This window comes from Pseudomonas sp. 210_17 TE3656, from assembly GCF_054821965.1.
On sequence record NZ_JBTRBC010000001.1, the window covers coordinates 283,482 to 738,679 of the forward strand.

At 60.9% G+C, this 455,198-nt stretch carries 429 protein-coding genes, 4 tRNA genes and 8 pseudogenes (1 of these 441 only partly in view); 229 read left to right on the plus strand and 212 right to left on the minus strand.

What is annotated here, in order from left to right; genetic code table 11:
- Positions 1-96 precede the first annotated feature (96 nt).
- The 13 genes from lipA to speB (ACVI9W_RS01440) form a co-directional block, all read right to left on the minus strand.
- Entirely contained in the window at positions 97-1,065 is a 969-nt protein-coding gene (gene lipA / locus ACVI9W_RS01380; protein WP_461528930.1) for a lipoyl synthase, read from the minus strand.
- A 24-nt stretch (positions 1,066-1,089) separates the two neighbouring features.
- The gene (gcvT, locus tag ACVI9W_RS01385; RefSeq protein WP_461528931.1) at positions 1,090-2,214 is read right to left on the minus strand and encodes a glycine cleavage system aminomethyltransferase GcvT; all 1,125 of its coding nucleotides are present in this window, start codon (positions 2,212-2,214) and stop codon (positions 1,090-1,092) included.
- Between the two features lie 9 nt (positions 2,215-2,223).
- Positions 2,224-3,600, minus strand: a complete 1,377-nt coding sequence (locus ACVI9W_RS01390; protein ID WP_461528932.1) for an L-serine ammonia-lyase — start codon at positions 3,598-3,600, stop codon at positions 2,224-2,226.
- 27 nt (positions 3,601-3,627) lie between these two features.
- Positions 3,628-4,881, minus strand: a complete 1,254-nt coding sequence (gene glyA, locus ACVI9W_RS01395) for a serine hydroxymethyltransferase (protein ID WP_038611706.1) — start codon at positions 4,879-4,881, stop codon at positions 3,628-3,630.
- A gap of 132 nt (positions 4,882-5,013) precedes the next feature.
- A complete protein-coding gene (gcvP, locus tag ACVI9W_RS01400) occupies positions 5,014-7,884 on the minus strand; it encodes an aminomethyl-transferring glycine dehydrogenase (RefSeq protein ID WP_461528933.1) in 2,871 nt (956 codons plus the stop codon).
- Positions 7,885-7,898: 14 nt separating this feature from the next.
- Positions 7,899-8,276, minus strand: a complete 378-nt coding sequence (gcvH, locus tag ACVI9W_RS01405; RefSeq protein WP_461528934.1) for a glycine cleavage system protein GcvH — start codon at positions 8,274-8,276, stop codon at positions 7,899-7,901.
- Positions 8,277-8,533: 257 nt separating this feature from the next.
- Complete coding sequence (locus ACVI9W_RS01410) at positions 8,534-10,066, minus strand: sigma 54-interacting transcriptional regulator (protein WP_461528935.1); 1,533 nt, start codon at positions 10,064-10,066, stop codon at positions 8,534-8,536.
- Between the two features lie 80 nt (positions 10,067-10,146).
- Positions 10,147-11,565, minus strand: a complete 1,419-nt coding sequence (gene cycA, locus ACVI9W_RS01415) for a D-serine/D-alanine/glycine transporter (protein ID WP_157192941.1) — start codon at positions 11,563-11,565, stop codon at positions 10,147-10,149.
- Between the two features lie 384 nt (positions 11,566-11,949).
- Positions 11,950-13,635: a choline dehydrogenase gene (betA, locus tag ACVI9W_RS01420; RefSeq protein ID WP_461528936.1), complete on the minus strand. Its 1,686-nt coding sequence runs from the start codon at positions 13,633-13,635 to the stop codon at positions 11,950-11,952.
- 4 nt (positions 13,636-13,639) lie between these two features.
- The gene (locus tag ACVI9W_RS01425) at positions 13,640-15,109 is read right to left on the minus strand and encodes a cytosine permease (RefSeq protein WP_461528937.1); all 1,470 of its coding nucleotides are present in this window, start codon (positions 15,107-15,109) and stop codon (positions 13,640-13,642) included.
- Positions 15,106-15,285, minus strand: a complete 180-nt coding sequence (locus tag ACVI9W_RS01430; protein WP_038611724.1) for a hypothetical protein — start codon at positions 15,283-15,285, stop codon at positions 15,106-15,108. The genes ACVI9W_RS01425 and ACVI9W_RS01430 overlap by 4 nt, the downstream gene beginning before the upstream one ends.
- 95 nt (positions 15,286-15,380) lie before the next feature.
- On the minus strand, positions 15,381-16,889 hold the full coding sequence (locus tag ACVI9W_RS01435) for an aldehyde dehydrogenase family protein (protein WP_461528938.1): 1,509 nt from the start codon (positions 16,887-16,889) through the stop codon (positions 15,381-15,383).
- Positions 16,890-16,903: 14 nt separating this feature from the next.
- Positions 16,904-17,875 carry an agmatinase gene (gene speB, locus ACVI9W_RS01440; RefSeq protein ID WP_038611730.1) on the minus strand — a complete coding sequence of 324 codons (972 nt, stop codon included), beginning with the start codon at positions 17,873-17,875 and terminating at the stop codon, positions 16,904-16,906.
- Positions 17,876-18,177: 302 nt separating this feature from the next.
- Between speB (ACVI9W_RS01440) and ACVI9W_RS01445 the strand changes: the two genes are divergently transcribed.
- The 3 genes from ACVI9W_RS01445 to ACVI9W_RS01455 all read left to right on the plus strand — a co-directional run bounded on the left by ACVI9W_RS01445 (position 18,178) and on the right by ACVI9W_RS01455 (position 20,376).
- Positions 18,178-19,092 carry a LysR family transcriptional regulator gene (locus tag ACVI9W_RS01445; protein WP_038616682.1) on the plus strand — a complete coding sequence of 305 codons (915 nt, stop codon included), beginning with the start codon at positions 18,178-18,180 and terminating at the stop codon, positions 19,090-19,092.
- A gap of 132 nt (positions 19,093-19,224) precedes the next feature.
- Complete coding sequence (locus tag ACVI9W_RS01450) at positions 19,225-19,617, plus strand: GFA family protein (protein WP_461528939.1); 393 nt, start codon at positions 19,225-19,227, stop codon at positions 19,615-19,617.
- A gap of 120 nt (positions 19,618-19,737) precedes the next feature.
- Complete coding sequence (locus tag ACVI9W_RS01455) at positions 19,738-20,376, plus strand: hypothetical protein (protein ID WP_461528940.1); 639 nt, start codon at positions 19,738-19,740, stop codon at positions 20,374-20,376.
- Here ACVI9W_RS01455 and ACVI9W_RS01460 read toward each other — a convergent pair.
- Entirely contained in the window at positions 20,337-21,896 is a 1,560-nt protein-coding gene (locus ACVI9W_RS01460) for a sensor domain-containing diguanylate cyclase (protein WP_461528941.1), read from the minus strand. The genes ACVI9W_RS01455 and ACVI9W_RS01460 overlap by 40 nt on opposite strands.
- A gap of 351 nt (positions 21,897-22,247) precedes the next feature.
- On the opposite strand from ACVI9W_RS01460, the gene ACVI9W_RS01465 reads away from it, so the two are divergent.
- Positions 22,248-23,000, plus strand: a complete 753-nt coding sequence (locus ACVI9W_RS01465) for a COG4705 family protein (protein ID WP_461528942.1) — start codon at positions 22,248-22,250, stop codon at positions 22,998-23,000.
- A 263-nt stretch (positions 23,001-23,263) separates the two neighbouring features.
- On the plus strand, positions 23,264-24,115 hold the full coding sequence (locus ACVI9W_RS01470; protein WP_461528943.1) for a phosphatase PAP2 family protein: 852 nt from the start codon (positions 23,264-23,266) through the stop codon (positions 24,113-24,115).
- 180 nt (positions 24,116-24,295) lie between these two features.
- Here the strand turns inward: ACVI9W_RS01470 and ACVI9W_RS01475 are convergent, their stop codons facing one another.
- The 3 genes from ACVI9W_RS01475 to ACVI9W_RS01485 form a co-directional block, all read right to left on the minus strand.
- Entirely contained in the window at positions 24,296-26,728 is a 2,433-nt protein-coding gene (locus ACVI9W_RS01475; protein ID WP_461531776.1) for a TonB-dependent receptor, read from the minus strand.
- A 91-nt stretch (positions 26,729-26,819) separates the two neighbouring features.
- Positions 26,820-27,662 (minus strand): FecR family protein, encoded by an 843-nt coding sequence (locus tag ACVI9W_RS01480; protein WP_461528944.1) that lies wholly within the window; start codon positions 27,660-27,662, stop codon positions 26,820-26,822.
- Positions 27,659-28,213 (minus strand): RNA polymerase sigma factor, encoded by a 555-nt coding sequence (locus ACVI9W_RS01485; RefSeq protein WP_461528945.1) that lies wholly within the window; start codon positions 28,211-28,213, stop codon positions 27,659-27,661. Before ACVI9W_RS01485 ends, ACVI9W_RS01480 begins: the two co-directional genes overlap by 4 nt.
- Here ACVI9W_RS01485 and ACVI9W_RS01490 point away from each other — a divergent pair.
- Positions 28,212-28,346: a hypothetical protein gene (locus ACVI9W_RS01490; RefSeq protein ID WP_461528946.1), complete on the plus strand. Its 135-nt coding sequence runs from the start codon at positions 28,212-28,214 to the stop codon at positions 28,344-28,346. The genes ACVI9W_RS01485 and ACVI9W_RS01490 overlap by 2 nt on opposite strands.
- A 100-nt stretch (positions 28,347-28,446) precedes the next feature.
- On the opposite strand, the gene ACVI9W_RS01495 is transcribed toward ACVI9W_RS01490, so the two are convergent.
- From ACVI9W_RS01495 to ACVI9W_RS01545, 11 genes are all read right to left on the minus strand, one after another.
- The gene (locus ACVI9W_RS01495; RefSeq protein WP_461528947.1) at positions 28,447-30,879 is read right to left on the minus strand and encodes a TonB-dependent siderophore receptor; all 2,433 of its coding nucleotides are present in this window, start codon (positions 30,877-30,879) and stop codon (positions 28,447-28,449) included.
- Positions 30,880-30,975: 96 nt separating this feature from the next.
- A complete protein-coding gene (locus ACVI9W_RS01500; RefSeq protein WP_461528948.1) occupies positions 30,976-31,953 on the minus strand; it encodes a FecR domain-containing protein in 978 nt (325 codons plus the stop codon).
- A complete protein-coding gene (locus ACVI9W_RS01505) occupies positions 31,954-32,466 on the minus strand; it encodes a sigma-70 family RNA polymerase sigma factor (RefSeq protein WP_461528949.1) in 513 nt (170 codons plus the stop codon).
- Between the two features lie 169 nt (positions 32,467-32,635).
- Positions 32,636-33,097 (minus strand): MarR family winged helix-turn-helix transcriptional regulator, encoded by a 462-nt coding sequence (locus ACVI9W_RS01510; RefSeq protein ID WP_461528950.1) that lies wholly within the window; start codon positions 33,095-33,097, stop codon positions 32,636-32,638.
- 172 nt (positions 33,098-33,269) lie between these two features.
- The gene (locus tag ACVI9W_RS01515; protein WP_157192951.1) at positions 33,270-33,710 is read right to left on the minus strand and encodes an Ohr family peroxiredoxin; all 441 of its coding nucleotides are present in this window, start codon (positions 33,708-33,710) and stop codon (positions 33,270-33,272) included.
- Positions 33,711-33,912: 202 nt separating this feature from the next.
- Positions 33,913-34,422, minus strand: coding sequence for a GNAT family N-acetyltransferase (locus tag ACVI9W_RS01520; RefSeq protein WP_174446943.1), 510 nt, complete (start codon positions 34,420-34,422; stop codon positions 33,913-33,915).
- Positions 34,423-34,512: 90 nt separating this feature from the next.
- Entirely contained in the window at positions 34,513-35,688 is a 1,176-nt protein-coding gene (locus ACVI9W_RS01525) for a cystathionine gamma-synthase (RefSeq protein ID WP_461528951.1), read from the minus strand.
- Positions 35,685-37,061: a pyridoxal-phosphate dependent enzyme gene (locus ACVI9W_RS01530; RefSeq protein ID WP_461528952.1), complete on the minus strand. Its 1,377-nt coding sequence runs from the start codon at positions 37,059-37,061 to the stop codon at positions 35,685-35,687. Before ACVI9W_RS01530 ends, ACVI9W_RS01525 begins: the two co-directional genes overlap by 4 nt.
- A 138-nt stretch (positions 37,062-37,199) precedes the next feature.
- A complete protein-coding gene (locus tag ACVI9W_RS01535) occupies positions 37,200-37,559 on the minus strand; it encodes a hydroxyisourate hydrolase (protein ID WP_461528953.1) in 360 nt (119 codons plus the stop codon).
- Positions 37,556-38,065 (minus strand): nucleoside deaminase, encoded by a 510-nt coding sequence (locus tag ACVI9W_RS01540; RefSeq protein WP_157192956.1) that lies wholly within the window; start codon positions 38,063-38,065, stop codon positions 37,556-37,558. Before ACVI9W_RS01540 ends, ACVI9W_RS01535 begins: the two co-directional genes overlap by 4 nt.
- Before the next feature lie 33 nt (positions 38,066-38,098).
- Complete coding sequence (locus ACVI9W_RS01545; RefSeq protein ID WP_461528954.1) at positions 38,099-39,436, minus strand: nucleobase:cation symporter-2 family protein; 1,338 nt, start codon at positions 39,434-39,436, stop codon at positions 38,099-38,101.
- A 203-nt stretch (positions 39,437-39,639) separates the two neighbouring features.
- Between ACVI9W_RS01545 and ACVI9W_RS01550 the strand changes: the two genes are divergently transcribed.
- Positions 39,640-40,554: a LysR family transcriptional regulator gene (locus ACVI9W_RS01550; protein ID WP_461528955.1), complete on the plus strand. Its 915-nt coding sequence runs from the start codon at positions 39,640-39,642 to the stop codon at positions 40,552-40,554.
- A gap of 40 nt (positions 40,555-40,594) precedes the next feature.
- Here the strand turns inward: ACVI9W_RS01550 and ACVI9W_RS01555 are convergent, their stop codons facing one another.
- The 3 genes from ACVI9W_RS01555 to ACVI9W_RS01565 all read right to left on the minus strand — a co-directional run bounded on the left by ACVI9W_RS01555 (position 40,595) and on the right by ACVI9W_RS01565 (position 44,673).
- Positions 40,595-43,108, minus strand: coding sequence for a TonB-dependent siderophore receptor (locus ACVI9W_RS01555; RefSeq protein WP_461528956.1), 2,514 nt, complete (start codon positions 43,106-43,108; stop codon positions 40,595-40,597).
- A gap of 79 nt (positions 43,109-43,187) precedes the next feature.
- The gene (locus ACVI9W_RS01560; RefSeq protein ID WP_422415679.1) at positions 43,188-44,150 is read right to left on the minus strand and encodes a FecR family protein; all 963 of its coding nucleotides are present in this window, start codon (positions 44,148-44,150) and stop codon (positions 43,188-43,190) included.
- A 4-nt stretch (positions 44,151-44,154) separates the two neighbouring features.
- Positions 44,155-44,673: a sigma-70 family RNA polymerase sigma factor gene (locus ACVI9W_RS01565; RefSeq protein ID WP_422415686.1), complete on the minus strand. Its 519-nt coding sequence runs from the start codon at positions 44,671-44,673 to the stop codon at positions 44,155-44,157.
- A gap of 181 nt (positions 44,674-44,854) precedes the next feature.
- Here ACVI9W_RS01565 and ACVI9W_RS01570 point away from each other — a divergent pair, with 181 nt between their 5' ends.
- The 5 genes from ACVI9W_RS01570 (at position 44,855) to ACVI9W_RS01590 (ending at position 49,004) form a co-directional block, all read left to right on the plus strand.
- Positions 44,855-45,184, plus strand: a complete 330-nt coding sequence (locus ACVI9W_RS01570) for a hypothetical protein (protein WP_038611755.1) — start codon at positions 44,855-44,857, stop codon at positions 45,182-45,184.
- 52 nt (positions 45,185-45,236) lie between these two features.
- A complete protein-coding gene (locus ACVI9W_RS01575; RefSeq protein WP_461528957.1) occupies positions 45,237-45,656 on the plus strand; it encodes a GFA family protein in 420 nt (139 codons plus the stop codon).
- Between the two features lie 126 nt (positions 45,657-45,782).
- Positions 45,783-46,115 carry a YegP family protein gene (locus ACVI9W_RS01580; protein WP_461528958.1) on the plus strand — a complete coding sequence of 111 codons (333 nt, stop codon included), beginning with the start codon at positions 45,783-45,785 and terminating at the stop codon, positions 46,113-46,115.
- Positions 46,116-46,202: 87 nt separating this feature from the next.
- Positions 46,203-47,564, plus strand: a complete 1,362-nt coding sequence (locus ACVI9W_RS01585) for a hypothetical protein (protein WP_461528959.1) — start codon at positions 46,203-46,205, stop codon at positions 47,562-47,564.
- 174 nt (positions 47,565-47,738) lie between these two features.
- Entirely contained in the window at positions 47,739-49,004 is a 1,266-nt protein-coding gene (locus tag ACVI9W_RS01590; RefSeq protein ID WP_461528960.1) for a DUF1835 domain-containing protein, read from the plus strand.
- Between the two features lie 52 nt (positions 49,005-49,056).
- Here the strand turns inward: ACVI9W_RS01590 and ACVI9W_RS01595 are convergent, their stop codons facing one another.
- From ACVI9W_RS01595 to ACVI9W_RS01610, 4 genes are all read right to left on the minus strand, one after another.
- The gene (locus tag ACVI9W_RS01595; RefSeq protein ID WP_461528961.1) at positions 49,057-49,824 is read right to left on the minus strand and encodes a FecR domain-containing protein; all 768 of its coding nucleotides are present in this window, start codon (positions 49,822-49,824) and stop codon (positions 49,057-49,059) included.
- A 167-nt stretch (positions 49,825-49,991) separates the two neighbouring features.
- Positions 49,992-50,327 (minus strand): DUF2790 domain-containing protein, encoded by a 336-nt coding sequence (locus ACVI9W_RS01600; protein WP_461528962.1) that lies wholly within the window; start codon positions 50,325-50,327, stop codon positions 49,992-49,994.
- A gap of 76 nt (positions 50,328-50,403) precedes the next feature.
- Positions 50,404-51,156, minus strand: a complete 753-nt coding sequence (locus ACVI9W_RS01605; protein ID WP_461528963.1) for an anti-sigma factor family protein — start codon at positions 51,154-51,156, stop codon at positions 50,404-50,406.
- Entirely contained in the window at positions 51,153-51,662 is a 510-nt protein-coding gene (locus ACVI9W_RS01610) for a sigma-70 family RNA polymerase sigma factor (RefSeq protein WP_191831628.1), read from the minus strand. The genes ACVI9W_RS01605 and ACVI9W_RS01610 overlap by 4 nt, the downstream gene beginning before the upstream one ends.
- A gap of 132 nt (positions 51,663-51,794) precedes the next feature.
- Between ACVI9W_RS01610 and ACVI9W_RS01615 the strand changes: the two genes are divergently transcribed.
- From ACVI9W_RS01615 to ACVI9W_RS01630, 4 genes are all read left to right on the plus strand, one after another.
- A complete protein-coding gene (locus ACVI9W_RS01615) occupies positions 51,795-52,841 on the plus strand; it encodes a catalase family peroxidase (protein ID WP_461528964.1) in 1,047 nt (348 codons plus the stop codon).
- Positions 52,838-53,392: a cytochrome b gene (locus tag ACVI9W_RS01620; RefSeq protein ID WP_461528965.1), complete on the plus strand. Its 555-nt coding sequence runs from the start codon at positions 52,838-52,840 to the stop codon at positions 53,390-53,392. The genes ACVI9W_RS01615 and ACVI9W_RS01620 overlap by 4 nt, the downstream gene beginning before the upstream one ends.
- Before the next feature lie 79 nt (positions 53,393-53,471).
- A complete protein-coding gene (locus ACVI9W_RS01625) occupies positions 53,472-54,701 on the plus strand; it encodes an MFS transporter (protein ID WP_461528966.1) in 1,230 nt (409 codons plus the stop codon).
- A gap of 57 nt (positions 54,702-54,758) precedes the next feature.
- Positions 54,759-55,307: a cupin domain-containing protein gene (locus ACVI9W_RS01630; RefSeq protein WP_157192973.1), complete on the plus strand. Its 549-nt coding sequence runs from the start codon at positions 54,759-54,761 to the stop codon at positions 55,305-55,307.
- A 106-nt stretch (positions 55,308-55,413) separates the two neighbouring features.
- On the opposite strand, the gene ACVI9W_RS01635 is transcribed toward ACVI9W_RS01630, so the two are convergent.
- Complete coding sequence (locus ACVI9W_RS01635; RefSeq protein WP_461528967.1) at positions 55,414-56,904, minus strand: DASS family sodium-coupled anion symporter; 1,491 nt, start codon at positions 56,902-56,904, stop codon at positions 55,414-55,416.
- Positions 56,905-57,267: 363 nt separating this feature from the next.
- Here ACVI9W_RS01635 and ACVI9W_RS01640 point away from each other — a divergent pair, with 363 nt between their 5' ends.
- Together ACVI9W_RS01640 and ACVI9W_RS01645 are read left to right on the plus strand one after the other, a co-directional pair.
- Positions 57,268-57,600 carry a hypothetical protein gene (locus tag ACVI9W_RS01640; protein ID WP_461528968.1) on the plus strand — a complete coding sequence of 111 codons (333 nt, stop codon included), beginning with the start codon at positions 57,268-57,270 and terminating at the stop codon, positions 57,598-57,600.
- Positions 57,601-57,711: 111 nt separating this feature from the next.
- A complete protein-coding gene (locus tag ACVI9W_RS01645; RefSeq protein ID WP_461528969.1) occupies positions 57,712-58,134 on the plus strand; it encodes a group II truncated hemoglobin in 423 nt (140 codons plus the stop codon).
- Here the strand turns inward: ACVI9W_RS01645 and ACVI9W_RS01650 are convergent.
- The 3 genes from ACVI9W_RS01650 to ACVI9W_RS01660 all read right to left on the minus strand — a co-directional run bounded on the left by ACVI9W_RS01650 (position 58,125) and on the right by ACVI9W_RS01660 (position 59,303).
- On the minus strand, positions 58,125-58,427 hold the full coding sequence (locus ACVI9W_RS01650; protein WP_038611795.1) for a hypothetical protein: 303 nt from the start codon (positions 58,425-58,427) through the stop codon (positions 58,125-58,127). The two genes, ACVI9W_RS01645 and ACVI9W_RS01650, sit on opposite strands and share 10 nt — an antisense overlap.
- A gap of 142 nt (positions 58,428-58,569) precedes the next feature.
- Positions 58,570-58,758, minus strand: a complete 189-nt coding sequence (locus ACVI9W_RS01655; RefSeq protein WP_342622445.1) for a hypothetical protein — start codon at positions 58,756-58,758, stop codon at positions 58,570-58,572.
- 224 nt (positions 58,759-58,982) lie between these two features.
- Positions 58,983-59,303: a YbjQ family protein gene (locus tag ACVI9W_RS01660; protein ID WP_038611801.1), complete on the minus strand. Its 321-nt coding sequence runs from the start codon at positions 59,301-59,303 to the stop codon at positions 58,983-58,985.
- A gap of 183 nt (positions 59,304-59,486) precedes the next feature.
- On the opposite strand from ACVI9W_RS01660, the gene ACVI9W_RS01665 reads away from it, so the two are divergent.
- Together ACVI9W_RS01665 and ACVI9W_RS01670 are read left to right on the plus strand one after the other, a co-directional pair.
- Positions 59,487-60,917 carry an MFS transporter gene (locus ACVI9W_RS01665; protein ID WP_461528970.1) on the plus strand — a complete coding sequence of 477 codons (1,431 nt, stop codon included), beginning with the start codon at positions 59,487-59,489 and terminating at the stop codon, positions 60,915-60,917.
- 78 nt (positions 60,918-60,995) lie between these two features.
- Positions 60,996-61,667 carry a helix-turn-helix transcriptional regulator gene (locus tag ACVI9W_RS01670; protein WP_191831620.1) on the plus strand — a complete coding sequence of 224 codons (672 nt, stop codon included), beginning with the start codon at positions 60,996-60,998 and terminating at the stop codon, positions 61,665-61,667.
- Here the strand turns inward: ACVI9W_RS01670 and ACVI9W_RS01675 are convergent.
- The 5 genes from ACVI9W_RS01675 to ACVI9W_RS01695 form a co-directional block, all read right to left on the minus strand.
- On the minus strand, positions 61,648-62,133 hold the full coding sequence (locus ACVI9W_RS01675) for a DUF2165 family protein (RefSeq protein ID WP_461528971.1): 486 nt from the start codon (positions 62,131-62,133) through the stop codon (positions 61,648-61,650). The genes ACVI9W_RS01670 and ACVI9W_RS01675 overlap by 20 nt on opposite strands.
- Positions 62,134-62,211: 78 nt before the next feature.
- A complete protein-coding gene (locus ACVI9W_RS01680; protein WP_461528972.1) occupies positions 62,212-63,102 on the minus strand; it encodes an EamA family transporter in 891 nt (296 codons plus the stop codon).
- Positions 63,103-63,212: 110 nt separating this feature from the next.
- Positions 63,213-64,229 (minus strand): cytochrome d ubiquinol oxidase subunit II, encoded by a 1,017-nt coding sequence (gene cydB / locus ACVI9W_RS01685; protein ID WP_461528973.1) that lies wholly within the window; start codon positions 64,227-64,229, stop codon positions 63,213-63,215.
- A gap of 13 nt (positions 64,230-64,242) precedes the next feature.
- The gene (locus tag ACVI9W_RS01690; RefSeq protein ID WP_461528974.1) at positions 64,243-65,634 is read right to left on the minus strand and encodes a cytochrome ubiquinol oxidase subunit I; all 1,392 of its coding nucleotides are present in this window, start codon (positions 65,632-65,634) and stop codon (positions 64,243-64,245) included.
- Between the two features lie 102 nt (positions 65,635-65,736).
- Positions 65,737-68,061 carry an FdhF/YdeP family oxidoreductase gene (locus ACVI9W_RS01695; protein WP_461528975.1) on the minus strand — a complete coding sequence of 775 codons (2,325 nt, stop codon included), beginning with the start codon at positions 68,059-68,061 and terminating at the stop codon, positions 65,737-65,739.
- Positions 68,062-68,425: 364 nt separating this feature from the next.
- Between ACVI9W_RS01695 and moaA the strand changes: the two genes are divergently transcribed.
- Together moaA and ACVI9W_RS01705 are read left to right on the plus strand one after the other, a co-directional pair.
- Positions 68,426-69,457, plus strand: coding sequence for a GTP 3',8-cyclase MoaA (moaA, locus tag ACVI9W_RS01700; protein ID WP_461528976.1), 1,032 nt, complete (start codon positions 68,426-68,428; stop codon positions 69,455-69,457).
- A 10-nt stretch (positions 69,458-69,467) separates the two neighbouring features.
- Positions 69,468-70,367 (plus strand): bestrophin family protein, encoded by a 900-nt coding sequence (locus ACVI9W_RS01705; protein WP_038611823.1) that lies wholly within the window; start codon positions 69,468-69,470, stop codon positions 70,365-70,367.
- A 115-nt stretch (positions 70,368-70,482) separates the two neighbouring features.
- On the opposite strand, the gene moaB is transcribed toward ACVI9W_RS01705, so the two are convergent.
- A complete protein-coding gene (gene moaB, locus ACVI9W_RS01710) occupies positions 70,483-71,028 on the minus strand; it encodes a molybdenum cofactor biosynthesis protein B (protein WP_038611825.1) in 546 nt (181 codons plus the stop codon).
- 240 nt (positions 71,029-71,268) lie between these two features.
- Here moaB and ACVI9W_RS01715 point away from each other — a divergent pair, with 240 nt between their 5' ends.
- Positions 71,269-72,156: a LysR family transcriptional regulator gene (locus ACVI9W_RS01715; protein WP_422415712.1), complete on the plus strand. Its 888-nt coding sequence runs from the start codon at positions 71,269-71,271 to the stop codon at positions 72,154-72,156.
- A gap of 17 nt (positions 72,157-72,173) precedes the next feature.
- On the opposite strand, the gene ACVI9W_RS01720 is transcribed toward ACVI9W_RS01715, so the two are convergent.
- A complete protein-coding gene (locus tag ACVI9W_RS01720; protein WP_461528977.1) occupies positions 72,174-73,121 on the minus strand; it encodes a Dyp-type peroxidase in 948 nt (315 codons plus the stop codon).
- 174 nt (positions 73,122-73,295) lie between these two features.
- Between ACVI9W_RS01720 and ACVI9W_RS01725 the strand changes: the two genes are divergently transcribed.
- The 3 genes from ACVI9W_RS01725 (at position 73,296) to ACVI9W_RS01735 (ending at position 76,109) form a co-directional block, all read left to right on the plus strand.
- Entirely contained in the window at positions 73,296-74,717 is a 1,422-nt protein-coding gene (locus ACVI9W_RS01725; protein ID WP_461528978.1) for a purine-cytosine permease family protein, read from the plus strand.
- Positions 74,718-74,842: 125 nt separating this feature from the next.
- Positions 74,843-75,475, plus strand: coding sequence for a hypothetical protein (locus ACVI9W_RS01730; RefSeq protein ID WP_461528979.1), 633 nt, complete (start codon positions 74,843-74,845; stop codon positions 75,473-75,475).
- Between the two features lie 13 nt (positions 75,476-75,488).
- A complete protein-coding gene (locus ACVI9W_RS01735; RefSeq protein WP_461528980.1) occupies positions 75,489-76,109 on the plus strand; it encodes a helix-turn-helix transcriptional regulator in 621 nt (206 codons plus the stop codon).
- Here ACVI9W_RS01735 and ACVI9W_RS01740 read toward each other — a convergent pair.
- Complete coding sequence (locus ACVI9W_RS01740; RefSeq protein ID WP_010227092.1) at positions 76,104-76,319, minus strand: TOBE domain-containing protein; 216 nt, start codon at positions 76,317-76,319, stop codon at positions 76,104-76,106. The genes ACVI9W_RS01735 and ACVI9W_RS01740 overlap by 6 nt on opposite strands.
- A 212-nt stretch (positions 76,320-76,531) precedes the next feature.
- Between ACVI9W_RS01740 and ACVI9W_RS01745 the strand changes: the two genes are divergently transcribed.
- On the plus strand, positions 76,532-77,707 hold the full coding sequence (locus tag ACVI9W_RS01745; protein WP_461528981.1) for an acyl-CoA dehydrogenase family protein: 1,176 nt from the start codon (positions 76,532-76,534) through the stop codon (positions 77,705-77,707).
- A gap of 10 nt (positions 77,708-77,717) precedes the next feature.
- The gene (locus ACVI9W_RS01750) at positions 77,718-78,818 is read left to right on the plus strand and encodes a sigma-54 interaction domain-containing protein (protein WP_422415720.1); all 1,101 of its coding nucleotides are present in this window, start codon (positions 77,718-77,720) and stop codon (positions 78,816-78,818) included.
- Between the two features lie 115 nt (positions 78,819-78,933).
- Here ACVI9W_RS01750 and ACVI9W_RS01755 read toward each other — a convergent pair whose 3' ends face one another.
- From ACVI9W_RS01755 to ACVI9W_RS01805, 11 genes and pseudogenes are all read right to left on the minus strand, one after another.
- Entirely contained in the window at positions 78,934-80,262 is a 1,329-nt protein-coding gene (locus ACVI9W_RS01755) for an MFS transporter (RefSeq protein ID WP_461531777.1), read from the minus strand.
- Positions 80,263-80,347: 85 nt separating this feature from the next.
- Positions 80,348-81,556 (minus strand): acyl-CoA dehydrogenase family protein, encoded by a 1,209-nt coding sequence (locus ACVI9W_RS01760; RefSeq protein ID WP_461528982.1) that lies wholly within the window; start codon positions 81,554-81,556, stop codon positions 80,348-80,350.
- A 31-nt stretch (positions 81,557-81,587) separates the two neighbouring features.
- The gene (locus tag ACVI9W_RS01765) at positions 81,588-83,249 is read right to left on the minus strand and encodes a dipeptide ABC transporter ATP-binding protein (protein ID WP_461528983.1); all 1,662 of its coding nucleotides are present in this window, start codon (positions 83,247-83,249) and stop codon (positions 81,588-81,590) included.
- Positions 83,246-84,154, minus strand: a complete 909-nt coding sequence (locus tag ACVI9W_RS01770) for an ABC transporter permease (protein ID WP_422415724.1) — start codon at positions 84,152-84,154, stop codon at positions 83,246-83,248. Before ACVI9W_RS01770 ends, ACVI9W_RS01765 begins: the two co-directional genes overlap by 4 nt.
- Before the next feature lie 30 nt (positions 84,155-84,184).
- Entirely contained in the window at positions 84,185-85,240 is a 1,056-nt protein-coding gene (locus ACVI9W_RS01775; RefSeq protein WP_461528984.1) for an NADP(H)-dependent aldo-keto reductase, read from the minus strand.
- 28 nt (positions 85,241-85,268) lie between these two features.
- Positions 85,269-86,612, minus strand: a complete 1,344-nt coding sequence (locus ACVI9W_RS01780; protein WP_461528985.1) for an LLM class flavin-dependent oxidoreductase — start codon at positions 86,610-86,612, stop codon at positions 85,269-85,271.
- 22 nt (positions 86,613-86,634) lie between these two features.
- Positions 86,635-87,933, minus strand: a complete 1,299-nt coding sequence (locus ACVI9W_RS01785; protein WP_422415729.1) for an acyl-CoA dehydrogenase family protein — start codon at positions 87,931-87,933, stop codon at positions 86,635-86,637.
- Between the two features lie 19 nt (positions 87,934-87,952).
- The gene (locus ACVI9W_RS01790) at positions 87,953-88,885 is read right to left on the minus strand and encodes an ABC transporter permease (RefSeq protein WP_461528986.1); all 933 of its coding nucleotides are present in this window, start codon (positions 88,883-88,885) and stop codon (positions 87,953-87,955) included.
- Positions 88,882-90,597 (minus strand): ABC transporter substrate-binding protein, encoded by a 1,716-nt coding sequence (locus ACVI9W_RS01795; protein WP_461528987.1) that lies wholly within the window; start codon positions 90,595-90,597, stop codon positions 88,882-88,884. Before ACVI9W_RS01795 ends, ACVI9W_RS01790 begins: the two co-directional genes overlap by 4 nt.
- 44 nt (positions 90,598-90,641) lie before the next feature.
- A complete protein-coding gene (locus tag ACVI9W_RS01800) occupies positions 90,642-92,105 on the minus strand; it encodes a TonB-dependent receptor domain-containing protein (RefSeq protein ID WP_461528988.1) in 1,464 nt (487 codons plus the stop codon).
- A gap of 211 nt (positions 92,106-92,316) precedes the next feature.
- Positions 92,317-92,817 (minus strand): annotated as a pseudogene (locus ACVI9W_RS01805) (TonB-dependent receptor plug domain-containing protein); the annotation flags it as partial.
- Between the two features lie 429 nt (positions 92,818-93,246).
- Here ACVI9W_RS01805 and fdnG point away from each other — a divergent pair.
- The 5 genes from fdnG to ACVI9W_RS01830 all read left to right on the plus strand — a co-directional run bounded on the left by fdnG (position 93,247) and on the right by ACVI9W_RS01830 (position 99,085).
- Positions 93,247-96,297 carry a formate dehydrogenase-N subunit alpha gene (gene fdnG / locus ACVI9W_RS01810; RefSeq protein WP_461528989.1) on the plus strand — a complete coding sequence of 1,017 codons (3,051 nt, stop codon included), beginning with the start codon at positions 93,247-93,249 and terminating at the stop codon, positions 96,295-96,297.
- 16 nt (positions 96,298-96,313) lie between these two features.
- Positions 96,314-97,204, plus strand: a complete 891-nt coding sequence (gene fdxH, locus ACVI9W_RS01815) for a formate dehydrogenase subunit beta (RefSeq protein ID WP_461531778.1) — start codon at positions 96,314-96,316, stop codon at positions 97,202-97,204.
- Positions 97,201-97,845: a formate dehydrogenase subunit gamma gene (locus ACVI9W_RS01820; RefSeq protein ID WP_422415736.1), complete on the plus strand. Its 645-nt coding sequence runs from the start codon at positions 97,201-97,203 to the stop codon at positions 97,843-97,845. The genes fdxH and ACVI9W_RS01820 overlap by 4 nt, the downstream gene beginning before the upstream one ends.
- Positions 97,842-98,753 carry a formate dehydrogenase accessory protein FdhE gene (fdhE, locus tag ACVI9W_RS01825; RefSeq protein ID WP_461528990.1) on the plus strand — a complete coding sequence of 304 codons (912 nt, stop codon included), beginning with the start codon at positions 97,842-97,844 and terminating at the stop codon, positions 98,751-98,753. The genes ACVI9W_RS01820 and fdhE overlap by 4 nt, the downstream gene beginning before the upstream one ends.
- A gap of 104 nt (positions 98,754-98,857) precedes the next feature.
- A complete protein-coding gene (locus ACVI9W_RS01830; protein WP_038611853.1) occupies positions 98,858-99,085 on the plus strand; it encodes a hypothetical protein in 228 nt (75 codons plus the stop codon).
- Positions 99,086-99,113: 28 nt separating this feature from the next.
- Here ACVI9W_RS01830 and ACVI9W_RS01835 read toward each other — a convergent pair whose 3' ends face one another.
- Positions 99,114-99,848 (minus strand): transglutaminase-like cysteine peptidase, encoded by a 735-nt coding sequence (locus ACVI9W_RS01835; protein ID WP_461528991.1) that lies wholly within the window; start codon positions 99,846-99,848, stop codon positions 99,114-99,116.
- Positions 99,849-100,056: 208 nt separating this feature from the next.
- Here ACVI9W_RS01835 and ACVI9W_RS01840 point away from each other — a divergent pair, with 208 nt between their 5' ends.
- Positions 100,057-100,410 (plus strand): hypothetical protein, encoded by a 354-nt coding sequence (locus ACVI9W_RS01840; protein WP_461528992.1) that lies wholly within the window; start codon positions 100,057-100,059, stop codon positions 100,408-100,410.
- A gap of 84 nt (positions 100,411-100,494) precedes the next feature.
- Here the strand turns inward: ACVI9W_RS01840 and ACVI9W_RS01845 are convergent, their stop codons facing one another.
- Entirely contained in the window at positions 100,495-101,103 is a 609-nt protein-coding gene (locus tag ACVI9W_RS01845; protein ID WP_461528993.1) for an RNA polymerase sigma factor, read from the minus strand.
- Positions 101,104-101,540: 437 nt separating this feature from the next.
- Here ACVI9W_RS01845 and ACVI9W_RS01850 point away from each other — a divergent pair, with 437 nt between their 5' ends.
- Positions 101,541-102,155: a LysE family translocator gene (locus ACVI9W_RS01850; protein WP_342622463.1), complete on the plus strand. Its 615-nt coding sequence runs from the start codon at positions 101,541-101,543 to the stop codon at positions 102,153-102,155.
- A 12-nt stretch (positions 102,156-102,167) separates the two neighbouring features.
- Positions 102,168-103,691: an FAD-dependent monooxygenase gene (locus tag ACVI9W_RS01855; RefSeq protein ID WP_461528994.1), complete on the plus strand. Its 1,524-nt coding sequence runs from the start codon at positions 102,168-102,170 to the stop codon at positions 103,689-103,691.
- Between the two features lie 430 nt (positions 103,692-104,121).
- Here the strand turns inward: ACVI9W_RS01855 and ACVI9W_RS01860 are convergent, their stop codons facing one another.
- Positions 104,122-105,297, minus strand: a complete 1,176-nt coding sequence (locus ACVI9W_RS01860) for a sugar transporter (protein WP_461528995.1) — start codon at positions 105,295-105,297, stop codon at positions 104,122-104,124.
- Between the two features lie 260 nt (positions 105,298-105,557).
- On the opposite strand from ACVI9W_RS01860, the gene ACVI9W_RS01865 reads away from it, so the two are divergent.
- The 3 genes from ACVI9W_RS01865 (at position 105,558) to ACVI9W_RS01875 (ending at position 106,698) form a co-directional block, all read left to right on the plus strand.
- Entirely contained in the window at positions 105,558-105,782 is a 225-nt protein-coding gene (locus tag ACVI9W_RS01865) for a hypothetical protein (protein WP_038611868.1), read from the plus strand.
- Between the two features lie 120 nt (positions 105,783-105,902).
- On the plus strand, positions 105,903-106,169 hold the full coding sequence (locus ACVI9W_RS01870) for a PepSY domain-containing protein (protein WP_157192999.1): 267 nt from the start codon (positions 105,903-105,905) through the stop codon (positions 106,167-106,169).
- Position 106,170: 1 nt separating this feature from the next.
- Positions 106,171-106,698, plus strand: coding sequence for a cytochrome b/b6 domain-containing protein (locus ACVI9W_RS01875; RefSeq protein ID WP_461528996.1), 528 nt, complete (start codon positions 106,171-106,173; stop codon positions 106,696-106,698).
- A gap of 108 nt (positions 106,699-106,806) precedes the next feature.
- Here ACVI9W_RS01875 and ACVI9W_RS01880 read toward each other — a convergent pair whose 3' ends face one another.
- The 3 genes from ACVI9W_RS01880 to ACVI9W_RS01890 form a co-directional block, all read right to left on the minus strand.
- Positions 106,807-108,921, minus strand: coding sequence for a TonB-dependent receptor (locus ACVI9W_RS01880; protein ID WP_461528997.1), 2,115 nt, complete (start codon positions 108,919-108,921; stop codon positions 106,807-106,809).
- A gap of 162 nt (positions 108,922-109,083) precedes the next feature.
- Entirely contained in the window at positions 109,084-109,563 is a 480-nt protein-coding gene (locus ACVI9W_RS01885; RefSeq protein ID WP_038611880.1) for a copper chaperone PCu(A)C, read from the minus strand.
- Positions 109,563-110,174, minus strand: coding sequence for an SCO family protein (locus tag ACVI9W_RS01890; RefSeq protein WP_038611884.1), 612 nt, complete (start codon positions 110,172-110,174; stop codon positions 109,563-109,565). The genes ACVI9W_RS01885 and ACVI9W_RS01890 overlap by 1 nt, the downstream gene beginning before the upstream one ends.
- A gap of 287 nt (positions 110,175-110,461) precedes the next feature.
- Between ACVI9W_RS01890 and ACVI9W_RS01895 the strand changes: the two genes are divergently transcribed.
- A complete protein-coding gene (locus ACVI9W_RS01895) occupies positions 110,462-111,241 on the plus strand; it encodes a sulfite exporter TauE/SafE family protein (RefSeq protein ID WP_461528998.1) in 780 nt (259 codons plus the stop codon).
- Here the strand turns inward: ACVI9W_RS01895 and nudC are convergent.
- Both nudC and ACVI9W_RS01905 read right to left on the minus strand, forming a co-directional pair.
- On the minus strand, positions 111,209-112,039 hold the full coding sequence (gene nudC / locus ACVI9W_RS01900) for an NAD(+) diphosphatase (protein WP_461528999.1): 831 nt from the start codon (positions 112,037-112,039) through the stop codon (positions 111,209-111,211). The genes ACVI9W_RS01895 and nudC overlap by 33 nt on opposite strands.
- Positions 112,040-112,072: 33 nt before the next feature.
- Positions 112,073-112,885, minus strand: a complete 813-nt coding sequence (locus ACVI9W_RS01905; protein ID WP_038611893.1) for a crotonase/enoyl-CoA hydratase family protein — start codon at positions 112,883-112,885, stop codon at positions 112,073-112,075.
- A 158-nt stretch (positions 112,886-113,043) separates the two neighbouring features.
- On the opposite strand from ACVI9W_RS01905, the gene nhaB reads away from it, so the two are divergent.
- Positions 113,044-114,546, plus strand: a complete 1,503-nt coding sequence (nhaB, locus tag ACVI9W_RS01910; RefSeq protein ID WP_461529000.1) for a sodium/proton antiporter NhaB — start codon at positions 113,044-113,046, stop codon at positions 114,544-114,546.
- 6 nt (positions 114,547-114,552) lie between these two features.
- On the opposite strand, the gene zwf is transcribed toward nhaB, so the two are convergent.
- Together zwf and gnd are read right to left on the minus strand one after the other, a co-directional pair.
- Complete coding sequence (gene zwf, locus ACVI9W_RS01915; protein ID WP_461529001.1) at positions 114,553-116,052, minus strand: glucose-6-phosphate dehydrogenase; 1,500 nt, start codon at positions 116,050-116,052, stop codon at positions 114,553-114,555.
- A complete protein-coding gene (gene gnd / locus ACVI9W_RS01920; protein WP_461529002.1) occupies positions 116,049-117,032 on the minus strand; it encodes a phosphogluconate dehydrogenase (NAD(+)-dependent, decarboxylating) in 984 nt (327 codons plus the stop codon). The genes zwf and gnd overlap by 4 nt, the downstream gene beginning before the upstream one ends.
- A gap of 198 nt (positions 117,033-117,230) precedes the next feature.
- Between gnd and ACVI9W_RS01925 the strand changes: the two genes are divergently transcribed.
- Positions 117,231-117,398, plus strand: a complete 168-nt coding sequence (locus tag ACVI9W_RS01925) for a DUF6026 family protein (protein WP_461529003.1) — start codon at positions 117,231-117,233, stop codon at positions 117,396-117,398.
- Between the two features lie 17 nt (positions 117,399-117,415).
- Here ACVI9W_RS01925 and ACVI9W_RS01930 read toward each other — a convergent pair whose 3' ends face one another.
- Entirely contained in the window at positions 117,416-117,907 is a 492-nt protein-coding gene (locus ACVI9W_RS01930; RefSeq protein WP_342622473.1) for a GNAT family N-acetyltransferase, read from the minus strand.
- Between the two features lie 417 nt (positions 117,908-118,324).
- On the opposite strand from ACVI9W_RS01930, the gene glgA reads away from it, so the two are divergent.
- The 8 genes from glgA to ACVI9W_RS01970 all read left to right on the plus strand — a co-directional run bounded on the left by glgA (position 118,325) and on the right by ACVI9W_RS01970 (position 131,239).
- A complete protein-coding gene (gene glgA / locus ACVI9W_RS01935) occupies positions 118,325-119,884 on the plus strand; it encodes a glycogen synthase GlgA (RefSeq protein WP_461529004.1) in 1,560 nt (519 codons plus the stop codon).
- Positions 119,885-119,900: 16 nt separating this feature from the next.
- Entirely contained in the window at positions 119,901-121,679 is a 1,779-nt protein-coding gene (gene treZ / locus ACVI9W_RS01940) for a malto-oligosyltrehalose trehalohydrolase (protein WP_461529005.1), read from the plus strand.
- Positions 121,672-123,741, plus strand: coding sequence for a 4-alpha-glucanotransferase (gene malQ / locus ACVI9W_RS01945; protein ID WP_461529006.1), 2,070 nt, complete (start codon positions 121,672-121,674; stop codon positions 123,739-123,741). Before treZ ends, malQ begins: the two co-directional genes overlap by 8 nt.
- Positions 123,738-126,506: a malto-oligosyltrehalose synthase gene (locus tag ACVI9W_RS01950; RefSeq protein WP_461529007.1), complete on the plus strand. Its 2,769-nt coding sequence runs from the start codon at positions 123,738-123,740 to the stop codon at positions 126,504-126,506. Before malQ ends, ACVI9W_RS01950 begins: the two co-directional genes overlap by 4 nt.
- Before the next feature lie 18 nt (positions 126,507-126,524).
- Positions 126,525-126,767 carry a DUF2934 domain-containing protein gene (locus ACVI9W_RS01955; protein WP_422418823.1) on the plus strand — a complete coding sequence of 81 codons (243 nt, stop codon included), beginning with the start codon at positions 126,525-126,527 and terminating at the stop codon, positions 126,765-126,767.
- Between the two features lie 86 nt (positions 126,768-126,853).
- Positions 126,854-128,998 carry a glycogen debranching protein GlgX gene (glgX, locus tag ACVI9W_RS01960; protein ID WP_461529008.1) on the plus strand — a complete coding sequence of 715 codons (2,145 nt, stop codon included), beginning with the start codon at positions 126,854-126,856 and terminating at the stop codon, positions 128,996-128,998.
- A gap of 63 nt (positions 128,999-129,061) precedes the next feature.
- On the plus strand, positions 129,062-129,844 hold the full coding sequence (locus ACVI9W_RS01965) for an endonuclease/exonuclease/phosphatase family protein (RefSeq protein ID WP_461529009.1): 783 nt from the start codon (positions 129,062-129,064) through the stop codon (positions 129,842-129,844).
- 312 nt (positions 129,845-130,156) lie between these two features.
- The gene (locus tag ACVI9W_RS01970) at positions 130,157-131,239 is read left to right on the plus strand and encodes an autotransporter domain-containing protein (protein ID WP_461529010.1); all 1,083 of its coding nucleotides are present in this window, start codon (positions 130,157-130,159) and stop codon (positions 131,237-131,239) included.
- A gap of 127 nt (positions 131,240-131,366) precedes the next feature.
- On the opposite strand, the gene ACVI9W_RS01975 is transcribed toward ACVI9W_RS01970, so the two are convergent.
- The 3 genes from ACVI9W_RS01975 to ACVI9W_RS01985 form a co-directional block, all read right to left on the minus strand.
- On the minus strand, positions 131,367-132,449 hold the full coding sequence (locus tag ACVI9W_RS01975; RefSeq protein WP_461529011.1) for an NAD(P)-dependent alcohol dehydrogenase: 1,083 nt from the start codon (positions 132,447-132,449) through the stop codon (positions 131,367-131,369).
- Between the two features lie 114 nt (positions 132,450-132,563).
- On the minus strand, positions 132,564-134,024 hold the full coding sequence (locus ACVI9W_RS01980) for an acyl-CoA reductase (RefSeq protein WP_461529012.1): 1,461 nt from the start codon (positions 134,022-134,024) through the stop codon (positions 132,564-132,566).
- Positions 134,025-134,027: 3 nt separating this feature from the next.
- Positions 134,028-135,458, minus strand: coding sequence for a hypothetical protein (locus ACVI9W_RS01985; RefSeq protein WP_461529013.1), 1,431 nt, complete (start codon positions 135,456-135,458; stop codon positions 134,028-134,030).
- A gap of 371 nt (positions 135,459-135,829) precedes the next feature.
- On the opposite strand from ACVI9W_RS01985, the gene ACVI9W_RS01990 reads away from it, so the two are divergent.
- The 3 genes from ACVI9W_RS01990 to ACVI9W_RS02000 all read left to right on the plus strand — a co-directional run bounded on the left by ACVI9W_RS01990 (position 135,830) and on the right by ACVI9W_RS02000 (position 139,245).
- Complete coding sequence (locus ACVI9W_RS01990; RefSeq protein WP_461529014.1) at positions 135,830-136,984, plus strand: iron-containing alcohol dehydrogenase; 1,155 nt, start codon at positions 135,830-135,832, stop codon at positions 136,982-136,984.
- A gap of 210 nt (positions 136,985-137,194) precedes the next feature.
- A complete protein-coding gene (locus ACVI9W_RS01995) occupies positions 137,195-138,529 on the plus strand; it encodes an MFS transporter (protein ID WP_461529015.1) in 1,335 nt (444 codons plus the stop codon).
- Positions 138,530-138,942: 413 nt separating this feature from the next.
- Positions 138,943-139,245, plus strand: coding sequence for a DUF6124 family protein (locus tag ACVI9W_RS02000; protein WP_461529016.1), 303 nt, complete (start codon positions 138,943-138,945; stop codon positions 139,243-139,245).
- A gap of 446 nt (positions 139,246-139,691) precedes the next feature.
- Here the strand turns inward: ACVI9W_RS02000 and ACVI9W_RS02005 are convergent, their stop codons facing one another.
- Positions 139,692-139,994: a hypothetical protein gene (locus ACVI9W_RS02005; protein WP_461529017.1), complete on the minus strand. Its 303-nt coding sequence runs from the start codon at positions 139,992-139,994 to the stop codon at positions 139,692-139,694.
- Positions 139,995-140,111: 117 nt separating this feature from the next.
- Between ACVI9W_RS02005 and ACVI9W_RS02010 the strand changes: the two genes are divergently transcribed.
- Entirely contained in the window at positions 140,112-140,399 is a 288-nt protein-coding gene (locus ACVI9W_RS02010) for a hypothetical protein (RefSeq protein ID WP_461529018.1), read from the plus strand.
- A 564-nt stretch (positions 140,400-140,963) separates the two neighbouring features.
- On the opposite strand, the gene ACVI9W_RS02015 is transcribed toward ACVI9W_RS02010, so the two are convergent.
- The 8 genes from ACVI9W_RS02015 to ACVI9W_RS02050 form a co-directional block, all read right to left on the minus strand.
- Entirely contained in the window at positions 140,964-141,905 is a 942-nt protein-coding gene (locus ACVI9W_RS02015) for an electron transfer flavoprotein subunit alpha/FixB family protein (protein ID WP_461529019.1), read from the minus strand.
- A complete protein-coding gene (locus ACVI9W_RS02020) occupies positions 141,905-142,654 on the minus strand; it encodes an electron transfer flavoprotein subunit beta/FixA family protein (protein WP_157193022.1) in 750 nt (249 codons plus the stop codon). The genes ACVI9W_RS02015 and ACVI9W_RS02020 overlap by 1 nt, the downstream gene beginning before the upstream one ends.
- A 26-nt stretch (positions 142,655-142,680) precedes the next feature.
- Complete coding sequence (locus ACVI9W_RS02025; protein ID WP_461529020.1) at positions 142,681-143,544, minus strand: MBL fold metallo-hydrolase; 864 nt, start codon at positions 143,542-143,544, stop codon at positions 142,681-142,683.
- A gap of 152 nt (positions 143,545-143,696) precedes the next feature.
- Complete coding sequence (locus tag ACVI9W_RS02030; RefSeq protein ID WP_461529021.1) at positions 143,697-144,881, minus strand: acetyl-CoA C-acyltransferase; 1,185 nt, start codon at positions 144,879-144,881, stop codon at positions 143,697-143,699.
- Positions 144,882-144,901: 20 nt separating this feature from the next.
- Positions 144,902-145,330 (minus strand): acyl-CoA thioesterase, encoded by a 429-nt coding sequence (locus ACVI9W_RS02035; protein WP_342625285.1) that lies wholly within the window; start codon positions 145,328-145,330, stop codon positions 144,902-144,904.
- Between the two features lie 21 nt (positions 145,331-145,351).
- Positions 145,352-146,515 (minus strand): iron-containing alcohol dehydrogenase, encoded by a 1,164-nt coding sequence (locus ACVI9W_RS02040; protein ID WP_461529022.1) that lies wholly within the window; start codon positions 146,513-146,515, stop codon positions 145,352-145,354.
- A gap of 38 nt (positions 146,516-146,553) precedes the next feature.
- On the minus strand, positions 146,554-148,335 hold the full coding sequence (locus ACVI9W_RS02045) for an acyl-CoA dehydrogenase C-terminal domain-containing protein (RefSeq protein WP_461529023.1): 1,782 nt from the start codon (positions 148,333-148,335) through the stop codon (positions 146,554-146,556).
- Positions 148,332-149,570 (minus strand): 3-hydroxyacyl-CoA dehydrogenase, encoded by a 1,239-nt coding sequence (locus ACVI9W_RS02050; protein WP_461529024.1) that lies wholly within the window; start codon positions 149,568-149,570, stop codon positions 148,332-148,334. Before ACVI9W_RS02050 ends, ACVI9W_RS02045 begins: the two co-directional genes overlap by 4 nt.
- A gap of 96 nt (positions 149,571-149,666) precedes the next feature.
- Here ACVI9W_RS02050 and ACVI9W_RS02055 point away from each other — a divergent pair, with 96 nt between their 5' ends.
- Positions 149,667-150,566, plus strand: coding sequence for a LysR family transcriptional regulator (locus tag ACVI9W_RS02055; protein WP_461529025.1), 900 nt, complete (start codon positions 149,667-149,669; stop codon positions 150,564-150,566).
- 156 nt (positions 150,567-150,722) lie between these two features.
- Entirely contained in the window at positions 150,723-151,217 is a 495-nt protein-coding gene (locus ACVI9W_RS02060) for an autoinducer binding domain-containing protein (protein ID WP_461529026.1), read from the plus strand.
- On the opposite strand, the gene ACVI9W_RS02065 is transcribed toward ACVI9W_RS02060, so the two are convergent.
- The gene (locus ACVI9W_RS02065; RefSeq protein WP_461529027.1) at positions 151,214-155,740 is read right to left on the minus strand and encodes an NEL-type E3 ubiquitin ligase domain-containing protein; all 4,527 of its coding nucleotides are present in this window, start codon (positions 155,738-155,740) and stop codon (positions 151,214-151,216) included. The two genes, ACVI9W_RS02060 and ACVI9W_RS02065, sit on opposite strands and share 4 nt — an antisense overlap.
- 265 nt (positions 155,741-156,005) lie before the next feature.
- On the opposite strand from ACVI9W_RS02065, the pseudogene ACVI9W_RS02070 reads away from it, so the two are divergent.
- Both ACVI9W_RS02070 and ACVI9W_RS02075 read left to right on the plus strand, forming a co-directional pair.
- Positions 156,006-156,454 (plus strand): annotated as a pseudogene (locus ACVI9W_RS02070) (methylglyoxal synthase).
- Positions 156,445-156,729: a DUF3577 domain-containing protein gene (locus ACVI9W_RS02075; RefSeq protein WP_461529028.1), complete on the plus strand. Its 285-nt coding sequence runs from the start codon at positions 156,445-156,447 to the stop codon at positions 156,727-156,729. Before ACVI9W_RS02070 ends, ACVI9W_RS02075 begins: the two are co-directional and overlap by 10 nt.
- A gap of 111 nt (positions 156,730-156,840) precedes the next feature.
- On the opposite strand, the gene ACVI9W_RS02080 is transcribed toward ACVI9W_RS02075, so the two are convergent.
- Entirely contained in the window at positions 156,841-159,492 is a 2,652-nt protein-coding gene (locus tag ACVI9W_RS02080) for a hypothetical protein (RefSeq protein ID WP_461529029.1), read from the minus strand.
- A gap of 167 nt (positions 159,493-159,659) precedes the next feature.
- Here ACVI9W_RS02080 and ACVI9W_RS02085 point away from each other — a divergent pair.
- A pseudogene (locus ACVI9W_RS02085) lies at positions 159,660-159,866 on the plus strand (transposase); the annotation flags it as partial.
- A gap of 256 nt (positions 159,867-160,122) precedes the next feature.
- On the opposite strand, the gene ACVI9W_RS02090 reads toward ACVI9W_RS02085, so the two are convergent.
- From ACVI9W_RS02090 to ACVI9W_RS02110, 5 genes are all read right to left on the minus strand, one after another.
- Positions 160,123-160,198 (minus strand) — tRNA-Gly (locus tag ACVI9W_RS02090).
- A 62-nt stretch (positions 160,199-160,260) separates the two neighbouring features.
- Positions 160,261-160,821, minus strand: coding sequence for a CDP-diacylglycerol--glycerol-3-phosphate 3-phosphatidyltransferase (pgsA, locus tag ACVI9W_RS02095; RefSeq protein WP_038612268.1), 561 nt, complete (start codon positions 160,819-160,821; stop codon positions 160,261-160,263).
- A 32-nt stretch (positions 160,822-160,853) separates the two neighbouring features.
- Entirely contained in the window at positions 160,854-162,677 is a 1,824-nt protein-coding gene (uvrC, locus tag ACVI9W_RS02100; RefSeq protein ID WP_461531779.1) for an excinuclease ABC subunit UvrC, read from the minus strand.
- 4 nt (positions 162,678-162,681) lie between these two features.
- Entirely contained in the window at positions 162,682-163,320 is a 639-nt protein-coding gene (gene gacA, locus ACVI9W_RS02105; RefSeq protein ID WP_010221877.1) for a response regulator transcription factor GacA, read from the minus strand.
- Positions 163,321-163,398: 78 nt separating this feature from the next.
- The gene (locus tag ACVI9W_RS02110) at positions 163,399-163,806 is read right to left on the minus strand and encodes a helix-turn-helix domain-containing protein (RefSeq protein WP_461529030.1); all 408 of its coding nucleotides are present in this window, start codon (positions 163,804-163,806) and stop codon (positions 163,399-163,401) included.
- Positions 163,807-164,460: 654 nt separating this feature from the next.
- On the opposite strand from ACVI9W_RS02110, the gene ACVI9W_RS02115 reads away from it, so the two are divergent.
- The 11 genes from ACVI9W_RS02115 to ACVI9W_RS02165 all read left to right on the plus strand — a co-directional run bounded on the left by ACVI9W_RS02115 (position 164,461) and on the right by ACVI9W_RS02165 (position 178,750).
- Positions 164,461-165,768 (plus strand): nucleotide sugar dehydrogenase, encoded by a 1,308-nt coding sequence (locus ACVI9W_RS02115; protein WP_461529031.1) that lies wholly within the window; start codon positions 164,461-164,463, stop codon positions 165,766-165,768.
- Positions 165,769-165,924: 156 nt separating this feature from the next.
- Positions 165,925-167,448 (plus strand): glycosyltransferase, encoded by a 1,524-nt coding sequence (locus ACVI9W_RS02120; protein ID WP_461529032.1) that lies wholly within the window; start codon positions 165,925-165,927, stop codon positions 167,446-167,448.
- 15 nt (positions 167,449-167,463) lie between these two features.
- Entirely contained in the window at positions 167,464-168,627 is a 1,164-nt protein-coding gene (locus ACVI9W_RS02125) for a PilZ domain-containing protein (protein ID WP_461529033.1), read from the plus strand.
- A gap of 20 nt (positions 168,628-168,647) precedes the next feature.
- Complete coding sequence (locus ACVI9W_RS02130) at positions 168,648-170,099, plus strand: tetratricopeptide repeat protein (protein WP_461529034.1); 1,452 nt, start codon at positions 168,648-168,650, stop codon at positions 170,097-170,099.
- Positions 170,096-171,553, plus strand: coding sequence for an alginate export family protein (locus ACVI9W_RS02135; RefSeq protein WP_038612289.1), 1,458 nt, complete (start codon positions 170,096-170,098; stop codon positions 171,551-171,553). The genes ACVI9W_RS02130 and ACVI9W_RS02135 overlap by 4 nt, the downstream gene beginning before the upstream one ends.
- 14 nt (positions 171,554-171,567) lie before the next feature.
- On the plus strand, positions 171,568-172,995 hold the full coding sequence (locus ACVI9W_RS02140) for an MBOAT family O-acyltransferase (protein ID WP_038612292.1): 1,428 nt from the start codon (positions 171,568-171,570) through the stop codon (positions 172,993-172,995).
- A gap of 9 nt (positions 172,996-173,004) precedes the next feature.
- Positions 173,005-174,099: an alginate O-acetyltransferase gene (locus tag ACVI9W_RS02145; RefSeq protein ID WP_461529035.1), complete on the plus strand. Its 1,095-nt coding sequence runs from the start codon at positions 173,005-173,007 to the stop codon at positions 174,097-174,099.
- Between the two features lie 19 nt (positions 174,100-174,118).
- A complete protein-coding gene (locus ACVI9W_RS02150; protein ID WP_461529036.1) occupies positions 174,119-174,763 on the plus strand; it encodes an alginate O-acetyltransferase AlgF in 645 nt (214 codons plus the stop codon).
- A gap of 8 nt (positions 174,764-174,771) precedes the next feature.
- Complete coding sequence (locus ACVI9W_RS02155) at positions 174,772-176,166, plus strand: alginate O-acetyltransferase AlgX-related protein (protein WP_461529037.1); 1,395 nt, start codon at positions 174,772-174,774, stop codon at positions 176,164-176,166.
- A complete protein-coding gene (locus ACVI9W_RS02160; protein ID WP_461529038.1) occupies positions 176,157-177,272 on the plus strand; it encodes a polysaccharide lyase in 1,116 nt (371 codons plus the stop codon). Before ACVI9W_RS02155 ends, ACVI9W_RS02160 begins: the two co-directional genes overlap by 10 nt.
- Before the next feature lie 17 nt (positions 177,273-177,289).
- On the plus strand, positions 177,290-178,750 hold the full coding sequence (locus tag ACVI9W_RS02165; RefSeq protein WP_461529039.1) for a right-handed parallel beta-helix repeat-containing protein: 1,461 nt from the start codon (positions 177,290-177,292) through the stop codon (positions 178,748-178,750).
- On the opposite strand, the gene ACVI9W_RS02170 is transcribed toward ACVI9W_RS02165, so the two are convergent.
- Both ACVI9W_RS02170 and ACVI9W_RS02175 read right to left on the minus strand, forming a co-directional pair.
- Positions 178,728-179,171: a GNAT family N-acetyltransferase gene (locus ACVI9W_RS02170; protein WP_461531780.1), complete on the minus strand. Its 444-nt coding sequence runs from the start codon at positions 179,169-179,171 to the stop codon at positions 178,728-178,730. The genes ACVI9W_RS02165 and ACVI9W_RS02170 overlap by 23 nt on opposite strands.
- A gap of 118 nt (positions 179,172-179,289) precedes the next feature.
- Entirely contained in the window at positions 179,290-179,688 is a 399-nt protein-coding gene (locus ACVI9W_RS02175) for a DUF488 domain-containing protein (RefSeq protein WP_461529040.1), read from the minus strand.
- A 112-nt stretch (positions 179,689-179,800) separates the two neighbouring features.
- Between ACVI9W_RS02175 and ACVI9W_RS02180 the strand changes: the two genes are divergently transcribed.
- Positions 179,801-181,417, plus strand: coding sequence for an inorganic phosphate transporter (locus ACVI9W_RS02180; protein WP_461529041.1), 1,617 nt, complete (start codon positions 179,801-179,803; stop codon positions 181,415-181,417).
- Positions 181,418-181,458: 41 nt separating this feature from the next.
- Here ACVI9W_RS02180 and ACVI9W_RS02185 read toward each other — a convergent pair whose 3' ends face one another.
- The 7 genes and pseudogenes from ACVI9W_RS02185 to ACVI9W_RS02215 all read right to left on the minus strand — a co-directional run bounded on the left by ACVI9W_RS02185 (position 181,459) and on the right by ACVI9W_RS02215 (position 187,614).
- A complete protein-coding gene (locus tag ACVI9W_RS02185) occupies positions 181,459-182,232 on the minus strand; it encodes an OmpA family protein (protein ID WP_038612315.1) in 774 nt (257 codons plus the stop codon).
- A gap of 11 nt (positions 182,233-182,243) precedes the next feature.
- Positions 182,244-182,648 (minus strand): DUF4398 domain-containing protein, encoded by a 405-nt coding sequence (locus ACVI9W_RS02190; protein WP_461529042.1) that lies wholly within the window; start codon positions 182,646-182,648, stop codon positions 182,244-182,246.
- Positions 182,649-182,995: 347 nt separating this feature from the next.
- A complete protein-coding gene (locus ACVI9W_RS02195) occupies positions 182,996-183,406 on the minus strand; it encodes a hypothetical protein (RefSeq protein ID WP_038612320.1) in 411 nt (136 codons plus the stop codon).
- Between the two features lie 18 nt (positions 183,407-183,424).
- Positions 183,425-184,270 carry a hypothetical protein gene (locus ACVI9W_RS02200; RefSeq protein WP_461529043.1) on the minus strand — a complete coding sequence of 282 codons (846 nt, stop codon included), beginning with the start codon at positions 184,268-184,270 and terminating at the stop codon, positions 183,425-183,427.
- Between the two features lie 116 nt (positions 184,271-184,386).
- Positions 184,387-184,882 (minus strand): annotated as a pseudogene (locus ACVI9W_RS02205) (DUF934 domain-containing protein).
- Positions 184,870-186,552 (minus strand): nitrite/sulfite reductase, encoded by a 1,683-nt coding sequence (locus ACVI9W_RS02210; RefSeq protein ID WP_461529044.1) that lies wholly within the window; start codon positions 186,550-186,552, stop codon positions 184,870-184,872. The pseudogene ACVI9W_RS02205 and the gene ACVI9W_RS02210 overlap by 13 nt, the downstream one beginning before the upstream one ends.
- 117 nt (positions 186,553-186,669) lie before the next feature.
- A complete protein-coding gene (locus ACVI9W_RS02215; protein ID WP_038612332.1) occupies positions 186,670-187,614 on the minus strand; it encodes a LysR family transcriptional regulator in 945 nt (314 codons plus the stop codon).
- A gap of 91 nt (positions 187,615-187,705) precedes the next feature.
- Here ACVI9W_RS02215 and ACVI9W_RS02220 point away from each other — a divergent pair, with 91 nt between their 5' ends.
- The 4 genes from ACVI9W_RS02220 (at position 187,706) to ACVI9W_RS02235 (ending at position 191,263) form a co-directional block, all read left to right on the plus strand.
- The gene (locus ACVI9W_RS02220) at positions 187,706-188,776 is read left to right on the plus strand and encodes a Gfo/Idh/MocA family protein (protein WP_461529045.1); all 1,071 of its coding nucleotides are present in this window, start codon (positions 187,706-187,708) and stop codon (positions 188,774-188,776) included.
- On the plus strand, positions 188,773-189,222 hold the full coding sequence (aroQ, locus tag ACVI9W_RS02225; RefSeq protein WP_461529046.1) for a type II 3-dehydroquinate dehydratase: 450 nt from the start codon (positions 188,773-188,775) through the stop codon (positions 189,220-189,222). The genes ACVI9W_RS02220 and aroQ overlap by 4 nt, the downstream gene beginning before the upstream one ends.
- A gap of 84 nt (positions 189,223-189,306) precedes the next feature.
- Entirely contained in the window at positions 189,307-190,122 is an 816-nt protein-coding gene (locus ACVI9W_RS02230; protein WP_461529047.1) for a carbon-nitrogen hydrolase family protein, read from the plus strand.
- Between the two features lie 37 nt (positions 190,123-190,159).
- On the plus strand, positions 190,160-191,263 hold the full coding sequence (locus ACVI9W_RS02235; protein WP_461529048.1) for a polyamine ABC transporter substrate-binding protein: 1,104 nt from the start codon (positions 190,160-190,162) through the stop codon (positions 191,261-191,263).
- 6 nt (positions 191,264-191,269) lie between these two features.
- Here ACVI9W_RS02235 and ACVI9W_RS02240 read toward each other — a convergent pair whose 3' ends face one another.
- The gene (locus tag ACVI9W_RS02240) at positions 191,270-191,839 is read right to left on the minus strand and encodes a DUF4174 domain-containing protein (protein ID WP_461529049.1); all 570 of its coding nucleotides are present in this window, start codon (positions 191,837-191,839) and stop codon (positions 191,270-191,272) included.
- A 221-nt stretch (positions 191,840-192,060) separates the two neighbouring features.
- Here ACVI9W_RS02240 and ACVI9W_RS02245 point away from each other — a divergent pair, with 221 nt between their 5' ends.
- Positions 192,061-192,561: an anthrone oxygenase family protein gene (locus ACVI9W_RS02245; protein WP_461529050.1), complete on the plus strand. Its 501-nt coding sequence runs from the start codon at positions 192,061-192,063 to the stop codon at positions 192,559-192,561.
- A gap of 80 nt (positions 192,562-192,641) precedes the next feature.
- Here ACVI9W_RS02245 and ACVI9W_RS02250 read toward each other — a convergent pair whose 3' ends face one another.
- On the minus strand, positions 192,642-195,002 hold the full coding sequence (locus tag ACVI9W_RS02250; protein ID WP_461529051.1) for a DNA polymerase II: 2,361 nt from the start codon (positions 195,000-195,002) through the stop codon (positions 192,642-192,644).
- A 42-nt stretch (positions 195,003-195,044) separates the two neighbouring features.
- A complete protein-coding gene (locus ACVI9W_RS02255; protein ID WP_461531781.1) occupies positions 195,045-196,250 on the minus strand; it encodes an MFS transporter in 1,206 nt (401 codons plus the stop codon).
- A gap of 123 nt (positions 196,251-196,373) precedes the next feature.
- On the opposite strand from ACVI9W_RS02255, the gene ACVI9W_RS02260 reads away from it, so the two are divergent.
- Complete coding sequence (locus tag ACVI9W_RS02260; protein ID WP_461529052.1) at positions 196,374-197,288, plus strand: LysR family transcriptional regulator; 915 nt, start codon at positions 196,374-196,376, stop codon at positions 197,286-197,288.
- Here the strand turns inward: ACVI9W_RS02260 and ACVI9W_RS02265 are convergent.
- On the minus strand, positions 197,285-198,205 hold the full coding sequence (locus ACVI9W_RS02265) for a LysR substrate-binding domain-containing protein (protein ID WP_461529053.1): 921 nt from the start codon (positions 198,203-198,205) through the stop codon (positions 197,285-197,287). The genes ACVI9W_RS02260 and ACVI9W_RS02265 overlap by 4 nt on opposite strands.
- 113 nt (positions 198,206-198,318) lie before the next feature.
- Between ACVI9W_RS02265 and ACVI9W_RS02270 the strand changes: the two genes are divergently transcribed.
- From ACVI9W_RS02270 to ACVI9W_RS02290, 5 genes are all read left to right on the plus strand, one after another.
- The gene (locus ACVI9W_RS02270; RefSeq protein WP_461529054.1) at positions 198,319-198,936 is read left to right on the plus strand and encodes a LysE family translocator; all 618 of its coding nucleotides are present in this window, start codon (positions 198,319-198,321) and stop codon (positions 198,934-198,936) included.
- Between the two features lie 125 nt (positions 198,937-199,061).
- Positions 199,062-199,793, plus strand: coding sequence for a sel1 repeat family protein (locus ACVI9W_RS02275; protein WP_461529055.1), 732 nt, complete (start codon positions 199,062-199,064; stop codon positions 199,791-199,793).
- A gap of 104 nt (positions 199,794-199,897) precedes the next feature.
- A complete protein-coding gene (locus ACVI9W_RS02280; protein WP_038612366.1) occupies positions 199,898-200,596 on the plus strand; it encodes an AzlC family ABC transporter permease in 699 nt (232 codons plus the stop codon).
- Positions 200,593-200,916: an AzlD domain-containing protein gene (locus ACVI9W_RS02285; protein ID WP_157193061.1), complete on the plus strand. Its 324-nt coding sequence runs from the start codon at positions 200,593-200,595 to the stop codon at positions 200,914-200,916. Before ACVI9W_RS02280 ends, ACVI9W_RS02285 begins: the two co-directional genes overlap by 4 nt.
- A complete protein-coding gene (locus tag ACVI9W_RS02290) occupies positions 200,913-201,764 on the plus strand; it encodes a helix-turn-helix domain-containing protein (RefSeq protein WP_461529056.1) in 852 nt (283 codons plus the stop codon). Before ACVI9W_RS02285 ends, ACVI9W_RS02290 begins: the two co-directional genes overlap by 4 nt.
- 65 nt (positions 201,765-201,829) lie before the next feature.
- On the opposite strand, the gene ahpF is transcribed toward ACVI9W_RS02290, so the two are convergent.
- From ahpF to ACVI9W_RS02360, 14 genes are all read right to left on the minus strand, one after another.
- On the minus strand, positions 201,830-203,392 hold the full coding sequence (ahpF, locus tag ACVI9W_RS02295) for an alkyl hydroperoxide reductase subunit F (RefSeq protein ID WP_461529057.1): 1,563 nt from the start codon (positions 203,390-203,392) through the stop codon (positions 201,830-201,832).
- Positions 203,393-203,513: 121 nt separating this feature from the next.
- Positions 203,514-204,077: an alkyl hydroperoxide reductase subunit C gene (gene ahpC, locus ACVI9W_RS02300; protein WP_038612379.1), complete on the minus strand. Its 564-nt coding sequence runs from the start codon at positions 204,075-204,077 to the stop codon at positions 203,514-203,516.
- A 134-nt stretch (positions 204,078-204,211) separates the two neighbouring features.
- A complete protein-coding gene (locus ACVI9W_RS02305; protein WP_461529058.1) occupies positions 204,212-206,755 on the minus strand; it encodes a fimbria/pilus outer membrane usher protein in 2,544 nt (847 codons plus the stop codon).
- Positions 206,756-206,775: 20 nt separating this feature from the next.
- On the minus strand, positions 206,776-207,516 hold the full coding sequence (locus ACVI9W_RS02310) for a fimbrial biogenesis chaperone (RefSeq protein WP_461529059.1): 741 nt from the start codon (positions 207,514-207,516) through the stop codon (positions 206,776-206,778).
- Between the two features lie 61 nt (positions 207,517-207,577).
- Entirely contained in the window at positions 207,578-208,105 is a 528-nt protein-coding gene (locus ACVI9W_RS02315; protein ID WP_461529060.1) for a fimbrial protein, read from the minus strand.
- Between the two features lie 195 nt (positions 208,106-208,300).
- Positions 208,301-209,659, minus strand: coding sequence for a glutathione-disulfide reductase (gene gorA / locus ACVI9W_RS02320; RefSeq protein WP_157193067.1), 1,359 nt, complete (start codon positions 209,657-209,659; stop codon positions 208,301-208,303).
- 95 nt (positions 209,660-209,754) lie between these two features.
- Positions 209,755-210,594 carry a UTP--glucose-1-phosphate uridylyltransferase GalU gene (gene galU / locus ACVI9W_RS02325; RefSeq protein WP_128325695.1) on the minus strand — a complete coding sequence of 280 codons (840 nt, stop codon included), beginning with the start codon at positions 210,592-210,594 and terminating at the stop codon, positions 209,755-209,757.
- A 222-nt stretch (positions 210,595-210,816) separates the two neighbouring features.
- On the minus strand, positions 210,817-211,782 hold the full coding sequence (locus tag ACVI9W_RS02330) for a Csu type fimbrial protein (protein ID WP_461529061.1): 966 nt from the start codon (positions 211,780-211,782) through the stop codon (positions 210,817-210,819).
- Positions 211,779-214,112: a fimbria/pilus outer membrane usher protein gene (locus ACVI9W_RS02335; RefSeq protein ID WP_461531782.1), complete on the minus strand. Its 2,334-nt coding sequence runs from the start codon at positions 214,110-214,112 to the stop codon at positions 211,779-211,781. Before ACVI9W_RS02335 ends, ACVI9W_RS02330 begins: the two co-directional genes overlap by 4 nt.
- Positions 214,113-214,192: 80 nt before the next feature.
- The gene (locus ACVI9W_RS02340) at positions 214,193-214,984 is read right to left on the minus strand and encodes a fimbrial biogenesis chaperone (RefSeq protein WP_461529062.1); all 792 of its coding nucleotides are present in this window, start codon (positions 214,982-214,984) and stop codon (positions 214,193-214,195) included.
- A gap of 41 nt (positions 214,985-215,025) precedes the next feature.
- Positions 215,026-215,529 carry a Csu type fimbrial protein gene (locus tag ACVI9W_RS02345; protein ID WP_461529063.1) on the minus strand — a complete coding sequence of 168 codons (504 nt, stop codon included), beginning with the start codon at positions 215,527-215,529 and terminating at the stop codon, positions 215,026-215,028.
- A gap of 3 nt (positions 215,530-215,532) precedes the next feature.
- Positions 215,533-216,066, minus strand: a complete 534-nt coding sequence (locus ACVI9W_RS02350) for a Csu type fimbrial protein (protein WP_461529064.1) — start codon at positions 216,064-216,066, stop codon at positions 215,533-215,535.
- A gap of 17 nt (positions 216,067-216,083) precedes the next feature.
- Entirely contained in the window at positions 216,084-216,614 is a 531-nt protein-coding gene (locus ACVI9W_RS02355; RefSeq protein WP_461529065.1) for a Csu type fimbrial protein, read from the minus strand.
- A gap of 50 nt (positions 216,615-216,664) precedes the next feature.
- Positions 216,665-217,168 carry a Csu type fimbrial protein gene (locus ACVI9W_RS02360; protein WP_461531783.1) on the minus strand — a complete coding sequence of 168 codons (504 nt, stop codon included), beginning with the start codon at positions 217,166-217,168 and terminating at the stop codon, positions 216,665-216,667.
- A gap of 235 nt (positions 217,169-217,403) precedes the next feature.
- Between ACVI9W_RS02360 and zapE (ACVI9W_RS02365) the strand changes: the two genes are divergently transcribed.
- Positions 217,404-218,501: a cell division protein ZapE gene (gene zapE / locus ACVI9W_RS02365; RefSeq protein WP_461529066.1), complete on the plus strand. Its 1,098-nt coding sequence runs from the start codon at positions 217,404-217,406 to the stop codon at positions 218,499-218,501.
- A gap of 8 nt (positions 218,502-218,509) precedes the next feature.
- Here the strand turns inward: zapE (ACVI9W_RS02365) and ACVI9W_RS02370 are convergent, their stop codons facing one another.
- Genes ACVI9W_RS02370 through ACVI9W_RS02380 form a run of 3 tightly spaced genes read right to left on the minus strand, consistent with a single transcriptional unit; the run spans position 218,510 to position 220,296 of the window.
- Positions 218,510-219,001: an NUDIX hydrolase gene (locus ACVI9W_RS02370; RefSeq protein ID WP_461529067.1), complete on the minus strand. Its 492-nt coding sequence runs from the start codon at positions 218,999-219,001 to the stop codon at positions 218,510-218,512.
- Between the two features lie 10 nt (positions 219,002-219,011).
- On the minus strand, positions 219,012-219,725 hold the full coding sequence (locus ACVI9W_RS02375; RefSeq protein ID WP_461529068.1) for an NUDIX hydrolase: 714 nt from the start codon (positions 219,723-219,725) through the stop codon (positions 219,012-219,014).
- Between the two features lies 1 nt (position 219,726).
- Entirely contained in the window at positions 219,727-220,296 is a 570-nt protein-coding gene (locus tag ACVI9W_RS02380) for an adenylyltransferase/cytidyltransferase family protein (protein ID WP_461529069.1), read from the minus strand.
- Positions 220,297-220,506: 210 nt separating this feature from the next.
- Between ACVI9W_RS02380 and ACVI9W_RS02385 the strand changes: the two genes are divergently transcribed.
- Genes ACVI9W_RS02385 through nadE form a run of 3 tightly spaced genes read left to right on the plus strand, consistent with a single transcriptional unit; the run spans position 220,507 to position 223,206 of the window.
- Entirely contained in the window at positions 220,507-221,154 is a 648-nt protein-coding gene (locus tag ACVI9W_RS02385; protein WP_461529070.1) for a nicotinamidase, read from the plus strand.
- Between the two features lies 1 nt (position 221,155).
- Entirely contained in the window at positions 221,156-222,370 is a 1,215-nt protein-coding gene (pncB, locus tag ACVI9W_RS02390; RefSeq protein WP_461529071.1) for a nicotinate phosphoribosyltransferase, read from the plus strand.
- Positions 222,367-223,206 (plus strand): ammonia-dependent NAD(+) synthetase, encoded by an 840-nt coding sequence (gene nadE, locus ACVI9W_RS02395; RefSeq protein WP_461529072.1) that lies wholly within the window; start codon positions 222,367-222,369, stop codon positions 223,204-223,206. Before pncB ends, nadE begins: the two co-directional genes overlap by 4 nt.
- A 38-nt stretch (positions 223,207-223,244) precedes the next feature.
- Here the strand turns inward: nadE and ACVI9W_RS02400 are convergent, their stop codons facing one another.
- Positions 223,245-225,134, minus strand: coding sequence for a propionyl-CoA synthetase (locus tag ACVI9W_RS02400; protein WP_461529073.1), 1,890 nt, complete (start codon positions 225,132-225,134; stop codon positions 223,245-223,247).
- Between the two features lie 211 nt (positions 225,135-225,345).
- On the opposite strand from ACVI9W_RS02400, the gene ACVI9W_RS02405 reads away from it, so the two are divergent.
- On the plus strand, positions 225,346-226,638 hold the full coding sequence (locus tag ACVI9W_RS02405; protein ID WP_461529074.1) for a leucine-rich repeat-containing protein kinase family protein: 1,293 nt from the start codon (positions 225,346-225,348) through the stop codon (positions 226,636-226,638).
- A gap of 57 nt (positions 226,639-226,695) precedes the next feature.
- Here ACVI9W_RS02405 and ACVI9W_RS02410 read toward each other — a convergent pair whose 3' ends face one another.
- From ACVI9W_RS02410 to ACVI9W_RS02420, 3 genes are all read right to left on the minus strand, one after another.
- Positions 226,696-227,403, minus strand: a complete 708-nt coding sequence (locus ACVI9W_RS02410) for a YebC/PmpR family DNA-binding transcriptional regulator (protein ID WP_157193082.1) — start codon at positions 227,401-227,403, stop codon at positions 226,696-226,698.
- 96 nt (positions 227,404-227,499) lie between these two features.
- On the minus strand, positions 227,500-228,891 hold the full coding sequence (locus ACVI9W_RS02415) for an FAD-dependent oxidoreductase (protein WP_461529075.1): 1,392 nt from the start codon (positions 228,889-228,891) through the stop codon (positions 227,500-227,502).
- A 20-nt stretch (positions 228,892-228,911) separates the two neighbouring features.
- A complete protein-coding gene (locus ACVI9W_RS02420; protein ID WP_038612435.1) occupies positions 228,912-230,228 on the minus strand; it encodes an MFS transporter in 1,317 nt (438 codons plus the stop codon).
- Between the two features lie 279 nt (positions 230,229-230,507).
- On the opposite strand from ACVI9W_RS02420, the gene ACVI9W_RS02425 reads away from it, so the two are divergent.
- A complete protein-coding gene (locus tag ACVI9W_RS02425) occupies positions 230,508-231,377 on the plus strand; it encodes a LysR family transcriptional regulator (RefSeq protein ID WP_038612437.1) in 870 nt (289 codons plus the stop codon).
- An 80-nt stretch (positions 231,378-231,457) separates the two neighbouring features.
- Here the strand turns inward: ACVI9W_RS02425 and ACVI9W_RS02430 are convergent, their stop codons facing one another.
- Both ACVI9W_RS02430 and ACVI9W_RS02435 read right to left on the minus strand, forming a co-directional pair.
- On the minus strand, positions 231,458-232,741 hold the full coding sequence (locus ACVI9W_RS02430) for a Zn-dependent hydrolase (protein ID WP_461529076.1): 1,284 nt from the start codon (positions 232,739-232,741) through the stop codon (positions 231,458-231,460).
- A gap of 45 nt (positions 232,742-232,786) precedes the next feature.
- Positions 232,787-234,274: an NCS1 family nucleobase:cation symporter-1 gene (locus ACVI9W_RS02435; RefSeq protein ID WP_461529077.1), complete on the minus strand. Its 1,488-nt coding sequence runs from the start codon at positions 234,272-234,274 to the stop codon at positions 232,787-232,789.
- 325 nt (positions 234,275-234,599) lie between these two features.
- Here ACVI9W_RS02435 and hydA point away from each other — a divergent pair, with 325 nt between their 5' ends.
- The 3 genes from hydA to preA all read left to right on the plus strand — a co-directional run bounded on the left by hydA (position 234,600) and on the right by preA (position 238,817).
- On the plus strand, positions 234,600-236,045 hold the full coding sequence (gene hydA, locus ACVI9W_RS02440; RefSeq protein WP_461529078.1) for a dihydropyrimidinase: 1,446 nt from the start codon (positions 234,600-234,602) through the stop codon (positions 236,043-236,045).
- 130 nt (positions 236,046-236,175) lie between these two features.
- Positions 236,176-237,543 (plus strand): NAD(P)-dependent oxidoreductase, encoded by a 1,368-nt coding sequence (locus ACVI9W_RS02445; RefSeq protein ID WP_461529079.1) that lies wholly within the window; start codon positions 236,176-236,178, stop codon positions 237,541-237,543.
- A complete protein-coding gene (preA, locus tag ACVI9W_RS02450; protein WP_461531784.1) occupies positions 237,540-238,817 on the plus strand; it encodes an NAD-dependent dihydropyrimidine dehydrogenase subunit PreA in 1,278 nt (425 codons plus the stop codon). Before ACVI9W_RS02445 ends, preA begins: the two co-directional genes overlap by 4 nt.
- Before the next feature lie 54 nt (positions 238,818-238,871).
- Here preA and ACVI9W_RS02455 read toward each other — a convergent pair whose 3' ends face one another.
- Positions 238,872-239,501 carry a LysE family translocator gene (locus ACVI9W_RS02455; RefSeq protein WP_038612452.1) on the minus strand — a complete coding sequence of 210 codons (630 nt, stop codon included), beginning with the start codon at positions 239,499-239,501 and terminating at the stop codon, positions 238,872-238,874.
- A gap of 143 nt (positions 239,502-239,644) precedes the next feature.
- Between ACVI9W_RS02455 and ACVI9W_RS02460 the strand changes: the two genes are divergently transcribed.
- On the plus strand, positions 239,645-240,022 hold the full coding sequence (locus ACVI9W_RS02460) for a DUF2784 domain-containing protein (protein ID WP_461529080.1): 378 nt from the start codon (positions 239,645-239,647) through the stop codon (positions 240,020-240,022).
- Positions 240,023-240,030: 8 nt separating this feature from the next.
- Here the strand turns inward: ACVI9W_RS02460 and tam are convergent, their stop codons facing one another.
- Entirely contained in the window at positions 240,031-240,795 is a 765-nt protein-coding gene (gene tam, locus ACVI9W_RS02465; protein ID WP_461529081.1) for a trans-aconitate 2-methyltransferase, read from the minus strand.
- 124 nt (positions 240,796-240,919) lie between these two features.
- On the opposite strand from tam, the gene ACVI9W_RS02470 reads away from it, so the two are divergent.
- Positions 240,920-241,402: a GNAT family N-acetyltransferase gene (locus ACVI9W_RS02470; RefSeq protein ID WP_461529082.1), complete on the plus strand. Its 483-nt coding sequence runs from the start codon at positions 240,920-240,922 to the stop codon at positions 241,400-241,402.
- A 20-nt stretch (positions 241,403-241,422) separates the two neighbouring features.
- On the opposite strand, the gene ACVI9W_RS02475 is transcribed toward ACVI9W_RS02470, so the two are convergent.
- Positions 241,423-242,043, minus strand: a complete 621-nt coding sequence (locus ACVI9W_RS02475; RefSeq protein ID WP_038612464.1) for a TetR/AcrR family transcriptional regulator — start codon at positions 242,041-242,043, stop codon at positions 241,423-241,425.
- Between the two features lie 160 nt (positions 242,044-242,203).
- Between ACVI9W_RS02475 and dkgB the strand changes: the two genes are divergently transcribed.
- Positions 242,204-243,007 (plus strand): 2,5-didehydrogluconate reductase DkgB, encoded by an 804-nt coding sequence (gene dkgB, locus ACVI9W_RS02480; protein WP_461529083.1) that lies wholly within the window; start codon positions 242,204-242,206, stop codon positions 243,005-243,007.
- Here dkgB and ACVI9W_RS02485 read toward each other — a convergent pair.
- Positions 243,004-243,246: a DUF2790 domain-containing protein gene (locus ACVI9W_RS02485; protein WP_038612470.1), complete on the minus strand. Its 243-nt coding sequence runs from the start codon at positions 243,244-243,246 to the stop codon at positions 243,004-243,006. The genes dkgB and ACVI9W_RS02485 overlap by 4 nt on opposite strands.
- Positions 243,247-243,411: 165 nt before the next feature.
- Here ACVI9W_RS02485 and pdxR point away from each other — a divergent pair, with 165 nt between their 5' ends.
- Both pdxR and ACVI9W_RS02495 read left to right on the plus strand, forming a co-directional pair.
- A complete protein-coding gene (gene pdxR / locus ACVI9W_RS02490) occupies positions 243,412-244,842 on the plus strand; it encodes a MocR-like pyridoxine biosynthesis transcription factor PdxR (protein WP_461529084.1) in 1,431 nt (476 codons plus the stop codon).
- Positions 244,843-244,944: 102 nt separating this feature from the next.
- Positions 244,945-245,382 (plus strand): carboxymuconolactone decarboxylase family protein, encoded by a 438-nt coding sequence (locus ACVI9W_RS02495; RefSeq protein ID WP_038612474.1) that lies wholly within the window; start codon positions 244,945-244,947, stop codon positions 245,380-245,382.
- Positions 245,383-245,545: 163 nt separating this feature from the next.
- Here the strand turns inward: ACVI9W_RS02495 and ACVI9W_RS02500 are convergent, their stop codons facing one another.
- From ACVI9W_RS02500 to ACVI9W_RS02510, 3 genes are all read right to left on the minus strand, one after another.
- Positions 245,546-246,976, minus strand: coding sequence for a short-chain fatty acid transporter (locus ACVI9W_RS02500; RefSeq protein WP_157193098.1), 1,431 nt, complete (start codon positions 246,974-246,976; stop codon positions 245,546-245,548).
- Positions 246,977-247,109: 133 nt separating this feature from the next.
- On the minus strand, positions 247,110-247,766 hold the full coding sequence (locus tag ACVI9W_RS02505; protein ID WP_038612478.1) for a CoA transferase subunit B: 657 nt from the start codon (positions 247,764-247,766) through the stop codon (positions 247,110-247,112).
- Positions 247,767-247,802: 36 nt separating this feature from the next.
- On the minus strand, positions 247,803-248,501 hold the full coding sequence (locus ACVI9W_RS02510) for a CoA transferase subunit A (RefSeq protein ID WP_038612479.1): 699 nt from the start codon (positions 248,499-248,501) through the stop codon (positions 247,803-247,805).
- Positions 248,502-248,638: 137 nt separating this feature from the next.
- Here ACVI9W_RS02510 and ACVI9W_RS02515 point away from each other — a divergent pair, with 137 nt between their 5' ends.
- Positions 248,639-249,544: a LysR family transcriptional regulator gene (locus ACVI9W_RS02515; RefSeq protein ID WP_038612481.1), complete on the plus strand. Its 906-nt coding sequence runs from the start codon at positions 248,639-248,641 to the stop codon at positions 249,542-249,544.
- Positions 249,532-250,352 (plus strand): annotated as a pseudogene (locus ACVI9W_RS02520) (aldo/keto reductase). Before ACVI9W_RS02515 ends, ACVI9W_RS02520 begins: the two are co-directional and overlap by 13 nt.
- Here ACVI9W_RS02520 and ACVI9W_RS02525 read toward each other — a convergent pair.
- From ACVI9W_RS02525 to lexA, 4 genes are read right to left on the minus strand one after another with little or no spacing between them, the layout of a single operon-like run.
- Positions 250,349-253,456, minus strand: a complete 3,108-nt coding sequence (locus ACVI9W_RS02525; protein ID WP_461529085.1) for an error-prone DNA polymerase — start codon at positions 253,454-253,456, stop codon at positions 250,349-250,351. The pseudogene ACVI9W_RS02520 and the gene ACVI9W_RS02525 sit on opposite strands and share 4 nt — an antisense overlap.
- Positions 253,432-254,847: a Y-family DNA polymerase gene (locus ACVI9W_RS02530; protein WP_461529086.1), complete on the minus strand. Its 1,416-nt coding sequence runs from the start codon at positions 254,845-254,847 to the stop codon at positions 253,432-253,434. Before ACVI9W_RS02530 ends, ACVI9W_RS02525 begins: the two co-directional genes overlap by 25 nt.
- Before the next feature lie 6 nt (positions 254,848-254,853).
- Complete coding sequence (imuA, locus tag ACVI9W_RS02535) at positions 254,854-255,471, minus strand: translesion DNA synthesis-associated protein ImuA (protein WP_461529087.1); 618 nt, start codon at positions 255,469-255,471, stop codon at positions 254,854-254,856.
- Positions 255,471-256,091, minus strand: a complete 621-nt coding sequence (gene lexA, locus ACVI9W_RS02540) for a transcriptional repressor LexA (protein WP_342625208.1) — start codon at positions 256,089-256,091, stop codon at positions 255,471-255,473. The genes imuA and lexA overlap by 1 nt, the downstream gene beginning before the upstream one ends.
- 77 nt (positions 256,092-256,168) lie before the next feature.
- On the opposite strand from lexA, the gene ACVI9W_RS02545 reads away from it, so the two are divergent.
- On the plus strand, positions 256,169-256,816 hold the full coding sequence (locus ACVI9W_RS02545) for an HAD family hydrolase (protein WP_461529088.1): 648 nt from the start codon (positions 256,169-256,171) through the stop codon (positions 256,814-256,816).
- A 27-nt stretch (positions 256,817-256,843) separates the two neighbouring features.
- Here the strand turns inward: ACVI9W_RS02545 and ACVI9W_RS02550 are convergent, their stop codons facing one another.
- Positions 256,844-257,194 (minus strand): hypothetical protein, encoded by a 351-nt coding sequence (locus ACVI9W_RS02550; protein ID WP_461529089.1) that lies wholly within the window; start codon positions 257,192-257,194, stop codon positions 256,844-256,846.
- 160 nt (positions 257,195-257,354) lie between these two features.
- On the opposite strand from ACVI9W_RS02550, the gene ACVI9W_RS02555 reads away from it, so the two are divergent.
- The 7 genes from ACVI9W_RS02555 to csrA all read left to right on the plus strand — a co-directional run bounded on the left by ACVI9W_RS02555 (position 257,355) and on the right by csrA (position 262,100).
- Positions 257,355-257,657, plus strand: coding sequence for a DUF1883 domain-containing protein (locus tag ACVI9W_RS02555; RefSeq protein ID WP_038612501.1), 303 nt, complete (start codon positions 257,355-257,357; stop codon positions 257,655-257,657).
- Between the two features lie 3 nt (positions 257,658-257,660).
- A complete protein-coding gene (locus tag ACVI9W_RS02560) occupies positions 257,661-257,831 on the plus strand; it encodes a hypothetical protein (RefSeq protein ID WP_422417752.1) in 171 nt (56 codons plus the stop codon).
- Between the two features lie 28 nt (positions 257,832-257,859).
- The gene (locus ACVI9W_RS02565) at positions 257,860-258,933 is read left to right on the plus strand and encodes an NAD(P)H-dependent flavin oxidoreductase (RefSeq protein ID WP_461529090.1); all 1,074 of its coding nucleotides are present in this window, start codon (positions 257,860-257,862) and stop codon (positions 258,931-258,933) included.
- Positions 258,934-259,014: 81 nt separating this feature from the next.
- Positions 259,015-259,773, plus strand: a complete 759-nt coding sequence (gene modA, locus ACVI9W_RS02570) for a molybdate ABC transporter substrate-binding protein (RefSeq protein ID WP_461529091.1) — start codon at positions 259,015-259,017, stop codon at positions 259,771-259,773.
- The gene (gene modB, locus ACVI9W_RS02575) at positions 259,773-260,453 is read left to right on the plus strand and encodes a molybdate ABC transporter permease subunit (RefSeq protein ID WP_038612508.1); all 681 of its coding nucleotides are present in this window, start codon (positions 259,773-259,775) and stop codon (positions 260,451-260,453) included. Before modA ends, modB begins: the two co-directional genes overlap by 1 nt.
- A gap of 3 nt (positions 260,454-260,456) precedes the next feature.
- Complete coding sequence (modC, locus tag ACVI9W_RS02580; RefSeq protein WP_461529092.1) at positions 260,457-261,545, plus strand: molybdenum ABC transporter ATP-binding protein; 1,089 nt, start codon at positions 260,457-260,459, stop codon at positions 261,543-261,545.
- A gap of 357 nt (positions 261,546-261,902) precedes the next feature.
- Positions 261,903-262,100, plus strand: coding sequence for a carbon storage regulator CsrA (gene csrA, locus ACVI9W_RS02585; protein WP_461529093.1), 198 nt, complete (start codon positions 261,903-261,905; stop codon positions 262,098-262,100).
- Between the two features lie 73 nt (positions 262,101-262,173).
- Here the strand turns inward: csrA and ACVI9W_RS02590 are convergent, their stop codons facing one another.
- Entirely contained in the window at positions 262,174-262,545 is a 372-nt protein-coding gene (locus ACVI9W_RS02590) for a response regulator (protein ID WP_422417760.1), read from the minus strand.
- A 19-nt stretch (positions 262,546-262,564) separates the two neighbouring features.
- Positions 262,565-263,746 carry a two-component system sensor histidine kinase NtrB gene (locus ACVI9W_RS02595; protein ID WP_461529094.1) on the minus strand — a complete coding sequence of 394 codons (1,182 nt, stop codon included), beginning with the start codon at positions 263,744-263,746 and terminating at the stop codon, positions 262,565-262,567.
- Between the two features lie 249 nt (positions 263,747-263,995).
- On the opposite strand from ACVI9W_RS02595, the gene ACVI9W_RS02600 reads away from it, so the two are divergent.
- Together ACVI9W_RS02600 and ACVI9W_RS02605 are read left to right on the plus strand one after the other, a co-directional pair.
- Positions 263,996-264,080 (plus strand) — tRNA-Leu (locus ACVI9W_RS02600).
- A gap of 119 nt (positions 264,081-264,199) precedes the next feature.
- A complete protein-coding gene (locus tag ACVI9W_RS02605; RefSeq protein WP_038612523.1) occupies positions 264,200-264,613 on the plus strand; it encodes a DoxX family protein in 414 nt (137 codons plus the stop codon).
- A 15-nt stretch (positions 264,614-264,628) separates the two neighbouring features.
- Here the strand turns inward: ACVI9W_RS02605 and ACVI9W_RS02610 are convergent, their stop codons facing one another.
- The gene (locus ACVI9W_RS02610; protein ID WP_461529095.1) at positions 264,629-264,847 is read right to left on the minus strand and encodes a hypothetical protein; all 219 of its coding nucleotides are present in this window, start codon (positions 264,845-264,847) and stop codon (positions 264,629-264,631) included.
- A 55-nt stretch (positions 264,848-264,902) separates the two neighbouring features.
- Between ACVI9W_RS02610 and ACVI9W_RS02615 the strand changes: the two genes are divergently transcribed.
- Positions 264,903-265,145, plus strand: a complete 243-nt coding sequence (locus ACVI9W_RS02615; RefSeq protein WP_038612526.1) for a hypothetical protein — start codon at positions 264,903-264,905, stop codon at positions 265,143-265,145.
- 21 nt (positions 265,146-265,166) lie between these two features.
- On the opposite strand, the gene ACVI9W_RS02620 is transcribed toward ACVI9W_RS02615, so the two are convergent.
- Positions 265,167-265,364: a hypothetical protein gene (locus ACVI9W_RS02620; RefSeq protein WP_038612527.1), complete on the minus strand. Its 198-nt coding sequence runs from the start codon at positions 265,362-265,364 to the stop codon at positions 265,167-265,169.
- Between the two features lie 301 nt (positions 265,365-265,665).
- Between ACVI9W_RS02620 and ACVI9W_RS02625 the strand changes: the two genes are divergently transcribed.
- On the plus strand, positions 265,666-265,905 hold the full coding sequence (locus tag ACVI9W_RS02625) for a hypothetical protein (protein WP_461529096.1): 240 nt from the start codon (positions 265,666-265,668) through the stop codon (positions 265,903-265,905).
- Between the two features lie 190 nt (positions 265,906-266,095).
- Positions 266,096-266,455, plus strand: coding sequence for a hypothetical protein (locus ACVI9W_RS02630; protein ID WP_461529097.1), 360 nt, complete (start codon positions 266,096-266,098; stop codon positions 266,453-266,455).
- Between the two features lie 240 nt (positions 266,456-266,695).
- Here the strand turns inward: ACVI9W_RS02630 and ACVI9W_RS02635 are convergent, their stop codons facing one another.
- The gene (locus ACVI9W_RS02635; protein WP_461529098.1) at positions 266,696-267,148 is read right to left on the minus strand and encodes an acyl-CoA thioesterase; all 453 of its coding nucleotides are present in this window, start codon (positions 267,146-267,148) and stop codon (positions 266,696-266,698) included.
- Between the two features lie 195 nt (positions 267,149-267,343).
- Positions 267,344-267,544, minus strand: a complete 201-nt coding sequence (locus ACVI9W_RS02640) for a hypothetical protein (RefSeq protein WP_051939439.1) — start codon at positions 267,542-267,544, stop codon at positions 267,344-267,346.
- 1,149 nt (positions 267,545-268,693) lie between these two features.
- Between ACVI9W_RS02640 and ACVI9W_RS02645 the strand changes: the two genes are divergently transcribed.
- The gene (locus tag ACVI9W_RS02645; RefSeq protein ID WP_461529099.1) at positions 268,694-268,999 is read left to right on the plus strand and encodes an LIM domain-containing protein; all 306 of its coding nucleotides are present in this window, start codon (positions 268,694-268,696) and stop codon (positions 268,997-268,999) included.
- A gap of 657 nt (positions 269,000-269,656) precedes the next feature.
- Here ACVI9W_RS02645 and ACVI9W_RS02650 read toward each other — a convergent pair.
- On the minus strand, positions 269,657-270,247 hold the full coding sequence (locus ACVI9W_RS02650; RefSeq protein WP_461529100.1) for a hypothetical protein: 591 nt from the start codon (positions 270,245-270,247) through the stop codon (positions 269,657-269,659).
- A gap of 606 nt (positions 270,248-270,853) precedes the next feature.
- Here ACVI9W_RS02650 and ACVI9W_RS02655 point away from each other — a divergent pair.
- Together ACVI9W_RS02655 and ACVI9W_RS02660 are read left to right on the plus strand one after the other, a co-directional pair.
- On the plus strand, positions 270,854-271,240 hold the full coding sequence (locus tag ACVI9W_RS02655) for a hypothetical protein (RefSeq protein WP_461529101.1): 387 nt from the start codon (positions 270,854-270,856) through the stop codon (positions 271,238-271,240).
- Positions 271,170-271,496: a hypothetical protein gene (locus tag ACVI9W_RS02660; protein WP_461529102.1), complete on the plus strand. Its 327-nt coding sequence runs from the start codon at positions 271,170-271,172 to the stop codon at positions 271,494-271,496. The genes ACVI9W_RS02655 and ACVI9W_RS02660 overlap by 71 nt, the downstream gene beginning before the upstream one ends.
- 15 nt (positions 271,497-271,511) lie before the next feature.
- On the opposite strand, the gene ACVI9W_RS02665 is transcribed toward ACVI9W_RS02660, so the two are convergent.
- On the minus strand, positions 271,512-272,330 hold the full coding sequence (locus ACVI9W_RS02665; RefSeq protein WP_461529103.1) for an MrpH family fimbial adhesin: 819 nt from the start codon (positions 272,328-272,330) through the stop codon (positions 271,512-271,514).
- 215 nt (positions 272,331-272,545) lie between these two features.
- On the opposite strand from ACVI9W_RS02665, the gene ACVI9W_RS02670 reads away from it, so the two are divergent.
- The 3 genes from ACVI9W_RS02670 (at position 272,546) to ACVI9W_RS02680 (ending at position 274,624) form a co-directional block, all read left to right on the plus strand.
- Positions 272,546-272,914, plus strand: a complete 369-nt coding sequence (locus ACVI9W_RS02670) for a hypothetical protein (protein ID WP_461529104.1) — start codon at positions 272,546-272,548, stop codon at positions 272,912-272,914.
- A 655-nt stretch (positions 272,915-273,569) separates the two neighbouring features.
- Entirely contained in the window at positions 273,570-274,109 is a 540-nt protein-coding gene (locus ACVI9W_RS02675; protein ID WP_461529105.1) for a hypothetical protein, read from the plus strand.
- Between the two features lie 140 nt (positions 274,110-274,249).
- Complete coding sequence (locus ACVI9W_RS02680; protein WP_461529106.1) at positions 274,250-274,624, plus strand: hypothetical protein; 375 nt, start codon at positions 274,250-274,252, stop codon at positions 274,622-274,624.
- A 238-nt stretch (positions 274,625-274,862) separates the two neighbouring features.
- On the opposite strand, the gene ACVI9W_RS02685 is transcribed toward ACVI9W_RS02680, so the two are convergent.
- A complete protein-coding gene (locus ACVI9W_RS02685) occupies positions 274,863-275,042 on the minus strand; it encodes a hypothetical protein (protein ID WP_461529107.1) in 180 nt (59 codons plus the stop codon).
- Between the two features lie 107 nt (positions 275,043-275,149).
- Between ACVI9W_RS02685 and ACVI9W_RS02690 the strand changes: the two genes are divergently transcribed.
- From ACVI9W_RS02690 to ACVI9W_RS02700, 3 genes are read left to right on the plus strand one after another with little or no spacing between them, the layout of a single operon-like run.
- Complete coding sequence (locus tag ACVI9W_RS02690) at positions 275,150-275,497, plus strand: hypothetical protein (protein WP_461529108.1); 348 nt, start codon at positions 275,150-275,152, stop codon at positions 275,495-275,497.
- Positions 275,498-275,539: 42 nt separating this feature from the next.
- Complete coding sequence (locus tag ACVI9W_RS02695; RefSeq protein ID WP_461529109.1) at positions 275,540-275,749, plus strand: DUF4224 domain-containing protein; 210 nt, start codon at positions 275,540-275,542, stop codon at positions 275,747-275,749.
- A 13-nt stretch (positions 275,750-275,762) separates the two neighbouring features.
- Positions 275,763-276,170: a site-specific integrase gene (locus ACVI9W_RS02700; protein ID WP_461529110.1), complete on the plus strand. Its 408-nt coding sequence runs from the start codon at positions 275,763-275,765 to the stop codon at positions 276,168-276,170.
- A gap of 101 nt (positions 276,171-276,271) precedes the next feature.
- Here the strand turns inward: ACVI9W_RS02700 and ACVI9W_RS02705 are convergent.
- A tRNA-Cys gene (locus tag ACVI9W_RS02705) sits at positions 276,272-276,345 on the minus strand.
- 308 nt (positions 276,346-276,653) lie between these two features.
- Between ACVI9W_RS02705 and alkB the strand changes: the two genes are divergently transcribed.
- Positions 276,654-277,310, plus strand: coding sequence for a DNA oxidative demethylase AlkB (alkB, locus tag ACVI9W_RS02710; RefSeq protein ID WP_461529111.1), 657 nt, complete (start codon positions 276,654-276,656; stop codon positions 277,308-277,310).
- Positions 277,311-277,541: 231 nt separating this feature from the next.
- On the plus strand, positions 277,542-279,488 hold the full coding sequence (locus tag ACVI9W_RS02715) for a DNA topoisomerase III (protein WP_461529112.1): 1,947 nt from the start codon (positions 277,542-277,544) through the stop codon (positions 279,486-279,488).
- 2 nt (positions 279,489-279,490) lie between these two features.
- Here the strand turns inward: ACVI9W_RS02715 and ACVI9W_RS02720 are convergent, their stop codons facing one another.
- The 7 genes from ACVI9W_RS02720 to ACVI9W_RS02750 form a co-directional block, all read right to left on the minus strand.
- Positions 279,491-280,318, minus strand: coding sequence for a class I SAM-dependent methyltransferase (locus ACVI9W_RS02720; RefSeq protein WP_461529113.1), 828 nt, complete (start codon positions 280,316-280,318; stop codon positions 279,491-279,493).
- A 47-nt stretch (positions 280,319-280,365) separates the two neighbouring features.
- Complete coding sequence (locus ACVI9W_RS02725; RefSeq protein WP_461529114.1) at positions 280,366-282,459, minus strand: TonB-dependent siderophore receptor; 2,094 nt, start codon at positions 282,457-282,459, stop codon at positions 280,366-280,368.
- A 141-nt stretch (positions 282,460-282,600) separates the two neighbouring features.
- A complete protein-coding gene (locus ACVI9W_RS02730; protein ID WP_157193137.1) occupies positions 282,601-283,356 on the minus strand; it encodes an ABC transporter permease in 756 nt (251 codons plus the stop codon).
- Positions 283,356-284,555: an ABC transporter substrate-binding protein gene (locus ACVI9W_RS02735; protein WP_461529115.1), complete on the minus strand. Its 1,200-nt coding sequence runs from the start codon at positions 284,553-284,555 to the stop codon at positions 283,356-283,358. Before ACVI9W_RS02735 ends, ACVI9W_RS02730 begins: the two co-directional genes overlap by 1 nt.
- Positions 284,521-285,369, minus strand: a complete 849-nt coding sequence (locus tag ACVI9W_RS02740; RefSeq protein WP_461529116.1) for an ABC transporter ATP-binding protein — start codon at positions 285,367-285,369, stop codon at positions 284,521-284,523. Before ACVI9W_RS02740 ends, ACVI9W_RS02735 begins: the two co-directional genes overlap by 35 nt.
- Positions 285,366-286,427, minus strand: a complete 1,062-nt coding sequence (locus ACVI9W_RS02745) for an acyl-CoA dehydrogenase family protein (protein WP_461529117.1) — start codon at positions 286,425-286,427, stop codon at positions 285,366-285,368. The genes ACVI9W_RS02740 and ACVI9W_RS02745 overlap by 4 nt, the downstream gene beginning before the upstream one ends.
- A 50-nt stretch (positions 286,428-286,477) precedes the next feature.
- The gene (locus tag ACVI9W_RS02750) at positions 286,478-287,035 is read right to left on the minus strand and encodes a carboxymuconolactone decarboxylase family protein (protein WP_191832429.1); all 558 of its coding nucleotides are present in this window, start codon (positions 287,033-287,035) and stop codon (positions 286,478-286,480) included.
- Between the two features lie 105 nt (positions 287,036-287,140).
- Between ACVI9W_RS02750 and ACVI9W_RS02755 the strand changes: the two genes are divergently transcribed.
- Together ACVI9W_RS02755 and ACVI9W_RS02760 are read left to right on the plus strand one after the other, a co-directional pair.
- Complete coding sequence (locus tag ACVI9W_RS02755) at positions 287,141-288,052, plus strand: cupin domain-containing protein (RefSeq protein ID WP_461529118.1); 912 nt, start codon at positions 287,141-287,143, stop codon at positions 288,050-288,052.
- A gap of 139 nt (positions 288,053-288,191) precedes the next feature.
- The gene (locus ACVI9W_RS02760; RefSeq protein WP_461529119.1) at positions 288,192-289,817 is read left to right on the plus strand and encodes a methyl-accepting chemotaxis protein; all 1,626 of its coding nucleotides are present in this window, start codon (positions 288,192-288,194) and stop codon (positions 289,815-289,817) included.
- Between the two features lie 76 nt (positions 289,818-289,893).
- Here the strand turns inward: ACVI9W_RS02760 and ACVI9W_RS02765 are convergent, their stop codons facing one another.
- A complete protein-coding gene (locus ACVI9W_RS02765) occupies positions 289,894-290,247 on the minus strand; it encodes a DUF1428 domain-containing protein (protein ID WP_442108290.1) in 354 nt (117 codons plus the stop codon).
- A 269-nt stretch (positions 290,248-290,516) separates the two neighbouring features.
- Here ACVI9W_RS02765 and ACVI9W_RS02770 point away from each other — a divergent pair, with 269 nt between their 5' ends.
- A complete protein-coding gene (locus ACVI9W_RS02770) occupies positions 290,517-292,256 on the plus strand; it encodes a dipeptidase (protein ID WP_461529120.1) in 1,740 nt (579 codons plus the stop codon).
- Positions 292,257-292,304: 48 nt separating this feature from the next.
- Here ACVI9W_RS02770 and ACVI9W_RS02775 read toward each other — a convergent pair whose 3' ends face one another.
- Positions 292,305-292,643, minus strand: coding sequence for a hypothetical protein (locus tag ACVI9W_RS02775; protein WP_461529121.1), 339 nt, complete (start codon positions 292,641-292,643; stop codon positions 292,305-292,307).
- A gap of 252 nt (positions 292,644-292,895) precedes the next feature.
- Between ACVI9W_RS02775 and ACVI9W_RS02780 the strand changes: the two genes are divergently transcribed.
- The gene (locus ACVI9W_RS02780; protein WP_157193146.1) at positions 292,896-293,321 is read left to right on the plus strand and encodes a DUF2628 domain-containing protein; all 426 of its coding nucleotides are present in this window, start codon (positions 292,896-292,898) and stop codon (positions 293,319-293,321) included.
- A gap of 117 nt (positions 293,322-293,438) precedes the next feature.
- Here the strand turns inward: ACVI9W_RS02780 and ACVI9W_RS02785 are convergent, their stop codons facing one another.
- Entirely contained in the window at positions 293,439-293,936 is a 498-nt protein-coding gene (locus ACVI9W_RS02785) for an Hcp family type VI secretion system effector (RefSeq protein WP_461529122.1), read from the minus strand.
- A 276-nt stretch (positions 293,937-294,212) separates the two neighbouring features.
- On the opposite strand from ACVI9W_RS02785, the gene ACVI9W_RS02790 reads away from it, so the two are divergent.
- Positions 294,213-294,983, plus strand: a complete 771-nt coding sequence (locus tag ACVI9W_RS02790) for a DUF4225 domain-containing protein (RefSeq protein ID WP_461529123.1) — start codon at positions 294,213-294,215, stop codon at positions 294,981-294,983.
- Positions 294,984-296,294: 1,311 nt separating this feature from the next.
- On the opposite strand, the gene ACVI9W_RS02795 is transcribed toward ACVI9W_RS02790, so the two are convergent.
- Positions 296,295-297,176, minus strand: a complete 882-nt coding sequence (locus ACVI9W_RS02795; RefSeq protein WP_461529124.1) for a LysR family transcriptional regulator — start codon at positions 297,174-297,176, stop codon at positions 296,295-296,297.
- 105 nt (positions 297,177-297,281) lie between these two features.
- Here ACVI9W_RS02795 and ACVI9W_RS02800 point away from each other — a divergent pair, with 105 nt between their 5' ends.
- The 3 genes from ACVI9W_RS02800 (at position 297,282) to ACVI9W_RS02810 (ending at position 299,669) form a co-directional block, all read left to right on the plus strand.
- Positions 297,282-298,253, plus strand: a complete 972-nt coding sequence (locus ACVI9W_RS02800) for a DMT family transporter (protein ID WP_461529125.1) — start codon at positions 297,282-297,284, stop codon at positions 298,251-298,253.
- A gap of 106 nt (positions 298,254-298,359) precedes the next feature.
- Positions 298,360-299,112: a carbonic anhydrase gene (locus ACVI9W_RS02805; protein WP_461529126.1), complete on the plus strand. Its 753-nt coding sequence runs from the start codon at positions 298,360-298,362 to the stop codon at positions 299,110-299,112.
- Positions 299,113-299,189: 77 nt separating this feature from the next.
- Entirely contained in the window at positions 299,190-299,669 is a 480-nt protein-coding gene (locus tag ACVI9W_RS02810; RefSeq protein WP_461529127.1) for a VOC family protein, read from the plus strand.
- Positions 299,670-299,748: 79 nt separating this feature from the next.
- Here ACVI9W_RS02810 and ACVI9W_RS02815 read toward each other — a convergent pair whose 3' ends face one another.
- Positions 299,749-301,683, minus strand: coding sequence for an amidohydrolase (locus ACVI9W_RS02815; RefSeq protein ID WP_461529128.1), 1,935 nt, complete (start codon positions 301,681-301,683; stop codon positions 299,749-299,751).
- A 141-nt stretch (positions 301,684-301,824) separates the two neighbouring features.
- Here ACVI9W_RS02815 and ACVI9W_RS02820 point away from each other — a divergent pair, with 141 nt between their 5' ends.
- Entirely contained in the window at positions 301,825-302,472 is a 648-nt protein-coding gene (locus ACVI9W_RS02820; protein WP_461529129.1) for a TetR/AcrR family transcriptional regulator, read from the plus strand.
- 30 nt (positions 302,473-302,502) lie between these two features.
- Entirely contained in the window at positions 302,503-303,108 is a 606-nt protein-coding gene (locus tag ACVI9W_RS02825) for a nucleotidyltransferase family protein (protein ID WP_461529130.1), read from the plus strand.
- A 98-nt stretch (positions 303,109-303,206) separates the two neighbouring features.
- Here ACVI9W_RS02825 and ACVI9W_RS02830 read toward each other — a convergent pair whose 3' ends face one another.
- A complete protein-coding gene (locus ACVI9W_RS02830; RefSeq protein WP_461529131.1) occupies positions 303,207-304,124 on the minus strand; it encodes a LysR substrate-binding domain-containing protein in 918 nt (305 codons plus the stop codon).
- Positions 304,125-304,222: 98 nt separating this feature from the next.
- Here ACVI9W_RS02830 and ACVI9W_RS02835 point away from each other — a divergent pair, with 98 nt between their 5' ends.
- From ACVI9W_RS02835 to ACVI9W_RS02865, 7 genes are all read left to right on the plus strand, one after another.
- Positions 304,223-305,314: a tartrate dehydrogenase gene (locus tag ACVI9W_RS02835; RefSeq protein ID WP_038612630.1), complete on the plus strand. Its 1,092-nt coding sequence runs from the start codon at positions 304,223-304,225 to the stop codon at positions 305,312-305,314.
- A gap of 196 nt (positions 305,315-305,510) precedes the next feature.
- Positions 305,511-307,109 (plus strand): BCCT family transporter, encoded by a 1,599-nt coding sequence (locus tag ACVI9W_RS02840; protein ID WP_051939447.1) that lies wholly within the window; start codon positions 305,511-305,513, stop codon positions 307,107-307,109.
- 170 nt (positions 307,110-307,279) lie between these two features.
- On the plus strand, positions 307,280-308,401 hold the full coding sequence (locus tag ACVI9W_RS02845) for an aromatic ring-hydroxylating oxygenase subunit alpha (protein WP_038612633.1): 1,122 nt from the start codon (positions 307,280-307,282) through the stop codon (positions 308,399-308,401).
- 55 nt (positions 308,402-308,456) lie between these two features.
- Positions 308,457-309,905 carry an NAD-dependent succinate-semialdehyde dehydrogenase gene (locus ACVI9W_RS02850; protein WP_461529132.1) on the plus strand — a complete coding sequence of 483 codons (1,449 nt, stop codon included), beginning with the start codon at positions 308,457-308,459 and terminating at the stop codon, positions 309,903-309,905.
- A 62-nt stretch (positions 309,906-309,967) separates the two neighbouring features.
- Positions 309,968-310,939, plus strand: a complete 972-nt coding sequence (locus ACVI9W_RS02855) for a PDR/VanB family oxidoreductase (protein WP_461529133.1) — start codon at positions 309,968-309,970, stop codon at positions 310,937-310,939.
- 177 nt (positions 310,940-311,116) lie between these two features.
- On the plus strand, positions 311,117-312,199 hold the full coding sequence (locus ACVI9W_RS02860; protein ID WP_461529134.1) for a PAS domain S-box protein: 1,083 nt from the start codon (positions 311,117-311,119) through the stop codon (positions 312,197-312,199).
- 30 nt (positions 312,200-312,229) lie between these two features.
- A complete protein-coding gene (locus ACVI9W_RS02865; RefSeq protein ID WP_038612656.1) occupies positions 312,230-312,928 on the plus strand; it encodes a YoaK family protein in 699 nt (232 codons plus the stop codon).
- A 3-nt stretch (positions 312,929-312,931) separates the two neighbouring features.
- Here ACVI9W_RS02865 and ACVI9W_RS02870 read toward each other — a convergent pair whose 3' ends face one another.
- The 4 genes from ACVI9W_RS02870 to ACVI9W_RS02885 form a co-directional block, all read right to left on the minus strand.
- The gene (locus ACVI9W_RS02870) at positions 312,932-313,282 is read right to left on the minus strand and encodes a hypothetical protein (RefSeq protein WP_038612659.1); all 351 of its coding nucleotides are present in this window, start codon (positions 313,280-313,282) and stop codon (positions 312,932-312,934) included.
- 61 nt (positions 313,283-313,343) lie between these two features.
- Positions 313,344-314,165 carry a methyltransferase domain-containing protein gene (locus ACVI9W_RS02875; protein ID WP_461529135.1) on the minus strand — a complete coding sequence of 274 codons (822 nt, stop codon included), beginning with the start codon at positions 314,163-314,165 and terminating at the stop codon, positions 313,344-313,346.
- Between the two features lie 22 nt (positions 314,166-314,187).
- The gene (locus ACVI9W_RS02880) at positions 314,188-314,553 is read right to left on the minus strand and encodes a DUF1641 domain-containing protein (protein ID WP_051939449.1); all 366 of its coding nucleotides are present in this window, start codon (positions 314,551-314,553) and stop codon (positions 314,188-314,190) included.
- A gap of 26 nt (positions 314,554-314,579) precedes the next feature.
- Complete coding sequence (locus ACVI9W_RS02885; protein WP_461529136.1) at positions 314,580-315,770, minus strand: NAD(P)/FAD-dependent oxidoreductase; 1,191 nt, start codon at positions 315,768-315,770, stop codon at positions 314,580-314,582.
- 167 nt (positions 315,771-315,937) lie between these two features.
- On the opposite strand from ACVI9W_RS02885, the gene ACVI9W_RS02890 reads away from it, so the two are divergent.
- Complete coding sequence (locus tag ACVI9W_RS02890; RefSeq protein ID WP_461529137.1) at positions 315,938-316,591, plus strand: SOS response-associated peptidase; 654 nt, start codon at positions 315,938-315,940, stop codon at positions 316,589-316,591.
- A 75-nt stretch (positions 316,592-316,666) separates the two neighbouring features.
- The gene (locus tag ACVI9W_RS02895) at positions 316,667-318,496 is read left to right on the plus strand and encodes an SLC13 family permease (RefSeq protein WP_461529138.1); all 1,830 of its coding nucleotides are present in this window, start codon (positions 316,667-316,669) and stop codon (positions 318,494-318,496) included.
- Here ACVI9W_RS02895 and ACVI9W_RS02900 read toward each other — a convergent pair.
- Positions 318,468-319,175 carry a DUF3313 domain-containing protein gene (locus tag ACVI9W_RS02900; RefSeq protein WP_461529139.1) on the minus strand — a complete coding sequence of 236 codons (708 nt, stop codon included), beginning with the start codon at positions 319,173-319,175 and terminating at the stop codon, positions 318,468-318,470. The genes ACVI9W_RS02895 and ACVI9W_RS02900 overlap by 29 nt on opposite strands.
- Positions 319,168-319,491 (minus strand): hypothetical protein, encoded by a 324-nt coding sequence (locus ACVI9W_RS02905; RefSeq protein WP_422421803.1) that lies wholly within the window; start codon positions 319,489-319,491, stop codon positions 319,168-319,170. Before ACVI9W_RS02905 ends, ACVI9W_RS02900 begins: the two co-directional genes overlap by 8 nt.
- Before the next feature lie 164 nt (positions 319,492-319,655).
- Between ACVI9W_RS02905 and ACVI9W_RS02910 the strand changes: the two genes are divergently transcribed.
- The 3 genes from ACVI9W_RS02910 (at position 319,656) to ACVI9W_RS02920 (ending at position 322,304) form a co-directional block, all read left to right on the plus strand.
- Positions 319,656-320,366 carry a response regulator gene (locus tag ACVI9W_RS02910; protein WP_038612674.1) on the plus strand — a complete coding sequence of 237 codons (711 nt, stop codon included), beginning with the start codon at positions 319,656-319,658 and terminating at the stop codon, positions 320,364-320,366.
- A complete protein-coding gene (locus ACVI9W_RS02915; RefSeq protein WP_461529140.1) occupies positions 320,363-321,703 on the plus strand; it encodes an ATP-binding protein in 1,341 nt (446 codons plus the stop codon). Before ACVI9W_RS02910 ends, ACVI9W_RS02915 begins: the two co-directional genes overlap by 4 nt.
- A 349-nt stretch (positions 321,704-322,052) precedes the next feature.
- Positions 322,053-322,304: a hypothetical protein gene (locus ACVI9W_RS02920; protein ID WP_178082830.1), complete on the plus strand. Its 252-nt coding sequence runs from the start codon at positions 322,053-322,055 to the stop codon at positions 322,302-322,304.
- Positions 322,305-322,310: 6 nt separating this feature from the next.
- On the opposite strand, the gene ACVI9W_RS02925 is transcribed toward ACVI9W_RS02920, so the two are convergent.
- The gene (locus tag ACVI9W_RS02925) at positions 322,311-324,539 is read right to left on the minus strand and encodes a TonB-dependent hemoglobin/transferrin/lactoferrin family receptor (protein WP_461529141.1); all 2,229 of its coding nucleotides are present in this window, start codon (positions 324,537-324,539) and stop codon (positions 322,311-322,313) included.
- Between the two features lie 213 nt (positions 324,540-324,752).
- On the opposite strand from ACVI9W_RS02925, the gene ACVI9W_RS02930 reads away from it, so the two are divergent.
- Genes ACVI9W_RS02930 through ACVI9W_RS02955 form a run of 6 tightly spaced genes read left to right on the plus strand, consistent with a single transcriptional unit; the run spans position 324,753 to position 330,213 of the window.
- A complete protein-coding gene (locus tag ACVI9W_RS02930; RefSeq protein ID WP_461529142.1) occupies positions 324,753-325,484 on the plus strand; it encodes an energy transducer TonB in 732 nt (243 codons plus the stop codon).
- 17 nt (positions 325,485-325,501) lie between these two features.
- Positions 325,502-326,572, plus strand: coding sequence for a hemin-degrading factor (locus ACVI9W_RS02935; protein ID WP_461529143.1), 1,071 nt, complete (start codon positions 325,502-325,504; stop codon positions 326,570-326,572).
- A gap of 12 nt (positions 326,573-326,584) precedes the next feature.
- Positions 326,585-327,472, plus strand: a complete 888-nt coding sequence (locus ACVI9W_RS02940; protein ID WP_461529144.1) for a heme/hemin ABC transporter substrate-binding protein — start codon at positions 326,585-326,587, stop codon at positions 327,470-327,472.
- Positions 327,473-327,522: 50 nt separating this feature from the next.
- A complete protein-coding gene (locus ACVI9W_RS02945) occupies positions 327,523-328,506 on the plus strand; it encodes a FecCD family ABC transporter permease (protein ID WP_461531785.1) in 984 nt (327 codons plus the stop codon).
- Complete coding sequence (locus tag ACVI9W_RS02950) at positions 328,506-329,273, plus strand: heme ABC transporter ATP-binding protein (protein ID WP_461529145.1); 768 nt, start codon at positions 328,506-328,508, stop codon at positions 329,271-329,273. Before ACVI9W_RS02945 ends, ACVI9W_RS02950 begins: the two co-directional genes overlap by 1 nt.
- 55 nt (positions 329,274-329,328) lie before the next feature.
- Positions 329,329-330,213 (plus strand): ChaN family lipoprotein, encoded by an 885-nt coding sequence (locus ACVI9W_RS02955; protein WP_461529146.1) that lies wholly within the window; start codon positions 329,329-329,331, stop codon positions 330,211-330,213.
- A gap of 203 nt (positions 330,214-330,416) precedes the next feature.
- Here ACVI9W_RS02955 and ACVI9W_RS02960 read toward each other — a convergent pair whose 3' ends face one another.
- The 4 genes from ACVI9W_RS02960 to ACVI9W_RS02975 form a co-directional block, all read right to left on the minus strand.
- The gene (locus tag ACVI9W_RS02960) at positions 330,417-331,073 is read right to left on the minus strand and encodes an IS3 family transposase (RefSeq protein WP_461531786.1); all 657 of its coding nucleotides are present in this window, start codon (positions 331,071-331,073) and stop codon (positions 330,417-330,419) included.
- Positions 331,074-331,272: 199 nt separating this feature from the next.
- Entirely contained in the window at positions 331,273-331,566 is a 294-nt protein-coding gene (locus ACVI9W_RS02965) for a transposase (RefSeq protein WP_038608001.1), read from the minus strand.
- Positions 331,567-332,393: 827 nt separating this feature from the next.
- The gene (locus ACVI9W_RS02970) at positions 332,394-333,122 is read right to left on the minus strand and encodes an aspartate/glutamate racemase family protein (RefSeq protein ID WP_461529147.1); all 729 of its coding nucleotides are present in this window, start codon (positions 333,120-333,122) and stop codon (positions 332,394-332,396) included.
- A 24-nt stretch (positions 333,123-333,146) separates the two neighbouring features.
- Entirely contained in the window at positions 333,147-334,676 is a 1,530-nt protein-coding gene (locus ACVI9W_RS02975; protein ID WP_157193176.1) for an NCS1 family nucleobase:cation symporter-1, read from the minus strand.
- Positions 334,677-335,180: 504 nt separating this feature from the next.
- On the opposite strand from ACVI9W_RS02975, the gene ACVI9W_RS02980 reads away from it, so the two are divergent.
- A complete protein-coding gene (locus ACVI9W_RS02980) occupies positions 335,181-335,870 on the plus strand; it encodes a GntR family transcriptional regulator (RefSeq protein ID WP_461529148.1) in 690 nt (229 codons plus the stop codon).
- Between the two features lie 102 nt (positions 335,871-335,972).
- On the plus strand, positions 335,973-337,172 hold the full coding sequence (locus ACVI9W_RS02985; protein ID WP_461529149.1) for an amidohydrolase family protein: 1,200 nt from the start codon (positions 335,973-335,975) through the stop codon (positions 337,170-337,172).
- Between the two features lie 66 nt (positions 337,173-337,238).
- Here ACVI9W_RS02985 and ACVI9W_RS02990 read toward each other — a convergent pair whose 3' ends face one another.
- Positions 337,239-338,075: a 5'-nucleotidase, lipoprotein e(P4) family gene (locus tag ACVI9W_RS02990; protein WP_461529150.1), complete on the minus strand. Its 837-nt coding sequence runs from the start codon at positions 338,073-338,075 to the stop codon at positions 337,239-337,241.
- A 225-nt stretch (positions 338,076-338,300) separates the two neighbouring features.
- Here ACVI9W_RS02990 and ACVI9W_RS02995 point away from each other — a divergent pair, with 225 nt between their 5' ends.
- Positions 338,301-339,512 carry a GGDEF domain-containing protein gene (locus ACVI9W_RS02995; protein WP_461529151.1) on the plus strand — a complete coding sequence of 404 codons (1,212 nt, stop codon included), beginning with the start codon at positions 338,301-338,303 and terminating at the stop codon, positions 339,510-339,512.
- Here ACVI9W_RS02995 and ACVI9W_RS03000 read toward each other — a convergent pair.
- On the minus strand, positions 339,454-340,314 hold the full coding sequence (locus ACVI9W_RS03000; protein WP_461529152.1) for a LysR family transcriptional regulator: 861 nt from the start codon (positions 340,312-340,314) through the stop codon (positions 339,454-339,456). The two genes, ACVI9W_RS02995 and ACVI9W_RS03000, sit on opposite strands and share 59 nt — an antisense overlap.
- A 94-nt stretch (positions 340,315-340,408) precedes the next feature.
- On the opposite strand from ACVI9W_RS03000, the gene ACVI9W_RS03005 reads away from it, so the two are divergent.
- From ACVI9W_RS03005 to ACVI9W_RS03020, 4 genes are all read left to right on the plus strand, one after another.
- Entirely contained in the window at positions 340,409-340,858 is a 450-nt protein-coding gene (locus ACVI9W_RS03005) for a multidrug/biocide efflux PACE transporter (protein WP_461529153.1), read from the plus strand.
- 105 nt (positions 340,859-340,963) lie between these two features.
- Positions 340,964-342,253 carry an NAD(P)/FAD-dependent oxidoreductase gene (locus tag ACVI9W_RS03010; RefSeq protein WP_461529154.1) on the plus strand — a complete coding sequence of 430 codons (1,290 nt, stop codon included), beginning with the start codon at positions 340,964-340,966 and terminating at the stop codon, positions 342,251-342,253.
- Positions 342,254-342,265: 12 nt separating this feature from the next.
- Positions 342,266-342,823: a helix-turn-helix domain-containing protein gene (locus tag ACVI9W_RS03015; RefSeq protein WP_038612709.1), complete on the plus strand. Its 558-nt coding sequence runs from the start codon at positions 342,266-342,268 to the stop codon at positions 342,821-342,823.
- Positions 342,824-342,846: 23 nt separating this feature from the next.
- The gene (locus ACVI9W_RS03020) at positions 342,847-344,199 is read left to right on the plus strand and encodes a glutamine synthetase family protein (protein WP_157193184.1); all 1,353 of its coding nucleotides are present in this window, start codon (positions 342,847-342,849) and stop codon (positions 344,197-344,199) included.
- Positions 344,200-344,364: 165 nt separating this feature from the next.
- Here the strand turns inward: ACVI9W_RS03020 and ACVI9W_RS03025 are convergent, their stop codons facing one another.
- Entirely contained in the window at positions 344,365-344,781 is a 417-nt protein-coding gene (locus tag ACVI9W_RS03025; protein ID WP_461529155.1) for a bleomycin resistance protein, read from the minus strand.
- 72 nt (positions 344,782-344,853) lie between these two features.
- Here ACVI9W_RS03025 and yghU point away from each other — a divergent pair, with 72 nt between their 5' ends.
- The 4 genes from yghU to ACVI9W_RS03045 all read left to right on the plus strand — a co-directional run bounded on the left by yghU (position 344,854) and on the right by ACVI9W_RS03045 (position 350,884).
- Positions 344,854-345,693: a glutathione-dependent disulfide-bond oxidoreductase gene (gene yghU / locus ACVI9W_RS03030; protein WP_157193186.1), complete on the plus strand. Its 840-nt coding sequence runs from the start codon at positions 344,854-344,856 to the stop codon at positions 345,691-345,693.
- Positions 345,694-345,944: 251 nt separating this feature from the next.
- Positions 345,945-349,361 (plus strand): Ig-like domain-containing protein, encoded by a 3,417-nt coding sequence (locus ACVI9W_RS03035; protein WP_461529156.1) that lies wholly within the window; start codon positions 345,945-345,947, stop codon positions 349,359-349,361.
- 41 nt (positions 349,362-349,402) lie between these two features.
- On the plus strand, positions 349,403-350,395 hold the full coding sequence (locus ACVI9W_RS03040; protein WP_461529157.1) for an SCO family protein: 993 nt from the start codon (positions 349,403-349,405) through the stop codon (positions 350,393-350,395).
- A 15-nt stretch (positions 350,396-350,410) separates the two neighbouring features.
- Positions 350,411-350,884 carry a copper chaperone PCu(A)C gene (locus tag ACVI9W_RS03045; RefSeq protein WP_461529158.1) on the plus strand — a complete coding sequence of 158 codons (474 nt, stop codon included), beginning with the start codon at positions 350,411-350,413 and terminating at the stop codon, positions 350,882-350,884.
- An 8-nt stretch (positions 350,885-350,892) separates the two neighbouring features.
- On the opposite strand, the gene ACVI9W_RS03050 is transcribed toward ACVI9W_RS03045, so the two are convergent.
- From ACVI9W_RS03050 to ACVI9W_RS03060, 3 genes are all read right to left on the minus strand, one after another.
- Positions 350,893-351,312 carry an MAPEG family protein gene (locus ACVI9W_RS03050; protein WP_461529159.1) on the minus strand — a complete coding sequence of 140 codons (420 nt, stop codon included), beginning with the start codon at positions 351,310-351,312 and terminating at the stop codon, positions 350,893-350,895.
- A gap of 17 nt (positions 351,313-351,329) precedes the next feature.
- Positions 351,330-351,905, minus strand: a complete 576-nt coding sequence (locus tag ACVI9W_RS03055; RefSeq protein ID WP_461529160.1) for a hypothetical protein — start codon at positions 351,903-351,905, stop codon at positions 351,330-351,332.
- Between the two features lie 105 nt (positions 351,906-352,010).
- Positions 352,011-352,292, minus strand: a complete 282-nt coding sequence (locus tag ACVI9W_RS03060; RefSeq protein WP_461529161.1) for a hypothetical protein — start codon at positions 352,290-352,292, stop codon at positions 352,011-352,013.
- Between the two features lie 120 nt (positions 352,293-352,412).
- Here ACVI9W_RS03060 and osmE point away from each other — a divergent pair, with 120 nt between their 5' ends.
- The gene (osmE, locus tag ACVI9W_RS03065; protein WP_461529162.1) at positions 352,413-352,775 is read left to right on the plus strand and encodes an osmotically-inducible lipoprotein OsmE; all 363 of its coding nucleotides are present in this window, start codon (positions 352,413-352,415) and stop codon (positions 352,773-352,775) included.
- A 94-nt stretch (positions 352,776-352,869) separates the two neighbouring features.
- Here osmE and ACVI9W_RS03070 read toward each other — a convergent pair whose 3' ends face one another.
- From ACVI9W_RS03070 to ACVI9W_RS03085, 4 genes are all read right to left on the minus strand, one after another.
- Complete coding sequence (locus ACVI9W_RS03070) at positions 352,870-354,318, minus strand: sensor histidine kinase (RefSeq protein ID WP_461529163.1); 1,449 nt, start codon at positions 354,316-354,318, stop codon at positions 352,870-352,872.
- A 153-nt stretch (positions 354,319-354,471) separates the two neighbouring features.
- The gene (locus ACVI9W_RS03075; RefSeq protein ID WP_461529164.1) at positions 354,472-354,768 is read right to left on the minus strand and encodes a hypothetical protein; all 297 of its coding nucleotides are present in this window, start codon (positions 354,766-354,768) and stop codon (positions 354,472-354,474) included.
- A gap of 84 nt (positions 354,769-354,852) precedes the next feature.
- Positions 354,853-355,044, minus strand: a complete 192-nt coding sequence (locus ACVI9W_RS03080; RefSeq protein ID WP_461529165.1) for a hypothetical protein — start codon at positions 355,042-355,044, stop codon at positions 354,853-354,855.
- A 188-nt stretch (positions 355,045-355,232) separates the two neighbouring features.
- Positions 355,233-355,670, minus strand: a complete 438-nt coding sequence (locus ACVI9W_RS03085) for a hypothetical protein (RefSeq protein ID WP_461529166.1) — start codon at positions 355,668-355,670, stop codon at positions 355,233-355,235.
- A 534-nt stretch (positions 355,671-356,204) separates the two neighbouring features.
- Here ACVI9W_RS03085 and ACVI9W_RS03090 point away from each other — a divergent pair.
- Positions 356,205-357,146 (plus strand): universal stress protein, encoded by a 942-nt coding sequence (locus ACVI9W_RS03090; protein WP_461529167.1) that lies wholly within the window; start codon positions 356,205-356,207, stop codon positions 357,144-357,146.
- Between the two features lie 24 nt (positions 357,147-357,170).
- Here ACVI9W_RS03090 and ACVI9W_RS03095 read toward each other — a convergent pair whose 3' ends face one another.
- The 3 genes from ACVI9W_RS03095 to ACVI9W_RS03105 all read right to left on the minus strand — a co-directional run bounded on the left by ACVI9W_RS03095 (position 357,171) and on the right by ACVI9W_RS03105 (position 359,469).
- A complete protein-coding gene (locus ACVI9W_RS03095; RefSeq protein WP_461529168.1) occupies positions 357,171-357,569 on the minus strand; it encodes a hypothetical protein in 399 nt (132 codons plus the stop codon).
- 212 nt (positions 357,570-357,781) lie between these two features.
- Entirely contained in the window at positions 357,782-358,150 is a 369-nt protein-coding gene (locus ACVI9W_RS03100) for a hypothetical protein (protein WP_461529169.1), read from the minus strand.
- Between the two features lie 806 nt (positions 358,151-358,956).
- Positions 358,957-359,469, minus strand: a complete 513-nt coding sequence (locus tag ACVI9W_RS03105) for a hypothetical protein (RefSeq protein WP_461529170.1) — start codon at positions 359,467-359,469, stop codon at positions 358,957-358,959.
- Positions 359,470-359,777: 308 nt separating this feature from the next.
- On the opposite strand from ACVI9W_RS03105, the gene ACVI9W_RS03110 reads away from it, so the two are divergent.
- The 11 genes and pseudogenes from ACVI9W_RS03110 to ACVI9W_RS03160 all read left to right on the plus strand — a co-directional run bounded on the left by ACVI9W_RS03110 (position 359,778) and on the right by ACVI9W_RS03160 (position 366,505).
- A complete protein-coding gene (locus tag ACVI9W_RS03110; RefSeq protein ID WP_461529171.1) occupies positions 359,778-360,140 on the plus strand; it encodes a site-specific integrase in 363 nt (120 codons plus the stop codon).
- Positions 360,141-361,014: 874 nt separating this feature from the next.
- A complete protein-coding gene (locus ACVI9W_RS03115; RefSeq protein ID WP_461529172.1) occupies positions 361,015-361,398 on the plus strand; it encodes a DUF2513 domain-containing protein in 384 nt (127 codons plus the stop codon).
- Between the two features lie 90 nt (positions 361,399-361,488).
- Entirely contained in the window at positions 361,489-362,256 is a 768-nt protein-coding gene (locus ACVI9W_RS03120) for a hypothetical protein (RefSeq protein WP_461529173.1), read from the plus strand.
- 228 nt (positions 362,257-362,484) lie between these two features.
- Positions 362,485-362,715, plus strand: a pseudogene (locus tag ACVI9W_RS03125) (P2 family phage major capsid protein); the annotation flags it as partial.
- The gene (locus ACVI9W_RS03130; RefSeq protein WP_461531787.1) at positions 362,692-362,955 is read left to right on the plus strand and encodes an ogr/Delta-like zinc finger family protein; all 264 of its coding nucleotides are present in this window, start codon (positions 362,692-362,694) and stop codon (positions 362,953-362,955) included. The pseudogene ACVI9W_RS03125 and the gene ACVI9W_RS03130, both read left to right, overlap by 24 nt.
- Positions 362,952-363,326: a hypothetical protein gene (locus ACVI9W_RS03135; protein WP_461529174.1), complete on the plus strand. Its 375-nt coding sequence runs from the start codon at positions 362,952-362,954 to the stop codon at positions 363,324-363,326. The genes ACVI9W_RS03130 and ACVI9W_RS03135 overlap by 4 nt, the downstream gene beginning before the upstream one ends.
- Positions 363,327-363,398: 72 nt before the next feature.
- The gene (locus tag ACVI9W_RS03140; RefSeq protein WP_461529175.1) at positions 363,399-363,644 is read left to right on the plus strand and encodes a hypothetical protein; all 246 of its coding nucleotides are present in this window, start codon (positions 363,399-363,401) and stop codon (positions 363,642-363,644) included.
- An 11-nt stretch (positions 363,645-363,655) separates the two neighbouring features.
- A pseudogene (locus ACVI9W_RS03145) lies at positions 363,656-364,108 on the plus strand (bifunctional DNA primase/helicase); the annotation flags it as partial.
- 196 nt (positions 364,109-364,304) lie between these two features.
- Positions 364,305-364,673: a hypothetical protein gene (locus ACVI9W_RS03150; protein WP_461529176.1), complete on the plus strand. Its 369-nt coding sequence runs from the start codon at positions 364,305-364,307 to the stop codon at positions 364,671-364,673.
- A gap of 77 nt (positions 364,674-364,750) precedes the next feature.
- Entirely contained in the window at positions 364,751-364,996 is a 246-nt protein-coding gene (locus ACVI9W_RS03155) for a hypothetical protein (RefSeq protein ID WP_461529177.1), read from the plus strand.
- A 339-nt stretch (positions 364,997-365,335) separates the two neighbouring features.
- On the plus strand, positions 365,336-366,505 hold the full coding sequence (locus ACVI9W_RS03160; RefSeq protein ID WP_461529178.1) for an Arm DNA-binding domain-containing protein: 1,170 nt from the start codon (positions 365,336-365,338) through the stop codon (positions 366,503-366,505).
- 142 nt (positions 366,506-366,647) lie between these two features.
- On the opposite strand, the gene ACVI9W_RS03165 is transcribed toward ACVI9W_RS03160, so the two are convergent.
- The 3 genes from ACVI9W_RS03165 to ACVI9W_RS03175 all read right to left on the minus strand — a co-directional run bounded on the left by ACVI9W_RS03165 (position 366,648) and on the right by ACVI9W_RS03175 (position 368,815).
- Complete coding sequence (locus ACVI9W_RS03165; protein WP_461529179.1) at positions 366,648-367,217, minus strand: hypothetical protein; 570 nt, start codon at positions 367,215-367,217, stop codon at positions 366,648-366,650.
- The gene (locus ACVI9W_RS03170) at positions 367,214-368,149 is read right to left on the minus strand and encodes a hypothetical protein (RefSeq protein ID WP_461529180.1); all 936 of its coding nucleotides are present in this window, start codon (positions 368,147-368,149) and stop codon (positions 367,214-367,216) included. The genes ACVI9W_RS03165 and ACVI9W_RS03170 overlap by 4 nt, the downstream gene beginning before the upstream one ends.
- 578 nt (positions 368,150-368,727) lie before the next feature.
- Positions 368,728-368,815 (minus strand) — tRNA-Ser (locus tag ACVI9W_RS03175).
- A gap of 121 nt (positions 368,816-368,936) precedes the next feature.
- Between ACVI9W_RS03175 and ACVI9W_RS03180 the strand changes: the two genes are divergently transcribed.
- The 8 genes from ACVI9W_RS03180 to ACVI9W_RS03215 all read left to right on the plus strand — a co-directional run bounded on the left by ACVI9W_RS03180 (position 368,937) and on the right by ACVI9W_RS03215 (position 374,730).
- On the plus strand, positions 368,937-369,608 hold the full coding sequence (locus ACVI9W_RS03180; RefSeq protein ID WP_157193203.1) for a Bax inhibitor-1/YccA family protein: 672 nt from the start codon (positions 368,937-368,939) through the stop codon (positions 369,606-369,608).
- A gap of 145 nt (positions 369,609-369,753) precedes the next feature.
- Positions 369,754-371,133, plus strand: a complete 1,380-nt coding sequence (locus ACVI9W_RS03185) for a nucleobase:cation symporter-2 family protein (RefSeq protein ID WP_038612765.1) — start codon at positions 369,754-369,756, stop codon at positions 371,131-371,133.
- Positions 371,134-371,274: 141 nt separating this feature from the next.
- On the plus strand, positions 371,275-371,667 hold the full coding sequence (gene tusD / locus ACVI9W_RS03190; RefSeq protein ID WP_191832093.1) for a sulfurtransferase complex subunit TusD: 393 nt from the start codon (positions 371,275-371,277) through the stop codon (positions 371,665-371,667).
- A 1-nt stretch (position 371,668) separates the two neighbouring features.
- Positions 371,669-372,028 (plus strand): sulfurtransferase complex subunit TusC, encoded by a 360-nt coding sequence (tusC, locus tag ACVI9W_RS03195; RefSeq protein ID WP_461529181.1) that lies wholly within the window; start codon positions 371,669-371,671, stop codon positions 372,026-372,028.
- Complete coding sequence (gene tusB, locus ACVI9W_RS03200; protein ID WP_191832094.1) at positions 372,028-372,327, plus strand: sulfurtransferase complex subunit TusB; 300 nt, start codon at positions 372,028-372,030, stop codon at positions 372,325-372,327. The genes tusC and tusB overlap by 1 nt, the downstream gene beginning before the upstream one ends.
- Entirely contained in the window at positions 372,324-372,659 is a 336-nt protein-coding gene (locus ACVI9W_RS03205; protein ID WP_038612770.1) for a TusE/DsrC/DsvC family sulfur relay protein, read from the plus strand. The genes tusB and ACVI9W_RS03205 overlap by 4 nt, the downstream gene beginning before the upstream one ends.
- Positions 372,656-373,651, plus strand: coding sequence for a glycosyl transferase family protein (locus ACVI9W_RS03210; protein ID WP_461529182.1), 996 nt, complete (start codon positions 372,656-372,658; stop codon positions 373,649-373,651). The genes ACVI9W_RS03205 and ACVI9W_RS03210 overlap by 4 nt, the downstream gene beginning before the upstream one ends.
- Positions 373,652-373,761: 110 nt before the next feature.
- Positions 373,762-374,730, plus strand: a complete 969-nt coding sequence (locus tag ACVI9W_RS03215; protein ID WP_461529183.1) for a glutathione S-transferase family protein — start codon at positions 373,762-373,764, stop codon at positions 374,728-374,730.
- Positions 374,731-374,838: 108 nt separating this feature from the next.
- Here the strand turns inward: ACVI9W_RS03215 and cysG are convergent, their stop codons facing one another.
- From cysG to ftsK, 6 genes are all read right to left on the minus strand, one after another.
- Positions 374,839-376,227, minus strand: coding sequence for a siroheme synthase CysG (cysG, locus tag ACVI9W_RS03220; RefSeq protein WP_038612776.1), 1,389 nt, complete (start codon positions 376,225-376,227; stop codon positions 374,839-374,841).
- Positions 376,228-377,508 carry a serine--tRNA ligase gene (gene serS / locus ACVI9W_RS03225; RefSeq protein ID WP_422415036.1) on the minus strand — a complete coding sequence of 427 codons (1,281 nt, stop codon included), beginning with the start codon at positions 377,506-377,508 and terminating at the stop codon, positions 376,228-376,230.
- Between the two features lie 17 nt (positions 377,509-377,525).
- Entirely contained in the window at positions 377,526-377,900 is a 375-nt protein-coding gene (gene crcB / locus ACVI9W_RS03230; RefSeq protein ID WP_038612780.1) for a fluoride efflux transporter CrcB, read from the minus strand.
- Positions 377,897-379,222 (minus strand): replication-associated recombination protein A, encoded by a 1,326-nt coding sequence (locus ACVI9W_RS03235; protein WP_461529184.1) that lies wholly within the window; start codon positions 379,220-379,222, stop codon positions 377,897-377,899. The genes crcB and ACVI9W_RS03235 overlap by 4 nt, the downstream gene beginning before the upstream one ends.
- 18 nt (positions 379,223-379,240) lie before the next feature.
- Positions 379,241-379,864 carry an outer membrane lipoprotein chaperone LolA gene (gene lolA / locus ACVI9W_RS03240; protein WP_038612784.1) on the minus strand — a complete coding sequence of 208 codons (624 nt, stop codon included), beginning with the start codon at positions 379,862-379,864 and terminating at the stop codon, positions 379,241-379,243.
- Positions 379,865-379,928: 64 nt separating this feature from the next.
- Positions 379,929-382,340: a DNA translocase FtsK gene (gene ftsK, locus ACVI9W_RS03245; RefSeq protein ID WP_461529185.1), complete on the minus strand. Its 2,412-nt coding sequence runs from the start codon at positions 382,338-382,340 to the stop codon at positions 379,929-379,931.
- A 292-nt stretch (positions 382,341-382,632) separates the two neighbouring features.
- Between ftsK and aat the strand changes: the two genes are divergently transcribed.
- From aat to infA, 3 genes are all read left to right on the plus strand, one after another.
- Positions 382,633-383,313 (plus strand): leucyl/phenylalanyl-tRNA--protein transferase, encoded by a 681-nt coding sequence (aat, locus tag ACVI9W_RS03250; RefSeq protein ID WP_038612788.1) that lies wholly within the window; start codon positions 382,633-382,635, stop codon positions 383,311-383,313.
- 57 nt (positions 383,314-383,370) lie between these two features.
- Complete coding sequence (locus tag ACVI9W_RS03255) at positions 383,371-384,078, plus strand: arginyltransferase (protein WP_038612790.1); 708 nt, start codon at positions 383,371-383,373, stop codon at positions 384,076-384,078.
- Between the two features lie 104 nt (positions 384,079-384,182).
- Complete coding sequence (infA, locus tag ACVI9W_RS03260) at positions 384,183-384,401, plus strand: translation initiation factor IF-1 (protein ID WP_002553999.1); 219 nt, start codon at positions 384,183-384,185, stop codon at positions 384,399-384,401.
- A 135-nt stretch (positions 384,402-384,536) separates the two neighbouring features.
- Here the strand turns inward: infA and clpA are convergent, their stop codons facing one another.
- Together clpA and clpS are read right to left on the minus strand one after the other, a co-directional pair.
- On the minus strand, positions 384,537-386,807 hold the full coding sequence (clpA, locus tag ACVI9W_RS03265; RefSeq protein WP_422421129.1) for an ATP-dependent Clp protease ATP-binding subunit ClpA: 2,271 nt from the start codon (positions 386,805-386,807) through the stop codon (positions 384,537-384,539).
- Positions 386,808-386,837: 30 nt separating this feature from the next.
- Positions 386,838-387,200 carry an ATP-dependent Clp protease adapter ClpS gene (gene clpS / locus ACVI9W_RS03270; protein WP_009400967.1) on the minus strand — a complete coding sequence of 121 codons (363 nt, stop codon included), beginning with the start codon at positions 387,198-387,200 and terminating at the stop codon, positions 386,838-386,840.
- Between the two features lie 225 nt (positions 387,201-387,425).
- Here clpS and cspD point away from each other — a divergent pair, with 225 nt between their 5' ends.
- Complete coding sequence (gene cspD, locus ACVI9W_RS03275; protein WP_461529186.1) at positions 387,426-387,683, plus strand: cold shock domain-containing protein CspD; 258 nt, start codon at positions 387,426-387,428, stop codon at positions 387,681-387,683.
- Between the two features lie 58 nt (positions 387,684-387,741).
- Here the strand turns inward: cspD and icd are convergent, their stop codons facing one another.
- Positions 387,742-388,998 (minus strand): NADP-dependent isocitrate dehydrogenase, encoded by a 1,257-nt coding sequence (gene icd / locus ACVI9W_RS03280; protein WP_038612798.1) that lies wholly within the window; start codon positions 388,996-388,998, stop codon positions 387,742-387,744.
- 402 nt (positions 388,999-389,400) lie between these two features.
- Here icd and ACVI9W_RS03285 point away from each other — a divergent pair, with 402 nt between their 5' ends.
- The 24 genes from ACVI9W_RS03285 to ACVI9W_RS03400 all read left to right on the plus strand — a co-directional run bounded on the left by ACVI9W_RS03285 (position 389,401) and on the right by ACVI9W_RS03400 (position 418,261).
- On the plus strand, positions 389,401-391,626 hold the full coding sequence (locus ACVI9W_RS03285) for an NADP-dependent isocitrate dehydrogenase (RefSeq protein ID WP_461529187.1): 2,226 nt from the start codon (positions 389,401-389,403) through the stop codon (positions 391,624-391,626).
- Positions 391,627-391,708: 82 nt separating this feature from the next.
- A complete protein-coding gene (locus ACVI9W_RS03290; protein ID WP_191832104.1) occupies positions 391,709-392,149 on the plus strand; it encodes an NUDIX hydrolase in 441 nt (146 codons plus the stop codon).
- A gap of 70 nt (positions 392,150-392,219) precedes the next feature.
- Positions 392,220-393,341 carry a tRNA 2-thiouridine(34) synthase MnmA gene (gene mnmA, locus ACVI9W_RS03295; protein ID WP_157193219.1) on the plus strand — a complete coding sequence of 374 codons (1,122 nt, stop codon included), beginning with the start codon at positions 392,220-392,222 and terminating at the stop codon, positions 393,339-393,341.
- On the plus strand, positions 393,341-393,961 hold the full coding sequence (gene hflD, locus ACVI9W_RS03300; protein ID WP_038612804.1) for a high frequency lysogenization protein HflD: 621 nt from the start codon (positions 393,341-393,343) through the stop codon (positions 393,959-393,961). Before mnmA ends, hflD begins: the two co-directional genes overlap by 1 nt.
- A 178-nt stretch (positions 393,962-394,139) precedes the next feature.
- A complete protein-coding gene (purB, locus tag ACVI9W_RS03305) occupies positions 394,140-395,510 on the plus strand; it encodes an adenylosuccinate lyase (protein ID WP_191832106.1) in 1,371 nt (456 codons plus the stop codon).
- An 82-nt stretch (positions 395,511-395,592) separates the two neighbouring features.
- Positions 395,593-396,759 carry a ribosomal protein uL16 3-hydroxylase gene (locus tag ACVI9W_RS03310; protein ID WP_461529188.1) on the plus strand — a complete coding sequence of 389 codons (1,167 nt, stop codon included), beginning with the start codon at positions 395,593-395,595 and terminating at the stop codon, positions 396,757-396,759.
- Positions 396,752-397,186 carry a GNAT family N-acetyltransferase gene (locus ACVI9W_RS03315; protein ID WP_038612808.1) on the plus strand — a complete coding sequence of 145 codons (435 nt, stop codon included), beginning with the start codon at positions 396,752-396,754 and terminating at the stop codon, positions 397,184-397,186. The genes ACVI9W_RS03310 and ACVI9W_RS03315 overlap by 8 nt, the downstream gene beginning before the upstream one ends.
- Positions 397,187-397,303: 117 nt before the next feature.
- On the plus strand, positions 397,304-398,038 hold the full coding sequence (locus ACVI9W_RS03320) for a secretin N-terminal domain-containing protein (RefSeq protein ID WP_461529189.1): 735 nt from the start codon (positions 397,304-397,306) through the stop codon (positions 398,036-398,038).
- A gap of 488 nt (positions 398,039-398,526) precedes the next feature.
- The gene (aceA, locus tag ACVI9W_RS03325; protein WP_038612811.1) at positions 398,527-399,852 is read left to right on the plus strand and encodes an isocitrate lyase; all 1,326 of its coding nucleotides are present in this window, start codon (positions 398,527-398,529) and stop codon (positions 399,850-399,852) included.
- Positions 399,853-400,027: 175 nt separating this feature from the next.
- Positions 400,028-400,690 (plus strand): lysoplasmalogenase, encoded by a 663-nt coding sequence (locus ACVI9W_RS03330; protein ID WP_461529190.1) that lies wholly within the window; start codon positions 400,028-400,030, stop codon positions 400,688-400,690.
- Between the two features lie 358 nt (positions 400,691-401,048).
- Positions 401,049-401,462: an NADH-quinone oxidoreductase subunit A gene (locus ACVI9W_RS03335; RefSeq protein WP_010220397.1), complete on the plus strand. Its 414-nt coding sequence runs from the start codon at positions 401,049-401,051 to the stop codon at positions 401,460-401,462.
- A 10-nt stretch (positions 401,463-401,472) separates the two neighbouring features.
- The gene (locus tag ACVI9W_RS03340; protein WP_010220398.1) at positions 401,473-402,150 is read left to right on the plus strand and encodes an NADH-quinone oxidoreductase subunit B; all 678 of its coding nucleotides are present in this window, start codon (positions 401,473-401,475) and stop codon (positions 402,148-402,150) included.
- Positions 402,151-402,228: 78 nt separating this feature from the next.
- Positions 402,229-404,010 (plus strand): NADH-quinone oxidoreductase subunit C/D, encoded by a 1,782-nt coding sequence (gene nuoC / locus ACVI9W_RS03345; protein WP_461529191.1) that lies wholly within the window; start codon positions 402,229-402,231, stop codon positions 404,008-404,010.
- Positions 404,011-404,012: 2 nt separating this feature from the next.
- Positions 404,013-404,510 (plus strand): NADH-quinone oxidoreductase subunit NuoE, encoded by a 498-nt coding sequence (gene nuoE, locus ACVI9W_RS03350; RefSeq protein ID WP_012313767.1) that lies wholly within the window; start codon positions 404,013-404,015, stop codon positions 404,508-404,510.
- Positions 404,507-405,871, plus strand: a complete 1,365-nt coding sequence (gene nuoF, locus ACVI9W_RS03355; RefSeq protein WP_461529192.1) for an NADH-quinone oxidoreductase subunit NuoF — start codon at positions 404,507-404,509, stop codon at positions 405,869-405,871. The genes nuoE and nuoF overlap by 4 nt, the downstream gene beginning before the upstream one ends.
- A 131-nt stretch (positions 405,872-406,002) precedes the next feature.
- Positions 406,003-408,717: an NADH-quinone oxidoreductase subunit NuoG gene (gene nuoG / locus ACVI9W_RS03360; RefSeq protein WP_038612817.1), complete on the plus strand. Its 2,715-nt coding sequence runs from the start codon at positions 406,003-406,005 to the stop codon at positions 408,715-408,717.
- Positions 408,714-409,721, plus strand: a complete 1,008-nt coding sequence (gene nuoH, locus ACVI9W_RS03365; RefSeq protein ID WP_038612819.1) for an NADH-quinone oxidoreductase subunit NuoH — start codon at positions 408,714-408,716, stop codon at positions 409,719-409,721. Before nuoG ends, nuoH begins: the two co-directional genes overlap by 4 nt.
- Before the next feature lie 11 nt (positions 409,722-409,732).
- Positions 409,733-410,281, plus strand: coding sequence for an NADH-quinone oxidoreductase subunit NuoI (gene nuoI, locus ACVI9W_RS03370; protein ID WP_038612820.1), 549 nt, complete (start codon positions 409,733-409,735; stop codon positions 410,279-410,281).
- A gap of 9 nt (positions 410,282-410,290) precedes the next feature.
- Positions 410,291-410,791 (plus strand): NADH-quinone oxidoreductase subunit J, encoded by a 501-nt coding sequence (nuoJ, locus tag ACVI9W_RS03375; RefSeq protein WP_038612821.1) that lies wholly within the window; start codon positions 410,291-410,293, stop codon positions 410,789-410,791.
- A gap of 4 nt (positions 410,792-410,795) precedes the next feature.
- On the plus strand, positions 410,796-411,104 hold the full coding sequence (gene nuoK, locus ACVI9W_RS03380) for an NADH-quinone oxidoreductase subunit NuoK (RefSeq protein WP_107025567.1): 309 nt from the start codon (positions 410,796-410,798) through the stop codon (positions 411,102-411,104).
- The gene (gene nuoL / locus ACVI9W_RS03385) at positions 411,101-412,954 is read left to right on the plus strand and encodes an NADH-quinone oxidoreductase subunit L (RefSeq protein ID WP_461529193.1); all 1,854 of its coding nucleotides are present in this window, start codon (positions 411,101-411,103) and stop codon (positions 412,952-412,954) included. The genes nuoK and nuoL overlap by 4 nt, the downstream gene beginning before the upstream one ends.
- 39 nt (positions 412,955-412,993) lie before the next feature.
- Complete coding sequence (nuoM, locus tag ACVI9W_RS03390; RefSeq protein ID WP_157193228.1) at positions 412,994-414,526, plus strand: NADH-quinone oxidoreductase subunit M; 1,533 nt, start codon at positions 412,994-412,996, stop codon at positions 414,524-414,526.
- A 7-nt stretch (positions 414,527-414,533) separates the two neighbouring features.
- Positions 414,534-416,003: an NADH-quinone oxidoreductase subunit NuoN gene (gene nuoN, locus ACVI9W_RS03395; RefSeq protein ID WP_038612829.1), complete on the plus strand. Its 1,470-nt coding sequence runs from the start codon at positions 414,534-414,536 to the stop codon at positions 416,001-416,003.
- A 209-nt stretch (positions 416,004-416,212) separates the two neighbouring features.
- Positions 416,213-418,261, plus strand: coding sequence for a TonB-dependent receptor family protein (locus ACVI9W_RS03400; protein WP_461529194.1), 2,049 nt, complete (start codon positions 416,213-416,215; stop codon positions 418,259-418,261).
- Here ACVI9W_RS03400 and ACVI9W_RS03405 read toward each other — a convergent pair.
- The 3 genes from ACVI9W_RS03405 to ACVI9W_RS03415 form a co-directional block, all read right to left on the minus strand.
- Positions 418,258-419,322 (minus strand): AI-2E family transporter, encoded by a 1,065-nt coding sequence (locus ACVI9W_RS03405; RefSeq protein WP_461529195.1) that lies wholly within the window; start codon positions 419,320-419,322, stop codon positions 418,258-418,260. The genes ACVI9W_RS03400 and ACVI9W_RS03405 overlap by 4 nt on opposite strands.
- A 73-nt stretch (positions 419,323-419,395) precedes the next feature.
- Complete coding sequence (locus ACVI9W_RS03410; RefSeq protein ID WP_422417365.1) at positions 419,396-419,812, minus strand: hypothetical protein; 417 nt, start codon at positions 419,810-419,812, stop codon at positions 419,396-419,398.
- Positions 419,813-419,856: 44 nt separating this feature from the next.
- Positions 419,857-420,567 carry a cyclic nucleotide-binding domain-containing protein gene (locus tag ACVI9W_RS03415; protein ID WP_422417363.1) on the minus strand — a complete coding sequence of 237 codons (711 nt, stop codon included), beginning with the start codon at positions 420,565-420,567 and terminating at the stop codon, positions 419,857-419,859.
- A gap of 269 nt (positions 420,568-420,836) precedes the next feature.
- Between ACVI9W_RS03415 and trhP the strand changes: the two genes are divergently transcribed.
- The gene (trhP, locus tag ACVI9W_RS03420) at positions 420,837-422,159 is read left to right on the plus strand and encodes a prephenate-dependent tRNA uridine(34) hydroxylase TrhP (RefSeq protein ID WP_461531788.1); all 1,323 of its coding nucleotides are present in this window, start codon (positions 420,837-420,839) and stop codon (positions 422,157-422,159) included.
- On the opposite strand, the gene pvdQ is transcribed toward trhP, so the two are convergent.
- Entirely contained in the window at positions 422,140-424,467 is a 2,328-nt protein-coding gene (gene pvdQ, locus ACVI9W_RS03425) for a bifunctional acylase PvdQ (protein WP_461529196.1), read from the minus strand. The genes trhP and pvdQ overlap by 20 nt on opposite strands.
- Before the next feature lie 213 nt (positions 424,468-424,680).
- On the opposite strand from pvdQ, the gene ACVI9W_RS03430 reads away from it, so the two are divergent.
- Positions 424,681-425,067, plus strand: a complete 387-nt coding sequence (locus tag ACVI9W_RS03430; protein WP_461529197.1) for a fe2+ zn2+ uptake regulation protein — start codon at positions 424,681-424,683, stop codon at positions 425,065-425,067.
- 36 nt (positions 425,068-425,103) lie between these two features.
- Here the strand turns inward: ACVI9W_RS03430 and ACVI9W_RS03435 are convergent, their stop codons facing one another.
- Complete coding sequence (locus ACVI9W_RS03435) at positions 425,104-425,292, minus strand: hypothetical protein (protein ID WP_038612844.1); 189 nt, start codon at positions 425,290-425,292, stop codon at positions 425,104-425,106.
- A 158-nt stretch (positions 425,293-425,450) separates the two neighbouring features.
- Here ACVI9W_RS03435 and ACVI9W_RS03440 point away from each other — a divergent pair, with 158 nt between their 5' ends.
- The 4 genes from ACVI9W_RS03440 (at position 425,451) to ACVI9W_RS03455 (ending at position 427,882) form a co-directional block, all read left to right on the plus strand.
- Positions 425,451-425,912 (plus strand): hypothetical protein, encoded by a 462-nt coding sequence (locus tag ACVI9W_RS03440; protein WP_461529198.1) that lies wholly within the window; start codon positions 425,451-425,453, stop codon positions 425,910-425,912.
- A gap of 217 nt (positions 425,913-426,129) precedes the next feature.
- Positions 426,130-426,525, plus strand: a complete 396-nt coding sequence (locus tag ACVI9W_RS03445) for a Mor transcription activator family protein (protein ID WP_422417355.1) — start codon at positions 426,130-426,132, stop codon at positions 426,523-426,525.
- Positions 426,526-426,591: 66 nt separating this feature from the next.
- Positions 426,592-427,230, plus strand: a complete 639-nt coding sequence (locus tag ACVI9W_RS03450) for a DUF2589 domain-containing protein (RefSeq protein ID WP_461529199.1) — start codon at positions 426,592-426,594, stop codon at positions 427,228-427,230.
- 118 nt (positions 427,231-427,348) lie between these two features.
- Positions 427,349-427,882, plus strand: a complete 534-nt coding sequence (locus tag ACVI9W_RS03455; protein ID WP_461531789.1) for a DUF2589 domain-containing protein — start codon at positions 427,349-427,351, stop codon at positions 427,880-427,882.
- A gap of 6 nt (positions 427,883-427,888) precedes the next feature.
- Here the strand turns inward: ACVI9W_RS03455 and ACVI9W_RS03460 are convergent, their stop codons facing one another.
- From ACVI9W_RS03460 to ACVI9W_RS03470, 3 genes are read right to left on the minus strand one after another with little or no spacing between them, the layout of a single operon-like run.
- A complete protein-coding gene (locus tag ACVI9W_RS03460; protein WP_461531790.1) occupies positions 427,889-431,512 on the minus strand; it encodes a translocation/assembly module TamB domain-containing protein in 3,624 nt (1,207 codons plus the stop codon).
- A gap of 47 nt (positions 431,513-431,559) precedes the next feature.
- Positions 431,560-433,302: an autotransporter assembly complex protein TamA gene (locus ACVI9W_RS03465; protein WP_461529200.1), complete on the minus strand. Its 1,743-nt coding sequence runs from the start codon at positions 433,300-433,302 to the stop codon at positions 431,560-431,562.
- 57 nt (positions 433,303-433,359) lie between these two features.
- Positions 433,360-434,019: a GNAT family N-acetyltransferase gene (locus ACVI9W_RS03470; protein WP_461529201.1), complete on the minus strand. Its 660-nt coding sequence runs from the start codon at positions 434,017-434,019 to the stop codon at positions 433,360-433,362.
- Positions 434,020-434,181: 162 nt separating this feature from the next.
- On the opposite strand from ACVI9W_RS03470, the gene xthA reads away from it, so the two are divergent.
- From xthA to ACVI9W_RS03485, 3 genes are all read left to right on the plus strand, one after another.
- Positions 434,182-434,994 carry an exodeoxyribonuclease III gene (gene xthA / locus ACVI9W_RS03475; RefSeq protein WP_038612858.1) on the plus strand — a complete coding sequence of 271 codons (813 nt, stop codon included), beginning with the start codon at positions 434,182-434,184 and terminating at the stop codon, positions 434,992-434,994.
- Positions 434,995-435,145: 151 nt separating this feature from the next.
- On the plus strand, positions 435,146-436,468 hold the full coding sequence (locus ACVI9W_RS03480) for a substrate-binding domain-containing protein (RefSeq protein ID WP_461529202.1): 1,323 nt from the start codon (positions 435,146-435,148) through the stop codon (positions 436,466-436,468).
- A 168-nt stretch (positions 436,469-436,636) separates the two neighbouring features.
- A complete protein-coding gene (locus ACVI9W_RS03485; RefSeq protein ID WP_461529203.1) occupies positions 436,637-437,644 on the plus strand; it encodes a TerC family protein in 1,008 nt (335 codons plus the stop codon).
- Positions 437,645-437,686: 42 nt separating this feature from the next.
- Here ACVI9W_RS03485 and ACVI9W_RS03490 read toward each other — a convergent pair whose 3' ends face one another.
- Positions 437,687-438,916, minus strand: coding sequence for an acyl-CoA dehydrogenase (locus ACVI9W_RS03490; protein WP_038612864.1), 1,230 nt, complete (start codon positions 438,914-438,916; stop codon positions 437,687-437,689).
- A gap of 138 nt (positions 438,917-439,054) precedes the next feature.
- Between ACVI9W_RS03490 and ACVI9W_RS03495 the strand changes: the two genes are divergently transcribed.
- From ACVI9W_RS03495 to mapR, 6 genes and pseudogenes are all read left to right on the plus strand, one after another.
- Positions 439,055-439,984, plus strand: a complete 930-nt coding sequence (locus ACVI9W_RS03495; protein WP_157193245.1) for a LysR family transcriptional regulator — start codon at positions 439,055-439,057, stop codon at positions 439,982-439,984.
- Positions 439,985-440,052: 68 nt separating this feature from the next.
- On the plus strand, positions 440,053-440,454 hold the full coding sequence (locus tag ACVI9W_RS03500) for a MerR family transcriptional regulator (protein ID WP_038612868.1): 402 nt from the start codon (positions 440,053-440,055) through the stop codon (positions 440,452-440,454).
- Positions 440,455-440,472: 18 nt separating this feature from the next.
- Positions 440,473-441,372, plus strand: a complete 900-nt coding sequence (locus tag ACVI9W_RS03505) for a hydroxymethylglutaryl-CoA lyase (RefSeq protein ID WP_461529204.1) — start codon at positions 440,473-440,475, stop codon at positions 441,370-441,372.
- Positions 441,373-441,961: 589 nt separating this feature from the next.
- Positions 441,962-442,093: pseudogene (locus ACVI9W_RS03510) on the plus strand (DUF3203 family protein); the annotation flags it as partial.
- 124 nt (positions 442,094-442,217) lie between these two features.
- Positions 442,218-443,630 (plus strand): cytochrome c oxidase accessory protein CcoG, encoded by a 1,413-nt coding sequence (gene ccoG, locus ACVI9W_RS03515; protein ID WP_461529205.1) that lies wholly within the window; start codon positions 442,218-442,220, stop codon positions 443,628-443,630.
- Positions 443,631-443,670: 40 nt separating this feature from the next.
- The gene (gene mapR / locus ACVI9W_RS03520; protein WP_157194774.1) at positions 443,671-445,080 is read left to right on the plus strand and encodes a GntR family transcriptional regulator MpaR; all 1,410 of its coding nucleotides are present in this window, start codon (positions 443,671-443,673) and stop codon (positions 445,078-445,080) included.
- A 25-nt stretch (positions 445,081-445,105) separates the two neighbouring features.
- Here the strand turns inward: mapR and ACVI9W_RS03525 are convergent, their stop codons facing one another.
- Together ACVI9W_RS03525 and ACVI9W_RS03530 are read right to left on the minus strand one after the other, a co-directional pair.
- Positions 445,106-445,852 (minus strand): SDR family oxidoreductase, encoded by a 747-nt coding sequence (locus ACVI9W_RS03525; protein WP_461529206.1) that lies wholly within the window; start codon positions 445,850-445,852, stop codon positions 445,106-445,108.
- 87 nt (positions 445,853-445,939) lie between these two features.
- Complete coding sequence (locus tag ACVI9W_RS03530; RefSeq protein WP_461529207.1) at positions 445,940-446,755, minus strand: hypothetical protein; 816 nt, start codon at positions 446,753-446,755, stop codon at positions 445,940-445,942.
- Positions 446,756-446,785: 30 nt separating this feature from the next.
- Here ACVI9W_RS03530 and ACVI9W_RS03535 point away from each other — a divergent pair, with 30 nt between their 5' ends.
- The 4 genes from ACVI9W_RS03535 to ACVI9W_RS03550 are packed head-to-tail and all read left to right on the plus strand — an operon-like array spanning position 446,786 to position 450,303.
- Positions 446,786-448,495, plus strand: coding sequence for a copper resistance system multicopper oxidase (locus ACVI9W_RS03535; RefSeq protein WP_461529208.1), 1,710 nt, complete (start codon positions 446,786-446,788; stop codon positions 448,493-448,495).
- Positions 448,488-449,414: a copper resistance protein B gene (locus ACVI9W_RS03540; RefSeq protein ID WP_461529209.1), complete on the plus strand. Its 927-nt coding sequence runs from the start codon at positions 448,488-448,490 to the stop codon at positions 449,412-449,414. The genes ACVI9W_RS03535 and ACVI9W_RS03540 overlap by 8 nt, the downstream gene beginning before the upstream one ends.
- Positions 449,415-449,429: 15 nt before the next feature.
- Complete coding sequence (locus tag ACVI9W_RS03545) at positions 449,430-449,858, plus strand: DUF411 domain-containing protein (RefSeq protein WP_038612884.1); 429 nt, start codon at positions 449,430-449,432, stop codon at positions 449,856-449,858.
- Positions 449,859-449,868: 10 nt separating this feature from the next.
- A complete protein-coding gene (locus tag ACVI9W_RS03550) occupies positions 449,869-450,303 on the plus strand; it encodes a YqaA family protein (RefSeq protein ID WP_461529210.1) in 435 nt (144 codons plus the stop codon).
- On the opposite strand, the gene ACVI9W_RS03555 is transcribed toward ACVI9W_RS03550, so the two are convergent.
- The 6 genes from ACVI9W_RS03555 to ACVI9W_RS03580 all read right to left on the minus strand — a co-directional run.
- A complete protein-coding gene (locus ACVI9W_RS03555) occupies positions 450,300-450,881 on the minus strand; it encodes a DinB family protein (RefSeq protein ID WP_461529211.1) in 582 nt (193 codons plus the stop codon). The genes ACVI9W_RS03550 and ACVI9W_RS03555 overlap by 4 nt on opposite strands.
- 11 nt (positions 450,882-450,892) lie before the next feature.
- Positions 450,893-452,011: a cell division protein ZapE gene (zapE, locus tag ACVI9W_RS03560; protein ID WP_461529212.1), complete on the minus strand. Its 1,119-nt coding sequence runs from the start codon at positions 452,009-452,011 to the stop codon at positions 450,893-450,895.
- A gap of 45 nt (positions 452,012-452,056) precedes the next feature.
- A complete protein-coding gene (locus ACVI9W_RS03565) occupies positions 452,057-453,205 on the minus strand; it encodes a PQQ-dependent sugar dehydrogenase (RefSeq protein ID WP_461529213.1) in 1,149 nt (382 codons plus the stop codon).
- A 19-nt stretch (positions 453,206-453,224) separates the two neighbouring features.
- The gene (locus tag ACVI9W_RS03570; RefSeq protein ID WP_461529214.1) at positions 453,225-453,545 is read right to left on the minus strand and encodes a hypothetical protein; all 321 of its coding nucleotides are present in this window, start codon (positions 453,543-453,545) and stop codon (positions 453,225-453,227) included.
- A 111-nt stretch (positions 453,546-453,656) separates the two neighbouring features.
- A complete protein-coding gene (speB, locus tag ACVI9W_RS03575) occupies positions 453,657-454,616 on the minus strand; it encodes an agmatinase (protein ID WP_461529215.1) in 960 nt (319 codons plus the stop codon).
- A 22-nt stretch (positions 454,617-454,638) separates the two neighbouring features.
- A protein-coding gene (locus ACVI9W_RS03580) for an extracellular solute-binding protein (protein WP_461529216.1) crosses the window boundary here: on the minus strand, positions 454,639-455,198 show its 3' portion. It continues 520 nt past the right edge of the window; the window shows 560 of its 1,080 coding nt (coding positions 521-1,080); its start codon lies off the right edge, out of view — the gene reads right to left on this strand; the stop codon is at positions 454,639-454,641.

Below are 455,198 nucleotides of genomic sequence, written 5' to 3' on the forward strand. Positions count from 1 at the left end.
CGAATAAACCACACTGTGGGAGCGGCGGTGCGGCGACCCGACTTGCCCCGCGATTGCGGTTTGTCAGTCACATCGTATCGCGGGGCAAGCCCGCTCCTACCGAAAATTAGCCTGTTGGTCGGCATGGTAGGAGGAGCGCACCAGCGGCCCGGACGCCACGTTCCTGAAGCCCATCGCCAGCGCCTGTTCGGCAAACCAGGCAAAGGTATCGGGGTGGACAAAACGCTGCACCGGCAGGTGGCTGCGCGAAGGTTGCAGATACTGCCCCAAGGTCAGCATGTCGACCTGGTGTTCGCGCAGGCGTTGCATCACCTCGATCACTTCGTCATCGGTTTCGCCCAGCCCCAGCATCAACCCGGACTTGGTCGGCACCGCGGGTACGCGCAGTTTGAAGTTCTCCAGCAAATCCAGCGACCACTCGAAATCCGAACCCGGCCGTGCCGCCTTGTACAGGCGCGGCACGGTTTCCAGGTTGTGGTTGAAGACATCCGGCGGCTCCTGCGCGGTGATCGCCAGGGCCACGTCCATGCGCCCCCGGTAGTCGGGCACCAGGGTTTCCAGACGGATACCCGGCGACAGTTTGCGGATCTCGCGCAGGCAGTCGACAAAGTGCTGGGCACCACCGTCGCGCAGGTCGTCGCGGTCGACCGAGGTGATGACCACGTATTTCAGGCGCAGGTCGGCGATGGCGATGGCCAGGTTCTTTGGCTCATCGACGTCCAGCGGCTTGGGCCGGCCGTGACCGACATCGCAAAACGGGCAACGGCGGGTACAGATGTCGCCCATGATCATGAAGGTCGCCGTACCGCCGGAGAAGCACTCGCCGAGGTTCGGACACGAGGCTTCCTCGCAGACGCTGTGCAGTTTGTGCTTGCGCAGCAGCGCCTTGACCCGCGCCACCTCCGGTGACGTTGCAATCTCCACGCGAATCCACTCGGGCTTGCGTGGCACTTCTTCGGTGGGCAGGATCTTCACCGGGATACGCGCCACCTTCTCGGCACCGCGCAGTTTCACCCCGGCCTGCAGCGGCTGTGGGCGAGTGGCGACAGCTTGGGTTTCGTTCATGCTCATGCTCCGACAATCTGGCCATCAGCCACGGTAGTAACGTTGCGCCACGAACGGCGTACGGGTGACAACCATCGGCACCCGCTTGCCGCGCACCAGGGCAAAGACTTCGGTGTCCAGCGCCGCATAGCCGCTCTGCACATAGCCCATCGCCAGCGGCCCAGCCAGACTCGGGCCGAATCCGCCGCTGGTAACACGGCCGATTACCTGCTCTTGCGCGTCGACGATCAGCGTCCCTTCACGCACCGGCACCCGCTCTTTGGGCAGCAGGCCGACGCGCTTGCTGCCCACGCCTTCACGCTGCTGGGCAAAAATCCGTTCGGCACCGGGGAAGCCACCGGCGCGTACACCATCGGCACGCCGGGCCTTGGAAATCGCCCAGGTCAGGCTGGCCTCGATCGGCGTGGTGCGCAGGTCCATGTCATGGCCGTACAGGCACAGCCCGGCCTCCAGGCGCAGCGAGTCACGGGCACCGAGGCCGATGGCCTGGACCTCGGGCTCGGCCAGCAGCGAACGGGCAAGCATTGGCGCAGCCTCTGCCGGCACGGAGATTTCGTAACCGTCCTCACCGGTGTAACCGGAGCGGCTGACGTAGCAGTCAACACCGAGCAACCTCAGCTTGGCGAACTGCATGAAGGTCATGCGGCCGACCTCAGGCGCCAGACGCGCCAGTACCCTGGCTGCCGCCGGGCCCTGCAGCGCCAGCAAGGCGCGGCTGTCGAACAGTGACTCGACGTCGCACTGCCCTTCCAGGTGCTGTTTGAGGTGGGTCAGGTCCTGGTCCTTGCAGCCGGCGTTGACCACCAGGAACAGCTCGTCGTTGCCCAGGTTGGCAACCATCAGGTCATCGAGGATGCCGCCCTCGTCGTTGGTAAACAGCGCATAGCGCTGCATGCCTGGCGACAGGTCGATGATATCGACCGGCACCAGTGCTTCCAGCGCCTTGGCAGCACCGGCGCCACGCAGACGGAGCTGGCCCATGTGCGAAACGTCGAACAGGCCGGCCTGTTCACGGGTGTGCAGGTGTTCCTTGAGCACGCCCAGCGGGTACTGCACTGGCATGGCGTAGCCGGCGAACGGCACCATGCGCGCACCGAGTTCCAGGTGCAGACCATGCAACGGCGTTTGTTGTAGTTGTTCTGTGGACATGGGTGACTCCTAGCATTCGATGATGTTGACCGCCAGCCCGCCGCGGGCAGTCTCTTTGTATTTGCTTTTCATATCGGCGCCGGTCTGGCGCATGGTGCGGATCACCTTGTCGAGGGAGACAAAGTGCTGGCCATCGCCGCGCAGGGCCATGCGCGCGGCATTGATGGCCTTGACCGAACCCATGGCGTTGCGCTCGATGCACGGCACCTGGACCAGCCCGCCAATCGGGTCGCAGGTCAGCCCAAGGTTGTGCTCCATGCCGATTTCGGCGGCGTTTTCCACTTGCTGCACGCTGCCGCCAAGCACTTCGCACAAGGCCCCGGCCGCCATCGAGCAGGCCACCCCGACCTCACCCTGGCAGCCGACTTCGGCCCCGGAGATCGAAGCGTTTTCCTTGTACAAAATGCCGATTGCAGCGGCGCTGAGCAGAAAACGCACCACCCCGTCCTCGTTGGCCCCTGGCACGAAACGCGTGTAGTAATGCAGCACCGCCGGGATGATGCCAGCCGCGCCATTGGTCGGTGCGGTGACCACCCGCCCGCCGCTGGCGTTTTCCTCGTTGACCGCCAGGGCGTAGAGGTTGACCCAGTCGAGCACCGAGAGGCTGTCGCGCAAGCCGGCTTCAGGGCTGGCGCTCAACTGTCGGTGCAACGCGGCGGCACGGCGCTTGACCTTGAGCCCGCCGGGCATGATGCCCTCGGTGCGGCACCCGGCCTTGACGCAGTCCTGCATCACCTGCCAGATGTGCAGCAAGCCCTGGCGCGTCTGCTCCGGGCTGCGCCAGGCGGTCTCGTTCTCGGCCATCAACTGGCTGATCGACAGGCCGTGCTGGGCGCATTGCGCCAACAGCTCGCGTCCGCTCAGAAACGGGAAGCGCAGCGGCGTGCGGTCTTCGACGATGCGATCGACGCCAACCGCCGCCTCGTCCACCACAAAACCGCCCCCCACCGAGTAATACTCGCGACTGCACAGCTGCAGCCCGGCCGCGTCGAAGGCACGCAGGATCATGCCGTTGGGGTGATAGGGCAAGGGCTTGCGGATCATCGCCAGGTGTTCTTTTTCGACGAAGCGGATGCGCTTCTCACCGAGCAGCGACAGCATCCCGCTCTGGCGAATCATCCCCAGACGATCGGCCACCAGCGACGTCTCGACGGTATCCGGGTGCTCACCCTCAAGCCCCAGCAGCACCGCCTTGTCGCTGCCGTGGCCTTTGCCGGTGGCGCCGAGCGAGCCGTACAGTTCGGCGCGCACGCCCTCCACCTGAGCCAGCAGCCCCTGCTCCCTGAGCCCTTCGGCAAAGCGCGCCGCGGCGCGCATCGGCCCGACCGTGTGGGAGCTGGACGGGCCGATGCCCACCTTGAACAGATCAAAAACACTCAGCGACATACAGGCCTCCGCCATCACACCCAGGGATCAGGCCCGATAAACCGGGAACAGTTTGCACAGCTCGGCCACCTGCCGGGCCACCTGGGCCTCGACGTCGGCATCGCCGAGGTGGTCGAGGATGTCGCAGATCCAGGTCGCCAGGGCGCGGCACTCCGGCACCTGGAAACCCCGGGTGGTCACCGCCGGGGTACCGATGCGCAGGCCCGAGGTCACGAACGGCGATTGCGGGTCGTTGGGCACGGCGTTCTTGTTCACGGTGATGTGCGCGCGGCCCAAGGCGGCATCGGCGTCCTTGCCGGTGATGCCCTGGCGGATCAGGCTGACCAGGAACAGGTGGTTGTCGGTGCCACCGGAGACCACGTCGTAACCGCGCTGGCGGAAGATTTCCGCCATGGCCTGGGCGTTTTTGATGACCTGGAACTGGTAATCCTTGAAGCCCGGTTCCAGCGCTTCCTTGAAGCACACGGCCTTGGCGGCGATCACATGCATCAGCGGCCCGCCCTGCCCGCCCGGGAACACCGCCGAGTTGAGCTTCTTCTCCAGCTCCGGATCAGCCTTGGCCAGGATCAGCCCACCGCGCGGACCGCGCAGGGTCTTGTGGGTAGTGGTGGTGACCACATCGGCGTAGGGCAGCGGATTGGGGTACAGGCCCGCCGCAACCAGGCCGGCGACGTGGGCCATGTCGACGAACAGATAGGCCCCGACCTTGTCGGCGATCTCACGGAAGCGCGGGAAGTCCAGGGTTTTCGAGTAGGCCGAGAACCCGGCGACGATCATCTTCGGCTGGTGTTCGACAGCCAGACGCTCAACTTCGTCGTAATCGATCAGGCCATTGGCGTCGATGCCGTACTGCACGGCGTTGTACAGCTTGCCCGAGGAGCTGACCTTGGCACCGTGAGTGAGGTGACCGCCATGGGCCAGGCTCATGCCGAGGAGAGTGTCGCCAGCCTGCAGCAAGGCCAGGTAGACCGCCGCGTTGGCCTGGGAGCCGGAGTGCGGCTGGACGTTGGCATAGCCTGCACCGAACAGTTGTTTGGCACGGTCAATGGCCAGTTGCTCGACCACATCGACGTGCTCGCAACCGCCGTAGTAACGCTTGCCCGGGTAGCCTTCGGCGTACTTGTTGGTCAGCTCGGTGCCCTGGGCCTGCATCACCTGCGGGCTGGTGTAGTTTTCCGAGGCGATCAGCTCGATATGGTCTTCCTGGCGTTGTGCCTCGCGGTGGATGGCGGCGGACAGCGCAGGGTCGAAATCGGAGAGGGTCAGGCTTTTATGGAACATGGTGGTTTTCCTTGTTATTAGCGAAACAGCTGCCTGTGGGAGCAATAGTTCTGGTGGGAGCGGGCTTGCCCCGCGATTGCGGTTTGTCAGTCACATCGCATCGCGGGGCAAGCCCGCTCCCACCCAGTGCAATCAAGCGTCTTGATAGATCGACATTGGCGGGCAGGCACACGCCAGGTTGCGGTCGCCGTAGACGTTGTCCACGCGCCCCACCGGCGGCCAGTACTTGCTCTCGCGCAGATCGGCCAGCGGATACACCGCCAGCTCCCGGCCATAGCGATGCGGCCATTCGCCGACCAGCTCACTAGCGGTATGCGGTGCGTTCTTCAGCGGGTTGTCGAGCTTGTCCAGAGTACCGTTTTCCACCGCACGGATTTCCTCGCGGATGCAGATCATCGCGTCGCAGAAGCGGTCCAGCTCCTCCTTCGACTCGCTCTCGGTCGGCTCGACCATCAAGGTGCCAGCCACCGGGAAGGACATGGTCGGGGCATGGAAGCCGAAGTCGATCAGGCGCTTGGCCACATCTTCGACACTGATACCGCTGCTGTCCTTGAGCGGGCGCAGATCAAGAATGCATTCATGCGCGACCAGGCCGTTCTCGCCGGTGTAGAGCACCGGGTAGTGCTCTTCCAGGCGCCGGGCGATGTAGTTGGCACTCAGGATCGCCAGCTGCGAAGCGCGCTTGAGCCCTTCGCCGCCCATCATGCGGATGTACATCCAGGTGATCGGCAGGATGCTGGCGCTGCCATACGGCGCTGCACTGACCGCGCCGTGCTTGTTGTCCATGTGCGCGTGACCCGGCAGGAACGGCGCCAGGTGCGCCTTGACGCCGATCGGGCCGACACCCGGGCCGCCACCGCCGTGAGGGATGCAGAAAGTCTTGTGCAGGTTCAGGTGCGAGACGTCGCCACCGAACTTGCCCGGGGCGCAGAGGCCGACCATGGCATTCATGTTGGCGCCGTCCAGGTACACCTGGCCGCCGTGCGCATGAATGATGTCGCAGATGCGGGTGATGCCGTCTTCAAACACGCCATGGGTCGAGGGATAGGTGATCATCAACGCCGCCAGGCTGTCCCGGTGCTGCGCGGCCTTGCTTTGCAGGTCCGCCACATCGACATTGCCGCGCTCATCGCAGTTGACCACCACCACCCGCATGCCGGCCATCTGCGCCGTGGCCGGGTTGGTGCCATGGGCCGACGACGGAATCAGGCAGACATCGCGCCCAGCCTCGCCACGGCTGGCGTGATAGGCGCGGATCGCCAGCAGGCCGGCGTACTCGCCCTGGGAACCGGCATTGGGCTGCAGCGACATGGCGTCATAACCGGTGGCCGCACAAAGCATGGCCTCCAACTCATCCGTCAGTTGCCGGTAACCCAACGACTGCCCGGCCGGGGCGAACGGGTGCAAGGCACCGAACTCGGGCCAGGTGATCGGGATCATTTCACTGGCGGCATTGAGCTTCATGGTGCATGAACCCAAGGCGATCATGCTGCGGTCCAGGGCCAGGTCCTTGTCGGCCAGACGCCGCAGGTAGCGCATCAGCTCAGTTTCCGAATGGTAGCGGTTGAACACCTGATGCTGCAGGAACGGCGTTTCGCGCAGCAGTGGCAACGGCAGGCAATCACCCGTGTCGGCGGCCAGCGCGGTGAAGTCTGGAAGCGTCTGTCCGGACATGGCGAAGGCTTGCCACAAGGCCTCGACGGCGGCCTGCTCGCAGGTTTCATCCAGCGATAGACCGACCCGCTGCTCGTCGATCAGCCGCAGGTTCAACTGCGCGCCGTTGGCGGCGGCGAGCACCTCGGCCACAGGGCCTGCGGTCACCACGCTGACGGTGTCGAAGAAGTGTTGCTGCTCGACCTGATGCCCGAGCTGCTGCAGCCCGCGTACCAGAATCGCAGTCAACCGATGCACGCGCCGGGCGATCTGCGCCAGGCCCTGCGGACCGTGGTAAACCGCATACATGCTGGCGATGTTGGCCAGCAGGACCTGCGCGGTGCAGATGTTGCTGGTGGCTTTCTCACGGCGAATGTGCTGCTCGCGGGTCTGCATGGCCAGGCGCAGGGCCGGCTTGCCGAAGCGATCGATGGACACGCCGACCAGACGTCCGGGCATGTCGCGCTTGAAGCTGTCGCGGGTGGCGAAGAACGCCGCGTGCGGGCCGCCAAAACCCAGCGGCACACCAAAACGCTGGGCACTGCCCAAGACCACGTCGGCACCGAATTCACCCGGCGGGGTCAGCAAGGTCAGCGCCAGCAGGTCGGCGGCCACCGCCACCAACGCGCCGGCGGCATGGGCGTGCTGCACCAGGGCGCGATGGTCGACAATAGCGCCAGTACTCGCCGGGTATTGCAGCAACAGGCCGAAATAACCCTCCAGGTTCTGGTTCAGCAGTGCCGACTCATCGCCGATGACCACTTCAATACCCAGCGGCTCGGCACGGGTACGCAGCACGTCGAGGGTTTGCGGATGACAATGGTGGGAGACGAAAAACGCCGGGGCCTTGCTCTTCGCCAGACGCTTGCAGAAGGTCATGGCTTCGGCGGCGGCGGTGGCTTCATCGAGCAACGAGGCGTTGGCGATCTCCATACCGGTCAGGTCGCTGATCAAGGTCTGAAAGTTCAGCAGCGCTTCCAGACGGCCCTGGGAAATCTCCGGCTGGTACGGTGTGTAGGCGGTGTACCAGGCCGGGTTCTCCAGCAGGTTGCGCAGAATCGGCGTCGGTGTGTGGCACGGGTAATAGCCCTGGCCGATGTGATTGCGAAACAGCTGGTTCTTCGCCGCAATGGCCTTGAGCGAGGCCAGCGCCTCGGCCTCGCCCTGCCCTTTGCACAGCTCAAGCACGCTGGTGCCCTTGATGCTCTCCGGGATGACGCTGTCGATCAGGCCGTCGAGGCTGTCATGGCCGATCAGCGCCAGCATCGCGTCGATGTCGTCCTCGCGCGGGCCGATGTGACGGGCGATGAACTCGTTGTCGGTGGTCAGCGGGATGGATGCATTGCTCATGTCGGCCCCCTGGCTCAGGCGTTGTCGGCCAGGAAGCGGTCGTAGCCTTCCTGGTCCATCAGGGTGTCGAGGTCGGCAGGGTTGGCCACCTTGATGCGGAAGAACCAGCCGTCTTGCATCGGCGAGGCGTTGACCAGTTCGGGGTCGTCGGCCAGGGCCTGGTTGACCGCCACCACGGTACCGTTCAGGGGCATGCTGATGTTGCTGGCGGCCTTCACCGACTCCAGCACCGCGACTTCATTGCCCTCGCCGTATTCGCCCGGCTCCGGCAACTGCACGAACACCACGTCACCGAGGGCTTCCTGGGCGTAGGTGGTGATGCCGACGGTCAGTTCGCCAGTCGCTTCCAGGCGCAGCCATTCGTGTTCGGGAGTAAAACGCAGCGTGGTCATGAATCTTCCTCTCTTGTTATCAGGTAGGTCCTGGTGCAGGACTGATTGATACAAGAGCAAGGGCAATGCCAACTTATTAAAACCTTTATATTTCAATAAGTTGAGCAACAAAACCCATCAACATCAAGACGCTGCGCTGGAGCGAAATCGCTCCGTTGCCCGAGCCCGGCAGCCAGCCCTGACAGGACGGGCCAATGAAGCCGCGGCTCACGCCCGACTGGAGCACAATCACTCCAGTGGAGCGTATTCGAACCAGGTTACGAGACCCGGCTGGCGATGCCGTACTTACGCAAGCGCTGGCCGATGGCGGTGTGGGAAGTCTGCAGGCGCACCGCCAGTTGCCGGGTCGAGGGATAGGCCGCGTACATCGTCTCCAGCAGCGACTTTTCGAAGCCCTGCACCGCCGCTTCCAGGCTGGTGACCTGCGGGGTATCGGGCTGCTGGCTGTTCAGGGCAGTACCGGCCAGTTCCAGGTCGTCGCAGTCGATCACCTCCCCTTCGCTGATGGCCGCGGCACGGAAGATCACGTTCTGCAGTTGGCGCACATTACCCGCCCAGCGATTGCCCAGCAGCAGCGGATGGGTGGCCAGCGCCAGCCGGCACGGTGAGCGCTGTATCTGCGCGCAGGCCTGACGCAGGAAGTGCTCGGCCAGCAGCAGGATGTCCCTGCCGCGTTCGCGCAACGGCGGCACCAGCAGATTGAGTACGTTCAGGCGGTAGTAGAGGTCTTCGCGAAAGCTGCCTTCGACCACCATGTTTTCCAGGTTGCGGTGCGTCGCGCAGACCACCCGCACATTCACCCGCACTTCGCCGCCGCCACCGACCCGGCGAAAGCTGCCGTCACTGAGAAAGCGCAGCAGCTTGGCCTGCAGGTACGGCGACATCTCGCCCACCTCATCAAGGAACACCGTGCCACCGTCGGCCAGTTCCAACAGGCCCGGCTTGCCGCCGCGCTGGGCACCGGTAAAAGCGCCGGCGGCGTAGCCGAACAGCTCGCTCTCGGCCAGGCTCTCTGGCAGCGCCGCGCAGTTGAGCGCCAGGAAGGACGCATCGCGGCGCACGCTCAATGCATGACAGGCACGCGCCACCAGCTCTTTGCCGGTGCCGGTTTCGCCCTGGATCAACAGCGGCGCCTCCAGGCTCGCCACCTTGTGCAGGCGCGCCTTGAGGTCCTTGAGCGGCGCCGATTCGCCCAGCAGCGCCTGCAACCCCTCGGCATGATCGTGCAGCAGCGAAGCCAGACGCTCGCCGATACGGCTTGGCGGATACAGGGTCAGCAGGCCGCCGACCAAGGCATCGGCGCCGCCGCTGATCGGCGTGGCTTCCAGCAACAGCGCCTGGCCCTGCAGGCTCACCTCGCACATCGGCAGGCGAAAGCCTTTGTCGATCAGGGTCTGCGCCAGGTCGGGTTCGGCGAACAGCCTGGACAACGGCTCACCGGCCGGCTCGCGACCAACGAGGCTGACCAGCGTCGGATTGGCCAGCAGCACATGGCCACCGGGGTCCACCGCCAGTACCGGATCGCTCATCGCCGCGAGCAAGGCTTCCAGTTGCAGGTGCCGGCGCTGGCCGGGGAGAAAGTCGACAAGTTCCACCGCCTGGACCCCGATCACCCGCAGCAAGGCGTGGTGAAGTTCGTCCAGCACGGCCTGTGACAGCGCTGGTGCATCGATGTAGACGTTGGGCGGGATCATTTCCACCGCGTCCAGGTTGAGGTTGCGCGCGCCCAGCAAGGCCAGGATTTCCTGGGTAATGCCAACGCGGTCGATAAAGGTGACGTGGATGCGCATGACGACTCCCTGGTTGTGCAAAGACGACAGGGGGACGGCCCCTTGTGCCGTCCCCCCGAGTGAAAGCGTGAATGTGCTTATCAGTCCGCGTCGTAGGACAACTGCACGCCCTCCGACTTTTTCTGACGCATCGAGCGGTAAGCCAGACCGAGGATGACGAACCAGACCGGCACGAACACCAGCGCTTTGCGGGTGTCTTCTTCCAGCGCCAGCAAGGCCAGCATGGCGACGAAGAACACCAGGCAGGCCCAGCTCATGAAGATGCCGCCCGGCATGCGGTATTTCGAGGCGCGATGCAGGTGCTCGCGCTGCTTGCGATACGCCAGGTACGACAGCAGGATCATCGACCAGACGCACATGAACAGGATCGCCGACACCGTGGTGATCAGGGTGAAGGCATCGAGCATGTTCGGCACCAGGTAGATCACCAGCGCCCCCGCCGACAGGCAGACACAGGAAAAGATCAGGCCATTGGAAGGCACGGCGCGGCTGGACAACGCCTTGAACTTGCCAGGTGCATCGCCATCCACGGCCAGGCCGTAGAGCATGCGGCTGGTGGAAAACACCCCACTGTTTGCCGAAGAAGCAGCAGAGGTGAGGACCACGAAGTTGATGATCCCGGCAGCCGCCGGCAGACCGGCCAGGACGAACAGCTCGACAAACGGGCTCTTGTTGGCAACCACATCACGCCAGGGCGTAACGGCCATGATCGCGATCAGCGCGAACACATAGAACACGATGATGCGCAGCGGAATCGAGTTGATCGCCCGTGGCAGGTTGCGTTCAGGGTTCTTGGTTTCTGCGGCGGTGGTACCCACCAGCTCGATCCCGGCAAAGGCAAAGATCGCAATCTGGAATCCGGCGAAGAAGCCCATGGCGCCATGGGGGAACATGCCGCCGTCATTCCACAAGTTGGCCAGCGACGCGACATCGCCGGCAGGCGACTGATAGGCTGCGACCACCATGTAAAGGCCGGTGCAGACCAGGGCACAAATGGCCACGATCTTGATCATGGCGAACCAGAACTCCAGTTCACCGAACATCTTCACGGTCAGCAAATTGAGTGAAAGCAACAGGCCCACACAACTGAGTGCCGGCAACCATTGCGGGATATCCGGGAACCAGAACTGTGAATAGGCGGAGATCGCAATGACATCGGCGATGCCGGTGACTATCCAGCAGAACCAGTAAGTCCAGCCGGTGAAGAACCCTGCCCAGGGTCCCAACAGATCCGCGGAGAAATCAATGAACGATTTGTACTTGAGATTGGACAACAGCAACTCGCCCATTGCCCGCATGACGAAGAACAGCATGAAACCGATGATCATGTAGACAAAGATGATCGAGGGTCCCGCCAGGCTGATGGTCTTGCCGGAGCCCATGAACAGGCCGGTGCCGATGGCGCCACCGATGGCGATCAACTGGATATGGCGGTTGGAGAGATTACGTTGGAGTTCGTGCGCTTCGCTGTCAGGCGGACCCAGCGTCGAGTTTTTCATTAGGCTTTACCTTGCTAGTTTAATTGTTTTTATAACGTCACAAGTTCAAACACCTCTGCCAGTGCGGCGGAGTGCCTATGAAAGAGCAAGGTCTATGCCAAGCGAAAAAGCGTTGTTTTATCCGGGGTTGTGTTGATTGGCTGTAATGAAGTCACTCCATGAAAAGGCGTTAATCCGGCTGTTCACTGGCGTTTAAGCGTCGTAAACCCTGCGCTTGGTCCCACTGTAGCGTTTTCGCTCCAATGGAACGCATTCGGTCCGGCCTGCTTGGTGCCGTCCCGCCCGGTGGGAGCGGGCTTGCCCCGCGATGCTATGTGGCTGACACACCGCAATCGCGGGGCAAGCCCGCTCCCACCGTACAAGACAGTTACTCCCACTGGGTCGTCAGGCACTTACCTTGCGCTTCGGCGCCCGACTGCGCTGTTCTTCTTCCCAACCCTCGACCAGGCCGACCGGTACCTGCGCCGGCGCCAGCGGCTCACGCCCGCGCACCAGGTCGGCGGCACGTTCGGCGAGCATGATGGTCGGCGCGTTGAGGTTGCCGTTGGGCTCGCTGGGGAATACCGACGAGTCGATCACCCGCAACCCCTGCAGCCCCCGTACGCGCAGTGAAGAGTCGACCACCGCCATGTCATCCTCGCCCATGCGGCAGGAACCGCAGGGGTGCATGGTGCTTTCCATGTTGGCGCGCACGAAGGCGTCGATCTGTTCATCGGTCTGCACCTGCGGCCCTGGCGCCAGTTCCTCGCCGCGGTAGCGGTCCATGGCCGGTTGCGCGATGATTTCCCGGGTCAGGCGCACGCAGCGGCGAAAGCCCTCGCGGTCCTCTTCGCTCTCCAGGTAGTTGAAGCGGATTTCCGGGTGCTGGTAAGGGTCGGCCGACAACGCCCGCACATGGCCCCGGCTCTTGGGCTTGTTCGGCCCGGTCAGCACCATGAAACCATGGCCCTTGAACGGTTTGTCACCGTCGTAGCGCATCGCCGCCGGCAGGAAGTGGAACTGGATGTCCGGCCAGCGCAGGCCCTTGGACGAGCGGATGAAACCGCCGGCCTCGAAGTGGTTGCTGGCTCCCAGGCCATCTTTGAACAGCAGCCAGCGCAGGCCGATCAGCGCCTTGCCCAGCAGGTTCATCTTGCCGTTGAGCGTCACCGGCTCCTTGCAGGCGTACTGGATGTAGATTTCCGAATGGTCCTGAAGGTTTTCGCCGACCCCTGGCAGGTCGTGGCGCACCTCGATACCGGCCTTTTTCAGCACCGCCTGCGGGCCGATCCCCGAGCGCTGCAACAGATGCGGCGAGCCGATCGGGCCGGACGAGACCAGCACCTCGCGGTTGCAATAGACCTTGTGGGTCAGGCCGCCTTCGTCGTACTCCACGCCCACCGCACGCTTGCCCTCGAGGAGGATGCGCCGGGTCATGGCATGGGTGACGACGGTCAGGTTGGGCCGGGTCATCGCCGGGCGCAGGTAGGCATTGGCAGTGGACCAGCGCACGCCGTCCTTGACCGTCATGTGCATGGCGCCGAAGCCTTCCTGCATGTAGCCGTTGCAGTCGTCGGTCTTGATGTAGCCCGCCTCGGCACCGGCCTCCACCCAGGCGCCGTACAACGGGTTCTGCATGTTGTTGCCGTTGTTGGTGGCCAGCGGGCCTGCGCCACCGCGATAGTTATCGCCACCGAACTTGTAGGTCTCGGCGCGCTTGAAATACGGCAGGCAATTTCGATAGCCCCAGTTTTTCGCGCCCAGGCTTTCCCATTCGTCGAAGTCACAGGCATGGCCGCGGATATACACCAGGCCGTTGATCGACGATGAACCGCCGAGCACCTTGCCCCGTGGGCAGTGCAGGCGCCGGCCGTCCAGATGCGGCTCGGCGACTGTCTCGTAGCGCCAGTTGTACTTCTTGGTGTTCATCGGCAATGAGAACGCACTGGGCATCTGGATCAGCACGCTGCGGTCGCTGCCGCCGAACTCCAGGACCAGCACCGAAGTACCGGCGTCCTCGGTCAGGCGGTTGGCCAGAACGCAGCCGGCAGAGCCCGCACCGATGATGATGTAGTCGTATCGCTTGTTCATGGTTTTAGTCCTTTGCGCCGAAGCCTGCGGCCTCGATGTTGCGTTCATTGCCTTTGGAGTAGGCGCCCCAGCCCAGCCGCGCGGCCAGCAGACGGGTCAGCCCGTAGTGAACCAGCCCGGCCAGCAGGCAGGACGGCAGCGATGCAGTGGCGAAGGTGAAGAAGCTGGTGTTGGCCAGCGTCTGCGGGTTGAACACCACCACGTAGATCGCGAACCCCGCCACCAGCGCCAGCAGTGCGATGGGGTTGAAGCCTTTGCAAAAGCGCACGGGAGAAGCGCCTTCGGCGGCATAGACATGGCGCAGGTTGACGCGCTGCTGACGCAGGAAGAAGTAATCGGCGATGCCGATGCCGGCCAGTGCACTGTTAAGCGCCGAGGTCCAGACCAGGAAGATGAAGAAGCCGTCGTAGATACCCGGGAAGCACAGCACGATGAGCACCGGAATCACGCAGAACAGCCCGATCAATACCCCCCAGCGCACGCTGCGCAAGCGCTCCCCGGCCAGCTGGCGCAGGCCGATGACGGCGGTGTAGAGGATGTTGACCATGCCGGTCAGGTTGGCCAGCGCCAGGAAACCCAACGCCACCACGCCGAAGCCCACGCCACCGGCCAGACGCATCCAGGCGGTAGGGTCGCTGCTGCCGAGGGTGGAAGCGGCGAACAGGCTGACGGTTTCGCCCAGTGCGGCGGCACCGAAGATGCCCACCAGGTTGGGCCAGAAGGCGGTGCGCTGGTTGCTGCACAAACGCGACAGGTTGCCGATGTACGGCCACCAGGAGAAGCCGGCGGCGATGTTGATTTCCACGGCGATCATGAAGTTGATGCGCTGATCGGCAAACGGCGGCTGCAACGGCGGCATGGCCAGCAATTCGGCGAAACTGAAGCGCTGGGAAATGAAGTACATCAGCGCCAGCATGATCAGGATCAGGCTGGGCGCGATCACCGCACTCAAGCGCCGGATCATGTCCGGCCCGCGCATGGCCACCAGCGCCGCGAGGACGATGGCTAACAAAGCGCCCGCCGTCACCATCCAACCGTCGCCGTCGGGCTGGCTGTGCTGCACCAGGGTCTCCAGGTTGTCCAGCGCCCGCCCGCACATCAGCCCCAGCACCGCCAGCCAGCCCATGGTCAGCACCACCACCGACAGCACATAGACCAGGCGGCTGCCGTTGATGCCGAACATGCTGCGCAGGTAGGTGAACTGCTCGACGCCGTATTTGCCACACGGCAGGCAGGTGGACGACGCGGCGAGAATCACGCCGATGATGTTACCGATGACGATTGCGCTGATGCCTTGCAACGGCCCGACGAACAGCGCGGTGGCGCCGCCGATCAGGAACACCCAGGTGGCCACCGCCAACGCCGAGTTGGCATAGGCGAAGCCCCAGAAGCCCCACACCCGCTCGCTGGGCAACAACGGCGTATCGCCACGTTCGGCGCTCAGGCGAAATTCCTGCTCTCTGGACTGGCTCATGGATGGCCCCCCAGAAAGTAAGCCCCGGCAACCATCACCAGCGTCAGCAGGGTCAGCGCAATGAAATCGCCAGCGCTCAATGCGCCGGGCCAGTCCGCCCTGCTCTCCAGTTCTTCATAGGCGCGTATGCGCCTGTCCAGGTCTTGCGCACGCTCTACATCCACTTGGCTGTTCATGGGCATCACCTCGATAGGTTCTTGTTCTTGAAATACGATGCATGTGAAACCTGCGCCGCCCGCCAACCGTCAGCGACGCAGGTTTGCCCTGTGCCTCAGGGCAAGGTGATCCAGACCGCCTTGGTCTCCAGCAAAAACTCCAGTTGTTCGGCGCCCATGTCCTTGCCATAGCCCGATTGCTTGTAGCCACCGAACGGCATGGACGGGTCCAGGGTGCTATGGGCGTTGACATAGACCGTGCCGGCCCGCAGCTGCGGAATCAGCCCGTGGACCCGGCCCAGGTCATTGGAGTAGATCGCCGCCGCCAGGCCGAACGCCGAATCGTTGGCCAGCGCCAGTGCCTGCTCCTGGGTGTCGAACGCAGCGGTCACCAGGACCGGGCCGAAAATCTCCTCGCGCACGATGCGCATGTCGTTGTTGCAGTCGGCGAAGATCGTCGGCTGCACGAAGAAGCCCGGGCCCTCGACCGGCTCGCCACCGTAGTACAGCTGCGCCCCTTCGGCCTTGCCCAGCTCGATGTACTCCAGCACCCGCTGCTGTTGCTGACGCGACACCATGGGGCTGATAAAGCAGTCCGGATCCAGGCCCGGAGCGATCTTCAGGGTGGCCGTGTACCTGGCCAGCGCGGCGAGGAACTCGGGATAGACGCTGCGCTCGACATAGGCGCGGGTACCGGCATCGCAGACCTGCCCGGAGTTGAAGAACACACCGTTGGCGACCGCCTCGGCCGCCGCCTCGATATCGGCGTCGGCGAACACGATCACCGGCGACTTGCCGCCAAGTTCGAGGGTCAGGCGTTTCATCTGGTCCATCGCCGTCTTACCCACCGAGCAACCCACCGGGGTGGAGCCGGTAAAGCTCAGCTTGTCGATGCCCGGGTGGCTGGACATCGCCGTGCCGACCACGCTGCCGCGCCCGCTGACGATGTTCAGCACGCCGTCGGGAATGCCCGCTTCCTGGACCAGCTCGGCAAAACGCAGGGCTGAAAGCGAAGTCAGTTCTGCCGGTTTGACCACCACGGTGCAACCGGTAGCCAGCGCCGCACCAAGCTTCCAGGCCATGGTCTGCAACGGGAAGTTCCACGGCACGATGGCGCCGACCACGCCCACCGCTTCCTTGCGGGTGTAGGCCAGGTAATTGCCGGGCAGCGAGGGTTCGACCGTGCGGCCATGAATCTTGCTGGCCCAGCCGGCGAAGTAACGCAGGGTATCGACGGTGCCCTGGATATCCACGGCGCGCGCCTGGACGACCGACTTGCCCATGTCGATGGACTCGATCTGCGCCAACTCCTCGGCATTGGCGTCGATCAGGTCGGCCAGACGATGAATCAGGCGTTCGCGTTCCAGCGGCTTGAGCTGGCTCCAGGGGCCGCCATCGAACTGTGCACGCGCGGCACGCACGGCACGGTCCAGGTCTTCAGCAGTGCCCATCGGGATGCGCGTCAGCACGCCCTCGGTGGACGGCTCGATAACCTCGGCGCTGGCACCGTCACTGGCCTCAAGCCACGCCCCACCGATGAACATGCGCTGGGGTTTGCAGAGAAAACGCTGGGTGGCCTCGGAAACACCGAAGGCCTGCAGGTAGGCTTTAACCTTGTTGTCCACTGGGATTCTCCGGATCAGCGGGCGTTGGCGCGCGCGTGGAAGATGAAGCCGATGCTGTTCATCAGCAGTTGCGCGGCGAGGATCGAGGTGACACCGGCCGGGTCGTAGGCCGGCGCCACTTCCACCAGGTCCATGCCGACGATCCGGCCCTGGCTGCGCCGGGCCAGGGCCTGGATGATTTCCAGCACTTCGTAGTAGTAGAAACCGCCATGGCTCGGTGTACCGGTGCCCGGGGCAATGGACGGGTCGAAACCGTCGATGTCGATGGTGATGTAGTAGTCGCGGCCCTCGGGGATCTTCGCCATCACACCTTCAAGACCCAGGCGGCGTACATCGCGCACCGAGAGGATCTGTGAGCCGGCTTCGCGGGCGGCATCGTAGTCGTCGCGGTTGGAGGAAGACACGTTGCGGATGCCCATCTGGGTCATGCCGACGATATGGTCCAGCTCCGAGGCGCGGCGCAGCGGGCTGCCGTGGCCGTAGCGCACGCCGTGGCGTTCATCGACGAAGTCCAGGTGCGCATCGAAATGCACGATGTGGATCGGCCCGCGCCCTTCGAAGGCCTTGATCACCGGGGCGTGGATCGAGTGGTCACCGCCCAGCACCACCGGCATGGCACCTGCCGCGAGGATCTGGCGCACGGCCGATTCGATGTTGGCGTTGCTGCTTTCCATGTCGGTGTGAACGATATCGGCATCGCCGACATCGACCATGCGCAACTGGTCTTCGGTCAGGTAGGTGGCGTCATCTTCGAAGTCGTAAGCGCCGGCATGGCCGAAGGAGAACAGCGTCGATGCCTCGCGGATGCCGCGAGGTCCGAAACGGGCCCCGGAGCGCCATTGGGTACCCATGTCATTGGGCGCGCCAAGGATCGCCACGTCGGCATTGATGGCAGCCCAGTCGGTGCAAATGGGTGACTTGGCGAAAGTGCAATGGCCCACGAAGGGCAGGTTCAGACGGCCGGATTCATAACCGTGCTTTGCCATGTTCGAGTTTCTCCACGTTATTGTTCTGGTCAGGAGACGGGGCGACTGCTCGACCACCGTTGCAGCCACTATGGCGGCAGGCCGGTCAGGGAAAAATGCGCAAGTGCAGATGCATACATCGCCGGAGCCGAAGTATCCGTACAGATGTCAGTCGCCAGCAAAACAGCGCCACTGCGACCTGGCTGTATTTCGAAACGCCAGGCATTGCGGTTGAAACACGCACATGGTTAGCTTGGAAAAAACAACAATGCCCGTGCGTTCATATCAGCCGCCACGATGTGACGCCCGACCGGGAGGCCATGGTGATCCAGCTCCACGATGTCGACCTGAAACTGCTCAGGGTTTTCACCACCATTGTCAGGTGCGGTGGCTTTTCCGCCGCGCAGGCCGCGCTGAACGCTGGCCAGTCGACGATCAGTGAGCAGATGACGCACCTGGAAACCCGCCTCGGGGTCAAGCTTTGCCAGCGCGGGCGCAGCGGCTTTCGCCTCACCGAGCAAGGCGTGGCGATCCATGAGGCGACCCTGCGCCTGCTCAGCGCGGTGGAGAGCTTCTGCCTGGACGCCGACGTGCTCAAACAGCACATCAGCGGCAAGCTCAACCTGGGCATCATCGACTCCACCCTGACCGACCCCGACTCGCCGCTACCGCGTACCACCCAGCGTTTTGTCTCGCGCGGCCACGACGCTCATCTGCACATCTACATCGGCGCCCCCGCGGAGCTGGAGGAACGCGTGCTGGACGGTCGCCTGCACCTGGCCATCGGTCACTTTCCCCTGCGGGTACCGGGGCTGTCCTACCTGCCGCTCTACAACGAAGCCCTGGGACTCTACTGTGGGCGCCGCCATCCGCTGTTTGCCAGCAAGGCCTCGAACGGTCGACTGCTCGAGGACGTTCGCGCCTGCCGTATCGTTGTGCGCGGTTACATGAATGAGTACGACCTGGAGCAACTGGGCATGACCAAGGCCGCTGCCACCGTCGAGAACATCGAGGCAGCGGCGATCCTGATCATTTCCGGCGCCTACATCGGCTTCCTGCCGGTGCACTTCGCCGAGCAGTGGGTCAAGACCGGCGAGATGCGCCGCCTGGGTGCCAGCGCGCTGGACCTGACCTCGCCGTTCGATGTCGTCACCCGTCGCGGCGTTTCACCGCCACCGATCCTGCACGCCTTCCTCGAAGACCTCGCCGCCTGCATGCACCCGCCCGGACTCGCTTGACCCAGTAGGAGCGGGCTTCTGTGGGAGCGGGCTTGCCCCGCGATACGATGCGACTGACAAACCGCAATCGCGGGGCAAGCCCGCTCCCACACTGCTACTGTTGCAACAGTACTGTTTCAAAGGAGGTGCAGCATGGACCGGTTCACCGGCGGTTGCCTCTGCGGCAACGTACGAATCGTGGCCTCGGGACGTCCCTATCGGGTCGGCCTTTGTCACTGCCTGGACTGCCGAAAACATCATGGTGCGCTGTTCAACGCCTCGGCCATATTCCCTCAGGATGCGGTGACCATCGAGGGCGAGACGCAGCACTACGCCGGCCGTCATTTCTGTCCCCGTTGCGGCTCCTCGGTGTTCGCCCACAGCGCCGACGAGATCGAAGTGCACCTGGGCTCTCTGGATGCCCCGGATCAACTGATACCCACCTACGAAAGCTGGATTATCCGCCGCGAATCCTGGTTGCCGGCGTTTGCACTGAGCAGACGCTACCAGCGCGATCGAGACGCCAACGGGCGTTTTGAGGCGTAACCCCTCTCCTCGCCCGCTCATAGCCGCACTCTTGCCAGCTGATAGTAAAAATCTCTTGTACGAACCCCTGGCGGGAGGAAGATGGTGTGATCAGCGACCTGCACGAACAAGGCCCGGATCATGAACACTCGCCCGCGCTGCACTGCCTTCCATGAAGCAGGCCACGTCCTGGCCTTCTGGTGGAATGGCCAGCGCATCAAGCGAGTGACCGTACGCACCCGCGCCGAAGCACTGATCGGCCCGATGGTGGATCTGCGTGGCAACCTGCAGGCGGTCAAGGGCCTGGTCGAAGCCGACTACCTGGTGCCGCTCCCCGCCTTCGAGCCGCCTGGCATCGCCGAACACCTGCCTTCGATGATCAGCGCCATTGAGCGCGACCTGGTGGATTGCTTCGCAGGCCCTATGGCCGAAGCGATCTACAGACACTGCCCGGTCGACAGGTGCCTGCAGCGTAGCGGTGTCGGCGACCACCAGCGCAGTATGGAATTGATCCGCCTGCTGCCGGCGCGCATGGTACTCGACGCCGAGCCTCTGGCCATTGCCCGTGCCAGCTGCCTGGTACATCGATACTGGGCGATGGTCAGCGCTGTCGCACAGTTTCTGCATGCCCAGGGCACGGTCAATGGCGAGGAGATCAGCGCGATGCTATGCCAGCTCAGCGGCGAGTCACCGACACCGCTGGGCAACCTTCTGAGCGACCTCGACAGCCGGCACAATCGTCATGCCACCACCCGGTTACGGCCTGTCTGCTTGGCGTGATAAAGGTGCTCGTCGGCGCGCTTGAGGATTGACTCAGGGCTCGGTGTTTCAGCGCTTCGGCAGGCGACCCCGATGGAAATGGTCAGTGCCCCGGACGGGGTTATCTGGGTCGTGGCAATGGTCTGGCGGATACGCTCGGCAATGTCACGGGCTGCCTGCACGTCGGCTTCCGGCAGTATCAGCGCAAACTCCTCGCCGCCAGCCCTGCACGCCAGATCGTCTTCCCGGCAGCCCTGCGTAATGATCGCCGCCACCTGTTTGAGGGTTTCGTCGCCGACATCATGGCCGAAGGTGTCGTTGACCCGCTTGAAATGATCGATATCCAAAGCCAGCACTGCGTACTCGCGCTGTGCCAGGGTCAGAGCCTCCAACGCCGCCGACATGGCGCGGCGATTGGCCAGGCCGGTCAAGGGGTCGCTCTGGGCTTGATGGCTGAGGTGGCCGAGCTTCTGCTGCAATAGCTGCACCCCGGCCAGCAGCGCCCGGCGGATGGCCGCCGCCTCTGCGTACCAGCCATTGATGGCTTGCAGTTGCTCGGTGGTCTGCGGTGCCGAGAGTTGTTCCGCGCTGTGCGCCAGTTGCCGCAACGGCCGGGTAATAAGCAGGGTAGCCAGCCAGATCACCAGCAGCCCTACCAGGCCGGCGGGTATGACTTTGATGAACATGTCACGCAACAGTTGCCCCAATGGCGCCAACGCTTGCTCGCGAGGTTGTTGCGCAACCACTGCCCAATTGGCGTCGGGTACCTGGGCGTAGCCTGCGAGCATGGGAATGCCGCGGTAGTTGATGGCCTCCATCGAACCGTGCTCGCCGCGCAGCGCCGCATCGACCGTTGCGCTGGTGGTTACCACTTCACCGATTCTACGGTGGTCAGAGTGGTACAACAGGCGCCGGTTCTCATCGGCGACGAAGGCAAAGGTACCGTCCTGGTGATAGTGACTACCGATCAAGGTGTGCAATATGCCCTGCTCGCGGATAAAGATCGACGCGCCAATGATGCCGAGAAACTGGCCTGACGGGGTGAACACCGGTTGCGAGATGAATACGATCAGGTTGTCTGCCGCACTCACATAGGCATGGCTGACCAGCGGGCGCCGCTCCTGCAGCGCTTGCCGGACTTCTTCGGAGCTCAAGGTAGTGCCGATGATCTGCGCTTTGTCCGGGTAGATCTGCAAGGCCTTGCCGTTGGCATCGACAATTAGCACGGCGTTGAAGGCATGGTCTTCGGCCTGCAAGCGCTCAGCTTCTTCCCTGAGCAGCTGCGGATCATTGAAGTTGCGGCCCAGTATCTGGCTGCTGTAGCTCAGGCGGCTGTGTGCGGACTTGAGAAACTGGCCAATGCTGGAAGCCACCTTGGAGGTATAGGCTTGATTGGCCTGCAGCGCCGAATGCACCAGCGCATCGCGTTGCACACCGTAGGCCACCCACAAGCTGTTGCCCAGCGTGGCCATGACCGCCAACAGCACAAGCAGCAGAATCAGGCCGCGCAGGCCAATGGATAAAGGACGCAACTTGCTCATGAACCCTGCCGTCTGGTTTCTTCCCTGCGCTGGAGCGGTGCTGCCCCGCAGCCGTCTGACACTTCAACTTCGCCTCGACGGTGTGCCATACCGCCCTTTGCGTATGTAGCGTAGCCGCTTTTGCCCGGTGCCCGGGCTGAACCTGCGGTCGAAGAACCACGCGGGAGGACAGAGGCGCCAGGTTTCCCTAGGACCCTGATATTCATTGCATGGTCGTTGCAATGTTTTTTTGATAATTGATTAACCTATTTTTTACCGAACGAAATCCACTCTGCGCGCCGTATTGCTTATGAAACTGGTTCGCCTTAATGAAGGGCGGCCACATCAAACAATTGTGGAGCGGCCGATCGAATGAACAAACTTCCACAGATTACCCTGGCCTTCTGGGTCATGAAAATCTGCGCAACGACCTTGGGCGAAACAGCAGGAGACCTGCTGTCAATGACACTCAACGTGGGCTATGCCATAAGCTCATTAATCCTGATCAGCGTGTTTCTGCTAACCCTGGCAACACAACTGTTTTCCAAGGCCTATCATCCGGCCCTTTACTGGATGGTCATACTTTCCACCAGCACCGCAGGCACGACCATGTCCGACTTCATGGATCGCACCCTCGGGCTGGGTTATGCCACCGGCTCCATGATCCTGATCGCTATCCTGCTGGCCATCTTCGCCTTGTGGCGCATGAGCGGCCACTCGCTGAACGTGAACAAGATCCAGACCCTGCGTGGCGAAATTTTCTACTGGATGGCTATCCTGTTTTCCAACACCCTGGGTACCGCACTGGGAGACTACCTGGCAGATGATTCCGGCCTTGGATTTGCCGGGGGCGCCTTGTTAATCGGGTCAACCATTGGGGTCGTGGTGCTGGCCCGCTACTTCACCAAACTCTCGCCAGTACTGTTGTTCTGGGCTGCATTCGTCCTGACCCGGCCTTTCGGTGCAACGCTTGGCGATTTCCTGACCAAGCCTTATGAAAAAGGTGGCCTGGACTTCGGCACTATCGGCTCGTCTCTGGTATTGGGCGGGGTGCTGCTAGCGATGATTGCCCTGGCCTCGATCTTCAAAGCGCGCAACGAGCGCGCAGTTGCGCAGCTCTCCTGACCGACACACCGCCGAAAAAAAGCAGGCCATCGCTGCGCCTGCTCTTTTTTCATGGTTTGGCCTGGAAGACCAGGGCTTGGCGGGTTGCGCTGGCAGGCAACGCGCCAACGTGGCCAAGCGGGTTCATGGTTTGAGAATTGAGTTTCCATGAACCTACAAGCGGTTGCTTAGGTTTTTTTTACATTTATTTCACCCATCTCCGACACCGTGCTTCCTACAGTGCCGTCACTCTGTGCTGCGATCATTCACTCAGGGAACTGAACATGCACCCCGCTTCTCGCGCCCGCTTTTATTTGGCCAATCTGGGCTTGCCGCTGCTGTTGGCTCTAACGGTCTTTGTGCTCTTTGACCTCACAGAAGCGGACCGTTTGATCAGCAATATGCTGCTTGACCCAGCGACGGGACAATTCCCGTTATTGCATGACCAATGGTTTGAAAAGGTCACGCACAAGTGGCCCAGGATATTGCCTGACTGGACAGGCGAGTTGTCGATCATCGGTGCGCTGTTATCGTTCGTATGGCCCCGTGTTGCCGGCACCCCCGAAGCGCCTCTGACCCGTCTGCTGGTCGCGACCCGGATCGCACCGGTCTTGCGTTTTACCACACGCTATCGCCGTGACTTCCTGTTCATCATCGTTGCCTTCGCCTTGTCCACCGGGGTGATCCACTACCTGAAGAGCCACACCGGTGTGTATTGTCCCGTAGAGACCACGCTGTATGGTGGGCCGCATCCGCATCTGGAGTGGTTTAGCAACTTCAACCTGCTGGAAAAGGCCGAGGACGGCCGTTGCTGGCCTGGGGGCCACGCCTCCAGTGGCTTCACACTATTGGCCCTGTATTTTGTAGCCCTGCGCCACCGCTGGCTACATGCGCGCAAACTTCTGGCGGCTATCCTGCTGATCGGTTTCGTCTACGGAACAACCCGGGTACTGCAAGGCTGGCACTACATGTCGCATACATTCTGGGCCGGTATTTTTGTCTGGCTGACCACCTGGGTAACTGCCCTGGCCTTTTTTGGTCGACTGGCGTTACAAGCCGCACCGGTACATCTGGACAGCAGGTCACCGGCGCAGGTTTTCAACACAGTTGAAACTGTGCCGGGTACCGATAGTTGAGACTTGGCGGTACTGTTTCAGCATGCGTCAGCGATAAGTAACAACCTTGCTTGTGCGTAACAAACGCATATAAAACTGGCCTCATCGGCAATTGAGGCTGCCAGATTACATGCGCAGTTGTATGAACAACTCGCCAGCCAGCAACAGGGGTAACGCGCAGGCCAGGCGAGCTTTCGCCTATTACCACTGGTGTGTGTAAGTTGCTGTCAGCACGGTGCCAGGCGCTGGCAGGTGGCTGGTGTTGTTGCTGTTACGCATCAGTTGACTGTAGAGCGGGTAGTAGCTGCGATTGAACAGGTTCTGGATACCTACGCTGACCTGGTCGTCTTCGCTCAGTTGGTACTGGCTGATCAGGTCTACGGTGGTGTAGCCATCGACCTTGCGTCGACCGAAGCTGGCAACGCCGTTCAGACGATAGTCATCACCGTCAAAATAGGTGGCTTGCACACGGTTGCTCCAAACGTCGCTGGGTTTGAACTGTACGTAAGCAGTCAGTTTGAGTGGCGGGATGCGATACCCGGTCATGTCCTGCCAGTCACCACCGTCCGGCTGTTCCCGGCCTTTCATCCAGGTAAAGGTGCCACCGGCGCCCCAGCGCTCATCGTCGGTCAGCCAGTCGGTGCTGCCTTCGACACCATAGATCCGCTCTTTGGTGCGCGTCAGGATCAAGCCGTTGTTGAAGCTCTGCACATCCCCGAGTTTCGAGGTGGTGTAGAACAGCGCCAACGACGCCAGGGTCTGCTCGCCCAACGCACCGCGCCAGCCCAGCTCGTAATTGTTGGTTTTCACCGGTTCCAGATTCGAAGAGTCGATATCGAAGCCACGGCGGGCATTGCGTAGCTGCACGCCAATATCGGGCAACTGGAAGCCCTGGCTGAACGCCGCATAGATTTCCTGGCCCGCCACCGGCGAGTAAGTCACGCTGAGGTTGGACAGTACCGAATCGTAATGCACCTCGCCGCCCTGGACAGTGGCCGGCTGGGCAGTTGTCGACTCCGACAGCGGGATGAAGTCATCGTATTCGGCGGTGGCGTACTCGTAACGCACACCGCCTTCCATCGACCATTGATCGTTGAACTTGTGCTGGAGCTGCGCAAAGCCTCCGACGCTGCGCGTGGTCAGGTCGGGCATATAAGTCAGCTTGCCGATCTTGTCGAACACCCTGCCGCCGCTCGCGTCGTAGACCTGCGGATCGAAGATGTCGATGGGCATGTCGCTGCGCTCCTGGTTGAAGTCAGCGCCCCACAGCAGCTCGGTATTACCCTGGCTACCAAGCGGGGTGCGCAGGGTGACCCGACTGCCGAACACTTCGCTGTTTTGCATCACCTGATCGACATTGCGCCCGCGCGTAGCGACCGCCCGCGCATCAAAAGGCGTGAAGCGGGTGAAGTAGTCCCGGTAGTAGAGCTGCGCATTCAGCGTGCCGCCGAGGATGTCGGTGTGCGCGTATTCAAGGTTCAGCAGCGTGTTCTTGATCTGGTTCTGCTCGTCCAGCGACAGGCCGGACAGCGGCCTTGCCGGCACCGAACCTGGCGGGAGCTTGGCGACAGAGGGGTCGGAGGTATAGTCGGAGTTCTGCTCGGCGTTGTAGTGGCTGGCAGACAGCTGGATGCGCTGAACATCATCGATGCGCAACCCCAATTTGCCGCCAATGTTGTACGTGTTGGAGTCGAACAGATCGCCCTGACTGGGCTCTGGCGCAATGCGGTGCCCGTTGGCGTCATAGGAGGCGCCAATGTGTCGGGCGCCGAAGTCCAGGGCGTAATCGACCTGGCCCTGGGAACCGGACAGGTGATGCTGCAACTGGCCGCCAAGGCCGTCACTGTCCAGTTGGCTCAGGGGCGATACGGCGGTCAAGCTGGTCTGCGCACGCGGTTCACCACCGGCCGGGCGGGTGGTGATGGAGATGATGCCACCGGTTGCACCGGCACCATAAATGGCGCTGCTGCCGCGGATCACTTCGATGCGCTCGATCAGTGCCGGGTCGATGTTCGCCAGGTTGCGCGAGGAGTCGCGGTTGGTGTTGAGCGGAACGCCATCGACCAGCACCAGCATCGTACGTCCGCGCAGTGTCTGGCCGTAGTCGGTGATGGTGCGGCTGGAGTCAGCCATGCCGGGAATGCTCTTGGCCAGCAAGGTGGCCAGGCCATCGGAACCCTGGCGCAGTTGCTCCAGTTGCTCGCGCTCGATGATATTCACCTGGCGGGCTTGCGGTACCAGGTCGCTGTTCAGACGCGACGAGCTGATTTCCAGGCTGGCCAGCTCCACTGCTGCAGATCCGCTAGTAGCCGCTTCGGTGACTGGCGCAGACGTGCCCGGTACCACCAGGTAGGTGTGTTCATCACGCTCCTGGGCGGTCAGCCCGCTCTTGCCCAGCAGCCGTTCAAGCGCTTCCTGCAAGGTATAGCGACCCTTCAGAGCAGGCGCAGTCTTGCCGGCAGTGACGTCACTGGCAAACAGGATCTGTGCCGACGATTGGCGCGCGACGGCATTGAGGGACTTCTCCAGCGAAGTGGCTGGAACATCGAAATCGACCGGTGCAGATTGCGCCAGCGACCATTGGCTGAGCAGCAGGCTGCAGGTCGCCAAGGACAGGCGCACAGGTGCACGCAGGAAGGGCTGACTCACGTTTTTATTCTCCACAAAGTAAGGTTGCATGGAGATAGCCGTCAGCACAGCCGCGTAACCCTACCTCGGTCGACGATTATTTTTTCGTGTCGCGCGATTTGATCAGCACCGCACCATCGGCCGCGGTGGCAACGCTCACCGGCAGGATGCCAGGCAACAGCGCCAGCAGGCGGTCAACGTGGTCGCTGTCAAACACACCGGATACCGGCAACCGGGCGATACTCGGGTCCATGAGCGTGATTGGCTGGCGGTGGTAGCGCTGGAGCGTGCCGATGACCTCGGCCAGCGGGGTACTTTCAAACACCAGGCGGCTGTCTTTCCAGGCACTGACATCCTCGGCGCTGACCTGCGTCACCTGACCCGGGATGCCCTGTCGCACGCGCAATTGCTGGCCGGGTTCGAGCAGCGCAACCGTATCGGCGGCGCGCCCCCGGACGGCTACCTTGCCTTCAGCCACGGTGACCTGCACATCCTGCTCATACCGATTGACGTTGAAGCGGGTGCCGACCACGCGCACCCCTGCCCCTCCGGCATCGACCAGGAACGGGCGATACACCATTGGCGAGACCTGGAACAGCGCCTGCCCTCGGTTCAACTCAACCTGACGAGAGCGCAGGTGCCAGCTGATCGTTATTGCGCTGTCGCTGTCGAGCAGCACCTCACTGCCATCGGCCAGCTGCAGCGCCTGGCGCTGACCAACTTCGCTGGCAATGTGCTGACCGCGGTAGGCGGGGTCGAACCAGACCGCGCCAGCAGCGATTGCCAACAGCAACAACCCAAGCGCTTTTCCTGCTCCGCGCTTGTTCTTGGCTGGCGCTGAAGGGGGCAGCGGAAAACGCTGCTTGAGGTCCTCACGAAACCGGGCAATAGCCTCGTCTTCCTGGCGGTAATCCTTGGGTTTTTGCGAGTTGCGACTCATGGTAGTAGCTCCGTACCCAGGTGTTCTCGGCAAACGCTCATACCCAGGCGCAGGTGCTTTTCTACGGTTTTGAGGGAAATGCCCAGGCGTTCGGCCACTTCGGCTTGTGGCAGTTCATGCAGTTTGTGCATCACGAACACCATCTGGCAGCGCGGTGGCAGATTGGCAATCGCATCAGTCAGCAGCGCCAAGGTGCGTTCACCGTCAATATGACGCTCCTGACCCGGAGCGCCACTGACGACTTCAGGCAATACCGGCACGCCGACAATCCAGGCCTGGCGTCGACGCTCGCTTCGGTAGCGGCTGATCGCGATATCGTGGGCGATCTTGCGCAACAAGGCCACCGGGGTGCGCACACCTTGTTTTTCATCCTGCTCAAGCAACTGCAGACACAAATCGTGTACGACCTCGCGAGCGAAGACCCGTTCGCCGAAACGTCGGCGAACATGATCCACCAGCTCGTCATAATGCCGAACCAATGCTGCCAGGAGTGTGGGTTTGGGAGGCTCGACCTGCACGATGACCTGCGCGAAGGGAGGAACGAATGCCATGGAAGAAGGCGTGACGGCGCAGTATAAATGCGAATACTTTACATTTAAAGCAAATACGAAGGCCTCTGCGCTGCAAGGTCAAGGGTTCATTGTTGAGAGGTTTTACCAAACGATAACGGCGACGATGACGTGATGCGCCTGCAGCGTAAATTTCTCGATACGAGCCTTCACGCTGTACACATCAACGTTGGCGTTACCGGCTAGCAAAACCTGTCATACCTGTATTGCGCGACTCAGAAGTCGACTGTCGCCGAGAGCTGCAAGGCTCGCGGATAGCCAGGCGAAATGGCGCCATAGGATGCGACGCCTGACCAGTACTCTCGGTCGAAAACGTTCTGTACCGTGGCGCGGAAGGTGGTCGGCCGCCCTTCGATCTTGGTGGCATAGCGGGCACCGGCATCAAAGCGCGTCCAGGCATCGAGCTCCTGCGTGTTGGCCTGGTTGATGTACTGGCTAGCGGTGTAGATCGCCCCGCCGGTGAGGGTAAAGCCCTCGACCCAGGGGGTGTCCCATTCAGCCCAGAGGTTGGCCTGTACGTCCGGCACCCCCACCGGTTCATTGCCACGGTTAGCGGCAGTAGCGGAGTCCGTCAGCTCACCGTCGAGCAGTGTCACGCCACCGAGAAGACGGGTACCTGGTGCGACTTCACCGAACATGCTCAGTTCTATCCCGCGGTTACGTTGCTCTGCCTCGACCGAAAACAGATTGTCCGTTCCCAGCTCGCCGCTGGGCTTCTCGATCTGGAACAGCGCCAGAGTCGTCATGAACGTACCCTGTTCGTATTTCACCCCCAGTTCGTGTTGCTTGGACTCATAGGGCGCAAAGGCCTCACCGGAGTTGGCGGCAGTGGCCGGTGCGATATCGCCTTTGCTCAGGCCCTCGACATAGTTGTAGTAGAGCGAGACGTTTTCCCAGGGTTTGACTACTACGCCCACCACTGGTGTGGTGGCGCTATCGTCATAGCGGGAGGTTACCGCGCCGGTTGCACTGTAGTTGCGCGACTCGATGTCTTGTCGGCGCACCCCCAACGTCAGTTGTAGCCGATCGTCGAGTACCGACAACGTGTCGGTGACTGCCACGCCCGACAGTTCCGACTCGGAAATACGCAGCACTTTTGGGGCATTGATGTATTGCTTGGGTACATCGATCGGGTGATAGATATTGGAAATGATTGCCGTGCCGTTATTGATGCCCCTGGACAACTCGTCCTGATAACGGGTCGCCATCACCGTGGTCGTATGGCTGACCGGGCCAGTGTCGAACATGGCCCGGATACCGATATCAGCCGTCGAGCGGTCAACGTTGAATTTGTAGTAGCCAGGAATGTTGCTGGTGTCGCCTGCTTCGTTAAGGATTCGCGGCACCTGATCCGACATACGTTTGACATCTGCCTTGCCGCCACCGGCATGGGCAAACACCGTTACGGCGTCGCTCAGGTCGTACTCACCGCCAAGCAGTGCCGACTGCTCCCGGGTTTCGGACCACCCCCAATCTTGCGGCAAATTGGTTCGGCCATTCGCGGCTGAAGGCACATCAATACCGGGGGCGACAGTAAAGGGTCGTGAGGCCGCATCCCACTTTTCTTTCTGGCTGATGAAATCAAGGTTCAGGCGCAGGCGTTCGCCTTGATAATCCAGAGCGATGGCACCGATATCCAATGCTCTTTCCTGGTTATCAATGGCGGTATCCCCCTGAGCGACACTGCCGTTGAAACGTACCCCCCATTCCTTCTCTTCACCAAAACGACGACTGACATCGATATGGCCACCCGCCTGGGTGTCCGAACTGTAGCTGGCGGTAAAACGGGTGAGGTCCTCGGCCAGCGGGCGCTTGGGAACGATATTGATCACGCCCCCTACCCCGCTGTTGGGTGAAATGCCGTACATCAAGGCGCCAGGGCCTTTGAGCACTTCGACGCGCTCGGCGTATTCGGTAAACACACGGTAGTTGGGTGCCACACCATAGACACCGTCGAAAGCCAGTTCACCCAGATTGCCTTCGCCAACAGGAAAGCCGCGAATGAAAAACGAATCGACGATACCACCCGTCTGCCCGGTCGAACGCACCGAAGGGTCGCGCTCCAGGGCGTCGGCAACAGTCACTGTTTGCAGATCAGCCAGGGTCTTGGCGGTATAACTGGTCACACTGAAAGGCGTGTCCATCACATCCTTGTTGCCAAGCATGCCAACACGCCCGCCACGGGCAACCTGCCCACCGGCATAAGCCTCCGGCAAGCCACTGGCGCGGCTGCTGGTAGCATCGATGTTGGTGGCGGCCAGGGTCAAACCGTCAGCACTACCAACGGGTTGCTTGACGAGCGTGTAGGTGCCGTCTGTGCGTTCGATCAGCTCGAGACCGCTGCCCGCCAACAGGCGCGCACCGCCTTCGCGCGGTGTATAGGTTCCGGACAGGCCCGGACTGTGCAGTCCTTCGGTCAGCGCCGGCTCGAACGACAAGGCAATGCCGGACGCCATGGCAAAGCTCGACAATGTCTGCCCCAATGGACCTGCCGGAATGTCGTAGGCTTTGGAGGCGACAGCATCCAGTTGCTGAGGGACTGCGGCCCAAGAGTTGGCGCTTCCTGTGACCAACGCAAAACTCAGCATTGCGGTACGAACAGCCGTTACTAACGTACGTTCACCACGAGGACGACTTACAACAGACATGAGGGGTGGATCCTTTAGGCTGAATAAAAGTGCTTTTCACTCCTATTGCCAGCCGAGACGAAAAAAAGTATCACCCCTGGTGAAATATTTTTCGACTTAACGCGCCGATAGCAGGGTCCAATAACCGTTCATGTGCGAGGTGACCTCCACCGGATAGGTCGAGACGAGCATGTTCAGTGTGCGCTGCCGGTCGTTGATCGGAAACGCCCCCGACACCCGTAGGTTGGCAATGGCCGGATCGCAACGCACGAAGCCGCGCCGGTAACGCGCCAGCTCCGCGACAAAATCCTCCAGCCTCATCTTGTCTGCCAGCAGCATGCCCTGGACCCAGGCGGTGATGGATCTGTCCACCGCTGTCACCGAACCGGTCGCGCGTGTATCGAAGTCCGTGCGCTCACCCGCCTGCACCACCAAAGGTTCAGCGTACGCAGCGTTGACCGGCTCAACCCGCACTGCACCTTCGAGTACTGCCAGGTACGTACGCCCGTCTGCCTCGCGCACGGAAAAGCGGGTGCCCAACGCTTGCATTCGCCCTTCGTGGGTGCCGACCCGCAGCGGCCGGGACGGTACCAGGATATCGGCAGCGGTCTGGACCAGAATTTCGCCTCGCAACAACCGGATAAAGCGCTGGTCTGCATCGAAGCGCACATCGATCGCCGAATCGGTATTGAGGAAAACCTGCGTGCCATCCGCAAGGGTAAGTTCCCGACACTCACCCATGCGCGAGCGATAGTCGGCCACCCAGCCTTGCTGGTCGGTCAACTTCCAGCCCGCCCAACTGACCGGCGCCAGCGCAAGCAACATCGCCAGTCGGGTAATCGCTGCACGCCGCCCGGGGTCCGCTGGACGATCCAGCGCAGACATCGAGATCGCGGGCGGCAACCCGCCGAATTTACTCATCAGTAACTCGGCACGGCGCCAGGCGCGCTCACGCTCGGGACTGCTACTTCGCCAGATCAACCAGTCAGCCCGCTGGGCATCGGTAGCGTCGCCAGCACTGAGGCACATCAGCCATTCAGCAGCCTCATCGAGGGCAACAGGGTCGATCACATCAGAGGGCGGGGCTTCGGCCATCTACGCCACCAAGGTCAGGCACTGCAAGAACGCCTGCTTCATGTAGCGTTTTACGGTAATCAGCGACACGCCGATCTGCTCGGCAATATCTTCATATTTCATGCCGGTAAGCTGAGACAACAGAAAGGTGCGCCTGACCAGGGGGGGCAGGCTGTCGAGCATGGCGTCGATTTCATGCAAGGTTTCCAGCACCAGAAAACGCGTTTCCGGTGAGGGTGCCTGCGGTGCGGGGAGGTGCTCCAGGGCCGCCAGGTAGGCGCGCTCCAGTGATTTACGCTGGCACCAGTTGGCGAGTATGCCACCGGCAACACAGCTCAAATAGGCACGTGGCTCGTCAAACACAGACACGTTGGAGGCCAGAATACGCGTGAAAGTATCCTGGACCAGATCGGCTGCATCCAGAGCGTTGCCCAACCGTTTGTGCAACTTGGCGTACAGCCATCCGTGATGGCCGCTGTAGAGGGCTTCGACATTGCGCAGGTGGTTGTGGGTGACGGGCAGAATTTCGCTCATGGGGAGGCAATTCAATTTTTGTAATTGATAACTATTTTCAATATTAATTTAATTCTGAACCGGGCTGCAAGCGGCAATAACAAGCGGCCGAAAGCTCTTATTCGCCGGTGGATGCGTTGTGGGATAACAAGGCCAGCGTCGAAGCCAACCCGCCTTCATCCGCTGCTCGTCACTCCCTGTCTTTGAACGAGCGGATCAGGTTGTCGCGCAGCTTGACCACCGCCCGCTGAACCTGGGTGAACTCTTCTGCGCTCAGGCCGGTGGCTTCGAAGAGGTCCACGTCCGAACCCTCGTCGCGCAACTGCCTGCCCTCGTCAGTCAGCCGGATACGTACCTGACGCTCGTCCTCCGGGTCGCGCTGGCGTTGCACATAGCCCATGGCTTCGAGTTTTTTCAGGATCGGCGTCAGGGTGTTGGATTCGAGAAACAGCTTTTCACCGAGGCTGCCGACGGTCTGGTCGTCCTGCTCCCAGAGCGCAACCAGGGTGATGTATTGGGTGTAGGTAAGACCCAATCGCTCAAGTTTCGGCTTGTAGGCTTTGCCGAAGGCAAGGTTGCTCGAATAGACGGCAAAACACAGAAACTCCGAGAGTTTCAGGCCGGCAGGCATCGCGGTGTCGGTGGGTTTCATGGCTATTCCTTGTTGACCAGAGCAGGACGAGGGACGGCCAGGTGATCGTATAAAACGTTCACCTGGCCTCTCCCGCTTGATATCCCATGCGATTTAATCGTATGCGACTTAGCTGATAGTCCTTTCCCGGCGTTTCGATGTCAAGACAGCGGGTGCTTGGCCACCTGTCGCGTTACTCGGTGATCGCCTTCAAGGTTACCTCGATGTTGCCGCGGGTGGCCTTGGAGTATGGGCAAACCTGGTCGGCAGCATGCACCAGGGCGTTGGCGACTTCAGGGTCCAGGCCGGGCAAGCGCGCAGTCAGTCGGGCCTGGAGGAAGTAGTCCTTGCCAGTCTGACCAAGGTCGACTTCGATCTCGACCGCCAGACCTTCTGGCAAGGCCACTTTCATTTCCTTGGCGACCAGTTCCACCGCCGCGATGTAGCAGGCCGACCATGCCCCGGAGAACAGTTGCTCGGCGGTCGGGTGCGGCGCAATGGCGTTGAATTCGTGGGCAGGCTTGCTGGCACCCGGCGACGACAGCTGGATATTCAGGCCACGCGCGGTGGTACCGGCGACACTGAGGGTGGTGTGGGTTTTGCCGGTCAACAGGACTTTTTCGATCTTGCTCATGGGGGAGTTCCTCTGGATTTGCTTGAGTTATCTCGCTAGCGATTTAATCGCATGCGATGTATTAATATTCAAGCACGCACGCGTCGCCGTCAACAGCGCTGATGTGGCGCTGCGACGGACGGTCTGATCGCGGGGCAAGCCCGCTCCCACAGGATTTTCTGCAGCCCTGTGGGAGCGGGCTTGCCCCGCGATAAGGCCCTGCTTAGTGAACCGCACGCGTGACCAGATAACTCAGCAGCTCAGGCTCGTCATCCAGTTCAATGGTCCGCACCGGCCGCGGCAGGTTGTCCAGCACCGCGCGCCAGAACGCCTGGGCGGTTTCGTCCTGGTCATAGAAACGCACCAGCCAGTCACTCTCCCCGCTCATCAGCACCTGGCTGGCGATCGCGCGGCCGATGCCTTTGCGCCGGTAACGCTTGAGGATGAACAGGTCGGCCAGCTCCAGGGCATTGAGTGCCGCGAACTCGCTTCGCTCGATCAACAGGAAACCAGCGATGAAGCCATCGACCAGGATCAGGTTGGCGCTCCACTGCGGCTCCTGCCAGTAGCGGATCAGGTGCTCTTCGTGGATGTAGAAGCGGCCGTCCACTTCCACATCCTCTTGCTCCCAGTCCGAAGACTCATAGGCATAGAACTGATACAGGTTGCGGATCAGCTCAGCCTGGTCGGGGCCGGTTTGCAGCAGTTCGACAGTGAAAGGGATCGAAGGCATGGGGATCTCGGTCAATAAACGGGTAGCGCGTTTTTCGCGGGCGCTATTGTTTACAAAACCCGTGACCAATACCAGCGGACAACCGCCAGCTCAGATGCGCGCCAGCGCCTGGGCCAGGTCTGCGCGCAAATCTTCGACGTCTTCCACCCCTACCGACAGGCGCACCAGTCCATCGCCGATCCCCAACTGCGCGCGGGTTTCGGCGGGGATGCTGGCATGGGTCATGATCGCCGGGTGCTCGATCAGGCTTTCCACCCCGCCCAGGCTTTCGGCCAGGGCAAAGATGCGCACGCTTTCGAGAAAGCGCCGGGCGCCGGCCAGGTCGCTGTTGAGGTCCAGGGAAATCATCCCGCCGAAACCATGCATCTGCCGCCGTGCCAGACCGTGCTGGGGGTGCGAGACCAACCCTGGATAATAGACCCGCGCCACCTGCGGCTGGCGCTCCAGCCAGTGTGCCAGCTCCAGGGCATTGCTGCAGTGGCGCTCCATGCGCAACGCCAGGGTCTTCACCCCGCGCAAGGTGAGAAAGGCGTCGAACGGCCCGGCAATCGCGCCCACCGCATTCTGCAAAAAGCCCAGACGTTCGGCCAGTTCGGGATTGCCGACCACGGCGATCCCGCCAATCACGTCGGAATGGCCGTTGAGGTACTTGGTGGTCGAGTGCAGGACGATATCGAAACCCAGCTCCAGCGGCCGCTGCACCCAGGGGCTGGCGAAGGTGTTGTCGGCGACACAGAGAATGCCGCGCTGACGACAGATGTCGGCGACGGCGACCAGATCAGTAAGCCTGAGCAAGGGGTTGCTGGGGGTCTCGACCCAGACCATGCTCGTGTCTTCCTCCAATGCCGCTTCGAAGGCCTCCAGATCGGTCAGGTCGACAAAGCTGAAACGGTGGCCTGCACTCTGCCGGCGAACCTTGTCAAACAGACGGAACGTCCCCCCGTAGAGATCATTGCCAGAAACGATGTGCGAGCCGGCGTCGAGCAATTCGAGGACATTGGCGATGGTCGCCAGCCCCGAGGCGAACGCGAAGGCCTGGGTACCGCCCTCCAGATCAGCCACGCACCGCTCCAATGCCCAGCGCGTGGGATTGTGCGAACGCCCGTAGTCCAGGCCTTTGTGCACGCCGGGGCTCTGCTGGGCGTAGGTGGAGTTGGCATAGATCGGCGGCATCAAGGCCCCGGTGGACGGGTCCGGGGTTTGCCCGGCGTGGATCACGCGGGTGGCGAAGGCGCGTGGTGCGGTGGTTTCGTCGTGCTGACTCATGGCAAGGACCTGCGCAGGTGGTTGAGCATGTCGACACGGGTAATCAGGCCATAGAAGCCCGAGGCGTCGGCGATGATCGCCACCAACCCACGGTCGAGTTCCGCTTGCAGTGTAGTCAGGCTGGCACTCGGCGGCAGGGTTTGCAGCTTGTCGGTCATGGCGCTGGCAACCGGCAGGCGAAAGTGCGTGGGGTCGGCGTGCATGCCGACGAGGATATCCGACTCGTCGATCACCCCGACCAGCCGCTGGCCGTCTTCAAGCACCGGTAATTGCGAGACATCGGCCAGGCGCATGCGCTGGAACGCGGTGAGCAAGGTGTCGCCGGGGCCGACGCTGATCACCCGGCCATCCTCGAAGCGCCGGGCGATGAGGTCACGTAAATCGCCATAGTGCTTGAACTGCAGCAGGCCCTGGTCGGTCATCCACTGGTCGTTGTAAACCTTCGACAGGTAGCGGGTGCCGGTGTCGCAGACAAAGCTGACCACCCGTTTCGGTTCGGTCTGTTCGCGGCAATAACGCAGCGCCGCCGCCAGCAAGGTCCCGGTCGAGGAGCCGCCGAGAATGCCTTCGGCACGCAGCAACTGGCGGGCATGATCGAAGCTGTCTTCATCGCTGATCGAGTAGGCCTGGCGCACGCTGGTCAAATCGGCAATCGAGGGAATGAAATCCTCACCGATGCCCTCCACCGCCCAGGAGCCGGGGGTGCCCAGGGCGCCGCTACGGCTGTACTCGGCCACTACCGAGCCGACCGGGTCGGCCAGCACCATGGCCAGGTCCGGCTGCACCCGGCGAAAGAAGCGGGTCAAGCCGGTCAAGGTACCGGCCGAGCCGACACCGACGACGATGGCATCCACATCATGGTGCATCTGCGCCCAGATTTCCGGTGCCGTGCTGCACTCGTGGGCCAGCGGGTTGGCCGGGTTGTTGAACTGATCGGCGAAGAACGCCTCGGGGATCTGCGTGGTCAGCCGCGCCGCCACGTCCTGGTAATACTCCGGATGCCCCTTGCCGACATCGGAGCGGGTGATATGCACTTCGGCGCCCATCGCCTTGAGGTGCAAGACCTTCTCGGTAGACATCTTGTCCGGCACCACCAGCACTACCCGGTAGCCCTTGGCCCGGCCGACCAGCGCCAGCCCCAGACCGGTGTTGCCCGCGGTGGCTTCGACGATGGTGCCACCGGGCCGCAGCCGGCCATCGCGCTCGGCCGCATCGATCATGGCCAGGCCGATGCGGTCCTTGATCGAACCGCCGGGGTTCTGCGACTCGAGCTTGAGAAACAAGGTACAGGGGCCGGTATCGAAGCGGCTGACGCGGACCAGGGGCGTGTTGCCGATCAGTTCAAGTACGGCCGGGCGGGAATCGTTGGACATAGGCTCACCTCGCAGCGGGACAGGGTGCGGGTTGAACAGCGGCCTATGGTCCAACCCGGGCGACGCTTCGTTTGGACCATAGGCCCGCTTGACGCCCACCGCAACCGTTCGCGGCCAGCCGGTAATGTACGCCGGCTGTCAGGCTCCACCGCGGAAACAGGAGACACCCCAGGCCGTCAGTTTGAACGGCAGGTGATAGTGCTGGCCGGGGTCGGCCAGCCCGAAGCGGTAAACCAACTCGTCCAGAAATGGCACCGCAGGCAGGACCATGCCTTTAACTCGATAGAAATCGGCTACCTGCAGGCTGACTTCATATACGCCTGGGGTACAACGCCCGGCCTCGCCCTCCAGCTCCGCCAGCACACCGTTGCTGGCGATCCGCCCTTGGCAGATCAGCTCCCCCTGACCGCCGTCCAGGCGCACCAGGCGCACCTCAAGACCTTGCGCCACACAGCCGCTGGCAACATCGACAATATGAATGGAGATGCCTGCACTCATGACCAGAAGCCCTTGTGAGGTTCAGCCGCCTCAGCTTCAAGCATCGGCCCGAGAACACTGACCTGACGTTGCCCGCGTGCAAACACTTCGCGGCACGGTAGGGAGAAAGTCGGATTTTCCGGGTGGTCGCCGGTCAACCCCAGCAGTGCATGTTCAGACAAGGCGTACACCACCCGGCCAATACCGGTCCAGTACACGGCTCCGGCGCACATGCAGCAGGGCTCGGCGCTGGTGTACAGGGTGCAGTCCGCCAACGCCTCGGGACTCAGGCACTTGGCCGCCTGGGCTGCGGCAACCAGTTCGGCGTGCTGGGTCGGATCACCTTCAGGTGGCATCGAGTTGTTGCCGGCCTGGGCGATCACCTGACCATTACGGTCCGCCACTAGCGCGGCAAACGGATGGCGGCCACGTTGCCGGGATTGCTCGGACAGCTCGATGGTACGGCGCAGCAGTTCAAGGTCGAGCGCGCTGACGCCAGCGGGGGTGAGGTTGGTAAAACTGGTCATGTGAAACTCCTTGGCAGTAGGTAAAGGAATACGTCAGTCAGCCAGCTCGGCGTCGCTAGAGAGTGCCTCGGCCGGCTGGTTTTCGTTGTTGAGGAGGATGTTGAGGACAATGGCGGTGATCGCCCCGAGGAAGATGCCGCTTTCAAGCACCAGCTTGAGTGCGCCATTGGCGTGTTCGAACAACGCCGGGAAGGACATCGGCAACACCCCGACACTGACCGACACCGCGACGATGATGCCGTTGCGCGTACCTTCGAAGCGGACCCGGGAAAGCTCCTGGATACCGGCCACCGTAGTCATGCCGAACATGACGATCGCGCAGCCACCCAGCACCGGCGTCGGCACTGCGGCAATCAAGGCACCGAGTTTGGGAAACAGGCCCATCAACACCATGATCGCGCCAGCTGCGGCTACCACGAAGCGGCTCTTGATGTTGGAAAGCGCAATAAGGCCGGTGTTCTGAGTGAAAGCGTTGTAGGGGAAGCTGTTGAACAACCCGCCGAGCATGGTCGACAACCCGTCAGCACGAAAGGCATTGCCCAGGGTCTGCTGGCTGGTCGGTTTACCGGTCAACTTACCGATGGCCAGGCAATTACCGGTGGTCTCGGCCATGATCACCAGCATCGCCAGAGTCATCACCAGGATCGGCATCAGCGAAAACTCAGGTACACCAAAGGCCATCGGCGGGCTCAGTTCGAACCAGGCCGCCTCCCCTACCCGGCTGAAGTTGGTCATGCCAAAGGCTGCGGCAATCAAGCTACCTACGAACAGGCCGATGAGCACACTGAGGTTGCCGATAAAGCCGGAGAATCGCGCATAGATCACCAACGTCACTGCCACCGTGGCCAAGCCCAGCAACAGGTTGGCGGGCTTGCCGAAATCATCCGCGCCCGGATTGCCCCCGCCCAACCAGATCGCCGCAGCAGGCATCAGCGAGATGCCGATAATGGTGATCAGGCTGCCAATCACCACCGGCGGAAAAAACCGCAGCAGACGGCTGAACACCGGCGCCAGGGCGATGGTGATTGCACCTGCGGCGATCACCGCACCAAAGATCTGGCTGAGGCCGAACTCCTTGCCGATCATGATCATCGGCGCCAGGGCAATGAACGAGCAGCCCTGGATCATCGGCAAGCGCGCGCCGAACTTCCAGAAACCCAGGGTCTGGATCAGCGTGGCGACACCGGAGGTCAGCAAGTTGGCATTGATCAGCATGACGATCTGCGCCGAGGTCAAACCCAGGGCGCTACCAAGAATCAAGGGGACCGCTACGGCGCCGGCATACATCACCAGTACGTGTTGCAGGCCGAAGGTGAACAACTGGCGCAATGGCAGGATTTCGTCCACCGGATGAACCCGTTTTATGCTCATGTCGCGTGTCTCCTGAAGGTGCAGCTTTTATTGTTGTTAAGGCTGGCCGGCACAGGAATGCTTGACCCGCGCTGATAGTTACCCGGCGCAGGCGATGGAACAAGTTAGTAGCTATCGTTTTGATCGATGGATGAATCCTTGCTTAGCTGGCGTCGGCAGGCGAGGATTGGCCCGCACCTTCACCCGCCCAAGGAGCCGTCACCTTGCGTTTCTCACTGGACCAGTTGTCGATGTTCGTCGAGGCGGTGAAGACCGGCTCGTTTTCAGCCGCTGGGCGCAAGCTGGGTAAAACTCAATCGACCATCAGCGCCGCCATTGCCAACCTGGAAACCGACCTGGGTGTGGAACTGTTCGACCGTTCCAGCCGCAACCCGGTGCTGACCGCCAGCGGCCAGAAGATGCTGGTGCAAGCCGAGGCGGTACTGGAGCGTTGCCTGACCCTGGAGGCGCACGCCGACTGCCTGAGCGAGGTGATCGAACCCAGCCTGACCCTGGCCATCGAAACGCCCTACGGCCCGCTTTTACCCGTGCTCAAAGCGTTCGAGCAGACCTTTCCCTATGTCGACCTGGTGATTCGTCACCCGGTGCATGGCGACGTCAGTGAATTGGTCGCCAAAGGCGAAGCGGTGCTGGGCGTAGCCTTTTCGCAGCCGGGTTATGTGCAGGAGTTGGCGTTCCAGCAGTTGGGCAAGCTGATCATGCTGCATGTGTGTCACCCACAGCATCCCTTGGCGCAAATTGCCAACCTGGGCTTTGATGACCTGCATGTGCATCGGCGTCTGGCCTTCAGCGCCCATGCCAGCAAGCTGCCCAGCAGCGAATACTTGCGCTCGACCCAGGTGTGGCAGGCCGAAAGCTACCTGGCGCTGCTGGAAATGGTCCGTGCCGGACTGGGCTGGGCCACGCTGCCGCGCCAGTTGATTCAGCGCGAACTGGCCAGCGGCGAACTGGTGGAGTTGCAGCTATCGGCCTATCCGTACACCGACTGGCAGGTGGGCGTCGACCTGCTCTGGTCCCGGCAACGACGCCTGGGCAAGGCCGAACGCTGGCTCAAGGAGCAGTTGCAGGCCAACAAGGTGTTCGAGCTGGACCGCAAGGGGCAGACCACCACCTTGTGAAGATGAGGATCCACCCTGGTCCGGCGTGGGGCAGCCTTGATCAGTAAGTGCCGCGCAGGGTCAGCATGAAGTTGCGCGGGTCGCCATAGTAGTTGCCATAGGTCGAGGTGCCGACAGTCTGGTAGTACTTCTTGTCGAACAGGTTGTTGCCATTGAGCGTGAGGTCCCAGTGCTCGTCCAGTTTGTAGTCCAGCAATGCACTCCAGGTGGCATAACCGCCCTGGCTGAAGTCGAACGGCACATTGCTCTGGGCCACGCTGCCATCGGCGTTGAAACGCGTGGCGGTGCCTGACACATAGGTAGCGCTCTGCACCTGTACGCCGCCGCCAACCTTGAAGTCCTGCAGCATGCCTGGCAAGCGGTAGGTGCTGTAGAGCTTGAACAGATGCTTGGGCATCACCGTGCTCAGCGGCGAGTCGGCACTGCGATTGCGGTTGAGGTTGAAGGTGTAGCCACCGATCAACGTCCAGTCCGGCATCAACTCCCCCGACGCTTCGATGTCTACCCCCTTGCTGACCACCTTGCCATTGCTCAGGTAGCAGCAGCTGCCGGCAAACAGGTTGCTGCTGTCGGTATAGCCTGGGTCCCTGACCGCTTCGTTTTCGCGGGTGGTGTAGTACAAGGCGATGTTGGTGTTCAGAGCGCCGTCGAACAATTCGCCTTTAAGACCTGTTTCGTAGGTCTTGCCTACCATCGGTTCAAGCGGGCTGCCCGGCTGTGGCCCGGAAAGTTTGTTGGACTGCGGCTTGTAGATTTCCGAGTAGCTGGCGTAGGCCGACCACTCATCGCTCAGGTCATAGACGATGCCACCGAAGGGCGTGACTTTGGTGCCGATACGCTGGTCGACGTCGGAGACCGGCGTCCACTGGCTACCACTGCGGGTCTGGTAGGTCTGGTTGAAGTGATAGCGCTGGGCCCGCGCGCCGAGGATCAGGTGCAATGGCTCGGCCAACTGCAGACGCAGGCTGGAATACAGGCCGTACTGGCGCTGAGCGTTGGGGTTGTAGTCGCGGCTGTAATCGGTGTGGTTGGCCGGTTCCTCCCATGGCGTGGAACCCGGGTCGAAGACATCCACCGGGCCACGGGCAGTTGCGTGCGGCGCAGTCCCCAACCAACGGCTGTCGATGCGCTGATAGTCGGCCCCGAGCACCAGCTGATGGTCCAGCCCATAGGCCTGGAAGTTGCCGGCCAGGTTGACGTCGTACAGGTGCTGTTCGTTTTCCTGACGGCTCTGGGTGCCATACCAGACCACTCCGGTATGGGTATTGGGATCTACTGCATTAAGGGTAGTGGCGGTCTTGAACCAGGAGACGTCCCAGATGTTGGTGTACGACAGGTTGAGCTTCCAGTCGTCATTGAAGCGGTGGTCGTACTTGGCAAAATACTCGCGCGCCGTGGTGTCGGCGAAGGCCCAGTTCTGGGTCAGGCCGGTGTGGCGCGGCAGGCCGAGATCGGCGCCGTTGCTGTAACGCGGCACCGAACTCTGCGTGCCGTTTTCATGGGATTTGTTGTAGCGCACGCCGAAGGTGAGCATGTCGTCGTCGCTCACGTCGGCTTCCATCACCCCATACACCAAGGGCTTTTCCGTGCTGCGCTTGTCGACGAAATACTGGCGATCGGTATTGGCCACCACCAGCCGTCCACGCAGCCGCCCGTCCCAGCCCATCGGGCCGGTAATATCCAGCTCCTGTCGGTAGTTGTCCCAGCTGCCGGCGCTCAGGGTCAGCTTCAGCTGGTTGTAAGCCATCGGCCGTTTGCGTACCAGGTTGATGATGCCTCCCGGGTCGCCCGAGCCACCGAACAACGCGCCAGAGCCGCGCAGCACTTCAACGTGGTCGAACTCGGCGAGGTCGAAAATGTTCGAGGAGTAGAACGAGCCCATCGCGGTACCCAGCGCCTGAGGGGCGGCGCCATCGATCTGCAGGTTCTGGATGGAGAAACCGCGGGAGATGAAATCCTGGATACGGAACGTGGTGCTTTGGGTAATCACCCCGGGTGTGGCCTTCATCGCTTCGTTGATGTCGGTCAGTTGCTGATCTTCGATCAGCTGGCGGGTGATCACCGACACCGACTGCGGTGTTTCACGCAGGCTGGTCGGCGATTTCGAGCCGACACTGATCAGGCCCGGCGCGTAACTGCCAGAGTTCTCGGTGCTCTCGCCCATGCCTTGCCCGGCAACGGTGGTCACACCCAGTTCCAGGGTCTGGCCGGCTTGCGTATCGGCCACCGGCAGCAGCACATAACCACTGTCACTGTAGCTGATGCGATAACCGCTACCATCGAGCAACGTGGCAAAGCCATCCTCCACCGTGTAATTGCCTACCAGGCCGTGGCTACTGCGCCCCGCCAGTTCGTCAGCCTGGAACACCAGGGCGACACCCGCCTGTTGGGCGAAGCGATTGAGGGTGCTGCTCAGCGATCCGGCCGGGATATCGTAATGCTGCTGGGTCTGGGCCACGGCCAGCTGCGGCATGGCCAGCGCAACACCGGCACACGCCAGGTGGATACACAGCGCAATGGGGCGCAAGGCCTGCGAGTCAGCAAATCGACGCATGGGAAAACGGCTCCTGTTTTAATCATGTTGGCCTCTTGCTTGACGGGCCACTTTGATAAAGCGGAACCAATAAGAATGATTATTTTTCAGCGGGCACACGTTCAATGCGTGTCCACAGTGGTGTGTACGGCTGCAAACGTAGCGGCAAAGCCTCGGCCAGCAGCTGCAATGCGCGGTCGGTGTCGTCCAGAGGCAACACAGCCGAGACTTTAAGGTCAGCCAGGGCGGCAGCATCGAACTGCAGATGTCCGCGGCGCTGGCGGCCAAGCGCCTCCAGCACTTGCGGCAACGCCACCTGATCGACCACCAGTTGATGACGCTGCCAGGCCTGTTCAAGGCTGGCCGGATCAATGTCGGGCAAACGCCCCACCGCATCGCGACGCGCCCAGGCGCGACCGCCGCTTTGCACCTCCAGCGACTGACTGTGGTCGGCGCTCTGCACCTGGACAACAGACTGCAACATGCTCAGTTCGCTCTGCCCTTCCCCGTGGCTGACCACAAAGCGTGTGCCCAACGCCTTGAAACTGCCTTCTGCGGTGACAACCACAAATGGCCGGGACGAGTCGTGCGCCACATCCACCAGCACCTGGCCTCGGCGCAACTCGATACGCCGCTGAGCACCATCGAATTGCAGGTCGATAGCACTGTTGCCGTACAGGGTGATGCGTGAACCGTCTTGCAGCGTGCGCGTCTGCCATTGGCCCGGGGAGGTATGCAGGTCGGCGAACAGATCGTCGACACGGTAGCCGCTCAGGCTCAGGACCACGCCAAGGTTGGCCAGCAACACGCCAATTCCGAGCAGGTACCGGGCTTTGCTCCGAGGCTTCGGCGGCTGCAACGCAGCCCGCACCGGCGCGCGTTGCGAACGCAGACTGTGCAGTTGCGCGACCACGCTGCTGATACGCTCAAAGGTAGCCTGATGACGATGGTCGAGCTGACGCCAGTGCTCGAAGGCCTGCCGCTCCTGCTCAGTCAATTCGCCTTCGCTCAGCCGCAGCACCCACTCGGCGGCCTGGGCTTCGACGCTGTCCTCGTTGCTCATTGGCTCACACGTCCAAGGCCTGGTTGCAGTGCATCAATGCTTGCAGCAAATACTTGCGCACCATCCGTTCGGAAACCTCCAGGCGCCGGGCGATCTGGACCTGGGTCTGCTCATCCAGGTAATAATCGACGAAGGCCTGGCGCACCTTGTCGCTGAGGCCTTCGAGGACAAAGGCGATCTGCTCCAGGGCTTCAAGGGTGGTGAGGATCTGCTCCGGGGACTGGTGCCCTTCAAGCACATCGACGGTCAGCGCCAGCTCACGCAGGTAGGCATCCTCAATGTGCTGGCGGCGGGCCTTGTCGATGATCAACCGGCGTGCCGTAGTACTGAGAAAAGCCCGCGGCTCGCGGATACCGACCAGCGAATCGCGCGAACCGAGAATCCGCAGGAAGGTGTCCTGGGCCGTGTCGGCGGCGTTCTGCGGGCAGCGCAGCTTGCGGCGCAGCCAACCGAACAGCCAGCCGTGGTGCTCGCTGTACAGTTCATGAATCGCTCGCTGGAAAGTCGGCTCGACGGCGGACATGAACACACCCGGGACATGTAAGTGAGAATTGTTCCGAATAGTATCCAGTCGCCTGCCCAGTCCGCAACCTCTGCTGCTGCCGCGCGCTGAAAGATAGACAGCAGATAAGGCAAACTGCTGGCCCCCCGCCACAACCTTCGTTGGCAAACTTGCTTTCCTTTCAACAGCTTAGGTTGACACTATGCGGGCTTATGGATTGACCCTTGCAACGTTTTTTCTCGCCACTTTTGCCCTTGGTGCACAGGCCAAAGCACTCGGCAAGAATGATCGCTATGTGTGCAGTTGGGGATCGGATATCGCCGCTGGCGCACAACAGTCCAAGCTGTCTGGCGTGACCTTGTACTCGGCACGCAAAAAGCTGCAGGTGCGCAAATTCCCCAAACCGTGGATGCGCATGACCGCCATGGGCATCACCGAGCAAACCTACAACAGCCAGTCGCGGCTCAAGCCGGCGGCGATCAAACAGACCTACTACGAACAATGTGTCCAGCATGCGGTCGCGCAGCGCTAGCGAATCGCCGCGTGTATGATCTTCAGCCTTTTTGTCCTGGGCGCATCAACGGATGGATAGCACATCGACGTACCACGGCAGCTGCCTGTGCAGCGCCGTCACTTTTCGCATTGACGGGCCGATCAAGGCCGTTAGCCATTGCCATTGCAGTCAATGCCGCAAGGCGCATGGTGCGGCCTTTGCCAGCTATGGCAGCGTGCCAGGTACAAGCCTGATGGTCTGCGACCCTGACCAGGTGATACGCGTATTCAGGTCGTCGCCCAGCGTCAGTCGCAGCTTCTGTTCAACCTGTGGCGCGAATCTGTTCTGGAGCGATGCGGCGGGCAAATTTGCCGATTGGGTCAGTGTCGCGCTGGGGACACTGGACACTCCGTTCGAGCCTGTGCAGCAGAAGCATGTCCATGTGCAGTCAGGGTTGTCCTGGGTGGACGGCCCTCATCGCGGGGCAAGCCCGCTCCCACCGGAGCTATGAGATCACCGGTGGGAGCGGGCTTGCCCCGCGATTGGACAAGCGCATAAAGCCCACCATACTGACTTGTCACTGCAAGCGAGCACGCAAGCAGCGCACCCGGGCTTATCTGCGTAATAAGGAGTTCCTATGGCAGGATGGTTTGAGTTGAGTAACAGCAGTGACGGCCAGTTCCGCTTCGTTCTCAAGGCGGGCAATGGCGAGGTCATTCTTACCAGTGAGTTGTACAAGGCCAAGGCCTCTGCCGAAAGTGGCATTGCCTCGGTCCAGGCCAACTGCGGCACGGATGAGCGCTACGAAAAGAAAGAGGCCAGCAATGGCAAATTTCACTTCAACCTCAAAGCCGCCAACCACCAGATCATCGGCAGCAGCCAGATGTATGCCACCACGCAATCGCGTGATGCAGGCATTGCTTCAGTGAAAACCAACGGCAGCAGCAAGACGATCAAGGACAACACCTAATCGCGAGGCTCTCCTGGCGTGCGCCGGGCGCTGTGGTCTTTGCCGCTACACTGAAGACAGCGCCCAGCCACCCAGGCAATCGCGATCATGAGCCTTCTGCGCATCGCGCTCCTACCGTTACTGCTGACATTCGAACTGCCCGCCCTCGCCTACGAATCCGACTTTCATTTCGGTCTGACCTACTGGCTGGCGATTCAGGCCGGCTTTGATCATCAACAGAGCCACGACATCGCCCGCGGTGATGAACTCACTGACACGGGCCTGCTCGACGCCAAGCACGCGATCATCTGGCAGCTGTGCATCAAGCGCCAGGAAGACGCCAGCAAGCTCACCCGTTACCTGCACTTTCGCGCCCAGAATCCGCCGCCGGCATTACCGCCCGCTCGGCCGGTGGATAATGCCGAGGTCTTTGCCCAAGGCCAGATCAACAGCGTGCTCGCCGAACCGGATCACGGCCCGCAAGCGCATCTGCTCAAGCTCGGCCAGGCCCTGCATGGCTGGCAGGATTCGTTTTCTCACCATGGTGTGTCGGACCACCGCGCGCCCTGCCCTGAACAATGGGTCTGGACTCACGCGATCGATCGCGGCGGTGCGTTGAAGCATCAGGCCGACCGCACCTATGTCTATCCCTTTGACTGCCGTGAGGCGGCAAAATCGAGCTACGGCTTTCTGCGCCGCTATCGGCAATCGATGAACCTGACAACAACGGCCAAAGACTGGTCAGTGTTGGAACCACAGGTGTTCGCCTTCTGCCAGTTGAAGACCAGAACCGCCAAGTCTCAATGGCTGCAAACCCATAGTGTGCAGCAGGCCCGAGCGATTGCCGGCAACACCAGCCTGTCCGACGGTGAACAACGCTTCTGGGGGAGTCCCGCCATCGACCTGCGCCCGGCGCCCGCACAGCAGCCGCTGACACCAACCACCGTGCCTGACTACGAACGGCAGACCACCGGCTGGCAGCTGGATGCCGAGGCCGATGCGCTGTTGCAATCGACACTGGGCAGCCTTGCGGTCAAGTCGTCACCGCAGGCCAGACAATGGGCCATGACGTTTCTCCAGGCCTGGCTGACCAGCCCGCCAAAGCAACTGCCACAGACTTTGGCGCCATTTTTTGGCGGCCGCCCGATGACGCTCGCAGATCAACCCATCGACAGGTTGCTGCGCTTGCGCATGAGCGATCGCGGCCTGGCCGACGACGCTGAGTTTGCTCCGGAAAAATTCCTTGGCGATGCGCAGGGCTTTATCACCGCCGACGATCAAACCTGGCGCTCATTGCTGGTACCGCCGCGGGCACAGGAATTACCGGCGCTGGTGGGCAACGGCGAGGACGATGAGCTGTTCCTGATCGCAGTGCTCAGAAACGCACCGAATGCCGTGTTGATCCTCAAGGCCAGGTCCGTGGAACAGGGCTATGCCGTCGAAGGCCTGGTGGTTCAGGTATTTCATTGAGTCGTGCGCTCAGCCGTGCCGACGATTGCCTTTACCCAAGGCCGGGCCTATAGTCGCAGCCGGCGTCATCCACGCCACCCGTCCGCGGAAAGGGCTGCGCCCAGGACAGTACTCCAGGCATTCTCACTACGACTCCCGGCCTGACAGCGGACAAGGCTCGCACAAGGAGTTCGTATGTCTGCTCGACTGTCGTCGCCGTCCTATGATGGGCGCATCAACCTTGAACAACAGCGCAAGCGCGCCAAGGAACTGCTCCAGCGCCTGCGTTCGGGCACGGCGCCTGAACAACTGGCGCAACTTCAATCCTCGCCCCTCACCCCACGTCTGGCCGATGCCCAATGGCTGATTGCCCGCGATCTGGGGTTTGCCAGCTGGCCCAAACTCAAGGCGCACATCGACGCCATCGACTTTGCCGCACGCCACCCTCAGTTCGTCGCCGACGATGAAGCCCGCACCCAGCATTGGCGCTGTGGCAATGACATCGAGCACAGCTTGCACCTGGCCGGTTTTACCGGCGCGTTTCACATGTTCACCGATCCACTGTGCATGGGCCCGGTACGCGACCTGCCGAACGAGCAATATCAGGCGATGCGCATCGACTACATCAGCCAGGCCTACGCTCTTGACCGCGAGCAAGTGCAGCGCAAGATGTTCGATGAATACAGTCATCTGCCGTTAATGGGCGATTGTCCGCGGGCCGTACTCTGGTGCGAAGCGGACGCCTACGATCAGCTGTTTCTGATTCGCCTGCTTTCGAGCCTGGAGCAGTTGCCACATCGCCTGGAAGTGATCCAGATCGGCGACATGCCCGGTGTCCAGCGTTTTATCGGCATCGGCCAGTTGGCGCCGGATGTACTGGCCTGGCTGTGGCCGCAACGCCAGGCGGTCAGCGAACCGATGTTGCAGCTCGCGCGACAGGCCTGGACGGCGTACTGCGCACCGTCCCCCGAAACCTGGGCGCAACTGGCACACCGCCAGGACCTGGCCCTGCCCTTCCTGGCGCGTGCCCTGTTACGGCAGTTGCAGGAGTTACCGGGACTGGGTGATGGACTGTCGCTGAGCGAACGCCTGTCACTACAGATTATTGGCGAGTTTGGCGAAGTCCCCTTCGGGCGGGTGTTTGCCGAACTGATGGCCAAGCGTGAGCCGCTGCCGTATCTGGGCGACATGATGTTTCATGCGTTGTTGCGGCCGTTGATTGATTCACCGACGCCGTTGATTGCCGAAGCCCGGACAGACCTGGAATGGGTTAAACGGCCACTGACGCTGACGGCCTTGGGCGAGCAGGTATTGGCGGGCCAGGCTTACTGGCTGGATCAGCACGCGCCCGAACGCTGGGTCGGCGGTGTGCGCCTGTTGGCCGGGCAAGGACATTGGGCGCTGGACAAGAATCTCTGGCCGGTGTGGCGAGCTTGTGGGAGCGGGCTTGCCCCGCGATAGCGGTTTGTCAGTCACATAGCATCGCGGGGCAAGCCCGCTCCCACCGAAGCATTCACACCGGCACTTGCCGTGGAACCAGCGTGACCCAGTAACGGCTACGCGATTGCACGGTCAGCGGCAGGCTGGCAGCCAGCAAGGCAAGGATCCGGTCGGTGTCGTTCAACTGAAAAGTGCCAGTGACCTTCAGCGACTCCAGCCCCGGCTCCCAGCGCAGGATGCCCGGACGATAGCGGGCGACTTCACGCAGGAACAGGCCCAAGGGCTGGTTGTTGACACTCAGCACGCCGTCGCGCCAGTCAGGCATATGCGGATCGAAGCGCCCCATGGCGCCGCTGCCATCGGCATACAGGGTCAGTTGATCGCCGTAGTCCAGCGCCAGTTCCACGCCCTGCACCGGTTGCACCCGCACTTTGCCGGAGAGTACCGAAATCCGGCAGCTGTCGGCGTCGCGGCGCAGACTGATCTGCGCTTGCCCCGTACTCACCCGGCCCAGGTCGAAGTCGACGTCAATCGGTCGAGCACGATTGACGCTGAGGGCAATCTCGCCTTCGACCAGGGTCAATCGATGCTCAGCCATCTCCAGATCCACTGCAGTAGCGGTGTTCAGCTGCAGCAGGCTGCCATCGACCAGACGCACACCGCGTCGCTCGCCGACGGCAGTGCGCAAGTCTGCATGCCACGCCGCCAGCGGCGACTGCTGGCTGAGTAACCAGCCACCAGGCACCAGCATGGTCAAGACCAGGCCACGCTTGAGCAAGGTGCGGCGATTGGCCTGCGCACAGACCAGTGGCGGCAGCTCGGGGCTACTCGTACGCTTCATCGTTCGCAACGGACCACTGCTTCAGTCATCAACGCGCCTGCACGGGAAAAGTATCAAATGAGATTGATACTATTTAATAGCCTTGAGCAAGCCAAGTGCTATCAGTGGACCTGCACGCTTTATTTGATACCCGGCAGCGACGCCCCCACGCCGCTGCCGGAGGTGTATCAACGCGTAGCCTGAAACCGCGGGCACTGTCCTTCGAGCCGATAACGCAGGGTTACCAGCTGCCCGGACGCATCTTCGTAGGTCATCAACATCGGCGCCGCTTCGCAGCCGCGGGCCATGGGGGTCTGCTCGATCAGCCGGGCGACATCGATCGATGTGCCGTAGCGGTAGTCCTGAACAGCCGGGACGGTTTTGCCGGTTCTTGCCGCATAGGCCTGCACTGCCTGCTCATGGGCAACCAGACGCGCATCCTTCACTTCTGGTGCCGAGGCCAGCGCGCTCTGGCCGGTCAGCAGCAATAGAGCTGCCACTACCAAACCTTGCTTGCGCTTCATTTCGACTTACCTCACAGGTGATGGAACGAACTGCCGGTTCAAACAGTTCGAGCTTACGCCTGCTGGCCGCGACCGGCTACAAAGCGATATCCAGCGCCTTGCGCAGTTGGGCGCCGCGGTTGTCGGCGGCGGCACTGATCAACGCATAGTTGTAGTCGCCACGCGACCAGTAACGGGCCTGCAACTGGCCATCGGTGCGCTCGCCACTGGGCATGCGGGTGAACTGTTCGCTCGGCGAACGCAGGAACAGGCTGATCCGCTGACCCTGGGCATCTTCGAATACCAGCAAGGCGGCTGGCCCCTGCTCGTTGCTCAGCAAACGTGCGCCCAGCGGGGTGAAACCATAGGCCGACAAGTCCGGCAGGTTGCCGACATGGCGGAAATGCTGGCCAAGCCAGGCCTGCAGACGCGCCGGATCACGTGCGCTGAGGTCCAGAGCGCTGGCATCGGCGAACAGTCGATGGGCCTGCAGCGCATCGGCCATAGGCAGGTTGCTGGCCACCAGACTGCTCTCGCGCACCTGCCAGCCACCCAGACCACCGATACCCAGCGTCAGCAACAGCACCGCGGCGTTGGCCCAGTGCCGCTGCCGACGCCGACGCAGTTCACGCCGTACATGGGCCGGATCGAGCCGTGGGTTGGCGGCCTGCCCGGCAAAGCCCGACAGGGCCGCGCGCAGTTGCCGGGCATCCCGGCGCCAGCCTTCGACCTGCCGGGCCTGCTCGGGATTGGCGGCCAGGTACAGCTCTACCGCCCGCCGACGCTCCGGGTCCAGGCACTCGTCGACATAGGCGTGCAGCTCGTCTTCGGACGGGATCAACTGACTCATTTCAACCTCCGCAACACCGGGGACGCGGTAGTGCCCTCGGCCAGTTCGCGCAGCGCCACGCGCGCCCGCGACAAACGCGACATCACCGTGCCAATCGGCACCCCCAAGGCCTGGGCGGCCTCCTTGTAACTCAGGCCCTCGACACTGACCAGCAGCAACAAGGCACGTTGCTCGGTGGGCAAGCGGGCAAAGGCAGCCAGGCCAGACTGGGCCAGGACAATGTCCTCGGTAGCGTTGCCGGCCTCCTCGCCGCGTCCGAACCAGGCCAACCAGCGGGCATGGCGACGCTCGCGGCGTTTACCGTCGATAAATTGCCGGTAGAGAATCGAGAACAGCCAGGCCCGCAAGCTGTCGTGCTCGCGCTGCTGGCCGCGGCGGCTCAGGGCACGCTCGACAGTGGCCTGAACCAGGTCGTCAGCGCTGCTCGCCTCACGGGTCAGCCACAGGGCGAAGCGGCGCAAGCGCTCGAGCATCTCGCGTAATTGGTCGTCATCGAGTTCGTTCATTGCCAGGGTCTTGACCTGTAGGCCATCAGTGTACGAGGCAGACGCTGCTGAGAAAAAATTATTCCACGAGGTCAGGAATAAATTTTCGCCCCGGACGTCGTACCGGTTCATTCACTGACCCGGATCGCCGCCATGAGCACTCCGTTACACGGTCGTCCCCGCACCTTGCGCCTGGCTGCAATCGGTCTCGGCCTGAGCGCCCTGGCCGCAAGTTTTGCCTATGCCGCCGGCTGGATCGGCAGCGAACGCCTGACCCCGAAACGCATCATCGACACCTTCGAAGCCCAGGCCGGGCACTACCCCGGCTACCGTAAAAATCACGCCAAGGGCCTGTGCGTCAGTGGCTACTTCCTCAGCAGCCACCAGGCCGAATCGTTGTCCCGGGCGCGGGTGTTCAGCCAGCAACGGGTGCCGGTGATCGGCCGCTTCGCGATTGGTGGCAGCAACCCTTACAGCGCCGATACCAGCGTGCCGACCCGCAGCCTGGCGCTGCAGTTGAGCAGCGACGACGGCCAGGTCTGGCGCACCGGCATGAACACCCCACCGGTATTGGCGGTGAGCACTCCTGAAGCCTTCTATCAGCAGGTGCTGGCGATGACCCCGGACCCGGCCACCGGCAAGCCGGACCCGGCGCGGGTCCAGGCGTTTTTCGCCGCCCACCCGGAAAGTGCTGCATTTCGCCAATGGGCCAAGGACTACAAGGCCCCGGACAGTTTTGCCAATTCCAGCTTCAACAGTATCAATGCCTTTGCCCTGATCGATAGCGCCGGCAACCGCCAGTATGTGCGCTGGAGCCTGTTACCACAGACGCCGTTCGCCGCCTTGCAGGGCCAGGTCGACGACCGTGACTACCTGCAACACGACCTGCAACAGCACCTGCGCCAAGGCCCCTTGCGCTGGACCCTGCGCCTGACCCTGGCGCAAGCCAGTGATCCGGTTGATGACCCGAGCCAGCCCTGGCCCGCAGAACGTCGCAGCGTCGATGCCGGCACCCTGGTGATCGAGCAGGTTGACGGTCCTGAACAAGGCGCCTGCCGCGACCTCAACTTCGACCCGCTGATTCTGCCCAGCGGCATAGAACCTTCCGCCGACCCGATCCTCGCCGCCCGTTCGGCTGCGTACGCCGAGTCCTTCAACCGCCGCAGCCGCGAAGCGGCCCAGTTGGGAGCACGACCATGAGCACTGTCCCTGTTGCCTTCCATCCCCTGGCGCGTCTGCTGCATTGGCTGATGGCGGTGCTGATCCTGGCCATGCTGTTCGTCGGCGTGAGCATGATCAGCGACCTGTCACCGCGCCACACCTGGCTGCTCAGCCTGCACAAGGCGATCGGCCTGGCCTTGCTGTTGTTGGTGCTGGTGCGCATTGTTTTGCGCCTGACCGTGTCCCACCCGCCGCTGCCTGCTGATCTGCCGACGGTGCAGCGCCTGGCTGCCGGAGCCTCACACCTGCTGCTGTATGGACTGATGCTGGCCATGCCCTTGATCGGCTGGGGCATGCTGTCGGCCGGCGGCTACCCGTTGCCCTTGCACCTGCCGGCCTTGCTGCCTCATGACCTGCAGTTGTACGCAGTGCTACGCCAGGCCCATGGCTGGCTGGCCTACGTGCTGTTCGCGACCGTGCTGGTGCACCTGGGCGCGGCGTTGGTGCATGGCCTGGTACGGCGCGACGGGGTGTTGCGCAGCATGTGGCCGGCCCCCTTGCGCAACCGCCAGGCCGACGACCAAGGCTAACGATTCTTATTATCAAGGGATGCGGTCAGCGAGCCATTTGCGGCACAATGCAACGCTTGCCTCTAAGCCTTGGATAGCCATGAACAGCGCACAGGATCCTGCCCAACCCGCCCCGCTTGCCGCCACGCAAAGCAGCTTCGACCTGCGGCCGCTGCTGTTTGCCAACATGGCCTGCACCATGGCGATGATGGCGTTTGTTTCCTTGATCGGCCCGATTGCCCGCACCCTGGGCCTGGCCACCTGGCAGGCCGGGGCGGCGGTGACCGTAGCCGGGGTGATCTGGATGTTGCTGGCACGGCCCTGGGGCCAGGCCAGTGATCGCCTCGGCCGGCGGCGGGTGCTGTTGCTCGGCACCGCAGGCTTTACCCTGGCGTACTGGGCTTTGTGCCTGTTCATCGATACCGCCTTGAATCTGCTGCCCAGCGCCACCCTGGCCTTCATTGGCCTGATGCTCGGGCGCGGATTGATTGGCGCGTTCTACGCCGCCCTGCCGGTGGGTGGTGCTGCGCTGATCGCTGACAACATCCCGCCACAGCATCGCGCCCGCACCTTGGCGTCGCTGGGCGCGGCCAACGCCGTTGGCCTGGTGCTCGGCCCGGCGTTGGCGGCACTGCTGGCGCGCCACAGTCTGAGCCTGCCGTTCTACGCGATGGCGCTCCTGCCGATGCTGGCGTTTGTAGTGTTATTGCGCAAACTCAAGCGCCAGGAGCTGCACCTCAAGCAACCGCCACGTCCCGTGCGCCTGGCCGATCCGCGCCTGCGCCGACCGCTGCTGGTGGCTTTCGTGGCCATGCTCAGCGTTTCCGTCGCGCAGATCACCGTAGGCTTCTTCGCCCTGGATCGTTTGGGCATGAACCCGGCGGACGCGGCGCAGACCGCGGGCATTGCCCTGACCATGGTCGGCGTGGCACTGATCCTGGCGCAACTGCTGGTGCGCGCGTTGCAGTGGCCGCCGCTGCGGATGATCCGCGTCGGTGCCAGCCTCTCGGCCCTGGGCTTTGCCGCTGCCGCCTTTGCCAGCAGCGCCGAAATGCTCTGGGCCAGCTTTTTTGTTTCGGCCTGCGGCATGGGCTGGGTATTCCCGGCCTTTTCGGCCTTGGCCGCCAACGCCATGGACGCCTCCGAACAAGGCGCCACGGCCGGTTCCATCGGTGCGGCGCAGGGCCTGGGAGTTGTCATCGGCCCCTTGGCCGGGACCTTGATCTACGCCGTCGATCCGCGCCTGCCCTACCTGATTGTGGCCGCGTTGCTGCTACTGGTCGGACTGTGGCCACACCCGCGTCAGTCGTCCATACAGGCGGGCCGCTAAAGCATCACGGAATGTGCTTTAATGCTCCGCCAAAAATTTTCGATATATAAGGCGGCTATGGACACGGGGACACGACTCAAACTGGTGCGTGAACGCAACAAACTCTCCCAGCGGGAGCTGGCCCGTCGTAGCGGGCTGACAAACTCGACGATTTCCCAGATCGAGCAAAATCGCGTCAGCCCCTCGGTCAGTTCCCTGAAAAAACTGCTCGAAGGCATTCCCATGTCCCTCGCGGAGTTCTTCAGCTTCGACGAGCCGCCGCGCGAAGAACGCTTCGTATTCCGCTCCACCGAACAGCCCGACCTGGGCAACAGCGGCTTGCGCTTGCTGCTGGTCGGCGCCAGCGTCGAAGGTCGGCAGATGCGCATGTTGCGTGAACTGTACGCACCGGGTGCCGACTCCGGCGACGAACCGATCGTCCATGCCGAAGGCGAAGAATGCGGCCTGGTGACCCGTGGCACCATCGAACTGCGGGTGGATGGCCAGGTCAGCATCCTCAACTCCGGTGACGGCTACTACTTCCCGACCACCCTGCCGCACAGCTTCAAGAACATCGGCCAGGACGAAGCGGAAATCATCAGCGCCAACACCCCGGCAAACTTCTGACAACTGGCGCTTGTAGGAGCGGATTCATCCGCGATGGGGCGCGTAGCGGCCCCAGAGAAGGGACTGCTATGCAGTCCATCGCGGATGAATCCGCTCCTACAGAAGGTTACATCCACCCCAACCAGTGCCACCAGGTCGCCGCAAACACCAGCATCAACAGATAGCCAATCACCGTCACCAGAATCCCCACCCGCGCAAACTGCTTGGCACTGAACGTCTCAGTCCCCAGACACACCATGTTCTGCGGCGCATTGATCGGCAGAATAAAGCCATAACTGACCACAAACCCCAATGCCATGGTCATCCCCAGACGACTGAAATCCCCGGGCAAGGTTTGCAACACCGCAATCAGGATCGGCAACAGCGCCGAGGTCAGCGCCGTCGCACTGGCAAACCCCAGATGGATCAGAATCAAAAACGCCGCCAGGATCGAAAACACCCCCAGCGTGCCCAGCTGATCCAGCCCGGTATTGGCCACCACCTGCGCGCCCAGCCATTGCCCCGCCTGGGTAGTCAGCAAGGTAGTCCCCAGACTGATCCCGACCCCGAAAACAATCACCGTGCCCCATGGAATCCGTGCTTGCACATCTTTCCAGGTCATCACCCCGAAGCGCGGCAGCAACAGAATCACCAACCCGGCATAGGTGGTCGAAGTAGTATCGAAACTGTGCAGCTTGCCCTCGGTGGCCCAGGCCAGCAGCAACAGCAGCGACACCCCGAGCAAACGCTTCTGCGCCCCGCTCATCGGCCCCAGTTCAGCCAGGGTCTTGCTCACCGCCGCCTTCCCGCCAGGAATGCTGTCACTCTCTGGCGGCAACAGTTTGAGCACGATGAAAATCAGCACCGCCGACATGATCACCGCCCACGGCGCGCCGGCAATCAGCCAATCGATCCACGACACCCGGGCACCGAGCATCTTGTCCATGAACCCCACGGTCAGCAGGTTCTGCGCCGCCGCAGTCTGGATACCGATGTTCCAGATGCTGGTGCCCTGGGCCACGATGATCATGATCCCGGCGGCAATGTTGGAGCGCTTGTCGACGCCAAACGCGGCAATCACCCCCATCATGATCGGCACAACACAGGCACTGCGGGCGGTGGCGCTAGGCACCACCAGGCTGAGCAGAATGGTCACCGCCACCGCACCGAGCAAAATACGCCGGGTACTGACCCCGACACTGGACAGCGTCACCAACGCGATACGCCGATCCAGCCCGGTATGGGTCATGGCTGCGGCAATGAACAAGGCCCCCACCACCAGCGCCAGGGCGCTATTGGAGAAGCCGGTCAGGGCCAGACTGATGCCCGCGGAAGAGCCGTAGATCACCGAGGGGTCGGCAACGGTCGGCGCCGTACCGAGCAAAAACGCCATCAACGTCGTGATCATGATCGCACTGGCTTCGTACGACACCGCTTCGCTGATCCACACCACCACGGCAAAGGCCAGGATCGCCAATACCCGATGCCCGGCCACCGGCAAGTCGGCCGGTAGCGGCAGTAACAACACGCCAATCAGGGCAGCAATCCCCAACAACAAACCAATCGGAATCTTGACCCGGGTGGATTGTGCACCCGGTGTGCTAGCCGACGAACTCATGGGAATCTCCCTACTATGCATGTGCGAACATGATCGGCCAGTTGCCATGGTGGCGAACTGATTCGTATCAACACGGGCGAATGAAGTATTGTCGGACAAGAATGTAGTGACCTAAAAAAATCACTACAAAACCTATTGACGCCATTCGTCGGCCCTTGCATGATGAGGCCGTCTCCCCGATCGGGGACACTGGCAAGGGTGTTCCAGGCAGCTCGAAGGATCCATGAGCTGTATGCGGATGGGTACTGCCCAAAAGGCAGCGTGTAAAAGCCCCCAGTTGTGACGCTGCTGTAGCAGCTTTCTTTCTACGCTACATGACGTGCGCCGAGTTTGAACTCAACTACGAATGGTCAAGGGGGCTTTATGATGAATCTGAACAATCAACCGACTGTTGACGAACTGGCCCGGCTGTTCGCCGCGCGCAAGGACACACTCGACAGCCACATTCTCTGGGTTTGCGAAGCCGGTGAAGTGCGCCTGGACAAGCTGGGACCGTTGACCGATGAAGCGCAGTTCGAGCAACACACGCCGAACATGCGCGCCCGGTTGAAGATGTACCGTCGCGGCCAGGGCTACGTTGGCAAGAAAGCCGCCGCCGACACCCAGTATGTCGGTCGCGTTCTGCAGACCCTGCAACATGAGTGGGCCGAGCTGCAGGACAAACCAGGCGTTGCGGTAATCGACCGCCTCTGCTGAGAACAACAAAAGGCAACAGGCAATACATTGAAGCCCGGTCCGCAAGGATCGGGCTTTTTTCATTCGCGCCCTACCCGGCTACAATGCCCTCTTTTAGCCTGGAGCCCACGCATGAACACTCCCGCATTCGGCACCGGCGATGCCTCCTACCAGGCCGCAGGCGGCATTGATGGCCTGCGTCGGCTAGTCGATGATTTCTACCGGTTCATGGATCAGGACCCGAGCGCCCGCGCGGTGCGTCAGATGCATCCGGACAACCTCAACAGCTCGCGGGACAAACTGGCCTGTTTTCTCAGTGGCTGGCTCGGCGGCCCGGCGTTGTTCAGCGAGCGCTATGGATCGATCGCCATCCCGGCTTTCCATGCCCGTTGGCCGATCGATGAATCCCACAGTGAAATCTGGTTGAACTGCATGGCGCAGGCCATCGCCCTGCAAGGCTACTCAGCGGAGTTTGCTGAGTACTTGCTGCGCCAGTTGCGCGTGCCGGCCCAGCGCATTGTCCAGGCCAGCCGCAACCGTCACGCTCAGGCCTGACGCCGCAATGGCGCCTGCTCCATGGGGAAGTCCCCCGTGAGCAACGCCCGGGCCCGGTCCACACCCCAGACCATGGCGCGGGTCATGGTTTCGCCCGGGCGATTGTCGTAGTACTCCTCCACCATCGCCTTGCCATGGCGGGCGTATACGCCGATGAACAATTGTGTAGCGCCGGTGCGCGACAACCTGACCTGAACATCAATGCTGGTGCCGTCACTGAGTTGTTCGTCGTGGCTGCGACTGTGCAGCTGCGCGTCCGCCCATCTCCAGTAAGTTTCTTCCCTGATGCGCATCGGTTACCCCCTGTATTGATAGCAGCCGGACAAGTAAGACATACAAGTGCGCTACAGGCGAGCGCCCAAGCCTTAACCGTTGAGCAAGGTCAAACAATGCAGAAAAAACCCCGCAACAATGTGCGGGGTGATGTAAACCGGTTCACTTTTTCAGCGGGACCCTGGGCATGAAGCGGCCTTTCTTGGCGCGCTGCAGGTGGCTCGGTCTGGCGTGTTCGGCGTCGTCCCGGGTCATATGGGCAAAGCCCAGACGGAAATCCGCCTGACCGCAACGTACCTGGCTATTGATGGGAAATTCGTCGCCATTGTCCTCGAAGTAGAACTCACTCATGCCCTGTCTCCCGTTGACAGCGAGCCCATACCGGCAAGCAGATGATTGCCCAGATAAGTATCGGCTCAAGTGATTCTGAGACTAGCCGGTCATTTGTGGACCGTGCAGGCAGATAACAAAAAAGCCCGACCAATGGCCGGGACATTTTGTCGCACCCGGTAGGAGCGGGCTTGCCCCGCGATGCGTTGTGGCTGACAGCCCGCAATCGCGGGGCAAGCCCGCTCCTACCGAAGCTTGACCGCGGTGCCGGTGACGAACACCACGACCATCCCGCCACGGGCCGACGGCATGCTGATCTCGTAATCCAGGCCGACCACGGCATCGGCCTGCAGGCTGCGGGCACGGGCCTTGATTTCATCGGTGGCCTGCTCGCGGGCTTCTTTCAAGGCGCTTTCCAGGGTTTGCGAACGACCCCCGAAAAAGTCGCGAAAGCTGGCGAATACGTCGCGCACCACGTTGATACCCTGGACCGATTCGGCGCTGACCACGTCCAGGTAGGCGGCAATTTGCCGACCCTCGACAGTGCCTGTAGTGGTGATAATCATGCTGCTCTCCTTCCCTTCGGTCTTGCAGGTTGTACGCCGAGCCCGTCCGGACCACGGCAAAAAAAAACGATGGTAACAAATGCCGAAGATCGTCCACCGGCTATTTATCCAAGCAATCATTTGTGTAATACGAGAGGCGCACCTAGACTTCCAGGCACTTATCACCTTGCGAAGGAACCGCACATGCCCTCACCGCCTACGCCGGCAAACGCCTCCTGGGCCGAACTGCTGCATGGCCGCAACGCCCTGCGTTCGATTGCGCTGGCCGGCGGGGTGGCGCTGCATGCGATCAACGTCTACATCGTCACCACCATCCTGCCGACCGTGATTGCCGATATCGGTGGATTGGCCTTCTATGCCTGGAGCACGACGCTGTTCGTGGTCACCTCGATCATCGGCTCGACCCTTTCGGCGCGGCTGCTCGAAGGCCTTGGACCACGGCGCGCGTTCCTCCTGGCATTGGCCGTGTTCGCGGCGGGTTCAGCACTCTGCGCGGCAGCCCCGAGCATGCCGGTGCTGCTGGCTGGCCGCAGCGTCCAGGGCCTGGGTGGCGGCATTCTGTTTGCCCTGAGCTATGCCCTGATCCGCCTGGTGTTCGATGCACGCCTATGGCCGCGCGCCATGGCCATGGTTTCCGGCATGTGGGGCCTGGCGACCCTCTGCGGCCCGGCCATCGGCGGCGTGTTTGCCGAGAGCGGAGATTGGCGCTGGGCATTCTGGGCCTTGCTGCCAGTGATTGCGCTGCTGGCGGTAATCGTCATTTCTCAGCTGAACAACACCCTCGCCGGCACCTCCAGCAGCTCACGCCCACCCTATGGTTTGATCGCCTGCCTGGTGGCCTCGGTGCTGGCTATTTCGGCGGCCAGCCTGTCCAGTCACCTGCTGTGGAATCTGCTCGGCATCGCTGCCGGTCTTGCCATCGCCGTGCTGATCGCCCGCCTTGACCGAGATCCCGAACGTCGTCTGCTGCCCACCGGGGCCTACTCATTGGGCACCCGCCTGGGCGTGCTGTATGGGGTGATGTGCCTGTTGATTGCGGCCATGACCACCGAGATTTTCGTGCCTTATTTCCTCCAGCAGATCCATGGTCTCGGGCCTCTCGCCGCAGGCTACATGACCGCCGCCATGGCCGCTGGCTGGACCCTCGCCGCCCTGCTCAGCGCCAGCCGCACGGGCGATGCGGCCGAGCGGCTGATTCGCCTGGGGCCGGCGGTGATCGTCGCGGCGCTGCTGGCGCTGGCCTGGATGACCGCCCAGATCCACTGGCTGACCAGCGTGCTCGGCGTTGCCAGTTACTGCCTGGCCCTGGCCGGCGTTGGCCTGGGTATTGGGCTTGGCTGGCCGCACCTGTTGAGCCGGGTACTGAGCGCCGCACGCCCTGGCGAAGAAAACCTCGCTTCGGCGTCGATCACCACCGTGCAGCTGTATGCCACGGCCCTGGCTGCGGCGTTGGCCGGGCTGGTGAGCAACAGCGCCGGGTTGGTCGATCCCGGTGGCGTGGTCGGTGCCCAGCACGCTGCGTTGTGGTTGTTCGGCGTATTTGCCCTGGCCCCCGTGCTGACCCTGATACTGGTTCGGCGCATCACCGGCAGCCGCGGCCTGGCCCTGGCCTGATGTGCGGCGCAGCGCGGCATTTTCAGCGCTCATTCAATACAATCCTGGACTTTCCATGTGCATGACGACCGCCCTTCCATGACCCCGACCGCCACCGACGCCAGCAACTCCACCGCCGAGCGCATCCTGTTTCTGCTCAAGACCCGCGGCGCGCTGAAGACCACCGACCTGGCCAGCCTGCTGCAGATCAGCTTCGAGGCCGCGCGCCAACACGTTCAGAAGCTGCAGGCAGCGCAGCTGATCAGCGGCATCAGCGCGCCAGCCAACGGCGCCGGTCGGCCCTCACAGAAATGGTTACTGACCGAGACCGCGCAACGGCGCTTTCCGGATGCGCACAGTGTGCTGACCCTGCAACTGATCGAAAGCGTCGAGCAGGTGTTCGGCAGCGACGGTGTCGAGCAACTGATCCAGCGTATGGAAGCGACCCATCGCGCCGAATACCAACAAGCCTGCAGTCAACTGCACAACCTGGAAGACAAGGTGCGTACCCTGGTGCAGTTGCGCGAACAGGCCGGCTACATGGCCGAAATGCAGGCCTGCGACAACGGCTGGCTGATCATCGAGAACCACTGTCCGATTTGCGTCGCCGCCAGCCGCTGCCAGGGTTTCTGCCGCTCGGAGCTGCAGGTGTTTCAAGCGGTGCTCGGCGAACAGGCGCTGGTCGAACGTTGTGAACATCTGCTGTCGGGCCAACGCCGTTGTGTGTATCGGGTCAGCCCACGGCATTCCCCTACGCCCAAGGCAGGTTGAACACCACAAAGGCCAGCAAGGCCCAGAGCACCAGCACCAGATGGGTCAGTTGCAAGCCTTCCTGACGAATCCAGTAACCGAACCAAAGGCCACCCAAGAGCATGCTGAAGGTAAAGCCGAGAAACGCGCTTAGCGCCAGGTTCAACCACGGGCGGGCTTGCACCAGATCGGTCTCGACCAGCAACAGGTAGCTACCGGTCAGTGCAGCCCCTGCAGCGATGACCTGCAGCACCAGCACCAGCAGCAAGGCGATGCGGTGCCAGGCAGGCGAATGCAGGGCGCGGCCGAGCAACGGGATATCAATGGCCGGCGCCTGACGCAAGGGCGCCATGGCCATGGTCGCCCCTACTGCACCGACGGATGCGCGAAAGGCCTGAAGATTGTTGAGTACTGCAATACACAGCCAGAGACTCAATCCGGACGCGAGGGTGGCCTGAAACAGCCACAGGGAGGTGTGCAAATCCATTTGATTGCCAGTCCTAATACACAAGTTTGAACTTGGATATTAGGGCTGCACCGGGCAATGCACAAGCTGTTGCCCTGTTCAGGCGTTGCCTTGCGCCGCGATTCGGGCAGCCAGCAAACGCGGGCCAAAGACATTGATCAGCAACCCGGCCATGACCAGCAGCGCACCCCAGCCCTGCATGGGCGTCAGGCGCTCACCCAGCAGCAGCGCCGACGAGCTCAAACCCACTACCGGTACCAGCAACGAAAACGGTGCCACCTTGCCGGCCGGATAGCGCGACAACAACTGCCCCCACAAGCTGTAGCCAAGCATGGTGGCGATAAATGCCAGGTACGCAAGAGACAGGATCGAACTCCAGCCAATCCCGCGCAGGGCGCTTTCGATCAGCGCCGGCCCTTCCAGCCACCAGGACAAGGCGAAGAACGGTAGCGGTGGAATCAGTCCGCCCCAGATCACCAGGGCGACCAGATCGATATTGCCGAAGCGCCGGGTGATGATATTGCCCATGGCCCACATCGACGCTGCACACAGCGTCAACAGCAACGCAAAGAACGGCACGCTGGCGCCGTTCTCGCTGCCGATCAGGGCCAATCCACCTGCCGCGACCAGCAGCCCCAGGACGCTGGCCGCACGCAGTCGCTCGCCCAGAAAAAACGCGGCAAAAAACAGGGTGAAAAAGGCCTGGGACTGTAGCACCAACGAAGCCAGCCCCGGTGGCATGCCATTGTTCATTGCCTCGAAGAGAAAGGCGAACTGCCCCAGCGAGATCGTTGCGCCATAGGCAATCAACCAGCGCCAGGGCAACTGTGGTCGTTTGACCAGCAACACCGCCGGGAACGCCACCAAGGCGAAGCGCAATGCCCCCAGCAACATCGGCGGCAGGCCGTCCAGGCCCACCTTGATCACCACGAAATTGACGCCCCAGACAACGATCACCACCAGTGCCAGCAGCAAGTCCTTTAACGGCATGTTCCCCATCCTGTTTTGTAATATTTCGCAACAGGGTAGACATTTTCAGGTGGGAGCGCATGCCTCTGTGGGAGCGGGCTTGCCCCGCGATGCGAAGGCCCTGAACGACCTCAGTGATAGGCGTCCCCCACCTTCACCTTGCCGCGAAACACGTGGTAGCTCCAGAAGGTGTACACGAGGATGACCGGAATGATGAACAGCGCCCCGATCAAGGCAAACAGCTGACTCGACGCTGGCGATGCGGCCTGCCACAGGCTGATCCCGGGCGGCACGATGTTCGGCCAGATGCTGATGGCCAGTCCCAGGTAGCCGAGGAACACCAGGGCAACCACCGCGATGAACGGCCAGTGCGAGTGACGTTTGCGCAAGCTCTTCTGGATCACCAGCACCGCGGCCACGGCCAGCACGGCAATGGCAGCAGAACGCAACCCGTGACTGCCAGCGAACCAGCGCTGGGCGATATCGTCATGGATCATTGCCGTCCAGCCACAGATGATCGCAATGACCAGTGCCAGCAGGTACGCCAGCGGACGGCTGTAGTGACGCATGCGCGACTCGAGCATGCCCTCTGTCTTGATCAGCAGCCAGGTACTGCCCAACAGTGCGTAGGTCAGGATCAGGCCCAGGCCACAGAACAGCGGGAATGGCGCCAGCCAGTCCAGGGCGCTGCCGGCAAACTGACGGTCGACCACCGGGATACCACTGATGTAGGTACCGATTGCCACCCCCTGAAAAAAAGTCGCCAGGATCGAACCACCAATAAATGCTTTATCCCACCAGTGACGCTTTTGCGCGCTCGCCTTGAAGCGAAACTCGAACGCCACGCCACGAAAGATCAGCCCGGCCAGCACCAGCACCAACGGCAGATAGAGCGCCTCGAGGATCACCGAATAGGCCAACGGAAACGCTCCGTACAACGCCGCCGCACCGAGCACCGCCCAGGTCTCGTTACCATCCCAGACCGGCGCGACGGTATTCATCATCACATCGCGCTCGCTGGAGTCGGAAATCAGCGGAAAAAGGATGCCCAGCCCCAGGTCAAAGCCATCCATGATCACGTACATCATCAGGCCGAAGGCGATGATGACTGCCCAAATGATCGACAGGTCGATACCTTGAATTGCCATGTTCCAGTCCCTCTCAGTCGGCGGCAGACAGCGGTCTGCGGGAAGTTGCTAGCAGGGTGTCGGCAGGCGTGACGTCATGCGCCACACAGGCCTTCGGCCCCTTGCGGACCAGGCGCATCATGTAGCCAATGCCAACGGTGAACACCGAGAAGTAAATGACCACGAACAGTGCCAGGGTCACGCTCATCTGCATGGCACTGTGATTGGACGCCGCTTGCGTGGTGCGCATCAGGCCGTAGACCACCCAGGGCTGACGCCCCACTTCGGTGGTGAACCAGCCGGCCAGCAGGGCAATCAGACCGGAGGGCCCCATCAGCAGGGCGAACCACAGGAACAGCCTGTTGCGATACAGCGCACCGTTGCACCGCAGCACCAGGGCCAGCAGTGCACAGCCAAGCATCAACATGCCGAGCCCGGCCATGATCCGGAAACTCCAGAAAATGATGGTGGAGTTGGGCCGGTCCTGTTTGGCAAAGCTCTTGAGCGCCGGGATCTGTTTGTCCAAGCTGTGGGTGAGGATCAGGCTGCCCAGGTAGGGGATTTCGATGTTGTAGTGCGTGGTCTCGGCGTCCATGTCAGGCAACCCGAACAGCACCAGCGGTGACGGCTCGCCGGGCTTGTTCTCCCAGTGGCCTTCGATGGCAGCGATTTTCGCCGGTTGATGCTTGAGGGTGTTCAGACCATGGGCATCACCGACGACGATCTGCACCGGCGTGGCAATCAGGATCATCCACATGGCCATCGACAGCATCTTCCTGATCTGCGCCGAGTCGTTGCCGCGCAGCAGGTGCCAGGCCGCCGAGGCGCCGACAAACAACGCGGTGGACAGAAACGCCGCCAGCGCCATGTGCATCAGGCGATAAGGAAACGACGGGTTGAAGACGATCTTGAACCAGTCCACCGGTGCCACCCGGCCATCAATGATCTCGATCCCCTGCGGTGTCTGCATCCAGCTGTTGGACGACAAGATCCAGAACATCGAGATCAGCGTACCGATGGCCACCATCACCGTGGCAAAGAAATGCAGGCGCCGCCCCACCCGGTCCCAACCAAACAGCATCACCCCGAGGAACCCGGCCTCGAGGAAGAACGCAGTGAGTACCTCATAAGTCAGCAGAGGCCCGGTGACGCTGCCGGCGAAATCAGAGAAGCGTGCCCAGTTGGTGCCGAATTCGTAGGCCATGACCAGCCCCGAGACCACGCCCATGCCGAAGTTGACGGCAAATATCTTCGACCAGAAATGGTAGAGGTCTTTGTAGACCCGGTTATTGCTCTTCAGCCAGCAGCCTTCGAGCACGGCCAGAAAACTGGCCAGGCCGATGGTGATGGCCGGGAAGATGATGTGGAACGAGACGGTGAACGCGAATTGAATCCGCGCCAGGTCCAACGCACCCAGAGTGTTCATGAGGAAATCCTTGCAGACGCGCGCACGCCCGGACACGGCAGCCCGCTGGAGCTGCCGTGGGCGCTCAACGCTTCAAGTCAAATAACGCAAACGGCGTAACGATCAGAGGTTCGCCGACGCAATCCGGTTGTTGTCCCGCGCCTTCTCAAGTTTGATGGCGATGAACTTCGAGGTTGGCGTGAATGTGCGGTCGCCGTAGCTTTCCAGCGGCACCAGTGGATTGGTCTCCGGGTAGTACGCTGCGGCCTGACCGCAGGGAATGTCGTAGGCCACCAGGGTAAAGCCGCTCACACGGCGCTCGCGGTCATCTTCCCAGAGCGACACCAGGTCGACCTTCTCGTTGGGTTTGAAGCCCAGGCGGCGAATGTCCTGCTCATTGGCGAAGATCACCTCACGCAGGCCAAACACGCCGCGATAACGGTCATCCAGGCCATATAAGGTGGTGTTGTACTGGTCATGGGAACGCAAGGTCTGCAGCACCAGATCAGGCTTGTCGCCACGCGCCAGCACCGCCTCATTGATCAACTGCTCCGGCAACAGGCTCGGGGTGAACTGGGCCTTGCCAGAGGCGGTGTTCCACTGCCGTTCGGCGGCGGGGTTACCCAGATGGAAGCCACCGGGATGCTGCAAACGGGCGTTGAAATCCTCGAAGCCCGGGATGGTGTCGGCGATCAGATCACGGATACGGCTGTAGTCGGCCACTGTCCATTCCCAATCGATCGGCCGGTCACCCAAGGTGGCCTTGGCGATACCGGCAATGATCGATGGCTCCGAACGTTGCAGCGGCGAGCTCGGTTTGAGCTGGCCGTAGGAGATATGCACCATGCTGAAGGTGTCTTCCACGGTAACGCCCTGCGGGCCTTCAGCCTGCACATCGATTTCGGTGCGTCCAAGGCACGGCAGGATCAACGCATCACGGCCGGTGACCAGGTGCGACCGATTGAGCTTGGTGGCGATGTGTACGGTCAACTCGCAGTTGCGCAAGGCGTCGTGAGTGCGCGGCGTATCAGGGGTGGCCTGAGCGAAGTTGCCGCCCAGGGCGATGAACACCTTGGCACGTTTTTCCTCCATCGCCTGGATCGCCAGCACCGCGTTATGGCCATGTGCGCGTGGCACCTGAAAGCGGAAACGCTGCTCCAGGGCATCAAGCAGCCGCGCAGGCGGTTGCTCGTCGATGCCCATGGTGCGGTCGCCCTGTACGTTGCTGTGACCGCGCACCGGCGAAAGCCCGGCCCCCGGTTTGCCGACGTTGCCGCGCAGCAGTTGCAGGTTGATGATTTCCTGCACGGTGGGCACCGAATGGCGGTGCTGGGTAACGCCCATTGCCCAGCACATCACCACCCGCTCGGCACGCCGGTACATGCGCGCCGCCAGTTCCAGCTCGGCCAGGCTCAGGCCGGATTGCTCGACGATGTGCTCCCAACTGGTGGCATCGACCTGCGCCAGGTAGGCATCCACGCCCGAGGTATGCTCGGCAATGAAGGCATGGTCGAACACCGCCGGTTCGCCATTGGCCTGGGCCTCACGTTCCCACTTGAGCAGGAACTTGGCGATGCCGCGCATCACCGCCATGTCGCCGCCCAGGGCAGGCCGGAAGTACGCGGTGTTGGTCGGTTCGGAGCCGTTGCTGAGCATTTCGAAAGGATGCTGCGGATGCTGGAAGCGTTCCAGGCCGCGCTCCTTGAGCGGGTTGAAGCAGACCACCTGGGCGCCACGTTTGACCGCTTCGCGCAGCGGTTCCAGCATGCGCGGGTGGTTAGTGCCGGGGTTCTGGCCGATGACGAAAATCGCGTCCGCCTCCTCCAGGTCGTGGAACACCACAGTGCCCTTGCCTACCCCGAGGGTTTCGCCCATCCCTACGCCGCTGGCCTCGTGGCACATGTTCGAGCAGTCGGGAAAGTTATTGGTGCCGAAGGCCCGTACGAACAGCTGGTAGAGGAACGCCGCCTCGTTACTGGCGCGACCGGAGGTGTAGAACTCGGCCTGGTCAGGCGAGTCGAGGCCGTTGAGGTGTTGAGCGACCAGGGCAAAGGCCTCATCCCACGAGGTTTCAAGGTAATGATCGGTGGCCGCGTCATAGCGCATCGGGTGTGTCAGGCGGCCCTGGTATTCGAGCCAGTAGTCGCTCTGCCCGGCGAGTGCGCTGACGCTGTAGCGCGAGAAGAACATCGGGTCGACAGCACGACCGGTGGACTCCCAGTTGACCGCCTTGGCACCGTTCTCACAGAACTTGACCATGCCATCTTCAGGCGACTCGCCCCAGGCACAACCCGGGCAATCGAAGCCGCCGTTCTGGTTGGTCTTGAGCATCACCCGCAGGTTTTTGAAAGCATTCTCACTGCCCAGCCAGCTCTTGGTAACGCTTTTCAGCGCGCCCCAACCGGCTGCCGGGGCATTATAGTTTTTGATGTGTTCGTCTTGACTCATCAGGGTAATCCTCGATATGCACGCAGAGATTAATTAATCTCAAGGCAAGGGCCGCTATACGACTAAATCAAGCTGCCATATAAACAACAATCAGCCGGACACTAACTGCCTTCCCGTTTCATTTACCCTTTCAGGCTATTGAGCCAATTCCTACGCGTCCAATCGAAAGTAATTACAGACCGATCAAAACCCTCTATCACAGCCAGAAGCCACAGAATACGGGGCCAACAGCAGTGATAGACGACACTTATCAATTAGTCACTAAAAGCAATTTGACGTCACTCCCACAGCTCCCTATGCTCGATACAAGACACCCTGATTATTTAATTTATTTGCACCCCATGCGTTCACCGCAATAACCGACATGAAATTAAAAGAGGTAATCGCAACCGTGAATGCAAACGACACTACATTGGTCGATGGCTTCAATAGAAAGATTGATTACCTGAGGATGTCGGTGACCGATCGTTGCGATTTCCGTTGCGTCTACTGCATGGCTGAAGACATGCAGTTCCTGCCGCGCCAACGCATTCTGACCCTTGAAGAGCTGTATCAAGTGGCCGAGCGCTTCGTCGCCATGGGCACCCGCAAGATCCGCCTGACCGGCGGTGAGCCACTGGTGCGCAGCGGCATTGTCGAGCTGTGCACACGCGTCGCGGCGCTGCCGGGGTTGCGCGAGCTATGCATGACCAGCAATGGCTCACAACTTGTACGCCTGGCCAAACCCTTGTTCGATGCCGGGCTGTCGCGCCTGAACATCAGCCTCGACAGCCTCGACCCGCAGCGCTTCAAAGCGCTTACCCGCACCGGCGATCTGCATCAGGTGATCGCCGGTATCGACGCCGCGCGCGCAGCCGGCTTTCGCCGCACCAAACTCAATTGCGTGGTGCTCAAGGGCCGCAACGACGGCGAAATCAATGACCTGGTGCGCTTTGCCATCGACCGCGAGCTGGACATTTCCTTCATCGAAGAAATGCCCCTGGGGGTCATCAGTGAGCACCAGCGCAGCGAGTCCTACTGCTCGAGCGATGAAGTCCGCGCGCGCATCGCGGAACAATTCACCTTGATCGAATCGGCTGAATCCACCCAGGGCCCTTCACGTTACTGGCGCCTGGCCGAAGCGCCGCAGATTCGCATCGGTTTCATTTCGCCCCACAGCCATAACTTCTGCGGCAGCTGCAACCGCGTGCGCCTGACCGTCGAAGGGCGTTTGTTGCTGTGTCTGGGCAACGAGCACGCCAGCGACCTGAAGCAGGTGCTGCGCGCGCACCCCGGCGACAGCGCCCGGCTGGACAAGGCCATTCGCGACGCCATGACCCTCAAGCCCTACCGTCACCACTTCGACATCAACGGCGACGTGCAGATCCTGCGCTTCATGAACATGACCGGCGGCTAACGGAACCCTGATGATCGTTCACCCCAAACCCAACCTGCTCAACGTCCTGATCTCCCTCAAAGGTTCGATAGCCAAGCGCATCGCCCGGCGCACTGTCATGGTCACCGCACTGGCTTCGCTGATCGTCCTGATCGAGAACCTGCACCCGGCGCTGTTTTCCCGGGTCAACGCCACGCCCTTCACGTTGCTCGGCATCTCGCTGTCGATTTTCATGAGCTTTCGCAACAACGCCTGCTACGAGCGCTGGTGGGAAGGCCGCAAAGCCTGGGGTCAGGTGATCATCGAAATACGCTCGTTCATTCGCGAAAGCTGCATCATCACCGATCGGCAACTGCGCGAAAGCCTGCTGCTGAATCTGTGCGGTTATGCCCATGCGCTGAACGCCAGGTTACGGGGCGAAGACGAACAGCACGTCGCGCGCAAATGGGTGCCTGGTGTATCCGCCCTGCCCGCTCACAACATCAGCGATGCAATCCTGCAAGAGACAGGCAGGATCTGTTCGCGTCTGGCCGAAGAAAACACCATCAGTGAATGGCGCTACATGGCACTTGAGCAGCGCTTGCACGGGCTGTCCGAAGCCCAGGCCGTTTGTGAGCGGATCAAAAGCACACCCTTGCCCTTCCCCTACACCTTGCTGCTGCACCGCACGATCTACATCTTCTGCGTGCTGCTGCCGTTCGCCATGGCCCAGCCGCTGGGTTGGCTGGCGCCGATCTTCACGGCGATTGTCAGCTACACCTTCTTCGGCCTGGACGCCATCAGCGATGAGCTGGAAGACCCGTTCGGGCACGATGAAAACGACCTGCCTACCGATGCCATGGTGCGTACGATCGAACGGGAAATTCTCTCAGCGGCAGGTCACACCGACCTGCCTGCGCCCCTGCAGCCAGTGGACTTCGTCCTCAGTTGAGGGCATAGGGTGGGAGCGGGCTTGCTGTGGGAGCGGGCTTGCCCCGCGATTGCGGTCTGTCAGCCAAATCGTATCGCGGGGCAAGACCGCTCCCACTGGCATCCCCCACCCTTGTTCATTGCTCTTGACGCGACCCGCACAGATTGCCGGGCTTGAGGTGGGCAACAAAGTTGCAGGGACGGTGACGGGCATCGAGCTGCTCGGCCAGAATGCCTTCCCACGCCGTGCGGCAGGCACCGGTCGAGCCCGGCAGGCAGCACACCAGCGTGCCATTGGCCAGCCCGGCCAAGGCGCGGGTCTGTACCGTGGAGGTGCCGATGTCGAGGATCGACAAGGCGCGGAACAACTCGCCAAACCCGTCGATATGCTTGTCGAGCAAACAGGCCACCGCCTCGGGGGTGCTGTCGCGGGCGGTAAAACCGGTGCCACCGGTCACCAGCACCACCTGCACCTGGTCGTCGGCGATCCAGGTCGCCACCTGCGCACGGATTTTGTAGACATCGTCCTTGACCAGCTCACGGGCCACCAGGCGATGGCCCATTTCCACGGCGCGAGTCGCCAGCAATTCGCCGGAGGTGTCGGTCGCAAAAGTGCGGGTATCACTGACGGTCAGTACGGCGATGTTGACCGGTACAAAAACCGCATCCATTTTCACACTCATGTAATAGCCTCAGGGTCGAAGAGTAATCTTCGGGGAAACTAGTGACTAAAACAAAAGCCGTCCAATCGATAGTTCACAACAGCCTATCGACACCCTCTATTGGCGAAACACCACAACCACCCGCTTCATCGACCGCACTTATCAGCCGGTCACTCATACTCATTGGACGTACTTTTGCCCTGCGAGTAGGGTTGCGTAACCGCACTATGCTGAACCCCATACCACTTGCCAGGCCGCGCCATGGACATCAAACAACTCAAGTTTCTCATCGCCCTGGATCAGACCAGACACTTCGGCCAGGCCGCTGCGCTGTGCCACGTCACCCAGCCGACGCTGTCCATGCGCCTGCGCAACCTGGAGGACGAGCTGGACCTGGTGCTGGTAACCCGCGGCCAACGTTTTGAAGGTTTCACCGAAGCCGGCGAGCGCATCCTGGCCTGGGCCCGGACCCTGCTGGCGGCCTACGACGGCCTGCAGGCCGAAGCTGCCAGCTGCCGCGGGCAGATCGTCGGCAACCTGCGCCTGGGCATGGTGCCGTTGTCGAGCATCAACCCGATGAGTTTCCTCACGCCCCTGGCCCAGCGCTACCCAGAGCTGCATTTCCAGCTCTCGTCACTGAGCTCGGAACAGGTCATCGATGGTTTGAGCCGCAACCAGCTCGACCTCGGTATCTGCTATCTGGACCAGATCAATACCAGCTTCTTCGAGGTCATCGAACTGGGCGCTACCAGCATGGGCCTGCTGTACGACACGCGCCACTATCACTTTGACCAACCCGAACTGCCGTGGGAGGCAGTCAGCGATATCCCCCTGGGGATGCTGTCCAAGGGCATGCACTACCGCCAATCCGTCGACCTGAGTTTCCGAAGCCGGGGCCTGCACCCGCAACCGGTGCTGGAGAGCGACTCTACCTACCAGTTGATCCAGGCGATCTGCGCCGGCATCTGCTGCGCGATCATGCCGCTGCAAAGCGGCCTGGATGAATTGAGCGAACACATTCGTATCGTGCCGATTGCCAGCGCCAGCGTGCATGCCCCGATCGGCCTGCTGCTGCGCCGTAGCGAACCGCGCTCGGCCCTCGCGGAGAAGTGCTTTGCCGAAGTCAAAGCACTGCTCGACAGCCACTGACAACGCGCATGTACCGATTAGCCGGTGCGCTCGGCAAGCGCTTCGAGCACATCGGCTGAAGGTACGAAAAACAGGCCACCGGTGACCGCCGTACTGAAGTCGAGCAAGCGGTCGTAGTTACCTGCAGGTTTACCGACAAACATGTTTTCGAGCATCTGCTCGATCGGCTCGGGAGAACGCGCATAGCCAATGAAGTAGGTGCCGAACTCCCCGGCACCAGGACGGCCGAACGGCATGTTGTCGCGCAGGATCTTCACTTCCTCGCCGTCCTGCTCAAGGACCGTCAACGCGCTGTGCGAGCTACTGGGTTTGACCGATTCGTCGAGTTCGATATCAGCCAGTTTGGTACGGCCGATCACGCCTTCCTGGGCCTCGACAGTCAGCGCGTTCCACGCCTGCATGTTGTGCAGGTACTTCTGCACTAACACATAACTGCCTGCGCTGAAGGCCGGGTCTTCAGCGCCAATCAGGGTGAAGTGCTCTGCCTTGCGCCCGACCGGGTTTTCCGTGCCGTCGACAAACCCGATGATGCTGCGCATGTCGAAATAACGAAAACCCTGAACCTCATCGACCACGGTCACCGCATCGCCCAGCGCCGCCATCAATTGCGTGGCCAGTTCGAAGCACAGGTCCATGTGTTCGGCGCGGATATGCAACAGCAGGTCACCCGGTGTTGCCAGGGCACGGCGCTGCTCTGGACCGAACTCGCGAAAGGGGTGCAAGGCCGCCGGACGCGGATCACCGAACAGGCGGTCCCAGGCGCTGTCAGCAAAGCCACAGACGCACGAGAGGTTGCCGCCCGGCACGCGCTTGCCCACCGAACGGGTCAGCCCGGCGACATCGGCACACCACCCGCGTACACATTCGGCAGCTTCAGGCCCGGGCTTGAGCGTGGCGACGATGAAGATCGCGCTGCGAGTGATCGGGCTGCAGACCGCTTGAGGTTCCGCTGTTGATTCAGGCATGGGTTTTGAACACTGCTGAGGCTGAAAAACTGCAGCGTAGCAGAGCGGCGGCATCACGACGCACACACTTGACTGTAATTGTATATACATGCTCACATCTGCTGACGTCGCCCGCCCTGCGTCCGGCCGGTGACCCGACCGCTCGACAACAACAATATGCGGAGATCCACAGCAATGACCCAGGCCAGCGCCTCGCGCAGCAAGCCCTTGATCGAACGTCGCTCGATCGACTACATCCCGGAAAATGAACGGCACGGACGCCTGTACAGTCAGTTCACCCTGTGGCTGGGTGCCAACCTGCAGATCACTGCAATCGTCACCGGGGCCCTGGCCGTGGTGCTCGGCGGTGATGTGTTCTGGTCGTTGATCGGCTTGCTGATCGGCCAACTGGTCGGCGGCGCGGTCATGGCCCTGCACGCCGCTCAAGGGCCCAAACTGGGCTTGCCGCAGATGATTTCCAGTCGGGTGCAGTTCGGTGTCTATGGCGCGGCCATCCCGATTGCCCTGGTGTGCCTGATGTACCTGGGTTTCACCGCCACCGGCACGGTGCTGTCAGGCCAGGCGATCGGCCAGTTGCTCAGCGTCAGCGACAGCGCCGGGATCCTGATTTTCGCCGCCGTGATCGTCCTGGCCACGGTGTTCGGCTATCGCATGATCCACTGGATCGGGCGGATTGCCAGCGTACTGGGGATCATCGCATTCGTTTACCTGTTCAGCCGCATCATGGTCATCAGCGACATCAGCGAGCTCCTGCAAAACCGTCACTTCACCTGGACTTCGTTCCTGCTTGCGGTGTCATTGTCGGCGTCCTGGCAGATCTCCTTCGGCCCTTATGTGGCGGACTATTCGCGCTACCTGCCCAGCCGCACTTCGTCGTTCAAGACCTTCCTTGCCGCAGGCCTGGGCTCGGTAGTCGGTTCCCAGGCGTCGATGGTGCTCGGGGTGTTTGCCGCAGCCATCGCCAACGGCCAGTTCTCCGGCCGTGAAGTGGCCTATATCGTCGGCCTCGGGGGCACCGGCGCCACCGCCGCGCTGCTGTATTTCAGCATCGCCTTCGGCAAGGTGACCATCTCCACCCTCAACTCCTACGGCAGCTTCATGTGCATCGCCACCATCATCAGTGGCTTTCGCGGGCATATTGAAGTCAGCCGCCGTCAGCGTCTGTTCTTCGTCCTCGGCATCGTCGGCGCCTCGACCCTGATCGCCCTGCTCGGCCAACACTCGTTCCTCCTCGCGTTCAAGTCGTTCATCCTGTTCCTGCTGACCTTCTTCGTACCCTGGAGCGCAGTCAACCTGGTCGATTACTACTTCATCACCAAGGAACGCTACGACGTGCCGGCCCTGGCCGACCCCAATGGCCGCTACGGGCGCTGGAACATGCCGGGCATCATCGTCTACACCATTGGCGTACTGGTGCAGATGCCGTTCATTTCCACCAAACTCTACACCGGCCCCATGGTTGCTCACCTCGGTGGTGTCGATGTGTCGTGGATCATCGGCCTGGTGGTGCCGAGCGTGCTGTATTACCTGGTAGCCCGTGGCAAGGCCGCTCAGGCCCCGGCACGGATGATCCTGCCCGAAGCAACTCACTCCTGAGCTGAACTCACGATTGCCCACCGCTTTGACGGTGGGCAACAACCGTTCGGCGCTCCAATCAATAACGACATATTTTTATGCTGTAATTGATCTTGTAGGCCACTTCACCCTCCGAGGGTACTGCCATGAAGATCAAACTGTCAGTTGTGCTGCTGCTTGCAGCTTTGTGTGCGCTTCCTACCTTGAGCCCTGCGGCTCAATACTCTGCTCCGCAAGCCGAATCCGCCGCCCTGAGCACCCGCCTGGCCCTGCGCGACCTATGGGTCGAGCATATTTTCTGGATTCGCAATTACGCCATCGCCAATCAGGCCGGCAATCGTCAACAGGCCGATGTCGCCAGCCAGGAGGTGGTCAGTAATGCCACCGCGATTGCCAACAGCATCGCCCCACTCTACGGCCAGCCTGCCGCCGACCAGTTGCTGAAACTGCTCGCCGGCCATTGGGGCGCGGTCAAGCAGTACAGTGATGCCAGTGTCAGCCAGTCGGCTTCCGGTAAACAGGCAGCGGTCAACGACCTGGGCAGCAATGCCAAGGCCCTGGCCAAGTTCCTCGCCACGGCCAACCCCAACTTGCCGGAAGCAACGCTCGATACGATGCTCGCCGCTCATGGCGGTCACCATATTGCGCAGATCGACGAACTCGGGAAAAAAGACTACAAGGCAGAAGCGGCCACCTGGCATCACATGCGCGAGCATATTCTCGGGTTGGCCGACGCGTTGACGGCGGCACTGGTCAAACAGTTCCCGAACAAGTTCTGAGCGAGGTCTGTCGATGTTCGAAGGTCTGGGACGTACCCAACAGGATCTGCTGTCAGCCTTGCTGTACACGGCTGCCGGTATGAGCATCGAAGAACTGGCCAGCCAGCTGTCGGTCACCCGCACAGCTGTGCGCCAGCACCTGGCGGCCCTGGAACGTGACGGTCTGGTGGTGCGCGGCGATCTGCGCGCCACTGGCCGCCGCCCCGAGCAGTTGTATCGCCTCAGCGCGCATGGCAGGGAGTTGTTCCCGCGCCACTATCACTTGCTGGCCAACCTGTTGATCGATGAAGTCGCCAACCTGATCGGCCACGAAGCGCTGGTGCAGTTGATGCGCAGTCTGGGCGAGAAAATGGCTGCGGACCTGAGCGCTACACGGCTCGATGAACAGCAGATTGCCGCGCACATGAAAGATGTCGGCTATGAATCCGAAGTATTTTTCCGCTCCGGGGGCGCGCCTGCGCAAATCGTCGCCCACAACTGCGTATTTCATCAGCTGGCCGAAGCTCACCCTGAAGTCTGTGAGCTCGACCTGGCGCTGATCGGCAGCCTTGGCGGGGGTAAGGTGCAGCACCTGGAATGCATGCTGCGCGGTGGACAGGTGTGTCGCTTCGAGCTGACGCGCAAACCCTCATAGCTTGGCGATCGACACCTCGGTGGATTTGACGAAGGCAATCACTTCACTGCCCACCCGCAACTCCAGCTCGTGCACCGAACGGGTGGTGATCACCGAGGTGACAATACCTGCGGAGGTTTGCACATCGATTTCCGACACCACTGGCCCTTCGATGATCTCCTTGACCGTGCCCTTGAACTGATTGCGTACGTTGATCGCCTTGATGGTCATGCTCTGCTTCCTCGTTCCGGGATGCACTGCGGCGCAGTGCTTGAGGTGCAGAGTGCGCTGGATCAAATAAAATTAAAAAGAATAAATATTTACTTAATTAGATCTATTTCGAATATAAAACAAGCATATCGAAAGACCTATAAGTTATTTATTTTTGATTTTTTAGATCATTTAGCATCAGTGCATCTCTCATCGTTCAAGTGAGCGCAGCCTTGCACATCACCCCCAACACCCCGTTGCAGACCGCTCGGGCATTGGCCAGCGAATTCGCCCGCACAGTAGTCGAGCGCGACCGAGAAGGCGGCACCCCAAAAAATGAGCGCGACGCCATTCGCCGCAGTGGTCTGCTGGCCTTGAGCATCCCCCGTGAGTTCGGCGGTCTGGGCGGCAGCTGGACGCAAACCTTCGAAGTGGTGCGCGAATTTGCCCGGGTCGACAGCTCCCTGGCCCATGTCTTCGGCTTTCATCACTTGATGCTGGCCACTGTACGCCTGTTCGCCACCCCGGCCCAATGGCAACCCTGGTTCGAACTGACCGCGCGTAAAAACTGGTTCTGGGGCAATGCCCTCAACCCGCTGGACGCGCGCACCGTGGTCAAGGATCGCGGCAGCTTTCGCGAGTTCTCCGGCAAGAAAAGCTTCTGCTCCGGCGCCAGCGACTCACAGATGCTGATCGCTTCGGCCGTGGATGAAAGCGCCGGCGGCAAGCTGTTGATCGCGGCCATTCCCAGCGGTCGTAGCGGCATCACCCTGCACAACGACTGGAACAACATGGGCCAACGCCAGACCGACAGTGGCAGCGCCAGTTTCGAGCGGGTGCGGGTCGAGGAAAGTGACCTGCTGCTCGATCCTGGCCCGCTGAGCACGCCCTTTGCCTGCCTGCGACCGTTGATTGCCCAGTTGCATTTCGCCCATGTGTTTCTCGGCATCGCCGAAGGCGCCTTCGAAGAGGCGCGCCATTACGCCCTGACGGAATCGCGGCCATGGTTCAAGTCCCAGGCTGAGCACAGTAGCGCCGATCCTTATGTGCTCCAGCACTTCGGCGACTTCTGGGTACGTCTGCAAGGTGCCAAGGTGTTGGTCGAACAGGCTGCCAACGCGCTTGATCAAGCCTGGGCCAAAGGCGCGGCATTGACCGCCGAACAACGCGGTCGCCTGGCCGTGAGCATCGCTACCGCCAAGGTCGCGGCCAACCGCGATGGCCTGGCCATTTGCAGCAAGGTCTTCGAGGTCACCGGTGCACGCGCCACCCAGGCGTCGGTCGGGCTCGACCGCCACTGGCGCAACCTGCGGACCCAGAGCTTGCACGACCCACTCGACTACAAGCTACACGAACTCGGTGAATGGGCCCTGCGCGGGCAATTGCCGACTCCGACCTTCTACTCATAGTGTGAACCCCATGCAATTGCTCACCCTACCGCCGTCACCGGCCCTGGCCACTTCGATCCGTGCCACCGCACAAGTGTTCGAAGACCCGAAATCCCAGGCCCTGCTGGCGCACCTGCAGCAGGTTGCGCCCAGTGAAGCCAGCGTGCTGATCATCGGCGAGACCGGCACTGGCAAAGAGCTGGTGGCCCGTCACATCCACAACCTCAGCGGACGCCGCGACAAACCGTTCGTGGCGGTCAACTGCGGAGCATTCTCCGAGTCGTTGGTGGAGGCTGAACTGTTCGGCCATGAAAAAGGCGCCTTCACCGGTGCCCTCAGCGCCAAGGCGGGCTGGTTCGAAGAGGCCAATGGCGGCACCTTGTTCCTCGATGAAATCGGCGACCTGCCGATGGCTATTCAGGTCAAGTTGCTGCGGGTGCTACAGGAGCGCGAAGTAGTGCGCCTGGGCTCACGCAAAAGCATCCCCATCGATGTGCGGGTGTTGGCGGCAACCAACGTGCAGCTGGAAAAAGCCATCAATGCCGGGCATTTTCGCGAGGACCTGTATTACCGCCTGGACGTGGTCAACCTTGAGCTGGTGCCGCTGCGCGAACGCCCGGGCGACATCCTGCCGCTGGTGCGCCACTTCATCCGGGCCTACAGCCAGCGCCTGGGCTATGGCCAGGTCAGCCTCAGCGCGCAGGCCGAGGCGAAGCTACGCAGCTATGGCTGGCCGGGCAATATTCGCGAGCTGGAGAACGTCATCCATCACACCCTGCTGATCTGCCGTGACGGGGTGATCCGCGAAGAGGACCTGCGCCTGTCGAACATGCGCATCGAACGCGCCGACGACAACAGCGGCGCTGACGACTCGGCGGAAGGATTGCTTGAGCGGGCGTTCCAGAAGCTTTTCGAGCAGGCACCGGGGGCACTGCACGAAAAAGTCGAGGACGCCCTGCTGCGTGCAGCCTACCGCTTCAGTCACCACAACCAGGTACACACGGCCAACCTGCTGGGGCTTAGCCGCAACATCACCCGCAGCCGCTTGATCAAGATCGGTGAACTGGCGGTCAACCGACGTCAGCCGGCTGCCAGCTCGCAGGGTGAGCGGATGCTTAACCTGTCGATCTGAGATATCGACTTGCTTAATTGTGGGAGCTGGCGACAGCCGGCGATGCTGACACCGCGCACTAACTGACACCGCAGCGATCTCATCGCCGGCTATCGCCAGCTCCCACAGGAATGCCTCATCGGTACACCTCTCTGCCCGCCTCTGGCGCCAACCGGCGAAACACCAGGGCCGAGGCCATGCACACCACCCCGCAGACGCCAATCACCGTCGCGATATCGGCCACCCCAACCTGCTGCTCGCCCTTCACACTCATCAACAGGCTGAGCAACGAAGCCGCCATGCCTACCGATACGCTCATGGTCAGTTGCGTGGTTGCCGCCGACAGACTGCTGGCACGGCTGTGCAGTTCCGCCGGTACATCGGCGTAAGTCAGCCCGCCCATGGCGCTGAACTGCAACGAGCGGATCAGGCCACTGCAGAACAGAATCAGTACCACCAGCCAGTACGGCGTCTCCAGGTTGAAGGTGGCGCAGGCCAGCAGGCTCAGCCCGGTCAGCAGTGCGTTCAGGCTCAAGGTACGGCGAAAGCCCAGGCGCCTGACGATGCGCACCGCCAGCAGCTTGACCACAAAGGCACCGACGCCGCCGGTAAAGGTCAATAACCCGGCCTGCAACGGGCTCAGGCCAAAGCACAGCTGGAACAGCAGCACCATCAGGAACGGCTGCGCCGCCGTACCCAGGCGAAACAGGGTGCCGCCCCAGAAGTTCACGGCAAAGCTGCTTACCCGCAACGACGAAAAATCCAGCAAGGGCTGAGGGCAGCGCCGGGCATGGCGCAGGTACAGCACTGCGGCAACGGCGCCAACCAGCAGCATCAACAGCCCCCAGCGCCGTTCCAGCAAACCATGGCCCAGGGTTTCGAAGCCGAACACCAGAGCGGCCAGGGCGACACTGCTGAGCAGCAGGCCGCGCACATCCAGCGGCTGCTTGCCGACACCGGGATAGTCGGGAATGTAGCGGCGCACCAGATAGATGCCGAGCAGGCCGATCGGCAGGTTGACCAGGAATATCCACTGCCAGGACAACAGGGTCACCATCAAGCCGCCCAGCGGTGGCCCGAGCATCGGCCCGATCAAAGGCGGAATGGCCAGGAAAGACATGTTGCGCAGCAGGTCTTCGCGTGACGACCAACGCAACAGAATCATCAACCCCACCGGCACCATCATCGCCCCGGCCGCTCCCTGGCACAGCCGCGCCAGGCACAGCTGCAGCAACGAACCGGCCAGGGCGCAGGCCAGCGATGCCAGGGTGAACAGCACCATGGCCAGCACGAACAGGCGCCGCGGGCCGAAGCGGTCGGCCGCCCAGCCGCTGACCGGCACGGCCAGCGCGGCGGCGAGCATGTACAGCGACACCACCAGGTTCATGCGCACGCTGGCGACCCCGAACTCAATGGCCATCTGCGGCAAGGCCGTCATCACCACGGTGGCGTCGATCAGCTCCATCAGAAACGCGCAGCCGATAATGATCGGTACCCGTCGTGATTGATTGACCTGTTGCGTCAGCGGCGCTACCTGTAGCGTGCCCAATTCAGAACAGCCCCGAGGTCGGCGGTGGCGTACCGGTCAGTTGCCAGTTGCCTACCGCTGCGGCTTTCCAGTGCCGCGGGTTATGGTTGGCCACGGTGCGGGCGTTACGCCAATGGCGGTCGAGGTTGTGACTGCGGCCGGTGGTCGAGGCGCCGCCAACGTCGAAGAGCAATTCAGCGGCCTTGAGCGCGGACTCGGCGGCGATGTATTGCGCCTGGGCCACGTCGATGGCGGCCTGATCGACCTGCTGCGGGTCAAGGTCCGCCGCCCAGGCACGGTCGATCGAAGCAGCGGCGCGCAACACCACTGCTTCGGCGGTAAAGGCACGGGCGGCGATCTCACCCACGCTCAGTTGCACATAGGGATCGTCCACCGAACGGCTAGCGCTGCTGTGCTTGATCGGTCGCGCATGCGCGCGGGCAAAGTGCACGGCATCGTCCAGCGCATTGCGGGCGATACCGGCCTGCACCGTGGCCAGGAACAACTGCAGGAATGGCGTGACGACAGTGCGCTTGCCCTCCTCCACCGTCCGCGTGCGGATCTCGTCGGCATAGACCCTGACGTCGTTGAGCCGGGTGGTACCGCTGGCGGTCAGGCGCTGGCCCATGGCGTCGAAATCATCGAGCAGCTCCAGCCCGTGACGGTCCCGTGGCAAGACAAAAGATACCGGCTGCTCGTCTTCATCCAGGGCCACCGCACTGATCCAGTCGGCGTACAGCGAACCGGTGCTGTAGTACTTGCTGCCACTGGCGCGGTAGTGCTCACCGTCACGCACCAGACGCGCACTGATCGCGCCATTGGCGCCACCCACTTCCCAACCGGCATTGCCCAGCACCGCCCCTTGCAGGTAGCGGGCGAACCAGCGCTCGCGCTCGGCCTCGGCCCCTTCAGCGCGCGAGGCCAGCAGCCCTTCGACAAACCCGAAGCCGGGGCGCAGCGCCTGGGCGACGTTGGAATCCACCGAGGCGATGCGCAGCAGCAAGGCGATGACATCGCTGACACTGCCGCCCGGCCCGCCATGGGCCTGGGGAATACGGCAGGTGTAGAGCCCCGCCTGCGCCACCTGGCGGACCGCTTCATAAGGCAACTGGCGCTCCCGTTCGCGCTGCGCAGCGCCGGCGGCAATGAGTGGCAACAGGTTATCGATATTGCCCTTGATGTCGTCCAGGTGACGGCGTTCACGGCGTGGTACTGCAGATAAACCAGGCATAAAGCATCCTTGTGTCAGTCAGTCAGGCGGATCAGATCGCTAAGCGGAGAAATTCGAAGCTCGTGCGCCGTCCGCTTTCCAGGTGCGGGATGGCGTCGAGCAACGCGCGGGTATAAGGGTGTTGCGGGCGGTCGAAGACGTCGCGCACCGCGCCGGTCTCCACCGCCACGCCGTCTTTCATCACCAGCACCTGGTCACTGACATGGTTGATCACCCCCAGGTCGTGAGAGATGAACAGGCACGCCAGGCCCAGGCGTTGCTTGAGGTCGTCGAGTAGCTCCAGAATCTGTGCCTGCACCGACACGTCGAGGGCCGACACCGGTTCGTCGCAGACCAGAATCTGCGGTTGCGCCGCCAATGCCCGGGCAATGGCGATGCGTTGGCGCTGACCACCGGACAGCTCGATCGGACGGCGCAGCAAGAGACTCTCGTCCAGGCGCACCAGCTCCAGCAGTTCCAACGCCCGGGTGCGCCAGCTGGCGCGTAGGTGACCGGCCACTTCCAACGCCTCGAACAACACTCGCTGCACGGTGTAGCGCGGATCGAACGAGCTCAGCGGGTCCTGGAACACCACCTGGATACTGCGCCGCAGCTGACGTTTTTCATCCTCGCCGAGGTTCAGCCAGGGCCGGCCCTTGATGTGAATCTCGCCGCCGTCGGGGGTTTCCAGGCCGAGGATCATCCGCGTCAGGGTGGTCTTGCCCGAACCCGACTCGCCGACAATGCCCAGAGTGCGGCCCTTGTACAGCTCTAGTGAAACGCCATCGACCACGGTGCGCCGCTGACCATCCGGGCCCTTGAACGCTTTGCTCAACTGCAGCACCTGCAACAGCGGCGCGCTGGCTTCCTTTGCCGGTGCGCTGACCGCCGCCAGCGCGGGCTGCTGCGGACGGCGAAAATGCACAGCGGCGCCGGCCTTGAGCAGGTACTGGGTATAGGGGTGTTGCGGGTCCTGCAGCACCGCTTCGACACTGCCTTGCTCAACGATGACACCGTTGTGCATCACCGCCACCCGGTTGGCCAGGCGTGAAACCACCGCCAGGTCATGGCTGACAATCAACATCGCGGTGCTGTCGCCACGCAGCGATTCCAGCAGGTTGAGCACCTGCGCCTGGACGGTGGCATCCAGCGCCGTGGTCGGTTCATCGGCAATCAACAGGCGCGGGTTGCAGGCGATGGCCGAAGCGATCAGCGCACGCTGGCGCAGGCCGCCCGACAACTGCCAGGGATACTGACGGGCGCGCAACTCGGGCGCCGGCACGCCCACCTGGCGCAACAACTCGAGTACCCGCGCCTGACGCTGGTCGCGGTTCAACCTGGTGTGCAATTGCAGCGGTTCGACGATTTCCTTGCCTACCGGGCGCAACGGATCAAGCGACCCCAGCGCGTCCTGCATGACAAAGCCGATCTGCGCTCCGCGCACCTGGCGCCAGGCGCGCTCGTCGAACTGAAGCAGGTCCTGCCCCGCGAAGGCCAGGCGCTGGGCCTGAACCTGGGCATGGGCGCCGGTGAGCCCGGCGAGGGTACGCGAGGTGACGCTCTTGCCGGAGCCCGACTCGCCCACCAGCGCCAGGCATTCACCCGCCTGCAGGCTGAAGCTGATGCCCTTGAGCACCGCTGCGCCCTGGCCGAAGCGGACCTGCAGGTCGCGGACATCAATCAGCGGCTGAGGCGTTTGGGTAAAAGCGTTCATAGGTGTTTACCTTCGTTACGGCGCAGCAGTTCACGGCCGATGGCGGTGATCGAAACCACCGTGAGAGTGATCGCCAGGGCCGGCCAGGCCACCAGCCACCAGGCGTTGGCCAGGTAGTTGCGGCCGATTGCGAGCATGCCGCCCCACTCCGGTTGCGGCGGTGGCGCGCCGAAGCCGAGAAAGCTCAGCGCCGCCCCGGCAACGATGGTGCTGCCAATACCGATGGTGGCGAGGATCAGGATCGGCTTGATGGCGTTGGGCAGTACATGCCGCCAGATCACCTGACGGCGAGGCAGGCCGAGGGTTGTAGCGGCCTCGACATAGCCGGCGCCGCGTACCACCAGGGTCTGCGCCCGCACCAGGCGGGCATAGCGCGGCACACTGGCAATGCCCACGGCGATGATGGTGTTGAGCGCGCCCTGGCCGAAGAAGGTGATGATCACCAGTGCCAGCAGCAGGTCGGGAAACGCCAGCAGCACGTCGACCAGGCGCATCACCGCGCCATCGACAAACCGCGGCCCCAGGCCGGCAGCCAGCCCCAGCACTGTCCCCAGCAACAGCCCCAGGGCCGTGGCGCTGAGGCCCAGCACCAGCGAGGGGCGCACGGCATGCACCAGGCGCGCAAGAATGTCGCGACCGTTCTCGTCGGTGCCCAGCCAGTGCAGACTGCTGGGTGGCTGAAACGCCTGACGCGCACTGGCTTCCAGCGGATCGGCAGACACCAGCCAACCCGGCTGCAGCGCCGCCAGCACCAACAGCACGACAAACACAGCGGCCAGTATCAGCCCGGGCCGCCAGGCCAGTTGCTGCAGGCTGCGGCGCCAGCTGCCGAAGCGCCCTTGAAGGTGAATCGGTGCAGGGCTCGGCACAGCCAGCACCGCCACTGTTGAATTGATCGGCGCCATCGGGCACCTCCACTGACTAAAGGTTGTCGTTCACGGCGCCGGATTGGGGAACTGGCGATGGATCTGCTCGATGCGCGCCAAGGTCTGCTCATCGAGCTTCACCTCCAGTGCGCCGAGGTTGTCGGCCAGTTGTTCCAGGCTGGTCTGCCCGGTCAGGGCACTGCTGACAAAGGGCTTGCCGATGACGAACGCCAGCGCCAGCTGTGCCGGGCTCAGCGACAACTCCGCCGCCAGCGCCACATAGGCGGCAATGGCCTGCTGGGCAGCGGGACTGTCGTAGCGATTGAAGGTGCGGTACACCGCTGACAGCCGCGAGCCTTCAGGCAAGGCGCCGTTGAGGTATTTGCCGGTCAAGGTGCCGAAGGCCAGGGGCGAATAAGCCAACAGGCCCAGCTGTTCGCGCTGGCTGAACTCCGACAGACCACCCTCGTACAGGCGATTGAGCAGGCTGTACGGGTTCTGAATGCTGACAATCCGCGGCAATCCCTGTTCATGGGCTTCACGCAGGAACTCGGCCACACCCCAGGGTGTTTCGTTGGACACACCGATGTGGCGAATCTTGCCCGCTGCCACCTGCTCGGCCAGCACCTGCAAAGTTTCGCCAATGCTCACCACCTCGGCATCATCGGCGCCATAGGGATACTCGCGCTGGCCGAAAAAGTTGGTGGTGCGATCCGGCCAGTGCAGTTGGTAAAGGTCCAGGTAGTCGGTCTGCAAACGCTTGAGGCTGCCGTCGAGGGCAGCAACGATGTTGGCCCGGTCATGGCGGCTGCGGCCGTCGCGAATATGCGCGCCGGCACCGGGTTGACGCGCCGGGCCGATGATCTTGCTGGCCAGCACCACTTCGCGCCGCCGGCCGCTTTTGGCCAACCAGCTGCCGATGAAGCGCTCGGTGCTGCCCCAGGTCTCGCCATGAGTCGGTGTGGGGTACATCTCGGCTGTGTCGATCAGGTTGATACCGGCTGCCACGGCAGCGTCGAGCTGGCGATGGGCATCGCCTTCGCTGTTCTGGTGGCCCCAGGTCATGCTGCCAAGGCCGAGCACGCTGACCTGGATGTCGCTGTTGCCTAGTGTGCGTTTGATCATGGTGTGTCCGTCTTCGATAAGGGAAAAATCAAACCGCCGCGGCGGCGCGCTGGTACTGGCTGGCGGGGTACGGCAGGCCAAGGTGATCGCGCAAGGTGCTGCCCTGATAGTCGTGGCGGAACACCCCGCGTTTTTGCAGCAACGGCACCACCTCATCGACAAACACTTCGACCCCGGACGGGAACATGTCCGGCATGATGTTGAAGCCGTCAGCGGCGCCAGCGCGGAACCAGTGTTCAAGCGTGTCGGCGACTTGCTCGGGGGTGCCGACGATCAAGCGGTGGCCGACCAGAATTCGCCGCGACAGCTCGCGAATGGTCAGGTTCTCGCGGCGCGCCAGGTTCAGCTGAGCTTCAAGAAAACCGTGGGAACCGCGCTCGAAGGCATTGACCGGGCCGATGCGTTCCCAGGGCAACGGTGCGTCCAGCTCCAGTTCGTGCACCGCCAGACCGACCCGCGCCGCCACCTGGTTGATCAAGCCCTCCTCGCCGTAATAGGCGTTGAGCTCATCGAAACGCGCCTGGGCCTCAGCCTCGGTGCTGCCGATTACCGTCGACAGCCCCGGCATGATCTTCAGGTGCTGTGGGTTGCGGCCCCATTGACGGGCGCGCTGCTTCATCTCCTGGTAGAACGCCTGGCCATCGACCAGGGTGGTCTGGGTGGTGAAAATCGCGTCGGCATACCGTGAGCCCAGGGCCTTGCCGCCTTCGGAGGAGCCCGCCTGCACCAGCACCGGGCGGCCCTGAGGTGAACGCGGCAGGTTCAAGGGCCCCTTGACCGAAAAGTGCTGACCGACAAAATCGATGCTGTGGACCTTGGACGGGTCGGCAAAGCGCCCGCCCAGGGCATCGCCGATCACTGCGTCATCCTCCCAGCTGTCCCAGAGTTTCAAGGTGACGTCGATGAATTCGTCGGCTCGGGCATAACGGTCCACGTGGCGCGGCGCGCCGGCCAGGCCGAAGTTCTGCGCGGCCGCGTCACCGGCATTGGTGACCACATTCCAGGCCGCACGGCCGCCACTGATATGGTCCAGCGAGCTGAAGCGCCGGGCCAGGTTGAACGGATCGTTGTAGCTGCTCGACGCCGTGGCGATCACGCCAATGTGCTGGGTCGCCAGCGCCACTGCGGTGAGCAGCACGGTGGGCTCCAGACGCCCGGCCGGGTGCTCGGCGATGTCCCCGACCAGCGCCGGGCCATCGGCCAGAAAGATCGCATCGAGTTTGCCGCGCTCGGCGATGCGGGCAATGTTGCGGTAGTACTCGACATCCAGGTAGGCATCGGCCGCCACCTCGCCCTTGCGCCAGGCGCTGGCGTGGGCGCCGAAGCCGAGAATGTTCATGCCGATGCTCATCGTTGGGTTGGGCTGGCTCATGGCAACTCCTCAGTGATTGGCTTCAAACGGCGCTGGCTTCATCGCGGGCGCCAGCGTCATTCTGGTTCGCGTGCTGCGCGTGCAATTCACGCCAAGCCGCGCCGGGGCTGACGCCGTTGAGGTAGTAATGGCCCAGGGCACGCTCGCGGAAGATCGCCGGGTTGTGCGACGCCAGGGTGCGGGCGTTGCGCCAATGCCGGTCCAGGCGTCGAGCCTGGCTGGTGGCCGAGGCGCCGCCGACTTCAAACAGCAAGGTGGTGGCTTCGAGCACCTGCTCCAGAACAATCTGCTGCGCCTGGTAGGTGCGGATGTCGGCTTCGACGTAATCGGCTTCAGTGACCGTGCCGTCGAGCTCGGCCTGGTGCACCTGCTGCAACACCTCGGCGACGCCCAGCACCAGGGTCTGGGTGGCATAGGCCAGGCTCGACAGGCGGCCAATCACCCGCTGTACCAGCGGGTCGTCCTTGGGACTCGATTGCCCGGGGATGCCGAACGCGCGGGTACGGCCCTGGACGAATTCCGTGGCATCGCGTTGCACGGCACGGGCAATGCCAGCCAGGGTTGCCAGGTGAAACAGTTGATAGAAGGCCGAGAGATACGACTCCGCGCGCAACTCACCTGGCTTGAAGCGCCGCAATACCTGCTCCGGGGCCACCGCCACCTGGTTGAAGCGGGTGGTACCGCTGCCACTGAGGCGCTGGCCAAAGCCGTCCCAGTCATCCTCCAGGCTGACGCCGGGGGCCGTGGTCGATACCACGACACTGACAAAATCCTTGTCCTCCATGGCCACGGCCGCCACCCAGTCGGCGTAAATGGCGCCGGTGCAGTAATACTTCTCGCCCTGCAGCAACCAGCCTGCCTCGGGGGCCTGGGCATCCACCGCACTGAGCTGAACCGTATTGCCGGTGCTGTCGGTGCGCTCGGCCATGGCCGCGCCCCACAACTGCCCTTCCACCACCTTGGTCAGCCAGTAACGCTGGGAAGCCACATCACCGCTGGAAAGGCGCCCTTCGACAAAGCCGAAGTGCGCGCGAAAAATCTGCGGCAGGTTGGAGTCGGCTTCGGCGAGGTCGATCAGCAGGCGGAACAACACCGGCAGGCTGACCTGCGCGCCTTGCAACGCTTGCGGTACTCGCAAGGCACCAAAGCCGGCCTCGCGCAGCCAGGTCACCGGCTCGTGAGCCAGTTCGCGCTGCTGTTCGCGGGCCACAGCGGTCTGCGCGATACGGGCAAACACCGGAGCAAAGCGCGCCTGCAGCTGTGAGTAGTCCAGGCCAGCGCTGGTCGCGGCCAAGGGTGATTTCAGGTCATGAGCACTCATGGCTTGTCCTTGAAAGGGGTCACACGCGGGTACTGCGTGGATCGACCCAGTGGTTGATCAGGTCGACGAGAAAGTTGACGACCACATAAATGGCCGCTGCCAGCAGGGTGATCCCCAGCAGCAACGGCATGTCCTTGGTCACGGCGGCGTCGAGCATCAGCCGGCCGATCCCCTGGCGGGCGAAGAGCATTTCGATGATTACCGCGCCCCCCAGCAGGCTGGCGAAGACAAAGCCCGACAGCGTCACCAGCGACACCAGGGCATGGCGCAAGGCGTGCTTGAGGCGCACGCCGAGCTCCGACATGCCGCGCGCCCGCGCCATGGCGATAAAGGGCTGTTCGAGGATGTCTTCCAGTTCCTGGCGCAGCACTTGGGTGAGTACCGCAGCAATCGGCAAGGCCAGGGCTAGGCTCGGTAGAATCAATGCCTGCCAACTGTTGGAGCCGGACGGCGGGAGCAAATGCCAGCCGAAGGAAAACAGCAGCAACAGGACAATGCCGATCACGAACGAGGGCGCCGACGACAGCACCAGTTCACTGCCCGATACCAGAGAACGCACCCAGCGCGGTCGGTTGGCACTGAACACGGCGCAAACCACCGCGAGCAACACCGACAGCAGCGCCGCGGCCAGCGACAACTGCACCGTCGCCCCCAGTTGCGAGCCGATCACCTGCAGCACCGGGCTGCGCAAGCGATACGACTCCCCCAGATCACCCTGAGCCAGACGCCCCAGGTACTGGCCGTACTGCACCAGCAGCGGCTGGTCGAGGCCGTACTCGGCACGCACCTGGGCAATCAGTTCAGCGCTGGGCATCGCGTCAGGGCCGCCGAGGATTGCCAGGGCTGGATCGCCGGCACTGAGATTGATGGCCAGAAAGGTCAGGGTCGCTGCGCCCCAGAGCACGCCCAGACCCGCCAATAAACGCCAGGCTATTCGCTGAATGCTGTTCATTTGCTCTCCTGGTCAAGCCAGACGCTGGTGAAAAACGGCGTGTTGTGCGAGGTGTCGAAAATCAGGCCCTTGACCTGTTTGCGGTAGGCCAGCAGCACATGGCTTTCGAACACCGGCACCGCCGGGATGGTCTGCGCCAGGCGCTCCTGGGCGGTGCGATAAAGTTCGGCCAGCGCTGTCGGGTCGGTGGTGAGTCGCGCCGCACTGAGCGCCCGATCCAGCTCGGCATCACGGAAACGCCCGACGTTCTGGCCGATCAGCTTCGCGGTGCTGATCGACTGGCTGTGGTAGAGGATGAACAGGCCATCGGGCGTGTTGGTGTGCCAATAACCGCCACCGATGGCCTGGAAATCACTGGCGTAACGGCGTTGGGTGACCTGGGCCAAAGGCAACAGTTCGATGTCGATCTCGAAGCCGACTTTCTTCAGGTCGGACTGGATGGCCACGGCGATGCTGCTCGGATAGGCGGCGGTTTCGTAGGTCAGCAACTGGGCCGCCAGACGCTGGCCGTTCTTGACCCGATACCCCTGGGCATCGCGTTGCTGCCAACCGGCCTGGTCGAGAATGCGGTTGGCCGCAGCGACGTCATAAGCCAGGGCATCCTTGAACGCCGGGTCGTAGTAGCGGGTGTTGGCGGCGAGAAAATCGCCCTTGGCCAGGTACTCGCCAAAGCCAGTGATCCAGGCCAGACCATCACGGTCGATGGCCTTGGCCACCGCCCGGCGCACTTCAATATCATCGAAGGGAAAGCGTTCGACGTTGAAGGTCAGGCTGCGAAACGGATTGGCCTTGCGAATGCGGCTGCGCAGTTCCAGTTCGGGATTGTCGCGAATGGCCCTGGCGTTCTGGGTCGGGGCATCGACAGTGAAATCCGACTGCCCCGACTCCAGGGTGCTGAAGCGGATCATCGGCTCCGGAACAATGCTCAGTTCCAGACGGTCGAGATAGGCTTCGCCCTGGTGCCGGGTTACCGGTGGCGCCCAGTTGTAGCCTTGGCGTTTGACGAACGTGGCGCCCTGGTCGCGGGTATAGCGCTCCAGCACGAACGGCCCCGAGCCGATCGGGTGTTCGGCAATGCTCTTGGGTGCCTCGATGATCTGCCGCGGCGAAATCATGCTCAGCCAGGACTGCGCCAGCACGTCGAGAAACGGCGAGTAGGGTTCACGCAGATGCGCCTCGAAGGTGTACTCGTCGACGATGCGCCCGTCCACATAGGGTGCAATGTAGGCCGCCGCCAACGGCGATTTGGTCGCCGGGTCACGCATGTGCTCAAGGTTGATCTGTAGCGCCCGGGCGTTGAATTTTTCGCCGTCGCTGAAGGTCACGTCATCGCGCAGGTGAAAGGTGTAGGTCTTGCCGTCGGCAGAGATCTCCCAGGACTTGGCCAGCCATGGCGAGATGTTGCCCTGCTCGTCCTGATACAACAGGCAGTCGAACAGGATGCGTCCGAGCCACTGCACGTTGCCGTGGGAAATCGAATGCACGTCCAGCGTGGTGGTGTCCGAGGCCGTGGACACCCGCAAGGTGCCGCCGGACTTACCCGGTGTGTGTTCAAAATAGTCCTGGGCGGCGTAGCTCAGGGTGCCGTTGCTGAGCGTGCCATCGATGGCACTGCCCTGCCCCGGCGCCTGGCTGCCGGCCGGCTTGCAGGCCGCCAGGGCCAGCAAGGCGCCAAGCACCGTCAGGCTGGCGAGCCGTGTGATTACACTCATGTCGATCTCCCGCAGGTGCCGTATGCACGGCACCCGCCCCTGGCTCAGAAGTTGTAGGCAATACCGGTGAAGGCGCCGAAGCCGTCACCCGGGTACAGCGACGCCGTGTCCTGGCCCCTGGCGTTGTAGGTGGGCAGTACGGCGGTGACGTAGTCCTTGTCGGCGAGGTTCTTCAGGTCCAGGTACACCTGCCATTTGTTGTTCGGCGCGTCATAGCCCAGGCGTGCGCCCCAGAGGGTGTAGGACGGTGCATAGAAGGTGTTGGCGTAGTCCACCGCGGTGCTCGATGCCGAACGCACGTTGATGCCGGCGTAGAAACCATTGGCGTACTGATAGAACAGTTCGCCCTGGTAGACATGCTTGGGCAGCCCCGGCAATTCGTTCTTGCTGAACAACGGGTCGTTGCGGTAGTGGAAGTCGTTGAGGGTGTAAGCCTGGCGCCAGCTCAGCACATCGCCGTTGTCACGCTGCCAGAGTTTGGTGGTCAGTCCGGCCTCGACACCCTGGTGGATGGTCGGGGTGGAGTTGTAGGTCGACACCACCGCGGCCGAGGTGTTGGTCGCCGGGATGATCTCGACGTTAAGCAGTTCATCCTTGATCCACGATTTGTACAGGGTCAGGCTGCCATCGAAAATCTCCGAACGCCCGCGAACACCCACTTCCACGGTATTGGCACTTTGTGGCACGAGGTTCTTGGCAAAGTTGGTGGTCACCCCGGAACCGGAACTGGACCAGGAGCTGGGCGGATCGATGGAACGGCTGACGTTACCGAACACTTGCACGTCCGGGGTCAGGTAGTAGCGCAAGCCCACCCGTGGCGCCAGCTTCCACTCCTGATAGCGATAGTGGCTGGGGAAGTCGCTGGTGTTGGCGCGGTCGCTGAAGGTCACGTCGACATTGCGCTTGACCTCAATGGCCGAGACGCCGGTGGACAGGTACAAGTTATCGGTCAGGCCCAGGTCGTTACCGAGCGAGAACACATGGTCGAACGAGCCATCGTATTCGACCTGTTTCTGCAGCACGCCGAGGTCCTTGTCACCCTTGTAGGTGCGCACCCCGGCGCGTATGTGCTGGGTACTGCTCCAGCCGGCGGTGGTGGTGCTGGACAGGCCGAACAGTTCATCGCTGCGGCTGTACTTGAGCGAGTAGTTGATATCACGCCAGTCCCAGTAGTTGGGGTTGACCGTGCTCTTCTTGCTGAGGATCTGCGGATAGTTGTGGTAGACCAGCCCGGCGACCAGAGTTGAATCGTCGTCGAAGGTATAGGTGGTCTTGCTGCCCACCCAGGTCGAGCCTTCCTTGGTTGAGTCGGCACGGGTTGCGCGGGTGGCCGCGTTGGTCTGTGAGGAGTTCTTCTTCAGCTGTGCCAGGGTCAGGGTGCCGGAGTTCTCGTGGTACTCCTCGCGGTAACGGATGTAGAGGGCGGGTCTCCAGTTTCGGGTTGAAGCGGTAACCGAAGTTGCTGACCACACCCTTGGCTTTGGTGAAGGTGAAATCCTGGTAACCATCACGACGGGTATTGTCGACGCTGATGAAATAGTCTCCCGCGCCCGCCACGCCACCGGTACTCAAGGTCTGCTTCTGCCAGCCGAAGCTGCCGCCTTCGACCTTGATACGGTTGCCCGGCGCAGTGAGGCCGGAGTTGGTCACAAAGTTGATCGCCCCACCCAGGGACAACGCGCCGTATTCAAAGGCGTTGGCCCCGCGCAGCACTTCGGTGTAACTCAGGCCCTGGGTGTCGAGCAGCTCATAAGGCGTACCACCGGCACCGGTCAGGGACAGGCCGTCGAAGAGGAACTTGGTGCCTTCACGGAAATAGCCGGGCGAGGTGTTGGCGCCCGAACCACGAATGGAAATCTTGATCGCATCGTTGCCACCCGCCGCCTGGGCATACACACCCGGCTGATAGGCCAGGGTGTCTTCCAGGGTCGCCGAACGGCCCTTCTCCACATCGGCCTGTTTGACCAACCCGGTGCCCCCGGGGATCTCGTCGAGTTGGGCCTGCGCCTGCTCCACCGGGGTTACTTTGGCGGCCTGGACCGTGACAGTCTCCAGGCGTTGTTCGGTTTGTCCGTTGTCCTGGGCCTCGGCCAAGGGGGCCAGTGTCAGCAGTGCGGCGCCAACACCAGCGAGTGTCCAGTCTCTCCCTACTACTTTGGTCGAATGAGTGCGTGTTGCGGATGTTGCCCAAGGCACGAAATTCAAGGTCTTGCTCCCCACCTGATTAAAAAAATAGGCGAGTTTCTATTGGTATAGTCAATCTCACAGGGAGCTATTGCAGTGACCGTGCCAAGTTGAAAAACCTCGATATTCCGGGCACTTGGCGGAAAAACCGGGTTAAACAATTGTTCGAAATTCAGGTATCTGTGGATCTGCTGTTGCCTGGCAAACAGTTGCATGGCCGATAGAGGCCGCTGCGGATAATCAAGCGCCGATAGAGCGCATCGATAGGCTCATCGACACGCTTGATTAGCCCGTACATTCCGTAAGGGAATACACTACCGTTTATCCGCGTAACCCGAGCCCTGCAGCAGACAGGGCCTGCAACCAATCGTGACCTCATCCCCAGCCAACTGCGCTTGCGACGCCTTGTTGCCGGGCATGCCTATGCCCGCTGCTTTGTGCAGCCGATAGAATAAGGAGATAACCATGGGACTTGGCAGACGTCAGTTCTTCAAGCTCTGTACCGCCGGTGTTGCCACCGCCACCTGTGCGACCCTGGGTTTCGCCCCCGGCATGGCCCAGGCCACCCAGTCGCGCCAGTACAAGCTGCTGCGCGCCAAGGAAACCCGCAACAACTGCACCTACTGTTCAGTGGGTTGCGGGATTCTCATGTACAGCCTCGGTGACGGCGCCAAGAACGCCAAGGCGCGCATCTTCCACATCGAAGGCGACCCGGATCACCCGGTCAGCCGCGGCTCGTTGTGCCCGAAAGGCGCAGGTCTGGTGGACTACGTGCACAGTGAGCAGCGCCTGCTGTTCCCCGAATACCGCGCACCGGGTTCGGACAAGTGGCAGCGCATCAGCTGGGACCACGCCATCGAGCGCATCGCCCGCCTGATGAAGGACGACCGCGACGCCAACTTCATCGAGAAAAACGCCAAGGGCACCACAGTCAACCGCTGGCTGAGTACCGGCATGCTCTGTTCCTCGGCCGCCAGCAGCGAAACCGGCTCGCTCGACCAGCGCTTCACCCGCGCGCTGGGCATTCTCGGCACCGACAGCCAGGCCCGCGTCTGCCATGCCCCGACCGTCTCGGCCCTGGCGCCGACCTTCGGCCGTGGCGCGATGACCAACAACTGGGTCGACATCAAGAACGCCAACGTGGTGCTGATCATGGGCGGCAACCCGGCCGAGGCGCACCCGGTGGGCTTCAAATGGGTGATCGAGGCGAAGATTCGCAACGGCGCCAAGGTCATCGTCGTTGACCCGCGCTTCAACCGTAGTGCCGCAGTAGCAGACATCTACTCGCCGATTCGCGCTGGCTCCGACGTAACTTTCCTGATGGGCGTGGTCAATTACCTGATCAGCAACGACAAGGTCCAGCACGAGTATGTGCGCCACTACACCAACGCCAGCCTGATTGTGCGCGAGGACTACCACTTCGACGACGGCCTGTTCAGCGGCTACGACGAGAACAAGCGCAGCTACGACCGCAGCTCCTGGACCTACGAGCTCGACGAAAAAGGCTACGCCAAGCGCGACCTGACCCTCAGCCACCCGCGCTGCGTGTGGAACCTGCTCAAGGCGCACGTCAGCCGCTACACCCCTGAAGTGGTCACCAACATTTGCGGTACGCCCAAGGATGATTTCCTGCAGATCTGCGCGATCCTCGCCAGCACCTGCGTGCCGGACCGCACCGCCACCTTCCTCTACGCCCTGGGCTGGACCCACCACACCAACGGCGCGCAGATGATTCGCGGCTCGGGCATGATCCAGCTGCTGCTGGGCAACATCGGCATGGCCGGTGGCGGGGTCAACGCCCTGCGTGGCCACTCCAACATCCAGGGCTATACCGACCTGGGCCTGCTGTCGCTGCGCCTGCCTGGCTACATGAACCTGCCGTCCGACCAGCAGACCACCCTGGCCAGCTACCTCAAGCAGACCACGCCGACGGCGCTGCTGGAGGATCAGGTCAACTACTACAAGCACACGCCGAAGTTCTTCATCAGCCTGATGAAAAGCCTCTGGGGCGACAAGGCCACTGCCGACAACAACTGGGGCTTCGACTGGCTGCCCAAGTGGGACGACAGCTACGACGTGCTCAACTACAGCAACCGCATGTACGAAGGCAAGGTCAACGGCTACATCGCCCAGGGCTTCAACCCGGTGGCGGCGTTCCCGGACAAGAACAAGGCCCAGGCAGCACTGGCCAAGCTCAAGTTCCTGGTGATCATCGACCCGCTGGCCACCGAGACCTCGAGTTTCTGGCAGAACCACGGCGAACAGCACGACGTAGACACCGCCGCCATCCAGACCGAGGTGTTCCGTCTGCCCTCCTCCTGCTTTGCCGAAGAAGACGGCTCGATCGTCAACTCCGGACGCTGGTTGCAGTGGCACTGGGCCGGTGCCGCACCGCCCGGCGAGGCCTGGCACGATGGCAAGATCCTCGGCCATCTGTTCATGAAAATCCGTGAGCTGTATGAAAAGGAAGGCGGCGCCAACCCGGCCCCGGTCCTCAACATGGCCTGGGATTACGTCGACCCCTACGATCCGAAACCCGAAGAAGTGGCCAAGGAATCCAACGGCCGCGCCCTGGCTGACCTGCACGACGAGCAAGGCAAGCTGATCCTGCGCAAGGGCCAGTTGCTCGACGATTTCTCGCAACTGCGCGATGACGGCAGCACCCAGTGCTTCAACTGGATCTTCGCCGGCTCCTGGACCGAACAAGGTAACCAGATGGCCCGGCGCGACAACGCCGACAGCGGTCTGGGCTGCACGCCGGGCTGGGCCTGGGCCTGGCCGCAGAACCGGCGCATCCTCTACAACCGCGCTTCGGCCGACCCGCAGGGCAAGCCGTGGGATCCGAAACGCAAGCTGATCGGCTGGGACGGCCAACGCTGGAGCGGCGTCGACGTGCCTGACTTCGCCGTTACCGCGGCACCGGGTGGCAAGGTCAATCCGTTCATCATGCTGCCTGAAGGCCTGGGACGGCTGTTCTCGGTCGGCGCCCTGAACGACGGCCCATTCCCTGAACACTACGAGCCGACCGAAAGCCCGCTGGCGCACAACCCGCTGCACCCGAAGGTGACCTACAGCCCGACGGCGCGCGTGTACGAAAGCGACCGCAAACGCATGGGCAAACGTGAAGATTTCCCCTATGTGGCAACCACCTATTCGATCACCGAGCTGTTCCGTCACTGGACCAAGCACGCCCGCCTGAACGCCATCGTCCAGCCTGAGCAGTTCATCGAGATCGGCGAAAAGCTGGCCAATGACAAAGGCATTGTTCAAGGCGATATGGTCAAGGTCAGCACCCAGCGCGGCTACATCAAGGCCAAGGCCGTGGTGACCAAGCGCATCCGACGCCTGGCCGTCGATGGTCAGGATGTCGACACCATCGGCATTCCCTGCCACTGGGGTTACGAAGGCGCGACCCGCAAGGGTTTCCTGGCCAACACCCTGACCCCGGGCGTCGGCGATTCGAACACCCAGACGCCGGAGTACAAGGCGTTTCTCGTGAACATTGAAAAGGTCTGAGGGCGAAACCATGTCCATGCAATCCCAAGACATCGTCCGCCGCTCGGCCACCAGCGTGCTGACCCCGGCGCCGCACACCCGCGACCACCAGGCGGAAGTCGCCAAGCTGATCGACGTGAGTATCTGCATTGGCTGCAAGGCCTGCCAGGTAGCCTGCAACGAGTGGAACGACCTGCGTGACGAGGTCGGTCACAACGTCGGCGTCTATGACAACCCGGCCGACCTGTCCGCCGAAACCTGGACGCTGATGCGTTTCGACGAAGTCGAAGACGAAAGCGGCAAGCTCGAATGGCTGATCCGCAAGGACGGCTGCATGCACTGCGCCGACCCTGGCTGCCTGAAAGCCTGCCCGCAACCGGGGGCGATCATCCAGTACGCCAACGGCATCGTCGACTTCCAGTCCGAGCATTGCATCGGCTGCGGTTACTGCATCGCCGGTTGCCCGTTCGATGTGCCGCGCATCAGCCAGAAGGACAACAAGGCCTACAAGTGCACCCTCTGCGTAGACCGCGTTTCGGTCGGCCAGGAGCCGGCCTGCGTCAAGACCTGCCCTACCGGCGCGATCAACTTCGGCAGCAAGCAGGACATGCTGCACCAGGCTGAGGAACGGGTCACTGAACTGCAAGGCCGCGGCTTTGCCGGGGCCGGGATCTACGACCCGCAAGGTGTGGGCGGCACCCATGTGGTCTACGTGCTGCAACATGCCGACAAGCCGCAGCTGTACCACAAACTGCCCACCGACCCGCGCATCAGCAGCGCTATCCAGGGCTGGAAAGGCTGGATGAAACCAGTGGCCGCCGCGGCGTTCTTCGCCACCCTGGCCGGCACCCTGTTCCATTACATTGGCACCGGCCCCAACGAAGTCGACGAACAGGACGAAAAACGCGAGGAGGATACCCACGCATGAACACCGACAAACTGATCCTGCGCACCCGCTTCATCGACCGCGCCTGCCACTGGTTCATGGTGATCTGCTTCTTCGCCGTGGCCTTGTCGGGGCTGTCGTGGTTCTTCCCCTCGTTCAACGGCCTCAACGCCGTGTTCGGCACGCCGCAGCTGGCGCGTATCCTTCACCCGTTCTTCGGCGTGGTGGTGTTCGTGTTGCTGATGTTCCTGTTCGTGCGTTTCGTGCGCTACAACCTGCCTGAGCGCGAGGACCTGCAGTGGTTCAAGAACCTCAAACAGGTACTGGCCGGCAAGCATGACCCGGCGCTGAACATCGGCAAATACAACGCCGGTCAGAAGGTCCTGTTCTGGGGCATCATGAGCATGATCACCCTGTTGCTGCTCAGCGGCGTGGTGATCTGGCGCCCGTACTTCGCCCCGCTGTTTTCGATCCCGACCATCCGTATCGGCTTGTTGGTGCATGCGCTTGTCGGCATCAGCCTGATTTTGCTGATCATCGGCCATGCCTACCTGGCGTTCTGGGTCAAAGGTTCGATTCGCGGCATGGTCACAGGCTACGTCAGCCGCGCCTGGGCCAAGACCCACCATGATCGCTGGTACCGGCAGATCAGCAAGCAGGACAAGACCGGGAGCAAACCATGAGCAGCATTCAGATGACCCCGGTGCAAACGCCCACAGGCGGGGTCAACGAGATCGTGCCGGTGCTGCTGCCGTCGCTCAAGGACCGCTACAGCAAGCGCGCCGCGCGCCTGCGCCAGCTGGCCGAGGGACATGCCATGGGCGATTACCTGGGCTTCTGCGCACAGCTGGCCGAGGCCCAGCAACAACTGCTTGAGCGTTTGCCATTGCCCCAGGCGCTGGCGGCCGGGCTCGCGGGTCGACTGAGCAGTGGCCAGGCGCCGCTGGCGAGTACCGATTACCCGCGTGACCGCTACTGGCAACAACTGCTGCAGGGATTGATCGAGCAGCTGTACCCGGATGCCAACCCGGCCGTACGCGCGACGCTGGACAGCCTTCGCGCGCTGACTGCAGCGCAATTGGAACATCTGGCCAGTACATTGCTGGCTGCCGACTATGAACCGGTTGGCAGCGGCCAGGCGTTGTTCCTCTGGGCTGCGCTGTCGCTGTACTTCACCCAGTTGGCCAACGCCCTGCCGGCATCGGCCAGCGCCTCGCTCGGTGAGCAGCGCCAGCACTGCCCGGTGTGCTCCAGCGCGCCAGTGGCCAGCTTGGTCATGACCGGCCCTCAGGCGGGCTTGCGCTACCTGCAATGCAGCCTGTGCGAGTGCCGCTGGCATATGGTCCGGGTCAAGTGCAGTAACTGCGAAGCCACCGGCGCGCTGGACTACTGGTCGCTGGAACGCCAAGATGCCGCGGTCAAAGCCGAAAGCTGCAACGATTGTCACAGCTATCTGAAAGTCTTTTACCCGGAAAAGGACCGCGACCAGGAACTGCTGGCCGACGACCTTGCCTCCCTGGCGCTGGATGCCGAGGTGGAGCGCGAGGGGTTTGGCCGTAGCGGGGTCAGTCCGTTCCTGTTTCCTGGTTGAAGAAAGCAGCGCGGGGCAAGCCCGCTCCCACAGGGGATATCTCTGTGGGAGCGGGCTTGCCCCGCGATAGGCCCCCACTCAATCTACATACCTCGGAGACCCCCATGGGCCTGAAAAAATCCTCCGCCGAACTCAAGCGTGACCTGAAGAGCGTCGCCTCAAATCTGGAGCGCACTGCCGGGGAGATCAGCAAACTGGCCGAGCGTATCGACGGTGTCGATGTGGTCGCCGTACTGCACCTGATGAACCGCCTGTACAAGGACTCGGACAAACTCCATGCCTATGCCGACGAGATCAAGAGCGGGCGTATTGTGCGGGCCAAAGCCGAGTGACCAACGCTTGCAGCCGGCGCGATATTGCTCAGTGTTTCAGGCTTACAGCCGAGAGAAGCAGCCCGGACTGTGCGCCACGTGCGGTGGCATCGGCTAATTGCGACTCTTCACGTTTGGTTCTTTGCACAAGCGCCAGCCAGTTGGGCAATTGGCCAACACTGCCAACCAACTGTAAAGCTGCGTGATCAAATTTGTAGAGATTGAGCTCATCAAAAGCAAATTCTGCTTTTAAATCATCACGCTGCGCGAATGGACGAATGCCGTTTTCAAGGTTGTCCAGCAATACCGGCTCTGTTCCAGCGTCTGCCCAATAGCCGAGCACCATATGCGCCTGTCCGGTTTTTGACTGGGTGGCGTAGACAAGACGCAAGCTGTCTTCAGGAATGCCCAGCAACCGCAGCGTAAAGTATTTTGCCAGCGCAAAATCCTCACAGTCACCCCTGCCCTTTTCCAGCGTTTCAAGCGGGGATGCCCAATAGTCAGCCTGCTGCCATACATCCGCATCTTCGCCATAACGGATCGTACGATTGAAAAACGCATTGACCCGCCGAAGCTTTTCGCTATCAGAAAGCTGAGTCGATTCGGAGACCAAAGCACGCCAGTCGCTAACGCGTTGCACGCCCGCCTGGCTCTGCTGCATATCTTGCGACAGCGGTATAGCGAAAGCACTCCCGCACATAACGCCCAAACCGAGTAGACAAGCAGAAAAAATCTTCAATGGACGCTTAATGCTTTTGGAAATAACGATATGCAGTTTTATCAAGCAGTACCTCACTTAATAACCGTTGGTTCCTACAGGTCGATCTCCTAATTCGGTCGGCACCTTAAGGCATATGGCATGCCGTAGACAAGGTACGTCCGTCGGATATCGCGGGAGGATGCCATCAGTCCGGATACCTGTAACAGATCCCCCTTGCCATTCGTCTATGCATAGCAGGCCTCAAGCTCGTGAGCATTCTGAGGAAATCACCATGAAACTGACATTAACGATGTCGGGACTAGTTGCGGCTGCCATTTTTAGCACCGTTACGTTTGCGGCAGGAACTGTAAACCCAAGCAATCCTCAAGCCAAAAATGAACCATCCCTATTACTACTGGCAGAAGGTGGTAGTGATCGCTTGATGGACTATCACTCACAAAATGCACTGGTAAGGAATCAACCAGACCAACCTTCCGGCGAGCGCTATGTACAAATGTTAAAAGAACAACCTACTGCTTCCGGTGTAAACCCAACAAGTGAACCACTTCAACAAACGACAGAACCGGAACCAAACTTGACCTCCCCCATCATCAGAGACAGAGAAGAATATAGAAGCGCTCACTGAGCCTGTGCGCTTAATAATAGTATGATGTATCCAATGCACAGGGACGTGCCCTGATGCCGAGTAAGACTGGTGCTCTGCAGTTACTCAACAGTTTCCTTCTTCCTGAAAATGACTGAGCATCGCTTGCATACGTTGACGCCCACGATGTAGTAACACGCGTACATTCACCTCCGTCAGCCCCAAGGTAGTAGCAATTTCCTTGTACTCGAGCCCACCCAGGTCACGCATGATCACCACACTTCGCTGAGCCCCAGGCAAGCGATACAGATGCTTGCGAATACAATCATGCAGCTCGACTTCAGCCAACAACTCTTCAGGGCCATCGTGATGCCACTGTTTGGGCGCCGACACCCAAGCGCCGTCATTAACATCAAAGTCTGAAACAGTTACTGAGCGGTGATCCTCATCCCACCAGTCCAGAGAAATCTCTCGCCCTTTTCTTCGGTTTATTGAATGGGCTTCATTAATCGCAATTCTCGCCAACCATGTCCGGAACTTTGAACGCCCCTCGAACATATCAACTGCCGCAACCGCTTTCAGCCAGGTTTCCTGAGCGACATCATTTGCAGAGTCTGGACCCACCAAGGGTGTTGCGAGCGTGATAAGAAACGCATGATGCATTTTGATCAAGCGTTCCAATGCAAGAGCATCGCCATTGCGCAGCCGCTCTATTATATCCCGCTCATTATCCATAACCTTGCTCCTCAGTGCTCCGGCATCGCTTTGACTTCAAATAAGACGCATTCCATCGAGCACTTTCGACATATCTCCACACAAAAAAACACAAAGACAGGAACGCACCAACAGCAGAAGCCGCTATTGATTCCACGCAAACAACAGATTTTTCCAATACCCTGTAACACAGGCTTTACACTAAAGGCGCAACAACAGTGGATATCGAGAAGGTTTACTACACCATTAATATTGGATCCTAGATCACTTTCCACGTTAGGCAAGCAGTGTCGACCTACGGTTTAAACTCCATTTACACGCGCACCCAAGGTATTAAAAAGACTGTTTTAATACCTTGCTTCAGAATATTGCCTTCAGCAGACAGCGGTTAGTACTATGCTTTTCTGATCGGTGGAGCCGATCTTCAACTAACCCATGACCGCACGGAGCGCAGCACAATGCCGAGCCTGGATTTTCTCATCACTTCACTGATCGTCGTGCTGATTCCCGGCAGCGGCGTGATCCTGACCATTTCCACTGCGCTGGTGGCCGGTAAGCGTGCCAGCCTGTATACGGCACTGGGCTGCACGGCCGGAATTATCCCGCACCTGCTGGCTTCGATCCTCGGCCTGTCGGCGATCCTGCACACCAGCGCCCTGGCCTTTCAGGGGCTGAAGTTCGCTGGCGTCGCCTACCTGTTGTATCTGGCCTATGCCACCTGGCGCGACCGTTCGGCGTTCGCCGTAGACAGCAACACCAAGGTCGGCAGCGCCGGCAGCCTGATGCTGCGCGCCGGTCTGTTGAACATCCTCAACCCCAAACTGACCCTGTTCTTCCTTGCCTTCCTGCCTCAGTTCATTACGCCCCAAGGTGGTTCAGTCACCGGGCAGATGCTCAGCCTGAGTGGGGTGTTCATGCTCATGACCTTTGTGGTGTTCGTGTTGTACGGTCTGCTGGCCAACCTGTTCCGCCGTGCGGTGATCGAATCGCCGCGGGTGCAGGACTGGTTGCGCCGCAGTTTTGCGGCATCCTTTGCCGGCCTGGGTTTGAACCTGGCGTTCGCCCAGCGCTGAGGAGCGCGTGCGATGAAACGCTGTGAGGTTTTGATCGTTGGCGCCGGCCCTACCGGGCTGGTACTGGCCTTGTGGCTGAGCAAACTGGGCATCAAGGTGCGCATCATCGACAGGACCTCCGGCCCCGGCACGACCTCGCGGGCCCTGGCTGTGCAGGCCCGGACCCTGGAGCTGTACCGACAGCTGGACCTGACCGCGGCCGTTCTCGAACGCGGCCACCGGGTGCCAGCAGCCAACCTCTGGGTTAATGGCCAGGTCGCAGCGCACCTGCCCTTCAGCATTATCGGCGCCTTCGTTACGCCCTACCCCTTCCTGCACATCTTTCCCCAGGATGAACATGAGCAGTTGCTGATCGAGAGATTGCAGGGCTTCGGTGTCGAGGTCGAACGCGAGACCGAGCTGATGGGGTTCAATCAGGACGGGCAAGGTGTCAGTGCCCAACTGCGGCATGGCAATGGTCTGGAAGAGCACTGTGAGGCGAACTACCTGGCCGGTTGCGACGGTGCCCGTTCCACCGTACGCAAGGCCCTGGATATTGGTTTTCCCGGCGGCACCTACCAGCAGGTGTTCTATGTTGCCGATGTCCAGGCCTCAGGTCCTGCACTCAATGGCGAGCTGCATGTCGACATTGACGAAGCGGACTTCCTCGCGGTTTTTCCACTGGCGGGGAGCGGCCGGGCGCGGCTGATCGGCACCGTACGCGACGAACGTGCAGAGCACCCCGATCAACTGCGTTTCGAAGACGTCGGCCAGCGCGCCATCGAACACCTCAAGGTCCAGATCCAGCAGGTCAACTGGTTTTCCACCTACCGTGTACATCATCGGGTGGCGGAGCACTTCAGCCGCCAGCGGGCCTTCCTGCTGGGTGATGCCGCCCATGTCCACAGCCCGGCCGGTGGCCAGGGCATGAACACCGGCATTGGTGACGCCATCAACCTGGCCTGGAAACTGGCCAGCGTCCTGCGTGGCAAAGCCCAGCCCGGCTTGCTCGACACCTACGAAATCGAACGCAGCGCCTTTGCCCAGCGCCTGGTGTCCACCACCGACCAGGTGTTCAACTTCATCACCGCCGATGGCCGCGTTGCCGCCCTGCTGCGTACCCGCCTGGCGCCGCGGCTGATCCCCCGGCTGGTGGCATTCAAAACGGCGCGCGAATTTCTCTTTCGGACCATCTCACAGGTCACCCTCAACTACCGCTACATGCCCCTGAGCACCGGCAATGCCGGCCATGTCCAGGGAGGCGATCGCCTGCCCTGGGTAGCCGAAGGCGGGCGCGACAACTTCAACTGCCTTAACCGAATGTGCTGGCAAGTGCAGGTATACGGTGCCGTCAGCGCCAGCCTGGTGCAATGGTGCAGTGGTCACGGCATCCCGGTGGACGTCTTCATCTGGAGCGAAGCCCATGAAGCGGCGGGTCTTATACGCGACGCCGTCTACCTCATAAGACCGGACGGCTACATCGCCCTGGCCCGCAGCAATGCCGATGCGCAGGTACTTGAAGACTATTTCGAAGAACGCGGCCTACGCCCGGGCTAACGCCACAGACAAAAAGCAAGAGCGCAGCGAATTGTGCCCTTGATCTTGATCTTGATCTGCTTTTGATCTGCTTTTGATCTTGATCCACCGGCCCCGTTAACCAGTAGGGCCGAGTGGAGGTGTCGTGGAGGGGCTAGCGCGCAGCGCCTTCGGCGTTAGCCGAAGTTGCGAAGCGTAGAGTTGCTTGCAACTCGTAGCTCGCAATGCCCCGTAGCGACACCGGAAGGAGGGAACCCGAAGCGCAGCGTAGGGCCCCTGGTGGGGCGAGACCTTTGCTTACTTTGGGCTGGGCCGGCACACCGGCGTTTGCCAAAGTAACCCGCCGTAAGGGCGGAAAGGTGACTCAGCGCCACCTTGGCAAATGGATATGCTCACAAAGTGCAGCGCCATCAAAGGCCTCATCGCGGGGCAAGCCCGCTCCCACTGACAGTCAACCAGCCCGGGCAAACCGATATGTAGTCACCCCACACAACACCAACCCCGCCACCGCTAGCGCCCCCCCGACCAGCCCGATATTGCCCAACCCCATGTGCACACTCACCAGACTACCGATCAAAGCCCCCGCCCCAATACCAATGTTATAAATCCCGGAAAACATCGCCATCGCCACATCCGTCGCATCGGATGCCAGAATCAGCACCTTCGACTGCAGCGCCAGACTGAAACACATGATCGAAATCCCCCAGAACACACTCAGGGCACCGAGCCAGGCAAAGTCACCCGACAACGGCAGCAGCAACAACAGACAGCCCGCCAGCATCGCAATGGCAGCCAGCAGAAACCCACCGGGAAAACGCTCACTGTAGCGACTGAACAGCACCGACCCGAACACCCCGGCCCCGCCAAACAGCAACAGCAGCACCGTCGTCAGCTCGCCACCAATCTGCGCGACATTCAACGCAAACGGCTCGATATAACTGTAAGCGGTAAACTGCGCGGCAATCACCAACGCCACCAACACATACACAGTCACCAGCGCCGGGCGCTTGAACAGCACCGGCACACTGCGCAACGACCCTGAATTCTGACTGGGCAACAGCGGCAGCGACCTGACCAGACAAACCAGAGTCGCCAACGCCACCCCGGCAATCGCCAGAAAGGTGATACGCCAACCCAGCGCCTCGCCCACTACCCGCCCCAATGGAATGCCCATCACCATCGCCAGCGTCGTACCGGTCGCCAACAGCCCCAGCGCCTTGGCCTGCTGCCCTGGTGGCGCCACCCGCACCGCCAGGGAGGCAGTAATCGCCCAGAACACCGCGTGCGCCAAGGCAATCCCGATCCGGCTGAACAACAGCATGGCGAAACTCTGCGCCATCCACGACAGCAAATGGCTGACGATAAACAACACAAAGACAATGATCAGCAGCTTGCGCCGCTCGACATTGCGCGTCAGCAGCATCATCGGCAGCGACGCCAGGGCCACCACCCAGGCATAGATCGTCAGCATCAGACCGACCTGGGCAGTGGACATTTCGAAACTGCTGCCAATGTCACTGAGCAAGGCCACCGGCACAAACTCGGTGGTATTGAAGATAAAGGCCGCCAGGGCCAGGGCGATCACACTGAGCCAGCTGCCGGCTCGCGCATCCACGGGGGTATTCATCGGTGGGGGTGTTACTCCAGATCGTTTGCAGACGCCAGGCACAACATTGCGCCCAGCCTGAAGCACCCATGCCCGTCGGGCCTGAGTGGAAGCGTGTGCGCTGAGGAATTGGTTATAAGTATGCGGGGTATCGCTTGCTGCCAAGGATAGTACGTCAGGCCCTGGTCAGCCACAACCGCGCCGCGGACGATTGGCCAGGCGCACGAGGGCAGATTTCACCGGCGCTGCTACACTGAATTCGCCGAAAGGAGGATTGCACCATGTCCGAAAAAGACATCACCACGCTACTGACCCTGATCGACCACCGGCAAGCCACGCTGGCCTCGGCCTGCAAGGAAATTGCCGACTGGATCGACCGTCAGGGCGACGTACCGGTCGCCGGCCGCATCCGCGCCAGCCTCAAGGCGGTAGAGGCCGACGAAGCCCTGGTCAAGAAAACCCTGACATCGCTGAAGGTTGACCGTCCCCTGCCGCGTTTTCGTTGAGTAACGGCTGCAGGCTCGAACGGATTGGCGAGACATTCGCGAAGTCACCCGCTCTGACATAAGCTCAATCAGGCTTCATGGCTGTGCTGCCGCGTGTTCCCACTCTCACGAGGTCTCGTCATGCGTAACCTATTGCTTGTCGCACTGCTCGTCGCCAGCCCGCTGGCACTCGCCAAAACCGAATGCACCACTGCCGACAAGAGCCAATGGCAGGATCAGGCCAAGTTTCAGGAAGGCCTCAAGGCTCAAGGCTATGACATCAAGAAGTTCAAAGTAACCGATGGCAACTGCTACGAAATCTACGGCTGGAACAAGGATAAGCAAAAGGTCGAGATCTACTTCAACCCCGTCGATGGCAAAGTCGTGAAGTCAGAAATCGAGGACTGAGGTGAGCAACGACACCCTGCGCCTCTGGGATCCTTTAGTGCGGTTCTGTCACTGGTCGCTGGTGCTGGCCTTTGTCGGTGGTTATTTCTTTACCGAAGAAGGCGATGGCTGGCACCGCTGGCTGGGGTATTACGCCGTGGCCATTGTGCTGATTCGTACTGCCTGGGGTTTTGTCGGCACGCCGGCAGCGCGCTGGAAAGACTTCTGGCCGACGCCGGCGCGGCTGAAGCGGCATCTGCATGCCCTGTTCAACGGCGAGGACTACCACCGTCTGGGGCACTCCCCTCTCGGCGCACTGGTCATGGTGCTGATGCTGGCGCTGATGTTCGGCCTGGGTGTGAGCGGGTTTCTGCTGGAAGAAGTTGATTATTTCTGGGGCGAAGATCTGCCGCGGGATATCCATGAGTACATGGCCAACACCTTGCTGGCGCTGGTCTGTGTGCATATCGCCGCGGCCGTGATCGAAAGCCTGCGCCTGAAGGAAAACCTGCCGTTGTCGATGGTCACCGGCAGGCGTCGCAAACCCTGAAAACAGATACACCTTACCTGTGGGAGCGGGCTTGCCCCGCGATTGCAGTCTGTCAGCCAAATCGCATCGCGGGGCAAGCCCGCTCCCACAGAAGCCTGCTCCTACCGATCAGAAGCGGTAGTTGGTGCTCAACTCCAGGGTGCGAGGCGCGCCCGGCGTGATCAGGTCGACCGAACCATGGGCCGAGGCATAGTAGTCACGGTCAAACACGTTGCGCAGGCGTAGTGCCGCGTCCCACTTCGGCTGGTTGTACAGCAAGGCTGCATCCACCGTGGTGTAGGACGGCATCACCACCACGTTGTCCAGAGCGGTGTAGCGCTCATCCACATAGTTGGCGCCCATGCCCACTCGCCAGGTTTCGCTCAGCGAACGCACCAGCCACAGGTTGGCGCTGGTGCGCGGGGTCAGGGTCGGCGTCTGGCCTTCGTTCGGCACGCCATTGGTTTTGCTGTTGGACTTGGTGATCTCCGCATCGAGGAAGGCGAAGCCACCATACACCTGCCACTTGTCCGTCAACTGACCACTGACCGTGGCCTCGAAACCGTCGGTACGTTGCTCACCCGCCAGCACCAGATTGGCCGGGTTGGCCGGGTCGGTGGTTTTCATGTTGGTGCGTTCCAGGCGGAACAGCGCAGCGGTCACCGCCAGGCGGCTGTCGAGCAGATCCCACTTGGCACCCACCTCATAGTTGGTGGTTTCCTCAGGTTCCAGGCCCTGGTTGCCGGCGCTCAAGGCGAACACTTCGGAAGACGGCTGGTAGGAACGGCTCACCGACACGTAGTAGGACTGGATCTGATCCGGCTGGTACACCAGGCCGACGCGTGGGCTCCAGGTGGTGTCGGTACGCGACAGCTCGGCGCCCTTGAGGTCATCGTCATACTCCTGGTCGAAGACGTCGTAGCGCACCCCGACCAGGGCCTTCCACTGCGGCGCCAGTTCGATCAGGTCCTGCACATAGAAACCTGCGGTGTCTTGGGTAGTGGTGCCTTTGGCGGTCTGCTTATTTGCCTGAAACGGCACATCCACCAGGCCATCGCGGAATACCGGCACCTGGGCCACGTTGTTCTGGCTGAACACCGACTGGTCCTTGACCTGGCGACCGAGCTCCACACCGTACAACAGGTTGTGGTTCATCCCGGCCAACTGCGCCTGGTGCTTGAGTTCGGTCTGGTTGAACCAGCCGTCTTCGGTGCGCTGCACGTTGCCGCGGTTCAACTTGACCAGCAGTTCGCCATTGCTGCCGGTGACAAAGCGCGTGGGGCTGGAGTCAGCCAGGGTGTTATTGCGGTCCAGGTCGTAGTGGTAGTAACGGCTGGTGTTGCTCAGGGTGAAGTCGTCGTTCAGGCGATAGTCGACACCTGCGGTAAAAGAGAAAACTTCACTACGGGCATAATCATCATCCGGATCGGCGGCGCCAAAACGCTTGTCGCGGTCGACATCCACCGGGCGATCGCCCAGGGCCGGGATACCGAAATCGATCAGGCGCTTGTCGTACAGGTAAGTGGCTCCCACGGTCAGGTCGAGGTCGTCGGAGAGCTTGAAGTAAGCCGTTGGCGCAATGGCCTTGCGGTCGATGTAGCCGTCATCGCGGAAGGTGTCGCTGTCTTCCAGGGCCCCGGTAATACGGAACGCTTTGTCGCCCTGCTGTTGGTCGGCCCAACCGGCATCGAACTGGGTGCGGCGTTTGCCTTCGCTGTCGAAGCTCACCCCGACTTCCTGTACCGGGCTGAAGTTAGGCTTTTTGCTCACGCTGTTGATCAGGCCGCCGGACGATCCACGTCCGTACAGCACCGCCGCCGGGCCCTTGACCACTTCCACCCGCTCGACGTTGGAAAGGTCACGGTAGTACAGCGCATCGTCACGCAGGCCATCGACATACATGTCGCCAATAGCGCTGAAACCACGAATGGTCACCTGGTCGCGCTGGCCGTCGCCGTTGGACAGACCAATGCCGGGCACGTTCTTGAGCACGTCTTCCATCGATTGCGCGCCCTGATCCTTGATCACACTTTGCGGCACGACGTTGACCGTCTGCGGAATGTCGCGCAGCGGTGCGTCGATCTTCAGTGCGGTTTTGCTTTCACTGGCCTTGTAGCTCTGCTCTTCGTAACTGCTGTTGACCGAGGTCGCCGGAATGGCCAGGGTTTCGGCCTGCAGCGCTGGAGCAACCAGCACGCTCAGCACAGAAAGGGAAGCCGGGCGAATACGCGAAAGTGCCACCATGTGTTCCTTTTTTGTAAAGATTGTAAAGAAGAACGTAAATGGTAACGATTTGTAAATGAGAAGAGAATACTAATGCGACGCAATATTTTGATGGCGCGCACAAAAAAGCCAGGCTGCCGTCCTTGACAGCAGCCTGGCTTTGGCAAACCGGTTAGCGCTTGATCAATGCATGTGCTCGTGACCGTGCATGGCTTCGGCATTCAGGGCACGTACTGGCGCCTTGACCTCAAGGGTCTGCTTCTGGCCCTTGGCGTCTTCAATCACCAGGGTCAGAGGCACCTGCTCACCTTCCTTGACCTGCTGCTTGAGCTTCATCAGCATCACGTGATAACCGTTGGGATCGAGGCTGACTGCCTTGCCGGCGGGCAAATCGACGCTGTGCACCTGCTTCATGCCCATGACATCGTTATCCATGGTCATCTGGTGCACCTGGACGATTTCGGCCACCGGCGACTGCACATCCACCAGCTTGCTGTCGCTGCTGGCGGTGAGGGTCATGAAGGCACCGGTCGATTGCTGGTGCGGCACAGTGGCACGCACCCAGGCGTCTTTGACGCTGGTGTCGGCCATGGCTGGCAACGCCAGGCCGATCAGGGCCAGCGCGGCCAGGGTGCGTTTGAACGGTTGGACTGAATTGCGCATCAACATACCTCCATGACCGTGAGCAGATCTTCCGTACACTCTTTGGCGGTCAGTGAATGGGACAACCCCAGGCGCAACTGGCCACGGGAATCGAAGACGTAACTGGTCGAGGTGTGCGAGATGGTGTAGGTGTCGCCACTGGGCACCTTCTCGTAGAACACACCGAACTCCTTGGCGGCCGCGGCGGTCTCTTCGAGGGTACCGGTCAGCGCTACGAAGGAAGGGTCGAAGGCCTTGACGTAGGCATCGAGCACCTCGGGGGTGTCGCGTTCAGGGTCGAGGCTGATGAACACCACCTGCAGGAAACCGCCATCGCGGCCCATCAGCTTCTTGATCTGTGCCGCGCGCGCCAGGGTGGTCGGGCACACCGCCGGGCACTGGGTGAAGCCGAAGAACACCATCGGCATCGAGCCCCAGAAGCTGGACAGCGTACGTGGGTTGCCCTGGGTATCCTTGAGTTTGAAGGAGCGGCCGAGGATCTTGTTGCTCATGTCCTTGCCGTATTTGAAATCGAGCGCACCACCGGAGCGGGGGTCGCAACCTGCCAGAACACCGAGGCTCAGCAGGCTGATCCCGGCCATGACCTGGCGCCGGGTCAGTAAATCAGTCATGTAACCATCCTTTCGGGAAGGTGTTGCGCCTCGCGCACGAGGCCTGTCGAGAAAGCGCGACATTTTGTCATGGCGCTCTGCCAAGGTTCCAGCGCCTATTGCCCCGTACGTCTGTATCCCTTTATTTTCGGGGTGCGGCCGGTTGTCGCAGAATGTGACAAGAACCTGAAACCGATGCATGCCTCCTACGGCTCAGCGCAGCATGGCCTGACAGCCCACTTCATCTCCATTACCATATCGGCCTTCGGGCGCAGCCCCTTCTGCGCCCAACCGATTAAGTCCATGCCATGCCTTTCGAACTTAGCGTAGATCTGACCACCCTCGCCATTCTCGCCGCCGTTGCCTTTGTTGCCGGATTCATCGACGCCATCGCCGGTGGCGGGGGCCTGTTGACCACCCCTGCCCTGCTGACCGCCGGCATGCCGCCACATCTGGTACTGGGCACCAACAAACTCAGCTCGACTTTCGGCTCGGCCACTGCCGGTTTTACCTATTACCGGCGCAAACTGTTCCACCCGGACCAGTGGCGCCACGCACTGGGCGGCACTTTTGTCGGCGCCCTGATCGGCGCGGTGGTCGCGCACTACCTGCCGGCTGAGTGGCTGAACAAGATGCTGCCGGCAATCGTCTTCCTTTGCGGGGTCTACCTGCTGTTCGGCGGCACGCCCAAGGCGCCGCTGGATGCCGATGTGCCGGTGAAGAAGAAATGGCAGCTGCCCCAGGGCCTGACCCTGGGTTTCTATGATGGTGTGGCCGGGCCTGGTACCGGTGCATTCTGGACCGTCAGCACCCTGCTGCTCTACCCCATCGACCTGGTCAAGGCCAGTGGTGTGGCACGCAGCATGAACTTCGTCAGCAACGCTGCGGCGTTGTCGGTGTTCATCTTTTCCGGGCAGGTCGACTGGCTGGTCGGCTTGTCGATGGGGTCGGCACTGATGGTCGGCGCCTTTTTCGGCGCGCGTACCGCCATCAGTGGCGGCAGCAAGTTCATCCGCCCGGTGTTCATCACCGTGGTCCTGGCCCTGACCGTGCGCCTAGCGTGGCAGCACTGGTTCGGCCAGGCCTAAGCGCCGCGCCACGTAGAGATCGATCAGGTACCGGGCAATCGAGCGCCCCGCCGGCAACGGCGGCAGCGCATCGACCCGGAACCACTGCGCGTCTTCGATCTCGTCCGCCTGCATGACAATCTCGCCCCCGGCGTACTCGGCATGAAAACCGAGCATCATCGAGTGCGGGAACGGCCAGCACTGACTGCCCACGTACTGGATGTTCTGCACCTCGATCGCCACCTCTTCGCGCACCTCGCGCACCAGGCAGTCCTCGGCCGACTCGCCGGGCTCGGCAAAACCCGCCAGGGTGCTGTAGACCCCGGTGACAAAGCGCGGTGAGCGCGCCAGAAGAATTTCGTCGCCGCGAGTGATGAGCACGATCATGCTCGGCGAAATACGCGGGTAGCTGCGCAGGTCACAGGGCTGGCAGTACATCGCCCGCTCCAGGTGGATCTGGCTCATGGCCTGGCCACAACTGCCGCAGAACCGGTGCTCGCGGGCCCAGGTGGCGATCTGCGCCGCATAGCCGAGGATCTTGTAGGTTTCGAAGTCGCCTTCGAGCATGAACTGACGCAACCCGCGCCAGCTGCAACCGGCCACCGCTTGCGGCTGGCGCAGTTCAAGCAGGTACACCGGCTGACCATCGAAATGGCCGATGCCGTGCTCGAACAGCACGTCCAGTTCCTGACGCTTGAGCCAGTCGCGCGGGAACAGCGCACCGTTGTCGTCAACCAGGAAACCCTCGCTGCAGCGCGCGACCGCCCAGCCGCCAGCGAGGTTTGTGTCCAGTACCGCGGTGGTCCAACGCACAGCCATGTTCCGGTTCCTTGCGCGGGCCCGCCGCTGCAATCAGTCGGCGAACTCGGGTTTCTGTTTGCTCATGTGGGCGGCAACGGCCACCCGCAGATCGGTGGATTGCAACATGGCGGCGTTCCAGGTGGCAATGTACTCCAGGCCATCGTCGATTCGGTGATCGCGCATATAGCTGAGCATTTCCTTGGTACCGGCCACGGCAATGGGGGATTTTCCCGCAATTTCAGCGGCAATGGCAAAGACTCCTTCGAGCAATGCCTGATGGTCATCGTAGACCCGATTGACCAGGCCGATGCGCTGCGCCTCTTCAGCTTCGACCGTACGCCCGGTGTAGGCCAGCTCACGCATGATGCCATCGCCGATGATGCGCGGCAGGCGCTGCAGCGTACCGACGTCGGCCGCCATGCCCATGTCGATTTCCTTGATCGAGAACTGTGCGTCGTTGCTGCAGTAGCGCATGTCGCAGGCCGAGACCAGGTCGATGGCACCACCGATGCAGTAGCCCTGGATCGCTGCCAGCACCGGCTTGCGGCAGTTGTCCACGGCATTGAACGAGGCCTGCATACGCAGGATGGTGCGGCGCAGCAGGCGCGCATTGCGGCCGACGTCCTTGCCCAGTTCATTGGCCAGCGACGCCAGCATCATCAGGTCGATGCCGGCGGAGAAGTGTTTGCCCGCGCCGCTGATGACCACCGCGCGGACCGCATCGGTGTCATCGATCCATTTGAAAATCTCGACGATTTCGCTCCAGAACGGCGCGTTCATCGCGTTGTACTTTTCCGGGCGGTTGATCTGCACGTGGGCGATGTTGTCGTTGAGTTCGACCTTGAATGCCTGGTACTCAGTCACAGTGCTCTCCTTGAAGGCGGCGAGGATAATCGCAGGACTATATCAAGGCACCCGCATCGCCGAAGGCCGCGCTTGTGCCAAAACCGGGACTTTTACCTTGATCTGAACGCCTGTATCCGGCACCTTGCGCTCCTGTTGAATTATTAGGATACATTTACATGTCCCGCTCCCTGGCCGGCGCCCTGGCCCATAACTTCCTCGGGCAATCGCCCCGCTGGTACAAGGCCACCCTGTGCCTGTTCCTGTTGCTCAACCCGTTGCTGCTGATCACCCTCGGGCCGGTGGTCACCGGTTGGGTGCTGGTGATCGAGTTCATCTTTACCCTGGGCATGGCGCTCAAGTGCTACCCGTTGATGCCGGGCGGCCTGCTGGTGGCCGAGGCCCTGGTGCTGGGCATGACCACGCCCCAGGCGCTGTATGACGAGCTGCAGCACAATTTCCCGGTGATCCTGCTGCTGATGTTCATGGTTGCCGGCATCTATTTCATGAAGGATCTGCTGCTGTTCGTGTTCTCGCGGATTCTTCTCGGGGTGCGCTCCAAGGCGTTGCTGGCCTTGCTGTTCTGCTTTCTTTCGGCCTTTCTCTCGGCGTTTCTCGATGCCTTGACCGTTACCGCGGTGATCATCAGTGCGGCGGTGGGTTTCTACTCGGTGTACCACCGGGTTGCCTCGGGCACCAACCCGCGGGAAGAGTCGAACCTCGATAGCGATCACAACATCGCCCAACTGCAACGCGACGACCTGCAACAGTTTCGCGCCTTCCTGCGCAGCCTGCTGATGCATGGTGCTGTCGGCACCGCGCTAGGTGGCGTCTGCACCCTGGTGGGCGAGCCGCAGAACCTGCTGATTGGCCACGAGATGGGCTGGCACTTCGGTGAATTCTTCCTCAAGGTTGCCCCGGTGTCGTTGCCAGTGCTGGCCGCCGGCCTGGTGACCTGTGTGGTGCTGGAGAAACTGCGCTGGTTCGGCTATGGCACCCTGCTGCCAGACAACGTGCGTCAGGTGCTGGCCGCGTATGCCGCTGAAGACGATGCCCAGCGTACTTCGCAGCAACGTGCTGCGCTGCTGGTACAAGGCCTGGCCGCACTGATCCTGATTGTCGGCCTGGGCCTGCACATTGCCGAGGTGGGCCTGATCGGCTTGCTGGTGATCGTACTGATCACCGCGTTCACCGGTATCACCGACGAGCACCGCCTGGGCCGTGCCTTCCAGGACGCCATGCCGTTCACCGCGCTACTGGTGGTGTTCTTTGCGGTGGTTGCGGTGATTCATGACCAGCAACTGTTCACCCCGCTGATCCAGTGGGTGCTGGCGCTGCCAACTGATCAGCAACCGGGCATGCTGTTCATTGCCAACGGTTTGCTTTCGGCCATCAGCGACAACGTGTTCGTCGCCACCATTTACATCACCGAGGTCAAACAGGCGTTCCTCGATGGCCATATGAGCCGCGAACACTTTGAGACCCTGGCCGTGGCGATCAACACCGGCACCAACCTGCCGAGCGTGGCGACCCCCAATGGCCAGGCAGCTTTCCTGTTTCTGCTGACTTCGGCGATTGCGCCGCTGATTCGCCTGTCATACGGACGGATGGTGTGGATGGCCTTGCCTTACACCGTAGTGATGGGCGGGCTGGGTTGGTGGGCAGTGACTTACTGGCTGTAACGGCCTTCACCCTATCGGATGCCACACCCGCCGATCCCGGGCCAGCAACTCGTCAGCCGCCGCCGGACCATCGTCCCCGGCGGCATAGGGCTGAACCTCCCCACCCTCCTTCCACGCATCAAGAAACGGTTGCACTGCACGCCAGCCGTTCTCGATGTTGTCGGCGCGCTGGAACAGCGTCTGATCCCCGGTCAGGCAGTCATAGATCAGGGTCTCGTAGCCCGTCGAAGGCTGCATCTTGAAGAAGTCCTTGTAGGCAAAACCCAGTTCGATGTTCTCCATCGCCAACGCCGGTCCCGGGCGCTTGGCCTGCAGGTCGAACCACATCCCTTCGTTAGGCTGGATCTGGATACGCAGGTAGTTGGGCTGCAAGCGCTCGACCTCGGTATCGCGAAACTGCGCATACGGCGCCGGTTTGAAGCAGATGGCGATCTCGGTGTCGCGCACGCTCATGCGTTTGCCGGTGCGCAGATAGAACGGCACACCGACCCAGCGCCAGTTGTCGATCATGACCTTCAATGCCACATAGGTTTCGGTCTGGCTGTCTGGGTCGACCCTCGGCTCTTCGCGATAGCCAGGCAACTGTTTGCGCCCTTGCTTGCCAGCGGTGTACTGACCACGTACCGAATTCTTCAGCGCCATGGTCTTCGACCAGGGGCGGATGGCGCCGATTACTTTGGCTTTTTCGCTGCGCACCGGGTCGGCACCGAACGCCGCCGGCGGTTCCATCGCGACCATGGCCAGCAGCTGGAACAGGTGGTTGGGCACCATGTCGCGCAGGGCGCCGGTGCTGTCATAGAAGGCGCCACGGCTTTCCACGCCGACGGTCTCGGCCGCGGTGATCTGTACGTGGTCGATGTAATGGTTGTTCCAGAACGCTTCGAAGATACCGTTGGAGAAGCGGCTGACCAGGATGTTCTGCACCGTCTCCTTGCCCAGGTAGTGATCGATACGGTAGATCTGCTTTTCGCTCATGACCTTGAGCAGGCAGGCGTTGAGCGCTTCGGCGCTGGCCAGGTCTGAGCCGAAGGGCTTTTCCACCACCACCCGGCGAAAGCCTGCGCTTTCATCAAGCAGCCCGGCTGCGCCCAGGCGCTGGACGACCTCGCTGAAAAAGCGTGGCGAGGTGGCGAGGTAAAACACCGCATTGGCGCTGGGGTTCTTCTCGATGCGCCGGGAAATGGCCTGATAGGTGGCGTCGTCGAGGAAGTCGCCAGTCTGGTAACCGATGCGCTTGGCCAGCCGGCTCCAGTGCTTTTCATCCAGGCAGTTGGCGCCCTGGCTGGCTTTGTCACGCTCACGCATGAAGGCTTCCAGGCGTGCGGCGAACTCGGTGTCGCTGGCGGCGTTGTGGTCCACCCCGACGATACGCAGGTTCTTATCCAGCAACCCGTCGCGGCTCAAGTTGTAAAGGGCCGGCATCAACAGACGCTTGACCAGATCGCCATTGGCGCCGAACAGAAACAGGGTGCAAGGTGGCGCAGCTTCGATCGGAGTATGGCTCATTCGGCTTTCTTCTCGACGTGGCCACCAAAGCCAAAGCGCATGGCCGAGAGCATCCGGTCGGCATAGGTACCCTGTTGCTGGCGTGAGCGAAAGCGGGCGAACAAGGCGCTGGACAGCACCGGTACGGGGACGGCCTGCTCCACTGCGGCATCGATGGTCCAGCGGCCTTCGCCACTGTCGGCCACCGAACCGCTGTAGCCGCCGAGCTGCGGGTCGGCGACCAGTGCGTCAGCAGTCAGGTCCAGCAACCAGGAGGTGACCACGCTGCCACGGCGCCAGACTTCAGCGATCTCTGCCACATCCAGATCAAAGCGCTGCTCGACCGGCAAGGCCTCGCTGCCCTTGCTCTTGAGAATGTCGAAGCCTTCGGCATAGGCCTGCATCAAGCCGTACTCGATGCCGTTATGGATCATCTTCACATAATGCCCGGCACCGGCGGGACCGGCATGGATGTAGCCCTGTTCGGCTCGCCCGGCCGGGCCGTGGCGACCGCGGGTACGGGGAATGGTGCCAACGCCGGGCGCCAGGGTGGCGAACAGTGGATCAAGGCGCTCGACGACTGCTTTCTCGCCACCGATCATCATGCAGTAGCCACGTTCCAGGCCCCAGACACCGCCTGAGGTGCCGACATCAATGTAGTGTAACTGACGTTTTCCCAGGTCCGCGGCGCGGCGGATGTCGTCCTTGTAGAAGGTGTTGCCGCCATCGATGATCACATCGTCGGCGTCGAGCATGTCTGCCAGCTGAGCGATGGTCTGCTCGGTCGGCTCGCCGGCTGGCAGCATCACCCAGACCGCTCGCGGCTTCTTCAGTTTGGCCACCAGCGCGCCAAGATCGTGCGCGCCATTGGCGCCCTCTTCCTCCAGTGCTTTCACGGCACTGTGGTCGCGGTCATGCACCACCGTACTATGGCCGCCGCGCATCAAGCGTCTTGCAATATTGCCGCCCATGCGGCCAAGCCCCACGATTCCCAGTTGCATGTGACGATGCTCCCATGACTGATGAAAACTGACCGTTCAGGCCTTCAAGGTTAGTCCAGCCTGCGTCTGCCTGGTTCAACGACAAGCGGCAAGACAGCGCGAAACAAAAAAGTTCCCAACACGGTAAAAAGAATTCAGAATCGCGCCCGACCGAGCGGCTACGCTTGTAACAACGACCAGCCCTTCGCGAGGTATGCAATGGCCACCCTTCTACCGAAAATGCCGCCCCAGACCCTCTATGTGACGGTACACCGGGATGAATTGCGCCGCTTGCGCGAAGAACGCGACCGCCTCCAGCAGCAAGTGGCTCAACTGAGCCAGCAATTGCAACAAGCCCAAGCGGACAACCCGGCTACCCACGCCTGAGCAATCTGTACGACTGTCTATAGCGCTTTGCTCCAGAACTGCATGGCGCCATAGGCTGGATCGAAACAGGCGTGCTCGAAACCAAATCCCCGGTAGCTGCCCTGAGCCGCCGGGTTGCCTTCGAGCACTTCCAGCGTCAGTTTGCAGCAGCCACGCTGGCGGGCGATCTCCTCGACCTTGGCCAGCATCTTGTGACTCAGGCCCTTACCGCGATGTGCGGGCACCACCGACACGTCATGGATGTTCACCAGCGGTCGGCAGGCAAAGGTCGAGAATCCTTCGAAGCAGTTCACCAACCCCGCTGGCTGGCCATCGACAAAGGCCAGGACGCTGAACGCATGCGGCCGCCTGGCCAGCTCTTGCGGTAATTGCGCAAGCAGTTGTGGGTCGAGTGGTTGGCCGCCGCCCATGGGGTCACGCGCATAGTGGTCGAGCACCAGGCCAATTGCCTCGGCATGCATCGGGTTGCTGTAGCTGGCTTGCAGCACCAGGATCTGTTCGACGTCCATTGTCATCCTCAAGGCTAATCAAAAAGTGCCGCCCGGCACGCGCCGAGACAGCCCGGCGATTGTACGGTATGGCACTGAGCGAAAGTAAAGTGACCAGCGGGTCACATATTTCACACTATCTCTCCTACACTCAGTATTCGGCCACGAGATTGTCCGGAAAATACGACAGAAATAAGTCGAACTTTCTGAAATCGCAGTAGGTCAGCAAGTTATGAGGCCTACGTTTCCGGACATCCGGGCGAAGCCTAAATACCCCATTTCGCTTCACCACGCCGTCGGCTGGATCGCCGCATTGCGTAGCGCTTGCGCGCAAGGTTTACGGGCATGGATCGCAAGGTTGTTTCCACACACAGAGAGACGCTTAGCAGACACACAATAACGGGTGCCCACACCCGCCACATAGGGACGGAGAGAAGTATGATCAGTGCCGCTGTCGAACCTCATGTAGAGCATTTCACCCCGGACAACCGTGCGCCTGTGAGCACGGACTTCAACACGACAGCCAAGGCACCCGGCGCCGATTCCCGGCACAATCCGAACAAGCGCAAAGTCTTGTTCGTCACTTCGGAAATCGCCGACCTGGTCAAGACCGGCGGCCTGGGCGACGTATCCGCAGCCCTGCCGCGAGCGATGCGTCATCTGCATGATGTACGCGTGTTGATCCCCGGTTACCCGCAGGTACTGGAAAGCGAAAACCCCATTCACCTGGTCGGTGAGCTGGGCGGTCATGCGGCATTGCCGCCGTGCAAGATCGGGCGCATGGACCTGGCCGACGGCCTGGTCATCTATGTGCTGATCTGCCCGGAACTGTATCAACGCGAAGGCACTCCCTATGGTGCCAACAACGGTCGTGACTGGCCGGACAATCACATTCGCTTCGCCCGCCTGGGCTTGGCCGCAGCCGAGATCGCTGCCGGTGAAGGCATGGTGCACTGGAAGCCTGACCTGGTCCATGCTCACGACTGGCCCGCAGGCCTGGCCCCGGCCTACATGCACTGGCGCGGCCTGCAAACCCCTACCCTGTTCACCATTCACAACCTGGCTTATCAAGGCGTGGTCAGCCGCGCCTGCTGCCCGGAACTGGCGATTCCCGCCCATGCCCTGCAGCAGGAAGGCATGGAGTTCTACGGCAAGCTGTCATTCCTCAAGGCCGGTCTTGCCTACTCCAGCCATATCACCACGGTCAGTGCCACCTACGCCCGGGAAATCACCACCCCGGCCTTCGGCTGCGGTCTTGACGGTTTTCTCGGCAGCAAGGCGCAACAAGGCCTGCTCAGTGGCATCCCCAACGGCATCGACGAAAGCTGGGATTCGGCCAGCGACCCGCACCTGGCTCACCCCTTCAGCCTCAATGACTGGGACGGCAAGGCGGTCAACACCCGCCAGGTGCGCGAGCTGTTCGAGCTCAAACCTTCCTCCGGGCCGCTGTTTGCCGTGGTCTCCCGCCTGGTCTACCAGAAAGGCCTGGACCTGACGCTGGGGGTGGCCGACTACATCGTCAGCCAGGGTGGCCAGATCGCGATCATCGGGCGTGGCGAACCGGAAGAAGAACAGGCCATGCGCGAACTGGCCCTGCGTCACCCCGGCCAGATCGGCGTGCGTATCGGCTTTAACGAGACCGATGCCCGGCGCATGTTCGCCGGCAGCGATTTTCTGCTGATGCCGTCGCGCTACGAGCCTTGTGGCCTGAGCCAGATGTATGCGCAACGCTTCGGCTCGCTGCCGGTCGCGCGCAACACCGGTGGCCTGGCCGACACCATTGAAAACGGTGTCACCGGCTTTCTGTTCGACGAGTCCACGGTCGAAAGCTACCGCGAAGCGCTCAGCCGGGCCTTCTATGTGTACGGCAAGAAGGACCTGCTGGGCGCCATGCGCTGCCTGGCCATGACCCAGCCGTTCAACTGGTGCCAGGCGGTGGAACCCTATGCGCGGTTGTACGAGGAACTGGTCGAGCGGGCGCAGGTGACAGGTCGCTGAGCACGAGGTGGCAGGTATGCCCTTGAGGTCAGATCAATTCGCGACCCACGGGGCCGTGATGCTCGACAGCAACACCGTGCGCTTCGCGCTGTGGGCACCCGATGCCCACAGCGTTGAGGTCTGCCTGCTGCCCGACCGGCGCGTGCCGTTGCAGCGCGGGGCCGATGGCTGGTTCCGCGGGCGGTTGCTGGCGACGTCTGGCAGTCGCTATCGCTATTGCATTGACGGCGAACTGCAGGTGGCCGACCCGGCGTCGCGCTTTCAACCAGAAGGCGTGCACGGCCCCAGCCAGGTCGTCGATCATGCTGCCTACCCGTGGCAGCACCGCCATTGGCAAGGCCGGCCCTGGCATCAAGCGGTGATCTACGAAGTCCACGTCGGCCTCATGGGTGGCTATGCCCAGGTGATCGAACAGTTGCCACGGCTGGCGGCACTCGGTGTGACGGCCATCGAACTGATGCCCCTTGGCCAGTTCCCCGGTAACCGCAATTGGGGCTATGACGGCGTGCTGCCTTTCGCCCCGCAACACAGTTACGGCACACCGGAGCAACTCTGCCAGTTGATCGACCAGGCCCATGGGCATGGGCTGATGGTGCTGCTGGACGTGGTCTACAACCACTTCGGCCCGGACGGCAATTACCTCCATCACTATGCAAGCGCGTTCTTTCATCAGGAGCGGAGTATCCCTTGGGGCGCCGCCATCGACTTTCGTCGCCGCCAGGTGCGTGACTTCTTTATCGAAAATGCATTGATGTGGCTGCACGACTATCGCTTCGACGGCTTGCGCCTGGATGCGGTGCACGCCATTGATGATGCGGATTTTCTCCATACATTCAGCCAGCGTGTGCGTCGGACCATCGCGGCGGGTAGACACGTCTGGCTGACAATTGAAAATGAGCACAACCAGGCCAGCCTGCTCGAAGGCGCGTTCGACGGACAGTGGAACGATGACGGCCACAACGCCTTGCATGTGCTGCTGACCGGCGAAGATGAAGCCTACTATGCCGACTACAGCCAGGCGGCCGTGCACAAACTCGCCAGGTGCCTGAGCCAGGGGTTCGTCTTTCAGGGTGAGCCTGACCGCAATGGCCGTCCCCGTGGCGAACCCAGCGCCCACCTGCCACCCAGCGCGTTCGTCCTGTTCCTGCAGAACCACGATCAGGTCGGCAACCGTGCCCGGGGCGAACGCCTGACCCGGCTCTGCCCGCCCCAGGCACTGCGCGCCGCCACCACCCTGCTGTTGCTGTCCCCGATGATCCCGCTGCTGTTCATGGGCGAAGAATGGGGCAGCGAGCAGCCGTTCCTGTTCTTTACCGACCACCACGATGCCCTGGCCGATGCCGTGCGCGAAGGACGCCGCGCCGAGTTTGCCGGGTTCAAGGCCTACGCCGACGCCGGGCAAAGGGTGGCAATCCCCGACCCTAACGCCCTGACCACCTACGTCGACTCGCGCCCGCAGGTACCCGACGACCCACACTCAGCCTGGCAGGCGTTCTACCAACAGCTGTTGCACCTGCGCCACCAGCACATCACTGCACAACTGCCCGGCTGCCGTGCACTGGGCGCCGAGGTGATTGCCGACAAGGCACTGACCGCCCGCTGGCGTCTGCCCGACGGCCGCGAGCTGCGCATCGACCTGAATCTCGCTGCGAGCGCCGTGCCTTGCAAGCTGCCCGAAGCCTCGACACACCTCTACTTCTGTACAGACGCCCCTCTGGAGCGCAATCGACTGGGCGCTTATTCCGCCCTCGTCAGCCTGCTTCCCCCCCTTACGCCGGAGCCTGCCCATGACTGATGCACTTCTGCAGCAACTGGCCGAACTGGCGGGTATCACCGTGGACTGGATTGATACCAACGGCCGCGCGCAACGTGTCAGTGATACTGCCTTGCGCCAGGTCCTGGCCGGGCTGGGGCATCCGGCCGACGATGCCCAACAGATCAGCGCCAGCCTGCACGCACTCAAGGTTGCCCATGATGCCCGGCACTTGCCGCCACTGTTTACCGTCGATGTGGAACAGGCGCTGGACCTGTCGGCTTATTTTCCCGCAGCCAGCCCGTGCCGGGTGCAGCAAGAAGACGGCACCGAGCTACAACTGCAACTGGACGACCACAGTGCGTTCCCCGCCGGGCTACCGATCGGTTATCACCGCGTAGAGATCGGCGACTGGCACTTCACCCTCGCCATCGCCCCGACACGCTGCTTCAGCCTGCAGGACGCCCTGAACACCCCGACACCCCGCTGCTGGGGCATCAGCGCCCAGCTCTACAGCCTGCGCCGTACCGGTGATGGCGGTTTCGGCGACTGTCTGGCGCTGGAACAACTGGCCCGCAGCGCCGCCGAGCGTGGCGCCGATGCCTTGGCCATCAGCCCGCTGCACGCCATGTTCGCCAGCGATACCCGGCGCTACAGCCCGTATTCGCCGTCCAGCCGCCTGTGGCTCAACAGCGTGTACGCCAGCCCTGCCGCCCTGCTGGGTGAGCGTGCCGTGCGTATGGCGATCGAGACCCTGGGGCTGGAGGAACAACTCCAGCAGCTCGAACAGCAACCCTTGATCGACTGGCCCACGGCTGCGGCTGCACGCTACCAACTGCTGCGCCTGCTGTTTGAAGACTTCATCGACGGCGACCACCCGCAACGAGCCGACTTTGACAGTTACTGCAAACAGGCCGGCAAGGCTCTGGAGCAACACTGCTGTTTTGAAGCCCTGCAGGAACAAACCCAGGCCGACGAGATAAGCCAGGACTGGCGGCAATGGCCCGCTGCCTGGCACGACCCACACAGCCCCGAAGTGCGCGTTTTTGCCGAACAGAATGCACAGCAGATCCAGTTTCATGCCTTCTGCCAATGGATGATCGAACGCAGTCTGCAACGTGCTCAGGACGCCGCCCGCAGCCATGGCATGGCCATCGGCCTGATCGCGGACCTGGCGGTTGGTGCCGACGGCGCCGGCAGCCAGGCCTGGAGCCGTCAGGATGAACTGCTGGCCGGGCTCAATGTCGGTGCCCCCGCCGATGCCCTCAACCGCGCGGGGCAGAACTGGGGTATCTGCGCCTTTTCACCCGAGGGCTTGCGGCGCAATGGCTATCGCGCCTTCATTGAAATGCTACGGGCCAATTTTGCCCATGCCGGCGGCTTGCGCATCGACCATGTCATGGGCCTGCAGCGTCTGTGGCTGGTTCCCCAAGGCGCGCATGCCAGCGAAGGCGCTTACCTGAACTATCCACTGGACGACCTGTTGCGCTTGCTGTGCCTGGAGTCCGTGCGCCACCGAGCCATCGTGCTGGGTGAAGACCTCGGCACCGTACCCGAAGGGCTACGGGAAAAACTCGCCCAACGGGCGATTCTCGGCATGCGCGTACTGCAATTCGAGCAAGAGCGCCCCGGCCATTTCAAACCTATCCTCGACTGGCCCGATAACGCCCTGGCCACCTCCAGCACCCATGACCTGCCGCCTCTGGCCGGCTGGCTGCAGGCCCGGGACATCGACTGGAACCAACGTCTGGCGCTGGTCGACGCCACCAGCGAACGGCACTGGCGCGACCTCCGCCAGCAGGAGCGTCAGGGTTTGCAACAGGCCCTTGAGCACAATTACGCAGTACAACCCGACCCTGACAGCCTGATCGACGCCTGCGTCCGTTACCTGGGACATACCCGCGCGCCCCTGGTGTTGATACCGCTGGAAGATTTGCTGGGCATCGACGAACAACCCAACCTGCCCGGCACCATCGACGGCCATCCCAACTGGCGCCGACGCTTTTCCCTGCCGGTCACCACACTGCTGGACGATACCGATGCCGCGAGGCGCCTGGAGCTGCTGGCCCAGGCCCGTGAGCAGGCCTGGGAGCGCGACCGTTGAACAGCCTGAATGCCACGCTGCGCCTGCAGTTTCATGCCGGCTTCACCCTCGATGACGCGCTGGCGCTGGTGCCCTACTTCGCCCGGTTGGGCATCAGCCACCTGTACGCCTCCCCACTGCTCAGTGCGCGGCCTGGTTCGCTGCATGGCTACGACGTGATCGACCCGACCCGCGTCAGCCCGGCACTCGGTGGCGAAGCGGCACTGATCAGACTGGTGGCGGCGTTGCGCCTGCATGGCATGGGCCTGATCCTCGACATCGTCTCCAACCACATGGCGGTTGGCAGCGACAACCCCTGGTGGCAAGACCTGCTGAGCTGGGGCCGGCGCAGCCGCTACAGCACATTCTTCGATATCCAGTGGCACTCCAGCGATCCCTTGCTCGAAGGCCAGCTGCTGCTGCCGTTTCTCGCCAGTGACTACGGCGCAGCCTTGCAGGCCGGCGACATCCCGTTGTGCTTCCAGGCCAGCGATGGCAGCTTCCACATCCGTCACCATGAGCAGCGCTTTCCTGTCTGTCCGGCCGATTACGGACAGATCCTCTGCCTGAGCGAGCACCCTGCAGTGCACGCCCTGGGCAAACACTTTGAGGCTTTGCACAGCGATACTCAGGCCGCCGACAAGGCCGCCTTGCTGCAACAGCAATTGCAGGCGCTGGCCGCAAAGGTTTCGCTCGGCAGCCTGCTCGATGCCTTTGACGGGCGCACAGCGACAGGCTTCGAGCGCCTGCACCGTCTGCTCGAACAGCAGGCCTATCGCCTGGCCAGCTGGCGTACCGCCGCCGATGACATCAACTGGCGGCGCTTTTTCGACATCAACGAGCTGGCCGGCCTGCGGGTCGAGCGTAACGAGGTGTTCGAAGCCACTCACCAGAAGATTTTCGAGCTGATCCGCACCGGCCTGGTCGATGGCCTGCGCATCGATCATATCGACGGCCTGGCAGATCCACGTGGTTATTGCCGCAAATTGCGTCGGCGCGTCGATACCCTGGTGGCTCAGCGCCCGCTGAATGCGGCGCTGGAACACCTGCCGATCTACGTCGAGAAGATTCTCGGCGCCAACGAGCAATTGCACCGTGACTGGGGGGTGGATGGCACCACCGGCTATGAGTTCATGAACCAGGTCAGCCTGTTGCAGCATGACCCGGAGGGCGAAGACATCCTCAACGAAGCCTGGAGTGCCTTGAGTGAGCGCCCAGCCTTTGCCGAAGAACTACGCCTGGCCCGCCAGCAGGTGCTCAGCACTAGCCTCGCCGGAGATTTCGAATCGGTTGCTCAGGCGTTGTTGCAGGTCGCTCGCGACGACCTGATGAGCCGCGACCTGACCCTGGGCGCGATTCGCCGGGCGCTGCAGGCGCTGGTCGAGCATTACCCGGTGTACCGCACTTACCTGCATGCTGGCGGACGCAGCGTCGAAGATCTGCCGTTCTTCAACCACGCCATGGCGGCGGCCCGGCAGAACCTCAGCGAAGGCGACTGGCCAGTGCTCGATGCCCTGCAGCGCTGGCTCGGCGGCCAACCCTGGCGTAGCCTGCCACCCGGCCCGTCGCGCAAACACTTGCGCCATGCCTGCATCCGCTTTCAGCAGCTGACCGCACCGACGGCCGCCAAAGCCGTCGAAGACACCGCCTTCTACCGCTCGGCGTTACTGCTTTCGCGCAATGACGTAGGCTTCGATGCCGAGCAGTTCAGCGCACCGCACGAAGCCTTTCACCAGGCCTGTGAGCAGCGCCTGCAACAGTTCCCGCACAACCTGCTGTGTACCGCCACCCACGATCACAAGCGTGGTGAAGACAACCGCGCGCGCCTGGCGGTGTTGAGCGAACGCAGCCGCTGGTTCGTCAGCCGGGTCGAGCACTGGCGTGAACTGGCCGCGCCGCTGCGCAGCACCCTGGCCGATGGCGTGGCGCCGAGCGCGGGTGATGAATGGCTGCTGTACCAGACCTTGCTGGGCAGCTGGCCCCTGGACCTGAACGAAAGCGATCCGCTGGCGCTACAGGCCTATGCCGAGCGACTGTTGCAATGGCAACGCAAGGCCCTGCGCGAAGCCAAACTACGCAGCAGCTGGAGCGTGCCGAACGAAGCCTACGAACACGCGTGCCTGGCCTTCACCCATGGCCTGCTGCAAGACCCGCAATGCCAGCAACTGCGCCATTCCCTGGCCCAGGCAGCGCAATCGATCGCCTGCGCCGGGGCCCTGAACGGCCTCGCCCAATGCTTGCTGCGCATGACCGTCCCCGGGGTGCCCGACCTGTACCAGGGCAATGAGTTCTGGGACCTGAGCCTGGTCGATCCGGACAACCGTCGCGCCGTGGACTTTGCTGCCCGGCGCCAGGCGCTGGACGACAGCACCAACACGGCGCAGCTGCTCCAGGATTGGCGCAACGGCCGAATCAAACAGGCGCTGATCAGCCAGGTGCTGGAACGGCGCCAGCAGTACCCCGAACTGTTCAGCCAGGGCCGCTATCTGCCACTGCAGGTGCAGGGTAGACACGCCGCCCAGGTGCTGGCCTTCGCCCGGATCGGTGACGCTGCGCGAGCGATCGTGATTGTGCCGCGCCTGGCCTGTGGCTTGCTTGGTGATACCCCGGTTCCGTTGATTGCAGCGCAGCACTGGGAAGATACCCGGCTGCTGTTGCCGTTCGCCTTGTCACCTGCCCATTGCTCGGGACTTTTTGCCAGCAGCGTAGTCACAGCCTCAAAGGAGCTGTTACTCAGCGCTGCACTCAAGGAGTTCCCGGTCAACCTGTTGATTGATCATGCCTAAACCCTCAGGAGCGTCGAGATGAGTATCGAAGAAAAACGTGTTCGAGAGTTCGCCTACCAGATCTGGGAATCGGAAGGTAAGCCCGAAGGCCAGGAGTCCCGGCACTGGGAAATGGCACGCAAACTCGCCGAAGCCGAAGCCCTGGCGCCCAAGGCGACGCCGCGCAAGGCCAGGGCCAAACCGGCTGCTCCGGCGTCACCGCCGAGCAAACCGGCTGCGGTGAAAAAACCGCGGACGACGAAAAAACCGCCGGTTGCATGATCCTTTTCGCGGGGCAAGCCCGCTCCCAACGAGAACTGGTGGGAGCGGGCTTGCCCCGCGAATGACCAGACCGTTCAAGGAGCCCCATGAAAAAGCCCGTCCCTGTCGTCGAACCCTCGCGAATCCGTGAAGGCCTGCCCTTCCCGCTGGGCGCCACCTGGGACGGCCTGGGGGTCAACTTCGCGCTGTTCTCCGCCCATGCCACCAAGGTCGAGCTGTGCCTGTTCGACGCCAGCGGCGAGGTTGAACTCGAACGCATCGAGCTCCCGGAATACACCGACGAAATTTTCCACGGTTACCTGCCCGATGCCCACCCCGGACAGATCTACGGCTACCGCGTTCACGGCCCCTACGAGCCGCAGAACGGTCACCGTTTCAACCCCAACAAGCTGCTGATCGACCCTTACGCCAAACAACTGGTGGGCAGTCTGAAATGGTCCGAAGCGCTGTTCGGCTACACCATTGGCCACGCCGATGGCGACCTCAGTTTCGATGAGCGCGACAGTGCTCCGTTCGTGCCCAAGTGCAAGGTCATCGACCCGGCCTACACCTGGGGCCGCGACCAGCGTGTCGGCGTCCCCTGGGACCGTACCATCCTCTATGAAGCCCATGTGCGCGGCATCAGCATGCGCCATCCGGCAGTGCCGGAAAGTAACCGCGGCACCTTTGCCGGGCTGATGTGCGACGAGTTGCTCGAACACATAAAACAGCTGGGGGTGTCGTCCATCGAGCTGTTGCCGATCCATGCCTTCGTCAACGACCAGCACTTGCTGCAAAAAGGCCTGAACAACTACTGGGGCTACAACAGCATCGCCTTCTTCGCCCCCCATCCGCGCTACCTGGCCAACGGCAAGATCGCCGAGTTCAAGGAGATGGTCGCGCACCTGCACAATGCCGGCCTGGAGGTGATTCTCGATGTGGTCTACAACCACACCGCCGAGGGCAATGAACTGGGCCCGACCCTGTCCATGCGCGGCATCGACAATGCCTCCTACTATCGGCTCAGGCCCGACGACAAACGCTTTTACATCAACGATTCGGGCACCGGCAACACCCTGGACCTGAGCCACCCCTGCGTACTGCAACTGGTCACCGACTCGCTGCGCTATTGGGCCGGCGAGATGCATGTGGACGGGTTTCGCTTCGACCTGGCAACCATCCTTGGCCGTTACCACGAAGGCTTCGACGAGCGTCACAGCTTCCTTGTGGCCTGTCGCCAGGACCCGCTGCTCAGCCAGGTCAAGCTGATTGCCGAGCCGTGGGACTGCGGCCCCGGCGGCTATCAGGTGGGCAATTTCGCCCCCGGCTGGGCCGAGTGGAACGACCGCTTCCGCGACACCGTGCGCGCCTTCTGGAAAGGTGATGAAGGCCAGCTGGCCGACTTCGCCGCGCGCATGACCGCGTCTGGCGAACTGTTCAACCGTCGCGGGCGGCGACCCTATGCCTCGGTCAATTTCGTCACCGCTCATGATGGCTTCACCCTGCGCGATCTGGTCTCGTACAACGACAAGCACAACGAAGACAACGACGAAAACAACGAGGACGGCAGCAACCACAATATTTCCTGGAACCACGGCGTCGAAGGGCCCACCGATGATCCCGAGATCAACGCCCTGCGCCTGCGCCAGATGCGCAACTTCTTTGCCACCTTGCTGCTGGCCCAGGGCACGCCGATGATCGTCGCCGGCGACGAGTTCAGCCGCACCCAGCACGGCAATAACAACGCCTACTGCCAGGACAGTGAAATCGGTTGGGTCAACTGGCAGCTGGATGACGAGGGCGCGGCGCTGCTCAAGTTCGTCAAACGCCTGACCAAACTGCGTCTGGCCTACCCGGTGTTGCGCCGCTCACGCTTTCTGGTCGGCGACTACAATGAGGCGATCGGGGTCAAGGACGTCACCTGGCTTGCGCCAGACGCCAGCGAGATGAGTGTCGAGCAATGGCATGACAACCAGGGCCGTTGCCTGGGCATGTTGATGGATGGTCGCGCCCAGGTCAGCGGTATCCAGCGTCCGGGGGCGGATGCCACCTTGTTGTTGATCGTCAATGCCCATCACGACACGCTGACCTTCACCCTGCCACAGGTACCTGAAGGGCAACACTGGAACTGCCTGATCGATACCGATCGGCCACAATTGCGCAAGGGTGAATGGCATGGCTTCGACAGCCCGTTGCAGGTGCAGGGACGTTCGCTGGTACTGCTGGAGCTGCAACCCGAAGACGACAGTTGAACAGCGGGAACTGACGTCTTCAGGTTCGGTCCCATGCAGTAGGCTTGGTCATCAGGAGCAACCGTGAAACTCGAACCGGACCCCACTCTCCTTGCCAGCACCCAGACGGCGCCGGCCGTGCGCCGGCTGCAGGTACTGACCGTCAACACCCATAAGGGTTTCACCGCCTTCAACCGCCGCTATATCCTCCCCGAGTTGCGCGAGGCAGTGCGCAGCACCCAGGCCGACATCGTGTTTCTCCAGGAAGTGCTCGGCAGCCACGACCGCCACACCGGTTGGCCGCAAACCTCGCAGTACGAGTTCCTCGCCGACAGCATGTGGACCGACTTTGCCTATGGGCGCAATGCCGTGTACCCCAATGGCCACCACGGCAATGCCCTGTTGTCCAAGTACCCGATCATCGAACACCGCAACCTCGACGTCTCGATCACCGGCCCCGAGCGCCGCGGCCTGCTTCACTGCGTGCTGGATGTGCCTGGCCAGCCTCACGTGCACGCCGTCTGCGTGCACCTGTCACTACTAGAAAGCCATCGGCAGAAGCAGTTGCAGTTACTGCGCCGCTTGCTCGACTCACTGCCCGCTGAGGCCCCGGTGATCATTGCCGGCGACTTCAATGACTGGAAACTGCACGGCAACCGCACCCTGGGCCTGCACCGGGGTCTGCATGAAGCATTCGAGCGTCATCACGGCCTGCTGGCGCGGACCTACCCGGCACGCTTGCCGTTGCTGCGCCTGGATCGTATCTACCTGCGCAACGCCAACAGTCATGCGCCACGGATCCTGGGTAACAAGCCCTGGAGTCATCTGTCCGATCATCTGCCGCTGGCTGTTGAAGTGCAGCTTTAGCAATGATTCGGCATAGCCAATTTGGCTGAAATCGCCATCACGACTATCGAATGTAAATAATTGTTTAATTTCAGCAAATTGGCCTACCCAATAGCTTGACAAGTGTTGTTTAACACATTCTTGACGCCCGCCCGCTCCTCTCCTTAGCTACATGTAATGCAGCATCGCAAGACTCCTTTCCGGGCCTCTAGCTCGCGCCTTTCAGCGCGCGAAAGAGACCGGTCTTGCTGGTTTGGGTCGCCCTCTGGTTTTGCCTTACAGCCCGTGACATCAGGCCAGAATCCTTGGCTGTTACAACAGAGGAGATCCGCCATGAAGAAAACTCTGAATCCTCCTGGCTTTGAGTATGTTTTCTACGCGGTTTCCACGTCGCTGCTTCTTGCAACCCCGTTGGAAACCCATGCGTTGGGCCTGGAGGATAACGACCCGTACAACACCCTGGTGCAAGCGCAGGTGCAGACTTTGCCGGCGCTATCGCTGACGCCAGTCGGTGCCAGTGGCTTGGGCCTGACCACCCTCAGTGCGTTCTCCGAGCGCCTGGCCGAGCGCAACGCGCCGACAGCCTCCGACACGATCGCCAGCCAGTGGGCCCCCTTCTTTCCGACCCCCATCAGAAACGGTGCACCGGCGCCCTCGCGCCTGGAACTGAACAACCAAAGCCTGCAGATCAGCCCGGACCTGTTTATCCGAGAAACCAGCAGTGGCAATACTCACCGTGCCGGCTTTTTCGTCGGTCACAGCAGCCTGCAAAGTGGCTTCGATGGCATGCGTAAACCCCAGGTTGGCGACAAAAAATCCAACGTCAACCTCGAAGGTGAAAGCCTGGGCATGTACTGGAGCATGACCCACGAACAGGGCTGGCATGTGGATGCGGTGGCCATGGGTACCCGTTTCGACGTCAACGGCCGCAGCGAAAACGGCCAGCGACTGGATGGTGATGGTCATGCGCTGACCTTGTCGGTCGAAGGTGGCTTCCCGATCAGCCTGGGCGCCAACTGGACGATCGAACCGCAAGCGCAATTGATCAACCAACAGTACTTCCCCGGCAGCCAGACCCAGACCGACACCCAGCAAGCCTTCGACCAACAGCCAAACTGGACCGGCCGGGTCGGTGCCAAATTGTCTGCGCGCTACAACGTGCGCGGCATGCCCATCGAACCCTTCCTGCGTACCAACGTCTGGCACGACTTTTCCAACGCCGACACCGTCAGCCTGGACAAGGTCGACAAGATCAGCAGCGGGCGTAACTCCACCACCGTCGAACTGGGCCTGGGCCTGGTGGCGCGCGTTACTCCCAAAGTGGCCCTGTTCGTCAGCGCCGACTACAGCAGCGATGTCGATGACAATGATTTGAACGGGGTGATCGGCAACCTCGGGGTCAGGGTCAGGTGGTGAGGGGGCGACAGGCAATGGTGTGAGTGGCATCGTTCAAGGCGGCGATAGTACGGAGTCTTTGCGTGTATGCGCCGCCAGAACCAATGCGTAGCCCCCCGAGAGAAGGCTGCGCAGCTGTACAGTTTTTTTACCTTGAGCTCTCCCCCGCGTCCTGGGTATCGACGGATTTGAGCGACGCCATGTCGATCACGAAACGGTACTTCACATCATTGTTGTGCATGCGCGTGAAGGCCTGATTGATGTCCTGAATCTCGATCATCTCGCAGCTCGGCAGCACCTGGTGCTCGGCGCAGAAGTCCAGCAGTTCCTGGGTCTGTTGCAGGCCACCGATCAACGAGCCGGCAATCGAGCGGTTGTTGACCGCCAGCAATGCACCATGAATGGGCTCCAGCGGCTCCAGCGCCCCCACCAGCACCAGCGTGCCGTTACGGGCCAACAGCATCAGGTAAGGGTTGACGTTGTGGCTGCGCGGGATGGTATCGAGCACCAGGTCAAAACTGCTGGCCGCCGCTTTCATCGCCTGCGGCTCGCCGGACAACAGCACATGATGGGCGCCGAGTGCGCGGGCATCATCAGCCTTGCCGGGCGAAGTAGTGATTACCGTAACCTCGGCGCCGAGCGCAACACCGAGCTTGACGGCCATGTGGCCCAGGCCGCCCAGGCCGATGACCGCCAGACGCGTACCGGCCTTTACGCCGTGCGCGCGCATTGGCGTCCACACAGTGATGCCTGCGCACAGCAGCGGGCCGGTAAAGCGCGGGTCCAGCGCCGGCGGCACACGCAGCACAAACTGCTCGCGCACGACGATGTGCTGGGCGTAGCCACCGCGGGTCACTTCGCCGCTGATGCGGTCCAGGCCGTTATAGGTCGGGGTCATGCCATGGGTGCAATGCGGCTCCTGGTGGTCCTCGCAGGCCGCACACTGCTGGCAGCTGTCGACCAGGCAACCGACCGCAACAAGATCGCCAGCACGGTAATGGCTGACGGCGCTACCCACGGCGGTGACCCGGCCGACAATCTCATGGCCTGGTACACAGGGAAAACGCGTGCTGTTCCAGTCGTTGTGCACGTAGTGCATGTCGGAATGACAGACGCCGCAGTAGTCGATGTCGATGGCGACATCGTCCTCACGCAGCACCCGACGCTCGAAACGCACAGGTTCAAGCGGCACGTTGGCTTCATGGACGCCGTAGCCGATACAAGTGGTCATGGTGGTTTCTCCAGTTATTGGCCGGTGGGAGCGGGCTTGCCCCGCGATGCGATGTGACAGGAAGATCGCTATCGCGGGGCAAGCCCGCTCCCACAACGGGATAGGTCGGTGTATTTACGAGATCGACGGGCGCAGCCAGGGTGCGGCGCTGGTTTCCGGCGCAGCGATCTGGTTGGAGATCCACTTACCCATGCGCCGCATCGGCTCGATGGAGTCCTGGGGTGCGGCAAATTTCATCGCCGCGGCATAGCCCAGCGAGACGATGCGTTGCGCACCGTAGAGCGGCAATACGTCCTTGAGCTGGTCCTTGATGCTTTCCGGATAGACACCGACGGTCTGGGTGTAGGCATCGACCGCGTTCATCATTTCGCTCAAGTCATCGACCGGCACCAGGTTGGCGGTACGATCATCGAGGCTGGCGGCAAACGACACCGGCTCGGGTAGCTGCGAGCAGATGATTGCGCCCTCGCCGGCCTTGCCGCCAATGACCTTGTACCACTCGTCATCCAGGCGCAGCGCATCGACATGCGCTTTCAGGCCCTGGTCATAACGCTTGGGCGTGGTACTGAGGGTGTTGGGCAAACCGAGCATGGCCTCGTAGACGTACTGGCCAAAGACGTTAAGGCGCTCCAGCCCTTGCTCATCCGTGCCGCTCTGCACGTACACCACGCGTGCGCAGACACAGCCTTTCTGATTGATCGCGCCGATATCGGCCGCCAGACGCACGGCAGCTTCGCGCATGTTCGCCTCGCTGTCGAAAGTGTCTTTGCCGATGATGCTGGCGCTGCGTTTGGGGTCCAGAGAGATCAGTTCCAGGCCGGGCTGGATGTAGCGAGTGACATGCTTCATCGAAGCAAAACCACCCCAGGCGACAATTTTCTCGAGGTTCTGCGGCTGGTACAGGCGCTGCTCGAACGCCTCGTCGCCACCTTTCCAGTAGGCGACACTCAGGTGTTTGGTCAGCGGATGGTCCGGGGCCATGTCAACCATGGTACGGGCGATGGCCAGTGCGGTGAACGGGTCATTGGACGGTGCCTTGATGATCGCATCGCTGCGCAGGACCATGTTGCGGATGATGGTCCACAGCGACAACGACACCGCGTTGCCGGCGACGATGTGCAGGGTGCGCGCACCGAAGCAGCGCACTTCAAGTTGAGTGCCGTCGAGCAGGGTTTGCGGCACCCAGCCTTCCAGGTAGTTGATACCGACGGTACTTTCGGACATCTCCCTGATCAACTCACGCGACAGCAGGTGCTGCAGGCCCATGTAGGAGCCCTTGACGATGCTCGGGGTGGTCGGCGCGGTCAGGTACGACAGCTCGCAGGCTTCCTGCAGGTACTGGTTTTTGTCCAGAGCCAGGCGTTCGCCGAGCGCCACGGCATAATCGAGAATGTCCTCGAAACTCAAGCTGTACAGATCCGCCAGCTTCGCCGGGTTGCCCAGCGGCAGCTGGTCGATGTACTTGTTGGCATCGGGGGTGAGGAAGCTCAGGTCACCGCCGCGGCCACCCACTTCAATCAGGTTGTCGGTGATCACTTGACCACGAATGATCATCGGTGCAATGGGGTGGGTCATGACTCAGCCCTCCAGGGTATTGAGGAAATCCATCGCTTCACGATGGGATTGTTCGGAAGCCGCGCAGGTGATCTTGTCGTCGCCGCCGTTCTTTTCGCTGTAACGCTGGATCGCCCCGACGACATAGCGACTGTGGCGTCCACAGCTGCAGGGTGCATCCCATTCGATGGTGACTTCGTCGCCGGTGATGAAACCGCCCCAATGGATGTCGGCACCCAGATCGAAGAACGCCGCACGCCCGGTCTGGCGCCCGTGGCGCGGCAGCGGTTTGCTGGTCTCGGGGTCGAGCAGAAAAGGGATCGCGGTATGCGAGAAGTGGTAGTTGCCTTGCTCGCATTTGAGGTGCGAGCCGCTGACCACCTCCGACATGGCATAGGACTCATGCAACATCTTCACCCCGGTAAAGCGCATGACTTCTTCGCGCCAGTTCTGCGGCGGCACCACACCTTTGGCGCCACCGGTGGTGATGATGTAGGAGTCGGGATCAAAGACAGATTCCAGGCCACGCTCCAAACCGGCCTTGGCCATGTTGTGCAACAGGTTCCAGGTGCCGCCGATGTACACGCGCTTGCCTCTGAGGCGGCTGGCGATGTCATCGAAAAACGCCGCCAGATGCTGTGGCATCTCGGCCTGCTGCTGATCGAAGGCCTTTTTCTTGGCCAGCAGCTCTGGCGCTACCACCAGGCGATCCAGGGTGCCGTTATTGTGCGCGGCACGCAGCCTGGCGCCCAGGCGCAGTACATCGCTGGACAGGGTGGAGGGATAAGCCGGGTGGAAATGCGACAGATCCGGCAGCAGCACGCGCGCCAGCGAGCCCATGCCGCGCAGATGGCTGAGATAGCCCTTGCGGTAGTACGGGTAGGCGGTATGCAGGTCCGGGTTCGGGGTGTCCGGCCCGCTCATGTTCCAGGCGTAGAGCTTGCGTACTTCGGAGGCTTTTTCAAACTCGCGGGCGCTGCAGGGCAGAAACGAAAGCGTACCGGAGGTGCCAGAGGTGTGGCTCAGGCACAACTCCGGGATTTGCGCATCCATGGTTTCGAACCAGTCGTCCAGGCCTGTACAGGCGCTGACGTCAACGGCCGCAATTTTTTCCGCCAATGCCGGTATCACCAGCTTGCCCAGCCATTTGTTGATGGCGGTGAAATTGTTCTTTTCCAGCAGCGATGGCGGGTACGACTTGAACAGGGTGTGCTCGAACAACAGAGGCACTACGTCGTCCAGCTGTTCGATGTGCTCGATGCCTTCGGCGTCTGCCAGTTTTTTCAGTACGGCAATACGCTCGCGCATTTCGCCGAAGCGGCGTTTCAGACCTGCCAGTTGCAACTCATCAATCTGCTCAACAGGCATTTGCTTCCAGTCCTGCAAGCTGTGCCCGACCAGGGCTGCCGGGTCGCTGAGCAGCAGCTCGACCTGTTCTTCTGTTGTTTTTTTCAAGGGACAGTCTCCTGGAATTCACTCGATCGCGCCCTGACCGTTACGCGGCAACGGCCTGTTTGGCAGGCCCAGTTTAGGGGGCTTGAGGGCGAAATCATTTCCGGATTCAGCAACTCGAAAAATTAACGTAACTTGCTGTTTTATATGTATTTTCCTGATTACTTCCGATAACCGGAGCGGGTTATTCCGGGTCTGCCATGGTCAGACGTGCACGAGGCAAAGCAGTTACGCCTGGCAGGCAAGGCTGCGGCTGGCGACTTGCCCCCCCGTCAAGGGAGGGGGGCTGTGCGTCATTGCCTCCCTACTCTGTTGACTCCTGACCTCACGGGACGCCACCGGTCCAACGGACTATCAACGGGGAACACCACACCATGACGCGCCGCCTGCTGTTCAACACCACCCGCTCCATCATCATCGAACGCGGCGCCGCTGCCCGCCTGGCCGAACAGGTCCAGACCATGGGTCACCGCTCCGTGCTGCTGGTCACCGACTCAGGGGTATTGGCTACCGGCCTGCTGGCCCCGGTGCAAAAAAGCTTCGCTGAAAAGGGCATTGCCCTGCAGGTGTTCAGCGAAGTGCAGGCCGACCCGCCGGAATCGGTGATCCTCGACGCGGTGCAAGCAGCCTGGCAATGCAGCGCCGATTGCGTGATCGGCTTTGGCGGCGGCAGCTCGCTGGATGCGGCCAAACTGACCGCATTGCTGGCCCGCAGTGAAGAATCGCTGGCCGACATCTACGGTATCGAACGCACCAACGGCCGCCGCTTGCCGCTGATTCTGGTGCCGACCACCGCCGGCACCGGCTCCGAAGTCACCGCCGTATCGGTGATCACCACCGGCGAGGGCCAGAAGAATGTGGTCATCTCTCCTGCCCTGCTGCCGGATATTGCCTTGCTCGACGCCGACCTGACCCTGGGACTGCCCAAGGCCGTGACCGCCGCCACCGGCATCGATTCGATGGTCCACGCCATCGAGTCCTATACCTCCAGGCACTTGAAGAACCCTATTTCCGACTGCCTGGCCCGCGAGGCGCTGCGCCTGCTGGGCGACAACCTGGAGCGGGTGTGTGACAACGGCGCCGATGCGCAAGCGCGCGAGAACATGCTGCTCGGCGCCTGCCTTGCCGGCATGGCCTTCGCCAATGCCCCGGTCGCTGCTGTGCATGCCCTGGCCTATCCGTTGGGCGCACGCTTTCATGTGCCTCACGGCCTGTCCAATTCGCTGGTGCTGGCGCCGGTGATGCGCTTCAACCTGGAAGCCGCAGCGCCGCTATACGCCGAGCTGGCAGACATTCTGATGCCCCATGGCCGTGGTGCAATCCTTGAACGGGCGATGGCGTTGATCGCCCATCTGCAGGCCTTGCCGGCTCGGTTGGGACTGCCAACGCGCCTGCGCGACGTGGGCGTCAGCGAGGATGACCTGGAGATCCTGGCAAAGGAGGCAAGCCTGCAAACCCGCCTGCTCGGCAACAACCCGCGCGAGTTGACCGTGGACGACATTCACGCCATTTACCAGCAGGTCTTCTAAGCAGCAAAGCGGTATGTACATCGTGGTCGTCGCCAAACCCGGAGCCCGCCTGCCGACGACCACTTTCCTCAAGTTATTTCTCTTGTATTCCAATGAGTTGAGCGCATCACCGAATCCGGAACAAGGCCCTGGCAACACCTCCTTATACTCGCCTGAACAGCCCACCGCGGCGCCACTACAACAATAATCGGGCAACCCAGGAGCGCTTCAATGAGCGACGCCATACCCTCCTTCCCGGCGACTTCCGTCGCTACAGCCGAGCTGAAACGCACCTACTCCAAAGTGATCTGGCGTCTGATGCCTTATCTGATGCTGGCCTTCATCATCAACGCCATCGACCGTCTGAACCTGTCGTTCGCCAAACTGCGCATGGCCGAAGACATCCTCCTTACCGATGCCGCCTATGGCATCGGCGCCGGGGTTTTCTACCTGGGCTACATCCTCTTCGAGGTGCCGAGCAACCTGTACATGCAGCGTGTCGGCGCGCGTGCCACGCTCACGCGGATCATGATCCTTTGGGGCCTGATCACCGTGGCCACGGCCTTTGTCACCAGCCCCGGCCAACTGGTCGTCGCGCGCTTCTTGCTGGGTGTCGCCGAGGCGGGCTTTTTTCCGGGTCTGATTCTTTACCTCACCTACTGGTTTCCCGCCGCGATACGCGGCCGCATCACCGCCTCGTTTTTCATGGCCGGCATGGTCGCCGGCATGATCTGTGGCCCCTTGTCCGGCACCATCATGGCGCACCTGCATGGCTGGCTGGGGCTGCGTGACTGGCAAGTGCTGTTTGTGCTGACCGGCCTTCCCGCCGTATTGCTCGGAGTGATCGGGCGTTTCTGGCTGACTGACCGGCCCGAACAGGCGCGCTGGCTGGACGATGAACAAAAGCAGCAGATCCACACCGCCCTGGCGGGCGAATCACGCCCTAGTGCAGCGAGCAGCGGATTCGTCGGTGCATTGCGTGATCCGCTGCTGTATGCGGCCGGGCTGGTGTGCTTTTGCATCTACAGCGCCTCCAATACTGTCTCCTACTGGTTGCCGACATTGGTGCAGGGTTTTGGTCTGCAGGACTTGCAGCATATTGGCCTGGCGACCAGCCTGCCGTTCATGACGGCGTTGTGCGCCATGTACATTCTCGGTCGTAGCTCAGACCGGCACATGGAGCGCCGTTGGCACCTGAGCCTGGCCTTGTTGACGGCGGCTGCGAGCTTTTGGCTGCTTGACCTGGCCGAGGGTCACGCAGTGCTGTCGATGCTGTTGGTGAGCCTGGGCGCTGCGGCGGCGCTGGCGGCGATGCCGCTGTTCTGGACCATTCCGCCCGCCCTGCTGAGCAGGTCCGGTGCCGCGGGTGGGATCGCCATTATCAGCAGCCTTGGTAACATCGCCGGCGTCCTCAGCCAGACCGCGGTCGGCGCGGTGAAAACCGCTACCGGCAGCCTGTACCTGGCCTTTGACCTGATCGCGGTGCTGCTGGTGTTGGGCACGCTGTTGCTGTTGATCGCCATACCCGCTGCGCGCTTGGCACCCGAGGGCAAGGCGCTGGCTTAATGTCTGAAAGCATCGCGGGGCAAGCCCGCTCCCACCGGGATTTGAGGTAACCGGTGGGAGCGGGCTTGCCCCGCGATAGCGCCCACAAGAACACCCCCACAACCAGCATCGACAAATCGCGAGATTGTAGGTGTTTTCTGTCAGATCGTTCTGAATCATACTCCCGGCGCCGTTGCTCTGTTGTGCCGGGGCCTTCATGGACCTAGGCTGCTGCCGTCGTTGGAAAATCCAGCGATCGGATTTAGCAGTCCGGCTCAATACTCGATGTCGACGGCACAACGCTTTATGGCGGTTGTACGTGGGGCACCTTCGGGTGCGCCGGGTTTCTCGAGTTACCGGTCTGCTAACCCGCGTACAGCTGCCACCCTTCGTTTAGCAGCGAGGTGTGGTTGCTTCATAACTTGGGGTCAACCATGAAAAAACTCGTCCCCGATCCTCCCAGTCTCGACCTTTCCAACGCCACCACCGCCAACACCCCGTTCGGTACCAATCGCATGTTCGCTGTCCGTGCCGGTATTTCCGCCGAAGAAGCACTGCTGCATGCGTGCCATCTGCTGCAATGCGCCGAGGCTACAGTCAGCGATGCGGTCGATCACCTCACGCTCAACGACCGCTCCCTGGTGTGCGGCGCGGGTCAGCACATCGAGGCGGCGCGTGCATTGATCGATGCAGTGTTGGATGGCGTCGGCGTGCAACGGATTTTCTCGCCCCATTAGCCGAGTCTGTGAGCTTATCCATTTTGTGTGGTGGCGCTGCCGGCCCCTTCCGCCTTTACGGCGGCCTACTTTCCTCTTGGGGAAAGTAGGCAAAGCCGCCTGCTCCTGCATCCGGCCCTACGCTGCGCTTCGGGTTCCTTCGCTACGGTGCCCTCCAGGGGCATCGCGGCCTACGACTTGCTTCGCCAAGTCTACGGCTCGCGAACTTCGGCTAAGGCCGAAGGGTGCTGCGCACCAGCCCCCTCCAGACACCTACGCTCAGCCTCCTGAAGTCGCAAAGTTACGGGTGGCGCCTGCACTGACGTATCTTCGAAATCTGATTCTGGCGGAGCCAGGCTGATGCCAACGCGGGACAAGCCCGCGTAAAGCCGGTAACGGCTTGCTCTCGCTCTTGATCTTGATCTTGATCTTCATGCACGTAAGTTCAGGCGCCGCGGACTGCGACTTCAGGAGGCTGAGTGGAGGCGCCTGTGCTGGCGCATCTTCGAAATCAGATCTTGGCGGCGGCAAGCCGATGCCATAGCGAGCAACCGTGTCGAACTTCTAACCATTTCAGCGAAATTTTTCTCGTCGCGGATCATGGCATTCAAGATCGTCAGCAGCTTTATCATGCAGACAACCAAAGCGACTTTCTTGGCCTTCCCAGGTGCCAGCAAGTGGTTGTAGAACTGCGTCCGCTCATCCACTTTCGCCCGAGCAGAGCAAAACGTGCCAGACAACACCTCTGCTGAGAAAAACGATGCGGCCACCTACATACGCCTGTTCCCGGACAACAAGATCTGTCAACTGATATTTATGCCAGTTGTTTCGATATTGCTGGGGAATATTATGACGACGCAGTCAATATTTCTTTTGGGAGAGCAAACATGTCGGTCAGTATCTCGAAGATCGTGGACAGCAGTAACAAAGAGCTGAAAGTCGGTGAGACCAATACAGGGTTCACCCCACCTTTCACCATCTATGGCACGGCAACGAAAAACTGCAGGATTCTTCTATGGCTGAACAAAGAACTTCAGGATGCCAAGCCTGCATCAACTGACGATGGAAAATGGACGTACAAGTTCACTCCGAAATCTAATGAAATCGATTTGGTCGCTGCAGAAGCAAGCTATACCAGTCCCACGAACGGCACCTTCAAAACCACATACGAGTAGCATTAAAGATGTCTACGCTCTGGCAAGAGCCAATCCTTGCCAGGGCTGAATCCTGTTGAACCGTCAACTGCGCAAGTCCCATCTCTTATCTATCAGACATCAACTGAACACCCAAATAAAGCCCTGCACTGCGCTCCGGGCTCCCTCGCGGGACAAGCCCGCTAGCAAAGTAAGTACCGACTTGCTCTCACTCCTGATCTTGATCTTGATCTTCATGCACGCAATTTCAGGCGCCGCGGACTGCGACTTCAGGAGGCTGAGTGGAGGTGCCTGTAGGGGCCAGTGCGTAGCACCTTCGGCGTAGCCGAAGAGCGCGAGCCGTAGACTTGGCGAAGCAAGTCGTAGGCCGCGTGGCCCCGGAAGGTGCCGGAGCGAAGGGACCCGGAGCGCAGCGTAGGCCCGGATGCAGGAGCGAGCGGTTTTGGTTCCTTTTGCCAAGACAAAAGGGACCCGCCGTAAAGGCGGAAGGGGCCGGCAGCATCGCCACACAAAATGGATAAGCTAGCAGCCCCACCAACCCAACCCAAAAATCTCAGCCCCCGAAACTCCACCGTCCCAGGTGCATCAAAGCTGTTGCTCCAGCTCCGGAACAGCCTCAAACAGATCCGCCACCAGACCGTAATCAGCCACTTGAAAGATCGGCGCTTCCTCATCCTTGTTGATCGCAACAATCACTTTCGAATCCTTCATACCGGCCAGGTGCTGAATCGCCCCGGAAATACCAACGGCGATATACAGCTGCGGCGCAACGATCTTGCCCGTCTGCCCCACCTGCATATCGTTGGCAACAAAACCGGCGTCGACCGCAGCGCGGGATGCCCCGACACCAGCACCAAGCTTGTCAGCCAGACTGTACAAATGTTTGAAATTGTCACCGTTCTGCATACCACGCCCGCCCGAGACAACAATCTTGGCGGCAGTCAGTTCCGGCCGATCGGACTTGGCCAGCTGCTCCCCGACGAACAGCGAAATGCCTGCATTATGCGCGGCAGCGACGGCTTCGACCGCAGCCGAACCACCCACAGCGGCAACGGCGTCAAAGCCGGTGGCACGCACAGTGATAACCTTGACGGCAGCGTTCGACTGCACCGTGGCAATGGCGTTACCGGCATAGATCGGACGCTTGAAGGTGTCCGCCGATTCCACCGAAATGATCTCGGAGATCTGGTCAACGTCCAGCAGCGCAGCGACGCGTGGCAGGATGTTCTTGCCGTTGGCCGTGGCCGGAGCAAGGATGTGGCTGTAGATCACACTCTGATCGATGACCAGGCTGGCCACCAACGGCGCGACATTCTCCGGCAGTTGGTGAGCATAGGCCGCAGCGTTGGCCACCAGTACCTTGCTGATGCCCTCGATGCCTTGCGCCGCAGCCACGGCGCCTTCGAGATCAACACCGGCGACCAGCACATGAATCTCACCGCCAATCTGTTGCGCCGCAGCGACCGTGTTCAACGTCGCGGCGGCAAGCTGGGTGTTGGTGTGTTCGGCAATTACCAGAATAGTCATCAGATTACCTTCGCCTCGTTCTTCAGTTTCTCGACCAGTTCAGCCACCGACTTGACCTTGATACCCGCGCTGCGTGCAGCGGGCGCTTCGACGTTCAGGAGTCTGTTGGTGGAGGCAGTGGAAACGCCCAGTGCATCTGGCGTAACGGTTTCCAGCGGCTTTTTCTTGGCCTTCATGATGTTCGGCAGCGACGCGTAGCGCGGCTCGTTCAGACGCAGATCGGTGGTGACGATCGCGGGCAGGTTCAGCGCAACGGTCTGCAGGCCGCCGTCGATTTCACGGGTAACCTGGACCTTGTCGCCAGCCACTTCAACCTTGGAGGCGAAGGTGCCTTGAGCGAAGCCGCTCAAGGCCGCCAGCATCTGGCCGGTCTGGTTGTTGTCGCTGTCGATCGCTTGCTTGCCAAGGATCACCAGCTGCGGCTGCTCTTTGTCGACCACAGCCTTGAGCAGCTTGGCCACGGCCAGCGAACTCAGCTCTTCGGCGGATTCGACCAGGATGGCACGGTCGGCACCCAGTGCCAGCGCGGTACGCAGTTGCTCCTGGGCAGTGGCCGGGCCAACCGTCACCACCACCACTTCAGTGGCAATCCCTTGTTCCTTGAGACGTACCGCCTCTTCCACGGCAATTTCGCAGAAGGGGTTGAGCGCCATTTTCACGTTAGCGAGGTCAACGCCAGTGCCGTCCGCCTTGACGCGGACTTTGACGTTGTAATCGACCACGCGCTTTACTGCAGCCATTACTTTCATGGAGCACTCCTGTTGAGTGGGTTGTTTCAACTGTCCAGGCGATGCAGGACGGCTTGCTGGTCAAAAGGTTGATAACGCGATTGCCGGTCACGACTGACCTTGATCAGCGCAACACTGGGGTCGCGGGGCAGAAACAGTCGTCCACCGATAGCCACCAGGTGGTCGAGCAGGCGTTCTTTTTCATCAATCAGGCATTCCGGATTGCGGTCGAAGGCCGTGGTCAGATCAAGGGTGAGCCACTGCATGGCAGGCACCAGGTCACCGGCGAAAATCAGCGGACCACCAGGCATGCGGATTTCCGGCAACAATTGCCCCGGGGTGTAGCCGTCGCTGAGATGAAAACGCCAGCCGTCGCCCAACACGTCGTCGGCGTGCTCGTCCAGCAGACGCAAACGTCCGCTGCTTTGCAATTGGCTGATGATCTGCGCAACAAACAGGGTTCGGTCCCGCGGGTGCGGTTGGTTGGCGCGGATCCAGTGCTGGCGGCCAACCAGGTAACGGGCGGCCGGGAACAACAGTCGCGGGCAGTCACCATCGTTGACCGCCCGACGTACGTCTGGCGCAAGCATCGCATGCAGGTGCGTGAGCACCACGGCGTGTATCTGCCCTTCTGCCACCCCCAGCCGCGCCAGGCTGTCGAGCAGGCCAGGAGCTGGTCGCTGACAGCGGCAGGATGGCGGCAACGGTGCCAGCAACGCCTCGGCGCCCGCCATGACCAGGATATTCACCCCGTCCTGTTGCACCAGCAGGACACGCGAAGCCATCTCGACCTGATTGTCACTGTCAGGGCTCAACCACTCGCTCCAGGTGCGCCGCGGCGTGGTGCCGAACAGCGCGCCACCATCGAGCTGGCGCGGTCTGCCGGTCACTGAAAATAGCTTGCGATACACCACATTCACCTCTTCTTTGCATGCACTTCACCCCGGTTGCCTTCGGCGGCCTCGGGTATTGCTAGCTTATGCAAAGAAAAGTGATCAGTACCCCTCCCGTGAAGGGTGGCTCGGGCATCCGGATTGCGCCCGCAACCCCACCCCAGGGTAACTCAGAGCACCTCGAACAAACCGGCCGCGCCCATGCCGCCACCGACACACATGCTCACCACCACATACTTGACGCCGCGGCGTTTGCCCTCCAGCAAGGCATGACCAACCATGCGTGCACCGCTCATGCCGTAAGGATGGCCGATGGCAATCGCACCGCCGTTGACGTTGAGTTTCGCCGGATCAATGCCCAGGGTTTGCGCGCTGTACAGCACCTGGCAGGCAAAGGCTTCGTTGATTTCCCACAAGCCGATGTCGTCCACGCGCAACCCGTGTTGGCGTAGCAATTTGGGAATTGCCAGTACCGGGCCGATGCCCATCTCTTCCGGCGCCAGGCCAGCCACAGCGATACCGCGATACAAGCCCAGCGGACTCACAGAGGAGCGTGCCGCCAGGGCGCCGCTCATCAGCACGCAGGCGCTGGCGCCGTCAGACAACTGGCTGGCGTTACCGGCGGTGATACAACCGCCCTCGCGCACCGGGGCCAGCTTTTGCAGATCGGCCAGGGTGGTTTGCGGGCGATTACCTTCGTCCTGGGTCAGTTGTACGTCTTCATAAGTGATCGCGCCGCTCTGTTTGTCGACGACTTTCTTGCGCACATTGACCGGCACGATCTCGTCAACGAACACCCCTGCCGCCTGCGCCGCTGCGGTACGTTGCTGCGATTGCAGGCTGTAGGCGTCCTGGGCCTCACGGCTGATGTTGTAGCGCCGGGCAACGATTTCAGCGGTCTGCAGCATCGGCATATACGCGTGTTCGGCCATGCGCAGCACCGTGGCATCTTCGGCGGCAGCCGCCGCCTGCATATGCGCGTTCTGCACCAGGCTGATCTGCTCCTGGCCGGCGCCGATGGTCAGCTGCATGCCATCGACCATGATCTGTTTGGCGGCGATGGCAATGGCCATCAGCCCGGACGCGCACTGACGGTCGATGGTCTGGCCGCTGACTGACAACGGCAGGCCCGCAGCCAGTGCCGACAAGCGTGCGAGGTTGGTCGATGCGGTGCCGCTCTGCATGGCGGTGCCCATCACCAGGTCGTCGATTTCGCCCGGTTCGATCTTCGCGCGCTCGACTGCGGCACGAATGGCCAGCGCACTCATGGACGGCGACTTGAGGTCGTTGAACGCACCGCGAAAGGCTTTGGCGATTGGCGTGCGGGCGGTGGAAACGATAACAGCGTCTTGCATGGTCGTGTGCTCCAACGGGATCAGTCACAAAGCAGGCGGTTCAATGCCGCCCGCAGGGGTTGAGGAACAGGTACAGGGCGACTGCTGGCGCGTTCGACGAAGACATGCACAAAGCGTCCGGTTGCGCAGGCCTGTGGCTCCCCGGCCTTGAAAATGCCCAGGCGGTAGTGCACCGAACTGTTGCCCAGCTTGCTCACCGACAGGCCAACCTCAATGCGCTCGGGAAAGGCAATCGAGGTGAAATAGTCACAGCTTGAGCTGACCACAAAGGCAATCACTTCACCCTGGTGGATATCCAGACCACCCACCTCGATCAGGTAGCTGTTCACCGCACTGTCGAAGTAGCTGTAGTAGACGACGTTGTTGACGTGGCCATAGACGTCGTTGTCGTGCCAGCGTGTGGTGATCGCCTGGAAATGCTGAAAATGTTCGCGCAGGTGTTGGCTCATGGCCTGGAGTATCCGTTCATGTCAGTAAGCCGCGCGGTAGATCGCCAATGCGTCGGCTTCGCTGACGGCACGCGGGTTGTTGACCAGCAAACGCTGCTGAAGCATGGCGTCGCTGGCGAGTTGTCCGAGGCTGTCAGCAGGCACCCCGGCATCGCGCAACCGCGTGGGCAGGCCGCAGCGCGGGCTGAGTTCGGCCAGGGCGCTGACGAATTGCTCGGTCTGAGCGTAGGCATCCCCCGCCTGTAATCGGTCACCGAGCAACAGCGGTGCCAGCTCAGCGTACAGCGGCGCGGCCGCCTCGGCGTTGAAACGCAGCACATGCGGCAATACCAGGGCGTTGGACAGGCCATGGGGGATATGGAAGTGGCCACCCAGCGGATAGGCCAGCGCATGCACCGCTGCCACCGGCGCATTGGCGAATGCCTGACCGGCCAGGCAGGCGCCGAGTAACATGGCCTGTCGGGCCTCGCGGTTACTGCCGTTGTGCACCGCCTGGTCAAGGTTGCTGGCCAGCAGCCGCAGCGCCTCACGGGCCAACAGACTGGACAGCGGGTTGCGCTTGAGTTTGCTGGTGTAAGCCTCGATGGCATGCACCATGGCATCGATGCCGGTGGCCGCCGTGACCTGCGGCGGCAAGCCGAGGGTCAGGTCGGCGTCGAGCAACGCCAGGTCTGGCAGCAACAAGGTTGAAACCACACCCATCTTGCTGTGCTCACCGGTGGTGACAATGGCAATCGGCGTCACCTCCGAACCGGTGCCCGCCGTGGTCGGCACCTGGATCAACGGCAAGCGTTGCCCGCGAGCCTGATCGACCCCGTAGATATCGCCAAGCTGCTGCTGGCACTGCGGGTGCGCGAGCAACGCCACCAGCTTGGCCACGTCCATGGAGCTGCCACCACCGAAACCGACGATCAAATCTGCTTGCATGGCCCGGGCTTGCTGCACCACCTCAAGCACACAGGCTTGCGGTGGATCGGCCTGCACCCGGTCGAACACCTCCACCGCCAGGCCCTGACCGGCAAAGCCGGGCAACAGCGGCGCCAGCAAACCCAGGCGGGCGATGCCCGGGTCGGTGACGATCAGCACCCGGCGCGCACCGCGTTCACGGCACAGGTGCGCCAGGCGTGACGCGGCGCCCGCTTCGCAGAGGATCTGCGCGGTGGTAGCAAAACTGAATGACTGCATGCGGCGTCTCCCTTTGTTGTTATGGTCCGCAGCGTGAATCAGAAGGCGAAATCAGCCTCCGGCATGGCCATCAAGCAATCGGCACCGGCGAGCAAGGCCTCGCGATGGGCATTGGCCCGTGGCAGTACGCGGCGCAAGTAGAAATCCGCCGATTGCAGCTTGGCCCGGTAGAACGCCGATTCCCCGCTGCCCGACGCGAGTGCTTGACTGGCACGCTCTGCCGCCTGCAACCACAACGCCGCCAACAACACATAGGCCGAGTAAGCGAGAAAATCCACCGACACCGCGCCGATCTCTTGCGGGTCGCGGCGGCAGGCCTGCAGCACCGAATCGGCCAGCAGCCGCCACTCTTGCAGGCGCTGCCCGACCCGTTCGGCCAGCGCCGCGTGCGACGTGGCTTGCGCCACCTGGGTGGCCAGTTCGTCGATCAAGGCATTGAGCTCGGCACCGTCGTCACCGAGCAGCTTGCGGCGGATCAGGTCCAGCGCCTGAATGCCGTTGGTGCCTTCGTACAGCTGGGTGATGCGGCTGTCGCGCATCAGTTGCTCCATTCCCCATTCGCGGATATAGCCATGACCGCCGTACAGCTGCACGCCAAGGCTGGCGACTTCCTGACCGCAGTCGGTAAAGAACGCTTTGACCAGTGGAATCAACAATGCGGCGCGGCGGGTCGCCGCTTCTCGCTGCGGCGCAGCGCTGGCGCTGTGTTCAAGGTCCAGTTGCCGGGCGGCGTAGGCTGCGAGCATGCGACAGCCTTCACTGAGGGTCTTCTGGGTCAGCAGCATGCGCCGCACATCCGGGTGAACGATGATCGGGTCAGCCGGTTTGTCCGGCGCCACCGGGCCACTGATCGCGCGCGACTGCAAGCGCTCACGGGCATAAGCCAGCCCGCCCTGGAACGCTGCTTCGGCGATCCCCAGGCCCTGCAACCCGACCTGAAAACGCGCATCGTTCATCATCGTGAACATGCACGCCAGGCCATGATTCGCCTGCCCCACCAGCCAACCGCTGGCAGCGTCGAAATTCATCACACAGGTGGAGGCACCCTTGATGCCCATCTTGTGCTCCAGCGCCCCGCAGCTCACGGCGTTGCGTTCGCCAAGCGAGCCATCGGCGTTGACCAGCCGCTTGGGCACCAGGAACAGGCTGATACCTTTGACACCGGGCGGCGCATCAGGCAAGCGGGCGAGCACCAGATGGATGATGTTGTCCGTTAAATCCTGCTCGCCGCCGCTGATGAAAATCTTGCTGCCGCTGAGCCGGTAGCTACCATCGGCCTGAGGCTGGGCGCGGGTGCGCAGCAGTGCAAGATCGGTCCCGGCCTGAGGTTCGGTGAGGCACATGGTGCCGGCCCATTCGCCGCTGACCAGCTGCGCCAGGTAACGCTGTTTGAGCTCGGCACTGCCATGCCGGTCCAGAGCGACGACGGTGCCTTCGGTCAGCCCGGAGTAAACCCGAAACGCCAGCGAAGCACTCATCAGCATCTCGTGAAAGCTTGCCGAGACCATTTGCGGGAAACCCTGGCCGCCGAAATCCACCGGCCCGGTCATGCTCGCCCAGCCCTGTTCGACGAACAGCTGGTAAGCCTGGCTGAAGCCATCAGGCGTGGTCACTTCGCCATCCTGCAAGTGACAGCCCTGCTCGTCACTGTTGCGGTTGAGTGGTGCCACCACCTCGGCGGTAAAACGCGCGGCCTCTTCGAGCACGCCGTCGATGGTCTCGCGATCCAGGCCGTTGCCCAGTTGCTGGCAATGGCCAGTCACATCGAACAGCTCGTGCAGAACAAATCGCATATCGCGCAATGGCGCCTGATACTTCATACCCGCCCCTCCCCTACATTGCCCAAGCCCTTGCCCGCTGCCACCAACCGGGTGATCAGCGCGGCCGGTTTCCAGTGTTCACCGTGTTGCCGCTGCAACGCCTGCAGACGTTGCTCGATCGTCGCCAGCCCCTGGGCGTCGGCCCAGTTCATCGGGCCACCTACTTGCGCCGGGAAGCCATAACCGTTGAGGTAGACCCGATCGATGTCGTGGCTGTTGGCGGCGATGTTTTCTTCAAGAATCTTCGCACCCTCATTGACCAGGGCGAGCAGGCTGCGCTCGACAATTTCCTGATCGTCGATCACCCGGCGGTGATAGCCCAGGTCGCGGGCAATACTTTCGATCAGCGCATCGACTTGAAGATCATGCTCGGCCTCGCGGCTGCCTTCGGCATACCGGTAGTAGCCGCGGCCGGCCTTCTGGCCAAAACGCTCGCGTTCACACAAGGCGTTATCGACCTGCACCAGCGGACTGTCCATGCCCTGCCCGGCCAGTTGCCGCGCGCGCCACTCCAGATCGATGCCGACTACGTCGTACATGCGAAACGGTCCCATGGCAAAACCGAAAGCCTGCAACGCCGCGTCCACCTGCTGCGGCAAAGCGCCTTCAAGAAGCATCTTGCGCGCCTCGTCGGCATAGGTCTTGAGCATGCGGTTGCCGATAAAGCCACGGCAGTTGCCCGCCACCACTGCGACCTTGCCCAGGCGTTGCCCGAGCTGCCTGGCCTGCGCCAGCACCGCTGCTGAGGTGTGTGCGCCACGGACGATTTCCAGCAGTTTCATGATGTGCGCCGGGCTGAAGAAATGCAGGCCCAGCACCTGCGCGGGGCGCGAGGTGACGGCGGCAATGGCGTCGATATCCAGCGCCGAGGTATTGCTGGCGAGAATCGCGTCAGGCTTGAGGGCGCTGTCCAGCAGGCGAAAAATCTCCTGCTTGAGCTCAAGGTTCTCGTACACCGCCTCGATCACCAGGTCGACATCGGCCAGGGCCGCGTAACTGTCCACCGCCTGTAGCCGGGCCAGATTCTGCTCGGCCTGCGCCTGGCTGATACGTCCCTTGGCCACTTGATGGGCCCAGGTGTCAGCTGCCATTTTCAGGCCAGCCCTGAGCATCTGCGCATTGGCGTCCAGCCACAATACCGGGATACCGGCACTGGCCAGGCTGACGACAATCCCCCGGCCCATGGTTCCGGCCCCCACCACCGCAGCCTGTTGTATCTCGAATCCGTCGCTCACAGCGGCACTCCCAATCAGCAAAGAAGGATTGCCGACACCCTAAGCAGCCGCCTACTATTTGAGAAATTTCATTTTCATATGCGTGATATTTGCGAAATGAATATAACCAACTTCGATCTCAACCTGCTGCGCATCCTCGACGTCCTGCTGCGCGAACAGAATGTCTCGCGCGCCGCCGAGCGCCTGGCCCTCAGCCAGCCAACCGTCAGTAACGCCCTGGCACGCCTGCGTGAGTTGCTTGAAGACCCGCTGCTGGTGCGTATTGGCCGGCGCATGCAACCCACGCCGAAGGCCTTGGCGCTTGAGGGCCCGATTCGCTCGGCGCTGCAGCAGATCGAACAAACCCTGAATGTCGGCGAAAGTTTCGACCCGCGCTTGAGCCGACAGACTTTTCGCATCGCCATGACCGACTTTGTCGAGCAACTGTGCATGCCCGAGCTGCTGCGGCACCTGCAAGACAGTGCCCCCAACCTGCGCCTGGACATCACCCCGCTGGCCCCCAGCCTGCCGGTCGATGCGCTGGACCGCGGCCAGCTTGACCTGGTGCTGGGGCGCTTTGAAGAAATCCCGGCGCGCTTCGCCCGTCATCACTGGCGTAGCGAAACCCTGCAGGTTGCGGTACGCCAGGGCCATCCACTGGTCAATGGCACACTGGACCTTGAGACCTTCCTGCGCCTGCGCCACCTCTGGGTGCACGGCGGGCAGACCCGCGGCATGGTCGATCAATGGCTGGGGGAACAAGGGCTGGCGCGGCAGATCGTCTACACCACGCCCAGCTACCTGCAGGCGGCACATCTGGTGGTGGCTTCAGACCTTTGCGTGGTGTTGCCGACGCAACTGGCGCGATATTTCGCCACCTTGCTGCCCTTGCAACTGTATGACCTGCCGTTTGCTCTGGAGGCTTTCGAGCTGGAGCTGGTGCACCTGGCACAGCACGGACAGAATCGGGCCCTGGAGTGGTTGGTCGGGGAAATGCTGCGCGTAGGCAAAAACTGAAGGATACAGGTGTGCAGTCCTATCAGGTGCAACTGCGCAGTAGAAAAAAACAATTACCTTCAGCACAAAGCGCTGTCGGTGCATCTCTATACTGCGCTCAACGCCAGAGGCTCGGACGCCTACAGCGAACCCTGATTCATCCTACATGGAGGTATGATGAAAAATCGGACAGCCGCGCAACCGCAGCGATTGCTCGACAACCTGCCGTTGCTCGTAAAGAAACTGGGGTTTGACTACTACGCATTTACCTTCATCAGTCCCGATCAGCAGACTTACACAACCAACTACCCTGCTTCCTGGCTCGAACACTATAACCGCTGCGGCTATGCCGCTCGGGATCCGGTACCCGCTCATTGCCAGACCTCCAGCTTTCCGTTGTTGTGGGACGCTGAAACCTTTGACAGCACACCCGAGATCTGGATTGCGGCGCAGGCCTACGACCTGCACCACGGCTGGGTTCAGCCCATTCATAGCCAGCAAACGCGTAGCAGCTGCAGCTTGAGTGTTTTGCGCCCCCACGCTAGCGTCTCGCGCGAGGAATTTTACGCAAAGGCGGAACAGGTGATGCTGCTAGGCGCGCAGTTGCATCGGGCTACGACCTGTTTTTCGCCCTCCGCACACATCACCAGCCCGGAGCACCGTCTTGATTAGGGTATGGAATGCCCCGAGGTCCCGCGCAGCAATGTCAATGTAAATTCAAGCATCAAGGCCCGCTGAGCCTCCAGACGTGCGTCCCTGATCCGATTCATCTGCGCCACGCGCTCACCTTCCGGAACTGTCTCAGCGTCCATCAGCACGGCGAGACGGTCATGGAACGGCGCATCGATCGTGTCGAAACGTGTCCTGTGCGTACGCAACAGATGTTCCTGCCAAAACTCCCGCGCCACCAATGAGTGGGCCAGTTGTTCGGGGGTTTCAGCCGCCTCGACTCGGGCCAGGGCGCGTGCGATGCGCTGCGCATCCAGGCCAGCGACGTCGCCGAACAGCATGTCACTGGGCTGTGCCGGTAGGTCGAGGGTGTCACGCAGGGCCAGGCGATAGGCCAGCACGACCTCGATCTGGTCTGGATTGCTGCCCGTGGCCCGGCGTGCCTGGATGTCCTCCAGGGCGATGCGATCGACCTCGTCCAAACGCCACAACTGCCGTCCCAGGTACAGCAATGCGGTCTGCGGGTTATCGGCCGAAGACTCGGCCCGCCACACCAGCATGCGCAGCTCCAGGTTGCTGAAACACAACGCCACGCTGTCCTGACAGGTCAGATTCTGGGTGACTTGATTCAATAACGCTTCGCGCAGGCTGGCATGATCGTTCATCGCCCTGATCATGGTAAACACCCGGTTGGCCAGGGCTTGACCGCTCTGCTGGAAATCGGCGGTTTCCAGCAATCGCCTGAGCATGTCGAAAAAGTCACTCGATCCGGGTTGGTTCTCCAGGTCTTCCCAGCGTGCAGACCATTCATCGCGCGTCAGGCTGCCGGTCGCATCGAGCCAACGCTGGCGAATGGTCACAAAATCTTCGGCAGCGGCTGCATGATGCGCAACTGCTCCGGTGTCCGACAGTGATGCCTGGAATCGCAGGGCTTCCTGGGCAGTCAGCGGGTTGTCCGCAAGCAAAATGATGCGCCTGAGCCATGGCGGGGACTGATAGAAGTGCTCCGACAACTCAGTGATCTGGTTTTCGCGCAAATCGGCCAACAGCAAATCGGGGCAATCCAGAATCGCATAGGGCAGCCGGTTGATCCCGGTTTGGCGCAAGTGTAAACGACGCAACCTGATCAGCCTGCGCAGGGAAAAAGAACGTCCCAACGGGTTGTAGGACAGGTTGAGGTACTCAAGGGCTTCACAATTGGACAGGATGGTCCCCTGTGCTTCATCCAGCACAATCTGATTGTTGAACAGATCCAGTTCCCGCAAGTGTTCGAGTTGCGCCAACTGTTGTGGCACCCGGTTCAGCCGATTGCCGGGGAGCTCCAGTATCCGCAGGTGATTGAAGGCTCGCATGAAACCATCGGGTAACTCCCGCAGCCCCATGCCCAATAGTGCTAACTCAAAGACGTGCGGGAAACTGACTTGCGCAGGTAGCTCAGGCAAAACCCCGATCTGCGCGCCATACAAGGTGAAGCGATAGTTCACCAGATGCTCGCTGGTACTTGGCCCAAGGCTTGCCGTGCGCTGCCAGCAATTAACCAGGGAATCACTGAAGTAGCGACGGTCGTCCCGTTCCACGGCACTGTCGGGCAGACTCGACCAACGTTGCAGAGAACTGTTCAGTTGTTCCCGTTCCTGGCTGAGCCTGGCCAGTTCAGTCTCGATCCGTACGCCTGCATGCTGCATATCGTTGATCCAGGCAATGACCTGCGCGTCAGTAAATGTCGGGTACAGCGCGCGCACCATAGCGAACAGCGATTGTGGTCTGCCCCTGCGCGTAATACCCGACGGGCCACGTCCGCTCAACGGATAACCGATTCGACCATCGGCCAGTCGTTGCGGCGCCTGGAACCAGCCATTGCGCCCGCTTGCGTTCAGTAGCGATGCCACTTCCTCGCGTCGCCGAACAGCTTGCCGCCCAAGCAGCACTCGCACGTTGTGCGCGAAAGGATCAGCAATGCCCATGGCCTCGCGTTGGGGTTCGTCATAAGCCATTGCCATGACCTCGAAAAGCTCACCCGCATCGCCAATGCTCGAACCATCGCCATCGAGCAGCTGAAATGTTCCATTCTGATGGATCAGACTGAATACCCGGGGGCCCTCCCCGGTCACTAACAGCTGTGGCCCGCCGGCGTTTCCTTCGATCAAGCGCCACTGCACATCTGCGCTGCCCGGCAGGTGCTCGAACATCCCCAAGGCGACACGAGCGAGGTCGGCATTTTGCGAAGTATCGATAACGAACGCCTCAAAGACCCTGGCCATACGGATCTGCTGGACGCTGGCCCTGGCCGCTTCAGCCAGGCGCAACGCCACCCGCCCGGTGTCGAGCAGCCGCTGGCGATCAGCAGTGCTTGCCCTGCCCACGAGCACGTTTGCAGCGCTACTGTGCAGACTCGGAAACACGCGGCGCAATGCCGCAATACCGGGCCCGTTACTGTCCTGCATGCTGTCGTACAAGCGCTGGAACAACTGTCGGCGTTCGTTCCAGGTCAGCTCGGCCAGGTCCTGATCGGACAATCCGGCAGCGCCCGGCAAGCCCTGGGCATGGTGCAGCACGGTGATGTCCTCGACCGATTCGCCGCTACGCAAACGGCGGACCAGATCACGGATACGCTGGTCCAGCCTGATACGCATCACGCTGTCCTGCAGCTCGGCCGACGGCGCCTGCGCATACACATGCAAAGCGCGCAGGTCGTCATTACCCAGACCATGGATGCTCAGAACCAGATCGATCTGCTCAGCGTCAAGCTCACCGAAGGCTCCACCCAGGCGGCGGAACATGCGATGAGTCTCTTCCCACTCGGCCGGTTGATCACTCCACAACCGCCAGGCTCCGGCATCGTTGTGGCGTAGCAGCGGTCCGTGACCGTCCTTCGGCCGCAGTTGCCACTGGCCAGCGCTGGCCCGCTCGACCACGGCATAATACTGACCGTCCATCTCGATCCAGGACTGTTCGGCCAGACGATGGACCCCCAGGCTGTCACGCGTTGCTTGCGGCACTGGCTGTGCACTGCGAAATGGCGTCAGGTCCTGGTTCCACAGTTTTGTACTGCCGTCCTCCAACTGCGCCGGCACCAGTGCATCCACCACCGAGGACCGCTGCCATACCCTGCTCACGGCACTGACACCGACGGCGGTGGCAGCAATCACCGCAAGATCGATGACCACATTCAGCAGATGGTCGAAGGCCTCATTGGTATCGCCCGCATGCCAGGCTTCGATGCCATGGTAGACCTCACCGAGCAGCTGCCAGGCGTTGACCGCCAGCAGCGCCGCGCCTATGGCTGGCACGAAGAAACCGGCCAGGCCGAGCAGCGCCCAGCCTTCGGCAGCCAGACGCTGGTCATGCGCGTGCTGGACCTCGCGGTCCAGATCGGCCACCGGCACCGCAATCATCGCCGCGTCGTCCTTGATCTGGCGGATGCGTGCTTCAGCCAGTTTTTCGAACAGTGGCCGCCGATAAGCCAGCACATGTTCTTCGAGGCTGATGTTGGCCCAGATCGCCAGGTCCGCATAGGCAGGGATGACCACGGAGAAGAAACGCTGGCTATCACGCCGCCGTACAAAGCGGCTGAAAAAGCGTTGATACTGACTTGAGCGAAGGCGTCTGCCCAACTCATTGGCGAGGTAGCGCAGGCTTTTGCAGGCAGTCCAGGCGCCGTTCGGATCGCCGGGAATATGCACCAGCACGCACTTGGTGGTAGTGCTCAACACGCCTTCATCGAAGACATTGAGCACGACAATCTGCTCCAGTGCGCAGCCGAGCAGGTTCAGTTGCATGGCCACGACAGGATCGCCGTCGAGACGGTCCAGCCTACCCACGCTGCAGAGCCCGGCCACTAGCTGGAGTTCGCTCTCGGTCAATACGCCCTTGAGCCTGGCCTCATAAGCATCGGTGAGCATGGTGTAGCGATGCGAACTGGCCAATAACTGCGCTACGCTGTCGGCGGTGCCACTCCTGGTTTGCGGCTGGAAGACGCTGTCCAGATGGCGCTGATACTGTCCCCCGACGTCGGTATCACGGCACAGCCTGGCAAATTCAATGGCGCTGGGTGTCTGGAGGTTGCCCGCTCGAGCGTTGCTCAAACGATTGCCCTTAGGCTGCCCGCCAGCCACGCTTTCAGCGGCGGTAAAATTGCGCAGCGCTGCCTCGACCAGCGGAATTTCCTCATACACAACTTCGGTGAGATGAACGCCGACGGGCTGTTGATTGATCACCGGCTCCCGGTGCCCGCTGATAAATTTCCAGCGCCGTACGTTGTAGTCGTCGGCGAAACGCTCTTTCATGGCCTTTTCCAAAGCGTCGATCGCGAAACTGTCGATACTCTGAATACGCGTCAAGGCCTTGCTCAGCCGCTGGCGGACAACCAGGCTGTTGCGCATCGCATCGCCAAGCGCGCTCAGCTGCTCGGCACTGGCCTTGCGCAGCCAGACTGGTAAGCGTTTGCCGATAATGCTGTCTTGATAGGTTTGTTCTGTCGCGAGCGTGTCTGCTGCCGCGGCTTCCTGACTGTGGCTGGTTTCCATGGCGCGAGCCTTCTGTATGACTGAAGACGCGAGCCTAGGCTTCGAGGGTTGTCAGGCGTACTTAGATAGCTACTACCCGGTTGAAAACTGTGCTCGTGACAGCATACTGGCAACACATGTCACATCAGCCCAGCGGTCAACGCTACTGATATTTCTGCCAGTAGGAAAAGCCATCTCCATCCGTTAGGTTGAAACACCGTCGCCAGCCATTGTTCAGCATTGACTGGTGCACCCATACCGACCATTGACACTGTGGGTATCGCGTATGGAAGCGCTTATCCGGAAAACCTCAAAGCAGAAAAATATTGCTTTAGCTGCACATAAGGCTGCAAAAGCACGTTGCTGCGCTGGGTAGTTGACAATAAGGCAGCGCTGAATCGACACGTACTTTATGCAACCAGTACAACAGGCCATTTAATCGAAGACGCCACAGACATCCCTGTCAACAAAATGCTGAGCGGCCCCATGGGAGGAGATCAACAGATTGGCACCCGCATAGCAGCGGGTGAAATAGATACCTTGATATTTTTTGGGGACCCTCTGGGCACCCTGCCGCACAGCGCTGATGTAAAAGCCCTACTGCGCCTTGCAACGGCATGGAATATTCCCATTGCAAGCAATGAAACCACAGCCAATTTTTTACTTCGGTCCCCTTTGTTTGATCAGCAAATCACAATATCCATTCCCTGTAAGGTGATTTCCCTATGGGTATAAGCACCGGACCGTGGGCGTCCTTTCTTGCTTGCGACATCGCGACAATCAATGATCCCGGTTACAACGCAGAATATCGGCGTTTCGGCGTTCGTGTGTCGGGCAGCAGAGCCCGGCAGCTGGTTCGCCGTGTCCGTGGCGACTGGGGCGACATCTGTGTCGAGGACCAGAAAATCAACGATGACGCGCTGAAAGTGCATTGCCGTCTGTTCTCGGCCTATGAAGCCCACCACACTACCGTGAGGGTCTTCACCGAGGCTGATCGAGGGTCCCCTTAAGTTGCTATCTGAAGATTATTGAAAGCCGGTATGTTGCAATCAAAAACATCAACACACCGGCTTTTTATCTTCAGGCCAGACTAGCGCTCACACTGGACCAATGCCACCCCACTACAGTGGTGTATAGCTGATATTGTCAACATACGAGCCGCCTGCACCTGTCTCTAACCTGAACGACGCGATTGCAGCATTAGGTGACGTATAGGTTACACGCGTTGAATACTCGGTATAACCCGCAGGAGTGTGACTAAAATCTGGCGTCGTGATGGACCCAATTTCAGTACCGGAAGCTGTATAGAAACGCACGACACTTTGAATTTTGTGATGATCAGATATATCGAATCTTACACTTTTTGCCAACCCACGCAAATCGAACCTGACCCAGGCAGACGGATAAACACCTAGCACTTTACCGACAGTGGGATACCACCTTGGATCAGTGGAGTTGAGAATCACAGCATTGTCATTTTCCACCGTTGCACGGCTGCCTAAAAGGTCAAACACAGTTCCCTTCGGCAGAAGCCGCAAAGTCTCGCCTTCGAAGTCTTCGAAAGTCCACGCACCTTCCAATTGCAAGTCAAAGACATCCGAGTATATTTTCTGCGTCGTTCCATTACGAATGACCTGATAGGATACAGGAATAGTTCTTCCGGTGGGGCTGATTGAAGTTTGTAGATTTGCCTGGAGCACCGTTGACAGCGGCAGCGACACATCCTGGAGTCCGAGCACGGTTATAAACTGCATCTGACTCGAATACTTCCCGACGATGATTATTAATTCATCACCTATTTCTTGAACCGAATAACGCGGAACTCGTACCAACATCTTATTGTCACTTCTGTCAACCAGCTTCAGTGTGCCTGCATTGGATTGCGGTAGCAACGGCGCGGGCAAGGTGCTTTTCAACATGGCGGCGGTTGCCATTGTAAAGATGTAATCATACGACGCCAAAATTGGCTTGCCCGGCCACTCGATGGTGTAATAAACCGTCACTTCGACAGGTGCGTTCGCGTTGAGTTTCAACTCACTTTCAGGGACGGTGAAATAACTGGCCTGATCACCCGCCTGCAGAACCTGCGTGTCTTCATAATAACCGCCGTCGTCTGTTTCCCAGTACAGAGTGATCGTGCACGGAGAAGGCTGTTCGACGCCTGCCGGAATCGTGATGTCCAGGCCGTATTGGTAAAGGCTATCGGTTGGATCTAAGCGGTCATTGACCAATGGCGGATCTGCAATGGGCGCTGCCAACACCTCGGTGACATAACCTATGTAGTAAATGCCCACTTGTGAGGTAAAGGTTCGTTTTCCACGCTTGACCTCATAAGAGATTTCGACGTGTCCCCCGTCGAAGGGCTTGAGATAGGTTGCACCACTGAGTCTGATGTTGACGTCCTTATTCACCCACTGGCTACTGATACGGAACATCTGCGCCTGCAAGAGGTGACTCGAACCGTCCGCCTTGGTCGCTTTACACACTACCGTGACTTCGTCCCCATCCAGCAGATTGGTACTGAGCGGGATCTTCACATGCGCGAACCTCTCATCCGCATCCACCCAGTCATGACTCGCTTCCTGCACGCCCACCAGCGGCATCAACGCCGGCATACCTTTGACATTGATATACCCTTTCTGCGACGTTTGGGTGGTGTTGTTCGACGTCAATGTGTAACCGAACTGCGCCCCACCACCGCCAAGCTTGGCCCACTCGTCGAAAGGCACTTCGAACTGCAAAGGCTTGCTGGGGTCCGTGACCACCAACGGCCCAAAGTTCAGGCTGATGGCCTGCCCCTGTTGGGAGGTACCCACCCAGTGTAACAGTACACTGTCAGTTGCCTGGAAATTCGTAATTACTTGAACAATCGCATGATCACCTCTGATGTTTCCGAGGTCAATTTCTCCTGTACTGATGATCGCGCCGTTGTAATCCAATACGCTTGGCGCAGACAGCGTATTGATTGTTAGCATGACTTCGACAATGGCATCTTTGGACCATTCAGACTCGTTGCCTACTAAATCCACCACGTAGTAATAAACAGGTAATGTCTTGCTGTCGCCTTCTGCCTTGATCGTATTTTCGTCAACTTCAATGATGATGGGCTGATTGAGTTCCGCGTTGGTAACAACATGCACGATTTCCTGATCACCCCAATAGAGGATGAGTTCATCATGCTCGTTCATGCTCAACCAAGGCTGGATAGTGACCTTGACCTTTGCCTTGGCTTCTTTGGGCCCGATCACACCAGATGCAGGTAAGTCGATGTCTGGAGCCGGGAGTTCCAGGCCTACACCCTGGTTGCCTTGCACGCCTGGCTGGCCCTTGCGGAATAGCGTTTTGACCGGGGCCGACTTTCCACCTGTGGTCAGGATATAATGCAGTGCGTTTTCGCCCTCGGGAATATCCTTGCCTGGAATACTAATACTGGAGTAAGACCCGTTCTGAATTTTGGCCCATACCGTCTTCCTACCCCAAATGACCGCCACGCTTACACCCGGTTTAAGCAATGGGTGAGCGGGTATGAGAATGGTGACCTTATCAGATTGATTGGCGACCAGTTCATCACTTATACCAAAATCAATACTGGCTGCAGGATGTACGGCATCATACACATATGGACGCGGAAGGTCGGTTGGTTTGGGTTTTCCATACTTACCCTCAACGTATTTCTCATAGTCTTTCAACTCATCATCGATACTCTGGGTACCGCTTGAGGATGAAGCGATCACATTGGCGGGGCCAGCCCCAGGGATACTTGTAGCGGCCATGGGTGAATCCTCCTTGATAAGTGAGGTATGAGAATAAGCCCCTCAGCTCAGTGCCTCTACTGGCAAAAATACTAGGTTCCGAGCGAAACCCCGAGAAACCCGGTCGCCACCTCTCGAATGTTGGGTTTTTGTAGAATTTCCAGCCACTTACGGAAAGGAATTCTGTGATGGCAAAGCGTTGCGAACTCTCGGATGAGGACTGGAGTGTGGTCGCCGATCTCTTCACTGCTATCCATGGCAGAGGGCGCCCAAGCCTGAGCGACCGTTTGATGCTTGATAGCGTGCTCTGGGGGCTTTGCTCGGGTGCCGCGTGGCGAAATATGCCCGAACGCTTTGACCCCTGGTCAACGGGGTATCAACTGTTTCGGGTCTGGTGAACGGTAGTGTCGGCCAAGGCCATATGTACATCTCCCGGTCTCGTAGGGTCGAGGAGATGTATATCGATAGCGGAGCCCAAGCTCTGCCAACAATCCGCTACGCCAATCACCCGGAATCGCTGTACTTGAAAATGTACTTGAAATTCGTGGTTGGCAGTGGATTCAGACAGACTGCACTGGAACGAAAAAAAGACGCCTAAGCGTCTTTTTTCTAGGACTTACAGACTTCTATAGAACCCTGTAGATCTGTATTTGGAGCGGGAAACGAGACTCGAACTCGCGACCCCGACCTTGGCAAGGTCGTGCTCTACCAACTGAGCTATTCCCGCATTTGGTGACGGCCATTCTATAGGATCATGAATCGCCGTCAAGCCCTTGATTCAAAAAAGCTTTATTTTTGCTCCGAACCTTCGCGCAGGTGCGGCCAGGCGGCGCGCAGGTAGTGCACCATCGACCACAGGGTCAGGCCGGCAGAGACCATCAGCAAGGCGTAGCCCAGGATCACCCAGAAGGTCAGCACCGGCGGGTTGGCCAGCAGGATTACCAGCGCCAGCATCTGTGCCGCGGTTTTCCATTTGCCCAGGTTCGACACGGCCACATGCGCCCTCGCCCCCAGTTCAGCCATCCACTCGCGCAGCGCCGATACCACGATCTCGCGACCGATGATCACCGCCGCTGGCAGTGTCAGCCAGAAGTTCGCATGCACCTGCACCAGCAGCACCAGGGCCACGGCGACCATCAGCTTGTCGGCTACCGGGTCGAGGAAGGCGCCAAAGGGCGTGCTCTGCTGCAGGCGACGGGCCAGGTAACCGTCAAGCCAGTCAGTGGCCGCCGCAATGGCGAAGACGCTGCTCGCTGCGATATAGCTCCAGTGATACGGAACATAAAACAGCAGAATGAAGATCGGAATGAGCAGGACGCGAAGAACTGTAAGTAGATTTGGGATATTCATCGGCACAACTGGCTGCAAAGTGAGCGTGCATTCTACTCGCTATGCAGGTTGGCATAAATCGACTCGGCAAGCTTTTTACTGATTCCCGGTGCTTTGGCGATTTCTTCGATGCTGGCGCGGGTCAGCTCCTGCAAACCACCGAAGTGTTTGAGCAGGTCACGACGACGCTTTGGCCCTACCCCGGCGACGTCTTCCAGGCTGGAAGTACGCCGGGCCTTGCCACGTCGGGCACGGTGGCCGGTAATGGCAAAACGGTGCGCTTCGTCACGGATCTGCTGGATCAGGTGCAACGCTGGCGAGTCGCCCTTGAGGGTGAACTCATGGGCAGCGTCGTTGAGGTAGAGGGTTTCAAAGCCGGCCTTGCGCGTCACGCCCTTGGCCACGCCAAGCAGGATCAGGTCGGGAACCGCCAGTTCCTGGAGCACCTCGCGAGCCATATTCAGCTGGCCTTTGCCACCGTCGACCAGCAGTACGTCGGGCAGCTTGCCCTCGCCGTCCTTGATCCGCCCGAAGCGTCGGGTCAGGGCCTGGTGCATGGCCGCATAGTCATCGCCGGGGGTAACGCCTTCGATGTTGAAGCGCCGGTAATCGGACTTCAACGGGCCTTCCGGGCCGAACACCACGCAGGAGGCGACCGTCGCCTCACCGCTGGAGTGGCTGATGTCATAGCACTCCAGGCGCTGCGGGGTTTCATCCAGGTCCAGCACCTGCGCCAGCGCTTCGAACCGTGAGGCCATGTGTTGGCGGTTGGCCAGGCGCGCACCCAGCGCCTGCTCGGCGTTGGTCACCGCCAATTGCTGCCAGCGCGCACGAGTACCGCGCACCCGATGGCTGATGGTCAACTCACGCCCGCGCAAGGCTTCAATGGCGGCGGTGAACGCTGCGAAGTCTTCGTGCACCACGTTGACGATCAATTCACCCGGCAGGTCGCGCTCGGCATTGCCGATGTAGTACTGGGAGAGAAACGCGGCCATGACCTCGGCCACCTCCTCTTCGATCCCGACCTGGGGAAAGAAATTCTTGCTACCCAACACCCGACCGCCGCGCACGCTGATCAGGTGCACGCAGGCGCCACCCGGGTTGGTGAACGCGGCGATGACGTCCACGTCGCCGCTGCCGCCCTCCATACTCTGCTGGTCCTGAACCCGGCGCAGCAAGGCGATCTGGTCGCGCAATTCAGCGGCCTTCTCGAACTCCAGCGCCATGGCTGCCTGCTCCATCTCGGCATTCAGCTCGTTGGTCAGTTGATGACTGCGGCCTTCGAGGAACATCACCGAGTGCCGCACGTCAACGGCATATTCCTCAGGCTCGACCAGGCCGACACAAGGCGCCTTGCAGCGTTTGATCTGGTATTGCAGGCACGGCCGGGTGCGGTTGCTGTAATAGCTGTCTTCGCATTGCCGGACGAAGAAGGTTTTTTGCAGCAGGCTCAGGCTTTCACGAATGGCCCCCGCGCTGGGGTAAGGCCCGAAGTACTTGCCCTTCTGCTTCTTGGCGCCGCGATGAATCCCCAGCCGCGGGAACGGTCCGTCAGAGAGGAACACATAAGGGTAGGACTTATCGTCGCGCAGCAGGATGTTATACGGCGGCCGCCATTCCTTGATCAGCGTCTGCTCAAGCAGCAGCGCTTCGGTCTCGTTGGCGGTGATGGTGGTTTCGACCTGGGCGATACGTGCCACCAGGGCAGCCGTCTTCGGCGCCAGGCCGGTCTTGCGGAAATAGCTGGCCAGGCGCTTCTTGAGGTTCTTCGCCTTGCCGACATACAGCAGCCGGGCTTCACCGTCGAACATCCGGTAAACACCCGGGCGACCGCTGCAGGTCGCCAGGAAAGCACTTGAATCGAACACAGGGGTCATGAGTTCAGAGACTGGCGTCAACCATGCCATGGCGGACCGCCAGCAGCGTCAGTTCGACGTCGCTGGTGACCGAGAGTTTTTCGAAGATCCGGTAACGGTAAGTATTGACCGTTTTCGGTGACAGGCACAGCTTGTCGGAGATGATCTGCACTTTCTGGCAACCGACGATCATCAAGGCGATCTGGATTTCCCGCTCCGACAGCGCGTCGAACGGCGAGCCTTGCGGCTGGAACGACTTGAGCGCCAGTTGCTGGGCGATCTGCGGGCTGATGTAGCGCTGACCGGCAAACACCAAGCGAATGGCCTGGACCATTTCATCCAGGCCCGCACCTTTGGTCAGGTAGCCGGCTGCCCCCGCCTGCAACAGGCGCGTGGGAAACGGGTCTTCCTCGCAGACGGTCACCGCCACCACTTTCACATCCGGATGACTGCGCAGCAGTTTGCGCGTGGCTTCAAGGCCACCGATCCCGGGCATTTTCACGTCCATCAGGACCACATCGGGCTTGAGTTCACGCGCGACCTTCAACGATGCCTCGCCAGAGTCGGCCTCGCCCACCACCTGCAGACCATCGATATCGGCCAGCATGCGGGTGATGCCCGTACGTACCAGATCGTGATCATCGACCACCAGGACCCTAATCAAGCAGACACCTCACACTGCGGCGGCAATTGGATCCCGCCACCTTAGCAAAAAACCAGGCGCTAGAGCTAACGGAACACGTCATCGCATCGCTGCTATTTCGCCGTTGCCCGCTTCACGGCCAAAAACACTCGAATCGCGCCCGGAAACCTTCGCATAAGCCCTTGGCAGAGCATTGGCAAGACTACCGAGCAATTGCGCGATGGCGGCCTGATCGGCCGCGGGCAAGCCGCGAAAATCCCCCAGCAAGCGCTCCTCCTCCGGGCTCAGACTGCCCTGGAGGACAGGCGTACGCGTACCGCTCAACACATACAGGGCATCGACGCCACGCGATGCCACCGCCGCCAGGTAATCGGCCTTGGGCGTTCGCTCGCCGCTCTCGTACTTGCCCTGGGCATTGGGCTCGACCCCACCAATGTCACCGAACACCCGCTGGGTAAGCCCCAGACGCTCCCTTTCTTCCCGTAGACGGGCACCGATTCCGTTCATTGCGATCCATGTCCTTGATACATCACCCAGAGGGGCAACTACGTAAGACCTACAGGATAGGTCAGTCGCACGGCACTATGCACAGGAACACGAGTACTGCACAAGCCAGCACATGCCTCGCCTGCCTGAGGTTGTCTGTACAAGGAATTTACTCGGCGCTCGATGGCCATAGAACCGAACATCGGCAGGTAAACTTTCATCACGGCGAAAATCGCACTTTAGTGCTACTTAATAACTATCTAAATGCCATCACCCAGCACAATTTAAGCCAACAAAAAAGTTCAATGACAACAGCAAAACCCAGCAACAAACCCGCCAAAACCTAGTCGAAACCGCAACAAAATTCATTTTATTGGCGCCATAAAACCGCCAGAACAAGCAAGCCTGTTTTTTGACACACAACTTATTGGCAAGTTTAACTTATTGATTTTTAAGAGTTTTTTAAACTTAACGAATAAATATCAAATAGTTTTGAATTAACAACAACAGATTGCTTGCGCAACTAAAAATTTCCCCCTTAGGATAGAAATAAGACAACGAACAACACGGCCATCGCCTGTTCAGCGCGCGGTATGTTTATGCGTGCTCGCCTCGTCGACATCACCGATAAACCGAGTAACCGGGTCAGCATTGCCGAACCCGGAAGAGGGAACTATGAACATTAGTATTTTTGGACTGGGTTATGTGGGTGCCGTGTGTGCCGGCTGCTTGTCTGCCCGCGGTCACCAGGTGTTGGGCGTCGACATCTCTCAGGCCAAGGTCGACATGATCAACCAGGGCAAATCGCCGATTGTCGAACCCGGGCTTGAGCAACTGTTGCTCGATGGTGTGAATCATGGCCGCCTGCGCGGCACCACTGATGTTCAGGCCGCCGTGCTGGCGACCGAGATGTCGCTGCTGTGCGTCGGCACGCCGAGCAAGAAAAACGGTGACCTGGACCTGGTCTACATGGAAGCGGTGTGCCGCGAAATCGGTATGGCCCTGCGCGACAAAGGCAGCCGCCATACCATCGTGGTGCGCAGCACGGTACTGCCAGGCACGGCGAAAAATGTAGTCATCCCACTGCTTGAGAAAGCTTCGGGCAAACGCGCCGGTGTTGATTTCGGGGTTGCCGTGAACCCCGAGTTTCTGCGCGAAAGCACTGCGATCCAGGACTACGACTTCCCGGCCATGACCGTGATCGGCGAGCTGGACCAACACTCCGGCGACCTCCTCGAGTCGCTGTACAAGGGCCTTGACGCACCGGTGATCCGCAAGTCGATCGAAGTCGCCGAAATGATCAAGTACACCTGCAACGTCTGGCACGCGACCAAGGTCAGCTTTGCCAACGAGATCGGCAACATTGCCAAGGCCTCCGGTGTCGATGGCCGCGAGGTGATGGATGTGGTCTGCCAGGACTACAAACTCAACCTGTCGCGCTACTACCTGCGCCCAGGCTTTGCCTTCGGTGGCTCCTGCCTGCCCAAGGACGTGCGCGCCCTCACCTACCGTGCCGGACAACTGGACGTTGAGCACCCGCTGCTGGCCTCGATCATGGACAGCAACCGCAACCAGGTGCGCAATGCCTTCGAGCTGATCGCTCGTCAGGACAAACGCCGCATCGGCCTGCTCGGCCTGAGCTTCAAGTCCGGTACTGACGACCTGCGCGAAAGTCCGCTGGTGGAACTGGCCGAGATGCTGATCGGCAAGGGTTACGAGCTGAGCATCTATGACGCCAACGTCGAGTACGCACGGGTTTTCGGTGCCAACCGCGAGTACATCGAATCGAAGATTCCTCACGTCTCGTCCCTGCTCTGCAGCGACCTCAGCCAGGTCATCAACGAGGCTGACGTGATTGTACTGGGCAACAACGACGATCGCTTCGCCCAGGCCCTGGATGTCGCCGATGGCAAACAGGTCATCGACCTGGTCGGCTTCATGCCCCATGGCAGCAACAGCAGCCAACAGGGTATCTGCTGGTAACGCCTGAGACTCCGTAGAGAGCACCCGGCAAGCATCCCAGGCCTGCGCCTGAGCGAACTGCACACCTGCCTCTGTCTGCCTGCCGTACTGCGGCCGGGCCTGGCAAGTGCGCGTTTCGCTCAGGCTCAGGCGCCTGTACAACGGAGCAACGGTTAGATGGAACGACAGCAACAACCGCCTTCGGGCGCACGACGGGCAGCCATGAGCTTATGCGCCTGGGCCTGCCTGTTCGGCCTGATCGCCCTGGCCTCGGAGATGATCGCCCCGGCGTATCTGGACCCGAGCCACCACAGCTTCATCTTCTTCATCGGCACCCTGGGCATGTGGCGCTATGGCAATGCCATCGTCCACTACGTGCGCGGTATGTACTTCCTGCACTGGAAGTTCCCGCGCATTCGCAAGGCCGTCGAGCGCATGGGCGATGCGGCGCTGCCCGCGCACATGTTCATGGTGGTGACCAGCTTTCGCATCCCCACCCACACCACCTTCAAGGTCTACCAGTCGGTGTTCCAGGAGGTGCAACGGCTCAAGGTGCCGTGCACGGTGATTGCCTCGATTGTCGAAAAAGGCGACGAGCAGTTCATCAAGCAAATCATGCGCAACGAGGTCAAGGACCGCGACGACATCAAACTGGTGATCGTTCGCGCCCGTGGCACCGGCAAGCGTGATGGCCTGGCCCATGCCTTCCGCGCCCTGTCGCGGCAGATGCCACTGGAGGATTCAGTGGTCGGTGTGGTCGATGGCGACACCATGATGCTGCCGGGCTGCGTCGAACGCGCGGTCAAGCTGTTCGCTTACCTGCCCAAGGTTGGCGGCCTGACCACCAACGAGTTCTGCGAGGTCGAAGGCAGCAATCTGATGCGCCAGTGGCACTCGATGCGCTTTGTCCAGCGGCACATCAACATGTGCTCCATGGCCCTGTCGCACCGGGTGCTGACCCTGACCGGACGGCTGTCGTTCTTTCGCGCCAGCGTCATGACCAATCCGGACTTCATCCGCGACGTCGAAGCCGACTTTCTCGAGCATTGGCGCCTGGGCCGCTTCCAGTTCCTCACCGGTGACGACAAGTCTTCGTGGTTGAGCCTGATGCGTGCGGGCTGGGACACCTTCTACGTGCCCGACAGCAACACCCTGACCGTCGAGCATCCACCGGACAACAGCTTCTGGCGCGCCACCCGCCTGCTGATGTTCCGCTGGTACGGCAACTCGCTGCGCCAGAACTTTCGCGCCACCGCCCTGCTCGGCCGCGCACGTCTGGGCTTGTTCACCCTGTATGTGCTGCTCGATCAGCGGGTGTCGATGTGGACCTGCCTGATGGGCCTGACCGCCTCGGTGGTCGCAGGCCTGGTGTTCGGCATCCAGTACCTGCTGGTGTACCTGTTCTGGGTGCTGCTGTCGCGCAGCATTGTCACCGTGCTGTTTCTGTTCGCCGGCCACCCGGTGAGCCCGGTGTACCCCTTTGTTCTTTATTACAACCAGATTGTCGGCTCGGTGATGAAGATCTACGCGCTGTTCCACATGGACCAGCAGCGCTGGACCCGACAGAAAACCACTTTAAGCAACGGCAGCGTCGACTTCGATGCCGCCCTGAACCGCTGGTCCTCCAAAGCGATGCTGTTTTCTTCCATCGCGATTTTCTTCGGGGTCATCTCGGTTCTTCTCGAACTCACGCAACGTTAAGGAAAGCCGCCTGCCATGAGTAGTTCAAGTACACCTACAGTTCCCGGTAAAACTGCTGCCAATGTCGTCCATGAAGCGATCGACGAACGCCAGTACGTGCGCACCCGGATCAATGCCCGCGTCACCCTGGCAGCGGCCGGACAGCCGACAGTGGAAACCAGCCTGCAGGACATTTCCCTGGGCGGTATCGGCCTGCGTCACGACAAGCCGCTGACCATTGGCAGCCTGTACAACGCCTCGATCCGCCTGCGCCTCAATCAGGTCGATCTGAGTCTGGACAGCAAGGTGCGCATCGTCTCCCAGCGCGGCGAAGAAGTCGGCGCGCAGTTCGTCGACCTCGACGCGCAGAAGCGCGACATCCTGCGCTACATCATCAGCGCCTACCTGTCGGGCGAGATTGCCGACATCAACGGCCTGTTCAACGTGATGCAGCGCGAGAACTACATCAAGGAACGCAAGCAACAGCACGCCAGCGCACGCAGCAGCAGCGATCGTCTCAAGGCCGTGACCGGCACCCTGCTCTACGCCGCTGCCGGTCTCGCCGCCCTGGGCTTTGTGGCCTACAAGAGCTACCTGCTGTTCTTCCGCATTCCGGCGGTGCAGGCCCAGGTCTCGGCCAACGCCCAGCTCATCAGCATGCCCGACAACGGTTATGTGAAGTTCCTCCTGCAGCCCGGCCAGACCGAGGTGAAAGCCGGCCAGCCGCTGGCCAACATCTCAACCCAGCTGGCCACCAGCTTCACCAGCCCGGCGGACATGAAAGCCGTGGCCGACCTGTCGCCCGGCGATCTGCAGACCCTGCTCGGGCGCGCCACCATCGAGACGGTGATCAACAGCCCGTGCGACTGCGAGGTTTACTTCCCGAACAAGCCGCTGGATGGCTACGGCTACAAACAGGCGCCGCTGATGCACTTGCTGCCGCGTGACGAAGGCCTGTTCGTTACCGCCAATGTGCCGTTCGACAAGCTGGCCGATATCTCCCGGGTCACCTCGGTGGACCTGAAGGTGTTCGGCCTGGACCAGCACTTCAGCGGCAAGGTGGTCGACTCGCGTGTCGATGAAGCCAACAAGAACCTCGCCCTGACCATCGCTCCGGACACCCCGTTGCCACGCCAGGCCTACCAGAAGCCGGTGGCGGTGGACCTGTTCCTGGGCTTGCCGTTCACGGCATCGCGTTGAGCGCAAAGGAAGGATTGGCGATGAACGCGATGATGCCCTCCCGTCTGCTGCTGGCAGGCCTGTGCGTAGCCTGTGCCAGCGCCGTGTCGGCCGGCCAGAGCCTGGAGCAGATCCGCTACGCGCTGTACAAGGACCCCAGCGCCAATGTCAGTAGCGACCTGCGCCTGCTGTCCGATCGTGGCGACCTGGCCTCCAAGCTGTTGCTCGGCGATGTGCTGGCCAACACCGACGGCGCCAGCCGTCAGGAAGTGCTCGGCCTGTACAAGGAAGCATTCGCCGACGGCCGTGGGCAGATTCCGGCACTGGCTTCGCTGGCACGTCTGCTTGATCGCACCCCGAGCCTGCAAAAAGGCCAGCGTGATTGGGTAGCCCAGGCCTTGACGCGCTACCCGGCAACCCTCGATCCGCGCAACGCCAGCACTACCCTCGAGGTGTTTCTGGTCTACCCGCAACTGGTCTCCAACGACCAGGCGCAGCACCTTCTGGCGCTGTACCAGCAATCGTGCCTGCTCAACTGCCGCCCCGAGCTGTACCGTGCGGTGCTGGCTGAACGCCAGGGCGATCGGCAGACCGCCGAGCATTGGTACCAGCAGGCGGTGCGCGTGGATGTGCGGGCCATCGATCGCTACTACCGCTTCCTCGGTGAAGACCAGGACCGCGCCTTCCCGGCCTTCGCCCGTAGCCTCGAAGCCCAGCGGCCAACCCTGGCGGTGGAGATCGTGCACCGCATCGGCTCGCTGCTCGACAGCATCAACAGCGTGCAGCGCGCCGACCTGGAAAGCGACCGTCAGGCGCGTCAGGTACGTGCCATGGGCACTGCCCAGGTGCAACCTGATGCCGCGCAACTGGCTCGCGAAAAAGCCCGCAGCGACGAATTGGAGCTGGCTCGGGCCGAGGCCCTGCGCTGGCGTGACCATGCTGTCGAGCGCGGCTATGTACCGGCGATAGCGTCCAAGGCCAGCTACATGATCTCCGACCCCACTGCGCATAACGCTGAAGAGACCCAGGCCCTGATCAACCAGGTGCAAGCTCATGAGCCGACCCGCGCCAAGGCGCTGCAAGCCTCGTTCTATATGGTCAACAACTGGTTGACCCTGGACCCGCAAAAGGCCCGCGCGCTGATCGATGAACTGATCGCCAGCCACTACCCCGGCGCCGAGTTGCTGCTGGCCGATTACTACAGCAAAGGCGTGGAAGACCAGCCGGACCAGGACAAGGCCCTGCAAATATTCCAGGCCCAGGCTAAAGCCGGCTCGACGACCGCCTGGTACCGCATGGCCATTCTGTACGCCTATGGCCGGGCCATCTGCCATGACCCGGTCAAGGCCTACACCTATGCCCAGGTGGCGCTTGAACTGGGCGAAAGTGGCGCCCGCAGCCTGATCAAACGCCTGGAAAAGAACCTGAAAAAGGATGACATCGACCGCGCCCTGGCGGCGCGCGCCGATCTGTTGAAGGAGGCAACCCTGTGAAAGCGCATCACTCCCTGTTCGGTGCCCTGCTGGCCCTGACACCGCTGTACCCGGCCATGGCCGCCGAAGAAATCACCGGCCCCGAAGCAGACAGCAACGAACCGGTGCGGGTGCTGCCCAGCGACGGCAGTGCGCCGGTGATCACCTCGGAGTTCTTCAACAAACTGACCGTGCAGACCGGCTACGGCCCGGAAAACTCCGAGGTTGGCCGCAGCCGCGAGATGTTCTACAGCTTGCGCTACGAGCCATCGTTTGCCTGGTACTCGCCGGAAAAGCGCTGGGCCAAGTGGATGGTCTATGGCCGCCTGTGGCTGAACTACGACTCCAGCCAGTCGATCAGCACCCAGAACGAGAACAGCAACAGCTTCGACCGCGAACAGCCTGAAGGCTGGTACGCCGAACTGCGCGAGCTGTACGTCAAACGCAACCTGCTCGGCGATGACCCGCGCTTCTCGCTGTCGGTCGGCCGCCAACGCTATTTCGATGACTACGGCATCTGGTGGGACGACAGCCTGGAGTCGCTGCGCTTCAACTACAACGACACCTTCTCCCGTGGCTTTTTTGCCGTGGGGCAGAAGTTCTACAACTACAACAGCGACGTCAACAGCCTGGCCGACAGTGAAGAGCGCACCACCTACCTGATGGGTGAATACGCCTACCGCTGGAGCGAACGCAACTGGGCCGGCGTGCGCCTGATGCACGAGAACGACCACAGCGGCCACGACCCGGAAGATCGCTACGACTTCAAGGGCATGCGCTACGGGCTGTTCTTCAAGGCCGATGACCTGGACGTTAGTCCGCTGTTCAGTGACTACCACCTGGAGCTGGCCGGTCTCGATGGCAAGGTCGACAACACCGATGGCAACGGCACTACCAGCACCGGCAACAATGCCAGCGGCTGGGCAGCCCTGGGCGAGATCGGCAAGCGTTTTCATGACTTGCCCTGGACGCCACGGGTAGCCCTGCGCGGCGGCCTGACCGACAAGCCGAGCAACGAAAACGACGGCTTTCGCCTCAATGCCATCCAGTCTGACCGCATCACCCGCCAGGGCAGCTACAGCACGCGCCTGACCAGTTCCTTCGTCAGTCTCGACCTGCGCAACCTGAGCTACTACGGCATAAGCCTGGAAACCAACCCGACCCCACGCAGTGCCCTCGACCTGCGCGTGACCGACCTGAAATTGCGCGATGCCGACGGCACCCTGCCAGTGCGCATCGACGGTGACCAGCGCAGCGAACGCAACCGCGCCATTGCCCAGGGCAACCACGGTGGCGGCAAGGACGTCGGGCAAATGTACGACCTCAACTACTACTGGAAGATGTTCCCGGTGGCCATCGACGGCAAGCACCTGGACGTCAACGCCCTGGTCAGCGCCAGCTACCTCAATGCCGGCAACGCTCTGGACAGCGGTGATGACTACCAGCTGAGTGTCGGCGTGGTGATCAGTTACTAAGGACGGACCCTTCGATGATCTTCGCCTCCAACGTCTTTTTATTCCTCTACCTGCCGTTGTTCCTGGCCGTGTACTTCCTCGCCCGGCCGCAGTGGCGCTCGACCGTGATCGTTGCTGCCAGCTACATCTTCTATGCCTGGTGGCGCCCGGACTTTTTGCTGCTGTTCGTCGCCATCACTTACTGGAACTACTGGTTCGGCCTGCGCATCAAGGCGCGCCTGGACGCCGGCGACAAACGCTGGGCCCTGCGCCTGCTATGGATCGGCATCGTCGGCAACCTGTCGACCCTGGGCTACTTCAAATACGCCAACTTCGGCGCCGAAGTGCTCGCCGCCCTGCTCGCGCCGCTGGGTATCAATACCTGGAGCCTGGAGACCATCTTCCTGCCGCTGGGCATCTCTTTCTATGTGTTCCACGCCCTGAGCTACATCGTCGACATCTACCGCAAAGACGCGACACCGACGAACAACTTCATCGACTTCGCCGCCTTCGTCGCGCTGTTCCCGCACCTGGTCGCCGGCCCGATCCTGCGCTACAGCCAGCTGGCGCCGCAGCTGCGCCAGCGCACCCACTCCCTGGAACTGTTTTCCCTGGGGGTGTGTCGCTTCATGCTCGGCTTCATCATGAAGGTGCTGATCGCCGACCAGCTGGCGCCGATCAACGTGCTGTTCATCAGCGAAGGCACCCTGCAGCTCAGCGACGCCTGGTTCGGCCTGGTGGTCTCGACCCTGCAGCTGTACTTCGACTTCGCCGGTTACAGCCATATGGCTTTGGGCCTGGCGCTGATGATGGGCTTCCGCTTTCCGGAGAACTTCAACCAGCCCTACGTCTCGCAGAGCATCACCGAGTTCTGGGCACGCTGGCACATGACCCTGGCGCATTTCCTGCGCGACTACGTGTACATGCCGCTGGTGCGCAAACGGGTGGCCGGGGCACTGCCGGCACTGGTCTACACCATGCTGCTGTCGGGGCTGTGGCACGGCGCAAGCTTCGCCTTCATCTTCTGGGGCCTGTTCTTTGGCCTGGGGATGGTCATCGAACGCAAATACAACCTGGCGACCAAGATCACCACGCCCTACCACCTGGGACGCAACCTGCGCACCTTCGTGCTGATCATCCTGAGCATGCCGCTGTTCTTCACCAACGACCTGCGTCACAGCCTGGATATCTATCAAGCGCTGTTCGGCTTCAACGGCCTGGGCTCGCTGGACCTGTACGTGCTCGGAGCCTCGAAGATGGCCATGTCGTTTGCCGCCGTCGCCCTGTGCTGGCTGGTGCTGGCCGGCAGCAACAACGTGCGCTACTACGCCGGCAATAAAGAGCAGTACTTCATGCGTCATGTCGGTGGCCTCAAGGCCGTGCTGCTGTGGGCCGGTTTCGCCCTGGCGCTGAGCAGCCTGGCGGCGAACTCCTTTTCACCCTTTCTGTACTTCCAGTTCTAGGAGACGGCCATGTACCCGGTCATGAGTTCGGCGAGCAAGGTCAACGGCATCCTCTTTGGCGTAGTGCTGGCAGGGATGTTCGTCTATTCCCTGCCGCCAGTGTTCAGCTTCGCCAAAAGCCAGAGCGATGCCTGGAACCTGTTTGTCGATGGCAAGTTGCTGCGCAAGTTCGAGCAGGTCTACGACAAGCGCTTCTTCCTGCGCGAACCCTCGGTTGAACTGTGGGCCAACGCCCAGTACCGCTTGTTCGACGAAGGCACCAAAGGCGTGGTGCTGGGCAAGGACGGCTGGCTGTACACCAACCAGGAGTACCGCGTACCGAACAACCTGCAAGCCAACCTGGAAGGCCAGCTGGCGCAAATCGCCGAGGTCGAGCAAAAGCTCAAGGCGCATAACAAACGCCTGATCCTGCTGCCGCTGCCGATGAAGGTGGATGTCTATGGCGCCCATACCGAGCGTGCGGTCGATCCGCGGGCGATCAGCCTGTACGACCGCTTCATTGCCGGCCTGCAGGCGCAGAAAACCGAGGTCACGCCAGTGCGTTCGGCCTTCCTGTACAACAGCGCCGGCCCGCAACTGTTCCTTAAATCCGACACCCACTGGAGCCCAGAAGGCGCGCGGCTGACGGCCTATGAACTGGCCCGTCAGCGCCCCGATCTGCTCGGCGATGAGCGCTACGTGTCGCACAAGGTCGCGGAAAAAACCGTCAAGGGCGACCTGATGAACTACATCCAGTTCAATCACGCCCAACTGGCCCCGCAGTTCGGCCCCAGCCAGATCGCCCTGTACGAAACCCTCAAGGCCGAACAGAACACTGACGCGTTGTTCGCCGACGAACAGCAGAGCCTGCTGCTGGTCGGCACCAGCTACAGCAAGATCGACGACTGGAACTTCACCGGCTTCCTCAAAGAAGCGCTCAACCGCGACCTGCTCAGTGTCGCGGTGGAAGCCCGCGGCCCGTTCGAGGCGATGAACCAGTTCCTCGCCAGCGACGACCTCAAGAACCCGCAGATCGACACGGTGATCTGGGAGTTCCCGCTGCGCACCCTGCTCGCCCACCGCCTGGGCTCTCTGAGCCGTCCCGGCCAGACCCAGCATTTCTGACACTTTCAAGGAGATCGACATGAACCGTTCGCTCAAGCACCTGCTCACCGCCAGCGCCTTGTTGCTGGTCAGCACCCAAGGCGTGGCCGCCGAAGGCAACGCCGACCTGTACGACGCCGTGGCCCCGGCCGACTCCGCCTTTGTGCGGGTGCTCAACCTGTCCGACAGCAACATCGACGTGACTCTGAGCGGCAAGGTCAACCCGCAGCGGGTCGCCGCCGGACAACTGAGTGGCTACCGCTTCACCCCGGCCGGTAGCCACAAGATCGCTGTCGGCGCCAAGGCCATCGAGCCACAGCTCAAGGCCAATGCCGCGAGCACCGTGGTCTATGACGGCAACACCCTGACGCTGATCGCCGACAAGTACGTCAACGAGCCGAAAAAAGCGCAGATCGCCTTCTACAACCTGACCCCGGTCAAGGTCGCGCTGAAAACCGTCGATGGCAAGAGTGTGGTGGTCGACACCCTGGGCAAGGACCAGACCGGCAGCCGCATGGTCAACGAAATCAAGATCGGTTTTGCCGCTTATGACGAGCAACAGAAAATCGCCCAGTTCGAGGAACTGTTCCTCAAGAAAGGCCGCTCCTATAGCTACGTACTGCTGCCTCAGGGCAACGGCTATCGCAGCATGAGCCTGGCCAACAGCATCGACCCGAGCGAGTGAGCGGCGCCATGAAAAGCCTATTCGCCCTTGGTCTGGCCGTTGCCGGCGCGCTGTTCAGCGTGCACGGCGCGGCCGCCGACAGCAACCCGGCCACCTGCAAAGGCCTGGAGTGCTTGATGTGCCCCGGCTTGAGCAATCCTCAGCATTACGCCGAAGGCCGCATGAAGCTGATGCGCGAGATCGTTCCGGGCAAGGATCGCTGGCTGTTTCGCTCGGCGGTCGACCTGACCAACGACTTCGGCATCCCGGCGCCGATGCGCCCGGAGTTCGCGCGCCTGATGGACACCTTCCATCGTCAGGGTATCCAGGTGGCCATGGCCATCCAGCCAACCCGCGGCCTGATGCACCGCGACAAGCTGTACGCCGACAAACTGCATGGCTTCGACTTCGCCCGTGCCAGCGGCAACCTGAGCAGTTATCTGCAGCAGTTGCGCAACGGCGGCGCCATCGTCGCACCGATGATGCAGGTGGTGCAGAGCCCGCCCGAGGGCGAGTTCTTCTTCCGCCGCGATCACCACTGGACGCCGGCGGGCGCTGAAGCCACCGCCCGCCTGGTGGCCGAGGAAGTACGTCGCCAGCCGTTCTATGCCTCACTGGACAAGAAGCAGTACCGCACCGAGCCCGGGGTGATGGTGCCCAAAGACGGCACCCTGAACCTGGCCCTGAGCTATATCTGCGGCAACAACTACGGTTTCCAGTACGTGCGTGGCTACCAGACCATTCCGCAGGATCAGGGTGCCGAGGCCTTGTTCGACGACGCGCCGGATCCACAGGTGATCCTGGTCGGCGACAGTAACGCCGCCGCCCGGGAAGACGAGAGCAAGCAGTTCAACTTCGACGGTTATCTCAAGCAGTACCTTGACGTCGACATCCTCAACTACGCCCTGCCCGGTGTTGGCCAGGACGGCTCGTTGCTCGAATACCTGCTGTCGGAGAACTACAAGCCCAAGGCGCCGCCCAAGCTGATCATCTGGGAGCTGCCAGCCAACTACCAGCTGGAATCCGAGCTGATGTACCGCCAGCTGATTCCAGCGATCAAGGGCGGCTGCCCGGTGTCCACCGAGGTCATGGCCAACCGCCTGCAGCGTCCGGCGCTGAAGGTCAACGAGCGTATCGAACTGCTCAGTAACGCAGGCCAAGCGCGCAAGGCGGTGAACGCTGGCTTCCTCGACATCCGCATCAGCGACAAGAACGTCAAGGATTTCTATGTGATCGTCTATTACGACAACGGCGCGCGCGACAAGGTCTGGTTCCGCCGCGAGGCGGTGGTCACCGGTGGTCAGTACTACCTGGAACTGAGCCGCGCCAAGGAGTTTGCCGGGGCCAATCTGCTCTCGGTGTTCATGGAGCCGACCAAGCCCGGCAGCGCTGCTACCCAGGTGGAAACCCGACTATGCCTGTGAAGACCTGGAGCGCACTGGCCCTGGGCCTGTGCGCCAGCCTGCAACTGGGCCACAGCCTGGCGGCCAGCTCGATCTGGCCGCCACGGGCCACCGCGCAGTCGGCAATGATCGCCGACTACCGCACCCTGCAATGCAGCAAGGAGCCACCGGCGCCCTACACCGGCAGCTTGCAAATGCAGAGCAAGTACGATCAGCGCGATGCGACCAAGTCGACCCTACGCAGCAGCCCCGATGCCAACAGCGAAAAGATCGGCAAGCAGGTTAAGCAGTTCATCGGCGGATTGATCTATGCCAGCAAGCGTTTCCAGCGGGCGAAAACGCCCCAGGAAGCGAACATGGCCCTGGCCTGCCAGGACCAGTGGCTGCAACGCTGGGCCGAAGCCCAGGCCCTGCTCAGCGCCGACGCCAGCAGCACCGGCATGGCCGCGCGCAAGTGGGCGGTGGCGGCGATGGCCTCGACCTTGCTGATGACCCAGGCCGCCAGCGACGGCAAATTGCAGCTGTCGGCGCAGCAGCGCGAATGGTTCACGCAGCTGGGCGAACGCATCATTGCCGAATACCAGCCGCGCCGGGCGCAAGGTTTTGCCTGGTTCAACAACCATGACTACTGGGCCGCCTGGGCGGTAGCGGCGACCGGCATGCTGATCCAGCGCGACGACTTCATCCAGTGGGCCGACGGCAACCTGCGCCTTGGCCTGCAACAGGCGGTCAAGGCCCGCGATGGCAGCTATGCCTACCTGCCGCTGGAAGTCGCCCGCGGCAAACTGGCCGCCACCTATAGCCAATACGCACTGGTGCCGCTGGTGTTGCTGGCCGAGTCGGCGCAGGTCAATGGCCTGCCCTGGAGCGCGCAAGACCAGCAGACCCTGGAACTGCTGGGCAATTTCGCCGCACGCAGCATCCTTGATCCCGACGAACTGCCCGAGCTCAAGGGCCAATCGCAGATCGCCGTGGCGCCTTACAAGCTGGCCTGGCTGATCCCCTTCCTGCAGCGCGCGCCAGACCATCGCCTGGCTCGCCAGCTGTACGACAGCGAAGACGGTGACGTCGACAACTACAGCCAGATTGGCGGCCCGCTCAAGCCGCTGTACCCCAAACTGCCGTAACCCAAGGACGAATCGCCATGGCCATGCGCCCTCTTTCCCTTTGCTGCCTCGCCGCCCTGCTCTGCGCAGGCACGGCCCAGGCGGCAAGCCAAAGCCTGCCACAGCAGCAGTCGCTGAGCGTGATCAGCAACAGCGAACATCAGGCACAGTTGCAACAGCTGCAACAACAGACTGCCCAGGCCGTGCAGTTGCAGGTCACGGAACGCCCGCGTCCGGCCGGGCGTGCCAGTGTCAGCCTGCAACCGATGTTTTCCTCGCAGAGCGGCAGCTGGCCGTTCGAACCGTTCGTCAATAATGGCCTGTTCCGCGCCATTGCCGGTTACCAGGCACATCACCCGCAGGCGGTACTGATTCGTGGCGGCAGCATCACTCTGGGGCAACTGCACGACGCGCTGAACAACCCACGGATCCTCAAGCCCTACAAGGACGGCTACCTGCTCAGCTATCCGCTGATGATCGGCAGTGATGGCGGCCTGGTGCTGGAAGGCACCAGCCTGTACCTGTACAGCTACTCGGGCACGGCGCTGATCAACCAGGGCTGGCTGGGCCTGAACCAGTCACGCCTGGAAAGTGTCGCCGGCGACAAACCGGGCAGCACCGACCGTGCCTGGCGCCCGTTCGTGGTGGCCTGGGCCGGCAGCCATACCCAGATCATCGGCTCGACCCTTGCACGCCTGGGTTATAACGCCAACCTGTCCCGTGGCCTGAGCACCGCCCTGAGCAGCCAGCAAGCGCCGGGCACGGCCCAGGCTACGCTGATCGTGCGTAACAGCCAGTTCAACGAGCTGTCCAGCGCCGTCGAGTTGCAACACACGCAAGCGCAGATCAACGACAGTCGTTTCGAGCAGTCACAGCAGTACGCCATCGACGTACGCGACAGCCAGGTCAACCTGGTCAACAACCAACTGCGCGGCATCGACAACAACAGTGGCATCCGCCTGCGCGGACAGACGGTGGCACGGGTCGAGCGCAACCTGATCCTCGGCGCGCACAAGGCCGCCATCGAAATCAGTGAGCAGCGCGGCGCCCTGCTGCTCAGCGCCAACCTGATCGGCGACAGCCGCGGCAACGGCCTGCAACTGCGCAACCTGGCACCCAACGCCCAGGCGCCCCTGCTGATCGAGGACAACCTGATCGGCAACAGCCAGGGCAGCGCCGTGGATGCCAGCGAAGTGAGCGGCGCAATCCTGGTCAATAACCGTATCGGCAACACCCCGGAATATGCCATCAGCCTGCGTAATGCCGCGCCATTGGCAGGTCCACTGACCCTCAGTGGCAACACCCTGGGCAAGGCAGGCAAGGCAGTGGTACGGGTCGAAGGACTGCAGCAGGTGGTGCTCGGGCGCAATCGCTTCGAAGGCAAACCGCTGTTGCAGAACCTGTTGATCGGTGACCTGCTGACCATTCAGGGGCCGCTGCTCGACGCCACCCAGCGCCAGGAGCACGTGGTGCGCGTCAACCGGAACGGTAGTCAATAGTCCGCTGCATGCGCACGAAGCATTCATCCTCGCCCATTGCTTGAAACCCCCGGCGCTGGTACAGGGCCTGCGCCGGGTTGCTTTTGAAGACTGTCAGACGCATCAGCGGTAAACGCCGCTCGGCAGCCCAGCCGGCCAGGTGCTCCAATACCTGGGTACCGATGCCGCGCCCACGGGCATTCTCGAGCAGATGCAATTCGCGGATGTACAGGGCCTGGCGGTCCTGGCTGAGGCTGCAAAAGCCCAGCACCGTATCGCTTTCGACGATCAACCATTGTTCACGCCAGTTCCAGGCCTGATCGAAGGCTTCTTCGATCCACAGCAGGTCGAACTCGTGGTAGTAACGCAGCATGGCGCGGCGGGTCAGGTCGCGGGCGAAGGCACAGTGCTGGTCGGTGGCGGGGATGAGTTGCAAGGGCAGGTCCCTGAATGAGTTGTTCAAAACAACGGTAGGAGCGGGCTTGCCCCGCGATGCAATGTGACTGAGAAAATGCAATCGCGGGGCAAGCCCGCTCCCACCGAGAAGTCTCCAGCACCAACTAGGGTTTGATTTCCCCGGCATAGCACACCGGCGAACTCATCGGCCCCTGCCGGTCCAGCTCATCTTCCAGCCACTGGGCCAGTACCAGGGCATTGTTGTGTTCGGTGTCTTTGCCTGCATAAAGCAGGGTCAGATCGCCCTTCCCGGCCATCCCAAGCAGTGACCACCAATGCTCGGGCCGCGCCGTCAGCTCCTGACGATAGCGCTCGGCAAAGCCGGCAAAATCCACTTCGCCTTTATGGAAGGCCTGACGCAATGCAGTCGACGGCGCCACCTCAGGCAACCATAGCGCCTGCAGCTGTTCCTTGCGCTTGTTGCGCGGCCACAAGCGGTCGACCAGCACACGCCGGCCATCTTCGGCCGCCACGGGGTCATAAACACGCTTGCAGCGAATCATCGGCACCTCGTCATTATTTTGTATCAGCCTAGACCTTTCATTGATCGGGATCAGGTCGGTTTCGCTCTTATCTTCTAAGCTTGCCGCCTGAGGTAACCAACCCGGAGTCATCATGACTACCCCGACGCTGGCCAGCAGTCCATCGCTTGCCACAACCGACCCACGACCGCAGCTGAACCACAAGCCCGGTCGCGGTACCCTGATCCTGTTCTTCGGCCTGTTGCTGGCCGGTCTGCTTTACACAGCCTGGAGCCTGGCGCACGACATCGATGCCAGCGGCACGGTGGTCACCACCTGGACCCCCTTCCTGTTGCTCGGGGTGGCGCTGGTGATCGCTCTGGGCTTCGAATTCGTCAATGGCTTTCACGATACCGCCAACGCCGTGGCTACGGTGATCTACACCCATTCCCTGCCCGCCTCGGTGGCGGTGGTCTGGTCCGGTTTCTTCAACTTCCTCGGGGTACTGCTGTCCAGCGGTGCCGTGGCCTTTGGCATCATCGCCCTGTTGCCGGTAGAGCTGATTCTCAAGGTTGGCTCCTCGGCCGGCTTTGCCATGGTCTTCGCCTTGTTGCTATCGGCGATCATCTGGAACCTGGGCACCTGGTGGCTGGGCCTTCCGGCCTCCTCCTCGCACACATTGATTGGTTCGATCATTGGCGTCGGCGTGGCCAATGCACTGATGCATGGCCGCGATGGCACCAGCGGTGTGGACTGGGCCCAGGCCAGCAAGGTGGGCTATTCGCTGCTGTTGTCACCGCTGGTCGGTTTTGCCTGTGCGGCGCTGTTGTTGCTGGTGCTGCGTCATCTGGTCAAACGCCGCGATCTGTACCAGGCCCCCGTCGGCAATACGCCGCCGCCCTGGTGGATCCGCGGTTTGCTGATCCTGACCTGCACCGGGGTGTCGTTTGCCCACGGCTCCAACGATGGCCAGAAAGGCATGGGCCTGATCATGCTGATTCTGGTCGGTACCCTGCCGATGGCTTACGCCCTGAACCGCACCATGCCCGCCGAACAGTCAATGCAGTTTGCTGCTGTAGCCGAGGCCACCCAGCAGTCTCTGCAGCGCGGCGCTCCACAACTGTTGAGCGCCGACCCACGGAAAACCCTGACCGAATTCATCCGCCAACCGGCAGCCAGTCCTGAACTGGTTCCGGCCCTCGCCGCCCTGACCGGCGCCATCGGTAGCGAAGTCGAAGGCTATGGCTCGCTGAACCGGGTACCCGCCGAGGCCATGGCCAACGTGCGTAACGACATGTACCTGACCAGCGAAACCATTCGCCTGATCGACAAGCACCAGTTGGTCCGCTTCGACAGCGACACCCAGGCCAACCTGCAACTGTTCAAGCGCCAGCTGGACGACGCCACCCGCTACATACCGCTGTGGGTGAAGATTTCCGTGGCCATCGCCCTGGGCCTGGGCACCATGGTCGGCTGGCGGCGGATTGTGGTCACGGTCGGTGAGAAGATCGGCAAAACCCACCTGACGTACGCTCAAGGGGCTTCTGCGGAGCTGGTAGCCATGTGCACCATTGGCGCGGCGGACATGTACGGCCTGCCGGTATCGACGACCCATGTGCTGTCTTCGGGGGTGGCCGGGACCATGGTTGCCAATGGCTCGGGCCTGCAGATGCGGACCATCTTCAACCTGCTGATGGCCTGGGTGCTGACATTGCCAGCGGCGATTGTGCTGGCAGGCGGGTTGTACTGGTTGTTGCGGCACGTGTTCTAACGACTACGGGCCCATCCTTCGCGGATGGGCCCGTAGTGTCTTCAACTGCGGTCGCTGACCGCATTGCTACCGTGAGAAATGATCACTTCCACGCGGCGATTGAGTTGACGCGACTGAGCATCGGCATTGGAAGCCACCGGAAACTCTTTGCCATAACCGGCTACCTTGACCCGCTCCGGCGCGACGCCAGCACGACGCAGCGCGTTGGCGACTGCAGCGGCACGACGTTCTGACAGCTGCTGGTTGTATGCATCACCACCGGTGGAATCGGTAAAGCCTTCAACCCGCACCTTGCGCTCAGGGTTGGCGCGCAAGTACTCGGTCAGCTGATCCAGGTTACGCAGGCTGCCGGCCTTGAGTTCGGCACGACCGGTGTCAAACAGCACATCACCGAATGTGACCACCGCACCGCGTTCAGTCGGCTTGGCATTGAGCTGTTGCAACGCCTTGAGCTGGGCGGTGCGCACATCCAGACGCGCCTGGGTACGCTGCGCCTCGATGCCCAGCAGGCCGGCTTCGGCCTTGCGCAGGTCGATGGTCTGTTCGGCAATGGCAATTTTCTGTTTGGCCAGATACGCCAATTGCTCGACCTGCGGTGCCTTGCGATCCTTGAGCGAGGCAAGGTCCGCCTGGCCCAAGGCGGCAAATGCCGCTTTGGTTTCCACCCCGGCCAGACGACTGGATTCAGGTTTGCTCTGCAGTGCACTGAATTGCTCGCGCGCTTCCAGCAAGCCGGCATTTTCCGGCGTGGTGCCACAGCCGCTGAGGAGCAGGCCCGCGGCAGAGACAGCGATAAACAGGTATTTGAATTGCATGGAAGCGGTCCTTATCGGCTAGGCGAAACAATGGCGTCGGGGGCTTGCAGCATTTCCTGCCTGAGCACTTCGATACCCTGCCGGGCTTCTTCGAGCTGCTGCTGGGTCCGAAGGGCCCGCGCCTTGCGTTCGGCCAGATCGGCATCGGCTTCGGCCTGCTCAGCCAGCAGCCGCGCCTGGGCAAAGTCCTGCTCGCCCAGTGCGCGCTCTACTTTGTAAAGCTTGTCCTGGGCAGACTTCATTTCCACGGGGGCAAACTGCGTCGCGTCCGCGGTTACCGCGCGACTGACCGCATTGCGGGTCAACTCGACCTGCTCGGTAGGAACCGCCACACTGGCACAACCGCCAAGCGAGGCGAACAGCGTCACCATCAGGCCGGAAACGGCGAGGTGTTTTGAGGTGCGTTTTACAGCCATAGAGAGACTCCATCACAGCGTTTAACCAGCTTTCGCACCTTTCAGGCACGCAGATGCCTCAGTTGCCCTGCAGCGCAGAGCAATAGTCAGGAGGGAACATTTGCGTACCGAGAGTGATCGTCGGCGCTACTGGCGCGCGACACACTGAAAAAGATGGGATGAGCTGAACATCGGCGACAGCCGTTTAGTTAAGACACCGCAAGAGTATGCTTACAGATAAGGCTTACAAATCGGAAACGCCCTTGCCTCAAGTAGGAATCTTCTACAGCTCATGTTGGCACTGAGGGAAATCCGTAGCACCTGATCATCACTCTGCGGATCAGGAGCGGTTGCGTCATAGCGCCAAATCACTGAGCAGGGAGCGCTGCAATATCATCTTTTATCTCCTTGAGAGCGCCCACGATCGGGGCCGGTTTGGCGGCATATATTGCAGCGGCCAATAGCAACAGATCGGCTACCAGATCGATGAAAACGGTGATGCTCTGCACAGTTTTGATGGTTCGCTTTGCGGCATTGATGGTTCCGGTCACCGCCGCCTGGCTCTGCGACAGATCTGCTACCACGCAGTTGATCGCGTCGATATAAAGGCTGCTACATTGTTGTCGCAACAACACTTCGTCATTGAAGATCAATTGCGCAGCGCGTTGCTCAATCTCCTCGTCAATAATGGCTTTCATCAGCCGTTCATGGATGGCATCCGCCGTCTTGCGCAACGCCTCGGCGACCTGTTCGATTTCTTCTCTGGTTTGCAGTGCCATGGTTGTGCTCCTGGCCGATCAGGGCTTGAGGCCATCGAGTTGCTTGCGAACAGCTTTGATTTCCTTGGTCATTGCATCGATCGCCGCACGGACCTCCTTGGCCGACAGGTGATCGGCATCCTCCCGCAGTCGCGCATGCCCGGCCTTGATCCTGTCCAGCGCTTGCTGGGCGGCGGCAAACTCGCCGTCAACGGCTTCATACTCCTGCCTCTTGGCAGTCATGGCTTCGGTGCCCAGACTGGCAACCAACCACATGTTTTGCCGTTGGTAGAACGGGATTTCTGTCTCGTAACGGCCAACCACCATGCCCTTCTCATTGGCACTGGTTGCTTGCGCATAACGCAGCACATCCTTCATTGCGCTCAACAACACCTGCAGGTCGCTATCGGCACCCGTAACCATATCCCGCACCGCTGCCTGCTGAGCAGCAGTTGCCAGTCCCTTGGCAACGGTCTTGGCCAGGGACGAATAGGCCGCCACCTGTTGCTCGTTGATCCCAAGTTCAGGATGCTTGCCGAGACTTTGCGCCAGCCCATCGAGCGATTTGGACACATCGAACGAATCATCACCCGCCAGGCGAGCCAAGGTCTGCATGTAACTGGCAACCCCATAGTTCAAATGAAGCATATCGGTCAGTTGCTTTTGCCGACGTGCGTCATTGTTGCTTGCCACCGCCCGCTGGGCGGGGGTGGTCAGAAACGGCGCTTCACGCGCAAAGGTGTTTTTATAACGATCAATCAGTGTTGTATCGCTGGCAAACTTCGCCGACTCGTTGGCGAACTCCTGAACTTCCTTGAGGTTGCTGCAACTGGCCAACACCAAGGTAATCAGGACAACACTGCATTTACGCGTGAAGGGGGCCATCGATGTAGTCCTTGCTCGGGCAAGCTGCGATTGATCGAACCACTTTGCCGACCACATTGCTGGCACCTTGATGTTAGTCCAGGCACAGGGTTTCAGCTAACCACCACCGAGTTCCCTTAACGACGTCGAAACAGCGGCCGCGGCTCGATCACCGAGCGCCCGTACAGCACACTCATCCCGGCCAAGCCCTTGAGTGCGTCCTCGGCGCACTTGTCCTCGCGCACGGCAAAACTGTCGAAACCGCACTGGGCGCATATGACTCAGTTGATCGCGCAGCACATCGCCGATGGCGCGCAGCTCGCCGTGCCAGCCCAGGCGGGTGCGTAACAGGTAGGCCTGGCTATAACCACGCCCATCGCGAAAGCTGGGGAAATCAATCGCAATTAGTGGCAGTTGCGCCAACCAGGGCTGCAGCGGCTCTACCTCGTCATCCGGCCCCAACCACAGGCCATCACGACCGCCGGGGTGCGACGCCTGACGCGCCAGCCAGAGATCGAGCGGCAGAATCAGCAAGCCTTCAGGCAACACCGACTCACTGTCACGCACCAGTTGCCAGCCATCCTCGGCGAGCAGCTGCGGCTCGCCGTTGCGCAAGGCAATCACATTACGCATATCAGCTCCTCGGGGCGCTTGGCATAGACCCGCTCTTTGAAGGGCTCCAGGCCAACCCGGCGCACGGTGTCGACAAACGGCTCGTCCAGCTCGCGATAGGCGCAGTAGGTGGCGATGATCTGCTCGATGACCCGCGGGATTTCGTCGGCACTGAACGATGGGCCGATCACTTTACCCAAGGTGCTGTGTTTACCCTGAGCGCCGCCGAGCGTCACCTGGTACCACTCGCTGCCGTTCTTGTCGACGCCAAGAATGCCGATGTTGCCAATGTGGTGATGGCCGCAGGCATTGATGCAGCCGGAAATGTTCAGGCTCAGCTCGCCCAGGTCGTGCAGGTAGTCCAGGTCTTCGAAGCAACGCTGGATCGACTGGGCAATGGGAATCGACTTGGCATTGGCCAGGGCGCAGAAGTCGCCGCCAGGACAGGCGATGATGTCGGTGAGCATGCCGATATTAGCGGTCCCCAGGTCGCGCTCGCAGGCCAGGCGCCAGAGTGCGTGCAGGTCCTGCTTGCGAACGTCCGGAAGGATCAGGTTCTGTTCATGGGCGATACGGATTTCGCCGAAGCCGAACTGTTCGGACCAGTCCGCCACCGCTTCCATCTGTGCCGCGGTCAGGTCGCCTGGTGGCGAAGACGCCCCCGGTTTGGTCGACAGCACCACGCTGGCATAGCCAGGCACCTTGTGCGGTTTCACGCAGCAGGACACCCAGCGCGCAAACCCGTGGTCCTGGGCCAGGTGGGTTTCATACTCAAGCTCGCTGTCGACCACACTGGCGTAGGCCGGCGGCTCGAAGGCTGCGGCCACGCGCTGGAACTCATCGATGGTCAGCTGCGCCGGACCGTCCTTGATGTGTTGCCACTCCTGCTCGACTTCCCGGGAGAAAGCCTCGATACCCAGCGCCTTGACCAGGATCTTGATCCGCGCCTTGTACTTGTTGTCGCGGCGACCGTGGCGGTTGTAGACCCGCAGGATCGCTTCGACATAGGACAACAGATGCTGCCACGGCAGGCCCTCACGAATCTGCAGACCGAGAATCGGCGTACGCCCCAGACCGCCGCCGACCATGACCCGCAAGCACATCTGGCCCTGATCGTCACGGTACAGGTACAGGCCGATGTCATGCATCATGATTGCCGCGCGGTCTTCAATAGCCGAGCAAATGGCGATCTTGAACTTGCGCGGCAAGAACAGGAATTCCGGGTTGATGGTCGACCACTGGCGCAAGATTTCGGCGAGTGGCCGCGGGTCGAGCAACTCATCGGCAGCGACGCCGGCGAAGGCTTCTGTGGTGATGTTGCGCACACAGTTGCCGGAGGTCTGGATGGCATGCATCTCGACCTCAGCCAGGTGCTGGAGGATGTCGGGCACCTGCTCCAGTTCGATCCAGTTGAACTGGATGTTCTGACGGGTGGTGAAATGCCCGTAGCCGCGATCATAGTCGCGGGCGATGCGCGCCAGGGTACGCATCTGGCGAGCACCGAGGGTGCCGTAAGGAATCGCTACACGCAGCATGTAGGCGTGCTTTTGCAGGTACAGGCCGTTTTGCAGGCGCAGTGGCAGGAACTCTTCTTCACTCAGCTCGCCAGCCATGAAACGCTGCACCTGATCGCGAAACTGCGCCACGCGCTCGAACACCAGCGCACGGTCATACTCGTCATACTGATACATGGTTCGGACCTCATCACGGAGGCTCTTACTATGGCGTACAGGTGTACTGAGTTACAGATTCAGGTTTATAGGATTTATACGGATCAGTTGAGTATCTGGCGGCGGATACTGCCCTGATCATCCGCCCACAGCCAACGCATAAGGCCCCTCGCTCAACTGCTCCCGTAAAAACGCCACACAACTGCGCACCTTGGCCGAACTGCTTGAGCGCGCGGCCGTCACCGCCCAGACATCCGCGGGCTGGTGGTAGGCCGGCAGCACCCGCTGCAGCGAACCATCTTCAAGGTTGCCGACCAGATCCCAATACGAGGCCATGATGATGCCGTGCCCGTCCAGCGCCCACTGGCGGACGATATCGCTATGGTTGGCCGCCATCGGCCCGGTGACCTTGACCGTCTCGGCGCCGTTCGGACCGAGCAGGCGCCAGACCCCGAAGCGGTCATCACGGCTGCGAAACAACAGGCAGTCGTGCTGCGCCAGCTCCGCCGCCACGCGCACCGGTCCACGTCGCGCCAGGTAATCGGGAGCGGCAGCCAGCACCCGTTTGTTCTCGGCAATGCGATGGGCGATCAGGTGTTTTTCCTGGACTTCACCGACGCGAATATCGATATCGAAGTTTTCGCCAATCAGGTCGACCCGCCGGTCCATCAGTTCCAGCCAGATGTCCAGGTTGGGATGGCGCTGGCGCAGCAGCGACAGAATCGGCGCGACATGCTCGCGCCCCAGGCGCAGGCTGGTGCTGATCCGCAAGGTGCCCCGTGGCTCGCTGTGCGCTGCGGACAATGACTCGAACATCGACTCGACGTTCTCGAGGATCTTCTGTGCCCAGACGAACGCCGCCTCGCCATCGCTGGTGATGCTCACCCGCCGTGTGGTGCGGTTGAACAGTTTTACCCCTAATAGCGTTTCCAGGGTGGCGATACGTTTGCTGACATGTGCGGGCGACAGGCCGGTCTCGGTCGCTGCGGCAATGAAGCTTGAGCGCCGCGCCACCTCACAGAACAACTGAAGATCGCGCAGCAACGGCTCATTATTCGCTAGCAGCATATTCTGATTCTTCATTCTGTCCGATTATCTCCCCAGCGTTTTTTATTAGCCTCTCACAAAACCGCCATCGCGGTCTGCCTTGCCCAACAAGAACAATGAGAGCGCCATGACTCCCCTACGCATCGCCGTCGCCGGTGCCGGCCTGATCGGTCGGCGTCATGTTGAACTGATCCAGGCCAGCAACGCCTGCCAGCTCTGTGCCCTGGTCGACCCGGCCCCGGCCGCTGCCGAACTGGCCGCAACCGTCGGGGTGCCGCTGTACTCCTCTCTGACCGAACTGTTCGCCGAGCAGCGTGCGGACGGCGTGATTCTCGCCACCCCGAACCACCTGCATGTCGAAGGCGCCCTGGCCTGTGTCGAGCAAGGTGTGGCCGCACTGATCGAAAAGCCGGTGGCCCATAGCCTGGCAGAGGGCCAGCGCCTGCTGGCCATCGCCGAGCAACGCGGGGCGCGGCTGTTGGTCGGCCACCATCGTGCCCACAGTGCGATCCTTGCCAAGGCCCGCGAGCTGATCGCCGAAGGCTTGCTCGGCAATCTGGTGGCGGTGATGGGCAGCGCGTTGTTCTACAAGCCTGATGACTATTTCGAGGCAGCCCCCTGGCGCCGCAAGGCAGGCGGCGGGCCCGTGCTGATCAACATGATTCACGAGATCGGCAACCTGCGTTCGCTGTGCGGCGAGATCGTTGCCGTGCAGGCCCAGGCCTCCAGCGCCACGCGCGGCTTTGCCGTGGAAGACAGCGTGGCGATCAGCCTGCGTTTTGCCAGTGGCGCGCTGGGCACCTTCCTGCTCTCAGACACCGCCGCCTGCGCCCGCAGCTGGGAACAAACCGCGCGGGAAAACCTCGACTATCCAAGCTATGACGACGAAGACTGCTATGTCATCGCCGGCACCCGCGGCTCGCTGTCGATTCCTACCATGCGCCTCAAATACTACGAGCAACCCCAGGATCGCTCCTGGTGGACGCCCTTCGCCAGCGCCGTTGCCAGCCTGCAACACGCCGATCCACTGCAACGCCAGCTCGTGCACTTCTGCCAGGTGATCCGTGGCCAGGCCCAGCCGCTGGTCACGGTACGCGACGGCCTGCGCAACCTGCAGATCGTTGACGCCATCAACCAGGCCGCGCGCAGCGGCCAGATCGTAATCACCGACACCCTCACTGGAGACCTTCAGCCATGACCACCCTGCTCGTGCTCAACGGCCCCAACCTGAACATGCTCGGCCTGCGCCAGCCCGAGGTCTATGGCCGCGAAACCCTCGTCGACGTCCATGCCCTGTGCCAACAGGCGGCCAGCCGCCTGGAACTGACCCTGGAATTCCAGCAAAGCAACCACGAAGGCCAGATGATCGACTGGATTCACCAGGCCCGTGGGCGGGTCGACGGCATCGTCATCAACCCCGGCGCCTGGACCCACACCTCGGTGGCCATCCACGACGCGTTGATCGCCGCCGAAGTGCCGGTGATCGAAGTGCACATCTCCAACGTGCACCGGCGTGAAGCTTTCCGCCATCACTCCTATGTCTCACTGGTGGCCAAGGCCGTACTGGCCGGGTTCGGCACTCATGGTTATGTATTGGCCATCGAGCATTTCGCCCGTGAGCTACGACCTGCAGCAGGCCAATAACCACTGAGGGTTACTCCATCGCAGTAATGTGCGGCCAGCAACCGGCCGCGCATACTCGGTTCCAGCTCTGCACAAGGAACCGCGATGAAGATCGAACTGATACAGATTGATGGCCGCGACGGCGATACCGCCTACAACCTGCAACGCACGCTGGAGGCCATTGCCAGCTGCAAGGCCGACACCGACCTGCTGGTATTTCCGGAAACCCAGCTGATGGGCTTTGCCAGCGCCGAGCAGCTGCCGCTGGTTGCCGAACCGCTGCATGGCCCGGCCCTGCAAGCGGTCCAGCAGGCGGTGCGCGAACGCGATGTGGCGGTGGTGATCGGTATTGCCGAACAGGCCGACGGCGTTTACTACAACACCTCGGTGCTGCTGACCCCCGAAGGCATCGCCCTGTCTTATCGCAAGACTCACCTGTGGCCGTCCGAGCGCGGGCTGTTCCAGCCCGGAGACCGCTACGCCAGCGCGTGCTGGAAAGGCCTGCGCATCGGTCTGTTGATCTGTTACGACATTGAACTGCCAGAGAGCAGCCGCGCCTTGGGCCAGCTGGGTGTCGACCTGATCATCGTCAGCAACGGCAATATGGACCCCTACGGCCCGGTGCACCGTACCGCAATCATGGCCCGTGCCCAGGAAAACCAGGCCTTCGCGGTGATGGTCAATCGGGTCGGCGCAGGTGACGGTGGGCTGCTGTTCGCCGGTGGCAGCGCCGCGGTCGATCCCTTTGGCCGCGTGCTGTTCGAAGCCGGTCGTGAAACGTGCCGCCAACAGATCGAGCTGGACCTTGAGCAACTGCAACTCGCCCGCCGCGACTATGACTACCTCAAAGACCGCCGCCTGCAACTGCCGGGTACGCGGATCGAGCATCCCGACGGGCGCCGCGAGCTGCTGATTCCCTAACACTGCCTGACAACAACAAGAACTCTGGAGTGTCCCCATGAAGCCGTTTCGCTGTTTACCCCTGGCCCTGGCCGCATTGCTGTGCACTGCCGGCGTTCAGGCAGGAGAAGCTGCCGCGCCCAGCGTGCACATCTACAACTGGTACGACTACATCGCGCCGAACACCACCAAGGAATTCCAGCAGGCCTCGGGCATCGCCCCGGTTTATGACGTGTTCGACAACAGCGACGTGATGCAGGGCAAGTTGATGGCCGGGCGCAGCGGCTATGACGTGGTGTTCGCCAGCGGTGATCTGCTGCCCAACCTGATCAAGGCCGGGGTACTGGCCGAGCTTGATCGCAGCCAGTTGCCCAACTTCCTCCACCTCGACCCGCAGATGCTCGCCAAGCTGCAGAGCAACGACCCCGGCAACCGCTACGCCGCCCCCTACATGTGGGGCACCACCGGCATCGGTTATGACCAGGACAAGGTCAAAGCCTTGCTCGGCGAACAGGCCCCGGTGGACTCCTGGGCATTGATTTTCGACGAGGCCAACCTGGCCAAGCTCAGCGAATGCGGGGTGGCTATGCTCGATGCCCCCAACGAGATCATCCCCATCGCCCTGCACTACCTGGGCCTGCCCTACAACAGCAAGAACCCGGACGACTACCGCAAGGCCGAAGCGCTGTTACTCAAGTTGCGCCCGCATATCCGCTACTTCGACTCGTCGCGGTTCATCTCCGACCTGGCCAACGGTAATGTCTGCGTAGTACTGGGCTGGTCCGGCGGTGTGTTCGAGGCCAAGCTCAGCGCGGAGAATGCCGGCAACGGCCGCCAGCTGCGCTACAGCATCCCGCGCGAAGGTGCGCCAATGTGGCTGGAGAACATGGTGCTGCTCAAGCAAGCGCCGAATCCGCAACAGGGCCTGGCGTTCATCAACTACATGCTCAAGCCCGAGGTCATCGCCGCCTCGACCAACTACTTGGGCTACCCGAATGCCAACAAGGACGCGACCGATCTGGTCGATACCAACATCCGCGACAACCCCACGGTGTACCCGCCGCAAGCGGTGCTCGACACCCTGTTCCCGCTCGAACCCTTGCCGCTAAAGCTTGAGCGGGTGCGCACCCGGGTGTGGAGTCAGGTCAAGACCGGCAGTTGATCAGCCTCAGTCTTCCAGTGGCTTGGGCGGTGGCAGCGGCTTGGCCGGTTTGACGGGTTTAGCCGGTTTGCCGTCTTTAGCCGGGGCGGTGACTGCCTGCTTCTGTTCTGCCACGGTCGGGGCGACGATGGCTTTTTCTTCGGCCGGCAAGGCGTCGACTGCGTCAAAGATCGCCTTGGGTTCAAGGGTGCCTGTGTGTGCTATTCGATGCTGTGCGCCATCCTTGCCCACCAGCACCACCGGGGTAACGACAGTGTCGGCGGCGCTGAACCTGAACTGACGGATCAACGCCATGGTCGTCTGCTGATCGAGGTCCTTGCCTTCGCGTTTGCCCATCATGCCGGCGATGCTGTACAGCACCAGGTTGCGTTCCTGGAACGCAGCCTTGGTGGCCGGGTCTTCCAGCGCCTGGTTCAAGGCACGCAGGGTCGGGTCCGCAGTACTAGGCGCAATGACAATCAACGGACGGGCCTTATACAGATCCTGGTCCAGCGGTTTGGGATCACTGTTGTCAGCGAAGACTGGGCCGGCAACTATGGCCAGCAAGGTGGCAAAGGTCAGTGACCGTACGAGCATGCGCATCTCCTTCAAATTCCATGCATCAAAGACTACAGATCGCGACGAAAGATCCGAGGTGCGAGCCTAAACTACAGGACGAAATCCGTGGACAGCTCAAAGGTAACTTCCGATTTCCATGTACGGCCTTGGGCATGTCCAGAACAGGCTGACATCTGAATCTGAGGATAGCTGATGGCTGTCAGCCACGCCTGCCCCTGCCGCTACTGAAGGACCGGACCATGAGCGTTGTCGATGCCTTGCTGTTGTTGCTGATCCTGGCCACGGCCCTGGGTTGTGGCCTGATGGGAGGGTTGTTCTTCGCCTTCTCCAACTTCGTCATGAAAGCGCTGGAACGTATCCCGGAACACAGCGCCGTGGCGGCCATGCAGTCAATCAATCAAGTGGTGCTCAACCGCCTGTTCCTGGCCTTGTTTCTTGGCACGGCGTTGACCAGCGTTGGCTTGCTGATCTGGGCTTACCAGCGTTGGCCATTGCCGGGCAGTTTATGCATGGCCATTGGTAGCGGCCTGTACCTGATGGGCAATATCGTCGTGACGATGCTGTTCAACGTGCCGAAAAACCAGGCGCTGGCACGCCTCGATCCGGCCAGTAGCGAGGCAGCGGCGGCCTGGCACCGTTATGTACCGAGCTGGAATCGCTGGAACCACGTACGCACGATCACCGCCCTGGCAGCGGCGGCGTGGCTGATGTTGGCGCTGTGGTTGGTTCGCGGCGAGTAGGAGCGGGCTTGCCCCGCGATTGCGGACTGTCAGCCACATCGCATCGCGGGGCAAGCCCGCTCCCACAGGTGTCATTGCTGTTAGAACAGGCCCATCTGCTTATCGACCAACGCAGTAAAGTCATCCTGCACAAACGGCAGGATGGCATCGGCCACTGGTTGCAGTTGCCGGGTCAGGTAGTGGTCGTAGTCGATGGCCGAATGCCGGGTCTCCAACGGCTCGGGACCGGCCACGGTGATCACATAGCTGATCCAGCCACCGTTCTGGTACTGCCGGGGTCGGCCCTGGCGCTGGTTGAAGTCGTCAGCCATGCGCGCCGCCCGTACATGCGGCGGCACGTTGCGTTGATAATCAGCCAGCGGCCGGCGCAAGCGCTTGCGATAGATCAGCAACTCATCCAGCTCCCCGGCCAGGGTCTGGCGCACATATTCGCGCACATAGGCCTGGTAGGGCTGGCGGCGAAAGATGCGTTCGTACAGTTCCTGCTGGAATTGCCGGGCCAGTGGCGACCAGTCGGTACGCACACTCTCAAGCCCCTTGTAGACCATCTCTTCGTGCCCGTCACCGCGCAGAACCAGGCCGGCATAGCGCTTCTTGCTGCCCTCCTCGGCACCGCGGATGGTCGGCATCAGGAAGCGCTTGTAGTGGGTCTCGTACTGCAGCTCCAGGGCACTGTCCAGGTCGTAGCTGTCGCGTAAATGCTCGCACCACCACTGGTTGACCTGCTGCACCAGGCGCCGCCCGATCACCTCGGCATCGGCTTCGCTGTGGGCGCTCTTGAGCCAGACGAAGGTGGAATCGGTGTCGCCATAGATCACCGCATAACCCTGGGCCTCGATCAGTTCACGGGTGCGGCGCATGATCTCGTGGCCGCGCAGGGTGATCGATGACGCCAGACGTGGATCGAAGAAGCGGCAACCACTGGAGCCCAGCACTCCGTAGAAGGCATTCATGATGATCTTCAACGCCTGTGACAACGGCGCGTTATGTTCGCGCTTGGCAGTCTCGCGCCCTTGCCAGACCCGCTCGACAATTGCTGGCAGACAGTGATGGCTGCGGGAAAAGCGGGCGCCGCGAAAGCCGGGTACCGATGTCTCGTCACCCGGTTCACGCAGGCCCTCGATCAAGCCCAGCGGGTCGATGAGGAAGGTGCGGATGATCGAGGGGTACAGGCTCTTGTAATCGAGCACCAGCACCGACTCGTACAAGCCAGGCCGTGAGTCCATGACAAAACCGCCGGGGCTTGCCTCATCGGGTCGCTCACCCTGGTTTGGCGCAACAAAACCCTGACGGTGCATCAGGGGTATGTACAGGTGGCCGAAAGCGGCGACCGAACCACCGCTACGGTCGGCCGGCAAGCCGGTGACCGTGGCCCGCTCCAGGAGGAAGGTGAGCAGTTCGGTCTTGGCGAAAATGCGCGTGACCAGTTCGCAGTCCTTGAGGTTGTAGCGCGCCAGGGCAGGCTTGTCCTCGGCGAACATGCGGTTGATTTCATCCATGCGCTGGTACGGCGTGTCGATCGCCTTGCCCTCGCCGAGCAGGGTCTGGGCGACGTTTTCCAGGCTGAACGAAGGGAAGCTCCAGGTCGCCGAGCGCAACGCCTCGATACCGTCGATGATCAAGCGCCCGGTGGCGCCGGCAAAAAAGTGCGCACGGCTGCCATGTTCGCGCCACTCCATTGGCTCGCCCTCACGCCCCAGGCAAAGCGGGACCTGCAGTTGCTGGGCGTGAGCCTGCAGCACGCGCAGGTCGAACTGCACCAGGTTCCAGCCAATGATCGCATCGGGATCGTGCAGCGCCAGCCAGTGGTTCAAGCGCTCCAGCAATTGCGCACGGGTGTCGCAATACTCAAGGTCGAAGTCGATGCCAGTGGCATCGCCGTTGGCCGGGCCGAGCATGTACACCTGGCGCTGACCGCAGCCTTCCAGGGCAATCGAGTACAACTCGCCACGCTCGGTGGTTTCGATGTCCAGCGATACCAGTTTCAGCCTCGGGCGGTAGTCGGGTGCGGGTTTAAGCTGGGCGTCCTGCACTATTCCCTGTTCGTCCGGGGTGCCGCTGAAGCTGACCGGGGCGGTGATGAAACGCTCCATCAGGTAGCGTTCGGGCGGACGAATGTCGGCTTCGTAAACCTGCACCCCGGCGGCGCGCAAGCGCTTCTCCAGCTGTATCAACTGGCGATGCTGACGGCAGTACAGGCCCAGCACGGGCCGTTGTTCGAAGTCGCGCAGTTCAAGTGGCCGCAGCTCTACCCCGCGCTCGCCGCGCAGCACGCTCTGGGCCTGCTGGCGGTGGGCTGCGGGAATGAAGGCCACGGAGGTCTGCAGCGGCAAGCGCAAACGACGCGGGCCCTGATCGGTGGCCAGCCAGAACTCGACACAGGTGCCTGCCGGGGTGTCACGCCAATGCCGGGTCAGGACAAAGCCCTGCTGTAACTCCACCACTGCAACCTCGAAACAAACTGTCTGAGCAGCGATTCTACCTTAGCCGGCCACCCGCGCGCCCGGCGCAAAGCCATGGCGATGGGCGCTACCGGTAATCAGCAAGGCCAGACCGATCAGCAGCAACAGCACCCAGGTGAAACTACCCACGCCCCAGTGCGTCAGTAACAGCCCGCCGAGCAGGCCGCCAACGGCAACGGCCAGATTCCACACGGTGACCAGCATCGACTGGGCGACATCGACACCCTCCCCGGCGGCATCGGCGCTGGCGGTTTGCAGCAAGGTCGGCGCGCCGCCGTAAGTCAGTCCCCAGAGGGCTACGCTGACAAACACCAGCAGCGCCGACTGACCGACAAATCCCAGCACCAGCGCCACCGTGGCAAAGCCGATCAGGCTCAACAGCACCAGATTGCGCAAGTGCCGGTCGACCCAGGCGCCGACCAGGGCGATACCGGCCAGGGCAGCGATACCGAACGTCAGCAACACCAGGCCGGTACTCGCGGCCAACCCCGCCGCATCGAGGAACGGGACGATGTAGGTGTACAGCACGTTGTGAGCCAGGATCCAGGTGAGAATCACCAGCAACACCGCCAATACCCCAGGCGTGCGCAACACATGCAACACACCTGGGCGCTGGCCCGGTTTGTGGCCTTCAAAGTCCGGCACCTTGCACAGCACCCAGACCACCAGGCCCAGGGTTGCAATCGAGACCAGGGCAAAGGTCATCCGCCAGCCGAGCAGTTCTCCCAGCCAGGTACCGGCCGGCACCCCGAGCGACAGGGCCACCGGTGCACCAATCATGGCCACCGCCATGGCCCGACCCTGCTGAGCGGGGCTGACCATACGCCGTGCATGTCCGGCGATCACCCCCCAGGCCAGGCCTGCGGCGACGCCGGTCATGAAGCGCGCCACCAGGGTCAGCAAGTAGGATTGCGACACGGCAGTCAGCGTGTTGAACAGTAAAAAGCCGGCAATCGCCAGCAGCAACACCGGACGCCGGCGCCAGCCCTGCGTCAGGGTCACCAGCGGAATGGCGGTGAGCAACGAGCCCAGGGCATAGACCGTGACCAGTTGCCCGGTCATGGCCTCGCTGATCTGCATACCTGCCGAGATCTGCCCAAGCAGCCCGGCGGGCAAGGTTTCGCTGAGGATGGCAATGAAGCCGGTCATGGCCAGGGCCAACAAGCCGCTGAGCGGCAACGGTTGTTCGATCATTCCGGGTGCTGCCGGGGCGGCAGTGCAACTCATCTGAGTCATGGTGAAACTCCTGGGCAAAAGACCAGGGCAACTTTACGGGCGGCGGCTACTACGGAAAAAGACGGGTAGTATTCCGCACATCCAGGACATAGATGTCCGCAATAGGAGTTTCAGGTGGATAGCCTCAATGGTTTCGTGGTGTTTGTCCGGGTTGCCGAAACCCGCAGTTTTGTCGCTGCCGCCCAGTCTCTGGGGGTAAGTGCCTCAGCCGTTGGCAAACGGGTTGCGCGTCTGGAATCGCGGCTGGGAGTGCGCCTGTTTCACCGCAGTACCCGCAGCATCACCCTTACCGCCGAGGGTATGGTGTTTCTCGAACGCAGCCGGCGCATCCTCACCGAAATTGAAGCCGTCGAGCTTGAGCTGTTGCAGTCAAACGAAACGCCGCGCGGCCGCCTGCGGATCAGCCTGCCGCAGGTCACGGCCCTGGTGATGCCGGCCTTGAGTGAGTTCATGGCGCTGTATCCGGAAATCGAACTGGACCTGGATTTCAGCGACCGCATGGTCGATATCATCGGCGAAGGCTTCGACGTGGTGATGCGCGGCGGTACCCCTTCGGATTCACGCCTACAGGCGAAATTCCTCGGCCACTTCCACCACCTGCTGGTGGCGTCGCCCGGTTACCTGCAACGCTGCGGCACCCCACGCCACCCTGATGACCTGACCCGGCACACCTGCCTGCACTATCGTTTCCCCAGCAGCGGCAAACTCGAGCGCTGGCCGTTACGCCGCGAAGCGTGCGAACGCGACTATGAGATCCCGGTGTCGATGGTCTGCAACCATGTCGAAACCCGGGTCTGCTTTGCCATGCGCGACCGTGGCATCACTTGCCTGCCGGACTTCACCGTGCGCCAGCAACTGGCTAAAGGGGAGCTGGTCACCGTGCTCGACGATTACCTGGAGCGCCGCGGCAGCTTCTACCTGCTGTGGCCGTCCGGTCGGCAGATGCCGACGCGCTTGCGGGTGTTCATCGACTTCATGTCTGAGCGGGTGTTTGCTGAACATCAGCGCTACGTACCGCACAGCTATTAGTCATACAAATAATCAACCCCGTGCAAGGGCGGTTGCGGCACCTGGGCACGCAGAAATTCACCCAACACCCGCACATGCCGGGCCTGGGGGCTGGACTTTGGCCAGGTCAGGTAATAACCCTCGGTAGTGGCCACAGCCTGGGGGAAAGGCATGACCAAGCGGCCACTGTCGAGCTCGCCTTGGGCTAACAGCAAATCGACCACGGCGATACCCGCACCCTGCTGGGCAGCGCTGATACCCTGGTCGAGGGTGTCGAACAGCTGGCCACGGTCGATCGTTACCTGCGCTGCACCCAGGCGCGTCAGCCAGCGCCGCCAATCGCGGCGGTCTGCCGAGCAGTGCAACAGCTCAAGGCGGTTCAAGGCGTTCAGGTCCCGCGCTGCAGCAGCCGGATGTTCCGGGCTGCACACCGGTACCAACCACTCGTCAAACAGCTTGAGGCTGTCGAGTTCGGCGGCAAAACGCCCGTCAGCCAGCAGAATCGCGGCCTCGAAAGGTTCACTGTAGAAATCGACGTGGTCGATATCCATCCACACGCTGGACAGCTGCACACGGCTGTGTGAAGCCTGCTGGCGAAACTGCTCGAGTACCTTCAGCAACCAGCGCACGGTCAGGGTCGATGGCGCCTTCAGACGAATGCCGTTGCGGTCCTGTTTGAGCAGCCCGCAGGCATTTTCGATGATTTTGAACCCGACTTTCAGCTCCTGAGCCAGCAAGCGCCCCGGCTCGGTAAGCGACAGCTTCGGGCCGCGACGCTCGAACAAAGCGCAGTCGAACAGCCCCTCAAGGGTCTTGATGTGATGGCTGATAGCCCCTTGAGTCAGCGCCAGTTCCTGGGCTGCCCGGGTAAAGGAGCCATAGCGCGCCGCCACCTCGAAAGCCCGCAGGGCCTGCAGCGCTGGAATTCGTTCGGACATGGTCGCTCTTAAGCATGAGCAAAACTAATAGAAAGCCATAACAACAGGCGTTTTACAAGGTTGCAGGGGCTGTCGAGAATGCCCGACCACCTCCTTGTTGCTGAGCGCCATTGATGAACACCGCCCTGCTGTTGACCTATGCATTGACCGTTTCGCTGCTGATCGCCACGCCGGGGCCGGTCGTTGCCCTGGTCGTCAACACCGCTGCCAGCGCCGGTCGCCGCCAGGCCCTGATGACGGCCGTCGGTACCAACGGCGCTTCGTTGGTGCTGATTGCCCTGGCTGCCGGCCTGATTCTCACCAGTGCGGCCATCGCCCCGCATTTGCTGACAGCACTGAGCCTGGTGGGCTGCCTGTTCATCGGCTACCTGGCCATTGCCAGTCTGCGTCAGACGCTGGCGCAAAAATCCGATGCTGTCGTCACGGCCAGCACGCGGGGTAGTCTGTGGAAAGGCTTTGCCATCGGCCTGTCGAACCCGAAAGACATCCTGTTTTTCGTGGCGTTTTTCCCGCAGTTCATCCAGGTCACGACTGATACAAGTCACAGTCTGTTACTACTTTCCCTGCTCTGGACCGTAATGGACTTGGCCATATTGAGTCTGTACATCCTCTTGACTAGCAAACTGGCAACCCCGCAGCGCCAGCGCTTGATCAGCCTGACCAGCGGTGCCGTGCTACTGCTGATCGCCGCAGCGGGCCTGTTTTATAATCTCCATGTGCTCTGGCCCTGAGGTTTCGTGGCTTTCGAGACCGGTCCTACAACGGTTAGAATGCCCGACTTTCTCCCAGGCCCCTTCGAGCCCCACTATGGACAGTCGGATTGAACCCTGAAAACCACCCACCTGCTATTTGCTTGATGCGCGACCGTCAGATACAACTTCGCAGCGTTTTCCCCCTGCTACGCGCACGCTTTCTGGGTGTCTTGCTGGTGGCATTTGCTCCCGCCTGCGCCTTGGCTGACGGTCCGCCAATCGATCCCCACGCCGACCTGCTGTACCGCCAGGCGCTGACTCTCCTGGAGCAAGCCGACCAGCAGATCAGCGGCTTCAGCCTCAAGACCAGCACCACCGACCAGGACCTCGCGCAACAGGGCCAGGCCATGGGCCGCAGTCTGGCCCCGGCAGTGAGCCTGCTGAACAAGGCCGTGGAGCTTGAGCATCCGGTGGCCCGCTACCGCCTGGCGCTCTACTACATGACTTACCTGCCCGCTGAACAGGTTCCGGCAGTTGCCTGCCCGCTACTGCAAAGCAGCCTTGACCAGGGCTTTGCACCCGCCGCCCTGGGGATCGAGGCCTGGTGCCCGGACTACCGCCAAAGTGCTACGTTTGCCAGGAACCTCGAAAACATCCCCAGCACGGCCAGTCGCTTCGCCGCTTACTATCCGCAACCTGCCGAGCGCCTGCTGTGCAACCGTGAGCAGCCCCAGGGCCTGGCCATGCAGTGGGGACGCCAGCGTGACTACCAGGCTGAAATCTACCGGCTGCAGGGCAACAGCGATCCGGTGCGTCGTCAGTGGTACTGGAAGAAAGCGGTGGACCTCAACGGTTGCTTCTCGGTCAGCCAGCGCTTGCTCAGCAGCCAGCACTGAACCTTGACTGGGCAAACAGGTGAGCCTGAACAGCAAGATCGTTCAAGTCACCTGCGCGCAGCTCTGGCATGCTGTGCAACCTTGTTCAGTAACTGCATATTTCCATGTCCAGTCCACCGTTCGCCCGCCAAGCCTTTATCCAGGGCGCCATTGCCATCCTGCCATTGTCCCTGGCCGTTGCCCCCTGGGGCCTGCTGGCCGGCTCCATGGCCATCGAAGCCGACCTCACGCCGTGGGAAGGCCAGGGCCTGTCAGCCATCGTTTTTGCCGGCGCCGCCCAGCTGGTGGCGATCGGCATGATCAAGGGCGGGGCCAACCTGTTCTCGATCCTCTTGACGACCCTGCTGCTGACTTCGCAGCACTTGCTCTACGGCCTGTCGATGCGCCCGGTGCTCTCTGGGCTGCCAACCCGCTGGCGGCTAGGCCTGGGCTTTCTGCTGACCGACGAGTTCTTCGCCCTCACCAGCCAGTATGACCAGCAGCAGTTCAATCGCTGGTACGCCCTCGGAGTGGGCCTGACGTTCTATATTGCCTGGAACCTGTTCACCCTGGCCGGCATCATTCTCGGCCAGAACATCCCGCACCTGGATCAACTGGGCCTGGACTTTTCCATTGTCGCCACCTTCGTCGCGCTGATCGCACCACTGGTGCGCAACCTGCCCACCGTGGTCTGCGTCGCGGTGTCGTTGTTCAGTTCGGTGCTGTTCAGCTTCTGGCACTGGGAAACCGGTCTGGTGGCGGCCGGTCTGCTGGGCATGAGCGCCGGCTTCATCTGTCAGAAGTTCAGCGGAGCACGCGCATGATCTTTGCCTTGATTATCGGTATGGGGTTGCTGGTGTTCCTCAACCGTTACGCCTTTCTCGAACCGCGCCTGCCGCTGCGCCTGAGTTCCAACGCGCGCCAGTTTCTGGGTTTTGCCGTACCGGGCATGCTCACGGCAATCTGTGGGCCGATCATTTTCCTGCCCGGCCATCAGCTCGACCTGAGCCTGGCCAATCCCTACCTGCTGGGTTCGGTGGTTGCAGTAGTCCTGGTATTGTTGACCCGCAGCACCCTGATCAGCATGCTGGTGAGCATGGCTTTCTTCTTCGTCTTTCGCTGGTGGTTGAACGGCAATCCATGAACCTTGCGCCGCAGGAACAGACCCGCTTCTGGCAAGCGCCAGCACTTGGCGATATCGAGATGCTGCACGCCAGGTATTTCCAGCAGCGCTTTGCTCCTCATGTGCATGAAGGCTATGTGATCACCATCATCGAGTCCGGTGCCCAGCGTTTCTGGCACCGCGGCAGTGAACACCTGGCGCCGGTGGGCAGCATGGTGCTGATCAACCCCGATGAATTGCACACCGGGGCTAAGGCTCATGAGCAAGGCTGGCGCTACCGCGGTTTTTATCCGGACAGCGAACGCATCACCGGAGTGCTGGACGAACTGGAGCTCAAACGCGACGGTTTGCCCAGCTTCGAGGCCAGCGTTCTGCACGACCCGCAACTGGCCAAGGCGTTCAGCTGGTTGCATTGTTCGGCGGAACACGGTGCCAGCGCGCTGGAGCAACAGACTGCCTGGCGCGAGGCGGTGTTGCTGCTGGTGCAGCGCCATGGCCGTGTCGGCGGTATGGCCAGCGTCCGTCAGCCGGGTAACGAACCCTGCGCCGTGGCCCGGGCCAAGGAGCTGATGGACAGTCGCCTGGCCTACCCGCCTTCACTGCAAGAGCTGGCCGAATCGGTCAACCTCTCGCCGTTTCACTTCGCCCGGGTGTTCCGTCAGGCCACCGGCCTGCCACCGCATGCCTGGCTCAAGCAACGGCGTCTGAGCCGAGCGCGGGAACTGCTGAAAAGCGACTGTTTGCCGTTCAACGTGGCCTTTGCATTGGGGTTTTCTGATCAGAGCCACCTGAACCGGCAGTTCAAGCAAGCTTATGGAGTGACGCCGGGAGAGTATCGGCGTGCCTGTGTTGGGGAGTATTCGGCTTGAGAATGCAATCGCGGGGCAAGCCCGCTCCTACCGGTAGGAGCGGGCCTGCCCCGCGATCGGACTTATCAGGCCGGTGCCGAAGTCCGGATCAGGTGATCAAAGGCTGCCAGTGACGCCTTGGCCCCCTCGCCTACCGCAATCACGATCTGCTTGTACGGCACGGTGGTCACGTCGCCTGCGGCAAACACGCCTGGCAGGTTGGTCTGGCCACGGGCATCGACAATGATCTCACCACGTGGCGACAGCTCGAGCGTGCCTTTGAGCCAGTCGGTGTTGGGCAGCAGGCCGATCTGCACGAAGATCCCTTCCAGCGCGATGTCATGCAGTTCGTCGCTGTTGCGATCCTTGTAGCGCAGGCCATTGACCTTCTCGCCGTCACCCAGCACTTCGGTAGTCAGTGCGCTGGTGATCACTTTCACGTTCGGCAGACTGTGCAGTTTGCGCTGCAACACGGCATCGGCACGCAACTGGCTATCGAACTCGATCAGCGTCACCTGAGCAACGATACCTGCCAGGTCAATAGCCGCTTCCACGCCCGAGTTGCCGCCACCGATCACTGCCACCCGCTTGCCTTTGAACAGCGGGCCATCGCAGTGCGGGCAGTAGGCCACGCCACGGCTGCGGTATTCCTTCTCGCCCGGCACGTTCATTTCGCGCCAGCGGGCACCGGTGGCCAGGATCACGGTCTTGGCCTTGAGCGAAGCACCACTGGCCAGACGCACTTCGTGCAGGCCGCCATCGGTGGCTGGAATCAGCGCTTCGCCACGCTGCAGGTTCATGATGTCGACGTCGTACTGTTTGACGTGCTCTTCCAGGGCCATGGCCAGTTTCGGGCCTTCGGTTTCCTGTACCGAGATGAAGTTTTCGATGGCCATGGTGTCGAGCACCTGACCGCCGAAACGTTCTGCCGCCACGCCGGTACGGATGCCTTTACGCGCAGCGTAGATCGCCGCTGCCGCACCGGCCGGGCCACCGCCCACCACCAGTACGTCAAAGGCGTCCTTGGCGTTGATCTTCTCAGCCTGGCGCTCACCGGTACTGGTATCGAGCTTGGCGAGGATCTCTTCCAGCCCCATGCGACCCTGGCCAAACACTTCGCCGTTGAGGTAGACACTCGGCACGGCCATGACTTTGCGCGATTCCACTTCGGCCTGGAACAGCGCGCCGTCGATGGCGACATGGCGGATGTTGGGATTGAGCACCGCCATCAGGTTCAGCGCCTGAACTACATCCGGGCAGTTCTGGCACGACAGCGAGAAGTAGGTTTCAAAGCTGAACTCACCTTTAAGGGCGCTGATCTGCTCGATCACCTCCAAGCTGGCCTTGGACGGATGACCGCCGACCTGCAGCAGGGCGAGCACCAGCGAGGTGAATTCGTGGCCCATGGGGATACCGGCAAAGCGCAGGCTGATGTCGCCCCCCGGGCGGTTGAGCGAGAACGAGGGGCGACGCGCGTCGCTGCCGTCCTCACGCAAGGTAATCAGGCTGGACAGGCTGGCAATTTCCACCAGCAGGTCGCGTAATTCGCGGGACTTCGCGCCGTCGTCGAGGGAAGCAACGATCTCGATCGGCTGAGTGACCCGCTCCAGGTAGGCTTTCAACTGAGTTTTAAGCGTGGCGTCCAACATACGGGCGATTCCTTTTTCAAACGGTAGAAATAACAACGCCCGGGCGAAAGCGCCCGGGCGTTTTGCGGGGCGGTGACAACGTCAGGTGCGGTAGGCCACCGCCCTCGGCTGGCTCACGGTCTTAGATCTTGCCGACCAGGTCCAGCGATGGCGCCAGAGTGGCTTCGCCTTCTTTCCACTTCGCCGGGCAGACTTCGCCTGGGTGGGCAGCGACGTACTGGGCAGCCTTGATCTTGCGCAGCAGTTCGCTGGCGTCACGGCCAACACCGCCGTCGTTCAGTTCAACGATCTTGATCTGGCCTTCTGGGTTGATCACGAAGGTGCCACGGTCAGCGATACCGGCTTCTTCGATCAGCACGTCGAAGTTGCGCGAGATCACGTGGGTTGGGTCACCGATCAGCGGGTACTGGATCTTGCCGATGGTGTCCGAGGTGTCGTGCCAGGCTTTGTGGGTGAAGTGGGTGTCGGTCGACACGCCGTAGATTTCTACACCCAGATCCTTGAACTCGGCGTAGTTGTCGGCCAGGTCGCCCAGCTCGGTCGGGCAGACAAAGGTGAAGTCGGCCGGGTAGAAGAATACGACGGACCATTTGCCCTTGAGGTCGGCTTCAGACACTTCGACGAACTTGCCCTGGTGGTAAGCAGTGGCTTTGAACGGTTTTACCTGGCTGTTGATGATAGGCATGAGTGACTCTCCTTCAGGGGGTTGAAAAATCTGATGGGAGAATCGTAGCTAATACATTTGCTCAATGCTCATTGGCAAAGCTCATGTTGCTGATTGGTTTTGGCTATAAGCCGCGCAGCAGACAGGTTGAACCTTCATAACAGTGACTGCGAACGATCATCAGCGGCGTGCTCGCAGGTCGCCGACAAGCGCACCGGTGCAGCGTCTGTCGGCCGGGCATCGGCTAGCTGGTAGGTGAGGAAGCACTGTTGCTGCACACTTTCGCCCCAACGTACCTGCAAGCGCCCCTGCTCATCGACTCCCCGCACATGCAGACGGCTGCCCTGCCCGACCATTCCCAGTTCATCGCCAGACTCATCCAGCACCTGGGCAGCGAACGGCAATGCGCCACCGTCAGCCAATCGTGCTTCGATCACGGCGCTGCGGCCGCTACGGGTGGGGTAATACAGCAACGGCGCAGCACCGGCGCGCGGCACCACTTGCTGGCTGCTGATCTGCAGCTCGACATCCTGCGACGTGCCTTTGGGGTCCAGCTCTACGGTGTTGAGGCTATAAGGTGTCAACTGCGGCAGGACAGCATAGCCGCGCGTATCAAGGCGTACCTGCGGCGCCTGTTTGAGCCGCGCGTGCGCTGCCCCCGGCGCATGCACAATAGCAAAGCTCTCGCCAAGTGACTGCGCAGCTGTCACTCCCCCAGCATGGCCGACCAGCGCACCACGAACACCCAAAGAGGCCTGACGATAATCGCTGTGCTGGGTTAACGCGCCACTGAATTCCGCGACCGGGCCGCTGTAAAGCAAATTGGCGTCCAGGCCAACAGTGTTTTGTTGCTGGTCATGCCCGGTGGCAAGGCCCAGGCCGTAACTCCATTCGCTGTACTCACCTACCGTGGTACTGAGCCGGGTGTTGGTCGTGCGCTGGCCCTGGCCGTCGCTGTTCAGGTTGCTGCTCAACGAACTGCGCCGGGCTTCACCGAGCGGCAAGCTCAAGCTCAGGCCGAAATGATTGCGCCGCCCCGCCGATGAGTACTGCTCGCGACTGGCCGTAAGACCATAACCCAGCGAACCATAGTGATTGAAGTAGCCGAGCGAGTAACTCAAATCGCTCCCCGCTTGCCGCCAATTTTGTGTGCGTGTGGCCTGCAGCCTCAGGCGCCCCCCCTGCTCCCCCAATCCCTGGCTGACGGCAAGGTTCGCGCGCAGGCGCGCAGAGGCCTGATCGTGCAGGTTGCGCCCGTTGTCGCGCTGCAGACGGGCAACGTCGTTGAAACCGTAGTAGTCCAGGCTACTGCTGGTCAGATTGGCGCTCAGGTCGGTCATCGACGCGGCCATCACCTGGCGCCAGCTCAGGCGCAGCGCCTGACCGTCGGACTGCCTGTGCCAGGCCAGGTCTGTGCGTGACTGCAGCAGGGTCAACGCCACGGCACCCAGGCGACTGTTCAGGGTTGCCCCCAGCGCCCCCGACTGGTAACCATCGGCGCCCAGCAGGCCGGCATGAACACTGAAACGATTGCTCACGCCCTGCTGCCAACTGCCCTGCACATGTTCCGGCCCGGTGCCGCCCAAACCATCGCGCCAGCGCCCGACGCTGAAATCAAAACGGCTGGCACCTGGGCGCAAAGCCAGGGGCGCCGCCTGATAAGGCACGATGAATGTTCGTTGGTTACCATCGGCCTCCCTGAGGGTCACGTGCAGATCATCGCTGAAACCGTTGGCGTACAGGTCGCTGATTTCGAACGGCCCGGGTTGCACGGTCGACTCATGTATCACCACCCCGCGCTGGCGTATGGTCAGCAATGCCGTACTGTAGGCAACACCATTGACGGTTGGCGCAAAACCGCGCTGTGAAGCCGGCAACATGCGCTCGTCACTGCCAAGCCCCAGGCCCAGGTAGGCGATGCTGTCGAACACTTCGCCACGGCTGTAGGCCTCGCCCAGGGTCAACTGCGCCCGCCACGCCGGAACATCGCGCTGCACGTAAGTGGCCACGGGTTGATAGCGCTGCTCAATGCCTTCCCCGGCCTGCAGATTGCCTTCGTGGCGCCAGTACCAGGGGCCGGTGTTGACACCACTGCGAAGCCCCAGGAATGACTGGCTCCAGCGCTGGTTATCAGTGCGGCTCTGTTGACTGAAAAGATTGAGACGATAATCGATGAAGGCCGCGCTTGTGCCGCTGTCCCATTGCTCCGGGGGCAGATAATCACGCGGTGTGTGCAATAGCGATTGCTGGGCGATCTGCAAGGTCAGCGTCAGCGCGGAAAAGTCCAGGTGTTCGCTGACCTCAAGTCCCAGTGCCGACAATGGCAGGCAACCATTGGCGCGCTGCAACCGTTCGCGTACAGACGCCGAAAGCTGCGCCTGATCGACGGCCAGGTCCTGGAGCAAGGCGCCGGTGTAACAGGGGCGGGGCTGCAAGTCGCCAGCCTGCCGACGCAAAGGCACCGACCAGCGTCCTGCCCAGTTCTCATTGATGGTTACATCCAGTTTTTGATCGCCTTCGGGTACTGCATCGGCATGCTGGAAACGGCTGAGATCGGCAGCTGGACCGCGTTCGCCCTGCAAGAACCTGACATCGAATTCCAGGGCCGTTGCCAGCGCCTCACCTGCGGCCAGTGCTATTGCAACGCACAGCAGAGCCCGGACCGGCAGCCGCTGTGGGCCGGAAGAAGATGTACTCATTGACGTCGACTCCAGCGTGCTCAGTGCCTGCGCACAATCTCGACAGGCTGCTGTGCAGGCAGCACCGCGCCATAGTCATTGACACTGGCAAAGTGCACGGTGGCGCTTGGGCCCTCGGCCCGGTCCAGGCCCGGCAGTGCAAACAGCCCAGTCGACAAGGGGGCGACATGACTGCTGGTTGCCTCGTACTCCCGTCCGTTCAAGTGCACGGACAGCTCGGCGAGATTGACGTAAAAGCGGCTGGGGTTGCGCGCCTCGAGCATCCAGGCGTTGTCACGCGTGAGCAATCGCCAGGTCAATGCTTGCGGCGCCTGCTGGGCATTGCCCGCAAGTCCATGGGGGCGGTACAGCAGCTTGATCCGGGAACGCACAGCCAATTGCAAGGCGTTGCCCTGGCGCTTGGGTGGAATGTCCAGCACATTGAGCCAGTAGAGACTTTCCCGGTCTTGAACAAAGTCATGCTGCCCCTGAAACAAACGCAGTGCCTGCCCCTTGCCCGGATCGAGCCTAAACAGCGCCGGGGTCAAGCTGAAGGGCACCTGTAGTTGCTCCACTGGCACGTCCGCTTGACCATCATCGATCCAGACTTGCACCAGCGAGGGATGCTGCCCACTGTTGCTCAGGCTTATCGTGACTTCCGCTTCCTCAGCGGGGTAGATCACCCTGGTTGTGGCGATGACCACGCTGGCATTGACCGTGCTACTGAACAGACAGGCAGCCAGCAGCCACCCGCGCCAGAACGGCAGGCAGAGACTTTTCATGGATGTTTCCTGGATCGACAAAACGCAGAGGTAGGCAGCCCATAAAGGGCTGCCTGAGGTATCAAGGGTAGATCAGGGTGTATTGCACGCGGGTGTTCACCAGCCCTGGAGTGGTGCTGCCCAGCGAGTAATACGCAGCCGAGTAGTTGAGTACCGCCTGGCCGTTGTTGATGCTGACAATCTGGGAGTTCTGGCTGCCTTGGGCACCCGCCAGGTTCATCGGTGAATTGCTTGAGTTGCGCAGTTGAACGTCGACATTAGCGCTTCCACCTGCATCAACCCTCAATCGCCCTTCCGGATTGACGGTGGGTCCGGGTTCGAAATAGGTGGAAACACGATTCAAGCCGGACGAACAGTTGGTCAATCTCAAGGCGAACGGCGTGATGCCAGCGACCTGGCCGGGATTGGCCAGAAGGCGTGCCTGTACCGGGGGCAGCTGAACCGCCACGTCGTTCTGGCCGCCATTGACCTGGCAAGTACTCGCCAGAACGCTACCGCTGAAACTCATCTGGCCGTCGGCTTGCGCCAGACCGGCACTCAGAAAAAGGCTGCAACCCAGTGCAAGAAGATGCTTTTTTGAAGGTTTCATAGTGACATTCTTGTGGGAAATGATTGGGACAATCAGGCCCTGACCTGACTGTGCGCTGCTACGCAAAACCCAGTCAGTATCTGCAATGTCGCTATCGGCGAATGTCAGCTGCGGTCACTCGGAGGTGCCCGCTTTTGTTACAGCTCAAGTAGGAAAAAACACCGACCCTGCGCGGTAACCGCGCAGGGTCGGCACTCAACGCGAAACCGGCGTGCGCAGGGTCACGAACTCTTCGGCAGCCGTTGGATGCACACCGATGGTTTCGTCGAACTGCTGCTTGGTCGCCCCGGCCTTCAGCGCAATGCCAAGGCCCTGGATGATTTCGCCAGCATCCGGGCCGACCATATGGCAGCCCAACACGCGGTCAGTGTCGGCATCGACCACCAGTTTCATCAGGGTCTTTTCCTGGACTTCGGTCAAGGTCAGCTTCATCGGCCGGAAGCGGCTTTCGAAGATCTGCACTTTGTAACCTTGTTCCAGTGCCTGTTCTTCGGTCAGGCCCACCGTGCCGATAGGCGGCTGGCTGAACACGGCAGTCGGAATGTTCTGGTAGTCCACCGGGCGATACTGTTCGGGCTTGAACAGACGCCGGACCACGGCCATGCCTTCGGCCAGGGCCACCGGCGTCAGTTGCACACGGCCGATCACATCGCCAATGGCCAGGATCGACGGCTCGGTGGTCTGGTACAGGTCATCGACGCGAATGAAGCCGCGCGGATCGAGCTCCACGCCGGTGTTTTCCAGGCCCAGGTTGTCGAGCATCGGTCGCCGCCCGGTGGCGTAGAACACGCAGTCGGCCACCAGCTCGCGGCCATCCTTGAGGGTAGCCTTGAGGCTACCGTCGTCCTGACGCTCGATACGCTGGATATCGCTGTTGAACTGCAGATCCATACCGCGTTTTTCCAGCTCTTCCTTAAGGTGCGTGCGCACCCCGCCGTCGAAGCCGCGCAGGAACAGCTCGCCACGGTACAGCAGCGAGGTTTTCGCTCCCAGTCCCTGGAAAATGCCGGCAAATTCCACGGCGATATAACCGCCGCCGACCACCAGCACGCGCTTGGGCAGATCTTTGAGGAAGAACGCCTCATTGGAGCTGATCGCCAGTTCCTTGCCCGGGATGTCCGGAATCTGCGGCCAGCCACCGGTGGCGATCAGGATATGCTCGGCGCTGTAGCGCTGGCCGTCGACTTCCACTTCATGGGCACCGGTCAGCCTGGCGTGGCCTTCGAGCAGGGTCACACCGCTGTTGACCAGCAGGTTGCGGTAAATGCCGTTAAGCCGCGCGATCTCGCGGTTCTTGTTGGCGATCAGCTGGCCCCAGTCGAACTGAGCATCTTCCAGCGACCAGCCAAAGCCTGCGGCCTGCTCGAAGTCGTCGGCGAAATGCGCGCCGTAGACCAGCAGTTTTTTCGGTACACAGCCAACGTTGACACAGGTACCACCCAGGTAACGGCTTTCGGCAACCGCCACTTTTGCACCAAAGCCCGCGGCAAAACGCGCAGCGCGCACACCGCCGGACCCGGCACCAATCACGAACAGATCAAAATCGTAGGCCATTTCAGTCTCCTTGCCAGGCCGTCAGCATACCCCGACTGACAAGTCGGAAACAAAAAAGCCACCCGAAGGTGGCTTTTTCATACAACACCGATGACTTAGTAAGCCTTGCCGGTCTTGTAGAAGTTCTCGAAGCAGAAGTTGGTTGCTTCGATGTAACCTTCGGCGCCACCGCAGTCGAAACGCTTGCCCTTGAACTTGTAGGCAATAACGCAGCCATCCTGGGCCTGTTTCATCAGTGCGTCGGTGATCTGGATCTCACCGCCCTTGCCCGGCTCGGTTTCTTCGATCAGCTTGAAGATGTCCGGGGTCATGATGTAGCGGCCGATGATCGCCAGGTTCGACGGGGCATCTTCAGGTTTTGGCTTCTCGACCATGTTGCGTACACGGTACAGGTCGTCGCCGATCAGGTCACCGGCGATCACACCGTATTTGCTGGTTTCCTGCGGGTCGACTTCCATGATCGCAACGATGGTGCAGCGGTACTGTTTGTACAGCTTGACCATCTGCTTGAGCACGCCGTCGCCTTCGAGGTTGACGCACAGGTCATCCGCCAGCACCACGGCGAACGGCTCATCGCCGATCAGCGGACGACCGGTAAGGATCGCGTGGCCCAGGCCCTTCATTTCAGTCTGACGGGTGTAGGAGAACGAGCACTCGTCGAGCAGACGACGGATGCCGACCAGGTATTTTTCCTTGTCGGTGCCCTTGATCTGGTTTTCCAGCTCGTAGCTGATGTCGAAGTGGTCTTCCAGGGCGCGCTTGCCACGACCGGTGACAATGGAAATCTCGTTAAGTCCAGCCTCCAGCGCTTCTTCAACGCCGTACTGGATCAGTGGCTTGTTCACCACCGGCAGCATTTCCTTGGGCATGGCTTTGGTAGCAGGCAGGAAGCGAGTGCCGTAACCGGCTGCCGGGAACAAGCATTTCTTGATCATATACGTCCTTAACAGGGGCTATGCGTACTAAATTCGGCGCAGTCTAATCAGGCGGCGGTCACCTTACAATGCCCTGCCACCTGTCGAGCGGTGCCATGATAGAGAAATCCTAGTGTAGATAGTTCCCGCCGTTCGTAAATATTGCGCCAAACAGTGACCACCGGCATGCGCTTGCGGCTCGGCAACCGAGGAGAATCCGCCTGGCAAAACCTGGCCTCAGCATCAGAACTGCACGTCAAGAATCACACTGTCCAGGTAGGTGCCAGCCGGCGGTGTGGCCTGATCGGAATAAACCTTGGCGTTGTAGTTGAACACCTGACTACCGGTCCCGGTACCCGCCCCCGGGTTGATGTCGGCGTCACTGCTGGCGCGCCGGGCGCTGGAGAGCACGCCCCAGCGCTGCGTGCCAGCACTTTTGAAAATGTCATAGGCCAGGTAGTTATTGGCACTGGACTTCATCCGCCGCCGCCCACCCGCCACATTCTGGCCGTCATCCAGGCCCACCGTGTAGTTGCTGCCCTTGGTGCAGGACAGGTTGATGCTCTGATTGACCGCAGTAAAGCCACTGATCACCGGGGCACTGCCAAAGCTGATGGCCGGCGTGGTGATCTGGCAATCGTTGGTCACCGTCAGATTAATGGTCAGACTGGTCGATTGCTTCAAGATCTGACGACCGATGCATGCGCCAAGCAGGCCGATGCCATAGCAGTAGTTGATGTCCCACTCCACCACGAACGATTCCTGATACAGGCCGGCTGCGACATTGCTGCCGATCAGGCTTTTCAGGTAGATCGGCACACTCTTGGGTGAGGTGCCGTTGAGCAGCCCGAGCGCATCGATGATGCCGTTGCGGGCAAAGTCGTAGCGCTGGTTGCGGTTGATGGCAAAGCTGGTGGTGTTGTTGGCATACAAGGTGTAAGTGATCACATCACCGGTGGGCCCGACCAGCCCGCTGGTACCGCCGACCGGGGTGAAGGTGGCATAAAAATGATCGTCGCTGGCCAACAGGCTCAGCAGCGAGCCGGTGCACTGCAGGCCGGCGTTGCTGGCGGAGGCGGACTGCACCACATTGCGCACCTGCGTCGAGTTGAGCGAGCCAAAACTGGCCGGGTTGGTTGCCACCACCGCGCACTGAGCCTGCACCTGAGCAGTGAGCAGCAGCGCCAGGGCCGCCAGCAGACGCTTCATTGGCACACCAGCGGCCCGATCAGCGGTACCTGCGACTGATCGTCCTCGACACTGAACTGCACACGACAGCTGCCAACATCGCTGCGTTCGACCTCCAGGCTGTTGTGTTCGGCCAGCCCTTCCAGATAGACCAGCCCGTCCCAACCAACAACGGTGCGAGCGCCACTCTGTTCATGCCGCACCTGACTGCCCAGCGGCAGATCGCGCTGCGCGCCGTCGACCAGGTGGATACTGGCCGCTACCACCCGCTGCATCGGAAACTCCAGCAGATACCCCGTGCCACGGCGCACCGCCAGGCGCTGCTCGACTTGCGGCACTTGCACGGTGCTGGGCAGCTCCATCGGGTCGATCTCGTATTTCCCCCGGTAGTAACCGCTGCTCCAGGGCACCAGCAAATGCCCGTTGCGATCGGTGCGGCCAACCAGCTGGTTCTCGTAGCGCACCGGGACATCGGCAAATCCATCGGTACTGACCACAACAAAAGCGTCGTCAATGCGATTGGCGGCAAACAGCCCGGCATCCATCCATACCAGCGAACCGCTGGCATCCGCCCAGCGCGTGGTGTCGCCATCAGTGCCATAGGCGCCAGCCTGCAACTGCACCGACTGCAGGCGCCAGGTCAGGTCGGCCTGACGATAGGCCTCGCGGTCACCCTCGGCATAGCCGAGGTTGTAGCCCACGCCGCCGCCCGCCGGCACCGCACGGCTGTAGTTGACCCGCTGCAGACTTTCGCCGTTGTTGTTGCGCTCGAGGCTCAGGCTCAAGGTGCCGCTCATGTCGAACGGGATCACCCATTGCGCCTGAACAGCCCATTGGCTGTCACCGATCTCGCGGTTGGCCGACAGGTACAGGCTGCTGTTGCCCCACAAGGGCTTGCTCCAGCTCAGGTTGAGCAGACGAGTACGGCTGTGGTCACCGGCTCGCACATCGAAATAACCAGCACCCAGGCTGCCGTAGCGCTCCAGGTTCAGGCTCAGGGTGACTTGCTCACTGCGCTGGCTCAGGCGCGTGTAAGGGCTGTCGACCAGTGACAGGTCGGCGTAATCGCCGCGTCGTTGCAAGCGCTGATAATTGAAGCCCAGACGCGGGCTGTTGTACTGATAACCCAGACTCCATTGCTGGCCGCTACGGCTGTCGAAGATGCTCTGGCTCAGCGCCGCATTGACCACGCCCCAGTTGCCGACCTGCCAGTTGCCACCCACACCGCCCAGCGTCAGGGATTCAGCGGCTTCGACGTGACTTTCCAGGGTGAAGCGCTCACTCAGGCCGTAGCGCAGGCTGGCGGCGGCCACGCCCGGGCCGTAGGCAAAGTCACGCAAGGCATAGTCGCGACGCAGGCTGCCGGTAGCAACCGAGAAATCGCTCAGGCCCTTTTGCAGCAAGTTGCTGGTGACATAGAACGGCAAGGTGGTGGACACCTGGCGCCCCAGGGCATCAGTGGTCACCACTACCGCCTCACCGGCACCATTGATAAAGGGGATGTTGGTCAGGGTGTAGGGCCCAGGCTGTAACTCGGCGCTGGAGCTTTTGTAGCCATTGATGAACAGGTCCAGCGATGAGGGGACCGCCGCTTCGCCGGCGAACGCCGGCAAGGGATAGGTGACCAGGTCCGGGCGCACGGCAAAGTCCCGCGAGACCTGCACGCCGCCCAGGCGTACCGAACTGGTCCAGGGCAAGGCGCCACTGAGCACGTCGCCCACTTCCAGGGTCAGCAGGCGCGCTTCGTCGGTATAGCGCCAGGTGGTGTCGTAGCGCCGAAAGCCGCGCTGGCTGTCATCGAACTCGTTGCCATCCAGGGCCTGACGCCACTGCCCGGTGGTCGATAAGGTGCCCCAGCTGTCAAACAGGCGCAGCTCGTTCCAGGCGGCAAGGTAGGTGCCGCCGTCGTCGGTGTCGTTCAGGTACAGGTCATAGTTCAGCAATGCCCCAAAGCTGCTGCGGGCATCGCTGGCCGGGTACAGCTGACGGTTACCGATGGCCTGGGTCGGCAACCAGGCGGCGGGCACCTGCAAGAGCAGGCGCTGGCCCTGACTGTCGTAGTCGGTGTGCAGACCGCTGATCGTGTCCAGGGCCACTTCAGCGCCGCTCAGCCCTGGGACCTGGATACCCGCCGCCTGCAGGTCCGCCGTGGCCATGTACAGGCGCCCGGCGCGTTGCTGCACCGCCACCAGCTCAGGGCTGCTCATCTGATTGACCACCAGCTCCAGGTACAACTGCGCATCGCCAACCGCTTGCAGGCTGGGCGGTGGCGGTGGCAGCTCGGCGCCAAGCAGCGGGCCACAGCCCAGCACCAGCAGCGCACAGGCCGCCAGCACCCGCGAGCGGGTCATGGCCGGTGAAATACTCACACACGGTATCCAACCATTACCGGGTCCTCCCTGGCCCCTGTTCCCGCAGTATCACTGAGCGCTTATTGTCCCTGGCTCAGGGTTTGTGCCGGTTCCTGACCATTGACCCGGCCCTTGAGCACCGTGGCCGCTGTCATCGGTTGCGGCACCGGCCAGCGCATGCTGGCGCCAGGCAGCACATAGCCAAGCAGGCCTTCGACCAGCGGACGGTGTTGCCCCCCCTGTTGCAGCACCACGTCGGTCAGGCGCGCATGCACAGGCCCGCTGTTGCGAATTTCCACATAAGGTCGACCCTGCACCGAAACCTCGCGCCAGCTCAGCGCCGGTTTGCCGACACTGTTCGGGTCGCGCTGGCCGCTGGTGTCCGGTTTGCCCCACAGGCCCTGGCCGTAAACGAACAACGGTACCGAGTAGCGCATCTGAAAACGGATCGCAGCTTGCGGCTTGTCAATGTGGGTGGCGTCCGGCAAGGCCGGCGGGATCTCATCGATAATGATCCGGTAGGCTTGCTCCTGGCCCGCCGGGGAGGCACTGGTGCGAGTCAGACGGATCAACTGCTTTTGCCCAGGGGCGATGGTCGCCACCGGTGGGCTGCCGATAATCTCGCGCTGGGCCTGGTACTGATCGTCGTAGTCGCCCTGGCGCCAGGCGAACACTCGCACCTGCAGGCTGGCCGGTGCTGTGCCGCGATTTTCCAGCCACAGCGCCGCAGCTTTCTGGTCAGCCTCAAGCACCGGATCAATCGGCCAGATCAGCACCGAGGTAGCCGCCTGCAAGGGGGCGCCCGACAGCACCGCCAGCATGAAGCCCAGCCCTTTGATTACCCCGCGCGAATTGCCAGCGCTTACCCTCATCCGCAGTCTCCTTGGTTGTCGAATACACCCGGCAAGTCCTCTCACCAGGTCAGCACCACTTGCACCACATCGGTGTAGCTGCCAGCCGGCAGGTTGCCGCTCAACTGCGCCCGGGCGTACACCGGCAACTTGATCGCATTGGGGTCGCTGTAGGGCACTGCGACGCTCTGGTCGATGCCCAGGCTCTGGCTGAGACCGGCGTCACGAAACAATTGATAGGCCAGCAACTGCGAGCCCGTGCTGCGTTTGAGATTGCGGGTGCCACTGCTGTTGTTCTGTCCGCCACCGATGCTCATGCTCAGTGCCACCCCCGGCGTACATTGCAGGGTCACGCTGGTGCCGGTGAGTGCAGTGCTGACAGGGCCGCTGGAAAGCGCCGAATAGCTACCGAAGTCGAGGTTGCCGTAGTTACTCCCACCACCGACCACCAGGCATCCTGCCACCACCTGCGCACTGACCTGAAAGCTGCTGCTGACTTGCGCTGTCAACGGCGCAGGAACGGTCCATACCAGCAGCACCAATAGCCCGTGCAACGGACGCAACACGCCTCAGAAACTCAACTCGACGTTCACCGTGTCGGTGTAGACCCCGGCCGGCAGGCCAGCCTTGCCCTTGGCCAGGCCGTAGAGGTTGACCGTCTGCGCGACGCCCGTGCTGGTCGGCAGGGTGATCGTGCCATTGATCGTCAACAACTGGGAATGCCCGGCATCGGTATAGAAGTCATAGGGCACAAAGTTGCCGGCACCATCGGCCAGCGCCCGGGTACCACCGGCGGACCGGGAGTCATGGGCCCCCGTACCGACTTTCACCACCGGCACCGTACCGCTGGAGCAGAGGATACTCATCGCCCCGCCGCCACCGCCCAGGACCTGGCCCGGTGCCTGGGTGAACAACGCTTCCTGGGTGCCGAAATCCAGCGCACCGAAGTTCACACCGCTGCTGCCGCTGGCACCGTTGACCTGACAGCTGGCAGTCAAGGTCAGGGTGGCATTGATCTGCCCGGTTATGCTCGCCGCCTGGGCTTGCATACACAGCGCGAAGCCGACGCCGGCAAAAAGCAAACGGGAAATGTAAGGCTGCATGAGTCACTCCTTGCGTGTTACCAGTCCAGGGTCACCATCAGGGTGTCGCGATAAATGCCGGCCGGCAGCGCCTTGGGATGGGCGAGTACCGCGCCGTAGATAGGTATGGGGATCTGCGCGACACTGTTGATGGCGAAATTGCGCTGCTGGCCAATGCCATAGCGGGCCGCACCCGAGAGGTCGGCCGACAGTTGATAGGGAATCAGCTCGCGGCCATTGCGCAGGCGGCGATTGGCCCCATCGCCATTAGCGCCGCCATTGATACTGACGCTAAAAGCCCGTACCGAAGGGTTGCAGCGCACCTGCAGGCTGCCCGCTTCACCCACTTCATCCAGGCGCGAATGCAGCGGGTTGGTCCAGCTCGGGCCCTGACTGCCAAAATCCAGCACACCGGCTCCGGAGGCATCGATGCTGCTGCCGGGGTCGCCACTGATCTGACAGGCGGCACTGATTACCAGTCGCGCCTGGATATGACCGCTCATACCGGCGAAGGCCTCAGGGCTCACCAGTAACAACGGGCCGATACTCAACAACAAGGCTTTTTTCATGCTGCCAGTTCCTTTAGCAGGCACCTCTTGAACAGGCGACACAGTGGCCTTCACCAGGTGACGGTCACCTTGAGCAAATCCGAATAACGTCCAACCGCTGGCACCTGGGCAAGACGGTCGATACGGGCATACAACGGAAGCTCCAGCGAACCGCTGGCGGGCACTCGCGCATGCTGTATCACGTTGACCGGCAGCGGCACGCGCCAGGCCGGATCCTGATACAGGCGATACGGGATCGGCCGGGCCGCAGGCTGGGCGCTGGTCAGGTAGCGTACTTCGCCCACGCCGCCGTGTTGACCGGCGTCGACCTGGACCTGGTAGCTGGTGTCAGGGTTGCACTCAAGCCGCGGCGGGCGCTGGTTCAGTAACTGAGCGGTCATGGGGCCGGATGGCGAGTCCAGCCGGGCCGTGCTGCCGAAGTCGAGGACGCCCAGCGCCTGTGCACCGGCCTCGCGGGGCTGGTGCACAAGTACACAGCCGCGCTGCACATGCACTTTGACCTCAACCATGAATTGGGCGGCGACCGAAGCGTCAGCAACGACCAGCCCGAGCATCACCGCCAGAGAGCATCCCTTCACCATCGCGTCCTTGAATGCAGGTTTAACCTGACCTTGAGGGTAGCAGCCGAGAAAAAAGCTGCCAGCCAGCGAGAAAACGTACAAATCCGGTACAGGATTTTTCGCCCGGCTAGCCCGGTCGGGAGCGCTGGCAGCCCTGGAACATATTGGTTAAATTAGCCGCGCTCGCTCAAGCCGGTCCTTGAGTCGCATTAACCTCAAGGAGCCCAGATTGCCTGCCTTGCCGACCTCCTGGATACGTTCGCCGCTGCGTGCCCTGCGCCGACGCCTCGGGGCTGTGGCGCACGACGAAGCCGACTGCGCTGACAGCGTTCGCCAGTATTTTCGCAACAAGGCCGCCGCCCAGGGCTACACCTTGAGTCTCGGCCAGTTGCAGGTTATCGAACACATGGCAACCCAGGCCGCCCGCCTGGAAAGCGGCCAGGCCCGCAGCCTGTACCTGCATGGAGCGGTCGGCCGCGGCAAAAGCTGGCTGCTCGATGGTTTTTTCCAGGCCTTGCCCCACACGCACAAGCGCCGCTTGCACTTTCACGATTTTTTCGCCCGCCTGCATCAAGGCATGTTCGAACACCGCCACCAGGACGATGCCCTGGCCTGTACCCTGGATCAATTGCTCGAGGCCTGCCAGGTGTTGTGCTTCGATGAGTTCCATGTCCACGACATCGGCGACGCGATGCTGATCACCCGGTTGTTCCAGGCCTTGTTCGCCCGGCGCATTTTTGTCCTGGTGACCTCAAACTACGCGCCTGAGGGGCTGTTGCCCAATCCGCTCTATCACCAGCGTTTCAAGCCGGTCATTAGCCTGATCAACAGCCAGATGCAGGTGCTGCAGGTCGATGGCGAGCAGGATTACCGCAGCCTGCCAAATGCCGCCAGTCAGCAGCGTTTTACTCAAGGCCACTACCTCTGCCCTGGCAGCCCGGAACAACGCCAGGCATTGCGACTGCCTTTGCTGGGCGAGGTCTCGATACCCCTGCAGGTGGGCAAGCGCGAGCTGCAGGCGCGGCTCATCCGGCAAGACACAGTGGGATTTGATTTTGCCCAGCTCTGCGAACAGCCCACGGCCGTCATCGACTACCTGGAACTGGCCCGGCGTTTCGATCACTGGATCCTCGACGGCCTGCCGTGCCTGGAGCAGTGCTCGATCGCCGAGCAACAGCGCTTCATCAACCTGGTGGATGTGCTCTATGACCAGGACAAGCACCTGGTGCTGATCGGCGCAGCGCCGCTCGACGAGAGCCTGCAAGGCATGGCCAACGATCTGGCCCGGACCCGCAGCCGTCTGGGTCAACTGCGGCAGATCGGCTGAAGATACGATTAACGCATTGCCCAGGCTGACAGCGTGTGGGCGTCGGTGATCTTGCCAGCGCGGATCAGGCCTTTCATCTCTTCCTCGGAATACACCAAGGTACCCTTGGTCTCGCCATCCGTTTGCGTTGTCACCTGCACCGCATCAACGGCCAGGTACACTTCGACCGAGCTGCGGATCAGTGAGGTATTGGTGTGCACCTTGCCAAGAAACGACCAGGACTCAGCTTCATACCCGGTCTCCTCCAGCAACTCGCGCCTGGCGGTCTCCAGCAGGGTTTCGTTCGGCTTGCGGCCACCGCGCGGCAGCTCCAGGGAATCCTGGTCGATGGCACCCCGGTAGTGCTGGACCAGCAGGTACTGGCCCTCGGTATTCCTGGCCAGGATTACAGCAGCGTTGACCTCGTGCTCTTCGGTCACGATAAAGTACTTACCGCGCTTGATTACGTTGAAGAACGGGGTCTCCAGCAAGATCTGAAAAGCCTGCTCTGGTGCGTTCATGATTTACGCCTTAGTCATCTGACAGTGCACGGTCAAACTCGAAAATCACTTCCGGTTTGAGCTTGAGGTAAAGGTATTGTGGCCGGCCCATCGCGAGCTGGACGGTCTCGTCAGTCAACGCGATGAGCTGCGCTTCGATCATTTTCTTGACCCGCTGGACGATGCTCGTCTTGCCCTTGGCCGGGTTGGCGCCCCTGACCACCGAGAACAAGGTGATCACATCAGTCATGGTGAACTTCATCGGCAGCATGGAGAAACCGATGCTGGTGTAGCGGAATTTACCCGCGAGACGCCCCCTGATTCTGGCGACCAGATCGTTGTGGTCGAACGCCAGCAAGAACTTCTTCTCGCTGACAGCAACCAGGTCTACCCACTGTTTGTCGCCTTCAACCTCCACCGAGTCGTCGACCATGGCCATGTAAACGGTGGTCGTGGCCCAGCCCCTGGGATCACGTACGGCATTACCGACTGTTACCACCTGTTCGCAATGGCTAACGCTAATCCCGACCTTGGGTGAAAGCAGAAGACGATCGATTGCCGCTTCCAGGCTTTGATCCTGGGTGTCACCGTTGATGACCAGGCCGGGCAAAGCCCACTGACCGAAATAAGGTTCATCCGGGTTCTGGCGTTTGTGCAGGAGAATTTCCGCACGGCCAAGCTCGCGATTGAATCGAAGGATCCCGACATCGACCGACTGGATGGCCCCTCTTCGTTCTTCACTCACTTTACGCACTCTTCAACGATTGATCTGACGACATCCGCCCAGTATCGGCGAAAACCCGGTAGTCCGTCATCCGCAGGCCTGGCGCTATCCAGCTTGAAGGGATGTCGCCACCGGCCTTGAGGGCATCACGGATCATCGTGCTGTGGACGTTGATGGTCTCCGGCATGGTGACGACCGAAAACTCGTCCATGATCGCCTGGTAGCCATGAAACGTGTGAAGCACCTTCAGGTTGTCTTCACCCATCACCAGGGCAACGTCTTTTTTTTCCAAGCCGAAGCGATCGGCAATGAACCTGAGCAGGTCAATGCTGAAAATCGGCGACTTGCGCCGGAAAAGTTCACGCTCGCAATCATCGACAACCAGGCGCGGCTCGTTGAAAACCCCGACGATTTTTTCCAGCCACTGCACGCGCAAGTCGAAATCCACCATTTGCTTCCCAAACGGGTGGCAGAACGAAGGTACCACCAGCACCTGCTCCGCTTGAGGCAGCAGTGCAGCCATCACCTGGGCGTGCCCTGCGTGTGGAGGATTGAACGCCCCGCCATATACCGCCAGTTTTGCTTTGCTCATGTCGCCCTCCTTTCGCACATAGTACGTATGGCGAATTATATCGTCAAATACATCATCGAAAAACTGCGGTACCCCCAGAGTGATAAGTACTCAAGCAGCATATTAAAGGATGGCACTGCATGATCCACCTTCACCTATTTCAACAATTCATGTTGACTACTTAATACGCGTCACGCACTATGTGTTCAAGACGACAGCGGAGGCACTGAGATGAACTTCCCCCAATCCGAAATTGCTAGCTTTGACGTTGATGCACAGTGCGGGTTCAGCCCGCTTTGCCCAGATGAACTCCCGGTGCCCGGCGGCGATGAAATCGTTCCGGCACTGAACTTCATGGCCTCGCTGGCAGGCTTTCGAGTGGGCAGCAAGGATGCGCACAGCCCCAATGCCAAATGGGTTGTCAGCTCTCACGCCGAAATGGGTGCCCCGACAGGGCTTGCCCACGCAGACAAAACCTGGGTTCCACACTGCGTCGTTGGCACGCCGGGTTTCGAGCTTCTCCCCGGCCTGCCGAAAGTCACTGAATACGGTTACATGGTCTACAAGGGCCTGGAGCTCGACTTGCACCCTTATGGCGCGGCCTATCACGACGATGCAATGACCACCGGCGTTATCGAAGTGTTGCGCGCCAGGGGCATCAGGAAAGTACTGGTCGGCGGGCTTGCCCTTGAGTACTGCGTGAAAATGACGGTGCTGCAATTACTCGCCGCGGTTTTTGAAGTGGCGTTGTACCTGCCCGCCTGCCGAGCGATCAGCCAGGAGGATGCCGAACAGGCACTGCTGGCGATGAAAAATGCCGGCGCGGTGCTGGTGAACACTGAAGAACAATTGAGCCAATTTGTAAGTGAGGGGAAGTAACATGGAAAGTGTCTTCGACTACAACAAGCCAATCGTCCGCTCACCCACCGACGACGATTTCTACAAGCTGACGATGGGCCAGGCTATCTATCACTCGTACCCTGCAGCTGACTCGGAATGGGCCTTGCGCGTACGCTCGAATGAAGATCTGACGCCTTACATCGGTGAGATCCGTGAAGCCATCGAACAGCTTCAGGAACTGCACAGCACCCAGGACATGCTGCGCCACCTGCGCGCCATCCCGTTCATGAAGCATGACTATGTGGACTACCTGGAAGACTTCCGCCTCAAGCCCCGGTTCGTGAAGGTCGGCAAGGCCAACGGCCAGCTGGAAATCCGCGCTCGCGGCCCCTGGGTCGGTATCTCGCCATTCGAGATCAAGATCCTTGCCATCGTCAGCGAGATCCGCAACCGCCACGTTTACCCCGACCTGTCGCTGGAGCAGGTACGTGAAAGCCTGTACAGGAAGTTCGACTGGTTGAAGTCCAACGCCAGCGCCGATGAGCTGGCTGATTTCAAAGTGGCCGACTTCGGCACCCGGCGCAGGATCTCCTTCAAGTCTCAGGAGGAAGTCGTCAAAACGATGATGCGTGACTTCCCGGGTGTGTTTGTCGGTACCAGCAACGTACACCTGGCCCGCGAACTGGACATCAAGGCCATCGGCACGAACGCCCACGAGTGGTACCAGGCTCACCAGCAACTCGGCCCCCGCCTGATCGACAGCCAGAAGGCCGCGCTCGATGGCTGGGTCAAGGAGTATCGCGGTAATGTCGGCGTGTGCCTGACGGATGTGATCAACCAGGACGCCTTTTTGGCTGACTTCGACGCTTACTACGCGAAGCTGTTCGATGGCTGCCGCCACGATTCGGGTAACCCGCTAGTATGGGGTGATCGCATGATTGCTCACTACGAGTCACTGCGCATCGATCCGCGCAGCAAAACCCTGATTTTCAGCGATGGCCTGAACCTGGGCGATCGTTCGCTGGAGATCCTGCGTCACTTCCGTGGCCGCATCAATGTCTCGTTCGGTATCGGCACGGATCTCACCAATGGTGTCGAAGGGGTCAAGCCATTGAGTATCGTGATGAAGATGGTCACCTGCCAGGGCCAGCCGGTAGCCAAGATTTCCGATGCACCGGGTAAATCGCAGTGCGAATCTCCGGAGTACCTGTCGTATCTGAAGCAGGTTTTCAACGTCAAGGAGGGCCAGCAATGAGCGCTAATCTGCAATCTGAAAACCCGGCTGCTCGCATCGCTCACGACCTCAAGGTCAATCAGTGGACGGATGAGGCAAAAGATGCGGCGCAAGAAATCGCTACCCGCATAGACTTCCTCAAAGAACGCGTACGGGCTACGCACACCAAAGGCCTGGTGCTGGGGATCAGCGGCGGCGTTGACTCCACCACGGCGGGCAAGCTCTGCCAGATTGCGGTTGAGCAACTACGGGCCGAAGGCTACCCGGCAAAGTTCTACGCAGTGCGCCTGCCCTTCTACGTCCAGCGTGACGAAGAGGACGCTCAACAGGCGCTGCGTTTCATCAACCCCGATGAAACCCTGACCGTCGACATCGGCCAGTCCGTCGATGCCATGATGGGTGCGTTGAGCGGCCAGCACACCGCTGATGAGCACGCGATCGATTTCGTCAAAGGCAACGTCAAGGCGCGCGCACGCATGATCGCCCAGTACGCCATTGCCGGTGATAAAGGGTGCCTGGTGGTGGGTACCGATCACGCGGCTGAAGCGGTGATGGGCTTCTTCACCAAGTTCGGTGATGGTGCTTGCGACCTGACCCCGCTGGCTGGCCTGGTCAAGGGACAGGTCCGCCAGGTCGCGTTGGTACTGGGAGCGCCTGCAGGCCTGGTAGTGAAAACCCCGACTGCCGACCTCGAAGATCTCGATCCAGGCAAACCGGACGAATTGGCCCACGGCTGCACTTACGATGAAATCGACAACTTCCTGCTCGGCAGGCCGGTTTCTGTGCAAAGCGCCAAGATCATCATTGGCGCTTACACAAAGACCGCCCACAAACGCGCCCTGCCCTATGCGCCCTGACGTAGTCGCTTTCAGGGGCCAGGCTGTACTCCCAGCGCTCAACCGGTGCGAGCGAAACTGGCCAGCACCGCTTCGATTTCCCCCAGTACTGCCGGATCATCCAGGGTCGAGGGCGGTGTGTAGGCCTGCTGATCGGCGATCTTGCGCAGTACCGCACGCAGGATCTTGCCCGAACGGGTCTTGGGCAGGCGCTTGACCACCCGCACCTGATTGAAGCACGCCAGGGCGCCGATCTGCTCGCGCACGCTCGCCACCAGTTCGCTCTGCAAGGCGGCCTCGTTGATGCCCTGGCCATCCTTGAGCACCACCAGCGCCAATGGCACCTGGCCCTTGATCTCGTCGTGCACACCAATCACCGCGCATTCGGCCACCGCTGGATGACGGGCGACCAGGTCTTCCATCTCACCCGTGGACAGCCGATGCCCGGAGACGTTAATGACGTCGTCGGTGCGCCCCATGATGTAGACAAAGCCATCGTCATCCAGATAACCGCCGTCGCCGGTGTGGTAGTAACCCGGATAGGCCGATAGGTAAGCGTCCAGGTAGCGCTGGTGATCGCCCCACAGCGTCTGGCTGCAACCTGGCGGCAATGGCAAGGCAATGACGATAGCGCCCTGCTGGTGGGCACCGAGCAACTGGCCGTCGTCGTCCAGCACGCGCACGTGGTAACCCGGCACTGCGCGGTTGCTTGACCCCGGCCGCGCCGCGCTGCCGTCCAGCCCCACGCAAGGTGCGGTGACCGGCCAACCGGTCTCGGTTTGCCACCAGTGGTCATGGACCGTCTTGCCACTGGTCGTCTCCAGCCACTGATGGGTACTGGAGTCGAGCTTTTCCCCCGCCAGGAACAACTGGCGCAGCGAACTCAAGTCATAGCGGCGCAGCAGCTCGCCGTCAGGATCTTCCTTGCGGATCGCACGCATGGCGGTTGGCGCACAGAACAGACCGTTGACCCGGTACTGCTCGACCACCCGCCAGTAAGCGCCAGCATCCGGAGTGCGGATCGGCTTGCCCTCGTAGAACACCGTGGTGCAGCCATTCATCAGCGGACCGTAGACGATCAGTGAGTGACCGACCACCCAGCCGACATCGGAAATCCCCCACCACACATCACCGGCCTGCATGCCGTAGATATGGCGCATGGCAAAGCCCAGAGCCACAGCATTGCCGCCGTTTTCGCGGACGATACCCTTGGGTTTGCCGGTGGTGCCGGAGGTATACATGATGTACAGCGGATCGGCGGCCGCCAGCTCCACCGGGGGCACCGGGCTGGCAATGGCCACAGCGCTGTGCCAATCCAGATCGCGCCCCTCAACCAGGGTCGCCTGCGCTTGCGGTCGTTGCAGCACCAGCACCCGCTGCGGCTGATGTTTGGCCAGCGTCAGGGCGCGATCAACCAGCGGCTTGTATTCGATCACCCGATCGAATTCCAGCCCGCACGAGGCAGTCAACAGCAGCTTGGGGCGGGCATCGTCGATCCGCAGCGCCAGCTCGTTGGCGGCAAAACCACCGAACACCACCGAATGCACTGCACCGATACGGGCGCAGGCGAGCATGGCCATGGCCGCCTGGGGCACCATGGGCATGTAGATGATCACCCCGTCACCCTTCTGCACGCCAAGTTCGCGCAACAATCCGGCCAGGCGCGCCACTTCGTCGCGCAATTGCACATAGGTGAATTGTTGCTGGCTGCCGGTCACTGGCGAGTCATAAATCAGCGCGGTTTGCTCACCACGCCCCTGTTCGATCTGATGGTCCAGGGCCAGGTAGCAGCTGTTGAGGCGACCGTCGGCAAACCACTGATGGGTGCCATCGGCGTTTTCACTGAGGGTCTGCAGTGGCTTGCGGTACCAGGCCAGGTCATCGGCCTGATCGGCCCAGAACGCAGCAGGATCGGCGATGGAATGGGCGTAACTGTGCTGATAAGTCATCGATACTGAACCCTGAACTTGTTGTTATTTAAAAGGGCGAATGTCGAGTATGGACGCACGTGACGAGGCTGCCATATGACTTAAGTCTCATCGGATGTGCACAAATGCATGCCCGGTCCTCAGGGATGAATGGCTGGCACTCAAGTCACCTGCTGCGGACCGATTCCGCTATCATGGCGACCGCTTTTTTTACCGGATCCGCGTTCTCCTCATGCACACCCTCACCGACCTCAAGACAGGCCGACTGGCAGGTATTACCCGGCTCGATCTGAGCGACGAGCTTGAACACTTCCCACGGGAAATCTTCGATCTGGCCGACAGCCTGGAAGTCCTCAACTTGAGCGGCAACCGCCTCAGTGCACTGCCTGATGACCTAGGGCGCCTGCACCGGCTCAAGGTGCTGTTCTGCTCGGACAACCACTTTACCCACGTGCCTGAGGGTGTCGGCCAGTGCCCTGCGCTGGAAATCGTGGGCTTCAAGAGCAACCGCATCGAACAGCTCAGCCCCAACGCTTTGCCCAAGCGTCTGCGCGCACTGATATTGACGGACAATTGCCTCACCGCGTTGCCCGAGGCGCTGGGCGATTGCGCGGACCTGCAAAAGATCATGCTGGCCGGGAACCGCTTACAGTCACTGCCCGCCAGCCTCGCGCGCTGCCAGAAGCTTGAACTGATGCGCATTGCCGCCAACCAGTTGCAGGCGTTGCCGGACTGGTTGCTGCAGATGCCGCGCCTGGCCTGGCTGGCCTATGCCGGCAATCCGCTGCCGGCGCCGTTCTGCGCGCCTGAAGATCCCGGCCATTGCCCACGCATCGATTGGCAGCATGTGCGCCTGGCCCAGGTGCTGGGCCAGGGTGCCTCCGGCGTGATCCATCAGGCCCGCTGGCGGGAGCAGGATGAACCGGTAGCGGTCAAATTGTACAAAGGCCAGATGACCAGCGATGGCTCCCCCCTGAACGAGATGGCCGCCTGCATCGCTGCGGGCGATCATCGGCAGTTGGTGCGTCTGGCCGGGCGTATCGACAATCATCCCGAGCAACTGCCTGCGCTGGTGATGCAACTGATCGACCCGAGCTGGTTCAACCTGGCCGGGCCACCGAGCCTGGCCTCTTGCACCCGCGACACTTACCCCGCTGAACGGCGCCTGAGCCTGTCATCGGTCAGACGACTGGCAGGTGCCATTGCTTCGGTGGCTGCCCATTTGCACGGGCATGGCATTACTCACGGCGACCTGTATGCGCACAACATTCTGTGTGATGAAGCGGGCGACTGCCTGCTGGGAGATTTTGGTGCAGCATCGTTTTATCCGCAGGATGGCAGCACTGCTGCGGTAGCCTTGCAACGGATCGAAGTGTTGGCATTCGGGGTGCTGCTGGGGGAATTGCTTGGATGCTGCGAGGAGGACTGCGAGGAATTACGCGCGTTGCAGCGCTTGTGCATGCGGCCTGATGTCATGCAGCGGCCCGGGTTTGCGGCGATCAGTCAGCACCTTCGCGGCGTCTGAATCGCGGGGCAAGCCCGCTCCCACAGGACCTGTGGGAGCGGGCCTTGAAGCTTTATATCAGCCAGCCAGACCTACATAGACATTCTGCACGTCATCATTGTCATCGATGGCCGTGAGGAAGGCTTCGACTTCGGCCATCTGCTCATCGCTCAAGCCGCTGACCGGGTTCTTCGGGGTGTAACCGATTTTCGCCGAAACAACGGTGAAACCTTGAGCAGGCAGGGCTTTCTGCACGGCATCCAGGTCGGTGGTGTCGGTGATGAACAGGGTCGAACCCTCTTCTTCACCTTCTGCGAAGTCCTGGGCGCCGGCTTCGATAGCGGCCATTTCCGGGTCGGCGTCGGCCGAGCTCGGTGTGGCTTCAATCAGGCCAACGTGGTTGAAGTCCCAGGCCACCGAGCCCGAAGCACCCAGCTGGCCTTTGCGGAACAGTACGCGGATTTGCGCCACGGTACGGTTGACGTTGTCGGTCAGGCACTCGACGATCAGCGGCACCTGGTGCGGGGCAAAACCTTCGTAGGTCACCGCATTGTAGTTCACCGCGTCGCCATCAAGCCCAGCACCCTTGCGAATCGCCCGCTCCAGGGTTTCGCGGGTCATCGAGGCCTTTTTGGCCTGCTCGACCGCCAAACGCAGGCGTGGGTTCATGTCCGGGTCAGCGCCAGCCTTCGCGGCGATCTGGATCTCTTTGGACAGCTTGCCCATGATCTTGCCTTTGGCGTTGGCTGCTGTTTCTCTATGCTTGGCTTTCCACTGTGCGCCCATCTCGACTCTCTTTGTTTCAGGTGCCGGTTCAGGTAGCGACCGGCAAAGTGGGTGCAGTTTATACGTCCTCGTGGTGGCAATCGACAAAAAAACTACTCAGGCCTTGTCGGCTTTGCCCGCCGCCGCGGCAAAGCGCGCCAGGCGTACGTCCAGGCGGCGCGGGCGATGCCCGTGGTCTTCGGCCTGCTCCTTGCGACGAATGGCATTGCGCACCATCAGCGAGCCCAGGTAACGGATCGGTTCGGGCGGGAAATAGCCCAGTGGACCGTTGACCAGCGGCGAGCGGGTCCATGGGTTATCCAGCCCCAGCGTCAGCGACGAAAGGATCTGCCCGCCCATATGACAAGGGCCGACACCGCTGCCCGAATAACCGAAGCCATAAAACACATTGCCCTGGCTGCCCAGACGGCCGAAGAACGGCAAGCCGGTCACCGAACGGTCCGAAGGCCCGTTCCAGGTAGCCGCCACCGGTACATGGGCCAAGGCCGGGAAGAAGTCCCCGAGGCTACGCCGCAACAGCGCCTCATAAGGCGACGGCTGGTCGAACACCGGCAGCATCCGGCCACCGTAGGCAAAGGTATTGCCACCCTTGCCGAGCATCAGCCGGCCATCGCTGGTGTTGTGGTAGTAATGCACGAATATCCGCGAGTCCAAGACGCTGACGCCGCTGGTCAAGCCGATCTGCCGCAGCAGCTGCGGCTGCGGTTCGGTGATGATCATGTCACTGGAGACGATCGCCACGCTGCGCTCGAACTGCGGGAATGCCCGCGCCATCCAGGCATTGAGGGCCAGCACCACACGGCCGGCGCGGACCGTGCCGCCGGCAGTTTCCACCCCGGCCTGGGGCCCTTCCTGCAAACCGGTCATGGCCGTGCCTTCATGGATGCGCACGCCTTTTTGCAGGGCAACCCGGCGCAGGCCACGCACCAGCTTGCCCGGCTGAACCGTGGCGGCGGCCGGCGAGAACCAGCCTTCCAGATGCTTGGCCGAGCCTGCCAGGCGTTGTACCTGCTCCACCGGCAAACGCTGGAACGAGTTGATGCCCTGGCGCTCCAGGGCGGCAATCACGCCATCGGTGGCGCCCATCTGGGCGCGGTTGGTGGCGGTGTACAGGGTGCCGTCCAGACGGTAGTCGGCATCGATGCCATGGGCCCGGCAAAAATCACCGATGGCATAGATGCTCTGCTCCGAGGCCTTGACCAGGCGCACCGCCTCCTGCATCCCGAACAGGCGTTCGAGGGTGAAATACTTGGCCGACCATGACAGGGCGCATCCGCCGTTGCGCCCACTGGCCCCGGCACCACAGATGTCGGCTTCGATCAGCACGACGTCCAGCGCCGGGTTGTGTTCCTTGAGCATCAGCGCGGTCCACAGGCCGGTGTAGCCACCGCCGACAATGCACACATCGCATTGGGTGTCCGCGGCCAGCGCCGGGCATGCGCTGGCTTGTTCCTGATCCAGCGCCTGTTGCAGCCAGAAGGGTCTCATGATCGGCTTCCTTGAAGGTTTCAGGTGCGCAGCGGTTTGATTGCCATGGCGGTGTTCGGGGCTACGGCCGGGGTATGCTCGGCAGTTGCCGGCCGGCTGTTCCAGTGCGGCACCAGCACCAGCGCCGAGAACAGCGCGCAGCCGGCAAACACGATGAACACCGTGACACCGTCGAAGTAACCCGGCAGCAGCCCACCGAGAATTGCCCCCACCGAACCACAGCCGTTGACGAAACCGGCCGCCGTGGCACCGGCCTTGGCGCTGCCGAAGTCGATGGCCGCCGCGCCACTGATCATTGAGTCGGGTCCATACAGGGTCAGGCCCATGACAAACAGCAAAGCCACCACCAAAATCACGCTGCCGCTTTGCATCGCGCCCATAAACAGCGCCAGCACTACCGTGAGTACCAACAGACTGATCACACAGGCCGGCATGCGTCGGGCGCCGAACAGCTTGTCCGAAGCCAGGCCAATCAGAATCGGTCCGAGCAAGCCGGCCAGCTCGAAGGCAGTGGGAATGATCGCTGCACCGACTTTGCCCACCGAGGGCATCTGTTCAAAGACCATCACCGGCCCCCACAACAGAATCGCGTAGCGCGCCGGCTTGAGCATGAAGTACGCCAGGCCCAGGGTCAGCACGGTGCGGTTGCGCAGAATCTCGCGCAGCGGCGCCCAGACGCTGCAGATCGTCGAACCGGGCACCATGCTTTCAGGCTCCGGCTCTACCGCAGGCAGACCGATGTCTTCAGGCTTGTTGCGCTGCAGGAAGAAGAACAGCACGGCCACCAGCGCCACCACCGCAGCACTGGAAAAGAACGCCGCATGCCAGCTGCCGATCAGGGTGTAGGCCCACCAGCCGGCAAACGGCGAAGCGACCAGGCCGCCAAAGGCATAGCAGGAACTCCACAGCCCCAGCACCCGCCCGCGTTGCGATGACGGAAAGAAACTGCCGATGTTCTTGCACAACCCCGCCCAGCCGGTGGACTGCGCCAGGCCCTGGACCAGCATGCAGGTGGCGAAGATCGGGAAGGTCGCGTAACTGCCCATCACCAGGGCTGCCGCCGCCGAGATCACCAGGCCGCCGAGCACCACCACCCGTGGCCCGAAGCGGTCGGCGAGCATGCCCCAGGTGAACTGCCCTACCGCGTAAGCCGCCAGGTAGATGGCGTCGAGGTTGGCCATGGCCATTTTATCGAGGGTGAAGCTTGGGTCTTCGCCGATGCCCAGTTTGGCGACGGAGAAAGCTTTGCGGGTGAAGTAAAACGCAGCGTAGGCAATCCAGGTAATGGCAAAAATCTGCACGCGCCAACGCTTGATATCTGCAATGTGTTTATTCATGGTGACACTGACCTCGGAGCTTGAGTGTGCCGGCAGAATTTGAAAAAACGCCTGTTTTGTTCTTGTGTTGCGCACTGCGTGACGGCCGGTCAGGACCGTCACCTGGTCAGATGGAACCTGGAGCAAGGGGTGTTGTTATGCCTTGTCAGCCAGCTCCATGACCCACCGGTCACTGCAGGTGACGTGGCGGGCTGGAGGAGATAGAAACAATTACTGACTGATAAATAAAATCGATTTATCGTATTTCACAAATAAGCTCAGCTTGTAACAGGTGCTGCGATGTCGGTTTCCCATGCTCAGTTGAAAGCTTTTCATGCCGTTGCCCTGCACGGCAGCTTCACCCGTGCCGCCGAACGGTTGTTCCTGACCCAGCCGGCCATCTCTGATCAGGTACGCAAACTGGAGGAACGCTTCGGCGTACTGCTGTTTCACCGCAACAAGCGTTCGGTGCAATTGACCGATCTGGGCGAACGCTTGCTGGGTATTACCCAGCGCCTGTTTGCCGTAGAGGCCGAGGCCCATGAGCTGCTCCAGGACTCACGCGCCTTGCAGACCGGCACCCTGGTACTGGCGGTGGATGCGCCGGTGCATGTCCTGCCGCAAATCGCCCAGTTCTGTCAGCAGTACCCCGGTATCAGCGTCAAGATCGAGACCGGTAACACTGATGAGTCGCTGCTACGGCTATTCAATTATCAGGCCGACCTGGCCCTGCTCGGCCGTGATGTCGATGACGAGCGTCTGCTGTGCGTGCCGATGCGCAGCGATCCGATGGTGGCCTTCGTCTCGCATAACCACCCGTGGGCCAGCCGTGGCTCGATCAGCCTGGCCGATCTGGATGACACGCCAATTGTGCTGCGTGAGCCGGGCTCGGTGACCCGCCAGACCCTGGAAGAAGAAATGCAACGCGCGGGCCTGCGCATTCGCCCGGCGATTCAGGTCGAAGGCCGGGAAGCGGCGCGCGAGGCGGTGGTGGTGGGGATTGGCGTCGGTGTGGTGTCGGCGGCCGAGTTCGGCGCCGATGCGCGGGTGTGTGCGTTGCCGATTGTCGATTGTCAGCGGCGCCTGACCGAGACTTTGGTGTGCTTGCGTGAGCAGAGCTCACGGCGCCTGGTGGCGACGTTTTTGCAGATGGTGCGGGACAGCCTTTGATATCGCGATCGCGGGGCAAGCCCGCTCCCACCGGGTGAACTACTCCGCCCGGTGGGAGCGGGCTTGCCCCGCGATCAGACCTACGCCGCTTCCCTCCCCCGCGCCACCGCCTGCGCCGCCGCCAGCATCGCGCGCAACAACACCGCACAGCCATCGGCCAGGTCCTCGGGCGCGGCATTCTCGATTTCGTTGTGGCTGATCCCCCCTTCACAAGGCACGAAAATCATCCCCGCAGGCCCGAGCTCGGCGAGGAAGATCGCGTCATGCCCGGCGCCACTGACGATGTCCATGTGTGACAACCCCAGGCCCTGAGCAGCACTGCGCACCGCCTCGACACAGCCCTGTTCGAAGTACAGCGGCGGGAAGTCCGCGGTCGGAGTTAGGGTATGGCTCAGCCCATGCTGCTGGCAGGTGCTGCTGATCACATCACGCACCTGGGCGATCATCGAATCCAGACGTTCCGGCTGCAGATGACGGAAGTCCAGGGTCATACGCACCTCGCCTGGTATGACATTGCGCGAGCCCGGATACGCCTGCAGACAACCGACAGTGCCACAGGCATGCGGTTGATGCTCCAGGGCCACACGATTGACCGCCGCCACCACCGCACTGGCGCCAACCAGAGCGTCTTTTCGCAGGTGCATCGGCGTCGGCCCGGCGTGCGCCTCGACACCGCGCAAGGTCAGGTCAAACCACTTCTGGCCAAGGGCGCCAAGGACCACGCCGATGGTCTTGTGCTGATCCTCCAGGATTGGTCCCTGCTCAATATGCGCTTCGAAATATGCCCCCACCGGGTGACCACTGACCGGCCGCGATCCGGCATAGCCGATGGCGTTGAGCGCCTGACCGACGCTGATGCCCTCGGCGTCGATCTTGGCCAGGGTCTCCTCGAGGGTGAATTTTTCGGCGAACACCCCCGACCCCATCATGCACGGAGCGAAGCGCGAGCCTTCCTCGTTGGTCCAGACCACCACCTCCAGCGGCGCCTCGGTTTCGATCTTCAGGTCATTGAGGGTGCGCATGACTTCCAGCCCGGCCAGCACCCCAAAGCAACCATCAAACTTGCCGCCGGTGGGCTGGGTGTCGATATGGCTGCCGGTCATCACCGGCGGCAGTTGCGGGTTGCGGCCCGGACGGCGGGCGAAAATGTTACCGACGCCGTCGATGGTCACCGTACAACCGGCCTCCTCGGTCCATTTGACGAACAGGTCGCGGGCCTGGCGATCAAGGTCGGTCAATGCCAGACGGCACACCCCGCCTTTGACCGTAGCGCCGAGCCGGGCCAGGTCCATCAGCGACTGCCACAGGCGTTCGCCGTTGATATGCCGATGGGTCGATTGCAGAACGTCCTGTGCTGTTTGCATGCTGTTCTCCTGCATCTGCTGCCTGGCCTCTGCGGGCCATAGGCGCTACACGGTGGGTTTGAGGTTGGCCGCACGGGCAGTCTTGAGCTGGCCGAGCGCGTAGTAGATCAGCCCGCCCAGGGCGGAGCCGGTGAACCAGCCAAAGTCGTAGAACCAACTGAAAACCTGGCTCTGCAGCGACAGCAGGGTCAGCGCAACTGGCACCCCGAAGGCAATGAAGCCGGCGGCATTCCAGGCCGGGTAGACGTCATCGCGGTACAGGCCGGCCAGGTCCAGGGTCTGTTTGCGCAGCAGGAAGTAGTCGACCACCATGATCCCGGCAATCGGCCCGAGCAGGCTGGAATAACCCAGCAGCCAGTTGGAATAGACACTCTCCAGGCTCACGTCGCTGACAATCAGCCCAAGCTTTTTCAGCAGCTCATGCGCCATCAGCAACAAGCCGACCAGGCCGGTGAGCAGCACCGCCTTGGTGCGCCCGATCCACTTGGGCGCAAGGTTCTGGAAGTCGTTGGTGGGCGAAACGATGTTCGCCGCAGTGTTGGTGGACAAGGTGGCGATGATGATCAGGGCCATGGCCAGGGCTACCCATACCGGGCTCTGGATATGCCCGATCAGGCTGACCGGGTCGGACACGGTCTGCCCCACCAGCGACGCCGAGGCGGCAGTCAGCACCACACCCAATGCCGCGAACAGGAACATGGTCAGCGGCAGGCCGAAAATCTGCCCGAGGATCTGGTCTTTCTGGCTTTTCGCGTAGCGGCTGAAGTCGGGGATATTCAACGACAAGGTGGCCCAGAAGCCCACCATGGCGGTCAACCCGGCAAAGAAGTAGCCATAGACGCTGGCCCCTTCCGGACGTTTGGGTGGCTGAGCCATCAGCTCACTGAGCGACACGTTGGGCAACGCCCACACCAGCAGCCCGGCACCGACCAGCACCAGCAACGGCGCCGAGAGGGTTTCCAGCCATTTGATCGACTCGGCACCGCGCAGCACCACCCACAGGTTCAGGCACCAGAACAGCATGAAGCCGATCACTTCGCCGGTGCCGCCCAAGGCCTTCCAGTCCGCCGACAACGATCCGAGGAACAGGTGAATGGCCAGGCCACCGAACATGGTCTGGATGCCGAACCAGCCACATGCAACCAACGCACGGATCAGGCACGGCACGTTGGAGCCGATGATGCCGAACGAAGAACGCAACAGCACTGGAAAGGGAATGCCGTACTTGGTCCCGGGAAAGGCATTGAGTGTCAGCGGAATCAGCACCACGGTGTTGGCCAGCAGGATCGCCAGCAACGCTTCGCCCACCGTCAGGCCGAAGTAAGCGGTCAGCACCCCGCCCAGGGTATAGGTCGGCACACAGATCGACATGCCGACCCACAGCGCGGTGATGTGCCATTTGTTCCAGGTGCGCTCCTGTACCTTGGTTGGAGCGATGTCGTGGTTGTACCGGGGGCTGTCGAGGACGTCGCTGCCGGCGTCGAGTTCATACAAGCCATCACGTTCACGCACTTGCGATCGGGTCTGCTGCATGGCCACTCCACTGTTCTTGTGTTTTTGGAGGTACTTGCACGGGCATGAGGGCAATCACGGGTGCCCATGAGAAATCTTGACCATTTCCACAACCTGTCAAGAACGACAAGACCACTGGTCGTTTTGTCAGAACACCAGAACAGCTATGAATATGTTTAATTTCATATAGTTACATCAGCTATAAGCTTATAAATTTATTATTTGCCGATTTCCTGAAGCCCTACTAGATTCATTTCCTGACAGCGATGACAGGTTTTGACCTACGCTGCAAAAAGAACAAAACCTAGAACCGGTATCAACCGGTCAAGCCTGCGAGGAGCCTCTGATGACGCTTATGATTCGTGGTGCCACCCTGATTACCCATGAGGAAAGTTATCGTGCCGACGTGCTCTGTGCCGACGGTGTGATCAAGGCCATCGGCACCGACCTCGACCTCCCCAACGGCTGCGAGATTCTCGATGGTAGCGGCCAGTACCTGATGCCCGGCGGCATCGACCCGCACACCCATATGCAGCTGCCCTTCATGGGTACCGTGGCCAGCGAGGACTTCTATAGCGGCACCGCTGCAGGCCTTGCCGGCGGCACCACCTCGATCATCGACTTCGTCATTCCCAACCCCCAGCAATCCTTGCTCGAAGCCTTTCATCAGTGGCGCGGCTGGGCTGAAAAGTCCGCCTCCGACTACGGCTTTCACGTCGCCATCACCTGGTGGAGCGAGCGGGTCCGTGAGGAAATGGGCGAGCTGGTAAGCCAGCACGGCGTCAACAGCTTCAAGCACTTCATGGCCTACAAGAATGCGATCATGGCCGCCGACGACACCCTGGTCGCCAGCTTCGAGCGCTGCCTGGAGCTGGGCGCGGTGCCCACCGTGCATGCCGAGAACGGCGAGCTGGTCTATCACCTGCAGCGCAAGCTGCTCGCCCAGGGCATCACCGGGCCGGAAGCGCATCCATTGTCGCGCCCTTCCCAGGTTGAGGGTGAAGCGGCCAGCCGCGCCATCCGCATTGCCGAAACCCTCGGTACACCGGTGTACCTGGTGCATGTGTCGACCCGCGAAGCACTGGACGAAATCGCCTACGCCCGCGCCAAAGGCCAGCCGGTCTATGGCGAAGTGCTGGCCGGACACTTGCTGCTGGACGACAGCGTCTACCACCATCCCGACTGGCAAACCGCCGCCGGCTACGTCATGAGCCCGCCCTTCCGGCCACGCAAGGACGGCCACCAAGAAGCCCTGTGGGGCGGCCTGCAATCGGGCAACCTGCACACCACCGCCACCGACCACTGCTGCTTCTGCGCCGAGCAGAAAAGCGCGGGCCGCGATGACTTCAGCCGTATCCCCAACGGCACCGCCGGTATCGAAGACCGCATGGCGGTGCTCTGGGACGAAGGGGTGAACAGCGGCAGGTTGTCGATGCAGGACTTCGTTGCGCTGACGTCCACCAACACCGCGAAGATCTTCAACCTGTTCCCGCGCAAAGGTGCTCTGCGCGTCGGGGCCGATGCCGACCTGGTGCTCTGGGACCCGCAAGGCACGCGGACCATTTCTGCGGCGACGCATCATCAACAGGTCGACTTCAACATCTTCGAAGGCAAGACCGTGCGTGGCATCCCCAGCCACACCATCAGCCAGGGCAAGCTGGTCTGGGCCAATGGTGACTTGCGTGCCGAGCGAGGTGCCGGGCGCTATATCGAGCGGCCGGCGTATCCGGCAGTGTTCGATCTGTTGAGCAAGCGGGCCGAGCATCAGCGTCCGGTAGCGGTAAAGCGCTGAGATCCTGAAGAGCATCGCCGGCAAGGCCGGCTCCCACAGGGACCCTCTGCACAGGCCTTTGTGGGAGCCGGCCTTGCCGGCGATGGAAGGCAAAGCCTTCCCAAAAAAAAGAAAAAAAGAGGAAACCACCGTGATCGAGTCCCTCAACCACCTCCCCCGACCGTCCACCGACAATGCCGCCCTGGCCGAGCACTTCAGCGACCTGGCGCCACCGCTGAACGCACGTCAGGCCGCCGTGGAAGCCTCGCGCTGCCTGTACTGCTACGACGCCCCGTGCGTCAACGCCTGCCCCAGCGACATCGACATTCCCTCGTTCATCCGCAACATTCACCAGGAGAACGTCCAGGGTGCGGCGGAAAAAATCCTCTCGGCCAACATCCTCGGCGGCAGCTGCGCGCGGGTCTGCCCGACCGAAATCCTCTGCCAGCAGGCCTGTGTGCGCAACCATCACCAGGAGTGCGCCCCGGTACTGATCGGCCTGCTGCAACGTTATGCCCTGGACCACGCCGAGTTCAAAGAGCACCCCTTCCAGCGCGCCGCCAGCACCGGCAAGCGCATTGCCGTGGTCGGTGCCGGGCCTGCAGGTCTGTCCTGTGCCCATCGCCTGGCCTGGCACGGCCACGATGTGGTGATCTTCGAAGCCCGGCCCAAGGCCGGCGGCCTGAATGAATACGGGATTGCCAAGTACAAGGTGGTCGATGACTTCGCCCAGCGCGAAGTGGACTTCGTCCTGCAGATCGGCGGTATCGAAATCCGCCATGGCCAGGTGCTCGGCGAAAACCTCAGCCTGGCCGAGCTGCAACACCAGTTCGATGCGGTGTTCCTAGGTCTTGGCCTGAACGCCAGTCGCCACCTGGGCCTGGCCGACGAAAGCGCCCCCGGCATGCTCGCCGCCACCGACTATATCCGCGAACTGCGTCAAGCCAGCGATCTGACCACCCTGCCGGTGGCCGACCGCTGCATCGTCCTCGGTGCCGGCAATACCGCCATCGACATGGCCGTGCAGATGGCCCGTCTCGGTGCTCGCGATGTCAATCTGGTGTACCGCCGCGGTTTCGAGGACATGGGCGCTACCGAGCATGAACAGCACATCGCCAAGGAAAACCAGGTACGCCTGTTGACCTGGGCCCAACCTGAACAAGTGCTGCTCGACGAGCAAGGCCGGGTACGCGGCATGCGCTTTGCCCGCACGCAAATGGTCGATGGCCGCTTGCAGTCCACAGGAGAAACCTTCGAACTGGCCGCCGACGCCATTTTCAAAGCCATCGGCCAGGCCTTCGACGATCAGGCGCTGAGTGACAGCAGCGCGCAAACACTGGCCCGTGACGGCGAGCGCATTCGCGTCGATGAACACATGCGCACCAGCCTGCCCGGCGTGTACGCCGGCGGCGACTGTACTCACCTCGGCCAGGACCTCACCGTCCAGGCCGTGCAGCACGGCAAGCTGGCCGCCGAGGCCATGCATGCGCAACTGATGCTCAATGTGGAGGCTGCATAATGGCTGACCTGTCGATCGAATTCGCTGGCATCAAAGCGCCCAACCCGTTCTGGCTGGCCTCGGCGCCGCCTACCGACAAAGCCTATAACGTGGTCCGTGCGTTCCAGGCCGGCTGGGGCGGCGTGGTCTGGAAAACCCTTGGCGAAGACCCGGCCGCGGTCAACGTGTCGTCGCGCTACTCGGCCCACTACGGGGTCAACCGCGAGGTCATGGGCATCAACAACATCGAGCTGATCACCGACCGCTCGCTGGGAATCAACCTGCGCGAAATCACCCAGGTGAAAAAGGACTGGCCCGACCGCGCGCTGATCGTGTCGTTGATGGTGCCCTGCGTCGAGGAATCGTGGAAGGCCATCCTGCCGCTGGTGGAGGCCACCGGTGCCGACGGTATCGAACTGAACTTCGGCTGCCCTCACGGCATGCCCGAGCGCGGCATGGGTGCGGCGGTCGGTCAGGTGCCGGAGTATGTCGAACAGGTGACCCGCTGGTGCAAGACCCATTGCTCGCTGCCGGTGATCGTCAAACTAACCCCCAACATCACCGACATCCGCCAGTCCGCGCGCGCCGCCCATCGTGGCGGCGCCGATGCGGTGTCGCTGATCAACACCATCAACTCGATCACCAGCGTCGACCTCGAACGCATGGTCGCCCTGCCGATTGTCGGTGACATGAGCACCCACGGCGGCTACTGCGGCTCGGCGGTCAAACCGATTGCCCTGAACATGGTCGCCGAAATCGCCCGCGACCCGGCCACCCGCGGTCTGCCGATCAGCGGCATCGGCGGCATCGGCAGCTGGCGCGACGCCGCCGAGTTCATTGCCCTGGGCTGCGGCGCCGTGCAGGTATGCACTGCAGCGATGCTGCATGGCTTTCGCATCGTCGAAGACATGAAGGACGGCCTCTCGCGCTGGATGGACAGTCAGGGCTACCGCAACCTGCAGGACTTCAGCGGTCGCGCCGTGGGCCACACCACCGACTGGAAGTACCTGGACATCAACTACCAGGTCATCGCCAAAATCGATCAGGACGCCTGCATCGGCTGCGGACGCTGCCATATCGCCTGCGAAGACACCTCGCACCAGGCCATCGCCAACCTCAAACAGGCCGATGGCAGCCACCGCTACGAGGTGATCGACGCCGAGTGCGTGGGCTGCAACCTGTGCCAGATCACCTGCCCGGTGCAGGACTGTATCGAGATGGTGCCGCAAGACACCGGCAAGCCGTTCCTCGACTGGCAGCATGATCCGCGCAACCCCTACCGCGAAGCCTCCTGAGGCGTGGCCACAAACAACGAGGGAGGATCAGTGATCCTCCCTCGTTGTTTGTCCTCAGTGCATATCGCTGCGTCGATAGAGGCTCAAGCCCACCGCCAGCGCCGCCAGCATCCCGGCGCAGCTGCGATTGATCCATTGCAGGGTGCGCGCCGAAAAACGCCGCATGGCATGCCGGCCACCGTAGGCATAGACCGCCATCATCACCCCGTCGAGGGCGGCACTGGTGATCGCCAGCACCAGGTACTGTTCGGCCACTGGCTGGTCGGGACGAATGAACTGTGGCAGGAATGCCGAGAAGAACAGCAGCCCCTTGGGATTGGACAAGCCAACGAACAGCGCGCGCAAAAAGGCTGAACGGCCACTGGCGCCGGTATTCATCGGCACCCGCTCCAGGGCATTGCTCGGTGCATGCCAGAGCACCCAGGCCAGGTACAGCAGGTACACCGCACCGACCCATTTGACCAGGCTGAACAGTTGTTCGGAGGCCTGCAACAAGGCACCCAGGCCACAGCCAACGGCGGCGATCAGCAGCAGGTCGGAGAGCATCGCCCCGGCCATGCCGAAGCCGGCCACGCGCATGCCGTGAGTAGCGCCGTTATTGAGCGCCAGGAGCATAGCCGGGCCTGGGGTGATCATCACCGCACCGGCGGCGATGATGTAGAGCAAAAGTGTGGAAGCGTCCATGGCGGTTTCCGCAGACAGAAAGGCGCCAGCATGCCTGTTCGATGCGCTCAGGACAACGCCTGTCATCAGGCCGCGACGACCCTTGGCGGTTTGCCTTTATCATGGTGCGTACAAGGAATGTTTACCTCGAGGAAGCCTCTGCCATGCTGTACCGCCTGAGCGCCGATGGTCTGGTGCTGTTTCACCTGTTGTTCATTCTGTTCGTGCTGTTCGGCGGCTTGCTGGTGCTCAAGTGGCGCGGGGTCCTGTGGTGGCACCTGCCGGCCGTGTGCTGGGGCATCGCGGTGGAATTCTTTCACCTGTTCTGCCCGCTCACCGACTGGGAAAACCACTTGCGTCAGGCTGCGGGCCAGGCCGGTTACGAGGGCGGTTTCATCGAGCATTACATTCTGCCGGTCATCTACCCGGCGGGGCTGACGCCGGGTATTCAGGTGTTGCTGGGCTCGGTGGTGGTACTGGTCAATGTCCTGGTTTACCTGCAGGTAATCCGCCAGTGGCCGCGCCGGCAGCCCAGCCGCTGAGCCGGCCTTCAGCGCGTCGCGACAATGAACAGCCGCGGGAATGGCAACAGCACCTTGCCGTCGGCCGCTGCCGGGTAGTCTTTCTCCATGGCGTGCAGGTACTCCGTGAGGAAACCTTGCTGTTCATCGCCGTCCAGTGCCGCCAGGTACGGACGCAAGGCTGAGCCCTTGAACCACTCCACTACCGCCTGCGCCCCGCCCGTCAAAGGATGGTAATAGGTGGTACACCACACTTCGACCTGGCGGCAATGGCGGCTGAGGATGTCGTAGTACTCGGCAGCGGTATGTCGTGGCGGATGCTTGATTGCAGCGATCTTGTCAGCCCATGGGCCTTGGCTGGCGATCTCGCGGGCCCGGTGATGGGCCGGCTCGTCGAGATTGTCCGGGGTCTGGATGGCCAGGCTGCCGCCCTCGGTCAGTTGCCTGACCAGGTGCGGATACAACTCGGCATGATCGGGCAGCCACTGCAGCGAAGCGTTGGCGAGGATCACATCCACACCCTCGGGCGCGGTCCAGCTGGCAATGTCGCCCAGGGCGAAGTCGATAGTTGGCAGGCGCTGGCGTGCGGCCTGGATCATGTCCTCGGAGCTGTCGATGCCACTGACTGCTGCCGCCGGATAACGCTCGGCCAGTACCTGGGTCGAATTGCCCGGGCCGCAGCCCAGATCGACAGCCGTGCGGATGTTCTGCTGCACCAATGCCGCCACCAGGTCGCGCACCGGTCGGGTGCGCTCGTTTTCGAAGGTGCTGTACTGCGTCGCGGACCAGCTCATTGTTGAGTCCTTGTTCGTCAGTGAAAAAGTCGCAAGCAAGCATAGAATGCCCGGCACAATTCGCCTATTGCCACGCGCTTGCCATTAACATGAGCGCCAACAGTCCACCTGCCGGAAGCCAGCCATGACCTTGCACATCCGCCCTGCCCGCCGCGACGACGCGGCCCAGATTCTTGCCTTCATCACCGAGCTTGCCGACTACGAACGCGCCCGCCACGAAGTGATTGCCAGCGTCGCCGATATCGAACGCACCCTGTTCGACGACGGCGCCAAGGCCCTGAGCCTGATCTGTGAACGCGACGGACAGGCCATCGGCTACGCGGTCTACTTCTACAGTTACTCGACCTGGCTGGGACGCAACGGCATCTACCTCGAAGACCTGTACATCACCCCCGACCAACGTGGCGGGGGTGCGGGTAAACAGCTGTTGCGCCATATCGCCGTGGAGGCCTGCGAGAACGGCTGTGGCCGCCTGGAGTGGAGCGTGCTGGACTGGAACGAGCCAGCGATTCAGTTCTACCGCTCATTGGGTGCCCAGCCCCAGGACGAGTGGGTGCGCTATCGCCTTGAAGGTGACGGGCTGAAGGCATTTGCCGGCAAGAACTAACTATCCCTGTGGGAGCGGGCCTACGGCTCCAACCCGATCCCGCGCAAGATCACACTGGTCACCGTCTGCACCGCCCGCTCAAATTGCAGGTCGGTGAGCGGCTGGTGGTCATTGAGCAAGCCGACCTGATGGCTGAAATCGGCGTAGTGCTGGGTCGACGCCCAGATCATGTACAACAGCCCCGAGGGCTCCACCGCGAGGATGCGGCCATCGTCGATCCACTGGCGGATCTTCGCTTCCTTCATCTTGGCCCAGTCATACAGCGGGTCGTCGAGCGCCGCGCCGAGGTTGGGCGCGCCATGGATGATCTCGTTGGCCCAGACCTTGGAACCATAGGGGCGCGTGCGTGAATGGTTCATCTTGGCGCGGATGTAGCTGCTCAGCACGATGCGCGGATCGTCGTAAAGCTCAAAGCACAAGGCATCCTGCTTCCATACTTCAAGCAGGCCGAACAACACCGCCTGGTACAGCTCGGCTTTGGTGCTGAAGTAATAGTGCACATTGCTGCGCGGCAACTGCGCCGCCTCGGCGATGTCGGCCATGGCAGTACCGGCGTAGCCCTTCTCAGCAAAGACCTGCTCGGCGGCCAGGAGGATATTGTCGACATTGCGTTGGCGAATGCTGAGCTTGTGCTGGGTCATGACCAGATCCATTGCGACTGACGCTGCAAGGCTACCACCAGGCTCTGCCGATTCGTGCGTCGGCGGCAAAAAAGTTGTGTCGGCGCAGGGATTTTTCCTCAGGCGCGCAGTCGCAATACTGCACGCCTCATTTCAACAGCCCTTCACAAGGAGCCCTCCCATGTCCATTCCCCTGCTCGGCCTCGGTACCTTTCGCCTTAAAGACCAGGTGGTGATCGACTCGGTCAGCCAGGCCCTGGAACTCGGCTACCGGGCCATCGACACCGCGCAAATCTACGGCAACGAAGCCGAAGTCGGCAGCGCCGTTGCCGCCAGCGGCATCCCCCGCGACCAGCTGTTCCTGACCAGCAAGATCTGGATCGAAAACCTTAGCGCCGACAAGCTGATCCCCAGCCTGAAGGACAGCCTGAGCAAGCTGCGCAGCGACTACCTGGACCTGACCCTGATCCACTGGCCATCGCCCAAAGGTGCTGTTGCAGTCAGTGAGTTCATGAGCGCCTTGGCCGAAGCCCGTGACCAGGGCCTGACCCGCCAGATCGGCGTGTCCAACTTCACCATCGACCTGCTGCGCCAGGCCATCGACGTGGTCGGCAAAGACGCCATCGCCACCAACCAGATCGAACTGCACCCCTACCTGCAGAACCGCAAGCTGGTCGAGTTCATGCACAGCCAGGGCATCGTCGTGACCTCATACATGACCCTGGGTTATGGCAAGGTTCTGCAAGATCCGGTGATCCAGGCAATCGCCGGGCAATACAACGCCACCCCGGCGCAGGTTACCCTGGCCTGGGCCATGCAGCTGGGCTATGCGGTAATCCCGTCTTCGACCCGCCGCGAGAATCTCGCCAGCAACCTCAAGGCCCGCGAACTCAGGCTCAGCGATGCAGACATGGCGAAAATCGCCGCCCTCGACAGCGGCCTGCGCCTGACCAGCCCGGAAAGCCTGGCACCGGCCTGGGACTAACCTTGATCGCTGCAGGCCAGGGCTAGCTTCAGGTACTGCAGGGTGTGTTGCTGGCCGGCCGAGTCGATATAGACCATGCTGGCCTGCACCACATCGCAGAGGTCGGTTTCAGGCTCGCTCATGGCCACCACCCGAGCGATATCCAGCGGCATGCCGTAGTGATACACAGCGATTGATTCGGCGGCTTGGGCGCTGGCGGTAAGCAACAGCCCCAGGCCCAGCAGAGTTCGCAGGTACATGGCGACGCTCCTATGTGCGCAAGAGGTTCGCCGACGTGCCGGAGAACCCCGACTTCTAAAGTGTGGCGCGCCTGCGCCAAGGCGTCGGTCGAGGGGATCAACGGCAGTTTCAGGGTAAATCGGGTAATCTCGATGCCAGTCAATGGCGCACGGATTCACCCCAGCATGGAACTTCACATCAGCCTGCGAGGCAGCAAAGGTCTGGCCGAACAGCTCTACCAGCAACTGCGCGAGGGTATCGACAGCGGGCGCCTGGCCGCCGGCACGCAGTTGCCGCCAACCCGGCTGCTGGCCGAACAATTGGGCGTGTCACGCAAGACCGTGGCCGAAGCCTACTCGCGCCTGACCTACGACAACCTGCTCAGCGGCAAGGTCGGCAAGGGCACCTTCATTACCCCGGCCTCGACCCGTTTAGCGCCCGCTGGCCCCGCCATCCCCCTGGCAAGCGCCGCGACCCTGGCCAAATGGCGTTCCCGATCCAACCTGCTGGCTGACCTGGCGCCCAGTACCTTGCGCTACGACTTCATCGGCGGTGCTTCGAGCAAGGCCCAGTTCCCTTTCGATGACTGGCGCCGCTGCAACCAGTACGCGCTGCGCCAGATCCGTCGCGGCAGCGCCCGCTACGCAGCCCATCAGGGTTTGCCGGAGCTGCGCGAAGCCATCGCCCGGCATATCGCCTTCGCCCGTGGTGTACGGTGCCACAGTAGCGATGTACTGGTATGCAACGGCGCCCAGCAGGCCCTGGACCTGATCGCCCGGATCCTGATCGAACCTGGCTGCCGAGTGGCCATGGAAGATCCCGGCTACACCCCGGCACGCCAGCTGTTCCTGTCTCAGGGCGCGCAGCTGCAGTACGTGCCCGTGGATGACCAGGGCCTGTGCGTGGAGCAGATTGCCGAAGGCACCCGGCTGATCTACGTCACCCCCTCGCACCAGTTCCCGCTGGGCATGCCGATGAGCCTGGCACGTCGCCAGGCCCTGCTGGAGCGCGCCGCGGCATTGGGCGCAATCATCATCGAAGACGACTACGACAGTGAGTTCCGCTACGAAGGCCGGCCCACCGACTCACTGCAGAGCATGGACCGTCATGGCCTGGTGGCCTATGTCGGGACCTTCTCGAAAACCTTGTTGCCGGAACTGCGCCTGGGCTACGCCATCGTCCCCGAGGCGCTGCGCGAAGCCATCTGTGTTGCCAAGCAACTGACCGACTGGCACACCCCGACCCTGAACCAGTGGGCACTGGCCCGCTTTATCAGCGAAGGTGCATTGCTCAAACATATCCGCCGCGTGCATGAGGTCTATGCCGCGCGTCGCGAACGGATCCTGCAACGTTTGCAGGGCGACCTGGCGCCCTGGTTCGAGGTGATTCCGGCCACCGCCGGCTATCACCTGAGCGCCCTGACCAAGGGCGGCCTGGAGGTGGAGTTCCTGATCAACATGGCGCGCAAGGTCGAAGTCGGGCTCTACTCGCTGGCGCCCTTCTATGCCCAGGCACCGATACGTTCCGGGCTGTTGCTGGGTTTTGGCGCGATCGAACTGCTGGACATCGACCCGGCCCTCGACCGGGTGCGTGACACCTTGCAGACCCTCGGTTGATTGGCCTCCTGAGATTCGCCGCAATTGGCTATTCGAGCATCACCGCAGCGGCGCTAAGGTAGTGCCATCGCCGCCTGATGCGGAACTTACCGGAGAACAGAGATGAGCAATCGTATCGAATGGGCCAAGCACTCGCCTGAGGCCTACAAGGCAATGGTCGGCCTGGAAATGGCCCTGGGCAAGTCCGGGCTGGAAACTTCGCTGCTGGAGCTGATCCGCCTGCGCGCTTCGCAGATCAACGGCTGTGCCTACTGCGTCAACATGCACGCCAATGATGCGCGCAAGGCCGGCGAAACCGAGGCTCGCCTGCAAACCCTGAGTGTCTGGGAAGATACCGCTTTCTTCACGCCCCGTGAGCGTGCGGCCCTGGCCTGGACCGAAAGCCTGACCCGCCTGCCTGACCGCCATGCACCGGAACACCAGTACCGCGCCCTGCTTGAACACTTCAGCGAAGCCGAGGTGGCCAACCTGACCCTGGCCATCGCCACTATCAACGCCTGGAACCGTTTCGGCGTCGGCTTTGCGATGATCCCCAGTTGATCAGTCAGTGACACCTCCGTTGGGAGCAACTGTCTTGACCTGGTGCTTTGAAAGCGGCCTCTGCTGTGGGAGCTGGCTTGCCCCGCGATTGCGATCAGTCAGTCACATCGCATCGCGGGGCAAGCCCGCTCCCACAAAGACAGTTGCTCCCACCGAGCAGCACTCAGCCGGCCGGCGTCGGCATCACCGGTGGCGTGTATTGCAACGTGGTACCGAGCAGCCACAGCAGGAACAGCACCAGCGGAACATGCACCAGCAACTGCACGAAGGAGAAGCCGATCAGGTCGCGCGCCTTCAGGCCCAGCACCCCCAGCAGCGGCAGCATGTAGAACGGGTTGATCAGGTTCGGCAACGCCTCGGCGGCGTTGTAGATCTGCACTGCCCAGCCCAGGTGGTACTGCAGGTCATTGGCCACCAGCATCACGTACGGCGCTTCGATGATCCACTTGCCGCCGCCGGAAGGAATGAAGAAGCCCAACACCGCCGAGTACACGCCCATCAGCAGCGCGTAGGTGTCGTGGGTAGCGATCTGCACAAAGAAAGTCGAGATGTGATGCGCCAACGTTTGCGCATCGACCCCTTTAACCTGGGTCAGGATTGCCGCGATCGAGCCGTACAACGGGAACTGGATCAGCACCCCGGTGGTGGTCGGCACTGCGCGGGCGACTGCGTCGAGAAAATTGCGCGGGCGCCACTGCAGCAAGGCACCGAGCATGATGAACAGCAGGTTGTAGGTGTTCAGCCCGGAAATCGCGGTGATCGCAGGTTTGGTCGTGAACTCGTTGTACAACCAGCCCGCCGCCAGCGCTACCAGCAGCAGGATCAGGATCGGGCTGTATTCCAGCCACTCGCCCGGCCGGGTGCGTTGCGGCGGCGGTGGTAGCGAAAAACTAGGGTCGATGCCGCAATCTTGAGCGCTACGGGCACTGCCTGGCCCCGGTGCGGTGGCGTAAGCCACGACCAGGGAAACCAGTACCAACGCCAGGAGCATTACGCCCGACTGCCAGAGGAAAATGGTTTCGGTGAACGGGATCACGCCAGTGATGGCCAGAATCGACGGTGGCAGGCTGGCCGGGTTGGCCTGCAACTGCGCCGCCGACGAAGACAGGCCCAGGGCCCAGACGGCGCCCAGGCCCAGGTAAACGGCAGCGCCAGCGGCGCGGTAATCCATGCGCAGGTCGGTACGGCGCGCCAGGGCGCGTACCAGCAAGCCGCCAAACACCAGCGACAGGCCCCAGTTGAGCAACGACGCCAGCATCGAAATCAGCGCCACCCAGCACACCGCCGAGCGACCGTTCTTCGGGAGCCGCGCCAGGCGGTCGATCAATTTGACGGCTGGGGGAGAACTGGCGACTACATAGCCGCCGATGACCACGAAGGCCATCTGCATGGTGAACGGAATCAGGCTCCAGAAACCGTCGCCAAAGGCCTTGGCGGTATCGGTAGGCTTGCCGCCCATGGCCAGGGCGGCGACGGAGACCAGTATGACTGCCAGGGCGGCAAACACCCAGGAGTCGGGGAACCAGCGTTCAGCCCAGCTTGAGCAACGCAGGGCAAAGCGAGCGGAGCGGCTGTCTTGGATATCAGCGGCCACGTTATTTTCCTTTTATCGTTGTTTTTTTGGCATAGCGAAGACCTCATCGCGGGGCAAGCCCGCTCCCACAGGCACATCTGCACCTGTGGGAGCGGGCTTGCCCCGCGATGAGGTCCGAATGAACTACCTGAAATTAAAACGTCATCTCTTTCACATCATCCGGCACGATCAGCTTGCCAGCGGTCTTCTCGATGATTTCCTCCACCGTCACCCCCGGCGCGGTTTCGCGCAGGATGAAGGCGCCGTTTTCGATCTCCAGGTAAGCCAGGTCGGTCAGCACCTTGCGGATGCAACCAGCACCGGTCAGCGGCAGGCTGCAGCGCGGCAGCAGTTTGGACTCACCGTCCTTGGAGGCGTGGGTCATGGTGACGATGATGTTGTCGGCACCGGCCACCAGATCCATGGCGCCGCCCATGCCCTTGACCAGCTTGCCGGGGATCATCCAGGAGGCGATGTTGCCTTCCACGTCCACTTCGAAAGCGCCCAGCACCGTGAGGTCAACGTGACCGCCACGGATCATCGCGAAGGATTCGGCGGAGCTGAAAATCGACGCGCCACGGCGGGCGGTCACGGTTTGTTTGCCGGCGTTGATCATGTCGGCATCGAGCTGCGCTTCGGTCGGGAATTCGCCCATGCCCAGCAGGCCGTTTTCCGACTGCAGCATCACGTCCATATCGGCCGGGACGTAGTTGGCCACCAGGGTCGGGATGCCGATGCCGAGGTTGACGTAGTAGCCGTCCTGGAGTTCGCGGGCGACGCGCTGGGCCATTTGTTCGCGGGTAAGTGCCATGGTCAGGATCTCTTTGTTGTTCTGTTCGGGGACGGTTCAGGCTTTGAGGGTGCGTTTTTCGATACGCTTCTCGAAGGTGCCGACAATCACCCGGTCGACGTAGATACCCGGGGTATGGATCTCGGTAGGCAGCAGGACTCCCGGCTCGACGATCTCTTCGACCTCGACCACGGTAATCTTGCCGGCGGTCGCGGCCAGCGGGTTGAAGTTCTGCGCGGTGTTGCGGTACACCACGTTGCCGTAGTGGTCAGCCTTCCAGCCTTTGACGATGGCGAAATCGCCGGTGATGGCTTCTTCCATAATGTACTTGCGGCCATTGAACTCACGCACTTCCTTGCCTTCGGCAACCGGAGTGCCGTAGCCGGTGGCGGTGAAGAATGCCGGTATACCGGCGCCGCCAGCGCGCATTTTCTCGGCCAGGGTGCCTTGCGGGGTCAGTTCGACTTCCAGCTCGCCGCTGAGCAGCTGGCGTTCGAATTCGGCGTTCTCGCCGACATAGGAGGCGACCATCTTGCGAATCTGGTGGTCCTCAAGCAGCACGCCCAGGCCAAAGCCGTCGACGCCGCAGTTGTTCGAGACCACGGTCAGGCCCTTGACGCCACGGCGCTTGATCTCGTTGATGAGGTTTTCCGGGATGCCGCACAGGCCGAAACCACCGGCCAGTACCGTCATGTTGTCGGTCAGGCCTTCAAGAGCCTGTTCATAGGTTGCTACGCGCTTGTCCAGTCCGGCCATGCTGATCCGCCTTTTGTAGTTGTTGAACCGACAGGGGTGTCGGTAAGCGTTTGACGCATCTTCACCCCAACCGACTTATTTGTTAATTTTGTTTTTATGATTGTTTGATTAATTTTTCAAAAGAATAGACCACGCCGATGAACGTCAAGCAGTTGCGCGCCTTTGTCACCGTTGCCAAATACCAGAGCTTTGCCCAGGCCGGCGAGCACCTGCATCTGTCACAACCGGCCCTGAGCCTGACCATCAAGGCCCTGGAGGACAACCTCGGTGGCGCCCTGCTCAGCCGTACCACCCGCAGTGTCAGCCTGACCCCGGAGGGCGAAGTGCTGCTGCCCCTGGCCCGGCAGTTGCTGGCCGACTGGGACAACACCGAAGAACTGCTGCGCCAGCGCTTCACCCTGCAGCTGGGGCGGGTGTCGATTGCCGCCATGCCGGCCTTTGCCGGCAACCTGCTGCCGGCGGTGTTGAAGGTGTTTCGCCAGCGCTACCCGCGGGTCAATGTCACGGTGCATGACGTAATCAACGAGCAGGTGCTGGAACTGGTGCGCCATCGCCGCGTCGAGCTGGGCATCGGTATCGAGCCCGAAGCCAGCGCGCCGATGCTGTTCAAGCCGCTGTACCTGGACCGTTTCGTCGCGGTGGTGCCCACCGATTCACCTTTGGCACAGCAAGCTCAGGTCAGCTGGCGCGAGTTGCTGGCTGAAGACTTCATCGCCCTGCAGCGGCCTTCGGCCGTGCGCCTGCTGCTGGAGCAGGCCCTGGCGGCCGAGCATGGCAAGCTGGCGGTGGCCTTTGAAAGCCATCAGCTATCGACCATCGGCCGCATGGTTGCCAACGGCCTGGGCGTCAGCGCCGTACCGGCCTTGTGCATCGGCCAGATGCAGGAACTTGGCGCCCGCTGCGTGCCGCTGGTCGAGCCGATCATCGAACGACGTATTGGCGTCTCCCTGCTGGCTGACCATAAACTCTCGGCAGCAGCTCAGGCGCTGCTCGATGTATTACAAGAACAAGCCCGCCCCCAGGAGATGACATGCGTACAGTGAAGCTTGCCGACAAAGATGTTCCGACCATCGGCCAGGGTACCTGGTACATGGGCGAAGACCCGGGCCAGCGCAACCGCGAAGTGGCGGCGCTGCAGCAAGGTATCGAGCTGGGCCTGACGCTGATCGACACCGCCGAGATGTATGCCGAAGGCGGTGCTGAACACGTGGTCGGCCAGGCCATCGCCGGGCGTCGTGAGAAGGTCTTCGTGGTCAGCAAGGTTTACCCGCACAACGCCGCCGCAACGGCATCCCGGCAGCCTGCGAGCGCAGCCTCAAGCGTCTGGGCACCGACTATATCGACCTGTACCTGTTGCACTGGCGCGGCCAGTATCCGCTGGAGGAAACCGTCGAGGCCTTCGAACGCTTGCGTGAAGCGGGCAAGATCGGCCGCTGGGGCGTATCAAACTTCGACACCGACGACTTGCGCGAGCTGCACAACCCCGACTGCGCCACCAACCAGGTCCTGTACAACCCTGCCCAGCGCGGCATTGAGTTCGACCTGTTGCCCTGGAGCCACAAACGCCAGCTGCCGACCATGGCCTACTGCCCGCTGGCCCAGGCCGGGCGTTTGCTCAAGCACCCGACCCTGAGTGAGATTGCCGAACGCCATGGTGCCACCCCGGCCCAGGTCAGCCTGGCCTGGGTAACCCGTCAGGACGGTGTGATCGCCATCCCCAAGGCCGTGGACCCGGAACATGTGCGGCTGAATGCGGCGGCGGCCAGCCTGACCCTCAACAGCGAAGACCTGCGCGCTATCGACCGGGCCTTTCCGGTGCCGACGCGCAAACAGCCTCTGGCGATGCTCTAACGAAAATCCCGACTGCGCACATCCAGCCCCTGCAACAGCGGGCTGAGGTCTTCCAGTCGCTGAGCAATCAGGTGGCGCACCCCGCTTTCACACTCAAGCCGTCCGCTCACCCGTAACAATTGTGAGCCGACCAGGGCCCGGCGCTGGCGCTCGGCCAAGTCGCGCCAGACCACCACATTGACATTGCCGAACTCATCCTCAAGGGTGACGAAAGTGACGCCGCTGGCGGTCTGCGGGCGCTGGCGGCCGGTCACCAGGCCCGCCACGCTGACCTTGTCGCCATGTTCGGCGCTCTCCAGCGCCTGTGAACTGCGACAACCCAGCACGTCGAGACGGCGGCGCAACAAGGTCAGCGGATGCGGGCCCAGGGTGGTGCCGACGCTGGCATAGTCGGCGAACATATCCTCGCCGATCGACGGCTGCGGCAGGCTCACAGGCGCCTCCTCAGGGGCATCGACCCCGGCGAACAACGGCAGCTGCGCCTGTACCGCTGCCACACTCCAGCGCGCCCGGTAACGGTCGCTGGCCAGCCCGCGCAGGGCACCGGCATCGGCCAGCAGTTCACGCGCCCGGGCATCGAGTTGCGCACGCAGGCAGAGATCGCTGACATCACGCCAGGCAGCCGCGCTCCGGGCCTGTTCGATACGCCGGGCATCGTCCTGGCGAAAGCCGCGAATCTGCCGCAACCCCAGGCGAATGGCCAGCGCCTGCCCTGCCCCCGGTTCCAGGCTGCAGTCCCAATCGCTATGGCAGACATCCACCGGACGAATCTCGATGCGGTGACGACGGGCATCCTGAAGAATCTGGTCGGGACTGTAGAAGCCCATCGGCCAGCTGTTGATCAACGCACAGGCATAGATCGCCGGTTCATGGCACTTGAGCCAGCAACTGGCGTAGGTCAGCAAGGCGAAACTGGCGGCGTGGGATTCGGGAAAGCCATAACTGCCAAAGCCCTTGATCTGCTCGAAGATCCGCTCGGCGAATTCGCGGCTGTAGCCGTTGCCGAGCATGCCGCTGATCAGCCGTTCGCGGTGTGGTTCCAGGCCGCCATGACGTTTCCAGGCGGCCATGGCCCGCCGCAACTGATCGGCCTCGCCCGCCGAATAGCCGCCCGCGACCATGGCCAGCTCCATCACCTGCTCCTGGAACAGCGGCACGCCGAGGGTGCGTTTGAAGACTTTTTCCAGCGCCGGTGATGGATAAGTCACCTCTTCCAGCTTCTGGCGCCTGCGCAAGTAAGGATGGACCATGTCACCCTGGATCGGCCCGGGGCGAACGATCGCCACTTCGATCACCAGATCGTAGAAGTTCTCTGGCTTGAGCCGCGGCAGCATGGCCATCTGCGCCCGCGACTCGATCTGGAACACGCCGATGGTGTCGGCGCGGCCGATCATTTCATAAGTGGCCGTGCAATCGGCGGGGATCTGCGCCAGGCTCAGTTCACGGCCGCGATGGCGGTACAACAGGTCAAAACAACGGCGCAAGGCACTGAGCATGCCCAAGGCAAGAATATCGACCTTGAGCAGGCCGACCAGGTCGAGGTCGTCCTTGTCCCACTGGATGACCGTACGCCCCTCCATCGCGGCGTTCTCCACCGGCACCAGGGTGTCCAGCGGCTGCTCGGAAATCACGAAACCGCCCGGATGCTGGGACAGGTGGCGGGGAAAGCCGATCAATTCGCCGGTCAACGCCAGCACCCGGCGCAGCAACGGGCTGTCGGGATCGAAACCGGCTTCACGCAGTTGCTCCGGCGGCGGCAAGCGATCGCTCCAGCGTCCGCAACAGTCAGCCAGCGCGTTGATCTGCGCCACCGGCAAGCCCAGCACCCGGGCGATATCGCGCACCGCGCCGGCGGCATGGTAGGTACTGGCCACAGCAGTCAACGCCGCGCGGTGACGGCCGTAACGGTTGAACACGTACTGCAGGACTTCTTCGCGGCGCTCGTGCTCGAAATCGACATCGATATCCGGGGGCTCATCGCGCTCGCGCGACAGAAAACGCTCGAACAACAGGTGGCTGCGCATCGGGTCCAGCTCGGTGATGCCCAGCACGAAACACACCACCGAATTGGCCGCCGAGCCACGGCCCTGACAGAGAATGCCCTGGCTGCGGGCAAACTTGACGATGTCGTGAACGGTGAGGAAATAGCTCTCGTAGTTCAGCTCGGCAATCAGCTCAAGTTCGTGTTCCAGCGCCTGACGGGCTTTCTCTTCGAGACCGTTGGGCCAGCGCCAGCGCTGCCCCTGTTCGCACAAATGGCGCAACCAGGCGCTGGCCGTCTGCCCGGCGGGCACCAGCTCGCGGGGATACTGGTAGCGCAGCTGGCTCAGGTCGAAGCGGCAGCGGGCGGCAATGCGCAGGGTTTCATCGAGCAACGCCTGCGGATACAGCTCGGCCAGTTGCGACAGTGGACGCAAATGACGTTCGCCGTTGGCGAACAGGCGTTGCCCGGCCTCGGCCACGGTGCAGTGATGACGGATCGCCGTCATGCTGTCCTGCAAGGCACGCCGCCCTCGGGCATGCATGTGCACGTCGCCCGCCGCTACAGCAGGAAGTTCCAGGGACGCGGCCAGAGCCAGCAACTGTTGCAGACGCAGCCCATCGTCGGCGCCACGGTGCAGCTCGACCGCCAGCCACAGGCGCTCGGCGAAGCGCTCACGCAACCAGTGGCCGACAGCCAGGTCCTGCTCGCCTTCATCCGGCACCCACAGGGCCAACAGTCCCTCCAGCGGGGTATCGAAGTCTTCACGCAGCAGCTGGTAGGCGCCCTTCTGCGCCCGTCGCCGGCCCAAGGTGATAAGCCGGCACAGGTGCTGGTAACCGAGCAAATTTTCCGCCAATAACACCAGCTTGGGTCCATCGTGCAGGCGTACTTCACTGCCGACGATCAATGGCAGCTCCACCGCCCTCGCCGCCTGCCAGGCCCGGACGATTCCGGCCAGGGTGCACTCATCGGTGATGGCCAGGGCCTGATAGCCCTGCTGGCGGGCACGGCGGAACAACTCCTGGGCGCTGGAGGCACCGCGCTGGAAACTGAAGTTCGACAGGCAGTGCAGTTCGGCGTAAGCCACTGGCGTGCTCATGCAAACCAGCCCTGCAGCCACAACGGCCCGTCTTCACCGAGGTTGCGGTAGGCCCAGGCATACAGCCCGGTGGGGGTCTGCACCCGGTAGTAGTCACGGCGCACATCGCCACCATCCCACCAACCGGACTCGATCCGCTCGGCGCCGGTCAGCAGTTGCACGCCCACGCCCGGTAGGGCCTGGGGCTCAGCCAGCAGCCAGCCCGGACGCAGCGCTGCCGGAGCGGCCGCTGCCGGGGTGGCCGGATTATCCAGGCGCCAGGCGCACTCCGGACGATGATCGGCCTGGGCCGACAGACTATGCACCGCCGTGTCGCCCAGACGCGCGCGCAGGCGCTCGCGCAGTTGCTCCCAGGGCTGGTTCTGCTGCGGGCGTGGCTCGAACAGTTCGCGATGCTGCGGGACAAAGGCCGGCAGGTCTTCGGCCAGCAAGCGCAGGTTGCGTACCGCGGCCCTCAACTGCAGTTGCTCAAGGCGCCCACGGGCCAGCTCGAACAGCATCAGCGGGTCACGCTCGGCGGCCAGCAGACCAACAGCCACACGGGTGTCAGCGCCCTCGGCGTGCTCCAGATGCAGGGTAAAACGCTGCACGCCACTGTCACGGCCCGCCAGGAACGCAGCCAGATCGTTGATCAGACGGCGCAGCGGAAAGAGCAAGGCCTGGTGCGACTCGACATCGAAATTCAACTCCAGGCGAGCATCGAAGCGGTCCGGCGGCAGATAGAACGTCAACGCCATGGACCGCAAGCCCAGCAGACGGTCCAGATGCAGTTGCACCGCTGCGGCAAAACGCCGGGCCAGGGCCTCGCGGGGCAGCGCCATGACCTGACCGAGCCGGCGCAGGCCCATACGGGCGAAAGCGCTGGCCGCCTCCGCTGGCAAACCAACCCGTTCGATAGGTAATTGCTCAAGGGCGGCGCGGGTCTGCTCAGGACAATCGAGCGCCAGGCCATCGTGGCAGTTGGCGAGCATACGCGCGGCCACCGGGTTGCTGGCCAGGACGATGCGGTGACGAAACCCCAGGGCGCTCAGCTCCGCGCGCAAACGCGCCTCGAAGGCAGGCCAGGGGCCGAACAGGCCGAGGCTGGATTCGACTTCCAGCAACAGTACCCGCGGGTAATGCAGGCTGACCTGGGAGCTGAACTGGTAAGCCCAGGCGGCGAGCAGTTGCTGCAAGGCGTCGATAGCGGCCGGGTCATGGTCGACACAGGTGAAATTGCCCGCCAGCGCCTGGGCCGTGGTCAACGGCTGCCCGGCGCGCAGACCGAGGGCCGCCGCTGCCGGGTTGACCGCCTGCAGCAGGCGGCGCTGGGGCGGGCCACTGAGCAGCACCAGTGGCGTGTCGGGGTCGGCGCGCCCGCGCAGCACAGCGTCGAGCGCCAGCTGCGGCAGCAGGATACAGGCCCAGAGCATGATCCATCAGCCTCGCCCGGGGCAGGCAATGGGCAGCGCCGGGGCCAGCCCGCCCCGGCATTTGAGTACCCGCCACTGGGCCGGGCGGGCATCAATGGCAATGCGCAACGCCGCCGGTGACGGGTTCAACGCCGCCTGCAGAGGACGCAAGGCAAAGGCCAGGGTCTGGCCACTTTCGGCAGCTACCTGCAAACGGCGCAAGGCGCGGTCGTCGGCCTTGTGCGGCCAGCACAGCACAGCGCCACAACTACCTGAACGCAGGCATTGCTCTGCGGCCCAGAGCGCATCGGCCGGTGCCGTCTCGACCAGGGTCAGCCACTGCAGGTCGACCCCCGCCGCCTGCCAGGCCGGTGCATAGGGAATAAACGGCGGAGCAATCAGCACCACCCGCTCAGCGCTGGCGGTCAGGCGGGCCAGGCTGGGCCAGAGCAATTGCAGCTCGCCGCAGCCCTCGACGCTGAGCAACACCTCGGTGAGCGCGCCGGGCGGCCAGCCACCGCCCGGCAATGCCGTATCCAGCGCGGCATGACCGGTGGGCTGCAGGCCCTGGGGCTGTGCCTGGGGGCGGCCCTTCCAGACCCGTTGCTGGTCGAGCAGGCCGTCGAGGCTGAGCACCGCGCCCATCAGCCGCGCCTCACCAGGCCGCAGAACACGCCCTCGATGACAAAGTCCTGACCGGGACCGACCTCAATCGGTGCATAGGCCGGGTTGCGTGGCAGCAGACGGTACTGCTGGGCACTGACCCGCTCGAAACGCTTGATGGTCACCTCGCCATCGAGGCGGGCGACGATGATCTGCCCGTCACGGGCTTCTGCCTGCTGCTTGATGCCGACCAGGTCGCCGTCGAGGATGCCGTCATCGAGCATCGAGTCGCCACGCACCTTGAGCAGGTAGTCCGGCGAACGGCTGAACAGCTGGGCGTCGAGCATGAGCTGCTCGTGGATATCAACGTCCGGGCCGATGGGCCGCCCTGCGGCCACCTGGCCCAGCACCGGAATTTCCAGGACCTCGGGCCGACGCAGAGCCCCGGCCAGGCGAATGCCCCGGGCCTGGTTGCGGGTAACCTCGATGAAGCCGGCCTCGGCCAGGGCCTGGATATGCTTGCGCGCCACGCTGCGCGAGGCAAAGCCGAAGGCTGTGGCGATGTCGGCCAGGCTCGGCGGCTGGCCATGATCGGCAATCCGCTCACGGATGAAAGTGAGGATGGCGCTGCGTTTGGGCGATAATCTGTTCATGGAGTACATTTGTACTCTTTTTGACGCACACTGACCAGCCCCTGTGATCCGGTTATGATGAGCGGCCATTGCAACGGATGCCCGGAATGCTTGAAGCCTTGCTGTTCGATCTCGACGGTACCCTGACCGATACCGACAAACTCCACCTGCTGGCCATGCAACAGCTCTTGCTGGAAGAAGGCCAGGTGTTGACCGAGGCAGAGTTCGATGCTCACGTCAGCGGTCGGGCCAACGCTGATCTGTGCCGCTACCTGTTCCCCGAGCGGTCACTGGCCGAGCACCAGGTTTTTGCTGATCGCAAGGAGGCGCGCTTTCGCGCACTGTCACCGACGCTGCAGCCCACCGCCGGGCTGGTCCGCTTGCTCGAGCATGCCGAACAGACAGGCATCGGCATGGCCGTGGTGACCAATGCGCCACGGGCCAACGCCGTGCATATGCTCAATGCCATGGGCCTGGGCGAGCGTTTCAAGCATGTGCTGGTGGCTGAAGAGCTGCCGCGGGCGAAACCGGATCCACTGCCCTACCTCACCGGCCTTGAATACCTGCAGGCGCGGGCCAGTCATGCCCTGGCGTTCGAGGACTCGGTGCCCGGGGTGACGGCAGCCAGCCGCGCCGGGATCTTTACCGTTGGTCTGTCCACCAGTCAGGCGCCCGAGGCCCTGCTCGCGGCCGGAGCGCAGCTGGTAGTGGCGGATTTCGAGGATCCGCGGTTGTGGGCGCTGATTGCAGGGTAATAGATGTTGTGACCTGCCGGCGATTACTCACCCGGAAATGCAGTGAGTCGCCGCAGTCTTCACGTCACCCAGGCGCAGGGGAAAGTTGTTCAGGCGCTCGTACAGCTTGATGCTGCTGCCACTGCCGCGCTCGTTGATGTCCACCAGCGCAGCTGGCCCGGCACCGATTTTTTGCGGCACGACCAGGCGCAGGCCGTCATGATGTGGCTCAACCTCAAGGGGGCCACGGGTTTCAGCCAGTTGCTGCTGTACGCAGGTAGCGTACTCCTGGGGCTTCTTGCCGGAAATCACGTTCAAGGTTTCCGGCGAGCTTTCAAGCTCCGACACGCTGACGCAACCACCCAGCGTAACTGCCAACGCTGCTACAACCCACTTCATCAAGCTACACCTCCACCACGGAAAAAGACTCTGACCGCGCCCAGACCATTTTGCTCCCTTGATTGGCAGATTTATCGTGGGTCGGGCACGAAGGGCGACAGTGTAACCGTTGATCATGGTATCGTTTTGATTTGCCCAAAGATCCATTGCGGAGAGCAACATGAAATTCGTACACCAGCGCGAACACCTCAACGAAGACGACATCGTCGTCATCGAGTGTTCCCAGCGCTGCAACATCCGCCTGATGAACGACGCCAACTTCCGCAGCTTCAAGAATGGCGGGCGCCACACCTATCACGGCGGCGCTTTCGTCGACTTCCCGGCGAAGATCACTGTGCCCAGCACCGGCTTCTGGAACATCACCATCGATACCGTTGGTCCGCGCGCGTTGTCGGCAGTAACCAAGCCGACCTTCACCCACAAGATCAAATTCATCCGCCGTTCGTCGTCGAAGCTGAGATAAGCCATGAGCCAGACCACCAAGTACGTCATCAAGTACAAGATCGATGGTGAGCGTCGTTTCGACTTCGCCCAGATGAGCAGCGACGCCCCGCAGGAAGTGCAAGCCGCCCTGGAAAAACTCCACGGCGAAGACGCGAAAAAGATCACCGACATCAAGGTCAGCAAAGCCCTGTAACGGACACAGCGCAGAAGGAACCCCAGGCATGAGCCCATGGCCGGACACCCGTCTTCTCGATCTGCTCGGCATCGAAGTGCCGATCCTTCAGGCGCCCATGGCCGGCTCCACCGGCTCGGCCATGGCCATTGCCGTGAGCAATGCCGGCGGCCTGGGCTCGCTTCCTTGTGCAACCTTGAGCCTGGAGCAGATCCGCGCCGAGCTGCAGGCGTTCAAGCAAGCCAGCAACGGCCCGCTCAACGTCAACTTCTTCTGCCACCAGCCACCGCAGCCGGACCCGGCCCGCGACGCGGCCTGGAAGCTGGCGCTCAAGCCCTACTACGAAGAGCTGGGCGCCGACTTTGATGCGCCGACACCTGTGTCCAACCGCGCACCGTTCGACGATGCCAGCTGCCAGCTGATCGAAGCCTTCAAGCCGGCAGTGGTCAGCTTTCACTTCGGCCTGCCAGAGGCAAGCTTGCTGGCACGGGTCAAGGCCACGGGTGCGAAGGTGCTGTCCAGCGCCACCACCGTAGACGAGGCGATCTGGCTGGAGCAGCACGGCTGCGACGCGATCATCGCCATGGGCTATGAAGCCGGCGGGCACCGCGGGATGTTCCTCAGTAGCGACCTCAATTCCCAGGTTGGCACCCTGGCGCTGGTGCCGCAAATCGTCGATGCAGTGCAGGTTCCGGTGATTGCCGCTGGCGGCATCGGCGACCATCGCGGCATTGTGGCCGCCCTGGCTCTCGGCGCGTCGGCGGTACAGCTGGGTACCGCGTACCTGTTCTGCCCGGAAGCCAAGGTCTCGGCGGCCCACCGCCAGGCCCTGCACAACGCCAAAGAAAGCGACACGGCCCTGACCAACCTGTTTACCGGGCGCCCGGCCCGCGGCATCAGCACGCGAATCATGCGTGAACTGGGGCCCATCAGTGCGCTGGCGCCGCACTTCCCGCTGGCCGGCGGTGCGCTGATGCCGTTGCGGGCAATCAGCGAACCACAGGGTAACAGCGATTTCAGCAACCTCTGGTCAGGCCAGGCGCTGCGCCTGGGGCAAGCCCTGCCGGCCGCCGAACTGACCCGCAAACTGGCTGAAAACGCCCTCACCCAGCTCAAGCGCTAAAGCAGCGCTTTCCGTTTGTCGGGCAATCGCTATATATTCACGTATATAACGACTACCCCTCAGCCCATGGAGCTGTGTTTCATGAGTAAGTGCGCACCGCGTTTCGCCCTGGCCGCCCTGGCCACCTTCATGACCTTCAACAGTGCCTGGGCCGATGAGGTCCAGGTGGCTGTCGCCGCCAACTTCACCGCGCCGATCCAGGCCATTGCCAAGGACTTCGAGAAAGACACCGGTCACAAGCTGGTCGCCGCCTACGGCGCCACCGGGCAGTTCTACGCGCAGATCAAGAACGGCGCGCCGTTCGAAGTGTTCCTCGCCGCTGACGACAGCACCCCGGCCAAACTGGAAAGCGAAGGCGACAGCGTCAAAGGTTCGCGCTTCACTTATGCCATCGGCACCCTGGCTTTGTGGTCGGCCAAACCTGGTTATGTCGACGCCAAGGGTGAAGTGCTGAAAAAAAATGAGTTCAAGCACCTGTCCATCGCCAACCCGAAAGCTGCGCCTTACGGCCTGGCTGCCACCCAGGTGCTGGACAAGCTCAAGCTGACCGAGGCCACCAAGGCCAAGCTCGTCGAAGGCCAGAACATCACCCAGGCCTTCCAGTTCGTGTCCACCGGCAATGCCGAGCTGGGCTTTGTCGCCCTCTCGCAAATCTACAAGGACGGCAAAGTCACCGAAGGTTCGGCCTGGATTGTCCCGGCCAGCCTGCATGAGCCGATCAGGCAAGATGCGCTGATCCTCAACAAGGGCAAAGACAACCCGGCGGCCAAGGCCCTGGTGGACTACCTCAAAGGCCCGAAAGCCGCTGCATTGATCAAGTCCTACGGTTACGAAATCTGATGCCACTGGATGCCAGCGACCTGGGTGCCATCTGGCTGACCTTCAAACTGGCCAGCCTGACCACGTTGATCCTGTTGCTGGTCGGCACGCCCATCGCCTGGTGGCTGGCGCGCACGCGCTCGTGGCTGCGCGGGCCGGTGGGCGCGGTGGTGGCCTTGCCGCTGGTGTTGCCGCCGACAGTCATTGGTTTTTACCTGCTGCTGGCGCTGGGGCCGAACGGCTGGATCGGCCAGACCACCGAGGCGCTGGGGCTGGGTACCGTGGTATTCAGCTTCAGCGGCCTGGTGATCGGCTCGGTGATCTACTCCATGCCCTTTGTCGTACAACCGCTGCAGAACGCCTTCAGCGCTATCGGCGAGCGCCCGCTGGAAGTCGCCGCCACTTTGCGCGCCAGCCCCTGGGACACGTTTGTCCATGTGGTGCTGCCGCTGGCCCGGCCCGGCTTCATCACCGCCAGCATCCTCGGCTTTGCCCATACGGTGGGTGAATTCGGCGTGGTACTGATGATCGGTGGCAACATTCCCGACAAGACTCGCGTGGTCTCGGTACAGATCTTCGACCATGTCGAAGCCATGGAATACCTGCAAGCACACTGGCTGGCCGGCGCCATGCTGGTGTTCTCGTTCCTCGTGCTGCTGGCGCTGTACTCCAGCCGCCAGGGCAAATCGGCCTGGAGCTGAAGCATGCACAAGATGATTCATGCCCGGCTCAAAGTCGCCCGTGACGATTTCGACCTGGACGTCGACCTGCAATTGCCCGGTCGCGGCATCAGCGCCCTGTTCGGCCACTCAGGCTCAGGCAAAACCACCTGCCTGCGCTGCCTTGCCGGCCTGGAACGAGCATCCGAGGCCTATATCGAAGTCAACGGGCAGATCTGGCAAGACTCGCGCCGCGACCACTTCATCGCCCCGCACCTGCGCCCGGTCGGCTACGTGTTCCAGGAGCCCAGCCTGTTCCCGCACCTGACTGTCCACGGCAACCTGACCTTCGGCTGGCGCCGTGTTCCAGCCCAGGCGCGCAAGGTCAGCCTTGAACAAGCCTGTGCGCTGCTGGGCATCGAGCACTTGCTCGAGCGCAAGCCCGCCACCCTGTCCGGCGGTGAGGCGCAACGCGTGGGCATCGCCCGGGCCTTGCTCAGCAGCCCGCAATTGCTGCTGATGGACGAGCCCCTGGCGGCCCTCGACGGCCCACGCAAGCGCGAGATCCTGCCATACCTGGAGCGTCTGCACGATGAGCTGGAGATCCCGCTTATCTATGTCAGCCATGCCCAGGATGAAGTGGCCCGGCTGGCTGACCACCTGGTGCTGCTGGAGCAGGGCAAGGTCCAGGCCAGCGGCCCGATTGCCGCCACCCTCGCCCGCCTCGACTTGCCACTGGCCCAGGGTGACGATGCCGGGGTGATCATCGAAGGCCAGGTCAGCAGTTACGACACCCGCTACCAGTTACTCGGCCTGCAACTGCCGGGCAGCAGCCTGGCGCTGCGCCTGGCCCACGAACCACTGGCACTGGGCACCTCATTGCGACTCAAAGTGCAGGCCCGGGATGTCAGCCTGAGCCTGGTCGAAGATGCCCACTCAAGCATCCTCAACCGCTTGCCGGTACGGGTCAGGGGTCATCAGCCGGCGGATAACAGTGCCCATGTCCTGGTCAGCCTCGATGCTGCCGGCAGCGTGCTGCTGGCCCGGATCACCCGCTACTCGGCCGACCAGTTGGGCCTGCACAGCGGTCAGCAGTTGATCGCGCAGATCAAGTCGGTGGCACTGCTGGGCTGATCGTGCATGAACGCAAGGGGCCGGACGCAGGGAAAAGGTGCCTGGTGTTGATCCTGTAACGTCGTTAGCCCCTTGAAAGTCGATACAAAAGACCTCAGTTCTCATATCATGCAGAGAAATTTCCCATATTCGCTCAAGCCCCCTATGCTTGCCGGTGTGAGCAGCGTTCGCTGCCGTGGAACGCTCAATCGCCCCTACCGGCACCTGCGACTAAAGACTCACTACAGATTCTGTGTTCGGCGGAATTAATATTTCCCGAAAGCGTCTTTAATGAAGGAAAAGAGGAACGCGTTCCGCGTGTTCCCGGCTTGTGCGGGCGCGGCCTGCAAAGCAACTTACGTTACCAAGGAGATATACATGCTGATACTCACCCGCAAGGTTGGCGAAAGCATCGTCATCAACGATGACATCAAAGTCACCATTCTGGGCGTCAAAGGTATGCAAGTGAGGATCGGCATCGATGCACCGAAAGATGTTCAGGTGCACCGCGAAGAGATTTTCAAGCGCATTCAGGCCGGCAGCCCGGCACCGGAAAAAGGAGACCATCACGAGTAACGCTCCCTGATTCAAGCCGCACGGATGCGCTTGACCCCGATCGCGTCAGCCCTGGTGGCGGGCCGCAATGGCCTCATGACGACGTGGGTGGGCGGAGCAATTGGTTAACCTTGGCAATCAACTTGGGTATATCGAAGGGTTTGTCGAACACCGCTGCGAACAACTCCGGACAGTCCCATCCCTCGTGCGCCTGGGCGCCGCTGATTAAAATTATCGGCAGCGGCTGCAACTGCGGATTTTCGCGGATTTTAATCGCCAGGTCCTTGCCATTTAGCCTGGGCATCATGTAGTCGGTGATCACCAGCTCCACCCGCGTACGCGCCAATGCCTCCAGCGCCATTTCGCCGTTGCCGACCTTCAAGACCTTAAAACCCTCATCTTCCAGAAGAAAGCCGAGAATATCGGCAATCAGGTACTCGTCGTCGACGACCAGAATCGTGCTCATGACTGCCCAGCCTGCAGGCTCACGTGCCCGCCGTTGGCACCGGCGTGCCGGAAAGCACCGCGGTGGCCTGAGTGAACGCCGGCAGGTACAAGGTCATGCATGTGCCTTCGCCAAGCACGCTGGCGACGCTTACTGCGCCATTGCTCTGTTTGGTAAAACCATAGACCTGACTCAACCCCAATCCGGTTCCCTTGCCAAACGCTTTGGTGGTGAAAAAAGGTTCGAAGATCCGCGGCAACACGCTGGGCGCGATACCCCGGCCATCGTCGCTAACATCCAGTCGCACGAAGGCGCCGCACAAGTCATCGACCTCGCCGTCAAGCTGGCAGTTGCAGCCGGTCAGGCGAATCACTCCCTCGTTGCCCACGGCATCGCGGGCATTGAGGATCAAGTTGAGCAGAACCATCTGCAATTGCCCGCCATCGACTGCGATATCCTGCAACCCCTCCTGCAGTTCTACCTGCAACTCGACACCTTTAGGCAGTGCATGTGCCACCAGCAAGCGAATCGACTCGATCAATGTCGACGCTTGCACTCGCCCCTGCTTCAACGCCTTGTGCCGGGCAAAGCTGAGCAACTGCTGGGTCATTTGCGTGCCGCGCTCACCGGCATCGAGAATGTGCTCAAGCAAGCGCTGGCTGCGTTGCGGGTCTTTGCTGTTGAGGGCCAGCTTCGCCGAGCCGATGATGATGGTCAGCAAGTTATTGAAATCATGGGCCATGCCACCGGTCAACTGGCCGAGAGCTTCGAGCTTCTGCGCCTGAAACAGCTGCGCGCGCATCGCATCAAGCTGCAGGGCGGCCTCACGGCGATCGGTGATGTCACGGGTGATCTTCGCCAGACCGATAATTTCGCCATCCGCTGAACGGATCACATCCAGCGCTGCCAGCGCCCAGAAGCGCGTGCCGTCCTTGCGCACACGCCAGCCTTCGTCCTGTGCGACCCCGGTGCGCAAAGCGCGTTCGAGCAGCAACGCCGGCCTGCCTTCGGCGCGATCCTGTTCGGTAAAAAACAGCGAGAAGTGCTTGCCGATGACTTCGTCGGCAGTCCAGCCCTTGATCCGCTGGGCACCGGCGTTCCAGGAAATCACATGACCACTCGGATCGAGCATGTAGATGGCATAGTCCACCACCGCCTGCACCAGTTGCTCGTAACGGTTGGCGTGCATGGCGTGCAAATCCGAGCGATCAGAAGAACTCATAACAGCTCCACGCAAACAGCAGTCGTAATCAAGCATAGACAGCCAGCACTGCGCACAATTCCAGGCGTTTGGCATTCCTGTTGAAAAGGCGCGCTACGCGCGTCGAAGAAGGCCGGTCCAGACCCTTCCTCGGCGGTTGACTCAAATATAACGATGAGTTATAAAGCTCGCTTGATTGCGGAGGAAACGCGTTTTCCCCAGGGCTTCGATCCAATAGCGCGCCCGGTCGCCAGACCCTTTCAAACCTGTGCGAGTGTGGTGGAATTGGTATACACAGCAGACTTAAAATCTGCCGGCGTGAGCCTTGCGGGTTCGAGTCCCGCCACTCGCACCATCTTCTGCAAAAGGCGCCTTAATAGGCGCCTTTTTGCTGCCCGCGATTCGCCCCGCCCCAGCGCAAAGGCACCAAGCAGCTGCTAAGGTAAAATGGCCCGATAACAAAGGAAGGTGGCCATGCGTTATACCTTGTTCGACAACCAGCGTGATGTAATCATTTTGCTCGCCCGTATCCTGCTGATGATCCTGTTCATCATGTCTGGCTGGAGCAAACTGACCGGCTTCGACGGTACCGTCGGCTACCTGACCTCACTCGGCGCGCCCATGCCCACTGTCGCGGCCGCCGTTGCGGTGATCATGGAGTTCTTTGTCGCCATCTTGCTGATCGTGGGCTTCTACACCCGTCCGTTGGCGTTTCTGTTCGCCTTGTTCGTGATCGGCACGGCAGTGATCGGTCATCCGTTCTGGACCATGGTCGACCCGGAACGCGCGGCCAACAGCACACAGTACTTCAAGAACCTAAGCATTTGTGGCGGCTTGCTACTGCTGTCGGTGACAGGTGCCGGTAGATTCTCGGTGGATGGGCGATAACGCGGCGACCTGCAGCTACAGGTCATCAAGCGGATCGACACCCTCGTCCCAGTCGATTTCATCCAGGGCGTCGGCTTGTTCGTCGTCGTCCTGCGGATCGAACAAGGGGTCGACTTCGTCCTGCTGTGCAGGTTCGCCGTCGTAGAACTCATGATCGAGCAAGTGATCGTGTTCAGGTTCGTGAATATCCGGCTCGTCGTGCATCATCAGTTCCTGCAGCAGCGCTTTTGGCAATAAGGGACGCCTGTATAAGCCAGGGGCTGCAAATCGTCAACGTCAGGGAGCGCCAATGAAATACCTGCTGATTTTCATCCTCAGCCACCTCGCGACATACTGTGCCATTGGCGCGGTTATTGACGCACGCCTTCAGGGCCTGGCCGAAGACCTGCGCCATTACCCCCATGCCCCCATCCAGGCCCAGTACTTTGAAGACGTGCGCCTGCATGCGCAGCATTCGAAGATCGAATACTGCGCGCTGCTCGGCACCCTGCTGGCCGCGCTTCTATCGCTGCTGACATGGGGGCTGAGCTGATCAGCAGGGACACCAGAAAAGCTAACCTGGCTGGCGAAGCAAGGCAGCGTTGGCCTGACGCACCATATCCAGCCATTCGCTAGCACTGACCGAGCCCGCCCGCTCCAGTTGCTCTGCAGCCATCAATGCCTGGTCATAGGTTGCTTCCTGCAGCACACCCTCGCCAAGGAAACGGGTACGCCATTGCACAATAGCTACGGCCCCTTTCTTGTCTTCCATCCCCATCCCCAACTAGCACCGGTTACGGGCAGCAAATCGGCTTGCCGCCCAAGCGGCGGCGAGATTACACGACAGCCGCAACCTTGAGAATGGGTTGTATTATCATCTCTGCCATTTGACGGACAGACGGTCAGTTGCCCTACACAACCCAGGTGCAACACAGAGACAGCAATATTCCGAAGACCCGACTGCAGTAGTAGCGAGGTAATCTACATACCTCTGGTCGCCTACCTTACAGCTTTGTTGCAGCTCCCCGAATGGATGACTAATAGTTAGTTGTCTGCCTGGGGAGGCACAAAAAATGCAACCAAGATTCGTTATCGTTCCGGCGGTGCCAATAGAGCAGCAATCCTTCCGCGCTGGCACCCGCTTCTACGCTACAACCGTGTCGGGCGGCTTCGACATCTACGACAACCAGGAAAAAATGCGGCTCAAGCCAAGCTATCAGGGCAAGGAAGAAGCAATGGCGCATTGCGCCCGAATGAACACCGAAGACAGCTCAAGCCCAGTGAACTGTCCCGCTTATTTGATGCAGTCCTAGCCAAGCGGTGCCCAGCGTCACGAAGCCACGAGTGCGGGCATCGTGGCGCTGGGTTGTTTGCGCCACTGACCCTGACGCTTCGGGGCGCTCAAGCTACGCTTAGCCTTGTGTCAGGCGAATGCCTTATACAGACACGGGGCATTGCCTTGACCATCATGGCAGGTAACGTTGCCTGCCATTGGGAGGCAGCATGAAACCGTTAAATGTTGTTGTCTTGAGCGCTAGCCTGTGTCTTTTTGAGGTAAGCGCTGCAATCGCTGATGAAGTGATTTCTCAGGAAGGTGACACAACGGTTGGATCTGGATTTGGTGCGGGCACAGGGCTGCTGGCTGGCGGCGCGGTAGGCGGCCCGATAGGAGCATTGGTAGGAGCAGGTGTAGGTTTTTTTGTCGGATCCGGAGTGCAGTCTGCAACCGGGCAAGAAGGACGAACTTACAAGGTGCGAAGCAGCACCGGTGAAGTAAAAACTGTTCGTTCTCCTCGCGAAGAGTTCGCCATCGGCCAACAGGTCGAAGTGAGTGGTATCAGGCTGCGGGCAGCTACTCAGTAATTTTTTCGTTTCAGCACCAGGAAAGAGCCCGCTTCGGCGGGCTTTTTACTGCACTGTGATCTTCTCGCCACTCTATCGGACTGATGATTAGCGGGTTTCTTTCTTCTGCAATCCAGCCACCGAAGCAATTCAGTCGCTCAGGCCTTTTGTGTTGCATCTGCTATTGCCTGCAACAGCCTGGGCAAAATTCCAAAAGCTGATTTTCGGGCTCGAGCAAATCGATTCAACACTGTCAGCTTTTCAGGATTTCCTTCCTGCCATAAGCGCTCCGCTTCCACTCCACTCATCAGGGACAAGTAACGCCCTCAGTGCCTCAGGAACTTCAATGATCTTTTTGGTAACCGGTGAGACGCAAACGTGTGTCAGGCTAGCGGTAAATGCTTTGACATCTGCCGATACATTACCCTCGACCAGGAATGTGAACGAGTGAAGCGAAACACTGGAAACACTTACCGTCATGGAAAGCTCGTCATCCCAAGTAACAGGATGAAGGAACTCTAGCGAAAATGCCCTTGCCGGAGGCAGCAGATCAAAGCCTAACAGGGTTCTTAATCCAGGACCGGACAGCCAAACTGAAAGTGCATCATGAATGGCTTCAATAACGAAGTACGAAAATCTGGGTGTGTAGACAATCCCTTCCGGGTCACAGTCACCGAACAATACCTTTCTTTTGACAATCACTGCGCTCGACACAAGATCAATCCTTAATATTGAATGACCGTGTTCTAACAACCACCTCACCATGTCTGGTTGCCGAGGATTGGCCCAGAAGGCTCGAAGCTTCTCATCACGCCGCCGCGCAACGAAATCACGGTATCACCGTCTGTGGCGCGGAAGCTTGAGCATTTCCGAGAACGTGAGGCGCTTCGAATTTGCCAGGAAAGCTGATTACTTAAGCTGCAACCGAAGATTGTTCAAATGCTCAAGCGCAGCCTCCTTCTCCTCCATACCGACCGGGCCCTCGCTGCCCATGATTGAGGAATAGGCATCCTCGTAGACCTTCGCAACAATCTGGGCGCTCTCGGACCGCTTCAGGAAAGCCATTAGAAGGTGTTCTACTGCATCGACTTGCGCTTGATTCAAGCTCACCACGACCTCCTAGACCCGGCCCTATGCCGGTCCCCCGTAATACCCCATCCCAAAGCAAATTTCCACCATGCGACAATGCTGGGGAGAGTGAATTGCTTATGGATAGGCTGGAGCGTCGCTACGCCACAAACGCGAAGAGCGTGCATCAACTGCATACCCTGCCTCTGCGTCCATCAAAAAAATCGCGCCATTCAGATAAGCCTGCGCATCGGCCGGTGGTGCGACGGGCATGCCGACGCGTCGCTTGGTATTGGCAACTAACCAGTTATTGAGCAGCCTGTCGCGCGGTGGCGGCAAGGACCGCAACGACCAGTTACCCTGGAGGCCAGGAAGATCACCAAGCCGAGCGGCAAGGCTGGCAGCCCCCTAGAGCTGACTCTGGCTGGGTGGATTGCCAGCCAGAAGAAGAGCAGCTTAATTTTTAGCTATCTCACCCGCGGCTGTTTGTGGGCCTCCAATTGCCGCGCAGCTCTAGCGAACCATACCCCAACGCCTATCACCATCAGGCAAATGATCACAATGTCCCATGCCTTGTGCTCGACAGCTGAGTAGATCGCAAAAAACTGCAGGGCTGCAGCCCACCACAAAAACGGCGTGATTTTTGAGTAGCGCATAAATCACCTCACCACCCCCAGCCATATGAATTTTAGCCGAGCCTGGGCGAAACATCCTGTACCCACATAAACCAACGCCGGTGCTCGCGGTCGAGCCACCGCCCGCCTTCCCGAACGTAGACTGGGAATTCCAGCCCCCACTCACATCTGGTCGACAGCCCGCGAGAGGAAATAGCAGAACCTTACTATTAGCACAGTGCATCTCTTATAAAAAATAGAAGCTCATAAAGAGTATCGTCACCCTTAAATTTATCGCGAAATACAGGATATTTCGCTCGGCGCACCACCCCATTAAAGTGCAAAGTTAAACTTCTCCACCTCATCGAATAAGAAATAAATTGTAACAAAGACCTCTTGAAATATTCTAAACAGCAAGAAACCAACATTTACTGACCAAGAATGAGAAACTTTGCCTTTTATAGCTGGATGGAAACCCAGTTCATTAAAGCCCCACCCAATGGTAACGTATGTTTTCGCATTGCTCAGCACAAGAAACAACATGAGCAAACTTGTTGGTTGAATAAAGGATTAACGAATGACTATCGAGCGAGAGATTTTCTCGGCCCTTATCGCGCAGAACGCATTTCAAGGTGAAAAGCCGAGCGTACAAAGCTACGCCCAGCTAGCCGTCGACAAGGGATTTAGAGCGCTTTCGTCAAGGCAACAGGCAGTGGTAAGCCCCTTCCTGCAAAAAAAATGCGAGGGCATGAAAAAACCAAATGAAAAACATAACAACTGCCAAAATATTATAGGCGGTCGTGAATTGGTTACAGCTCTTGAGAAATCCGAGCATTACAAAGGATGGCGCTGTGAGAGCTGCCGAAGTGCATCTGAAAAATAATAAATGGATCCAAAGAGAGCAATAACCTAAAAACCTATAAAAACAACCAGAAAAATTACTATTGCTCTCACTACTCCTGAACGTTATTGCAGCAGGCCACCACAGGCCTGCTCGCAGGTTTTTCTTTTTTTAGACCCTGATCAATAGCCCCATCAAATCGCCGCTGACGCGTCACGCACTTGAGCACTTCGGAAAAATTTCGCACGACGCAGCCAAATCCTTCTGCGTGTCTAATTGTTTTAAGGAGAAAATGGTGCCCATATATCAAATAGCGCTGCTGGTTGTTTTCGGTATCGCCACACTCTGGTGGGGCCACCGATTGGATAAGAAGAACCGTCAAAAAGAGTTGGCCGCAAAAAGACAAAGCAAAACCCGAGCCTCCTAGGGTCGCTGGCAGACATCCCTGATATACGTCTGCGCCGCCCTCAAGGCTGCTTGGTCGGCAAGCTGAGTTTCATAACGCCAGCCCTGCACTTTCCATGTGGCAAAACAAGCAATGGCCACCAGAAGTAGCAGCAGCGCCCACAAAGCCGTCCGTAGGCACAGCCACAGAACCAGCAAGGCTCCTCGGGCCCCGACTACAACAGCTTCGACGACGACATTCCCTTCGCGCCGCTACATCACTTGGCCGGCTGGTGAAGCCAGCCCGAGTCTAACTCAGCGCTTCGCTGCGCGCTGGTACACGCCGTTGAAGCGCACGTTCATGCCACCGCATTCGGCGTTGTCGGACACGACCAGGGCATCGCCCAACCAATGCACGTCCATGTGGCAAATGTCGTCGCGCAAGGTAATGGTGGCGCCCTTCGGTGTGGCCGAGGCCTCGATCTCGCCGAGGTGTGTGGAAGGCCAATCTACAGGATTGGCGGATGGCCAGAAGGCATTACCCCTAACATACAACTGGTCGCCACGCGCGCGGATGCGCAGGTTGTTGTCGCCGTTGTGCCAGTCGCCAGCCCAGTCCTTCAGCTTCGGTGTGGCCAACGGCAGCGGCTGTAGGTGTGTCTTGTCGACCCAGCCCGAACTGCCGCCCCCCTTGTTCGGGAAAAACGCACAGCGGAAGCGACCTATGTCGCGGCCGGTTAGCACCGTATCGCCGCTGATCACGTAGCTGCGCTGTCGGCAGGCTGGTTCGCCCTTGGCTGGACAGCCATCCATATCGCCGAGTAGAAAAAGACGCGGTGTGCCGACCACCTTGGCCAAGGCGAAATCGCTTTGCTCGGAAGGAAATGCACCGTTGCGGCAGGACATCGGGTCGACCATTTCGCTGGCAATCGCAGCCGTGGAAAGCAGTGTAGAGAGCAGGAGTAGTGGCCGCAGAAGTGTTGCTGAGCCCCTAGAATCGCCACCGACTTCTCCGGCGGAGCGCCGCCACCGTCCTGATCGTCGCCGTACTGCAGGGAGCGACGCTGCGGTAATGCTCTGGAGCAAGGCATCCAGCCGTGTGTGTAGTGACTCGATGGTTCGGGAAGCCGAGAGCATGTTATGGGAGTCCATGGTGTTTGCTGCCTCGTAGCGTCAGTTGATGGCAGCACGACCTTATGAGAAGTGGTAACCCCAACACCATGTGTACGAACGTGGCATGTGGAATGCGCCGGAAACTCGGGCAACAGGATCGGCGTATTTCACCAGAAGCGGGAAGTCTTCTCCAGGATTTCCCTAGGTAAACTCCGAACAAGCCGTTGCCAATCCAGCTGTAGCCTGTTCGATGCATTTCAGGCCGCTGCAGCGTTCGAAGCCGTCGGTGCCTGGAGACAGGAAAAGATCGCAGCGTGAAAAGAGCTTCAAATCGCGTCCGGCGTGGCCGGCGCCAGCAATGGATCAAACTGCCGCCCGGCTGCTTGAGAGGTACCGGCAATGGCCGAGAAGAAGACCGGAGCATCCAAGCACTCGGTGGACTACCGCGACCGGGAGAAGAAAAAGGCGGAACAACTGGGCATCGAAAAGATGACTCTGGTTACCGCTGCTGGCACCAAGCTGGCCATGTCGAAAGCGATGCAGGCCCACGGCTTCAGTCAATTGCAAGAGCTGCTGCAGGACCTGCACCTGTCGTTCCTTGCCTGTGACCGAGAAGAGCAAGCGCGGCGCCTGAAGCGACCTGACACGTCAGCTTTTGAGATAACTCCAAAACTAGCGCGTCAGTTCGAAGAAGCCAGTCGAGCCGAGCTGAAGCGTGACCCTGGCGGATCGTGGGCACTACATCGGCGTCATCCTCGACAGCGACCCGAAGAAGCGCATCCGTAACTATCACCCCACCTGGGAGATACAGTACGGCGAGATGACCGAGACGCTGCCGCTCAGGCAGTGGGAAGTGCTCACCAACGGCCTGTATGACTGGGATGACGTGAGATACATGCTCGGCGACGCGCGCCACTATGTGCAGCGCGTGTGGGCAGCCACTCGCAGCCAGGCCAAGTACCGGGCCTATCAAGAGCTGGCTGAGTGCTTCAACGACGACGCGACGGCCATGCTCACCTTCAAAGTCCGGGCTGCCGCCTGACTCTTCGGCGCTACACTAAGGCGGGGAAATGGTCAGCACTGTAGATCCGGAGAAAGGCCCCGGCTCCACGGTTCCATTGCTGCTCAGCGTTGACTTGATGAAGATAGGAGTAGGTATACCTTCTTCAACTTTGATTGGAACACCATTTGCTGGGGCTTTACCGTCAATCGTGAGCTTGGAGTACAAGCTGCCATCCGCCCTCAGCTTAACGCCCGATGGATTTTCTTTGCTTGCAGAGGCAATAACGCTAGACACTCCAGTGCACGTCAATTGAAGAGTGACTGCTGCTTCATTACCATCGATAGCAGCATCACTGACATTATTATGGTTAATTGTAGCGTTTCCTTTGATCTCGCACTGTAGCGCTGGCTTTATTACTTTCGCGCAAGGGCCAAAGGGCGCGACCAAACCTCCCGCCCCAACATAGCTGAACCCTTGAGCAAAGCTAATACAAAAACTATCACTAACCCTTCTATCTTTCGGAACAAATAAGCTACCTTGAAAAGGAATTGAAAAGCCACGCATTTGGTTGCGCACAGCCGTCATGGAAGTGTTTGGCCTTATGTCATACCAAGAATGTGTACTGAGTACCATAGCCATGTAGTCACCAGGGCCTTGCGCCCCAACCAAGTATAGAGAACAAGAAACAGCTGTCGTATCACTACAAGCACTATCGCCACCACCCTCCCAACTAGTGACCGTAAAATAGTAACGAGCCCCACCAGGTTCGTACTGGCTCTTGTTAAATTCGATAGAGATGGCATGTGCAGCATTGACTACGAAGCAGAGTAGAAACAAAAGCGCAGTCCAGTAAGGTCTTTTACTGTTCAACACATTCGCTCCTACACAAAAAATTAGCGGCTAATTCTATTAGGCACTTTTTGCTTTTTATCTAGGAATCTGCCGTAGCTTTTGTAGGAATTTTCCGAGAGCTGTCAGGTGTGCTCCTGGCAGCAAGCCTGTTGCACCTCTCCGATTGAACTGAACCACCCTCCCACTTCAACGAATCACGCCATCCCATTGAGGCTGGTGGCTGCCTGGAGATAACCATGAACACATTCGCAGTCTTCGGCATGACCGCCAACTTAGCGCTGGCTATGGCCAGAGAGACAACCAAGCCTTCAAGGCTGCCTACAACTGGGCTCACCCTGGCGGAATGGAATCCGGCCGTCGAGGAGCAGGCGGCCAAGATCATGGCCGGCAAAAAAGTTAGGCAGCTCAGCCAACTGTTCGATGCACCTCAGTATGCCGAACAGTTCGTGGAACTTGAGAGAAAGACAGGTGAATGCCGCGATCTGCGCATCAGGGCCAAGTGTGAAATCACCGACGCCAAAGGCAAGCCAGTGATCAACCAGAAAACCAAGTTACCGAAAGCCGGGTGGACCGATTACCTACCTGACATCTCGAAAGTCGCCTGAGAGGAATATCCCCATGCCCACAGAAAACCGATCCAGCAACACCGAACAGATGGTCAGCGTGCCGCGCCATATCGGAAAAGAACCACTCACTGGCAGCTACTACGCAGCTAAATGTACGCGCTGCGGCTGGGTCGGTAGCTCTTCGGAATTGACCGACGAAGGCGGGAACGAATACACCCCCTGCCCGGATCATGCGCATGACCTCAGAGCGGGAAGGCATAGAGCTGACTGCTGTCTTCCACCGCCCTCCTATCTCCGACGGCGCCAGCCCCGAACAGATGACAGCCCAAGGCGCCGACGGCTACCGGAACGGGATCAAGGCAGCAGCTGAGCTTGCCGCAGACTACCCAGAGTTGGCCCAGCGCATCCGCGATTTGCCGCTTCCGCAGTAGTTTTGACCGAAGGAGTACATTTGTACTCCACGCCGAAATACCCTCTCCCCTCTATTGAATAGCCGCTATATGGCGGATTTGGAGAAGTCATGCCTGAAGAAAAAGACTCACGCCCAGGCAGTGACGCACCGAGGATGTCAGCTAGGCGATCAAAATCTTTGAGCCCCATGATCCGATATCGACGTTGAAAACGGTCGCCCCATAAGCAAAAATGGCGATTGGCCATCGCTTTGATACAGCCACTAATAACAGGGAAAAATGGAATGAAGTTAAAAGTCGCCGTCGCGCTCAGCTGCCTCCTTGGCGTCTCGAGCATTGCTTTCGCCCGGCTGGATTTTCAGTATCAAGAACTGCCTCAGGATAGAGCTAGCAGGGAATATGGCGCTCAAATTAAAGCCCTTGAGAAAGTGATCGATGGTTACAAGTGGGCCGCCGCAAATGGGGCTGGCTTCATCATTACTTCAATCCCAAACCCCATACCAACTGCCACAAGTGATCGAGCCGTCAACGGATTGTATTTCGGAATGCAACGGTTTATTTATGATAAAGAACAAGTTCGAACCATTCCATATGAGCTTTACGCGCGACAAAGCGAGCGAGTTGGGTACGTAGAGCTCTGGGACGATGAAAGCTCCGGCTCAATGCATGTGAAAATCATTGACGACAATACGCTTGAAGTTTTCAACGACGCAAAAGAGAGCGACGAAAAAGACCGTCTTATATACAAAAAAGTAGCTCAATTTGAAAAGAACCCTCAAAAAGACAGACTCAAAAGCGCGAGTGAGTCTGGCATGTTTTTCTAATTCCGCACTTTATTTGAGGCTACGTCAGTAGCCTCACCGCTTCGAGCCCGGCGCAAACTATGCGCTGGCAGAAGCCTCCTCTCATTTCAACATCCCCCTCCTCCTTCATAGTCAGCCGCTATAGCGGCAAGGACGAAGTCATGCCTGAAGCAAAGAACACCGATCACGAGCTGCTGCAGTTGGCCGCCAAAGGTGGCCGCCTGGAAATCGAACCGTGCACTTGCCGAGACCCCAAGCGGCCGTATTGGTTGAAAGGTCAATCTGGTGTCAGGGCTCACTGGAACCCACTGATCAATGACGGGGATGCACTACGCCTGGCAGTGGTGATGGGGAGCGCAGATCGACTGGGCGTGGCAATTCACATCGTCGAGCCATTTGATGGGGATACCGGGCCTTACACCTGGATCGACGCGGAAAAGTTCGGGGAGTTCAACCACTACCATGGCGACGATCCGTTTGCCGCCACCCGCCGTGCAATCGTAGAGGCCGCCGCTGAAATCGGGAGACGGTCATGATCCTCCTACCCATCGCCGCCTCGCTCTACATAGCCTGGATGATCAGGAAGGGGCCGAGGCCATGAGACGAGGATAGAGCCGCCCAGCCAGGCTTACGTCGGTCTTGGACCCAGGACAGCTGACTGAACGAACAGGACCATCATGTCCGCCGCCCAGGTCAGTGTCTGTAAGAAAATTCTGAATACCCCTTCCCCCCTACAACAACTCAAGCCTGCAGGTAGGCCCATTTCCAGAACCTTCAGCCTGCGCGACTTAGGCGAATGTACCTGAAGGCAATAAGAGCCAGATTTGGCAGCAGCATGATTGCGAGCATTCCCCAAATACCTACTACACCGGCGCCATAAAAGCCTCCGCCTACCGCAGCTGACAGGAACTGAAGCAGCGCGCCTGGTGATGACCATTTTCCCTTGGCTTTCATTCTTGATCCTTGAATGACTTCGAAAATTCACACTCAGTTTACAGCTCGCCGATATGCGCGAGCGAGGATTAGCTATGCCTGAAATCACCTGTTACCAAGGCCACACCATGCGAGTCAGCACGGATCAGTGGGTTGAAACACTGACCCTGGACCAGACGCGCTACGCCAGCGACAAGATGGCCGAGAAAATCAAGGCCGCCGAGTCCCAGCCCAAGCGCTGCGTGTGGCGGGTGTGTCGCGGAGGCTTGGTTGAGGAGAACTACCGCGAGGAGGACGTCGAGAAAGCAGCCGACCACCTGCTGCGCATCTTCAAAGAGCACTTCGCCGAAGAGGCAAAGGCATTTGTCGAGCACCACTACGGCACCCTGCGCTTCGAACGCGAGATCCCGCACATATCAGTCGAGCTGGTCAGCCAGTTCGAATACGACACCGAGTGGTTCCCGGCCAAGGCCTAACCCCTCCCCACCTCTGCCGCCATGCGCGGCGTGGAGACAATCATGGAAATACAAAGCGAGACCTTAGTCGAGGACGAGATCGCTGCCATCACCGGCTACCAGATCCCATCGAAACAAATCAGCTGGCTGGAACGAATGTCGTGGCTGAGGCCTGGGCATTGGATCTATCACGCGTGGGGTAACAGATGCGCAGCAGGAAGGCATCGAACAAGGACCTGCCGCCACGGATGTTGCGGCGGGCCCGAAAGATGAAGAGCGGGAAATTGTGGGTGACCAGAACAAGACGGACAAGAAGCTGCGCATCCGGCGGCATGTCGATGGTGAACTGACCGGCTTGGGGCTGTTCATCGATGCGCTTCTACAGCGTCGGAAGCTGCAGGGCGTGCGCAACTCCCGCCTCATCACCAACGACTCGGGCCTGCGGATGAGCTGGGAGATGCTCAGAAGCCGGTTCAGCGAAGCGAGAGACAAGGCGGCACGGAAGCTCACTTCTGATGGAAACACAGATCTGGCTGCCAAGGTTCGGCAGTTCCAGTTCCGCGATATCCGACCGAAGGCTGCTTCGGAGATCGAAGACATAAGCCAGGCCAGCCGGCTGCTGGGCCACTCCAAGGAGGAGATCACAAAGCGCGTTTACCGCCGTGTTGGCGAGGTGGTTAGCCCTACCAAATAATGTGCCGATGCGGAAACGATGCCTATTTATGCGGAAATGATCGGCTTTTCTAGCGCGCAAAGAAAAACCCCGCAGACGTTAATCTGCGGGGCTTTCAATAATGGAGGCCGAGGTCGGAATCGAACCGGCGTAGACGGATTTGCAATCCGGAGCATAACCACTTTGCTACTCGGCCTCAAATGCCCGAGACCCTTGAACGAGCGATCTCCAACATATACAACTCTTTAAGGAAACAACTCAATACAACTGCTATCTCCTTGAAAACGCTAAGCTTTTCAGCTGCCTCGTTTTCGATGGACGCAATTATGGACTCATTCGATTGAGCTGGCAACCCCTTGAATTCAAAAAGTTTATTTTTTTCTGCAAGGAGCGCCAAGCGCCTGTGAAACCCGGGTTCGAACGCAGGGTTCGGGCTGACGCATGCCCGCTAAAGCGTCTTATCATACCGAGCATGTCCCCTGCCCGTGCCGTAATCTGTCGTCGATGATGCAAACCGAACTGGACCTGTTCAATCCTCAAGACCCACCGCAACCGCAATGGGTCGGCAAACAAGCGGTGCTACTGCCAGGCTTTGCCCTGCCCCAGGTTCAGGCATTGCTGCCGGTACTGCGTGAGGTTGTCGCCCAGGCACCGTTTCGCCATATGGTCACACCCGGCGGGTTGAAGATGGCTGTGGGGCTGACCAATTGCGGGGCGTTGGGTTGGGTAAGTGATCGCCAAGGCTACCGCTACAGTTCGGTCGACCCCTTGAGTAATCAACCCTGGCCAGTACTGCCCGAGATGCTGCTGGAACTGGCCAACCGCGCAGCCGCGTTGGCCGGGTTCAACAACTTTCAAGCCGATGCCTGCCTGGTCAACTGTTATCGCCCAGGCAATCGCTTGAGCCTGCACCAGGACCGCGACGAACGTGATTTCACCCAGCCGATCGTGTCGGTGTCGCTGGGTCTGCCCGCGGTGTTTCTGTTCGGCGGACATGCCCGTAAAGAACCCACCCAGCGTATTGGCCTGCGCCATGGTGACGTGCTGGTCTGGGGTGGCGAGGACCGCTTGCGCTACCACGGGGTACTGCCACTCAAGCCGGGTGCACATCCGCTGTTGGGCAGCCTGCGGATCAACCTGACCCTGCGCAAGGCCGGATAACGACCCGCCTGAATTGCACTCCGCGCAACGCGGCGGTGGTGATCATCATTCCCGGCTCCGGCCCCACCGATTGCAGTCGCAAACATTGGCATACCTGGCGAGTACTGGCGCGAAAGTCGGGTACCCGCCAGCACCCCTAAAACTGTATATGCATACAGATAAAACTTGCCAGCCCGGTCGATCCTGCGCATTCTATGCCTCACTCCAGCCATAGAATGACACCCAGCCGGCATGCGTCTGTTTCTCTGCGAAAAGCCCTCCCAGGCCAAGGACATCGCCAAGGTCCTCGGCGCCAACCGCCGCGGTGATGGCTGCTGGGTGGGCACTGACGTCACAGTCACCTGGTGCATCGGCCACCTGCTCGAAACCGCCCCGCCCGACAGCTATGACGCCCGTTACAAACGCTGGGCACTGGCTGACCTGCCGATCATCCCGAGCCAGTGGAAGATGCTGGTCAAACCAAAGACCGCCAGTCAGTTCAAGGCGGTCAAACGTCTGCTCGGCGAAGCCCGGGAGCTGGTGATCGCCACCGACGCCGACCGCGAGGGCGAGATGATCGCCCGAGAGCTGGTAGAGCACTGCCGCTATCGTGGGCCGATCCGCCGCCTGTGGCTGTCGGCCCTGGACGATGCCTCGATCCGCAAGGCCCTGGCTGCGCTCAAGCCCGGCAGCGAAACCTTCAGCTTGTATCACTCGGCGCTGGGCCGCTCGCGTGCCGACTGGCTGATCGGGATGAACATGAGCCGCCTGTTCACCCTGCTCGGACGCCAGTCCGGCTATCAGGGCGTGCTGCCGGTAGGTCGGGTGCAAACCCCTACCCTGCGCCTGGTCGTGGATCGCGACCGCAGCATCGCCGACTTCGTGCCGGTGGCGTTCTGGGCCATCGATGTTCTGCTCGACAGTGCCGGGACCCGCTTCAGCGCACAATGGCGCGCCGCCGAAGACACCTGCGACGATCAGGGTCGCTGCCTCAACCGAGCCCTGGCCCAGCAGGCCGCCGCGGCTATCGGCAATGCCGCCAGCGCCCGTGTGGTCAAGGTGGCCACCGAGCGGGTACGTGAAGCTGCGCCCCTGCCCTTCGACCTTGGCACCCTGCAGGAACTGTGCTCGAAAAAGCTCGGCCTCGGTGCCCAGGAGACCCTCGACATTGCCCAGGCGTTGTATGAAACCCACAAGCTGATCACCTACCCGCGCAGCGACTGCGGCTACCTGCCGCTGAGTCAGCACGCCGAGGCAGCAGCCATCCTTGCCGCGCTGCTGCGTGCCGACTCCAGCCTTGCACCACTGCAGGGGCATCTTCAGGCCCAGCGCCGCTCACGCGCCTGGAACGATGCCAAGGTCAGTGCTCACCACGGCATCATCCCTACCGCGGCGGCCAGCGACCCTTCGCGTTTGCCGCCCAAGTTCAAGGCGGTCTACACCCTGATTCGCGCCCGCTACCTGGCGCAGTTCCTGCCCAACCACGAATACGACCGCACCCAGGCCGACTTCGACTGCGCCGGCCAGGCCCTGCGTGCGGTGGGTAAGCAGATCGTCGAGCCGGGCTGGCGCCGCGCCCTGCCTGAGGCGCTGACCCCGGCCAAAGGTCGTGAGGCTCCGGTCGCGCAAGTACTGCCAGCCTTGCAGCAAGGGCAGGACTGCGCCGTGGCCGAAGTCAATCTCAAGGACCTGTGGACCCAACCGCCCAAACCCTTCACCGAAGGCGACCTGATCAAGGCCATGAAAAACGTCGCCAAACTGGTGGACGACCCACGCCTGAAACAGAAGCTCAAGGACACCACCGGCATCGGCACTGAAGCTACCCGCGCGGGAATCATCCAGGGCCTGCTGGACCGTGGTTATCTGATCAAGCAGGGCAAGGCACTGAGTGCCACGCCAGCAGCCTTCAGCCTGATTGACGCCGTGCCCCGGGCGATTGCCGATCCGGGCACCACGGCAATCTGGGAGCAGGCGCTGGACATGGTCCAGAGTGGTGAAATGAGCCTGGAAGACTTTGTCGCCAAGCAGTCGGCATGGATGAGCAAGCAGGTGGAGCGCTGTGCCGGGTTGAACCTGACCATCAGCGGCCCGGCGCTGCCGCGTACACCATGGAAAAAGAAGCGCAAGAGTAATGCCGGTGCGGGTAAGCGGGTGCGGGCATCATCGCGGGGCAAGCCCGCTCCCACAGCTTCGCGATAACGCTAAATAGCCTGCTTTATCGCCTGCAAGGTGTAGCTCAACGGCAACCGCCAACGGTCCTTGTCCAGCGACCATTCCCCTTGCGCATTCTTGCTCATCTGCCCCGGCAAGGCCTCCCAGGGGATGCTGTCGTGCTCCACCAGTGCGCTGATCTGCAAACCATGGCGCAACAGGGCACTGACGACCTCGCCCAACCCATGGTTCCATTCATGGGTAACCGTATGGCTGAGCGCGGTGTCCGTCTCGACATAGGTCTGCTCACTGTCCCAGACCGTCGGAGCTTCGCGTTCGAAATAGGGATACTCGATCAGCAGTCGATCCTGATGATCTTCGTTCACCGCCAGCAGCATCGGATGACCCTCGCGCAGGAACAAGCGGCCACCTGGCTTGAGCAAAGCCGCTACCGTGCGCGCCCAGCGATCGATATTCGGTAACCAGATCAAAGCGCCGATACCGGTGTAAACCAGGTCGAAACTCCCGGGGGCCAGTACCTGGTCAGCGGCATAGACATCCGACTCAACATAGTCGATTGACGTGTCACAGCGTTGCGCCAGGACACGGGCCTGAGCCAGCGATTGCGAGGAAAAATCCAGCCCGCTCATCCGTGCCCCCAGCCGTGCCAGCGACAGGGTGTCGGTACCGATATGGCACTGCAGATGCACTGCGCGCAAGCCGCTAATGTCACCCAGGCGTGGCAGGTCGAAACGTACAACTTCGGACAAGTGCTGCGGATCGGCAATGAACCTGTCCACTTCATAGTCAACGGACGCCGCATGCAGTGACGCCCGTTCATCCCAGCTGCGGCGGTTGAGTTCCAGCGAGTCGCTCATCATCAGCCTTCCTTTGGCAAACACCAGAACGTGCGACTATAGCCCGCTCACAGCGCCAGGCTCAAACTGACCATCAGATTGCGCGGCTCGCCCGGCAGGTTCCACACCGCGTTGTAGCCGCGCTCATAGTATTTGCGGTCGAACAGGTTATTGAGGTTCAGGCCGACGGTGGCGTGCTCGCTGACCTTGTAGTGGGCCAGCAGGTCGAGCGTGCTGTAGCCCGGCAGGCGAAAACTGCTACCGGCCTGACCGGAACGATCACCGACATAGTTGGCCGCCGCGCCGATATCCGAGCCCTGCAGCACGCCCTGCTGAAACTCATACACCGCCATCAGGCTACCGCTGTGCCGGGGAATGCCAAGCAGGTCGCTGCCCTCGGGCAGGCTGGCATCGCCCTTGGTCACCTCGGCATCGATATAGGCATAGGCACCGATCAGGCGCACGGCATCGCTCAGTTGGCCACTGAACTGCAAGTCGACGCCCTGGCTGCGAGCCTTACCGGCAGCAACGCTGTCGCCGAAGGCATCAGTGGTGATGACGTTTTCCTTGTCGATCCGGAACAGCGCCAGGGTTGCGCCCACGCGGCTGTCGAACAGATCAAACTTGAACCCGGTTTCATAGCCCAGGCCCTTCTCCGGTTTGTACACCTGCCCCTGGGTGCCGATGCTGTTGGGCTTGAACGAGGTGGAGGCGTTGGCAAACACACCGACCTCAGGGGTGAGTTGATATAGCAGTCCCACTCGCGGCGTCGCCACGTCTTTTTCCTGCGTGTTGCTGACCTGGCTGCTGCGGTTCTGTGCAGTCTGCTCAATTTGTTCCAGACGCACGCCGATCAGGCCGCGCAGGCGCTCGGTGAAGCTGATCTGGTCTTGCAGGTTGAGGGCGTAGCTCTGCGTGCGTTCAAAAAAATCATTGGGCTTGACCAGCGCTGGCTTCGGCTTGCCATACACCGGGTTGTAGATATCCAGGCCATAGGCCAACGAAGTGGCGCTCTGCGGGTACTTCTGACTGTTGCGGTAGTTCTCGTACTCCAGGCCGATCAGGCTCTGGTGCTGCCAACCGGCGAAGTCGAACTGGCCATGCAGCTCAGCCTGGCTGATGTTGTCATTCCACTCGAAATCCCGCTCGCGGTAGAAACGGCTGAGGGTGGTGCCGACCAGGCGTTGAGGCTCGGAGCTGTTGCCCTTGAGCCGGCCCTGAGTGTAGTGATTGGCCAGGCGCAGCTTCCAGCTGTCATTCAGGTAGTGCTCCAGGGTCAGGTCCAGGGTCTGGTTGTCGTTGCGGATGCGCCCGTCGTTCGGCTCACCAAAGAATGTCGAGCGGCTGACCGGACCCAGTTCGTTGTTCACCGCCGGGACCCCACGATCAAACACCGACTCGGTGCGCGAGAACTCACTGTCGATCGACAACAGCGTGTCCGGGCTCAACTGCCAGCTCAGCGATGGACTGACGATACGCCGCTCACTGCCAACGTAATCGCGAAAACTGCCGTTGTCCTCCACCGCCATGTTGACCCGCGACAGCACGCGGCCGTCTTCACTCAGTGGCGTGTTCACATCCAGGCTGCTGCGATAGCGGTCCCAGCTGCCGGCGCTGGCCTTGAACTGCGTGAAGGCCTCGGCCTGGGGACGCTTGGTGACGATGTTCACCAGACCACCTGGATCACCCCGCCCGTACAGGCTGGCCGCCGGCCCCTTGAGCGCCTCGATGCGTTCGATGTTCGAGGTGTCTGGAGCGCTGTAACTGCCGCGGTTGACGGCGAAGCCATTCTTGTACAGCTCGCCGGTGGTGAAACCGCGCACGCTGTAATTGAGGAAGGTCAGGCCACCGAAGTTGTTCTGCCGGCTCACCCCGCCGGCAAAATCCAGAGCCCGATCGATACGGGTGCTGTTGAGATCTTCCAGCACCTGGCTCGGCACCACGGCAATGCTCTGTGGGGTGTCGCGAATGTCGGTGTCGGTCTTGGTCGCAGTGCTGGAGCGGTTGGCGCGATAACCTTGCACCGGACCTGTGGCGGACTCTTCGACGTGGCGCTCGCTGACGGTCAGGGTATCGAGCAACACAGGCTCGGTGGCGGCAGCGGGCAGCGCCAACAATGAGGCAGACAGGCCGAGAGATAACCTTCCTAGGGGGTAGTTCATGGGAGCTCCTTAATGGCTATGTAATAACATAACAATTAATGGAATCATTTGAAAATGATTGGAGCGTTTCATCGCGGGACAAGCCCGCTCCTACAGGTGCGAGTCAACCTTGTAGGAGCGGGCTTGCCCCACGATCAATCCTCAGGCATGCACCCAGCGCCGATGCAGCCCACGAGCCAGTGCATCGAGCATGAACCCCAGCACCCCGATCAACAGCACCATGGCCATCAACTCCGAGTACGCCAGGCGGTCACGGGTATCGAGGATGAAGTAGCCCAACCCGGCACTGACCCCGAGCATTTCGCACGGCACCAGCACGATCCACAGGATGCCGATCGCCAGGCGCACACCGGTGAGCACATGGCCGATCACCCCGGGAATGATCACCTTGCACAGCGTCTCCCAACGGGTGGCACTGAGGCTGCGGCTCAGTTGCAGCCAGCGTGGATCGAGCTGACGCACACCGGCTGCGGTATTGAGCAGAATCGGCCACAACGCGGCAAAGGCCAGCAGGAAGTAGATCGGCTGGTCGCCCACGCCCATCAGCATCACCACCACCGGCATCCATGACAGCGGCGAGATCATGCGCAGGAACTGAAACGCTGGCGAGGTCGCCGATTCCAGGTGACGATAGCTACCCACCAGCAAACCCAGCGGCACGCCAATCAACAACGCCAGCAGCAAGCCGATCAGGATGCGCTTGAGGCTGACCCAGACATGCTCGTAGACCTCAGCCTGCCCCAGCAACTCGACAAGACTGGCCAGGGTCGCCTCAGGCGAAAAGCGTGCCGACAGACCATCAGCCTCACCAAACAGGTGCACACCCAACCACCACAGCAGTAGCAATCCGAGCAAGCCGGCAGCCCCCAGGGCGCCATGCAGTACATGCTTACCCATCAGATCGCAAACTCCTCGCTACGCTCGAAGCTGTCCGGCAAGCCGAAGGCCTTGAGCCCACCCACCGCCTCGATACTTTTACGCACAAAACGGTCATCAACCAGGTCGCGGGCCGTCTGTTGCGGGTCGAGGCCGGCAAGGAAGCCCTTCTCACCTTCAATCAGGGTGTTCTGCAAGCGACGCACCAGTTCCTCGGTGTAGCTGGGGAACGGATACGGCTGGAAGTCGATGCGCTTTTCATCCCACTGCGCATGCTGGATCGCGCCACTGGCAATGTAGGCCGCACGGTCATCGGCAGACGGTGCCAGCACCTGGGTCAGCACCTGCGGGGTATGCGGGGTGTAACGGTTAGGTCCGGCCTTGGACAGCAGAGCTGCGGCTTCGGCGCGGTGATCGCGGGTCCACAGCTGGGCTTTGACGATGGCATTGACCACCTTTTGCGACCATTCCGGGCGGTTGTTGAGATCATGCTCGTGCATGAACACTACACAGCAGGCGTGGTTGCGCCAGATGTCACCGGTAAAGCGTTGCACGCGGCCGACCTTGAGGTCTTCGGCCAGGGCATTGAACGGTTCGGCAACGATGTAGCCGGCGATGCGCTTGCTGGCCAGGGCTGGCGGCATGTCCGACGGTGGCAGCACCACCAGGTTGACCTCGTTGGCGGCCAGTTGCGCGGTGGTCGGCTTCGAGACCGACGTCAGGCCATGGTCGCGGAACAGCTGCTGCACCACCACGTTGTGAATCGAATACCAGAACGGAATTGCCACGCTCTGCCCGCCCAACTGCTTGACCTCGGTGATGCCCGGGGCCACGGTCAGGCCCGAGCCGCCGACATGGTTCCAGGCCACCACCTTGGCCGGTACCTTGCTGCCGTAGCGCGCCCAGACGGTCATTGGCGAGAGCAAGTGAATGACGTTGACCTGGCCGGAGATGAACGCCTCGATCACCTGCGCCCAGCTGCGCAGCAGCACCGGCCGTTCGGCCTTGATGCCTTCGGCTTCGAACAGGCCATTGTTATGGGCCACCAGCAAAGGCGTGGCGTCGGTGATCGGCAGGTAGCCGATGCGCACCGGGGCGTCCGGATCGCTGGCAGCACGCGCCTGCAAACTGCTCAGCAGCGGCATGGCGCCACCGGCCGTCAGCAAGGCGCTGAGTTTGATGAAATCACGACGAGTGTGAGTGAAGTCGTCCAGGCACATGGGCAGTCTCCGACGGCAGCGGCAAAGGTTCAGAATCAGGTTCAGGAGTGCGGCTGGCCCGCCGAAGGGTTTTGAGGATGTCGATACGCAACGCGCCCAGTTCCTCGACCCGCTGCTCGCGTGGTTGCGGCAGGTCGATGTGCCATTGGCCGAGGGTGCGCGCCGGGTGGTTGCCCAGTAGCAGCACGCGATCGGACAGTAGCAGGGCTTCGTCGATATCGTGGGTAATCAGGACCGCCGCAGTGTTGTGCCGGGCGATCAACTGCAGCAACAGCTGCTGCATGTCGGCGCGGGTCACTTCATCCAGCGCGCCGAAGGGTTCATCGAGCAACAGCACCTGCGGCTGACGCGCCAGACAGCGGGCCAGCGCAGTACGCTGGGCCATGCCACCGGAGAGCTGCGCCGGGTACTGCTCGCGAGCGTGCTGCAGGCCGACCGCTTCAATGGCGTGGTCAATCCGTGCACGGCGCTCGCTGGCCGCCAGTTTGGGCTGACGGGCAAAATCGAGGCCGAAGGCGACGTTCTTTTCCAGGCTCAGCCAGGGCAACAGGCTGGGGTCCTGGAACGCCACGGCAAGGCGCGGATGCGGGCCTTGCAACGGCTCACCGAGCAGACTGACGCTGCCAGCGCGCGCCTGCTGCAAACCGGCCAGCACCCGCAACAGGCTCGACTTGCCGACACCGCTGGGGCCGAGGATGGTGATCACCTCCCCCGGAGCCAGTTGCAGGTCGAAGTCTTCCAGCACGCTCTGCCAGCCTTGTTCACGCGGATAGCCAAGGCTGATCCCGCGGGCTTCAAGCAACACCTGGGTCATGCTGTCGACGCCTGCCGTTGCAGCTCGGCGCGCAACTGCACCAGGCTCGGCGTGACGATCGGCACGAATGCCGACTCGCGCCAGCGCCGCGCGAAGCCTGCGCCATAAGCACTCAGGTAGGCCTTGCCACCGCTGGCCTGCAATTCCAGCTGCACGGCATCGGCAGCTGTCTCGGCCAAGGTGATGCGCAACTTGAACAGCGCGGCGGGCTGGGTCAGGAAGCGCCCCTCGAGCAGGCCCTTTTTCAATTCGGCGACGGTGTTTTCCAGGCGTTCGCGCAACACGCTCAACGCTTCGCCGAGGAACGAACGCACACCTTGCAGGTGGCCTTCCACTTCGTCCAGCGAACGCCGCGCCAGGCCGATGGCCATGCCACATTGCAACCCCAGGAACGAAGGGCGAACCGCAGGCAGGAATTGCTTGGCGTTCTCATGCAGCAGCCAGTCACGACTGAGGGAGACCTGCTCGAAGTTCAACGCCGCGGTATTGCTCGACTGCAGCCCCATCAGCTGCAGGTCGTCCGAGCGGGTGAGCCCGGCAGCGCTATCCGGGATCGCCAACACAAATGGTGAAGCACCCTCTTCTTCAATTGCTGCCGCCACGACAAAACCACCCTTGCGCAGGTTGGTGACCCAGAACAGGCGTCCGTCGAGGGTCCAGCCCTGAGCATCGGCAAGACCTTTGACTTGCAGCGCTTCGATGCCGGACAGGTACTTCATGGCGTTGGACAGCCCGGTAGCACCGGCCAGCTCACCGCTGAGCAGTTTCGGCAACAAGCGCTCGCGCAAGGCGATATTGGGACTGTGCAGCAGGTATTCGATAAAGGCCCGCTGGCCCCAGAATACGAAGGCAGCGGCCAGGGAATGAGTGGCGACGTTGGCCACGGTTTCCACCGCGTCGGCGACCGTGCCGCCACTGCCGCCCAGGGTTTCGTCGATACCGACGCGCAACACCTGCGCCGCAGCCAACTGCCCCAACACTGCCTGCGGGTCGCAGTGGCCCAGATCGAGGGCTTCAGCCTCGGCATCCAGCCAGGTGACCAATGCAGGATCGAGCATAGCGTTTACTCCTTTAAAAAAGCGCCAGCCTGCGCCGGCGCCAAGGGTTCTTATGCCGAAGGCTGCCAGCGGTACTTGCTCAGCTCATCATTGAGCGGCGTCTGGGCGAACACATTAGCAAAGTTGCACAGGGTGGCGAGGCTCACACCGAGAATCACTTCCAGGGCGTGACCTTCGCCATAGCCGGCTTCACGGAAAGCGCTGTAGCCGGCATCGCTGACATTGCCGCGGGTGGCGATCACTTCACGGGTGAAAGCGGCAAGGGCTTCAAGCTTTTCCTGCGGCAGTTCGCCGCGAGCACGCAGAGCGTCGACCACCTCTTGCGGCAGCTTGGCCTTGTTCAGCGCCACGGCGGTGTGACCGGCCACGCAGAAGTCGCAGCCATGATTGGTGGCGGCTACCAGCTGCACCACTTCGCGCTCGGCCAGGCTCAGCTCGGCCTTGCCGTTGAGGGCCGAAACGGTGACGTAGGTTTCCAGCGCGGCCGGGGCATTGGCCAGCACGCCGAGCAGGTTGGGAATAAAGCCCGAGTTCTTCTGGGCGTTTTCCAGGAAAGGACGAGCGGCTTCAGGGGCGCTTTGCAGCGTGTGTAGAGTAACGCGCGACATGGAGTGGACTCCTGCATACTAGGGTGTCGCACAAGTCTGTTGGTTATAAGAAATACCTTCCATATTCTAGAGTCGTTATTACTTGCTCCTGAGTCTTTCCCTTAGATGATTTCCTCCAGCCCCCTTGTCGATTGGTTATTAGAAAGCCTTGAGCTAGACGCCAGCCTGTTCCATGTCGGGCGTTATTGCGGTGGCTGGCACGCCAGCACCCAGGGTCTGGCACGGGCCAGTTTTCACCTGGTGGTGCAGGGCCATTGCTGGCTGCACATAGCTGGCCAGCCCCAGGCCGTTGCCCTGGAAGCGGGTGATGCGGTGTTCCTGCTGCGTGACCTTGAGTACCGGTTGTCTGGCACCGCCGACTGCGAACTGGCCCGCCAGCAACCGCGCATGGCCATGCTGCCGCTGGACCATGACGCCAGTGACGGCGTCGGCCTGGTGTGCGGGTTCTTTCATTTCCAGCCGGGCCTGTCGTCGCTGATCATCGAAGGCCTGCCCGACTGGCTGATCCTGCGTGCTGGCGACCCGGCCCTGAGTGCCGCCACCGCGCTGTTCGAGCTGATCCTCGCCGAATGCCAGCGCCAGCCTGCGCCCTCCTCGGCCTTGCTTGAGCGCCTGAGTCATCTGCTGTTTCTCTACGTGCTGCGCCAACAGGTACAGGCAGACCTGCCCATGGGCGGCCTGGTATCGCTGGCCCGCCACCCGCAATTTGCCGCCCTGGTCGAGCAACTGATCAAGCATCCCGAACAACCCTGGCCGCTGGAAAGCATGGCAGCCTGCACCGGACTATCGCGTTCGGCCTTCTTCAAGCGTTTCAGCGAACTGGCCGGGCAGTCCCCCGGGCAAGTGCTGCTGGCCCTGCGCATGCGTCACGCCTGCCGCTTGCTCAAGGCGCACAACACCGTCGAACAGGTGTGCGCTGCCGTCGGTTACCAGTCCATCGCTGCCTTCACCCGCGCCTTCAGCAAGGCCATGGGCGTGCAGCCAGGTGCCTACCGGCGCCAGCACGAGGGCCGTTGAGGCAAACTGCGGGCGGTAATCGAACACAAGCGAATTCCAGCCCTCAAGTCCATCCGGGCAGACTCCGATAGCAGACCACCCACCGCCGATTGCTCGGTACAGCGTGGTGCTGATAACAATTAAAAGGAGTACTGCCAGCATGTTCGCCGACCTGAAAATTCGCACCGGAATGTTCTGGGTGCTGTCGCTGTTCAGCCTGACCCTGCTGTTCTCCACCGTCAGTGCCTGGCGCGCGGCGGTGGGTAGCGATGAGCAGATCACTGAGCTTGACCTCACCGCGCATCAGTCGGACCGTTTGAACAACGCCCTGTTGATGGCGATCCGCGCCAGCGCCAACGTCTCCTCCGGCTTTGTCGAACAGAGTGGCGGCCACCACGACAGCGCCAACAAACGCATGGCGCTGTCCGCACAGCTGATCGACAACAGCCGCAGCCTTCTCGACGAATTGGTCAGTAATGCCCAGGACCCGGCACTCAAAGCCCTCGCCGTCGATCTGCAAAACACCTTCGGCAAGTACGCCGAGGCCGTCGCCGGACAACGCGAGGCGACCCGGCAGAACGACCTGCAACGCTACTTCATCGTCAACACCGACACGGGTAACGCCATGGCCCGCATGCAGGCCCTGCGCCAACAGTTAGTGGCGGCCTTGAGCGAGCGCAGCCAGCAGATCATGCTCGAATCCGAGCGTCGCTTGAGCGCTGCCAAACTGCTGAGCCTGGCGCTGGTCGTGGTCACCCTGCTACTCGCCGTGCTGTGCTGGGGCTTTATCGCCCGCCGCGTGCTGCGCCCGCTGCTTGAAGCCAGCCAGCACTTTCAGCGTTTTGCCCAGGACGACCTGAGCGTGACCGTACAAGTCACCCGCCGCGACGAGATCGGCGAGCTGTTCGCCAATCTTGCCCATATGCAACAAAGCCAGCGCGCCACCCTGAGTCAGTTCACCGGCTACGCCACGCAAGTGGCCCAGGCCGCCCAGGTGCTGGAGAACATTACCGAACAGAGCACCCACAGCCTGCGCCAGCAGGACCAGGAACTGGAACAGGCCGCCACCGCTGTGACCGAAATGACCACCGCCGTGGAAGAAGTCGCGCGCAATGCCGTCACCACCTCACAAGCGGCCAATGCCTCCAATCAACTGGCCGAGCAAAGCCGTCAGCAGGTCAGCGACAACCTTGAGGGCACCCGTGCCATGGCCAGCGAAGTGCAGACCAGCAGTGAACGCTTGCAGCAGCTGGCCGGGCAGATTCGTGACATCGGCCAGGTGCTGGATGTGATCCGCGCGGTGTCTGAGCAAACCAACCTGCTGGCGCTCAATGCCGCCATCGAAGCGGCGCGTGCCGGGGAAGCCGGGCGTGGTTTTGCCGTGGTCGCGGATGAAGTACGCACCCTCGCCTACCGTACCCAGCAATCGACCCAGGAAATCGAGCAAATGATAGCCGGGGTGCAATATGGCACCGAGGCGGCGGTGGCTTCGATGCAGGCCAGCACCCAGCGTGCGCAGTCGACCTTGGGCATCACCCAGGCGTCAGGTCAGGTGCTTGAGGGGATCTACAGCGCTATCGGTCAGATCAACGAACGCAACCTGGTGATCGCCAGTGCGGCTGAAGAACAGGCGCAGGTGGCCCGTGAAGTGGACCGTAACCTGCTGAACATTCGTGAACTGTCGTCGCGCTCGGCGACCGGAGCGCAGCAGACGCGGGAGGCCAGCCAGGCGTTGTCGGGGTTGGCTGCGGAGCTGACGGCGTTGGTGGCGCGGTTCAGGGTGTGAGCGATCGCGGGGCAAGCCCGCTCCCACCGGATCACACAATCCCAGTGGGAGCGGGCTTGCCCCGCGATAAAACCGCCTACACATCCACCAGAATATTGAACCCGCCAAAGATCAACCGCTGCCCGTCAAAAGGCATGGGATTCTTGTCAGGCTGCAAGCGCGGGTCTTCCATCATCTTCTTCATCCCGGCATCACGCACCTCGCGTGAAGGCCAGAGAATCCAGGAAAACACCACGGTTTCGTCCGCCTTGCATTTCACCGCCATCGGAAACGAAGTCACCTTGCCTTCAGGCACATCATCGCCCCAGCACTCGATAACGCGCTGGGCGCCACACTCCTTGAACACCACCGCCGCTTCCTCGGCATGCTGTTTGAATTTCTCGCGGTTGGCGGTAGGCACGGCAAGCACAAAACCATCGACATAAGACATGACGCTGACTCCTGCACAGGGATTGAATCGATCAGGTGGATCTGTGCAGTAGTCGATTGACTGCCGGGTGATTCGACAGCCCGAAACGTTCACCGACGAGCGGTCAGACTCAAGTGCTTTTTCGTTTCTGCGTCGCTTTTGCGTTTCTGTGCGACAGTTCGCACTTCAGGGGCTCCTCTAGTGATTCCTGCTGATGTTAGTTTGCAGAGATGCCTGCGTCTTGAAGCAGACACCTCCTACTCACTATCTGCAAAGGAATGCCTCCAGCAATGGACTTCTCACTCAAGCACCTGGCTGCCACTACCCTGATGCTGGCCAGCCTCGCGTCGTTCACCAGCCAAGCGCACGCCAACATCACCCCGCAACAGAGCGCGGCCATCCTCAAGACCTTCAACGACGCTTCGGTGAAGGACTTCAGGCAGTTCCTCGGCAGCCTGGCCAAAAGCGATGTGGGCAAAACCGACAACCTCGGTGCGACCATCAGCGCCTTCCTCGACAACAAGCCCCTGAGTGCTGAACAGCAGAACGAAATCCATCGCCTGCTCGGCCTTTATGCGCGGGTCAAATACGGCAGCGCAGCCACCGAAACCCTGCGCGAACTGGTGGCAATCCCGACCATGCGCGTCGATGGCGTTGCCCAGCACGAGAACCCCGAATTCATCAAGATCGCCGACAAGATCAAAGCCCTTGCCCAGGCCTTCAACCTGAACTTTCGCAACATCGACAACCGTGTCTACGAGATCGCCCTCGAAGGCAGCGGCGACGAAGTGGTGGGCATCCATGCGCATGCCGATGTGGTTCCGGTGACCCCGGAAAACTGGGTACTGCAGGACGGCACCAAACTCGACCCGTTCAAAGTCACCCTGATCGGCGACCGCATGTATGGCCGCGGTACCGAGGATGACAAGAACGGCATCGTCGTAGCGCTCTACGCCATGAAAATCATCAAGGAAGAGCAACTGCCGCTGGCACGCAACTTCAAGCTGCTGGTGGACACCACCGAAGAAACCACCGGCGATGCCATCCCCTACTACTTCGAACACAACCCGATCCCCAACTACAACCTGGCACTCGATGGCGGCTACCCGGTGGTGATTGCCGAGAAAGGCTACGGCACAATCATGGCCAGCTTTCCTCGCCGTAGCGCAGAGGGCAAAGGCGCCGAAATCACGTCGATGACCGGCGGCCTGGCGACCAACCAGATTCCCTCGACCTCGGTCGCCACGCTCGTCACCGACAAGCCCGCAGAACTGGCCACCAGTCTGCAGAAAGCCGGTGCGGACTACGTCAAGAAAAATGGCGGCAATTTCGGCGTGACTGCCAAGGTCGTCGGCAAAGACGTGCAACTGACCGTCACCGGCGTTTCCGCCCACTCCTCCGAGCCCGAATCCGGCGTCAACCCGGTGGCGAGGATGCTCGACTTCATCCACAGCCTCGACGGCAAGGTTGCGCTCAAGCACAACCAGATCACCGACGCGGCCCGCTACGCCGCCGACAACTGGGGGCTCGACTATCTGGGCGGCAAACTGGGGGTCGGCTTCTCCGATGCCTTCATGGGGCCGCTGACCACCTCACTGACCTACGTCGGCATGGATGACAAGGCCTTCAAACTCGCGGTCAACCTGCGCGTGCCGGTCGGCAAGTCACCCGAGGTGCTCAAGCGTGAACTCAGCGACAAGCTCGCTGCCTGGAGCAAGCAGTCCAAGGTAACCGTGGCCTTCGACACCTCGATCGCCGAGCCGATGTACCGCAATCCCGAGGGTGAATGGGTCAAGGCGCTGCTGGCAGTGGCCAGTGAAAACCTGGGCATAGAGAAAAAGTTCGGCACTTCCGCAGGCGCCACGTCGGTGCATGAATTGCCTAATGGTGTGCAGTTCGGTCTGGCCATGCCTGACGTCAAATACACCGGCCACAACGACAACGAGTTCAAGACTGTTGAACAGTTCATGCTCGACCTGCAGATCGTGACCGAGATGATGGGCCGTATTGGGCAGATGCCGAAGCTTTAAGGCGCATGCGGGCCCGCTACTGATGCGGGCCCCTTGGCAGCGTGCGTGCTAGCTCAATTGAGCGATCAGCACCGCATTGCTGTAGATCAAGCTGCCATCACTGGCCCGGTGTCCAACCAGGTGAAACTGACCGCGTTGATCCTCATCCAGATAAACGCGTAACTTGCAGTCGGCCAGAGGGCCAAAACCTTCTGGTATGACCAGGTTCAACGCGGCCATATCGACATCGACCATGGCTTCAGGCTCGTGGCTGTTCTGCAGCCGCTCTTCGGCCTGCTCCAGCCTGGTATGGTTAGGGCCCAGAATGTCGAAGTGTATGTCTCCGACCGGAGTGGATTTTTGCTCGCCGTTGCGTTTGCACCAGCCTTCGATCGTCAGGGTACTCATGGCAGATCCTCATGATGTAGACCGTTTTGATCACTACTGAAGGTGTTGACCTCGGTGCAGGTTGAATCGTTCCGGATTTTCTCGGCGCCATATCAGGGAACATTAGGAAATAACACATTCCAATAAACCCTACTCAAACGTACACTTCGCTGTGTGAATAAACCTCAAGCGTTGATTTCACATCGAATTTACGCAACACCAATGGACGATTTCACGAAGACCCCACCATTCAAGGACTACAAGGAGTTATGAATGAGCGCTACTGAACAAACCCGTGAAGCTGCAAGCTACAGCGCAAAATGGCAGGAACGATTTGCGTTTTTCGATGCCCACGGCGCCCCTAACAGCCCCACTTACAAACCTGCGCTAAAGCAGCTGCCATTCGGCAAGAAGATACTGGTAAACGCCAATATCATTGCCTTCTTCTTCGGTCCTATTTACCTGTTCGTCCTGGGGCTGTGGAAAAAGAACCTGGCCTTGATCGGGATCATTGTGGCGGTGTCGATCGTGATCGATATCCTCTTCGGCCTGGCCGGCATGATCACGCCGCACCCGGTCGATGTCGGCATCGGCTTTGCCACCAACATCCTGTATGCGCTGTCCACCAACTACGCCTATTACCTGAAAGAGCGTAAAGGCGAGCAGGGATGGAATCCGTTCAAAGGTATGCGCTGGTAAGTTTCCTGAACAAGCACTGACGGGATGCGCTGCCCGAGGCGGTGTGTTCAGTCGGTGCTCCCGCCGTTCATGCATGCCAGCATGGGCCCGCTGTTCGGGTGGGCCCTCGGCTTTCCGTCATTGCTCATCCCAAGGAATATCGCCCCACGAAGCATGCCCGGAGGTCGAGGCAATGTGGTGCGACCAAGCGATGTCGCTGTAACGGATAGCCAAGTTCTCCTGAGCCTGCTGGTCGTTCAACAGAATCGAATGGGGCATCTCCAGCTGTTGATCAACGATCAGACCCTCCCATATCTTGATGCTGAAGTACTTTTCCTGATGACCGCTCAGACTGATGCGATAGAAGTTCAGTGTGCAATCGACCACCTCACGATTAGCCAAGGCTTGCGCTAACAAAGGGGTGGCCTTGTCGATGTGCTTGGTAATGATCAGCGGTCGATGGGTGGCGTGCCTGGTGTTGTCAAGGTTGGAAAGATTGTGGGCGAAGGACAACACCATGATCTCGTCGAAGTGCCCGGCCTGACATTTGTTGCCGATGGAATCCAGGCTGGAACAGCCTGCGGAAATCAATCCCTTTTTTTTGCCGGTGATCGACAGATAGCCATGATGAGCCAAAGTGCGTACTCCTTGTAGGTAAAGCACGCAGACTATTGCTTGGGTACTGATCGCGTATGTCAGGCATTTCCGAAAAGTATTTCCAAACTGTTACAAGCAGCGAATACAAGATGGCTGATTTTCAGAATTATCCGACATACCTTTGGCAAAAAAACTCGTAGCCTGCGTGATCCGCCTACAGGGAGTACGCAGCATGGCCTATCACTACTTCGCGTCGCTCAACCGCAAGTTCCAGGAACAGCCATTCGCCCACCAATCCTCAAGAAGGAATGCGTGATGGCGAAGCCGAGCGACAAGTCGAAACTGAGCATGAATGACTTCTGGGAAGTCAGCCATGCCGCGGCGCAGTTTACCGGCTTCGCCTGCACGATCAGTGCGCGACACCTGAAGGATGATCAAACGCGCATGCAGTTCAATCGCGAACTTGCCTATTACGCGCGGCGCGTGGTGCAGGATGTGGAAGAGCGGCGATTGAGTCCGCAGGAGGGGTTGCGGGAGTTAAAGGTAGAGCAGCAAAGCCTGCGGGATCAGTCAGGGCGCATCATAATGCAATCAATGGGATTGCTAGGTGGGACGGTTCAAGTCGTAACAGGGGCAGGTATCTGCTATGGGTCAGCGGGCACCCTGTGCGCATTCCTCGGAGCACCATTACTGGCACATGGCAGCAATAACATCTACGAGAATGCAAGAAATCTGTATGAAAAACGCAGCGATGTTGTAGGGCCTGTGAGGAAAGCCTATCAAGGTGCAGCGAAGCAGATTGGTTACACCGAGTCGGCTGGAAATATGGCTTATCTGGCGGGAGATCTAGCCATGTCGGGCATTGGAATTATGCGCCCAGTGTTAAAACCGGACGCGCGACGGCTTTTCAGATTCATTAATACAGACCGTGAACGGGCATATAAAAAAATGAGTCGAAAAGCATTGACGTTTGAGATCGGGGTAGATGCTGTAACAGCAGATCAGCTCTATGACGAATACAAAAAACGAATATTTATGAATTTTCTTTCCTTGTGCTCCTCAGCACCACCACTTCGCTGCTGCTAAACCGCTGGCTGATCAAGCTTCGGTTTAACACCTGGGGAGTATTCGCCAGCCTTATATACAACTCAATGATGATTGCATTTTATCTTGACGCTGCAGCAAACAAAAAATTGCTTCGCTTCCAATTCACCCCAGACATCACTGATTACTATCCCGCGATCACTATCATTTCAATGATAATGGTATTCTTCCATGGCTGGGCATTTCAGACTAAAGCGTAGATAGTAAAAATGACCCCAAGCGAATTCTTTTTACTTGTACTATTCAGCATTTGCAGCGTCAAAATCCTAAACTACGGCCTTAACAAAATACCCATGACAGGGCCAAGAATAATCATTAGCCTAGCCTACAACGTCTTCATGGGCATAGTTTATCTTGACATCATCAAACAACGGAAACCAATCCTGCTTGAAATTGACCCAAGCAGAACTGATTACTATTTAGCAATCCTGTTCACCTCCGCAGCAATGGTTATTTTTCATTGCTGGGCGTTCCGACCTGAAGGATAAACATGTGTAGCAATTTTTGTGGGGAGATGTGCACCGGTGGCCAACGTGGCTCTACATAGAATAACCGCAGGCCATCTCTATGGCGAACACAACAAATGAAGATTATTGAATTTTCTTTCTTTGTACTCTTGAACGCCACCGTTTCCTTGCTACTGAATCGTTACACCATCAAACCAAGATTTGTTCCATCGAGTATATTTATCAGCTTCACCTATAATGCCTTGATGATCGCATTTTATCTCGATGCTGTAAAAACAAGAACTTACTATTCTTTCAATTCGATCCGAGTATCTTTGGGCACCACCCCGTGGTCACTATAGTTTCAATGATTATGGTCTTTTTCCATTGCTGGGCGGTCCCAACCAAAGCATAGGTTTCAGCCCGCGCTTGTGAAGAGAAGGTAGGAGCTGGCCTTGCCTGCGATGCAAGGCAAAGCCTTGCCAAATCCAGCCATCCCATAGTCGATCTGTAACATCGTTTGGCTGCCCTACTCCAACGCTTGAATCCCAGTTACCCTCCTCCACGTCACCGTAAATCCAGCGACCAGGTTTGGTCACCTGCGAGAAATCAATGCGCACAAGCGCCCCATCCGATTCAGCTGGCGCTTTTTTGTGTCTGCTGTTTCGTGTTATGGCGGCTGTGCGCGGGGCGCCTTCGTGCGCGCCGGGTTCCTTGATTCCCGGTTGACCAACCTGCGTACAGTCGCCACCCACCACGCAAACCAGCACCACCTTCGGCTCCCGCAACAGCTGCCACGATCCGCTCTTCGCTGTCCGGTCTCTATTCCGACGACCCACCGCACTGGCTACTGCGACAGAAAGCTGACCAGCTGACGACCATGGGTACTGAGCGACTCCCAGCCCTTGATGCACAGCCGCAGTTCAAGCGTCGCCCAGCCCTCTTCAAGCAGCACCACACGCACCGGCAGTTCTTGTTCCATGCGCCGCGCGGTGGTCTCCGGCAGCATGGCGATCCCGGCACGCTGAGCCACCAATTGGGCGATGGCTTCAAAGCTGGGCGCGCGTACGCGGATCTGCAGGGGCATGGCTAGTTTCATCGCGCGCTCTTCGACAAAGCGTTGCATGGCCCGCTCGGCCGGCATGCCGATGAAGGGGTAACCCAGGGCATCGCGCAGGCGCGTCTGTTCGCGCTCTGCCAAGGAGTGCCCGTTCGGCACCAGCATCACCAGCCGCTCGCTGCGAAACGGCAACGACAGCACCCCATCGCTGATAACGCTGCCGTCATACACGCCGATTTCGCAATCACCTGTGAGCACGGCACGCATAACGTCGGCGCTGCGGTACTCGGTCAGTTGCAGATCGACTTCCGGGTAGTCGGCCAGAAACGAGCCAAGCACCGCGGGCAACAGGCTGCTGGTGGTCACGGTGGTGGCAGCCAGGCGCAGGGTGATGCGGCGTTGGCCGGCGAGCTCCTTTAAGGTGTCCTGCAGCTTTTGCGCTTCGCCAAGTACGCTGCTGGCAGCCTCCAGCACCAGCCGACCGGTCGGTGTCAGTTGCATGCCACCGGCCGTACGGGTGAATACGGTGACGCCGCAACGCTCCTCGAACAGGCGCAGGCGGGTGCTGGCAGCCGAGACGGCAACCGGAATGCTGGCAGCGGCCTTGCTCAGGCTGCCGGAGGCGGCAATGGCGCTCAGCAGGCGTAAATCGGAGAGATCAAAGTGCACAGGGGCTTCTCTTTTGGCGAAGGCTTCGTTCTGGAAAATGCGATTCTTCGGCGGTTTCCTTCACTTTAGAATAACGCCTGTACCTTCTCCTCTGTCGGGCTGCTGATGAATAAATTACGTGGGTTTTGCCAGCGTTGCGTCGAAAACGGCAGCCTGTTTGCAGTGCTGTCGGCACTCGGTTTCAGCCTCAAGGCGATTTTCGTCAAGCTGTCTTATGCGGCCAGTCAGGTGGATGCGATCACCCTGCTGGCGATGCGCATGGGTTTGTCGTTGCCACTGTTTGCCTGGCTGGTGTGGGCCAGCCGCGGCCCGGCCAATGCGCCCATGACCCTTGCCGATGGTGTACGGGTGATGCTGCTGGGACTGTTCGGTTATTACCTGGCGAGCCTGTTCGATTTCTACGGGCTGCAGTACATCAGCGCCGGGCTTGAGCGGCTGATTCTGTTCACTTACCCGACCCTGGTGCTGGTGTTCCAGGCCATCGCCCTGCGCGAGCGCCCTACCCTGCGCACCCTGGCGGCGATGGGTTTGTGCTACCTGGGCCTGGGCATCGCCTTCGTGCACGACGTCAGCGCCAACGGAATGGGCGGCCAGGTGATGCTCGGCGCGGCATGGGTGTTTGCCAGTGCGGTGACCTACGCGCTGTATTACTCAGGCACCGGCATGATGCTCAAGCGCATGAGTTCCATGCGCCTGGCCGGGCTTGCGGGCAGTGCCTCGTCGTTGATGGTGCTGGCGCACTATCTGCTGACGGCCGATACCCACCTGCTCTGGCAGCTGCCCTCTGCGGTATGGGTGTACGCGGCGTTGATGGCTCTGGTTTCCACGGTGTTGCCGATCTATTGGGTGGCGCTGGCGATTCAGCGCATGGGCGCCACCCATACCGCCGCGGTCGGTAATCTCGGGCCGGTGCTGACGGTGCTGGCGTCATGGGCCGTGCTCAGCGAAGAAGTATCGCTGTACCAGATCATCGGGCTGGCCTTGGTGTTGTTTGGGGTCTCGCGGCTCAAGCCGGTGCGGGCCAAGGGCGACACGCAGGTGCCCGGACAGGCCAGCACGGCGGCGCAAAAAACATAGGTGGGCAGATCAACTAGACTGCAAAGTTCGGGTGCGGAATTTTCCTAGATGCACCCGTTCCCCAACAGTAGTTATTTCCACCGAGTTGATCTGAGTACACACCATCATGTGTAAATCATGTGATTCAACTTCCTCTTCAAACACAACTGATCGTCGTCGTTTTCTTCGCATTGCCGGACTTGGAGCAGGTGCCCTGCTGCTGTCCGGTGCGCTGCCTGACAGGTTTGTCACGGCCGCCGAAAAAACGGCTGCGCCCCCCAAACCGCAAAACGCAATCAACCCCGACCAGGCGCTACAACGGCTGATTGCAGGCAATGAACGCTATGTCAGCGGAAACTCGGACACACACGACTTCAAGGACGAGCGCGAAGCCTTGGTGTCCGGCCAGAACCCGTTCGTGGCGGTGCTCAGTTGTTCCGACTCGCGGATCGCCCCCGAATACGCGTTCGACACCGCACGCGGTGACCTGTTTGCGATTCGCGTGGCGGGCAACTTCGTCACCGGCGAAGGCCTGGCCAGCCTTGAATACGCCGTCGCTGTGCTCGGGGCACCGTTGATCCTGGTACTCGGCCATGAAAGCTGTGGCGCCATCGATGCCGGGATCAAAGCGCTGAAAGATTCAACCGTGTTCCCCGGGCACATTCCGAAACTGACGGAGGCACTCAAGCCCTCTATCGAGAAGGTCCTCAAACAACCTGGCGACCTGATGGAAAATGCCACGGCGCAAAATGTCAAAGACTCGGTCCAGAGTCTTAAGGGCGCCACGCCCTTGATCACCGATGCGCTCGACAAGGGCAAGTTGAAAATCGTCGGCGGCGTCTATCGCCTGGCCACCGGCAAAGTCGAGCTGATTGCCTGACCCCGGATACGGGCAAGGAAGCCCGGCTGACCGTGCGTCTACACTGTTTGTCCCAGTCCCGGTTTCGGAGACCCAAGATGACCAGCAAGAATACGATTTGCCTGTGGTTTGACGGCACGGCGCTGGACGCTGCGAGCTTCTACGCCAAGACCTTTCCGGACAGCGCCGTGGTGGCCGTCCATCACGCGCCTGGCGACTACCCTTCGGGAAAAAAAGGCGATGTGCTGACGGTGGAGTTCACGGTGATGGGCATCCCTTGCCTGGGGCTCAACGGCGGTCCGATGTTCCAGCACAGTGAGGCGTTTTCGTTTCAGGTTGCCACGGATGACCAGGCCGAAACGGATCGCCTGTGGAACGCGATTGTCGGCAATGGCGGCGAGGAAAGTGCCTGTGGCTGGTGCAAGGACAAATGGGGGCTTTCGTGGCAGATCACGCCGCGCGTCCTGACGGCGGCGATCAGCAACCCTGATCGGGCAGCGGCCAAGCGTGCATTCGAAGCGATGATGGAGATGAGAAAGATCGATGTGGCGGCGATTGAAGCCGCGCTGAAGGGGTGAACGCCTTTGAACGCGGGGCAAGCGCGCTCCCACAGCCTGTTCAAAAAAGGGGCCTTGCAAGGCCCCTTTGTGTGGATGATTACTGGGTATAGACCGTCTTCCCGCGGAACACTGTCTGCAACACCTTGGTCTCAGCGATTTGCTCGGGCTTGCCCTGCTCGACCAGGTCGAACAGGTTGCGGTCGAGAACGATGAAATCAGCCGACTTGCCCGGCTCGATCGAGCCGATCAGTTGGTCCTGCCGAACCGCGCGGGCACCGTTGATGGTGTAGGCATCGAGCATCTGTTCCAGCGTCGCCGACTGCTCTGTGTTGTAGGCCGGCTCACCGGGTATGGCGCGGGTAATGCCGGCGGCGATGTTCATGAAAGGACGCGGGTCGCGTGAGTCGACCGGTGCGTCACTGCCGGCAACCAGTACTGCGCCGGTTTTGGCAGAGTTTTGCACCGGGTAGATGGCGTTCCAGGTGTAACTGTTTTTGTTATAAAGCAGGTCGTTGATGTCCTGACCTTTTTTGCTTTTTTCCAGGAACGGTGTGATCAGCACGTCATAGTCGGGCTGCTGGTTGATCCAGGCGTAGGTGTAGGTGAGGTACACCCCGAGCTCGCCAAGGCGGCGTTGATCGTCCGGGTGGATGACCTGCAGATGGGCAATGGTATGCGGGATGTGTTTGTTGCCATTACGCTGACGGGCAGCTTCCAGCGCATCGAGCGCGACACGCGTGGCGCGGTCGCCAACGCTGTGGACGTGAATGCTGAAGCCATCGGCATCGAGGGCGCTGGCGTAGTTCTTGAAGTCTTCAGCCTTGTAATTGACGATGCCGTTTTTCTTCGAGTCTTCGCTGTCCTTGGTAACGGTGACAACCCCGGTGTCGGCGTTGAGCTTGAGGTGGGGGGTCTGATAGTTGTGCAGCATTCCGGCATTGGGTGAGAACGGCGGCGTGCTGAAGGAATCCCCTTCAAGCACACCGTCGGCAAATATCTTCACCGCATCGGCCTTGATCAACGGATTGTCCGCGAACGCAGCACGCACCTCCTGCGCTTTTTTCAGATGCCCGGCAATGTCCACCTTGCCCTTGTAATCGTCGTCAATGAAACAGGTGGCGGCGGTGACCCGCATGTTCAGCAGATCCTGCTTCTGCATCTTCACCAACTGTTCGCGGATGAAGTCATTGGTGCAAGCATCCTGAATGCTGGTGATGCCGCTTTGCGCCATGACCTTGGCCACCTCCGGCAAGATCTCGCCATAAACCTTTTCGCCACGCGGGTCGCCGGGCTTTTGCGCAAACATGTCGAAGTTTCCGACCGGGATTTTCTCTTTGGCCGCGTCGCGCACTACGCCGGTGTCCAGGCTGACGTAGGGCGCCAGCTCGGCAAACACACCACCCTTGGCCAGGGTTTTGGCAGTGAAGCCAACGCTGTTGCCCTGTTCATCCTCGGCCATGCTCAAGGCTTTGGAGTTGTAGGCGCTGGCATGGCCATCGACCCCGGACAAGATGATCGGGTGGCCATCGGCGGCCGCATCGAGGGCCTGGCGGATGGTTTTGTAGTTGGCCGTCGGTTCATTGCCTTCATAGGGAACCCACTGATCGATCTTCAGCCAGGCGCCGGGTTCGCTGGCGTAGCGCGGCAGGCATTCCTTCACCTTGCTGGCCAGCTGATCGAGGTTTACCGCCTTGCCTTCAAGGTCGCAGACATCCAGGGCGACGGTACCCAGCACATGGATATGGTTGTCGTGCAGGCCTGGCAAAACCATCTTGCCGCCCAGATCGACCACCTGAAAACCTTGCTTGATGAAGGATTCCGCGCCCTCCCGGTTACCGGTATAGACGAACCTGTCGTTGGCAACGGCGATCGCTTCGACCTTCCGGTGCTGGCCATCCTGCGTGTAAATCTCGCCGTTGAGGTACACCGTATTGGTGCCGACAGCTGGCACAGGCGTCTGGCTGCAGCCGCTGATCCCGGCGAGCAAAGCGATGGAGCAAAGCGTTAAATGTTGTTTTTGTTTTAAGCGCATACCGTCTCCGATTAAATTACAGTAATTACTGTAATTTGCACTTCTACCAGCGTTGCCCACTGGCGTCAATCGGTGAGATTTGACTCGGTTGGGCAAGACAATGTGAAATGCGCGCCTACTAACAATAAGGCTGTGCGTTCGATGACTTCGCTAGATTTGAAGATGCGCCGCGAGCCGCGCCAGCAACGTACCCTGGCGATCATCCAGAAGATTGAACAGGCGACGCTGGCGCTGCTCAAGGAAGGCGGTATTGGCCTGCTCAATACCAATGCCATCGCCGAACGCTGCGACATTGACATCAAGTCGCTGTACCGCTTTTTCCCGAACAAGGAAGCCATCGTCTATCGCCTGGCCGAGCAGTGGCTGGAGGAAATACGCCGGCGGGAACAGGCGATCTATCAAAGCGATCTGGGCCTGGTTGAAATCTGGGACGCGCTCGATGACATGATCGACGGGATCGAGCAGCAGTTTTCCGGCTATGGCGCACTCTGGCAGGCCATGGATGTCATTCCGGCGTTACATGGCCTGGAGCAAGCGCACGAGACGCTGCAGATAGAAAACATGGTGGTGCTGCTCAGAAAGCACGGCTGCTGCTGGCCGCAGAAGGACATCACCGAACTGGCCAGGTATTTGTACCGGACCTGGGATGTGGTCAAGCAAGGCAGCATCGAGCAAGGTGAAGCGCGTGGGCTGATGTGGCGTGCGCATAAAAAATGGCAGCATCGCCTGCTGTTGTCGGCGGTTAAATGCCGGGACAGTGCCGAGTTTGAACAGGGTCTGGCAGATTAAGCCACCACCGACGAATCCAGGGAGCGACACATGACATTGACTGTCGACGGCTTGGTCAGCATCGCCATGACCAACCCCATAAACGCCGAGATTGCTGCACGTTTGCCAGCGTTGGGCCTGAGTCAGTGCATGCTGACGGCCGGCTGTCTTTTCCAGGCGGTCTGGAATCATCAGGCGAACCAGCCAACGGCGTGGGGCATCAAGGACTACGACGTTTTTTACTTCGACGATGACCTGTCCTGGGAGGCCGAGAACGAGGTCATCAAGGCCGCTCAACAACTGTTTCAGGACCTTGGGGTGAATGTCGAGGTGAAGAACCAGGCGCGCGTTCACCTCTGGTATGGAGAGCGTTTTGGCAGGCCGTATCCTCAGCTGATGTCAGCCCGAGACGGTGTTGATCGTTACCTGATTGCCGGTACCTGTATCGGGCTGGATGTCGGGAACGGTGAGCTCTATGCACCCTACGGCCTGACCGACATTGAACACGGGCTGCTGCGGATCAATCCGAACAACGCACAGCCTGATCTGTTCGAGCAAAAGGCAAAAAGCTACCAGGCGCGCTGGCCGTGGCTGAAAATCCTGGCCCCTTGTGTAGGAGCTGGCGACAGCCTGCGATCGAGCGCGCAGCGGTCGTAAACGCTAAGTCCCGGATCTAACTGATGCTCCGCACTGGCCGGTTTTGCTGCCGCGTTGCGGCAGATCGCGGGGCAAGGCCCGCTCCCACAGAGGTCCCGTCAGCCTAGTTCCGGCAGGCTATAGCGTTCGGCAAAGTACTGGCGGAAAAACTCCACCGCCACCCGCACCTTGGCCGAGCTGGCCAAGGGCGAGGTGTACACCGCCCAGATATCCGCCGGCTGATGATAGTCGCCCAACACCTGAACCAAGCGCCCGTCTGCCAGGCTGTCATGCACATCCCACCACGAGCGCAGCAAGATCCCGCGCCCATCCAGACACCACTGGTGCGCCACCTCACCATGGTTGCTCGACAGGCTGCCGGTCACCCGCACGCTTTCCTCACCATTGGGCCCTTCCAGTTGCCAGATGCCGAAAGGATGGTCGCGTTCTTTGATCACCAGACAATCATGGCTGCCCAGCTCAGCCAGCACTTTCGGCGTTCCACGCCGCGCCAGGTAGGCCGGTGAGGCGCACAGCACTCGGCGGTTCTTGGCCAGCGGCTTGGCAATCAGATTGGGCGAAATCGTGTTGCCAACGCGGATATCCAGGTCGACGCCCTCTTCGATCAGGTCGACCAGGCGATCATGAACATCCAGACGAACGTCCAGACGCGGATAACGCTCGGCCAGCTCCGACAAGGCCGGTGCCACAAAGCGTCGCCCCAGGCCCAGGCTGCTGGCAATGCGCAGTTGCCCCGCCGGCTCACGATGCTGGGCACTGATGTCGTCGCCCATGCGCTGCACCGCATCGAAGATCTGCTGCGCCCACTGGTAAACCCGCTCGCCCTCCTCGCTCACGGTCACCCGCCGGGTGGTGCGATGCAGCAGGCGCACCTCAAGGGTCTGCTCGAGCACACGTATGCGTTTGCTGATGAACGCGGCGGACATGCCCAGTTCGTCGGCCACGGCGGCAAAGCTGGCGCGTTTGGCCACCTGAAGGAAGATATTGAGGTCGTCGAGGCTCGGAAGATTATTCACGTTTCGTGTTCTAAGAATCTATGAATGGCGAGATTATCTCTGAATGAAGCCCTTATAGCATGGTCCGCACCTGTTCCCTAGACAACGAGTGCGCCCCCATGAGCAAGACTTTCAGAATCGCCGCCATCCCTGGTGACGGCATCGGCATCGAAGTTCTCCCCGAAGGTATCCGCGTGGTCGAGGCCGCTGCGCGCAAGCATGGTCTGGACATCAGCTTCGAATTCTTCGAGTGGGCCAGCTGCGATTACTACCTGGCCCACGGCAAGATGATGCCGGATGACTGGTTCGAACAACTGAAGGACTTCGACGCCCTGTACTTCGGTGCGGTCGGCTGGCCGGACAAGGTCCCGGACCACATCTCGCTGTGGGGCTCGCTGCTCAAGTTCCGCCGCGACTTCGACCAGTACGTCAACATTCGCCCGGTACGCCTGTTCCCTGGCGTGCCCTGCCCGCTGGCCGGCCGCGAGCCGGGCGACATCGACTTCGTGGTAATCCGCGAGAACACCGAAGGCGAATACTCGTCCCTGGGCGGACGCATGTTCGAAGGCACCGAAAACGAATTCGTCCTGCAGGAATCGGTGTTCACCCGCCGTGGTGTCGACCGCATCCTCAAGTACGCCTTCGACGTGGCCCAGACCCGCGAGCGCAAGCACGTCACTTCGGCGACCAAGTCCAACGGCATGGCCGTGAGCATGCCTTACTGGGACGAGCGCACCGCCGCCATGGCTGCCAATTATCCGGAAATCAGCTGGGACAAGCAGCACATTGATATCCTCTGCGCCCGCTTCGTGCTGCAGCCAGATCGCTTTGACGTAGTCGTAGCCTCGAACCTGTTCGGTGACATCCTCTCCGACCTCGGCCCGGCCTGCGCCGGCACCATCGGTATCGCGCCATCGGCCAACCTCAACCCCGAGCGCAAGTTCCCGTCGCTGTTCGAACCGGTGCACGGCTCGGCTCCGGACATCTTCGGCAAGAACATCGCCAACCCGATCGCGATGATCTGGTCCGGCGCGCTGATGCTCGAGTTCCTCGGCAATGACGGTGCCGACCCACGCTACCGCGCCGCCCACGATGACATCCTCAAGGCCATCGAGCAGGTCATTGCTGCCGGTGACACCACCCGCGACATGGGTGGGCAGAAGTCCACCCAGGAAGTGGGCCGGGCGATCACCGCACTGATCGAAGGTTGATGAGACGGGGCCGATTGTCTGAATTGTCAGACAAGACGGCCCTTTTCCTCTTGCGAGTGGCACAGATTGTATGCAGAATCTGTTAACCCAAAGATTCACGTTAACTTTTAGTTAACAACCAAGGAAGGAGCGTTACCGCAACACCCCGGAATGCCTGCCGGGTATAGATAAGTACGCCAACGTCCAGGAGACGATGATGTCGCACAAAAATAAAAAGATTGATGTGTTCCTGATCACCGTGAGTTTGATTGCCGTGCTGCTCACCGTGATAGGCCTTGCAGCCTTCCCCGGCGAAGCTGAAAGCGCGGCCAACCAGTTGTTCGAACTGTCCACCCGTACCTTCGGCACCAGCGTTCAGGTGTTGGTGTTCGGTAGCTCCCTGGCCGTGCTGTACCTGGCCTTCAGCAAATACGGCAATATCCGTCTGGGCAGTGGCAAACCCGAGTACGCCACCGCGACCTGGGTGTTCATGTTCATCTGTGCCGGTATGGGTTCCTCGACCCTCTACTGGGGCGTCATGGAGTGGGCTTACTACTACCAGACCCCAGGCCTGAACATCGCCGCCGCTACCCCTAAAGCCCTCGAATACAGCGTCAGCTACTCGTTCTTCCACTGGGGCGTCAGCGCCTGGTCGATCTACGCCCTGGCTTCGCTGGCCATGGCCTACCACTTCCATGTGCGCAAGAAGAGCGGCCTGAACCTGGCCTCGATCGTCGAAGCGGTCACCGGCTTCAAGGCCACCGGCCCGGTTGGCCGTACCGTCGACCTGATCTTCCTGCTGACCATGATGGGCGCCCTGACCGTGTCGCTGGCCCTCACCGCCTCGACCCTGACCCGTGGCCTGCATGACCTGACCGGCACCCCGGACACCTTCACCGTGCAATTGATGGTGATCGGCGCCGTGGCGGTGATGTTCTCGCTCAGCTCCTACATCGGTATCGATGGCGGTCTGCAGCGCCTGAGCAAGATGGTTTGCATCGGCGCCCTGGTGTTTGCCGGTGTGGTGCTGCTGGTCGGCCCGACCCAGTTCACGATCAACAACACCGCCAACTCGATTGGCCTGATGATCCAGAACTACGTGCACATGAGCCTGTTCACCGACCCGGCCGGCGACGGTGCCTTCACCCGCAACTGGACGGTGTTCTACTGGCTCTGGTGGGTGTCTTACGCTCCGGGCGTGGCGATGTTCGTGACCCGCGTTTCGCGTGGCCGGCAGATCAAGGAAGTGGTCATGGCCCTGCTGCTCGGTGGCAGCTTCGGGTGCTGGTTCTTCTTCGGCGCGCTGGAAAGCTACAGCATGCACCAGTTCATCACCGGCGCTGTAGACGTACCGAAAATGCTCAGCGAACAAGGCGGCGAATCGGCGGTGACCCACCTGTTGCTGGCCCTGCCGTGGGGTCAGGTATTCCTTGGCGTCTACCTGTTCATCATGGCGATCTTCTGCGCTTCGCACATGGACGCCGCGGCCTATGCGGTGGCTGCCACCAGCACCCGCAACCTGCGTGAAGGCGACGACCCGACACCAACCCATCGCCTGTTCTGGTGTGTGGTGCTGACCCTGGTGCCGCTGGCCATGCTGTTCGCCAAAGCCTCGCTGTCGACTATGAAAACCGCCGTGGTGCTGACCGCAATCCCGTTCATGGTGATCCTGCTGGTGAAGATCTACGGCTTCTTCAAATGGATGATCGAGGACTACGGCCAGGTACCGGCCTACCGCATTGAAGAAGAGGCGGCGCGCATGGCGGGTGAGGAACCGCAACACCAGGCCCCGCGCAGCGCTGCTGCCGTGCACTAAACACCCCCTGTGGGAGCGGGCCTTGCCCGCGATGGCGGTGTGTCAGCCGCCATCTATCGCGGGCAAGGCCCGCTCCCACAGCCAATAGCCAAATTTTTTTGCCTGACTTGTTAACTGATAGATACACGTTAACTGATAACTAAAAAACCGAGCTTGTGAGAGAACTGATCATGAATGACTTCAAACGCCTGCCCGCCGATTTCTGCGCCAACGCCGAAGAGGCTTTCACCATCCCTGCCAGCTTCTACACCCAGCCGGCAGTGTTCGAGCACGAGAAAGAAAACATCTTCGCGCGCAGCTGGATCTGTGTCGGCCATCGCAGTGAAGTGGCAGAAAACAACGCCTACATCACCCGCGAAGTGATTGGTGAAAGCATCATCGTCGTACGCGGTCGCGACAGCGTGCTGCGCGCCTTCTACAACGTCTGCCCGCACCGCGGCCACCAGTTGCTCAGTGGCAGCGGCAAGGCCAAGAACGTCATCACCTGCCCCTACCACGCCTGGACCTTCAAGCTCGACGGCGACCTGGCCCACGCGCGCAACTGCGACAACGTGGTGAACTTCGACAAAGAGAACTCCACCCTGGTGCAGCTACGCGTCGAAGAATACGCAGGCTTCATCTTCATCAATATGGACATGGAAGCAGGTTCGGTCGAAGACCAGCTGCCAGGCCTGCAAAAACGCATGCGTGAAGCCTGCGCGGTGATCGACGACCTGCACCTGGCGGCACGCTTTGTCAGCGACACCCCAGCCAACTGGAAGTCGATCGTCGACAACTACCTCGAGTGCTACCACTGCGCCCCGGCCCACCCAGGTTTCGCCGACTCGGTAGACGTTGGTCAGTACAGCCACAACCTGCACGGCAACTGGACCCTGCAGTACGGTCTGGCCAAGCCTTCCGAGCAGTCGTTCAAGTTCGACGAGAGTGTCAAAGACCCGTCCTTCGCCGGTTTCTGGGCCTGGCCGTGCACCATGTTCAACGTGCCGCCAGGAGCGAACTTCATGACCGTGATCTACGAGTTCCCGGTCGATGCCGAAACCACCCTGCAGCACTACGACATCTACTTCCTCAACAAGGACATCACTGAAGAGCAGCAGAAGCTGATCGACTGGTACCGCGAAGTGTTCCGTCCGGAAGACCTGCGCCTGGTGGAAAGCGTGCAGAAAGGCCTGAAGTCCCGTGGCTACCGTGGCCAGGGCCGGATCATGGCCGACCGCGAGCGCAGCGGCATGAGCGAGCACGGCATCGCCCACTTCCACAACCTGATCGCCGTCGCCCACCTCAACGACTGATAACCACCGCCGCAGGCTGCACAGACAGCCTGCGGCGGCTTTCGGAGTGCCTTGCGTGAAACTCAATGACAATAAGTTGTTCCGCCAGCAAGCCTACATCGCTGGGCGCTGGTGCGACGCCGATGATGGGCGCAGCCTGCAGGTAACCGACCCGGCCAATGGCGAGCTGCTGGGCAGCGTGCCGCTGATGGGCGGTGCCGAAGCGGTACGCGCTATCGAAGCCGCCGAAGCCGCGCTGGGCGACTGGCGCGCCCGCACCGCCAAAGAGCGTGCACAGATTCTGCGCCGCTGGTTCGAACTGCTGCTAGAACACGAGCAGGACCTGGCCCGGCTGATGACCTTCGAACAGGGCAAGCCGCTGCATGAAGCCCTGGGCGAAATCCGCTATGCCGCCTCCTTCGTCGAGTGGTTCGCTGAAGAAGGCAAGCGCGTCTACGGCGACGTGATCCCAAGCCCTGCCAGCGACAAGCGCCTGCTGGTGATCAAGCAAGGCATAGGCGTGTGCACCGCGATTACCCCGTGGAATTTCCCCGCGGCGATGATCACCCGCAAAGTCGCCCCTGCCCTGGCGGCTGGCTGCACCATGGTGGTCAAACCGGCCAACGAAACACCGTTCTGCGCCCTGGCGCTGGTCGAGCTGGCCGAGCGCGCCGGTGTTCCCGCTGGCGTGTTCAGCGTGGTCACCGGTGATGCACCGGCCATCGGCGCGCAGTTCACCGGCCACCCGTCGGTGCGCAAGTTGAGCTTCACCGGCTCCACCCCGGTCGGTCGCCTGCTGATGGGCCAGTGCGCTGAAACCATCAAGAAAGTCAGCCTGGAGCTGGGCGGCAACGCACCGTTCATTGTCTTCGCCGACGCCGACATCGACGCCGCGGTCGAAGGCGCGCTGATCGCCAAATACCGCAACGCCGGGCAGACCTGCGTGTGCGTCAACCGCTTCTACATCCATGACAGCGTCTACGCGCAGTTCAGCGAACGCTTCATCGAACGCGTACGCCAGCTGGGTGTTGGCCATGGCAGTGCCGAGGGCACGCAGATCGGTCCGCTGATCAGCGACAAGGCAGTGGCCAAGGTCCGCAGCCTGATCGACGACGCGGTCGGCAAAGGCGCCGAGCTGGAACTTGGCGGCCAGGCTCATGCCCTGGGTGGCAACTTCTTCGAGCCTACCGTGCTGACCAATGTCGGCCCGGGCATGGAGTTGCTGGAAGAAGAAATCTTCGGCCCAGTGGCGGCGCTGGTGCGCTTCAACAGCGACGAAGAAGTCATTGCTCTGGCCAACGCCACCCAGTACGGCCTGGCGGCGTACTTCTACAGCCGTGATATCGCCCGGGTGTTCAAGGTCGCCGAGCAGCTGGAATACGGCATGGTCGGGGTCAACACCGGGTTGATCTCCAACGAGGTCGCGCCGTTCGGTGGCATCAAACAATCGGGCCTGGGCCGTGAAGGCTCCAAGTACGGCATCGAAGATTATCTGGAAATCAAATACCTGTGCCTCGCCGTCTGAGCGAGCATCAGGTTCCGGGACGCGGCAGGGCCTGCCGCGCGCCCCTGCAGTCGAGGTGAATCATGGCCAACAAATACGAAATGTTCAGCGTGCAGGTAACCGACGTGCAACAGGCCACGCCGCTGATCAAGCGCTTCACCCTGGCCCGCGAAGACGGCGCGCCGATGCCCGCCTTCACCGGTGGCAGCCATGTCATCGTGCAGATGCAGGGCGCCGACGGCAGCCAGTTCAGCAATGCCTACTCGCTGATGAGCGACCCGCGCGACACCCAGAGCTACCAGATCGGCGTGCGCCTGGAAGAGCAGTCCAAAGGTGGCTCGGCGTTCATGCACCAGCAGGTTGAAGTCGGCACCCGCCTGACCATCTCCTCGCCCAACAACCTGTTCGCCCTGGACCCCAGCGCTGGCCGGCATGTGCTGATCGCCGGCGGCATCGGCATCACCCCGTTCCTGGCGCAACTGCATGAACTTGAAGGCGGCGCTGCCAACTACGAACTGCACTATGCCTTCCGTGCCCCTGAGCACGGTGCGTTCCAGGATCAGCTGGCCAGCGGACCGCATGCTGACAACACCCATTTCTATGTCGACAGCCTTGATCGCAAGCTTGACCTGAACACGCTGTGCGCCGGCCTGGCTGACGATGCTCACCTGTACGTATGCGGGCCCAAACCGTTGATCGATGCCGTGATCGCCACTGCCGCCAAGGCCGGTATTGCCGAACAACGCGTGCATTGGGAACAGTTCGCCGCCGCCCCTGTGACCGGTGCTGCCTTTACCGTGGTGCTGGCCCAGTCGGGCATCGAACTGCAGGTGGAAGAAGGCATGACGATTCTGCAGGCCATCGAGAAATCCAAGGCCGCCAAGGTCGAGTGTCTGTGCCGTGAAGGTGTGTGCGGTACCTGCGAGACGGCGATTCTTGAAGGTGAGGCCGAACACTTTGACCAATACCTGAGCGATGACGAAAAAGCAGCGCAGCAGAGCATGATGCTGTGTGTTTCGCGGGCGCGGACGGCACGCTTGGTGTTGGATTTGTAAGACTTACCGGCCTCATCGCCGGCTACGCCAGCTCCCACAGGGGATCGATTTTTGCCTTTGTGGGAGCTGGCGTAGCCGGCGATGGGCCGAGAAACGGCCCCAAGCATCACCGTCAACCCAAAGTTGACAGCTTAGGTATACTGACAGGCTCTTGGCCCCGATCAGGACACCTGCCCCATGTTGGAAAACAGTTTCGCCTTCCGCCTCAAGGAACTGCTCGAGCATCACAAGCTGACCCTGCAAGCCGTGGGCACGGCCTTGGGGATCTCGCGCACCGCGGTGCACAAATGGACCCGCGGCGGCGAAATCGACTACGACAACCTGCGCAAGCTGGCGGACTTTCTCCAGGTCAACTGGATCTGGCTGCGCTACGGCGAAGAAGCCCTGCAGAACATCCAGCAGCCGCAGGTGGTCGAGTTGCCGATGACCGACCTGCGCCGGCGCTACACCGCTGAAATCATGGAAAGCGAAACGCGCATGAAGCTGGCCCAGGAAGGCGCGCGCATCGTCACCTGGGAGTGGAACCTGATCAGCGACGAGGTCACCTACTCGCCCAACGTCGAGCAGGTCTATGGCTGGCCGGTGCATCGCAACGAAGACTTCTGGGCCCACCTGCCAGCCGAAGACATCGCGCAGATGCAGGCCATGTATGCGCAGGCGGTGGCCGACGGCAGTGGTTGCGAATGCGATTTCCGTATCACCCGCCCCGATGGCGAACTGCGCTGGATTTCTTCCCGCGCCACGGTGGTACGCGACAGCGCCGGGCGCTCGGTGAAGATGGTCGGTATCAGCATGGACAACACCGAACGCCAGGTCGCCGAGCAAGCGCTGCGCAACAGCGAAGAGCGTTTTCGCGCGATCTTCGAACTGGCCTGGGGCGCCCTCGCCTACATCGACCCCGACGGCAGCTGGAAGCGGGTCAACAACAGCCTGTGCGAACTGCTCGGCTACCGCGCCGAAGAGCTCTACGCCATGACCTTCCAGCAGATCACCCACCCCGACGATCTGGCGGCCAACCTGCAAATGCTGCAACGCATGCTGGCTGGTGAAACCGAGCGTTACGAGGTGGAGAAACGGGTACGCCACAAAAACGGTGAGTACATCTGGGTACGCGCCCGCACTTCACTGCAGCGCCGGGCCTACGGTGAGCCGGAACACCTGATCAGCGTGTTCGAAGACATCAGCGCCGAGCGCCAGGAGCACGAACGGCTGCAGGCCCATATCGCCGGTCTCGAAGCCAGGTTGGCGCAACGCGCCTGAGTCACTTCACGTTTATTGGGAGCGTAATGGATGCTGCCAGGTTCCTCATATCTTTCGGCCCGGTCCCTGCGCGTGGCCAGGCTGCGCGGCAAGGTCGGGCTGTATTTTGTCGCCGCCTTGTCGGTGCTGGCCGGCATGACCGATGCCATTGGTTTTATGGCCACCGGTGATTTCGTCTCGTTCATGAGCGGCAACACCACGCGCCTGGCGGTGTCGCTGGGTGAGGGTGAATTCGCTCTGGTGCTGCGTATTGGTGTGGTGCTGCTGGCCTTTGTGCTGGGCAACGCCCTCGGCGTGGTAATTGCCCGCCTCACTGGCCGGCGCCCCTGGCCGCTGTTGTCGATCATCGCCGCCCTGCTGGCGCTGGCCGGCCTGTTGCCGCTGAGCTGGCAATTGCCGGCGTTGGTCGCGGCCGTTACCGCCATGGGCATGATCAACGCCGTGGTCGAAGAAGTGAACGGTTTGCCAATCGGCCTGACCTACGTCACCGGCGCGCTCTCGCGCTTTGGTCGCGGACTTGGCCGCGCGCTGCTGGGCGAACGCCGGCACGGCTGGCGGGTGCAGTTGATTCCCTGGACCGGGATGTTCGTCGGTGCCATTGCCGGGGTCTTGCTGGAGCAGGTCTTCGACCTGGCTGCCCTGCTGTTCAGCGCCCTGCTCGCTGCCGCCCTGGGGTTGATCTCGTTGAAGATCCCCCGGCGCTGGCAGCTCGGGTACATGCCCCGCTAGTTTTTACAGGCAGGTGGCCAATGCCGCCATACGACGCAGGGCGACACTGTCGTCCTTCTTGGCGTAGTAGCTGACAGCGGTGTTTGCACCTTGCGACTGGATGTCCGCGAAGGACTCCGCTTCACGCGTATAGACTGTAAAGCCGCCCTGCTTGCCCGGCTCCAGGTAACCACTGGCGTCGACGCCAAACACCGCTTCGTCCTGCCAGCCGAACTGGATGCACTGGGCAACGCGGTCGGCGGGTTTGCTCGAGGTGAAGCTTTTGTTCGGTGCCTGGGTCCGTGCCGCTTCCATGGCCGAAGAGGCACAACCGGCCAACAGTGCTGCAGCGACCATCGCCATTACTACCCGCATGACACACCCTCGTCGGAAAAAAAGCCGACTTTATCATTGCCGGGCCGCCAACGCCCGCGCCTCACACCGTGGCGATGATAAAGGTGCGCTTGAACGGAAACAGGGTGTGCCCGTCATCCTCAACCGGGTAGTGACTGTGCAACAGCTTCAGGTATTTGTTGAGAAAGACTTCGCGCTCGAATTCGTTCAACGCGTTAAGCACCGGCCGCAAAGCCGACACCTTGACCCAGTCGAAAATCGGCGAATTGCCTTCGACCACCTGCAGGTGCTCGGTTTCCCAGATATCCAGCTCACGGGTCAGCGGTGCCAGCAAGCGGTAATAGCTGTCCAGCGACAATACATTGCGCGAAGCCATGAACTTGCGCAGCGCCAGGGTACCCAGAGGCAGACCGCTGGGCCCGGGTTCGCTCAAGGCGCGCAGCATCAGCTGGTACCAGGGTGCATCGCGCCAGTTGGGCATGTGCACGGCCAGACAGCCACCCTTGCGCAGTTGCTTTAGCAATCTCGGCAGCAGGCTTTCGTGGTCTTCGATAAAGTGCAGCACCGCAGCGGCAAACAGCAGGTTGGCCGGTTTTTCCGCCTGCCACTGGCTGACATCCGCGTTCAGCCAGTTGACCTTGATGGGCAAGGCTAACGCCTCTTGCAGCATCTCGACGGAGCTGTCGACACCAAACAGTTCAGCCTGCGGCCAGCGCTCGGCCAACAGCCGCGTGGCAATGCCGGTGCCACAGCCAAGGTCATAGATGCACTCGGGCGCCTGCAAGGGCAGACGCTCCAGTAGCTCGAGCACCGGCCGCTCACGCAGGCGGGCAAATTGCTGATAACTTTTCGGATCCCATACGGTATTGCCGCCGGGCACGGTGGTGCAGTGTTTAGCGATCATCTCAGCCTTCCTTTGCCTACGATCAATCCTGGTGTCCAATGGCATTCAATACCCTGAGCACCAGGGCAAACCCACGGCGGGTTTGCGGTTCTCGTAGTAGCAACAGCAGGCCATACAAACTAGGGGGTGTGGTTTCCTGACGGGTCTGGGCCTTGGCCAGGCGAATGGCGTTGCCAAGGTTCCAGGACAAGGCCGTGGCTTGTTCGAACTGCACCGAGAGTTTTTCAACCATGGCCGCATCGAGCAGGTCGACCAGATCGGACAGCAACGATGCCAGGTCGACCAGGTTGTCCAGGCGACCACCATCGAGCAACGGCTGCAGCTTGTTCAAGAAGGCCTCAAGGCCCGGGTTTTCGCCCTGCAGGGCGAGCGTATCGGTCACTTCCATGTCAGTCAGCTCCTCCCGGTGTCGGGTCACAGCATGCCGCGCGCAACGGCCCAGTACAGGCCGCGGTTGAATCCGTTCCTGAGCAGGCCACCGAGCTTGGTCGGCGGCGTTGGCAGCACATCGTGGCGGTAGTCGTAGGTCAACGGCATACCGGCGTTCAGGCCCATCTGCGCGGCGGCCTGGACCTTGCCGTCATACACCGCCACTGTGGTACCCAGGCGGATCTCGCCGGCAATGTTGTCAGCAATCACTGGTGCCTGGTTGTGGCAGGCACCCCCGGCCTTGCTGACAGGCAGATCGACGGTGTCGCCGATCACATACACCCCATCCAGACCATAAACCTGCAAGGTTTCGTGATTGGTCGGCAGCCAGCCTTCCTGGTTGGCTGCCTGCGACACGCCACTTTCCCGCACCGCATCCACCGCGCGGATCGGCGGCGTGGCCATGAGGATGTCGTAGGGTTGTGCATCCCCTTCTTCCGAGTAGGCGATGCGTTGGTCAGGATCGACCTTGCCGAGGGTGAAGCCGCGCTGAAACTGAATGTTCTTCTGGGCAAAGATGCCCGGCAGGATCTCGCCGGTAGGACGCTGCAAGAACAGGCAATTGCGCAGCAGCTGTGCGGTGGTCGGGTAGGTATAGATGATATCGACCTTGTCACGCACACCACGGCGGCGCAGATAGTCATCGAGCATTAACGTGGTTTCCACCGGTGCGATACCACACTGATGAGGCACGTTGGGGGTTTGCGGAAAGGACACGGTGATGAAGATCCGCCCCTTCTCGATACTGGCCAGACGTTGCGCCAGCTGACGCGCCGGCTCGTACTGGTAAAAATGATCACCGCCCTGCTGCAGCCCTTCGATACGTTCGGGTGCCGGCACGCATCCGGTGGCGATTACCAGAAAGTCATAGCCAAAGCGTTTGCCGGAACGGGTATACAGCGTTTGACCGGCGAAATCGAAGCGCGTGACTTCCTGCACCTGAAAGTCGATTTCCGGGCGCAGCAATGAACGCTCGGGGCGCTTCAGTTCTTCCTTGAAGAACTGGTTGAAGGCCACGTACATGAAGGCTGGTTTGTAGTAATGATCAGGCGAATTGGACAGCAGCGTAATACGCACCTGGTCGCGCAGAATCTCCGGATAGAGTTTGCCGACCAGTTGATTGGCGAGCATGGTGCCGCCGACCCCGCCACCAACGATGAGAATATGGTTTGCCATACGCACGCTTCCCTGCGAACAAAGCCCTGCCGCTTCGAGGGCTATAGTTGGAGAAGCTGCGGTGATATGCCAATAACCCTTGGCTATATAGGTTAATTCGTTTTCCTTGAATTTCGCCGAAGATGACCTCTGATACCGTATCAGATGACAAATAAAGGCCACATTGCATGTGCGGAAGACTCAGCCAGTACCGTGGCATTCACGATTTCGTCGACGCCCTGAGCATGCCCGGTGCCCTGGCCAATGAAATCGGCGATCAGCCTTTGGCGCACTACAATGTTGCCCCCAGCAGCAACGTCGCCGTCCTGTCCGCGCACCGCGCCCATTGGTTGCGTTGGGGCTGGCGCCCGCACTGGGCTCATGACCGGGCAGCGCCGATCAATGCACGGGTGGAGAAAGTCGCGCATTCACCGTACTTCCGGGCGATCTGGGGGCACCGGTTGATCGTACCGATTGATGGCTGGTTCGAATGGGTCGATGAAGGCGAAGCAAAAAAACAGCCCTACTATATTCATCGCCGCGATGGCCTGCCGGCGTTCTGCGCCGGCATTGGCCAATGGGGAGTGGCCGAGGACGATGGCTTTGTCATCATCACCGCCGACAGCGTCGGTGGCATGGTTGATATCCATGACCGCAGGCCGGTGGTGCTCGCGCCGGCCCTGGCCCGGGATTGGTTGAACCCTGATTGCGCCAAGGGCCCGGCTGAACAGATGGTGCTCAACCTGGGTGAGCCGGCCGAGTCGTTTGCCTGGTATCGGGTGGATAAAGCGGTAGGTAATGTACGCAACCAGGGTGCCGAGTTGCTCAACCCCATTGCGTAGAAGCGCTTACGCAAATCAATGAACCACCCTCCACTTTCTGCCAAACTTCCAGCCTTCAAGGATCGGGAAGATTGCATGAATCACGAATTGCTCTGGGTGCTCGGCCTGCTGTTTACCAGCGTGGTCTTGTTCATCGCCAACAAGCCACGTATGGATGTGGTCGCCCTGCTGGTGATCGTGGCGTTACCACTGACCGGTATCCTCAGCGTCCAGGAAGCCCTGGCCGGTTTCAGCGACCCCAACGTGGTACTGATCGCCGCGCTGTTCGTGATCGGCGAAGGGCTGGTGCGCACCGGCATTGCCTACCGCATCGGCGAATGGATGGCCGATCGCGCCGGCAACAGCGAGGTGCGTTTGCTGGTGCTGCTGATGGTCTGTGTGGCCGGGCTCGGTTCGGTGATGAGCTCCACCGGGGTGGTGGCCATTTTCATTCCGGTGGTGCTGAGTATCGCCGCGCGCATGAAGGTCTCGCCCAGCCGGTTGATGATGCCGCTGAGTTTTGCCGGTTTGATCAGCGGCATGCTCAGCCTGGTCGCCACACCGCCCAACGTGGTGGTGCACAGTGAGCTGGTGCGCCACGGCCAAAGTGGTTTCAGCTTTTTCAGCTTTACCCCGTTTGGCCTGGTGATCCTCGCGCTCGGCGTCGGCTACATGCTGCTGACCCGCCACTGGCTCAGCGGTGAAGTGCGCAAGGACGGCAGCCCGCAAACCCGCCGCACCCTGCTTGACCTGATCATCGACTACAAACTCGCCGGTCGTGAACGACGTCTGCGGGTACGCCCGGACTCGCCCTTGATCGGTCACAGCCTCAGTGAGTTGAAGTTGCGCACCGTGCATGGCGCCAACGTGGTCGGCATCGAACGTCAGCACAAGTTCACCACCCGGGTGATCAGCCCCGACTCCAGCACCACGGTGCATGAGGGTGATGTGCTGTTGCTTGATCTGTTCGCCCCGCGTGATGACCTGCGCAGTCTGTGCCAGACCATGAAACTCGAACCCCTGCACTTCAAGGCCGCCTATTTCATCGACCAGTCCCACGCCGTGGGCATGGCCGAAGTAGCGGTGGTACCCGGCTCGCAGCTGATCGGTAAGAGCGTGCTGGAGCTGAACTTTCGCAGCCGCTGGGACCTTAACGTGGTCGGCCTGCGCCGCGGCCAGAGCGCGATTGAAGAACAGTTGGTGGAAGAGAAGCTCAAGCTTGGCGACACCCTGTTGGTGATCGGCCCGTGGAAGTCGGTGCGCCAGTTGCAAGCGCAGCCCAAGGACTTTCTGGTGTTGAGCCTGCCGGCGGAAGTCGACAATGTCGCCCCGGCCCTGAACCAGGCGCCCTACGCCCTGATCAGCCTGGCGGTGATGGTCGGCCTGATGATCAGCGGCGTGGTGCCCAATGTCATCGCTGCGCTGATCGCCTGCCTGCTGATGGGCGCCGGACGCTGCATCGACATGAACAGCGCCTACCGCGCGATCCACTGGCAGAGCCTGGTGCTGATCGTCGGCATGCTGCCGTTTGCCCTGGCCTTGCAGAAAACCGGCGGGATCGCCATCGCGGTGAATGTGCTGGTGCAATTGCTTGGCGAGGCCGGACCTTACCTGATCCTCGCCTGCCTGTTCGCTATTACCGCGATCATCGGTCTGTTCATTTCCAACACTGCTACAGCGGTACTGATGGCCCCGGTGGCGATCAGTACCGCTGAACAGCTGGGCGCCTCGCCCTACCCCTTCGCCATGATCGTCGCCCTGGCGGCTTCTGCGGCATTCATGACACCGGTTTCGTCACCCGTGAACACCCTGGTGCTCGGCCCCGGTCAGTACCGCTTTGCCGATTTCGTCAAAATCGGCGTGCCCTTCACCTTGCTGGTGATGGTGGTCAGCGTGTTCATGGTGCCGTGGATTTTTGCCCTGTGAACGCAGCGGCGTTTTGCTGCTTGAGGGCCACGGCGGCATTGCGCCAATCCTGCGCCCAGCCATCGAGCACCAGCTTGAGGTTCTCGGCGGTCATCACCTGATCGTCGTTCTCCAGCGGCAGGCCGGTGCCTTTGCGCACCACTTCGGCGACCACAGTGCGACTGCCGCCATCGAGGAATGCCGCTTCGGTGGCGATCACGCTGTCCAGGTCACGGATGCCGACGGCGCTGCTGACCCCTGCGGCCACCAGGGTCACTGGCAGATACTCATAGAAATGCAGTGACTGGGTGTGTGCGCTGACCGAGGTGATTGCCGGGCGTACGATCAAGGTGTTTGGCCCTGGCTGCTCGACCAGATTCAGCACCTTGCCCAGTTCGCGTTTAAGCGCCGCATCGTAGTAGATGGTTATCGCCTTCAGGGTTGTCTCGGGGATCTGCGCGCTGGCCTTGGGTTGCGGGTAGAACTGGCTTGGCGCGATGTACACCTGGCTGTAACGCTCCATGTGCAGTTTCGGGCTGACCCAACGCAGCACCGACTCACCCGATGCAGTCTTGTGCTCGCTCAACTGGTCATAGTTGCGCAGAAAGCCGGAATACTCCTTGGGCGATACCCTGTTCTGGCTGCAGCCAACCATTAACAGCGACAGGCACAGTACCGGGGCAGAAATCAGTTTACGCATGGCGAGTGTCCCCGGCCTGGTGGCGGATGGCCCTGGGGGCAGTACCGGAGCGATCGACTTGCAGCTGACCGTTGGCCATGATCCAGTGCACCAGCTCGGACAACGATACTTTGTAGCTGTATTCCATCCATTGGCTGTTGCTGGGACTGTACCGCTCGAAGTAATGGCTCAGAATCACATGTGTACCCTCGCGGCAAAGGCCCAGGCGAGAGTCCTGGTAGCTGAGCAGCGCGTTGCGCCACAGATCCTGGGTGCGCAGGTCGAGGGTCAGGGATTGGCTGCAGTCAAGGCCGTCGATTGGAGGTTGTGCCGGCATGGAAGATTCCCTTGATTTGGTCTGCCGACAGGATCGCCCAGGGCCTTTGCTGGCTGATGTCCGCTTTGTGTCGCGAATGCAGCTTTATTACATGATTGAAATATGTGACCGGCGCAGCAGAATAGTTTTAGATACGCACTTTTGACGCCCCACTGGACCTGATCGTGAGCAGACTGCTGATCGTCGATGACGATGTGGAAATTTGTGCCCTGCTGAAGAAGTTCTTTGTCATGCATGGCTACGAAGTCGACCTGGCCGCCAATGGCACGGCGATGTGGGCGGCTATCGAAAAACAACGTCCGGACACCATCATCCTCGACCTGATGCTGCCCGGCGAAAGCGGCCTGAACCTGTGCCAGAAACTGCGCAGCAGCACCGGCATCCCGATCATCATGCTCACCGCCATGGACGAGCTGAGCGACCGTATTGTCGGTCTGGAGCTGGGCGCTGACGACTACGTGGGCAAGCCCTTCGACGCCCGCGAACTGCTGGCCCGCTTGCGTGCTGTGCAACGCCGCGCCGGCGAGCAGCTGCGCAGCCTCGGTGAAGACACCCGGCCGCTGATCCGTTTCGACGACTGGCAACTCGATGTAACCCGCCGTGAACTGCGCACTCCGCAAGGGGTGATGGTGCCGTTGTCGGCGGGTGAGTTCGATTTGCTTTTGGTGTTTCTCGAACACCCGCAGCGCATCCTCACCCGCGAGCAGTTGATCGACCTGGCCCGTGGCCAGGGCCATGAAGCCTATGACCGCAGCATCGACGTGCAGGTCAGCCGCCTGCGCCGCAAGATCGAGCCGGACAGCAAGCGCCCGGCGCTTATCCGCACCGTGCGCAACGGTGGCTATCTGTTCGACGCCAAGGTCAGCCGCACATGATCCGCCTGGGCCTGCACCACGACGGCATCAGCCGGCGCATCGCACTGACCATCATTGCCGCCATGCTGATCTCGGTGGCGCTGAACATCCTGTTCGTGCAACTGGCCGGGGTCTGGGCGCGCCCGCCGTTGGAGAAAACCGGCCTGCTTGAACAGATCGCCGTCACCGCACGGGTACTGGAAGCCGCACCAGCCGACAAGCGCATGCAACTGGCAAACGCGGCGAGCAACCCGATGCTGCATGTGCAGTGGAGCGCCCAACGTGACGCCCTCGCCTTGCCCGGCCCAGGTGAACAGGTAGCCCCGCAGGCGGTGCCGGCACTGACGCAACTGCTGGCCACTGTTCCGCTGCGGCTGGAAGTCTACCAACCCCACGACTGGCCGAACGACAGCCCCGACGCACACTACAAACTGGTTATGCAACTGGCCGACCACAGCTGGCTGGCGTTTACCCCGCCTTATCGCAGTTGGGGCCTGAGCACCGGGATGCGCTTTACCATCATCGGTATCCTGGCACTAATTGCCGCGTTGCTGGTGGCCTGGATCGGTACCCGTCAACTGGCCGGCCCACTGCAGCGTTTCGCCCGTGCCGCGAGGCGTTTTGGCAGCGACCTGCGCGCCCCACCGATTCGCCTGGAGGGCCCCCATGAGTTGCGCCAGGCCATTACGGCGTTCAACACCATGCAGGCGCAGATCCAGCACTTCGTCACCGAACGAACGCAAATGCTGGCGGCCATTTCCCATGACCTACGTGCGCCGCTGACGCGTATGCGCTTGCGTGGCGAGTTCATCGAAGATGCCGAGCAACAGCGCAAGCTGTTCCGTGACGTGGATGAAATGCAGAGCATGATCAATGCTGCGCTTGGCTTCTTCCGCGACGAAACCCACCTGGAAACGGCCACACCTTTCGACCTGGCCGAGCTGCTGCAAACCCTGGTCGATGATTACCGCGACCAGCAAATTGACGTGGATTTCGAAGGGCCGGCGAACCTGGTGTATCTCGGTCGACCGCTAGGCTTGAAGCGCGCAGTAACGAACTTGATAGAGAACGCCGTCAAGTACGCCCAGCCACCGTCGATTCGCCTGAGCAGTAATTCCCGCAGCCTGTTCATCGAGGTGCGTGATCATGGCCCGGGGATTCCGGATGCGGCGCTGGAAGATGTGTTTGTGCCGTTCTTTCGCCTGGAAAGCTCGCGCAATCGCGACACCGGTGGCGTCGGTCTGGGCTTGCCGTCGGCGCGTACGGCGATTCGTGAACAAGGCGGTGATTTGACCTTGCGCAATGCGCCTGATGGCGGGTTGCTGGCGAGAATCGTATTGCCGCGGGTCAACGACTGACCGCAACAGCCGTTAACGCCCACTTAACGGCAGACCTCTACATTAGGGTTTCTTCCCTTCAGAACGTCGACTTTGGCTCACCTCGTGTGAGCCTTTTTTTTGGGTTTTAGGCGGTGAGCTTATCCATTTGATGTAGCGCCGCTGCTGGCCCCTTCCGCCCTTACGGCGGAAGGGGCCGACAGCATCACCATACAAAATGGATAAGCTCACAGCCTTAACATCCCAACCCAAGGACTCCCCAGGATTCCGTAAAGAAACCTTTCTTGCCTTGAGCACTCCGGAAACAAAACCCCGAACGGCTGGTCTGAGCCTGTACCCTCCCTACCGCTGTGCGGATCAAGGAACCACAGTGCTGAAACATCTGACCCGCTTCGCCGTGATCACCACGGTACTGGCCACCGCCGGTTGCTACTACCACGACTACGACCGCGACGATCATCGCTGGGACCGCGACCATCGCTACTCCCGCGATTGGGACGACGACCGCGATGACCGCGACCATCGCAAGTACAACAAACGCTATCGCGACGACGACCGTTATCGTTACTACGACAACGACCGCCGTCGCGACCGGGATGATGATGACGACGATGACGATTGATCGTTATCAGATTTCCCAGATCACGTTGACCGCTGCATAACGCCCTGGCTGGGTCAAACGGCCCAGGCCAGCGGCATCTTCATCACGGCCCTGAACGTCGCCCCAGTTCCAGTACTTCTTGTCGGTGACGTTGAACAGGCCGCCGTTGATCGACACTTGCTCGGTGACCTGCCACCAGGCGTTGAGGTCGAGAACACCATAGCCCGGGGTCTCGAACTGACGGTCGATCAGCAAATCGGCATCGCCGCTATGGTCGACGCGATCCTTGGCTTGCACCAGGGTCCAGGTCAGCTGCCCGCCATAGATACCACTCGGGGCATCGTAACCCAGGCCAATGACCGCCTTGAGCGGATCGACGCTATTGAGTGCCTGACCGGTTTCTTCATCCTTGCCACGGGCATAGGCAATCGAACCCAGCGCACGGGTACCGACTGGCATGAAGGCGTCAAGCTTGATGTCACCTTTGGCTTCGGCGCCACGGATGGTGACCTTGCCCAGGTTACGGGGCTGGAAGGTCAACAGGCCAGTGCCGTTAGGGTCCGGTACGGTGTCGGTGGCAATGAAGTCCTTGTACTTGTTGTAGAACAGCGCAATACCGAAGCTACCCAGGTCATAGCGACCGCGCAGGCCGAATTCATAGCTGTCGCTGGTTTCCGGCTTCAGGTCCGGGTTGCCGATCTGCTGGTAACCGAACTGCGGGTTGCTGAACTCACCGTACATGTTCACCGGGCTAGGCGCGCGGAAGCCGGCAGCGTATTGCCCGTACACGCTTTCATGCTCGGTCAACTGATAGGTGACGGCGAATTTTGGCGAGATGTGGTCATCGGTGATGCGTGACGGATCGGTTTCCGCCGGCAGCCCGTTGAGGAATTCGTCGGTGACGTGCGGGGTCTGGCGGTAGTAGTCGTAACGCAGGCCTGGCAGCAGGGTCCAGCGGCCGATCTCGATATTGTCCTGAACGAACAGCCCCAGGGACTCGCTGGTCGGATCCGGGAAGTCGCTGACCGGGAAATTTTCAGTGGCCGGCACGGTGGCGCCGGTGTCGAGGCGAACCTCCTTGCCCGTACGCAGGTTGCTGGCCTCGATACGCTTGAGCTCGGCACCGTAGATCATGTGGTGACGGGTGTCGCCGACGGCAAACTGCTTGTCCACCTGGGTGTTCAGGCTCCACAGACGCTCGTCGTACTGCGAGTCACGCGTACGCACGCGATTGACCCGCGAGACAGTCTGGCGCTGTTGCAGGGTTTTCTGCTTGTTGCTGCTTTCCTGGTAGTTAAGTTGCCATTTCAGCTGGTCGGCCAGCAGGCTGTCGAGGCTCAGGGTGTGCTCGAGGCTGTAGCGGTCACGATCAATGCTGTCCTTCGATTGCGAACCGCGGATGGCCGGGCTGGTGAGGGTGGCCCGTGAAGTGATGTCGCTCAGCAGGTTGCTGTTGGCGTCGTCCTGATAGCGCTCGTAAGTGAACTGCAGACGATCACCGTCGGCATAGTCCCAACCCAGCTTCGCCAGCAGGTTCTCGGTGGTGTAGTCGAGCGGGTTGGCCTCTTCTCGCGAGCTGCCGACGCCACCGTTGCCACCCCAGGTGTCGGTGGACTGACCGTCACGACGGCCCAGGTGCAACAAACCGTCAACCGTGCCGGTGCGCCCAGCGAAGGTGGCGCTGCGCTGCCAGCTGTCATCGCTGCCGTCGTAACCGGTCTTGAAACGCGCGTAGGTGTCGTCACCCTCTTCGAGATAGTCGGCGGCATCCTTGGTCAGGAAGCTGACCGCACCGCCGATCGCATCGCTGCCGTACAGCGAAGACGCCGGGCCGCGGATGATTTCCACCTGCTTGATGGTGTCGAGGTCAACGTAGTTGCTGCGCACGTCCTGGAACGGGCTGAAGAAGTTGCTTTGCGGGACCCGCACGCCATCCACCTGGGTCAGCACGCGGTTGCCGTCGATGCCGCGGATGTTGGCACCCGACAGACCGAAGCGATTGCCGGTACCACTGACCGAAACACCCGGCTCGTAGCGCACCAGATCCTTGAGGTTCTTGTCGTTGTGCTGATCGATTTCACGTTCGTTGTGCACCGACACCGTGCTGGGCACCTGCAGCAGGGTTTGCTCGGTACGCGTCGCGGTCACGCTGACGGTATCGAACTGGGTAACGGGCTCGGCAGCCAGGGCCAGCGATGGCGAGAGCAGCAGCAAGGCAAGCCAGGAACGCTGGGGAAATGGCGGGCGGATCGACATCTAACTTGACTCCTGATGGACAGCCCCGTGCGTTAACCGTCGGGGCTGACGGGGATGTGTTGGATTTTGTTTTGGGCTCAGCAATGCCCCTTTCTGTGAAGGGCCTCTTGCTGTAAATGCTTCTCAATGGCAGCGGCGGCGACGATAACCAGCTTGACTTACAAATGCAAATTATTACCATATGCATTCATATTCAATAAGAACTAGACTTGCATGAAACACCCTTGGGGCTACCTGGTGCTGTCGGTTGCGCTGCATGTCAGCGCGGGCTGGCTATTGCACTCGCTACGGGCAACGCCCGAGCCCCTGGCGTGGCAAACGCCAATGGCCATTCAACTGGTCAGCCTGGCGCAAGCCCTCGAGCCTGCACCTGCACAACCTGCTCGCCCGCAAGCACCACCACCTCAAGCCGCAGCGCCAGCGTCGGCACCGCTGAAAGCGCCAGTGCTGCCGAAGCCGGTGCCCCCAGCCGCCAAGCCGCTGCCGGTAAAAAGCCAGCCTGCAATCGTCAAATCAGCGCCCGCGCCACGCCCCGAGCCACGCACCAGCCAGACCGCCGTTGCGTCGGCAGCATCGCCCCAAACCACCAGCAAACCGGTAGCGCCACCGGTAAACAGCCCCAGCACGCCCGTCCCTGCTGCGCCGCCCATGTCGCCAGTGGTCAGCCTGCGCCCCAGTTTTGTCAGCCCTCCGCCGCCCCCTCGCTACCCGTCGCAGGCCCGTCGCCGCAACCAGCAAGGGATCGTCCGCGTCGAGGTGTGCCTGGATGAGCACGGCAAGCAACTCAAACTCACACTGGTGCGCTCGTCGGGGGTGACAAGCCTTGATCAGGCCGCCCTCGAAGCCGTGACCCAGTGGCGCTTTCGTCCCGAAATAGTCGATGGCCTGGCCGTGCCCAGCCGTGTGGAAATACCAATAGAATTCGCCCTTACGGCGAACCGATGACCCTGAAGGAGTTCACCATGACCGCCCCAACGCTCGCCCTGGCTGCCGGACCTGAGCTTTACCAACAGTGGCAACAACTGCGCACCGAGCAATCGGGCCTGCGCGCCCGCGATGCTGCCGCCAAACTCGGTGTCAGCGAAGCCGAACTGACCGCCAGCCGCCTGGGCGTCGATACCGTGCGTCTGCGCCCGGAGTGGAAGACACTGCTGCCTGCACTGGGCGAGCTGGGTTACATCATGGCGCTGACCCGCAACGAACACTGCGTGCATGAGCGCAAAGGCGTTTATCACGAGGTGACCATCATGGGCAGCGGCCAGATGGGCATGGTGCTGTCACCGGACATCGACCTGCGCCTGTTCCTCAGCGGCTGGGCCAGTGTGTTTGCCGTCGACGAAAACACTGCACGCGGACCGCAGCGCAGCATCCAGGTTTTCGACCGCCAAGGCACCGCCGTGCACAAGGTGTTCCTCACCGCCACCAGCGAAGAAGCCGCCTGGGCGCCTTTGGTTGAACGTTTCCGTGCCGAAGAACAGAGCGTCGAACTGGACCTGCAACCGCTGCCAGCCGCCAAAGCCCCGCGTGCAGACAGCGAAGTCGATACCGACAAGCTGCGTACTGAGTGGTCCGCCCTGCAGGACACTCACGACTTCTTCGCCCTGCTCAAGCGCAACGATGTAGCGCGCACCCAGGCTTTGCGCCTGGCAGGTAATCAATGGGCTGAACCGCTGGCCACCGTCGAGCTGACCAACCTGATTGAAGAAGCCGGCAAGCGTGAAGTACCGATCATGGTGTTCGTCGGTAACCAGCACTGCATCCAGATTCACTCGGGCGCGGTCAGCAACCTGCGCTGGATGGACACCTGGTTCAACGTCCTCGATCCTGCGTTCAACCTGCACCTGAAAACCACCGGCATCACCGAACTGTGGCGTGTACGCAAGCCAAGTGTCGACGGCATCGTCACCAGCTACGAGGGCTTCGACGCCAACGGCGAACTGGTCATCCAGCTGTTCGGTGTGCGCAAACCAGGTGTGCCGGAGCGTGACGACTGGCGTACTCTGGCAGAATCCGCGACTCCGATGACCGTCTAAGGAAGCACCTAGATGCGTAAGAAAATCCTCCTGGCCTGCGCTGGCTTGCTGTTCAGCCAGCTGGCCAGTGCCAGCGATGCCCTGCCCCAGCGCTGGGTAAGCGCTGGCGGTGCGTTCAGCGAATGGGTCGTAGCCCTGGGCGGCGAAAGCAAGCTGGTCGGTGTCGACAGCACCAGCCAGTACCCGCGCTCGTTGCACAGCCTGCCCGGCATCGGTTACCAGCGCGCGCTGGCGGCCGAGGGCATTCTGGCCCTGCGTCCGGACATTCTGGTCGGCAGTAATGAAATGGGGCCGCCGCCTGTTCTGGAACAACTCAAGGCGTCGGGTGTACGCATCGAGCTGCTGTCGGCCAAGGCCGATGTGCCCGCCTTGCAACAAAACCTGACAACGCTGGGCCAATTGCTGGGCCAGCAGACCCAGGCACAGGCCCTGCTGAGCAACTACCAGCAGCGTCTGCAACAGCAGGCCGCCGTGGTCAAACAGGCCCGTCAACAGCACCCGGCGCCACGGGTATTGCTATTGCTCAGTCATTCCGGGGGCAACCTGCAGGTGGCTGGCAAGGACACCCTGGCAGCCTGGATGATCGAGCAAGCCGGTGGCCAAAGCCTGGGCGAACACACTGGCTACAAGCCAGTGTCCAGCGAAGCCATGCTGGCCCTCGATCCGCAAGTCATTCTCCTGGCCGGTAGTCGTCTGCAAGGCGACGCAGCACGTACCGCGTTGCTTGAGCAGAACCCGGTACTGGCGCAAACCCAGGCCGGTCGTGACGGTCGTGTGCTGGTGATCGACCCGACCCTGCTGGTGGGTGGCCTTGGTCCGCGGGTGCCGGATACCCTGGCGACGCTGACCGCAGCCTTCTATCCGCACGCCAAGACGCTGAGTGCCGAGGCTGGGCAATGACGGCAATTGTCCGACCGCGGCCGATGCTGCTCGCTCTGGGACTGGTGCTGGTGTTGGTGGTCTGGCTGTCGCTGGCCCTCGGGCCGGTCAGCCTGCCCTTGGGCGAAACACTGAAGGCCGGGTTACGTCTGATCGGCCTGCCGCTGGGGGGCGACGCCACACAGCAGGCAGACCTGATCCTCGGTCAGATCCGCATGCCGCGCACTCTGCTCGGCATTGCTGTCGGCGCGGTGCTGGCGTTGTCCGGGGTAGCCATGCAGGGGTTGTTCCGCAATCCTTTGGCCGACCCGGGTCTGGTCGGCGTATCGGGCGGCGCAGCGCTGGGGGCGGCCATCGCCATCGTCGGCGGCAGCCTGGTCGGCGGACTGCCGGCGGCCATCGAGCCTTATGTACTGTCGGTGTGCGCCTTCGCCGGCGGCCTGATCGTCACGGCCATCGTCTACCGCTTCGGGCGCAGCAATGGCCAGACCAACGTCGCCACCATGTTGCTGGCCGGTGTGGCCATGACCGCCATGGCCGGTGCCGGGGTGGGCCTGTTCACCTACCTGGCCGATGACGCCACCCTGCGCACCCTGACCTTCTGGAACCTGGGCAGCCTCAACGGCGCCAGCTACCAACGCCTGTGGCCGTTGTTGATTGTCGCCGTGGCGGTTGCCTTGTGGTTGCCGCGCCGCGCCGCTGCACTCAACGCGCTGTTGCTGGGTGAATCGGAGGCGCGTCACCTGGGCTTCGATGTCGAACGGATCAAACTGGAGCTGGTGTTGTGCACCGCCCTGGGCGTCGGTGCGGCTGTTGCGGCAGCAGGGTTGATCGGATTCATCGGCCTGGTGGTACCGCATCTGATGCGCTTGCTGGTCGGCCCGGACCACCGGGTGCTGCTGCCCGCATCGTTGCTGGCTGGCGCAGGTCTGTTGCTGTTGGCCGATCTGATCGCACGCTTGCTGTTGGCACCTGCCGAGTTGCCGATCGGCATCGTCACGGCACTGATTGGCGCGCCGTTCTTCCTCTTCTTGCTGGTACGGGGGCGCACCTGATGCTTGAAGCAGACAACCTGCTGGTACGCCGCGGCCAACGCACGGTCCTGGCCAATATCGACATTCAGTTGCCGCCTGGGCAAGTGCTCGGCGTTCTCGGCCCTAACGGCGCAGGCAAGAGCACCCTGCTGGCAGCGCTGTGCGGTGAGTTACCGATCACCGAAGGCAATGTCAGCCTTGATCAGCGCAAGCTTGCCGACTGGCCCGGCCAGGAGCGAGCCAAGCGCCTGGCGGTGCTGCCGCAGAGTTCAAGCCTGAACTTCGCCTTTTCGGTCAATGAGGTGGTCGGTATGGGGCGCCTGCCCCACGCCAACGGTCGCGCGCGCGATGCCGAAATCGTCACCGAAGCGCTGGCGGCGGCTGACGCCTTGCACCTGGCGCAACGCAGCTACCTGGCGCTGTCCGGTGGTGAGCGGCAACGCGTGCACCTGGCCCGGGTACTGGCCCAGCTCTGGCCCGGCGCCGAGGGGCAGACACTGCTGCTCGACGAACCGACATCGATGCTCGACCCGTTGCATCAGCACACGATTTTGCAAGCGGTGCGCGACTTCGCCGAACGTGGCGCGGCGGTGATGGTGATCCTCCACGACCTCAATCTGGCGGCGCGCTATTGCGATCAACTGCTGTTGCTGCAAGACGGCCTGCCTCACGCCTATGGCCCACCGTCAGAGGTGCTGACCGCCGATGCACTGGCGGCGGTGTATGGGCTGCAAGTGCTCATTCACCAACACCCGGAACGCGGCCACCCGTTGATCATCGCGCGCTGAAACCGCCCCCTCATCCTGCCGTGATCGAGGGGTAACTCTTTAGCAAGGAATCCCGATGCGCCTTCTGTTGCTCTGCCTGGTCAGCCTGTTGGCGGCCTGCCAAACCCGAGACGTACTGCCACCACCGGCCCCGATCGCGCCACAGGGGCGTGATCACGCTGAACTTGGGGTGATCCGCGAACTGGCCAGCGGCCGGACCCTGACCCCACAAGAGCTGGTTCAGCGCCTGGCCGCCGCGCCACGGGTGCTGGTCGGCGAACAACACGACAACCCTGATCACCACGCCCTGCAACTGTGGCTGCTGCGCGAGTTGGCCGGCCAACGGCCGCAAGGCAGCTTGCTGATGGAAATGCTCAACCCGGACCAGCAGGACAAGGTTGATGCAGCGCAGGCCGCGACCCGTGCCGGGCAACCGCCGAGCGATGCGTTCCAGGCACTGGCCTGGCAGGCCAACTGGGACTGGGGTGTCTACGGCGCGCTGGTCACCTATGCCCTGCGCCAGCCGTATCCGTTGCTCTCGGCCAACCTGAATCGCTCGCAGATCATGCAGATCTACAAACAGCGGCCAGTGCTCGAAGGTGCAGCGTCCACCCGTCCTGAAGTGCAAGCCACGCTGCTCGAGGATATCCGCGAGTCGCATTGCGGCTTGTTGCCCGAATCGCAGATGCCAGCGATGCTTTCCGTGCAGCAGCAGCGTGACCGGCGCATGGCCGAAAGCCTGCTGGCTGCACCCACGCCTGCTGTGTTGCTGGCCGGGGCCTTCCATGTACGCAAGGATCTGGGGGTGCCGCTGCACCTGAGCGATCTGGGTGCGGGCGCAGGTAACCAGGTGCTGATTCTGGCTGAGGTGGGCAAGACGGTGACTGCCGAAAGTGCTGATTATGTGTGGTACACGGCGGCACAACCGGTTCATGATCATTGCGCCAAACTGCGTCGTTGACTTGAATGCCTGTACTCCTTTTTTGAGGTTCTTCGCGGAATCCCGGGGGGTATGATCGTTGGGTTGGGTTGTTGAGGCTGTGAGCTTATCCATTTGATGTGGCGACGCTGCCGGCCCCTTCCGCCTTTACGGCGGCCTACTTTCCTCTTGGGGAAAGTAGGCATGGAACTGTCCCTCGGCAGCGGACGCCAAGAAGCTGGGTGTTAAGGCTTCTGCCTCAAGCCCTTTGCATAAGCGTTCGGTGAACGATAACCCAACGCCGAATGCAGCCGACTGCTGTTGTAGAAACCATGGATGTAGCTCGCGATTGCCCCATAAGCTAGCCTCTTGCTCTGGTAGACCCCACTTGCTTCTTCCTTCTTAAGCGTAGCGAAAAAGCTTTCAGCGACGGCATTGTCCCAGCAGTTTCCTTTGCGGCTCATGCTCTGCGTAAAGCCTTTTTCGGCCAATGCTTGGCGAAATTTGCTGCTCGTATATTGGCGTCCCTGGTCGGAATGGAACATAACCCCAGAAGCCCCCAAGCTGGCGTTCCAAGCGTTGATAAATGCGCGCTCAACCAAATCATCCGGCATCCTGTCCGCCAAGCTGTAGCCCAGCACCTGGCGGGTCTGGATGCTTAAGACCACCGCCAGGTACAGCCAGCCTTCTCGAGTTGAAATGTAGGTGATGTCGCTCACCCAGGCTGGATTGGCGCTCTGTACCGAAAACTGACGGTCAAGCACATTGCGTGCGACAGGCTGGAAGTGGCGACTGTCCGTGGTCTGGGGCCGGAAGCGAGCCTTGGGTTTGCCATGGATACCTTCCTCGTGCATCAGCCGCGTAACCCGTTGTGGCCGACTCGATGAGGTATCTGACGCAATGCCTCGACCAACCGTGGCCGCCCGTAGGTGCTTCGACTGGCCGCATGGATCCTGCGCAGATCAATTCGAATCTGTTTGTCTGGATCCGGGCGAACCGGGCGGTTTAGGTAATCGTAAAATCCTGAAACTGACACGCCCAACACCCGGCACAACAAACGCACCGGGAACTGAGCCCGCTCTTTAGCGACGAAGGCGTATCTCACCTGGACTCTTTGGCAAAGAATACCGCCGCCTTTTTTAGGATTTCACGCTCCATTTTGAGTTCAGCATTCTCGGCCCGTAATCGCGCCAGCTCGCTGCTCTCTTTGGTAACAGGTTGACGCTCTGGTGAACTCAACGGAAGACCTTTGCGTGACGCATCGACCCAGTTATCCAGCGTCTTAACAGACATCTCTAGCTGACGAGCGGCTTCGGTTCTGCCGACCGTTTCAGCCAGTGCAACAGCTTGGGCCTTGAATTCGTCGGTATAGCTACGGCGGTTTGGTGGGTACATGGGAACCTCCAAGTTAGCGATGTAAGTATCGCTTCTTGGCGTCCGTTGTCATGGGACAGTTCCAGCAAAGCCGCCTGCTCCTACATCCGGCCCTACGCTGCGCTCCGGGTCCCCTCGCTCCGGTGCCCTCCAGGGGCATCGCGGCCTACGACTTGCTTCGCCAAGTCTACGGCTCGCGAACTTCGGCTTTGGCCGAAGGGTGCTGCGCACCAGCCCCCTCCAGACACCTACACTCGGCCTCCTGAAGTCGCAAAGTTACGGGCGGCGCCTATACGGGCGTATCTTCGAAATCAGATGTTGGTGGCGGCAGGCTGATGCTATCGCGGGACAAGCCCGCTCCCACCGGGTTAATTGATCTCCCGGTGGGAGCGGGCTTGCCCCGCGATATCGACCTGCCAGTTACATCGCATCGCGGGAAAATCCCGCTTCAAAGCTTTGCTCTTGCTCTTCATGCACGCAAGTTCAGGCGCCACGGACTGCGACTTCAGGAGGCTGAGTGGAGGTGCCTGTAGGGGCCAGTGCGTAGCACCTTCGGCGCAGCCGAAGAACGCGAGCCGTAGACTTGGCGAAGCAAGTCGTAGGCCGCGTGACCCCGGAAGGTGCCGGAGCGAAGGGACCCGGAGCGCAGCGTAGGGCCGGATGCAGGAGCAAGCGGTTTTGGTTCCTTTTGCCAAGACAAAAGGGACCCGCCGTAAGGGCGGAAGGGGCCGCCAGCGTCACCACACAAAATGGATAAGCTCACAGCCCCAGCACCCCACCCCCAGAATCATCCTCCCAGGATTCCGTGAAGAACCTGTTTTGAGGGGTATTGGCATAATGAAAAACGCTCAGCCCAGCAAAGCCCGCGGCCAGCCGAGAATCTCTTTCGGGCGCGGCGGCGCGTAGGTGCGAACCTTGGAGGTGCTCAGTTTCAAGCGCACCAGCGACTCGACCAACGCCACCGCCGCCGTCACGCCATCCACCACCGGCACACCGGTCCGCGCCTGGATGCGTTCATCCAGCCCGACCATGCCGCCACAACCGAGACAAATGACCTCAGCCTTGTCGATACGCACCGCCTCCTCCGCCTGAGCCACAACCGCCTCGATTGCCCGCTCGGGATCTTCTTCGAGCTCCAGCACCGCCAGGCCACTGGCACGCACCGAGGCACAACGGCTGTCCAACCCGGCCAGCTTGAGGCGATCCTCGATCAGCGGCACAGTGCGATCCAGGGTCGTCACCACCGAGTAGCGATGTCCCAGCAGCATGGCCACGCTGGCGGCCGCTTCGGTGATGTCCACCACCGGCACATTGAGCAGCTCCTGCAAGCCTTCACGGCCATGCTCACCGTAACCGGCCTGGATCACTGCGTCATAGGGCTGATCGTAGCTGAGCACCCGCTCCATCACGGCAATCGCCGCCAGGTAACTCTCGAAGTTGCCCTCCACCGACTCGGCGCCGAAACGCGGGGTCAGACCGACGATTTCAGTACCCGGCGACGCCACGCTGCGCGCCTGGCGGGCAATGGCTTCGGTGATCGACACGGTGGTGTTGACGTTGACTACCAGTATTCTCATGACTCGGTTCCTTGTGCGTGACGCTCAGTGCTGGGCGCTGTCGACGGCAAAGTGCTCGCCGGAACAGTCCACGTAATGTTTTTTGCGATCGGAAATCAGGTAGTACACGCCACCGGCAATGGCCGCGCCGAACAGCCAGGAAAACGGTGTCAGCTCGCTGAATGCCGGTACCAGGGCCAGCAGGACTGCGGCGATGGCCGAGGGCACCAGGGCGGCGATGGCCTTGTAGTTGATCCCGCGCGTGTAGTGATAGGTGCCGCTGGCCGCCTCGCTGTAGAGGTCCGGGACATGCACCTGGGCTTTGCGGATCAGCCAGTAGTCGACCATGATGATCCCGTACAGCGGGCCCAGCAGCGCCCCCAGACCGGAGAGGAAGTAGACGATCACCAGCGGGCTGTTATAGAGGTTCCAGGGCAGGATCAGCACCGCCAGGGTGGCGCTGATCAGGCCGGCGCGGCGGAAGTTCAGGCGGCTCGGGGCCAGGCTTGAGAGGACGAAGGCCGGGGCGACGAAGTTGGCCATGATGTTCACCGCCACGGTGACGATCAGGAACGCCAGGCAGCCGAGCACCAGGAACGTCTTGTCGGGAATCGCGGCAATGATCTGGGTCGGGCTGTCGATGACTGTGCCATCGATGCTGAACTGCGCACCGGACAGCACGAAGCTGATCACCGCGAACACCAGGATGTTCACCGGCAGGCCCCAGAAGTTGCCGACGCGGATGGTCTTGCGGCACGGCGAAGAACGCGCGAAGTCACAGAAGTTGAGAATCAGCGTGCCGTAAATCGCCAGCCACAGCGCGCCGCCAGCGAAGATCTGCGTCCACATCTTCACCCCGGTCAGCGGCTCACCTACCGACCAGGCCAGGTTGCCATCCACCCGCAAGTACATCCACACCGCCAGCACCAGCACGGTTGAAAGGATCACCGGGCCGGCAAAGGATTCGTACTTGCGCACCATCTCCATGCCGAAGGTCAGAATCACCAGCTGCACGAACCAGATGGCGACGAAGCTGGCCCAGCCCAGGCTTGAGAGACCGAGGATGGCGTTGTGATCGAAGCTTGCCAGCGACGGCCAGATCGCCACCAACAACACCCGCAACACCACCGAAGCCAGGTAGGTCTGGATGCCGAACCAGGCGATGGCGATCACCGCACGGATGATCGCCGGCAATTGCGCACCGTAGATACCGAAGCTCATACGGCTGATCACCGGGAACGGAACCCCGGTTTTCTGCCCCATGTAGCCGGACAGGTTCATGAAGAAGTACACCAGCGCCGCACCGACGGCCAGGGCCGCGAGCATCTGCCAGCCGGACAGGCCGAGGGCGAACAGGCCCATGGCAAAGGAGTAGTTGGCGATGTTGTGCACATCGTTGGTCCACAAGGCGAAGATGCTGTAGCCGCCCCAGCGCCGTCCGGCGGCTTTGGTCGGGGCAAGGTCGGCATTGTGCAGCCTGGGGCTTAAGCTGGCATGCCCGGACACCTGCGCAGAGATGGCAGGGTCAGGTGACAGGTACGCGGTATCCAGAGGTTTGGAAGTATCCAATTGCATGTTCCCCGGGCTCCTGCTGCAGCGCCTGTGGTGCTACAGCAAATTATTGTTGGACTTGAGAGTTGGGACCGCCGTCGGCGCCTGGACGCCGCTGCATACAAAGATTGTATGCAATTTTTGACTTACAATTTTTGAGGAACAATATGTGTGCCAAATGGGGGTGAAACGGGCATCGCCTGTGCCTGGTTAATCTCTTTAACTATCTGATTTTTATTAATTAAAATTTTTAACCAGATACACTTTAGAGCCGATTAACCTGACCAAATGGTCAGCGCATCGGGTGACCAAAATGAGAACCCAGGTAACGCAAGGCGGTGACATGTATCCACCTACTTGCTACTCGGGTACACATGACCACTAAAAATATGTGTACATATTGGAAATTTCGCGGGACAAGCCCGCTCCTGCCGAGCAGGTGGCACAAACCACCATTTTCACTGTGAAACTTTTGGTCACCGCACATTTCCGGCATGCTGACGCAATCAAGGAATCACGGAGCTGGTAATGACGGAAAAACTCCCCGCATCGACCGTAGAGCGCGTCTACCTGGGGGTCCACGAGGCAATCAGAAAACGCACCCTGCGTCCCGGCATGAAACTGGGCGAGTCCTCGCTTGCGGAGCTGTTCAAGGTCAGCCGCACGTCGGTACGCGCCGCACTCAAGCAACTGGAGGGCGACGGGCTGGTGTCCACCGAGCTGAACAAGGGCGCCTGGGTCTCGCTGCCCAGCGATGAAGACATCCGTTCAGTGTTCGAAACCCGGCGCCTGATCGAGATCGGCATTGTCACCGAGCTCTGCCGCCGCGCCGACAAGAGCCTGCTGCAACCCCTGCGCCTGCATGTGGCGCAAGAAGAAGCGGCGGCCGATGCCGGTGACCATGCGCGCTACGTCAATCTGCTCGGTGAATTCCACCTGCGCCTCGCCGAAGTGCTGGAGAACCCGGTGCTGCTCGACTGGTTCCGCAAGCTGATCGAGCGCGGCTCACTGTATGCCTCGACCCTCGATGACGAACGCCATGAAGCCTGCCGCGGCAACGAGCACCTGCGCCTGATCGAGTTCCTCGAAGCCGGCGATCAGGCCGCCGCCATCGAACTGGTGTGCACTCACCTGAGCGGCATTGAAGAGGCGATCCTCAAGGCCACCCACAATCTGAAAGCCGACTATCACCCGCTCAAGCACCTGATCGGCGGCTGAAGCACGGGCATTCACGAATCCACTGCTATCGATCCCGATATTTAATTGGCCGATACCCCGGCACTTTTATAGGGTGTGCGGCCTCCACCAAGAGGTCGTGAAATGTTTGATCGTGTATTCGTCAATGCCGTCGCTGCCGACGGCAGTCCGCTGTCCCTGGCCGTCGCCGATGGACGCATCGCTCGCCTGGGGGCTGACCTGGGCGCCATTGAAGGTGTGGAGCGCATCGACTTGGGCGGGCAACTGCTGCTGCCGGGATTCATCGACGGCCATATCCACCTGGACAAGAGTTTTGTCGGCGACCGCTGGCATCCGCATCAGCCGGTCGGCAGCCTGCGTGAACGCCTGGCCGTGGAAAAACGTGAACTGGCCCTGGCGCCGTCAATGGTCGAACGTGCCGATGCGCTGATCAGCCAGGCGGTGTCATTCGGTACGGTGGCCATGCGCAGCCATGTCGATGTCGATGCCACTACCGGCTTGAGCAACCTGCACGCGGTGATGCAGGCGCGAGAAAAGTGGCGCGGTATCGTCGACATTGAACTGGTGGCCTTCCCCCAGGCCGGGGTGATGTCCTGCCCGGGCACTGCCGATGTGCTGGAGGCCGCCATTCGCGAAGGTGCCGAAGTCATTGGCGGTATCGACCCGACGACGCTCGATGGCGATGCCGAGGGTCAGCTGGATGTGGTGTTCGGGATCGCCGAACGTCACGGGGTAAAGGTCGACATTCACTTGCACGAGCCGGGCCTGCAAGGCGTCGAGCAACTGCAGCGGATCGCGGCCCGTACCTGCGCCGCGGGACTGCAGGGGCGCGTGAGTGTCAGCCATGCCTATGCCCTGGGCCAGGTGCCTGATGATGTGCTTGAGCGTATTGGCGCCACCCTCGCGAACGCCGGGGTGTCGATCCTCACCAACGCCCCGGGCGATCACGCCTTCCCGCCGATCCTGCGCCTGCGCGCCGCCGGGGTGAATGTATTCGCCGGTAATGACAATATTCGCGATGCCTGGTGGCCTTATGGCAACGCCGACATGCTCCAGCGGGCGATGCTGATCGGCTACCGCTCGGGTTTCTACAGCGATGAAGACCTGAATGTGGCCCTGGCCATGGCCACGTCGGCGGGCGCCGCCGTGATGGAGAAAAGCGACTATGGGCTGAAGGTCGGCAACGAAGCGACCTTCATTGTGATCAAGGCAGCCAATGCCGCTGCCGCCGTCGCTGCCGCCCCTGCCGAGCGGCGCATGGTCCGCCGTGGCGAGCTGCAGGCCGCACCGGTCGGCCTGCAATTTGACATCCAGCGGGCCTAACGAAAACCTGCTCGGCAAAGCCAGACATCCCGCCGCACGTGCCGCTGGCGGGATGTTTTTTTGTCATCAGCTGGCCGGTTTCCAACCGCCCCGCTCCGCCGCCTCGCGAAACTTGGCCCGGTTGGCCGGCGTGTCGGCTGGTTCCGATTCACCAAAAATGGCCTTGAGCCAATGGCCGTCGGTGGGGTTGGGGAAGATGATGTACTGGCTGCCAAACTTGTCGCGGCTGTCGTCCACCTGCTGCGCCCGCTTGTCGACACTGTCGAGATAGAAGCTGCGCTCGAAGTCGTTGAGGTTGTCGCCCAGCTTCAGCAACACGTTGTATTGCCCGGCGATTTTTTGTTGCGCAGGTTCCTTGTTCGAGCTCTCGCGCAGAATGGTCACATGGGCCTCGTCGGCAAAGGGCACCTTGTATTTGCGCAGGTTGTTCAGGGCGTACTCATAGGTTTTGTCGCCCTGTTCACGGCTGGACACGTAGAAGATTTCCACGCCACGGGACTTGGCATACTCCAGAAACTCGAGGGCACCTGGGGTAGGCGTCGGGCCATTGTCAGCCACCCACCGGTCCCAGGCCGCATCGTCAAAGAACTCCTTGCCCTGGGCGATCAGAAACCCCCAGTAGGTATTGCTGCTGAGGATGGTGTCGTCGATATCGCTGATGATCGCCGGTTTCTTGTCTCCCGGCTTCTGATTGGCCAATGCCTGGTCCAGGCGTGCCTTGGCGACGTTGAAACCTTGATAGTACAAAGCGCGGAACTCCGCGGCAGTCTGGCGCCAGGCCACTGCATCGACCAACAGGTTGGAGTGTACGGCGCCAGACTCTGCACTTGCAGGCTGGGCATTGACCATGGGCGCGGCCAGCAACAGAAGCGCCAGGGAGATCGCATTTTTGAGAGGGGGCATTGGATGACTTTCCTTGTAATCTACCGCTCTTGAGTGGCGGCAGTTGCGGTACTGATACCTCAGGCCTTGAGCCCCCGCAATCGAAGCGACGCGCAGACACAACAATGTGACGCACCCACGCATTTTGTCTGACCCGATGACGGCAGCAGACTGCTGGCAAAGTACCATCTGCTCGGCTAGCATGCCGCGGAAAACCGGCGCAAGGCCGCATGGAGAGCGATACGAGTGCTGCTGAGCATCCCGACCCTATTGATGGTGGCTGTATTCATTTTCGGCCTGATGGGCCTGTTGACCCTGCACGCCTGGAGCCGCGGCGTACGCGAGCAAACCCTCGGCTACCTGGGGAGCATGCTGATACTTGCCGCCCTCGGCGCAACCCTGGTGAGCCTGCGTGGCCAGGCCCCCAACTTCATTTCCCTGATGCTGGGTAATATCGTCCTGTTGCTGGGGGCGGCGCTGAACTGGACCGCCATGCGCGTGTTCGGCGGTCGCCCGGCGCACCTGCCTGGCATTTTCGCCGGCGCGCTGTTCTGGTCGTTATGGGGGCTGATGCCAGGCTTCTACGACGACCTGGGCCTGCGCGTGACCCTGTATTCGCTGCTCAACGCCGTCTATGGCGGCCTGTCCGTGTTCGAGCTGTGGCGCAACCGCAAGCACCTGGAAGTGGCTTACCTGCCTGCGCTGCTACTGACTCTGGCGCACACCGGCTTTTACGCCGTGCGCAGCTTCGCCGACCAAGGCGTATCACTGGAGCATGCGCTTGCCAGCACTGGCCACGGCACGATTTTTTTCGCTTTCCTGCTGTTCGAATCGATGCTCTACGCCATCGGCATCGCCTATGTCACCCTGGCCATGGTGCGCGAGCGCACCGAGCTGAAATTCAAGGCTGCCGCCTATACCGACCCGCTGACCAGCATCGGCAACCGTCGCGCATTCATGTCGCGTGGCGCGCAATTGCTGGCGGACTGTGCCCGCCGCGGCGAGCCGGCGGCCCTGTTGCTGTGCGACCTGGACCACTTCAAACGGCTCAACGATGCCTACGGCCACCAGACCGGCGACCAGGCGCTGATCGCCTTCAGTCAGGTCGCCAGCCAGAGCATTCGCCAGGCAGATGTGTTCGCTCGCATTGGCGGTGAAGAGTTCGCCTGCCTGCTTGGCAACGCTGATGAACACGAGGCACTGCGGATCGCTCAGCGCATCTGCAACAGCTTTCACGCCTTGCCGCTGCTGGACGCCGGAGTACTGAGCGTCAGCATCGGCATCGTTGCTGGCAACGTCGGCGAGCATGAGCTTTCACGCCTGCTGTCGATGGCCGACAGCGCGCTGTATGCGGCCAAGGACCAAGGCCGTAACCGTGTGCAGCTGTACCAGAGTGCTTTCAGTGTTCCCGTGCCAACCAGTCCAGCAACCACAACCCCGCCGGCCCAGGTGGGCTGAGTCGCGACCAGGCAGCATCCACGGCAATCGGACGCGGCCATCCACCCAGCACCAGCTCTACCAACTGGCCGTGGCCATACTGCTGCACCAGACCGTGGGGCAACTCGGCCCAGCCGAAACCTTGCTCGGTCATTTCCAGCAGCAACAGGTAATCCGGCGCCGACCAGACCCGCCCCTGCGGTTTGTTCTCGCTGTCGGCATAGGTATTGAGGTACAGCTGGCGATGGCTGGCCAGGTGCGCCTGGGTCGGTTGCTGCAGTGCTGCCAGCGGATGTCCGCTGGCGACGAAAATGCCCATCTGCGCTTGCCCGGGCAATCTGCGCACGCCGATGTCCGGCGGATAATGCGCTTGCGCCGCCAGCAAGCCCAGGTGTGCGCGACCGCTTTGCAGCAGGCTCAAGACATCCCCCCCTTCAGCGATCATGCATTCAAGTTCGATGTCCTGGTAGCGCTGCTCGAACTGGTGCATCACCTGATTGTCCGGAGTGAGCTGATACATGTCGGAAAGGACGATGGTCAGGCGCGGTTCGACGTTATCGGCCAGGCGGATACTCAGCTCGTCGAGTCGTTCGCTGGCGGCAAGGATTTCCTGGACGTGCCCGAGCACCTTGCGCCCGGCTTCGGTCAGCACCGGGTGACGGGCCTGGCGGTCGAACAAGCTGACGCCCAGGTCGGCCTCAAGGTTGGCGATCGCGGCACTGATGGTCGACTGACTTTTACGCAACTTGCGCGCCGCTGCCGAGAAGGAGCCAAGGGCGACGGCTTCGACAAAGGCGTGTAGAGCTTCGGGGGAATAGCGCATGGGTCTATCGCTTTTATCGATGGAATCCATTTTTAACATAAGCAAAAAAGCGATGACAATCACCTCGTCGAATCCAATCGTTCCAGGTGATGCCATGCATGTTTCCAACAAATCCTTCGTCGAGCGTATCGTCCACGCCGTAGGCTTCGAGGCCATTGCCGTGCTGATCTGCGCCCCGCTCGGCGCCTGGCTGCTCAATCGCTCGATGCTCGAAGTCGGCACCCTGGCCGTGGTGCTGTCGACCGTGGCGATGCTCTGGAACATGCTCTACAACAGCGTGTTCGACCGGCTTTGGCCGGCTGAGCGGGTCAAACGCAGCGTCAAGGTCCGGGCCCTGCATGCCAGCGGCTTCGAGATCGGTTTTGTGGTGATCGGTGTACCTATCGCCGCGCTGATGCTCAACCTGTCGCTGGTGCAGGCATTCATGCTGGAGATCGGTTTCTTCGTCTTCATGCTGCCCTACACCATGGCCTACAACTGGGCCTATGACCTGCTGCGTCAGCGGCTGCTCAACGCCCGTACCAGCCGGCTGCAAGTGCAATAAGCGTTGCCGCGGGCAACGCCTTTAAATCCATGGGGGCTTGGACTCGTGAAATTTATCTGGTAGCTTTTCATGAAAAAATACCAATAAAAATTCACGAGACCCGCCATGTTCAAGCAATCCGCCCAGCATGTCGCCAGCTACTACGCCCGCACCTACCCCGGTGCCATCCCGCTGCGCCCTACCCTGCATGAGCGCCTGGATACCGAGGTGCTGATCATCGGTGCCGGCTTCAGTGGTTTGCACACGGCCCTGCGCCTGGCGCTGGCGGGCAAGCGGGTGACATTGCTGGAGGCCAGCCGCGTGGCCTGGGCGGCGTCGGGGCGCAATGGCGGGCAGGCGCTGCTGGGCTGGTCGTGCGACATGCCGCCGCTGGAAAAAAATCTCGGCATGGAACGCGCGCGCCGTTTGTGGGACAGCATGTGCTGGGCCGCCCACGAGATGCGTGAACTCCCCGAACGCCATGGCTTCGATATCGACTACCGACCCGGCAGCCTGTGGACTGCGGTGCTACCCCGGCGCGTCGGCATGCTGCGCGAAGCCCAACGCGAAGCCAGCGAAAAATGGGGTTACGACGAGCTGCAGCTGATCGAACGTGAAGCCTTGCCGGAATGGATCGACAGCCCACGTTACCAGGCTGCGCTGTACGACCCGCAAGGTGCCCACCTCAACCCGTTGAAACTGGCCCAAGGCCTGGCATCGGCGATTGAAGAGGCCGGTGGACGCCTGTACGAACAGACCCGCGTACTCGATTACCGCGAGACCGCCAATGGCTTCATCGCCCGCACCGAACACGGCGAGGTGCGCAGCGATATTCTGGTCCTGGCCTGCAATGCCTACATCGACAAGCTTGACCGGCAACTGTCGCGGCGCCTGCTGCCGGTGGGCTCCTATCAGGTGGCGACTGTGCCCCTGGACCCCGCCTTCGCACGTTCGCTGCTGCCCCGTAACAGCTGCGTAATCGACAACCAGTTCGTACCGGACTATTTCCGCCTGACCCCTGATCACCGCTTGTTGTTTGGCGGTGGCTGCACCTATCTGGGCGGCATTCCCCAAGACGTTGCCGCCGCCACCCGCCCGGTGCTGGAACGCGCCTTCCCGCAGTTGCGCGGGGTTGCCATCGAGCATGCCTGGGGCGGGCATCTGGACTGCAGCCTGCGGCGTACCCCGGACATTGGCCGAAGCGGCCAACGCTACTGGTTGCAGGGCTTCTCCGGGCATGGCGTACTGCCGACCCTGGCCGGCGCCCGCGCCGTCAGCGATGCCATTCTCGGCGACAACGATTTGCTGGCGTTGTACCAGGCCATCGACAACGGCCGCTTCCCCGGTGGCGATTTGCTCGCCGCCCCACTGGAAGCCGCGGCCAAGGCCTGGTACCGCCTGCGCGACAACCTTTGAGAGGACAGTTCCATGGACATGCAGGATGAAATCGAAGGCCTGGCGATCCTGATCCGTGACCTGCGCAAGCACCGCAACCTGACCCTGGGCGAACTGGCCCAGCGCATTGATCGCTCGGTGGGCTTTCTGTCCCAGGTCGAACGCGGCCTGTCGCGTCCCACTGTGGCCGACCTGACCGCCATCAGCGAAACCCTGGATGTGCCCACCACCTATTTCTACAACCTGAGCAAACCACGCGAAGTGGACTGGGTCACCCGCCCAGGAGAGCGGCGCACGCTCTACTACGCCGGGGGCATCACCGACGTGCTGGTCTCGCCCAAGCTCACCGGCAGTTTCTCCATGCTCGAAAGTCACCTGGCCCCCGGCGCCACCAGCGGCGAAGGCCACTTGAACGACAGTTCCGAGCAAGGCGGTTTTGTCCTCGAAGGGCAATTGAGCCTGTGGCTCGATGACAGTGAAGAACCGGTGACCCTGGGTCCCAACGACAGCTTCCAGCTCCCGCCACACAGCCAGTTTCGTTACGCCAACCTCACCGAGCAACCGACACGGGTGCTCTGGGTATTCCGTTGAACCACGCTGCAGGATCGCAATCGATGACAACAACAAAAAGCTTTCCCGATCTGCTCACTGAAGTCCGTGACTTTCGCGCTCGATTCCCCGAGGTGCGCTATGTCGACCTGATCAGCCTGGACATTCCCGGGCACTTCTATGGCAAGCGCTACCCGATCGACATGCTCGAGAAGGTCGCCGCTGGCAGCCCCTTGAAGCTGCCGCAGAACTGCGTACTGCTGGGCGTCCAGGGCGGTCTGTTTCCGATCGGCGACTACTGCTTCCACGATGGCGACCCGGATGCGCCACGGCGCCTGATCCCTGGCACCCTCAAACCGGTGCGCTGGGAGAACCAGCCGCTGGGGCAGATGCTGATCAGCTCCGACGGCACGCACGCGCCCATCGAGTTCGAACCGCGGGAAGTCCTTGCCCAGGTCCTGCAGCGCCTGCAGCGTCGCGGCATTCGCCCGGTAGTCGCGTTCGAGCTGGAGTTCTACCTGTTCGACCGCAGCCTCAAGGAAGGCCTGCCACAGTTTCCCCGCGACCCGTTCAGCGATGACCCCGACGACCAGCCGAACATGCACATCGAGCGCCTGTCGCGTTACTCCGACGTACTGCGCGAGATGGTCGAGGCTGCCAATGAGCAAGGCGTGGACGCCAACGTCATCACCGCCGAACTTGGCCCTGGTCAGTTCGAGATCAACTTCGGCCATTGCGACGACGGCCTGCGCGCTGCCGACTGGGCCGCACTGTTCTGCCGCAGCACCCGTGGCGTGGCACTCAAGCACGGCATGCGCGCCAGCTTCATGAGCAAGCCTTACCTGGAGGCACCGGGCAGCGGCATGCATGTGCATGTCAGCCTGTATGACCAGGACGGCAACAACCTGCTCGCCGCCGATGAGCAGCGCCCGTTGCGCCATGCCGTGGCCGGCTGCCTGGAACTGCTGCCCAGCTGCATGCCAATCTTCGCCGCCAACCACAATGCCATGCGCCGCTACGGCGCCATGGTCAATGCGGCCAGCCGCGCCAGCTGGGGCTTTGAGGACCGTGACGCGTGCATTCGCATCCCCGAGTCCGACCCGCGCAACCTGCGCATCGAACATCGCCTGGCAGGTGCCGATGCCAACCCGTACCTGGTTCTGGCCGCAATCCTCAGCGGTATGGAACATGGCCTGGATGCCGCCCGGGAGCCCATCGCGCCGCTCAACGAAGATCGCAGCAGTGGCATCGAATTCCCCAAGGACATGCTCAGTGCCGTCAGTGCCATGCGCCAGCACCCGGTGGTCAACCAGAGCCTGGGCAGTGAGTTCGTGATGGTCTACTGCGAGAACAAGCGTCAGGACCATCTGGCGTTCATGCAGGACATCAGCGCACGGGAGTATCGCTGGTTCCTTTGATGCAGTCTTGAATGGGCAGCGCCCTGTGGGAGCGGGCCTTGCCCCGCGATCTGCCGCGAAGCGGCAGCAAATCCAGCCGATGCGGTGTGGCAGTTGCACCGCGTGCTGAGGTTTTACGGCTGCTTTGCAGCCGATCGCGGGGCAAGGCCCGCTCCCACAGTCCCCCTATCGCCACCCCAGGTCTTCAGCAAACCGCAGTAGATACCCATCCGGATCAAGCACCAGAAAATTCCGCTGCCCCCGATGCTGATCGTTACTACGGTACCAACGCTCCTCAACCGCCTGCCGGAGGGTGTAACCTGCCTGCTCCAGAGCGCCTGCCAACGCCAAGGCATCGGGGCATTCGATGGACAGGTTCATCCCGCGGCCAAACGGCGGCTCCAATGGCCCAACACGCCAGGGCGAGTCTGTGTACCAGTCTTGCTCGAGCATGATCTGGCTGTTGCCGAAGGACAGAAAGGCAAACTTGTCCTCCGCGCGGTCGTACTCAACCTTGAAGCCCAATACGTCGCAGTAAAAGCGTAGGCTTTGCCTGAGGTCGGAAACGATCAGTTCCGGGACCAGGGCGTTCATCTTGAACATGTACTGCTTCCTTTCAGTTATTTGCGAGCCAATCTATCTACAAATCGTTGAGCAAACCAGGAAATTGACCCAATGAGCAAAGCACCCTATACCCCGCCCAAGGTCTGGACGCATGACGCACCGTCGGGTGGCGAATTCGCCAACATCAATCGGCCAGTCGCCGGGCCGACCCATGACAAAGTACTGCCGGTCGGCAAGCATCCCTTGCAGCTTTATTCATTGGCCACCCCCAATGGCGTGAAGGTCACCATCCTGCTCGAAGAACTGCTGGCGCTCGGCGTTACCGCTGCCGAGTACGACGCCTGGCTGATCCGCATTGGCGAAGGCGATCAGTTCTCCAGCGGCTTTGTCGAGATCAACCCCAACTCGAAGATTCCAGCCTTGCTGGACCGTAGCGTGGAGCCGGCCATTCGCGTGTTCGAGTCCGGTTCGATCCTGCTGTACCTGGCAGAAAAATTCGGCCATTTCCTGCCCTCCGACCCCGCCGGGCGGACGGAAACCTTGAACTGGCTGTTCTGGCAAATGGGCTCGGCACCTTACCTTGGCGGCGGCTTCGGACATTTCTATGCATACGCGCCAGAGAAGTTCGAGTACCCGATCAACCGCTTCACCATGGAAGCGAAACGCCAACTCGATGTGCTTGATCGCCGCCTCAGCGAAAACCGCTATCTGGCGGGTGACAGCTACACCATTGCCGATATCGCCGTCTGGCCGTGGTACGGCCAGCTGGTGCGGGGCAACCTGTATTCGGCGGGTGAATTCCTCAATGTGCAGCAATACACCCACGTGCAACGCTGGGCAGAAGAGATCGCCAAACGCCCTGCGGTACTGCGTGGGCAACGGGTAAACCGGACCTGGGGGGATGAGGAAACCCAGGTGCCGGAGCGGCATCAGGCAGCAGATCTGGACTGATTCTCGATCAGCCGGGGGGAGATGTTCACCCATAACCAGAAATGGGGAACTCCCCCCACCCACCTACAAAACCGGCTTATCGCTCTTCACAGGGCCTGTATACAAGCCATTGAAAAAAATCAGTTTTTTCTTCGATAACCCTCGACCCTCCAAGTTGGTGCGCTTTTTGCCCCTGCCATTACAAAGTGGCAGTTTGACACTCATATGGCATCGCAGCAGCACCCAACCGGGTACGGAACGAGGTTACCGCTATGTACAACAACCCTATGCAGCGCCGATCGACCCTTGATCTTTTCCGCTACTCAGGCGTTGCATCTGCGCTGTTGATCGCACTCGGAATTTCCTCTGCCAGTGCCGTGCCGATGGACGACACCAGCCCACCGTCACCGACCGACCCCTCGGCCTACACGCCCCACCCCACCGACCCTGTGGCCGTGCAGCAAGCGCTGGAGGCGTTGAAGTCGTTGCCCGAGGGCAACCACGGTGCGCTTGCGTTGCCCAACGGCGCGTACGGCGACCGAACCACGCCACGGACTGAAAATGCTCTGCCGCCGGCCAAACAGACATCCTTCAATTACCCCACCAATGGCCTGGCCAGCCCGCTGTTCGGGGCGCAACCCTTTACCCAGCAGATGCTGCTGTATGAGGAATTCGGCCCGGAGAAACTCGACCCGACCGTCGAAGCCGGCACCCTTCCCTTCCCCATCCCCACAACCGGGCCAGCCCCGGAGCAAGACCCCAACAGTGTCGCCCGCAGCGGTCCCACCGGCGCGGCACTAGAAACCTTTCTTCGCCAACCAGGGCTATTGCCGTTCCCGACGCAATACGCCAACGTCCTCGACCGCAATCCCTGGAAGGCGCAGATCGAAGCCTTCCTCAACCGCCACCCAGTCGGCTCGCCAGCCGAGGGCCGGCCACCAGGAAAAGGCTGGTCGCATCAACGCTGGAACGAGTTCTACCCGCAGGCGGCGATCAAGACCGCGCAAGCCGGCGCGCGAGTCAACCAGGGCTTGCGCGACAACCGGCAAATGCACGGCTACGCCAAAGGCGAGTTCGGCCCCGGTGGCCTTTATCACAACACCGCCGGTGTACCTGCTACCGAGGGGACGGCCAAAGGCATCGGTATCCGCTTTCACCCGAACATGCCGATCCAGAACCACAACTCGCTGTGGACCTTCGACGGCACACTGCCGCCCAAGCTGCTGATGGCCCGCTACGGCCAACCGATACTGATGCGTCACTACAACGCCTTGCCGATCGACCCGGCAGCCAATGGCGGCTTCGGCCTGCATACCCTCAGCACCCATGAACACAACGGCCATAACCCGGCCGAAAGCGACGGTTATACCAACGCGTTCTTCTTCCCCGGTCAGTACTACGACTACCGCTGGCCGGTGCAGCTGGCCGGCTACGACTCCATCAACACCACCGCGCAAGACCCCAGGGCCGCGTTCCCCTGCGCCGAGGGGGAAACACTCTGGGTCAACGATAGCCAGCCCGGGCTCAAGACCTGTCAGAACGGCAGCATCAAGGTCCGCGGTGACTGGCGCGAAACCATGAGCACCCATTGGTTCCACGATCACATGCTCGATTTCACCGCCCACAACGTCTACAAGGGCAACGCGGCGATGATGAACTACTACAGCGCCCTGGACCGCGGCAACGAGGCACTGGAAGACGGCGTCAACCTGCGCCTGCCCAGCGGTTCGGCATTGCCTTGGGGCAACCGTGACTATGACGTCAACCTGACCTTTGCCGACAAGGCCTGGGACCAGAGCGGCCAACTGTGGTTCAACCCGTTCAACATTGACGGCTTCATCGGCGACCAGATGATGGTCAACTGGCTGTACAAACCCTACTTTGACGTGCGCGCGCGCAGCTATCGCCTGCGCATCCTCAACGGCTCGGTATCGCGCTACATGAAGATCGCCGTGGTCCGCGAAGTGCGCGGCAACGGCGGTGAATTTCGTGGCCCGCAAGGCTCCGGGGTGTCCTACAACCGGGTGCCGTTCCATATGATCGCCAACGACGGCAACATCATGGAGCACGCCATACCGTTCGACGGCAGCATGGACCTCAACGGTAACGGCGACCTCAAGGACGACAACGGCATCATGCCGACCATGTCCATCGCCGAGCGCTACGACATCATCATCAACTTCGCTAAACACGGGATTCAGCCCGGCGACAAGATCTTCTTCGTCAACCTCATGGAGCACGACACCGGCAAAGGCCCGAGCGAGGATGCGGTGTCGCTGGCCGATGTCCTGTCCGAGAAATACAAAGCGGTCATCGACCAGACCAGCAAAGGCCCGAGGTGGCGCGACGGCGACCCGGTGGTCGGCAAGTTCCTCCAGTTCAACGTCAAGCCTTACAGCGGCAACGACCTGAGCATGGACCCTGTGGCCTACGAACCGGCCAAACCGGGTAAAGCCGCTGGCAAGAAAATGATCCCGCTGACCATCGACCGTAACGACCCGACCATGCAGGCCAAGCTCAAGCAGGCGCGCCACCGCAGCTTTGAATTCGGGCGTTCCGACGGCACCGACACCCAACCCTGGACGATCAAGACCGACGGCGGTTTTGGCTATTCCATGGACCCGCGGCGCATCACTGCCGCCCCGCAGCTGGCCTCAGGCCCCACCGACGCCGGCTACTCAGGCGACGGCACCCTGGAAGTGTGGAAGATCAAAAATGGCGGCAATGGCTGGAGTCACCCGGTGCATGTGCACTTCGAGGAAGGGGTCATTCTCAACCGCGACGGCAAGGCGCCACCGGAGTGGGAAAAATGGGCCCGCAAAGACGTCTATCGTGTAGGACCGGAAGTCGACAGCTCCGAGGAAGTCGAGATGGCGATCCGCTTCCGCGAGTTCGCCGGCACCTTCATGGAGCATTGCCATAACACTCAGCACGAAGACAACTCCATGCTGCTGCGCTTTGACCTTGAGCACCCGGGTCAGATCGAGCTGATGCCTTCGCCCATGCCGACTTGGGACGGTGTGGAATTCATCAGTTCCGCCGCCCTGCCTGGCTTCCGTGATGAGGACGACAAAGGACCGGGTGAAGGTGAAGACGACAATCAACTGCCCGTGGCCAGGGATGACAGCGGCGCCACCAAAGCCGGCGTGCCGATCACCCTCAATGTGCTAGCCAACGACAGTGACCCCGATGGTGACGTACCGCTAACCGTCGTCAGCCTGGGGCAACCGGACTCTGGTCAGGGCAGTGTCAGCACCAACGGCACCCAGGTGACCTTTACCCCACCCGCGACGGTAAACGAAGCCTACAGCGCAGTCTTCGAATACAAGGTCAAGGATGCGCGGGACGGTGTGTCAAAACTGGCGGCCAACGTGAGCGTTGCGGTCACTCCGGCGGCGGTAGAGGTTGATCAGAACCTCAAGGTAACCAGCGCCAGCGTCACCGTTCGCAGCAACAGCCGGTACGCCTGGGAGCTGGTCGGAACCAGCGCAATGAAGATTGGCGAAACCCTCGCGGTGACTGCATCGACCAACAACGGACCCTTGAGCCTGGGGACTGCGACGGTGATGTCCGGCGGCAATTGGCGGCTGTCTGCCAGCACCACTGGCAGCGGGCCTTCGCCAAGCCCGACGGTAACGATCAAGCCGCTTAACGGCAAAGCCATCACCGTTCCACTCACGGTGCGTTGATAACCGTCGCTGATCCTTCACACCTTCAGGAGGTAACAGGCATGGGCTGGAAAACTTCGAAAATACTCAGCCGCTTGCTGCTCCTTACGCTGTGCAGCGCGCAATGGTCATTCGCGGCCGTCAGTGAAAGTGCCCCGGCCCAGCAATGGGGCCGGGACTACTTTCCCAACACCCCGCTGATTAACCAGGACGGTCAGCCAGTACGGTTTTTTGATGACCTGATCAAAGACAAGGTGGTAGCCATCAACTTCATCTTCACCACCTGTACCGACTCGTGCCCGTTGGAAACCGCGCGCCTGCGACAAGTGCAGAAACTGCTCGGCGAACGCGTGGGTCGCGATGTGTTCTTCTACTCGATCAGTATCGATCCAGAAACCGATACCCCGGAAGTGCTCAAACACTATGCCGAGAAATTCAAGATTGGCCCCGGCTGGCAGTTTCTGACCGGTAACAAAGACGACATCACGCTGTTGCGGCAAAAGCTCGGCCTGTTCATCAAGGGTGTCGATGACGGACAAACCAAAGACCATAACCTCAGCCTGATTATTGGTAATCAAAGCACCGGGCGATGGATGAAGGCTTCTCCGATGGAAAACCCCTATGTGCTGGCCGACCGCCTGGGCAAAAGCCTGCACAACTGGAAGCTGGCCAGTGCCAACACCAACGACTATGCCGAAGCCCCCAGCGTGCGCCAGCCCAGCGTCGGCGAACAGATCTATCGGACGCGCTGCTCTTCCTGTCACACGCTCGGCGATACCGAGCACGCCGGGATGCGCAGCATCGGCCCGGATTTGCTCGGCGTCACCCGCCAGCGCGACCCGGCCTGGCTTACCCGCTGGATCAAAGAACCAGATGTGATGCTGGCAGAGAAGGATCCGCTGGCCATGTTGTTGTATGAGCAATACAACCGCCTGGCGATGCCCAACCTGCGTTTGGGCGATGTCGAGATCTCTGCCTTGCTGACATACCTGGAAGAAGAGACCGAACGCCTGCAGCCGCAGGCGCCTGTCAGTACTTCGCAAGCAAGTAACTAACAAAGGAGTTCAGCCATGATTAACCGTCTATTGCTGCTTTGCACACTGCTCGCCAGTAGCACCCTGTGTTTCGCGCATGACTACCAGGTCGGCGAGTTGCAGATCTCTCAACCGTGGTCACGTGAGCTGCCCGTCGACCTTCCTGGCGGCTCGGCTTATTTCACCGTGCACAATCAAGGGAGCGAAACGGATCGCCTGATCGCTGTCAGCAGCCCGCGTGCGCAAACATCCAGACTGCATACCCAATCCGCCAATGACGGCATGATGAACATGCAGCATGTTGCCGGTATGGACATTCCTGCGCATACCGAGGTGACCTTCCAACCCGGTGCCAACCATGTGATGTTGTCGGGAATGGAACAACCACTGAAAGCTGGTGAGCAGTTCCCGCTGACGCTGGAATTCGAAAAGGCAGGCACGATTGAAGTGCTGGTCAAGGTTCTGCCGGCCGAAGCACAGGCCAGCCAAGACACCGCCCACGTTCACTGATTGCCTGGTTAGCCGCTGGCCAGGGCCAAGAACCGGACGACCCAATAAACGGCAATCGCCAGCTGTACAGCGAACGCGGCAAACCGGCAGAAGACCGCCGCAACACTTTGCGAAGCCAGATGAATGCAGGACTGAATCAGTCGTGCGACAAGAAACGTGTAGGCCAGTGGATCGGTGATCGCTGTTTGTCCGGTGAGCAAGGCCAGTATCAGCAGGCCAGCAAAAATCGGCAGCCCTTCCACACAGTTCGCGTGCGCCCGCGCCAGGCGCTGCATGAAGGGAGAAAGCGTGGCGTTGTCCGGGGTAAATTGATTGGCCGGCACACCTTTGAACAGCACAAGATAACCTCGCAGCAGCTCCATCAGAACGAGTAGCGCCAACGCCCACGCAATGAATCCGGCCAACACGATCGCACTTGGACTTGTCATCGGACTTCCCTCAATGATCACTGACGATCCCGCCAGCGATCCGAATCGTAGACATACGAGTCGCCAAGGATACTGTCGTAGCGAATCAGCAGGCGTAATCGCCCCTTGGCAATAGCCATGACCGCCGCTGGCTCATGGTCTTCCAGCATCACTGTCGTGGTGTTGAATTTTTTACCCGGCGCAATGCATTCGCCGACGATGAACAATTCGGCGTGTTGTTCATAGGGAATATCCCCGAGCAACATGCTACTGGCCGCCTCAAGCAGATCCGGCCCCTCCCCCTGCAGTTGCGTGCCGTCGACCCAGAGGCACACTTCACGAATGATGGCCGGCCCCAGCCCATTGTTTTCCAGGGTGAAACAGTAGGACCTGGTCTTGAAGTCGGTGCTGCTCCAGGCAGACAGGTGTGGTGTTGCCATCCGTCGATTGTGCCGCTCATGCATCTTTCTTTGCCTGGCACTGAAGCGCACGGCGATACAGGCGACGAACACCGAAGCAAACGCCGCCAAGGCCGTCAACAGCGTTGACACCTCGGACAACCAGCCTTCCTGGGCCGTTACGACGTACACCACATAATCCTGTATAGGTTCCATGTGGCCCATCCCGGCGCTGTCGTAACCTCAGACTCGCGCGCTTACCGTTGCCTGAACAAGCATAGCAAGACGTCGGTAGCGCATCGGCCAGTGCTGGGCGCTGGCCTATTTAAGCTTGCGGCGAATACCCTGAATGCCAATCAACGGGATCACGGCAGCGCCAATCACCAGCCACCAATCGGCATTGTCTCGAGTGAATGTTTCAACGGCAGCCAAGTACAGGCCAACTGCTGTAGTACAGCTGCATGCGACAATCAGTACCAGCCATTTAACGCCGGTCATCGGCCCGAACAATGCGTTTCGATGAGCAAAGCACAGCAACCAGAAGTACATCCAGATCACTGCACCGCTCATGTAAAAACCCAGGACCAACAGGTCCCCCAACATCCCTGCTCCGTGCATTTGAATCTCTCGCCCGCAAATTTGGCGCGCCTTGCGGCACTCGTCTTTACTTTAACTGATGTGCCCAGGCGTTTCTTTACGATGCTCACTTCCGGGAGCACTGCCATGAACAAAGCTATCTTCGCGCTGGTCGCCATGCTATCGGCAGCAAGTGGCTGCGCTACTGACGCCTATGTCTATCGTGACCAGCCACTGGTTGCAAAGGTCGAGACAGGCATGGACAAAGAACAGGTGCAGAACATTGGCGGCAAGCCAGTATCAGAAACCCAGCGTACCGTGGTACCCGGTACCTGTTTCGACTATATGCTCATCCAAGCCGGCAAAAAGCAGCCTTACCATGTCAGCTTCGATGGCGCGGGAAAAGTGGACCACACCAGCTTCATGACCTGCGCAGAATGGAGCCGCGCCCAGCAGAAGTCCAGGGAAGCGCCCAGCAACATGGGGGGCTACGGAGGATCGGGTTATTAGCGCTGCGGTGCCAACCCCAGGCTTCAACTACAAGCGAACCCGCCAAGTGCGGGCTCGCATTGACCTACCGAAACCAAGATTTAACCGCAATATCTCAGCCCGCAACCTTGAAGCACAGACAAACACTGGTTCCCGCCTGCTCCTGGCTACTGAGACTGACTTCCCCGCCAAAGCGCTCCATGATCTGCCTGACCATGATCAAACCGATTCCCAGCCCGCCCAGTTTGGTTGTGTAGAACGACTTGAAGGCCATCATTTCCTGCTGGCGGGTCATGCCTTTACCGCTGTCGTTGAGCGAAAGATAGAGCTTTTGCCCGTCTGCAGACAGACTAATGCTGATCGCCAGCCGGCCGCCATCGGGCATTGCTTCAATGGCATTGGCAATCACGCTGTTGAGCACCTGTGCAAGCAACAGGTGGTGACTCACCACCAGCGGCGTGGGCCCGGAAACAAACGCTACCTGGACTTTCGAGTAGGCTATCTGCTGCTCGAAGGCACTCAATACCGAATGAACCGCGCCGACCAGATCAACCTGCTCCGACTCGCCGCGCAACGGCCGCAAACACAACAGCAAATCCCTTACCCAGATCGACATGCGGTCAACCTGACTGACGATATCGGCAATATTTTTCCCCGCCGGTTGTCCCTCGATACTTTGCGCAAGCTCGGCGCTGGTGCGGATGCTTGCCAACGGGTTACGCATGCTATGCGCGACTGCGGTCGACATTTCCACCAGGCCGCCGTAGGTCTTGTTGGCTACCAGTTGATTCTGCTGGGAGGCCAGTAACTTCGATGCGCGCCAGACGATCCAGAACAGTCCGAAGTAAATGCCCAGCCCGCCCAGCGCCGTGGCCATCCAGATCAAGCGAAAGCCCCGGTTGACCCGCTCGATCAAGTCCACCGGTTCTTTATAAATTTCCACCATCGCCAGAACATTGCCTTGTTCGTCAATCAGCGGAATGTAGTTCTCGATAAAGAACTCCTGTGGAGGGTGGATAAACTGCTGCTCTATCCGTCCATCCTCAACTTCGTTATACCTCGCCGAAACGCGCCCCCTGGAGGTAAAAGCGGCCTCCAGTGCGGCATCCCCCACGATCTTTCGTCCCAGCAATATCGGATTGGTTGACCAGACAACAACCCTGTCGGGCGAATAGATGGTTGCCAACAGAATGTCCGGAAGGTGGGCGAGATGGTCGAGAAACTCGGAACGTGCACGGCCCCGGTTAAGCGCCGTTTCCTCGTTCAACATGCCATACACCGATGGCGCCAGCACCGCCCCCATCTGCATGCCCGAGAGGTCGTGATGGCGGATTTCGCCGACGGCCACCGCCTGAATGAACTGAGCCGACAACAGCGCATCGCGTTCGAGGCTTTCGTTCATCAGAAAGCGCGTCGACAGCGAGCCCAGGCCAATGGCAACGGCGCCAATGATGAGAAAGCTGACGACCGAGAACCAACGCAACAGATCGAACTGCTCAGCGGAATCGCTTGATGTAACGCTTCGAACAGGAAAGTATCTGGACCAGAATGACGCTGCATTCATAAAAGAGACTCGCCAAGTGTAAACAGCAACGATTACAACGTCCTTGATAGTCGGCGGTCCAGACAGACACCAACGCTATCTACACTTTAGCCGTACATTTCAGTGGCATCGACCAGTCCAGTGGAATGAATGGCTCTCTCCAGTACACCCATCTCAGTCTTCCTCTGTAAGCTCACAGATCCCATTTGCCCCCCCCTTACCGGTGTACGAGACATCTGCAGAGCCATCGGGCTTGATCGTGAGCGAAATGGTTACGCCGTTGCCTTTCGCTTCGAAGTAGTTGTCGTTGAACTTCTTCAACTTCGCCTCCTTGCCGTTGATGTAGACCGGACCACCTTCATCGGCGTGCACCTCAATGCTGCCTGGGCAGGTTGCATTCACCAGCGGAATTCCCGCATTGGCGAAACCAGTGGCAGAAACCAGCAAAACGCCCAACAGTAGCCGCTTCATCCAATCACCTCCTGATTCGGCCAAGTGCCGAAACATCAGCATAGTCCCTTGGTGTGAAAGCCCAGCACGAAGGCTGGGCTGAGGTTATTTTCTGTTTTCCATCATCTTGTTGGCGAGCGCTTTGGCCCGTTCAATCAGCAGATTCTGCCTGTCTTCGTGAGTGGCCCCTCCTACAACCGGTGCAGTCAGATTGCTTTCCGCAATTAACGCAGCGCAGAAGTACTGATCCCAAACGGTTCGCGCCGGCGACGGTTGATTCAGCTGGTCGGTATCCATGTGCGGCTCCTTCTGATGAGGTAGCACTGCTATTTTACGCCTGGATTGCGAGCAACCCGCGTTGCTGGGGATAGTCGGCGAACTGTGCGGGGTTCGGGAATTGAGGGCGTCAGATGTAAAAAGCCCAGCGCGGGGCTGGGCTTCAATGAAGTATTCAGATCGACGTGGCTACTCAAGAGCCAAACGTATCACCGGTCATTTTTCGAGGACGACCTGACCGCGTTGCTTAGCCCTTTCGCATTGTGATCACCCGGTGTGGTAGATGATACTGCGGTTGACTTGGACAAGCCGCGGGTGTCCTTGGAATGAGCAATGCCGGAAGTGGCGGTACCATGGCCATTATCATCGTTGCGATTGCTGCCGTAGTGGTTACCACTTACGCCGTGATCTCGCGTCGCCTTACCGGAATGATCGCCTGCAAAACCGCCACCGTTGCTTTTACCACCATGGTCGCCATTTCCTGCGCCCATGCCGCCACCATGCCCACCGCCATTTCCACCACCGTGGCCACCCCCGCCCCCGTTACCCTTTGCGTACGCTGAGCCGATAGGCGAAATATCGGCCGGCAACAGTGCTGCAGTTCCCATCAAAAATGCACAGGCAAGCACGGCCATGGTTTTCTTCATTTTTTGTACGGCTCCACAGGTAGGATTGAGTATCGGCTAAGACCTGCCACGCCCCATGAAGTTCTTGAGCTGCCGACGAAATGCACTATTCGAAAACCGCAGATCAGCTGCCTGCAGATTCCGAAGCTACCCGCATAAGATCAAACACTTGTTGATCATTACCTCGCTTAGCTAAAAACAAACTAACTCACCGTCCGAAAGCCCAATCTTCAAGCACATTCAGCGAGCATAATGCTTGGCCATCGAGTTGATCACACACCGTCCTCTCGGGGCGAAACCTTAGTCGCACCTCCAGCTATAAGCATTGGAGAATATATTCTGCACGTTTGAAATAGCGATGAGTTTCGTGACTACTAGTGCCCACCCAATTCAATCATTAACAATTGAGTTGAGCGGGCGAGATTCGAATTTTGCTGTCGTGTGTATGAGGTCATTAGTAAGCGTGTGCAACAAGGGTTGGCGAACAACGGGGGCACTGGCCAAGCGCCGCGTGTGCCCCTGTATAAAACTATACTCACGCACAGGAAGACGATCATGCACACCGTTCGCAGCAGCTTGGTGGTGGTGGATTCGCATAAGTCCACGGATCAGATCCTGAACCGAGCCAGAATGATTGCCAGCGCGACTCAGTCGCACTTGCACCTGCTGGTTTGTTGCAAAGGCAATCATCACTCTGCCTACTTGAACGACATGCAGAGCTCTATGAAAAAGGAGGGCTATAGCATCAGCGTTCAACAGGACTGGCATGGCAGTTCACACAAAACCATCATCGCCGCTCAACAAGCGGAAGGCTGCGGACTTGTAATCACCCAGCACTTACCCGATAAGCCACTGATGAAGCCGCTTCTCACCCCTGAGGACTGGAAACTGCTGCGGTACTGTCCCAGCCCGGTGCTCATGGTAAAAACAGCCAGGCCCTGGACCGGTAGCACCATTCTTGCAGCCGTCGATGTCGGTAACAATGACGTGGAGCATCGGGTCCTTCATTCCGGCATCGTCAGCCACGGCTACGACATCGCGCAACTGGCCGGCGGCGCTTTACACATGATGAGCGCCCACCCCTACCCCATGCTCTCAGCGAGCGACCCGATGTTTCAAATCAAAGAGAGCATTCAGGCTTTCTATAGCGAGCAATGCAAGAAGTTCCAGACCGAATTTCACATCAGCGACGAACACCTGCATATCGAGGAAGGCCCGGCAGAAGTGCTCATCCCGTACTTGGCGCACAAACTCGAAGCGGCGCTAACGGTGATCGGCAGCGTAGCCCGTACCGGACTCAGCGGCGCCCTGATCGGCAACACCGCCGAAATGATTCTGGAGACACTCGACAGCGACATACTGGTGCTCAAACCGGACGACATTATCACTCACCTGGAAGAACTGGCCGCCCCACCTTCAAGTCTATCGGCCGATATCGCCGCATCCTCCTGGCCCTATAACCATCACAATCATCATCACCATCGTCGAGATTCGTAGCCGTAAGTTAACGCTCCCGGTCAGTCAGCTGCCTTTGCGCCACTCAACGGCGACAGCAATACCCGCCAGCAAGATAGCCAGCGTGTATGCAAAAAGGCCGAGGTTAACACCCAGGATCATTTTCTCTGAGCCGTCCGAGAGCACCATCGAACCACCGTATCCATCCCGGAGCCAGTAAGCCATCAAGAACCCACCGGTTACGAACACAGTGAGCAGGCTCGCTAGCTTGAGGTTATCTTTGCCCCACACAAGCCAGACACTGAAAGCTCCAAGCGCCGTGTTCGTAAATAACTGCCAAGTCTCATGCAGCCGAGCGTGCGGCGCCCAAGCCTGGTTGAAAACATGAGTGTCGTTGACCTCAAGGACCGGTACGACCACGGCGTAAAAAATGATTCCAACTGTCACCAATAGCTTCGCAAGCATACGCAACCTCCTTGTCCGTGATTTGGGCGTTATCTGCCCTTCCCAGCACTGTAGCGTGGCGCTCACAGGTGATCCAGATACAAAAAGCCCAGCGCGGGGCTGGGCTTCTCGGCTACTGCTGGCGCCCGCCTAAAATGGTGGCGCCTGCTACGCACATGAACGGATTCAACCATGCCCTCCTGTTGCCTTCGTAATTTATCTCTAACCACAACTTATGTTCTTGAACACACATACGCAGCATCGAGAAGCCTTCCATGGTCATACCAGGCATCTCTTTGGTAGGCGGAATATTGATACTGATTCCCGGAACCGTAGACCTCAACAAGGCCACTTGCTTTATCTGGGCTGGTATTTTCAACAAATAGCTTGAGCGAGTTATTCTCCTTTACCACGAACGTACTTGAACTCCCTCGAAGTTCATCTTGAACGCACACCATATAATCTGGCGGACTCTTCGCGATAGTACCAGAGATATGATCATGGCCAATGCGGACATCAGGATTCTGGGCGCAACCAGCCAGGAAAAAAGTCATCAAAAAAGACACTGCCACTCCACCGGCGACCGACCTTGAGCTCTTCATGCGACACCTCCGACCACCCCCATTGAAAACCATGGATAGCTTCGGATGAGAAAAGCCCTTTTTAATTATAGCCACACTGAATATCGAGACACTGCATCACCTGAAAATACTAGCCCCGTTGGAAACAGGAAAATATTCTAGTTAGCTATATTTACTACTCTGAATTTGAATTAGGTAGGAGGAGGCTGAATGGAACAGTCATCAGCATGAGCCAGATTCAGACATCCCCTGCCAGCCTCTCCCCTCTTGAAAGTCCGGCAACAGCGAGATGAACTCCGACCGTTTCCCTGCCCTCAAGTCCGCTTTCGCTAGACATCCTGCCAGAAAGATATTCTGGCTATTTCTCCATAACCGCTGACAACGTCACACTCAAACAGCGTGTCCAATTTGATCCGGGCAAGCTCGAGCTGCACAGAGAATGGGAGCTCCGCGTGCGAATCGAAGTGAGCCTTTAGGGACCCCTTGAAGGTGATGCTTGGAATGCCTAGGAGCTCAATGGGATGCATAGAAAATCTTGGCTAGCGGGCCTTGTTGATGCAGGCGAACGTCTACACCTCCATCTCCGACGCAAACACGATAAATCAGGTGTCTGGTTTGTCTGGCATATGGTTCATTCCGGTTCCTCCCTTTCGGGGAGCGCGTTAGAACGTCCCCAGCAGCACTCCCAGCTTGGAGCAATGAGTGTGGAGGAGCCGAAAACGAAAAAGCCCCGGCGATTGGCCGAGGCTTAAAAACTGATTCATGTGCACCACAGCACTAATACTAAGCGAGAAAGACGACGATTCTCTACAAAGAAAGGCTATGTGTCAGATGCTCATGCCGATGTATTTGTCGCATTCCCTTGACGGCTGCAAAGCGCTTGTCAAGGCAGCTTCTCTATCTTCACTCGATGCATTGAGTGCCGCACGCAAGCGTTTCTCTACAGCTTCGCCGACCAATTTGTTCGCGGGAAGATTATCGTAAAATGCCAGATTAAACGTTGCATCACCCTTTTTAGCTTGCATGTACCCCATAAGCCAAGTGACTCGAGGCAATATATAGTCTTGCAGAGGTTTATTCGAGGTACTCTTTGCTACCTCAAGCATGGGCTGGAAAACATATACACATCGAGACACTTGTTCAAATGTTGGCCCCTCCGGCGCTGAAGCTGCCTGAGCTAAAGAGGTTGACAAAATAGAGGTGCAGAAAATTAAGCTGATAGCTTTTAAAACTCTATGCTTCTCCGTCGATCGAGATCCTGAGTGACTAAATATCATCCTGAACATTCCTTTGAATTCGAAAGCAGCACGGTATCCGATCGTCTTGTCTGCAATCAACACCAAAGTCACCCGTAACACCCCGGACTTCGCCCCTCAACCTTCTTAATGGTCCAATCGCGGTCTTTCCCGCCGTCCGCCAAAGACCAACACGCCGCTGGCTCCCTATTGCACCTGTCTCACCGATCAGTCTCGCGCCCCCATGAAACGTACAAAGCATGAGTGCTCGGGATGCCGGTGTTATTCCGTAGCACTGTACTGCCGGCTTATCAGTGTCCAGGCCTCGCCCAGCATCGAGACAAGCGGAGTGCCAAAGTGCGTGCCCATCGTTGGTCGTCCAGCAGAACAAGCCCCAGAAGAAGCTCAGAATCATGCTGTCAGTGGATAGCATTGCCAACAGCCTGGGCACGCTGATCAGCCAGATGGATGCGCGAAACCAGCAGCACGGCTCGAGCTACCTGATAGTCAGCGATAAAGGGAAGCGGATGTCAGCCTCAATGCTGCGCAATCGCTTGGGCGATGCGAGAGGCCTTGCCAAATCGGCTGCACTGGAGAATGGCGATAGCCTGCTGGCAACCCGAATCGCGCAGTTCCAGTTCCGCGATATTCGCCCGAAGGCAGCATCGGAAATCAAGGATATCGAGGACGCCAGTCTGCTCTTGGGACACACCAAAGGCGACATTGCAGAGCGCGTCTATCGCCGAATTGGGACCATCGCCAAGCCGTCCAAATAGCGAAAGTTTTGGAAGCGATTACAGAACGAATTAGAAGCGATGGGTTTTTGGCATTCCCAAACGTGTTCCCAAGGCCCTATTTTTCGACCCTCAGAAACGCAAAAAGCCCTGAATAATCAGGGCTTTAGAAATGGCGGAAGCGTAGAGATTCGAACTCAACGTAAAGCGCTAGGCCGGGCTGGAGGCCTTGATTTACGTGGGCTGCAGCGTGCGCACGCCAGCGTTTTTGTTCCCAAGTTGTTCCCAGTGACTTTGTGAGCGGGACCCGCGCGGTAGCCTCTCCATGGGGTTAGCCGCGTTTCAGGTTGACCCATCAAAAAGAGGTAATTTAGGTAATCGATTTTTTTGAACGGCTGAAAACCCTTACAGAACAATATGTTGAAAGGTTTTACTAAAGGTAATTTTTGGGTAATTGAAAGGTAAGTGGATTACCTCTGTGAGCGGTTGAAATAGGAAAACACAAGACCCTTTAAAATCAATAGTTTAGAGAAAAATTACCTTTTCGATTACTTCGAATTACCTATTCAGGTAATCGCTGTACCCCTTGTAAATAAAGGCCTCCAAGCCAGTCCGAACTACCCCCTTACCAAAATTACCTCTCCAAGAGGGTGCTCCTGAAAAAGGCCTCAGAAGCGCCACAGTTGGTGCATCGGAGAAACGGAGGGGAATGCAGGGATTCGAAGGGTTTCCCCGCCCTATCTATGCCCCAGAAGCCCAGAGCCTGGGCCGACGCGAGCAGTCTGCAGGGGTGCAGAAAAAACGGCACATTTAGACCGCCGGCGTGGCGGGGGGACGAGTGCGCGCGCCAGGTCGAAATGCACCGCCAGCGTGGCTACACTGAGGGTTCTGGACCGCGGGCAAGAGAGGGTTGAAAATGAGAAGAGACAAGGACTTGATTCGGGAGCTGTTGTTGCAACTTGAGCAGCTCGATGTACACCACTTGAGCTATGAGTACCTGCATCTGGGTAAGCTCAAGGTAGAGGGGTTTAGCGACGAGGAGGTTCTCTACCATTTGACACTGATGCATGAGGCTCGCTTATTTGAGACGACAGGCAAACAGCCTAATGATGGCTTTCTATTCAAACGGCTCACAAACGCTGGTCATGATTTGCTTGACTCGATTAGGGATCCTGCGGTTTGGACTCAAACTAAGAAGGCTGCAGAGGGGGCGGGAGGGTTTACCCTTGAATTGCTTGGTGACTTAGCCAAGGGCTTTATCCGGAAGCAGGTAGAAGATCGCACCGGCATAAAGCTTTGAACCTCCCTACAAAACAAATACAAAAACATGAAAAGGTTATTCAACTTGGTAAAAACAAGAAGATGCAATATCTGCCTTAAACGCAGACCCATGACAGAGGACCACATTTTCCCCAAAAGCATTACCATTCCCGGGCAGAAAAAAATCACCCAAGTCTTAAAGCGATTAGACCCAAGCAATAAACATCACTCCAACACCAAGATCGCTCAGAATGGCATAAAAAAAAGAACACTGTGCAGCCACTGCAACAACAAAATACTTGGAACTCTTTTAGATCCAGCACTATCTGATCTTTGCAAAGAAGTCTCTTTACAACTGAGAAATGCACGATTTCTTCACTTCCAAACATTACACATTGAAAATGCGCAGATGAATAAGGTTGCGCGGGCCGTTGCAGGGCACATGCTCGCTTTGGACGATGAACCACAAGCAAAGCATGTGCTAGCGAGAAAGTTAAGGCGTTTTGTGCTGGACGAAAAGGCGAAATTCCCCGCCGAGTATAATTTCCAAATGTGGCTATATCCATTTAAAGAGCAAGCAATATATAAAGACCTGTATCATGGCGTCTTGGGAGAGATGGATTCAATTTTGGGAATCTCTGCATTCAAAACCTACCCCTTGGCATTTGCTTTCTGCAACAAAATAAAAAGCAACAACTTCACGTTACTCGGAGTAATTGAACTAGCAGACAAGCTAAATAGCGATATTGAGCAAAAATACAGAATTTCCATACCAACAACAAGCATCGTCGACCAAGCATGGCCATACGCACCTCACCCTAATGGGGTCATCTTAACCAGCAGCAATGAAAGCCTTACAACAAAACCTTTCATGAACATAAAAAAATTCCCATATTAAAAATAACCAAGCCTCACTCGGGCACAAAGAAGCCGCCCAAGGGCGGCAGTCAAATTATTTGTTTGAGCGCAAACTTTGCGCATCCATTAGCGGTTGAAGCACATCAACTCATTGATCTGCTTACCACCCTCCCCCCGACCATATGTCGGAAAGCTTTCACTCCTGCGCCGGAATCTCATATGGCCGGAAACTCACCACCTCCTCCCCCAACCAATCGTTGAACCACCCATGCGTAACGAAACTCGCCTCGTCTACAACGGCCTGCTGGCACACGTTGCCAAACTCAACGGTGTGCCCAACGCCGCCGAAAGCTTCAACGTTACCCCGACCATCCAGCAAAAGCTGGAGACGGCCATTCAGGAGTCGAGCGACTTCCTGAAAAAGATCAACATCATCGGCGTCAACGACCAGGAAGGCGAAGCCATTGCGCTGGGCGTGAACGGCCCGACCGCCAGCCGCACCAACACCGCGGGCGGTATCTTCCTGCGAGTGGCCTACCTGCAATGCACCAACGAAGCCTGCGGCTGGTCGGTACGCGCTCAATTTGAAATGACCCACGAAATGAGCCCGAGCGGCATGGCCAACCCGGCTGTGCGGTTGCCGGTCGCCCCTGTGGTGATGCGTCGTCAGGCTATGAAGTCCGCCGACGATCATCCCGACTTGCTGGACCAACTGGACATGGAGGTAGCCACCGCATGAACGCCGTAGCCCTGACCTTGAATCCTGAAATCGACTACCGCGCTGCGATGCAGCAGGCGGCCGTGGCCTTCCTGTTCCGCCGGGAGGGCCTACACCTCGCCGGCGACCATCAGGTGCTGGAGAACTGCACTCAGTACCTGTGCCAGTCGCTTGAGGTTCCCGATCACCTGGTGCAGCGCATTGCCGAGCTGGCTGTCGCCGAGTTCGAAAGCAAAACCACTGGGCGTTTGCGGCTCCTGGGCGTGTGCCCCACCAGCGGGATCTTCCGGGCACGGCTGATCCTGCTGGATACCACCACCCAAGAACGGTACCAGGTGCCGGCGCGCTACCTACCTCGGCGCCTGCAGCAACACCGCAACACCTCGAAGTAACTCCGAACCAACCCCTTCCCGATGCCCCGTTCCGCGTGGGTAAGGGGAAACTGCATTCCATTGGTGGCCGAAATGAGCAACATCACCATTCAACTCCAGCTCGATGAGCAGCAGGCGAAGCAATACCTGCAGTGGCTCAACAGCCAATACGACACCACCATGGCCGAGGTCTGGTACTCCGACCGCTACCGATATGTACCCAGCGGCAAGCGTGCCCCCAAGGTAATGCTGGACCTGCCCCATCTTACCGGCATCTGCCGTACTCGCAGCGAGCTGAAGAAACAGCTCGACGCCTGTGCAACGGAGCGTGCCAAGTGAATATCAAGCCAATGGAGCAGCAGTTGCGCAGCGAAGTTCTGCGGCGACTCCAGGACCAGTACGGGCTGAAGCCCAGGGCCGGTACGCAGTACCTGCGTCAAGGGACCTGCCCGAGCTGCGGCAAGAAAGAACTGTACTCACGGCAGGATGAGCCCTGGTTCATCAAGTGCGGCCGCGAGAGCAAGTGCGGCGAGCAGTGGCACGTCAAAGAGCTGTTCGACGAACTGTTCGACGATTACAGCAAGCGCTACCCGACCACGCAGGAAGCGCCCCGTGCCTCTGCTGACGCCTACCTGCAGTTCGCCCGCGGCTTCGACCTGGGGTTGGTCAAGGGTTGGTACACCCAGGAGAACTACTGGGACCGTGACCTGAACATCGGCAGCGCGACAGTTCGGTTTGCCCTGGAGAAAGGTGGGTACTGGGAGCGACTGATTGACCAGCCGCACCGGTTCGGCAAGGAGAAGCACCATGCGCAACGAAGACAACGACGAGCTATTTCACCCCAGCCGACGCGAAGCGTTAGCCACGCTGCTGGCCAGTGGTTTGACCCTGGCACTGCTGGTGGCAGTCGGCTACGCCGTCCCTGATCTGCTGACCAGCCTGATTCATTAATCAACTTGCCCAGGCGCGGCAAAGCCTGGGCACTCAAGGAGCGGCGCCATGAGCACTCAATCATTGGCCAACCTGGAACTGATGTTCGCCTTCGAGGAATGGGCAAAGCCCCGCGGCTATGACCTGGCCACCCACCCCAACGGTGGCAGCTTCATAAATCTGGAAACCCGCAATGCATGGCTGGGCTTCGAAGGGGCGCACGGTCCAGCCGGCTGTCGCCCTATCGGTCAGCAGCTCTACGCCCAACTCAAGAAAACCAGCGAGTACGCCCATCAGACGGGCGAGGTGTTTTCAGTTCGCGTCGCGAAGGCGCCGTTTGATGACTACGTCATTCATGGAGGGCCCGGCGGTTTGTACCGCCAACACGATGTGGATCTGTTCGTGATTGAGGACGGAAAGCAGTACCGCCTCAACTGACATCGGCAAAGGCCGGAAAAGAGGGCGCCAGGGAGCGGCAACTCCCCAGCGCCTGACCAACCCCAAGGAGAAGCACCATGCAAGTACAAACCCCCAAGGCCAGCGCGGCACAGGCTATCACATCCCCAAGTACCCGCCCTCGCCTGGTGTCCAATCAACTGGACCTGCCAAACCTGTGCGACATTTGCGGAAAGTACCGCGCAACCCGCACGCACGCTGCTTGCAGTCGGCTACGTCAGCAACGGAAATCAGCTGAATGGGCAACCTATATGGAAAACATCGCCGCCAAGAAGGCAATCGGAGGTCGGCGTTATGCCCGTTGAGCCCGTCACTATCAATGTTCGCCAGAGCACCGGCACCTACATTGCCAAGGCCAAACGTTGCAAGCTGAGTGCTAGCTGCACAGCTGGCCCCGCCCAAGCGGCTGAGGCTTTGGCTCACAAACTCGGACTTGCGCCAGATCTCCTTAAGGAAGCACCGAGCCGGGAACTGGGCTACGGCTGCTCGCGCTTCGAACATCCTGGTTGCTCGGGCACCAACGCCCCACCGCAGGGGCAGACGTAGCAAGAATCTCACCCCACATCTTCTAGGCCTCGCAATGGGCCATTCTCTTACAACGGCCCATACACTGGGCCGTTCTTCTGTTCCGAGTGACAAAGCAAATGGCAGATGGAGTCGAAGTACGCGGCAAGCATATCCGCGTGTATTTCCGTTACCAGGGCGAGCTATGCAGGGAGACGATTCCTGGCGATGCGTCGCCAGCGAGCCTGGCCAACGCCGAGCGCCTGGTCGGCATCATTAACTACGAAATCCAGGCCGGCACTTTCAGCTATGCCCGCCACTTTCCCAATTCGGCCAGAGTGAAAACAAACACCCTGGGCCACTACATCGACCACTGGCTCGACATCAAGCGGAACCAGATGGCGGCCAGCGGCTTCGCTATGTATCGCAGCCGGACGGAAAAGCACATCCGCCCGCGCTGGGGTGACTTTCAGGCCGACCAGATTGATCACCTGGATATCCAGGGCTGGGTGCAAAATACGCTGATGCCCAAACTGCACAATAAGACTGTGCGCGAGATCGTCAGCCACCTGCGGCAGATTTTCCGGCTGTACCGCACGCGCAACCGGAGTGCCCACGACCCAACTGACGGCATCACCATCACGCTGCCCGATGCAGATGACCCCGACCCCTTCACCCGTGAGGAGATCGACGCCATCCTCCGCACCGAGACCAACAGGCAGCAGGAAATCAACCTGACGGAGTTCATGATCTGGAGCGGCCCGCGCGTCAGCGAAGCCATGGCCCTGGCCTGGGAGGATGTCGATCTTGAGGCCGGTACAGCGTTGTTCCGGCGCGCGCGCGTCAGCAGCCAGTACAAGGTGACCAAAACGCGCCGATCGACACGCCAGGTGAAACTGTTGGCTCCCGCTCTACGAGCCCTGCAGGCCCAAGCACGCCACACCCTGCACCTGCCCCCTGAGCAGATCGAGGTCACCGACCGCGACAATCGAACAAAGAAGGTGCAGCAAGTGCGCTTCGTGTTTCACAACTCGATTACCGGCGAGCCGTATCAGACGTCGGACGCACTGCGCCATGGATGGTGGATCTCTCACCTGAAGAATGCCGGCGTGCGTCAGCGGGGCCCGAACACCTGCCGCCACACATTCGCCAGCCAGATGTTAAGCAGCGGAATAGCCACGCCAGAGTGGATTGCGGACCAGATGGGCCACACTTCCACAGCGATGATCTTCAAGCATTACGCGAAGTGGATCAGCAAGGACGGCCCGGATATGGTGGGGCTGTTGAATCGAGCGCTCAAGTTGGGCTGACAATACGCAAACGACGCAAATACGACGTGCAGCGTACAAAACATCATGGTGTCACTTGGAATAAAACAAAAAGCCCGATGCGGTTCATCGGGCCTTTTGAGGTCTAACTACCTAGGTTGAAACGTGCATATTTATCCTATTGCTAGAGTGACCTCATACGAAGCAAGGAGTGAAGCCGTTTAACAATCATAACGATAGTCAACAGCAGATTGACTGTAACAAACACAGCTAGTGGCGTGAAAACCAGCTTGGACAGAACCTGCGATATGGTTGCTGAGGTCGCCTTGGGGTCAACAAAGCTATCTGCGATGGAGAAGGCAAAACATATTGCAATAAGCACAAGCGAAGAAAGAATCGAGTAACTGATATTAAAGTAAAGCTCGTCAAGGAGCCTCTTCTTTGCATTGTAAAACGGATCCAGCACACGCCCCAATTCTTCATCCCGCTGATTCTTATCGTCAAGCTTACTTTCTTGATCATAGACCAAGACCAAAACAGATAGAAGTAGCGCTGTAAAAATCGCGCCAAAGTTAACCAGCAACGAAGCAATGTCTTTATTCAAAGAAAAAGCAGCAGCCACACTACCAGCACCAAAAACAACAGGAACACAACAAAAGGTAACGAAGTCGTACCACGACCAACCGCCATCTACTTTTGACAAGGTTCCAAAATGGCCAAGCACAATCTCTTTAATATCAATTTTACTACTCATATCCTTATGCCCATCCCCGGATAAATGGAAGATAGAAACTCATTCAAGAGCACCTTACACCATTCATCAAACTCTCTCATATCAGGATTGCCGGCAGTAATTGTAACCTTATCTTCATCAACGTCAATTTCGCAGAGCTGATTGCTTTGAGCACTACCCAGCCGGAAAGTTCGTTTCCTACCGTTCATTTCTACGACGGTCTTCACCTCTGCACACAAAGGCGCAAGTGCCTCTACCATAGCATTCTGCTCTGTGCCAGGTGTCAGATAATCAACGAAGGCTCCGAGGTTTTTACGACGAGACGCCTTAATAATGTATGTATGCTCTGCCTCGTCATGTCCAAGATTTTTTATCTGATCCTCAATAGTCTCCATCCCGCTGAATCGGACCATTTTAATCTCTTTAGCAGTTGCTTTTTTCCACTCTTCAAAGGCCTTTTCATAGGAGAGCGGATTCATTTGCAAGACGCGCCCTGTTACACGCGAAAACTCTTCCCGAAGAAGATCATAGATCAATGTCTTGACACCAACATTCCTTTGATTATGAAGAAGAGCAACACCTTCATTAAGCTTCTCAGGAACATAAAACCTTACGTAATGATTTAAGACTTCAGCATTTTTCTCAAGCCGCTTGAAATCAATCTTTCCAGTTTCAATGTTAACGATATCAGTGCGATTACCATAGGTACCTGCCCTTAGCACACCGCGTATTACTCGCTTAGCGTCGTCAAACTTAAAACCAGCAAAAGCATAGATCTGCTTAGTATCATTTATGACATGATAGCCAATACCTTTTCGCAATATGTATTCTTTGAAAATCTTATACATATCAAATTGACCTATCCTCCCCAGAGAAGAATAAGAATCCTGAACTTTCTTCCCTTTGGCAAGGGGATCGAAACAACGAATAGTATATGGCGAAATGGTATTCAACTTATGCCCCAAACTTCTATATTTATAGTCAACCTTCCCTGGTCTCGCCCCTTATATTGGGCACCTGTCACCAGGTTTTGGACCAAGCCCCCCGCCATCTGACGGAGTTTGTAGCCAGCGCTTAAACAGCCGCTATAAATCGTTCAGATATCGCATGCTCCCCTACCACTGCCTGCATCCGTAACACTTACCGCCGGCCTAATCATCCAGACCTCGGCAGCGCACCCGAGTAGGCGGCATTGAGGTTTATCACACGAAATCACACGAAACGCGACTATGCCGAATGCACGCCCAACAGAGCAAGCACTCGAAAGCCCCCCAACGCGGGACGAGTTCCTGTCGGCACCCCCCCATGCTTAGCAGATAGAGCACATGTATTCAGCCGTGATCTTGCTGGGCGCGAGGTGATCAGAAGGGATGTGGCGGGGTTGATGAACCAGGCACTCTGGTTGAGCTGAATGCAAAAAAAAAGGGGCCGTAAGGGCCCCTTTTTTTGCCTGTCATTCCCAATGTGTTCCCAAAACGCTCCCATTTGAGGGGTAATCGATGGCGAACATCAATGAAATCAAGCACTTATATGGCGGAAGCGTAGAGATTCGAACTCTAGGATAGTTGCCCATCGACGGTTTTCAAGACCGTTGCCTTAAACCACTCGGCCACGCTTCCTCGTATTGCGGGCGCCATAATACCGAAATGAAACAAGCTGTCAAACTCTCTGTGTAGCTGGTTTGCAGTCCTCTGTTATGATCTTTGCATCTGAACGTTACAAACCCACAGGAGTGTCGCCATGCGCGAACAGGATTACGCCGTCAATCACGGCCAGCAGGTCGAGCAGCAGGAGGTCAGCCGGGTCCTGCGCAATACGTACGGGCTGCTGGCTATCACCCTCGCCTTCAGTGGCCTCATGGCTTTCGTTGCGCAACAAATGCGTGTCGGCTACCCGAACGTCTTCGTGGTGCTTATCGGCTTCTATGGTCTGTTCTTCCTCACCAACAAGCTGCGTGATTCGGCCTGGGGCCTGGTGTCTACTTTCGCCCTCACCGGCTTCATGGGCTTCATCCTCGGCCCTATCCTCAACCGTTACCTGGGTATGGCCGGTGGCGCTGAGGTGGTCAGCTCGGCCTTCGCCATGACCGCCCTGGTGTTCGGTGGCCTGTCGGCCTATGTGCTGATCACCCGCAAGGACATGAGCTTCCTCGGTGGTTTCATCACCGCTGGCTTCTTCGTCCTGATGGGCGCGGTGCTGGCCAGTCTGTTCTTCCAGATCAGCGGCCTGCAGCTGGCGATCAGCGCCGGTTTCGTGCTGTTCTCGTCGGTCTGCATTCTGTTCCAGACCAGCGCGATCATTCACGGTGGCGAGCGTAACTACATCATGGCAACCATCAGCCTATATGTATCGATCTACAACCTGTTCGTCAGCCTGCTGCAACTGTTCGGCCTGATGGGTCGCGATGACTGATCAGGTGGTTGGTAGCTTGTGAGAAAGCCCGCTTCGGCGGGCTTTTTTGTGGCCAATGGTTTCATCGTGGGGCAACCCCGCGCCTACACTTAGCCGGCAATTGCACGTAGAATGCGCTCCTTTTTTCTTCCGGGGCAGCACTCCCATGAGTTCAATCGAGCAAGGACCCGGCGCACCCGCGCAGGCCAATGAACTGGTCCTCGGCCTTGAAGACCGGCCACGGCCGCTGATTGCAATGCTGGCAGCACTGCAGCATCTGCTGGCAATCATTGTGCCGATCGTGACGCCGGGCCTGCTGATTTGCCAGGCGCTGGGGGTTTCACCTCGGGATACCAACCTGATCGTGTCGATGTCGCTGGTAATCTCCGGGATCGCCACCTTTGTCCAGTGCCGCCGCTTCGGGCCGTTCGGCGCCGGGTTGCTGATTGTTCAGGGCACCAGTTTCAACTTCGTAGGACCGCTGATCGCCGGCGGCGCGTTGATGGTCAAGCAAGGCACGCCCGTTGAAGCGGTAATGGCGGCAATTTTTGGTGTGGTGATTGCCGGCTCCTTCGTTGAAATGGGTATTTCGCGCATTTTGCCGTTCGTGAAGCGCCTGATCACCCCGCTGGTGACCGGTATTGTGGTGTTGATGATCGGCCTGACCTTGATCAAAGTCGGCCTGATCAGCATGGGCGGTGGTTTTGCCGCCATGGGCAATGGCACCTTCGCCAATGGCGAGAACCTGCTGCTCTCGGGCGTGGTGCTGGCCATTATCGTGGTGCTCAACCGTATTCCTGTGGTGTGGATGCGCAGTTGCGCCATCGTCATTGCCCTGGCCGTGGGTTACGCCCTGGCCGGCTATCTGGGCCGCCTGGACTTCACCGGCATGCACCAGGCAGAGCTGTTCCAGGTGCCAATGCCACTGCATTTTGGCCTGGGCTTCTCCTGGGCACTGTTCATTCCGATGCTGGTGATCTACCTGGTGACCTCGCTGGAAGCCATCGGTGACGTTACCGCCACCAGCAAGGTCTCGCGCCAGCCGGTCGAGGGTCCGCTGTGGATGCAGCGAATCAAGGGCGGTGTACTGGTCAACGGCGCCAACTCGCTGCTGGCCGGGGTGTTCAATACCTTCCCAAGCTCGGTTTTCGCGCAGAACAATGGAGTGATTCAGTTGACCGGTATCGCCAGCCGCCATATCGGAGTGTGGATTGCGGCGATGCTGGTGATCCTTGGCCTGTTCCCGAGTGTTGCCGGGGTGATCCAGGCGGTACCGGAGCCGGTGCTCGGCGGTGCGGCAATGGTGATGTTCGGGGCGGTGGCCGCTTCGGGGATCAATATTCTCGCCAGCATCAGCCTGGATCGCCGCGCGCTGCTGATTATTGCGGTGTCGCTGGCGTTGGGCCTGGGTGTGGCACAGGTGCCGGAGTTCCTTGCGCATATGCCGTCGGCGTTGCGTAATGTGCTGGAGTCGGGTGTGGCTACCGGGGGGATTTGTGCACTGGTGCTGAACTGGTTCTTGCCGGAGCATAAAGAAAAGGCTTGAGTGTGAGGGGACCGCTTTGCGGTCCAATCGCTGGCAAGGCCAGCTCCTACAGGGAGCTCGGCAAAGTTCGAAAAAGCCCGTGGCATGTTGCTGCGGGCTTTTTGCTTTATTATTGGCGCAGTTTTGCTGAATGAGCCTTCCATGAAGTTCGCCATTGCGGTTTTTTCTCCAGCCCACGCGCCCTCCTCGCGCCGCGCTCTGCAGTTTGCCCAGGCAGCACTGGCCGGTGGGCATGAAATTGTCCGGCTGTTTTTTTATCAGGATGGCGTGCACAGCGCTTCAGCCAACGTGGTTGCGCCACAGGATGAACTGGATGTCGCTGCCAATTGGCGGTCCTTCATCAGCGAGCATCAGCTCGATGCGGTCGTGTGTATCGCCGCCGCCCTGCGCCGTGGCGTGCTCAACGCTGAAGAAGCCCAACGCTATCAGCGCCCGGCAGTGAACCTGCCAGCGCCCTGGGAACTGTCCGGTCTTGGTCAGCTGCACGAAGGCGCACAAAGCGCCGATCGGTTGATCTGCTTTGGAGGCGATTGAATTGGCCAAGTCTTTGCTGATTATCAGCCGCCAGGCGCCCTGGACCGGCCCTTCTGCCCGTGAAGCACTGGATATCGCCCTGGCCGGCGGCGCCTTTGATCTGCCGCTGGGCATGCTGTTTCTCGACGACGGGGTGTTCCAGCTCGCGCCAGGGCAGCAACCCGCCCAGCTGCAACAGAAGAACCTGGCCGCCAATCTGCAGGCCCTGCCGATGTTTGGCGTCGAAGAACTCTTCGTCGCCAATAGCAGCCTGCAGGAGCGCGGCCTGGCCCTAGATACCCTGAGCTTGCCGGTGCAAGTGCTGGATGATGCCGCGCTGGCCGTGTTGATCGACCGTTTTGACCAGGTGATTACCCTCTGATGAGCACCTTGCACGTAATTTCTCACTCGCCCTTCGGCGACAATCGCCTGAGCAGCTGCCTGCGCCTGCTTGGCAGCGCGGATGGCCTGCTGCTCTGCGGCGATGCGGTGTATGCCCTGCAGCCCGGCAGCGCGCCGCTGGCCAGCCTGCAAGCAAGCAACCTGCAAGGCCGCCTGTTCGCCCTTGAAGAAGACCTGCAAGCACGCGCCATTGGCACGGACGACAACATTCGGGCCATCGACTACCCGGCCTTTGTCGCCTTGTCGCTGGACTACGACAAGGTCAACAGCTGGCTATGAATACCCTGACTGTAGGCGAGCGCAGCATCGCCCTGGACAAGGATGGCTATCTGGTCGAACTCAGCGACTGGTCTGACGAAGTCGCCACCGCCCTCGCCGCCCACGAACAACTGGAGCTGACCCCCGAACACTGGGAAGTGCTGACGCTATTGCGTGCCTTCTACCAGGAGTTCGAACTGTCGCCGGCAACCCGCCCGCTGATCAAGTACACCGCACTCAAGCTGGGCCCGGAAAAAGGCAACAGCATGCACCTGAACCGCCTGTTCAAAGGCACTCCCGCCAAACTCGCCGCGAAGCTTGCGGGCCTGCCGAAGCCAACCAATTGCATATGACCGATCCTCGCCCGCTGATCACCGAAACCCCGGCCGAACACCCCTTTGCCCAGTTCGTGCGCATCCTTGGCAAAGGCAAGCGCGGCGCCCGCGGCCTGAACCGTGAAGAGGCCCGCGAAGCCATGGGCATGCTGCTCGACGGCAAGGTCGAAGAAACCCAGCTGGGCGCGTTCCTGATGTTGCTACGGCACAAGGAAGAAAGCCCGGAGGAACTGGCCGGTTTCACCGAAGCGTTGCGTGAGCGTCTGGACGCGCCACAGATCGCGGTGGACCTCGACTGGCCGAGCTACGCCGGCAAGAAGCGCCACCTGCCCTGGTACCTGCTTGCCGCCAAGTGCCTGGCCGCCAACGGCGTGCGCATCCTGTTGCATGGCGGCGGCGCCCACACTGCAGGACGCCTGTACACCGAGCAAGTGCTTGAACTGCTGCAGATCCCGCTGTGCCGTGACTGGAATGCCGTTGCCCAGGCCCTCGACAGCCAGCAGCTGGCATTTATCCCGCTGCAGGACTGGGCACCGCGCCTGCAACGAATGATCGACCTGCGCAACACCCTGGGCCTGCGCTCGCCCATTCATTCCCTGGCTCGAGTGCTCAATCCGCTGGGCGCCCGTTGCGGCCTGCAGAGTATCTTCCACCCGGGTTACCAGGCGGTGCATCGTGAAGCCAGCCGGCTGCTCGGCGACACCGCCATCGTGGTCAAGGGCGATGGCGGCGAAATCGAGATCAACCCGGATACCAGCAGCCACCTGTATGGCACGGCAAACGGCATCGAATGGGATGAAGAATGGCCAGCCCTGGCGGCCCAGCGCCATGTCAAACCGGCGAACCTTGAGCCTGAGCATCTGTTGACGGTTTGGCGCGGCGAAGCCCGCGACAGCTACGGTGAACTCGCCGTGGTTGCGACCATGGCCCTGGCCTTGCGCGGACTGGGTCATCACCGCGATGAAGCCTTTGCACAGGCGCAACGTTATTGGGATCAGCGTCAGGCGTAAGGCAACCCATCAACAAAGTCGATTAAACAGGCGCAGACTTTGCGCTATTTGTTCGAACTCAAGCTCGTACACTGGGCTCTATATTCGAACGAATCGCCAAGGAGCTCAGCATGGGCCTGTTGATCGACGGACGCTGGCATGACCAGTGGTATCAAAGCAGCAAAGACGGCGCATTCCAGCGCGAGAATGCGCAACGGCGCAATCAACTGCCCGCCGCTGAAGCGGGTCGCTATCACCTGTATGTCTCCCTGGCCTGCCCCTGGGCCCACCGAACCCTGATCTTTCGCAAGCTCAAGGGCCTGGAAAGCCTGATCGACGTTTCAGTGGTCAGCTGGCTAATGGGCGAAAACGGCTGGACCTTCGACCAGAGCCAAGGCTCCACCGGCGACAAGCTCGATCACCTGGACTTCCTCCATCAGCGCTACACCCGCGACGATCCGCACTACAGTGGCCGGGTCACGGTGCCAGTGCTGTGGGACAAGCAGGAACAACGCATCGTCAACAACGAGTCGGCGGAGATAATCCGTATTTTCAACCATGCCTTCGACGACTTGACCGGCAACCGCCTCGACCTTTATCCCGAACCGCTACAGGCCGAAATTGATGCGCTGAACGAGCGGATCTACCCGGCAATCAACAATGGCGTGTACCGCGCAGGCTTTGCCACCTCGCAGCAGGCTTACGAGCAGGCGTTTGATGAAGTGTTTGCCGAGCTGGACTGCCTGGAAAAGCATCTGGGCGAGCGCCGCTATCTGGCCGGGGAATACCTGACCGAGGCTGACTGGCGGTTGTTCACTACGCTGATTCGGTTCGACGCGGTGTACCACGGGCACTTCAAGTGCAATTTGCGGCGCCTGGCTGACTATCCGAATCTGTCGAACTGGCTAAGGGAGTTGTATCAGTGGCCGGGGGTGGCCGAGACGGTGAATTTCGAGCATATCCAGAAGCATTACTACATGAGCCACAAGACCATCAATCCGAACGGGATTGTGCCTAAAGGGCCGTTGCAGGATTTTGCTGTGGCGCATGATCGGGAGAAGTTGCCAGGGAAAGGGATCTGGAACAAGGCTGGCAATTGAGGTAGTGGCTGCAGGCCTCATCGCCGGCAATGCCGGCAATGCCGGCTCCCACAAGGGTCGATGTGATACACAACCTCTGTGGGAGCCGGCCTTGCCGGCGATGCTTTTTTAGCCTTGAGAGCCTTCGAACCAGGCCAGCTTTTCACGCAACTGAACCACTTCCCCGACAATCACCAGGGTCGGCGCATGGACTTCATGCTCAGCCACCAGTGCTGGCAAATCGGCCAATGTCCCGGTAAATACCCGCTGGTTCGGCGTGGTGCCCTGCTGAACCAATGCTGCCGGTGTATCAGCAGCACGGCCGTGACGAATCAGCTCGGCACAGATGGTCGGCAAGCCAACCAGACCCATGTAGAACACCAGGGTCTGCGCCGGTGCCACCAGGTCATTCCACGGCAGGTTGCTGGTGCCATCCTTGAGGTGGCCAGTGACAAAGCGCACCGACTGGGCGTAATCACGATGCGTCAGCGGAATCCCGGCATACGCCGAGCAACCACTGGCTGCGGTAATACCCGGCACCACCTGGAACGGAATGCCCTGCTCGGCCAGTTCCTCGATCTCTTCGCCACCACGGCCGAAGATGAACGGATCACCGCCCTTGAGACGCAACACTCGTTTGCCCTGGCGAGCCAGGGTAACCAGTAGCTGATTGATCTGATCCTGCGGCACGGCATGGTCAGCACGACGCTTGCCGACATAAATGCGCTCGGCATCACGGCGGCACAATTCGATGATCGCCGGAGCGACCAGACGGTCGTAGAGCACCACATCGGCTTGCTGCATCAAGCGCAAGGCACGGAAGGTCAACAGATCCGGATCACCCGGGCCCGCGCCAACCAGGTACACCTCGCCTGGTGCCTGATAGCTGGCACCGTCGATCTTCGCCTGCAGCAAACGCTCGGCCTCAGCACCCTGGCCGGCCAGTTGCCGCTCGGCGATCGGGCCCTGGAACACATCTTCCCAGAAGCCACGACGCTGATTGACGTCCGGATAGAGTGCCTTGACCTTGTCACGAAAGCGCGCGCCCAGTCCGGCCAGTTCGCCATAGGCGGCCGGAATCCAGGTTTCCAGCTTGGCCCGGATCAAGCGTGCCAGCACCGGCGCATCGCCGCCGCTGGACACCGCAACCACCAAAGGCGAACGGTCGACGATGGCCGGGAAGATCACCGAACACAGCGCCGGCGCATCGACCACATTGACCGGTACGCAGCGCTGGTGAGCATCCGCCGAGACCTGGGCGTTGAGCGCCTGATCGTCGGTAGCGGCGATGATCAGCTGGCAACCATCGAGGTCGCCTGGCTGATAGCCACGGCTGAGGATTTCACCACCGCTGTGCCGGACAAGCTCGGTCAGTTGCGCTTCAATCTCGGGCGCGACCACCCGCAACACCGCCCCGGCATCGGCCAGCAGACGCGATTTGCGCAAGGCAATTTCGCCCCCACCGACAACCAGCACACGGCTGCCGCGCAGTTTGTGGAACAGCGGCAGAAACTCCATTTAGGCGATGACCTCCAGGCCACCCATGTACGGCTTGAGCACTTCCGGCACGCGGATCGAACCGTCGGCCTGCTGGTAGTTTTCCACTACCGCTACCAGGGTACGACCTACCGCCAGACCCGAACCGTTGAGGGTGTGGACCAGCTCCGGCTTGCCGGTTTCCGGGTTGCGCCAGCGCGCCTGCATACGGCGCGCCTGGAAGTCGCCACAGTTGGAGCACGAGGAGATTTCACGGTACTTGTCCTGGCTCGGCACCCAGACTTCCAGGTCGTAGGTCTTGACCGCACTGAAGCCCATGTCGCCGGTGCACAGCGCCAACACGCGGTATGGCAGCTCCAGCGCCTGCAACACGCGCTCGGCGTTGGCAGTCAGGCCTTCCAGGGCTTCCATGGACTTGCTCGGCTCGACGATCTGGACCATCTCGACCTTGTCGAACTGGTGCTGACGGATCATGCCGCGGGTATCACGACCCGAGGCACCGGCTTCACTGCGGAAGCACGGAGTGTGAGCGACGAACTTGACCGGCAGTTGCTTGGCATCGAGGATCTCGCCAGCAACAATGTTGGTCAGCGACACTTCGGCAGTCGGGATCAGGTAGAAGTCGGCCTCGCCGTCACGGCTGATCTTGAACAGGTCTTCCTCGAACTTCGGCAACTGGCCAGTGCCTTGCAGCGCCGGGGCCTGGACCAGGTACGGGGTGTAGGCCTCTTCGTAGCCGTGCTCGCTGGTATGCAGGTTGATCATGAACTGCGCCAGGGCGCGGTGCAGGCGGGCGATCGGGCCACGCAGCAGGGCGAAACGGGCACCCGACAGCTTGGCTGCGGTTTCGAAGTCCAGGCCGCCGCTCAGCTCGCCGAGGGCCACGTGGTCCTTGATCTCGAAGTCGAAGGTGCGCGGGGTGCCCCAGCGGCGTACTTCAACGTTGTGATCTTCATCGGCACCGACCGGGACGCTTTCGTCCGGCAGGTTAGGGATTTCCAGCAGGATCGAATCCAGCTCGGCCTGAATGCCGTCCAGCTCGACCTTGCCGCTGGCCAGTTCGTTGGCCATGCGCTCGACGTCAGCCATCAGCGGAGCGATATCTTCGCCGCGGGCCTTGGCCTGGCCGATGGATTTGGAACGGGCGTTACGCTCGGCCTGCAGTTGTTCGGTACGGGTCTGCACCACCTTGCGGCGTTCTTCCAGTGCTTCGATGCGCGCGACATCCAGGCTGAAGCCACGGGAGGCCAGGCGGTCCGCCACTTCCTGAAGTTGGCCGCGTAACAGTTTGGAATCGAGCATGTCGTTCTCTCGTTGGTTCAGAATTTGGTCAAAGACAGGCCGGCCCAGGTTGCGAGCAGCCCGCCAAATACGCTGATCCCGGCATAACCGAAGGCCAGCGGCGCCTGCCCGCTTTCGAGCAGGCGCACGGTATCCAGTGAAAAGGATGAAAATGTCGTCAGACCGCCGAGAAACCCGACGATCAGGCCCGCGCGCAGCTCGACCGGCACCAGCGGGCGATGCAGAAACAGCCCGTAGAGCAAGCCGATCAGCAGGCAGCCAATCAGATTGACCGCCAGCGTACCGAGATAGAAGTGGCGTGGCCAGTGGGCATTGACCCAATTGGCCGTGGCAAAACGCAACAGGGTTCCGGCAATGCCGCCCGCGCTGACGGCGGCGATCACGGCAATCATGGTTTTCTCCGTTGCCGCGGGCTCTTGCGGTCGAGCTCGGCCAGGTGTTTGAGCTTCTCGCCGATCTTCAATTCCAGGCCACGCGGTACCGGTTGGTAGTAATGGCGCGGTTCAAGGTTGTCGGGGAAATAGTCTTCGCCGGCTGCGTAGGCATCCGGCTCGTCATGGGCGTAACGGTATTCGTCGCCATAACCCAGTTGCTTCATCAGCTTGGTCGGCGCATTGCGCAAGTGTAGCGGCACTTCCAGCGAACCATGCTCGCCGGCTTCACGCAGGGCGGTTTTGAAGCCCATGTACACGGCATTGCTCTTTGGCGCGCAGGCCAGGTAGGTAATGGCCTGGGCGACAGCCAGCTCGCCCTCAGGGCTGCCCAGGCGCTCCTGTACATCCCAGGCCGCCAGGCACAGGCTCAAAGCGCGGGGATCGGCGTTGCCGATGTCTTCGCTGGCCATGCGCACCACGCGCCGGGCGATGTACAGCGGATCGCAGCCACCGTCGAGCATGCGCGCGAACCAGTACAGCGCGCCGTCGGGGTTGGAGCCGCGCACCGACTTGTGCAGCGCGGAAATCTGGTCGTAAAAGGCTTCTCCGCCCTTATCGAAACGGCGGCGGCTGTCGCCGAGCAGGCTTTGCAGCAGCTCGACGCCAATTTCGCTGCCGTCTTCGGCGAGGTCCGAGGCGTTCTCAAGGAAGTTGAGCATGCGCCGGCCATCGCCATCGGCGGCGGCCATGAGCATCTGGAAGGCTTCATCGCCGACGCGCAACTGGCGCTTGCCCAGGCCACGTTCTTCCGTCAGAGCGCGATTGACCAGCTTGCGCAGCGCGGCCTCGTCAAGACTTTTGAGCACATAAACCCGCGCTCGCGACAGCAGCGCATTGTTCAGCTCGAACGAAGGGTTCTCGGTAGTTGCACCGATAAAGATCAGCGTGCCGTCTTCGACATAGGGCAGGAAGGCATCCTGTTGCGACTTGTTGAAACGGTGCACTTCATCAACAAACAGGATGGTACGTCGCCCGTACTGCCCGGCCTGCTGCTTGGCGATGTCCACCGCATGACGGATTTCCTTGACCCCGGCGAGCACCGCCGAAACCGTCTCGAAATGGGCATCACAGAACTGCGCCAGTAGCCGCGCCAGGGTGGTCTTGCCGACCCCGGGCGGGCCCCAGAAGATCATCGAGTGCAGCGCGCCCGCTTCCAGTGCCTCGCGCAGCGGCTTGCCGCGGGCCAGCAGGTGTTCCTGGCCGACGTACTCGTCCAGGTTGGCCGGGCGCAAGCGCGCGGCCAGGGGCTGGGCTACGGGGTCACTACGAAACAGATCCATGGACGGCGCTACTACCTCTTACTCGGAGATGACATCCGCGCCTTTGGGGATGTCGAACTTGAACTTGCTCGCCGGGATCGCTTCGTTGGCTTTAACCCCGGTGAACAGAATGTTAGTACGCTGGCCGACGCTGTCGATCAGCTGCATGTCATTGACCAGGCCTTTGCGGAACGAAAGACGCAAGGAGTCGAACAGCGTGTCTTTGGTTTTCGGCTTGAGGGTGAAATCCATGACGTCACCTTGTTCCTTGGAGGTGATATCGAAGCTCTGGCTGATCTTCGATACGTCACCGGACAGCAGCAAAGCCGGGGTTTCGGTTAGGCGCTGATCAAGTTTCTTGATGGTCGCCTGTTCCAGATCCGGGTCCCACAGAGTAACGGTCTTGCCATCCGAGACCACCACCTGCTCCTGCGGTGCATCGGTATGCCAGTAGAACAGGCCAGGGCGCTGTACCGACATCTGCCCCGCCGTTTCCTGCAGGCTGGTGCCGCTGGCATCCAGGGTCAGCTGGGAGAAGCGGGCTTCGATGGTTCTGGACTTTTCCAGCAACTGGGTCAGGCGTGCCACATCCTGCTCACCGGCAAATGCCGAAGCGCTGGACAAGGCCAAAGCGGAAACCAACATCATGCGAATCAGGCGCATGGCAATCCTCGTTGCAGTATGGATGGGCCTGTGGCCGGTCGCTGGCCACAGGCTGGAAGGTTCATCAGTCGCGGGATGGCCCGGGGGCAATCACTTCGCGCGAGCCGTTGGTGTTCATCGCGGTGACCACACCGGCCATTTCCATCGCCTCGATCATCCGCGCGGCGCGGTTGTAGCCGATCTTCAGCTTGCGCTGTACGGCGGAGATGGAGGCGCGGCGGCTTTCCAGGACGAATTGCACGGCTTCATCGTACAGCGCGTCGGTTTCGGCATCATCGTCGCCACCACCGCCGCCACCACCGTCGAAACCGCTACCGGCTTCTTCGACGCCGCTGAGGATATCTTCGTTGTAGTCCGGAGCACCGCGCAGTTTCCACGCCTCGACTACCCGATGGACTTCATCGTCGGACACGAAAGCGCCATGCACACGAATCGGCAGGCTGGTGCCCGGCGGCATGTAGAGCATGTCACCGTGGCCGAGCAGCTGTTCGGCGCCGCCCTGATCGATGATGGTTCGGGAGTCGATCTTGCTCGAAACCTGGAAGGCCATACGGGTCGGAATGTTGGCCTTGATCAGACCGGTAATCACGTCCACCGAAGGCCGCTGGGTCGCGAGAATCAGGTGGATACCGGCGGCACGGGCCTTCTGGGCGATACGCGCGATCAGCTCTTCGACCTTCTTGCCGACAATCATCATCATGTCGGCGAATTCGTCGACCACCACGACGATGGTCGGCAGGGTTTTCAGCAGCGGCGGCACGTCGTCCATGCTTTCGCGCTTGAACATCGGGTCGTAGATCGGCTCACCGGCCTCTTCGGCGTCTTTGACCTTGCGGTTGAAGCCCGCCAGGTTACGCACGCCCATGGCCGCCATCAGCTTGTAGCGCCGTTCCATCTCGGCAACGCTCCAGCGCAGGGCGTTGGCGGCGTCTTTCATGTCGGTGACCACAGGGCAAAGCAGGTGCGGAATGCCTTCGTAGATCGACAATTCGAGCATTTTTGGGTCGATCATGATCAGCTTGGCGTCTTCCGGGCCGGACTTGAACAGGATCGACAGGATCATCGCGTTGACCCCCACCGATTTACCCGAACCGGTGGTACCGGCTACCAGCAGGTGCGGCATCTTGGCCAGGTCAGTGATCACCGGCTTGCCGCCGATGTCGTGCCCCAGGGCCATGGTGACTGGCGATTTGGCTTCGTCGTATTGCGGCGACGACAGCACTTCGGAGAAGCGCACGATCTGCCGGTCTTCGTTGGGAATCTCGATACCGACGGTGGTCTTGCCGGGAATCACTTCAACGACGCGCACGCTGGTCACTGCCAGGGAACGGGCGAGGTCTTTCGCCAGGTTGGCGATACGGCTGACCTTGACGCCGGCGGCCGGCTGGATTTCGTAACGGGTGATCACCGGCCCCGGATGGATGGAGTCCACCGAGACCTCAACGCCGAATTCCTTGAGTTTGATTTCCAGCAGGTTGCCGACACCGGCCAGGGATTCGGGCGAGTAATTGACCTGCTTTTTCTCGGCAGGATCAAGGATGGAGATCGGCGGCAAGGTGCCTTCGACGGCGCTGTCGACGAACAGAGGCGCCTGCTTTTCCTTCTGCACACGCTTGCTCGGCTCCGGCACCTTGGCCTGCGCCGGCATGATCACTGGCGCAGGCGGCTGCACACGCTCGGCGACAGGTTTGCTCGGGACAGGTTCACGCTCGATGATGCGTTCCTTGGCCTTGACCTGCTCGCGGCGATCCGGCACTACCGGGGCCACTACGTCATACTCATGGTCGTCAACTTCACGCAGCTGCGCTACCAGGCGCTTACGCTCGTTGCGCGCCGCCCACCAGCGGTTGGCGGCGCCCTGGAACAGTTCAAACAGGTCTAGGGTGATCTTGCCGGTCACGTCCATGACCTTGAACCAGGACAGGTCGGTAAACACGGTCAGACCGAACAGGAACAAGGCAATGAACATCAGGGTGCTGCCCTGCACGTTCAACGCGTTCTTGGCCAGGTCGCCAAGGCTTTCGCCCAGCGCACCACCGGCCGAAGCTGGCAGGCTGGCGGCCGAATGGAAATGGATATGCGCCAGCGCCGCGCCCGAAAGCACCAGGAACACCAGGCCGATCAGGCGCCAGGAGAACAGCCAGCCACTCCACTGCCAGGGCTGGTGACGCTCACGGAAGATCTGCCAGGTCTTGATCGCCAGCAATAGCGGGAAGATATAGGCGAAGTAGCCCAACACCATGAACAGGACATCGGCGAAGTAAGCACCCGCACGTCCGGCGGCATTCTGCACCTGCTCGACATTGCTGGTATGGCTGAAGCCCGGGTCGGCCTGGTCGTAGGTCAGCAGCGCCATCCACAGGTACAGGCACAGCGCCCCCATGGCAATCAGCGCGCCTTCCTTGAGGCGATAATGCAATTGCTGGCGCCACTGCGGCACAGGCAAGGGATTCGATGTTGCGGTGGATTTCTTCAAAACGCGTCTATTCCTGCGCTCAATGCGCGTCCAACAGTGATTGACCTATGTGAACAGTCAACAAACCACTACTTTTAACATTACTGCCCGCCTACCGCCATGGCGGCACGCCAGAAACACGCGTAAACGGGGGCCAATTTCCTATATCGCAATTTGAGCACGCATTTTCTTTTGTGACAAAGGCTTATGCGGTGTTTTTATGCAAGTGTGACAACAAAGGCCCATGCAAGTTGCGAAGGCTCCGGAATGGAGCGATGCTGGGCGCCCTCCCCTACTCCGCCATTGAACGACGATGCTGACCTGGTTGAGCCGCGACACCCTGACCTTCCCCGCGCTGGATAAAGCCCTGCGCGATCCCAACGGCCTGCTGGCCGCCGGCGGCGACCTCAGCGCCGAGCGCCTGGTACAAGCCTACCGCCACGGCTGCTTCCCCTGGTACCAGGACGGCCAGCCGATTCTCTGGTGGTCGCCCGACCCGCGTACAGTGCTGTTTCCCGACGAATTGCACGTATCGCGTTCGCTGCGCAAGTTCATCCGCCAGGGCCATTACCAGGTCAGTTTCGACCAGGATTTTGCCGCCGTGATCAAAGCCTGCGCAGCGCCCCGCGACTACGCCGATGGCACCTGGATCACCGACAGCATGCAGGCGGCCTACCTCAAGCTGCATCAACAGGGCTTCGCCCATTCGGTTGAAGTTCGCCAGAACGGCGAACTGGTGGGCGGCCTGTACGGCCTGGCCATGGGCCGGTTGTTTTTTGGCGAGTCGATGTTCAGCCGCGCCGACAACGCCTCCAAGGTAGGTTTCGTGACCCTGGTCGAGCACCTGCAGCAGGCCGGCTTTGCCCTGATCGACTGCCAGATGCCGACCGACCACCTGCATAGCCTGGGCGCCCGGGCCATTGCCCGGGCAACCTTCGCCGACTACCTGCAGCGCTACCTTGACCAACCCAGCAGCGCCAGCTGGGTTTGCTAGGCGAGTTTTTCCAGCTGGCTTACACTTAAATCTAAAGCACCTCCCGAGGGGTTGATCATGACAGAGCTGGCGCGGTTGAAGTTTTATGCCACTCAACCCCATTCCTGCAGTTACCTGCCAGACGAACAGGCCACCACGCTGTTTCTCGACCCGAGCCAGCCGATGGATGTGAACGTCTACGCAGACCTGTCGGAAATGGGCTTCCGGCGTAGCGGCGACCACCTGTATCGCCCGCATTGCCAAAACTGCAACGCCTGTGTGCCGGCGCGGATTCCGGCTGCGCGCTTTCTACCCAACCGTCAGCAGAAACGCATCCTCAAGCGCAATGCCGACCTGACCGTCAACGCCGCACGCCCAGCGTTCAAGGAGGAGTACTTCGAGCTGTACCGGCGCTACATCGAACAACGCCATGCTGACGGTGACATGTACCCGCCCAGCCGCGATCAGTTTGCCACCTTCCTGGTCCGTGACCTGCCGTTCTCCCGCTTCTACGAGTTCCGCCTCAACGGCCGTCTGGTCGCCGTAGCGGTCACCGACCTGCTGCCCAATGGCCTGTCGGCGGTCTACACCTTCTACGACCCCGACGAAGAGCGCCGTAGCCTGGGGCGCTTTGCCATCCTCTGGCAGATCACCGAAGCCCTGCGCCAGGGTCTGGATGCGGTCTACCTCGGTTACTGGATCAAAAACTGCAAAAAGATGAACTACAAAACCCAGTACCGCCCCATTGAGCTGTTGATCAATCAGCGCTGGGTAACCCTGAACTGAAATCATTGGCTTAAAATCCAGTTTTCGGGCACAATGCACGCCACTTTTTTTGCCTGGCGCAGTTGTGCACCGGGCCATTAACTGGACACCGAGGGCTTTACTGCATGTCGAAAGAAGACAGCTTCGAAATGGAAGGCACTGTCGTCGACACCCTGCCCAACACCATGTTCCGTGTGGAGTTGGAAAATGGGCACGTCGTTACCGCGCATATCTCCGGAAAAATGCGCAAGAACTACATTCGTATTCTGACCGGTGACAAGGTCCGCGTCGAACTGACGCCTTACGACCTGAGCAAGGGGCGCATCACCTACCGCGCCCGCTAAGCGACACCAACAAAAACGCCCGGCTATATGCCGGGCGTTTTTGTTGGTCTTCGAAAAGCATCGCCGGCAAGGCCGACTCCCACAGACTGGGCATACACCCTACCCGTGGGAGCCGGCTTTGCCGGCGATTAGCCGTTACGCCATCTCAGCCGTGGTCTCGAACTCGAACACCAGCTCGCCATCGCGAATGTCGATGTGCACCACACCGCCATGCTCGGCCAGCTCGCCGAACAGGATCTCTTCGGCCAATGGCCGCTTGATCTTGTCCTGGATCAGCCGCGCCATTGGCCGCGCACCCATCTGCGCATCGTAGCCACCCGCCGCCAGCCAGCTGCGCGCCGCATCGCTCACCTCCAGCAGCACGCGCTTGTCTTCCAGTTGCGCCTGCAGCTCGGTAAGGAACTTGTCCACCACGCTCTTGATCACTTCGTGGTTCAGGCGACCAAACTGGATAATGGTGTCCAAACGGTTGCGGAATTCCGGCGTGAAGCTCTTCTTGATCACTTCCATGGCGTCGGAAGAGTGATCCTGCTGGGTGAAGCCAATCGAGGCTCGCGCAGCGGTTTCAGCACCGGCGTTGGTGGTCATGATCACAATGACGTTGCGGAAGTCCGCTTTGCGCCCGTTGTTGTCGGTCAGGGTACCGTGGTCCATCACCTGCAGCAGCAGGTTGAAGACTTCCGGATGGGCCTTCTCGATTTCATCGAGCAGCAATACGCAATGCGGTTGCTTGGTAATGGCCTCGGTGAGCAAACCACCCTGGTCGAACCCAACATAGCCCGGAGGCGCACCGATCAAGCGCGATACGGTATGACGCTCCATATACTCGGACATGTCGAAACGCACCAGCTCGACGCCCAAGGCTTTGGCCAGCTGACGCGCCGCCTCAGTTTTACCGACACCGGTAGGGCCGGCGAACAGGAACGAGCCCACTGGTTTGTCCGGCGACTTCAAGCCGGCACGCGACAACTTGATTGCAGTCGCCAGCGAATCGATCGCTGCATCCTGACCGAAAACGGTCAGCTTCAGATCACGCTCAAGGTTACGCAGCAGCTCTTTGTCGGAGCTGGTGACGTGCTTAGGCGGAATCCGCGCGATTTTCGCGACGATGTCCTCGACTTGTGGCACATCGATACGCTTGACGCGCATCTCCACCGGTTGCAGGCGCTGGTAGGCGCCGGCCTCGTCGATCACATCGATGGCCTTGTCGGGCATGTGCCGATCATTGATGTAACGAGCTGCCAGCTCGGCAGCGGCGCGCAAGGCTTCATCACTGTATTCGATATTGTGATGAGACTCGAAACGCCCCTTGAGGCCACGCAGGATGCCCACGGTGTCTTCCACCGATGGCTCGCTGACATCAACCTTCTGGAAGCGCCGCGCCAGGGCGCGATCCTTCTCGAAGATCCCGCGAAACTCCTGGAAGGTGGTCGAACCGATGCAACGGATATCACCCGAAGACAGCAATGGCTTGAGCAGGTTGGAGGCATCCATGACGCCACCGGAAGCTGCACCTGCACCGATAATGGTGTGAATTTCGTCGATAAACAGGATTGCTTGTGGCCGTTTGCGCAACTCGTTGAGCAGCGCCTTGAAGCGCTTCTCGAAGTCGCCGCGGTACTTGGTACCAGCCAGCAAAGCGCCCAGATCCAGGGAATAGACCACGCTTTGCGCCAGCAGGTCGGGCACCTGGCCATCGACGATACGCTTGGCCAGGCCTTCGGCGATGGCCGTCTTGCCGACACCAGCCTCACCGACCAGCAGCGGGTTGTTCTTGCGCCGACGAGCAAGGATCTGCGCTACGCGCTCGACCTCAAGCTCGCGACCGACCAGCGGGTCGATGCGCCCTTGACGGGCCTGCTCGTTGAGGTTGCTGGCATAGGCATCCAGTGGATTGCCCGACGATGAAGTTTCACCGCCGTCCTCGTCCTGCATATCCTGCTCGCCCTCGGAGTGCTCACCATGGCCCGGCACCTTGGAGATGCCATGGGCGATGTAATTGACCACGTCGATACGCGCCACGCTCTGCTGCTTGAGCAGGAACACAGCCTGGCTTTCCTGTTCGCTGAAAATCGCTACCAGCACATTGGCGCCGGTGACTTCACGCTTGCCCGAGCTCTGGACATGAAAGACTGCGCGCTGCAACACCCGCTGGAAGCCCAGGGTTGGCTGGGTTTCGCGATCCTCGTCATGCACGGGAATCAACGGCGTGGTGGAGTCAATAAACTCCTGCAGGTCGTGTTTGAGTTTGTCGAGGTTCGCGCCGCAGGCGCGCAGAACGGTCGCGGCGGCCTCATTATCCAATAGTGCCAGCAGCAGGTGCTCGACGGTCATGAATTCATGACGTTTCGAGCGCGCCTCCTTGAAGGCCAGATTGAGGGTGACTTCGAGCTCGCGGTTTAACATAGCTTCACCTCATACCCAAGTGGCCGGCGATTAACCGTCCTTCTCGATTTCACAGAGTAGCGGATGCTGGCTTTCCCTTGCGTATTGGTTGACCTGCATGGCCTTGGTCTCGGCGATGTCACGGGTAAACAATCCGCATACTGCCCGTCCTTCTGTATGGACGGCTAGCATGACCTTGGTCGCCAGCTCGCGATTCAGGTTAAAAAACACCTCGAGCACTTCGACGACGAAATCCATCGGTGTGTAGTCATCGTTGAACAAAACCACCTTGTACATGGGTGGTGCTTGCAGGGCCGGCTTGGCCTCCTGTACCGCCAGGCCAGAACCATCGTCCTCATGCGATTGCGGGCGATCCTGATTGAATGTTAGTCGAATCTGGCTATGTGCATGCATGGAAAGAATTTCATCATTTCGACAGGTTGGATTATGGATTGACCGCACAGGCGACGGGCAACTGCCGCCACCTCACCTTGACTATCGGCAAAACGGTGTTACAACCAATAAGAACCCACCGTGGTCGATAAAGATCCGCGCAGTCAACCAGAATTTTCGCAGGTTCATATGCGGATGGAGTGGATGATACTCCAGTGATGGAGTCCTTTGCAGAGGGATATGAGGATGGCAAGCGGTAAAGTCAAGTGGTTCAACAATGCCAAGGGCTATGGCTTCATCAATGAAGACGGGAAAACAGAGGATCTGTTTGCACACTACTCGGCCATTCAGATGGACGGCTATAAAACATTGAAAGCCGGTCAACCCGTCAAGTTCGAGATTATCCAGGGCCCCAAAGGCATGCACGCGGTGAACATCACCAGTGCAACCGTTCAACCCGCCGCCACCACCCCCAACCCCAACCCGGAAACAGTCAAGGCCTGATCCCCCAGACAAAAAAAAACCGGCCAGCCCGCAGGGGCTGGCCGGTTTTTTGTGCTGATTACATGTGTTTGATCAGCGCATCACCAAAACCGGAGCTACTGACCAACGTCGCACCATCCATCAGGCGCTCGAAGTCATAAGTCACGGTTTTAGCCGCGATGGCACCATTGGTACCCTTGATGATCAGGTCAGCCGCCTCGGTCCAGCCCAGGTGGCGCAGCATCATTTCGGCCGAGAGGATCACCGAACCCGGGTTGACCTGGTCCTTGCCGGCGTATTTCGGCGCGGTACCGTGGGTGGCTTCGAACATGGCCACGGTGTCGGACAGGTTAGCGCCCGGCGCAATACCGATACCACCCACTTCTGCCGCCAGGGCATCGGAGAGGTAGTCACCGTTGAGGTTAAGGGTGGCAATCACGTCATATTCGGCCGGACGCAGCAGGATCTGCTGGAGCATGGCGTCAGCGATGGCGTCCTTGACGATGACTTCACGACCGGTTTTCGGGTTCTTGAACTTCATCCATGGGCCGCCATCGAGCAGCTCAGCACCGAATTCGTTCTTGGCGATCTCGTAACCCCAGTCCTTGAAGGCACCTTCGGTGAACTTCATGATGTTGCCCTTGTGCACGATGGTCAACGACTTGCGGTCGTTGTCCACTACGTACTGCAGAGCCTTGCGCACCAGGCGCTGGGTGCCTTCCTTCGATACCGGCTTGATGCCGATGCCGCAATCCTGGTCGAAACGGATCTTGGTGACACCCATTTCTTCTTTCAGGAACTTGATGACTTTGGTCGCCTCAGGCGAACCGGCCTTCCATTCGATACCGGCATAAATGTCTTCGGAGTTTTCGCGGAAGATCACCATGTCGACGTCACCCGGCTTTTTCACCGGGCTCGGCACACCCTGGAACCACACCACCGGACGCAGGCAGACATACAGATCCAGTTGCTGGCGCAGAGCCACGTTAAGGGAGCGAATACCTCCACCGACCGGGGTGGTCAGCGGACCTTTGATGGAGACGACGTAATCTTTGACCGCGTCCAGGGTTTCCTGGGGCAGCCAGGTATCCTGGTCATACACCTGGGTGGCCTTCTCACCGGCGTAGACTTCCATCCAGGAAATCTTGCGCTTGCCCCCATAGGCTTTCTCTACAGCAGCATCGACCACTTTGATCATGACGGGACTGACGTCTACGCCAATGCCGTCGCCTTCGATGAACGGGATGATCGGATTATCAGGAACATTGAGAGAATGGTCCGCATTGACGGTGATTTTGTCGCCGACTGCCGGAACCTTGATTTTCTGGTATCCCATGCTGCACTCCGTTTTTTTTGGTGTGGTACGTCATCTGGATCCCCAGAGCGTACCCCAGATGCACGGCAACGGGAACCATGGCTGCGAATGCACCAAATTGGAGCTCGCGCACCTACATCTTTGGTCTAAAAAAGGCGCTGTTACACGTTGACCTTGATGATTACGAGCAAGGATTTGATATACTCGGCCGGTGACCAAAGGGTCACTGGGGCGAACCGTCATTCAACCCCGACCTGACTGGGCTGTTACCGCAGTTCAGCCGTTTGACACTCGACTGATGCAATCCACCATCACTGCACAGAACCCTCGACCTTCTGCTCATAGATGTGTCTGAGCGAAGCGCCTACCCTGCGCACTTCGAGATTCTGCGCACGCTCAGCAAAACAGAGAGTTAACCCGAATATGCCCACCCGATCCAAGATCATCTACACCTTCACTGACGAAGCCCCTGCCCTCGCCACCTATTCACTGCTCCCCATCGTCGAAGCCTTCACCGCTTGCGCCGACATCGCCGTAGAAACCCGGGACATCTCTCTGGCCGGCCGCATCCTTTCTGCCTTCCCTGAACAGCTCGGCGCCGACAAGCAAGTGGCCGACCACCTGGCAGAACTGGGCCAACTGGCAACCACGCCAGAAGCCAACATCATCAAGCTGCCGAACATCAGCGCCTCGGTACCGCAGCTCAAAGCCGCGATCAAGGAACTGCAAGCCAAGGGCTTCAACGTTCCTGACTACCCTGAAGCCGCCGCTACCGATGTCGAGAAAGAAGCCAAGGCTCGCTACGACCGCATCAAGGGCAGCGCCGTAAACCCGGTTCTGCGCGAAGGCAACTCCGACCGCCGCGCGCCGCTGTCGGTCAAGAACTACGCACGCAAGCACCCGCACAAGATGGGCGCCTGGGCTGCCGACTCCAAGTCCCACGTGGCACACATGAGCCACGGCGACTTCTACGGCAGCGAGAAAGCCGCGCTGATCGAAGCCGATGACAGCCTGCGCATCGAACTGCTGGACAAGAACGGCACCACCACCGTTCTGAAAGAAAAGACCTCGGTCAAAGCTGGCGAGATCATCGACTGCGCAGTATTGAGCACCAAAGCCCTGCGCAAGTTCATCGCCGCCGAAATCGAAGACGCCAAGGCCAAAGGCGTACTGCTGTCGGTACACCTCAAAGCCACCATGATGAAGGTCTCTGACCCGATCATGTTCGGCCAGATCGTTGCCGAGTACTACCAGGACGCGCTGAACAAGCACGCAGCTGTACTGGAAGAGATCGGCTTCAACCTGAACAACGGTATCGGCGACCTGTACGCCCGCATCAAGGCCCTGCCAGCTGAACAGCAGGCGCAGATCGAAGCCGACGTCAAAGCCGTCTACGACGTGCGCCCGGCGCTGGCCATGGTCAACTCCGACAAGGGCATCACCAACCTGCACGTGCCAAGCGACGTCATCGTCGACGCCTCGATGCCGGCGATGATCCGTGACTCGGGCAAGATGTGGAACACCGAAGGTCAGTTGCAAGACACCAAGGCAGTCATCCCGGACCGTTGCTACGCGACCATCTACCAGGCCGTTATCGAAGACTGCAAGCAACACGGCGCCTTCGATCCGACCACCATGGGCAGCGTACCGAACGTTGGCCTGATGGCGCAGAAAGCCGAAGAGTACGGCTCGCACGACAAGACCTTCCAGGCCAAGGCCGACGGCGTGATCCGTGTAGTTGACGGCAAGGGCAACCTGCTGCTGTCGCAGGAAGTCGAAGCCGGCGACATCTTCCGCATGTGCCAGACCAAAGACGCGCCGATCCAGGACTGGGTCAAACTGGCCGTCAACCGCGCCCGCGCCAGCAACACCCCGGCGCTGTTCTGGCTTGACCCGCAGCGTGCCCACGACGGCGTGCTGATCGAGAAGGTCCAGAAGTACCTGAAAGACCACGACACCGCTGGCCTGGACATACGCGTCTTGTCGCCTGTCGAGGCGATGAAGGTTTCCCTGCAGCGCATCCGTGCTGGCCAGGACACCATCTCGGTAACCGGTAACGTACTGCGCGACTACCTGACCGACCTGTTCCCGATCATGGAGCTGGGCACCAGCGCCAAGATGCTGTCGATCGTGCCGCTGATGAACAACGGCGGCCTGTTCGAAACCGGCGCCGGCGGTTCGGCACCGAAACACGTACAGCAACTGGTTGAAGAGAACTTCCTGCGCTGGGATTCCCTGGGCGAATTCCTGGCCCTGGCCGCCTCCCTGGAACACCTAAGCAGCGCCTACGGCAACGCCAAGGCCCAGGTCCTGGCCAACACCCTGGATCAGGCTACCGGCAAGTTCCTCGACGAGAACAAGTCGCCAGCCCGAAAGGTCGGCGGTATCGACAACCGTGGCAGCCACTTCTACCTGACCCTGTTCTGGGCCCAGGCACTGGCCGCCCAGACCGAAGACGCCGCCCTGCAAGCGCGCTTCGCCCCACTGGCAAAAGCCCTGGCCGAGAACGAAGCGACCATCGTCGCCGAACTCAACGCCGTTCAGGGCAAGCCGGCTGAAATCGGTGGTTACTACTACCCGGATGCCGAGCTGACCAGCAAAGTGATGCGCCCGAGCCAGACCCTCAACAGCGCGATTGCCGCCCTGTAAGGTTCGCTTGACGTAACATCGGAAGCCCCGGCCACGCACCGGGGCTTCTGCTTTTCCGGGCTACCACCACAGGACCGACTGCATGACCTGGCAACCCCACATCACCGTCGCCACTATCATCGAAGACCAGGGCCGCTTCCTCATGGTCGAGGAATTCAAAGCCGGCAAACACGTCTACAACCAACCCGCCGGGCACCTGGAAGCCAACGAGAGCCTGCTCGACGCCGCCCGCCGTGAAACCCTCGAAGAAACCGCCTGGGAAGTCGAACTGACCGGTGTGGTCGGCATCTACCTCTATACCGCCCCGAGTAACGGTGTGACCTACCAGCGCGTGTGCTTCGCCGCCCGCCCACTCAAGCATCACCCCGAGCGCGCCCTGGACAGCGACATCGTCCGCGCCGCATGGCTGACCCGCGACGAATTGCTGGCAGACCCTGAACGCTGGCGCAGCGAGTTGGTGCCACGCTGTATCGACGACTACCTGGCCGGGCCGCTGCACAGCCTGGCATTGATCCGCGACTGACAGTGACGATGCCTTGAAGGCCGCAGCCTGATAGAATCGTTGTCTTTTTCCAGATACACAGCCGGTACCTATGACCAGTCCAGCACTTTACGAACCCGAAAAGACACGCGTTATTGTCGGCATGTCCGGCGGCGTGGACTCTTCCGTCTCCGCCCTCCTGCTGATGGAGCAGGGCTACCAGGTGGAAGGCCTGTTCATGAAGAACTGGGAAGAGGACGACGGCACCGAATACTGCACCGCCCGCGAAGACCTGGCCGACGCCCAGGCCGTATGCGACCGCATCGGCATCAAGCTGCATACCGCCAACTTCGCCGCCGAATACTGGGACAACGTCTTCGAACACTTCCTGGCCGAGTACAAGGCCGGACGCACGCCGAACCCGGACATCCTGTGCAACCGCGAAATCAAGTTCAAGGCGTTCCTCGACTACGCCCTGATGCTCGGCGCCGACCTGATCGCCACCGGCCACTACGTGCGCCGCCGCGACACGGACGGCCGCACCGAACTGCTCAAGGGCCTGGACCCGAACAAGGACCAGAGCTACTTCCTGCACGCCGTCGGCGGCAAGGAAATTGCCCGCACTCTGTTCCCGGTTGGCGAGCTGGAAAAGCCCGAAGTACGCGCCATTGCCGAGAAACACGGCCTGGCCACAGCGAAGAAGAAAGACTCCACCGGCATCTGCTTTATCGGAGAGCGCCGCTTCAGCGACTTCCTCAAGCAGTACCTGCCAGCACAGCCTGGTGAAATCCAGACCACTGAAGGCGAAGTCATCGGTCGTCATCACGGCTTGATGTACCACACCATCGGCCAGCGCCAGGGCCTGGGCATCGGCGGCCTCAAGGACGCCGGCGACGAGCCGTGGTACGTGCTGGAAAAAGACCTCGCCCGCAACGTGCTGGTGGTAGGTCAAGGCAATGAGCATCCATGGCTGTTCTCCCGCGCCCTGCTCGCATCGGAAATCTTCTGGGTCAACCCGATCGACCTGTCCAGCCCACGGCGCCTGACCGCCAAGGTCCGCTACCGCCAGAGCGATCAGGACTGCACCCTGGAACTGACTGCCAGCGGCTACCGTGCCGTGTTCGACGAACCCCAGCGCGCTGTGACCCCGGGCCAGTCGGTGGTGTTCTATGACGGTGAAATCTGCCTGGGTGGCGGCGTGATCGAAACGGCCGAGCCGTGGAGCGCACGCTGATGAGCTCGATCCAAGAGCAACTGATCGCCCTCGGCGGCGTGTTCCAGGCTGCAGTGCTGGTGGACCGCATCGCCCGCACCGGCCAGGCCAGCGAGGCCAATCTGGGCTGCATGCTGGGCAGCCTGCTGGTGCGCGACCCGCAAAACACCCTGGAAGTATTCGGCGGCGACGACCTCAACCTGCGTGACGGCTACCGCGCCCTGGCCAGCGCCCTGGAGCGCGATCCGGGCAGTCTGCAACGCGAGCCGCTGCGCTACGCATTGTCGATGCTTGGTCTTGAACGTCAACTGGCCAAGCGTGGCGACATGCTTGATGTGATCGGCAATCGACTGCCACAGATCCAGTCTCAGGCCGACCATTTCGGCCTGGTGCATGAAAACGTCATTGCCTCCAGCGGCGCCCTGTATCAGGACACTTTGAGCACCTTGCGCCAGCGCATCCAGGTACACGGCGACATGCGCCACCTGCAGCAACCAAGCAACGCCTCGAAGATCCGCGCCCTGCTGCTCGCCGGCATTCGCGCAGCACGCCTGTGGCGGCAGCTGGGCGGGCATCGCTGGCAGCTGGTGATCAGCCGGCGCAAATTGCTCAAAGAGCTGTATCCGATGTTGCGTGGCTGACAAAGCCATCGCGGAGCAAGCCCGCTCCCACAGAGTCATCTCATACTTGTGGGAGCGGGCTTGCCCCGCGATATAGCCAAATATTTACTGGCGGACCATTGGTCAGCCACCCGACTCGGGCGCATTTTTCATGTATGATATGCGCCCTCTTCAAAGCCTGACTGTCCGAGAACACCCCATGCAGCTTTCCTCGCTCACTGCGGTTTCCCCTGTTGACGGCCGTTATGCCGGCAAAACCCAGGCCCTGCGCCCTATTTTCAGCGAATACGGCCTGATCCGTTTCCGCGCCCTGGTCGAGGTGCGCTGGTTGCAGCGCCTCGCCGCTCATCCGCAAATCGCTGAAGTTCCAGCGTTTTCCGCCGAAGCCAATGCACTGCTCAATGGTCTGGCCGATGAGTTCGCCCTCGAGCACGCCGAGCGCGTGAAAGAAATCGAGCGCACCACCAACCACGACGTCAAGGCCATCGAGTACCTGCTCAAAGAGCAGGCTGCCAAGCTGCCAGAGCTGGCCAAGGTGAGTGAATTCATCCACTTCGCCTGCACCAGTGAAGACATCAACAACCTGTCCCACGCCCTGATGCTGCGCGAAGGCCGCGATACCGTGCTGCTGCCGCTGATGCGCCAGATCGCCCAGGCCATCCGTGAACTGGCCCACCGCTTCGCCGACGTGCCGATGCTCTCGCGCACCCACGGCCAACCGGCTTCGCCGACCACCCTGGGTAAAGAGCTGGCCAACGTCGTCTATCGCCTTGAGCGCCAGATCGCTCAGGTCGCCGCTGTCCCGCTGCTGGGCAAGATCAACGGCGCCGTCGGCAACTACAACGCCCACCTGTCGGCCTACCCGCAGATCGACTGGGAAGCCAACGCCCGCGCCTTCATCGAAGACGAGCTGGGCCTGGTGTTCAACCCGTACACCACGCAGATCGAGCCGCACGACTACATCGCCGAGCTGTTCGACGCGATCGCCCGCTTCAACACCATCCTGATCGACTTCGACCGCGATATCTGGGGCTACATCTCCCTGGGATACTTCAAGCAGCGCACCATCGCGGGTGAAATCGGTTCCTCGACCATGCCGCACAAGGTCAACCCGATCGACTTCGAGAACTCCGAAGGCAACCTGGGTATCGCCAACGCACTGTTCCAGCACCTGGCCAGCAAGCTGCCGATCTCGCGCTGGCAGCGCGACCTGACCGACTCCACCGTGCTGCGTAACCTGGGCGTCGGTTTCGCCCACAGCGTGATCGCTTACGAGGCCAGCCTCAAGGGCATCAGCAAGCTGGAAATCAACGAAGCCCGTATCGCCGAAGACCTGGACGCCTGCTGGGAAGTCCTCGCCGAGCCGATCCAGACCGTCATGCGCCGCTACGACATCGAGAACCCCTACGAGAAGCTCAAAGAGCTGACCCGTGGCAAAGGCATCAGCCCGGAAGTACTGCTGACCTTCATCGATGGCCTGGACATGCCGGCTGAAGCGCGCGAAGAACTGAAAAAGCTGACCCCAGCCTCCTACATCGGTAACGCTGCGGCTCAAGCCAAACGCATCTGATCTGCGCCCTGCGCGTAAACGCCCGGCTCAGCCGGGCGTTTTTATTACCGAAAGAAAATTACTTTTTTTCAATAGGTTACACATGAATCCTGATACTCCACTGCAGCTGCTGGGCGGCCTCACTGCCCGCGAATTCATGCGCGACTACTGGCAGAAGAAACCTCTGCTGGTGCGCCAGGCCTTCACTGATTTCGAAAGCCCGATCGACGCCGACGAACTGGCCGGCCTGGCCCTGGAAGAAGAAGTCGAATCGCGCCTGGTCATCGAACACGGCGAGCGCCCGTGGGAAATGCGTCGCGGCCCGTTCGAGGAAGACACCTTCAGCACCCTGCCCGAGCGTGACTGGACCCTGCTGGTACAGGCGGTGGACCAGTTTGTGCCTGAAGTCCACGAACTGCTGGAGCACTTCCGCTTCCTGCCGAGCTGGCGCATCGACGACGTGATGATCAGCTTCGCTGCTCCGGGTGGCAGTGTCGGCCCGCACTTCGACAACTACGATGTCTTCCTGCTGCAAGGCCAGGGCAAGCGCAACTGGAAAATCGGCCAGATGTGCGACAGCGACAGCCCGCTGCTCGAACATGCCGATCTGCGCATCCTGGCTGAATTCGAGCAAAGCGAAGAGTGGACCCTGGAGCCGGGCGACATGCTCTACCTGCCGCCGCGTCTGGCCCACTACGGCATTGCCGAAGACGACTGCCTGACCTACTCGGTGGGCTTTCGCGCCCCTAGCGCCGCTGAAGTGCTGACCCACTTCACCGACTTCCTCAGCCAGTTCCTGCCTGACGAAGAGCGCTACACCGACGCCGACGCCCAGCCGGTCAGCGACCCGCACCAGATCCAGCACGACGCCCTTGGCCGCCTGAAGAACCTGCTGACCGAGCACATGGGCGACGAACGCCTGCTGCTGACCTGGTTCGGCCAGTTCATGACCGAGCCGCGCTACCCGGAACTGGTCAGCGGTGAGCCGCTGGACGAAGCGGAACTGATCGAAAGCCTGGCCCAGGGCGCGATCCTGATCCGCAACCCAAGCGCACGCCTGGCCTGGTCTGAAGTCGATGACAACCTGCTGCTGTTCGCCAGCGGCCAGAGCCGTCTGCTGCCGGGTGAGCTGCGCGAACTGCTGAAGCTGATCTGCGCCGCCGACGCGTTGCATATTGAAAACCTTGAGCAGTGGCTTGAAAACGATCAAGGCATTACCTTGATCTGCGAACTGGTCAAACAAGGAAGCTTGGGGTTTGCCAATGAATAAGATCCGTGTCCGCCTCGCCGACTGGCACAAAGACAACGCCGACATCCGCCGCATCCGCGAAGCCGTGTTCATCGCCGAGCAGTGCGTACCGCCAGAACTGGAGTGGGATGCCGACGACAACAGCGCCGTGCATTTCCTCGCGATGGAGGGTGACTACGCCATCGGCACAGCGCGCCTGCTGGCTGATGGTCAGATCGGTCGAGTATCGGTGCTCAAGGACTGGCGCGGCCTGAAAGTCGGCGATGCGCTGATGCAGGCGGTTATCGTCGAAGCGCAGAATCGCGACCTCAAGCAGCAGATGCTCAGCGCCCAGGTGCAGGCAACGCCGTTCTACGAGCGCCTTGGCTTCAAGGTAGTCAGCGAAGAGTTCCTCGAGGCGGGCATTCCGCACGTGGACATGGTTCGCGAGTCGCGCGAACTGGCCTGATAAGCCATCGCGGGGCAAGCCCGCTCCCACTGTGGGAGCGGGCTTGCCCCGCGATGAGGCCAGCAAAACCCCTACAAATTTGCCATCATGCCCACTCCACCCGCGGAGATCATGGACATGCCGCTACGCCCCCTACTCGCCTCCCTGCTTCTGTCGTTCAGCCTGAATGCGCTGGCCGCCACTGAAGTCCTGCCGCTGAACCACCGCACCAGCGCCGAACTGCTCCCCACCGCACAATCGTTCATCGGCAAGGATGGCAGCGTCAGCGCCTTTGAAAACAAGCTGATCGTCAACGCCGAGCCCGAGCGTATCGAAGACCTGCGCACCCTGCTGCAACAACTGGACACCGCGCCGCGACGCCTGATGATCAGCGTCGACAATAACGACAGCAACTTCCAGGATAACCGCGGTAGCGCCCGCGTCATCCGCTACGGCACCGCCAACCGCGAAGGCGGCCTACAGCAGGTACAAGCCACCGAAGGCAGCCCGGCACTGATCCAGGTCGGCCAGAGCATTCCGATCACCAGCACCAGTACCGACGGCTTCGGCCGCGTGCAAAGCGACACCGAATACCGCAACGTCACCCAGGGCTTTTACGTCACCGCGAGCGTCAGCGGCGACACCGTCAACCTGAACATCAGCACAAACAATGACCGGATGAGCCTGGAGCGTCCTGATGTAGTGAAGGTTCAAAGCACCGACACAAAAGTCAGCGGCAAGCTCGGTGAATGGATCACCCTGGCCGGGGTCAACCAGCAGAGCCAGTCCGAACGTAGTGCTTCTGCCCTCAGTTACAGCACCCAGCGCGGTGAGAACATGACTTTGCGGGTAAAAGTCGACGCACTGGACTGAACCCAGACAAATCAAGGGCTCGACCAAAGGACTTGGAACTGACCGGCGAGTCGCATTAGACCAAAGATGTAGTGGTTTGAAAAAAGCACTACAAAACATTTGACGACCTCAAATCGCCGAGGCATGATGGCCCCGCTCCCGCTAATCAGAGGCCCTGGCAAGGGCCTTCGAGCCGCGCTCTAACCTACCCACCTGAGCCGGATCGTGTCTGTACAGCCCACAAGGCAGTTTGACGAGATTGCGACTGGAACGAAGTTGTCCCGAGGGACGGAAGCGCATCAAGAGGCACCCGGCAGCACTGTTTACTGCAGCTCGGCAACCACGAGCCACCCTGCAGCGAATACCTCGCCCACGCCTGCTCACTTCCCCTCTTCGAGCCCCATCGTTCGACCGTCGCATATTTCGCTGAACATGACTTACGCCAGGCTTCTGATCTGCGCTGTGTGAGCGAGAATTTTTCCAAGACCGATGCGACGAGGTTTATTTCCATGGCACTGACACGCGAACAGCAAATTGCAGCCCTCGAAAAAGACTGGGCCGAAAACCCGCGCTGGAAAGGCGTGACCCGTACCTACACCGCCGCTGATGTCGTACGTCTGCGTGGCTCGGTCCAGCCTGAGCACACCCTGGCCCGCATGGGTGCCGAGAAGCTGTGGAAGCTGGTCACCCAGGGTGCACACCCATCCTTCCGCCCGGAAAAAGATTTCGTCAACTGCATGGGCGCCCTGACCGGCGGCCAAGCTGTTCAACAGGTTAAAGCCGGTATCCAGGCTATCTACCTGTCCGGCTGGCAAGTGGCTGCCGACAACAACTCGGCCGAGTCCATGTACCCAGACCAGTCGCTGTACCCGGTTGACTCGGTGCCAACCGTGGTCAAGCGCATCAACAACTCGTTCCGTCGTGCCGACCAGATCCAGTGGAAAGCCGGCAAGAACCCAGGCGATGACGGCTACATCGACTACTTCGCGCCAATCGTGGCTGACGCCGAAGCCGGTTTCGGCGGCGTACTGAACGCCTACGAGCTGATGAAGAACATGATCGAAGCAGGCGCCGCCGGCGTTCACTTCGAAGACCAGCTGGCCTCGGTGAAAAAATGCGGTCACATGGGCGGCAAAGTACTGGTTCCAACCCAGGAGGCCGTTCAGAAGCTCAGCGCTGCCCGTCTGGCAGCCGACGTTGCCGGTGTACCGACCATCATCCTGGCCCGTACCGATGCCAACGCCGCTGACCTGCTGACCAGCGACTGCGACCCGTACGACCAGCCGTTCGTGATCGGCGAACGCACCCAGGAAGGCTTCTACAAAGTACGCGCCGGCCTGGATCAAGCCATTGCCCGCGGCCTGGCCTACGCTCCATACGCCGACCTGATCTGGTGTGAAACCGCCAAGCCGGACCTGGAAGAAGCCCGTCGCTTCGCCGAAGCGATCAAGAAGGAATACCCGGACCAGATCCTGTCCTACAACTGCTCGCCTTCTTTCAACTGGAAGAAGAACCTGGACGACGCGACCATCGCCAAGTTCCAGCGCGAACTGTCGGCCATGGGCTACAAACACCAGTTCATTACCCTGGCCGGTATCCACAACATGTGGCACGGCATGTTCAACCTGGCGCACGACTACGCCCGCAACGACATGACCGCTTACGTGAAACTGCAGGAACAAGAGTTCGCTGACGCTTCGAAAGGCTACACCTTCGTCGCTCACCAGCAGGAAGTCGGCACCGGCTACTTCGACGACATGACCACCGTGATCCAGGGTGGCAAGTCCTCGGTAACCGCACTGACCGGCTCGACCGAAGAAGAGCAGTTCCACTGATCTCTGATCGATTGCTGAAATTCGGGTAACAGACAAAACCCGGGGCCTGTGATGGGGCTCCGGGTTTTGTTTTTATCGACCCGACCCCACAGTGCCGCGTGATTCGGCCGATTCGCCACTTCCCTATAAATCCCCATTGGCTATGCTAGGTGCACAACAACACCAAGGATTGGCCATGCCCCGCCCATTGACCCTGCTCTGCCTGGCCCTGCTCGGCGCAGCTTTCTATATATATGCACTGGCCAGCCAGAACGCGCTGCTCGGTCTTGCCGTCAAACCGATCCCAGTGCTGGCATTGATCGCCTGGCTCAGGACCGCAGCGCCTTCGCGCTACCGGCAATGGATCACCATTGGCCTGGGCTTCTCGCTACTGGGCGACATCCTTTTGGCCGTACCTGGCGACCTGTTCGTATTTGGCCTGGCAGCGTTTCTTTGCGCCCATCTGGCCTACCTGCGCGGCTACCTGAGCGAGACACGCGAGCGGGCAACCTCGTCTTTGGTAATTTCGGCGCTAGTCGGTGCCACGCTGCTGGCTGTACTGATCAGTCACGGCCTGGGCGAGCTACTGATTCCGGTAACGGTGTACGCCCTGGCCATCAGCGCGATGCTCTGGCGTGCGCTGGCCTGTGGAGGCATTGCCGCGCTGGGGGCCATCGCCTTCGTATTCTCCGACAGCCTGATCGGCATCGACCGCTTTGTCGGCCATTTCCAGGCGGCCCCTTACCTGATCATCCTCGCCTACTGGCTGGGCCAATGGGCTATTGCCGCCTCGGCCTACACCAACCGCTCAGCAAAAACCTTGATCCAGACCGCGGCAGGCCAGGATAAATTCGGTTAAAACACGAGGTGTGGAAACTTGCGGGTGATGCCTATGCCACACAACTTTGTAGTTGACCCGAACAGTAGGACGAATTGCACACCTTCAAATGATATTAATTATCATTTCGAAGTTACAGCTTCATTACGCGTTGCAAGAAACATAATTAACAAAACCCGAGACAATGCCCGCCCCATGCGGCCTGCAGCGAGTTACGAAAGATTTTTGTTCTTAATCCTACGAATAAATTTGCTGCAGAAATTTTACTTGCACCGGGTTTACCCATAAAATCAGCACGATAGATTCCGCTGCGACATATCGTCACTGCTTTACTACTTTCCAAGCCGCAGAGACTGGTCTCTGTATAAGGATTTTCAGCATGCCCGATTCGACAGGACTCATCGCCCACAACTGGGGCTTTGCCATTTTCCTTTTGGGTGTCGTTGGCCTGTGTGCCTTCATGCTCGGTCTATCCGCCCTGCTCGGTAGCAAGGCCTGGGGCCGCAGCAAGAACGAACCCTTCGAGTCCGGCATGCTGCCTACTGGTGGCGCCCGCTTGCGCCTGTCAGCCAAATTCTATCTGGTCGCGATGCTCTTCGTGATCTTCGATATCGAAGCCCTCTTTCTCTTTGCATGGTCTGTGTCCGTCCGCGAAAGCGGCTGGACCGGATTCGTCGAAGCTCTCGTTTTCATAGCAATTCTGTTGGCAGGTCTTGTCTACCTTTGGCGCGTCGGGGCACTTGATTGGGCTCCCGAAGGTCGTCGCAAGCGGCAAGCGAAGCTGAAACAATGAGGCTTTGGCAATGCAATACAATCTCACCAGAATCGACCCGGATGCTCCCAACGAGCAATATCCAATCGGAGAACGGGAAACCGTCTCCGATTCGCTGCTAGAGGACCAGGTCCACAAGAACATCTTCATGGGCAAACTTGAAGATGTGCTCAGTGGTGCGGTCAACTGGGGGCGTAAAAACTCCCTGTGGCCGTACAACTTCGGCCTCTCCTGCTGCTACGTGGAAATGACCACGGCCTTCACGGCGCCCCACGACATCGCCCGCTTCGGCGCCGAAGTCATCCGGGCATCGCCGCGTCAGGCCGACTTCATGGTTATCGCCGGTACCTGCTTCATCAAGATGGCGCCGATCATCCAGCGTCTGTACGAGCAGATGCTTGAACCCAAGTGGGTCATCTCCATGGGTTCGTGCGCCAACTCCGGTGGCATGTACGACATTTACTCGGTCGTTCAGGGGGTCGACAAGTTCCTCCCCGTGGATGTCTATGTCCCTGGTTGCCCGCCTCGCCCTGAAGCCTTCCTGCAAGGCCTGATGTTGTTGCAGGAGTCGATTGGCCAGGAGCGTCGTCCTCTTTCCTGGGTTGTCGGTGATCAAGGCATTTACCGTGCCGAGATGCCGTCGCAGAAAGAGCAACGCCGTGAACAGCGCATCCAGGTCACCAACCTGCGCAGCCCCGACGAAGTCTGATCCAGCTATCTGTTGCCTGCGCGTGCGCGACAGGCAGCCTGGCTTCATTCTCTACGTTGACCGAAAGCGACCGAGACCATGACAGCGGACACCGCTATTTATATCCCGCCTTACAAGGCTGACGACCAGGATGTGGTTGTCGAACTGAACAACAAATTTGGCCCCGAGGCGTTCGTCGCCCAGGAAACCCGCACCGGCATGCCGGTGCTTTGGGTTACCCGCGCCAAACTCAAGGAAGTCCTGAGCTTCCTGCGCAATGTTGCCAAACCGTACAGCATGCTCTACGACCTGCATGGTGTGGACGAACGTCTGCGCACCCAGCGCCGTGGCCTGCCAGGTGCCGACTTCAGCGTGTTCTACCACCTGCTCTCGGTGGAACGGAACAGCGACGTAATGATCAAGGTAGCCTTGAGCGAAGGCGACCTGAACCTGCCGACCGTGACCGGTATCTGGCCGAACGCCAACTGGTACGAGCGCGAAGTCTGGGACATGTTCGGCATCGACTTTGCCGGCCACCCGCACCTGACCCGGATCATGATGCCGCCGACCTGGGAAGGTCACCCGCTGCGCAAGGACTACCCCGCGCGCGCCACCGAGTTCGATCCGTACAGCCTGACCCTGGCCAAGCAGCAGCTTGAGGAAGAAGCCGCGCGTTTCAACCCCGAAGCCTGGGGCATGAAGCGCCAGGGCGCCAACGAGGACTACATGTTCCTCAACCTGGGCCCGAACCACCCTTCGGCTCACGGTGCCTTCCGTATCGTCCTGCAGCTGGACGGCGAAGAGATCGTCGACTGCGTTCCGGACATCGGTTACCACCACCGTGGTGCCGAAAAGATGGCCGAGCGTCAGTCCTGGCACAGCTTCATTCCCTACACCGACCGTATCGACTACCTCGGCGGGGTGATGAACAACCTGCCGTACGTGCTCGCGGTCGAGAAGCTGGCCGGCATCCAGGTGCCACAGAAGGTCGACGTGATCCGCATCATGCTGGCCGAGTTCTTCCGGATCACCAGCCACCTGCTGTTCCTGGGTACCTACATCCAGGACGTCGGTGCCATGACTCCGGTGTTCTTCACCTTTACCGACCGTCAGCGCGCCTACACCGTGATCGAAGCCATCACCGGCTTCCGTCTGCACCCGGCCTGGTACCGCATCGGTGGTGTCGCCCACGACCTGCCGCGCGGCTGGGAAAAACTGGTGAAAGACTTCGTCGACTGGCTGCCAAAGCGCCTCGACGAATACACCAAGGCGGCCCTGCAGAACAGTATCCTCAAGGGCCGGACCATCGGCGTTGCCCAGTACAACACCAAAGAGGCCCTGGAATGGGGCGTCACCGGTGCCGGCCTGCGTTCCACCGGCCTGGACTTCGACCTGCGCAAAGCCCGCCCTTATTCCGGCTACGAGAACTTCGAGTTTGAAGTACCGCTGGCCCACAACGGCGATGCCTACGATCGCTGCATGGTCCGTGTCGAGGAGATGCGCCAGAGTATCCGCATCATCGACCAGTGCCTGCGCAACATGCCGGAAGGCCCGTACAAAGCGGATCACCCGCTGACTACGCCGCCGCCGAAAGAGCGCACCCTGCAGCACATCGAAACCCTGATCACCCACTTCCTGCAGGTTTCGTGGGGCCCGGTCATGCCGGCCAACGAATCCTTCCAGATGATTGAGGCGACCAAGGGCATCAACAGTTACTACCTGACGAGCGACGGCGGCACCATGAGCTACCGCACCCGGATTCGCACCCCGAGCTACCCGCACCTGCAGCAGATCCCTTCGGTGATCCGCGGCAGCATGGTCGCGGACCTCATTGCGTACCTGGGCAGTATCGACTTCGTTATGGCTGACGTGGACCGCTAAGCATGAACAGCACGCTTATCCAAACCGACCGTTTCGCCCTGAGCGAAACCGAGCGCTCGGCCATCGAGCACGAGATGCATCACTACGAGGACCCGCGCGCGGCGTCCATCGAAGCCCTGAAGATCGTTCAGAAGGAACGCGGCTGGGTGCCGGACGGCGCCATCTATGCCATCGGCGAAGTGCTCGGCATTCCCGCCAGCGACGTCGAAGGCGTAGCAACCTTCTATAGTCAGATCTTCCGTCAGCCGGTTGGCCGGCACATCATCCGCGTTTGCGACAGCATGGTCTGCTACATCGGCGGCCACGAGTCCGTGGTCAGCCAGATCCAGAGCGAGCTGGGTATTGGCCTGGGCCAGACCACCGCCGACGGCCGCTTCACCCTGCTGCCAGTGTGCTGCCTGGGTAACTGCGACAAGGCCCCGGCGCTGATGATCGACGACGACACCTTTGGCGATGTCCAGCCTGCTGGCGTTTCCAAGTTGCTGGAGGGTTACGTATGACCATCACTTCCTTCGGCCCGGCCAACCGCATTGCCCGCAGCGCCGAGACGCATCCGCTGACCTGGCGCCTGCGCGACGACGGCGAGCCGGTCTGGCTGGACGAGTACCAGGCCAAGGACGGCTATGCCGCCGCCCGCAAGGCCCTGGCACAGATGTCCCAGGACGATATCGTCCAGACCGTCAAAGATTCCGGCCTCAAGGGCCGTGGCGGTGCGGGCTTCCCCACCGGCGTCAAATGGGGCCTGATGCCCAAAGACGAATCGATGAACATCCGCTACCTGCTGTGCAACGCGGATGAAATGGAGCCCAACACCTGGAAAGACCGCATGCTGATGGAGCAACAGCCCCATCTGCTGGTCGAGGGCATGCTGATCAGCGCCCGCGCGCTGAAGGCTTACCGTGGCTACATCTTCCTGCGTGGTGAATACACCACCGCGGCGAAGAACCTCAACCGCGCTATCGATGAAGCCAAGGCCGCAGGCCTGCTGGGCAAGAACATCCTCGGCAGCGGCTTTGACTTCGAGCTGTTCGTGCACACCGGCGCCGGGCGTTACATCTGCGGTGAAGAAACCGCACTGATCAACTCCCTCGAAGGCCGCCGCGCCAACCCACGCTCCAAGCCGCCCTTCCCTGCCGCCGTCGGCGTCTGGGGCAAGCCGACCTGCGTGAACAACGTCGAGACCCTGTGCAACGTTCCGGCCATCGTCGGCAACGGCGTCGACTGGTACAAGTCGCTGGCTCGTGAAGGTTCTGAAGACCACGGCACCAAGCTGATGGGCTTCTCCGGCAAGGTCAAGAACCCGGGCCTGTGGGAACTGCCATTCGGCGTTACCGCCCGCGAGCTGTTCGAAGACTACGCCGGCGGCATGCGCGACGGCTACAAGCTCAAGTGCTGGCAGCCTGGCGGCGCCGGTACCGGTTTCCTGCTGCCCGAGCACCTCGACGCGCAAATGTACGCCGGTGGCATCGCCAAGGTCGGTACCCGTATGGGTACTGGCCTGGCCATGGCCGTGGACGACAGCGTCAACATGGTTTCGCTGCTGCGCAACATGGAAGAGTTCTTCGCCCGCGAGTCGTGCGGCTGGTGCACTCCGTGCCGCGATGGCCTGCCGTGGAGCGTGAAGATGCTGCGCGCCCTGGAGAAGGGACAAGGCAAAGCGGAAGACATCGAGACCCTGCTGGGCCTGGTCAACTTCCTCGGCCCTGGCCGCACCTTCTGCGCCCACGCACCGGGTGCCGTCGAGCCGCTGGGTAGCGCCATCAAGTATTTCCGTCCGGAGTTCGAGGCCGGCGTCGCACCTGTTACAGGCAGCGAAGCCCTGCGCCCGAATCTGGCCAAGCCGATCGTCGTCGGCGCATAACAAATGAAATGCGGGTGGTCCGTGCCTCCCGCTGCCTCAACGGCTCGCCAGGTAGTCCCTGCGCGGGCCGCAGGCACACAGATTTCCATTAGCCACGCCCGCAGACGCGGGCCAACGAAGAACTTTGAACCATGGCCACTATCCACGTAGACGGCAAAGCGCTCGAAGTCAACGGTGCAGACAACCTGTTACAGGCGTGTCTGTCGCTCGGCCTCGACATCCCCTATTTTTGCTGGCACCCGGCGCTCGGTAGCGTCGGCGCCTGCCGCCAGTGCGCGGTCAAGCAGTACACCGACGAGAACGACACCCGTGGTCGTATCGTCATGTCCTGCATGACCCCAGCCACCGATGGCACCTGGATTTCCATCGACGACGAAGAGTCCAAGGCGTTCCGCGCCAGCGTCGTCGAATGGCTGATGACCAACCACCCGCACGACTGCCCGGTCTGTGAGGAAGGCGGTCACTGCCACCTGCAAGACATGACGGTAATGACCGGCCACAACGAGCGCCGCTACCGTTTCACCAAGCGTACCCACCAGAACCAGGAGCTCGGCCCGTTCATCGCCCACGAGATGAACCGCTGCATCGCCTGCTACCGTTGCGTGCGTTACTACAAGGACTACGCCGGCGGTACCGACCTGGGCGTATTCGGTGCCCACGACAACGTCTACTTCGGTCGCGTTGAAGACGGCGTACTGGAGAGCGAGTTCTCCGGTAACCTCACCGAGGTCTGCCCGACCGGTGTGTTCACCGACAAGACCCACTCCGAGCGCTACAACCGTAAGTGGGACATGCAGTTCGCCCCGAGCATCTGCCATGGCTGCTCCAGCGGTTGCAACATCAGCCCGGGTGAACGTTACGGCGAACTGCGCCGGATCGAAAACCGTTACAACGGTTCGGTCAACCAGTACTTCCTCTGTGACCGTGGCCGTTTCGGCTATGGCTACGTCAACCGCGAAGACCGTCCACGTCAGCCGCTGCTGGCCGATGGCACCAAGCTGAGCCTGGATGCTGCGCTGGACAAGGCCGCCGACATGCTGCGCGGTCGCAACATCGTCGGTATCGGCTCGCCGCGCGCCAGCCTGGAAAGCAACTACGGCCTGCGCGAGCTGGTCGGTGCCGAGCACTTCTACTCGGGTATGGAAGCCGGTGAACTGGCGCGTGTACGCCTGGCCCTGCAGGTCCTCAACGACAGCCCGCTGCCGGTCCCGACCCTGCGCGAGATGGAAGACCACGACGCCGTGTTCGTCCTCGGCGAAGACCTGACCCAAACTGCTGCCCGCGTGGCCCTGGCCCTGCGCCAGTCGGTCAAGGGCAAGGCCGAAGCCATGGCCGATGCCATGCGCGTTCAGCCTTGGCTCGATGCTGCGGTGAAAAACATCGGCCAACACGCCATGTACCCGCTGTTCATCGCCAGCCTGGCCGAAACCAAGCTCGATGACGTCGCTGAAGAATGTGTCCACGCAGCGCCGGACGACCTGGCCCGTATCGGTTTCGCCGTGGCTCACGCCATCGACCCGAGCGCCCCTGCCGTCGAAGGCCTGGACGCCGAAGCCCTGGCCCTGGCCAAGCGCATCGCCGACGCCCTGGTTGCCGCCAACCGTCCGTTGGTGGTCGCCGGTACCTCGCTGGCCTCCAGCGCACTGATCGAGGCTGCTGCCAACATCGCCAAAGCCCTCAAGCTGCGTGCGAAGAACGGCTCCCTGAGCCTGGTGGTGCCTGAGGCCAACAGCCTGGGTATGGCCATGCTCGGTGGCGAGTCCGTCGACGCCGCACTGGACGCTGTGATTGCCGGCAAGGCCGACGCCATTGTCGTCCTCGAAAATGACCTGTACAGCCGTGTGCCAGCTGCGAAGGTCGACGCTGCCCTGGCCGCCGCCAAGGTGGTGATCGTCGCCGATCACCAGAAGACTGCAACTGCCGAACGCGCTCACCTGGTGCTGCCAGCGGCAAGTTTCGCCGAAGGCGACGGTACCCTGGTCAGCCAGGAAGGCCGCGCCCAGCGCTTCTTCCAGGTATTCGATCCGACCTACCTGGACAGCAGCATCCTGGTTCACGAAGGCTGGCGCTGGATGCACGCCCTGCGTGCGACCCTGCTCAACAAGCCGGTGGACTGGACCCAACTGGACCACGTCACCAGCGCCTGCGCCGCTGTCACGCCACAACTGTCGGGCATCGTCAACGCCGCGCCGTCCGCTTCGTTCCGCATCAAGGGCATGAAGCTTGCGCGTGAGCCGCTGCGCTACTCCGGCCGCACCGCGATGCGCGCCGACATCAGCGTGCACGAGCCACGTACCCCGCAAGACAAAGACAGCGCCTTCGCCTTCTCCATGGAAGGTTACTCGGGCTCGGCCGAGCCGCGTTCGCAAGTGCCGTTCGCCTGGTCTCCGGGCTGGAACTCGCCACAAGCCTGGAACAAGTTCCAGGACGAGGTTGGCGGTCACCTGCGCGCAGGCGACCCAGGCACCCGCCTGATCGAAACCGAGGGCGACAAGCTGCACTGGTTCGCCAGCATTCCGGCAGCCTTCTCCCCGGCGCGTGGGACCTGGCAGGTCGTGCCGTTCTACCACCTGTTCGGCAGTGAAGAGAACTCTTCGCGCGCCGCGCCGGTACAAGAGCGCATCCCGCAGGCTTACGTTGGCCTGGCCAAGTCCGAAGCCGACCGCCTGGGCGTCAACGATGGTGCGATGCTCAGCGTGAACGTGGCTGGCATGACCCTGCGTCTGCCATTGCGCATCAATGAAGAACTGGGCGCAGGCCTGGTTGCCCTGCCCAAAGGCCTGGCCGGCATTCCGCCCGCCATCTTCGGTGCATCCGTCGAAGGCCTGCAGGAGGCAGCACAATGACCTGGTTCACCCCTGAAGTGATCGATGTGATCATCACTGTCATCAAGGCCGTGGTCATCCTGCTGGCCGTGGTGGTCTGCGGCGCGCTGCTCAGCTTCGTCGAGCGGCGTCTGCTGGGCTGGTGGCAGGACCGTTACGGTCCGAACCGCGTCGGCCCGTTCGGTATGTTCCAGATCGCAGCCGACATGCTGAAGATGTTCTTCAAGGAAGACTGGAACCCGCCCTTCGTCGACAAGATGATCTTCACCCTGGCGCCGGTCGTGGCCATGAGTGCCTTGCTGATCGCCTTCGCTATCATCCCGATCACCCCGACCTGGGGTGTCGCGGACCTGAACATCGGCGTGCTGTTCTTCTTCGCCATGGCCGGTCTGTCGGTGTACGCGGTACTGTTCGCCGGCTGGTCGTCGAACAACAAGTACGCCCTGCTCGGCAGCCTGCGGGCCTCGGCCCAGACCGTGTCGTACGAAGTGTTCATGGGCCTGGCGCTGATGGGTATCGTTGCCCAGGTCGGCTCGTTCAACATGCGCGACATCGTTGACTACCAGGCCCAGAACCTGTGGTTCATCATTCCGCAGTTCTTCGGTTTCTGCACCTTCTTCATCGCTGGCGTCGCCGTGACTCACCGTCACCCGTTCGACCAGCCGGAAGCAGAACAGGAACTGGCCGACGGTTACCACATTGAATATGCCGGCATGAAATGGGGCATGTTCTTCGTCGGTGAGTACATCGGCATCATTCTGGTCTCGGCGCTGCTGGTAACCCTGTTCTTCGGTGGCTGGCACGGTCCGTTCGGCATCCTGCCGCAAGTACCGTTCCTGTGGTTCGCCCTGAAAACCGCGTTCTTCATCATGCTGTTCATCCTGCTGCGCGCCTCGATCCCGCGCCCGCGCTATGACCAGGTGATGGACTTCGGCTGGAAGTTCTGCCTGCCGCTGACCCTGATCAATTTGCTGGTGACCGCTGCGCTCGTGTTGCTCAACACGCCAGCTGTTGCGGCCCAGTGAGGATTTGACCCATGTTCAAGTATATTGGCGACATCGTTAAGGGCACAGGCACCCAGCTGCGCAGTCTGGTGATGGTGTTCTCTCACGGTTTTCGCAAACGTGACACCCTGCAGTACCCCGAAGAGCCGGTCTACCTGCCGCCACGCTACCGTGGCCGCATCGTCCTGACCCGCGACCCGGATGGCGAAGAGCGCTGTGTAGCGTGCAACCTGTGTGCCGTGGCGTGCCCGGTCGGTTGCATCTCGCTGCAGAAAGCCGAGACAGAAGACGGTCGTTGGTACCCGGAGTTCTTCCGTATCAACTTCTCCCGTTGCATTTTCTGCGGCCTCTGCGAGGAAGCCTGCCCGACCACCGCAATCCAGCTGACGCCGGATTTCGAAATGGCCGAGTTCAAACGTCAGGAACTGGTGTACGAGAAAGAAGATCTGCTGATCTCCGGCCCCGGCAAATACCCTGACTACAACTTCTACCGTGTTGCAGGTATGGCTATTGCCGGCAAGCCGAAAGGCGCCGCGCAAAACGAAGCCGAGCCGATCAACGTGAAGAGCTTGCTCCCTTAAGGAAGAAAGATGGAATTCGCTTTCTATTTCGCATCCGGTGTCGCTGTGGTGTCCACCCTTCGGGTGATCACCAACACCAACCCCGTGCACGCCCTGCTCTACCTGATCATTTCGCTGATCTCCGTGGCGATGACCTTCTTCGCCCTCGGCGCTCCGTTCGCCGGTGTCCTGGAAGTGATCGCCTACGCTGGCGCCATCATGGTGCTGTTCGTCTTCGTGGTGATGATGCTCAACCTCGGGCCGGCTTCGGTCGCCCAGGAACGTGGCTGGCTCAAGCCGGGTATCTGGCTGGGCCCTGTGGTCCTCGCCGCGCTGCTGCTGCTCGAACTGCTGTATGTGCTGTTCAGCAGTGATAGCGGCGCCGGCATTGGCCACACTACAGTCGACGCCAAAGCGGTCGGCATCAGCCTGTACGGTCCTTACCTGCTGGTGGTGGAACTGGCCTCGATGCTGCTGCTCGCTGCAGCGGTGACGGCTTTCCACCTCGGCCGCAACGAGGCGAAGGAGTAATCACATGACTGCAATTCCTCTCGAGCATGGCCTGGCAGTCGCCGGCATCCTGTTCTGCCTCGGCCTGGTCGGCCTGATGGTGCGCCGCAACATTCTTTTCGTGTTGATGAGTCTGGAAATCATGATGAACGCCTCGGCACTGGCGTTCATCGTTGCCGGTAGCCGCTGGGCGCAGCCGGATGGACAGATCATGTTCATCCTGGTGATCAGCCTGGCAGCCGCCGAGGCCAGTATCGGCCTGGCGATCCTGCTGCAGCTGTATCGCCGCTTCCACACTCTCGACATCGATGCAGCCAGTGAGATGCGCGGATGAACCTTATCTTCCTGACGTTCCTGTTCCCCCTGATCGGCTTCCTGCTGCTGTCGTTCTCGCGCGGTCGCTGGTCCGAGAACCTGTCGGCGCTGGTCGGCGTCGGTTCGGTGGGCCTCTCGGCCGCCGTGGCCGCCTACGTGATCTGGCAGTTCAACGTCGCACCGCCTGAAGGTGGTGCGTACAGCCAGCTGCTGTGGCAGTGGATGTCGGTGGACGGCTTTGCGCCGAACTTCACCCTGTACGTGGATGGCCTGTCGGTCACCATGCTCGGCGTGGTCACCGGTGTCGGCTTCCTGATCCACCTGTTCGCGTCCTGGTACATGCGCGGTGAAGCCGGTTACTCGCGCTTCTTCGCCTACACCAACCTGTTCATCGCCAGCATGCTGTTCCTGGTGCTGGGCGACAACCTGCTGTTCATCTACTTCGGTTGGGAAGGCGTGGGCCTGTGCTCGTACCTGTTGATCGGTTTCTACTACAGCAACCGCAACAACGGTAATGCCGCACTCAAGGCCTTCATCGTTACCCGTATCGGCGACGTGTTCATGGCCATCGGCCTGTTCATCCTGTTCGCCCAGCTCGGCACCCTGAACGTGCAGGAGCTGCTGGTACTGGCGCCGCAGAAGTTCCAGGCCGGTGATTTCTGGATGGTCCTGGCAACCCTGATGCTGCTCGGTGGTGCGGTCGGTAAATCCGCCCAGCTGCCGCTGCAGACCTGGCTTGCGGACGCGATGGCCGGTCCTACCCCGGTTTCGGCACTGATCCACGCCGCAACCATGGTTACCGCCGGTGTCTACCTGATCGCCCGTACCCACGGCCTGTTCGCCCTGGCCCCTGACGTGCTGCACCTGGTCGGTGTGGTCGGCGGTGTGACCCTGGTCCTGGCCGGCTTCGCTGCTCTGGTACAGACCGACATCAAGCGTATCCTCGCCTACTCGACCATGAGCCAGATCGGCTACATGTTCCTGGCCCTGGGCGTTGGTGCCTGGGAAGGCGCGATCTTCCACCTGATGACCCACGCCTTCTTCAAGGCCCTGCTGTTCCTTGCTTCCGGTGCGGTGATCGTTGCCTGCCACCACGAGCAGAACATCTTCAAGATGGGCGGCCTGTGGAAGAAACTGCCGCTGGCCTACGCCAGCTTCATCGTCGGTGGTGCCGCTCTGGCTGCCCTGCCGCTGCTGACCGCCGGTTTCTACTCCAAGGACGAGATCCTCTGGGAAGCCTTCGCCAGCGGCAACAACGGTCTGCTGTACGCCGGTCTGGTCGGTGCGTTCATGACCTCGCTGTACACCTTCCGCCTGATCTTCATCGCCTTCCACGGCGAAGCCAAGACCGAAGCGCATGCTGGCCACGGGATCTCCCACTGGCTGCCACTGGGCGTGCTGATCGTGCTGTCGACCTTCGTCGGTGCCTGGATTCATCCACCACTGGCCGGTGTCCTGCCGCAGAGCGTCGGCCATGCCGGCGGCGAAGCCAAGCACAGCCTGGAAATCGCCTCGGGCGCCATCGCCATCGCCGGTATTCTGCTTGCCGCCGTACTGTTCCTCGGCAAGCGTCGCCTGGTGACTGCGATCGCGGGCAGCGCTATCGGTCGTGTGCTGTCGGCCTGGTGGTTCGCCGCCTGGGGCTTCGACTGGATCTACGACAAGCTGTTCGTCAAACCTTACCTGCTGATCGCCCACATCCTGCGCAAGGATCCGGTTGACCGCAGTATTGGCCTGATTCCGCGTATGGCAAAAGGCGGTCATGCCGCCATGAGCAAAACCGAAACCGGTCAGCTGCGCTGGTATACCGCTTCGATCGCCGTAGGTGCCGTGCTTGTACTCGGTGCCGTTGTAATGGCTGCGGTCTGATATGAACCTTGCGACTTTGCGAAAGGAATTGAGCCCGTCATGATTTTGCCTTGGCTGATCCTGATCCCCTTTATCGGCGGCCTGCTGTGCTGGCTGGGTGAGCGCTTCGGCGCCACCCTGCCGCGCTGGATTGCGCTGCTGACCATGTCCCTGCTGCTTGGTATCGGCCTCTGGCTGTGGGCCAACGGGGACTACACCCTGGCCCCTGCTCCAGGCGCTGCGCCTGAGTGGGCGGTCGAATTCAAAGTGCTGTGGATCGAGCGCTTCGGCATCAGCCTGCACCTGGCCCTCGACGGCCTGTCGCTGCTGATGATCCTGCTCACCGGCCTGCTCGGTGTGCTCTCGGTACTGTGCTCCTGGAAAGAGATCCAGCGTCACGTCGGCTTCTTCCACCTCAACCTGATGTGGATCCTGGGCGGTGTGGTCGGTGTGTTCCTGGCCCTAGACCTGTTCCTGTTCTTCTTCTTCTGGGAAATGATGCTGGTGCCGATGTATTTCCTCATCGCGCTCTGGGGTCACAGCTCCTCCGACGGCAAGAAGACCCGGATCTACGCAGCCACCAAGTTCTTCATCTTCACTCAGGCCAGCGGTCTGATCATGTTGGTGGCGATCCTTGGCCTGGTACTGGTCAACTACAGCAACACCGGTGTAATCACCTTCGACTACACCCAGTTGCTCAAGGCTGAACTGCCACCCGCCACCGAATACGTGTTGATGCTCGGCTTCTTCATCGCCTTCGCGGTCAAGCTGCCGGTGGTACCGTTCCACTCCTGGCTGCCTGACGCGCACGCCCAGGCACCGACTGCAGGTTCGGTGGACCTTGCCGGTATCTTGCTGAAAACCGCTGCCTACGGCCTGCTGCGTTTCGCCCTGCCACTGTTCCCGAATGCCTCGGCCGAATTCGCGCCGATCGCCATGACCCTGGGTCTGATCGGGATTTTCTACGGTGCCTTCCTGGCGTTCGCCCAGACCGACATCAAGCGTCTGGTGGCCTTCTCCAGCGTTTCGCACATGGGCTTCGTGCTGATCGGCATCTACTCCGGCAGCCAGCAAGCGCTGCAAGGTGCTGTGATCCAGATGCTGGCTCACGGCCTGTCGGCGGCGGCACTCTTCATCCTCGCCGGCCAGCTGTACGAGCGCCTGCACACCCGTGACATGCGCGAGATGGGCGGCCTGTGGCATCGCATCGCCTACCTGCCGGCCATCAGCCTGTTCTTCGCTGCAGCGTCGCTGGGCCTGCCGGGCACCGGTAACTTCGTTGGCGAGTTCCTGATCCTGATCGGCAGCTTCGTCGCCTCGCCATGGGTCACCGTCATCGCCACTTCCGGCCTGGTGTTCGGTTCGGTCTACTCGCTGATCATGATTCACCGTGCCTACTTCGGCCCGGCGAAGTCGGACGAAGTCCTGGCTGGCATGGATACCCGCGAAATGATCATGGTACTGGGCCTGGCTGGCCTGCTGATCTTGCTGGGCGTCTACCCGCAGCCGTTCCTGGACACTTCCGCCGCCACCATGAGTGGTGTGCAGCAGTGGTTCGGCTCCGCTTTCACTCAACTCGCTTCGGCCCGGTAAGAGCGCTATGGACCTGACGATTCAACACTTTATCGCGCTTGCGCCGCTGCTGATTACCACCATCACCGTTGTCGTGGTGATGCTGGCAATCGCCTGGCGCCGCAACCATTCGCAAACCTTCCTGCTGTCGACCGTGGGCCTTAACCTGGCCCTGCTGTCGATCCTGCCGGTACTCAAAGTCGTGCCACTGGCGGTCACGCCGCTGCTGACCATCGACAAGTTCGCCTGCCTGTACATGGCGCTGATCCTGGTCGCCACCCTGGCCTGTGTAACCCTCGCCCATGCCTACCTGGGTGAAGGCGGCAAAGGCTACCCGGGCAACCGCGAAGAACTGTACCTGCTGATCCTGATGGCTGCCCTGGGTGGCCTGGTACTGGTCAGCGCGCAGCACCTGGCTGGCCTGTTCATTGGCCTGGAGCTGCTCTCGGTACCGGTCTATGGCCTGGTAGCCTATGCCTTCTTCAACAAGCGTTCGCTGGAAGCCGGCATCAAGTACATGGTGCTGTCGGCCGCCGGTTCCGCCTTCCTGCTGTTCGGTATGGCACTGCTGTATGCCGACGCTGGCAGCCTGAGCTTTGACGGTATCGGTAAAGCCCTGGCAGCCACCAACATGCCAAGCCTGCTGGCTCAGCTGGGCCTGGGCATGATGCTGGTCGGTCTGGCGTTCAAACTGTCGCTGGTGCCTTTCCACCTGTGGACCCCGGACGTCTACGAAGGTGCTCCGGCACCGGTCGCCGCCTTCCTGGCCACCGCCAGCAAGGTTGCAGTGTTCGCCGTTGTCGTGCGCCTGTTCATGCTCTCCCCTGCTGCCAGCAGTGGCGTGCTGACCACCGTGCTGTCGGTGATTGCCGTTGCTTCGATCCTGATCGGTAACCTGCTGGCGCTGACTCAAAGCAACCTCAAGCGTCTGCTCGGTTACTCGTCGATCGCCCACTTCGGTTACCTGCTGATCGCCCTGGTGGCGAGCAAGGGTCTGGCCGTCGAAGCCATTGGCGTGTACCTGGTCACCTACGTGATCACCAGCCTGGGTGCCTTCGGTGTCATCACCCTGATGTCGTCGCCGTACAACGGCCGTGACGCAGACGCTCTGTACGAGTACCGCGGCCTGTTCTGGCGCCGTCCGTACCTGACCGCGGTACTGACCGTGATGATGCTGTCGCTGGCCGGTATCCCGCTGACCGCAGGCTTCATCGGCAAGTTCTACATCATCGCTACCGGCGTCGAGTCGCAGCTGTGGTGGTTGGTCGGTGCCCTGGTGATCGGTAGTGCCATCGGCGTGTTCTACTACCTGCGTGTGATGGTCACCCTGTTCCTGATGGAACCGAACCTGCGTCGTCACGATGCTCCGCTGAACTGGGAACAGCGCACCGGCGGCGTCATGCTGCTGGCCATCGCGATCCTGGCCTTTGTGCTGGGTGTGTACCCGCAGCCGTTGCTGGACATGGTCCAGCATGCAGGCCTGCAACTGGTCGGCTGATCGATCTTGCTGTAACAGACACCCCGCTTCGGCGGGGTGTTTTGTTTTGTGGCTTAAATTGTTATCGCGGGGCAAGCCCGCTCCCACAGGGCTGTCCAAATCCTGTGGGAGCGGGCTTGCCCCGCGATGAGGTCAGTACATATCCATGACTGTGCTTCGTCTGATAGTTGCGACGTCTGATACCCGCTCACCATCCCGGAACCCCATCGATGTGCCCCACCCTACCCCGCTCCTCCCTTGCTCTGTTGATTTCCTGTGCCGCTTCAGTCCAGGCCAGCGATGGCATTGAACTTGGCCAGGTACTTATCCAGGAACAGAGCGAGCTGCAGGACGCTCGCGAACGTCTCAATCAGGTACCAGGCGCCACCAACCTGATTGACATGCAACGGGTGGAGCAAGGCCGGGTCGCCAGCAATCAGGATGTACTCGCCTACCAGCCGGGCGTGTTTGCCCAGTCTGCCGGCAACGACGGTATCAAGTTGTCGATCCGCGGCTCGGGCATCAACCGTGCGCCGGGCAGCCACGGTTCAGGCGTCTACACGATGTTCGACGGCCTGCCGCTGACCGGCCCTGGCGGCACACCGTATGAGTTGTTCGAACCGTTGTGGCTGAGCCGCGCCGAAGTCCTGCGCGGTGCCAACGGTTTCGACCGCGGCGCCCTCGCCCTGGGCGGCGCCATCGATTACATCACCCATACCGGCCATGATGCCGCGCCCTTGCAAGTGCGCTATGAACTGGGCAGCCGCGGCTATGCCAAGCGTCAGATCAGCTCCGGTCAGGTGTTGGGCGATCTGGACTACTACGTGGCCCTGACCGATTCTGAGTACGATGGTTACCAGGAGCACAGCAGCGGCAGCAGCAAGGGCATCGCCGCCAATGTCGGTTATCGCTTCAGCCCGAGCCTGGAAACCCGCTTCTACCTGCGTTACCGGGAAACCGAGAATGATTTGGCCGGGCGCCTGACCAAAGACCAGATCAAGCACCACCCACGCGACGCCAATCCGGCGTACCTGGCTCGGGATGACAGCCGCCCGCAACCGGGCAGCACCTGGGTGGGCAACAAGACCACTTTCTATCTGGACGACGACTCGCGCCTGGAAACCGGGCTGGTCTACCACGACTACCCGATGGACCTGCGCGAGGGCCCGATGCGCCTCAAGGTCGCATATACCGATGTCAGCGGGACACTGAACTATTTCCGTAGAGACACCCTGTTCGGGCACGAAAGCAACACCACCGTGGGCTGGCGGACCACCAAGCACCTGCCCAACAGCGGTGCGTCACAGTTTGTCCGCAAAGATGACATCACCGGCGCCCGGACCCGAGACTTCAGCTACCAGGGTTCGGACACCGTGGTCCACGTCGGCAACGAGCTCGAGCTGGTGCCTGACCTGTGGCTGACCAGCGGCCTGGCGATGATTTATACCCGCCGCGAAAGCGACGTGAGCTTTCCGGCCAATGGCGGCAAGGTCAGCCAGCACGACTGGGACTACGCCCCACGCCTGGGCCTGCGCTACGACATCAACCCTCAATTGCAGGTCTATGGCAACCTGAGCCGCTCGGTGGAGCCGCCGCACCCGTGGTCACTGATCTGGAGCTCGCCCAGCGCCACCCAGCCTATCGAAATGCAGAACCAGACCGCCACCACCCTGGAGCTGGGTGCACGCGGCGAGTCGTCCATCGGCCGCTGGGACCTGGCCTGGTACTACTCGGACGTGCGCCATGAGCTGCTGGCCGTGGAGATCGTGCAAGGCCTGCCCGCCAAGGAGTTCAACGCCAGCCCCACCGTGCACCAAGGCGTTGAAGCCGGCCTCGACAGCCTGCTCTGGGAACGCGGCGGCGTCGGCAAACTGTCCCTGCGTCAGGCCTATACCTTCAGTGACTTCCACTACCGTGATGACGATGTCTTCGGTGACAACCGTCTGCCCGGTATCCCGATGCACTACTACCAGGCCGAGCTGCGCTTCGACCTGCCGAGTGGTTTTTACGCCGGGCTCAATACGCAGATGGCTTCCAAGGTCCAGGTCGACTACGCCAACAGCTATCCTGCCGACGCCTATGCCCTGCTCGGTGCAACCTTGGGCTACAACGCGCCAAAACAGGACTGGCAAACCTGGATCGACCTGCGCAACCTGACCAACAAGCGCTACGCCGCCACAGTCACCCCCGGCTACAACGACAACGGCAAGGACGTTGCCCACTCGACCCCCGGCGAAGGTTTCGGGGTATACGCCGGGGTGTCCTACAGCTTCCGCTAGCTGGGTAGTTGTACCTGTGGTTTGGTCGCAACGAAGATCGCCCAGCTGGACATGAACAGTGCGGCGATCAACGGCCCGATGACAAAACCATTGAGGCCGAATACCGCCAGACCACCCAAGGTCGATATCAGAATCAGGTAGTCCGGCATTTTCGTGTCCTTGCCCACCAGCAGCGGGCGTAACACGTTGTCCACCAGACCGATTACGAACACGCCGAAAGCGACCAGCACCGCACCTTGCCAGATCGCCCCAGTGGCGACGAAATACACCGCAACCGGTGCCCAGACGATTCCCGCCCCGACTGCCGGCAACAGCGATAGAAAGGCCATCAGTACACCCCAGACCAAAGCACTGGGAATATCCAGCATCCAGAAAATGATGCCGCCAAGCGCACCCTGGGTTATCGCAACCAGCAGGTTGCCTTTGACGGTAGCGCGCACCACGCGGTTGAACTTCAGTTGCAAGCGGCGTTTCTGCTGCTCGGCCAACGGCACCGCCGCGCGGATTTTGCGCGCAAGCTCCGCGCCATCACGCAAAAAGAAGAACAGCAGATAGAGCATGACGGCAAAACTCACCAGGAAATCGAAGGTACCCTGACCGAAGCTGAACGCCTGGGTGGCAAAGAACTGGCTGCCTTGCAGAGCCCCCTTGGTAATCTTGTCGCGCAGGCCTGCCAGATCGCTCATCCCCATGCGCTCCAGGCTATTTTGCGCAAAGGCCGGGAGAATATCCTTGAAACGCTCGATGTAGCCGGCCAGGTCCAGCTCGCCGCTCTCAAGGTTCTTGTACAGCGCCGCACCTTCCTGCACTAGCAGGGTGCTGATGATGATCACCGGCAGGATGGCGATCACCAGACATATCAGCAGCGTCAGGCCCGCGGCCAGGTTGCGCCTCCAGTCCAGGCGCGTTAGCAAACGGCGCTGCAGCGGGGCGAAGACGATGCCAAGGATCACCGCCCAGAACACTGCGCCGTAGAACGGCAGCAGGATCCAGATGAAGGCGATGGTCACCAGGGCCAGTAACAGATGCAGGGCCTTGTGCTGCACGGCGGTTTCGTTCATGTGCGCTCCGTTGCTGTTCACAACGTTAGTGCACGGCGCAGTGGCAAAAGTGCCGTGCGCACAAGACGATCGGTCAGGCCCCGGCTGGCCAGGTCTCCAATGCCCGCTCTGCGGTCAGGTCGCTTTCCCAGAAATACTGAGCGCTCAATTCGATTTGCACATAAGCCAGGTCGCCGCTTTCATTGCTTGCATCGTTCGCGCCTGCAAGCCCCTGGGCACCGTCATTGTTACCGCCAGTTGGCGTCACGTCGTACCAAGCCCTCTGACCGAGTGACGTACTCCAGGTCGTCAGGCTGTGCAAATCCGGGTTGGCAAAGGTGAACGTGCAGTTGCTCACACCCGCCAGGTTTTGCCCTTTCCAGTTCCAGTGGTAGGTGGTGTCCACCTGCGCTCGTTCATTCAAGGTGTAACGCGGCTCAAAGGTGGGACGTGAATCAGCAGGCTGCGCAATCGTGACGGACCAAGGTCCATGCGAAAGAATCAAAGTCATTTAGGGTCCTTAAAGCAGGCTGGGCACTGCCATTGATCCATCGGCTAGTTGATAGGCTGAATGGGTTGGAGAAGGCGCACTTGTTTGCCGTCGACTTCGATCTGGCCGTTTTGCTGGAGACGGGTGAACACCCGGGAAACAGTCTCTCCGGCCAGCCCCAGATAATTGCCGATTTCGTTACGTGAGATGCTCAGGTGCAGTTGATTGGCTGCGTATCCAAGCGAGTGAAAGCGTGCCGACAGGTTGACCAGCAAGGAGACGACCCGGGCATCGGCGGCTTTTTTCGAATGCAGCCGGGTCATTTGTTGGGTATTGCGAATCTCACTGCTCATCGCCCGCATCAGATGCCGGCGTATCTGCGGCAAGCGGATCAACAGCTCATCGAGAGGCGCGAAAGGAATTTCGCACACTTCGGTGGTCTCCAGCGCCTGGACTGATACCGGGTACGCTTCGGACCCCAGTCCGGACAGGCCAATCGACTCACCGGGCAGATGGATGCCGATGATCTTTTCTTCACCAGTCTCACTCAGGCAAACGGACTTCAATACGCCGGAGCGGATCACGTAGATCGAGTTGAAACTGTCGCCCTGGCGAAACAGAAAATCGTTCTCTTTCATGGCCCGGACGTGCTTGACCACGTCATCAAGCATGTCGACTTCTTCGGGACTCGCTGAACCAGGCAGGCACAGCGGCGCGAGACTGCAGGTTTTGCATTGTGTCTGGCGGTAAGCTGGCAATCGAATGGGCTCAGGCATTTATCTAGTCCTTATGGCGGAACACACGGTGCGCCTGAGCTGTTTCCATCAAGCGCACTTTGCAGGCCAGACCAGTGTCCCGTGAGCCAACTTCAAACACCCCTCAATAATCGTTATTTGATATCAAACCCTTGTTTCTATTGAATAAATGCAAAGAGTCGGCGCGCAGCACCCGAGGTAAACGCAAGCAGCGGCAAAAGCGCCGTTGACATGGATCAATTACCCACCGGGGCATTCCCGGTAGCATCCGCGCCTTTTGCCGCGACCTGATCATGACCCCGCTTGCCAAACCTGAATTGCTCGCCCCAGCCGGCACTCTGAAGAACATGCGTTACGCTTTCGCCTATGGCGCCGACGCAGTCTATGCCGGCCAACCGCGCTACAGCCTGCGCGTACGCAACAATGAGTTCGACCACGCCAACCTGGCGCTGGGCATCAAAGAGGCCCAGGCCCAGGGCAAGCGTTTTTACGTGGTGGTCAACATTGCCCCGCACAACGCCAAGCTCAAGACCTTCCTCAAAGACCTCGCGCCGGTGATCGAGATGGCCCCGGATGCGCTGATCATGTCTGACCCGGGCCTGATCATGCTGGTGCGCCAGCACTTCCCGCAGATGCCGATTCACCTGTCTGTGCAGGCCAATACGGTGAACTGGGCCAGCGTCGAGTTCTGGCGCAGCCAGGGGCTGACCCGAGTGATCCTGTCCCGCGAACTGTCACTGGAGGAAATCGAGGAAATCCGCCAGCAGGTACCGGCCATGGAGCTGGAGGTTTTCGTCCATGGTGCGCTGTGCATGGCCTACTCCGGCCGCTGCCTGTTGTCGGGTTATCTCAACCGCCGTGACGCCAATCAGGGTAGCTGCACCAATGCCTGCCGCTGGAAGTACAGCGCTACAGCGGCGACTGAAGATGCCAACGGTGATATCGTCCGCGAAGTACAGCCGACTCTGGGGATCGGCGCCCCCACCGAGCAGGTGTTCCTGCTTCAGGAAAGCAATCGTCCGGATGAAGACATGCCGGCCTTCGAGGACGAGCACGGCACCTACATCATGAACGCCAAGGACCTGCGTGCAGTGCAGCACGTCGAACGCCTGACCCGCATGGGCGTGCATTCACTGAAGATCGAGGGTCGCACCAAGTCGCACTTCTACTGCGCGCGCACCACTCAGGTCTACCGCCAGGCCATCGATGATGCCGTGGCGGGCCGTGAGTTCGACCGCAGCTTGATGCTCAATCTGGAATCGCTGGCCCAGCGTGGTTACACCGAAGGCTTCCTGCGGCGTCACGTGCATGATGAATATCAGAACTATCAACGTGGCAACTCGGTGTCCGAGCGCCAGCAGTTTGTCGGTGAACTGACCGGTGAACGCGTCGATGGTCTGGCTGAGGTGAAGGTCAAGAACCGCTTTGCCCTGGGAGATCATCTGGAACTGATGACCCCGCGTGGCAACTATCATTTCGATCTGCACCAGTTGCGCGATCGTCAGGGGGCATCAATCGAGGTGGCACCGGGGGATGGGCATACCGTCTACCTGCCGATTCCCGAGCAGGTAGACCTGGGGTTTGGCTTGTTACTCAAGGAGCTGATTCATTAACGGCTCTGGCCACTACCGCCGCATCGGCCTCGCGTATGACCAGTGAGCGATACTGTGGATCAGCCTTGATCTGCGCCTCGGTGAAGGGAATCACATGCCACTGCTTGGCCGAAAAAGCCTGTGTCTGGTCACTGGCATGCGCTGAACCGGCCTCGCTGGACTCGGAAAAAGCCAGCAATCCCAAGGCCTGCGGCCCCTTGCTATCAAAGGTCACCAGCTGCAGGTAGCTGGTACCACTGACCACCAGGCGCTTGCCAGGCCCGGCCGCTACACTCTGGATCGCATTGTAGACCCCCAGGCTGGCAGGTCCGCCGTGAATCGGCGTGCCGTCGGCGGCTTGCTGGATCTGCCCCCACTGCGCATCAGCCGTCAGACCGGCCTGCTCCACCTCGGCCAGCGAGGCCAGGGCGGCTTGGTTCAAGGCTGCTGCCACGTCGGCGCGCTCGACTGCCAGTCCACGCGGGGTATGTTGGGGATCGCTCGGATCGAACGCTACTCGCCAGATATCCGAGCGCTGCAGCAGCGGCTCCAGAATGTTCTGGAAATGCACCAGCCCGATGCCACTGTCGAGGTCGGCACGCAGGTTCCAGGCTTTCAAGCTGCTGCACAGCGTCGTCAATGGCGAATCCGGCGCCTGTTTACCACACCATTGCAACAGGTCCGGCAGCAGCAGCTCCGCCAGATAGACCTGGTTGTCCATCACCATCTGCTGCAGATCGGCGCCGGTCAGCTTGCCTTCGCGGTTCAGCCGTTGCAGGGCAAAGCGGCTGCGTGGCCCCAGAGGCTGGTCCTCACGACTGACCAACGGCGAATAGCCACGTAACGGCTGCGCCGGATTGACCATCCAGGCGGAGTCGTTGGAGTGCTGGATGAAGTCGCCACGGCTCAGGCTCGGCAGCAGTTGGCTTGGAAAGATGCCCGGCTGCGCTGCACGCGGGTCAATTTTCCAGTTGCAGGCGCTGCGCGAACCGTCGAGCACAATCAACGCCTGTCCTGCTGCCGGATCGCTGCACTGCGCCAGCAAGGCAGCATCGACAAAAGGCACCACCGACTGATTCAGGTACAAGGTTTGTCCCTTGGCGTCCACGGCCAGGGTGTTGACCCAGGGAATACCCTGCAATCGATGCACCGAATCCTGCAGCGCTTTCAGGCTGTCAGCCTGGTTCATGCTGTACCACTGCTGCAGTACGCGAGTGTTGTCCAGGTTGGCGTCGCGCAGGCTGAAAGCGCGCTGTTTGTCCCAGTCCAACCGTCCGGGCCACTGTACAACCGGGCCGAACACTGAGCTGTAAACGTCACGATTGACCGGTGTCAGTTTGCCATCCGCACCCTTGACCGTCACCGTCAGACGTTGGCGGCTCATCGGCATCGACTTGCCATCGAGCAGGTAGCGGGTCGGATCCTTGGGATCGAGCTCAAGCCGATACACCGTGAAATGCCTGGAAGTGTCCACCGTATGGGTCCAGGCCAGGTGGCGGTTGAAACCGATGTTGATCAAGGGCAGACCTGGCAACGCTGCGCCCATGACATCCAGCTTTCCGGGCACGGTAAGCTGCATCTGGTAAAAACGCATGCCGCCCGCCCAGGGAAAGTGCGGGTTAGCCAGCAACATGCCATGACCACTGGCTGATCGCTCGCGCCCCACCGCCACCGCATTGCTGCCACGCTCGAGAGCGAAATTGTTCTGCCGTGCTTGCGCCACGCTCATGTCCACATTCAAGCGCGCGACGGCACTGGGCGGGGTAGCGCCCGCCAGGGCTTCGGCAAACTGCCCTACCCCACCTTCAACCAACAGACGCCGGGTGAGCTTGACCAGATCAAGCGTGGTAATCGGTCTCAGCCACTGCGCCTGCAGGCATTGCGCGCCCTGCCCCTGGGCCACGCGCTCGGCCAGGGCACGGTTGTAGCCCTTGGCATAGCCCTCGAGCAGGGCCCGCACCTGCGCCGGTTGTGCCTGCCAGAAGCCGAATACTGCAGAGGGCGAGTTGAGCCAGCTGAAGAACAGATCACTGGCGAGGTTCTCGCGCTGCTCGAAGGTTACCTGCTCAGGTCCGAAGTAGCGTGAGCGCTCGGCGTTGACCGTGACCACTTCATTGGCCAGCAGGCACAGGTTGTCCTGAGCGTAGGCATAACCGATGCCATAGCCCAGCCCCTGTTCATCCCGGGCCAGGATGTGCGGTACCCCAAAGCTGGTGCGGCGAATTTCGGCACTGGCATCGCCCGGAGCAACACGGGCCTGGGCAGCAAAACTGAGGCCGAGCAGCAGTCCTGCCAGACAGACGCTTGCCAACGGATGGGATTTGATCACGAACACTCCTGCATCGATCAGGGAACTATTGATCCTGATTGAACGAAGCACAGGCGATAAATTTACGGAATCTGCCTTGCCGAAACGTCTTTACCTAAGTGGCTCGATAATTTTTTTTCCCGGGTACTGCAGTTTTGCCACGCTCATTCGTCTTATAGGGTGTAGGCAAGAATTTTGACGGTATCTGGACTGGCCACGAAAGGGAGTGTTCACATGTATAACCAGCAACAGGCAGCGATCGCCAACCGCCCCGAGCGAAAACCTCGGCAAGCCTTGACAGTAAAAGTCGACAACAGCGACAACGAGCGCCCTGGCAACGAACATATTCGCGAACTGCTCAGGACATTCGGGCTGCGTACCAGCCTGATCCGCCTCAAGGTCATCGATGCCTTGCACATGGCCGACAGGAACGGGCGCAGCATCGGCGTACGCGGCGTCCACAGCCAGCTTGAACAGCTGGATGTTCCCCTGTCGTTCCTCAGTGTCCGGGAAGTGCTCAAGCGCTTGTGCGTCGAGGGTGTGATCAGCATGGGCAACGACAAGTGCTACAGCCTCAACCCCGAGGCCCGCAGCATTCTGGAGCAAACCTGCCCACGCTAAGCGAAAGGCCGGCGTATGCCGGCCGTGCTGATCACTTCAGAGCTTGACCTTGCGGCGCATGATGCCGTTGATCACCACAACCGCAACTGCCACCGCAATGGCAATGTACTGGAACACTTGTTCACTGATCGTCCCCTGCTTCTGCAGGTAGGACAGACCGAGCATGATCCCCAGCACCAGCAGGGAGATCAGAATGGAATATTTCAGGCGTTGACCTTGAGTCATTGATATTTCCTTGCAACATCGGGGTAAGGGCCCGGAACGGCCCATGCGCATCATACAACGCAGCCCTGCCGCGAGCGGACAATTTCCTCCTTCTGTAGTGACCTTGCGCCTGAAACCATGGCGTCCCGGGCATTGTCCCAGACGAATGGAAACTCGCCATGTTCCTCGGTCGATTACTAAGTAGCATCACCTTGCTGGTTGGCCTTGAGGCCCAGGCGCTCCCCACCTCGACACTCTCCCCCGATCAACGCGTTGCACTGGGCAAGCAACTGGCCGAACACGCCGGTGCCAGCCAGTGGCAACAACTCTGGCAGCGCTCGCGCCAGGCCGGGTATCTGTACGAACAATCGACTACCCCCCACTTCAGTCTTGATTCCGCCGAGGTCATCAAGGCAACAGCCCTGACCCTGTCGCAGCCAAAAGAGACAAGTGCAGTCAACCAGACCCAGGTTCTGTATCGCCGGGACTTTTCTCCGCAAACCGTAGGTAAACACGCAAAAACCAGTCTCAGCGCCGTGTGCATCTGGGTTGACTGGCGCACCCTCCCGGAGCACGCCGTGAACCGCCCCGGCCCCTACCTCGGGCAAATCAGCCTGCTGCTGGTGCACCCCTGCCAGTAAACGTGGGTTGCCAGACCTTGCCCCCTCGCTCAAGCATCTGGAGCGCAGAACCAAGGGGTTACGCCGAATCAGCCGTGACTTTCCTATTCCCATGGCCCTCCTTGCCTACAAACCACATATCCGATGCCCACCGCCCCTGCTGCGCTTGCTGCCTGTTACGCACGGTCGGGATGTTCAAACATGAAGGTGTCAAGCCAATCCCTACAAGGAAGTCACCATGGAACTGCGCGATCTCAACCGTATTGACATCCAACAGCTGCCCCATTCGCTACAGATGCTCATCGAATGCCTGGGCATTGAAAACGCTTACAACTTGACCTGTGCTTTCGGTGGCCGCCCCAAGTACATCCCCAAGCACCGTGAACGCACCACACTGGCGCAGGTTCTCCCTGCGACAGCCCTGGACGCCCTGATCAAACGTTTTGCCGGTATGGCCCTGGAAATCCCCAAGGTCGACCACTTCCTGCGCCAACTGCGCAATCAACAGATCCAGCAGGAAAGCGCCGAGGGTCTCTCGCGCAGCATGCTAGCCAACAAATACGGCTTGAGCTTGCGCCAGATCGGCAACATCCGCCGCCAGGAGTCGTGTGCACACGCTCGCCTCACCCCTTGAGCCGCTAACCTCGGCACTCAAGACAAATCCGCACAATGATGTGCATTCATCAAAAGGAATTCCGCAATGGCAACTATCGATAACAGTTTGATCGGCTCGGTCATGAATGCCTTGCCACTGGACCGAATGATCTCCGGCCCCTTGCAGGCGATGATTCAGGCGCAAGTCACCGCGAGCAAGTCGTACGCCGACTTTCTTATGGGCGTGTGTATTCAGGATGGCAAAGCCGTCGCCATTCAGTTTGACTACGACGAAACCATCACCGATGAACAAGGGGTCTATAAGGGCACCGTCTCCAAGAAGATGCAGATCCCGCTGCTGGCGGCGATTACCCATCCCAACATTGTCATTGAAGAAGGCAACATCGACTTTGAATTGACCATCAGCCAGCAAGCTGAGAGCACCTCTGAAACCGGGGCTGAAACGGGTTTCGCCGCCTCGCTGGGTTGGGGGCCGTTCAAACTCAACGTCAAGGGCCAGGTCAGTCACAAGTCCAGTCAGACCCGTAAAACCGACACCCGTGCGCGCTATGCCTTCAACACCAAAGTCCGCCGTCAGGACCCACCTGAGGCATTGATGCGCGTGATCGACTTCCTCACTGAGGCGGCCACCAAGCCTGTGGTCATGAAAGACGCCGTAGCGGATAACCTTGATGCACTGCCTGAGTCGAAACTGCAAATCCCCAAAGAGAAAGCCGCACCGTAAGTAATACCCGCTTGATCATGCTTTGCCAACGAATCCGGCCTCTCCCTCGTGAGAGGCCTCCTGCCAGAAACACAAGGAGTGCGAACGCTTGGATGATCTCTCCTCGAAAAACGCCCCCATCACCGCCAGCGATCTTTGTGACATTACCCGTGGCCTACAAGAAGCCGCTGCCGCCACCAATAATCTGATCGCCCAGCAGTACATCAAACTCTTCGATCAGTTTTTCGATTACGACGCCCAGGCACTGGGCTCACCGATGAAGGCCAAGATGGTTGAGGTGGCGATGGATGATCAGCACAAGATGCACGTCCCGCTGATTGCCCTGGTTTCACCCAGGGGGCTGGCGCTGGAGCGTATGCAGGTCGACCTGTCGGTGAGAATCCAGAATACCGAAACCACCAAGGCCAGCGAGAACCTGAAGCGCGAGCGCTTCTATGTGACGGTAGGCGGCCAGAACAAGCGCAACGGTGACAGCCGTGATCCCGATGAAGTGCAAATCCGCATGCAGTTCCAGGCCTGCGAGCCCCCCGAGGCGCTAAACCGCCTGATCGAGGAATACACCAACCTGATCAGCCCGCAACGACGGCCTGATCCTCCCAAGCCCGCCGATGACAGCAACGAATTCATCGAAGCTGCCACCGTACGCGGATAGCGATTATCAAAAATCGCGCTTGTAGAAAATATCCAGAGAGCTTGCCAGGCCACTGGCAGCCTCAAGGTAGACCTTCTTGCTCAATTTGTAGCGCAAAGCAACCGTGTTGACTGGCTCGAACACGCCCACGCCATAGCGCAAGCTCAAGCGTTCGGTGAGGTTACCGCTGGCCACCACACTGGTGCTGTTACCACTGCCTTGAGTGTCCAGCTGGAAATCGTCGATCCCCAGGCTTGAGGCCAGGCTGCCAGTTACCCCGGCACTGGTAGCCAGGCCCAGGCCAAGTGCCGCTTGGGCGAGCACGTTGTTGTCTTCCCCCGTGGAACCCAAGGGGCGCCCCAATACCAGGTACGACAGCGCCTGCTCCTGACTCATGGCCGGCTCGGAAAACACCTGGGTGGTGGGTTGTTCGGCACTGCCGCTGAGGCGGATACCGGCAATCACGTCATCGGTCTGGCGGATAGCTTCGATGTCCAGGTAAGGCTGGTCAATGGGCCCGGCAAACAACAGGCGCGCACGGCGAATAGTCAGGCGCTGGCCGTAGGCACGGTAACGCCCGTCGGCCAGGCTCAGCTCGCCACGGGTGTCGAGGTTGTCGCCGATGTGCACATGGCCGAGCAGATTGGCGGTCAGGCCAAAGCCGCTGAACGACAACTTGTCCTGGCCCACCTCGACATCGATGTCCATGGCGACTGCCAGCGGTGCCTTGCCCTCTTCGGTCTGATGGCCAACGATCACCGTGTCATCAGAAACCTTGACGGTCGAAGGCGGCAACTCACGCACCGTGATCTTGCCCTTGGGCACCCGTACCTTACCCGCCACCGCCAGCTTGTCATCGATCAGGCTGATCTTCAGGTCCGGCGCCATTTCCAGGTTCGCATAGGGTTCGACGGTGACCGGCAAACGTTGACCCTGCAGGTGCAGGTCAACCGCCAGAGCCCGCCCCCAGCCGATCTGACCGCGCAGGCTGCCCTGACCGGCCTCACCGCTTTTCCAGGCACCGTTAATCTGCACCTGCTCTCCAGCGATCAGCGCCTGCAGGCTCAGGTCTTCCAGGCTGATCGGCAACTCTGCCCCGGCAACTTCGCCAGCGCTCAGGTTCAAGCTGCCGTTTACCTGTGGCGCCAGCAACGTGCCAGACAGCTGCCCGCTGCCGTTCAACTGGCCAGCCAGGCGCTCGACCATCGGTGCAAACGGGCGGGCAATGGCGATATCCAGCCCGGTCAGGCGGAAATCGCCGCTCAATGGTTTGTTGCGGGCTACAGGATCGAGTCGGGTGACCAGAGACAGTTCGCCCAGACGCTCACCCTTGAAATCCAGGCGGGTATCAACCCGGCGTGGCGCCAGGGTGCTTTGCAAACGCAGGGTCTGGTAGGGGAAATCCAGCCATTGATCCTTCTCGCGCAAACGCAGGGTGCCACCGCTGGCGTCGACCACAATGGTGCCTTTCGGACCACTGGCGGGCAGGTCCAGATTGATGTCGGCGTTGAGCAGACCCTGCCAGGCGAAGTCCTTGGGCAACCATTGCGCCAGGCTCTGCAACGGGAATTGCTTGAGGTGATAACGCAGGCGCGGCTCGGGTGCCAGACGCTGGTCGTCGCCGCACAGGCTGGCTTGTCCGGAGCGCCAGCAATGGGCGCCGAAATCCAGTTGTCCAGTGGCCAGGCGTTGTAGCTTTGCGGGTGCCTGCAAGCGCCAGTCCTGGCCACCGGCCTGGATCTGACCACTGGCCAGGCGTCCACGCCAGTTGCCTTTGTCCAGTTGCCCATCCACACCCAGGTCAAGCTTGAGCTGCGGTCCGTCCAGCGCCAGTTCCAGCTGCTGTTGGCGAATATCTCCACGACCTTTGGCGGTGAGCACGCCCAGAGCGGTATCGCCCAGACGAATTCCGCCGGCCTGCAGATCAATCACTGCACGCTGGGCACTGTCCAGTCGTGCATCCAGGGTCAAGCGCTGCAAGTGATTGTCAGCCTGGGCCAGTTTCTGGCCCTGCAAGGTCAGCGTGCCTTGCGGCGCCTGCAGGGTTCCGGCGACTTCCAGCTTACCCTTGAGCTGCCCCTGCAAGTGCGGCCAGAGCTGGCCAAGACGAGGCAGATTGAGGTCCAACTGACCGGCCAGACGCTGCTGCAGGCTGCCACTGCCGTTGATATGGTTGTCGCCCAGGCGAATATCGAGAGTACCGAGGGTCCAGGTCTGTCCAGCACCCTGAGCGACAGCCTTGAGCACTGCCGCCTGACCACGCAGACGCCCCTTGAGGTCAAGATCGGCATCCAGGCTGAGTTCGCCATTTTTGATCTGGCCCTTGCTGCGTAGCGGACCGGCCAACGTGCCGGGCAGCTCGGCGAGCCAGTAGGCCGGGTTCAGCGCCGACAGTTCGAGAGCGGCCTCCCAGGCCACAGCATCAGCAAACTGCACACTCACGCTTCCCGCGAGCTTGCCTTGACCGGCATTGAGCGCCAATTGCGGCAATGCGATCTGCTGCAGGTCGCCCTTGAACGGACTGCTCAGGCTGAACGCCCCCGCCGGCCCGTCAAGGTCGCCCTTGAATTCGCCCTGATAGTTGCCATCGCGGTATTGCACCTGGCCATTGAAGCGGCGCAACGTGACTTGCGGCGCTGGCTCCAGCGGATACAGACGCAGCCAGGGGAAGTCCAGCCAATCGATGGTCGCCTCGGCGCTCAAGCCTGTTTGCCAGTCGGCACTGGCCGTGAGCTTGAGGCGCTGGTCCGCGCTGGCAGTAAGGTCCAGGGCGCTCAGTTGCGCACCCTTGGCATCGACCTTGCCCTGCAGGCTCAAGGCCACAGGCTGCTGTTCGGACGCCAGGCTGGCCGAGCCGAGCAGTTGATAGCCGCTCTGCAGGTTGCCGTTGGCGCTGAGTTGCAGATTATTCAGTTGCAGCGTGTCAGGCAGCTCGGCACCGGGTTTGAACGCCTGGGCACTGAGCTGTAGCTTGGCCGGCAACTGTTTGGCCAGCGCCTGCAGCTCACCACTGAGCCGGGCGTTCAGGTAGCCGCTACTGTCGCCAGTGAGCTTGAGGGTTTTCTGCAGTTCACCATCAATCTGTACCGCCAGTTGCCAGTCCTGGCCATCGACCTTGGGCAGCCGTAACTGACCCTGGACCTGCAACGGCCAGTCGCCCTCAGGTTGCAGCCGGCCTTGCAGGCTCAACTGCAAGTCATCGCGTTGCAGTTGCAGGCTGTCGATCTGCAAGCCCGCAACGGTCCAGTGGGCCGCCAGTTGCAACTGGCTCAATTGCTCATTGCCATCCAGACGCAGGTGCCCGATGCGCACCTCACCCAGCTCGATTGCCAACGGTAGTTTCAGCGCCGGCAATTGCAGCGGCCCGCTGTCGGGTGTGGCCTCGCCAGGGGCGAAGGCAAGATTGACCTGCTCGGCCTGCAAGCGCTCGACACACAAGGTCATGCGCAACAGGCATGCCGGTGACCAGGCGAACACTGGTGCAACCAGTTCGACCCGATCGGCGCCCTGCTCCCACAACACGCGCTCGGCCTGCCATTGCCCCCCCAGACGCCCCTGGAACTGCTCAAGCTGCAAGCCCGGCACCAGTCCCAGCGCCCAGCGGCTGCCCGCCTGGGTCCCCAGTAACAGGCCCAGCAGCAAGACCAGCATGAGCAGCAGTGTCAGCACCGCGAGCAGGATATTTCTGAAAACGCGAATCACAATTCCGGCCCCATGGAGAAGTGCAGACGAAAGCCACCATCGTCATCCAGCGCGTGGGCCAGATCCAGACGCAGCGGCCCGACCGGAGATACCCAGCGTACGCCAATACCGACACCGGTCTTGAGGCTGGGAAACTCCAGGTTGTTGAACGAATTACCCTGGTCGACAAAAGTCGCCACCCGCCACTTCTCCACGACTTCGTACTGATACTCGGCACTGCCGGCCACCAGGTAGCGGCCACCGATTCGGTCTCCATCGGAGTTTTCCGGCGACAGGCTCTGGTAGTCATAGCCCCGCACGCTCTGGTCACCACCGGCAAAGAAACGCAGCGATGGCGGTATCGAACTCTGATAGTCGTTGGTGGCGCTGCCACCGACTTGCACACGACCGAGGAAACGGTGTTTCTGGCCCAGTGTGGTCAAGCCCTTGAGCACCATGTTGGCATGCAGCAGGTTGGTGTCGGACATCAGTCCTTCCTTGGCCGCCTGTACATCGAACTGCAGGCGATAGCCGTTGTGCGGGTCGATGCGGTTGTCGCTACGCAGGTAGGAATAGCTGACGCCAGGCATCAACAGGTTGCTCAGGCCCGAGTCATCACCCAGGCGATACTCTTCGCGCTGGTACTTGAGCGACAGCACGCGCTGCCAGCCACTGGGCAGCTTGCTGTGCCATTCCGGGCCAACGGTGAGCAGCTTGCTCAACGTGTCGGTGCCGGCGATTTCTTCGTTCTGGTAGCCACCGGCAAAGCGGAATTTGTCGGTCAACGGTGGATCAAGGGGTATGTCGTACCACAACCCGACGTTCTGCCGAGGGGCCGACAACTCGGTTTCCCAGCCGTAACTATGGCCCTGCGGATTCACCCAGTGACGGGTCCAGTTGGCCTTGCCACGCGGCCCGACGTCCGTCGAAAACCCCAGGCCCAGGCCCATGGTGCGTGGCTTGCGGGTGCTCAGCTGCACCGCGACGGGAATGCTTTGCGCTACCGCGGCCGTAGGCGCGGCGTCGACCCGCACGCCCTCGAAATAGCCGCTCGATTGCAGGGCATTGTTGAGTTCGGCAATCAGCTCGGAATCGTAGGGGGTGTCGGCCTTGAACGGCACCATGCGTTGCAGCAGGGTTTCGTCGAACGGGGTGTCGCCGGCGAAACTTACCTTGCCCAGGCGATAGCGTGGGCCGCTGTCATAGATCAATTCGATGTCAGCAACGCCGGCCTGGGGATCAACCGCCAGGCGCTGGCGCACGAAACGCCCGCTGAAGAACCCGTAACGCGCAGCCTGGTTCTGGATCAGCCGTTTGGCGTCTTCGTAATGCCCATGGTTGAGCACTTCACCTGAACGCAGGGCCTTGCTGTCGGGCATGCGAAATGCCTTGAGTTCAGTGGCCGGGCCATCAATGCGGATGGTCACGTCGCGCAAGTGCACGGGTTCGCCCGGGTCGATGCTGAGGATCAACTGCGGGCCCTTGTCGGCCTTGGCCGGCGCCTTGACCTCACTGTCGATCTGCGCCTGGTAGTAGCCCAGTGCCTGAGCCGCCTTACGCGCCTGCTCGACAGCCCCACGGCTGAAACGCAGCAGCGCCTCTTCATCGCGTTTACCAAGGCTGCCGATATAGCCCTCGACATTGGCCTTGAGTTCGTTATTGGCAGGTTTGACCTTCACAACCAGCTCGCTTTGCGCATACGCAGCAATGCTGGCCATCCATAGAATCAAACCGCAGGTGAATCGTCCTGAATACGTCATAGGCGCGGATGCTACCAGAGCTTGGCGCCAGCATGGAGTCCGAGGCTCTCGCGCCTGTTATGCAGGCATGGCCGATGCACGTTGAGATGGCTGGGGGTTGGGATGAAAGAACACATGTTCGCGTACAGGTCCTACAGCAATTTCGCCGATTTCCTGGTAACCCTGGCGCTGATAAAAGGCCAGATAGTGTTCATTTCCGGTGTCCAGCACCACGCCTTGGGAGTGCTCGTCCTCGGCACACCAGTCATGCACAGCTTGCAACAATTGCTCGCCGTAGTGCTTACCCTGGAACTGCGGATGAATCCCCAGCAGCGGCAACACATGCACGGCCTCACCCGGCAGGCAGGCCACCAGCGCCGCCTGATAATCGAGATAGCGCCGGGTACAACGAAAACCGGTACTCAAGACCATACGCATGCGCCAGGCCCAACTTTCAGTGATGCCCAGGCGGCGCTGTGGCGGTGCGATCAGGGCAATACCGATCAGCCGGTCGTCAACCAGCAGCCCCAATGCCGGCAACTCCTGCAAAAAATGTTGCTTGACCAGCTCACGCACCGTGGCGCGAATGCGCTGGTCATAGCCAGGACGCTGCGCCTCGAACAGGAAGGCAAAGGTCGGCTCATGCCGATAGGCGTGATACAACAATGAACGCGCCTCACGGCTGTAGCCACCATCAAGCAGGCGGACCTGAGCCGGAACAGCAGTCGATTCGGTCATGCTGACAAACCTCCACAAATGGGCATTCATTGCCTTCAAGGCGTACGTTGCGCCGACGTTCGCCCCGAGCACCACGTTAGCAGCCTATGCAGTGGCGCGCCACGCTGGCCGCAGCCGTCGATGTCGGCTAGGATCCTTGGTTTTATCAGGATTGTGTTTCCCATGAAGATCGTCTCGTTCAACATCAATGGCCTGCGCGCCCGGCCCCATCAGTTGGCGGCGTTGATCGAAAAGCATCAGCCAGACGTGATTGGCCTGCAGGAAACCAAGGTCAGCGACGATCAGTTTCCGCTGGCCGAGGTCCAGGCCCTGGGTTATCACGTGCATTTCCATGGCCAGAAAGGCCACTACGGCGTCGCCCTGCTCTCGCGCCAGGCGCCGCTGAGCCTGCACAAAGGCTTTGCCAGCGATGAAGAGGATGCCCAGCGCCGCTTTATCTGGGGCACCTTCGCCGATGGCGATGGCACACCGATCACCATCATGAACGGCTACTTCCCCCAGGGTGAAAGCCGCGACCACCCGACCAAATTCCCGGCCAAACAGCGCTTTTACAGCGACCTGCAGGCCTTGCTGGAAAACCAGTTCAAGAACGATCAGCCATTGCTGGTCATGGGCGATGTGAACATTTCGCCCGAAGACTGTGACATCGGCATCGGCGCCGACAATGCCAAGCGCTGGCTGAAGACCGGTAAGTGCAGCTTCCTGCCCGAAGAGCGCGAGTGGATGGCACGCCTGAAGAACTGGGGTCTGGTCGACAGCTTCCGTCACCTGCACCCCGAGGTTGCCGACCGTTTCAGCTGGTTCGACTACCGCAGCCGCGGCTTCGAAGACGAGCCCAAGCGCGGCCTGCGCATCGATCTGATCATGGCCTCCCAGGGCTTGCTGCCGCGGATCAAGGCAGCCGGGGTCGACTACGACCTGCGCGCCATGGAAAAGCCCTCGGACCATGCGCCGATCTGGCTGGAACTGGCGTAACGCCGATTCTTCGCGGGGCAAGCCCGCTCCCACAGCCTTATATACACAACCTGTGGGAGCGGGCTTGCCCCGCGATTAGGCGCTGTCACATTACGGTCATCCAACCGTCTTAATCTGCGGCACATCCTTTGCCCGAAGAGTGCCTGCCGGCATGTTCCGCCACCTCAGCCTGATTCTGCTGTGCCTGCTTCCGCTCTTTGCCCGGGCAGCCCCTGACACCCCGGTGCAACTGCGTATCCAGGGTTCGAATACCATTGGCGCGGCGCTGGCGCCAGCGTTGGTCAAGGGTATGCTGGAGGCTCAAGGCGCCAGCCATGTATCAACCGTGACCACCCGTATTGCCAACGAAATCCAGGTCAGCGCCCAGGATGCCCATGGCCAGCCCTTGCGTATCGACATCGCCGCCCATGGCAGCAGCACCGGCTTTGCCGCACTGAAGACCGGACAGGCCGATCTGGCCGCCGCCTCACGCCCGATCAAGACCAGTGAACTGAGCGCGCTCCAGGCATTGGGTGACCTGAACAGCGCCGCCGCCGAACAGGTCATCGGTCTGGATGGCGTCGCCGTCATCGTCCATCCCGACAATCCCCTGCCACAATTGAGCACCGGGCAACTGGCGCAGATTTTTTCCGGACAGATCACCACCTGGGAGGAACTGGGTCTGGGTAACGGGCCGATTCACTTGTATGCCCGGGATGACCGCTCAGGCACCTTTGAAACCTTCAAGGCGCTGGTGCTCGATGCCGCCGGGCAGACGCTGGCCAGCACCGCCCGGCGCTTCGAATCCGGTGAGCAATTGGTTTCTACAGTCCTGACTGACCGCCAGGCCATTGGTTTCAGCAGCCTGGCGTCAGTACATGGCGCCAAGGTGCTGGCGATCGCCGATGGCGCCTCCCGCCCCATGCTGCCAAGCCCGGCACTGGTGGCCAGCGAAGATTATCCGCTGTCACGGCGTTTGTACTTTTACCTGTCGCCGAGCCAGGCCACACCGTGGGCCCAGGCGCTTGTGGAGTTTGCCCAAAGCCCCAAAGGGCAAGCCATTGTCACCGCCAGCGGGTTTGTCGGGCAGCAGGTACAGGCCGTCAAAGTGTCCCCCGCCGACAACATGCCGCCGCGCTATCGGACGCTGGCCCGCAACGCCCAGCGCCTGTCGGTGAACTTCCGCTTCCAGGAGGGCAATGCCAGCCTGGACAACAAAGCGCTGCGTGATGTGCGGCGGGTGGCCGAGTTCCTGCGCCAGCACAACAAACGGGAACAAGATGCCGTACTGGTTGGATTTGGCGATGCCAAGGACGATCCCGAGCGCGCCGTCTTGCTTTCTCGCCTGCGCGCCATGGCCGTGCGCCGGGAACTGGCCAGAGAAGGCGTGACCCCGCGCGAGATCATCGGCCTGGGCGACGAACTGCCGGTGGCAGCCAATACCGCCGAAGAAGGCCGTATCCGCAACCGGCGGGTTGAAGTCTGGGTCTACTGACAGCCCGCATTATCCCGCGCAATTATTTGTAACAGCCCGGTCGGGCACCGGCGCGCCCCCGCAGCTAGGCTTTGATGAGTGACGCCGGGCCCCTCTGACGGCTGCCAAGCCGCCATGTCGGAGTCACTGTTGCTTTTTTTGGCAACGTCGACAATTAAGGAGGGGCGCATGGCGGCTCTACAGGCATTTCTCGAAAACGATATTCTCGGCACCAGCACCTGGTTCTGGCTGGCATTCATTGGCATTGTCCTGACCCTGCTGGTACTGGACCTGGGCGTGTTGCATCGCAAGGCTCACGAAATCGAGATGCGCGAAAGCCTGCTGCTGTATGCCGGCTATTTCAGTGTCGGTGTGCTGTTTGGCGGGTGGGTCTGGTGGGAGCTGGGCGCACAACGTGCCCTGGAGTTCTACACCGGGTTCCTGGTCGAACAGTCGCTGTCCATGGACAATGTCTTCGTCATGGCGATGATCTTCAGCTACTTCGCCATCCCCCGCCTCTACCAGCACCGGGTATTGTTCTGGGGCATCCTCGGCGTGGTGGTGCTGCGCGCGATCATGATCGGCGTAGGCAGCGCCCTGGTTCAGGAGTTCGCCTGGATCCTCTATGTGTTCGGTGCCTTCCTTCTGGTTACCGGAATAAAGATGCTGTTCTCCCGCGAAGAGGCCCACCCGGACCTGGCCAACAACCCGGTGCTCAAGTTTGTACGCGGCCATTTGCGCGTCACCGATGACCTGCATGGCCCGCGTTTTTTCGTGCGCCTCAAGGCTGCCGGGCAGAGCAAGGCCGTGCTGTACGCCACCCCGTTGTTCCTGGCGCTGGTGCTGATCGAACTGGCCGATCTGGTGTTCGCCGTCGACAGCGTGCCGGCCATCTTCGCCATCACCCAGGACCCGTTCATTGTCTACACCTCGAACATCTTTGCGATCCTTGGCCTGCGTGCCTTGTATTTCGCCCTGGCGGCGCTGATGCATCGATTTGTCTATCTCAAGTACGCCCTGGCCCTGGTGCTGATCTTTATCGGCAGCAAAATCTTCTATCACGGCCTGATCGGCGCAGTGCCGGCATTGCTGTCGCTGGGTGTGACCGTGAGCCTGTTGAGTGGCGGCGTAGTGTTGTCACTGTTCAAGACTCGCGACCAGCCACACCACCCCGCAAACTCCGGCAGTCACAAATGAATCAGGCCCGCATTGGCGGGCCTGATATCCAACGCGTGCGGATCAATGCCCGCTGCGCAGCATTTCCTTGGGGACGTATTTGCCGATTTCGTACTTGCCGATTGCCGCCCGGTGCACTTCATCCGGGCCATCGGCCAGGCGCAGGGTACGTTGCATGGCGTACATGTAAGCCAGCGGGAAGTCACCACTGACCCCGGCACCGCCATGAATCTGAATCGCCCGGTCGATGACCTTCAAGGCCACGTTCGGCGCCACCACCTTGATCTGGGCGATCTCGCTGCGAGCGACTTTGTTGCCCACCGTGTCCATCATGTAAGCCGCCTTCAACGTCAGCAGCCGCGCCATGTCGATTTCCATGCGCGAATCGGCGATCTTGTCGACGTTACCGCCCAGGCGCGCCAGCGGGCGGCCAAACGCGGTGCGCTCCACCGAACGCTTGCACATCAGCTCCAGGGCCCGCTCGGCCATGCCGATCGAACGCATGCAATGGTGAATGCGTCCAGGGCCAAGACGCCCCTGAGCGATCTCGAATCCACGCCCCTCACCCAACAGCACGTTCTCGTAAGGCACTCGCACGTTTTCGAACAGCACTTCGGCATGGCCATGGGGGGCGTCGTCGTATCCGAACACCGGCAGTGGCCGGACGATTTTCACCCCGGGGGTATCGGTGGGCACCAGAATCATCGAATGCTGCTGGTGACGCGGGCCGTCCGGATTGCTCAGGCCCATGAAGATCATGATCTTGCAGCGCGGATCGCAGGCACCGGAGGTCCACCACTTGCGGCCATTGATCACCCACTGGTCGCCCTCGCGGACAGCGCGGGCGGCCATGTTGGTGGCATCGGAAGACGCCACATCCGGCTCGGTCATGGCAAAGGCTGAACGGATGTCACCACGCAACAGCGGCTCCAGCCACTGACGTTTCTGTTCCTCACTACCATAGCGCACCAGCACTTCCATGTTGCCGGTGTCCGGGGCCGAGCAGTTGAACGGCTCGGGGCCCAGCAGCGAACGGCCCATGATTTCAGCCAGGGGCGCATATTCCAGGTTGCTCAAGCCTGCGCCCAGCTCCGACTCGGGCAGGAACAGGTTCCACAACCCTTCAGCCTTGGCCTTGGCCTTGAGCTCTTCCATGATTGCGGTCGGCTGCCAGCGGTCGCCCTCGGCAACCTGGCGCTCGAACACCGCTTCGGCGGGATAGACATAAGCATCCATGAACGCCGTGACACGTTCGCGCAACGCCTGGACCTTGGGTGAATAGGCGAAATCCATGGGCAGTACCTTCAGTGGAATGAGGATCTGATGGAGAGCCTAGATCAGCGAGCAAAATCCACCTAGTCTATTCTCGGCGTGTATAAACATTCATAACCAATATATGATTGACCCATAACACCAACAAGAGCAGCGCCCATGAACCTGAGCAAGGTCGATCTGAATCTGTTCATCGTCTTCGATGCCATCTACACCGAAGCCAACCTGACCCGTGCCGGGCAGATCGTCGGCATTACCCAGCCTGCGGTGTCCAATGCCCTGTCGCGGCTACGCGAGACCTTCAACGACCCGCTGTTCGTCCGTACCGCGCAAGGCATGGTGCCTACGCCCATGGCGCAGAACATCATCGGCCCGGTGCGCAATGCCCTGTCGTTATTGCGTGTGTCGGTGCAGGAAAGCCGCATCTTCAATCCCCTGCAGGCGAACAAGACCTTTCGCATCAGCATGACCGACCTCACCGAGGCGGTGATTCTGCCGCCGCTGTTCCAGCGCCTGCGCCGCCTGGCGCCCGCGGTAATCATCGAGAGTTTCCTCTGCAAGCGCCGTGAGACCACCAAGGAACTGGCTGCCGGGCGCCTGGATTTTGCCGTCGATGCCCCGCTCAACACCGACCCGCAGGTGCGCCACGTCAAGCTCATGCAGGATCAGTACGTCTGCGCCTTGCGCCAGGGCCACCCGATGGCCAAAGACAAACTCAGTCTGGACGATTACCTGGGGATGACCCACATCCATATCTCCAGCCGCCGCAACGGCCTGGGCTATGTCGACCTGGCCCTGGGCAAGATGGGCGTACAGCGCAAGATCGCCCTGCGTTCACAGCATTACCTGATGGCCTCGCAAGTGCTGCAACAGACCGACATGGTCATGACCGTGCCGGAGCGCTTCGCCCGCCGCCACCAACTCAATTATCTGAGCCTGCCGGTCAACGACGTGCCACCGCTGGAAACCCACTTGTACTGGCATGAAAGTACCGATCAGGACCCGGCCAACCGCTGGATGCGCGAGCAGATCATTGAGTTGTGCCAGGCGGTGGTGGCGCAGGACGAGCGGGCACAGGCACAGGCTTGACCCGCAATGCTTGACGTATACGTCAACCTGCCATTAGGTTAGCTCATGCCCTTTTCCCGAGCCTGACCATGAGCAGCCAGACCTACAGCATCTCCGACCTGTCCCGCGAGCTGGACATCACCACCCGTGCCATCCGCTTCTATGAGGAACAGGGCTTGCTCAGCCCCGAACGTCGGGGCCTTGAGCGCATCTACTCGGCCCGCGACAAGGTCAGTCTGAAACTGATCCTGCGCGGCAAGCGCATCGGCTTCTCGCTGGCCGAGTGCCGCGAACTGATCGAACTCTACGACCCGACCAGCGGCAACCTGAAACAGTTGCACAGCATGCTGGCCAAAATCGCCGAACGCCGCGCCCAGCTCGAACAGCAACTGCTCGATATCCAGCAGATGCAGCTGGAGCTGGACACCGCCGAAGAGCGCTGTGAACAAGCGCTGGCCGCCACCTTGAACAATCAGAAAAACAGCCATTGAGCCCTGAGGAACCGCGCCATGTCATTGCCTGAAACAGTCCGCCTGGTCGAAGTCGGCCCGCGCGACGGCCTGCAGAATGAAGCCCAGCCCATCAGCGTGGCAGACAAGGTCCGGCTGGTCGATGACCTGACAGCGGCGGGCCTGTCCTATATAGAAGTGGGCAGCTTCGTCTCGCCCAAGTGGGTGCCGCAAATGGCCGGCTCCGCCGAGGTGTTTGCCAACATCAAGCAACAGTCAGGTGTCACCTACGCCGCCCTGGCGCCGAACCTGCGCGGTTTCGAGGATGCCCTGGCAGCCGGGGTGAAGGAGGTGGCGGTGTTCGCCGCCGCATCTGAAGCTTTCTCCCAACGCAATATCAATTGCTCGATCAGCGAAAGCCTGCAGCGCTTCGTACCGATCATGGACGCAGCCCGCGCAAACGGTGTGCGTGTACGGGGTTATGTGTCCTGCGTGCTGGGCTGCCCGTATGAAGGCGCGGTCAGTGCCGAGCAGGTGGCGCCGGTGGCCCGCGAGTTGTTTGAGATGGGCTGCTATGAAGTGTCGCTGGGCGACACGATCGGCACCGGCACCCCGGGCGCCACCCGCCGTCTGTTCGAGGTGGTCGCCGCACACGTGCCACGCGCCCAACTGGCCGGACACTTCCATGACACCTACGGCCAGGCCCTGGCCAACGTTTATGCCAGCCTGCTTGAAGGGATCAATGTCTTCGACAGCTCGGTCGCAGGCCTGGGTGGCTGCCCCTACGCCAAGGGCGCCAGCGGTAACGTGGCCAGCGAAGACGTGCTGTACATGCTTCAAGGCCTGGGTATCAACACCGGTATCGACCTGGACCAGTTGATCGGCGCAGGTCTGCGCATTAGCAAGGTGCTTGGCCGTACCAGCGGTTCCCGGGTAGCGCGGGCACGTAACGCGCAGTAATCACCTGCGGTAACAGCCTGGTGGCGACCAGGGTGTTACCGCTCCCGCACTTTTCAGAAAAAAACCGGGTAACACGGAAACAAATCGACAAATTTCCCCGCCTCCTCTTCCTGTCAAAAAACCTAAACCATTGATTTTATTGGGTTTTAAAAAGTTGGCACGGCACCTGCTATATCTTTGGTACAAGAACAATAAAAACTGTGACACACCCAATAAAAATAAGACGTAACGACTCTGACATAACAAGAACAACACGGCAGAGACGCAGCTAACAGATTTTTTTGGAGAAGATGTGCTTTTCCGGGGTTCGCCCCCGCAACCTGACATAAAACAATAAAACTACCCCAAGGTAGCGAAGGTCACGGTTGGATCAGCAATGATGAGAGTAGATCAGCGCTCAAAAAAATACGTTTGCTCTTGATCCCGGATGGGGATCGCCAGTGACAAGAGGCAACGGTCGCCAAAAACAACAACAGGCCGCCCTCCAATAACAAAAAAAGAGCACGCAACAATCTTTGAGGGGAGCTTAGGCTCCCCTCAGTGCTTCCTGCCCTCCTGGTTTTTCCTCCTCCCTCCGTCCTTCTCGAACCTGCGCATGTCCGTGGCCGAACTGGCTGGCCAACCCGTGCCGATCACTGAAGCAGACACCGATGCCCTGACTGTAGCAGGTGCGGTGGATGGTCGCAGGCACCTCAAGAGCACCGGTCAAACCTCGATAATCTGGGGCCTGTACGGTTGCGGCAAGAAATCTGATACGGTTTTTATCGAAATATCTGAGCCTGTTATGCAAACAGATGCGGCGCCATAGTGCTCTGGCCTGATCGAGGCCTGATGAGCGACGAACCATGAGCGATAGAATTCCCGTCCAGATCGTTGAAATTGCCGAGCCTTCCGCCACCAAGAAGAAGACCGCCAGCAGCGACAGACAGATCCACACCCGCAGCTTCACCGGCTTGTTTCGTAACCTGCGCCTGGGTGGCGCGGGCTTTCTGTTTTTGCTGTTCTTCGGCACCGTCTGGTTGAACTGGAACGGTCGCCAGGCCGTGCTATGGGACCTGGCTGACAGCAAGTTCCACATTTTCGGTGCAACCTTCTGGCCGCAAGACTTCATTCTCCTGTCGGCGCTGCTGATCATCTGCGCCTTCGGCCTGTTCGCCATCACGGTGCTTGCCGGGCGGGTCTGGTGCGGTTACACCTGCCCACAAAGCTCGTGGACGTGGATTTTCATGTGGTGCGAGAAGGTCACCGAAGGTGATCGCAACCAGCGCATCAAGCTCGATGCCGCACCCTGGAGTGCGAACAAACTGGCCCGACGCTCGGCCAAACACACCCTGTGGCTGGCCATCAGCGTGCTTACCGGCCTGACCTTTGTCGGCTACTTCACACCGATCCGGCCGCTGGCTGAAGAACTCTTCACCTTGCAGCTGGGCGGCGTCAGCCTGTTCTGGATCCTGTTCTTCACCGGCGCCACCTATATCAATGCCGGCTGGCTGCGTGAAGCGGTGTGCATGCACATGTGCCCGTATGCTCGTTTCCAGAGCGTGATGTTCGACAAGGACACCCTGGCCATCGCCTACGACCCGGCGCGCGGCGAGTCCCGCGGCCCCCGCAAGAAAGACAGCGACTACAAGGCCAAAGGCCTGGGCGATTGCATCGACTGCCAGATGTGCGTGCAGGTCTGCCCGACCGGTATCGACATCCGTGACGGCCTGCAGATGGAATGCATCGGCTGCGCCGCCTGCATCGACGCCTGTGACTCGATCATGGACAAGATGGGCTATGCCCGCGGCCTGGTTGGCTACAAGTCCGAACACAACCTGCAAGGCGGCAAGACCAACTGGCTGCGCCCTCGCCTGCTCGGTTACGTCACCGTGCTGGTGGTGATGATCGGTGCTCTGGTCATCGCCCTGCAGCAGCGGCCGATGGTGTCGATGGACGTGATCAAGGACCGTGGCCTGTTCCGCGAGAACAACCTGGGCCAGATCGAAAACATTTACACCCTCAAGGTTATCAACAAGACCCAACAAGCACAGCACTACCGCTTGCGCCTGGTGGACGCCGAGGGCTTCGAGTTGCACGGCAAGACCGAGTTCACCCTGGATGCGGGTGAGATGAGCGAGATGCCGGTATCGGTGGCGATGCTTGCCGAACGGCCGCAAAGCAGCTCCCAGGAAATCGGTTTCGAAATCAGCGACAGCGACCAACCGGGTATTTCCAGTGTTGCCCACAGCCGTTTTGTCGCGCCTTTGAACCGCTGATCACATACACTTCGCAGCAGTCGAAACGTCCTGAGCCATGATGAAACGCTACGAAAAATTCGCCGACGACATTGCCGAACTGATTCGCTCCGGGGTCCTGGGCCCCGGCCAGCGCGTGCCGTCGGTGCGCTACGCCAGCCAGACCCACGGGGTCAGCCCTTCCACAGTGTTCCAGGCCTACTACCTGCTGGAACGCCGCGGGCTGATCCGCGCGCGGCCGCGCTCGGGCTATTTCGTCAACGCCCATGCGCCGCGGCAGTTCAGCGAGCCGCAGATCATCGAGCAAGCGAATGAATCCACCGAGGTGGATGTCAGCGAGCTGGTTTTCTCGATTCTCGACTCGATGAAAGACCCGCAGACCGTCGCGTTCGGCTCGGCCTTCCCCAGCCCCCACCTGTTCCCGCTACCACGCCTGGCCCGCTCGATGGCCAGCGCCAGCCGCGAAATGGATCCGCGCATGGTGGTCACCGACCTGTCGCCGGGCAACCCGCAACTGCGTCGGCAGATTGCCCTGCGCTATATGGTCGGCGGGCTGATGCTGCCGATGGAGGAGCTGCTGATCACCAATGGTGCACTGGAGGCATTGAACCTGTGCCTGCAGGCGGTGACCGAACCGGGTGACCTGGTGGCAATCGAGGCACCCGCCTTCTACGCCTGCCTGCAGGTGCTGGAACGGCTCAAACTGAAGGCAGTGGAGATCCCCGTGCACCCGCGCGAAGGTATCGACCTTGGCGTGCTGGCGCAGACCCTGGCCAAACACCCGGTCAAAGCCGTCTGGTGCATGACCAACTTCCAGAACCCGGTGGGCGCGAGCATGCCGGAAGAGAAAAAACAGCAACTGGTCGAACTGCTGCGCCAGCACCAGGTGCCTCTGATCGAAGACGACGTCTATGCCGAGCTGTATTACGCCCAGCAAGCGCCGAAACCGGCCAAGGCCTTCGATACCGATGGCCTGGTGATGCACTGCGGCTCTTTCTCCAAGAGCCTGGCACCGGGCTACCGGATCGGCTGGGTGGCCGCCGGACGCTATGCGCAGAAAATCGAACGGCTGAAACTGATGACCTCGCTATGCGCCTCGATGCCGGCCCAGGCGGCGATCGCCGACTACCTGCAGCACGGCGGCTACGATCGGCACCTGCGCAGACTGCGCTATGCCCTGGAAGAGCAGCAAAGCGCCATGCTTGCCGCCATTGCCCGGCACTTCCCGGCGCAGACCCGGGTCAGTCACCCGTCGGGGGGGTACTTCCTGTGGCTGGAGCTGCCGGAGCAGATGGACTCGCTCAAGCTGTTCCAGATGGCCCTGGCCCAAGGCATCAGCATCGCGCCCGGGCCGATCTTTTCGCCGACCCAGCGCTTTCGCAACTGTATCCGCCTGAACTACGGCAGCCCGTGGACCGAGCAATCGGAACAAGCCATGGAGACCCTGGGCAGAATCGTGCGCTCGTTCTGAGCGCCCGACAGTGTGGAGGGCAGACTCAGCGCCCGCCGCCCAGATCGATGAAGCTGCCTGTGGAGTACGACGCCTTGTCGGACAACAGCCAGATAATCGCCTCGGCCACCTCTTCGGCCTGACCACCACGCCCCATGGGGATGCCCGGTTCAAGCTTGCTGACCCGCTCAGGGTCGCCGCTGAGCGCGTGGAAATCAGTGAATATGTAGCCTGGGCGCACGGCATTGACCCGGATGCCGTCACCGGCGACTTCCTTGGCCAGGCCCATGGTGAAAGTGTCCAACGCTCCTTTGGAGGCCGCGTAGTCGACATACTCGTTCGGCGAACCCAGCCGCGCGGCCACCGACGAGACGTTGACGATGCTCCCACCCTGCCCGCCCTGACGTTTCGACATCCGCTGCACGGCATGCTTGCTGCAAAGCATCGGCCCGACCACGTTGGTCTTCATCAACTTGAGCAGACGGAACTCCGACATATGCTCAAGCTGACTCTTCTGGCCGATGGTCCCCGCGTTATTGACCAGCGCGGTCACTGGCCCCAGCTCGGCATCGACGCGCTGAAACAAGTGGATGATCTCGTCTTCGACACTGACATCGGCTTTGACCGCGATGGCTTCGGCGCCCAATTCGCGGACGTCGGCCAGCACCCGCTGGGCCGCCTCGTCGTCACTCAGGTAGTTGATGCAGATGCGATACCCTTCACGGGCCGCCAGGCGTGCGGTCGCGGCGCCAATGCCACGACTGGCGCCAGTGATCACGATGACTTTATCCATGGATACTCCTTTGCCCCAATGGCGTTTGCCCCTCAAGGCTAACGCACGGCAAGCCGGGCGTGAAGTTGCTTGAAGCCGCAGGCAGCGTCATCTTTGCCTGGGCTTGATAACCAACTTTTTCACTCGGGCTTTCGCTGTGCCTGCCAGAGAAGCACTGATCGCCTCACGGTATTTGGCGTACACCTCTCGATCGAAACGATAAAGCCCCCCTACCACGCTCAAGACCATATCGCGCTGGGTCTGTGTCCAGAAATCAAAATCGCGGGTTTCCACTGACAATCCGACATTCATGCCAAACACGACCAGGAGAATATCGCCCGACGGGGTCTTTTCGCAGGGCACGGCGACAAAATCAGACAGTGCCCCGCCATTCTCTCCATTGCTGAAGAAGCGGTCGGCATACTCGGTTTGCCCGATGCTGCCGATGGCGAGCGCCACCATGTCGGCCAATTCAGTGCTACCAACATTCCCTACGACAGTAGCGGCGATGCCTTGCAGCTCATCGGCTGAAGTAATCACCCGCGGTGGCTCGGTTATCAGGCTCAACAACTGGCAACCGTGTTTTTCCAGGCGGTTTCGGTAGCGATCCATCCAGCTCTTCCAATGCACCTTGGCATCATAGGCATTGCTGGCAAACATGCGTGCCTGCATAAGCAGATCGAGTGCGTCCTGACGCTCTTCCTTGGTCATTCCTGGCGCAAAAGTGATAATGGCATTCTCAGCCAGATAGGCTTCCAGCGATGTATTGAAGTCCATAGATTCCTCTCTGCCGCTTAACGTGTTTATGAGCCGACACAGTAAAATTTGCTGAACCAACAGAGCAGCTGGATTGGCTTCCGTGCCACCTGACAAATCTGTAATCTGCCGCTCAGATTTCTGACAGTCGTCGCTCGCTATGGTCATGCCACCCTCGCTTATGGATTGGCACCCCCCATGCTTGCAAACCCGACCCGCCGCACCTTCGTCAAAGGCTTCGCCGCCGCCAGTGCCCTGGCCGGACTCGGCCTCTGGCGCCTACCGGCCTTCGCCGCTGGCTCGCCCTTTGGTAATGAACTGAGCGGCCGCGATTTCGAACTGTTCATCGGCCAGACCCCGGTCAATATCACCGGTCGCCCGCGCACCGCGCTGACCATCAACAACAGCTTGCCGGGCCCGGTATTACGCTGGCGCGAAGGCGACACCGTGACCCTGCGCGTACGCAACCGCCTGGACGAACCGACCTCGCTGCACTGGCACGGCATCATCCTGCCGGCCAACATGGACGGAGTCCCGGGCCTGAGCTTTGCCGGTATCGAGCCCGGTGGCGATTATCTCTATCAGTTCACCCTGCAGCAGAGCGGCACCTACTGGTACCACAGCCATTCCGGCTTGCAGGAACAGGCCGGGGTATACGGGGCAATCGTCATCGAGCCGAAACAGCCCGAAGCTCATCACTATCAACGCGACTATGTGCTGTTGCTCAGCGACTGGAGCGACCAGGCCCCCGACGCGCTGATGGCGACCCTGAAAAAGCAGTCCGACTCCTTCAACTATCACAAGCGTACAGTCGGTGACTTCATCGATGACGTGGCCCTGCACGGCTGGTCGAAAACCGTGGCTGAGCGCAAGGGCTGGGCCGAAATGCGCATGAGCCCGACCGACCTTGCCGACATCAGCGCAGCAACCTACACCTACCTGCTCAACGGCCAGCCGCCGGACGGCAACTTCACCTGTCTGTTCCAGCCGGGTGAAACCGTGCGCCTGCGTCTGATCAACGGCTCGGCGATGAGCTATTTCGACTTCCGCATCCCCGGCCTGAAGCTGACGGTAATCGCCGCCGATGGCCTGCCGGTGCAACCGGTCAGCGTCGACGAACTGCGCATCGCCGTGGCCGAAACCTACGACGTACTGGTGAGCGTGGGCGACCTGCCTGCCTATACCCTGTATGCCCAGAGCATGGACCGCACCGGTTACGCCCGCGGCACCCTGGCCCGCAGTGCCGGGCTCAGCGCGCCGGTGCCGGCCCCCGACCCGCGGCCGATCCTGACCATGGCCGACATGGGCCACGGTGGCATGGACGCCATGGCCGGCATGGATCACAGCCAGATGGGTGGTATGGATCATGCTGCCATGAGCGGCATGCAGAGCCACCCGGCCAGTGAAACCGGCAACCCGCTGGTCGACATGCAGACCATGAGCCCCAAACCCAACCTCGCCGACCCGGGTATTGGCCTGCGCAACAACGGCCGCCGGGTGCTGACCTACGCCGACCTGAAAAGCACCTTTGCCGACCCGGACGGCCGCGAGCCGTCGCGCGAGATCGAACTGCACCTGACTGGCCACATGGAGCGCTTCGCCTGGTCGTTCAACGGCATCAAGTTTTCCGACGCCGAGCCGCTGCGTCTGCGCTACGGCGAGCGCCTGCGCATCACTTTGGTCAACGACACCATGATGGCCCACCCGATTCACCTGCACGGCCTGTGGAGCGACCTGGAAGACGAACACGGCCGCTTCCAGGTCCGCAAGCACACCCTCGACATTCCGCCTGGCAATCGCCGCAGCTACCGGGTCAGCGCCGACGCGCTGGGGCGCTGGGCCTACCACTGCCACCTGCTTTACCACATGGAGATGGGTATGTTCCGCGAGGTACGCGTCGATGAATGAAGTACTCAACCGCCCGCTGCTGGGCAGCCTGGCGCTGCTCGCCTTGCTGGCCAGTGAAGACGTCCGGGCCCAGGGCATGGATCATGGCGCGATGAACCACGGTGCCATGAACCATGGCAGCATGAACCACGGCAGCATGAGCCCACCGCCCATGGACCATTCCGGCATGGACCACGGCGCCATGGGACACGGCCAGGCACTGGACACACCGCGCACACCGTTGCGGCCGGTCACTGACGCCGACCGCCGCGCCGCCTTCCCGCCCTTGCCCGGTCATCAGGTGCATGATCAGCAGGTCAACTGGGCGGTGATTGTCGAGCAGCTCGAATACCAGAACTTCGAAAGCAGCAGCGCCCTGAACTGGAACGCCAACGCCTGGATCGGCGGCGATATCGACCGTCTCTGGCTGCGCACCGAAGGCGAGCGTGAACAGGGCGTAACCCACAAGGCCGAACTGCAGGCACTCTGGGGCCATGCCATCAGCCCCTGGTGGGAGCTGGTCGGCGGCCTGCGCCAGGACTTCAAACCGGCCAGTGGCCAGACCTGGGCGGCCTTCGGCATCCAGGGCATGCCGCTCTACGGCCTGGAACTGGAAGCCACCGCCTACCTGGGTGAGCGGCAACAAACCGCGCTGCGCGTGGAGAGCAGTTACGCTATCCTGCTGACCAATCGCTGGATTCTCGAACCGTCGCTGGAGGCCAACTTCTATGGCCGTAACGATGCCAGCCGTGACCAGGGCAGCGGCCTTGCCGACAGTGAGATCGGCCTGCGCCTGCGTTATGAGATCACCCGCGGTTTTGCCCCTTATCTGGGCGTCAGTTTCAACCGGAGCTACGGCAATGCCGCCGAACAGATCCGTGATGACCACGGCGATATCGGCCAGACCCGTCTGGTCGCCGGTGTCCGCCTGCGTTTCTAGTATTGGAGAAGCATCATGTTGAGCAAAAAAATCGTCGCCTTCGGCCTGCTGGCCCTGAGCACCCTGGCCCAGGCCGGACAGACCATCGATGTCTACCGCGACCCCAACTGCGGCTGCTGCAAGGAGTGGATCAGCCATCTGCGCGATAACGGTTTCACCGTCAACGATCATGTCGAACCGAACATGAGCGCGGTCAAGCAGCGTCTGGGCGTGGCGCCGCGCCTGGCGTCGTGCCACACCGGGGTGATCGATGGCAAGTTCGTCGAGGGCCATGTGCCGGCTGAGCAGGTCAAGCTGCTGGCCAAGCGTTCCGACTTGCGCGGCCTGGCGGTACCAGGCATGCCGATGGGCTCGCCCGGCATGGAAATGGGTGACCACAAGGATGCCTACCAGGTGATCGGCCTGACCCAGGACGGTCGCGACGAAGTGGTCGCCAACTACTGATCAGCGCTGAGTGTTGAGCGAGTGGGCGCTGTTTCTCAGCGCCTTTGGCGCGGCAACCCTGTTGCCGCTGCAATCGGAAGCCGTGCTGGTGGGCTTGCTGCTGCGCGACCCACAGGCGGTGTTCAGCCTGCTGCTGATCGCCACCGCCGGCAATGTACTGGGCTCGATCGTCAACTGGCTGTTGGGCCGTGGCATCGAACACTTGCGTGACCGGCGCTGGTTCCCCTTCAAGCAGGCGCAACTGGACAAGGCCCAGCAACGCTACCAGCGCTACGGCCAGTGGTCTCTGCTGCTGAGCTGGATGCCGGTAATCGGCGACCCGTTAACGTTGATCGCCGGGATCATGCGCGAACCCTTCTGGCGCTTTGTCGTGCTGGTCACGATTGCCAAGGCCGGGCGTTACGCGGTACTGGCCGTGCTGACCCTGGGCTGGCTGGGCCGCTAGCGCCCCCAGATCTGTGCTTCGGTCCAGCCCAGTTCGGCAAAGTCCTGGGCGCGCAGGTGCGCTTCGTCTTCGCAGAAAAACTCGTCCAGCTGCGGTGGTTTCACCGAGGTGTCGCTGAGCATGGCGTGCACCTGCCCGCGGTGATGGATCTGATGCTCGAACAGGTGCAACAACAAGCGCAACCGTTGTTCGCGCTGGACCCAGTCGGGGCGCACGATGCTCACGTAACGCTGCAACTGGTCATCGCGCAATTGACTGCAGTAGGCGATCAGCCGGTGATCGGCCTGGGCCTGTTCTTCTCGTAGTGCCTCACAACTGGAAAACGGCTCTTCAGGCTCGAAGAAACGCTCGCTGTCCGGCTCCGGCGCTTCGCCCCGCTGCTCTGACTCCAGGGCGTTGAGGTAGAACCAGTCCACCGTGAGGATGTGGTTGAGGGTGGCCTTGATCGAGCCGAAGAAGCTGCAGCGCGGCGCCACCAACTCGTCCTGGCTCAGCTGCAGACAGGCCTTGTAGAGCCTGTGGTTGGCCCAACCGTTGTGGTAGGCCATGGTCAGCAAATGGTGCGAAAGCGGCTGCATGATCGACTCCTTCAACAGAAGCGTTGCAGTTGCATCTCCCGCAAGCGGCTCAAGGTGCGCCGGAACGGGAACTCCAGATACCCTTGAGTGTAGAGCGCTTCAAGCGCAACCTCGGCTTCCAGGTACAGGGCGACCCGACGGTCGTAACATTCATCGACCAACGCGATGAAGCGCCGCACGCTGTCATCGTGCACCGATAACTGCGGCAGCTCGCGGTCGCCGGCCAGCACGCGACTGGCCGCATCCTCGGTGCCCCGGGCGATCTTCGCTGGCCGCTGGCGAGCGCCGAGGGCCGGCACATCGCCCACCAGGATAGCCGTGAAGCTGTCGCACAGCGCCATGAAATCCATGGCGGCCAAGGGTTGCTCGCACAGATCGGTGTAGCGGCACCAGATAACGGTATCACTGCGCTGCACTACCTGTATCTGCCGCGAGCCCACCGGCAAGGGCTGATCGCTGCACGGCTGTTCACCGTTCAGTTGGGCAAAGACCTCGTCCAGGGCTGGGGACTGGCCGGGTTCGCGCACCCAGTAACGCTGTTGCGCGGCGCCTGGATGCAGGCGGTGGTCCTGCTCACCGACCACTGCCTGCACCTGCATGTGCTGCTCGATGGCGCTAATCGCCGGCAGGAAGCGCTCGCGATTGAATCCATCGCAGTACAACTGGTCGGGCGGCTGGTTGGAGGTGGCGACAATCACCACTCCGGCCTCGAACAGCACCTGGAACAGGCGCCCGAGAATGATTGCGTCGCCGATATCGTTGACGAACAACTCGTCGAAACACAGCACGCGAATCTCTTCGGCCAGGGACCGGGCCAGGGCCTGCAAGGGGTCGGCGGTGCCATTGAGCTGGAACAGACGTTGATGCACCCAGCGCATGAAGTGGTGGAAATGCTGACGCCGGGCCGGCACCTGCAAACAACGGTGGAACTGGTCCATCAACCAGGTCTTGCCGCGTCCCACCGGGCCCCAGAGATAGACGCCCTGCGGGGTTTCGCCACGTTGCAGGGCTTCGAAACAGCGTTGCAAAGCACTGGCCGCCTGTAGCTGAGCCGGGTCGCTGAAAAATCCATCGCGGTCGATGGCCTGCCGGTAGAGCTGCAGGGGGGACTGCTCGGTGAAGCAGGTCATGAAAAGCGCCTGAGGTGAAAGGGCTCCATTCTGGCAATCGGGGCCCTACAGATCCAGCCCCACTTTCAGCAGCGCACCATCCTCGGCATCCGTCAGCACGTACAGATAGCCATCCGGCCCCACCCGCACATCGCGAATCCGCGCATTCAACTCACCCAGCATCCGCTCCTCGTGAACCACCTTGTCACCGTCCAGTTGCAGGCGAATCAGTTCCTGAGCCGCCAACGCGCCAATGAACAGGCTATGGTCCCAGGGTTTGAAACGCGGGTTGTCGTAAAAGGCCATGCCGCTGATCGCCGGCGATTTTTCCCAGACATGGTGTGGATCGACCATGCCATCGACATGCTCGCCCTTGGCCTCGGGAATCGGCATCAGCGAGTAATTGATGCCGTGAGTGGCGAGTGGCCAGCCATAGTTTTTACCGGGTAGGGGGATATTGATTTCATCACCGCCACGCGGGCCATGCTCGTTGGTCCACAGCTCGCCGGTCCAGGGGTTGAGCGCTGCGCCCTGCTGGTTGCGGTGGCCGAACGACCAGATCTCGGGGCGGACATTGTCCTGGCCGACAAACGGATTGTCCTTCGGCACTGTGCCGTCCGGCAGGATGCGCACCACCTTGCCCTGTAATTTGTCCAGGTCCTGGGAAGTCGGCCGCTGGTTGTTCTCACCCAGGGCAATGAACAGGTAACCGTCACGGTCGAACACCAGGCGCGAACCAAAGTGCAGACCTGTCGACAGCTTGGGTTGCTGGCGAAAGATCACATTGAAGTCTTCAAGCTTGGCCATGTCGGCAGACAAACGCCCACGACCCACGGCGGTACCGGCTTTACCGTCCTCGCCACCATTCTCGGCAAAACTCAGGTAAACCATGCGGTCTTGCTTGAAGGTCGGCGACAGGACGACATCGAGCAGTCCACCCTGCTCTTGGGCCCACACCTCGGGCACGCCCCCCAGCGGCGCACCGACCTTGCCCTCGGCACTAACGATACGCAGATTACCCGGGCGTTCGGTTACCAGCATGCCTTTGCCTTCGGGCAGAAAGGCCAAGGCCCAAGGGTGGCTCAGGCCTTCGGCCAGGGTGCTGACCTTGATGCTGCCCTCCTCGCTCTTGAAGGAGCGTTCGGGAGCGGCATGCGCCAGCAGCGGTAGCAGCGCCGCGGTCAACAGGGGGGCAATCCAGGTGCGTGCGGACATTGGCGTTTCCTTCCAGGGATCACGGCGTGCGGGTCGACTCGCGAGGCGGTCGGGTGGGCTCCAGTTGCGGCGTGGACTGCTCGCGGCGCATGTTTGGGCTATTGCCGATGCCGCGGTTTTCCAGGGTTGGCTGGCGCGGAATGGGTTGGGTCGAAGGCCCCCGCACAGGTGGCGTGGCCTGCACGCTGCCCTGACGGCTGTTGGGGTTGGCGCGCATGATCGGACTGTTGTAGGGATTGTTCGGCGAGGCTGCCAATTGCAATGGCACTTCAGCCTGCGCAGCTGGTAACAGCAGGCTGAACAACAGGGCTGAGGCCAGGCTCAACTGGGATCTGTTCACGAAGACACCTCCTGCGCGAAACGACGCGCCCAAGCATTGGATAGCCTAAGGCGCGTCAGGTTCGCGAGGAAGCCGTAATTTCTCCTACAGGTGATTCATTTTGTGTCCGGCTCAGTCGACCTTGTGCCGGGCGGCATACAGGCAGAGCATTTCCATGGCCAATGTCGATCCGGCCAGGGCGGTGATGTCGGCATGGTCATAGGCCGGCGCGACCTCTACCAGGTCCATACCGACCAGGTTGATACCACGCAGGCCACCGATGATCTCCAGCGCCTGCACCGTGGTCAGCCCGCCGCATACCGGGGTCCCGGTGCCTGGCGCGTAAGCCGGGTCGAGGCAGTCGATGTCGAAGGTCAGATACACCGGATGGTCGCCGACCCGATGACGGATTGCTTCGATGATCGCCTGACAGCCACGCTGGTGCACCTGACGCGCATCCAGCACGGCAAAGCCCTGGGTATCGTCATTGGTGGTACGCAAGCCGATCTGCACCGAGCGCGACGGATCCACCAGGCCTTCGCGAGCGGCGTGCCAGAACATCGTGCCGTGGTCGACGCGCCCGCCCCCCTCTTCACATGGCCAGGTGTCGCTGTGGGCGTCGAAATGGATCAGCGACAGCGGGCCATGTTTGCGTGCATGGGCCTTGAGCAGCGGGTAACTGATGAAGTGATCGCCGCCGAGGGTGAGCATGGCGCAACCGGCTTCGAGGATCTGCTCGGCATGGGCCTGGATACTGTCTGGAATGGTCTGCGGGCTGCCGTAGTCGAAGTTGCAATCGCCATAGTCGATCACCGCCAGGTGGTCGAACGGATCGAACTCCCACGGCCAGTGACGGGCCCAGGCCTGCTGCACGGAAGCGCTGCGAATGGCGCGCGGGCCGAATCGTGCACCGGGGCGGTTGCTGGTGGCGGTGTCGAACGGCACGCCGCTGACCACTACATCGACACCACGCAGATCGCGGGTGTAACGGCGACGGGAGAAGCTGGTGATCCCGGCAAAGGTGTTTTCGGCGACCGTGCCATACAGACTGTCGCGGGTCATTGCCTGGTCGTTATCGGGGGCGAGATCCATCATCGGGCTCCTGTTCTGGTTGTTATTGGCGGCTACGGAAAGCGGTCCACAGGCGGGTACGCTGGCGCATGTCGGTCAAGGCCATGCTGCGGTCGGCAAACAGGCGCGCGCGCACTGCGTCCGAAGGGTAGATATCCGGGTCGTTGCGCACCGCCTCATCGACCAGCGGCGTGGCCGCCTGGTTGGCGTTGGCGAAGAACAGCGTGTTGGTCAGCGGCGCGACCGAGTCGGGGCGCAGCATGAAGGCGATAAATGCGCGTGCAGCCTCCGGGTGTGGCGCATCCTTGGGGATGACCAGGTTGTCCTGCCAGATCAGCGTGCCCTCGCGGGGAATCCGGTACACCACCTGGTACGGCTTGCCAGCCTGGCGGGCCTGCTCGGCGGCCATCGCCGCATCGCCGTTGTAGGTCAGTGCCAGGCAGACGCTGCCATTGGCCAGGTCGTTGATCTGCCGGCCGTTGGCGACATAGCTGATCGACGGTTGCAGCTGCTTGAGCAGCGCCTGGGCTGCAGCCAGATCGTCCTTGTTGCGGCTGTAGGGATCCTTGCCCAGGTAGTGCAGGGCCACACCGATCACCTCCT

Bases quoted from the DNA above. Each gene is read 5' to 3' on its own strand.
- ACVI9W_RS01885 (WP_038611880.1), bottom strand. From the start codon at position 109,563: ATGCGCAATTCAGTCCAACCGTTCAAACGCACCCTGGCCGCGCTGGCC.
- ACVI9W_RS02820 (WP_461529129.1), top strand. From the start codon at position 301,825: ATGACTTCGCTAGATTTGAAGATGCGCCGCGAGCCGCGCCAGCAACGT.
- ACVI9W_RS03330 (WP_461529190.1), top strand. From the start codon at position 400,028: ATGCCCCGCCCATTGACCCTGCTCTGCCTGGCCCTGCTCGGCGCAGCT.
- ACVI9W_RS02110 (WP_461529030.1), bottom strand. From the start codon at position 163,806: ATGAACGGAATCGGTGCCCGTCTACGGGAAGAAAGGGAGCGTCTGGGG.
- ACVI9W_RS02675 (WP_461529105.1), top strand. From the start codon at position 273,570: ATGAAGTTAAAAGTCGCCGTCGCGCTCAGCTGCCTCCTTGGCGTCTCG.
- cydB (WP_461528973.1), bottom strand. From the start codon at position 64,229: ATGGCAATTCAAGGTATCGACCTGTCGATCATTTGGGCAGTCATCATC.
- ACVI9W_RS02460 (WP_461529080.1), top strand. From the start codon at position 239,645: ATGCTGTACCGCCTGAGCGCCGATGGTCTGGTGCTGTTTCACCTGTTG.
- ACVI9W_RS02900 (WP_461529139.1), bottom strand. From the start codon at position 319,175: ATGCGTAAACTGATTTCTGCCCCGGTACTGTGCCTGTCGCTGTTAATG.
- ACVI9W_RS02385 (WP_461529070.1), top strand. From the start codon at position 220,507: ATGAACTTCCCCCAATCCGAAATTGCTAGCTTTGACGTTGATGCACAG.
- ACVI9W_RS03085 (WP_461529166.1), bottom strand. From the start codon at position 355,670: ATGAAGAAAACCATGGCCGTGCTTGCCTGTGCATTTTTGATGGGAACT.
- pgsA (WP_038612268.1), bottom strand. From the start codon at position 160,821: ATGAATATCCCAAATCTACTTACAGTTCTTCGCGTCCTGCTCATTCCG.
- yghU (WP_157193186.1), top strand. From the start codon at position 344,854: ATGAGCAAAGCACCCTATACCCCGCCCAAGGTCTGGACGCATGACGCA.
- mapR (WP_157194774.1), top strand. From the start codon at position 443,671: ATGAAACGCTACGAAAAATTCGCCGACGACATTGCCGAACTGATTCGC.
- ACVI9W_RS01465 (WP_461528942.1), top strand. From the start codon at position 22,248: ATGAACAAACTTCCACAGATTACCCTGGCCTTCTGGGTCATGAAAATC.
- ACVI9W_RS01665 (WP_461528970.1), top strand. From the start codon at position 59,487: ATGCCCTCACCGCCTACGCCGGCAAACGCCTCCTGGGCCGAACTGCTG.
- infA (WP_002553999.1), top strand. From the start codon at position 384,183: ATGTCGAAAGAAGACAGCTTCGAAATGGAAGGCACTGTCGTCGACACC.
- ACVI9W_RS03100 (WP_461529169.1), bottom strand. From the start codon at position 358,150: ATGAAGAGCTCAAGGTCGGTCGCCGGTGGAGTGGCAGTGTCTTTTTTG.
- ACVI9W_RS01795 (WP_461528987.1), bottom strand. From the start codon at position 90,597: ATGAGTGTAATCACACGGCTCGCCAGCCTGACGGTGCTTGGCGCCTTG.
- ACVI9W_RS01615 (WP_461528964.1), top strand. From the start codon at position 51,795: ATGAGCACTCCGTTACACGGTCGTCCCCGCACCTTGCGCCTGGCTGCA.
- ACVI9W_RS02040 (WP_461529022.1), bottom strand. From the start codon at position 146,515: ATGCAGTCATTCAGTTTTGCTACCACCGCGCAGATCCTCTGCGAAGCG.
- ACVI9W_RS02380 (WP_461529069.1), bottom strand. From the start codon at position 220,296: ATGAGCAAAGCAAAACTGGCGGTATATGGCGGGGCGTTCAATCCTCCA.
- ACVI9W_RS01725 (WP_461528978.1), top strand. From the start codon at position 73,296: ATGACCCAGGCCAGCGCCTCGCGCAGCAAGCCCTTGATCGAACGTCGC.
- ACVI9W_RS02255 (WP_461531781.1), bottom strand. From the start codon at position 196,250: ATGAGTTGCACTGCCGCCCCGGCAGCACCCGGAATGATCGAACAACCG.
- ACVI9W_RS01760 (WP_461528982.1), bottom strand. From the start codon at position 81,556: ATGCCTGGTTTATCTGCAGTACCACGCCGTGAACGCCGTCACCTGGAC.
- ACVI9W_RS01890 (WP_038611884.1), bottom strand. From the start codon at position 110,174: ATGACTGATTTACTGACCCGGCGCCAGGTCATGGCCGGGATCAGCCTG.
- ACVI9W_RS02145 (WP_461529035.1), top strand. From the start codon at position 173,005: ATGTACCCGGTCATGAGTTCGGCGAGCAAGGTCAACGGCATCCTCTTT.
- ACVI9W_RS03110 (WP_461529171.1), top strand. From the start codon at position 359,778: ATGCTGTCAGTGGATAGCATTGCCAACAGCCTGGGCACGCTGATCAGC.
- glgX (WP_461529008.1), top strand. From the start codon at position 126,854: ATGAAAAAGCCCGTCCCTGTCGTCGAACCCTCGCGAATCCGTGAAGGC.
- ACVI9W_RS02120 (WP_461529032.1), top strand. From the start codon at position 165,925: ATGGAACGACAGCAACAACCGCCTTCGGGCGCACGACGGGCAGCCATG.
- ACVI9W_RS02140 (WP_038612292.1), top strand. From the start codon at position 171,568: ATGATCTTCGCCTCCAACGTCTTTTTATTCCTCTACCTGCCGTTGTTC.
- treZ (WP_461529005.1), top strand. From the start codon at position 119,901: ATGCCCTTGAGGTCAGATCAATTCGCGACCCACGGGGCCGTGATGCTC.
- ACVI9W_RS02230 (WP_461529047.1), top strand. From the start codon at position 189,307: ATGAAGATCGAACTGATACAGATTGATGGCCGCGACGGCGATACCGCC.
- ACVI9W_RS03035 (WP_461529156.1), top strand. From the start codon at position 345,945: ATGTACAACAACCCTATGCAGCGCCGATCGACCCTTGATCTTTTCCGC.
- tam (WP_461529081.1), bottom strand. From the start codon at position 240,795: ATGAGCTGGTCCGCGACGCAGTACAGCACCTTCGAAAACGAGCGCACC.
- ACVI9W_RS01705 (WP_038611823.1), top strand. From the start codon at position 69,468: ATGATCGTTCACCCCAAACCCAACCTGCTCAACGTCCTGATCTCCCTC.
- ACVI9W_RS03120 (WP_461529173.1), top strand. From the start codon at position 361,489: ATGACAGAGGACCACATTTTCCCCAAAAGCATTACCATTCCCGGGCAG.
- ACVI9W_RS02590 (WP_422417760.1), bottom strand. From the start codon at position 262,545: ATGAGCACGATTCTGGTCGTCGACGACGAGTACCTGATTGCCGATATT.
- ACVI9W_RS02055 (WP_461529025.1), top strand. From the start codon at position 149,667: ATGAATATAACCAACTTCGATCTCAACCTGCTGCGCATCCTCGACGTC.
- ACVI9W_RS02175 (WP_461529040.1), bottom strand. From the start codon at position 179,688: ATGATTCGCTGCAAGCGTGTTTATGACCCCGTGGCGGCCGAAGATGGC.
- nuoH (WP_038612819.1), top strand. From the start codon at position 408,714: ATGACCTGGTTCACCCCTGAAGTGATCGATGTGATCATCACTGTCATC.
- ACVI9W_RS03440 (WP_461529198.1), top strand. From the start codon at position 425,451: ATGTTCCTCGGTCGATTACTAAGTAGCATCACCTTGCTGGTTGGCCTT.
- ACVI9W_RS01390 (WP_461528932.1), bottom strand. From the start codon at position 3,600: ATGTCGCTGAGTGTTTTTGATCTGTTCAAGGTGGGCATCGGCCCGTCC.
- ACVI9W_RS02430 (WP_461529076.1), bottom strand. From the start codon at position 232,741: ATGCAAACAGCACAGGACGTTCTGCAATCGACCCATCGGCATATCAAC.
- ACVI9W_RS02565 (WP_461529090.1), top strand. From the start codon at position 257,860: ATGAGCCCATGGCCGGACACCCGTCTTCTCGATCTGCTCGGCATCGAA.
- ACVI9W_RS01510 (WP_461528950.1), bottom strand. From the start codon at position 33,097: ATGAAACCCACCGACACCGCGATGCCTGCCGGCCTGAAACTCTCGGAG.
- ACVI9W_RS01455 (WP_461528940.1), top strand. From the start codon at position 19,738: ATGAACACTCGCCCGCGCTGCACTGCCTTCCATGAAGCAGGCCACGTC.
- ACVI9W_RS03090 (WP_461529167.1), top strand. From the start codon at position 356,205: ATGCACACCGTTCGCAGCAGCTTGGTGGTGGTGGATTCGCATAAGTCC.
- glyA (WP_038611706.1), bottom strand. From the start codon at position 4,881: ATGTTCCATAAAAGCCTGACCCTCTCCGATTTCGACCCTGCGCTGTCC.
- ACVI9W_RS01780 (WP_461528985.1), bottom strand. From the start codon at position 86,612: ATGAGCCAGCCCAACCCAACGATGAGCATCGGCATGAACATTCTCGGC.
- ACVI9W_RS02720 (WP_461529113.1), bottom strand. From the start codon at position 280,318: ATGAGCGACTCGCTGGAACTCAACCGCCGCAGCTGGGATGAACGGGCG.
- gcvP (WP_461528933.1), bottom strand. From the start codon at position 7,884: ATGAGCAATGCATCCATCCCGCTGACCACCGACAACGAGTTCATCGCC.
- ACVI9W_RS03540 (WP_461529209.1), top strand. From the start codon at position 448,488: ATGAATGAAGTACTCAACCGCCCGCTGCTGGGCAGCCTGGCGCTGCTC.
- ACVI9W_RS02645 (WP_461529099.1), top strand. From the start codon at position 268,694: ATGACTATCGAGCGAGAGATTTTCTCGGCCCTTATCGCGCAGAACGCA.
- modB (WP_038612508.1), top strand. From the start codon at position 259,773: ATGCCACTGGATGCCAGCGACCTGGGTGCCATCTGGCTGACCTTCAAA.
- ACVI9W_RS01605 (WP_461528963.1), bottom strand. From the start codon at position 51,156: ATGAGTCAGTTGATCCCGTCCGAAGACGAGCTGCACGCCTATGTCGAC.
- ACVI9W_RS02620 (WP_038612527.1), bottom strand. From the start codon at position 265,364: ATGGAAGACAAGAAAGGGGCCGTAGCTATTGTGCAATGGCGTACCCGT.
- ACVI9W_RS02650 (WP_461529100.1), bottom strand. From the start codon at position 270,247: ATGTCCTGCCGCAACGGTGCATTTCCTTCCGAGCAAAGCGATTTCGCC.
- ACVI9W_RS02805 (WP_461529126.1), top strand. From the start codon at position 298,360: ATGTGTAAATCATGTGATTCAACTTCCTCTTCAAACACAACTGATCGT.
- ACVI9W_RS01570 (WP_038611755.1), top strand. From the start codon at position 44,855: ATGCGGGCTTATGGATTGACCCTTGCAACGTTTTTTCTCGCCACTTTT.
- ACVI9W_RS01480 (WP_461528944.1), bottom strand. From the start codon at position 27,662: ATGAGTCGCAACTCGCAAAAACCCAAGGATTACCGCCAGGAAGACGAG.
- ACVI9W_RS02625 (WP_461529096.1), top strand. From the start codon at position 265,666: ATGCAACCAAGATTCGTTATCGTTCCGGCGGTGCCAATAGAGCAGCAA.
- ACVI9W_RS02275 (WP_461529055.1), top strand. From the start codon at position 199,062: ATGCGCGACCGTCAGATACAACTTCGCAGCGTTTTCCCCCTGCTACGC.
- ACVI9W_RS02360 (WP_461531783.1), bottom strand. From the start codon at position 217,168: ATGCTCGGGCTGGTCGTTGCTGACGCTTCGGTCGCCGCCCAATTCATG.
- gorA (WP_157193067.1), bottom strand. From the start codon at position 209,659: ATGGCCTACGATTTTGATCTGTTCGTGATTGGTGCCGGGTCCGGCGGT.
- nuoL (WP_461529193.1), top strand. From the start codon at position 411,101: ATGAACCTTATCTTCCTGACGTTCCTGTTCCCCCTGATCGGCTTCCTG.
- ACVI9W_RS02510 (WP_038612479.1), bottom strand. From the start codon at position 248,501: ATGGCCGGACTGGACAAGCGCGTAGCAACCTATGAACAGGCTCTTGAA.
- ACVI9W_RS02470 (WP_461529082.1), top strand. From the start codon at position 240,920: ATGACCTTGCACATCCGCCCTGCCCGCCGCGACGACGCGGCCCAGATT.
- purB (WP_191832106.1), top strand. From the start codon at position 394,140: ATGCAGCTTTCCTCGCTCACTGCGGTTTCCCCTGTTGACGGCCGTTAT.
- ACVI9W_RS02335 (WP_461531782.1), bottom strand. From the start codon at position 214,112: ATGACCCGCTCGCGGGTGCTGGCGGCCTGTGCGCTGCTGGTGCTGGGC.
- nuoF (WP_461529192.1), top strand. From the start codon at position 404,507: ATGACCATCACTTCCTTCGGCCCGGCCAACCGCATTGCCCGCAGCGCC.
- nuoG (WP_038612817.1), top strand. From the start codon at position 406,003: ATGGCCACTATCCACGTAGACGGCAAAGCGCTCGAAGTCAACGGTGCA.
- ACVI9W_RS02605 (WP_038612523.1), top strand. From the start codon at position 264,200: ATGCGTTATACCTTGTTCGACAACCAGCGTGATGTAATCATTTTGCTC.
- ACVI9W_RS02780 (WP_157193146.1), top strand. From the start codon at position 292,896: ATGAGCGCTACTGAACAAACCCGTGAAGCTGCAAGCTACAGCGCAAAA.
- ACVI9W_RS01990 (WP_461529014.1), top strand. From the start codon at position 135,830: ATGACGCGCCGCCTGCTGTTCAACACCACCCGCTCCATCATCATCGAA.
- ACVI9W_RS02595 (WP_461529094.1), bottom strand. From the start codon at position 263,746: ATGAGTTCTTCTGATCGCTCGGATTTGCACGCCATGCACGCCAACCGT.
- ACVI9W_RS01655 (WP_342622445.1), bottom strand. From the start codon at position 58,758: ATGAGTGAGTTCTACTTCGAGGACAATGGCGACGAATTTCCCATCAAT.
- lolA (WP_038612784.1), bottom strand. From the start codon at position 379,864: ATGCGCCTGATTCGCATGATGTTGGTTTCCGCTTTGGCCTTGTCCAGC.
- ACVI9W_RS02130 (WP_461529034.1), top strand. From the start codon at position 168,648: ATGAACGCGATGATGCCCTCCCGTCTGCTGCTGGCAGGCCTGTGCGTA.
- ahpF (WP_461529057.1), bottom strand. From the start codon at position 203,392: ATGTTGGACGCCACGCTTAAAACTCAGTTGAAAGCCTACCTGGAGCGG.
- ACVI9W_RS02745 (WP_461529117.1), bottom strand. From the start codon at position 286,427: ATGCTCGATCCTGCATTGGTCACCTGGCTGGATGCCGAGGCTGAAGCC.
- ACVI9W_RS01535 (WP_461528953.1), bottom strand. From the start codon at position 37,559: ATGAGTGCAGGCATCTCCATTCATATTGTCGATGTTGCCAGCGGCTGT.
- ACVI9W_RS01520 (WP_174446943.1), bottom strand. From the start codon at position 34,422: ATGCCTTCGATCCCTTTCACTGTCGAACTGCTGCAAACCGGCCCCGAC.
- ACVI9W_RS02160 (WP_461529038.1), top strand. From the start codon at position 176,157: ATGCCTGTGAAGACCTGGAGCGCACTGGCCCTGGGCCTGTGCGCCAGC.
- fdhE (WP_461528990.1), top strand. From the start codon at position 97,842: ATGAGCAGCATTCAGATGACCCCGGTGCAAACGCCCACAGGCGGGGTC.
- ACVI9W_RS03060 (WP_461529161.1), bottom strand. From the start codon at position 352,292: ATGTTGGGGGACCTGTTGGTCCTGGGTTTTTACATGAGCGGTGCAGTG.
- ACVI9W_RS03415 (WP_422417363.1), bottom strand. From the start codon at position 420,567: ATGCCTGAGCCCATTCGATTGCCAGCTTACCGCCAGACACAATGCAAA.
- ACVI9W_RS02080 (WP_461529029.1), bottom strand. From the start codon at position 159,492: ATGGCCGCTACAAGTATCCCTGGGGCTGGCCCCGCCAATGTGATCGCT.
- ACVI9W_RS03045 (WP_461529158.1), top strand. From the start codon at position 350,411: ATGATTAACCGTCTATTGCTGCTTTGCACACTGCTCGCCAGTAGCACC.
- clpS (WP_009400967.1), bottom strand. From the start codon at position 387,200: ATGCATGCACATAGCCAGATTCGACTAACATTCAATCAGGATCGCCCG.
- ACVI9W_RS02810 (WP_461529127.1), top strand. From the start codon at position 299,190: ATGACCAGCAAGAATACGATTTGCCTGTGGTTTGACGGCACGGCGCTG.
- ACVI9W_RS02765 (WP_442108290.1), bottom strand. From the start codon at position 290,247: ATGTCTTATGTCGATGGTTTTGTGCTTGCCGTGCCTACCGCCAACCGC.
- ACVI9W_RS02125 (WP_461529033.1), top strand. From the start codon at position 167,464: ATGAGTAGTTCAAGTACACCTACAGTTCCCGGTAAAACTGCTGCCAAT.
- ACVI9W_RS02840 (WP_051939447.1), top strand. From the start codon at position 305,511: ATGTCGCACAAAAATAAAAAGATTGATGTGTTCCTGATCACCGTGAGT.
- ACVI9W_RS01755 (WP_461531777.1), bottom strand. From the start codon at position 80,262: ATGGAGCTGATCGACGCCACCGTGGTGATGACGGCCTTGCCGCAGATG.
- ACVI9W_RS02410 (WP_157193082.1), bottom strand. From the start codon at position 227,403: ATGGGCGCACAGTGGAAAGCCAAGCATAGAGAAACAGCAGCCAACGCC.
- ACVI9W_RS03155 (WP_461529177.1), top strand. From the start codon at position 364,751: ATGCAAGTACAAACCCCCAAGGCCAGCGCGGCACAGGCTATCACATCC.
- ACVI9W_RS03495 (WP_157193245.1), top strand. From the start codon at position 439,055: ATGAACCTGAGCAAGGTCGATCTGAATCTGTTCATCGTCTTCGATGCC.
- ACVI9W_RS01855 (WP_461528994.1), top strand. From the start codon at position 102,168: ATGAAACGCTGTGAGGTTTTGATCGTTGGCGCCGGCCCTACCGGGCTG.
- ACVI9W_RS02030 (WP_461529021.1), bottom strand. From the start codon at position 144,881: ATGCAAGACGCTGTTATCGTTTCCACCGCCCGCACGCCAATCGCCAAA.
- ACVI9W_RS01955 (WP_422418823.1), top strand. From the start codon at position 126,525: ATGAGTATCGAAGAAAAACGTGTTCGAGAGTTCGCCTACCAGATCTGG.
- ACVI9W_RS03565 (WP_461529213.1), bottom strand. From the start codon at position 453,205: ATGTCCGCACGCACCTGGATTGCCCCCCTGTTGACCGCGGCGCTGCTA.
- nuoN (WP_038612829.1), top strand. From the start codon at position 414,534: ATGGACCTGACGATTCAACACTTTATCGCGCTTGCGCCGCTGCTGATT.
- ACVI9W_RS02290 (WP_461529056.1), top strand. From the start codon at position 200,913: ATGAACCTTGCGCCGCAGGAACAGACCCGCTTCTGGCAAGCGCCAGCA.
- ACVI9W_RS02485 (WP_038612470.1), bottom strand. From the start codon at position 243,246: ATGTACCTGCGAACTCTGCTGGGCCTGGGGCTGTTGCTTACCGCCAGC.
- ACVI9W_RS02530 (WP_461529086.1), bottom strand. From the start codon at position 254,847: ATGCTCTGGGCCTGTATCCTGCTGCCGCAGCTGGCGCTCGACGCTGTG.
- ACVI9W_RS03405 (WP_461529195.1), bottom strand. From the start codon at position 419,322: ATGAACGAAACCGCCGTGCAGCACAAGGCCCTGCATCTGTTACTGGCC.
- ACVI9W_RS02690 (WP_461529108.1), top strand. From the start codon at position 275,150: ATGCGAGTCAGCACGGATCAGTGGGTTGAAACACTGACCCTGGACCAG.
- ACVI9W_RS02940 (WP_461529144.1), top strand. From the start codon at position 326,585: ATGCGTAAGAAAATCCTCCTGGCCTGCGCTGGCTTGCTGTTCAGCCAG.
- ACVI9W_RS01845 (WP_461528993.1), bottom strand. From the start codon at position 101,103: ATGGATAATGAGCGGGATATAATAGAGCGGCTGCGCAATGGCGATGCT.
- ACVI9W_RS03290 (WP_191832104.1), top strand. From the start codon at position 391,709: ATGACCTGGCAACCCCACATCACCGTCGCCACTATCATCGAAGACCAG.
- ACVI9W_RS03450 (WP_461529199.1), top strand. From the start codon at position 426,592: ATGGCAACTATCGATAACAGTTTGATCGGCTCGGTCATGAATGCCTTG.
- ACVI9W_RS01800 (WP_461528988.1), bottom strand. From the start codon at position 92,105: ATGGTTACCAGGATTTCACCTTCACCAAAGCCAAGGGTGTGGTCAGCA.
- ACVI9W_RS03000 (WP_461529152.1), bottom strand. From the start codon at position 340,314: ATGCGCTATTCCCCCGAAGCTCTACACGCCTTTGTCGAAGCCGTCGCC.
- ACVI9W_RS01870 (WP_157192999.1), top strand. From the start codon at position 105,903: ATGCGTAACCTATTGCTTGTCGCACTGCTCGTCGCCAGCCCGCTGGCA.
- alkB (WP_461529111.1), top strand. From the start codon at position 276,654: ATGATGCAAACCGAACTGGACCTGTTCAATCCTCAAGACCCACCGCAA.
- ACVI9W_RS03150 (WP_461529176.1), top strand. From the start codon at position 364,305: ATGAGCACTCAATCATTGGCCAACCTGGAACTGATGTTCGCCTTCGAG.
- ACVI9W_RS01620 (WP_461528965.1), top strand. From the start codon at position 52,838: ATGAGCACTGTCCCTGTTGCCTTCCATCCCCTGGCGCGTCTGCTGCAT.
- ACVI9W_RS03435 (WP_038612844.1), bottom strand. From the start codon at position 425,292: ATGACTCAAGGTCAACGCCTGAAATATTCCATTCTGATCTCCCTGCTG.
- ACVI9W_RS03460 (WP_461531790.1), bottom strand. From the start codon at position 431,512: ATGCTGGTCTTGCTGCTGGGCCTGTTACTGGGGACCCAGGCGGGCAGC.
- ACVI9W_RS01635 (WP_461528967.1), bottom strand. From the start codon at position 56,904: ATGAGTTCGTCGGCTAGCACACCGGGTGCACAATCCACCCGGGTCAAG.
- ACVI9W_RS01625 (WP_461528966.1), top strand. From the start codon at position 53,472: ATGAACAGCGCACAGGATCCTGCCCAACCCGCCCCGCTTGCCGCCACG.
- ACVI9W_RS02730 (WP_157193137.1), bottom strand. From the start codon at position 283,356: ATGGGTAAGCATGTACTGCATGGCGCCCTGGGGGCTGCCGGCTTGCTC.
- crcB (WP_038612780.1), bottom strand. From the start codon at position 377,900: ATGATTGCCGTGATCGCCGCCGTCAGCGCGGGCGGCATTGCCGGAACC.
- ACVI9W_RS03055 (WP_461529160.1), bottom strand. From the start codon at position 351,905: ATGGAACCTATACAGGATTATGTGGTGTACGTCGTAACGGCCCAGGAA.
- ACVI9W_RS03525 (WP_461529206.1), bottom strand. From the start codon at position 445,852: ATGGATAAAGTCATCGTGATCACTGGCGCCAGTCGTGGCATTGGCGCC.
- ACVI9W_RS01645 (WP_461528969.1), top strand. From the start codon at position 57,712: ATGAACACTCCCGCATTCGGCACCGGCGATGCCTCCTACCAGGCCGCA.
- glgA (WP_461529004.1), top strand. From the start codon at position 118,325: ATGATCAGTGCCGCTGTCGAACCTCATGTAGAGCATTTCACCCCGGAC.
- ACVI9W_RS01500 (WP_461528948.1), bottom strand. From the start codon at position 31,953: ATGGCCGAAGCCCCGCCCTCTGATGTGATCGACCCTGTTGCCCTCGAT.
- ACVI9W_RS01820 (WP_422415736.1), top strand. From the start codon at position 97,201: ATGAACACCGACAAACTGATCCTGCGCACCCGCTTCATCGACCGCGCC.
- ACVI9W_RS01450 (WP_461528939.1), top strand. From the start codon at position 19,225: ATGGACCGGTTCACCGGCGGTTGCCTCTGCGGCAACGTACGAATCGTG.
- speB (WP_461529215.1), bottom strand. From the start codon at position 454,616: ATGGATCTCGCCCCCGATAACGACCAGGCAATGACCCGCGACAGTCTG.
- ACVI9W_RS02305 (WP_461529058.1), bottom strand. From the start codon at position 206,755: ATGAGTACATCTTCTTCCGGCCCACAGCGGCTGCCGGTCCGGGCTCTG.
- ACVI9W_RS02845 (WP_038612633.1), top strand. From the start codon at position 307,280: ATGAATGACTTCAAACGCCTGCCCGCCGATTTCTGCGCCAACGCCGAA.
- ACVI9W_RS02280 (WP_038612366.1), top strand. From the start codon at position 199,898: ATGTCCAGTCCACCGTTCGCCCGCCAAGCCTTTATCCAGGGCGCCATT.
- ACVI9W_RS02655 (WP_461529101.1), top strand. From the start codon at position 270,854: ATGGCCGAGAAGAAGACCGGAGCATCCAAGCACTCGGTGGACTACCGC.
- ACVI9W_RS03015 (WP_038612709.1), top strand. From the start codon at position 342,266: ATGGACATGCAGGATGAAATCGAAGGCCTGGCGATCCTGATCCGTGAC.
- clpA (WP_422421129.1), bottom strand. From the start codon at position 386,807: ATGTTAAACCGCGAGCTCGAAGTCACCCTCAATCTGGCCTTCAAGGAG.
- ACVI9W_RS01555 (WP_461528956.1), bottom strand. From the start codon at position 43,108: ATGCGTCGATTTGCTGACTCGCAGGCCTTGCGCCCCATTGCGCTGTGT.
- ACVI9W_RS02515 (WP_038612481.1), top strand. From the start codon at position 248,639: ATGAACGTCAAGCAGTTGCGCGCCTTTGTCACCGTTGCCAAATACCAG.
- ACVI9W_RS01540 (WP_157192956.1), bottom strand. From the start codon at position 38,065: ATGACCAGTTTTACCAACCTCACCCCCGCTGGCGTCAGCGCGCTCGAC.
- ACVI9W_RS03180 (WP_157193203.1), top strand. From the start codon at position 368,937: ATGCGCGAACAGGATTACGCCGTCAATCACGGCCAGCAGGTCGAGCAG.
- ACVI9W_RS01660 (WP_038611801.1), bottom strand. From the start codon at position 59,303: ATGATTATCACCACTACAGGCACTGTCGAGGGTCGGCAAATTGCCGCC.
- ACVI9W_RS02985 (WP_461529149.1), top strand. From the start codon at position 335,973: ATGTTTGATCGTGTATTCGTCAATGCCGTCGCTGCCGACGGCAGTCCG.
- moaA (WP_461528976.1), top strand. From the start codon at position 68,426: ATGAAATTAAAAGAGGTAATCGCAACCGTGAATGCAAACGACACTACA.
- ACVI9W_RS02545 (WP_461529088.1), top strand. From the start codon at position 256,169: ATGCTTGAAGCCTTGCTGTTCGATCTCGACGGTACCCTGACCGATACC.
- ACVI9W_RS02165 (WP_461529039.1), top strand. From the start codon at position 177,290: ATGGCCATGCGCCCTCTTTCCCTTTGCTGCCTCGCCGCCCTGCTCTGC.
- ACVI9W_RS01785 (WP_422415729.1), bottom strand. From the start codon at position 87,933: ATGAGTGCTCATGACCTGAAATCACCCTTGGCCGCGACCAGCGCTGGC.
- ACVI9W_RS02895 (WP_461529138.1), top strand. From the start codon at position 316,667: ATGAATCACGAATTGCTCTGGGTGCTCGGCCTGCTGTTTACCAGCGTG.
- ACVI9W_RS01740 (WP_010227092.1), bottom strand. From the start codon at position 76,319: ATGACCATCAAGGCGATCAACGTACGCAATCAGTTCAAGGGCACGGTC.
- ACVI9W_RS03160 (WP_461529178.1), top strand. From the start codon at position 365,336: ATGGCAGATGGAGTCGAAGTACGCGGCAAGCATATCCGCGTGTATTTC.
- ACVI9W_RS03040 (WP_461529157.1), top strand. From the start codon at position 349,403: ATGGGCTGGAAAACTTCGAAAATACTCAGCCGCTTGCTGCTCCTTACG.
- ACVI9W_RS03215 (WP_461529183.1), top strand. From the start codon at position 373,762: ATGGGCCTGTTGATCGACGGACGCTGGCATGACCAGTGGTATCAAAGC.
- ACVI9W_RS01600 (WP_461528962.1), bottom strand. From the start codon at position 50,327: ATGAAGCGCAAGCAAGGTTTGGTAGTGGCAGCTCTATTGCTGCTGACC.
- ACVI9W_RS01575 (WP_461528957.1), top strand. From the start codon at position 45,237: ATGGATAGCACATCGACGTACCACGGCAGCTGCCTGTGCAGCGCCGTC.
- ACVI9W_RS02330 (WP_461529061.1), bottom strand. From the start codon at position 211,782: ATGAAGCGTCTGCTGGCGGCCCTGGCGCTGCTGCTCACTGCTCAGGTG.
- ACVI9W_RS02270 (WP_461529054.1), top strand. From the start codon at position 198,319: ATGAACACCGCCCTGCTGTTGACCTATGCATTGACCGTTTCGCTGCTG.
- tusB (WP_191832094.1), top strand. From the start codon at position 372,028: ATGAGCACCTTGCACGTAATTTCTCACTCGCCCTTCGGCGACAATCGC.
- hydA (WP_461529078.1), top strand. From the start codon at position 234,600: ATGACGCTTATGATTCGTGGTGCCACCCTGATTACCCATGAGGAAAGT.
- pncB (WP_461529071.1), top strand. From the start codon at position 221,156: ATGGAAAGTGTCTTCGACTACAACAAGCCAATCGTCCGCTCACCCACC.
- ACVI9W_RS01735 (WP_461528980.1), top strand. From the start codon at position 75,489: ATGTTCGAAGGTCTGGGACGTACCCAACAGGATCTGCTGTCAGCCTTG.
- gcvH (WP_461528934.1), bottom strand. From the start codon at position 8,276: ATGACCACGCTGCGTTTTACTCCCGAACACGAATGGCTGCGCCTGGAA.
- ACVI9W_RS02155 (WP_461529037.1), top strand. From the start codon at position 174,772: ATGAAAAGCCTATTCGCCCTTGGTCTGGCCGTTGCCGGCGCGCTGTTC.
- ACVI9W_RS02860 (WP_461529134.1), top strand. From the start codon at position 311,117: ATGTTGGAAAACAGTTTCGCCTTCCGCCTCAAGGAACTGCTCGAGCAT.
- fdnG (WP_461528989.1), top strand. From the start codon at position 93,247: ATGGGACTTGGCAGACGTCAGTTCTTCAAGCTCTGTACCGCCGGTGTT.
- zapE (WP_461529212.1), bottom strand. From the start codon at position 452,011: ATGACCTGCTTCACCGAGCAGTCCCCCCTGCAGCTCTACCGGCAGGCC.
- fdxH (WP_461531778.1), top strand. From the start codon at position 96,314: ATGCAATCCCAAGACATCGTCCGCCGCTCGGCCACCAGCGTGCTGACC.
- ACVI9W_RS03070 (WP_461529163.1), bottom strand. From the start codon at position 354,318: ATGAATGCAGCGTCATTCTGGTCCAGATACTTTCCTGTTCGAAGCGTT.
- ACVI9W_RS03095 (WP_461529168.1), bottom strand. From the start codon at position 357,569: ATGCTTGCGAAGCTATTGGTGACAGTTGGAATCATTTTTTACGCCGTG.
- speB (WP_038611730.1), bottom strand. From the start codon at position 17,875: ATGGCAAAGCACGGTTATGAATCCGGCCGTCTGAACCTGCCCTTCGTG.
- ACVI9W_RS02735 (WP_461529115.1), bottom strand. From the start codon at position 284,555: ATGTGCCTGGACGACTTCACTCACACTCGTCGTGATTTCATCAAACTC.
- ACVI9W_RS01720 (WP_461528977.1), bottom strand. From the start codon at position 73,121: ATGCCTGAATCAACAGCGGAACCTCAAGCGGTCTGCAGCCCGATCACT.
- ACVI9W_RS02980 (WP_461529148.1), top strand. From the start codon at position 335,181: ATGACGGAAAAACTCCCCGCATCGACCGTAGAGCGCGTCTACCTGGGG.
- modA (WP_461529091.1), top strand. From the start codon at position 259,015: ATGAGTAAGTGCGCACCGCGTTTCGCCCTGGCCGCCCTGGCCACCTTC.
- ACVI9W_RS01580 (WP_461528958.1), top strand. From the start codon at position 45,783: ATGGCAGGATGGTTTGAGTTGAGTAACAGCAGTGACGGCCAGTTCCGC.
- aat (WP_038612788.1), top strand. From the start codon at position 382,633: ATGCTGACCTGGTTGAGCCGCGACACCCTGACCTTCCCCGCGCTGGAT.
- mnmA (WP_157193219.1), top strand. From the start codon at position 392,220: ATGACCAGTCCAGCACTTTACGAACCCGAAAAGACACGCGTTATTGTC.
- ACVI9W_RS02815 (WP_461529128.1), bottom strand. From the start codon at position 301,683: ATGCGCTTAAAACAAAAACAACATTTAACGCTTTGCTCCATCGCTTTG.
- ACVI9W_RS03020 (WP_157193184.1), top strand. From the start codon at position 342,847: ATGACAACAACAAAAAGCTTTCCCGATCTGCTCACTGAAGTCCGTGAC.
- ACVI9W_RS02015 (WP_461529019.1), bottom strand. From the start codon at position 141,905: ATGACTATTCTGGTAATTGCCGAACACACCAACACCCAGCTTGCCGCC.
- ACVI9W_RS03210 (WP_461529182.1), top strand. From the start codon at position 372,656: ATGACCGATCCTCGCCCGCTGATCACCGAAACCCCGGCCGAACACCCC.
- ACVI9W_RS01765 (WP_461528983.1), bottom strand. From the start codon at position 83,249: ATGAACGCTTTTACCCAAACGCCTCAGCCGCTGATTGATGTCCGCGAC.
- ACVI9W_RS02855 (WP_461529133.1), top strand. From the start codon at position 309,968: ATGGCCAACAAATACGAAATGTTCAGCGTGCAGGTAACCGACGTGCAA.
- ACVI9W_RS01595 (WP_461528961.1), bottom strand. From the start codon at position 49,824: ATGAAGCGTACGAGTAGCCCCGAGCTGCCGCCACTGGTCTGTGCGCAG.
- nuoI (WP_038612820.1), top strand. From the start codon at position 409,733: ATGTTCAAGTATATTGGCGACATCGTTAAGGGCACAGGCACCCAGCTG.
- nuoJ (WP_038612821.1), top strand. From the start codon at position 410,291: ATGGAATTCGCTTTCTATTTCGCATCCGGTGTCGCTGTGGTGTCCACC.
- ACVI9W_RS02630 (WP_461529097.1), top strand. From the start codon at position 266,096: ATGAAACCGTTAAATGTTGTTGTCTTGAGCGCTAGCCTGTGTCTTTTT.
- ACVI9W_RS02740 (WP_461529116.1), bottom strand. From the start codon at position 285,369: ATGACCCAGGTGTTGCTTGAAGCCCGCGGGATCAGCCTTGGCTATCCG.
- ACVI9W_RS01490 (WP_461528946.1), top strand. From the start codon at position 28,212: ATGGAAGAAGGCGTGACGGCGCAGTATAAATGCGAATACTTTACATTT.
- ACVI9W_RS02800 (WP_461529125.1), top strand. From the start codon at position 297,282: ATGAATAAATTACGTGGGTTTTGCCAGCGTTGCGTCGAAAACGGCAGC.
- lexA (WP_342625208.1), bottom strand. From the start codon at position 256,091: ATGTACTCCATGAACAGATTATCGCCCAAACGCAGCGCCATCCTCACT.
- ACVI9W_RS03500 (WP_038612868.1), top strand. From the start codon at position 440,053: ATGAGCAGCCAGACCTACAGCATCTCCGACCTGTCCCGCGAGCTGGAC.
- ACVI9W_RS02475 (WP_038612464.1), bottom strand. From the start codon at position 242,043: ATGACCCAGCACAAGCTCAGCATTCGCCAACGCAATGTCGACAATATC.
- ACVI9W_RS02835 (WP_038612630.1), top strand. From the start codon at position 304,223: ATGAGCAAGACTTTCAGAATCGCCGCCATCCCTGGTGACGGCATCGGC.
- ACVI9W_RS02680 (WP_461529106.1), top strand. From the start codon at position 274,250: ATGCCTGAAGCAAAGAACACCGATCACGAGCTGCTGCAGTTGGCCGCC.
- dkgB (WP_461529083.1), top strand. From the start codon at position 242,204: ATGTCCATTCCCCTGCTCGGCCTCGGTACCTTTCGCCTTAAAGACCAG.
- ACVI9W_RS01565 (WP_422415686.1), bottom strand. From the start codon at position 44,673: ATGTCCGCCGTCGAGCCGACTTTCCAGCGAGCGATTCATGAACTGTAC.
- ACVI9W_RS02350 (WP_461529064.1), bottom strand. From the start codon at position 216,066: ATGCAGCCTTACATTTCCCGTTTGCTTTTTGCCGGCGTCGGCTTCGCG.
- ACVI9W_RS02310 (WP_461529059.1), bottom strand. From the start codon at position 207,516: ATGAAAAGTCTCTGCCTGCCGTTCTGGCGCGGGTGGCTGCTGGCTGCC.
- ACVI9W_RS02770 (WP_461529120.1), top strand. From the start codon at position 290,517: ATGGACTTCTCACTCAAGCACCTGGCTGCCACTACCCTGATGCTGGCC.
- ahpC (WP_038612379.1), bottom strand. From the start codon at position 204,077: ATGCCTATCATCAACAGCCAGGTAAAACCGTTCAAAGCCACTGCTTAC.
- ACVI9W_RS03410 (WP_422417365.1), bottom strand. From the start codon at position 419,812: ATGACTTTGATTCTTTCGCATGGACCTTGGTCCGTCACGATTGCGCAG.
- ACVI9W_RS02755 (WP_461529118.1), top strand. From the start codon at position 287,141: ATGATTTCCTCCAGCCCCCTTGTCGATTGGTTATTAGAAAGCCTTGAG.
- ACVI9W_RS02425 (WP_038612437.1), top strand. From the start codon at position 230,508: ATGTCGGTTTCCCATGCTCAGTTGAAAGCTTTTCATGCCGTTGCCCTG.
- ACVI9W_RS02885 (WP_461529136.1), bottom strand. From the start codon at position 315,770: ATGGCAAACCATATTCTCATCGTTGGTGGCGGGGTCGGCGGCACCATG.
- ACVI9W_RS01840 (WP_461528992.1), top strand. From the start codon at position 100,057: ATGAAACTGACATTAACGATGTCGGGACTAGTTGCGGCTGCCATTTTT.
- ACVI9W_RS02235 (WP_461529048.1), top strand. From the start codon at position 190,160: ATGAAGCCGTTTCGCTGTTTACCCCTGGCCCTGGCCGCATTGCTGTGC.
- ACVI9W_RS02825 (WP_461529130.1), top strand. From the start codon at position 302,503: ATGACATTGACTGTCGACGGCTTGGTCAGCATCGCCATGACCAACCCC.
- ACVI9W_RS02210 (WP_461529044.1), bottom strand. From the start codon at position 186,552: ATGTATCAGTATGACGAGTATGACCGTGCGCTGGTGTTCGAGCGCGTG.
- ACVI9W_RS02285 (WP_157193061.1), top strand. From the start codon at position 200,593: ATGATCTTTGCCTTGATTATCGGTATGGGGTTGCTGGTGTTCCTCAAC.
- tusD (WP_191832093.1), top strand. From the start codon at position 371,275: ATGAAGTTCGCCATTGCGGTTTTTTCTCCAGCCCACGCGCCCTCCTCG.
- ACVI9W_RS01670 (WP_191831620.1), top strand. From the start codon at position 60,996: ATGACCCCGACCGCCACCGACGCCAGCAACTCCACCGCCGAGCGCATC.
- ACVI9W_RS02955 (WP_461529146.1), top strand. From the start codon at position 329,329: ATGCGCCTTCTGTTGCTCTGCCTGGTCAGCCTGTTGGCGGCCTGCCAA.
- ACVI9W_RS01485 (WP_461528945.1), bottom strand. From the start codon at position 28,213: ATGGCATTCGTTCCTCCCTTCGCGCAGGTCATCGTGCAGGTCGAGCCT.
- ACVI9W_RS02790 (WP_461529123.1), top strand. From the start codon at position 294,213: ATGGCGAAGCCGAGCGACAAGTCGAAACTGAGCATGAATGACTTCTGG.
- ACVI9W_RS01790 (WP_461528986.1), bottom strand. From the start codon at position 88,885: ATGAACAGCATTCAGCGAATAGCCTGGCGTTTATTGGCGGGTCTGGGC.
- ACVI9W_RS01880 (WP_461528997.1), bottom strand. From the start codon at position 108,921: ATGGTGGCACTTTCGCGTATTCGCCCGGCTTCCCTTTCTGTGCTGAGC.
- ACVI9W_RS03400 (WP_461529194.1), top strand. From the start codon at position 416,213: ATGTGCCCCACCCTACCCCGCTCCTCCCTTGCTCTGTTGATTTCCTGT.
- ACVI9W_RS01830 (WP_038611853.1), top strand. From the start codon at position 98,858: ATGGGCCTGAAAAAATCCTCCGCCGAACTCAAGCGTGACCTGAAGAGC.
- ACVI9W_RS01675 (WP_461528971.1), bottom strand. From the start codon at position 62,133: ATGGATTTGCACACCTCCCTGTGGCTGTTTCAGGCCACCCTCGCGTCC.
- betA (WP_461528936.1), bottom strand. From the start codon at position 13,635: ATGAACAAGCGATACGACTACATCATCATCGGTGCGGGCTCTGCCGGC.
- ACVI9W_RS03310 (WP_461529188.1), top strand. From the start codon at position 395,593: ATGAATCCTGATACTCCACTGCAGCTGCTGGGCGGCCTCACTGCCCGC.
- ACVI9W_RS03480 (WP_461529202.1), top strand. From the start codon at position 435,146: ATGTTCCGCCACCTCAGCCTGATTCTGCTGTGCCTGCTTCCGCTCTTT.
- nuoM (WP_157193228.1), top strand. From the start codon at position 412,994: ATGATTTTGCCTTGGCTGATCCTGATCCCCTTTATCGGCGGCCTGCTG.
- ACVI9W_RS01650 (WP_038611795.1), bottom strand. From the start codon at position 58,427: ATGCGCATCAGGGAAGAAACTTACTGGAGATGGGCGGACGCGCAGCTG.
- ACVI9W_RS03285 (WP_461529187.1), top strand. From the start codon at position 389,401: ATGCCCACCCGATCCAAGATCATCTACACCTTCACTGACGAAGCCCCT.
- nuoE (WP_012313767.1), top strand. From the start codon at position 404,013: ATGAACAGCACGCTTATCCAAACCGACCGTTTCGCCCTGAGCGAAACC.
- ACVI9W_RS02715 (WP_461529112.1), top strand. From the start codon at position 277,542: ATGCGTCTGTTTCTCTGCGAAAAGCCCTCCCAGGCCAAGGACATCGCC.
- ACVI9W_RS01980 (WP_461529012.1), bottom strand. From the start codon at position 134,024: ATGACCCACCCCATTGCACCGATGATCATTCGTGGTCAAGTGATCACC.
- ACVI9W_RS03050 (WP_461529159.1), bottom strand. From the start codon at position 351,312: ATGACAAGTCCAAGTGCGATCGTGTTGGCCGGATTCATTGCGTGGGCG.
- ACVI9W_RS02685 (WP_461529107.1), bottom strand. From the start codon at position 275,042: ATGAAAGCCAAGGGAAAATGGTCATCACCAGGCGCGCTGCTTCAGTTC.
- ACVI9W_RS01470 (WP_461528943.1), top strand. From the start codon at position 23,264: ATGCACCCCGCTTCTCGCGCCCGCTTTTATTTGGCCAATCTGGGCTTG.
- ACVI9W_RS03340 (WP_010220398.1), top strand. From the start codon at position 401,473: ATGCAATACAATCTCACCAGAATCGACCCGGATGCTCCCAACGAGCAA.
- ACVI9W_RS01930 (WP_342622473.1), bottom strand. From the start codon at position 117,907: ATGGACGTCGAACAGATCCTGGTGCTGCAAGCCAGCTACAGCAACCCG.
- moaB (WP_038611825.1), bottom strand. From the start codon at position 71,028: ATGAGTGTGAAAATGGATGCGGTTTTTGTACCGGTCAACATCGCCGTA.
- icd (WP_038612798.1), bottom strand. From the start codon at position 388,998: ATGGGATACCAGAAAATCAAGGTTCCGGCAGTCGGCGACAAAATCACC.
- ACVI9W_RS01730 (WP_461528979.1), top strand. From the start codon at position 74,843: ATGAAGATCAAACTGTCAGTTGTGCTGCTGCTTGCAGCTTTGTGTGCG.
- ccoG (WP_461529205.1), top strand. From the start codon at position 442,218: ATGAGCGATAGAATTCCCGTCCAGATCGTTGAAATTGCCGAGCCTTCC.
- ACVI9W_RS03075 (WP_461529164.1), bottom strand. From the start codon at position 354,768: ATGAAGCGGCTACTGTTGGGCGTTTTGCTGGTTTCTGCCACTGGTTTC.
- ACVI9W_RS03505 (WP_461529204.1), top strand. From the start codon at position 440,473: ATGTCATTGCCTGAAACAGTCCGCCTGGTCGAAGTCGGCCCGCGCGAC.
- ACVI9W_RS02870 (WP_038612659.1), bottom strand. From the start codon at position 313,282: ATGCGGGTAGTAATGGCGATGGTCGCTGCAGCACTGTTGGCCGGTTGT.
- ACVI9W_RS02775 (WP_461529121.1), bottom strand. From the start codon at position 292,643: ATGAGTACCCTGACGATCGAAGGCTGGTGCAAACGCAACGGCGAGCAA.
- hflD (WP_038612804.1), top strand. From the start codon at position 393,341: ATGAGCTCGATCCAAGAGCAACTGATCGCCCTCGGCGGCGTGTTCCAG.
- ACVI9W_RS03010 (WP_461529154.1), top strand. From the start codon at position 340,964: ATGTTCAAGCAATCCGCCCAGCATGTCGCCAGCTACTACGCCCGCACC.
- ACVI9W_RS03255 (WP_038612790.1), top strand. From the start codon at position 383,371: ATGACAGAGCTGGCGCGGTTGAAGTTTTATGCCACTCAACCCCATTCC.
- ACVI9W_RS01925 (WP_461529003.1), top strand. From the start codon at position 117,231: ATGGCCACCCTTCTACCGAAAATGCCGCCCCAGACCCTCTATGTGACG.
- ACVI9W_RS02725 (WP_461529114.1), bottom strand. From the start codon at position 282,459: ATGAACTACCCCCTAGGAAGGTTATCTCTCGGCCTGTCTGCCTCATTG.
- ACVI9W_RS03530 (WP_461529207.1), bottom strand. From the start codon at position 446,755: ATGACCATAGCGAGCGACGACTGTCAGAAATCTGAGCGGCAGATTACA.
- ACVI9W_RS01545 (WP_461528954.1), bottom strand. From the start codon at position 39,436: ATGAGCATAAAACGGGTTCATCCGGTGGACGAAATCCTGCCATTGCGC.
- cycA (WP_157192941.1), bottom strand. From the start codon at position 11,565: ATGAAAAACTCGACGCTGGGTCCGCCTGACAGCGAAGCGCACGAACTC.
- ACVI9W_RS01680 (WP_461528972.1), bottom strand. From the start codon at position 63,102: ATGCCGTTAAAGGACTTGCTGCTGGCACTGGTGGTGATCGTTGTCTGG.
- lipA (WP_461528930.1), bottom strand. From the start codon at position 1,065: ATGAACGAAACCCAAGCTGTCGCCACTCGCCCACAGCCGCTGCAGGCC.
- gnd (WP_461529002.1), bottom strand. From the start codon at position 117,032: ATGCAACTGGGAATCGTGGGGCTTGGCCGCATGGGCGGCAATATTGCA.
- ACVI9W_RS02265 (WP_461529053.1), bottom strand. From the start codon at position 198,205: ATGTCCGAACGAATTCCAGCGCTGCAGGCCCTGCGGGCTTTCGAGGTG.
- ACVI9W_RS01850 (WP_342622463.1), top strand. From the start codon at position 101,541: ATGCCGAGCCTGGATTTTCTCATCACTTCACTGATCGTCGTGCTGATT.
- ACVI9W_RS02990 (WP_461529150.1), bottom strand. From the start codon at position 338,075: ATGCCCCCTCTCAAAAATGCGATCTCCCTGGCGCTTCTGTTGCTGGCC.
- ACVI9W_RS01630 (WP_157192973.1), top strand. From the start codon at position 54,759: ATGGACACGGGGACACGACTCAAACTGGTGCGTGAACGCAACAAACTC.
- ACVI9W_RS02880 (WP_051939449.1), bottom strand. From the start codon at position 314,553: ATGGAAGTGACCGATACGCTCGCCCTGCAGGGCGAAAACCCGGGCCTT.
- malQ (WP_461529006.1), top strand. From the start codon at position 121,672: ATGACTGATGCACTTCTGCAGCAACTGGCCGAACTGGCGGGTATCACC.
- cspD (WP_461529186.1), top strand. From the start codon at position 387,426: ATGGCAAGCGGTAAAGTCAAGTGGTTCAACAATGCCAAGGGCTATGGC.
- ACVI9W_RS03465 (WP_461529200.1), bottom strand. From the start codon at position 433,302: ATGACGTATTCAGGACGATTCACCTGCGGTTTGATTCTATGGATGGCC.
- ACVI9W_RS02355 (WP_461529065.1), bottom strand. From the start codon at position 216,614: ATGAAAAAAGCCTTGTTGTTGAGTATCGGCCCGTTGTTACTGGTGAGC.
- ACVI9W_RS02915 (WP_461529140.1), top strand. From the start codon at position 320,363: ATGATCCGCCTGGGCCTGCACCACGACGGCATCAGCCGGCGCATCGCA.
- ACVI9W_RS02245 (WP_461529050.1), top strand. From the start codon at position 192,061: ATGAGCGTTGTCGATGCCTTGCTGTTGTTGCTGATCCTGGCCACGGCC.
- xthA (WP_038612858.1), top strand. From the start codon at position 434,182: ATGAAGATCGTCTCGTTCAACATCAATGGCCTGCGCGCCCGGCCCCAT.
- gcvT (WP_461528931.1), bottom strand. From the start codon at position 2,214: ATGTCCACAGAACAACTACAACAAACGCCGTTGCATGGTCTGCACCTG.
- nadE (WP_461529072.1), top strand. From the start codon at position 222,367: ATGAGCGCTAATCTGCAATCTGAAAACCCGGCTGCTCGCATCGCTCAC.
- ACVI9W_RS03320 (WP_461529189.1), top strand. From the start codon at position 397,304: ATGCCGCTACGCCCCCTACTCGCCTCCCTGCTTCTGTCGTTCAGCCTG.
- ACVI9W_RS03185 (WP_038612765.1), top strand. From the start codon at position 369,754: ATGAGTTCAATCGAGCAAGGACCCGGCGCACCCGCGCAGGCCAATGAA.
- ACVI9W_RS02180 (WP_461529041.1), top strand. From the start codon at position 179,801: ATGACTACCCCGACGCTGGCCAGCAGTCCATCGCTTGCCACAACCGAC.
- ACVI9W_RS03140 (WP_461529175.1), top strand. From the start codon at position 363,399: ATGAGCAACATCACCATTCAACTCCAGCTCGATGAGCAGCAGGCGAAG.
- ACVI9W_RS02215 (WP_038612332.1), bottom strand. From the start codon at position 187,614: ATGAAGAATCAGAATATGCTGCTAGCGAATAATGAGCCGTTGCTGCGC.
- ACVI9W_RS02925 (WP_461529141.1), bottom strand. From the start codon at position 324,539: ATGTCGATCCGCCCGCCATTTCCCCAGCGTTCCTGGCTTGCCTTGCTG.
- ACVI9W_RS02975 (WP_157193176.1), bottom strand. From the start codon at position 334,676: ATGCAATTGGATACTTCCAAACCTCTGGATACCGCGTACCTGTCACCT.
- ACVI9W_RS01505 (WP_461528949.1), bottom strand. From the start codon at position 32,466: ATGAGCGAAATTCTGCCCGTCACCCACAACCACCTGCGCAATGTCGAA.
- nhaB (WP_461529000.1), top strand. From the start codon at position 113,044: ATGTCCCGCTCCCTGGCCGGCGCCCTGGCCCATAACTTCCTCGGGCAA.
- ACVI9W_RS01695 (WP_461528975.1), bottom strand. From the start codon at position 68,061: ATGAGTCAAGACGAACACATCAAAAACTATAATGCCCCGGCAGCCGGT.
- ACVI9W_RS01715 (WP_422415712.1), top strand. From the start codon at position 71,269: ATGGACATCAAACAACTCAAGTTTCTCATCGCCCTGGATCAGACCAGA.
- ACVI9W_RS01410 (WP_461528935.1), bottom strand. From the start codon at position 10,066: ATGCGCATCCACGTCACCTTTATCGACCGCGTTGGCATTACCCAGGAA.
- ACVI9W_RS02965 (WP_038608001.1), bottom strand. From the start codon at position 331,566: ATGTACCCACCAAACCGCCGTAGCTATACCGACGAATTCAAGGCCCAA.
- csrA (WP_461529093.1), top strand. From the start codon at position 261,903: ATGCTGATACTCACCCGCAAGGTTGGCGAAAGCATCGTCATCAACGAT.
- ACVI9W_RS03005 (WP_461529153.1), top strand. From the start codon at position 340,409: ATGCATGTTTCCAACAAATCCTTCGTCGAGCGTATCGTCCACGCCGTA.
- ACVI9W_RS02435 (WP_461529077.1), bottom strand. From the start codon at position 234,274: ATGCAGCAGACCCGATCGCAAGTGCGTGAACGTGATGGCTTGTATGAA.
- ACVI9W_RS01865 (WP_038611868.1), top strand. From the start codon at position 105,558: ATGTCCGAAAAAGACATCACCACGCTACTGACCCTGATCGACCACCGG.
- ACVI9W_RS02420 (WP_038612435.1), bottom strand. From the start codon at position 230,228: ATGAATAAACACATTGCAGATATCAAGCGTTGGCGCGTGCAGATTTTT.
- ACVI9W_RS02150 (WP_461529036.1), top strand. From the start codon at position 174,119: ATGAACCGTTCGCTCAAGCACCTGCTCACCGCCAGCGCCTTGTTGCTG.
- ACVI9W_RS03025 (WP_461529155.1), bottom strand. From the start codon at position 344,781: ATGTTCAAGATGAACGCCCTGGTCCCGGAACTGATCGTTTCCGACCTC.
- ACVI9W_RS02970 (WP_461529147.1), bottom strand. From the start codon at position 333,122: ATGAGAATACTGGTAGTCAACGTCAACACCACCGTGTCGATCACCGAA.
- serS (WP_422415036.1), bottom strand. From the start codon at position 377,508: ATGCTCGATTCCAAACTGTTACGCGGCCAACTTCAGGAAGTGGCGGAC.
- ACVI9W_RS02340 (WP_461529062.1), bottom strand. From the start codon at position 214,984: ATGAGGGTAAGCGCTGGCAATTCGCGCGGGGTAATCAAAGGGCTGGGC.
- ACVI9W_RS01590 (WP_461528960.1), top strand. From the start codon at position 47,739: ATGTCTGCTCGACTGTCGTCGCCGTCCTATGATGGGCGCATCAACCTT.
- ACVI9W_RS02495 (WP_038612474.1), top strand. From the start codon at position 244,945: ATGAGCAATCGTATCGAATGGGCCAAGCACTCGCCTGAGGCCTACAAG.
- pdxR (WP_461529084.1), top strand. From the start codon at position 243,412: ATGGAACTTCACATCAGCCTGCGAGGCAGCAAAGGTCTGGCCGAACAG.
- ACVI9W_RS03470 (WP_461529201.1), bottom strand. From the start codon at position 434,019: ATGACCGAATCGACTGCTGTTCCGGCTCAGGTCCGCCTGCTTGATGGT.
- ACVI9W_RS02670 (WP_461529104.1), top strand. From the start codon at position 272,546: ATGAACACATTCGCAGTCTTCGGCATGACCGCCAACTTAGCGCTGGCT.
- ACVI9W_RS01425 (WP_461528937.1), bottom strand. From the start codon at position 15,109: ATGAGCCAGTCCAGAGAGCAGGAATTTCGCCTGAGCGCCGAACGTGGC.
- galU (WP_128325695.1), bottom strand. From the start codon at position 210,594: ATGATCAAGAAATGCTTGTTCCCGGCAGCCGGTTACGGCACTCGCTTC.
- ACVI9W_RS02020 (WP_157193022.1), bottom strand. From the start codon at position 142,654: ATGAAAGTAATGGCTGCAGTAAAGCGCGTGGTCGATTACAACGTCAAA.
- ACVI9W_RS02400 (WP_461529073.1), bottom strand. From the start codon at position 225,134: ATGACTTATCAGCACAGTTACGCCCATTCCATCGCCGATCCTGCTGCG.
- ACVI9W_RS02045 (WP_461529023.1), bottom strand. From the start codon at position 148,335: ATGAAGTATCAGGCGCCATTGCGCGATATGCGATTTGTTCTGCACGAG.
- ACVI9W_RS02555 (WP_038612501.1), top strand. From the start codon at position 257,355: ATGAAATTCGTACACCAGCGCGAACACCTCAACGAAGACGACATCGTC.
- ACVI9W_RS01970 (WP_461529010.1), top strand. From the start codon at position 130,157: ATGAAGAAAACTCTGAATCCTCCTGGCTTTGAGTATGTTTTCTACGCG.
- ACVI9W_RS01640 (WP_461528968.1), top strand. From the start codon at position 57,268: ATGATGAATCTGAACAATCAACCGACTGTTGACGAACTGGCCCGGCTG.
- ACVI9W_RS01975 (WP_461529011.1), bottom strand. From the start codon at position 132,449: ATGACCACTTGTATCGGCTACGGCGTCCATGAAGCCAACGTGCCGCTT.
- ACVI9W_RS02505 (WP_038612478.1), bottom strand. From the start codon at position 247,766: ATGGCACTTACCCGCGAACAAATGGCCCAGCGCGTCGCCCGCGAACTC.
- ACVI9W_RS03490 (WP_038612864.1), bottom strand. From the start codon at position 438,916: ATGGATTTCGCCTATTCACCCAAGGTCCAGGCGTTGCGCGAACGTGTC.
- ACVI9W_RS02455 (WP_038612452.1), bottom strand. From the start codon at position 239,501: ATGGACGCTTCCACACTTTTGCTCTACATCATCGCCGCCGGTGCGGTG.
- ACVI9W_RS01585 (WP_461528959.1), top strand. From the start codon at position 46,203: ATGAGCCTTCTGCGCATCGCGCTCCTACCGTTACTGCTGACATTCGAA.
- nuoK (WP_107025567.1), top strand. From the start codon at position 410,796: ATGACTGCAATTCCTCTCGAGCATGGCCTGGCAGTCGCCGGCATCCTG.
- ACVI9W_RS01560 (WP_422415679.1), bottom strand. From the start codon at position 44,150: ATGAGCAACGAGGACAGCGTCGAAGCCCAGGCCGCCGAGTGGGTGCTG.
- ACVI9W_RS02240 (WP_461529049.1), bottom strand. From the start codon at position 191,839: ATGCTCGTACGGTCACTGACCTTTGCCACCTTGCTGGCCATAGTTGCC.
- aceA (WP_038612811.1), top strand. From the start codon at position 398,527: ATGGCACTGACACGCGAACAGCAAATTGCAGCCCTCGAAAAAGACTGG.
- ACVI9W_RS02615 (WP_038612526.1), top strand. From the start codon at position 264,903: ATGAAATACCTGCTGATTTTCATCCTCAGCCACCTCGCGACATACTGT.
- ACVI9W_RS02750 (WP_191832429.1), bottom strand. From the start codon at position 287,035: ATGTCGCGCGTTACTCTACACACGCTGCAAAGCGCCCCTGAAGCCGCT.
- ACVI9W_RS02950 (WP_461529145.1), top strand. From the start codon at position 328,506: ATGCTTGAAGCAGACAACCTGCTGGTACGCCGCGGCCAACGCACGGTC.
- ACVI9W_RS01495 (WP_461528947.1), bottom strand. From the start codon at position 30,879: ATGTCTGTTGTAAGTCGTCCTCGTGGTGAACGTACGTTAGTAACGGCT.
- ACVI9W_RS01525 (WP_461528951.1), bottom strand. From the start codon at position 35,688: ATGAGTCAGCACGACGAAACCACCGCACCACGCGCCTTCGCCACCCGC.
- ACVI9W_RS01610 (WP_191831628.1), bottom strand. From the start codon at position 51,662: ATGAACGAACTCGATGACGACCAATTACGCGAGATGCTCGAGCGCTTG.
- ACVI9W_RS03555 (WP_461529211.1), bottom strand. From the start codon at position 450,881: ATGCAGCCGCTTTCGCACCATTTGCTGACCATGGCCTACCACAACGGT.
- ACVI9W_RS01860 (WP_461528995.1), bottom strand. From the start codon at position 105,297: ATGAATACCCCCGTGGATGCGCGAGCCGGCAGCTGGCTCAGTGTGATC.
- ACVI9W_RS02065 (WP_461529027.1), bottom strand. From the start codon at position 155,740: ATGGAAACCAGCCACAGTCAGGAAGCCGCGGCAGCAGACACGCTCGCG.
- ACVI9W_RS03430 (WP_461529197.1), top strand. From the start codon at position 424,681: ATGTATAACCAGCAACAGGCAGCGATCGCCAACCGCCCCGAGCGAAAA.
- ACVI9W_RS03135 (WP_461529174.1), top strand. From the start codon at position 362,952: ATGAACGCCGTAGCCCTGACCTTGAATCCTGAAATCGACTACCGCGCT.
- ACVI9W_RS03205 (WP_038612770.1), top strand. From the start codon at position 372,324: ATGAATACCCTGACTGTAGGCGAGCGCAGCATCGCCCTGGACAAGGAT.
- uvrC (WP_461531779.1), bottom strand. From the start codon at position 162,677: ATGACCCCTGTGTTCGATTCAAGTGCTTTCCTGGCGACCTGCAGCGGT.
- ACVI9W_RS02890 (WP_461529137.1), top strand. From the start codon at position 315,938: ATGTGCGGAAGACTCAGCCAGTACCGTGGCATTCACGATTTCGTCGAC.
- ACVI9W_RS02035 (WP_342625285.1), bottom strand. From the start codon at position 145,330: ATGAGCCAACACCTGCGCGAACATTTTCAGCATTTCCAGGCGATCACC.
- ACVI9W_RS03315 (WP_038612808.1), top strand. From the start codon at position 396,752: ATGAATAAGATCCGTGTCCGCCTCGCCGACTGGCACAAAGACAACGCC.
- ACVI9W_RS03485 (WP_461529203.1), top strand. From the start codon at position 436,637: ATGGCGGCTCTACAGGCATTTCTCGAAAACGATATTCTCGGCACCAGC.
- ACVI9W_RS02075 (WP_461529028.1), top strand. From the start codon at position 156,445: ATGGGTATAAGCACCGGACCGTGGGCGTCCTTTCTTGCTTGCGACATC.
- ACVI9W_RS03080 (WP_461529165.1), bottom strand. From the start codon at position 355,044: ATGGATACCGACCAGCTGAATCAACCGTCGCCGGCGCGAACCGTTTGG.
- ACVI9W_RS02875 (WP_461529135.1), bottom strand. From the start codon at position 314,165: ATGATCGCTAAACACTGCACCACCGTGCCCGGCGGCAATACCGTATGG.
- ACVI9W_RS03165 (WP_461529179.1), bottom strand. From the start codon at position 367,217: ATGAGTAGTAAAATTGATATTAAAGAGATTGTGCTTGGCCATTTTGGA.
- ACVI9W_RS02190 (WP_461529042.1), bottom strand. From the start codon at position 182,648: ATGGCTGTAAAACGCACCTCAAAACACCTCGCCGTTTCCGGCCTGATG.
- ACVI9W_RS03335 (WP_010220397.1), top strand. From the start codon at position 401,049: ATGCCCGATTCGACAGGACTCATCGCCCACAACTGGGGCTTTGCCATT.
- ACVI9W_RS03235 (WP_461529184.1), bottom strand. From the start codon at position 379,222: ATGGATCTGTTTCGTAGTGACCCCGTAGCCCAGCCCCTGGCCGCGCGC.
- nudC (WP_461528999.1), bottom strand. From the start codon at position 112,039: ATGGCTGTGCGTTGGACCACCGCGGTACTGGACACAAACCTCGCTGGC.
- ACVI9W_RS03445 (WP_422417355.1), top strand. From the start codon at position 426,130: ATGGAACTGCGCGATCTCAACCGTATTGACATCCAACAGCTGCCCCAT.
- ACVI9W_RS02560 (WP_422417752.1), top strand. From the start codon at position 257,661: ATGAGCCAGACCACCAAGTACGTCATCAAGTACAAGATCGATGGTGAG.
- ACVI9W_RS02415 (WP_461529075.1), bottom strand. From the start codon at position 228,891: ATGAGACCCTTCTGGCTGCAACAGGCGCTGGATCAGGAACAAGCCAGC.
- ACVI9W_RS01995 (WP_461529015.1), top strand. From the start codon at position 137,195: ATGAGCGACGCCATACCCTCCTTCCCGGCGACTTCCGTCGCTACAGCC.
- ACVI9W_RS03545 (WP_038612884.1), top strand. From the start codon at position 449,430: ATGTTGAGCAAAAAAATCGTCGCCTTCGGCCTGCTGGCCCTGAGCACC.
- ACVI9W_RS02930 (WP_461529142.1), top strand. From the start codon at position 324,753: ATGAAACACCCTTGGGGCTACCTGGTGCTGTCGGTTGCGCTGCATGTC.
- aroQ (WP_461529046.1), top strand. From the start codon at position 188,773: ATGACCACCCTGCTCGTGCTCAACGGCCCCAACCTGAACATGCTCGGC.
- cysG (WP_038612776.1), bottom strand. From the start codon at position 376,227: ATGGAGTTTCTGCCGCTGTTCCACAAACTGCGCGGCAGCCGTGTGCTG.
- ACVI9W_RS01530 (WP_461528952.1), bottom strand. From the start codon at position 37,061: ATGTCCAACGATTCCCGCCCGGCCGTACTTGAACTGATCGGCAACACG.
- ACVI9W_RS01690 (WP_461528974.1), bottom strand. From the start codon at position 65,634: ATGAACACTCTGGGTGCGTTGGACCTGGCGCGGATTCAATTCGCGTTC.
- ACVI9W_RS02315 (WP_461529060.1), bottom strand. From the start codon at position 208,105: ATGAAACCTTCAAAAAAGCATCTTCTTGCACTGGGTTGCAGCCTTTTT.
- ACVI9W_RS02865 (WP_038612656.1), top strand. From the start codon at position 312,230: ATGCTGCCAGGTTCCTCATATCTTTCGGCCCGGTCCCTGCGCGTGGCC.
- ACVI9W_RS02200 (WP_461529043.1), bottom strand. From the start codon at position 184,270: ATGGCCCCCTTCACGCGTAAATGCAGTGTTGTCCTGATTACCTTGGTG.
- ACVI9W_RS02220 (WP_461529045.1), top strand. From the start codon at position 187,706: ATGACTCCCCTACGCATCGCCGTCGCCGGTGCCGGCCTGATCGGTCGG.
- ACVI9W_RS02185 (WP_038612315.1), bottom strand. From the start codon at position 182,232: ATGCAATTCAAATACCTGTTTATCGCTGTCTCTGCCGCGGGCCTGCTC.
- ACVI9W_RS02935 (WP_461529143.1), top strand. From the start codon at position 325,502: ATGACCGCCCCAACGCTCGCCCTGGCTGCCGGACCTGAGCTTTACCAA.
- osmE (WP_461529162.1), top strand. From the start codon at position 352,413: ATGAACAAAGCTATCTTCGCGCTGGTCGCCATGCTATCGGCAGCAAGT.
- ACVI9W_RS02060 (WP_461529026.1), top strand. From the start codon at position 150,723: ATGAAAAATCGGACAGCCGCGCAACCGCAGCGATTGCTCGACAACCTG.
- ACVI9W_RS03115 (WP_461529172.1), top strand. From the start codon at position 361,015: ATGAGAAGAGACAAGGACTTGATTCGGGAGCTGTTGTTGCAACTTGAG.
- modC (WP_461529092.1), top strand. From the start codon at position 260,457: ATGCACAAGATGATTCATGCCCGGCTCAAAGTCGCCCGTGACGATTTC.
- ACVI9W_RS02760 (WP_461529119.1), top strand. From the start codon at position 288,192: ATGTTCGCCGACCTGAAAATTCGCACCGGAATGTTCTGGGTGCTGTCG.
- ACVI9W_RS02550 (WP_461529089.1), bottom strand. From the start codon at position 257,194: ATGAAGTGGGTTGTAGCAGCGTTGGCAGTTACGCTGGGTGGTTGCGTC.
- ACVI9W_RS01515 (WP_157192951.1), bottom strand. From the start codon at position 33,710: ATGAGCAAGATCGAAAAAGTCCTGTTGACCGGCAAAACCCACACCACC.
- ACVI9W_RS02010 (WP_461529018.1), top strand. From the start codon at position 140,112: ATGTCGGTCAGTATCTCGAAGATCGTGGACAGCAGTAACAAAGAGCTG.
- ACVI9W_RS01895 (WP_461528998.1), top strand. From the start codon at position 110,462: ATGCCTTTCGAACTTAGCGTAGATCTGACCACCCTCGCCATTCTCGCC.
- imuA (WP_461529087.1), bottom strand. From the start codon at position 255,471: ATGGGCGCGGTGCTCAGCCTCGACGGCCTGCTCGACCAGCAACGGGTC.
- ACVI9W_RS01460 (WP_461528941.1), bottom strand. From the start codon at position 21,896: ATGAGCAAGTTGCGTCCTTTATCCATTGGCCTGCGCGGCCTGATTCTG.
- ACVI9W_RS02695 (WP_461529109.1), top strand. From the start codon at position 275,540: ATGGAAATACAAAGCGAGACCTTAGTCGAGGACGAGATCGCTGCCATC.
- ACVI9W_RS03535 (WP_461529208.1), top strand. From the start codon at position 446,786: ATGCTTGCAAACCCGACCCGCCGCACCTTCGTCAAAGGCTTCGCCGCC.
- nuoC (WP_461529191.1), top strand. From the start codon at position 402,229: ATGACAGCGGACACCGCTATTTATATCCCGCCTTACAAGGCTGACGAC.
- ACVI9W_RS01775 (WP_461528984.1), bottom strand. From the start codon at position 85,240: ATGATCAAACGCACACTAGGCAACAGCGACATCCAGGTCAGCGTGCTC.
- ACVI9W_RS01770 (WP_422415724.1), bottom strand. From the start codon at position 84,154: ATGGCGCCGATCAATTCAACAGTGGCGGTGCTGGCTGTGCCGAGCCCT.
- ACVI9W_RS02115 (WP_461529031.1), top strand. From the start codon at position 164,461: ATGAACATTAGTATTTTTGGACTGGGTTATGTGGGTGCCGTGTGTGCC.
- ACVI9W_RS02905 (WP_422421803.1), bottom strand. From the start codon at position 319,491: ATGCCGGCACAACCTCCAATCGACGGCCTTGACTGCAGCCAATCCCTG.
- ACVI9W_RS02000 (WP_461529016.1), top strand. From the start codon at position 138,943: ATGAAAAAACTCGTCCCCGATCCTCCCAGTCTCGACCTTTCCAACGCC.
- ACVI9W_RS02370 (WP_461529067.1), bottom strand. From the start codon at position 219,001: ATGAACGCACCAGAGCAGGCTTTTCAGATCTTGCTGGAGACCCCGTTC.
- ACVI9W_RS01430 (WP_038611724.1), bottom strand. From the start codon at position 15,285: ATGAACAGCCAAGTGGATGTAGAGCGTGCGCAAGACCTGGACAGGCGC.
- ACVI9W_RS02195 (WP_038612320.1), bottom strand. From the start codon at position 183,406: ATGGCACTGCAAACCAGAGAAGAAATCGAACAGGTCGCCGAGGCGTTG.
- ACVI9W_RS01750 (WP_422415720.1), top strand. From the start codon at position 77,718: ATGCAATTGCTCACCCTACCGCCGTCACCGGCCCTGGCCACTTCGATC.
- ACVI9W_RS02405 (WP_461529074.1), top strand. From the start codon at position 225,346: ATGCACACCCTCACCGACCTCAAGACAGGCCGACTGGCAGGTATTACC.
- zwf (WP_461529001.1), bottom strand. From the start codon at position 116,052: ATGAGCCATACTCCGATCGAAGCTGCGCCACCTTGCACCCTGTTTCTG.